At 74.0% G+C, this 441027-nt stretch carries 390 protein-coding genes and 3 pseudogenes (1 of these 393 running past the window's edge); 171 read left to right on the top strand and 222 right to left on the bottom strand.

Annotated features, from left to right (window positions below; all coding sequences use genetic code 11):
• A protein-coding gene (locus ACIBPC_RS15850) for a DUF6234 family protein (RefSeq protein ID WP_398844810.1) crosses the window boundary here: on the top strand, positions 1-145 show its final stretch. Its footprint begins 275 nt before the window's first position; only the last 145 of its 420 coding nucleotides appear in the window; its start codon lies beyond the left edge, outside the window; its stop codon occupies positions 143-145.
• Positions 146-165: 20 nt separating this feature from the next.
• Here the strand turns inward: ACIBPC_RS15850 and ACIBPC_RS15855 are convergent, their stop codons facing one another.
• The gene (locus ACIBPC_RS15855) at positions 166-3300 is read right to left on the bottom strand and encodes a tetratricopeptide repeat protein (RefSeq protein WP_398844812.1); all 3135 of its coding nucleotides are present in this window, start codon (positions 3298-3300) and stop codon (positions 166-168) included.
• Positions 3301-3322: 22 nt separating this feature from the next.
• On the bottom strand, positions 3323-4270 hold the full coding sequence (locus ACIBPC_RS15860; RefSeq protein ID WP_398844815.1) for a LysR family transcriptional regulator: 948 nt from the start codon (positions 4268-4270) through the stop codon (positions 3323-3325).
• A gap of 72 nt (positions 4271-4342) precedes the next feature.
• Here ACIBPC_RS15860 and ACIBPC_RS15865 point away from each other — a divergent pair, with 72 nt between their 5' ends.
• Positions 4343-4594: a hypothetical protein gene (locus tag ACIBPC_RS15865; protein ID WP_362966469.1), complete on the top strand. Its 252-nt coding sequence runs from the start codon at positions 4343-4345 to the stop codon at positions 4592-4594.
• 20 nt (positions 4595-4614) lie between these two features.
• On the opposite strand, the gene ACIBPC_RS15870 is transcribed toward ACIBPC_RS15865, so the two are convergent.
• Positions 4615-5310 (bottom strand): HAD family hydrolase, encoded by a 696-nt coding sequence (locus ACIBPC_RS15870; RefSeq protein WP_398844818.1) that lies wholly within the window; start codon positions 5308-5310, stop codon positions 4615-4617.
• 23 nt (positions 5311-5333) lie between these two features.
• On the opposite strand from ACIBPC_RS15870, the gene ACIBPC_RS15875 reads away from it, so the two are divergent.
• Positions 5334-6131, top strand: coding sequence for an endonuclease/exonuclease/phosphatase family protein (locus ACIBPC_RS15875; RefSeq protein ID WP_398844820.1), 798 nt, complete (start codon positions 5334-5336; stop codon positions 6129-6131).
• An 82-nt stretch (positions 6132-6213) separates the two neighbouring features.
• Here ACIBPC_RS15875 and ACIBPC_RS15880 read toward each other — a convergent pair whose 3' ends face one another.
• From ACIBPC_RS15880 to prcB, 3 genes and pseudogenes are all read right to left on the bottom strand, one after another.
• The gene (locus ACIBPC_RS15880) at positions 6214-7596 is read right to left on the bottom strand and encodes an ankyrin repeat domain-containing protein (RefSeq protein WP_398845606.1); all 1383 of its coding nucleotides are present in this window, start codon (positions 7594-7596) and stop codon (positions 6214-6216) included.
• A 12-nt stretch (positions 7597-7608) separates the two neighbouring features.
• Positions 7609-7935: pseudogene (locus ACIBPC_RS15885) on the bottom strand (hypothetical protein); the annotation flags it as partial.
• Positions 7936-8272: 337 nt separating this feature from the next.
• Positions 8273-9118, bottom strand: a complete 846-nt coding sequence (prcB, locus tag ACIBPC_RS15890) for a proteasome subunit beta (RefSeq protein ID WP_398844822.1) — start codon at positions 9116-9118, stop codon at positions 8273-8275.
• A gap of 145 nt (positions 9119-9263) precedes the next feature.
• Between prcB and ACIBPC_RS15895 the strand changes: the two genes are divergently transcribed.
• The 8 genes from ACIBPC_RS15895 to ACIBPC_RS15930 all read left to right on the top strand — a co-directional run bounded on the left by ACIBPC_RS15895 (position 9264) and on the right by ACIBPC_RS15930 (position 15873).
• Complete coding sequence (locus tag ACIBPC_RS15895; protein WP_398844825.1) at positions 9264-9791, top strand: GNAT family N-acetyltransferase; 528 nt, start codon at positions 9264-9266, stop codon at positions 9789-9791.
• A gap of 69 nt (positions 9792-9860) precedes the next feature.
• A complete protein-coding gene (locus ACIBPC_RS15900; RefSeq protein ID WP_362966482.1) occupies positions 9861-10655 on the top strand; it encodes a TetR family transcriptional regulator in 795 nt (264 codons plus the stop codon).
• Positions 10656-10755: 100 nt separating this feature from the next.
• Positions 10756-11736, top strand: a complete 981-nt coding sequence (locus tag ACIBPC_RS15905; RefSeq protein WP_398844828.1) for an HpcH/HpaI aldolase/citrate lyase family protein — start codon at positions 10756-10758, stop codon at positions 11734-11736.
• Between the two features lie 472 nt (positions 11737-12208).
• Positions 12209-12856, top strand: a complete 648-nt coding sequence (locus ACIBPC_RS15910; RefSeq protein WP_362966486.1) for a phosphatidylserine decarboxylase — start codon at positions 12209-12211, stop codon at positions 12854-12856.
• Positions 12843-13706, top strand: coding sequence for a CDP-alcohol phosphatidyltransferase family protein (locus ACIBPC_RS15915; protein WP_398844832.1), 864 nt, complete (start codon positions 12843-12845; stop codon positions 13704-13706). Before ACIBPC_RS15910 ends, ACIBPC_RS15915 begins: the two co-directional genes overlap by 14 nt.
• A 49-nt stretch (positions 13707-13755) precedes the next feature.
• On the top strand, positions 13756-14403 hold the full coding sequence (locus ACIBPC_RS15920) for an MBL fold metallo-hydrolase (RefSeq protein ID WP_398844834.1): 648 nt from the start codon (positions 13756-13758) through the stop codon (positions 14401-14403).
• 206 nt (positions 14404-14609) lie between these two features.
• Positions 14610-15389 (top strand): exodeoxyribonuclease III, encoded by a 780-nt coding sequence (locus ACIBPC_RS15925; protein WP_362966490.1) that lies wholly within the window; start codon positions 14610-14612, stop codon positions 15387-15389.
• Positions 15390-15447: 58 nt separating this feature from the next.
• A complete protein-coding gene (locus tag ACIBPC_RS15930; protein ID WP_362966492.1) occupies positions 15448-15873 on the top strand; it encodes a DUF6278 family protein in 426 nt (141 codons plus the stop codon).
• A gap of 26 nt (positions 15874-15899) precedes the next feature.
• On the opposite strand, the gene ACIBPC_RS15935 is transcribed toward ACIBPC_RS15930, so the two are convergent.
• Together ACIBPC_RS15935 and ACIBPC_RS15940 are read right to left on the bottom strand one after the other, a co-directional pair.
• Positions 15900-16664, bottom strand: a complete 765-nt coding sequence (locus ACIBPC_RS15935; protein ID WP_398844837.1) for a GntR family transcriptional regulator — start codon at positions 16662-16664, stop codon at positions 15900-15902.
• Between the two features lie 72 nt (positions 16665-16736).
• Complete coding sequence (locus tag ACIBPC_RS15940) at positions 16737-17480, bottom strand: hypothetical protein (RefSeq protein WP_362966496.1); 744 nt, start codon at positions 17478-17480, stop codon at positions 16737-16739.
• Positions 17481-17671: 191 nt separating this feature from the next.
• On the opposite strand from ACIBPC_RS15940, the gene ACIBPC_RS15945 reads away from it, so the two are divergent.
• The 3 genes from ACIBPC_RS15945 to ACIBPC_RS15955 all read left to right on the top strand — a co-directional run bounded on the left by ACIBPC_RS15945 (position 17672) and on the right by ACIBPC_RS15955 (position 20427).
• Positions 17672-18514 (top strand): nitrilase-related carbon-nitrogen hydrolase, encoded by an 843-nt coding sequence (locus ACIBPC_RS15945; RefSeq protein WP_362966498.1) that lies wholly within the window; start codon positions 17672-17674, stop codon positions 18512-18514.
• A gap of 38 nt (positions 18515-18552) precedes the next feature.
• Entirely contained in the window at positions 18553-19824 is a 1272-nt protein-coding gene (locus ACIBPC_RS15950; protein ID WP_398845608.1) for an aspartate aminotransferase family protein, read from the top strand.
• Positions 19825-19896: 72 nt separating this feature from the next.
• Entirely contained in the window at positions 19897-20427 is a 531-nt protein-coding gene (locus tag ACIBPC_RS15955) for a MarR family transcriptional regulator (RefSeq protein ID WP_398844841.1), read from the top strand.
• 18 nt (positions 20428-20445) lie between these two features.
• Here the strand turns inward: ACIBPC_RS15955 and ACIBPC_RS15960 are convergent, their stop codons facing one another.
• Positions 20446-21009: a DUF305 domain-containing protein gene (locus ACIBPC_RS15960; protein ID WP_398844844.1), complete on the bottom strand. Its 564-nt coding sequence runs from the start codon at positions 21007-21009 to the stop codon at positions 20446-20448.
• Between the two features lie 157 nt (positions 21010-21166).
• Entirely contained in the window at positions 21167-22021 is an 855-nt protein-coding gene (locus ACIBPC_RS15965; protein WP_398844847.1) for an NAD(P)H-binding protein, read from the bottom strand.
• Positions 22022-22151: 130 nt separating this feature from the next.
• Between ACIBPC_RS15965 and ACIBPC_RS15970 the strand changes: the two genes are divergently transcribed.
• On the top strand, positions 22152-22736 hold the full coding sequence (locus tag ACIBPC_RS15970) for a helix-turn-helix domain-containing protein (protein ID WP_362966504.1): 585 nt from the start codon (positions 22152-22154) through the stop codon (positions 22734-22736).
• 99 nt (positions 22737-22835) lie between these two features.
• Here the strand turns inward: ACIBPC_RS15970 and ACIBPC_RS15975 are convergent, their stop codons facing one another.
• From ACIBPC_RS15975 to ACIBPC_RS15985, 3 genes are all read right to left on the bottom strand, one after another.
• Entirely contained in the window at positions 22836-23135 is a 300-nt protein-coding gene (locus ACIBPC_RS15975; RefSeq protein ID WP_398844850.1) for a hypothetical protein, read from the bottom strand.
• Between the two features lie 294 nt (positions 23136-23429).
• A complete protein-coding gene (locus tag ACIBPC_RS15980; RefSeq protein WP_398844852.1) occupies positions 23430-25889 on the bottom strand; it encodes a SpoIIE family protein phosphatase in 2460 nt (819 codons plus the stop codon).
• Positions 25890-26026: 137 nt separating this feature from the next.
• Complete coding sequence (locus ACIBPC_RS15985) at positions 26027-27010, bottom strand: aldo/keto reductase (protein ID WP_398844855.1); 984 nt, start codon at positions 27008-27010, stop codon at positions 26027-26029.
• A gap of 266 nt (positions 27011-27276) precedes the next feature.
• On the opposite strand from ACIBPC_RS15985, the gene ACIBPC_RS15990 reads away from it, so the two are divergent.
• Positions 27277-28506, top strand: coding sequence for a nitrate/nitrite transporter (locus tag ACIBPC_RS15990; protein ID WP_398845610.1), 1230 nt, complete (start codon positions 27277-27279; stop codon positions 28504-28506).
• 6 nt (positions 28507-28512) lie between these two features.
• On the opposite strand, the gene ACIBPC_RS15995 is transcribed toward ACIBPC_RS15990, so the two are convergent.
• Positions 28513-30003 (bottom strand): MFS transporter, encoded by a 1491-nt coding sequence (locus ACIBPC_RS15995; protein WP_398844858.1) that lies wholly within the window; start codon positions 30001-30003, stop codon positions 28513-28515.
• Positions 30004-30200: 197 nt separating this feature from the next.
• Between ACIBPC_RS15995 and ACIBPC_RS16000 the strand changes: the two genes are divergently transcribed.
• A complete protein-coding gene (locus ACIBPC_RS16000; protein WP_398845612.1) occupies positions 30201-30638 on the top strand; it encodes a MarR family winged helix-turn-helix transcriptional regulator in 438 nt (145 codons plus the stop codon).
• A gap of 104 nt (positions 30639-30742) precedes the next feature.
• Positions 30743-31606: a siderophore-interacting protein gene (locus ACIBPC_RS16005; protein WP_398844859.1), complete on the top strand. Its 864-nt coding sequence runs from the start codon at positions 30743-30745 to the stop codon at positions 31604-31606.
• Positions 31607-31628: 22 nt separating this feature from the next.
• Here ACIBPC_RS16005 and ACIBPC_RS16010 read toward each other — a convergent pair whose 3' ends face one another.
• Entirely contained in the window at positions 31629-32354 is a 726-nt protein-coding gene (locus ACIBPC_RS16010; RefSeq protein ID WP_398844862.1) for a methyltransferase domain-containing protein, read from the bottom strand.
• Positions 32351-33295, bottom strand: coding sequence for a UbiA prenyltransferase family protein (locus ACIBPC_RS16015; protein ID WP_398844864.1), 945 nt, complete (start codon positions 33293-33295; stop codon positions 32351-32353). The genes ACIBPC_RS16010 and ACIBPC_RS16015 overlap by 4 nt, the downstream gene beginning before the upstream one ends.
• A gap of 285 nt (positions 33296-33580) precedes the next feature.
• Between ACIBPC_RS16015 and ACIBPC_RS16020 the strand changes: the two genes are divergently transcribed.
• Together ACIBPC_RS16020 and ACIBPC_RS16025 are read left to right on the top strand one after the other, a co-directional pair.
• On the top strand, positions 33581-34714 hold the full coding sequence (locus ACIBPC_RS16020; RefSeq protein WP_398844867.1) for a Gfo/Idh/MocA family protein: 1134 nt from the start codon (positions 33581-33583) through the stop codon (positions 34712-34714).
• Between the two features lie 18 nt (positions 34715-34732).
• A complete protein-coding gene (locus tag ACIBPC_RS16025) occupies positions 34733-35674 on the top strand; it encodes a sugar phosphate isomerase/epimerase family protein (RefSeq protein ID WP_398844870.1) in 942 nt (313 codons plus the stop codon).
• Positions 35675-35736: 62 nt separating this feature from the next.
• On the opposite strand, the gene ACIBPC_RS16030 is transcribed toward ACIBPC_RS16025, so the two are convergent.
• The 4 genes from ACIBPC_RS16030 to ACIBPC_RS16045 form a co-directional block, all read right to left on the bottom strand.
• Entirely contained in the window at positions 35737-38181 is a 2445-nt protein-coding gene (locus ACIBPC_RS16030) for a hypothetical protein (RefSeq protein ID WP_398844873.1), read from the bottom strand.
• Positions 38182-38347: 166 nt separating this feature from the next.
• On the bottom strand, positions 38348-42256 hold the full coding sequence (locus ACIBPC_RS16035; RefSeq protein WP_398844875.1) for a Pls/PosA family non-ribosomal peptide synthetase: 3909 nt from the start codon (positions 42254-42256) through the stop codon (positions 38348-38350).
• Between the two features lie 140 nt (positions 42257-42396).
• Positions 42397-43293, bottom strand: a complete 897-nt coding sequence (locus ACIBPC_RS16040) for an LLM class flavin-dependent oxidoreductase (protein WP_398844878.1) — start codon at positions 43291-43293, stop codon at positions 42397-42399.
• Positions 43294-43472: 179 nt separating this feature from the next.
• Positions 43473-44198, bottom strand: a complete 726-nt coding sequence (locus ACIBPC_RS16045; protein ID WP_398844881.1) for a FadR/GntR family transcriptional regulator — start codon at positions 44196-44198, stop codon at positions 43473-43475.
• 161 nt (positions 44199-44359) lie between these two features.
• On the opposite strand from ACIBPC_RS16045, the gene ACIBPC_RS16050 reads away from it, so the two are divergent.
• The 4 genes from ACIBPC_RS16050 to ACIBPC_RS16065 all read left to right on the top strand — a co-directional run bounded on the left by ACIBPC_RS16050 (position 44360) and on the right by ACIBPC_RS16065 (position 49248).
• Complete coding sequence (locus ACIBPC_RS16050) at positions 44360-44848, top strand: gluconokinase (RefSeq protein WP_398845614.1); 489 nt, start codon at positions 44360-44362, stop codon at positions 44846-44848.
• 159 nt (positions 44849-45007) lie between these two features.
• Complete coding sequence (locus ACIBPC_RS16055; protein ID WP_362967493.1) at positions 45008-46405, top strand: gluconate:H+ symporter; 1398 nt, start codon at positions 45008-45010, stop codon at positions 46403-46405.
• A gap of 340 nt (positions 46406-46745) precedes the next feature.
• Positions 46746-48149, top strand: a complete 1404-nt coding sequence (gene hydA, locus ACIBPC_RS16060; RefSeq protein WP_398844885.1) for a dihydropyrimidinase — start codon at positions 46746-46748, stop codon at positions 48147-48149.
• 46 nt (positions 48150-48195) lie between these two features.
• Positions 48196-49248 carry a TIGR03842 family LLM class F420-dependent oxidoreductase gene (locus ACIBPC_RS16065; RefSeq protein WP_398844888.1) on the top strand — a complete coding sequence of 351 codons (1053 nt, stop codon included), beginning with the start codon at positions 48196-48198 and terminating at the stop codon, positions 49246-49248.
• On the opposite strand, the gene ACIBPC_RS16070 is transcribed toward ACIBPC_RS16065, so the two are convergent.
• Positions 49233-49604 carry a signal peptidase I gene (locus tag ACIBPC_RS16070; RefSeq protein ID WP_398844891.1) on the bottom strand — a complete coding sequence of 124 codons (372 nt, stop codon included), beginning with the start codon at positions 49602-49604 and terminating at the stop codon, positions 49233-49235. The two genes, ACIBPC_RS16065 and ACIBPC_RS16070, sit on opposite strands and share 16 nt — an antisense overlap.
• A 45-nt stretch (positions 49605-49649) precedes the next feature.
• Positions 49650-50474, bottom strand: coding sequence for a hydrolase (locus ACIBPC_RS16075; protein WP_398844894.1), 825 nt, complete (start codon positions 50472-50474; stop codon positions 49650-49652).
• 177 nt (positions 50475-50651) lie between these two features.
• Between ACIBPC_RS16075 and ACIBPC_RS16080 the strand changes: the two genes are divergently transcribed.
• The 3 genes from ACIBPC_RS16080 to ACIBPC_RS16090 all read left to right on the top strand — a co-directional run bounded on the left by ACIBPC_RS16080 (position 50652) and on the right by ACIBPC_RS16090 (position 54789).
• A complete protein-coding gene (locus ACIBPC_RS16080; protein WP_398844896.1) occupies positions 50652-52457 on the top strand; it encodes a gamma-glutamyltransferase family protein in 1806 nt (601 codons plus the stop codon).
• Between the two features lie 129 nt (positions 52458-52586).
• Positions 52587-53903: a hypothetical protein gene (locus tag ACIBPC_RS16085; protein ID WP_398844899.1), complete on the top strand. Its 1317-nt coding sequence runs from the start codon at positions 52587-52589 to the stop codon at positions 53901-53903.
• A gap of 52 nt (positions 53904-53955) precedes the next feature.
• Positions 53956-54789: an inositol monophosphatase family protein gene (locus tag ACIBPC_RS16090; protein ID WP_398844902.1), complete on the top strand. Its 834-nt coding sequence runs from the start codon at positions 53956-53958 to the stop codon at positions 54787-54789.
• A 102-nt stretch (positions 54790-54891) separates the two neighbouring features.
• On the opposite strand, the gene ACIBPC_RS16095 is transcribed toward ACIBPC_RS16090, so the two are convergent.
• The 3 genes from ACIBPC_RS16095 to ACIBPC_RS16105 are packed head-to-tail and all read right to left on the bottom strand — an operon-like array spanning position 54892 to position 58121.
• Positions 54892-55527: a hypothetical protein gene (locus ACIBPC_RS16095; protein WP_398844903.1), complete on the bottom strand. Its 636-nt coding sequence runs from the start codon at positions 55525-55527 to the stop codon at positions 54892-54894.
• A gap of 43 nt (positions 55528-55570) precedes the next feature.
• Positions 55571-57697 (bottom strand): hypothetical protein, encoded by a 2127-nt coding sequence (locus tag ACIBPC_RS16100; protein ID WP_398844906.1) that lies wholly within the window; start codon positions 57695-57697, stop codon positions 55571-55573.
• A 37-nt stretch (positions 57698-57734) separates the two neighbouring features.
• Positions 57735-58121 (bottom strand): hypothetical protein, encoded by a 387-nt coding sequence (locus ACIBPC_RS16105; RefSeq protein ID WP_362967514.1) that lies wholly within the window; start codon positions 58119-58121, stop codon positions 57735-57737.
• 375 nt (positions 58122-58496) lie between these two features.
• On the opposite strand from ACIBPC_RS16105, the gene ACIBPC_RS16110 reads away from it, so the two are divergent.
• The 8 genes from ACIBPC_RS16110 to ACIBPC_RS16145 all read left to right on the top strand — a co-directional run bounded on the left by ACIBPC_RS16110 (position 58497) and on the right by ACIBPC_RS16145 (position 66247).
• Positions 58497-58769: a hypothetical protein gene (locus ACIBPC_RS16110; protein ID WP_398844909.1), complete on the top strand. Its 273-nt coding sequence runs from the start codon at positions 58497-58499 to the stop codon at positions 58767-58769.
• 121 nt (positions 58770-58890) lie between these two features.
• Entirely contained in the window at positions 58891-59175 is a 285-nt protein-coding gene (locus ACIBPC_RS16115; RefSeq protein ID WP_398844912.1) for a type II toxin-antitoxin system VapC family toxin, read from the top strand.
• A 181-nt stretch (positions 59176-59356) separates the two neighbouring features.
• Positions 59357-60778: a phytoene desaturase family protein gene (locus ACIBPC_RS16120; RefSeq protein ID WP_398845616.1), complete on the top strand. Its 1422-nt coding sequence runs from the start codon at positions 59357-59359 to the stop codon at positions 60776-60778.
• 105 nt (positions 60779-60883) lie between these two features.
• On the top strand, positions 60884-62050 hold the full coding sequence (locus tag ACIBPC_RS16125; RefSeq protein ID WP_398844914.1) for a glycerate kinase: 1167 nt from the start codon (positions 60884-60886) through the stop codon (positions 62048-62050).
• Between the two features lie 84 nt (positions 62051-62134).
• Entirely contained in the window at positions 62135-62539 is a 405-nt protein-coding gene (locus ACIBPC_RS16130; protein WP_398844917.1) for a hypothetical protein, read from the top strand.
• A complete protein-coding gene (fxsT, locus tag ACIBPC_RS16135; protein ID WP_398844920.1) occupies positions 62536-64545 on the top strand; it encodes an FxSxx-COOH system tetratricopeptide repeat protein in 2010 nt (669 codons plus the stop codon). Before ACIBPC_RS16130 ends, fxsT begins: the two co-directional genes overlap by 4 nt.
• A 35-nt stretch (positions 64546-64580) precedes the next feature.
• On the top strand, positions 64581-65384 hold the full coding sequence (locus tag ACIBPC_RS16140; RefSeq protein WP_398844923.1) for an alpha/beta fold hydrolase: 804 nt from the start codon (positions 64581-64583) through the stop codon (positions 65382-65384).
• A gap of 26 nt (positions 65385-65410) precedes the next feature.
• Complete coding sequence (locus ACIBPC_RS16145) at positions 65411-66247, top strand: MerR family transcriptional regulator (protein ID WP_398844926.1); 837 nt, start codon at positions 65411-65413, stop codon at positions 66245-66247.
• Here the strand turns inward: ACIBPC_RS16145 and ACIBPC_RS16150 are convergent.
• Genes ACIBPC_RS16150 through ACIBPC_RS16160 form a run of 3 tightly spaced genes read right to left on the bottom strand, consistent with a single transcriptional unit; the run spans position 66188 to position 68688 of the window.
• A complete protein-coding gene (locus ACIBPC_RS16150; protein WP_398844929.1) occupies positions 66188-66922 on the bottom strand; it encodes a tyrosine-protein phosphatase in 735 nt (244 codons plus the stop codon). The two genes, ACIBPC_RS16145 and ACIBPC_RS16150, sit on opposite strands and share 60 nt — an antisense overlap.
• A 33-nt stretch (positions 66923-66955) precedes the next feature.
• On the bottom strand, positions 66956-67543 hold the full coding sequence (locus tag ACIBPC_RS16155) for a hypothetical protein (protein WP_398844931.1): 588 nt from the start codon (positions 67541-67543) through the stop codon (positions 66956-66958).
• On the bottom strand, positions 67543-68688 hold the full coding sequence (locus ACIBPC_RS16160) for an ROK family glucokinase (RefSeq protein ID WP_362967534.1): 1146 nt from the start codon (positions 68686-68688) through the stop codon (positions 67543-67545). The genes ACIBPC_RS16155 and ACIBPC_RS16160 overlap by 1 nt, the downstream gene beginning before the upstream one ends.
• Before the next feature lie 184 nt (positions 68689-68872).
• Here ACIBPC_RS16160 and ACIBPC_RS16165 point away from each other — a divergent pair, with 184 nt between their 5' ends.
• A complete protein-coding gene (locus ACIBPC_RS16165; protein WP_398844934.1) occupies positions 68873-69913 on the top strand; it encodes a LacI family DNA-binding transcriptional regulator in 1041 nt (346 codons plus the stop codon).
• 58 nt (positions 69914-69971) lie between these two features.
• The gene (locus tag ACIBPC_RS16170; protein WP_398844937.1) at positions 69972-71123 is read left to right on the top strand and encodes an amidase; all 1152 of its coding nucleotides are present in this window, start codon (positions 69972-69974) and stop codon (positions 71121-71123) included.
• A 425-nt stretch (positions 71124-71548) separates the two neighbouring features.
• Here ACIBPC_RS16170 and ACIBPC_RS16175 read toward each other — a convergent pair whose 3' ends face one another.
• Positions 71549-72823 (bottom strand): epoxide hydrolase family protein, encoded by a 1275-nt coding sequence (locus ACIBPC_RS16175; RefSeq protein ID WP_398844940.1) that lies wholly within the window; start codon positions 72821-72823, stop codon positions 71549-71551.
• Between the two features lie 62 nt (positions 72824-72885).
• Here ACIBPC_RS16175 and ACIBPC_RS16180 point away from each other — a divergent pair, with 62 nt between their 5' ends.
• Positions 72886-73857 (top strand): helix-turn-helix transcriptional regulator, encoded by a 972-nt coding sequence (locus tag ACIBPC_RS16180; RefSeq protein ID WP_398844943.1) that lies wholly within the window; start codon positions 72886-72888, stop codon positions 73855-73857.
• A gap of 175 nt (positions 73858-74032) precedes the next feature.
• Here ACIBPC_RS16180 and ACIBPC_RS16185 read toward each other — a convergent pair whose 3' ends face one another.
• Together ACIBPC_RS16185 and ACIBPC_RS16190 are read right to left on the bottom strand one after the other, a co-directional pair.
• A complete protein-coding gene (locus tag ACIBPC_RS16185) occupies positions 74033-76327 on the bottom strand; it encodes an FtsX-like permease family protein (RefSeq protein WP_398845618.1) in 2295 nt (764 codons plus the stop codon).
• 44 nt (positions 76328-76371) lie between these two features.
• The gene (locus ACIBPC_RS16190) at positions 76372-77079 is read right to left on the bottom strand and encodes an ABC transporter ATP-binding protein (RefSeq protein WP_398844945.1); all 708 of its coding nucleotides are present in this window, start codon (positions 77077-77079) and stop codon (positions 76372-76374) included.
• 211 nt (positions 77080-77290) lie between these two features.
• Between ACIBPC_RS16190 and ACIBPC_RS16195 the strand changes: the two genes are divergently transcribed.
• Both ACIBPC_RS16195 and ACIBPC_RS16200 read left to right on the top strand, forming a co-directional pair.
• Positions 77291-78586 (top strand): sensor histidine kinase, encoded by a 1296-nt coding sequence (locus tag ACIBPC_RS16195; protein ID WP_398844947.1) that lies wholly within the window; start codon positions 77291-77293, stop codon positions 78584-78586.
• Positions 78583-79251 (top strand): response regulator transcription factor, encoded by a 669-nt coding sequence (locus ACIBPC_RS16200; protein ID WP_362967548.1) that lies wholly within the window; start codon positions 78583-78585, stop codon positions 79249-79251. Before ACIBPC_RS16195 ends, ACIBPC_RS16200 begins: the two co-directional genes overlap by 4 nt.
• Before the next feature lie 27 nt (positions 79252-79278).
• Here ACIBPC_RS16200 and ACIBPC_RS16205 read toward each other — a convergent pair whose 3' ends face one another.
• The 5 genes from ACIBPC_RS16205 to allB all read right to left on the bottom strand — a co-directional run bounded on the left by ACIBPC_RS16205 (position 79279) and on the right by allB (position 84669).
• On the bottom strand, positions 79279-80466 hold the full coding sequence (locus ACIBPC_RS16205) for a cytochrome P450 (RefSeq protein WP_398844950.1): 1188 nt from the start codon (positions 80464-80466) through the stop codon (positions 79279-79281).
• 188 nt (positions 80467-80654) lie between these two features.
• Positions 80655-81077: a ribonuclease domain-containing protein gene (locus ACIBPC_RS16210; protein ID WP_398844952.1), complete on the bottom strand. Its 423-nt coding sequence runs from the start codon at positions 81075-81077 to the stop codon at positions 80655-80657.
• Between the two features lie 175 nt (positions 81078-81252).
• Positions 81253-82026: a hypothetical protein gene (locus ACIBPC_RS16215; protein WP_398844955.1), complete on the bottom strand. Its 774-nt coding sequence runs from the start codon at positions 82024-82026 to the stop codon at positions 81253-81255.
• 109 nt (positions 82027-82135) lie between these two features.
• Complete coding sequence (gene alc / locus ACIBPC_RS16220; RefSeq protein ID WP_398844958.1) at positions 82136-83284, bottom strand: allantoicase; 1149 nt, start codon at positions 83282-83284, stop codon at positions 82136-82138.
• On the bottom strand, positions 83281-84669 hold the full coding sequence (allB, locus tag ACIBPC_RS16225; protein WP_398844960.1) for an allantoinase AllB: 1389 nt from the start codon (positions 84667-84669) through the stop codon (positions 83281-83283). Before allB ends, alc begins: the two co-directional genes overlap by 4 nt.
• A gap of 132 nt (positions 84670-84801) precedes the next feature.
• Between allB and ACIBPC_RS16230 the strand changes: the two genes are divergently transcribed.
• The 4 genes from ACIBPC_RS16230 to ACIBPC_RS16245 all read left to right on the top strand — a co-directional run bounded on the left by ACIBPC_RS16230 (position 84802) and on the right by ACIBPC_RS16245 (position 88529).
• Positions 84802-85587, top strand: coding sequence for an IclR family transcriptional regulator (locus tag ACIBPC_RS16230; RefSeq protein ID WP_362967560.1), 786 nt, complete (start codon positions 84802-84804; stop codon positions 85585-85587).
• A gap of 81 nt (positions 85588-85668) precedes the next feature.
• Entirely contained in the window at positions 85669-86247 is a 579-nt protein-coding gene (locus ACIBPC_RS16235; protein ID WP_398844964.1) for an NTP transferase domain-containing protein, read from the top strand.
• 50 nt (positions 86248-86297) lie between these two features.
• Positions 86298-87890 (top strand): malate synthase A, encoded by a 1593-nt coding sequence (gene aceB / locus ACIBPC_RS16240; protein WP_398844967.1) that lies wholly within the window; start codon positions 86298-86300, stop codon positions 87888-87890.
• A gap of 99 nt (positions 87891-87989) precedes the next feature.
• A complete protein-coding gene (locus ACIBPC_RS16245; RefSeq protein WP_398844969.1) occupies positions 87990-88529 on the top strand; it encodes a DinB family protein in 540 nt (179 codons plus the stop codon).
• Positions 88530-88952: 423 nt separating this feature from the next.
• On the opposite strand, the gene ACIBPC_RS16250 is transcribed toward ACIBPC_RS16245, so the two are convergent.
• Together ACIBPC_RS16250 and ACIBPC_RS16255 are read right to left on the bottom strand one after the other, a co-directional pair.
• A complete protein-coding gene (locus ACIBPC_RS16250) occupies positions 88953-89507 on the bottom strand; it encodes a glycoside hydrolase family 25 protein (RefSeq protein ID WP_362967568.1) in 555 nt (184 codons plus the stop codon).
• Positions 89508-89800: 293 nt separating this feature from the next.
• Positions 89801-90373 carry a TetR/AcrR family transcriptional regulator gene (locus ACIBPC_RS16255; protein WP_398844971.1) on the bottom strand — a complete coding sequence of 191 codons (573 nt, stop codon included), beginning with the start codon at positions 90371-90373 and terminating at the stop codon, positions 89801-89803.
• Between the two features lie 94 nt (positions 90374-90467).
• Here ACIBPC_RS16255 and ACIBPC_RS16260 point away from each other — a divergent pair, with 94 nt between their 5' ends.
• Positions 90468-91355 carry an NmrA family NAD(P)-binding protein gene (locus ACIBPC_RS16260; RefSeq protein WP_398844974.1) on the top strand — a complete coding sequence of 296 codons (888 nt, stop codon included), beginning with the start codon at positions 90468-90470 and terminating at the stop codon, positions 91353-91355.
• A 12-nt stretch (positions 91356-91367) separates the two neighbouring features.
• Here the strand turns inward: ACIBPC_RS16260 and ACIBPC_RS16265 are convergent, their stop codons facing one another.
• Positions 91368-92783, bottom strand: coding sequence for a condensation domain-containing protein (locus ACIBPC_RS16265; protein ID WP_398844977.1), 1416 nt, complete (start codon positions 92781-92783; stop codon positions 91368-91370).
• Between the two features lie 315 nt (positions 92784-93098).
• Here ACIBPC_RS16265 and ACIBPC_RS16270 point away from each other — a divergent pair, with 315 nt between their 5' ends.
• Both ACIBPC_RS16270 and ACIBPC_RS16275 read left to right on the top strand, forming a co-directional pair.
• Positions 93099-94301: a cytochrome P450 gene (locus ACIBPC_RS16270; RefSeq protein WP_398844980.1), complete on the top strand. Its 1203-nt coding sequence runs from the start codon at positions 93099-93101 to the stop codon at positions 94299-94301.
• Positions 94302-94456: 155 nt separating this feature from the next.
• Positions 94457-95014 (top strand): dihydrofolate reductase family protein, encoded by a 558-nt coding sequence (locus ACIBPC_RS16275; RefSeq protein WP_362967578.1) that lies wholly within the window; start codon positions 94457-94459, stop codon positions 95012-95014.
• An 18-nt stretch (positions 95015-95032) separates the two neighbouring features.
• Here ACIBPC_RS16275 and ACIBPC_RS16280 read toward each other — a convergent pair whose 3' ends face one another.
• From ACIBPC_RS16280 to ACIBPC_RS16315, 8 genes are all read right to left on the bottom strand, one after another.
• On the bottom strand, positions 95033-96289 hold the full coding sequence (locus ACIBPC_RS16280; protein ID WP_398844985.1) for a sulfite oxidase: 1257 nt from the start codon (positions 96287-96289) through the stop codon (positions 95033-95035).
• Positions 96290-96389: 100 nt separating this feature from the next.
• Complete coding sequence (locus tag ACIBPC_RS16285; protein ID WP_398844988.1) at positions 96390-97901, bottom strand: MFS transporter; 1512 nt, start codon at positions 97899-97901, stop codon at positions 96390-96392.
• Between the two features lie 87 nt (positions 97902-97988).
• Positions 97989-99359 carry an 8-oxoguanine deaminase gene (locus ACIBPC_RS16290; protein ID WP_398844990.1) on the bottom strand — a complete coding sequence of 457 codons (1371 nt, stop codon included), beginning with the start codon at positions 99357-99359 and terminating at the stop codon, positions 97989-97991.
• A gap of 11 nt (positions 99360-99370) precedes the next feature.
• Entirely contained in the window at positions 99371-100300 is a 930-nt protein-coding gene (pucL, locus tag ACIBPC_RS16295; protein WP_398844993.1) for a factor-independent urate hydroxylase, read from the bottom strand.
• A 1-nt stretch (position 100301) separates the two neighbouring features.
• On the bottom strand, positions 100302-101129 hold the full coding sequence (gene uraD / locus ACIBPC_RS16300; RefSeq protein ID WP_398844995.1) for a 2-oxo-4-hydroxy-4-carboxy-5-ureidoimidazoline decarboxylase: 828 nt from the start codon (positions 101127-101129) through the stop codon (positions 100302-100304).
• Between the two features lie 39 nt (positions 101130-101168).
• Positions 101169-101570, bottom strand: coding sequence for a helix-turn-helix domain-containing protein (locus ACIBPC_RS16305; protein ID WP_398844998.1), 402 nt, complete (start codon positions 101568-101570; stop codon positions 101169-101171).
• On the bottom strand, positions 101554-101841 hold the full coding sequence (locus ACIBPC_RS16310) for a hypothetical protein (RefSeq protein WP_362967591.1): 288 nt from the start codon (positions 101839-101841) through the stop codon (positions 101554-101556). Before ACIBPC_RS16310 ends, ACIBPC_RS16305 begins: the two co-directional genes overlap by 17 nt.
• Positions 101842-101883: 42 nt before the next feature.
• Positions 101884-102294: a DUF5955 family protein gene (locus ACIBPC_RS16315; protein WP_362967592.1), complete on the bottom strand. Its 411-nt coding sequence runs from the start codon at positions 102292-102294 to the stop codon at positions 101884-101886.
• Positions 102295-102844: 550 nt separating this feature from the next.
• On the opposite strand from ACIBPC_RS16315, the gene ACIBPC_RS16320 reads away from it, so the two are divergent.
• Positions 102845-103312, top strand: coding sequence for a hypothetical protein (locus ACIBPC_RS16320; RefSeq protein WP_362967593.1), 468 nt, complete (start codon positions 102845-102847; stop codon positions 103310-103312).
• A gap of 10 nt (positions 103313-103322) precedes the next feature.
• Here ACIBPC_RS16320 and ACIBPC_RS16325 read toward each other — a convergent pair whose 3' ends face one another.
• The gene (locus ACIBPC_RS16325; protein WP_398845000.1) at positions 103323-104432 is read right to left on the bottom strand and encodes a winged helix DNA-binding domain-containing protein; all 1110 of its coding nucleotides are present in this window, start codon (positions 104430-104432) and stop codon (positions 103323-103325) included.
• Complete coding sequence (locus ACIBPC_RS16330) at positions 104380-105561, bottom strand: XdhC family protein (RefSeq protein ID WP_398845002.1); 1182 nt, start codon at positions 105559-105561, stop codon at positions 104380-104382. Before ACIBPC_RS16330 ends, ACIBPC_RS16325 begins: the two co-directional genes overlap by 53 nt.
• Before the next feature lie 199 nt (positions 105562-105760).
• On the opposite strand from ACIBPC_RS16330, the gene ACIBPC_RS16335 reads away from it, so the two are divergent.
• Entirely contained in the window at positions 105761-107359 is a 1599-nt protein-coding gene (locus ACIBPC_RS16335; RefSeq protein WP_398845005.1) for a PucR family transcriptional regulator, read from the top strand.
• Positions 107360-107495: 136 nt separating this feature from the next.
• Complete coding sequence (locus tag ACIBPC_RS16340; protein WP_362967597.1) at positions 107496-108278, top strand: hypothetical protein; 783 nt, start codon at positions 107496-107498, stop codon at positions 108276-108278.
• A gap of 658 nt (positions 108279-108936) precedes the next feature.
• Here ACIBPC_RS16340 and ACIBPC_RS16345 read toward each other — a convergent pair.
• A complete protein-coding gene (locus ACIBPC_RS16345; protein ID WP_398845007.1) occupies positions 108937-109659 on the bottom strand; it encodes a GntR family transcriptional regulator in 723 nt (240 codons plus the stop codon).
• A 136-nt stretch (positions 109660-109795) separates the two neighbouring features.
• Here ACIBPC_RS16345 and ACIBPC_RS16350 point away from each other — a divergent pair, with 136 nt between their 5' ends.
• From ACIBPC_RS16350 to ACIBPC_RS16360, 3 genes are all read left to right on the top strand, one after another.
• Entirely contained in the window at positions 109796-110626 is an 831-nt protein-coding gene (locus ACIBPC_RS16350) for a (2Fe-2S)-binding protein (protein WP_398845010.1), read from the top strand.
• 217 nt (positions 110627-110843) lie between these two features.
• Positions 110844-111833 (top strand): DUF2637 domain-containing protein, encoded by a 990-nt coding sequence (locus ACIBPC_RS16355; RefSeq protein WP_398845012.1) that lies wholly within the window; start codon positions 110844-110846, stop codon positions 111831-111833.
• Positions 111834-112115: 282 nt separating this feature from the next.
• Positions 112116-112436, top strand: coding sequence for a hypothetical protein (locus tag ACIBPC_RS16360; protein WP_398845015.1), 321 nt, complete (start codon positions 112116-112118; stop codon positions 112434-112436).
• Here ACIBPC_RS16360 and ACIBPC_RS16365 read toward each other — a convergent pair whose 3' ends face one another.
• The gene (locus ACIBPC_RS16365; RefSeq protein ID WP_398845017.1) at positions 112437-112634 is read right to left on the bottom strand and encodes an XRE family transcriptional regulator; all 198 of its coding nucleotides are present in this window, start codon (positions 112632-112634) and stop codon (positions 112437-112439) included. It lies immediately after the preceding gene.
• 492 nt (positions 112635-113126) lie between these two features.
• On the opposite strand from ACIBPC_RS16365, the gene ACIBPC_RS16370 reads away from it, so the two are divergent.
• Complete coding sequence (locus ACIBPC_RS16370) at positions 113127-113261, top strand: hypothetical protein (protein ID WP_398845019.1); 135 nt, start codon at positions 113127-113129, stop codon at positions 113259-113261.
• 18 nt (positions 113262-113279) lie between these two features.
• Here the strand turns inward: ACIBPC_RS16370 and ACIBPC_RS16375 are convergent, their stop codons facing one another.
• From ACIBPC_RS16375 to ACIBPC_RS16385, 3 genes are read right to left on the bottom strand one after another with little or no spacing between them, the layout of a single operon-like run.
• Entirely contained in the window at positions 113280-113777 is a 498-nt protein-coding gene (locus ACIBPC_RS16375; protein WP_398845021.1) for a methylated-DNA--[protein]-cysteine S-methyltransferase, read from the bottom strand.
• Positions 113777-115345 (bottom strand): AlkA N-terminal domain-containing protein, encoded by a 1569-nt coding sequence (locus ACIBPC_RS16380; protein ID WP_398845024.1) that lies wholly within the window; start codon positions 115343-115345, stop codon positions 113777-113779. Before ACIBPC_RS16380 ends, ACIBPC_RS16375 begins: the two co-directional genes overlap by 1 nt.
• Positions 115346-115372: 27 nt before the next feature.
• Positions 115373-116245 (bottom strand): MBL fold metallo-hydrolase, encoded by an 873-nt coding sequence (locus ACIBPC_RS16385; protein WP_398845027.1) that lies wholly within the window; start codon positions 116243-116245, stop codon positions 115373-115375.
• 100 nt (positions 116246-116345) lie between these two features.
• Between ACIBPC_RS16385 and ACIBPC_RS16390 the strand changes: the two genes are divergently transcribed.
• Complete coding sequence (locus ACIBPC_RS16390; protein WP_362967605.1) at positions 116346-116774, top strand: MarR family transcriptional regulator; 429 nt, start codon at positions 116346-116348, stop codon at positions 116772-116774.
• On the opposite strand, the gene ACIBPC_RS16395 is transcribed toward ACIBPC_RS16390, so the two are convergent.
• The 3 genes from ACIBPC_RS16395 to ACIBPC_RS16405 form a co-directional block, all read right to left on the bottom strand.
• On the bottom strand, positions 116765-117232 hold the full coding sequence (locus ACIBPC_RS16395; RefSeq protein ID WP_362967606.1) for a PPOX class F420-dependent oxidoreductase: 468 nt from the start codon (positions 117230-117232) through the stop codon (positions 116765-116767). The genes ACIBPC_RS16390 and ACIBPC_RS16395 overlap by 10 nt on opposite strands.
• 146 nt (positions 117233-117378) lie before the next feature.
• A complete protein-coding gene (gene lon, locus ACIBPC_RS16400; RefSeq protein WP_398845030.1) occupies positions 117379-119778 on the bottom strand; it encodes an endopeptidase La in 2400 nt (799 codons plus the stop codon).
• A 290-nt stretch (positions 119779-120068) separates the two neighbouring features.
• Positions 120069-120989 (bottom strand): helix-turn-helix domain-containing protein, encoded by a 921-nt coding sequence (locus ACIBPC_RS16405; RefSeq protein WP_398845033.1) that lies wholly within the window; start codon positions 120987-120989, stop codon positions 120069-120071.
• A gap of 182 nt (positions 120990-121171) precedes the next feature.
• Here ACIBPC_RS16405 and ACIBPC_RS16410 point away from each other — a divergent pair, with 182 nt between their 5' ends.
• The 17 genes from ACIBPC_RS16410 (at position 121172) to ACIBPC_RS16490 (ending at position 136497) form a co-directional block, all read left to right on the top strand.
• Positions 121172-122821 carry an acyl-CoA dehydrogenase family protein gene (locus ACIBPC_RS16410; protein ID WP_398845036.1) on the top strand — a complete coding sequence of 550 codons (1650 nt, stop codon included), beginning with the start codon at positions 121172-121174 and terminating at the stop codon, positions 122819-122821.
• Positions 122822-122987: 166 nt separating this feature from the next.
• On the top strand, positions 122988-123071 hold the full coding sequence (locus tag ACIBPC_RS16415) for a putative leader peptide (protein ID WP_362965971.1): 84 nt from the start codon (positions 122988-122990) through the stop codon (positions 123069-123071).
• Between the two features lie 151 nt (positions 123072-123222).
• A complete protein-coding gene (locus tag ACIBPC_RS16420; protein ID WP_398845039.1) occupies positions 123223-124917 on the top strand; it encodes a nitrite/sulfite reductase in 1695 nt (564 codons plus the stop codon).
• A complete protein-coding gene (locus ACIBPC_RS16425) occupies positions 124914-125099 on the top strand; it encodes a hypothetical protein (RefSeq protein ID WP_362965953.1) in 186 nt (61 codons plus the stop codon). Before ACIBPC_RS16420 ends, ACIBPC_RS16425 begins: the two co-directional genes overlap by 4 nt.
• Before the next feature lie 54 nt (positions 125100-125153).
• A complete protein-coding gene (locus tag ACIBPC_RS16430; protein ID WP_362965951.1) occupies positions 125154-125870 on the top strand; it encodes a phosphoadenylyl-sulfate reductase in 717 nt (238 codons plus the stop codon).
• 43 nt (positions 125871-125913) lie between these two features.
• The gene (cysC, locus tag ACIBPC_RS16435) at positions 125914-126459 is read left to right on the top strand and encodes an adenylyl-sulfate kinase (protein WP_398845041.1); all 546 of its coding nucleotides are present in this window, start codon (positions 125914-125916) and stop codon (positions 126457-126459) included.
• A 47-nt stretch (positions 126460-126506) separates the two neighbouring features.
• A complete protein-coding gene (cysD, locus tag ACIBPC_RS16440; RefSeq protein ID WP_398845043.1) occupies positions 126507-127439 on the top strand; it encodes a sulfate adenylyltransferase subunit CysD in 933 nt (310 codons plus the stop codon).
• A 2-nt stretch (positions 127440-127441) separates the two neighbouring features.
• Positions 127442-128797 (top strand): sulfate adenylyltransferase subunit 1, encoded by a 1356-nt coding sequence (locus ACIBPC_RS16445; RefSeq protein ID WP_398845046.1) that lies wholly within the window; start codon positions 127442-127444, stop codon positions 128795-128797.
• 211 nt (positions 128798-129008) lie between these two features.
• Positions 129009-130148, top strand: a complete 1140-nt coding sequence (locus ACIBPC_RS16450) for an ABC transporter substrate-binding protein (RefSeq protein ID WP_398845048.1) — start codon at positions 129009-129011, stop codon at positions 130146-130148.
• A 48-nt stretch (positions 130149-130196) separates the two neighbouring features.
• Positions 130197-130994 (top strand): ABC transporter ATP-binding protein, encoded by a 798-nt coding sequence (locus ACIBPC_RS16455; RefSeq protein ID WP_362965941.1) that lies wholly within the window; start codon positions 130197-130199, stop codon positions 130992-130994.
• Positions 130981-131892, top strand: a complete 912-nt coding sequence (locus ACIBPC_RS16460; protein ID WP_362965939.1) for an ABC transporter permease — start codon at positions 130981-130983, stop codon at positions 131890-131892. Before ACIBPC_RS16455 ends, ACIBPC_RS16460 begins: the two co-directional genes overlap by 14 nt.
• Complete coding sequence (locus tag ACIBPC_RS16465) at positions 131889-132644, top strand: sirohydrochlorin chelatase (protein WP_362965937.1); 756 nt, start codon at positions 131889-131891, stop codon at positions 132642-132644. Before ACIBPC_RS16460 ends, ACIBPC_RS16465 begins: the two co-directional genes overlap by 4 nt.
• Before the next feature lie 71 nt (positions 132645-132715).
• A complete protein-coding gene (locus ACIBPC_RS16470) occupies positions 132716-133543 on the top strand; it encodes a hypothetical protein (protein ID WP_398845051.1) in 828 nt (275 codons plus the stop codon).
• A 401-nt stretch (positions 133544-133944) separates the two neighbouring features.
• Positions 133945-134826 (top strand): hypothetical protein, encoded by an 882-nt coding sequence (locus tag ACIBPC_RS16475; protein WP_398845054.1) that lies wholly within the window; start codon positions 133945-133947, stop codon positions 134824-134826.
• Positions 134827-134951: 125 nt separating this feature from the next.
• On the top strand, positions 134952-135104 hold the full coding sequence (locus tag ACIBPC_RS16480; protein ID WP_398845057.1) for a hypothetical protein: 153 nt from the start codon (positions 134952-134954) through the stop codon (positions 135102-135104).
• 61 nt (positions 135105-135165) lie between these two features.
• Positions 135166-136011: a hypothetical protein gene (locus ACIBPC_RS16485; protein ID WP_398845059.1), complete on the top strand. Its 846-nt coding sequence runs from the start codon at positions 135166-135168 to the stop codon at positions 136009-136011.
• Positions 136012-136146: 135 nt separating this feature from the next.
• Positions 136147-136497 (top strand): DUF6188 family protein, encoded by a 351-nt coding sequence (locus ACIBPC_RS16490; RefSeq protein ID WP_362965931.1) that lies wholly within the window; start codon positions 136147-136149, stop codon positions 136495-136497.
• 94 nt (positions 136498-136591) lie between these two features.
• Here the strand turns inward: ACIBPC_RS16490 and ACIBPC_RS16495 are convergent, their stop codons facing one another.
• Together ACIBPC_RS16495 and ACIBPC_RS16500 are read right to left on the bottom strand one after the other, a co-directional pair.
• Positions 136592-137119 (bottom strand): winged helix-turn-helix domain-containing protein, encoded by a 528-nt coding sequence (locus ACIBPC_RS16495; RefSeq protein ID WP_362965929.1) that lies wholly within the window; start codon positions 137117-137119, stop codon positions 136592-136594.
• Positions 137120-137431: 312 nt separating this feature from the next.
• A complete protein-coding gene (locus ACIBPC_RS16500) occupies positions 137432-137515 on the bottom strand; it encodes a putative leader peptide (RefSeq protein ID WP_362965969.1) in 84 nt (27 codons plus the stop codon).
• Positions 137516-137717: 202 nt separating this feature from the next.
• Here ACIBPC_RS16500 and ACIBPC_RS16505 point away from each other — a divergent pair, with 202 nt between their 5' ends.
• The 3 genes from ACIBPC_RS16505 to ACIBPC_RS16515 all read left to right on the top strand — a co-directional run bounded on the left by ACIBPC_RS16505 (position 137718) and on the right by ACIBPC_RS16515 (position 138767).
• Complete coding sequence (locus ACIBPC_RS16505; RefSeq protein WP_362965927.1) at positions 137718-137816, top strand: putative leader peptide; 99 nt, start codon at positions 137718-137720, stop codon at positions 137814-137816.
• Between the two features lie 97 nt (positions 137817-137913).
• Positions 137914-138375 (top strand): cysteine dioxygenase, encoded by a 462-nt coding sequence (locus ACIBPC_RS16510; RefSeq protein WP_398845063.1) that lies wholly within the window; start codon positions 137914-137916, stop codon positions 138373-138375.
• Positions 138375-138767 carry a rhodanese-like domain-containing protein gene (locus ACIBPC_RS16515; protein WP_362965923.1) on the top strand — a complete coding sequence of 131 codons (393 nt, stop codon included), beginning with the start codon at positions 138375-138377 and terminating at the stop codon, positions 138765-138767. The genes ACIBPC_RS16510 and ACIBPC_RS16515 overlap by 1 nt, the downstream gene beginning before the upstream one ends.
• On the opposite strand, the gene ACIBPC_RS16520 is transcribed toward ACIBPC_RS16515, so the two are convergent.
• Complete coding sequence (locus ACIBPC_RS16520) at positions 138754-139755, bottom strand: NAD-dependent epimerase/dehydratase family protein (RefSeq protein ID WP_398845065.1); 1002 nt, start codon at positions 139753-139755, stop codon at positions 138754-138756. The two genes, ACIBPC_RS16515 and ACIBPC_RS16520, sit on opposite strands and share 14 nt — an antisense overlap.
• Positions 139756-139855: 100 nt before the next feature.
• Between ACIBPC_RS16520 and ACIBPC_RS16525 the strand changes: the two genes are divergently transcribed.
• A complete protein-coding gene (locus tag ACIBPC_RS16525) occupies positions 139856-140461 on the top strand; it encodes a GNAT family protein (protein ID WP_362965919.1) in 606 nt (201 codons plus the stop codon).
• Between the two features lie 15 nt (positions 140462-140476).
• Here ACIBPC_RS16525 and ACIBPC_RS16530 read toward each other — a convergent pair whose 3' ends face one another.
• Positions 140477-141706, bottom strand: coding sequence for an SAV2148 family HEPN domain-containing protein (locus tag ACIBPC_RS16530; RefSeq protein WP_362965917.1), 1230 nt, complete (start codon positions 141704-141706; stop codon positions 140477-140479).
• Positions 141707-141829: 123 nt separating this feature from the next.
• On the opposite strand from ACIBPC_RS16530, the gene treY reads away from it, so the two are divergent.
• From treY to ACIBPC_RS16545, 3 genes are all read left to right on the top strand, one after another.
• Positions 141830-144268, top strand: coding sequence for a malto-oligosyltrehalose synthase (treY, locus tag ACIBPC_RS16535; protein ID WP_398845069.1), 2439 nt, complete (start codon positions 141830-141832; stop codon positions 144266-144268).
• A 170-nt stretch (positions 144269-144438) separates the two neighbouring features.
• Positions 144439-144681: a hypothetical protein gene (locus ACIBPC_RS16540; RefSeq protein ID WP_362965913.1), complete on the top strand. Its 243-nt coding sequence runs from the start codon at positions 144439-144441 to the stop codon at positions 144679-144681.
• Positions 144682-144969: 288 nt separating this feature from the next.
• On the top strand, positions 144970-145401 hold the full coding sequence (locus ACIBPC_RS16545; protein WP_362965911.1) for a MarR family transcriptional regulator: 432 nt from the start codon (positions 144970-144972) through the stop codon (positions 145399-145401).
• A 242-nt stretch (positions 145402-145643) separates the two neighbouring features.
• On the opposite strand, the gene ACIBPC_RS16550 is transcribed toward ACIBPC_RS16545, so the two are convergent.
• The 5 genes from ACIBPC_RS16550 to ACIBPC_RS16570 form a co-directional block, all read right to left on the bottom strand.
• Positions 145644-146627: a cyclase family protein gene (locus ACIBPC_RS16550; RefSeq protein ID WP_362965909.1), complete on the bottom strand. Its 984-nt coding sequence runs from the start codon at positions 146625-146627 to the stop codon at positions 145644-145646.
• Positions 146628-146635: 8 nt separating this feature from the next.
• The gene (locus ACIBPC_RS16555) at positions 146636-148114 is read right to left on the bottom strand and encodes an MFS transporter (protein WP_398845073.1); all 1479 of its coding nucleotides are present in this window, start codon (positions 148112-148114) and stop codon (positions 146636-146638) included.
• Positions 148115-148450: 336 nt separating this feature from the next.
• Complete coding sequence (locus ACIBPC_RS16560) at positions 148451-149554, bottom strand: 3-oxoacyl-ACP synthase III family protein (protein ID WP_398845075.1); 1104 nt, start codon at positions 149552-149554, stop codon at positions 148451-148453.
• Positions 149551-150252 (bottom strand): HAD-IB family hydrolase, encoded by a 702-nt coding sequence (locus ACIBPC_RS16565; protein WP_362965903.1) that lies wholly within the window; start codon positions 150250-150252, stop codon positions 149551-149553. The genes ACIBPC_RS16560 and ACIBPC_RS16565 overlap by 4 nt, the downstream gene beginning before the upstream one ends.
• 10 nt (positions 150253-150262) lie before the next feature.
• Positions 150263-151375, bottom strand: coding sequence for a ScbA/BarX family gamma-butyrolactone biosynthesis protein (locus tag ACIBPC_RS16570; RefSeq protein ID WP_362965901.1), 1113 nt, complete (start codon positions 151373-151375; stop codon positions 150263-150265).
• Positions 151376-152191: 816 nt separating this feature from the next.
• Between ACIBPC_RS16570 and ACIBPC_RS16575 the strand changes: the two genes are divergently transcribed.
• Entirely contained in the window at positions 152192-153856 is a 1665-nt protein-coding gene (locus tag ACIBPC_RS16575) for an FAD-dependent monooxygenase (RefSeq protein WP_362965899.1), read from the top strand.
• 55 nt (positions 153857-153911) lie between these two features.
• On the opposite strand, the gene ACIBPC_RS16580 is transcribed toward ACIBPC_RS16575, so the two are convergent.
• Entirely contained in the window at positions 153912-155111 is a 1200-nt protein-coding gene (locus ACIBPC_RS16580) for an AMP-binding protein (protein ID WP_362965897.1), read from the bottom strand.
• A 289-nt stretch (positions 155112-155400) separates the two neighbouring features.
• On the bottom strand, positions 155401-155895 hold the full coding sequence (locus tag ACIBPC_RS16585; RefSeq protein WP_362965895.1) for a MarR family transcriptional regulator: 495 nt from the start codon (positions 155893-155895) through the stop codon (positions 155401-155403).
• A gap of 1209 nt (positions 155896-157104) precedes the next feature.
• Between ACIBPC_RS16585 and ACIBPC_RS16590 the strand changes: the two genes are divergently transcribed.
• Positions 157105-158073 carry a lytic polysaccharide monooxygenase gene (locus tag ACIBPC_RS16590; protein WP_398845080.1) on the top strand — a complete coding sequence of 323 codons (969 nt, stop codon included), beginning with the start codon at positions 157105-157107 and terminating at the stop codon, positions 158071-158073.
• Between the two features lie 75 nt (positions 158074-158148).
• On the opposite strand, the gene ACIBPC_RS16595 is transcribed toward ACIBPC_RS16590, so the two are convergent.
• The 7 genes from ACIBPC_RS16595 to ACIBPC_RS16625 form a co-directional block, all read right to left on the bottom strand.
• Positions 158149-158544 carry a hypothetical protein gene (locus ACIBPC_RS16595; RefSeq protein ID WP_398845083.1) on the bottom strand — a complete coding sequence of 132 codons (396 nt, stop codon included), beginning with the start codon at positions 158542-158544 and terminating at the stop codon, positions 158149-158151.
• Complete coding sequence (locus ACIBPC_RS16600) at positions 158541-158939, bottom strand: hypothetical protein (RefSeq protein WP_398845085.1); 399 nt, start codon at positions 158937-158939, stop codon at positions 158541-158543. Before ACIBPC_RS16600 ends, ACIBPC_RS16595 begins: the two co-directional genes overlap by 4 nt.
• Positions 158930-159100, bottom strand: coding sequence for a hypothetical protein (locus ACIBPC_RS16605; protein WP_398845087.1), 171 nt, complete (start codon positions 159098-159100; stop codon positions 158930-158932). The genes ACIBPC_RS16600 and ACIBPC_RS16605 overlap by 10 nt, the downstream gene beginning before the upstream one ends.
• The gene (locus tag ACIBPC_RS16610; protein WP_398845089.1) at positions 159097-159519 is read right to left on the bottom strand and encodes a hypothetical protein; all 423 of its coding nucleotides are present in this window, start codon (positions 159517-159519) and stop codon (positions 159097-159099) included. The genes ACIBPC_RS16605 and ACIBPC_RS16610 overlap by 4 nt, the downstream gene beginning before the upstream one ends.
• 106 nt (positions 159520-159625) lie before the next feature.
• A complete protein-coding gene (locus ACIBPC_RS16615; protein WP_398845092.1) occupies positions 159626-160780 on the bottom strand; it encodes a helix-turn-helix domain-containing protein in 1155 nt (384 codons plus the stop codon).
• Positions 160781-160964: 184 nt separating this feature from the next.
• A complete protein-coding gene (locus ACIBPC_RS16620) occupies positions 160965-162179 on the bottom strand; it encodes a helix-turn-helix domain-containing protein (protein WP_398845094.1) in 1215 nt (404 codons plus the stop codon).
• Between the two features lie 73 nt (positions 162180-162252).
• Positions 162253-163467, bottom strand: a complete 1215-nt coding sequence (locus ACIBPC_RS16625; protein WP_398845097.1) for a helix-turn-helix domain-containing protein — start codon at positions 163465-163467, stop codon at positions 162253-162255.
• Between the two features lie 231 nt (positions 163468-163698).
• On the opposite strand from ACIBPC_RS16625, the gene ACIBPC_RS16630 reads away from it, so the two are divergent.
• Positions 163699-164187 (top strand): DUF6879 family protein, encoded by a 489-nt coding sequence (locus ACIBPC_RS16630; RefSeq protein WP_398845100.1) that lies wholly within the window; start codon positions 163699-163701, stop codon positions 164185-164187.
• Between the two features lie 149 nt (positions 164188-164336).
• On the opposite strand, the gene ACIBPC_RS16635 is transcribed toward ACIBPC_RS16630, so the two are convergent.
• Both ACIBPC_RS16635 and ACIBPC_RS16640 read right to left on the bottom strand, forming a co-directional pair.
• Positions 164337-164945 carry an SUKH-4 family immunity protein gene (locus ACIBPC_RS16635; protein ID WP_398845102.1) on the bottom strand — a complete coding sequence of 203 codons (609 nt, stop codon included), beginning with the start codon at positions 164943-164945 and terminating at the stop codon, positions 164337-164339.
• 210 nt (positions 164946-165155) lie between these two features.
• The gene (locus tag ACIBPC_RS16640) at positions 165156-165539 is read right to left on the bottom strand and encodes a barstar family protein (RefSeq protein ID WP_398845105.1); all 384 of its coding nucleotides are present in this window, start codon (positions 165537-165539) and stop codon (positions 165156-165158) included.
• Between the two features lie 174 nt (positions 165540-165713).
• On the opposite strand from ACIBPC_RS16640, the gene ACIBPC_RS16645 reads away from it, so the two are divergent.
• The 5 genes and pseudogenes from ACIBPC_RS16645 to ACIBPC_RS16665 all read left to right on the top strand — a co-directional run bounded on the left by ACIBPC_RS16645 (position 165714) and on the right by ACIBPC_RS16665 (position 170374).
• Entirely contained in the window at positions 165714-166604 is an 891-nt protein-coding gene (locus ACIBPC_RS16645; RefSeq protein WP_398845108.1) for a lytic polysaccharide monooxygenase, read from the top strand.
• Between the two features lie 299 nt (positions 166605-166903).
• Positions 166904-167839 carry a GNAT family N-acetyltransferase gene (locus tag ACIBPC_RS16650; RefSeq protein ID WP_398845111.1) on the top strand — a complete coding sequence of 312 codons (936 nt, stop codon included), beginning with the start codon at positions 166904-166906 and terminating at the stop codon, positions 167837-167839.
• Between the two features lie 36 nt (positions 167840-167875).
• Positions 167876-169615: a malto-oligosyltrehalose trehalohydrolase gene (gene treZ, locus ACIBPC_RS16655; RefSeq protein ID WP_398845114.1), complete on the top strand. Its 1740-nt coding sequence runs from the start codon at positions 167876-167878 to the stop codon at positions 169613-169615.
• Between the two features lie 179 nt (positions 169616-169794).
• Positions 169795-170160 (top strand): annotated as a pseudogene (locus ACIBPC_RS16660) (DUF1062 domain-containing protein); the annotation flags it as partial.
• Between the two features lie 16 nt (positions 170161-170176).
• Entirely contained in the window at positions 170177-170374 is a 198-nt protein-coding gene (locus tag ACIBPC_RS16665) for a hypothetical protein (RefSeq protein WP_398845117.1), read from the top strand.
• Positions 170375-170418: 44 nt separating this feature from the next.
• Here ACIBPC_RS16665 and ACIBPC_RS16670 read toward each other — a convergent pair whose 3' ends face one another.
• On the bottom strand, positions 170419-171042 hold the full coding sequence (locus ACIBPC_RS16670; protein ID WP_398845120.1) for a LysE family translocator: 624 nt from the start codon (positions 171040-171042) through the stop codon (positions 170419-170421).
• A gap of 127 nt (positions 171043-171169) precedes the next feature.
• Here ACIBPC_RS16670 and ACIBPC_RS16675 point away from each other — a divergent pair, with 127 nt between their 5' ends.
• Positions 171170-172132 (top strand): carbohydrate kinase family protein, encoded by a 963-nt coding sequence (locus ACIBPC_RS16675; protein ID WP_398845122.1) that lies wholly within the window; start codon positions 171170-171172, stop codon positions 172130-172132.
• Here the strand turns inward: ACIBPC_RS16675 and msrB are convergent.
• The 4 genes from msrB to ACIBPC_RS16695 all read right to left on the bottom strand — a co-directional run bounded on the left by msrB (position 172095) and on the right by ACIBPC_RS16695 (position 175607).
• Complete coding sequence (gene msrB, locus ACIBPC_RS16680) at positions 172095-172502, bottom strand: peptide-methionine (R)-S-oxide reductase MsrB (RefSeq protein ID WP_362965865.1); 408 nt, start codon at positions 172500-172502, stop codon at positions 172095-172097. The genes ACIBPC_RS16675 and msrB overlap by 38 nt on opposite strands.
• Before the next feature lie 35 nt (positions 172503-172537).
• Entirely contained in the window at positions 172538-173959 is a 1422-nt protein-coding gene (murC, locus tag ACIBPC_RS16685) for a UDP-N-acetylmuramate--L-alanine ligase (protein WP_398845125.1), read from the bottom strand.
• Between the two features lie 130 nt (positions 173960-174089).
• Complete coding sequence (locus tag ACIBPC_RS16690) at positions 174090-174554, bottom strand: indole-3-glycerol phosphate synthase (protein ID WP_362965859.1); 465 nt, start codon at positions 174552-174554, stop codon at positions 174090-174092.
• A 279-nt stretch (positions 174555-174833) separates the two neighbouring features.
• On the bottom strand, positions 174834-175607 hold the full coding sequence (locus ACIBPC_RS16695) for a pyrimidine reductase family protein (RefSeq protein ID WP_398845129.1): 774 nt from the start codon (positions 175605-175607) through the stop codon (positions 174834-174836).
• A 74-nt stretch (positions 175608-175681) separates the two neighbouring features.
• Between ACIBPC_RS16695 and zapE the strand changes: the two genes are divergently transcribed.
• The 4 genes and pseudogenes from zapE (at position 175682) to ACIBPC_RS16715 (ending at position 180070) form a co-directional block, all read left to right on the top strand.
• Positions 175682-176782, top strand: a complete 1101-nt coding sequence (zapE, locus tag ACIBPC_RS16700; protein ID WP_398845132.1) for a cell division protein ZapE — start codon at positions 175682-175684, stop codon at positions 176780-176782.
• Between the two features lie 36 nt (positions 176783-176818).
• A complete protein-coding gene (locus ACIBPC_RS16705; RefSeq protein WP_398845134.1) occupies positions 176819-177685 on the top strand; it encodes a PPK2 family polyphosphate kinase in 867 nt (288 codons plus the stop codon).
• Positions 177686-177802: 117 nt separating this feature from the next.
• A pseudogene (locus ACIBPC_RS16710) lies at positions 177803-179111 on the top strand (DUF692 domain-containing protein).
• Between the two features lie 5 nt (positions 179112-179116).
• Positions 179117-180070 (top strand): TIGR04222 domain-containing membrane protein, encoded by a 954-nt coding sequence (locus ACIBPC_RS16715; RefSeq protein ID WP_398845621.1) that lies wholly within the window; start codon positions 179117-179119, stop codon positions 180068-180070.
• 49 nt (positions 180071-180119) lie between these two features.
• On the opposite strand, the gene hemQ is transcribed toward ACIBPC_RS16715, so the two are convergent.
• Together hemQ and hemG are read right to left on the bottom strand one after the other, a co-directional pair.
• Positions 180120-180821, bottom strand: a complete 702-nt coding sequence (gene hemQ / locus ACIBPC_RS16720; protein WP_398845136.1) for a hydrogen peroxide-dependent heme synthase — start codon at positions 180819-180821, stop codon at positions 180120-180122.
• 17 nt (positions 180822-180838) lie between these two features.
• Complete coding sequence (gene hemG / locus ACIBPC_RS16725; protein WP_398845139.1) at positions 180839-182242, bottom strand: protoporphyrinogen oxidase; 1404 nt, start codon at positions 182240-182242, stop codon at positions 180839-180841.
• Between the two features lie 133 nt (positions 182243-182375).
• Between hemG and ACIBPC_RS16730 the strand changes: the two genes are divergently transcribed.
• Positions 182376-183371 (top strand): DUF4349 domain-containing protein, encoded by a 996-nt coding sequence (locus ACIBPC_RS16730; protein WP_398845142.1) that lies wholly within the window; start codon positions 182376-182378, stop codon positions 183369-183371.
• Between the two features lie 57 nt (positions 183372-183428).
• On the opposite strand, the gene hemE is transcribed toward ACIBPC_RS16730, so the two are convergent.
• Positions 183429-184466: a uroporphyrinogen decarboxylase gene (hemE, locus tag ACIBPC_RS16735; protein WP_398845624.1), complete on the bottom strand. Its 1038-nt coding sequence runs from the start codon at positions 184464-184466 to the stop codon at positions 183429-183431.
• An 86-nt stretch (positions 184467-184552) separates the two neighbouring features.
• Between hemE and ACIBPC_RS16740 the strand changes: the two genes are divergently transcribed.
• The 6 genes from ACIBPC_RS16740 (at position 184553) to ACIBPC_RS16765 (ending at position 191627) form a co-directional block, all read left to right on the top strand.
• Positions 184553-185185, top strand: coding sequence for a DUF3000 domain-containing protein (locus ACIBPC_RS16740; protein WP_398845145.1), 633 nt, complete (start codon positions 184553-184555; stop codon positions 185183-185185).
• Positions 185186-185414: 229 nt separating this feature from the next.
• Positions 185415-186080 (top strand): response regulator transcription factor, encoded by a 666-nt coding sequence (locus tag ACIBPC_RS16745; protein ID WP_362965844.1) that lies wholly within the window; start codon positions 185415-185417, stop codon positions 186078-186080.
• Positions 186081-186265: 185 nt separating this feature from the next.
• The gene (locus ACIBPC_RS16750; protein ID WP_398845147.1) at positions 186266-187528 is read left to right on the top strand and encodes an HRDC domain-containing protein; all 1263 of its coding nucleotides are present in this window, start codon (positions 186266-186268) and stop codon (positions 187526-187528) included.
• Positions 187529-187632: 104 nt separating this feature from the next.
• A complete protein-coding gene (locus tag ACIBPC_RS16755) occupies positions 187633-188847 on the top strand; it encodes an acetyl-CoA C-acyltransferase (protein WP_362965840.1) in 1215 nt (404 codons plus the stop codon).
• A 46-nt stretch (positions 188848-188893) separates the two neighbouring features.
• The gene (locus ACIBPC_RS16760) at positions 188894-191023 is read left to right on the top strand and encodes a 3-hydroxyacyl-CoA dehydrogenase NAD-binding domain-containing protein (RefSeq protein ID WP_398845150.1); all 2130 of its coding nucleotides are present in this window, start codon (positions 188894-188896) and stop codon (positions 191021-191023) included.
• A gap of 196 nt (positions 191024-191219) precedes the next feature.
• Positions 191220-191627 (top strand): VOC family protein, encoded by a 408-nt coding sequence (locus ACIBPC_RS16765; protein ID WP_398845152.1) that lies wholly within the window; start codon positions 191220-191222, stop codon positions 191625-191627.
• A gap of 28 nt (positions 191628-191655) precedes the next feature.
• On the opposite strand, the gene dxs is transcribed toward ACIBPC_RS16765, so the two are convergent.
• The 10 genes from dxs to ACIBPC_RS16815 all read right to left on the bottom strand — a co-directional run bounded on the left by dxs (position 191656) and on the right by ACIBPC_RS16815 (position 206981).
• A complete protein-coding gene (gene dxs, locus ACIBPC_RS16770; RefSeq protein ID WP_398845154.1) occupies positions 191656-193563 on the bottom strand; it encodes a 1-deoxy-D-xylulose-5-phosphate synthase in 1908 nt (635 codons plus the stop codon).
• Between the two features lie 185 nt (positions 193564-193748).
• A complete protein-coding gene (locus ACIBPC_RS16775) occupies positions 193749-194978 on the bottom strand; it encodes a sugar ABC transporter permease (protein ID WP_362965832.1) in 1230 nt (409 codons plus the stop codon).
• Positions 194971-195816, bottom strand: coding sequence for an ATP-binding cassette domain-containing protein (locus tag ACIBPC_RS16780; RefSeq protein ID WP_398845158.1), 846 nt, complete (start codon positions 195814-195816; stop codon positions 194971-194973). The genes ACIBPC_RS16775 and ACIBPC_RS16780 overlap by 8 nt, the downstream gene beginning before the upstream one ends.
• 133 nt (positions 195817-195949) lie before the next feature.
• Positions 195950-197059: a sugar ABC transporter substrate-binding protein gene (locus ACIBPC_RS16785; protein ID WP_398845160.1), complete on the bottom strand. Its 1110-nt coding sequence runs from the start codon at positions 197057-197059 to the stop codon at positions 195950-195952.
• 344 nt (positions 197060-197403) lie between these two features.
• Entirely contained in the window at positions 197404-198579 is a 1176-nt protein-coding gene (locus ACIBPC_RS16790) for an ROK family transcriptional regulator (RefSeq protein ID WP_362965826.1), read from the bottom strand.
• 151 nt (positions 198580-198730) lie between these two features.
• Positions 198731-199606, bottom strand: coding sequence for a carbohydrate ABC transporter permease (locus ACIBPC_RS16795; protein WP_362965824.1), 876 nt, complete (start codon positions 199604-199606; stop codon positions 198731-198733).
• 14 nt (positions 199607-199620) lie between these two features.
• The gene (locus ACIBPC_RS16800; protein WP_362965822.1) at positions 199621-200706 is read right to left on the bottom strand and encodes a sugar ABC transporter permease; all 1086 of its coding nucleotides are present in this window, start codon (positions 200704-200706) and stop codon (positions 199621-199623) included.
• A gap of 8 nt (positions 200707-200714) precedes the next feature.
• Complete coding sequence (gene ngcE, locus ACIBPC_RS16805; protein WP_362965820.1) at positions 200715-202136, bottom strand: N-acetylglucosamine/diacetylchitobiose ABC transporter substrate-binding protein; 1422 nt, start codon at positions 202134-202136, stop codon at positions 200715-200717.
• A 235-nt stretch (positions 202137-202371) separates the two neighbouring features.
• Entirely contained in the window at positions 202372-205089 is a 2718-nt protein-coding gene (gene acnA, locus ACIBPC_RS16810) for an aconitate hydratase AcnA (protein ID WP_398845164.1), read from the bottom strand.
• 221 nt (positions 205090-205310) lie between these two features.
• Positions 205311-206981, bottom strand: a complete 1671-nt coding sequence (locus tag ACIBPC_RS16815) for a glycosyltransferase family 39 protein (RefSeq protein WP_398845167.1) — start codon at positions 206979-206981, stop codon at positions 205311-205313.
• A gap of 149 nt (positions 206982-207130) precedes the next feature.
• Between ACIBPC_RS16815 and ACIBPC_RS16820 the strand changes: the two genes are divergently transcribed.
• Both ACIBPC_RS16820 and ACIBPC_RS16825 read left to right on the top strand, forming a co-directional pair.
• Positions 207131-207721 carry a helix-turn-helix domain-containing protein gene (locus ACIBPC_RS16820; protein WP_398845169.1) on the top strand — a complete coding sequence of 197 codons (591 nt, stop codon included), beginning with the start codon at positions 207131-207133 and terminating at the stop codon, positions 207719-207721.
• On the top strand, positions 207718-208239 hold the full coding sequence (locus tag ACIBPC_RS16825) for a GNAT family N-acetyltransferase (protein ID WP_398845172.1): 522 nt from the start codon (positions 207718-207720) through the stop codon (positions 208237-208239). The genes ACIBPC_RS16820 and ACIBPC_RS16825 overlap by 4 nt, the downstream gene beginning before the upstream one ends.
• Before the next feature lie 16 nt (positions 208240-208255).
• On the opposite strand, the gene ACIBPC_RS16830 is transcribed toward ACIBPC_RS16825, so the two are convergent.
• Positions 208256-209134 (bottom strand): LysR family transcriptional regulator, encoded by an 879-nt coding sequence (locus ACIBPC_RS16830; protein ID WP_362965810.1) that lies wholly within the window; start codon positions 209132-209134, stop codon positions 208256-208258.
• A gap of 239 nt (positions 209135-209373) precedes the next feature.
• Between ACIBPC_RS16830 and ACIBPC_RS16835 the strand changes: the two genes are divergently transcribed.
• Positions 209374-210819 (top strand): MFS transporter, encoded by a 1446-nt coding sequence (locus tag ACIBPC_RS16835; protein ID WP_398845175.1) that lies wholly within the window; start codon positions 209374-209376, stop codon positions 210817-210819.
• A gap of 55 nt (positions 210820-210874) precedes the next feature.
• Here the strand turns inward: ACIBPC_RS16835 and ACIBPC_RS16840 are convergent, their stop codons facing one another.
• Together ACIBPC_RS16840 and ACIBPC_RS16845 are read right to left on the bottom strand one after the other, a co-directional pair.
• Positions 210875-211711, bottom strand: coding sequence for a DUF1028 domain-containing protein (locus ACIBPC_RS16840; protein WP_398845178.1), 837 nt, complete (start codon positions 211709-211711; stop codon positions 210875-210877).
• A gap of 46 nt (positions 211712-211757) precedes the next feature.
• Positions 211758-213185, bottom strand: a complete 1428-nt coding sequence (locus ACIBPC_RS16845; RefSeq protein WP_398845180.1) for an amidase — start codon at positions 213183-213185, stop codon at positions 211758-211760.
• 153 nt (positions 213186-213338) lie between these two features.
• Here ACIBPC_RS16845 and ACIBPC_RS16850 point away from each other — a divergent pair, with 153 nt between their 5' ends.
• A complete protein-coding gene (locus ACIBPC_RS16850; protein WP_398845183.1) occupies positions 213339-213935 on the top strand; it encodes a TetR/AcrR family transcriptional regulator in 597 nt (198 codons plus the stop codon).
• Between the two features lie 184 nt (positions 213936-214119).
• On the opposite strand, the gene ACIBPC_RS16855 is transcribed toward ACIBPC_RS16850, so the two are convergent.
• Together ACIBPC_RS16855 and ACIBPC_RS16860 are read right to left on the bottom strand one after the other, a co-directional pair.
• On the bottom strand, positions 214120-214491 hold the full coding sequence (locus tag ACIBPC_RS16855) for a GntR family transcriptional regulator (RefSeq protein ID WP_362965800.1): 372 nt from the start codon (positions 214489-214491) through the stop codon (positions 214120-214122).
• A gap of 1 nt (position 214492) precedes the next feature.
• Entirely contained in the window at positions 214493-215515 is a 1023-nt protein-coding gene (locus ACIBPC_RS16860) for a DUF1648 domain-containing protein (RefSeq protein WP_398845186.1), read from the bottom strand.
• A gap of 165 nt (positions 215516-215680) precedes the next feature.
• Here ACIBPC_RS16860 and ACIBPC_RS16865 point away from each other — a divergent pair, with 165 nt between their 5' ends.
• Both ACIBPC_RS16865 and ACIBPC_RS16870 read left to right on the top strand, forming a co-directional pair.
• Complete coding sequence (locus ACIBPC_RS16865; RefSeq protein WP_398845189.1) at positions 215681-217210, top strand: helix-turn-helix domain-containing protein; 1530 nt, start codon at positions 215681-215683, stop codon at positions 217208-217210.
• A 329-nt stretch (positions 217211-217539) separates the two neighbouring features.
• Complete coding sequence (locus tag ACIBPC_RS16870; RefSeq protein WP_362965794.1) at positions 217540-218217, top strand: lytic polysaccharide monooxygenase; 678 nt, start codon at positions 217540-217542, stop codon at positions 218215-218217.
• A 61-nt stretch (positions 218218-218278) separates the two neighbouring features.
• Here the strand turns inward: ACIBPC_RS16870 and ACIBPC_RS16875 are convergent, their stop codons facing one another.
• From ACIBPC_RS16875 to ACIBPC_RS16905, 7 genes are all read right to left on the bottom strand, one after another.
• Positions 218279-220105 (bottom strand): glycoside hydrolase family 71/99-like protein, encoded by a 1827-nt coding sequence (locus tag ACIBPC_RS16875; RefSeq protein WP_398845192.1) that lies wholly within the window; start codon positions 220103-220105, stop codon positions 218279-218281.
• A gap of 234 nt (positions 220106-220339) precedes the next feature.
• Positions 220340-222166: a glycoside hydrolase family 2 protein gene (locus ACIBPC_RS16880; protein WP_398845195.1), complete on the bottom strand. Its 1827-nt coding sequence runs from the start codon at positions 222164-222166 to the stop codon at positions 220340-220342.
• Between the two features lie 69 nt (positions 222167-222235).
• Positions 222236-225256, bottom strand: a complete 3021-nt coding sequence (locus tag ACIBPC_RS16885; protein ID WP_398845197.1) for an alpha-mannosidase — start codon at positions 225254-225256, stop codon at positions 222236-222238.
• Positions 225257-225309: 53 nt separating this feature from the next.
• Positions 225310-226131 carry a carbohydrate ABC transporter permease gene (locus ACIBPC_RS16890; protein WP_398845200.1) on the bottom strand — a complete coding sequence of 274 codons (822 nt, stop codon included), beginning with the start codon at positions 226129-226131 and terminating at the stop codon, positions 225310-225312.
• Entirely contained in the window at positions 226131-227063 is a 933-nt protein-coding gene (locus ACIBPC_RS16895; RefSeq protein WP_398845203.1) for a carbohydrate ABC transporter permease, read from the bottom strand. Before ACIBPC_RS16895 ends, ACIBPC_RS16890 begins: the two co-directional genes overlap by 1 nt.
• A 90-nt stretch (positions 227064-227153) precedes the next feature.
• The gene (locus ACIBPC_RS16900) at positions 227154-228434 is read right to left on the bottom strand and encodes an ABC transporter substrate-binding protein (RefSeq protein ID WP_398845206.1); all 1281 of its coding nucleotides are present in this window, start codon (positions 228432-228434) and stop codon (positions 227154-227156) included.
• A 155-nt stretch (positions 228435-228589) separates the two neighbouring features.
• Positions 228590-229564 carry a glycoside hydrolase family 130 protein gene (locus ACIBPC_RS16905; protein ID WP_398845209.1) on the bottom strand — a complete coding sequence of 325 codons (975 nt, stop codon included), beginning with the start codon at positions 229562-229564 and terminating at the stop codon, positions 228590-228592.
• Between the two features lie 520 nt (positions 229565-230084).
• Here ACIBPC_RS16905 and ACIBPC_RS16910 point away from each other — a divergent pair.
• The 3 genes from ACIBPC_RS16910 to ACIBPC_RS16920 all read left to right on the top strand — a co-directional run bounded on the left by ACIBPC_RS16910 (position 230085) and on the right by ACIBPC_RS16920 (position 235309).
• Positions 230085-231314 carry a LacI family DNA-binding transcriptional regulator gene (locus tag ACIBPC_RS16910; protein WP_362960119.1) on the top strand — a complete coding sequence of 410 codons (1230 nt, stop codon included), beginning with the start codon at positions 230085-230087 and terminating at the stop codon, positions 231312-231314.
• Positions 231315-231772: 458 nt separating this feature from the next.
• Complete coding sequence (locus ACIBPC_RS16915; protein ID WP_398845212.1) at positions 231773-233383, top strand: discoidin domain-containing protein; 1611 nt, start codon at positions 231773-231775, stop codon at positions 233381-233383.
• Positions 233384-233566: 183 nt separating this feature from the next.
• A complete protein-coding gene (locus tag ACIBPC_RS16920; protein WP_398845215.1) occupies positions 233567-235309 on the top strand; it encodes a stealth family protein in 1743 nt (580 codons plus the stop codon).
• Between the two features lie 367 nt (positions 235310-235676).
• Here the strand turns inward: ACIBPC_RS16920 and ACIBPC_RS16925 are convergent, their stop codons facing one another.
• The 4 genes from ACIBPC_RS16925 to ACIBPC_RS16940 all read right to left on the bottom strand — a co-directional run bounded on the left by ACIBPC_RS16925 (position 235677) and on the right by ACIBPC_RS16940 (position 239284).
• Entirely contained in the window at positions 235677-237167 is a 1491-nt protein-coding gene (locus tag ACIBPC_RS16925) for a helix-turn-helix domain-containing protein (RefSeq protein ID WP_398845217.1), read from the bottom strand.
• A 117-nt stretch (positions 237168-237284) separates the two neighbouring features.
• Positions 237285-238160: a MauE/DoxX family redox-associated membrane protein gene (locus ACIBPC_RS16930; RefSeq protein ID WP_398845219.1), complete on the bottom strand. Its 876-nt coding sequence runs from the start codon at positions 238158-238160 to the stop codon at positions 237285-237287.
• 13 nt (positions 238161-238173) lie between these two features.
• On the bottom strand, positions 238174-238785 hold the full coding sequence (locus ACIBPC_RS16935) for a cell wall protein (protein ID WP_398845222.1): 612 nt from the start codon (positions 238783-238785) through the stop codon (positions 238174-238176).
• A 73-nt stretch (positions 238786-238858) separates the two neighbouring features.
• Positions 238859-239284, bottom strand: coding sequence for a hypothetical protein (locus ACIBPC_RS16940; protein ID WP_362960134.1), 426 nt, complete (start codon positions 239282-239284; stop codon positions 238859-238861).
• Positions 239285-239688: 404 nt separating this feature from the next.
• Here ACIBPC_RS16940 and ACIBPC_RS16945 point away from each other — a divergent pair, with 404 nt between their 5' ends.
• On the top strand, positions 239689-239964 hold the full coding sequence (locus tag ACIBPC_RS16945; RefSeq protein WP_362960136.1) for a hypothetical protein: 276 nt from the start codon (positions 239689-239691) through the stop codon (positions 239962-239964).
• 150 nt (positions 239965-240114) lie between these two features.
• Here the strand turns inward: ACIBPC_RS16945 and ACIBPC_RS16950 are convergent, their stop codons facing one another.
• Positions 240115-240990 carry a GNAT family N-acetyltransferase gene (locus tag ACIBPC_RS16950; RefSeq protein WP_398845225.1) on the bottom strand — a complete coding sequence of 292 codons (876 nt, stop codon included), beginning with the start codon at positions 240988-240990 and terminating at the stop codon, positions 240115-240117.
• A 62-nt stretch (positions 240991-241052) separates the two neighbouring features.
• Here ACIBPC_RS16950 and ACIBPC_RS16955 point away from each other — a divergent pair, with 62 nt between their 5' ends.
• The gene (locus ACIBPC_RS16955) at positions 241053-241280 is read left to right on the top strand and encodes a DUF3099 domain-containing protein (protein ID WP_398845228.1); all 228 of its coding nucleotides are present in this window, start codon (positions 241053-241055) and stop codon (positions 241278-241280) included.
• A 5-nt stretch (positions 241281-241285) separates the two neighbouring features.
• Here the strand turns inward: ACIBPC_RS16955 and ACIBPC_RS16960 are convergent, their stop codons facing one another.
• Positions 241286-242596: an Nramp family divalent metal transporter gene (locus ACIBPC_RS16960; RefSeq protein ID WP_362960145.1), complete on the bottom strand. Its 1311-nt coding sequence runs from the start codon at positions 242594-242596 to the stop codon at positions 241286-241288.
• Positions 242597-242679: 83 nt separating this feature from the next.
• Here ACIBPC_RS16960 and ACIBPC_RS16965 point away from each other — a divergent pair, with 83 nt between their 5' ends.
• From ACIBPC_RS16965 to ACIBPC_RS16975, 3 genes are all read left to right on the top strand, one after another.
• Complete coding sequence (locus tag ACIBPC_RS16965; protein WP_398845232.1) at positions 242680-243927, top strand: arginine deiminase; 1248 nt, start codon at positions 242680-242682, stop codon at positions 243925-243927.
• 78 nt (positions 243928-244005) lie between these two features.
• Complete coding sequence (gene argF / locus ACIBPC_RS16970) at positions 244006-245007, top strand: ornithine carbamoyltransferase (RefSeq protein ID WP_398845235.1); 1002 nt, start codon at positions 244006-244008, stop codon at positions 245005-245007.
• A 107-nt stretch (positions 245008-245114) separates the two neighbouring features.
• Positions 245115-245585 (top strand): DUF4396 domain-containing protein, encoded by a 471-nt coding sequence (locus tag ACIBPC_RS16975; RefSeq protein WP_398845237.1) that lies wholly within the window; start codon positions 245115-245117, stop codon positions 245583-245585.
• A gap of 15 nt (positions 245586-245600) precedes the next feature.
• On the opposite strand, the gene ACIBPC_RS16980 is transcribed toward ACIBPC_RS16975, so the two are convergent.
• The 4 genes from ACIBPC_RS16980 to ACIBPC_RS16995 form a co-directional block, all read right to left on the bottom strand.
• On the bottom strand, positions 245601-246329 hold the full coding sequence (locus ACIBPC_RS16980; RefSeq protein ID WP_398845240.1) for a response regulator: 729 nt from the start codon (positions 246327-246329) through the stop codon (positions 245601-245603).
• Positions 246317-247501 (bottom strand): sensor histidine kinase, encoded by a 1185-nt coding sequence (locus ACIBPC_RS16985; RefSeq protein WP_398845242.1) that lies wholly within the window; start codon positions 247499-247501, stop codon positions 246317-246319. Before ACIBPC_RS16985 ends, ACIBPC_RS16980 begins: the two co-directional genes overlap by 13 nt.
• Positions 247498-248193, bottom strand: a complete 696-nt coding sequence (locus ACIBPC_RS16990; RefSeq protein ID WP_362960158.1) for a hypothetical protein — start codon at positions 248191-248193, stop codon at positions 247498-247500. The genes ACIBPC_RS16985 and ACIBPC_RS16990 overlap by 4 nt, the downstream gene beginning before the upstream one ends.
• A 140-nt stretch (positions 248194-248333) precedes the next feature.
• On the bottom strand, positions 248334-249326 hold the full coding sequence (locus tag ACIBPC_RS16995) for a LysR family transcriptional regulator (protein ID WP_398845627.1): 993 nt from the start codon (positions 249324-249326) through the stop codon (positions 248334-248336).
• A 125-nt stretch (positions 249327-249451) separates the two neighbouring features.
• On the opposite strand from ACIBPC_RS16995, the gene ACIBPC_RS17000 reads away from it, so the two are divergent.
• Genes ACIBPC_RS17000 through ACIBPC_RS17010 form a run of 3 tightly spaced genes read left to right on the top strand, consistent with a single transcriptional unit; the run spans position 249452 to position 252131 of the window.
• Positions 249452-250375 (top strand): zinc-binding dehydrogenase, encoded by a 924-nt coding sequence (locus ACIBPC_RS17000; RefSeq protein ID WP_398845245.1) that lies wholly within the window; start codon positions 249452-249454, stop codon positions 250373-250375.
• The gene (locus tag ACIBPC_RS17005) at positions 250372-251388 is read left to right on the top strand and encodes an alpha/beta fold hydrolase (RefSeq protein WP_398845248.1); all 1017 of its coding nucleotides are present in this window, start codon (positions 250372-250374) and stop codon (positions 251386-251388) included. The genes ACIBPC_RS17000 and ACIBPC_RS17005 overlap by 4 nt, the downstream gene beginning before the upstream one ends.
• Complete coding sequence (locus tag ACIBPC_RS17010; RefSeq protein WP_362960165.1) at positions 251385-252131, top strand: SDR family oxidoreductase; 747 nt, start codon at positions 251385-251387, stop codon at positions 252129-252131. Before ACIBPC_RS17005 ends, ACIBPC_RS17010 begins: the two co-directional genes overlap by 4 nt.
• Before the next feature lie 49 nt (positions 252132-252180).
• Here the strand turns inward: ACIBPC_RS17010 and mmuM are convergent, their stop codons facing one another.
• The 15 genes from mmuM to ACIBPC_RS17085 all read right to left on the bottom strand — a co-directional run bounded on the left by mmuM (position 252181) and on the right by ACIBPC_RS17085 (position 273099).
• Positions 252181-253083, bottom strand: a complete 903-nt coding sequence (mmuM, locus tag ACIBPC_RS17015; RefSeq protein ID WP_398845252.1) for a homocysteine S-methyltransferase — start codon at positions 253081-253083, stop codon at positions 252181-252183.
• The gene (locus ACIBPC_RS17020; RefSeq protein ID WP_398845254.1) at positions 253080-254003 is read right to left on the bottom strand and encodes an LLM class F420-dependent oxidoreductase; all 924 of its coding nucleotides are present in this window, start codon (positions 254001-254003) and stop codon (positions 253080-253082) included. The genes mmuM and ACIBPC_RS17020 overlap by 4 nt, the downstream gene beginning before the upstream one ends.
• A gap of 33 nt (positions 254004-254036) precedes the next feature.
• Positions 254037-254732 carry a hypothetical protein gene (locus ACIBPC_RS17025; protein WP_398845256.1) on the bottom strand — a complete coding sequence of 232 codons (696 nt, stop codon included), beginning with the start codon at positions 254730-254732 and terminating at the stop codon, positions 254037-254039.
• Positions 254729-255967 (bottom strand): type VII secretion protein EccE, encoded by a 1239-nt coding sequence (locus ACIBPC_RS17030; protein ID WP_398845259.1) that lies wholly within the window; start codon positions 255965-255967, stop codon positions 254729-254731. Before ACIBPC_RS17030 ends, ACIBPC_RS17025 begins: the two co-directional genes overlap by 4 nt.
• A gap of 77 nt (positions 255968-256044) precedes the next feature.
• Positions 256045-257505, bottom strand: a complete 1461-nt coding sequence (gene eccB, locus ACIBPC_RS17035; protein WP_398845262.1) for a type VII secretion protein EccB — start codon at positions 257503-257505, stop codon at positions 256045-256047.
• A complete protein-coding gene (locus ACIBPC_RS17040; protein WP_398845265.1) occupies positions 257506-258906 on the bottom strand; it encodes a S8 family serine peptidase in 1401 nt (466 codons plus the stop codon).
• An 11-nt stretch (positions 258907-258917) separates the two neighbouring features.
• Complete coding sequence (gene eccD / locus ACIBPC_RS17045; RefSeq protein ID WP_398845268.1) at positions 258918-260336, bottom strand: type VII secretion integral membrane protein EccD; 1419 nt, start codon at positions 260334-260336, stop codon at positions 258918-258920.
• A complete protein-coding gene (eccCa, locus tag ACIBPC_RS17050; RefSeq protein WP_362960185.1) occupies positions 260333-264364 on the bottom strand; it encodes a type VII secretion protein EccCa in 4032 nt (1343 codons plus the stop codon). The genes eccD and eccCa overlap by 4 nt, the downstream gene beginning before the upstream one ends.
• A 27-nt stretch (positions 264365-264391) precedes the next feature.
• Positions 264392-266833 (bottom strand): hypothetical protein, encoded by a 2442-nt coding sequence (locus tag ACIBPC_RS17055; RefSeq protein ID WP_398845272.1) that lies wholly within the window; start codon positions 266831-266833, stop codon positions 264392-264394.
• 258 nt (positions 266834-267091) lie between these two features.
• Positions 267092-267442, bottom strand: a complete 351-nt coding sequence (locus ACIBPC_RS17060) for a hypothetical protein (RefSeq protein WP_398845275.1) — start codon at positions 267440-267442, stop codon at positions 267092-267094.
• A 15-nt stretch (positions 267443-267457) separates the two neighbouring features.
• Positions 267458-269206, bottom strand: coding sequence for a hypothetical protein (locus ACIBPC_RS17065; RefSeq protein ID WP_398845277.1), 1749 nt, complete (start codon positions 269204-269206; stop codon positions 267458-267460).
• A gap of 1 nt (position 269207) precedes the next feature.
• The gene (locus ACIBPC_RS17070) at positions 269208-269621 is read right to left on the bottom strand and encodes a hypothetical protein (protein ID WP_398845279.1); all 414 of its coding nucleotides are present in this window, start codon (positions 269619-269621) and stop codon (positions 269208-269210) included.
• A gap of 24 nt (positions 269622-269645) precedes the next feature.
• A complete protein-coding gene (locus ACIBPC_RS17075) occupies positions 269646-269945 on the bottom strand; it encodes a hypothetical protein (protein ID WP_398845282.1) in 300 nt (99 codons plus the stop codon).
• Positions 269946-270008: 63 nt separating this feature from the next.
• Positions 270009-270368, bottom strand: coding sequence for a hypothetical protein (locus ACIBPC_RS17080; protein WP_398845284.1), 360 nt, complete (start codon positions 270366-270368; stop codon positions 270009-270011).
• Positions 270369-270534: 166 nt separating this feature from the next.
• Positions 270535-273099, bottom strand: a complete 2565-nt coding sequence (locus tag ACIBPC_RS17085) for a BTAD domain-containing putative transcriptional regulator (protein ID WP_398845286.1) — start codon at positions 273097-273099, stop codon at positions 270535-270537.
• A 392-nt stretch (positions 273100-273491) separates the two neighbouring features.
• On the opposite strand from ACIBPC_RS17085, the gene ACIBPC_RS17090 reads away from it, so the two are divergent.
• Positions 273492-275804: a carbohydrate-binding module family 20 domain-containing protein gene (locus tag ACIBPC_RS17090; protein WP_398845288.1), complete on the top strand. Its 2313-nt coding sequence runs from the start codon at positions 273492-273494 to the stop codon at positions 275802-275804.
• Positions 275805-275907: 103 nt separating this feature from the next.
• Positions 275908-276327 carry a pyridoxamine 5'-phosphate oxidase family protein gene (locus tag ACIBPC_RS17095; RefSeq protein ID WP_398845290.1) on the top strand — a complete coding sequence of 140 codons (420 nt, stop codon included), beginning with the start codon at positions 275908-275910 and terminating at the stop codon, positions 276325-276327.
• Between the two features lie 18 nt (positions 276328-276345).
• Here the strand turns inward: ACIBPC_RS17095 and rpsN are convergent, their stop codons facing one another.
• Positions 276346-276651: a 30S ribosomal protein S14 gene (rpsN, locus tag ACIBPC_RS17100; protein WP_398845292.1), complete on the bottom strand. Its 306-nt coding sequence runs from the start codon at positions 276649-276651 to the stop codon at positions 276346-276348.
• Entirely contained in the window at positions 276651-276887 is a 237-nt protein-coding gene (gene rpmB, locus ACIBPC_RS17105; RefSeq protein ID WP_398845295.1) for a 50S ribosomal protein L28, read from the bottom strand. The genes rpsN and rpmB overlap by 1 nt, the downstream gene beginning before the upstream one ends.
• Before the next feature lie 71 nt (positions 276888-276958).
• Between rpmB and rpmG the strand changes: the two genes are divergently transcribed.
• From rpmG to rpmF, 4 genes are read left to right on the top strand one after another with little or no spacing between them, the layout of a single operon-like run.
• Positions 276959-277123, top strand: a complete 165-nt coding sequence (gene rpmG / locus ACIBPC_RS17110; protein ID WP_398845298.1) for a 50S ribosomal protein L33 — start codon at positions 276959-276961, stop codon at positions 277121-277123.
• Between the two features lie 13 nt (positions 277124-277136).
• Positions 277137-278309, top strand: a complete 1173-nt coding sequence (locus tag ACIBPC_RS17115) for a CobW family GTP-binding protein (protein WP_398845301.1) — start codon at positions 277137-277139, stop codon at positions 278307-278309.
• A gap of 28 nt (positions 278310-278337) precedes the next feature.
• Positions 278338-278574 carry a 30S ribosomal protein S18 gene (gene rpsR, locus ACIBPC_RS17120; RefSeq protein ID WP_398845303.1) on the top strand — a complete coding sequence of 79 codons (237 nt, stop codon included), beginning with the start codon at positions 278338-278340 and terminating at the stop codon, positions 278572-278574.
• Positions 278575-278606: 32 nt separating this feature from the next.
• Positions 278607-278777 (top strand): 50S ribosomal protein L32, encoded by a 171-nt coding sequence (gene rpmF, locus ACIBPC_RS17125; protein ID WP_398845306.1) that lies wholly within the window; start codon positions 278607-278609, stop codon positions 278775-278777.
• Between the two features lie 129 nt (positions 278778-278906).
• Here rpmF and ACIBPC_RS17130 read toward each other — a convergent pair whose 3' ends face one another.
• The gene (locus ACIBPC_RS17130; RefSeq protein WP_398845309.1) at positions 278907-279548 is read right to left on the bottom strand and encodes a TetR/AcrR family transcriptional regulator; all 642 of its coding nucleotides are present in this window, start codon (positions 279546-279548) and stop codon (positions 278907-278909) included.
• A 75-nt stretch (positions 279549-279623) separates the two neighbouring features.
• On the opposite strand from ACIBPC_RS17130, the gene ACIBPC_RS17135 reads away from it, so the two are divergent.
• Positions 279624-280403, top strand: coding sequence for an MBL fold metallo-hydrolase (locus ACIBPC_RS17135; protein ID WP_398845311.1), 780 nt, complete (start codon positions 279624-279626; stop codon positions 280401-280403).
• Between the two features lie 51 nt (positions 280404-280454).
• Here ACIBPC_RS17135 and ACIBPC_RS17140 read toward each other — a convergent pair whose 3' ends face one another.
• Together ACIBPC_RS17140 and ACIBPC_RS17145 are read right to left on the bottom strand one after the other, a co-directional pair.
• Positions 280455-281345, bottom strand: a complete 891-nt coding sequence (locus tag ACIBPC_RS17140) for an SMP-30/gluconolactonase/LRE family protein (RefSeq protein ID WP_398845313.1) — start codon at positions 281343-281345, stop codon at positions 280455-280457.
• A gap of 128 nt (positions 281346-281473) precedes the next feature.
• A complete protein-coding gene (locus tag ACIBPC_RS17145) occupies positions 281474-282910 on the bottom strand; it encodes an ATP-binding protein (RefSeq protein WP_398845315.1) in 1437 nt (478 codons plus the stop codon).
• Between the two features lie 151 nt (positions 282911-283061).
• On the opposite strand from ACIBPC_RS17145, the gene ACIBPC_RS17150 reads away from it, so the two are divergent.
• The 4 genes from ACIBPC_RS17150 to ACIBPC_RS17165 all read left to right on the top strand — a co-directional run bounded on the left by ACIBPC_RS17150 (position 283062) and on the right by ACIBPC_RS17165 (position 285606).
• Positions 283062-283946, top strand: a complete 885-nt coding sequence (locus ACIBPC_RS17150) for a sigma-70 family RNA polymerase sigma factor (RefSeq protein WP_362960240.1) — start codon at positions 283062-283064, stop codon at positions 283944-283946.
• Between the two features lie 131 nt (positions 283947-284077).
• Positions 284078-284548 carry a carboxymuconolactone decarboxylase family protein gene (locus ACIBPC_RS17155; RefSeq protein ID WP_398845316.1) on the top strand — a complete coding sequence of 157 codons (471 nt, stop codon included), beginning with the start codon at positions 284078-284080 and terminating at the stop codon, positions 284546-284548.
• Positions 284549-284628: 80 nt separating this feature from the next.
• Positions 284629-285015 carry a DoxX family protein gene (locus ACIBPC_RS17160; RefSeq protein ID WP_398845318.1) on the top strand — a complete coding sequence of 129 codons (387 nt, stop codon included), beginning with the start codon at positions 284629-284631 and terminating at the stop codon, positions 285013-285015.
• Between the two features lie 42 nt (positions 285016-285057).
• Complete coding sequence (locus ACIBPC_RS17165; protein ID WP_398845321.1) at positions 285058-285606, top strand: GNAT family N-acetyltransferase; 549 nt, start codon at positions 285058-285060, stop codon at positions 285604-285606.
• Between the two features lie 287 nt (positions 285607-285893).
• On the opposite strand, the gene ACIBPC_RS17170 is transcribed toward ACIBPC_RS17165, so the two are convergent.
• Complete coding sequence (locus tag ACIBPC_RS17170) at positions 285894-286667, bottom strand: DUF3800 domain-containing protein (RefSeq protein ID WP_398845322.1); 774 nt, start codon at positions 286665-286667, stop codon at positions 285894-285896.
• A 153-nt stretch (positions 286668-286820) separates the two neighbouring features.
• Positions 286821-287225, bottom strand: a complete 405-nt coding sequence (locus ACIBPC_RS17175) for a YybH family protein (protein WP_398845325.1) — start codon at positions 287223-287225, stop codon at positions 286821-286823.
• A 137-nt stretch (positions 287226-287362) separates the two neighbouring features.
• On the opposite strand from ACIBPC_RS17175, the gene ACIBPC_RS17180 reads away from it, so the two are divergent.
• On the top strand, positions 287363-287761 hold the full coding sequence (locus tag ACIBPC_RS17180) for a hypothetical protein (protein WP_398845328.1): 399 nt from the start codon (positions 287363-287365) through the stop codon (positions 287759-287761).
• Between the two features lie 10 nt (positions 287762-287771).
• Here ACIBPC_RS17180 and helR read toward each other — a convergent pair whose 3' ends face one another.
• Both helR and ACIBPC_RS17190 read right to left on the bottom strand, forming a co-directional pair.
• Entirely contained in the window at positions 287772-289961 is a 2190-nt protein-coding gene (gene helR, locus ACIBPC_RS17185; RefSeq protein ID WP_398845330.1) for an RNA polymerase recycling motor ATPase HelR, read from the bottom strand.
• Positions 289962-290118: 157 nt separating this feature from the next.
• The gene (locus ACIBPC_RS17190; protein WP_398845333.1) at positions 290119-290697 is read right to left on the bottom strand and encodes a TetR/AcrR family transcriptional regulator; all 579 of its coding nucleotides are present in this window, start codon (positions 290695-290697) and stop codon (positions 290119-290121) included.
• A 125-nt stretch (positions 290698-290822) separates the two neighbouring features.
• Between ACIBPC_RS17190 and ACIBPC_RS17195 the strand changes: the two genes are divergently transcribed.
• Positions 290823-291758: an NmrA/HSCARG family protein gene (locus ACIBPC_RS17195; protein WP_398845336.1), complete on the top strand. Its 936-nt coding sequence runs from the start codon at positions 290823-290825 to the stop codon at positions 291756-291758.
• Positions 291755-292627 (top strand): LLM class flavin-dependent oxidoreductase, encoded by an 873-nt coding sequence (locus ACIBPC_RS17200; RefSeq protein WP_398845339.1) that lies wholly within the window; start codon positions 291755-291757, stop codon positions 292625-292627. The genes ACIBPC_RS17195 and ACIBPC_RS17200 overlap by 4 nt, the downstream gene beginning before the upstream one ends.
• Positions 292628-292640: 13 nt before the next feature.
• On the opposite strand, the gene ACIBPC_RS17205 is transcribed toward ACIBPC_RS17200, so the two are convergent.
• The gene (locus ACIBPC_RS17205) at positions 292641-293072 is read right to left on the bottom strand and encodes a winged helix-turn-helix transcriptional regulator (protein ID WP_398845342.1); all 432 of its coding nucleotides are present in this window, start codon (positions 293070-293072) and stop codon (positions 292641-292643) included.
• Positions 293073-293155: 83 nt separating this feature from the next.
• On the opposite strand from ACIBPC_RS17205, the gene ACIBPC_RS17210 reads away from it, so the two are divergent.
• From ACIBPC_RS17210 to ACIBPC_RS17220, 3 genes are all read left to right on the top strand, one after another.
• On the top strand, positions 293156-293974 hold the full coding sequence (locus tag ACIBPC_RS17210) for an NmrA family NAD(P)-binding protein (protein WP_398845344.1): 819 nt from the start codon (positions 293156-293158) through the stop codon (positions 293972-293974).
• A gap of 598 nt (positions 293975-294572) precedes the next feature.
• Positions 294573-295115, top strand: coding sequence for a hypothetical protein (locus tag ACIBPC_RS17215; protein ID WP_398845347.1), 543 nt, complete (start codon positions 294573-294575; stop codon positions 295113-295115).
• Positions 295116-295161: 46 nt separating this feature from the next.
• Positions 295162-295605 (top strand): HIT family protein, encoded by a 444-nt coding sequence (locus ACIBPC_RS17220; protein WP_398845349.1) that lies wholly within the window; start codon positions 295162-295164, stop codon positions 295603-295605.
• Positions 295606-295634: 29 nt separating this feature from the next.
• Here ACIBPC_RS17220 and ACIBPC_RS17225 read toward each other — a convergent pair whose 3' ends face one another.
• Entirely contained in the window at positions 295635-296246 is a 612-nt protein-coding gene (locus tag ACIBPC_RS17225; protein ID WP_398845352.1) for a TetR/AcrR family transcriptional regulator, read from the bottom strand.
• Positions 296247-296331: 85 nt separating this feature from the next.
• Here ACIBPC_RS17225 and ACIBPC_RS17230 point away from each other — a divergent pair, with 85 nt between their 5' ends.
• A complete protein-coding gene (locus tag ACIBPC_RS17230) occupies positions 296332-297159 on the top strand; it encodes an SDR family oxidoreductase (RefSeq protein ID WP_398845355.1) in 828 nt (275 codons plus the stop codon).
• A gap of 5 nt (positions 297160-297164) precedes the next feature.
• Here ACIBPC_RS17230 and ACIBPC_RS17235 read toward each other — a convergent pair whose 3' ends face one another.
• Complete coding sequence (locus tag ACIBPC_RS17235; RefSeq protein WP_398845357.1) at positions 297165-297479, bottom strand: hypothetical protein; 315 nt, start codon at positions 297477-297479, stop codon at positions 297165-297167.
• 115 nt (positions 297480-297594) lie between these two features.
• Between ACIBPC_RS17235 and lanKC the strand changes: the two genes are divergently transcribed.
• The 4 genes from lanKC (at position 297595) to ACIBPC_RS17255 (ending at position 304724) form a co-directional block, all read left to right on the top strand.
• The gene (lanKC, locus tag ACIBPC_RS17240; protein ID WP_398845360.1) at positions 297595-300171 is read left to right on the top strand and encodes a class III lanthionine synthetase LanKC; all 2577 of its coding nucleotides are present in this window, start codon (positions 297595-297597) and stop codon (positions 300169-300171) included.
• A 48-nt stretch (positions 300172-300219) separates the two neighbouring features.
• A complete protein-coding gene (locus ACIBPC_RS17245; RefSeq protein WP_362960290.1) occupies positions 300220-300351 on the top strand; it encodes a SapB/AmfS family lanthipeptide in 132 nt (43 codons plus the stop codon).
• A 113-nt stretch (positions 300352-300464) separates the two neighbouring features.
• On the top strand, positions 300465-302186 hold the full coding sequence (locus tag ACIBPC_RS17250; protein WP_398845364.1) for an ATP-binding cassette domain-containing protein: 1722 nt from the start codon (positions 300465-300467) through the stop codon (positions 302184-302186).
• Between the two features lie 729 nt (positions 302187-302915).
• Positions 302916-304724 (top strand): ATP-binding cassette domain-containing protein, encoded by a 1809-nt coding sequence (locus ACIBPC_RS17255; protein ID WP_398845367.1) that lies wholly within the window; start codon positions 302916-302918, stop codon positions 304722-304724.
• 31 nt (positions 304725-304755) lie between these two features.
• Here ACIBPC_RS17255 and ACIBPC_RS17260 read toward each other — a convergent pair whose 3' ends face one another.
• From ACIBPC_RS17260 to ACIBPC_RS17275, 4 genes are all read right to left on the bottom strand, one after another.
• Positions 304756-305373, bottom strand: a complete 618-nt coding sequence (locus ACIBPC_RS17260) for a response regulator transcription factor (RefSeq protein ID WP_362960299.1) — start codon at positions 305371-305373, stop codon at positions 304756-304758.
• 265 nt (positions 305374-305638) lie between these two features.
• The gene (locus ACIBPC_RS17265; protein WP_398845369.1) at positions 305639-309025 is read right to left on the bottom strand and encodes a glycosyl hydrolase family 95 catalytic domain-containing protein; all 3387 of its coding nucleotides are present in this window, start codon (positions 309023-309025) and stop codon (positions 305639-305641) included.
• 203 nt (positions 309026-309228) lie between these two features.
• Positions 309229-310521: an MFS transporter gene (locus tag ACIBPC_RS17270; RefSeq protein WP_398845630.1), complete on the bottom strand. Its 1293-nt coding sequence runs from the start codon at positions 310519-310521 to the stop codon at positions 309229-309231.
• A gap of 146 nt (positions 310522-310667) precedes the next feature.
• Positions 310668-311666 carry a helix-turn-helix transcriptional regulator gene (locus tag ACIBPC_RS17275; protein ID WP_398845371.1) on the bottom strand — a complete coding sequence of 333 codons (999 nt, stop codon included), beginning with the start codon at positions 311664-311666 and terminating at the stop codon, positions 310668-310670.
• Between the two features lie 105 nt (positions 311667-311771).
• On the opposite strand from ACIBPC_RS17275, the gene ACIBPC_RS17280 reads away from it, so the two are divergent.
• Positions 311772-312197, top strand: a complete 426-nt coding sequence (locus tag ACIBPC_RS17280) for a VOC family protein (protein ID WP_398845374.1) — start codon at positions 311772-311774, stop codon at positions 312195-312197.
• A gap of 114 nt (positions 312198-312311) precedes the next feature.
• On the opposite strand, the gene ACIBPC_RS17285 is transcribed toward ACIBPC_RS17280, so the two are convergent.
• Positions 312312-313106, bottom strand: a complete 795-nt coding sequence (locus ACIBPC_RS17285) for an SGNH/GDSL hydrolase family protein (protein ID WP_398845376.1) — start codon at positions 313104-313106, stop codon at positions 312312-312314.
• 437 nt (positions 313107-313543) lie between these two features.
• On the opposite strand from ACIBPC_RS17285, the gene ACIBPC_RS17290 reads away from it, so the two are divergent.
• The 8 genes from ACIBPC_RS17290 to ACIBPC_RS17325 all read left to right on the top strand — a co-directional run bounded on the left by ACIBPC_RS17290 (position 313544) and on the right by ACIBPC_RS17325 (position 327032).
• Positions 313544-314239, top strand: coding sequence for a hypothetical protein (locus ACIBPC_RS17290; RefSeq protein WP_398845378.1), 696 nt, complete (start codon positions 313544-313546; stop codon positions 314237-314239).
• Positions 314240-314900: 661 nt separating this feature from the next.
• Entirely contained in the window at positions 314901-316109 is a 1209-nt protein-coding gene (locus ACIBPC_RS17295) for an ATP-binding protein (protein ID WP_398845381.1), read from the top strand.
• Entirely contained in the window at positions 316106-317254 is a 1149-nt protein-coding gene (locus ACIBPC_RS17300) for a tetratricopeptide repeat protein (RefSeq protein ID WP_398845383.1), read from the top strand. Before ACIBPC_RS17295 ends, ACIBPC_RS17300 begins: the two co-directional genes overlap by 4 nt.
• 166 nt (positions 317255-317420) lie before the next feature.
• Complete coding sequence (locus tag ACIBPC_RS17305; RefSeq protein ID WP_398845386.1) at positions 317421-321899, top strand: DUF6531 domain-containing protein; 4479 nt, start codon at positions 317421-317423, stop codon at positions 321897-321899.
• Positions 321900-321924: 25 nt separating this feature from the next.
• Positions 321925-322470, top strand: coding sequence for a hypothetical protein (locus ACIBPC_RS17310; RefSeq protein ID WP_362960319.1), 546 nt, complete (start codon positions 321925-321927; stop codon positions 322468-322470).
• 435 nt (positions 322471-322905) lie between these two features.
• A complete protein-coding gene (locus ACIBPC_RS17315) occupies positions 322906-324726 on the top strand; it encodes a glycosyl hydrolase family 18 protein (protein ID WP_398845633.1) in 1821 nt (606 codons plus the stop codon).
• 240 nt (positions 324727-324966) lie between these two features.
• Positions 324967-325707 carry an FHA domain-containing protein gene (locus tag ACIBPC_RS17320; RefSeq protein ID WP_398845388.1) on the top strand — a complete coding sequence of 247 codons (741 nt, stop codon included), beginning with the start codon at positions 324967-324969 and terminating at the stop codon, positions 325705-325707.
• Positions 325704-327032: a serine/threonine protein kinase gene (locus ACIBPC_RS17325; protein ID WP_398845391.1), complete on the top strand. Its 1329-nt coding sequence runs from the start codon at positions 325704-325706 to the stop codon at positions 327030-327032. The genes ACIBPC_RS17320 and ACIBPC_RS17325 overlap by 4 nt, the downstream gene beginning before the upstream one ends.
• A gap of 54 nt (positions 327033-327086) precedes the next feature.
• On the opposite strand, the gene ACIBPC_RS17330 is transcribed toward ACIBPC_RS17325, so the two are convergent.
• The 3 genes from ACIBPC_RS17330 to ACIBPC_RS17340 are packed head-to-tail and all read right to left on the bottom strand — an operon-like array spanning position 327087 to position 328987.
• On the bottom strand, positions 327087-327647 hold the full coding sequence (locus tag ACIBPC_RS17330) for a peptidoglycan-binding protein (protein WP_398845393.1): 561 nt from the start codon (positions 327645-327647) through the stop codon (positions 327087-327089).
• A complete protein-coding gene (locus tag ACIBPC_RS17335; protein WP_398845396.1) occupies positions 327644-328597 on the bottom strand; it encodes a hypothetical protein in 954 nt (317 codons plus the stop codon). The genes ACIBPC_RS17330 and ACIBPC_RS17335 overlap by 4 nt, the downstream gene beginning before the upstream one ends.
• Before the next feature lie 3 nt (positions 328598-328600).
• The gene (locus ACIBPC_RS17340; protein WP_362960377.1) at positions 328601-328987 is read right to left on the bottom strand and encodes a peptidase inhibitor family I36 protein; all 387 of its coding nucleotides are present in this window, start codon (positions 328985-328987) and stop codon (positions 328601-328603) included.
• 215 nt (positions 328988-329202) lie between these two features.
• Between ACIBPC_RS17340 and ACIBPC_RS17345 the strand changes: the two genes are divergently transcribed.
• The 3 genes from ACIBPC_RS17345 to ACIBPC_RS17355 are packed head-to-tail and all read left to right on the top strand — an operon-like array spanning position 329203 to position 332541.
• Positions 329203-329943, top strand: a complete 741-nt coding sequence (locus ACIBPC_RS17345) for an ABC transporter ATP-binding protein (RefSeq protein ID WP_398845399.1) — start codon at positions 329203-329205, stop codon at positions 329941-329943.
• Between the two features lie 5 nt (positions 329944-329948).
• On the top strand, positions 329949-331319 hold the full coding sequence (locus ACIBPC_RS17350; RefSeq protein WP_398845636.1) for an FtsX-like permease family protein: 1371 nt from the start codon (positions 329949-329951) through the stop codon (positions 331317-331319).
• A complete protein-coding gene (locus ACIBPC_RS17355) occupies positions 331312-332541 on the top strand; it encodes a sensor histidine kinase (RefSeq protein ID WP_398845402.1) in 1230 nt (409 codons plus the stop codon). Before ACIBPC_RS17350 ends, ACIBPC_RS17355 begins: the two co-directional genes overlap by 8 nt.
• Before the next feature lie 10 nt (positions 332542-332551).
• Here the strand turns inward: ACIBPC_RS17355 and ACIBPC_RS17360 are convergent, their stop codons facing one another.
• From ACIBPC_RS17360 to cas5c, 4 genes are all read right to left on the bottom strand, one after another.
• Complete coding sequence (locus ACIBPC_RS17360; protein ID WP_398845639.1) at positions 332552-333196, bottom strand: response regulator transcription factor; 645 nt, start codon at positions 333194-333196, stop codon at positions 332552-332554.
• 149 nt (positions 333197-333345) lie between these two features.
• Positions 333346-334212, bottom strand: coding sequence for a type I-C CRISPR-associated protein Cas7/Csd2 (gene cas7c / locus ACIBPC_RS17365; protein WP_398845404.1), 867 nt, complete (start codon positions 334210-334212; stop codon positions 333346-333348).
• A gap of 51 nt (positions 334213-334263) precedes the next feature.
• On the bottom strand, positions 334264-336087 hold the full coding sequence (cas8c, locus tag ACIBPC_RS17370; RefSeq protein ID WP_398845407.1) for a type I-C CRISPR-associated protein Cas8c/Csd1: 1824 nt from the start codon (positions 336085-336087) through the stop codon (positions 334264-334266).
• Between the two features lies 1 nt (position 336088).
• Positions 336089-336859 carry a type I-C CRISPR-associated protein Cas5c gene (gene cas5c / locus ACIBPC_RS17375; protein ID WP_398845409.1) on the bottom strand — a complete coding sequence of 257 codons (771 nt, stop codon included), beginning with the start codon at positions 336857-336859 and terminating at the stop codon, positions 336089-336091.
• 197 nt (positions 336860-337056) lie between these two features.
• Between cas5c and ACIBPC_RS17380 the strand changes: the two genes are divergently transcribed.
• Positions 337057-339321 (top strand): CRISPR-associated endonuclease Cas3'', encoded by a 2265-nt coding sequence (locus tag ACIBPC_RS17380; protein WP_398845412.1) that lies wholly within the window; start codon positions 337057-337059, stop codon positions 339319-339321.
• A gap of 74 nt (positions 339322-339395) precedes the next feature.
• Here ACIBPC_RS17380 and ACIBPC_RS17385 read toward each other — a convergent pair whose 3' ends face one another.
• From ACIBPC_RS17385 to ACIBPC_RS17400, 4 genes are read right to left on the bottom strand one after another with little or no spacing between them, the layout of a single operon-like run.
• Positions 339396-340613 (bottom strand): MFS transporter, encoded by a 1218-nt coding sequence (locus ACIBPC_RS17385; protein WP_398845415.1) that lies wholly within the window; start codon positions 340611-340613, stop codon positions 339396-339398.
• Positions 340610-341932, bottom strand: coding sequence for an AMP-binding protein (locus ACIBPC_RS17390; RefSeq protein WP_398845642.1), 1323 nt, complete (start codon positions 341930-341932; stop codon positions 340610-340612). The genes ACIBPC_RS17385 and ACIBPC_RS17390 overlap by 4 nt, the downstream gene beginning before the upstream one ends.
• Positions 341933-341983: 51 nt before the next feature.
• Positions 341984-343336, bottom strand: a complete 1353-nt coding sequence (locus tag ACIBPC_RS17395) for a class I SAM-dependent RNA methyltransferase (RefSeq protein ID WP_398845418.1) — start codon at positions 343334-343336, stop codon at positions 341984-341986.
• A 45-nt stretch (positions 343337-343381) separates the two neighbouring features.
• Positions 343382-345418, bottom strand: coding sequence for an APC family permease (locus ACIBPC_RS17400; RefSeq protein ID WP_398845420.1), 2037 nt, complete (start codon positions 345416-345418; stop codon positions 343382-343384).
• 84 nt (positions 345419-345502) lie between these two features.
• Here ACIBPC_RS17400 and ACIBPC_RS17405 point away from each other — a divergent pair, with 84 nt between their 5' ends.
• Complete coding sequence (locus ACIBPC_RS17405) at positions 345503-346168, top strand: TrkA family potassium uptake protein (protein WP_362960412.1); 666 nt, start codon at positions 345503-345505, stop codon at positions 346166-346168.
• Complete coding sequence (locus ACIBPC_RS17410; RefSeq protein ID WP_362960415.1) at positions 346168-346881, top strand: TrkA family potassium uptake protein; 714 nt, start codon at positions 346168-346170, stop codon at positions 346879-346881. The genes ACIBPC_RS17405 and ACIBPC_RS17410 overlap by 1 nt, the downstream gene beginning before the upstream one ends.
• A gap of 34 nt (positions 346882-346915) precedes the next feature.
• Here ACIBPC_RS17410 and ACIBPC_RS17415 read toward each other — a convergent pair whose 3' ends face one another.
• The 12 genes from ACIBPC_RS17415 to dut all read right to left on the bottom strand — a co-directional run bounded on the left by ACIBPC_RS17415 (position 346916) and on the right by dut (position 358116).
• Entirely contained in the window at positions 346916-347680 is a 765-nt protein-coding gene (locus tag ACIBPC_RS17415) for a DUF3159 domain-containing protein (protein WP_362960417.1), read from the bottom strand.
• A 3-nt stretch (positions 347681-347683) separates the two neighbouring features.
• Positions 347684-348085: an OB-fold nucleic acid binding domain-containing protein gene (locus ACIBPC_RS17420; protein ID WP_362960419.1), complete on the bottom strand. Its 402-nt coding sequence runs from the start codon at positions 348083-348085 to the stop codon at positions 347684-347686.
• Positions 348086-348115: 30 nt separating this feature from the next.
• A complete protein-coding gene (locus tag ACIBPC_RS17425) occupies positions 348116-348796 on the bottom strand; it encodes a response regulator (protein ID WP_362960421.1) in 681 nt (226 codons plus the stop codon).
• The gene (locus ACIBPC_RS17430; protein ID WP_398845425.1) at positions 348771-351422 is read right to left on the bottom strand and encodes an ATP-binding protein; all 2652 of its coding nucleotides are present in this window, start codon (positions 351420-351422) and stop codon (positions 348771-348773) included. Before ACIBPC_RS17430 ends, ACIBPC_RS17425 begins: the two co-directional genes overlap by 26 nt.
• Positions 351423-351576: 154 nt before the next feature.
• A complete protein-coding gene (locus tag ACIBPC_RS17435) occupies positions 351577-352209 on the bottom strand; it encodes a potassium-transporting ATPase subunit C (RefSeq protein ID WP_398845427.1) in 633 nt (210 codons plus the stop codon).
• 7 nt (positions 352210-352216) lie between these two features.
• Complete coding sequence (kdpB, locus tag ACIBPC_RS17440) at positions 352217-354319, bottom strand: potassium-transporting ATPase subunit KdpB (protein ID WP_398845430.1); 2103 nt, start codon at positions 354317-354319, stop codon at positions 352217-352219.
• Positions 354316-355980, bottom strand: coding sequence for a potassium-transporting ATPase subunit KdpA (kdpA, locus tag ACIBPC_RS17445; protein ID WP_398845433.1), 1665 nt, complete (start codon positions 355978-355980; stop codon positions 354316-354318). The genes kdpB and kdpA overlap by 4 nt, the downstream gene beginning before the upstream one ends.
• Positions 355981-355989: 9 nt before the next feature.
• Complete coding sequence (gene kdpF / locus ACIBPC_RS17450; RefSeq protein ID WP_362960435.1) at positions 355990-356088, bottom strand: K(+)-transporting ATPase subunit F; 99 nt, start codon at positions 356086-356088, stop codon at positions 355990-355992.
• The gene (locus ACIBPC_RS17455) at positions 356085-356210 is read right to left on the bottom strand and encodes a hypothetical protein (RefSeq protein ID WP_362960438.1); all 126 of its coding nucleotides are present in this window, start codon (positions 356208-356210) and stop codon (positions 356085-356087) included. Before ACIBPC_RS17455 ends, kdpF begins: the two co-directional genes overlap by 4 nt.
• A gap of 170 nt (positions 356211-356380) precedes the next feature.
• A complete protein-coding gene (locus ACIBPC_RS17460) occupies positions 356381-356671 on the bottom strand; it encodes a DUF6343 family protein (RefSeq protein WP_398845437.1) in 291 nt (96 codons plus the stop codon).
• 163 nt (positions 356672-356834) lie between these two features.
• Positions 356835-357602 carry a DUF3710 domain-containing protein gene (locus tag ACIBPC_RS17465; RefSeq protein ID WP_398845439.1) on the bottom strand — a complete coding sequence of 256 codons (768 nt, stop codon included), beginning with the start codon at positions 357600-357602 and terminating at the stop codon, positions 356835-356837.
• Position 357603: 1 nt separating this feature from the next.
• On the bottom strand, positions 357604-358116 hold the full coding sequence (gene dut, locus ACIBPC_RS17470) for a dUTP diphosphatase (protein WP_362960639.1): 513 nt from the start codon (positions 358114-358116) through the stop codon (positions 357604-357606).
• A gap of 73 nt (positions 358117-358189) precedes the next feature.
• Between dut and ACIBPC_RS17475 the strand changes: the two genes are divergently transcribed.
• Complete coding sequence (locus tag ACIBPC_RS17475; RefSeq protein WP_362960447.1) at positions 358190-358642, top strand: DUF3093 domain-containing protein; 453 nt, start codon at positions 358190-358192, stop codon at positions 358640-358642.
• A gap of 20 nt (positions 358643-358662) precedes the next feature.
• On the opposite strand, the gene ACIBPC_RS17480 is transcribed toward ACIBPC_RS17475, so the two are convergent.
• From ACIBPC_RS17480 to ACIBPC_RS17490, 3 genes are all read right to left on the bottom strand, one after another.
• A complete protein-coding gene (locus tag ACIBPC_RS17480) occupies positions 358663-358962 on the bottom strand; it encodes a DUF4193 domain-containing protein (RefSeq protein WP_052851347.1) in 300 nt (99 codons plus the stop codon).
• A gap of 376 nt (positions 358963-359338) precedes the next feature.
• On the bottom strand, positions 359339-360607 hold the full coding sequence (locus ACIBPC_RS17485; protein WP_398845442.1) for a sensor histidine kinase: 1269 nt from the start codon (positions 360605-360607) through the stop codon (positions 359339-359341).
• Positions 360608-360611: 4 nt separating this feature from the next.
• Positions 360612-361265, bottom strand: coding sequence for a response regulator transcription factor (locus tag ACIBPC_RS17490; RefSeq protein ID WP_362960643.1), 654 nt, complete (start codon positions 361263-361265; stop codon positions 360612-360614).
• Between the two features lie 353 nt (positions 361266-361618).
• Between ACIBPC_RS17490 and ACIBPC_RS17495 the strand changes: the two genes are divergently transcribed.
• A complete protein-coding gene (locus ACIBPC_RS17495) occupies positions 361619-361792 on the top strand; it encodes a hypothetical protein (protein WP_362960453.1) in 174 nt (57 codons plus the stop codon).
• 129 nt (positions 361793-361921) lie between these two features.
• On the opposite strand, the gene ACIBPC_RS17500 is transcribed toward ACIBPC_RS17495, so the two are convergent.
• From ACIBPC_RS17500 to ACIBPC_RS17510, 3 genes are read right to left on the bottom strand one after another with little or no spacing between them, the layout of a single operon-like run.
• The gene (locus ACIBPC_RS17500) at positions 361922-362740 is read right to left on the bottom strand and encodes an inositol monophosphatase family protein (RefSeq protein WP_362960456.1); all 819 of its coding nucleotides are present in this window, start codon (positions 362738-362740) and stop codon (positions 361922-361924) included.
• Positions 362741-362791: 51 nt separating this feature from the next.
• Entirely contained in the window at positions 362792-363919 is a 1128-nt protein-coding gene (locus ACIBPC_RS17505) for a ferrochelatase (RefSeq protein ID WP_398845446.1), read from the bottom strand.
• A gap of 17 nt (positions 363920-363936) precedes the next feature.
• Positions 363937-364818, bottom strand: a complete 882-nt coding sequence (locus tag ACIBPC_RS17510) for a hypothetical protein (protein ID WP_398845449.1) — start codon at positions 364816-364818, stop codon at positions 363937-363939.
• Between the two features lie 406 nt (positions 364819-365224).
• Between ACIBPC_RS17510 and sepH the strand changes: the two genes are divergently transcribed.
• Entirely contained in the window at positions 365225-366292 is a 1068-nt protein-coding gene (gene sepH / locus ACIBPC_RS17515) for a septation protein SepH (RefSeq protein WP_362960464.1), read from the top strand.
• Between the two features lie 48 nt (positions 366293-366340).
• Here the strand turns inward: sepH and ACIBPC_RS17520 are convergent, their stop codons facing one another.
• Complete coding sequence (locus ACIBPC_RS17520) at positions 366341-367180, bottom strand: sulfurtransferase (protein WP_398845452.1); 840 nt, start codon at positions 367178-367180, stop codon at positions 366341-366343.
• Positions 367181-367250: 70 nt separating this feature from the next.
• Here ACIBPC_RS17520 and ACIBPC_RS17525 point away from each other — a divergent pair, with 70 nt between their 5' ends.
• Positions 367251-368033, top strand: a complete 783-nt coding sequence (locus ACIBPC_RS17525; RefSeq protein ID WP_398845455.1) for a VOC family protein — start codon at positions 367251-367253, stop codon at positions 368031-368033.
• A gap of 10 nt (positions 368034-368043) precedes the next feature.
• Here the strand turns inward: ACIBPC_RS17525 and ACIBPC_RS17530 are convergent, their stop codons facing one another.
• The 4 genes from ACIBPC_RS17530 to ACIBPC_RS17545 form a co-directional block, all read right to left on the bottom strand.
• Positions 368044-368715, bottom strand: coding sequence for a thymidine kinase (locus tag ACIBPC_RS17530; RefSeq protein ID WP_362960469.1), 672 nt, complete (start codon positions 368713-368715; stop codon positions 368044-368046).
• A gap of 21 nt (positions 368716-368736) precedes the next feature.
• Positions 368737-369930: an alkaline phosphatase family protein gene (locus ACIBPC_RS17535; protein WP_398845458.1), complete on the bottom strand. Its 1194-nt coding sequence runs from the start codon at positions 369928-369930 to the stop codon at positions 368737-368739.
• Positions 369927-370514: a DUF5998 family protein gene (locus tag ACIBPC_RS17540; RefSeq protein ID WP_362960474.1), complete on the bottom strand. Its 588-nt coding sequence runs from the start codon at positions 370512-370514 to the stop codon at positions 369927-369929. The genes ACIBPC_RS17535 and ACIBPC_RS17540 overlap by 4 nt, the downstream gene beginning before the upstream one ends.
• Positions 370515-370577: 63 nt before the next feature.
• Entirely contained in the window at positions 370578-373292 is a 2715-nt protein-coding gene (locus ACIBPC_RS17545; RefSeq protein ID WP_398845461.1) for a GNAT family N-acetyltransferase, read from the bottom strand.
• Between the two features lie 97 nt (positions 373293-373389).
• On the opposite strand from ACIBPC_RS17545, the gene ACIBPC_RS17550 reads away from it, so the two are divergent.
• Positions 373390-373680 (top strand): HPr family phosphocarrier protein, encoded by a 291-nt coding sequence (locus ACIBPC_RS17550; protein ID WP_362960479.1) that lies wholly within the window; start codon positions 373390-373392, stop codon positions 373678-373680.
• A gap of 231 nt (positions 373681-373911) precedes the next feature.
• On the opposite strand, the gene ACIBPC_RS17555 is transcribed toward ACIBPC_RS17550, so the two are convergent.
• The 3 genes from ACIBPC_RS17555 to ACIBPC_RS17565 form a co-directional block, all read right to left on the bottom strand.
• Positions 373912-374589: a GntR family transcriptional regulator gene (locus tag ACIBPC_RS17555; RefSeq protein WP_398845466.1), complete on the bottom strand. Its 678-nt coding sequence runs from the start codon at positions 374587-374589 to the stop codon at positions 373912-373914.
• Between the two features lie 250 nt (positions 374590-374839).
• Positions 374840-376207 (bottom strand): pitrilysin family protein, encoded by a 1368-nt coding sequence (locus ACIBPC_RS17560; RefSeq protein ID WP_362960649.1) that lies wholly within the window; start codon positions 376205-376207, stop codon positions 374840-374842.
• 50 nt (positions 376208-376257) lie between these two features.
• Positions 376258-377640, bottom strand: a complete 1383-nt coding sequence (locus ACIBPC_RS17565) for a pitrilysin family protein (RefSeq protein WP_362960652.1) — start codon at positions 377638-377640, stop codon at positions 376258-376260.
• 151 nt (positions 377641-377791) lie between these two features.
• Between ACIBPC_RS17565 and ACIBPC_RS17570 the strand changes: the two genes are divergently transcribed.
• A complete protein-coding gene (locus tag ACIBPC_RS17570; RefSeq protein WP_398845469.1) occupies positions 377792-380239 on the top strand; it encodes a DNA topoisomerase (ATP-hydrolyzing) subunit A in 2448 nt (815 codons plus the stop codon).
• On the opposite strand, the gene ACIBPC_RS17575 is transcribed toward ACIBPC_RS17570, so the two are convergent.
• Positions 380240-381346 (bottom strand): CobW family GTP-binding protein, encoded by a 1107-nt coding sequence (locus tag ACIBPC_RS17575; protein WP_398845471.1) that lies wholly within the window; start codon positions 381344-381346, stop codon positions 380240-380242.
• Between the two features lie 232 nt (positions 381347-381578).
• On the opposite strand from ACIBPC_RS17575, the gene ACIBPC_RS17580 reads away from it, so the two are divergent.
• The 3 genes from ACIBPC_RS17580 to ACIBPC_RS17590 are packed head-to-tail and all read left to right on the top strand — an operon-like array spanning position 381579 to position 382885.
• Complete coding sequence (locus ACIBPC_RS17580; protein ID WP_398845474.1) at positions 381579-382025, top strand: SRPBCC domain-containing protein; 447 nt, start codon at positions 381579-381581, stop codon at positions 382023-382025.
• Positions 382022-382390: an ArsR/SmtB family transcription factor gene (locus ACIBPC_RS17585; RefSeq protein WP_398845476.1), complete on the top strand. Its 369-nt coding sequence runs from the start codon at positions 382022-382024 to the stop codon at positions 382388-382390. Before ACIBPC_RS17580 ends, ACIBPC_RS17585 begins: the two co-directional genes overlap by 4 nt.
• Before the next feature lie 12 nt (positions 382391-382402).
• On the top strand, positions 382403-382885 hold the full coding sequence (locus tag ACIBPC_RS17590) for a hypothetical protein (RefSeq protein WP_398845477.1): 483 nt from the start codon (positions 382403-382405) through the stop codon (positions 382883-382885).
• Between the two features lie 326 nt (positions 382886-383211).
• Here ACIBPC_RS17590 and ACIBPC_RS17595 read toward each other — a convergent pair whose 3' ends face one another.
• The 7 genes from ACIBPC_RS17595 to ACIBPC_RS17625 all read right to left on the bottom strand — a co-directional run bounded on the left by ACIBPC_RS17595 (position 383212) and on the right by ACIBPC_RS17625 (position 393691).
• Positions 383212-385443: a glycosyl hydrolase family 28-related protein gene (locus tag ACIBPC_RS17595; protein WP_398845480.1), complete on the bottom strand. Its 2232-nt coding sequence runs from the start codon at positions 385441-385443 to the stop codon at positions 383212-383214.
• Between the two features lie 54 nt (positions 385444-385497).
• Positions 385498-387105: a glycoside hydrolase family 13 protein gene (locus ACIBPC_RS17600; protein WP_398845483.1), complete on the bottom strand. Its 1608-nt coding sequence runs from the start codon at positions 387103-387105 to the stop codon at positions 385498-385500.
• 19 nt (positions 387106-387124) lie between these two features.
• A complete protein-coding gene (locus ACIBPC_RS17605; RefSeq protein ID WP_362960506.1) occupies positions 387125-387994 on the bottom strand; it encodes a carbohydrate ABC transporter permease in 870 nt (289 codons plus the stop codon).
• A gap of 10 nt (positions 387995-388004) precedes the next feature.
• Positions 388005-388889 carry a sugar ABC transporter permease gene (locus ACIBPC_RS17610; protein ID WP_362960509.1) on the bottom strand — a complete coding sequence of 295 codons (885 nt, stop codon included), beginning with the start codon at positions 388887-388889 and terminating at the stop codon, positions 388005-388007.
• Position 388890: 1 nt separating this feature from the next.
• Complete coding sequence (locus ACIBPC_RS17615) at positions 388891-390258, bottom strand: ABC transporter substrate-binding protein (protein ID WP_398845487.1); 1368 nt, start codon at positions 390256-390258, stop codon at positions 388891-388893.
• A gap of 130 nt (positions 390259-390388) precedes the next feature.
• On the bottom strand, positions 390389-391399 hold the full coding sequence (locus tag ACIBPC_RS17620; protein WP_362960515.1) for a LacI family DNA-binding transcriptional regulator: 1011 nt from the start codon (positions 391397-391399) through the stop codon (positions 390389-390391).
• Between the two features lie 174 nt (positions 391400-391573).
• Complete coding sequence (locus ACIBPC_RS17625) at positions 391574-393691, bottom strand: type IIA DNA topoisomerase subunit B (protein ID WP_398845489.1); 2118 nt, start codon at positions 393689-393691, stop codon at positions 391574-391576.
• A gap of 424 nt (positions 393692-394115) precedes the next feature.
• Here ACIBPC_RS17625 and ACIBPC_RS17630 point away from each other — a divergent pair, with 424 nt between their 5' ends.
• Positions 394116-394346: a hypothetical protein gene (locus ACIBPC_RS17630; protein WP_362960520.1), complete on the top strand. Its 231-nt coding sequence runs from the start codon at positions 394116-394118 to the stop codon at positions 394344-394346.
• Between the two features lie 589 nt (positions 394347-394935).
• Here the strand turns inward: ACIBPC_RS17630 and ACIBPC_RS17635 are convergent.
• From ACIBPC_RS17635 to ACIBPC_RS17655, 5 genes are all read right to left on the bottom strand, one after another.
• Positions 394936-396561: an RNA polymerase sigma factor gene (locus ACIBPC_RS17635; RefSeq protein WP_362960523.1), complete on the bottom strand. Its 1626-nt coding sequence runs from the start codon at positions 396559-396561 to the stop codon at positions 394936-394938.
• A 299-nt stretch (positions 396562-396860) separates the two neighbouring features.
• Positions 396861-397844, bottom strand: a complete 984-nt coding sequence (locus tag ACIBPC_RS17640) for an FCD domain-containing protein (RefSeq protein ID WP_362960526.1) — start codon at positions 397842-397844, stop codon at positions 396861-396863.
• A 143-nt stretch (positions 397845-397987) separates the two neighbouring features.
• Entirely contained in the window at positions 397988-399895 is a 1908-nt protein-coding gene (locus tag ACIBPC_RS17645) for an ATP-binding cassette domain-containing protein (protein WP_398845492.1), read from the bottom strand.
• Positions 399896-399991: 96 nt separating this feature from the next.
• Entirely contained in the window at positions 399992-400861 is an 870-nt protein-coding gene (locus ACIBPC_RS17650; protein ID WP_398845494.1) for an NUDIX domain-containing protein, read from the bottom strand.
• A gap of 7 nt (positions 400862-400868) precedes the next feature.
• Entirely contained in the window at positions 400869-402050 is a 1182-nt protein-coding gene (locus ACIBPC_RS17655; RefSeq protein WP_398845496.1) for a DUF4192 domain-containing protein, read from the bottom strand.
• A 133-nt stretch (positions 402051-402183) separates the two neighbouring features.
• Between ACIBPC_RS17655 and ACIBPC_RS17660 the strand changes: the two genes are divergently transcribed.
• Positions 402184-404370: a RecQ family ATP-dependent DNA helicase gene (locus ACIBPC_RS17660; protein ID WP_398845498.1), complete on the top strand. Its 2187-nt coding sequence runs from the start codon at positions 402184-402186 to the stop codon at positions 404368-404370.
• A gap of 53 nt (positions 404371-404423) precedes the next feature.
• On the opposite strand, the gene ACIBPC_RS17665 is transcribed toward ACIBPC_RS17660, so the two are convergent.
• From ACIBPC_RS17665 to nrdR, 6 genes are all read right to left on the bottom strand, one after another.
• Positions 404424-405128 (bottom strand): ribonuclease HII, encoded by a 705-nt coding sequence (locus ACIBPC_RS17665; RefSeq protein WP_398845500.1) that lies wholly within the window; start codon positions 405126-405128, stop codon positions 404424-404426.
• Between the two features lie 13 nt (positions 405129-405141).
• Positions 405142-405807: a histidine phosphatase family protein gene (locus ACIBPC_RS17670; RefSeq protein WP_362960543.1), complete on the bottom strand. Its 666-nt coding sequence runs from the start codon at positions 405805-405807 to the stop codon at positions 405142-405144.
• Positions 405808-405851: 44 nt separating this feature from the next.
• Complete coding sequence (locus tag ACIBPC_RS17675) at positions 405852-406460, bottom strand: YdbC family protein (RefSeq protein WP_362960546.1); 609 nt, start codon at positions 406458-406460, stop codon at positions 405852-405854.
• Between the two features lie 34 nt (positions 406461-406494).
• Positions 406495-407289 carry an SDR family oxidoreductase gene (locus ACIBPC_RS17680; protein ID WP_398845504.1) on the bottom strand — a complete coding sequence of 265 codons (795 nt, stop codon included), beginning with the start codon at positions 407287-407289 and terminating at the stop codon, positions 406495-406497.
• Positions 407290-407428: 139 nt separating this feature from the next.
• Positions 407429-410326 (bottom strand): vitamin B12-dependent ribonucleotide reductase, encoded by a 2898-nt coding sequence (locus tag ACIBPC_RS17685; RefSeq protein WP_398845506.1) that lies wholly within the window; start codon positions 410324-410326, stop codon positions 407429-407431.
• A 177-nt stretch (positions 410327-410503) separates the two neighbouring features.
• Positions 410504-411010: a transcriptional regulator NrdR gene (gene nrdR / locus ACIBPC_RS17690; protein ID WP_362960554.1), complete on the bottom strand. Its 507-nt coding sequence runs from the start codon at positions 411008-411010 to the stop codon at positions 410504-410506.
• 480 nt (positions 411011-411490) lie between these two features.
• Here nrdR and lexA point away from each other — a divergent pair, with 480 nt between their 5' ends.
• Entirely contained in the window at positions 411491-412252 is a 762-nt protein-coding gene (lexA, locus tag ACIBPC_RS17695; RefSeq protein ID WP_398845509.1) for a transcriptional repressor LexA, read from the top strand.
• A gap of 20 nt (positions 412253-412272) precedes the next feature.
• Here lexA and ACIBPC_RS17700 read toward each other — a convergent pair whose 3' ends face one another.
• From ACIBPC_RS17700 to ACIBPC_RS17715, 4 genes are all read right to left on the bottom strand, one after another.
• Positions 412273-414270: an ATP-dependent DNA helicase gene (locus ACIBPC_RS17700; protein ID WP_398845512.1), complete on the bottom strand. Its 1998-nt coding sequence runs from the start codon at positions 414268-414270 to the stop codon at positions 412273-412275.
• A gap of 87 nt (positions 414271-414357) precedes the next feature.
• Positions 414358-416133, bottom strand: a complete 1776-nt coding sequence (locus tag ACIBPC_RS17705; RefSeq protein WP_398845514.1) for an IucA/IucC family protein — start codon at positions 416131-416133, stop codon at positions 414358-414360.
• An 18-nt stretch (positions 416134-416151) separates the two neighbouring features.
• Entirely contained in the window at positions 416152-416772 is a 621-nt protein-coding gene (locus ACIBPC_RS17710; RefSeq protein ID WP_398845516.1) for a GNAT family N-acetyltransferase, read from the bottom strand.
• Positions 416773-416782: 10 nt separating this feature from the next.
• The gene (locus tag ACIBPC_RS17715) at positions 416783-418714 is read right to left on the bottom strand and encodes an IucA/IucC family protein (protein ID WP_398845518.1); all 1932 of its coding nucleotides are present in this window, start codon (positions 418712-418714) and stop codon (positions 416783-416785) included.
• Positions 418715-418990: 276 nt separating this feature from the next.
• Between ACIBPC_RS17715 and ACIBPC_RS17720 the strand changes: the two genes are divergently transcribed.
• Positions 418991-420244, top strand: coding sequence for a trypsin-like serine peptidase (locus ACIBPC_RS17720; RefSeq protein ID WP_398845520.1), 1254 nt, complete (start codon positions 418991-418993; stop codon positions 420242-420244).
• 78 nt (positions 420245-420322) lie between these two features.
• Here the strand turns inward: ACIBPC_RS17720 and panD are convergent, their stop codons facing one another.
• The 9 genes from panD to miaA all read right to left on the bottom strand — a co-directional run bounded on the left by panD (position 420323) and on the right by miaA (position 429909).
• Positions 420323-420745 (bottom strand): aspartate 1-decarboxylase, encoded by a 423-nt coding sequence (gene panD, locus ACIBPC_RS17725; RefSeq protein WP_362960574.1) that lies wholly within the window; start codon positions 420743-420745, stop codon positions 420323-420325.
• Positions 420742-422019 (bottom strand): MFS transporter, encoded by a 1278-nt coding sequence (locus ACIBPC_RS17730; protein ID WP_398845523.1) that lies wholly within the window; start codon positions 422017-422019, stop codon positions 420742-420744. The genes panD and ACIBPC_RS17730 overlap by 4 nt, the downstream gene beginning before the upstream one ends.
• Positions 422016-422606: an ArsR/SmtB family transcription factor gene (locus ACIBPC_RS17735; RefSeq protein WP_398845526.1), complete on the bottom strand. Its 591-nt coding sequence runs from the start codon at positions 422604-422606 to the stop codon at positions 422016-422018. The genes ACIBPC_RS17730 and ACIBPC_RS17735 overlap by 4 nt, the downstream gene beginning before the upstream one ends.
• 96 nt (positions 422607-422702) lie before the next feature.
• Positions 422703-423134 carry a cold-shock protein gene (locus tag ACIBPC_RS17740; protein WP_398845528.1) on the bottom strand — a complete coding sequence of 144 codons (432 nt, stop codon included), beginning with the start codon at positions 423132-423134 and terminating at the stop codon, positions 422703-422705.
• A 175-nt stretch (positions 423135-423309) separates the two neighbouring features.
• The gene (gene hflX / locus ACIBPC_RS17745) at positions 423310-424794 is read right to left on the bottom strand and encodes a GTPase HflX (RefSeq protein WP_362960579.1); all 1485 of its coding nucleotides are present in this window, start codon (positions 424792-424794) and stop codon (positions 423310-423312) included.
• 191 nt (positions 424795-424985) lie between these two features.
• Positions 424986-427130: a RelA/SpoT family protein gene (locus tag ACIBPC_RS17750; RefSeq protein ID WP_398845531.1), complete on the bottom strand. Its 2145-nt coding sequence runs from the start codon at positions 427128-427130 to the stop codon at positions 424986-424988.
• 256 nt (positions 427131-427386) lie between these two features.
• A complete protein-coding gene (gene dapF / locus ACIBPC_RS17755; protein ID WP_398845533.1) occupies positions 427387-428277 on the bottom strand; it encodes a diaminopimelate epimerase in 891 nt (296 codons plus the stop codon).
• Between the two features lie 28 nt (positions 428278-428305).
• Positions 428306-428851 carry a hypothetical protein gene (locus ACIBPC_RS17760; protein WP_398845647.1) on the bottom strand — a complete coding sequence of 182 codons (546 nt, stop codon included), beginning with the start codon at positions 428849-428851 and terminating at the stop codon, positions 428306-428308.
• A 110-nt stretch (positions 428852-428961) separates the two neighbouring features.
• Positions 428962-429909 (bottom strand): tRNA (adenosine(37)-N6)-dimethylallyltransferase MiaA, encoded by a 948-nt coding sequence (miaA, locus tag ACIBPC_RS17765; RefSeq protein ID WP_362960591.1) that lies wholly within the window; start codon positions 429907-429909, stop codon positions 428962-428964.
• Between the two features lie 160 nt (positions 429910-430069).
• Here miaA and ACIBPC_RS17770 point away from each other — a divergent pair, with 160 nt between their 5' ends.
• Complete coding sequence (locus ACIBPC_RS17770) at positions 430070-430240, top strand: hypothetical protein (RefSeq protein WP_362960594.1); 171 nt, start codon at positions 430070-430072, stop codon at positions 430238-430240.
• On the opposite strand, the gene ACIBPC_RS17775 is transcribed toward ACIBPC_RS17770, so the two are convergent.
• Both ACIBPC_RS17775 and miaB read right to left on the bottom strand, forming a co-directional pair.
• Complete coding sequence (locus ACIBPC_RS17775) at positions 430216-430926, bottom strand: hypothetical protein (protein WP_398845537.1); 711 nt, start codon at positions 430924-430926, stop codon at positions 430216-430218. The two genes, ACIBPC_RS17770 and ACIBPC_RS17775, sit on opposite strands and share 25 nt — an antisense overlap.
• A gap of 13 nt (positions 430927-430939) precedes the next feature.
• Positions 430940-432433 carry a tRNA (N6-isopentenyl adenosine(37)-C2)-methylthiotransferase MiaB gene (miaB, locus tag ACIBPC_RS17780; protein WP_398845540.1) on the bottom strand — a complete coding sequence of 498 codons (1494 nt, stop codon included), beginning with the start codon at positions 432431-432433 and terminating at the stop codon, positions 430940-430942.
• 80 nt (positions 432434-432513) lie between these two features.
• Here miaB and ACIBPC_RS17785 point away from each other — a divergent pair, with 80 nt between their 5' ends.
• Both ACIBPC_RS17785 and ACIBPC_RS17790 read left to right on the top strand, forming a co-directional pair.
• On the top strand, positions 432514-433557 hold the full coding sequence (locus tag ACIBPC_RS17785) for a TAXI family TRAP transporter solute-binding subunit (RefSeq protein WP_398845543.1): 1044 nt from the start codon (positions 432514-432516) through the stop codon (positions 433555-433557).
• 218 nt (positions 433558-433775) lie between these two features.
• Complete coding sequence (locus tag ACIBPC_RS17790; RefSeq protein WP_398845546.1) at positions 433776-436808, top strand: alpha-mannosidase; 3033 nt, start codon at positions 433776-433778, stop codon at positions 436806-436808.
• Here the strand turns inward: ACIBPC_RS17790 and ACIBPC_RS17795 are convergent.
• Together ACIBPC_RS17795 and ACIBPC_RS17800 are read right to left on the bottom strand one after the other, a co-directional pair.
• Positions 436774-438228 carry a sensor histidine kinase gene (locus ACIBPC_RS17795; protein WP_398845549.1) on the bottom strand — a complete coding sequence of 485 codons (1455 nt, stop codon included), beginning with the start codon at positions 438226-438228 and terminating at the stop codon, positions 436774-436776. The two genes, ACIBPC_RS17790 and ACIBPC_RS17795, sit on opposite strands and share 35 nt — an antisense overlap.
• A 17-nt stretch (positions 438229-438245) precedes the next feature.
• On the bottom strand, positions 438246-438935 hold the full coding sequence (locus ACIBPC_RS17800; RefSeq protein ID WP_362960609.1) for a response regulator transcription factor: 690 nt from the start codon (positions 438933-438935) through the stop codon (positions 438246-438248).
• A 258-nt stretch (positions 438936-439193) separates the two neighbouring features.
• On the opposite strand from ACIBPC_RS17800, the gene ACIBPC_RS17805 reads away from it, so the two are divergent.
• A complete protein-coding gene (locus ACIBPC_RS17805) occupies positions 439194-439979 on the top strand; it encodes an amino acid ABC transporter ATP-binding protein (RefSeq protein ID WP_398845551.1) in 786 nt (261 codons plus the stop codon).
• Positions 439980-440041: 62 nt separating this feature from the next.
• The gene (locus ACIBPC_RS17810; protein WP_398845554.1) at positions 440042-440899 is read left to right on the top strand and encodes a glutamate ABC transporter substrate-binding protein; all 858 of its coding nucleotides are present in this window, start codon (positions 440042-440044) and stop codon (positions 440897-440899) included.
• The last annotated feature ends 128 nt before the right edge of the window (positions 440900-441027 follow it).

Genomic DNA, 441027 nt, shown 5'->3' on the forward strand with positions numbered 1-441027 from the left:
CGCGGGCGTGGCGCTGTTCGGGATCGCGTCGGCGGACGGCACGGGCGGCTCGGGCGGGAGCGGCACGGACGGCACGGGCGGTACGGGCGGTCCCGGCAGCGCCTGCCGCAGCGGCGGCGACAGCCACGAGTGCCTCGGCGGCTGAACCGCCGCCCGGCGCGCCCGTCACGGCGCGGCGGGCGCCTCAGGGGTGTCGGGCGCCAGCCCGTCCAGCGCGGCCGTGAGCCGCTCCCGCACCGCCGCCGTCCGCTCCTCGCCGGGCGGGGTCCCGCCGGGCGACAGGGCGCGGGTGACGTCGGCCAGGTCGTCCAGCGGCCCGAGCACGTGCGCCGGTGACGTCGCCGCGCCCAGCAGCCGTTCGAGTGCCGCGTCCGCCTCGTCCCACTCGGCGCGGGCGCAGTGGACGACCAGCAGTTCGCCGAGGGCGCCGGGACCCGCCTCCCCCGCCGCCAGGGCGGCGCACCGCGCGGTGAGGTCACGGTCCGCGGCGTCCGCGCCGGGGTCACCTGCGTGGCGCAGGACGAGGACGAGCCCGAGCAGCGCCAGCGCGCTCCCGGGGTGGCGCGCGGCGTTCTCCCGGCAGGCCGCCGCGGCCTCGCCGTGCCTGCCGAGGGCGGCGAGCGCCACGCCGCGGTGGCCGAGGGTCCACGCCAGGGCGTCCCCGCCGTCCCCGGCCAGGGCGGCGGCACGCTCGAACGCCTCGACGGCCTCCGCGTCCCGCCCCAGGCAGTGCAGCGCGTACCCCCGGTCGGCGTGGTGGTCCGCGGAGCCGGGGGCGAGCGCGACGGCGCGGTCCAGGTCGGCCAGCGCGGCGCCGAAGTCGCCCGTGAGGCGGTGGATCTCCGCGCGCCGCGCCATCGCCCAGGCGTAGCCGGGCCGCAGGGCGATGGCGCGGTCGAGGTCGGCCAGCGCCGCCGGATAGCGGCCGAGTTCGGCGCCGAGCCGCCCCCGGTCGGCGTACGCCCACGCGTACTCGGGGTCGAGGTCGACGGCGCGCGCGTAGTCGGCGTACGCCTGGGCCCAGTCGCCCAGGTACGTCCTGACGCGTGCGCGCTCGCCGAACGCCCAGGCGTACTCCGGCTCGTGCTCGATGGCGCGGTCCAGGTCGGCCAGCGCGAGCGCGTGGTCGCCCCGGCGGCTGTGCACCCGGCTGCGCTCGCCGAACGCCCAGCTGTAGTCGGGCTGTATCCCGATGGCCCGGTCCAGGTCGGCCAGGGCGCGCGCGTCGTCGCCGAGGGAGCGGTACGAGCGGCTGCGCTCCGCGTACGCCCACGCGTAGCCCGGGTCCAGCTCGACCGCCCTGGTGTGGTCGGCGATGGCCGCCGTGTAGTGGCCGAGGCAGCGGTGGGCCTGGCCGCGTTCGGCGACGGCCCAGGCGTCGCGCGGGTCGAGCGCGACGGCGCGGTCCAGGTCGGCGAGCGCGTCCTCGAAGCGGCTGAGGTAGACCCGCAGGTGGCCGCGCCGGGCGAGGGTCTTGGCGTCGGTGCGGCCCAGGGCGATGGCACGCTCGATGTCGGCGTGCGCCTCGCTGTGGTCGCCGAGCGCCAGCCGGGTCGCGCTGCAGCCGAGCCAGGCGCGGACCAGTTCCGGGTCAAGCGCGAGCGCGGCCGTGAAGTCGGCGAGCGCGCGCCCGAGGTCGCGGGTGAAGCGGTATGCGTCGCCCCGCGCGGCGTGCACGAGCGCGCGGCCCGCGGCGTCCAGGCCGGGCGCGTCCAGCAGCAGGGTGAGGGCGCCTGTGGCGCCGTCGTCCCCGGCGGCGCGGGCGAGGCGGCGCGCCCAGCCGCCGATCACGGCCGCGTCCGTGTCGGCGGCGGCCCAGGAGAGCATCTCGACCCAGCGGTGCAGGACGGTCGTGCCCTGGTCGCAGGCGTGGGCGGTGTCCAGCAGCGCGCCGGGCAGGGCGCCGAGCGGGTCGGCGCACAGGCGGTGGTACGTCTCGTTGAGCCGGTGGCCGCGCCACTCGCGGTCGGCCCACCGCTCCCCGGGGTCGGGGAGGCGTTCCTCCAGCGCCTCGCGCCTGCGCCGGAACTCGTCGGCGAGCAGCGTCTGCCCGTGCCGCCACTGGGCGGGCGAACGGGTGCGCTGGAGCCGGAGCATGGGGGCGCGGACGACATCGTGGTAGCGCAGCCGGCCCGCGCGGTCGCCGACGAACGGCAGCGCCCGCAGCCACGCGTACTCCTCGGCCCCGGCCTCGGGGACGAGGACGCGGTGCACGTCCTCGTCGAGCTGGCGGGAGAGCGCGCAGGCGAGGACGGCCGCGCGGCGCTCGGGGTCGCGCTCCCACTTGAGGAAGCGTTCCACCGCCGTCTCGGACGGGTCGGGGACGGCCTCGGGCCCGGCCGGGCGGGTCTGGGCCAGCATGTCGAGGAGGACCGGCAGCCTGCCGGACAGGCGCAGGACGGTCTCGACGGTCCGCCGGTCGGTGACGCCCTTGGCGCTGAGGAGGGTGCGGGCCTCCTCGTCGGTGAAGACGTCCAGGCGCGTGGCGGCGATCTGGTCGAGCCAGTCGCCCCAGCAGGCGGTGGAGAGGCGGCCCTGCCCCGACAGGACGACGAGGACGTTGAGCGGCACGTCGCCGTACCTGCCGCCGAGCAGCAGGTCGCGCAGCCAGGTGTCGAGGACGGGCCCGGTGCGTTCGTACGTGTCGAAGAAGAGGACGATCCAGCGGTGCTGTGCGGCGGCGTCGCCGAGGTCGCCGGCGAGCACGGGGGTGAGGACGTCCACCGGCGCCAGCACGAGCTGCACGTCCTCGTGGTCGCGCAGCCGTGAACTGAGCTGGGCGCGCAGCCTGTCGAGGCCCTGGGCGACCTGCTGCGGGTCGAGCGCGCCCGCGAGGACGCCGACGCCGGGGATGAGCCCGGCGGCGCCGAGGCCGATCTGCGCGGCGATGCCCGCGCCCGGCGACCCGTCGGGCGCGGTGGGCGCGGCGGGCGAGGTCTCCGCCTCGTGGCGGCGCTGGCGGTAGGTGGCGAGGCGTTTCTCGAACGTCCTCAGCCGCCGTTCCTGCGCGGCGAGTTGGTGGGCGATGCTCTCCATGGCCTCCAGCGGGCCGTGGACGTCGTCGCCGATGTAGGCGGTGACGGCGCCCTGTTCGCGGGCGAGCTTCTCCCACTGGCGCAGCAGGGACGTCTTGCCGACGCCCGCGTGGCCGTGGACGTGGAAGAGGAACTGGTACTCGGGGTCGGTGACCTCGCGTCCCAAGTTGTCGCGAAAGACGGCGAGTTCGCCGCGCCGCCCCACGAACCCGGCTTCGCGCCGCTGCCGGATCAGGTCCTGCCGCGACAGACGCCGCGCCGTCATCCCACCACCCCCGCGCGGGCCATTATGACGCAACGGCCTCCGGCGCCGGAGCCCCGGGCGACCTGTGGGTCGCGACGACGTCACGGAGCGCGTCGAGCCCGTGCCGTACGAGGGGGTGGGTGCGGCTGCCGCGCCGGACGCAGGTGAGGGTGCGGCGGGACAGCGGCGGGTCGCCCGCGACGGGCACGCGGACGACGGCGGTCTCGGCCGGGGGCGTGACGAGGCGCGGGAAGAGGGTGACGCCGAAGCCGTGGCCGACGAGCGCGGCCATGGCCGACCACTCCTGCACGTAGTGCGCGACGCGCGGGGTGAAGCCCGCCATGGCGCAGAAGACGGAGACGCGGCGGTGGTGGTCGCAGCTGTCGGGGTAGGGCAGCACCCAGTCCTCGTCGACCGCCTCCTCCAGGCGGACGAGGGGGCGGCCCGCCAGGGGGTGTCCGGCCGGGACCAGCAGGTCGAGCGGCTCCTCCAGCAGGGATTCCTGGTCGAAGCGGGAGTCCCCCGGGTGCGGGAAGCCGTCGGGCGGGGCGAGGACGGCGATGTCCGCGTCCGTGGACATCAGCATGTCGAAGCCCTGGGGCGCCTCGCACTGGGCCACCTCGACGGTGAGGCCGGGGTGGCGGGCGCGCAGGAGCGCGGCGGCGGGGACGATCAGGCTCGTCAACGCGCTGGGGAAGCCGCACATCCGGAGCAGTCCCGCCTCGCCCTGGCGGTACGCCTCCAGCGCGGATTCGGCCTCCTCCCAGCGGGCCACCAGGGCGTCGCCGTGCTGGACGACGAGGTGGGCGGCGGCGGTGAGCCTGATGCCCCGGCCCTGCGGTTCGACGAGGGGCACCTTGAGTTCGCGGGCCATCTCGCGCAGGTGGTGGGAGACGGCGGAGGGCGTCAGGTGCAGCGCCGCCGCGGCGGCGGTGACGGTGCCGTGCTGGTGGACGGCGCGGAGGACGTGCAGGCGGCGCAGATCAATCATGCAGTAATACTGCACGATGGGGTGCGAAAACATGCGATGGACGTACAGGGTCCGCCGTCCCAGACTGGCCGTATGTCCCTCATCGACCACACTCCCAGGACCGACAGCACCCCCGAGACCGACAGCGACACCGGGACCGACACCGGCCGCGACCCCGGACGGACGGGGATCACGGAGATCTCCCGCCACGTGACGGCCGAGGGCGTCACCCTCTGGCTGCGCTGCTCCTGCGGCCGGCTGCGCATGGTCTTCACGCCCGACTCACCGCTGGACCGGCCGCTCACCGCCGGGGGCCGCACACCCGGCTGCCCCGACTGCGGCTGAGCACACCCGGCTCAGGCCGGTCAGGCGAGCAGCGCGGGCAGGTCCGCGAGGTCCGTGATCCGCCGGGCGGGCGCCCGCCCGGCCGGTACGCGGCCCAGGCCCGGCCGGTCGAGCCATATCCCCCGCAGGCCCGCCGCGTCCGCTCCCCCGGCGTCGGTGTCCGGATGGTCACCGACGTACGCCACCTCGTGCGGGGCGAGGCCGAGCGCCGCGCACACCGCGAGGAAGGCCTCGGGCGCCGGTTTCGCGTGGCCGATCTCGTCCGAGCAGAGCAGGAACTCGAAGCGTTCCCGTACGCCGAGCGCCGTCAGTTTGCGGTGCTGGTTCGCGGCGCTGGAGTTGGAGAGCAGCCCGTGCCGGTACGCGGGCGTGAGCGCGTCGAGCGCGGGCAGCACGTCGGGGAACAGCGTCCAGGCCGCCTCGTGGTGGCGCAGGTAGCCGCCGAACCAGGCGTCCGCCGCCGCGTCGTCCAGCGGACGGCCCAGGAAGTGCCGCACGCGCTCGCGCCGTTGCTCCGCGAACGACAGCTCGCCCCGGGTGAAGCGCGCGTAGTGCGTCTCGGTCACTTCCTCCCAGCGGGCGAACGCGGCCTCGGGCGACGGGAAACCGGCCAGCAGCCCGAGCGCGCCGAGATGGGCGAGCGCGCCCGTACGCGCCGCGCCGGTGTGGTCGGAGACGGTGTCGTCGATGTCCCACACGACTGCCCGGATCGCCATGCCGGTGACCGTAGCATCGGCGCGTGCGCATCCTGACCTGGAACATGTGGTGGCGCTTCGGCCCGTGGGAGCGGCGGCGCGACGCCGTCCTCGCGTGGCTGCGCCGCGAACGGCCCGACGTCTGCGGCCTCCAGGAGGTGTGGGCCGCCGGGGACGGGAACCTGGCGCGGTGGCTGGCGGACGAACTCGGCATGCACTGGGCGTTCGCGGCAGGCGAGGTGATGCCGCACTGGCGGGCCCGCGTCCGCTCCCCCGCGCTGGACACGGGGGTCGGGGTCGCCGTGCTCAGCCGCTGGCCGATCACGGGGACGGCCGTGATGCGGCTGCCGACGGACGGGGCGCCTGAACGGCTGCGGCCCGCGCTGTTCGCGCGGATCGACGCGGGCCCGTACGAGGTGCCGTTCTTCACCACGCACCTGCACTCGTCGGACGACGGGACCGCCGTGCGCCGCGCCCAACTGGACGCGCTGGGGCGGTTCGTGGCCGGGCGGCGCGGCGCGGGCCCGTTCCCGCCGGTCGTCACGGGCGACTTCAACGCGGAGCCGGACTCGCCCGAGGTGCGGGGCTTCGGCGCGCCGCACGGACTCGTGGACGCGTGGACCCGCGCCGCGCCGGACAGCCCCGGCGCGACCCGCCAGGCGCGCAACCCGTACCGGCCGGGCCCCGGCGCGCGGGACGCGCGCATCGACTACATCCACACCGGCGCCCCCGGCCCGGCGGGGCAGGGCCGCGTGACGGCGGTACGGCGCACGGGGGACGGCCCGGTGGACGGCGTGTGGCCCTCGGACCACGCGGCGGTGGTCGCCGACCTGGCCGGCTGACGACGCCCCGGCCCCGGTGTCCTGGCTCGGACACCAGCCGCGAAGCGGCGGGGGATCACGTGCTCACCGCCAGGGCGTCGGGTCAGGCCGACTGCCACAGGAAGGCGACCTGGTCGCGATGTGCGGGGCACTGCACGATGTAGCCCGCGCCGTTGTCGCCCCACATGTGCGGTATGCCGCGCCTGGAGTCGATCTGCAGGACCGGCTGCGTCATGCGTCCGTCACCGCGGGGGCAGTCCGGGTACTGGGGGTCCTGGACCCAGTTAGGCCACCCGCCGAGCTTGTCGCCCTGGCGGTTGAGCCCGAACACGACAGCGCGTTCCTCCGGGAGCAGTTCCGGCTCGTCCGCCTCGCGGTACGGATAGTCCCTGACCGCACGCGCCCACCCGGCGATCGGCCGCTCCGGGAACCGTCGGACACCGTCGGGCGGCGTCGGCCACGACGCCTCGCCGGACACCTCGACGATCCGGACCAGGTGGCCGCCCGAGAACGCCCGGAACGGGTTGCACGCGGTGCAGTGGAACAGCTGCAGCAACCCCGTGCCCAGGTTCCGCGCCTTCTCGGGCACGGCCGCGAGGTCGAGTTGTACGAAGAAGGTCAGGGGGGCGGCGCAGTCGGCGCAGAGGGGCCATGGTTCCTCCGCGCCCAGCCAGGGCAGGCCGCCGAACCGCGACGCGCCCGGTTCCCCGTGCCCGTCCCCGTCCGCGGCACCGAGGAGCGGGCTCCACGTGAGGCGGGCGACATGGGCGAGCTTGGCCTTGGCCGCCTGTGTGATCTCCCGGCGCGTCCGCGCGGTCCCCCCGGCGGTGCCCAGCAGCCGCACGATCTCGGTACGGCCCCGCTCCCGAGCCGCTGCGAGCGCGTTGCGGCCGTCCAGGTCGCGGGCCTGGATGTCGGCCCCGGCGTCGAGAAGGTCGCGCACCACCTGGGCATGCCCGCGGTCGGCGGCCAGGACGATCGGTGGGGTGCGGTAGACGTTGCCGGTGGCGTCCGGGTCGACTCCGGCGGCGATCAGGTGCGGCACGACCTGCGGAGCGTTGAGGGCGATCGCCTGGCCCAGCGCCATCGCGAGGTCGTCCGGCCCGACCTCGCCATGGCCCAGGATCTCCACCGCGATGTCGGTCTGCCGCTCCTGCACGGCGGAGATCAGCGCGCGGCCCTGCGTGGCCGGATCCTGCGTCGGCAGCAGTTCCCGCACTCGGGGGAGGAAGCCCCGCCGTATCGCCTGGACCAGGTCGGCCTCTGCAGGCGCGAAGACCGTGGCCCCCCGTGCGGACAGCAGCTCCGCCATCGCGGTGCTGCCCGTCTCCAGGGCGATGTCGAGCGGACGACACAGGGCGTCGGTCAGTACGTTCGGGTCGGCGCCTCCGTCGAGCAGGGCCGCGACCACGGCGTGCGCGTCGGCGCGGACGGCACCGACCAGCGGGAGGCAGCAACCGTCCGGGCCGTTCGCGTGGTCGTCCATGCGCGCGTTCGGGTCAGCGCCGGCTTCCAGGAGCAGCCGCACGGTATCCGCATCCCCCACTGTCGCCGCGTTCCACAGCGGGCACCTCCAGCGCTCCGACGCCGGCCGAGCCCCGGCGGCCAGGAGCGTACGCACGAACGCCGCACTCCCCCGACGCGTGGCCGCCGCCGACAACGCGACATCGAGATCCCATTGCCGCGGCTCGTGCCGCAGGACGAACTCGAGCACATCCAGACGACTGCCGTGTGCCGCGGACTGCACCGCGGACCCGACTCTGTCCGGCTCCTGCCGCAGAATCGTTGCCAGTTCACCGCTGTCGAAAAGCTCCGCCGTTTGCATGCCGACACCGTAGTGACCAGCACTGACACGGCCCCCATCGACCGGACACCACAGCGCGCGCAGTGCCTGGTCGACGAGGGCACCGGGCAGCGGTTCCGCGCCCAGCGGGCTGTGCTCGACCTCGAAGGCCGGCTGTACCTCCGCCCGCGATTCCTAGACACCTACGGCGTCGTTCGCGCCACGCTTGTGCCATGCGGCCCACCGCCTGCCGCTCCCTGTCCGGACGGTGGCCACACCCCTGTGCGGCTGTTTCGCGCGCCCCCGGACGGCGAAGCGCCTCCGCCGTACCCCCGGGCAGCCGACCCCGGCCGGTGGATCGTCGCGGCCCGCCGTCGCGTCACCTGGTCCCGGCGTGCGGGCCGTCCGGGCGTTCGGCCCGCTGTGCGGCCACCGCGTGCGACTTCTCCGCGACCTCCGCGTCCGCCAGCCGCCGGTAGCCGTCCGCCGTGACGACAGTGACGACCGGGTGCAGGCGGCGCGCCGGGTCGGGGCCGCCCGTCGCCGAGTCCTCGTCGGCCGCGTCCCACAGCGCCTGCAGCACGGCGGTGACCACCTCGTCCTCGGAGAGCCCCGGCCGGTACAGCTTCTTCAGCGCGCCCCTGGCGAAGAGCGACCCCGAGCCGGTCGCGGCGAATCCGTGCTCCTCGGTCCTGCCGCCCGCCATGTCGTACGAGTACAGCCGCCCGCGCCCGACGGCCGTGTCCCAGCCGGCGAACAGCGGGATGACGGCGAGGCCCTGCATGGCGAGGCCGAGGTTGTCGCGGATCATGGCGCTCAGCCGGTTGGCCTTGCCCGCCAGGGACAGCGGGACGCCCTCCACCTTCTCGTAGTGCTCCAGCTCCAGCTGGAACAGCCGGACCATCTCGACGGCGGGCCCGACCGTGCCCGAGATGCCGACGACGGAGAACTCGTCGGCGGGGAACACCTTCTCCGCGCCGTGGTGCGCGATCATGCCGCCCGCCGTGATGCGGCGGTCCCCGGCGAGCAGGACGCCGTCCGCGTACTCGGCGGCGATGATCGTCGTGCCGTGCGGCACGGCGGACGCGTCACGCACGGCGGGCACGGGCCGTGCGGCGGGCAGCAGTTCCGGGGCCTGGTGCGCGAGGAAGTCGAGAAAAGAGGACGAACCGGGAGCGAGGAAGGCAGGAGGCAGTTCCCCCCGGCCGGAGACATCGGCGGACATGGCGCTCTCCCCTTTCTGCGCCGGCCGCGGACGGACGGCGCGGCGTACGGGTGATCTTCGCCGATCCCGCGCCGCCGGGGAAGCCCGCGCCCCGGCAGGGCAAACCGGATGACCGCGGGGGTGCCGCCGGACTAGCGTCGGCCATGTGAGCTTCGACATACGGCGGTTGACGGCGGAGGACACCGAGGACGTCGCGCGGCTGCGCGTCGCGGGCTGGCGGTACGCGTACCAGGACGTCGTCCCGGACGCCTACCTGGCGGCGATGGACCCCGCCGTCATGGCCGCGCGGCTGCGCGCCGCGCTGCCCTTCCCCGCCGGACGGGCCGACCTGGTCGCCGACGCGGGCGCGGACGGGATCGTCGGCTGGGCCGCCCTCGGCCCCTACCGGCCCGACGAGACCCTCGACCCGCCGGACGCCGCCCCCGGGGGCGAGCTGTACGCCCTCTACGTGCGGCCCGACGTCATCGGCACGGGCGTCGGCCGCGGCCTGATGACCGCCTCCCTCGACCTGCTGCGCGCCTTCGGCCACCGGCACGTCCGGCTGTGGGTGGTCCGCGAGAACGCCCGCGCCCGCCGCTTCTACGAACGGGCCGGATTCACCGCCGAGCCGACCGCGCGCACCGGGGACGTCGGCGGACGGCCCCTGACGGAAGTCCGCTTCGCCCGCACCTGAACCAGCCCCCGGGGCGCCCCGCCCGCGTGCCCGCCGACGGCCTGGAACACCCGCGCACCCGTCCTGGCCATGGAGTACGTTCACCCCATGGCTCTTCCCGTGAAGCCCACCCGCCAGCAGAGCACGCCCCAGCGCCTCAAGGTGCGGCGGCGGCTCGCCGCTGCCGCAATGGAACTCTTCGCGACGAAGGGCTACGAGGCGACCACCGTCGACGAGATCGCCGCCACCGCCGGGGTCGCGCGCCGCACCTTCTTCCGGCACTTCCGCTCCAAGGAAGAGGCCATCTTCCCCGACCACGACGACACCCTCGTCCGCGCCGAGGCCGTCCTGGGCGCCGCGCCCGCGCACGAGAACCCGATCGACACCGTGTGCCGCGGCATCAAAGAGGTCATGAGGATGTACGCGGCCTCCCCCGCCGTCTCCGTCCAGCGCTACCGGCTGACCCGCGAGGTCCCGGCGCTGCGCGAGCGGGAGATCGCGTCCGTCGCGCGGTACGAGCGGCTGTTCACGCGTTACCTGCTCGGCCAGTTCGACGAGAACTCGCACAACGGCGACGAGCCGCTGCTCGCCGAGGTGGCCGCGGCCGCCGTCGTCACGGCGCACAACCACGTGCTGCGCCGCTGGCTGCGCCGCGACGGCGAGGGGGACGTCGAGGCCGAGCTGGACCACGCGTTCGCCATCGTGCGCCGGACGTTCGCCTCGCTGCCGGTGATCGCGGCGGCCGGGGGACAGCCGGCCGCGGCGGTGTCGGCGCACGGCGAGGTCCTCGTCACCGTCGCCAGGACCGACGCGCCGCTGAGCGAGGTCATGCGGACGATCGAACGGGCGCTCGCCGGTCCCGGGCGCGGCACCGCGCGCCCCTGAGCCGGGGCGCGCGCGGGGGCGCGGGACACGCCGGGCGGGCGGCGCGCCGTAGGGTCGGCGGGTCAGCCGCCGTCCAGAGTCCCGCACCGGAGGTCAGCACGTGACCGCGTCGAACCCGCACCGCCCGCAGCGCCCCCAGCGTCCGCGCCGCTCCTGCCTGGCGGTGCCGGGCAGCAGCGACCGGTTCATCGCGAAGGCGCGGACGCTCCCGGCCGACCTGGTGTTCCTCGACCTGGAGGACGCCTGCGCGCCGCTCGCCAAGGAGGACGCGCGGCACCGGATCGTGGCGGCGCTGAACGAGGGCGGCTGGGGCGGCAGGACGCGCGTCGTGCGGGTCAACGACTGGACGACCGAGTGGACCTACCGCGACGTGATCACCGTCGTGGAGGGCGCCGGGGCGGAACTCGACTGCCTGATGCTGCCGAAGGTCGCGGACGCCGAGCAGATCAGGGCCCTCGACCTGCTGCTGACCCAGGTCGAACGGGCGGCGGGCCTCGATGTCGGCCGCATCGGCATCGAGGCGCAGATCGAGAGCGCCGAGGGCCTGGTGAACGTGGACGCGATCGCGGGCGCCTCGCCGCGCCTGGAGACCATCGTCTTCGGCCCGGCGGACCTCATGGCGTCGATCAACATGAAGTCGCTCACGGTCGGCAAGCAGCCGCCCGGCTACCCGGCGGACGCGTACCACTACATCCTGATGCGCATCCTGCTGGCCGCCCGCGCGCACGGGCTGCAGGCCATCGACGGGCCGTACCTCCAGATCCGCGACCCGGAGGGCTTCCTGGAGGTCGCGGGGCGGTCGGCGGCGCTCGGCTTCGACGGCAAGTGGGTGCTGCACCCGGACCAGATCGAGGCGGCCAACGCGGTGTTCTCCCCGTCGCAGGAGGACTACGACCACGCCGAACTGATCCTGGACGCCTACGCGTACGCCACGTCGCGGGAGGGCGGCGCGCGGGGCGCGGCGATGCTGGGCGACGAGATGATCGACGAGGCGAGCCGCAAGATGGCGCTGGTGATCGCGGGCAAGGGCCGCGCCGCCGGGCTGCGGCGCACCTCGGCCTTCACCCCGCCCGCCGCCTGACGCCGCGCGGGGGCAGTTCCGGGACGCGCGGCCCGGCGATCGAGTTCCGGCCGGAGAAATGTCGCGTAAAACTTCCGCCTGATGTCTTTGCCGGACAATGGAGGACACGTGGACGCGTCGTGCGAATACCCTCACCCGGCAAACCCGGACGGGTGTTCCGGAACGGACACCCGCCGAACAGCGGCGCCTTTACCCGTGAATGCGGCGGCGGCGCCCCGGCGCCCCGCCGCGCCGCGGAGATGACGGGTTTGCGGCGTGAAATCCCGGACACCCGTGAGGAGATGGACGAGGGCCGCGAACGGCGGCCCCCCGGTGCCGCGCGGCTGTGATTGTCGTCATTGCCGACCGCGCCACCTGGGACATCCGGCCGCGACCGGCGCACTGGCTTGCCGAGTTGCCGCCCGAAACCTATAGCATCGAACCAGCCGCGCCGCTTCGGAAAGGCGTGGTTTCCCCGCTACGAAGGTCTCCCATGCCTTACCGCTCTTCTCCCCGACCAGGCCGCACGGTGCGACTGGCGCGCGGTGCGTCCCCCTGGCTGCTGCCGACGGTGACCGCCGCAGGCGTCAGCCTGGTGAAGGCCCGCCGGTCCGGCCGCTGGGCCGCCGCCGCGGTGCCCGTCACCGCGCTGGCCGCCGGAATGCTGTGGTTCTTCCGCGACCCCGAACGGGAGATCGGCGAGGGCCGGATCATCTGCCCGGCGGACGGCGTGGTGCAGAGCATCATGCCGTGGCCGGACGGCAGGACCCGGGTGGCGATCTTCATGAGCCCGCTGAACGTGCACGTGAACCGGGCCCCGGTCGCCGGGACCGTCGCCTCGGTCGAGCACATCCCCGGCGGGTACGTCCCGGCCTTCGACAAGGAGAGCGAGAACAACGAGCGCGTGGTCTGGCGTTTCGACAGCGAGCTGGGCGACCTGGAGATGATCCAGATCGCCGGCGCCGTCGCGCGGCGGATCGTGCCGTATGTGCCGCAGGGCTGCAAGGTCGAGCAGGGGGACCGCGTGGGTCTCATCCGTTTCGGATCTCGCGTGGACGTCTACCTGCCCGAGGGGATCGAGCCCGCCGTCGAGGTGGGCCAGCACACCACCGCGGGAGTGACACGTCTTGACCGTGACTGACCGGAACGCACCGGCAGCCTGGGTCGCCGTCGAGGACGACGGGGACGCCGACGACGCAGCGGACGCGATGCCGCTGTCCATGCGGCTGTCGATAGCGGACACGCTGACCCTCTCGAACGCCACCTGCGGCTTCCTCGCGGTCTACTTCACGACCACGGGCGTGCTGATCCCGCACCTGACGAACAGCGGGGACGCGGGCGTCGTGCGGAACAACGCGGCGACCGCCGTGCTGCTGATGCTGCTGGCCTCGGTCTTCGACCTGTGCGACGGCCTGGTGGCGCGGAAGCTGCGCGCCTCGCCGATGGGCGCCGAGCTGGACAACCTGTCGGACCTGATCAGCTTCGGCCTCGCCCCGGCCTACTTCGTGCTGGTGTGGGGGATGGTCGTCGGGGACGTCCACGAGCCGCTGTCGGCGCTCGCCGCGACGGTGGTGATGCTCGCCGTCGTGCTGCGGCTGGCCAGGTTCAGCTGTGTGACGATGCCGGACGGCGTGTTCCAGGGCATGCCGAGCCCCTTCGGCGCGCTGACGGTCGTCTCGATCGTCCTGCTCGAACTGCCCTTCATGCCGACGCTGCTGGCGATCGTCGGCGTGGCCTGGCTGATGGTGAGCCGCGTCGAGTACCCGAAGCCGCGCGGCCCGCTCGCCGCGGCCATGCTGGCGTGGATCGTGCTGAGCATGGCGCTGCTCACGGCCTGGGCGTTCGACGCGCCGGGCGGCCTGCTGATGCTGCAGACCGGCTGCTCGCTCCAGCTGGTCCTCGGCGCCGTGATCCCGCTGTTCGCGATGGCGCGCCGCGTGTACGCGTTCCGGGACAACCGCCGCGAGGCGCGCGCGGGCATCGAGCCCTGACGGCGGGCGTTACGGGCGGCTGTCAGTCGCCCGTAGCACAATGGCGGGCATGCAGCTCACCAAGAAGGGCCACGCCTGCGTCAGGCTCACCGGGGACGACGGGCGGACGCTCGTGATCGACCCCGGCGGCTTCAGCGAACCCGACGCGGCCGTGGGCGCCGACGCCGTCCTCGTCACGCACGAACATCCCGACCACTTCGACGAGGGCCGCCTGCGGGCCGCTCTGGAGGCCTCGCCAGGGGCGGAGATCTGGACGCTGCGCAGTGTCGCCGACCAGATCTCCGCCGCGTTCCCCGGCCGGGTGCACACGGTGGGCGAGGGCGACACGTTCGAGGCCGCCGGGTTCGCCGTGGAGGTCCACGGCCAGCTGCACGCGGTGATCCACCCCGACATCCCGCGCATCACGAACGTCGGCTACCTCGTGGACGGCACGCTGTTCCACCCCGGTGACGCGCTGACCGTCCCCGAGCGCGACGTCACGACGCTGCTGCTGCCCGTGCACGCGCCGTGGAACAAGTTCTCCGAAGTCACCGACTACCTGCGCGCCGTCAGTCCCCAAAGCGCCTACGCGGTGCACGACACGCTGCTCAGCGACACCGGCCTCGGCCTGTTCGGCAGGCTGCTCGGGCCCGGGGGCATCGGCATCGGGTCCGCCACCTACGAGCGGCTGGCCCCCGGCACGTCCGTCACCGTCTAGGGCGCGTCTTCCGGGTCTTTCCGGGTCAGGCCGCGTTGTCGGATGCGGTGCCTCGCAAGGCGGAGCATCGCAGCTCGTACTCGGTCGTACTCGCGCGATGCGACAACGCAGCGAGGTGCCGTAGCCGGCAGCGCGGCCCCGGCAAAACCCGGAAGACGCGCCCGCAGCCCGCCCGTCCCCCGTAGCCGCCGTCCGGAAGTAGTGCCATGCGTATCGCCACCTGGAACGTCAACTCGATCACCGTCCGCCTGGAGCGCCTGCTCGCCTGGCTGGAGCGCAGCGGCACCGACGTGCTCTGCCTCCAGGAGCTGAAGTGCGACGACGCGGCCTTCCCGGCGGCGCCGCTGCGCGAGGCGGGGTACGAGGCGGCCGTCCACGCCGACGGGCGGTGGAACGGCGTGGCCGTCCTCTCCCGCGTCGGCCTCACGGACGTCACCCGCGGCCTGCCCTGCTGCCCGGAGTACGACGGGGTGTCCGAACGCCGCGCCGTCGCCGCCACGTGCGGCGGCGTCCGCGTGTGGTCCGTCTACGTGCCGAACGGCCGCGAGGTCGGGCACCCGCACTACGCGTACAAGCTGGAGTGGCTGGGCGCGCTGCGCGAGACGGTCGCGGCGGACGCGGCGGGCGAGCGCCCGTTCGCGGTGCTGGGCGACTTCAACGTCGCGCCGGAGGACGCCGACGTGTGGGACATCGCGGTGTTCGAGGGCGCCACGCATGTGACGGCCCCCGAACGGGAGGCGCTGGCCGCCCTGCGCGCCACCGGGCTGACCGACGTGGTGCCCCGGCCACTGAAGTACGACCGCCCGTTCACCTACTGGGACTACCGGCAGCTCGGCTTCCCGAAGAACCGCGGGATGCGTATCGATCTCGTCTACGGGAACCAGCCGTTCAGCTCATCCGTCAAAGATGCGTACGTGGATCGTGAGGAACGCAAGGGGAAGGGAGCGTCGGACCACGCGCCCGTGGTGATCGACCTGGATCTGTGAACAAGTGGTGACGCGTGCCTGTGGTGCGGGTGACGGAAGGAGTGGGACCCTGGAAAGCATGAACATCCCTTTCCTGGACAACTGGCGCAAGCAGTCCACCACCACCGTGAGTGACGCCTGGCCGGACCCCGAAGGGGTGGCCGAGTTGCTGTCCGAGTGCGACCTGCTGCGTGACCGGGCACTGCGCGAGGGCGTGGTGCTGGGTGACACGCCGGTGTCCCTGGAGGCCCTCGACCAGTTGCTGCCGCGGTGGCGCGACGACCCGGAGGAGCTGCCGTGGCTCGCGAACGACGCGGGTCTCTACCTCGGCACGGTGCTGGTGCGCACCGTGCCCGGCTCCCGGTGGGTGCCGGGGCCGGGCGGCAGGCCGATCGTGGTGATGGCGTCCGGCCGTGAGGTGGACGTCGTCGCGGCGGGTGAGGACTGGGCCGACACCGGCTCGCCGGAACTGTCCCAGGTGTACGCGGAGGTGGCGGGCGACTGAGCCGGCGCCCGCCCCCCCGTTCCCGGTCAGCGGCCGAAGGAGATCTCGTACTCCAGGCGCCAGCGGTCGCCGAGCAGCACGGTGTCGGACGTTTCGACCGGCCGCCCGTCCGCGTCGTAGTGGGTGCGCTCCACGGACGTGACGCACTGCCCCGGGGTGCAGCCGAGCGCCTCGGCCTCCGGGGTGGTGGCGGGCCGTGAGCCGATCCGCTCGCGGGCCTCGACGACGCGGATGCCGATCGCGGCGAACCGGCCGCGCACGCCCCGGCGCGCGTAGGGGCCGCGCTCGGGGAAGACCACGTCGGTGCCCTCGGTGAGGGCCAGCGGCTCCCAGCTCGTGGCCAGTTGCAGCGGCCGCCGGTCGGCCAGGTACTCGTAGGCGGTGCGCATGACGCGCTCCCCCGCCGTTATGCGCAGCCGCTCGGCGATCGGGGCCGGGGCGACGGCGGTCGCGGAGACCGCCTCCCAGGCGAGCTGCGGCTCGTCCGCGGGGCCGTGCGCGGGCACGGTGACCCGGGCCGCGAGCGGCGAGTCGACGGTGTCGGTGGAGCGCAGCAGCGCCCCGATGGGCACCCGGTCGCTGACGAAGACGCCCCGCCCGAACTGCCCGCTCACATAACCGGCCGACTTCAGCACCCGTACCGCGCGGTCCACCGTCTGGTCGCTGGCGCCGTACGTCCGCTTCAGCTGGGCCCGCGACGGTAGGCGGGCCCCGACCGCCAGCCGTCCCTCGTCGATCCGCTGCCGCAGGTCGTCCGCGATGCGCTGGTACACGGGCCGGCTCTCACCCATCCCCTGGTCTCCCTTCCGCGGGCGGCGTGTGTGCGCCCTGCGTCCCCGGAAGCCAGGTTACGTCACCCCGCGTCAGTTTTCCTTACTGGTGGTGAGCTTCGGTCGGGCGCTGGTGGCACTGCGTGTGACGTCGGCGACGACCTCGACGACATCCGGGCCGTACGCCTGGGAGTTGACGACGCGCAGCAGCAGGCAGAATGTGCCGCCCGAGCCGTGCTTGCGCGCCAGCCGCACATGGTGCCTGGCGAGGTAACGCATCGCGGCCTGCCCGGTGATGGACCGCTGTCCGCAGGCGAGGAAGACGGGCCTGCCCTCCTCACCGGCCGTGAGCCGGGCGAGCAGGACGTGCTCGACCGAGCCGTTCTCCAGCCGGTACCGCTCGGTGCCTATCGTGAACGCGCCGCGGTCCGGGCCGGGTTCGCTGTCGGTGTTCACGAGGACGCCGGGCAGCAAGCTGCGCAGGTGGGCGCTCATGCGGCGGTTGTTCGTGGGGCCGCCGATGCAGAACTCCGTGCGCTCGCCGAAGCCCTGGCGGGCGCTCTCGCCGGAGACCACCTCGGCCTTGGCGCCGCAGTTCTTGACGACGGCGGCGAGTTCGAGGAGGGCGAAGACGTCGTTGCGCCCCACGGCGCCGTCCGTGCCGGTGTCCCTGCTCACGACGAGCAGGCACTCGGAGTTGTCGGGGAGCCCGAAGAACCGCTGCTGTCTGCGCCGCGAGCGTTCCGCCAGCCAGCCCCGCAGGGCCCAGCCCGCGACGAGCGCGGCCAGCGCGGCGGCGGCGACGGCGATCAGGAGGGTGCGCGCGTCCTCGTCCATGGGCGGGGACTCTACCGGCGCGCGCCCCGGCGGACGAGCCCTCGGTTCCGCCTCGCGCCGGGAGCGTGCGCCGGGCGGACACGGCGGCGACGCTCCGGCGATGCCCTTGCCACAGTGCGTGACGACTTCTAGCGTCGGGGCGGGACGCGCCGAGCGGTGCGGGCGGTGCGCGCGGCAGACAGGAGCGGTGGATGGCGGACGTGGTGAGGGCCGCGCTGGTGCAGGCGGCGTGGACGGGCGACACGGAGTCGATGCTCGTGAAGCACGAGGAGTACGCGCGGGAGGCCGCCGGGCAGGGCGCGCGCGTGATCGGCTTCCAGGAGGTGTTCAACGCGCCGTACTTCTGCCAGGTGCAGGAGGCGGAGCACTACCGCTGGGCGGAACCGGTGCCGGACGGGCCGACGGTGCGGCGGATGCGGGACCTGGCGCGCGAGACGGGCATGGTGGTCGTCGCGCCCGTCTTCGAGGTGGAGGCGCCCGGCCACTACTACAACACGGCGGCGGTCGTCGACGCGGACGGCTCGTACCTCGGCAGGTACCGCAAGCACCACATCCCGCAGCTGCCGGGGTTCTGGGAGAAGTACTACTTCCGGCCGGGGAACGCGGGCTGGCCCGTCTTCGACACGGCGGCGGGCCGCATCGGCGTCTACATCTGCTACGACCGGCACTTCCCGGAGGGCTGGCGGGCGCTCGGGCTGGCCGGGGCGCAGCTGGTGTACAACCCGTCGGCCACGTCGCGCGGCCTGTCGTCGCACCTGTGGCGCCTCGAACAGCCCGCCGCCGCCGTGGCGAACCAGTACTTCGTCGCGGCGATCAACCGCGTCGGCGTCGAGCCGTACGGGGACGACGACTTCTACGGCACCAGTTACTTCGTGGACCCGCGCGGGCAGGTGGTGGGCGGGGTGGCCGACGACCGCGAGGAGGAACTCGTCGTGCGCGACCTGGACTTCGGGCTGATCGACACGGTGCGGCGGGAGTGGGCGTTCTACCGCGACCGCAGGCCGGACGCGTACGGGGAGCTGGTGCGGCCGTGACGGGCGACGACGGACTCCTGACGCGGCACCGGGCGGTCATGCCGTCCTGGCTGGCGCTCTACTACGAGCGGCCGGTGGAGATCACGCGCGGCGAGGGCCGGTACGTGTGGGACGCCGAGGGGCGCCGCTACCTCGACTTCTTCGGCGGCATCCTCACCACCATGACCGAGCACGCGCTGCCCGCCGTCGCGGAGGCGGTGGCGGCGCAGGCCGGGCGCGTGCTGCACACCTCGACGCTCTACCTGAACCGGCCGATGGTCGAGCTGGCGGAGCAGATCGCGGAGCTGTCCGGCATCCCGGACGCGCGGGTCTTCTTCACCTCCTCGGGCACGGAGGCGAACGACACGGCGCTGCTGCTGGCGACGTCCTTCCGCCGGTCCAACCAGATCCTGGCGATGCGCAACAGCTACCACGGCCGGTCGTTCTCCAGCGTCGCGATCACGGGCAACACCAGCTGGTCCCCGACGACGCTCTCGCCGCTCCAGACGCTGTACGTCCACGGCTCGGTGCGCACGCGCGGGCCGTTCGCGGGGCTGTCGGACGCGGAGTTCACGGACCGCTGCGTCGCCGACCTGCGGGACGTGCTGGACCAGGCGGGCGGGCAGGTGGCCGCGCTGATCGCCGAGCCGGTGCAGGGCGTGGGCGGCTTCACGTCGGGTCCCGACGGGCTGTTCGCCGCGTTCCGCGAGGTGCTGGCGGAGCGCGGCATCCTGTGGATCAGCGACGAGGTGCAGACCGGCTGGGGCCGCACGGGCGACCACTTCTGGGGCTGGCAGGCGCACGCGGCGAGCGGGCCGCCCGACCTCCTGACGTTCGCCAAGGGCCTGGGCAACGGCATGTCGATCGGCGGCGTCGTGGGCCGCGCCGAGGTGGTGGACTGCCTGGCGGCCAACTCGATCTCCACCTTCGGCGGCAGCCCCGTGACGATGGTCGCCGGGCTGGCCAACCTGCGGCACCTGCTGGAACACGACCTGCCGGGGAACGCGCGGCGCGTCGGCGGCCCGCTGATCGAGCGGCTGCGGGCGTTCGGCTCGGACGTGGACTTCGTGCGCGAGGTGCGCGGGCGCGGTCTGATGATCGGGATCGAGCTGGTGGTGCCCGGCACCGACCGGCCGTGGCCCGAGGCGGCGTCGCTTGTGCTGGAGGCGGCGCGGGAGGAGGGGCTGCTGATCGGGAAGGGCGGCGGCCCCGGCGGCGGCGTGCTGCGGATCGCGCCGCCGCTGTCCCTGACGGAGGAGGAGGCGGCGAAGGGCGCGGGCATGCTGGAGAAGGCGCTGCTGCGGGCGCGTTCCGCCCTCGGCGCCGGCTGAGCCGGGGCCGCGCTCCGGTACGGTGGCGGGAACCGGAGAGGCGGCTGGCGGCGGACGGAGGCGGTGGCAGGGATGGCGGACGACGGCCGGGACGGGGAGCGCGACGGGCGGCGTGACGCGCCGGGCGCGCTCACGTCCGACGAGGCGGTCCGGGCGATGCTGCTGCAGATGCCCCGGGTGATCGGGCGGCTGAAGCGGACGCCGCTGCCCGAGCGGCTGCGGTCGTTCCACCTCGCGCCGCGGCACCTGTCGCTGCTGGCGTACCTGCTGTTCGACGGCCCGCTGCGGGTGGGCGAGCTGGCGGAGCGCCTCGACGTCGCGCCGACGACGGTCAGCCTCATGGTGGGCGACCTGAGCCGGCAGGGGGTGCTCGACCGGCGCCCCGACCCGGCCGACCGGCGGCGGACCATCGTGACGATCACCGAGGACGCGCTGACGCGCGGCGCCATCGAGCGGTGGCTGGCCAACGGGGCGGTCGCCTGGCGCAAGGCGTTCGAGCCGCTGACGCCCGCCGAACGTGCCCTGTTCGTCCGGACGATGCTGGCGTACGAGCGGGAGTCGCTCGCCGAGGACGCCGCCGACGGCGGGGCGCCGACCGGCTGACGCCCCGCCGACGGCCGGTCAGTCCCCCGCGAGCAGGGCCGTCATCTCGCCGATCTCGGCGGTCCTGGTCGTGACGACGGCCCTGGCCAGTTCGCGGGCTGGCCGGTGGACGCCCTCGGCCAGTTCGGCACCGGCGAGGTCCACGGCGTCCCGGTGGCGATCGATCATCCCGGTGAGGAACGCCCGGTCGGACAGCGCCCCGTCGCCGCCGCCGTCGTCGTCCGTGGCGGGCGCGTCCTCGCCCCAGTCGTCCAGCCAGCCGGTCATGGTCGCGACATCGGGCCCCTGCGAGGCGGCGATCCGCTCCGCGAGCGCGCGCACGGCGGCCGACTCCGCGCGCGGGGCGGCGGCCTCGGCGAGCGCCACGGCCTCCCGGTGCCGGGCCACCATCGCCTGGACGAAGGCGACATCGGCGGCGTTGTGCTCCGGGTCCGCCGGGCCTTGCGCGTCCCGCGGCGCGGCGTCGGCGGTGTCCTGGTCAGCGCCCGAGCAGGCCGTGACGGCGAGGAGGGCGGCCAGGACGGCCGTCACGAGACAGCGGAGCGGGGCGGCCCTGCGGGCCTGGGGGCGGTGTGCGGTCATGGAGGTGCGGCTCCTGATGCGGCGCGTGCGGGGCGGGCTGCGGGCTGCGTACTGGGGGGAACGGTTCCGCCGGTATGCGCCGACGTCGCGTGACGGCCATGCGGCTCATCCTAAGTTCCGCCCGGTCCGCGCCCGCGCGTCGCCGGAGCCGGGCGCGTTACGCCGCCGCGTCCCGGAGGAAGGCGGCGAACGTCCGCGCCTCGCGGCCGGTCAGGTCCCGCACAGCGGTGGTGACCTCGCGCTGCGCCCCGGCCGCCATCTCGGCCCACAGCTCGACCAGGTCGGCGACGAAGGCGGCGGGCAGGCCCTGCGCGGTCAGCTCGGCGGCCCGTTCCGCCGCCGGGACGTCGCGGTAGGCGACCGGGCGGCCGAGCGCGGCGGTGAGCAGCGCGGCGATCTCCCCGTGGGTGAGGGCCTCGGGGCCGCTGACGGTGTAGGCCTCGCCCGCGCCCTTCCCGCCGGTGAGGAGCGCGGCGGCGCAGGCGGCGACGTCGGCGGCGTCCACGTACGCGACCCGCCCGTCGCCGTAGGGGCCGACGATGTCCCCGGTGACGGTGGTGCCGCCCTGGCCGGTGAAGAAGTTCTGCATGAAGCCGGTCGGCCGCAGGAGGGACCACTCCAGGTCCGACGCGGTCAGATGGGCCTCGATCTCCGCGTGGGCGCCCAGGGACAGCTTGGCGCCTGGCCGCGCGCCGAGGGCGGAGATCTTCACGACGCGGGTGATCCCGGCGGCCGACGCCGCGTCGAGGGCGTCCTTCTGCTGCCGGACCATCGGCTGGGGGCCGGTGGTGGGTATGGCGCCCGCGCTGTTGAGCAGGAGGCGGTCGGCTCCCGCGAAGGCGGCGGCCAGCGTCTCGGGCCGGTCGAAGTCGCCCACGGCGTACGGGCAGCCGAGGGCGGCTCCGGCGCGTTCGTCCCTGACCATGGCGCGGACGTCGGCGCCCGCGTCGGTGAGCTGCCGCACGAGGTGCCTGCCGATGGAACCGGTGGCACCGGTGACCACGATCGTCATGTCTCTCCCTGTCGTTCCTGTCCCGGCCGCGGGGGCCGCCCGCCGAAAACGAGGACCCCTCGGCTTGTCCGGCAGTTATACCCCGAGGGGTCCTCGACTTACCAGCCGGGCGAACCGGTACAGTGCCGGTGTGAGCTCATCCGCCAGTCCGCCGCGCCGCATGCGCGCCGACGCGCGGCGCAACCGCGAGCGGCTGCTCGCCGAGGCGCGGACGGTGTTCGAGGAGCGGGGCGCCCAGGCGTCGCTGGAACTCGTCGCACGCCGCGCGGGCGTCGCCATCGGCACGCTCTACGGGCACTTCCCGACCCGCCGCGCGCTGCTGGAAGCGCTGCTGCGCGACCGGCAGGAGGCGGTGCACGAGCTGGGCGACACGCTGGCGGCCGACCCCGAGCCGGGCGCGGCCCTGGCCCGGTGGATGCGCGCGGTCACGGCCCACGGCGCCGTCTACAGCGGGCTCGCGGGACAGTACCTCGGCAGCCTGGACGACACGGCGTCCGAACTGCACGCCGCCTGCAAGCGGATGAGCGCGGTCGGCGAGCTGCTGGTGGCACGCGCCAGGTCGGCGGGGGCGGTGCGGCAGGACGTGACCGCGCAGGACGTCTTCGCGCTGATCAGCGCGGCGGCCTGGCTGCGGGACCAGCTGCCGGCCGAACAGGCGGACCGGCAGCTGGACTTCATGATCGACGGGCTGGGGGTCGCGGTCCAGGAGCCGTGACGGCTCCCCCGCCGTCCGTCCCCGCCGTGCCGGCGGCGGGCGGTGAGGAGCGGGGAAGGGGGAGCCGCGCCGGACCTCGTGTGGCCGTCCCCGGCCGGGTCAGACGGTGTAGGCGGTCCAGCCTATGGTCTCCTGCGCGTGACGCCCGTCGCCCTTGACCCCCTGGCCGTACAGCTCGTTGAAGCGGACGAGGAAGCCGGTCTCGCTGACGTCGTGCAGCCGCAGACCCGGGGTCTCGGGCCCGTTGAAGGTCTGCACCGTCAGGTGGACGACCACGCCGGACCCCGTGGGGAACGGCGTGGGGAAGTCCACCCAGGTGAAGGTGCTGGTCCTGCCGCCCTGTGTCTCCACAGGGTGGTCCGACGCGAGTTCGAACTTGCCCGTCTGGATCAGACTCATCCCGCTGCTTCCCTTCGCTTGCCGTTGTCGCACTGACGGGCGTCCGGATCACCCACACGATCCTTTCCAGGGCCCGGATGTTTACCGGCATCCGCGCGTAATCGGCAAGAACCGGGCTGCGCCTCCCGTTCCCCCGGGGAACGGGCATGCGAAGCGGAACGGGATCGATCCGTACACGGCGGGGAACCGCCCTCAACCGGTCGCGGACGGGCGTAACGGGACCCCCGGGCGGCCGGGGCGGTGGCGGCCCCGGCACCGGCGGGCGGCGATCGAGCCACCGCCGCCGGGCCGGGCTCAGGTGTCGGTGAGCTGCTGCTCCGCCCAGATCGTCTTGCCGGTGGCCGTCTGGCGCGTGCCCCACTGCTGGGTGAGCTGCGCGACGAGCAGCAGGCCGCGCCCGCCCTCGTCGAACGTCCGGGCGCGGCGCAGGTGGGGCGCCGTGCTGCTGCTGTCGGACACCTCGCAGATCAGCGACGACTCGCCGCGGATCAGCCGCAGCTGGATGGGCGGCGAGGCGTGCCGGATCGCGTTGGTGACCAGTTCGCTGACGACCAGTTCGGTGATGAACGCGGCTTCCGGCAGGTTCCAGGCGACGAGCTGGTCGGACGCCATCTTGCGGGCGCGGGCGACGACGGAGGGGTCGGCCTCCAGGTCGAGGGTGGCGACGTGCTCGGCGTCGAGGGCGCGCGTCCTGGCGACCAGCAGGGCGGCGTCGTCGGTCTGGCGCTCTGGCAGCAGCCGCGACAGCACGGCGTCGCAGACGCTTTCGAGGGAGTCGGCGGACTCCGCGAGCACGTCCTGGAGGATGTGCTGCCCGGTGTCGAACTCCCGGTCGCGCGGGGCGATCAGCCCGTTCGTCGTCAGCGCGATGAGGCTGCCCTCGGGCAGCCGGGTCGCGCTCGCCTCGAACGGCAGGCCGCCCACGCCGAGCGGCGGGCCGGGGGTGACGTGCAGGGGCACGGGGGTGCCGTCCGGGCCGACGATCACCGGCGGCGGGTGTCCCGCGCTGGCGACGACGCAGTTGCGCGACACCGGGTCGTAGACGACGTACAGGCAGGTGGCGCCGATCTCGCCGACCGTGGTGGGCGCGGGGTCGAGGGCGCCCGCCTGCTCGGCGAGGTGGGAGACCAGGTCGTCGAGGTGGGTGAGGAGTTCGTCGGGCGGCAGGTCCACGTCGGCGAGGGTCCGCACGGCGGTGCGCAGCCGGCCCATCGTCGCCGAAGCGTGCAGGCCGTGGCCGACGACGTCGCCGATCACGAGCGCGACGCGCGTGCCCGACAACGGGACGACGTCGAACCAGTCGCCGCCGACGCCCGCGCGGCTCCCGGCCGGGAGGTAGCGGGAGGCGACCTGCACGGCGGCGTGGCCCTGGAGCTTCTGCGGGAGCAGGCTGCGCTGGAGCGCGAGGGCGGTGCCGCGCTCGCGCGCGAACCGGCGCGCGTTGTCCACGCTGACGGCCGCCCGCGCGCACATCTCCTCGGCGAGCAGCAGGTCGTCCCGCGCGAAGTGCTCGGGGCGGCTGCGCAGGAAGAGGGCGATGCCGAGGACCGTGCCGCGCGCGCGGAGCGGCACGGCCATGGCCGAGTGGATGCCGAACTCCTCGTTGACCGACTGGCGGCTCGGGTGCTCTGCGGTCCAGTCGGTGAAGGACGGCTCCCCCTCCGACGCCATGACGGCGCGGCCGGTGGACAGGCAGCGGGCGGTCGTGGAGTCGGGCGGGTAGTGGGTCGCGCCGCCCAGCGGCACCACGGACTCGGGCGTGCCCTCGTGGACGGACTGGCGGGCGGCGCGGCGCAGCGTGAGGTCGCCGGTGGGCGAGAGGGGCGGGGGTTCGCCGCCCGAGGTGACCTGGGGCAGGAGGTCGATGGTGGCGAAGTCGGCCAGCTCGGGGACCATGATGTCGGCGAGTTCCTGGGCCGTGCGGGTGACGTCCAGGGTGCTGCCGAGCCGGTCGCCCGCCTCCTTCAGCAGCGCGAGGCGGCGGCGGGCGCGTACCTGGTCGCTGACGTCGGCGGCGGCGGCGAAGACGCCCCGCACCTCGCCCGCCGGGTCGCGCACCGGCGAAAGGTCCACCGCCCAGGTGGCGTTCTCGCGCGTCTCCAGGGTGGACGTGACCAGTTCGAACCGCTGGTACCTGCCGTCCCGGGCGACCTCGCGGGCCGCGGCGACCAGCCCGTCCATGGCCCGGGTCACGCTCTCCCCGGTGGCCGAGGGAGGCGAGCCGGCAGGGGCCATGTCCGCGAGGCCGTCGGACCTGAACAGCTCGGCGAGCGTGCGGCCGAGCACCTCCTGGCGCGTCTTGCCGAGGTGGCGCAGCGAGATGGCGTTGATCCACCGGATGCTGCCGTCGGTGCCGTAGACGCTCAGCGCGTTGTTCGACTGCTCGAAGGCCCACTCCAGGAGGCCGACGTGCTCGGCGGCCTCCTGCCAGAGGGAGGCGGTGAGGAGCCAGCGCGGTGTCCCGTCCTCGCCGTCCGACGGGGCGGCGACGATCCGGGTGCGGACGACTCGGCCGTCGCGGTGCCGCAGGCCGAGCCAGCCGTGCCAGCCGGCCAGCCGGTCGCGGCACTCGCGCGCGACGGCGGTGACGTCGTGGGCGAGCAGCGGCGCGGCGGGCCGTCCGACGACCTCGCCGGACGGGTGGCCGAGCAGCCGCTCGGCCCCCTCGCTCCAGGCCCGGACGACTCCGCGCGCGTCCACGACCGCCGTGGCCGCCTCTGCCCCGGGGACGACGACGCCATCGGGTCGGTCCATCGCGTTCATCCTTCTCACCACGCCCCTGCGGCGCGGACCGTCGTGCGCGGAAATACGCGCATATCCACGGAAACCGTATCGCCAGGCGAGCCGATCGCGCCACGTCGCCGCCGGGCGGGCGGCGGCGGTGGGCGCGGCTACCAGCGCTCGTGTACCTGTGCCCGGATCCGGCGGTCGTACAGCTCCGTGACCGCGTCCAGGGTGGCGGCGGGCAGGGGCGGGAGCGCGGCGGCCGCGGCGTTGGCCCGCGCCTGCTCGGGCGAGCGGGCGCCGGGGATCACGCTGGAGACGCCGGGCTGCTGGACGATCCAGCGCAGCGCCGTCTGCGCGGAGGTGGCGCCGGACGGGGCCAGACGGGCGAACTCGGCCGCCGCCTCGACGCCGGTCGCGTAGTCCACGCCGGAGAACGTCTCGCCCTGGTCGAACGCCTCGCCGTGCCGGTTGTACGTGCGGTGGTCGTCGGCGCCGAAGACGGTCTCCGCCGTGTAGCGGCCGGAGAGCAGCCCCGAGGCGAGCGGCACGCGCGCGATGATCCCGACACCGGCCTCGCGGGCGGCGGGGAGCACCTCTTCGAGCGGCTTCAGGCGGAAGGGGTTGAGGATGATCTGGACGCTGGTGGTGCCCGGCCTGGCGATGGCGAGGAGCGCCTGCTCGCACGTCTCGACGCTGACGCCGTAGCGCGCGGTCCTGCCCTCGGCGACGAGGGTGTCCAGCGCGTCGAACACCGCGTCGGAGGTGTAGACGGCGGTCGGCGGGCAGTGGAGCTGGACGAGGTCGAGCGTGTCCACGCCGAGGTTCTCGCGCGACCTGTCGGTCCAGGCGCGGAAGTGGTCGAGGGTGTAGTTGGCCGGGTCCTGCGGGAGGCGGCGGCCCATCTTGGTCGCCACGAGCAGGTCCGCGTCCGGCCGCTGGGCGCGGTAGCGGGCGATGAGGCGCTCGCTGCGCCCGTCCCCGTAGACGTCGGCGGTGTCGAGGAACGTCACCCCCGCGTCGACCGCCGCGTCCAGCACGGCGAGCGCGTCGTCCTCGACGACCTCTCCCCAGTCCGCGCCGAGCTGCCAGGTGCCGAGTCCGACGACGGACACCTGCTGTCCTGATCTGCTGAATGGTCGCTGCTCCACGGGGGCATTGTGGCAGGCGCGCGCAAGGGCGCGGGGCGCGGTCCGCACGCCGGGCGCACGGGGGGCGTGCGGGGGGTGCTTTGCGCCGATGTGACCCGCTCGTCCGCGCGTTCGAGGCCGCCTCTACGATGGGACGCGTCTCCCGTACGCGCCTCCCGAGGAGTGGCATGTCTGCGCCGTCGTCAGCCCGTCCGGCGGCCGGCCCCGGCGCACCCGGGCGCGCCCGGGTGTACGCGGTGTGGTCCGCGGGGGTCCTGGCGTACGCGATGTCGGTCATGCAGCGGACCTCGCTTGGCGCCTCGGGACTCGACGCGGCGGAGCACTTCGGCGTCTCCCCGACGGCGCTGTCCACGTTCGTCTTCGTGCAGGTCGTCGTCTACCTGGCGATGCAGATACCGGCCGGACTGATCACCGACCGGTGGGGGCCGCGGCTGACCGTCGCGGCCGGGGGCCTGACGGCGGCGTGCGGGCAGACTCTCCTGGCGTTCGCGGGGAACGTGCCGACCGCCGTGCTGGCGCGGCTCGTCGTCGGCGGCGGGGACGCGCTGATCTTCACGGGCGTGCTGGCGCTGCTGCCGCGCTGGTTCCCGGCGCGGCGGGTGCCGGTCGTCACGCAGGTGACGATGATGCTCGGGCAGGCCGGGCAGATCCTGTCGGCCATGCCGTTCCTGGCGCTGCTGCACGGGGTGGGCTGGTCGAAGGCGTTCGCGTCGGCCGCCTCGCTGAGCCTGCTGGCCGCCGTGCTGGCGCTCGCGGTGGTGCGGGACATGCCGCCGGGCGTGGAGCGGTCCGCGCGCGCCCCGGCGTCCGCGCGGGAGGTCTTCGGGCAGCTGGGCACGATCTGGCGGCGCCCGGGGACGCGGCTCGGGTTCTTCGGGCACATGGTGACGCAGTTCCCGATGACGGTGTTCTCGCTGCTGTGGGGCGTGCCGTACCTGGTGTCGGCGCAGGGTCTCTCGCCGAGCGCGGCGAGCGGGCTGCTGACGCTGTTCGTGGTGTGCGCGATGGCGGTCGGGCCGGTGCTCGGGGTGCTGACGATGCGCCACCCGATGCGGCGTTCGTGGCTGCTGCTCGGGGTGGCGGGCTCGGCGGCCGGGGTGTGGACGGTGGTGCTGGCGCTGCCGGGGCGGGCGCCGCTGTGGCTGCTCGTGGTGCTCGTCGTCGTGCTCTCCGCGGGCGGGCCGGGCTCGGCTGTCGGGTTCGACATCGCGCGGACGTCGAACCCGCCCCGGTCGCTCGCGGTGGCGCAGAGCATGGTGAACCTGGGCGGGTTCCTGGCGTCGCTGGCGGTGCTGTTCCTGATGGGGGTGGTGCTGGACGCGGCGGGCGGCTACACGTTCGACGCGTTCCGGCTGGCGTGGCTGGTGCAGTACCCGTTCTGGGCGGCGGCCGCGACGGGCGTGCTGGTGACGCGGCGCAAGGTGCGGCGCGCGCTGGCGGCGGAGCGGGTCGTGGCGTCAGGGACGCCCGGCGCGGCGGTCACCAGCCGGGCGTGAACGGCGTCACGCGGGCCGGGAGGCTGTTCCCGTGGGGGATTCGAGGGTGCCGGGTTCCGGGTGGGTCGCGACCGGGCGCGCCGGACGGTGCGCCGGGATGAACGAGGCGACGGCGATGGCGGCCAGCGCGGACACGCCCGCGACGGCGAACGCCGCGCGGAAGCCGTCGGGTGACGGGACCTCGGCGCCGCCGAACGAGGTGGTCATCGAGGCGAGCAGGACGCCCGCCACGGCGCTGGACGACGAGATGCCGATGGAGCGCATCAGGGCGTTGAGCCCGTTGGCCGCCGCCGTCTCGGTCACCGGCACGGCGGACATGATGAGGGCCGGCATCGCGGCGTAGGCAACGGCGATGCCCGCGCCGATGATGCAGGAGACGAGGACCAGGTGCCACACCTCGGTCATCAGCGGGATGCCCACCGCGTAGCCGAGCGCGACGCCCGCCACGCCCGTGATCAGCGACGTCTTGGGGCCCCAGCGTGCCGAGACGCGGGCGGACAGCGGCGAGACGAGCATCATCACGACGCCGCTCGGCGCCATGCACAGCCCGGCCGCCAGCATCGACTGCCCGAGTCCGTAGCCCGTCTCCGCCGGGAGCTGGAGCACCTGGGGCTGGACGAGCTGCATCGCGTACATGGAGAAGCCGACGAGGACGGACGTCAGGTTGGTGAGGAGGACGCGGGGCTTGGCGGTGGTGCGCAGGTCGACCAGCGGGGTGCGGGCGCGCAGTTCGTAGGCGCCCCACAGCAGGAGGATCACGGGGGCGGCGGTGAACAGGGCGAGGGTCGGCGTCCCGGACCAGCCCCAGTCGCCGCCCTTGGAGATGGCGAGCAGCAGGCAGACGAGTCCGGCGGACAGGCCGAGGGCGCCCACCAGGTCGAACCGGCCGCCGCCCCGTACCGGCGACTCGCGGACGAGCGCCACGACCAGTGCGAACGTGACGACGCCGAGCCCGGCGGAGCCCCAGAAGAGGGTGTGCCAGTCGGTGGCCTGGGCGACGGCGGCGGAGACGGGCATCCCGAGGGCGCCGCCGATGCCGAACGAGGCACTCATCAGGGCCATGGCGGAGCCCATGCGCTCGGGCGGCAGTTCGTCGCGCATGATGCTGATGCCGAGCGGGATGACGCCCATCGCGCCGCCCTGGAGGGCGCGTCCGACGAGGATGGGGACGAGGGAGTCGCCGAGCGCGCAGATGACGGAGCCCGCCACCAGCAGGCCGAGGCAGAGGAGCAGCACCCGCCGTTTGCCGTACATGTCGCCGAGGCGGCCGGTGACGGGGGTGGCGACCGCGCCCGCGAGGAGCGTCGCGGTGATGACCCACGAGGCGGCGGACGGCGAGGTGTCGAGCAGCGCGGGCAGGTCGGGTATGAGCGGGACGACCAGGGTCTGCATCACGGCGACGGTGATGCCCGCCGCGGCGAGGGCGCCGATCACGGCGCCCGCCCTGCCCTCCTGCCTCCCCGCCTGCTGCGCCGGGACAGGGATCGGTTGAGCCATCGTCGAGCCTCCGCTTCGGTCGTGCCGGACGGAAGTGCATGATACATACACTATGTAAAGCACATACCAAGGATTAGGATGCACGCACGACTCCGGGACAACCTTGCGAATCGCTTGCGCCACTCCCCCGGCGCGCGCGACCGCACCGAGAACGGGAGGCAGGCGTGCAGGACCTGTCCGACCTCGAACGCGAACTGATGCTCGTCACACGGGCGCAGGCGCTGTGCCCGGCGGGGGCGCGCGCCTCGTGGGCGCAACTCGACCGGTCCGCCTATCTGCTGATGAGCCGCATCGAGGCGCAGGGCCCGATGTCGATCGGCGAGCTGGCGGAGGCGTTCGGGCTCGACACCTCCACCGTGAACCGGCAGACGGCCGCGATGCTCAAGGCGGAATTGATCGAGCGTCACCCCGACCCGGAGGGCGGCATGGCGCGCAAGCTCGACCTCACGGCCGAGGGCGCGCGGCGGCTGGCGGCCGACCAGGAGCGGTACCGGGAGTCCGTCGCGCGGTCGCTGGAGGACTGGCCGGATGAGGACGTGCGGCAGTTCGTGCGGCTGCTGGCGCGGTACAACGCGGGCTGCGAGGGGCGCAAGGGGAGCCCCTGGCCGCGACCCGAGGGGCTGCTGCGGGGCTAGGGCCGCGGGGGCCGCCGGGCCGTTCGAAGTAAGGTATGCCTAACATGGGGGCGAGGGGCCCGCGTCACCGCCGGGCCCGCCATGCCGGTACGGGAGGAACGACCGTGAACGACCGCCAGACCCCCGCCGACCGGCCCGCCCGCAAGCGCACCGTGCACGAGGGCCGCGTCCTGCGGACCGAGCGGATCACGCCGCACATGATCCGCGTCGTGTTCGGCGGACCCGGGCTCGCCGCCTTCCGGGCGGGCGAGTACACCGACCACTACGTGAAGCTGCTGTTCCCGGCGCCGGGCGCCGCGTACCCCGAGCCGTTCGACATGGCCGTGATCCGCGAGACGCTGCCGCGCGAGGAGTGGCCGCGCACCCGCACGTACACCGTCCGCGCCTGGGACCAGGACGCGGGCGAGCTGACCATCGACTTCGTGCACCACGGCGACGAGGGCCTCGCCGGGCCCTGGGCGGACGGCGCCCGGCCGGGCGACACGCTGCGCATGCTCGGCCCCGGCGGCGCCTACGCACCCGACCCGGCCGCCGACTGGCACCTGCTCGCCGGTGACGAGAGCGCGCTGCCCGCCATCGGCGCCGCGCTCGAACGGCTGCCGGAGGGCGCCGTGGCGCGGGTGTTCGTCGAGGTCGCGGGGCCCGACGAGGAGCAGAAGCTCGCGACGGCGGGCGACGCCGACATCGTCTGGCTGCACCGGGGCGGGCGCCGGGTCGGCGAGGCGCTGGTGGAGGCCGTGACGGCGCTGCCGTTCCCGGCGGGCCGCGCCCAGGCGTTCGTGCACGGCGAGGCGGGCTTCGTGAAGGACCTGCGGCGGCTGCTGCGCGTGGAGCACGGCCTCGGCCGCGACCAGCTGTCGGTCTCCGGCTACTGGCGGCGCGGCGCCGACGAGGACGGCTGGCAGTCGTCCAAGGCGGAGTGGAACCGCCAGGTCGAGGAGGAGCAGGAGCAGGGCGGGGCCGCCTGACACACCGCCCGGGCGCGGCGGTTCAGGCCGCCGCGACGGCCAGGAGGTAGCCGGGGAAGGCGAAGCGCACCGCGAGCCGCACGTCCGCGCCGCGCGGTCCTGCCAGCTCCCGCAGCGCCGCCGGGGCGTACATCTTCCGGAAGCTGATCACCCCGTCGTGCACGTGCGCCGCGCCGCCGGTGAGCCACAGCAGCGGGACGGCCGAGAGGTACGCCGGGTGGCGCCAGCCGTCCACCAGCAGCAGCCGCCGTGCCACGCGCGTGCCCTCCCGCAGCACGCGCACCACGGCGGGCGGCGGCAGGTGATGGAGCGACAGGGCGAAGACGGCCAGGTCGTACGCCTTGTCGGGCGCGTCCACCGCGGTCGCGTCGAGCTGCCGCACCTCGGCGCCCGGGTGGTGTCCGAGGTCGCCCGCGCGCAGCGCCGCGACGACGGCGGGGCTGTGGTCGCTGACGGTGAGGCGCACGGACGGGTCGGCGGCGAGGAGGCGGCGGGCCAGTCCGCCGTGGCCGGCGCCCAGTTCGAGGACGCGCGGCGCTGAAGTGTCGCCGGCGTGGGCGAGGGCGAGCGTGTGCCGCGTGACGGTGCGGTGGCCGCCGGTCAGCCGGTGCACGCGGTCGAGGCCGCGCAGCACGCGGGCCTGCCGTTCGGGGTGGTCCTGGGAGTCGATGTACTCGGGGCGGTCGGTCTCGTAGAGGCGGTCGAGACGTGACGCGCGCGGGCCGCCGCGCGGCAGGACGCCGTTCACGGGACCTGGGGCGCCGGGACGCCGGTCAGGGCCCCGGCGAGCGCGCACAGCAGGACGAGGGCCGGGTAGACGCTGGCGCGGTTGAACAGGACGAGCGCGGCGTCGGGGCCCGGGTCGCGCAGCAGCCGCACGGCGGGCCACAGCAGCCCCCACGCGGCGGCGAGCGCGGCACCGGCCGGGGCGACGACCCCGATGCCGGGCGCGCGGGACGCGAGGAGGACGACGCCCGCCACGGACGTCACCGCGACGCAGCACGCGACGACGGCCCCGGCGGCGCGCGGCCCGTGCACCACGGGGACGGTCCTGATGCCGAGCGGGCAGTCGTCCTCCGCGTCCGCCCAGTCGTTCGGCACGTTGCGCCCGCCGATCTCCCAGGCCGCCATCCACAGGCAGAACAGCCCGAGCACCGGCCAGTCGGGCTCGGGCGTCGTCACGAACCACCCGGCCGCCGCGCCCGCCGCGACCATCAGGCCGCTGAGCACCGTCTTCCACGGCGTGACGGTCGCCAGCGCGCAGTAGCCCGCCTCCAGCAGCGCCGCGACGGCGAACAGGACCACGCACACCCAGCTGATCAGCGCGGCCAGGACGAGCGCGGTCGCGCTGAGCAGCAGGACCCACAGGAGGGCGGCCGCGTACGGGAGCCTGCCGGTGGCGATCGGGTGCCGGTCGCCCGCGCCGTCGATGTCGAACGCCCCGGCCGCCACGCGCTGTTCGGCGCCCCTGCGGTCCACGCGGGCGTCGATGAGGTCGTTGGCGGAGAAGACGGCGAGGTATCCGGCGGTCGCCCCGAGGACCGCGACGAGCAGCCGTCCCGGCGTGGGCGGCCCCGTCGCGGCGCTCGCGACGACCGCCGCGAGGAGCGGCTGCGCGACGCTGAGGGCCGCCTGCGTGCCGCGCGAGAGGCCGTACAGGGCCCGGACCGACAGGGCGAGGGTGGTCACGCGGTCTCCCGGGGGCGGCGGCGTTCGTGAACGCCCGTCACGCTAGCGGGCGGCCCGCCGGGCGCGGGGCCGTACGGACGCCGCCGTCCGGGTGATTCGCGGCCGCGGCCGCCGGGCAGGGCCGTCAGGGGGCTCGCCCGCGGGCCGCTGACCTGCGCGACGTACGCTCGCGCAGGGAAACGCCCGCCGGAGGGTCCCCGCCGCCCGTGACGACCCCCGTCGGCCCGTACGGCGCGGCGGGGCCGGAACGGCGGCCGTCTGCCCGTACGAGAGGAGACACCGAACGTGACGACCCGTTCCGCGCGGCCCCGCGTCGCCATCCTGGGCCTCGGCATGATCGCCGAGGTGCACCGGCGCGCGGCGCTGCTCGCCGGTGCCGACGTGGTCGGCCTGCTGGGCCGCGACCACGGGCGGACCCGCGCCGCCGCCGACGCCTGGGGCGTGCCCACCGCCTACCGGACCATCGAGGAGGTCGCCGAGAGCGACGCCGACGTGGTCCACGTCTGCACGCCCAACGCCACGCACGCCCCCTACTCCCTGGCCCTGCTCGCGGCCGGGGGCAAGCACGTGATCTGCGAGAAGCCGCTCGGCGGCGACCTGGCGGAGGCGGAGGCCATGGCGGCCGCCGCGCGTGCCGCCGACGTCGTGACGGCGGTGCCGTTCGTCTACCGCTACCACCCGGTGGTGCGGGAGATCCGCGCCCGGCGGCTGGCCGGTGAGCTGGGCGCCACGCACGCCGTGCACGGCAGCTACCTCCAGGACTGGCTGCTGTCCCCCGACGCGTCGAGCTGGCGCGTGGACCCGGCGGCGGGCGGGGCGTCCCGCGCGTTCGCCGACATCGGCTCGCACTGGTTCGACCTGGTGGAGTGGGTGAGCGGCGAGCGGATGGCGTCGCTGATCGCCGAGACGCGGATCGCGCTGCCGGAGCGGCCCGCGGGCAGCGTCGCGTCGTTCTCGGGCCCCGCGGGCGCGGACGCGCCCCGGGTGACCGTGACGACCGAGGACATCGCGATGGTGCTCGCCCGCACGGCGGACGGCGTCCCCGTGTCGACGACCATCTCGCAGGTCGCGGCGGGGCGGAAGAACCGCCTGTGGTTCGAGCTGGACGGCGCGGCGGGCAGCGCCGTCTTCGACCAGGAGAACCCCGAGTACGGGTGGTTCGGCACCGCCACCGGCGCCGAGGTCTTCGTCCGCGACCCGGGCGCGGGCTCCGCCGAGCAGCGGCGGCTCGCCACCCTGCCGGCCGGGCACGCGCAGGGGTACGCGCAGTGCTTCGAGGCGTTCGTCGCCGACGCGTACGCGGTGATGGGCGGCGAGGAACGCGACGGGCTGCCCACGTTCGAGGACGGGCTGCGCGCCGCGCGGCTGACCGACGCGGTCCTGCGCTCGGCCGCAGGCCGTGCCTGGACCGACATCTGACGAGACGGGAGATCCGACATGAAGCTGGGATTCCTCACCGCCTGCCTGCCCGCGTGGCCGCTGGAGCGGATAGCCGAGTTCGCCGCGGGGACGGGCTACCAGGCCCTGGAGGTCGCAGTGTGGCCGCGCGCCGGTGGCCGCGACTTCGAGGCGGGGCACCTGCCGGTGGCGTCGTTCACCGCCGCCGACGCGGACGCGACGCGCGCGCTCTTCGACCGGCACGGCCTGGAGCTGAGCGCGTTCGCCTACTACGAGAACAACCTGCACCCCGACCCGGCGCGGCGCGCGGAGATCGCCGCGCACCTGCGGCACGCGATCGACGCGGCGGCCGTGCTCGGCGTGCCGTGGGTCGGCACCTTCATCGGCCGCGACCCGTCGAAGTCGGTGGCGGAGAACCAGCAGGAGGCCGAACGCGTCCTGCCGCCGCTGGTCGAGTACGCGGGCGAGCGCGGCGTCGGGATCATCATCGAGAACTGCGTGATGGAGGGCTGGCACCCGGACGGCTACCCGGGCAACATCGCGTACTCCCCCGAGCTGTGGGAGTGGATGTTCTCCCTCGGCCTGTACCTCAACTGGGACCCGTCGCACCTGATGTGGCTCGGCATCGACCCGGTCGGGACGATCCTCCCGTACGCCGACCGCATCGTGCACGCGCAGGCGAAGGACGTCGAGCTGGACGCGCGCGCCCGCGACCGGTACGGCGTCTTCGGCACCGTCGACAAGGGCGGCGACCCGTGGCGCACCGGCTGGTGGCGCTACCGCATCCCCGGGCGCGGGCAGGTGGACTGGACGCGGGTGGTCGACAGGCTGCACGAGGCCGGGTTCGGCGGCGTGCTGTCGGTGGAGCACGAGGACCCGCTGTGGGGCGGGAGCGACGAGCGGATCACCGAGGGGCTGCGGATCGCCCACACCACGCTGCGCCCGCACATCGGCCCGGCGGACCTGCCGCCGCGCCGCTGACGCGGGAGCGCCGTCCGCGGTCCGTGCCGCCGCCGTCCCGGGCGGCGGCACGGACCGGCGGGTCAGCCGAGGGAGCGGCGGTAGGCGTCGATCAGGACGTCGCGGTAGCCGTCGTACTTGGCGTTCTCGATGTCCAGGTAGCCCTTCTCCTTCGGGTCGCCGCTGCCCAGGCGGCCCTGGCGGACGTCGCTCTCGTGGACCCCGTCCTCGGCGAGGTTGGGCAGCTTGTAGTCGCCGGCGCCCCGGTAGTCGGCCTCGATGGCGGCGTTCGCGACGATGGAGCGGATCGGCGTGTCACCGAACTCCAGCGCGTTCCACTTGGCCTCCTTCTCCGCCGCCGTCGGGTCGGGCAGCGAGTGCCGGAGGATCTCGGCGGCGCCCCAGGCACCGCCGGACACCGTGACGCCGAGGCGGCCCCAGTCACCGAGGGTGTTGGCGATGCCGGCGGCGGTGGACACGGAGACGACGAGCGACGCCTGACGCCGGGTGCCCGCGGTGGCGTCCGGGATGTGCGGGTCGGAGAGGTGCTTGGCGTGCTCGACGGCGCCCGCGATGGTGCCGAGGCGGGCGAAGGCGGCGGCGTTGTCGCCGTTGCCGTCCTTGTCGCCGGCGAACGCCGTGTAGGCGGTGGCGCCCTCCCACCCGGCGACGTACCGGTAGAACTGGTCGCTGACGACGGGGTCGGCCCGGTCCAGCAGCTCGAACAGGTTGTTGCGCACCTCCCGGTCGATGTTGAACCGGCCGTTCTCGTACCAGGCTTCCTCGGAGCTGACCGCGACGGAGTCCATGTAGTTGTCGGTCACATCGGCGATGGAGGACAGCAGCGCCGTGTTGTTCCTCTCCAGCCCCTCGATCTCGACCTGGCGGCCGAGCATCTCGTCCGGGTACTGGGAAGCGGTGACGAGCGTGTTGAAGGCGGCCTCGACGAAGGGGTGCGCGGCCTTGCTCTTCGGGTCGATGCCCTCCGGGACGATCGTGCCCGCGCGCACCAGGTCGGCCGCGCCGTCGCTGTCCTGCCAGGTCTGGACGAGGAGGGACGTGCGGAAGTCCTCGTCGTTGAGCAGCCCGGCGGAGGTTTCCGCGTTCAGGGACGTGGCGCTGAGCAGGCCGCTGCTGCCGGTGTTGGCGACGATGTCGCCGCCGGGGCCGAGCAGGACGAGCTGCTGCGAGGCGCGCTGCTGGATGCCGACGGCGGCGTGGGCCATGTCCTCGGCGAACTGGTCGTCGGGCGTGATCGTCATGTGGCCGAGCACGTCGCCGAAGCCGTTGAACGCCCGCATCTCATCGGCGAACGCGTCCCGGTCGATGCGGCCGTCGTCGCCGTAGAACGGGCCGTCCTCCCAGTCGTAGACGAAGCGCTCGACGATGTCGGGCAGCTTGGCCCGCTGCTCGGGGTCGCTGACGTCGAAGCCGCCGAGGTCGGGGTTGGTGAGGAGGCCGATCCCGTTGGCGAGGTCGACCTTGGCGCCGTTCCAGCCGTCGATCTTGTTGCCGAGCTGGGCGAGGGTGTCGGCGTCGAGGGAGCCGTAGAAGCGTTCGAGGTAGGCGCGTTCCTGCTCGGTGAGGGGGCGCGAGGGGTCGCCGGGGTTGTTCGAGTCGCCGAAGATGGCGTCGACGATGCCGTCCAGGCCCTGGGTGTAGCGCTGGATCAGCTCGGGGTCGGGCTCGTCCTTGGCCAGTTCCTTGGCGAGCTGGTCGGCGGCCCACTCGGCCTGGGCCTCGGTCGTCCACAGGTCGAGCGGTCCCGACAGGTCGTAGCCGAGGATCTGCAACTCGTGCCCGTAGCCGGTGAGTTTGCTGCGGTAGTCCTCGATCGCGTCGGTCATCTCGGAGTAGGTGCTCTCGGCGCTGTCCGCGACGCTCTGGAGGTACTTCTCGCGGATGTCGCGGGCGACGTCGGCGGCGAGGGAGTCGACGCCCTCCTGGGTCGGCGTGAAGCTGACCGTCCTGCCGCCCTCCAGGGTCACGGACGCCGCGACGGTGCCGGGCGCGGCGCTCGTCTGCGCGGACGCGCGGGAGGCGGCGTTGATCAGCTCGATGTCGCGGGAGAGTTCGCCCTGCGCGGCGTCGTGGTTCTCCTGGTAGATCTGGTCGAGGCCCTTGGGGGTCGTGAAGCCGTGTCCGACGGGCGGGCCGCTCGCGCCGTCGATCAGGCCGTTGACCTCGGTGACGGTGTCGATCGCGAGGTTCATCGACTTGACGATCCAGTTGACGACCTCGTCCATGTCCGCGCCGTTGCCCTGGAGGCCGCGGGCCGTCTCGTCGATGCGTCCGCCCACGTCCACGAGGGTGCCGCCGTCGACGCTGCCGGACTCCCCGGCGTGCTCGGTGGCGGACTCGGCGAGCGTCCCCGCGTCGTCCGCCTCACCGGCGGCGCGGGCGTAGACGGCCGCGGTGTCGCCCATGTCGGCGGGGTCGATCTCGTCGGAGAACTCCCGGGCGCGCTTCCACGGCGCGACCCCGGCCTTCTTCTCGACGTCCTCCCGGGTGAAGCTCACACTCACCATGCCGACCCCCGTTCCTCATGCCGCTGTCGTACAAGCGTTTCCCCGTCGAGGGCCCATAGATGAACACAGCCCGACGAAAGGGTAGGCAAACTCTTCACTCCCGTACATGTCTGCGGCATAACAAATGTGACGATGATCTTGCCGTCCGGCGTCACCCAAGGGGTGGTCAACCGCGCGACGGGTGGACGGGGTTGCCCTGCCAGCGTGCGCCGTCGGGCAGGTGCTCGGCGGCCATGACCAGGGAGGCCGGTCCCACGGTGGTGTTTCCCCCGATCCGGCTGCCCGGCAGGGCGATGGTGTGCGGGCCGAGCACGGCGCCTGGCCCGATGTCCACGGTGTCCAGGCGCATCACGCGGTCGTGGAAGAGATGGGTCTGCACGACGCAGCCGCGGCCCACCACCGCACCGTCCCTGATGCGAACGAGGTCGGGTTCCGGCAGCCAGTGCGTCTCGCACCAGACGCGGCGGCCGATGCGCGCGCCGAGGCCGCGCAGCCACCACGTCAGCAGGGGCGTGCCCAGCGCGGGGCGGACCAGCCAGGGCACGGCGAGGACTTCCACGAACGTGTCGTACAGCTCGTTGCGCCAGACGAACGGGCTCCACAGCGGGTGCCTGCCGGGGCGGAAGCGGCCCGTCAGCAGCCACTTGGCGGCGATGGCGAGCGCGCCCGCGAGCAGTCCCGCGGCGCACAGCAGCGGGCCGCCCGCCAGCAGCGCGTACCAGGGACCGGCCGTCTCCCAGACGAGCAGCAGGGTCCACGTGACGCACAGGCGGAGAGCGGCGTCGAGGAGGACGGGGAGGGCGCGGCAGAGTTCGACGGCGGTGCGGGCGGCCCGCAGGCGGGCGGCGGGGCGGAACGTGCGGGCGGGGTCGGTGCGTTCGGCCGTGCGGCGCAGGGGCATCGGGGGGTTGCCGAGCCAGGAGGAGCCGGCGGGTGTGTCGGCCGGGGTGTCGGCGAGTACGGCGATCAGGGCGCCGTCACCGATGGTGCGGCCTGGGGCGGCGTGGCCGGAGTTGCCGACGAACGCCGTGGCGCCGATGCGGGTGACGCCCAGGTGAACCCGGCCGCCGCGCAGTTCGTACGGCGCGGCGAGCACGTGGTCGGCGAGGAACGCGCCGGGGCCGACGCGCAGCAGCGCCGGCAGGGTGACGACGGTGGACAGTTCGGTGTCGCGGCCGACGCGGGCGCCCAGCAGCCGGAACCAGACGGGCGTGAACAGTGACGCGTACAGGGGGAAGAGCGTCTGGCGGCTGACGGTGAGGATGCTGTGTGTGAGCCAGGCGGCCCAGGCGGCGGCGCTGTCCGGCGGATGGTCGCCGGGGCGCAGCGCGCGGGCGAGGAGCCGGACGGTCAGGGTGACGAGCAGGGCGTGCCCGGTCGTGCCGAGCAGGACGAGGACGGCGGCGCGGGCGGGCAGCGCGGCGAGCCCGCCGAAGGGGAGGGCGAGGGCCAGCAGGACGGCCGGGGCGACGGCGGTCCAGGTGAGCAGTGCCAGGAACGCGGGGCTGAGCAGGCGGATCAGGGCCCATGCGCGGGCGGTTGCGGGCGGGGACGCGGGGGCGGGCGCCGGAGGTGTGGCGGGGCGGCCGTCGGGGTGGGGGGCGGCCGGGGAGCCCGTCCAGCGTTCGCCCGCCGGTACGCGGCCGGTGACGCAGGCGCCGGGCAGTGCCTCGGCGTGGGGGCCGAGGTGGGCGCCCGGCTGGAGGACGGCGCGGGCGCCGACGCGGGCGCCGGGGCCGATGTGGACGGTGCCGACGTGGAGCGTTCCCGCGTCGAGCCGGAAGCCGGAGAGGTCGGCCTCGGGTTCCACCGTGCAGCCGGCGCCGTAGGTGGCGAGGCCGGTGACGGGTGGGAGGGCGTGCAGGGCGGCGCGGGGGCCGACGCGGCAGCCGAGGAGGCGGGCGTACCAGGTGGCGAGCGGGGTGCCGGTGAGGGCGGTCAGGGAGAGGGCGTCGGTGAGCCGTTCGGCGGCCCAGAGCCGCAGGTGCCGGTGGCCGCCGCGCGGGTGGGTGCCAGGGGTGAGGCCGTGGCAGAGGAGGCGGGCGCCTGCGGCGGCGAGGAGGGCGCGGCCCGGGAGGGTGCCGAGCAGGGGCCAGGTGAGGGCGAGGGACCACCAGGGCGCGGTGGGCAGTGGGGTGGAGTGGCCGAGGGCGGCGAGGGCGGTCCCGGCGACGGTGAGGGTGAGCAGCCAGCGGGCGGCGGTGAGGGCGTGCAGCAGGGGCTGCGCGGCCAGTTGGGCGGCGGCCGTGGCGCGCCAGGGGCCGGGCCCGGCGGGGAGGGGGCCGGAGGCGGGGGTGCTCTCGGTGTCCCGGTCGAGCAGTGCGCGCAGGGCGGCCGGGGTCGGGTTGCGGTAGAGGTCGGCCACGGAGAGACGGGGGTGGCGGGTGCGCAGGGCGGAGACGAGCCGGGCGGCGGCGACGCTGGTGCCGCCGAGGTCGAAGAAGTTGTCGTCGGGAGCGGGGCGGACGCCCAGCGTGTCGGCCCACAGGCCGAGGAGCCAGGCGGCGGTCGCGTCCGTACCGGCCCCGCCGTCGCCGTGCCCGGGGTCGTCAGGCGGCGGCCAGGGCAGGGCGGCGCGGTCGGCCTTGCCGGAGACGCGGGTGGGCAGGGCGGGCAGGACGACGAGCCGGGGCACGAGGGCGGCGGGGAGCCGTTCCCGCAGCAGGCGCCTGGCCTCGCGCAGGTCGAACGCGGCGGGAGCGCCCCCGCCGGGATCGTGCGCGGTGGGGACGACGTACCCGGCGAGGACGTCCGCGCCGCCGGGGGTCCTGCGGACGGCGGACAGGGCCGCCGCGACCCCGGGGAGGGCACCGAGCGCGGCGTCGATCTCGCCCAGTTCGACGCGCCGCCCGCCGATCTTGACCTGGTCGTCGGCACGGCCGAGGAAGACGAGGCCCTCGGGGTCGGCGCGCACCAGGTCGCCCGTCCGGTAGGCGCGGGGCCAGCCGAGCGCGGGCAGCGGGGCGAACCGCTCGGCGTCCTTGGCCTGGTCGAGGTAGCGGGCGAGGCCGACGCCGCCGATGACGAGTTCGCCGGTGCCGCCGGGCGCGGCGGGCAGGCCGTCCGCGTCGAGGACGGCGACCCGCCAGCCGTCCAGCGGCAGGCCGATCCGCACCGGCTCCCCGGGGGCGAGCCGGGCGGCGCAGGTGACGACGGTGGCCTCGGTGGGGCCGTACGTGTTCCAGACCTCGCGGCCGTCGCGGGCGAAGCGGCGCGCCACCTCGGGCGGGCAGGGCTCGCCGCCGAGGATCAGCAGCCGCACCCCGGCCAGCGCGTCGGCGGGCCACAGCAGCGCGAGCGTCGGGACGGTGGAGACGACGGTGACGCCCCGGTCGGCGAGCCACGGGCCCAGCTCGGCGCCGCCGCGCACGAGCGCGCGGGGCGCGGGGACGAGGCACGCGCCGTGCCGCCAGGCGAGCCACATCTCCTCGCAGGAGGCGTCGAAGGCGACGGACAGGCCCGCCAGCACGCGGTCGCCGGGGCCGAGCGGCGCGTCGGGGACGAAGAGGCGGGCCTCGGCGTCGGCGAACGCGGCGGCCGACCTGTGGCTGACGGCGACGCCCTTGGGGGTGCCGGTGGTGCCCGACGTGAAGATGATCCAGGCGTCGTCGTCCGGTCCCGGCGCGCCGCCGCGTCCGGCGGCCGTCACGCCGGGGCGGCGGGTGAGGCGGTGGCCGTCGCCGACGACGGTGTGGACGGCGGCCTCGCGCCAGACCAGTTCGGCGCGCGCGCCGGGGTCGTCGGCGTCCACCGGGACGTAGGCGGCACCGGCGGCGAGGATGCCGAGGACGGCCGTGTACAGGGCGGCGGTGCCGGAGGCGGCGCGGATGCCGACGCGGTCGCCGGGACCGATGCCCGCCGCGCGGAGGCGGGCGGCGAGGCGGTGGACCTCTGCGGCAAGGTCGCGGTACGTGAGGGGGGCGGTCTCGCCGTCGTCGAGCGCGAGGGCGTCGGGCCACGCCGCGACGGACGCCCGCAGGATGTCGAGCAGGGTCCGGGGCGGCGGGGCGGTGGGGGCGGCGGCGGAACGGCGGGGCGGGGCATGGGGGATCGGCTGTGCTGGTTCGGCGGACACGTCTGCCTTTCGGGCGGTGCGGGGGAAGAGCGCGGCAGACGTTAGACAGCGATTCTGGGAATTTCCTGAGAAAGTGTCGGGCCGATATTCCTATGGTTTTTCTTTTCGATTCCCGCTTCGATTCCGGCGCGAGCGCCGCCTCAGAGCAGCGGGACGACCTCGGCGGCGAGGCGTTCCAGCTGCCCCTCCTCGTCGGCCACCGGGTGCAGGAGGATCAACTCGGCTCCCGCGTCGGCCACTTGACGCAGCCCTTCGACGCATGCGGGGACCGGTCCGCAGACGGCGGTGTCGGTGCGCCCGTAGAGCTTCTCCAGGGGACCGGCGACGGCGGCGCGGGCGCGTCCGGCGTTCTCGTCGATGTGCACATAGACCCGTTTGGCGACGGAGAAGGTGGCCGGGTCGCGACCGGCCGCGTCGAGTTCGGCGCGCACGGTGCGGACGTGGGCGGCGAATTCCGCCGTGGACGCGCCGCCCGCGCCGAAGAAGCCGTCGCCGTACCGCACCGCGCGGCGCAGGGCGGCGGGGTGGTGGCCGCCCATCCACAGCGGCGGGTGCGGGCGCTGGAGCGGGCGCGGCCCGATCGCGGCGTCGGCGAGCTGCCAGAAGCGGCCGTCGAACGTCACGCGGTCCTGCGTCCAGCACGCCTTCATCAGCCGGATGCCCTCGGTGAAGCGCGCGACCAGCCCCTCGGGTGACGCGCCGAACGCCGCCAGGTGGTTCTTCGGCCCGAGCGCGATGCCCGTCTCCATGCGCCCGCCGCTCAACACGTCGAGCGAGGCGACGGACTTGGCGAGCTGCACCGGCAGGTGGTGCGGGCCGATGAACACCGCCGCCCCCAGCCGCATCCGCCGCGTGTGGGCGGCGGCGAACGCCAGGGTCTCGGCGGGGCCGAGGGTCGGCACCGGGCCGATGCCCGTCTCCTGCACCCAGGCGCTGTGGAAGCCCAGCTCCTCGGCGCGGCGCAGGAACGCGGCGGCGCGGTCCGTGTCGAAGGCACCCTCTGTCGTGTGCTGGGGGATCGGGACGGCGAAGCGCATGCGCGGGACCTCTGGGGCGGGGCGGGGTGGGGCGGGAAGAAGGCGGAGCGGGTGGAGGAGGGCGTCGTCGCCCCTGCGTCCCCTGCCGGGGTGACGCGGCCCAGGCAGTCTGCCCCACCCGGCCGGGCGCGCGGGCGGCGGGTCGGCTGGTCGGCTGGTCGGCCCGGACACGCGGCCGCTCAGGGCGCGAGGACGTCCAGCTCGCGCAGCGCGCCCTCGGTGATCTCCCGTGTCAGCCGCTCGGCCCCGGCCGCGTCACCCGTCCTGACCGCCTCGGCCACCCGTACGTGCAGCGTGACGGCCGCCGGGTCGGGGTCGGGGAACATGACGCCGTGCCGGGTGCGCGCCGTGAGCACCTCGGCCACGACGTCGCCGAGCCGGGCGAACATCTCGTTGCCCGACGCCCGCAGCACCGCCCGGTGGAACGCGATGTCGTGCGCCAGGTAGGCGTCCAGCCGCCCGCCGCGCGAGGTGGCGACCATGTCCATGGCCAGGGCGGTGACCTCCGCGCACTGCGCCGGGGTCGCCAGCCGGGCGGCGAGCCCCGCGGCCACCGGCTCGATGGCCGAGCGCAGGGTCGTCAGCGACCGCAGCTGGCGGGGCCGGTCGGCGCCCGCCATCCGCCAGCGGATCACCTGCGGGGCGAGGACGTCCCACTCCTCGCGCGGCCTGACGCGCACGCCGAGCCGCCGCCGGGACTCGACGAGGCGCAGGGACTCCAGGACGCGGACGGCCTCGCGGACGGCGGTGCGGGAGACGCCGAAGCGTTCCGCCAGCGCGTCGGTCCGCAGGACGGCCCCGGGCGGGTGCTCGCCGCCGGTGATGGCGGGGCCGAGCGCGGCGAGGAGCGTGGCGTGCAGGTCCGCCTGCCGCCCGTCCGTCCGCGGGTCCGTCCGCTGGTCCATGGCCCTCCCTGTCGGAATGACGCCTCCATGGCCCATTATGTAGGACGTATTTCCCGCGACCGCCGTTCACGTCGTACGCGTCGGCGGGCGGCGGCCCCCGCAGTGACCTGAGAGGAGACAGCACGGTGAACGATGCGCACGGCGCCACGGTCGTCGTCGTCATGGGCGTGTCCGGTTCCGGCAAGTCCACGGTCGGCGAGCTGCTCGCGGACCGGCTCGGCGTCCCGTACGCGGACGCGGACGACTTCCACTCCCCCGCCAACATCGCCAAGATGTCCGCCGGCACGCCCCTGACCGACGAGGACAGGTGGCCGTGGCTCGACGCCATCGGGGCCTGGGCCGCCGGGCACGCGGCGGACGGCGGCGCGGTCGTCACCTGCTCCGCCCTGAAGCGCGCCTACCGCGACCGGCTGCGCGCCGCCGCCCCCGGGCTGTTCTTCGTCCACCTCGACGGCTCGCGGGAGCTGATCGCGGGCCGCATGGCCGCCCGCGAGGGCCACTTCATGCCGGGTGCCCTGCTCGACTCCCAGCTCGCCGCGCTGGAGCCGCTCCAGGAGGACGAACGGGGCGCGCGCGTGGACATCGGCGCGGACGCCGCGCGGATCGCCGACGAGGCCGCCGCGGCCGTCCGCGGGCGACCCGCCGCCTGACCGCCCGAACCACCCCCGCCCTCCGCCCTCTTGTCGGGAGGGCCGCATCGGCGGCACCATTCGCCCCGCATCACCCGCACGTCCCGCACCTCCAGGCGTCACCGTCAGGCGCCGACCGGGACTCCGGCCGGCGCGCCGTGCCACGCGAGGAGTCCCCCCATGCCCCATCCCGACGACGCGATGGCGGTCACCACGGCCGCCGAGCCGATCACCTCGGCGGGCCACGCCCAGCTGGCGCTCGCCGTACTGGCGGGCATCGCCGTGCTCGTCCTGCTCATCACGCGCTGGAAGCTCCACGCGTTCCTCTCCCTCACCCTCGGCTCCCTGGTGCTCGGCGCCGCCGCGGGCGCGCCGCTCGACCGGGTCATCGACAGCTTCGGCGCCGGTCTCGGCAGCACGGTCGCCGGGGTCGGCGTGCTGATCGCGCTCGGCTCGATCCTCGGCAAGCTGCTGGCCGACTCGGGCGGCGCCGACCAGATCGTGGACACGATCCTCGCGAGGACGAGTCCGCGCCGCATGCCCTGGGCGATGCTGCTGATCGCCTGCATCATCGGGCTGCCGCTGTTCTTCGAGGTCGGGATCGTGCTGCTGGTCCCGGTCGTGCTGCTGGTCGCGAAGCGCGGCGGCCAGTCGCTCATCCGCATCGGCGTCCCGGCGCTGGCCGGTCTCTCGGTGATGCACGGCCTGGTGCCGCCGCACCCGGGGCCGCTGGTGGCGATCGACGCGGTGGACGCCGACCTCGGCCTCACCCTGGCGCTCGGCGTGCTGGTGGCCGTGCCGACCGCGGTGATCGCCGGTCCGCTCTTCGGCCGGTACGCCGCCCGCTGGGTGGACGTGACGCCGCCCGAGGGGCTGATACCCGAGCGCCCGTCGGAGCGGCTGGACCGCCGCCCCGGCTTCGGCGCCACTGTCGCCACGGTGCTGCTGCCCGTCGTGCTGATGCTGGCCAAGGCGCTGGTCGACATCGTGGTGGACGACCCGGAGAGCACGGTGCAGCGCGTCGCCGACGTCATCGGCGATCCGATGATCGCCCTGCTCGCGGCCGTGCTGCTCGGCCTGTTCACGCTCGGCCGGGCGGCGGGGCTCGGGCGCGACCGGCTGGCCGGGTCGGTGGAGGGCGCGCTCGCGCCCATCGCGGGCATCCTGCTGATCGTCGGCGCGGGCGGCGGCTTCAAGCAGGTCCTGATCGACGCGGGGGTCGGCGGGATGATCCTGGAGATCTCGGAGGACTGGAACGTCTCGGCGCTCCTGCTCGGCTGGCTGATCGCGGTCGGCATCCGGCTGGCCACGGGCTCGGCGACGGTGGCGACCATCTCCGCCGCCGGGCTCGTCGGGCCGCTGGCCGAGGGGATGAGCACGTCGCACGTGGCGCTGCTTGTGCTGGCCATCGGGGCCGGGTCGCTGTTCCTGAGCCATGTGAACGACGCCGGGTTCTGGCTGGTCAAGGAGTACTTCGGGATGTCGGTCGGCCAGACGCTGCGCACCTGGTCGCTGATGGAGACGATCATCTCGGTGACGGCGCTGCTGTGGGTGCTGCTCCTGTCGCTGATCATCTGACCCCACCGGACAGTCATGTTTTTGCAGCATGCACGCAGTTTTTTGCGACGCATGCATGGACTTCCTGCGGCAACGCTCCTAGCCTCAGGGGATCGGGGCCCGCACGGACCCGGTCGGCGACCTCCCGGGCCGACCGGCCCGGCCAGCCCACGGGCCCCGCCGTGCCCCTGGCGGGCCGGGGACACGCCGAAGCCCCGGTCCGCCAGGTCACCACCCGCGCACGCCCCGCGCACGCCCGCACCGGCGCGTCACGCTGTTGCCACCCTGTGTGATCAGACCTACGGTCGTCTTGTCCGTTGATCTACGGGGTGCCTCCCCGGCGCCGGAACAGGACAGTGCCGTGAGCCGAACCGTCATCCGGGGCGGGCTGGTCGTCACCGCCGCCGACGAGCTGGACGCCGACGTCCTGATCGAGGACGGCCGCGTCGCCGCCCTCGCCGCCCGGGGCAGCGCCGAGGCGGCGGGCTGGACCGCCGGGACGGTCCTGGACGCCACCGGGCGGTACGTGATCCCCGGCGGCGTGGACGCGCACACGCACATGGAGATGCCGTTCGGCGGCACCCGCGCGGCGGACACGTTCGCCACCGGCACGGCCGCCGCCGCCTGGGGCGGCACGACGACCGTCGTCGACTTCGCCGTCCAGGAGCGCGGCCGCGCGCTGCGCGAGGGTCTCGACGCCTGGCACGCCAAGGCCGCCGGGCAGTGCGCCGTGGACTACGGGTTCCACATGATCCTCGCCGACGTCCGCGACGACGTGCTGCGGGAGATGCGCGCGCTGACCGCCGAGGGCGTTCCCTCGTTCAAGCTGTTCATGGCCTACCCCGGTGTGTTCTACAGCGACGACGGGCAGATCCTCCGCGCTATGCAGACGGCGGCGGAGAACGGCGCGACGGTCATGGTCCATGCCGAGAACGGCATCGCCATCGACGTCCTCGCCGCGCAGGCGCTCGCCGCCGGGCGCCGCGACCCGCGCCACCACGGCGAGGTACGCCGCGCCCTGCTGGAGGCCGAGGCCACCCACCGGGCCATCCAGCTCGCGCGCGTCGCCGGGGGCCCGCCGCTGTACGTCGTGCACGTCTCGGCGCGCGAGGCCGTCGCCGAGATCGCGCGGGCGCGCGACGACGGCCTGCCCGTCTTCGCCGAGACCTGCCCGCAGTACCTCTTCCTGACGGACGAGGCGATGGCCGCGCCCGGCTTCGAGGGCGCCAAGTACGTGTGCAGCACGCCGCTGCGCTCCCGCGAGCACCAGGACGCCCTGTGGCGCGGCCTGCGCACCGACGACCTCCAGGTCGTCTCGACGGACCACTGCCCGTTCTGCTTCGCCGGCCAGAAGGAGCTGGGGCGCGGCGACTTCACCCGCATCCCCAACGGCCTCCCCGGCGTCGAGCACCGCATGGACCTGCTCCACCAGGCGGTCGTCGAGGGACGCATCGGCCGCCGCCGCTGGATCGAGCTGGCCTGCGCGGCGCCCGCCCGCATGTTCGGCCTCTACGGGCGCAAGGGCACGCTCGCCCCCGGCGCCGACGCGGACGTCGTCGTCTACGACCCGGCCGCCACCCACACTCTGTCCGCCGCGACCCACCACATGAACGTCGACTACTCGGCCTACGAGGGCCGGCGCGTCACCGGCCGGGTCGTCACCGTCCTCTCGCGCGGGGAGCCCGTCGTCCTCGACCGGCGCTTCGTCGGCCGCGCCGGGCACGGCCGCTTCGTGCCGCGCGGGAGCTGCCAGTACACCGCCTGACCCGTACACCGCCTGACCCGTACGCCGCACGACCCAGGAGAAGCGCATGGACTTCGGACTCGTCCTCCAGACGGACCCGCCCGCCGCCGGGGTGGTGGAGCTGATGCGGCGCGCCGAGGAGGCGGGCTTCGGATACGGCTGGACGTTCGACTCGGCCGTGCTGTGGCAGGAGCCGTTCGTCATCCACAGCCAGATCCTGGCCCGCACGGAGCGGATGCGCGTCGGCCCGATGGTCACCCACCCCGGCACGCGTGCCCTGGAGGTGACCGCCTCGACGTTCGCGACGCTCAACGAGATGTTCGGCCCGCGCACCGTCTGCGGCATCGGGCGCGGCGACTCGGCGGTGCGCGTCGCGGGCCGCAGCCCGTCCACGCTGGCCGCGCTCGGCGAGGCCATCGGCGTCGTCCGCGACCTCGCCGAAGGCCGGGAGGCGCTGGTCGGCGGGGTGCCGGTGCGGCTGCCGTGGGTGGCGGAGGGGACGGCCGGGGCGGCGCTGCCCGTGTGGATGGCGGCGTACGGGCCGAAGGCGCTGGCGCTCGCCGGGGAACGGGCGGACGGCTTCATCCTGCAGCTCGCCGACCCGTTCCTCACCGAGTGGATGGTGCGGGCCGTGCGCGACGCGGCGCGGGCGGCGGGGCGCGACCCGGACGCGCTGACCGTCTGCGTCGCCGCGCCCGCGTACGTGACGGCGGACGACTCCCCCGCCGCGCTGGCGCACGCGCGGGAGCAGTGCCGGTGGTTCGGCGGCATGGTCGGCAACCACGTGGCGGACCTCGTACGCCGCTACGGCGCCGGGTCCGCGCTCGTCCCCGGCGAGCTGACCGCGTACGTCGAACAGCGCCGCGGCTACGACTACGCGCACCACGGCCGCGCCGGGCACCCGGACACCGCCTTCGTGCCCGACGGGATCGTGGACCGCTTCTGCGTGCTCGGCCCGCCGGAGGCGCACGTCGCGCGGATGCGGCGGCTGCGGGACCTCGGCGTGGACCAGTTCGCGGTGTACGCGATGCACGACGCGAAGGAGGCGACGGTCGACGCGTACGGCGCGCACGTCATCCCGGCCCTGGCCGGCCTGGCGGACGCTCAGGTCACCGCGTAACCCGGGACGGACGGCCAGCGGACGGTCACGAGCACGGAGTCCTCGGCCGCGTACCAGGAGTGGTCCACCCCGACGCCCCACACCACGTAGTCGCCCTGGCGTGCGAGGATCACCGTGCGGTCGGGCAGCAGCACGTGGAAGCGCCCGCTGACGAGCACGAGCAGCGCCGTGCGCCGCTCGCCGCGCGCCCAGCGCGCGCGCCGGTCGCCGCGCGGGTGCACGCCCCACTTGACCTCGACGTCCGTGCTGTGGCGCGGATCGTCCGGCGGCTTGAAGTGCCCGAGCAGCCAGCCGTGGTCGAGCGGGGCGTCGGCACCCGCGTGGCCCGTGTACACGGAATCCCGGTCGTGCGTCATGGCGCCGGACCGTAGCAGCGCGCCGGGGCGGGTCGCGGTGGAGGGTCAGCAGCCGGTGCGGGTGGTCCCGACGGCGATGTCGTCGTACCAGAGGGTGTCCGTGCCCTCGCCGTAGCTCTCCCAGCCGAGGCGCAGGTCGGTGGGGTCGGGGCGCCAGGTGCGGTTCAGCCACTGGCCGTCGATGTCGTGCGTGGGCACGCCGTCCACGGTCAGGCCGGTCACGGGGTCGCCGTCGAGCCAGGTGTCGAGCAGGCCGGCGCCGGGGTCGATCCGGTACTCGACGCACGCCCACGTGCCGGTGGGCAGCGGCTCGCTCAGCGCGACGCCCGCCGGGCTCTGCTCGGGCAGGGTGGCGTCGTCGGACTCGCGGTTCCACTGGAGCCTGCCGTTCTGCCCGCCCATGCGCAGGTCGCGGCCCTGGTCGGCGGCGTCCTGCATGGTGAGGAACGTGACGTGCTGGCCCGGGAGCGCGGTGGTGTGGCGCACCCAGAAGCGGACGTAGACGTCGGAACCGGCGGGCAGTTCGTCGAGGCTGGTGGCGGCGAAGACGTGGTTGCAGTAGCCCTGGCCGCCGTCGATGCGGAGGGAGCGGCCGCCGGTGTGGGCGGTGGTGGTGTCGATGGCGGCGGTGCCGGTGCCGGAGCAGTCGGGGTAGGTGACGGCCCAGCGGCCGGACGGCTGGCCGCCGGTCTGGGACTCGAAGTCCTCGCAGAAGCCGTCGGTGGCGCAGGCGGCGGCCCGTTCCGGCTCCTGGGGCTGGGCCTGCGCGGGGGCGCCGGTGGCGGCGAGGGCCAGCGCGGCGGCGGCCGTGGCGGCGGCGCGGAGGGCGCGGGGCGAACGGGGCGAGCGGGGTGTGGGGGACGGACGCATGGGGGTCTCTCCTCAGTCCGGGTGCGGGAGCGGAAACGGCTCTCCCACCCGACCGTGGGAGCGCTCCCACCCACGACGGTAGTCCTCCCCCGCACCCACCGCCAGACCCCGCGCACGAGCGGCGGGAACCCCCGGCCCCCTCGGCACGAGTCGTATGAAAAGCGTATGCTCCCGCGCATGTTCACCACCCGTCCCACCCTGCACGGCACCTTCGGCATGGCCTCCAGCACCCACTGGCTCGCCTCCCAGTCCGCCATGGCCGAACTCGAGCGCGGCGGCAACGCGTTCGACGCCGCCGTGGCCGCCGCGTTCGTCCTCCACGTCACCGAGCCGCACCTCAACGGCCCCGGCGGCGACGCGCCGATCATCATCGCCCCGGCGGGCGGCCGGGTGCGCGTGCTGTGCGGGCAGGGCCCGGCCCCGGCGGGCGCCACGATCGGGCACTACCGCGGCCTCGGCCTCGACCTGGTGCCGGGCACCGGTCCGCTCGCCGCCGTCGTGCCGGGCGCGTTCGACGCCTGGATGGTGCTGCTGCGCGACCACGGGACGCGGCGCCTCGAAGACGTCCTGGACTACGCGATCGGCTACGCGGAACGCGGCCACCCCGCCGTCGAACGCGTCGGCCTGACGGTCGCCGCGGTGCAGGAGCTGTTCGAGACGGAGTGGACCTCGTCCGCCGAGGTGTACCTGAAGGACGGCCGCCCCCCGGCGGGCGGCGAGATGCTGCGCAACCCCGCGCTCGCCGCCACCTGGCGCCGCCTGATCGCCGAGGCCACCGCCGCCGCGCCCGGCGGGAGCCGGGAGGCCGCCATCGACGCCGCCCGGCGGATCTGGCGCGAGGGCTTCATCGGCGAGGCCGTCGCCGCCCACGCCGCCAGGCCCGCCATGGACTCGTCGGGCGAACGGCACGCCGGCGTCCTGACCGGCGACGACCTCGCGGGCTGGTCGGCGGCGTACGAGGAGCCGCTGACGTACGAGTGGCGCGGCTGGACGCTGTGCAAGGCCGGGCCGTGGAGCCAGGGCCCGGTGCTGCCGCAGCAGCTCGCGCTGCTCGACGGCGGGATCGACGCGGACACGTACGGCACGCCCGAGTACGTCCACACGCTCGTCGAGGGCAGCAAGCTCGCGATGGCCGACCGCGAGGCGTGGTACGGCGACACGGACGACGTCCCGATGGACGACCTGCTGTCCCCCGCGTACAACGCCGGGCGGCGCGCCCTGATCGGCGAGCGCGCCTCGCACGAGCTGCGGCCGGGCAGCCCCGGGGGGCGCGCGCCGCGGCTGAGCGCCTGGGCGCGCGGCGCGGGCGCCGGTGCGGCGGGCGTGCCCGCGCAGGTGGCGGGCGCGGGCGAGCCGACGGTGGCGCACTCGGGCGAGACGCGCGGCGACACGTGCCATGTGGACGTGGTGGACCGCTGGGGGAACATGGTCAGCGCCACCCCCAGCGGCGGCTGGCTCCAGTCCAGCCCGGTCATCCCCGAGCTGGGCTTCCCGCTCGGCACGCGGCTCCAGATGACATGGCTGGAGGAGGGCCTGCCGACGTCCCTGGTCCCGGGGCGGCGTCCCCGGACGACGCTCAGCCCGTCGCTCGCGCTGCGCGGCGGGGAGGCGGTGCTCGCGTTCGGTACGCCGGGCGGTGACCAGCAGGACCAGTGGCAGGCGCACTTCTTCCTGGCGGTGGCGCTGCGCCCCGAGGTGCGCGGGCAGCTGGACCTCCAGGGCGCGATCGACGCGCCGAACTGGCATCAGGACGCGTTCCCCAGCTCGTTCTACCCGCGCTCGACGGCGCTCGGCAGCGTGACGGTCGAGTCGCGGATCGGCGAGGGGACGATCGCCGAGCTGCGGCGCCGGGGGCACGACGTGACGGTGGCCGGGCCGTGGACGGAGGGGCGGCTGTGCGTCGTCGGGCGCGACCCGGAGACGGGCGTGCTGCTGTCGGCGGCGAACCCGCGCGGCATGCAGGGGTACGCGGTCGGACGCTGATCCGGGCCGAAGGCAAAGGCGGACCAGACCTGTTGGAAAAGCCGCTGTGACCGTCCGGAAACAGAAGGTGTAACACGGCCCCGGTTCAGTGGTGCCATGGGTGATGTCCCCTTGGCGCAACGTGAGCACGTGGTCCGGCTGGCTGACTTCACGGCGGGGCTGCTGGCGGTGACGGAGGCCCTCGATCCGGGGGCGGGATGGTTCGCGGCGTTCGGGCGGCGCGCGCCCGCGGAGCTGGCGGACTGGCTCGCGGGGCGCGCGCTGCCGCCCTGGGACGTGGTGGCCGATCTGCTGCAGGACCTGGCCGTTCTGCGGAGCCCGTCGGCGGCGGAACGGGCGGGCCAGGCGCTGCGCGGCCTGTACGAGGCGGCGGTGCGCGCCGGGGACGCCCTGCCGGACGGGCCCGCGGCCCTGGCGGCGCGGGCGGCGGAACTCGACCGCGCGGGGCGCCGCGTCGTGCTGCGGCAGCGGCAGCTCGCGGTCGCCGAGGAGGCGGCGCGGCGGGCCGGGCGTACGGGAGAGGCGGAGCGGTGCGCGGCCCTGCGGCTGTGGTCGCAGGACGACGAGGAACGGGTCGTCGCGCGCCGCGCGGAAGTGCGGGCGCGGCTCGCGGCGGGGGCAGGGCCCTCGTTCACGCACGCGCCGCCCGTGGACGTCCCCGCGCCCGCGCGGGGGGCGCGCCGGGCGCGGGGCGGGGCGCGTTTCGCCGGGGTCGAGCCGGTGCCGGAACCGCTGGACGCGGCACCGCCGACGCTGCCGCCCGCGCGCGGCGCGCGGGCGATACCCGTCCCTGACGCCGCCGCGGTGCCCGCCCCCGGGCCGGAGGCGGCCGCCGCGCCGCCGCCCGGCGGCTCGCGGTTCGCGGGGGCGCTGCGCGAGTCGCGCGCGGAGCGCCGGGCCCGCGCCGAGCGCCTGTCGGCGGAGGAACGGCGCGCCGCCGTCGCGGCGGCCGGGCGGCTGCACCGACTGCGCGAGGACGGGCAGAGCGGCCCGGCGCACGTCCTGCTGTCCGAGGCGGCGCACGGCCCGGCCGAACGGCTCCCGGTGCTCGCCGCCGAACTGGAGCGGCTGGGGATGGCCTCGGACGTGGCCACCCTCCTGTGGGAGGCGGCCTCGCTGCCGCCGGGACCGCTGGCCGCCGCCGCCGAGGCGCTCGCCGCCGCCGGGCGTGAACGGGACTGCGGGCAGCTGCTGCGGCAGGGCGCGGCGCGGCCCGCCCCCGAGGCGGGGTCGATCGCGGCGGAGCTGTGGTCGGCGGGCCGCGCGGGCGAGGCGGTGACGCTGCTGTCGGCGCTGGTGCGCGCCCGGCCCGCCGAGGAGGCGGTACGGGCGGCCGAGGGGGCGCCCGACGTCGTCGTGCCACTGCTGCTCGACGCGGCGCGCAGCGTCTCCCCGCACCACCACTACGCGGTGAACAGCGAGCTGCGGCGCGCGGGCGTCGCGTGACCCCCGCAGGGGGCCCGTCACGGGTCGCGGCCGGTCGTGTTTCGATGGGGGCATGATCGATGAACAGCTGGTGGCGGGCGTGGAGGAGGCCGTGAGGGCGGCGGCGGACGCGGAGATCATGCCGCGCTGGCGGCGCCTCGCGGCCCACGAGGTGACGACGAAGAGCGGCCCGCACGACCTGGTCACGGTCGCGGACCGCGAGGCCGAGCTGCGGCTGACGCGTGACCTGACCGCGCTGCTGCCCGGCTCGGTGGTGGTGGGCGAGGAGTCCTTCGCGGACGACCCGTCGGTGTACGGGGCGCTGGACGGTGACGCGCCGGTGTGGATCGTGGACCCGGTGGACGGGACACGGCAGTTCGTGCGCGGCGAGACGGGCTTCGGCACGCTGGTGGCGCTCGCGCTGCGGGGCGAGGTGCTGGCGTCCTGGACGCTGGCCCCGGCGCTCGGCCTGCTGGCGTACGCGCGGCGCGGCGAGGGCGCCTGGCTGGACGGCGAACGGCTGACGGCCGGCTCACCCGGGCCGGGCAAGGCCCTGGAGGTGGCCTGCTCGCACCCGGACTACACGACACCAGCGCAGAAGCAGTCGCTGTCCGGCCTCTGGACGGACGGCGTCGCGCCCCGGCCGTGCAGGGCGGCGGGTCTCGAATACCTGGCCGTGGCGTCGGGGGCGGTGGACGGCCTGGCGTTCACCTGGGAGTTCGCCTGGGACCACGCGGCCGGTCTGCTGCTGGTGGAGGAGGCGGGCGGCGTGCACCGCACACTGGACGGCAGCACATTCCGCCTCTCCGGCGGCAACGCACTCCCCTTCGCGGTGGCCCGCGACACGACGACACTCGACCACCTGCACACCATCCTGACAACAACCCCCCACCCCTTTCCGGCCTGACGCCGGGGGCGGTGGCGTCACCCCGACCGCACGGAGAGAGCGAGCCGTCCTGCCTGGCGGTTTCGGCGGGGGTGGCTCCGCAGCGCAGCGTCCGGAGGACGGTCACGCACAGCCGACGCGGTCGCGTTCCGCCTCCATCACAGGGATCAGCAGTTCCCGCAGGATCGCCTGGGCCTCATCGTCGTCCTCGGGAAAGTGCGCACGGATGACGACCGTTAGCGGACCGGAGTCCTGGAACACACCCGTGTCCGCGCCTGTGTTGTCGCATGCGCCCCTGGCGATGGCGACACGGGGCCAGACCCGGGCCTCGTAAGGTCCCGCTATCTCCACCGGCTCACCGGCCGCTTCCTCGGCCTCCGAGGCGAACCCCTCGAGACCGCCGGTCCCGCCCGGCATCGCCTCGACGGCGAACGCCACTTCCCCGTCCACCGTCCAGGTACAGAAGTAGCTCCACGTCACCCCACCCACGGTGCCTTCCCGCTCCGCCCGTTCGCCCGGCGGGAACAGGCCCTCGTAGAGGGCCTGTTCGACCGGCAGCTCACACAGCGTCTCCGGCACCGCATACTCCCTGGTGCCCGACCCGCCGTCGTCCGAGCAAGACGCCACGCACATACCGACGATCGCCAGGGACAGAGCCGCCTTCGCCGCCGTCGCTCTTCTCCCCATTCCGACAGGCGGATCCTCCGCGCGCTCTCCCGGCCGGACCGCCTCCGAGCCACCGGCCGATCGACTGGTCACTTCCTCGTCACACCTTGTGGCTTGCATGGCTGCCTTCCGTCCGTCACCCGAGCAGTTCACTGATACGCGCTTCACCTGTGTCGAGCCCCCTGCTCGTACTGATCACTGCCGTATCGGTGAGGAAAGACGCCTGATCGGTGAATCCGTTCGCCCCGGCCGCGATTCGGACCGTTGAGGCGCTGGCCCGTTCGGCGCGAGCCCAGGCTTCCGTCTTGGTGTCATGCGCGTCGTAGCGTGCAGTGCCCGAGGTGTCCTGCCGGGCGTCTTCTCCGTATGCGGCGACCAGATCCTCCGCCGCCCAGCCCGCGACCGTACCGCCGTACGGAATCATCGCGGTCGCCTCGCCGATGAGCCGGTCAGCCCACTGCGTCCGTTCCTCCAGCGCGGCGTTGAACTCCTCGTCCGTGGCGATCTGGGCTTGGTGCACGGCGTCGGCCCGGGTGGCCGCCAGGATGCCGGCGATCTGGCCGTTGCTCTCAGCAGCGTTGGTGACCCGCTGTTCAAGGCCGTCAGCGGGCGAAGCCAGCGCGAGATCGACGGATGCCGCCCCATAGGCTTCCTGAGCAGCCACGAGATCGCCGTACGCGTCGGGATCGCGCCCCACGCTGTAGAGGAAGGCCAGCGCCTCCGTCGGGTCGGGCGTGCCCGGGAGGTAGAGCTCCGCGGGTGGGTCGGTGCCTGTGACGGCGTGCTGCAGATCCGGCATGTAGGCCGCGCCGATGTGGGCGAGGCTGCCTGTCAGGGCCGCGTGGTGGTCGACGCGGGTGGTGCCGTTGGGGTCGAACTCGCCGCCGTAGTACGCCACGACGCGTTCGAAGAGTTCCGTGCGTTCCGCGCTGCGGAGTGGGGGTGTTCCGGTGCTGTCGTAGGGGTGGCCGAGGGTTGCCGATTCCAGTGCGTGGCCGAGGCTTGCGTAGCCCGCGCCCTCGGTCGCGCCGGAGACGTGGGGGTGCGGCCAGTCGCGTTGTTCGACGAAGTAGGTCCAGTTGCCCTCGTCGCCCAGGTAGCGGATCGCCGCGTCCGGGTTGTGGCCGAGTGCCTCCATCAGGCCGGTGGCCGGGTCGAGGCCGAGGTCGGCGGAGTCGTCGCCGAAGGCGAGGCGCAGCGGGGCGGTGGTGCGCCAGTGGCCCGTGCCGTTGTCGGCCTCCCAGCTCCGGAGGCGGTCGCCGTAGCCGGTCAGGAAGTTGTCGTCCCACTCGCCGTGGTACATCAGGCTGCTCGCGACCTGGAAGCCGTACGGGCTGTCCGGTGCGGACGGGTCGAGGCGGCGGTCGGCGAGGGCGAGGAGGTCGGTCTCCCAGTCGCGCATGGCCTGGCTGTCGCCGCGTGTGGCGAGGCCGAGGAGGGTGCCGAGTCCGGCCTGGAGGCCGGCCAGTTCCCCGGCCTCGGCGTCGGTCACGCCGCCCGCGGAGGCGGCGCCCGCGAGGGCGGCCCAGGAGGCGAGCGCGCCGTCGGCGCCGAGGCCGGTGGCGACGCGTTCGGCGAAGGCGGGGTCGTCGCCGTACGCGCGCAGGAGGTCGGCGATCCGCTCGCGGTCGTCGGCGGTCAGGGCGGCCGGGGGCCGGCCGAGGGTGTCCGTCAGCCATTCCGCGTCCTCGAACGCCCGCACCGCCTCGTCGAGCGAGCCGTACGAGACGCCGGTGAACGCGTGCGGGTCCGCGCCGCCCGCGTCGCGCAGGGCTTGGGCGACGGCCTCGTCCGCCTCGGCCGCGCGGCGCAGCACGGCGTCGATCTGCGCCTGCACGTCGTCCGCGCGCCCCTGCACGGCCTGCCGGGCTTCGTGGTCGAGCGACTGCGGGTCGCCGCCCGGCGAGGCGAGGCCGGAGGCGCTGACGTGAACGCCCTGGGAGGCGGCCGTCTCGACGAGCGCGGTGAGTTCGCCCTGGAGTCCCAGCAGGCGGTCGTGCGCGTCCTGGGAGAGCTCGCGCAGGGTGACGGCCTGCCGGAAGGCGGCCATGTACTGCTCGTAGTGCCGCTCGACCATCGGCAGGGTGACCGACGCGTTCTCCCCCACCCACACGGCCGAACGCGCCCCCGCGACCATGTCGTCGGCGGCCCCGCGGAAGTCGTCGAGCCGCCGCACCTGTTCGTCCCAGCGTTCCGCCGCCTGCGCGAGCCTGCCGAGCTGCGCGTTGTACAGGCCGTGGAACGTCATCCCTCCCGCGCCCATGGCGTCCGTCCTCCCCCTGCTCGCCGTGCCGTGGCCCCTACAGTCCGGTGATCCCCGAGTTGAGCCGCAGTCCCTCCTCGATCTCCGCCTCCAGCAGCGTCGTGATGCGGGCGGACGCGCCCAGGTGCTCGGCGACGTGCCGCAGTCCGTCGCGCAGCGTCCGTTCCTGCGTCACCCAGGTGTCGGCCACCTCGGTGAGCGCGGTGCCCGTCGCGAAGCCGTCCTGCTCCAGGGCGCGGCCCGTCTCGCGGGACATGTCCTCCGCGACGCGGCCGTTCGCCAGGAGGTTGGCGGTCAGCTCGGCCGCCGAGCCGCCGATGGCGTCGAGGTCGCCGGTCCGCACGACCTGTTCTTCTTCCTGCCCGTCCCGCGGGACCCGTTCGTCCACATTCCGCGCCGGGTCGCGGTACTCCCCCTCGCCCACGGCAGTCCCCTCCCTTCACCGGCCGCGCTGCCGTCGCAGCCGTGACCCCAGCATGACAGAGTGTCAGCACGGTGGGCACGGTCGTTGTCGAACCGTCACACGGGGCAGGCGACCGAACGATCGCCGGGCTGCTCCCGCGGACGGCACGCACATCCCCGCCAGAGGAGCGGCCGCCGCGATCGGTATCAGCGCCCTCCCGCCACCGGGCCAGGCGACGGCTCAGCCGGCCTGTACAAGCCACCCCGCACCGAGGGACGCGATCCTTGAGGACCGGCACGACAGCGTGACATTACTCACCCAAGCGGTCACAGAAAGCGAGTGGATGCGCCGTCCATCCAGCTGTTCGATGCCGCGAACCCGTTCTACACTGTCGACGTGACCGCTGCGTACGACTACGCGGACATGCACCACCTGGTGGACCGGCTCACGCCGACCCAGGTGCGGCGCCTGCGTCTCCTCGTCACCCAGGACGAAGAGCTGTCGCAGGTCGCCCAGTCCCTGTCGGGCGCCGAGGCGGACGACGAGGAGTCGGTCCCGGCCGGGCTGCTGGCCTTGATCGGCAGTGTGGACGGCCCGCAGGATCTGGCCGAACGGCACGACGACTACCTCCGCGAGCGGATGCACGAGCGTTTCGGCGACTCGGCATGACCGCCACGGTCCTGGACACCGGGCCTCTGGCCGCGGCGTTGAACGCCGCCGACCGGCGCCACCGGGGTGCGGTTCCCTTCTGACGTCGCTGACCGGCCGCCGTCTGCTGCCGAGTCCCGTCATGACCGAGGTCTGCTGGCTGCTGGAGCGCTGGCCCAAGGTCGAAGCGGCGTTTCTCGCCGAGGTCGCACGGAGAACCTTCGAGCTGGTGCACCTCACTCCGGCGGACCTGTCACGCATGGGGGAGTTGGTCCTCCAGTACGCCGACTTTCCGCTCGGCGGGGTCGATGCCTCGGTCATCGCGGTGGCCGAGCGCTTCGACGTGAACCGTGTGGCGACCCTCGACCGGCGGCATTTCAGCGTCGTCAGGCCCGCTCACATCGCCGCGCTGACACTTCTGCCGTAGCCCGGCGAACCGTCCTCCCCCCTTGATGCGGCAGGTACGGTTTCCGCGTGGAGGCACCGACGCCGACACCGCATGGGACCACACGCGGCACGGTGCGCACGGTCGTTGTCGAACCGTCACACGGGGCAGGCGTATCCTCGTGGGTCCTGTTCGCGGTGAAGAGGAGCGTGGCGTGCCGACGATGCGTGATGTGGTCGTGGTGGGTGCCGGGCCGAACGGGCTCACCGCGGCGGTGGAGCTGGCCCGGCGCGGCATGTCGGTCGAGCTGTTCGAGGCGCGGGACACGGTGGGCGGCGGCGCGCGGACCGAGGAGCTGACGCTGCCCGGCTTCCTGCACGACCCGTGCTCGGCCGCGCATCCGATGGGGGCGGGCTCGCCCGCGTTCCGGGGGATGCCGCTCGGGCGGTACGGGCTGGAGTGGCTGCGCACGGACATCGCGATGGCGCAGCCCTTCCCCGACGGGACGGCGGCGGTGCTGGCGAAGTCGGTCGGCGAGACGGCCGCGTCGCTCGGGCCGCGCGACGCGGGCGCGTACCGGCGGCTGGTGGAGCCGTTCACCGGCAGGTGGGACACGCTCGCCGGGGACTTCCTGCGCGTGCCGTGGGACGCGGTGCCGCGCGATCCGGTGACGCTGGCCCGCTTCGGGCTGATCGGCTTCCTGCCCGTCGGGGCGCTGGTGCGGCGGTTCAGGGACGACCGGGCGCGGGCGTTGTTCACGGGTCTGGGCGGGCACGCGATCGCCCCGGTGGGGACACCGCTGACGGGCGGCATGGCGACGGTCTTCGCGCTCGCCGCGCACGCGCACGGCTGGCCGGTGGCGCGCGGCGGGTCGCAGGCGATCTCGGACGCGCTCGCCGCGTACCTGCTCGACCTCGGCGGCACGGTCCACACCGGCGTCGAGGTCCGGCGGCTGGACGAACTGCCGCCCGCCCGCGCGTACGTCTTCGACACCTCCCCGACGGCGCTGGCGCGCATCGCGGGCCTGGGCAGGACGTACGAGGGCTACCGGTACGGCCCGTCCGTGTTCAAGATCGACTACGCGCTGGACGGTCCCGTGCCGTGGACGGCGCCCGAGGCGCGGCGCGCGGCGACCGTGCACGTGGGGGCGTCGAGCCAGGAGATCGGCGCGGCGCTGAGGGCGGCGGCGACGACCGACCGGGCGCCGGAACAGCCGTTCATGATCACGGTGCAGCCGTCGGTCGTGGACCCGGGCCGGGCGCCCGAGGGGAAGCACGTGTTCTGGGCGTACGGCCATGTGCCGGGCGGCTGGGACGGGGACCTGACGGACGCGATGGAGCGGCAGCTGGAGCGGTTCGCGCCCGGCTTCCGGGACCTCGTGCTGGCCCGCGCGGTCGCCGGTCCCGCGGAGCTGTCGCGGCGGAACGCGAACTACGTCGGCGGCGACATCGCGACGGGGGCCTTCCGGGGGCTGCAGACGATGTTCAGGCCGCGCGTGACGTTCAACCCGTACGCGACGCCGCACCCGGCGGTGTTCCTGTGCTCGTCGGCGTCCTGGCCGGGCCCGGGGGTGCACGGCATGTCGGGGCACAACGCGGCGAAGGCCGTCTGGCGGCGGCTGGGGCTGAGCAACCGGCGCCGCTGACCCGTACGCCGGGGCGACCCGGCCGTGACCTGCGCACTCCCGCCCGGATAGGGTCGCCAGCGGCGTGACCGCCTTCCCGACCGCAACCGAACCCCAGGGGCGACCATGACGGACACGGACACGGAGACCGACACCGGGACCGCTGCCGGACGCGTGCTGATCGCGGCCGACAAGTTCAAGGGCTCGCTGACAGCCGCCGAGGTCGCGGCGCACGTGACGGCCGGTATCCGCGCCGAACGCCCCGGCGCCGTGGTGACGTCGCTGCCCGTCGCGGACGGCGGCGACGGGACGGTGGACGCGGCGGTGGCGGGCGGCTTCGAGGCGCGCGAGGCCGAGGTGTCGGACCCGCTGGGCCTGCCGGTGCGCGCGGTGTTCGCGCTGCGCGGCGACGTCGCGGTGGTCGAGATGGCGCAGGCGTCTGGCCTGGCGCTGCTGCCGCGCTGGTCGCTCGCCCCGATGACGGCGACGACGTACGGCACCGGCGAGCTGATCGCGGCGGCGCTGGACGCGGGCGCGCGCACGATCGTCCTGGGCGTCGGCGGCTCGGCGACGACGGACGGCGGCGCGGGCATGCTCACGGCGCTCGGCGCGCGGCTGCTCGACGCGGACGGCGACCCGGTGCCGTACGGCGGCGGCCCGCTGCGCGACCTGGCATCGGCCGACCTGTCGGGCCTCGACCCGCGCCTCGCCGGGACCACGTTCGTGCTGGCCAGCGATGTCGACAATCCGCTGACGGGCCCGACCGGCGCGGCGGCGGTCTACGGGCCGCAGAAGGGCGCCGACCCGGTGGAGGTCGAGGTGCTGGACGCGGCGCTCGCCACGTTCGTACGGGTCCTGGAGCGTACGGAGGGCCCGCGCGCCGCCGAGCTGGCCGCCTCCCCGGGCGCCGGCGCGGCGGGCGGTCTCGGCTTCGGCGCGCTGCTGGGCCTCGGCGCGTCCTTCAGGCCGGGCATCGAGGTGCTGCTCGACGTGCTCGGCTTCGAGGCGGCGCTCGCGGGCGCCGACCTGGTGGTGACGGGCGAGGGGTCGCTCGACGGGCAGACGCTGCACGGGAAGGCCCCGGCCGGGGTGGCCGCCGCCGCGCGGGCGGCGGGGAAGCGGGTCGTGGCGGTGTGCGGGCGGCTGGCGATCGGCGAGGCCGAGCTGGCGGGCGCGGGCATCGAGGCGGCCTATCCGCTGACGGCGCTCGAACCCGACCCGGAGCGCTGCATGGCCGACGCCGGTCCCCTGCTGGAACGGACGGCGCGCCGCCTCGCCGCCGAACAGCTCTGAGCCGCGCGGTGGTTGGGGACGAGCCCGGCGTGGCATGCTCGGGAGCCTGGAGACCCTGACGACCGATCCGTGAAGGGGGAACGCGTGGACACCCTCGCCCTCGCCAACGAGGCGGCGCCGTACGTCACCGCCGCCGTCGCCGCGTACGGCACGGCGGTGCTCACCAAGACGACCGACGGCGTCGCCGACGCGACCGTGTCCCTGGGGCGCCGCATCGTGCAGCGGCTCTGGGGCCGCGAGGAGGGGCGCGCCGGTCTTGAGGAGGCGATCGGGGACCTCGCCGAGGCGCCCGACGACGCCGACGCGCAGGCGGCGCTGCGCGTCAGGCTGCGCAGGGCGCTGCGCGCCGACCCCGGACTGGCCGCCGAGGTCGCCGGGCTGCTCCCGGCAGGCGGCACGCACGTGTCCGCGTCGGGCGACCGTTCCGTCGCCGTCGGGACCAACCACGGGATCGTCAGCACCGGCGACGACGCCACCGTCCAGCGGTGAACGACGGCCCGGCCGCCGGGGCGTCGGGCGAGCGGTCCGTCGCGGTCGGCACCAACCACGGCGTCGTCAGCACAGGCGACGGCGCCACGATCGACGCCCGCGTGTTCCGGCTGCCGGACCGCGCCGTCCGCACGCCGGACGAGGTGGCGGCCGCGCCCGGTCTGCACAACCTGCCCGCGCCGAGGAGTCAGGTCTTCGTGGACCGGCAGGACAGCATGGCCCTGCTGGTCGAGTCGGTCGGCGGTGGCGGCGGGACCGAGACGGTGCCCACGGTGGTCCACGGCCTGGGCGGCACGGGCAAGAGCGCCCTCGCCCTCCAGTTCGCGCACGAGCACCGCGACCGCTGGAACCCCGTCTGGTGGCTCGCCGCCGACACGCCCGCCGGCGTCACCGAGGGCCTCGCCGCCCTCGCCGCCCGGCTCGACCCGCACGCGGGCCTCACCGGCAGGACGGACGCCGAGAACGCCGCCTGGGCGATCGACTGGCTGCGCGCCCACACCGGCTGGCTGCTCGTGCTCGACAACGCCGACTCGCCACGCGGCCTGGCACCCGTCCTCGGGGCCCTCGCGTCCGGCCGCCACCTGATCACCAGCCGCAGGGCGACGGGGTGGCACCACCTCGCCAGGGCCCTGCCGCTGGGCACCCTCCCCCAGGACGCCGCGCTCGACCTGCTCGCGCGCATCGCGGGGCCCGACGAGGCGGAACGGGCCGTGCTCGACCGGCTCGCCACCGAACTGGGCTGCCTCCCCCTGGCACTTGAGCAGGCCGCCGCGTACATCAGGCACACGGCCATCACGCCCGCCGCGTACCTCGACCGCCTGCGCCGCCACCCCGCACGGATGTTCGCCGCGGCGGGCGGCGCGGGCGAGGCGGACAACGAGCGGACCATCGCCCGGATCTGGCGCCTGTCGCTCCAGGCCATGGACGGGGAGGAGCCGCTGGCGGGCGAGATCCTGCGGACCTTCGCCTGGTACGCGCCGGAGCCCGTCCCCCGCGACCTCGCCTACGGGCTGCACGACGACCCGCTCGCCGTGGACGACGCGCTCGCCCTGCTGCACTCGTACAGCATGGCCGCCCTGACGCCGCGCACCGTCGCGGTCCACCGGCTCGTGCAGGCGGTGGCGCGGACGCAGGACCCGGCCGATCCCCACCGCACGGCGGAGGCGGTCGGCCGCGCGCGGGAGAGCGCGGCGCGGCTGCTGGCGTCGGCGCTGCCGGGCGACCCGCTCTTCGACCACGAGGGCTGGCCCAGGTGGCGTGAACTGCTGCCGCACGTCCTGGCGTTCACCGGTCTCCTGGGCGCGGACGAGGAGACGCCGGTCACCGCGTCGCTCCACCTCGCCGCCTCCGGATTCCTGCTGGGCAACGGCCACTTCGACCAGGCCGTCACCTCCGGGCGGCGGGCCGTCGCGGCGTACGGCGCGACGCACGGGCCCGACGCCCCGATGACGCTGACCGCCCGCAGCTTCCTCGCCAGCGCGCTGCGGTCGGCGGGCGATCCGGAGGCCACCGCGCTGCACGAGGCGAACGCGGCCGACTGCGCACGCGTCCTCGGCCCCGAGCACACGGACACGCTGGCCGCGCGCGCCAACCTCGCCTACCTGTACGCCCTCTCCGGCCGCACGGCCGACGCGCTCGCGCTGCACGAGCGGAATCTCGCCGACCACGAACGCCTCCTCGGCCCCGACCACCCCCACACCCTCAACGCGCGGGCGAACGTGGCCAGTTCGTACCGCGACCTGGGCGACCTGGCCCGGGCGGTCGAACTGCACGAGCGGTCGGCCGCCGACTACGCCCGCGTCTTCGGGGAGGAGCACCCCGAGGCCCTCACCGCGCTCGCCAACCTCGCGTACGCCTGCCGCCTCGCGGGCGGCACCGCCCGCGCCGTACGCCTCTACCGGCAGGTGCTCGCCGGGCGGGAACGGCTCTTCGGCGAGGACCACCTGTGGACGGAGCAGGCACGGCAGTTGCTCTCCGAGGCCTCGCGGGAGCCCGGGGACGGTTGACCCTGACGCAGGGGCAACCCCGCAGCATGGCCGGCATGACGACGGAACCCAGCGCCCCAGGGCCCGTGCGGCACTCCACGGTCCACCACGACGGCGTCACGATCCCGGTGTCCCGCGGCGGCCGGGGAAGGCCGCTGGTCCTGTGCCCGGGGCTGAACTCCACGCAGGCCGGACTGCGCGAACTGGCCGCGCTCCTGCGGCGCGACCACGACGTGGTGACCTTCGACCTGCGGGGCCACGGCCTCGCCCCCGCCGCCGACCGGTACTCCTTCGACGCCTTCCTGAGCGACCTCGCCGCCGTGCAGGCGGCACTCCGGCTCCCCTCTCCCCCCGTGCTCGTGGGCTACTCGCTCGGCGCCGACCTGGCCGTGCACCACGCCGCCGAGCACCCCGGCGACATCGCGGGACTCGTCCTGATCGACGGGGCCAACCCGTTGCCCGAACCGTTCATCGCCGAGGCCGACCTGCGGGAGTTCCGCGCGCTGGCGGACGGGCTGGCGGCGCGGCAGCTGGCCGAGCGCGCCGAGGACGGCACGCGTGGGGCGGCGCTCACCGCGCAGGACATCTTCGCGCTGAGTCTGGAGATCGACGTGGTGCGGGCCGCGCTCCTCGACCGGTACCGGCGGGTCGACTGTCCCGTCCGCATGATCATGTCGACATCCATCGCGGGCGACCGCGCCGAGGGGCGCGCGCCACGGCACAACCGGCTCTGGCGCGCCGGTGTCGAACGGCTCATCCGCGCACGGCCGCAGACGTCCGTGTCCTGGCTCGACGCGGGCCACACGCTGGCGTTCACCCACGCCCCGGCCATCGCGGAGATCGTCAGAGGCGCGGCGTAGCCGTCGGTGTACGGGAGACTGGGCCGATGCTGACCATCGGCGAACTGGCGTCGTACGCGGGGGTGACCGTGCGTGCGGTGCGGCACTACCACGCCAGAGGACTGCTGCCGGAGCCGGAACGTGACCGCTCCGGCTACCGGCGGTACGACGCGGGCGCCGTGGTGGAGCTGATCCGGATACGGGCCCTCGCCGGGGCCGGGGTGCCGCTGGCGCGCGTACGGGAACTGCTACGGGCCGACGAGGAGGAGTTCGCCGCGGCGGTCGCGGAGATCGACGCGCGACTGGTGGCGGAGATCCTGGAGCGGCGGCGGCAGCGTGAGCGGATCGCGCTCCTCACGCCGGGGGACGGTCTGGCGCTGCCTGCCGAAGTGGTCGCGTATCTCGGCCGGTTGCGGGCGCTCGGCGTGGACGAGCGGATCGTCCGGGTCGAACGCGACGGCTGGGTGCCGCTGGCCGCGCACGCCCCCGGCCGCGTCCCGGAGTGGACGGCGCGCAAGTGCGAACAGCTCGCCGACCCGCGGTTCACCGACTTCTACCGCGCCTTGGGCCGGGCGCTGGACCGCGGCGACGACGCGCCGCTGGCCGAGCTGGCCGACGGCCTGGCCGCCTCGCTCACGCGGATGGCCGACGAGCGGGGCGACGCCTACCTGGACGACCTCGACGACGCGGACGTCGGGCCCGGCCTCGTCGCGCAGATGGACACGCTGGCGTTCGACGCCGTGCCGCCGGCCCGGCGGCTGGCCGGGCTGCTGGCGGAACGCGGCTGGTCCGGCTGGACGAGGCTGCGGCGCGTGGCGGCCGGGTCAGGGCGCGGGAACGGGGGCGGTCAGGCGGGTGCGCAGGGCGGTGGCGTCGGCGGGTGACAGGCCCGCCGCGTTCAGGACGGCCGGGATGTCCGTCTCCGCCAGCAGGGCGCGGACCTCGGCGGACGCCGTCGTGCCCGCCGCCGCCAGGGTCTCCTGGATCAGCGCCTCCTCGCCGTGCCGCCCGAGCGCGGCGTAGAAGCCGGACAGGCGCGCGGCGCTGAGGTCGTAGTCGGCGACGATGGCGTCCGCCGTCGCCCCGGCGAGCGCGAGCAGCGCCAGGCTGACGAGCCCCGTGCGGTCGCGGCCCGCGGCGCAGTGGACGAGGACCCCGCCGGGCGCGGCCCGCGCGACGGCCGTCAGCGCGGCCGCGCAGCGCGCCGCCTTCTCCGCGAGGAACGCCCGGTAGTACAGGGGCGTCGCGGGGCTCCAGCCGCGGGCGTGGCAGCGCTGCCAGAACGCGGTGTCTGCCGTGTCGTCCAGCGGCACGCGGACGCGGGCGATGCCGTGTCCCGGCGGGACGGGGTATCCGGTGCCCGCCTCGCCGTCCTCGCGGAGGTCCACGAGCGTGCGGACGCCGTACGCGGCCAGGGCCTCCCACCCGGCGGGCGTGAGGCGTTCGGGGGACTCGGCGCGGACGACCGCGCGCGGGCGGGTCGTTCCGCCGCCGGTCAGGCAAAGGCCGCCGAGGTCGCGGGCGTTGAAGCAGCCGTCCCAGTCGAGATGCCGTTCCATCCCTTCAGGGAAGCACGGCCGCGCGGACGGGGTTCAGACGTCGGCCTCGGACACCACGTAGACGCGCGGCCGCTCCTCGCGCGTGACGTCCACGACGACCGAGACCTCCGGCTCGTCGGGGGACTGCTGGACCGTCAGCCCCGTGTAGGTGCGGGCCGGGTCGTCGAAGGACCAGCCGACCGTGTCGGCCTCCGCCGCGCTGACGGGGGACGAGCCCGGCGCCAGGTCGGCGGGCTCGGCGCCCAGTTCGTGCAGGAAGCTGCTCAACTGCTCGGGCGAGCAGCGGAATTCGGTGTAGAACGTGCTGCGGTCCCAGGAGTTCGTCTCGTACCAGCCCACGTACGCCGCGCCGGTGGGGATCGGGACGTCGTAGATGCGGCGCTGGACCTTGCTCGGCCACTCGTAGATCAGCGCGCGGGCCGACGCGGTGCGCGCCTTGTCCTCGCCGCTGTCCCGGCTCTGGTAGGCGGACAGGGCGAGATAGCCGGCGGGGACCGCGATCAGCAGCGCCACGACGACCGCCGCCAGCCAGCGGTGGCGCGGGCGGTGCGGCGGGCGCTGGGCGGGCGCGGCCGGGGACGGCGGGTTCGGCGAGGGCGGCGGCGTCGTGGTGGCGGTCATCAGCGGGTGGTCCGTCCCCGGGGTGGCAGGCGCAGGTCGAACGTGGTCCGGTGGACGCGCTCGGCGCGGCGCCGGTTGGCGCGGCGGAAGCGGCGGGCGACCAGGCGCGCGAGGTCGGCGGCGCCGACCATCCCGGCGTCGGTGCCCAGTTCGGCGCGGACGATGGTGGCCTCCGGCCGGTAGCCGCGCCCGGTGAGCTGGCGGCGGAACGCCTCCCTGGCCGGGCCGATCAGCAGGTCGTCGGCCTCGCTGACGCCGCCGCCGATGACGAAGCGCGCCGGGTCGAGCGCGGCGGCGAGGTTGGCGATGCCGACGCCGAGCCAGCGGCCGACGTCCTCCAGCAGCTCGACGCACATCGCGTCGCCGCCGCGCGCCAGTTCGCTGATGAGGGGGCCCGTGATGTCGCCGATGCGGCCGCCGACGCGGTCCAGGATGTGGTGCGCCACGGGCGAGTCGGCGGCGGCCAGTTCGCGGGCCTCGCGGACGAGCGCGTTGCCCGAGCTGTACTGCTCCCAGCAGCCGCGGTTGCCGCACGGGCAGCGGTGCCCGCCGGGCACGACCTGCATGTGGCCGAACTCGCCCGCCACCCCGTACGCGCCCCGCTTGACCTTGCCGCCCTCCAGTATGGCGCCGCCGATCCCGGTGCCGAGGGTGATCATCACGAGGTGGTCCGCGCCCCGGCCCGCGCCGAAGCGCCACTCGCCCCACACGGCGGTGTTCGCGTCGTTGTCCACCATGATCGGCACGGCGAGGCGGGCGGCGAGCGCGTCGCGCAGCGGCTCGTTGCGCCAGGCCAGGTGCGGCGCGAACAGGACGGTGGAGCGGTCGGTGTCCACCCAGCCGGCCGCGCCGATGCCGACGGCGTGCACGTCGTGCCGGTCGGACAGGTCGAGAACCAGTTCGGCGATGGTGTCCTCGACGACCTTGGGGCTCTTGGACTTGTCCGGCGTCTCGGTGCGGACGCGCTCGACGACGTTGCCCTCGGGGTCGACGACACCGGCCATCACCTTCGTACCGCCGATGTCGATGCCCACGGTCGGCACCCGCGGGGCGGACAGGTGTGAGCGGCGCTCGCGGGTGGCGGCTGCGCTGCGCACCGTCGCACGGACCGTCCGGCGGTTGACTCGCTCACGGTAGGTACTCATCGGCTCGATTCTGCCCTACCCCCGGGCGGCCCGGGCCGCTGCCCACCCGCTGACACGGCGCGGCCCGTGCCGCGGCGCCGGAATCCCGGCGGGCCGGGGCCGCGCGTCCATGGCGCGGGCGGGCGTTCCTGGACCATGATGCGACGGACCGCCGGTGGGGAGCCGGGCGACGGAGGGGTGTGGTGTGAGGCGTCCGACCATGCAGGACATCGCCCGCAGGGCCGGGGTGACGAAGGCCGCCGTCTCGTTCGCGCTCAACGGGCGGCCCGGCGTCTCCGAGCCGACGCGGCGGCGCATCCTCGCCATCGCGGACGAGCTGGGCTGGCAGCCGAGCAGCGCGGCGCGCGCCCTGTCGGACGGGCGGGCCGGGGCGTTCGGCCTGGTCGTGGACCGGCCGGCGCACACGCTCGGACTCGAACCGTTCTTCATGCAGCTGCTCTCCGGCATCCAGGGCGAACTGGCGCGCGACACCACGCCGTTGCTGCTGACGATGGCGCACGACCAGCAGGCCGAGATGGAGCTGCACCGCGGCTGGTGGGCGCGGCGGACGGTGGACGGGGTGTTCCTGATGGACCTGCGCGTGGACGACGCGCGGGTGCCGCTGCTGGAACGGCTCGGCATGCCCGCCGTCGTCATCGGCGGGCCGCTCGGCACCGGCACGCTGCCCGCCGTGTGGAGCGACGACGCGGCGGCCGTGGACACGGTGGTGCGGCACCTCGCCGAGCTGGGGCACCGGCGGATCGGGCGCGTCTCCGGGCCCGCGCACCTGCGGCACACGGCGGTGCGGACCGCCGCGTTCGACCGCGCGGCGCTGCGGCTCGGCTGCGCCGGGCTGACGCTGGAGGCCGACTACAGCGGCGAGAGCGGCGCCGCCGCCACCCGCGCCCTGCTCGCGCCGCCGCCGGGCGAGCGGCCGACCGCGATCCTGTACGACAACGACGTGATGGCCGTCTCCGGGCTCACCGCCGCCCAGGCGCTCGGGCTGCGCGTCCCGGCGGACCTGTCGGTGGTGGCGTGGGACGACTCGGCGCTGTGCGAACTGGTCGGTCCGCCGCTGTCCGCGCTGAGCCGGGACATCCTCGCGTACGGCGCCCAGGCGGCGCGGCGGCTGCGGGAGGTGGCGGCGGGGGCCGTGGCGGGCGGGGAGCAGGAGGCGTCACGCCCCGAGCTGCGGCTGCGCGGCTCGACGGGACGCGCACCGGCGGCGGTGCAGCCCGTGCGGTGACCGCGCCCGTCCTTCTCTTCTCTTCTCTTCTCCACCTCCGCTGGAAGGCTGTCCCCTCTTGCTGCACCACGACGAGTACGTGTCCCTGACCGCGCGGGCCATCGCGGCGGGGGTGGGCGGGCGCGAGCTGTCCGCGGTGGAGGTGGCGGACGCGGCGCTGCGGGTGATCGCCGCGCGCGACGGGGCGGTACGGGCGTGCGCCGCCGTCTGGGCCGCGCGGGCGCGCCGCAGGGCGCGGGCGGTGGACCGCGCGGTGCGCGGCGGGGCGCGGCTGCCGCTGGCCGGGGTGCCGGTGGTGGTGAAGGCGGCGGAGGGGCTCGCGTCGTACCAGAGCGCGCGGCTTCTGGCGGCGGGCTGTGTGCCGGTGGCGGCGGGGTCGGTCCCGGCGGGGCGGACGTACCAGACGTGGGGCGCGACCGACCGCGGCCCGACGCGCAACCCGTGGCTGCCGGACCGCGCCCCGGGCGGCTCGTCGGCGGGCTCGGCGGTGGCAGTGGCGACGGGCATGGTGCCGCTGGCGACCGGCAGCGACGGCGCCGGGTCGGTACGGATACCGGCCGCCTGGTGCGGGGTCCTCGGGCTGAAGCCGACGAACGGGCGGCTGCCGCCGCGCGACCGCGCCGGGCTGAACGTCGGCGGGCCGCTCGTCCGCGACCCGGCGGACGCGGCGGCCTGGCTGCGCGTGGTGACGGGCCACGATCCGGACGCCGTGGCGCCGCCCGTACGGCCGCCGCGCGTCGTCTGGTCGGCGACGCTCGGGTACGCGCGGACGGAGCCGGAGGTCGCCCGGGTGGCGCGGGAGGCGTTGGGGCGGCTGGTGGCGGGGGCGGGGCTCGTGCCGGTGGACCGGCCGCCGGTGCGGCTGACCGACCCGGAGGCGGCGTGGCGGGCGCTGCGCGGCCCGGACGGCGCGGCGGCGACGGCGGCGCGGGCGGTGAACGACGCGCGGCTCGCGGAGGTGTTCGCCGACGCCGACCTGCTGGCCACCCCCACGACGCCGCACCCGCCGCACGGCCACGACGGTCCGGGCGAGCGGATGACGACGGCGCTGACCTGGGCGTTCAACCTCAGCGGCCACCCGGCGCTCAGCGTCCCTGCCGGGACGACGGCGGAGGGCGAGCCGGTGGGGCTGCACCTCGTCGCGCGTCACGGCGAGGAGGCCCTGCTGCTCGCCACGGCGGCGGCACTGGGCGCGCCCGGGCCCGTCTGAGCCCCCGACCCACCGGGGCATGGCGGCGCGGACGGGGGAAAGGACAGCGCAGCCCAAGGCCCCGGCGGACGTGCCGCGCCACCACTGCGGCGCATGCCCAGGACCCCTGCGGTCCCGGTCCGGGCGGCTTCGGGACGGTGGACCGCCGCCCTCTGGGGAAGCCCTGCCTCCACGGGCACCCGTCCGGCGAAGCCCCACCTTCCCCGCCGCAAGGTGTGACGGAGGTCGGGTGGCCGTCGCGCCTCCGGCCCCGGCACAGGTGACCGCCGTCGCGGCACGTCCTGAGCGAAGCAACGAGGACCGCCGCGGCTACCGTGCCCCGCCTCCGCCTCCCGGCGGACACCGCCGATCGAGCGGGTGCGGAAAGGCGACCCGGTACCGCCCGTCAAAGGGCTTGTGAGCCCGCCGGGGCGGGGTCAGGGCGGTCAGGGCAGAGCCCGGAAGAAGCCGCGGACATCGCCGACGAGTTGGTCAGGGGCTTCCATGGACAGGAAGTGGCCGCCGGTGTCGAGTTCGGTCCAGCGCACGATGTTGTGGTCGCGCTCGGCCCAGGGGCGCACGGTGACGTCGTGGGCGGAGAGCAGGACGCCGGTGGGGACGGTGCCGCGCAGGGCGGCCGCCCAGTCGCCCCCGGCCTCGCCCCACTCCTGGCCACCGTCTTGCCCGCCGGTGCTCCAGTCCGCTGCCTCGGCCGACGCACCGTCGGCGCCCGAGTCGCCGCCCTCGCCACTGCTCCAGTCGTTGGCGGAGACGGCCTCGTAGTAGACCTGGGCGGCCGAGCCGGCGGTGGCGGTCAGCCAGTACAGCGAGATGCCGGTGAGGAAGCGGTCGCGGTCGATGCTGGCCTCGGGCAGGCCGTCCTCGGGGTCGGTGAGTTCCTTGAACTTCTCCACGATCCAGGCGAGTTGTCCGGCCGGGGAGTCGGTCAGGGCGTAGGCGACGGTCTGCGGGCGCTTGGAGTTGCACTGCAGGTAGCCGTCGTTGAAGTTCTGCATCTTCTGCCAGCGGCGCTGGTCGGCCTCGGAGAGACCGTCCATTTCGCCCTCTGCGCCGACCGGGAAGGCGATCATGGCGCTGAGGTGGATGCCGATGACCTTGTCCGGGGCCTGCTTGCCGACCTCGGGGGCGACCCAGGAGCCGGTGTCGTAGCCCTGCACGCCGTAGCGGTCGTAACCGAGTCGGTCCATCAGCTCGACCAGCAGCCCGGCCATGCGGGCGGGGTCCATACCGGGGCCGGCCAGCGGGGTGGAGAAGCCGAAGCCGGGCAGGGAGGGGATGACCAGGTGGAACGCGCCGGTCCCCTCGGCCGCGCCGTCGCCGCCGTGCGCGGCCGGGTCGGTCAGGGGGCCGATGACGTCGAGGAAGTCGGCGAAGGTGCCGGGCCAGCCGTGCAGGAGCAGCAGCGGGGTGGCCTCCGCGTGCGGGGAACGCACGTGGACGAAGTGCAGGTTCTGGCCGTCGATGGTGGTGGTGAACTGCGGGTGGGCGTTCAGCCGCGCCTCCTGGGCGCGCCAGTCGTATGCGGTGGCCCAGTAGGCGGCGAGTTCCTTCATGTACGGCGCGGGTACGCCGCGGCTCCAGCCGACGCCGGGCAGTTCGGCGGGCCAGCGGGTGCGGGCCAGGCGGTCGGTCAGGTCGTCGAGGTCGGCCTGGGGAATGTCGATACGGAAGGGCTTGATGTCATGGTGTGTGGCGTCCATGCGTCGACCGTATGATCCGCTTAGGACGAGTTCGGTCCTAAGTCACGGGGAGGCTGGGCGGCATGCTGAACACCTCCGCGCGGCTGCTGAAGCTGCTTTCCCTCCTGCAAGCCGGCCACGACCATACGGGCAGCGCTCTCGCCGACCGGCTCGGCGTCAGTGCCCGCACCGTCCGCCGCGACATCGACCGGCTGCGCGAACTCGGCTACCCGGTACAGGCCCTGCAGGGATCGGCCGGATACCGCCTCGGCGCCGGGGCCGCGATGCCTCCCCTGCTCCTGGAGGACGACGAGGCCATCGCCGTCGCGGTGGGGCTGCGCACCACCGCGGGCAGTTCGGTCGCCGGGATCGAGGAGACCGCGCTGCGCGCACTGGCCAAACTCGAACAGATCCTGCCCGCCCGGCTGCGCCACCGCGTGAACACCCTCCAGTCGGCCACCGCCCACGTCGCGGCGACAGGGCCCGCCGTCGACCCCGACGTCCTGATGACCCTGGCCGAGGCCTGCCGCCGCCGCGAACGCCTGCGCTTCGACTACACCAGCCCGCACACCGGCGCCAGCGGCCGCGACGCAGAGCCACACCACCTGGTCAGCTTCCACCGGCACTGGTACCTGATCGCCTACGACACCGACCGCGACGACTGGCGCACCTTCCGCGTCGACCGCCTCACCCCGCGCACCCCCACCGGCCCCCGCTTCGCGCCCCGCCCCCTGCCCTACGACGACCCCGCCACCTACCTCTCCCACCAGCTCTCCTGGCAGACCTGGCCCTACCAGGCCACCGTCACCCTCCACGAGCCCGCCGACGCCATCGCCGAGCGCCTCTGGCCCGGCATGGGCGTCCTAGAGGCCGTCGGCCCGCACACCTGCCTCCTGCGCCTCGGCGCCGACACGATCCCTGCCCTGGTCTGGATGATCACCTCCGTGGACGCCGACTTCACCCTCACCCACGGCCCACCGGAACTCACCGAGGCCCTGCACGCCCAGGCCACCCGCTGCCTCAACGCCGTCCGAGAACCCCCGCACACCAGCTGACAACGCTGAGGCCGCCGAGGTGCTCAGCGTGCCGAGCCCCGCCGTACGCGAGCCGGGCCCGGCATGAACCGAGCCGCCCCGACCGGTGAGCGCCGGCGCCGGACCCCGCCCGACAGGGCGAGCGCCTGATCACCCCGCTGCTCCGCGGCCGGTGTCCGAGCCGGGACGCCAGGGCCTACTCGGTGCGCAGTGCCGTGGCCGTCCGCGTCCTGGCGGCCCAGGCGGCGGGCAGGAGCGCGCCCAGGACGGCGATGACCAGGCCGCCGAGCGCCAGCGGCAGCAGTTCGGCGCCGTGGTAGACGTCGACGACCGAGCCGGGCAGGCGCAGTCCCACGCTGTCCCCCATCGCGGGGATGACCCGGCCGTGCAGCGCCACACCGAGCGGCACGCCCACGGCGCCCGCGGCCAGCCCGGTCACGGCGACGGAGGTGATGACCGTCGTGACGGTCTGCCGGGGGGTCATGCCGAGCGCCTTCTGGACGCCCAGCTCCCGGACCCGTTCGCGCGTGTCGAGCAGCACGCCGTTCAGCACGCCGAGCGCGGCGACGGCGACGAGCATCAGCGTGAGGACCGCGGACAGCGCGTCGAGCGTCGCGACCATGGAGCCGCCGCCCCCGTCGCCCCCCGCCCGGGCGGTGGCCCCGAGCGGCGCGAGGTCGTCGTTCAGCGCCGCGACGTACCCGGCCACGTCGGTGCCCGGCGTGAGCGCGATGTGGTGGCTCGTCTCCGTCGGGTCGGGATGTGCGGCGGCGAGGGTCGCGGCGTCGGTGAAGACCCGCATGCCGTCGTTGCGCGGGTCGAGCACCTCGCCGACGATCCGGACCGTGACCGGCTCGGCCAGGCCCTCCAGGGTGACGGTGTCGCCGGTGCGGGTGCCGGTCGCGGTGAGGAAGCCGGATGGGACCACGGCCTCGCCCGGCCCGTCGATCCAGCGGCCCGCGACCATCGTCCAGCCGCCCCAGGAGGCGTCGCCGGTGAACGCGGTCACGTCGACGGTGCCGGTCAGGCCGGACACGGTGGCCCGCAGGCTCGCCGCGCTGTAGTACCTCCCGGTCCCGGCACGTCCCTCGACGGCGGCGGCGACGGCGGCTGGATCGGGTTGCGCCGCGGGGCGGAGGCCGTCCGGCCCGAGGGCGGGCGGCGCCGCCGGGACGGTGACGTCGGCCGCGTCGTGGGCCCTGGCCTCCATCACCTCGCCGAGCGAGGCGGCCATCCCCACCGTGAACGTGACGGCGACCGTGCCGGACAGGACCGCCGCGCCCATGGCCAGCGCGCGGGCGGGCCGGGCGAAGGGCCGCGCCAGGCCCAGGACGACCGGCAGCGGCAGCGGCAGCCGCCCCGCCCACCGGGCCGCCCACCGGCCGCGCCCCGCCCCGGCGGTACGCCCGACGGCGAGCGCGTCGACCGTGCGCAGCCGCCCGGCCCGTGCGGCGCTCGCCCAGGCCGTCGCCGCGACCAGGCCGAGCACCCCGGCGGCCACGGCGGCGTCCACCCACGGGGCGACGGCCGGGTTCGAGGTGCCGTAGACCTCGCCCGCCTCGGCCAGGACGGGGACGGCCAGCAGGTGGCCGGCGAGGACGCCGAGGACGGTTCCCGCGGTGGCCGGGACCAGGGCCTGGCCGACGTAGGCGCGCACGACCTGGGCGGGCGTGAAGCCGACGGCCTTGAGCACGCCGATGCGGCGCGTCCCCGTGCCGACGGCCGAGGCGACCACGTTCCCCGTGACGAGCACCGCCATGGCCAGGCCGAGGGCGCCGAACGCGGTGAGGAACGGGACGTACGCCGCCGTCTCCCGTTCGGCCTCCGCCCTGACGGTGAGCCACGACTGCTCGCCGACGGCCGCTCCCGGCGGCAGCGACGCGGCCACGGCGTCGCCGCCCGCCGCGACCTGCGCGGCGGTGCCCGCGTCGGTGAAGCGGTAGAGCATCTGGTAGCCGCCGCTGCCGGGCGCGGTGAGCGCGGGCATCTGCGCCGGGACGACCCACGCGTCGGCGGTCCGCGTGACGGAACGGGCCACGCCGACGATCGTCAGCGCCGGGCTGCCCAGCAGGTCGGGGAAGGTGACCCGCGCGCCCAGGTCAGGGAAGAGCGGGGCGTCGGCGGACAGCGCGATCTCGCCGGGCCGCGCGGGCCACCGCCCGTCGAGCAGCGCCAGCTCGTCCACGTCCCCGCCGGGCTCGTCCCTGCCCGCCACGGTCACCGGCCACCCGGGGCCCGCCGCGTCCGGGCCCGGGGTGAGCGTCGCCGTACGGAACGGCCCGGCCGCGCCGCTCACCCCCTCGGCGCGCGCGGACTCCGCCAGCCGTGCGGCGTCCGCCTCGTCCGCGTCGAACCGCACGGACAGGTGCGCGCCGCGCTGCGCGGCGAACGCGTCGTCGAACGGCGCGGCCGAGACCGCGAGCAGCGATCCGCCGAGGACGGCGGCGGCCACCGCCATCATCGTCGCGAGCCCGACGACCAGCGTCTGCACGCGGCGGCGCGCCACCCCGGCGCGCACCACCCTGCCGGGCGCGCTCAACGGACGGCCGCCGGGGTGAGGGCCGACGACGGTGCGTCGCCGGTGATCCGGCCGTCGGCGATGCTGACCGTGCGGCGGGTGCAGGAGCGGGCGAGCGACAGGTCGTGGGTGACCACGACGAGGGTCTGGCCCTCGGCGTTGAGGGCGGTGAGCAGCCGCCCGACGTCCTCTCCGGCGGCCGTGTCCAGGGCGCCGGTCGGTTCGTCGGCCAGGAGCAGCGCGGGGCGGTTCACCAGGGCGCGGGCCACGGCGACGCGCTGCCGTTCGCCGCCGGACAGCCGCCCGGGGTACGCGCGGGCGTGGCGGTCGATGCCCAGCAGGCCCAGGAGTTCGGCGGCGCGGCGGCCGGCCTCGGCGCGTCCGGTGCCGGCGAGGCGGGCGGGCAGGACGACGTTCTCGGTGACGGTCAGGTCGTCCAGCAGGTGGAAGAACTGGAAGACCATGCCGATCGTCGCCCGGCGGTGCAGCGCGGCCCCCGCCTCGCCGAGCCGGTCCACCCGCGTCCCGGCCACGGTGACGGTGCCCGTGTCGGGGCGGTCGAGGCCCGCGACGAGGTTGAGCAGCGTGGACTTGCCGCTGCCCGAGGGGCCGAGTACCGCGACCGCCTCGCCCGGCCGGACGGTCAGCGAGACGCCGTCCAGGGCGGGCGGGCCGTCGTCGTAGCGGCGGCTCACCTCGCGCAGTTCGATCACCGGCGTGGTCATGAAGTGCTCCTTGCCTCAGGGCGGTTGACTGCCCGAACGCTAGGAGCGGGCCCGTCGCGCGGGCGTCCCCCGGCCGGACCCTTTGCCGTACCGCGCCGGGACGAGCGGCGGTGGCGTCATCCCCGGGGTGTAGGCGGCTGATGTATCCGGTGCGGCGGGAATGGCCACGGAGGCGGATTCCGGCGTTCCGCGCGGCGGCGACAATGAGCCGGTGACGCACGTACGTACGACTCCCGGGCGGCTGCGGGAGGCCGTCCGCCGGGCGGTCCGCGACGCCGGGCGGCCGAGCGGTCCGCCGCCGCGGCCGACGCGGCGCGCCTGGCTGTCCGACGCGCTGGTGGCGCTGGTGCTCGGCGCCGCCACCGTCCACTACGGCATCGACAACGCCGACAACATCGTGCGGCGTGAGATCGCGCCCGGCGTGGAGTACCTCAGCGTCCGCCCGTCGGGCACCGGCGGCCTGGCCCTCATGGTGACCCTCGCGGTCACCGCCTCGGGTGCCCTGGCGCTGCGCCGCCGCTACCCGCTCGCCGTGCTGTGCGTCGTCACGGCCGCGACGCTGGCGACACCGCAGAGCGTCATGCGGCTGACGTTCTACGCGTTCGTGATCGCCGTCTACAGCGCCGCCGTGTACAGCCCCTACCGGGTGGCGGCGCTGGCGGCGCTGCCCGCGGCGGTCCTCCTCGTCGGCACCTCGGGGAGCCCGGCGGACCCGGTCGTGCCCAACGAGTACATCGCGCTGCTGATCCTGATCCCGATGGCCGTGGCCGCCGTCGGCCTGCGCACCTGGAAGCTGCGGACCGCCGCGGGCCGCGTCCGGCTCGACGCCCTGGAACGCGAGCAGGCCGAGGCGCTGCGCCGCGCCGTCGAGCACGAGCGGGCCAGGATCGCCCGCGAGCTGCACGACGTCGTCACGCACAACGTCAGCGTGATGATCATCCAGGCGGGCGCGGCGCGCACGATCCTGCGGACCGCGCCGGAGCGCGCGGGCGAGGCGCTGCTCGCCGTCGAGGCGGGCGGGCGCGCGGCGATGACCGAACTGCGCCATGTCATGGGGCTGCTCACCATGGCGGACGAGAACGGTGACGCGGACGCGCCGGACGGCGGCGCGGACCTGGCGCCCCAGCCGGGCCTCGACCAGCTGGCGGCGCTGGTCGGACGCGTACGGGACGCCGGGCTGCCCGTCGGGCTGACCGTGACGGGCACGCGCCGCCCCCTCCCGCCGGGGCTCGAACTGGCCGCCTACCGCGTCGTCCAGGAGGCGCTGACCAACACCGTGAAGCACGCGTCGGGCGCCTCCGCCGCCGTGACCGTCGCGTACGGCGCGGAACGGCTCCGCGTCGAGGTCACCGACACGGGCGGGCGTCCCGGCGCGGCGGGCGGCAGCGGCCGTGGCCTGATCGGCCTGCGCGAACGCCTCGCCGTCCACGGCGGGAACCTGACGACCGGCCGGCGCCTGACCGGCGGCTTCCGCGTGGAGGCCCTGATCCCCCTGGAGGCACCGTGACCGAGCCGCTGCGCGTGGTGGTGGCCGACGACCAGACCCTGGTCCGCACCGGATTCCGGCTGATCCTCGGCGCCGACGGCATCGACGTCGTCGCCGAGGCGACCGACGGGGACGAGGCGGTCGCGGCGGTGCGCCGCACGCGCCCCGACGTCGTGCTGATGGACGTGCGGATGCCGGGCACCGACGGCCTGGAGGCCACCCGCCGCATCCTCGACGGCGCGCCCGGCAGGCCCCGCGTCATCATCCTCACCACCTTCGACCTGGACCGGTACGTGTACGCGGCGCTGTCCGCCGGGGCGAGCGGCTTCCTGCTGAAGGACGTCACGCCCGAGCAGCTGACCGCCGCCGTCCGCACCGTCCGCACGGGCGACGCCCTCCTCGCGCCCGCCATCACCCGCCGCCTCGTGCAGCGGTTCGCCCGGTCAGGCGGCGACACCGCCGCGCTCCACCGCGACCTCGCCTCGCTCACCCCGCGCGAACTGGAGGTCCTCGGCCTGCTGGCCAGGGGCCTGAGCAACGCCGAACTCGCCGCCCGCCTCCACCTGGCCGAGGCGACCGTGAAGACCCATGTCGCGCGCATCCTCGCCAAGCTGGGGCTGCGCGACCGCGCGCAGGCCGTCGTCGTCGCGTACGAGACGGGGCTGGTCAGCGCCGGGGGAACGTGAGCCGGAGGAACGCGGGCCGGTCCGCCGTCACCAGCGCACGGGCAGGTTCAGCGGGCCGTGGAACAGCATCCCCGGGCGCCAGCCGCCCGGTTCGGCGTCGAGCGCGAGGTCCGGCGCCCGCCCGAGCAGCGTCCTGATCGCCGTCCTCGCCTCCAGACGGGCCAGCGGGGCACCGAGGCAGTAGTGGATGCCGTGCCCGAACGCGAGGTGCCCGCCCGTCTCGCGGCGCACGTCGAAGCGGTCGCCGCCGGGGAAGCGCGCCGGGTCGCGGTCGGCGTCGGCGATGCCCGCGAGCACGGCGTCGCCCCGTTCCACCCGCGTGCCCGCGATGTCGACCGGCTCGGTGGCGAACCGCATGGTGCCGGTCGAGACGGGCGCGTCGTACCGCAGCATCTCCTCCACCGCGTTGTCGACGAGGGACGGGTCGGCGCGCAGGGCGGCGAGCTGGTCGGGGTGGCGCAGGAGGGCGAGGACGCCGTTGCTGATCAGGTTGACGGTCGTCTCGTGCCCCGCGATCAGCAGCAGCCAGGCCATGCCGGTGAGTTCGGGCCCGGAGAGGCGGTCGCCGTCCTCGTCGGCGGTGTGCAGGAGGGCGCTCATCAGGTCGTCCCCCGGCCGTTCGCGCTTGGCGGCGAGGAGCGACTCGATGTACGCGGTCATCTCCTCGCGCGCCGCGCGCTTCTCCTCCGGGGGCCTGAGGCTGAACAGCCGCGCGGTCCAGTCGCGGAACGTGTCCTGGTCGAAGAAGGGCACGCCGAGCAGTTCGCAGATGACGGTGATGGGCAGCGGGACCGACAGGCCGTCCACCAGGTCGGCGCGGCGCCCCGGCGCGGCGAGCATCCGGTCGAGCAGCCCGTCGGTGATCTCCTGGACGCGCCCGGCCATCCCGGCGATCCGCCGGGGCGTGAACTCGCGGACGACCAGGCGCCGCAGCCGCGTGTGGTCCGGCGGGTCGAAGACCAGCATGTGGGGCGCGGGCGACACCTCGAAGGGCCGCCCCGCCGGTCCTGGCGGCGGGTACATCTTGCTCAGGCGCGCGTCGGCGAGGGCGGCGCGCGCCTCCTCGTGGCCGACGACGAGCCACACCTCGTAGCCCTCCGGCGTGCGGACCCGGTGCACGGGGCCGCGCTCGCGCAGCGCCGCGAGGAACGGGTACGGGTCGCGGTCGAACCGCTCCCCCAGCGCGCCCAGATCGGTGACGGTCTCGGTGGTCATCCCCCACCCCTTCGTCTGTCCTCGGTACGGGAGCGGAACCGGGCTCATGCTAGGGCGGGGGGTCGCATGCGGGTCAACAGCGGCATTCCGGCCATTCTCCCCTGCCCCGAGGCGGGGGGCGGCGCCGGGACCGTGTGGGGGAACGGTCCCGGCGCCTGTGGGGGGACGGGGCGGAAAGCGGCGGGGGGTCAGCAGCCGTGGTCGACGAGGTCGAACGACGCGTAGTGGTCCGCCGTGTAGTAGTCCTCCTCGTACGCCTCGCCGGTGACGATGCGCCGGGCGCCGCGGGTGCTGCTGCCGGGCGTCTCGACGGTGTACTCGGCGTAGTAGCCCGTGGGCTGGGCGGGGAGCAGTCCTTCGCGGTTGTGGAAGGTCCCGCCGTCCTGGGGATACGGGAACGGGCCGCCGCGCGCGATGAGGTCGAGGGTGTCGTGGGCCTGGGAGGGGAGGTCGGTCCAGCAGATGTCGCCGAAGCCGGCCGCCTCGACGGCGACGGCGGGGACGGGCGGGGGTGCGGCCGTCGCCGTGGCCTGGCCGGTGAGCAGGACGGTCGAGAGCAGGGCGCCCAGGGCGCCGATCCGTGCGCGTCCCGCGCGGGAGTTCATGCCCATGACACAAGGATGACGCGCGTAGCGGACGGCCCGTCAACGGTGCCCCGCGGATGTTTCCGCACCGTTCACACCACGCGGCGGCCTTTACCGCTTCCCCCCACGGCCACCGCGCGACCCGTCACGGATCGCCCCGCCCTGGAGGTTTGCGCGCGTCCGGACCGGCGGTACGGGACGGCTATGCGTCACGCGCGCGAAGATGGGCGTTCCATCTGGCCCGCAGCCCGGAGAAGTCGTCCTGGGGGAATGTCCGCTCCAGGAAGTCGAGGCCCGGTCCCAGCTTCGGGCGGTAGAAGCCGAAGCCGGGGTCGCGCGGATCGGCGTAGAGGTACTGCCAGCCGAACAGGCCCCGGGTCAGCAGCAGCGCGTCCAGGTACTCGGGATAGGTGATGTCGAGCCGGACAAGGGTCCCGTCCGTGTTGACGGAGAACCAGATCTCAGGGTGCCCGGCCGTACCGTCGACGGTGGTGAACCCGTCGTCGCCGCGGGCGAAACCGGCGAGCGCGCCGATCCCCACCTTGCCTTGCGAATCGAACGCGTGGACGACGAGCTCTCGCTCTTCCGGGCCGAACACCTCGGAGACGTTGCACAGGTACCAGCGGTCGGGGCCCTCGGGCGGCCATGCCCCGGCAGGCCACGCGGCGTCGGGCGGCCCGTCGGGGACGCTGCCCACGCAGACGTTCACCAGGTGCGTGAGCCAGAACTCGCCGCCGATGGATGCGTCCTCACCGGCTCCCCGCCAGTAGCAGCGCAGTTCGTCGTACCGGTGGAAGTTGCCGGCCATGAGCGGGGCGAGGCGGACGCCCGCGACCTTCCGGATCACCTCGAACGCCTGGTCAGGTCCCGTGAGCCACGTGGCGAGGGAGCCCTCGTCCGCGTCGTCCACAGTGATTCCGCCGGTCGAGTGCAACTCGGCGAACACGGCCACCAGCCGGTCCTCGAAGTCAGTCATGAAAACCCGTTCTCCATCGAACACTTGCGCCATGAACATAGCCCAGCGCTCGAACGGGTCGTCGCCTTGCCTCGCGCAAGGCCGCTTCACCGGTCGCGCAGTCCGGGGATCACCCCCAGGCGCTCAGAGCGGCGTGATGCTCCGTCAGCCGCGCCATCCCGGCGGCGGTCGGGGTGCCGTGGAGCCGCAGGCGGGCGATGCCGCCGTCGGGGAGCACGTCCAGGCGCGCGTGGGTCGCCGGGGGCGCGGGGGCGGGGAGCGTGAGCCGGTGCAGGCAGTCGGGGAGCAGCGCGGTCGGCGGGAGGATCTCGTGCCAGACGTCCGGTTCAGGCCCCTCCGCGTCGCGGACCGACAGGGACGCCCAGCCGGGCGCGTTCCCCTTGTAGGTGCCCGTGTCGATCTCGACGGCGCGGACGACGCCCTGCGCGGCGAGGCGGTAGGCGAGCCAGTCGTTGCCCGGCTCGCGGCGGCGGCGCGTCTCCCAGCCCTCGTCCATGGCGCGGGCGCGGCCCGGGTGGGTGGTGTGGACGGGAGGCGAGTAGAAGCGGTCGGAGGCGTCCTCGGCGAGCCCGCCGTGTTCGAGCGCGGCGAGGTCGAACGTGCCGAGCGCCGCGAGCCACGCCGGGTCGGGCACCGCCTCACCGTACGCGCGCAGCCGCGCGACCCCGCCGTCCGGGAACTGGCTGAGCCGCAGGTGCGTGACGCGGCGCGGGGCGGCCGTGACGGCGAACGCGTTGGCCGCGTGCCCGCCGACCGGCGTACGGGGCAGCAGCTCGGTCCAGCCGCCCGGGTCGTCCGGGTCCGCCGACGCCTCGACGCGGACGGCGGCCGGGTGGTTGCCCCGGAAGTGGGCGGTGTCCACGACGAGTCCGCGGACGACGCCCGGCACGCCGAGCCGGATCAGGGCCCAGTCGTGGTCGTCGGAGGCGGGCAGCGGGGTGCCGGGGCCGGTGCCGCGGCGGCGGCGCGTCTCCCAGCCGTCCATGACCTTGCCCTTGTGGCCGAACGCGAGCGGGTCGAAGCGGGCGGGGTGCGGCAGGAGGAGGTTCTCGCGTTCGGCGAAGAACTCGTCGCTCGCGGCCACCACCGAGCCGCCGAGGCGGCGGTCGGCGAGGTCGGGCAGCGCGGTGAACGGGAGCGCCGCCGGGTCGGGCGCGCGGTAGTCGGCGTACGGGTCGCCGCCCCGGTACGGGTCCGCCTGGCCGGTGAAGCCGCCGATGCCCCCGGGGGCGGCGTGGGGGTGGGCGTCGGTGCTCATCGGGTCGTCCTTCCGATCAGGTCGCCGACGGGTCCGGTGACCCGGCCGCGTTCGGCGACGAGCCGGCCGCGCAGCCAGGTGGCGGCGACCACGCCGGACAGGGTCAGGCCCGCGTAGGCGGTGACCGGGTTGCGGTGGTGGAGCGCCGCCGGGTCCACGGTGAACCGCTCGTCCGGTTCGAGCACGGCGAAGTCGGCGTCGTGGCCGGGCGCGATGGCGCCCTTGCGGCCGTCGAGCCCGGCGAGCGCCGCGGGTGCCGCCGCCATCCAGCGGGCGACGTCGGCCAGGCCGTGGCCGCGGGCGCGTGCCGCCGTCCAGACGGCGGGCAGGCCGAGCTGGAGCGACGCGATGCCGCCCCAGGCGGCGCCGAAGTCGGGGACCTTCAGGTCGGCCGTGCACGGCGAGTGGTCGGAGACGACGCAGTCGATCGTGCCGTCCGCGAGCCCGGCCCACAGCGCGTCCTGGTTGGCGGCGTCCCTGATGGGCGGGCAGCACTTGAACTCGGTCGCGCCGTCGGGGACTTCCTCGGCCGTGAGGGTCAGGAAGTGCGGGCAGGTCTCGGCCGTGACGCGTACGCCCGACGCCCGCGCGGCGGCCAGCAGCGGCAGGGCGCGGGCGGAGGAGAGGTGGAGGACGTGGACGCGGGCGCCGAGCCCGGCGGCCAGTTCGACGAGGCGGGCGATCGCGTCGTACTCGGCGGCGTCGGGGCGTGAGGCGAGGAAGTCGGCGTACCGGCGGCTGCCGTCCGGGGCGGGCGCCTCGGCGAGCCGGGCGGGGTCCTCGGCGTGGACAATCAGCAGCCCGCCGAACGCGGCGGTCTCCGCCATCACGCGGGCGAGGTCGTCCGGCGACAGCTCGGGGAACTCCTCGACGCCCGACGGCGACAGGAAGCACTTGAAGCCGAAGACCCCCGCGTCGTGCAGGGCCCGCAGCTCGGCCGTGTTGTCCGGCACGGCGCCGCCCCAGAAGCCGACGTCGGTGTGGACCCGGGCGCGCGCGGCGCGGCGCTTCACGTCGAGGTGGGCGGGGGTGGTGGTGGGCGGGACGCTGTTCAGCGGCATGTCCACGACGGTCGTGACGCCCCCGGCGGCCGCGGCGCGCGTCGCCGTCGCGAAGCCCTCCCACGCGGTGCGGCCCGGGTCGTTGATGTGCACGTGGGTGTCCACCAGGCCGGGCAGGACCGCCGCGTCGCCGTAGTCCACGAAGCGGGTGCCCGGCGGGGGCGGCGTGTCGTGCGGGAGCACGGCGTCGATCCGGCCGCCGGTGACGGCGACGCAGGCCGCCCGTACGCCGCCAGGGGTGACGACCCGTCGCGAGCGGAGCACCAGGTCGGGCGGGCGGGCGGCGGGCGCGGCGGCGCCGGCGGGTCCTCCGGGACGGGGCACCGGGCCTCCCTTCACCACGGGCGCGCGCCGGTGGTCAACGGTTTGTTGAAGCGATCCTCCGGGGGCGGGGGCGCCTCGTCAAGGGCGGGTAGGCTGCGCCACGTCCGCTCCTACCGAATGAGGTAACGCGACGTGCCGCCCACCGACGTGCGCAGGTCCTCCGCCAGTGGCGGGGTGCAATCACTGGAACGCGCCTTCGCCCTCCTGGAGCACATGGCCGACGCCGGTGGCGAGACGGGGCTGAGCGAACTCGCCACGAGCAGCGGACTGCCGCTGCCGACGATCCACCGCCTCATGCGCACCCTGGTCGCCTGCGGCTACGTCAGGCAGCAGCCCAACCGCAGGTACGCGCTCGGTCCGCGCCTCATCCGCCTCGGCGAAAGCGCCGCGCGCCCCCTGGCCACCTGGGCGCGCCCCCACCTGGCGCGGCTGGTGGACGAGACCGGCGAGACGGCGAACATGGCGCTGCTCGACGGCGACGACGTGGTCTACGTGGCGCAGGTGCCGTCGCGGCACTCGATGCGGATGTTCACCGAGGTGGGCCGCCGTGTGCGGCCGCACACCACCGGCGTCGGCAAGGCGCTGCTCGCCGGGCTGCCCGACGACGAGGTGCGCGCGCTGCTCGCCCGCACCGGCATGCCGGCCGCGACGGACCGGACGATAACGACGCCCGACGCGTTCCTCGACGCCCTGAGCGCCGTCCGCGCGGACGGCTTCGCGCTGGACGACAACGAGCAGGAGATAGGGGTCCGCTGCGTCGCCGTGACGGTGCCCGGCTCGCCCACCCCGGCCGCGATCTCCGTCTCGGGCCCGGCCGGGCGCGTGACGGACGAGGCCACCGCCAGGATGGCGCCGCTGCTGCGCGAGGTCGCCCTGGACCTGGCCACCGCGCTGGCGGGCGTGCCCCGGCGCGGCTGACCCGCGCGCACGCTCCCGCGCCTACGCTGGCGGCATGACCGGCAACGGGAACGGGCACGGGAACGGGAACGGGACGCGGCCGTGATCGCCGGCCTGCTGCTCGCCGCGGGCGGCGGGCGGCGGCTCGGCGGCCGTCCGAAGGCGCTGCTGTCCCTGGACGGCCGCCTGTTCGTGGAGCGCGCGGCCGACGCGCTGCGCGCCGCGGGATGCGCCCCCGTCCACGTGGTCACCGGCGCGGCCGCCGCGGAGGTGGCCGAACGCGCCGACCTGCCAGGCTGCGTCCTCGTCCCTAACCCCGACTGGGCCGACGGCATGGGCTCCTCGCTGCGCGCCGGGCTCGCGTCGCTGCCGCCGGGCACGGACGCCGCGCTCGTGGCGCTCGTGGACCAGCCGCGGGTCGGCGCCGCCGCGATGGCCAGGGTGCTGGCCGCCCACCGGTCGGAACACACCCTCGCCGCGGCGGCTTACGGCGGGCGGCGCGGGCATCCGGTACTGATCGGCGCCGCGCACTTCGCGGGCGTGGCCCGGTCCGCCCGGGGCGACCGGGGCGCGCGCGCCTACCTCGCGGCGCGCGAGGCGGCGGTCGTCCGTGTGGAGTGCGGCGACATCGCCGTGCCCGACGACGTCGACGAGCCAGGAGACCTCATTGATCTTCCATGATGAGGAAACTAACATCCATTCAGCGTCTGCCCCGAAGGAGTGACCGACCCATGTCAGCCGTCACCGTCGAAGCACCGAGGAAGCTGCCACGGCAGGACGACGTCCTCACCGAGGACGCCCTGGACTTCCTCGCCGAGCTGCACCGCAGGTTCACCCCGCGCCGTGACGAGCTGCTGGAGCTGCGCGGGAAGCGGCGCGCGGAGATCGCGCGCACCGGCGCCCTCGACTTCCTCCCGGCCGCCCGCGTGCGCGACGACGAGTGGCGCGTCGCCCCCGCCCCGCCCGCGCTCCAGGACCGCCGCGTCGAGATCACGGGCCCGACCGACCGCAAGATGACGGTGAACGCGCTGAACTCCGGCGCCCGCGTCTGGCTCGCCGACTTCGAGGACGCCTCCTCCCCCACCTGGGAGAACGTCATCGGCGGCCAGGCCAACCTCACCGACGCCTTCGCCCGCCGCATCGACTTCACCGACGAACGCGGCAAGCGCTACGCGCTGAAGCCCGACGACGAGCTGGCCACCGTCGTGACCCGCCCGCGCGGCTGGCACCTGGACGAGCGCCACCTGACCGTGGACGGACGCCCCCTCCCCGGCGCGCTGGTGGACTTCGGCCTCTACTTCTTCCACAACGCGCGGCTGCTGGCCGCGTCGGGCAGGGGCCCGTACTTCTACCTGCCGAAGCTGGAGTCGCACCTGGAGGCGCGGCTGTGGAACGAGGTGTTCACCTTCGCGCAGGCCGAGCTGGGCATCCCCTTCGGCACGGTGCGGGCGACCGTGCTCATCGAGACGATCACCGCCGCGTTCGAGATGGACGAGATCCTCTACGAACTGCGCGACCACGCCTCGGGGCTGAACGCCGGGCGCTGGGACTACCTGTTCTCGATCATCAAGAACTTCCGCGACGCCGGGCCCGGCTACGTCCTGCCGGACCGCAACTGCATCACGATGACCGCCCCGTTCATGCGCGCGTACACCGAACTGCTCGTCGCCACCTGCCACCGGCGCGGCGCGCACGCGATCGGCGGCATGGCGGCGTTCATCCCGTCGAAGGACCCGAAGGTGAACGCGCAGGCGTTCGAGAAGGTGCGGGCGGACAAGGACCGCGAGGCGCGCGACGGCTTCGACGGCTCCTGGGTCGCGCATCCGGGCCTGGTGGAGGTGGCGCGCGCGTCGTTCGACGCCGTGCTGGGCGACCGGCCGCACCAGAAGGACAGGCTGCGCGAGGACGTCCGGGTCACCGCCGCCGAACTGCTCGACATCGGCTCCCTCGACGCCTCGCCGACCTGCGACGGGCTGTGCAACGCGATCCAGGTCGGGACGCGTTACCTCCAGTCGTGGCTGGCGGGCCGTGGCGCCGTCGCCGTGTTCAACCTGATGGAGGACGTCGCCACGGCGGAGATCTCGCGCTCCCAGATCTGGCAGTGGATCGACGCGGGCGTGACGCTCGACAACGGCGAGAAGGTCACCCGCGAGTACGTGCGGCAGGTCGCCGCCGACCAGATGGTGCAGATGCGGGACGAGGTCGGCGAGGACGCGTTCGTCGGCGGCGGCTGGGAGCGCGCCTTCGAACTGCTGCTGCGCATCGCGCTGGACGAGGAGTACGTCGACTTCCTGACGCTGCCCGCCTACGAACTCCTCGACTGACACCGCGCCCGACCGGCACACCCCGCCCAGCCCCCGCCGTACGCGGCCGGGGCTGGGCGTCGTACCGTTCGCGGACCGCTCGACCCCCAGGAGGTCCGCATGACCGCGCCGTCCCCGCGGCTCGCGCCGCTGCTCGCCCAGCTCGACACATCCCTCGACATGCTGCTCGCCCGCATGCGGGGCCTCGGCGACGCCGAGTACCGGTGGCTGCCCGAGCCGGACGCCGCCACCGTCGCGCCGGACGCGGCGGGCCGGCTGCGCCCCGCGCCGCTGCCCGACGACGCGCCGCGGACGCGCACGATCGCCGTACTCGCCGGGCACCTGGGCGAGATGGCGGTGCTGCGCGCCGACCACACGGTGGGCAGCCACGCGATGGGGCCCGACGACGTGAGCTACCCGGCGACGGCCGGGGCGGGCCTCGCGTTCGTCCGCGACGGCTGGGCGCGGTGGCGGGCGGCGCTGGCCGGGCTCGCGGACGGCGAGCTGGACGTCGTGGGCCGCTGCGGCTACCCCGGGGGGCTCGACCCGACGCTGCCGATCCTCGACATCGTTTGGTGGATGAACCGCGAACTGATCCATCACGGCGCGGAGATGGCGTTCGTCCGCGACCTGTACGCGCGGCGGTCCGCGACCGCCTGAGCGCGCCGGTCAACCGATATACCGGGCGGAGAGGTGCGTGTCGCCCGGCCCACCGCCCCGCGCCGCCGCCGGGTTTCGTGCCGGCGGACGAAGAGCGGCGCCGGACGCGTCATCCGCGGGGGTGTTCTCTCGCGTTTCCGAAAAAGAGAAACGCCATCCCCTAAACCAGGGCGGGCCGCGATTTCTCAAAAAAGCCTCAAGATGTTGCCGTCGCATACACGGCAGAGGTTAGGGTGTGTCCACCGTTACCGCACCGGCCACGGCCGGGCGAACGGTGTCCCCCTGAATACGGAACGTGCTCTGTCCTGTGAATTCACGGGACGCGGCAACTCCCCAGCCGTACGGGCACGTTCCGCCCCGGCCTGCTCCGGCGTCGGATTCCGCCGCCGGAGCAGGCAGCAAGGCGCCGGGCGAATACGCTGCTCAGGCGGAACCCGCCCAGTCCTTCAGCGCCTTACGGCTGGAGAAGTCGGCGACATTCTTGTCCAGCGGGTCGCTCGTGTACTGGTGAATACGCCACTTCGCCTGGATACGCGGCTCGCCCGCCGTGCGGTAATCGGCAATCCACAGTCCGTCGCCGGCTTCTGACGTGCTGTCACGGTTCAGCCAGAAGTCGCGATTGCAGTAGAGAAGCACGCGGTGATGGGGCCGCAGCCGCTTCACCTCGGCGAGGAAGTCGTCCTTGTCGGCGTTGCTGGCGTAGGTGCCCTCGGGCGTGGTCTCCCAGTCGACGGCGAGGAGGTCGCCGTCCTCGGCGGCGCAGTGGTCCACGAAGTACTCGGCCTGGGACGCGATGTGCCCTGGCCACAGGAAGTGGTAGAAGCCGACGACGCAGCCCGCGTCGCGCGCCTTGTCGGCCTGTTTCCGCTGTTCGGGACTGACGTAGGACCGCCCCTCCGTCGCCTTCACGACGACGAAGTCGAGGCCGTCCGTGCTGAAGGACGCGTTGTGGGCAGATACATCGACACCATGGAGCATGGGGGATTCCTCCACTTACCGTAGCCGCTCGCATACTTATGGTACGCAAATGGGTGAATTGGACACCTCCCGGCGGGCTCCGGACGTCGAGTTCCGGCCACGGCGGCGGGGCGCCGCTCGCGGGCCCGGCGGACGCGGCAGGGCGCCCGGACACCCACCGCCGGGCCAGGGAACGCGCCGACACGACCCCACGCGCACCTCGGGTCGGACGCCAAACCATCAGGACCGGTGACGCGCGGCGCGCGGAGTCACCGATATTCAGGCCGATTCCGGGCCGTCACGACCGTTCGCCGTCAGCCCCGCAGGCCGTCGAGCGCGATGCCGAGGAGGCGGTCGGCCTGCTCGCGCGTCGCCTCGCTCCCGGCCCACGCGACGGCGCCGACCAGCGTGAACACGTCACGAGCCGTCAGGTCGGCCCTGACCTCACCGGACGCCCTCGCGCGCGCCACCAGCCGGTCAGCGGCGCCGAGGACGCCACGGCAGGCCGCGTACAGCTCGGACGTCTCGTCCTCCAGCGCCCGCAGGCAGGCGGTGGACAGCCCCCGGTAGCGCATCGTGTGCTCCACCGCCGCGTACACCCAGTCACGCAGGCCCTCCGACGGCGAGGGTGCGTCGGCGAGTTCGCCGGCCCGTCCGGCGAGCGCGCCCATCCGGTCGCGGAGCAGCGCCTCCAGCAGTGCCTGACGGGTCGGGAAGTGCCCGTACAGGGTGCCGTTGGCCACGCCGGCGGCGCGGGCGATCTCCTCGAGCGACGCGTCGGTGCCCTGCGCGGCGAACGCGGCGTCGGCGGCGGCGAGGAGACGCTCGTAGTTGCGGCGCGCGTCGGCGCGCATCCGGCGCGGGCGCGGCTGCTCGGCGACCACCATGCGGACTCCCACCTTGCTTATTCGAGACAGTCTCATTATTTTTCTCGGGACAGCCTCATCTTAGCCGCTCCCAGCCACGACAGCGAGGTCCGCCATGAGCGACGCCGCACCTTCCCGCCGTACCGTCCTCGTCACCGGCGCCACCGGCCGCCAGGGCGGCGCCACCGCCGCCCACCTCCTGCGCGGCGGCTGGACCGTCCGCGCCCTCGTCCGCGACCCGGCCGCGCCCGCGGCCCGCGCCCTGGCCGCCGCCGGAGCCGACCTGCGCACCGGGGACCTGGACGACGAGGACGCGCTCGCCGCGGCGGCCGAGGGCGTCCACGGCGTCTTCGCCGTCACACCCGACGACCACGACCCGGAGCGCGAGACGGCGCGCGGCACACGGATCGTGGACGCCGCCGTCGCGGCGGGGGCGGCCCATGTCGTGTTCGCCTCCGTAGGCGGCGCCGACCGCGACAGCGGCTTCCCGTACTGGGCGAGCAAGTGGCGTGTCGAGCAGCACCTGGCCGCGACGGGGGTGCCCGCCACCGTGCTGCGGCCGGTGCGCTTCATGGAGAACCACACCATCCCCGGCCTGCCGTTCGGCGGCATCACCGGCGACGAACTCGTCCACCTCTTCCACCCCGAGGCCCCGGTGCAGCTCATCGCGACCGACGACATCGGCGCGTTCGCCGCCCTCGCGTTCGCCGACCCGGAGACCTGGGCGGGGCAGGCACTCGAACTGGCGGGCGACGAGATGACCTCGCCCGCCGCGGCCGAGCTGATCGGCCGCGCCATCGGCCGCCCCCTCGCCTACCGGCAGGTCACGCCGGAGGGGACCGGCCTCCCGCCGGAGACGGCGGCGGACCTGCTGAGCCGCAGGACCGGCCAGTGGCAGGCCGACATCCCCGCGCTGCGCAAGCTGCACCCCGGCCTGATGGACCTGCCCACCTGGCTCGCGCGCGGCGGCGCGGCGCGCGTCCTCGCGCTGTTCACGCGCTGACGGGGCGACGCGTCACAGCGTCCCGTCGCGGACGACGTTCTCCACGGTCAGCCGCAGCGTGCGTACGAGTCCCGCCATCGTGCGCCGGGCCTGCGGGGTGTCGGCGTAGGCGGTGTTCACGTACAGCCCCGCGTCGTTGCGGTGGAACCAGAGGAAGACGCCGTTGCTGCGCTCCGCCCAGATGTGGCCGTGCGCCCGGCGCGCCGTGTGCAGCGCCGCGCCGGGGGTCCGCCGGAAGTCCATGAACGAGAAGAAGTTGACGGCGAACGGCCAGCTGCGGTCGCGCGGCCGGTCCGGCGTCAGCAGCTCGGGCAGCCGGACGAAGGGGACGTTGACGCTCTGGAGCATCGCGGACAGCGCCGAACGGACCGTGGCGGCCGTCCCCGCGAAGTCCACCGTGCCCGCCGTGCCCGCCGCCGCGCCTGCCACCGAGAACTCGACCGGCAGCGTGTTCACGTACCAGCCCATGCTGTGCGCCCAGACCCGCCGGTTGCGGCGGCTGACGGGCAGCAGGCCCCGGTACGTCTCCGGGCCGCCCTCCCGGTGCAGGCTCACCGCCATCGCCGCCAGCACACCGGCGGACAGGCTCACCTCGGCGGCGCGGCAGCGGGCGTCCAGGACGTCGGGCGCGGCGCCGGTGAGCAGGGCGTGCGTCTCGTTGACCACCGGGTAGAGCGCGTGGGGGTCGACGCCGAGGTCGAGCGGGAACCGGGGGAATATGCCGCCGTTCCGCTCGGCGAAGCCCCGCCAGTAGTCGAGGCGCGCGTCGTCGGGGCTCAGCGAGCCGCCGCGCGCCCGGTCCTGCGCGGCGAAGTCGAGATAGCTGCCCGTCTCCGGCAGTTCGACCCGGCGGCCGTGGGAGAGGGCGTCGTACGCCGTGGCGATGTCCTCGACGGCGAGTGCCGTGGAGACCCCGTCGGTCACCAGGTGGTCGCACGCGAAGAACACCGTCGTGGACGCCTCGCGCTCCACCGCGCCCATCACGAACCAGGGGCCGCGCAGGGTGTCCGTGCCCTGCATGAAGCGGTGCACGTACGCGCGGACACCGGCGGCCGAGGTGAACGTTCCGGCGTCCACCAGCTCCAGCTTGATCTCCTCCGGGTCGAGGACGTCCACCGCCAGCCCGTCGCCGGACACGGAGAAGACGCAGCGCAGCACCTCGTGGCGGCGCAGGAAGTGCAGCAGCGCCGCGCCGAGCGCCTCGCGGTCCAGCGGGCCCCGGATCTCGAACGAGCCGCCGACCGACGAGGGGCAGGGCACGTTCTCGCGGTCCAGGATCCGGGCGACGGCGAAGTGGTCCTCCTGGATGTACGAGGCGGCCGGGCGCGGGCGCGCGGGCTCGGCGGCGCCGCGCGTCGCGGTGACCACCCTCCACTCCAGGGCGTGCCCGGGTGCGATCTCCAGGTCTTCGACGGGAATCTGAAGCACTTCGGCCTTTCGTGCCGCGTCCTGCGGCTGCCGCCGGGTGCGGGCGGCGGGCGGGCGCGGGCTGCTGTCGGGTGCGGGCTGCCGGGTGGGCCGCCATCCGGATGCCGCGGTCGGGACGCGCCCACTCATCCGGCCTAACGAGCGGCCGGGTGCGCGGTGACGGGCCGCGGGGGCGGCGGCGCGTGCGCCCGTTCGTTCCATCGGGTGATCTTCACGGCGGAGTGCCGTCGCACCGGCGCGGTGCCGCCACGCTGGGACGGACGTGACCCGACCGTCCCGGCCGTCACCACCGTGTCGAAAGGCCCGAGAACGCCCATGCCTCCCACCGCCCCCTCGCCCCAGCAGACCGCCTGCCCGTTCCCGGTGAGCAGCGGCCCCGCGCTCAACCCGGAGTACGCCGCTCTGCGCCGGGGCCCGCTGCCGCGCGTGCGCCTGCCGCACGGCGGCGACGCCTGGCTCGTGACCGGCTACCAGGACGTCAGGACCGTGCTGTCCGACGCCCGGTTCAGCATCGCCGCGCCGCAGGACGGGGAGCAGCCCAGGATGCGCAGCGGCGCCAGGGCCGTCAGCGGGCTGTTCGCGCTCGACCCGCCGGAGCACTCGCGGCTGCGCTCGGTGGTGGGGCGCAACTTCACGCCGCGGCGCGTGGAGATGCTCCGCGGCAGGATCGCGGAGCTGACATCGGCCTGCCTCGACCGGATGGAGGCCGCCGGGCCGCCGGCCGATCTGGTGGCCCTGCTCGCCGCGCCCGTGCCGCCCGGGGTGCTCTGCGCGCTGATGGGCGTGCCGGAGGAGAACCACGGCCTCTTCGAGGACTGGGCGCGCCTCATCCTGTCCCACGAGCCGAGGCCCGACGAGATGGCGCGCAAGTTCGAGGAGTTCAGCGCCTGCCTGCGGGAGATGGTGGCGCGGCGGCGTGCCGAGCCGTCCGACGACATCATCGGCACGATGGTGCGGGCCTGCGACGAGGAGGGGCGCGTCTCGGAGGACGAGCTGTACGCCGTCGCCGCCGATCTGCTGAGCGCCGGTTTCCTGAGCACGTCCGACCAGCTCTCGGTGCTGGTCCACGCGCTGCTGGCCGGTCCGCGCCGGTACACGCGGCTGGTGGAGCGTCCCGACCTGATCCCGGCGGCCATCGAGGAGGTGATGCGGCACACGCCGCTGCTGTCGGCCTTCTCGTTCCCCCGGTACGCGACGGAGGACGTCGAGCTGGGCGGCGTGCTGGTGCGGGCCGGGGAGCCGGTCGTGCCGGTGGTCGCGGCGGCCAACCACGACCCGGGGGTCTTCCCCGACCCGGACCGGATCGACCTCGACCGCGACGCCGCGCCGCATCTGGCCTTCGGGCACGGGCCGCACTACTGCGTCGGGGCGCAGCTCGCCCGGCTCGAACTGCGGGTGATGACCGAGGCGCTGGTGTCGCGTTTCCCCCGGCTGACGCTCGCGGTGCCCGAGGAGCGCCTGTCCTGGCGTACCGGGCACCTGCTCAACGGCCTGGTGGAGCTGCCCGTCACCTGGTGACGGCCGCGCCGGGCCGCCCGTCGCGCAGATGTGACCTGGATCACATGAGAGATCCGCCGTCACGGCGATGAGTTCCGGCGGGGACGGCTGTCTGTACCCGTGAAGCCGGCGGGCGCGGGGAGGCCGCGGACGGGGCGGGGAGCGGAGGAGCTGTCATGGGATCGATCAAGGTGCACGAGTTCATCACCCTCGACGGAGTGATCGACGCGCCGATGTGGACCCTGGACTACGGGTTCACCGAGGGGATGAGCCGGGTCCTCGGCGGGGTCACCGCCTCGTGCTCCGCCATCCTGCTCGGCCGCACCACGTTCGAGGGCTTCGCCCCGGCCTGGTCGACCCGCACCGCCGAGGACGACGAGGGCGCGCCGTTCTTCAACGACACGCCCAAGTACGTCGTCTCCGGCACGCTGGAGGACGCGTCGGCGCAGTGGAAGAACTCGGAGGTGCTCGGCGCCTACGACCCGGAGGCCATCCGGCGGTTCAAGGACAGCGTGGACGGGGGCATCTACGTCAGCGGCAGCGGCACCCTGGTGCGCGCCCTGCTGGCGGACGGCCTGGTGGACGAGCTGCACCTGATCGTCTACCCGCTCGCGCTCGGCACCGGCCCGCGGCTGTTCCCGGAGGGCTCGCCGCGGACGCCGCTGACGCTCGCGGCGAGCGAGTCCTTCGAGAACGGCGCGGTGCACCTCGCCTACACCCCGGCGGCCTCCTGACGTGCCCCGCCCGGCGGTTCAGGCGGTGACCACGACCGGGTGGCGCACCACGCCGTTGAAGAGGTAGCCCTGTTCGTTGAACGGCGTGGTGTCCGGCTGCCGCGTGCCCGTGCTGTCCGTGGCGCGGGCCAGCAGGGTGGCCGCACCGGCGGCGCGCGGGGTCCAGGGCAGCGACCAGCGCACCCAGCTGTCGCGGCGCGGCACGTCGTGCAGCCGCGCGTGGTGCCAGCGCTGCCCGCCGTCCGTGCTGACCTCGACCGAGCGGATCGTGCCCGCGCCCGACCAGGAGCGCCCGGTCAGGTGGTGGGTGCGCCCGGCGGCGAACGGGGCGTCCCACGGCAGTTCGAAGGCGCTCTTCAGCGTCTGCCGCGTGAGCGGCGCGCTGCCGCCCTCGGGGTAGCCGGGGCCGAACAGCCGGTAGAGGTCGGTGTTCCAGGGCGAGTAGAGCGGCTCGGCCGAGACCTCGATGTCGCCGACCCACTTGACCGAGGCGATGCCCACCCAGGACGGCACGAGGACGCGGACCGGCGCGCCGTGGTCGGGCGGCAGGGGGCGGCCGTTCATCTCGTGGACGAGCAGGACGTCGTCCAGTGCCTTGGCGACCGGCAGCGGGCGGCGTACGTGGCCCATCGGCGTGCCGTCGGACGCGGTGGCCTCGGCGTCGAGGCCGCGCGGCTGGACGTCCACGGCGTGCCGGGTCAGTCCCGCGCGGCGCAGGACATGCGCGAGGCGGACGCCGCGCCAGCGGGCGACGCCGACCGCGCCGAGGGTCCAGGCGGTCCCCGAGGCGGTCTGGCCCTGCTGGGTGGCGTAGAAGCTGCGCCCGTTGCCCGCGCACTCGACGAACGCCGTGTGGGTGGTGGACGGCAGGGACTTCAGGTCGCGCAGGCTGAACTCGGCGCCCTCGCCGCGCAGTCCGCTCCCCCACACCCGCAGCCGCCACGATGCGGCGTCCAGTTCGGGCGTGGTGGTGTGGTTGCGGACGAAGAACAGTTCGTTCGGTGTGTGGAAGCCGGTGCCGCGCAGGCCGGACCAGCGGCTCTCCGCGTTGGTGCCGCGGATGACGAAGTGCTCGTCGGGCAGCGGCTTGACGATGCCGGGCACGGTCGGGCCGGCGTGGGCCGTGCCGGTGCCGCCCGCGCCCACGGCGCCGATCACCCCCGCCGCGGTGAGGAGCCGCAGCATGCCGCGCCGGGAGATGCCGTCGGCGCGCGCGGCGCCGTCGAGCCACTGGCGCATCCGGAGGCGGTCGTAGTCGCGTTCGTCGGTCGTCATGCGGTCGATCCTGGCGCGGGACCGCCGTGGGCACCATTGCCGTGCATTGCCGGATCGTGAAATCTCACCACGCCCGTCGCACCCACCCGCACCCGCCGTGTCAGTCGCGGGTCCTGCTCCCGGCGGACGCGCTGTCGGCCTGCTCGGCGGTGAGCGGTGTGGCGATGTCCTCCAGGCCTCTGCGTTCGGCCTTGACGCCGAGGAAGACCTCCACGAGCCCCGCCGCGACCATCAGCCCGGCGCCGATGCAGAACGCGAGGGTCGTCTCGGAGCGGATGCCGCTCTCGGTGAGCGACGCGAACAGCAGCGGGCCGCTGATGCCGCCCGCCGCCGTGCCCACCGCGTAGAAGAACGCGATGGCCAGCGCGCGCGTCTCCATCGGGAAGACCTCGCTGACCGTGAGGTAGGCCGAGGAGGCGCCCGCCGAGGCGAAGAAGAGGGCGACGGTCCAGCAGGCGGTGAGCGTGTTCGCCGACAGGGCGTCCTGCTGGAAGAGCCAGGCGGTGACGAAGAGGAGCAGCCCGGAGAGGATGTAGGTGCCCGAGATCATCGGCTTGCGGCCGACCGAGTCGAAGAAGTGGCTCAGCAGCAGGGGCCCGAAGAAGTTGCCCAGCGCGATGACGGCGTAGTGCCAGCCGGTGTCGGCGGTGGGGACGTCGTAGAACGTCACCAGGATCGTGGCGAAGCCGAACGTCACCGCGTTGTAGAGGAACGCCTGCCCGATGAAGAGCGCGAGGCCCAGGAACGCGCGGCGCGGGTAGCGGCTGAACACCGTTTTCGCGATGGTGACGAAGCCGATGGAGTGCCGCTGCTTGATGCTGATCTCCTGGTCGGCCGGGGGCAGTCCGCTCCCCCGTGCGCGGGCGGCGTCCTCGGCCTCGCCGACGACCGTCTCCGCCTCCTCGTCGCGGCCGTGGATGAACAGCCAGCGGGGGCTCTCCGGCACGTGGCGGCGCACCAGCAGGATGACCAGGCCCAGGAAGACGCCGAGGCCGAACGCGAGGCGCCAGCCGAGGTCCACCGGGAAGTTCTCGGTGCGCAGGAAGACCATGGACAGCAGCGCGCCCGCGAAGGCGCCGATCCAGAAGCTGCCGTTGATGACGATGTCGATACGGCCCCGGAACTTGCTGGGGATCAGCTCGTCGATCGCCGAGTTGATGGCCGCGTACTCGCCGCCGATGCCGAGGCCGGTGACGAAGCGCATCAGGAAGAAGAACCACGGTGTCCACGAGAAGGCCGTCAGCGCGGTCGCCACCAGGTAGACGGCCAGCGTGAGCAGGAACAGCTTCCGCCTGCCGAAACGGTCTGTCAGCCAGCCGAAGAAGAGCGCCCCGACGCAGGCCCCGGCGACGTATATGGCCGCCCCGAGGCCGGTGACCTGCGCGGCGGTGATGGCGATGCCGCTGCCCGGCTCGGCCAGGCGCTCCGCCATGTTGCCGACGAGGGTGACCTCCAGGCCGTCGAGGATCCAGACGGTCCCCAGGCCGATGACGATGCGCCAGTGCCAGCTCGACCAGGGCAGGCGGTCGAGGCGCGCCGGGACCGTGGTCCGGACGGTGCCGGTGCCAGTGCCGGTGGAATGCTGCTGCGGTGCTCTCTCGTGGTCGGACACGCCTCATTCTGTGCCCCGGTCACGCCGCCGCATGTGCGGCGATTTCGGCGGCGGCGTGTCGTACGGGCGGGCCGGTGGGCGGGCCGGTCAGCGTCCGGCGGCCTCGGCGAGGCGGCGCGCCTGCGCGCGGGCGGTACGGGCCACCGCCTCCTCGTCCGCCGTGAGCAGCCGCCCATCCCGCACGACGGGGACCCCGCCGACCAGCGACAGCGCCACGGGCGCGGGCGGGCCCAGGACCAGGGCGGCCACCGGGTCGGCGATGGTGGAGTGCCCCAGGCCGTCGAGCCGCCACAGCACGAGGTCGGCGAGCTTGCCCGGTTCGAGCGACCCCAGTTCGGCGTCGCGGCCGAGGACGCGGGCGCCGCCGATGGTGCCGAGGCGCAGCGCCTGGCGGGCGGTGAGGGCGCGTTCGCGGTGCGGGCCGAGGCGGTTCACGAGCAGGGCGTTGCGCAGTTCGGTGTGCAGTTCGCCCGCCTCGTTGGACGCGGTGCCGTCCACGCCGAGGCCCACGGGGATGCCCGCCGCCAGCATGTCGGGCACGCGGGCGATCCCGGCGGCGAGCCGGGCGTTGCTCGACGGGCAGTGCGCCACGCCCGTGCCGGTGCGGGCGAACGCGGCGAGGTCGTCGTCCGACATGTGCACGCAGTGCGCCATCCACACGTCGTCGCCGAGCCAGCCGGTGGACTCGAAGTAGGCGGTCGGGCCCATGCCGAACAGCTCGTGGCAGAACGCCTCCTCCTCCACCGTCTCCGAGCCGTGCGTGTGCAGCCGCACCCCGAGCCGCCGGGCGAGCGCGGCGGACTCGCGCAGCAGCTCCGTCGAGACGGAGAACGGGGAGCAGGGCGCCACGGCGATCCGCAGCATCGCGTCGGGCGAGGGGTCGTGGTGCGCGCGTACGGCGTCCTCGGTGGCGCGCAGGGCGTCGTCGGTCGTCTCGACGGCGAAGTCGGGCGGCAGGCCGCCGTCGGACTCGCCGCGGTCCATCGAGCCGCGCGCGGCGGTGAAGCGCACGCCGGTCTCGCGGGCGGCCTCGATCTCGGCGCCGAGGAGGTCGCCCGCGCCGCGGGGGAAGATGTAGTGGTGGTCCATGGCGGTGGTGACGCCGCCCCTGGCCATCATCGCGAGCGACGCCCGCGCGGCGGCGTGGACCATCTCCTCGTCGATGCGGGACCACATCGGGTAGAGGCTGACAAGCCAGTCGAACAGGTTGGCGTCCTGGGCGAGTCCGCGGGTGAGCCACTGGTAGAAGTGGTGGTGCGTGTTGACCAGGCCGGGGGTGGCGAGGTGGTCCGTGGCGTCGATCCTGCTGGTCACGTCGGTGAGACCGGCGGGCGCGGGCCCCGGGCCGAGGGACTCGATCCGGCCGCCCGCGAGGACGAGGTGGCCGTCCGCGTGCTCGGTGCCCTCGGGGTCGGCGGTGGCGATGGCGCAGTGCTCGATGACGGTCCTGCCGACCATGCGGGGTGCTCCTAACCGAAGGTGCGGGCGGTGAGGTCGGCCGGGATGCGGGCGTCGGCGCCGTCGCGCAGCACCGTCGCCTCGATGAGGCCGTACGGCCGGTCGGCGGCGAAGTAGACGGCACCGTCCGGGCCCTCGTTCTCCATGCCGAAGGGCGTCAGATCGACGGCGAAGTGGTGCTTGTTGGGCAGCGAGAGGCGGATCTCGGCCACTTCGGGGCGCCGTTCGAGGACGCGGGAGCCCATGGCATAGAGGGTCTGCTGGAGGGAGTACGAGTACGTGCCGGCGAAGGCGTCGAGCAGGTGGCGCGTGGCGTCGGCGTGCTCCGCGTCCCAGTCGCGCGCGGGGTCGGGTGCGCCGGTGTCCGCCTGCCGCCAGAGGGCGGTGACGTCGGTCGCCAGCACGCGGTCGGTGGTCTCTGGCAGCGTGGTCCACCGGTCCTCGACGTAGCCGCTGAACTCGGAGTCGGTCGTGTTCATCACCGTCACGCCGCTCACGCCGCTCAGGACCTCCCACGCCCGGTCCTCCGGCGCGTCGTCCGCGTACGTCACCTGCGCCGTCCGCACGCCGCGCCCGGAGCGGACGAACGAATGGGCCGCCTCGCCCGGCACGGGGACGCGGTCCCAGGCGTACTCCTCGACGCGCAGGCGCGCGCGGTGGACGGCGGGCTGGGAGGTGACGAAGTGCCGTGCCAGCAGCGCCGCGAACGCCTCGGGCGAGCTGATGCCGTGCTCGCGCGCGAAGGCGTAGACGGTGTTCTTGGTGGTGTCGGTGGTGAGGACACCGGCGTTGGAGCCGCGCAGGTGGACGTCCGCCATGTCGCCGGAGAGGGCGACCGACACGTTGAGGTCCCGCACATGGTGGACGGGCCCTTCGCGGGTGACGCGGACGACGCGCGTCTCGGCCTTGCCGTACTGGTTCTGCCCCAGCGTGGGCGGCATGTCAGCTCCCTCGGTAGACGGAGTGGCCGTACGGGCTCAGCAGCAGCGGCACGTGGTGGTGCTCGCCCGGCACGACCCGGAAGGTGACGGCGGCCTCGGGGAAGAACGGCGTGTCCACGGCGAACGTGAGCCGCGCCGCGTCGGCGCCGCCGGGCAGGGCGGGCAGCGCGCCGCAGCGTCCGTCCGCGTCGGTGTGCGCGGTGGCGTGCCGCGCCCAGGGGGCTTCGCGGCCGAGACGTACGGACAGGGTGACGGGCACGCCGGACGCCGGGCGGCCCTGGGCGGTGTCGAGGACGTGGGTGGAGACCGTGGCCGTGGACTCCGCGAGGCGGGTGAGGCGCAGGGCGTTGATGCGGCCGAGTTCGGTGCGGGTGACGGCCCGTTCGGTCGCGGGGTCGTTGCCGAGGCGGGTGCGGAGCGCGTCGCGGAGCTGGGTGGCCGTCAGGCCGGTGGCGCGGATCAGGAAGGTGTGGCCGAAACGTCCCTGGTAGGCGAGGTTGAGTTCCAGCATCTCCGCGCGCAGGGCCGCGTCGGCGTCGTCCATGCCGCGCTGCTCGCGGGCGGACGCGGGGTCGGCGGGGTCGGGGCGGCCGATGCGGGGGTGGGCGGCGACGGCGGCGTCGAGCCCCGCGGGGCCGAGGGCGGCGACGGCCGCCTCGTTGGCGGCGAGCAGCGCGCCGGTGTCCGCGTACGGGCGGGCCGCCAGCAGCCGGTCCGCCCAGTCGGGAGCGGCGCACAGGCGGTGGAGCGCGGCGCGGACCGCGCGGTCCTCCGCGCCGTTGAGCCAGGCGAGGCCGGGGGCGTCCTGGTGGGGCGGGCGGGACGTCATGACACCCCAGCTAAGCCGGAGGACGCGGCGCCGTCAACATTATGTTGATCGGTTGAGGTAGTTGTAGACCGTGAAGCGGGAGACGCCGAGCGCCTCGGCGACGGTCTCGACGCTGTGCCGCATCGCGAACGCGCCGCGCGCCTCCAGGGTCCGCACCAGCTGCTGCTTGGCGGACCTGTCCAGCTCGGACAGCGGCACGCCGTGACGCCGCGCCAGGTCGGTGAGGATGTGGTCGAGCGACTCGGAGAGGTGGGGCAGCCTGACGGCGGCGGCCACCGCGCCGTCCCAGGTGAGGACCACGTCGTCGTCGCCCGCGTCCGCCGGGTCGATCAGCCGTCCGCCGATGGCGTCGAGGAGGGGGGCGAGCGCGGCCGTGAACCGGGCGTCACCCCGCCCGTCACCCGGCGCGCCGTCCGGTGCGTCCTCAGCGCTCCCCGCCATGCGGTTCCCCCCGTTCCCGCCCCTGCCCGTCGGCGCCGAGGGTGCTGAGCTGGAGCGAGACGCGGGTCGCCCCGGCCGCGAGGGCGCGGCGCAGGACGGTGTCCACGGCGGCGAGCACCGCGTCGGGCGGCCCTTCGGCGCTCGTGCCGAACGGGCCGACGTCCACCGCGTCGAGCGGCGCGCCCGTCACCGCCTCGCGGGTCACCAGGGCGTGCTGCGGCAGGTTGTCCAGGTCGAACGGCTCGGTCGTGAATTCGATTCTGAGGCGCACGGGGCCAACCTAGCGCCGCCTCCGGCAGGGGCGGCGCGGCGGTCAGCGGAAACCGGGCGGCGGCCAGGCCGCCGAGGGCGACTCGCGGCGCTGCGGGAAGCCGTACGGCAGGGTGGCGGCGCGCGAGACGCCGAACATCTCCAGGGCCTCGCGCAGGGCGGCGACGCCACGGGCCAGCGCGCTGACCGAGCCGACGGCGGCGACGATCATCAGCAGCGACTCGCGCAGCTCGCCGGGCTCGCACGGGCCGGTGACGGCGAGCACGTCCAGGGCGTCCAGGGCGCGTTCGGCGATCTCCCGGTCGGCGAGCGGCGCCGGATACCGGTCGAGGTCCGTGCGCAATCGGCGGACGGCTGACTGGAGGCCCGCGATCCGCGGGTCGGTACCGGCGGCGCTGCCACGCTGCGCACCGGTGAGTGCCGTACGGGCCGTTTCAGCTTCTCCTGCCGCCACTCAGCCCCTCCCTGCCCTGTTGTCATCCGCCATCGCTCACCCCCGCCGCGCGCCCGCACCTACGCGGGCGACCGGCGGGCCGGACAAGGAAAGTAAATATCACTGTCCGCGCACCACGCCATACGGAGGGCGAGGTTCCGTGTCACATTCCGGTGAAAAAAAGCCGGAAAAAGCTCGACGCAACGTCACCACCGCCCGTTCGCGCCGATCGCCCGGAAGCGTCCGCCGGACCTCCCGCGGGGCTGACCGGCGGGCCCCGCATCGGGGAGACTGGAGACCCCGCCCGCCGGAAGTACCGTCCCTGGAGCGCCAGATGGCCAGAAGCGTGCTCGTACGCTGCCCGGACTGCCACCGGGAGCACACCTATGTGCCGCCGGAATTCCCCTGCGTCTGCGGCGCCCCGGTGACCGTCGCCGTGCTCACTTCGGGTGTTGCTCCCGCGATTTCCGTACGTCACCGATCCTGGTCAGCGTCCTGGACGGAAGTTGACTGCGAACGGTGCGGTCACCCCGGCCAGTGGCCGCAGCCGGAGTTCTGCTGCCCCTGCGGCGTGACGGTCCGGCTGACGCGCGACGAGCCGCCCGCGCCGGACGGCGGGCCCGCGGCGATCGGCGCCGCCACGGGGCGGCCGCCGTTCGGCCCGGTGGCGATCGAGACGGCGTACGACGGCGTGGCCTGCGCCGCCGAGTATCTCGTGTGGCTCGGCTTCTGGGGCGTGCGGGGCGCCGTGCCGAGGCCGCCGTCGGGGCTCGACCTGCGCGGCCCCTCGGTCGTGGGCGTGGTGGACCAGGGCACAGAACCCACCGGCGTGCGCCGCGTCGAGACGCTGTGGCTGCACGCGGCGTCGGCGAACGCGATGCCGATCGCCTTCTCGGTGGCCGGATTCGACGCGCAAGCGCGCCTGTGCGCGGAGCGGCTGCGGATGCCGCTGTTCGCGCTCGAACTGTCCGGGACGCCCCGGCCGGTCAACAGGGCCGCCGAATCACTGTTCGAGGAGGGTGCGCCGGGCGGCCCGTAGACGGCGCGGCTCACTCCCAGCGCAGGTCGTGCCGCGCCCCCGGGTGGTGGAACGCGAGCAGCGCCGCGCCCTCCTCCTCCAGACCGGCCCGTTCGGCGGCGGACGGCTCGTCCAGCGGCGTGAGGACGAGGGTGGCGGCCGAGTCGGCGCGGTCGGCGTCGAAGCGCCATGTGCCGCGTACGAAGCCGTCCGCGAGCCAGACGGGAAGCGCGTAGTTGCCGCGCCAGGACATGGCCTTGGCCTCGGCGGAGATGACGCGGGTGCGGTCCGCGTGGCCGAGGAAGACGTTGTCGTACTCGGGCAGGAAGCGGACGGGCGCCGGGACGTCCTCGCCGGGGCGCGGCGCGTCCCGCAGGTCGAACAGCTCGACGCCGTTCTCGTCGCGGAAGACGGCGAGTTCGTCCCGCAGGCGCGTGAACGCCGCCCGCAAGCCGGTGAGTCCCGACCAGTTCTGCGCGTCCTTCACCGAGGCGGGGCCGAAGGCGGCCAGGTAGCGGCGCACCACCGCCTCGGCCGCCGCGCCGGGGGCGTCCGGGGTGAGCGGGGTCCCGAGCCAGTGCTCGGCCGTGGTGTGCCGGACGGCGCCGCTCTGCCGCCACAGGCCGCGCGGCGGCACCTGCACCAGCGGCAGCCACGAACGGGCCGCCTGCCCGAGCGCCTTCGGCGGGCTCGCCGGCGCCTCGGCGGCCAGCGCGGCGCCGAGGTCGGCGAACGTCATCGGCGCCGCCTCCACCAGCTCGCGCGCCAGCGCGGTCATCCGCCCGTGGTCCACCTCGCCCAGCTCACGCAGGAAGGCGGCGCGGAAGAGCGCGTCCGTCGCGGGCTGGAAGAACGGCCGCAGGACCGGGCAGTCGGCGGCCGTCACCGTGTGGATGGTCGAGCGCTGGAGCGCGATGCGGACGAACTCCCGCGCGGCGAAGCGGCGGGAGAAGTCGTCGGGGTCGAATCCGGCCAGCCGTGTCCACAGCGCGGTGTAGTGGTTGCCGGGCACCTGGGTCTGGAGGCCCACGAGGTGTTCGACCGCCTGCCGCGCGTCCACCGTGGCGCGGGCGAGGAGGAGCTGCCGTTCAAGCAGCGCGCGGTTGAGGGCACGCCGCGTCAACACCTCGGGTGATGTCATGGCCAGAGCTTACGGGCCCGGCCGCCGGGTGGATCGGCAGGTCCGTGCCGGTCAGGAACGTGCCGGAGCCGCCGCGCCGCAGCGCGACGATCTCGGCCGCGATGGACAGCGCCGTCTCCTGCGGCGTCCTGGCGCCGAGGTCCAGGCCGATCGGCGAGCGCAGCCGCGCGAGGCCCGCCTCGGTGACCCCGGCCTCGCGCAGCCGCCGCAGGCGGTCCTCGTGGGTGCGGCGGGAGCCCATCGCGCCGACGTAGGCGAACGGGCGGGCGAGGGCACGGGTGAGCACCGGGACGTCGAACCTCGGGTCGTGGGTGAGGACGCACACGGCGGTGCGGGTGTCGGGCCGCTGCCCGTCGAGGTAGCGGTGCGGCCAGTCGGTGACGACCTCGGCGGCGTCCGGGTAGCGGTCCCGCGCGGTGAAGGCGGGCCTGGCGTCGCAGACCGTGACGCGGTGGCCGAGGAACGCCCCGGCCGTGGCGAGCGCGGCGGCGAAGTCCCCCGCGCCGAAGACGAGCAGCCGGGGCGGGGGGACGTGCGACTCGACGAGGAGCGTGCGCCGCGCGGCGCCGCGGCCGACGCGTACGGTCCCGGTGCGGCCCGCGTCCAGCAGCGCGGCGGCCTCGGCGGCGGCCGAACGGTCCAGCGCGGCGCCGCCGCCGAGCGTGCCGAGCGGGGCGGCGCCGGGCCGGACCAGCAGGGCGCCCGGCGCGGAGGCGGGCGGGCCGTCCGTGACGCGGACCAGGGCGGCGGCCTCCCCGTCGGCCGCCGCGTCGAGCGCCGCCGCGAGCACGGCGCGGCCCGCCGCGGCGGCGGTGACCGGCGTGACCAGCACCTCGATGGCGCCGCCGCAGGGCAGGGCGGGGGCGAACGGGTCGGCGCCGCCGCCGTCCCCCGTGGCGAAGCGCTCCCGCCGCGTCGCGCCGTCGGCGAGCGCCTCGCGGCACAGCTCGTGGACGGCGGCCTCCACGCAGCCGCCCGAGACGCCCCCGGCGACCGCGCCGTCCGCCGCGACGGCGAGGGCGGCGCCCGGGTCGCGCGGCGCGCTGCCGTCCACGGCGGTGACGGTGGCGACGGCGAAGTCGCGGCCCTCGGCGGCCCAGAGGCGCAGGGTCACGGCGAGGTCGAGCATGGTGCGTCCCTCCTCCTGGGGTGGGGCCGGCCGGGATGGGGCCAGTAGACCCCGGCGCGGGCCGCCGGGGGCAGTCACCGATGGGCAGAAGCGCCCGGCGGGCCGCTTCCGTCCTCTTGTAGATTCGTACGAGGACGCGGGGCCGACCTGCCGGACGGCGGCCGGCCTGCGGAATCACTCGTTCGAGTGGGGGCGGTTCATGCGGCTGCACGCACTGCTGGAGGACGGAACGCTGGGGCTGCGCCTGCTGAGCGGCGCGCACGGCCTCGACCGCCCGGTGCGGGGCGTCATGACGACGGACCTGCGCGACCCGAGCCGCTACCTGCGCGGCGGCGAACTGGTCCTGACCGGCCTCGCCTGGTGGCGCGGCCCGGCGGACGCCGAGCCGTTCGTCCAGGCCCTGGTGGACGCGGGTGTGGCGGGACTGGCGGCCGGGGACGCCGAGTTCGGCTCGGTGCCCGACGCGCTGACGGAGGCCTGCGCGCGCCGGGGGCTGCCGCTGTTCGCGGTGGCCGAGGAGGTCGGGTTCGCCGAGATCACCGAGCACGTGGTGCGCCGCGTGTCCGCCGGGCGCGCGGGCGACCTGGCCGCCGTCGTCGACAGGCACCGGCGGCTGATGGCGGCCGACCCGGCGGGCGGCGGACCGCGCGCCGTGCTGGACCTGCTCGGCTCCGAACTCGCCCTGCCCGCCTGGCTGCTGACGGCCACCGGCACGCCGGTCGCCCGGCAGACGGGCCGCGCGGCCCTGCACCGCGGCGTCGCCCGCGACCTGGCGCGCCACCGCCTCGCCGCCACCCGCGCGGGGCGGCCCGGGCCGTGGACCGTGGGGGCGGGCGGCGCGGCGTACACCGTCTTCGCGGTGCGCGCCGAGGACGGCGGCAGCGGTGACGACCCCGGGGCCCTGCTCGCCGACTGGCTGCTCGCCGTCAGGGCCGACGCGGGCGAGTGGCCCGGCCAGCGGCGCGACCTGCTGGACGGCGTGTCCCGCCTCCTCGCGGCGGAACGCGACCGGCGCGAGGCCGCCCGTACGGTGCGCCGCCGCCTCGCCCGCGAGGCGCTCGACCTCGTGACGATCGGCGCGCCGCCCGCCGAGGTGGCGGCGCGGCTGCGGGTGGCGGGGCCGCTGATCGAGCCGGGCGGCGTGGCGGGGCCGCAGTGGCAGGTGGTGGTGGCGCGCCTGGAGTGGGCCGGCCAGGAGGGCGGAGGCCGGGCCGCCCGTGCCGTGCTGGAGGAGCTGCTGCCCGCGTCCGCCGTGGCGCGGGGCGACGGGGAGGCCGTCGCGCTCGTGCCCGTGACCGAGCCGCTGCGCGCCGGGAGGCTGCTGCGGCCGGGGACGCGGGAGGTGCTGGCGGCGGGCCTCGGGGACGACGGGCGGCTGACGCTCGGGGTGAGCGGCGCGGTGGCGTCGGCCGAGGGGCTGCGCGGGGCGCTGGAGGAGGCCAGGCACGCGCGGCGGGTCGCGGCGGCCAGGGCGGACGCGGTGGCCGTGGCGGGGCACGAGGAGCTGGCGTCGCACGTGCTGCTGCTGCCGTTCGTGCCGGACGACGTGCGGCGCGCGTTCACGGCGCGGCTGCTCGAACCGCTGCGCGCGTACGACCGGGAGCACGGCGCGGAGCTGGTCCGCACGCTGGAGGCGTTCCTGGAGGCGGACGGCTCGTGGACGCGGTGCGCGGCGCGGCTGCACGTCCACGTCAACACGCTGCGGTACCGCGTCCGCCGCATCGAACGGCTGACCGGCCGGGAGCTGACGCGTCTCGAGGACACGGTGGACTTCTTCCTCGCGCTGCGCCTGCGGTAGCGCGGCGCCGGGCGGGGGCGCGCGGCGCGACTTGTGAACAAATTCACGCAGCCCTCTTGGCCATGCCGGGCGGCTCGTGCTGAGATGCAGTCACATCACGTACGTATCTCGGCCCGACGAAGCGCTGGAGGGGCATGTGACGGAGACCGCCGTACCAGTTTCCGTGAGGTCGTCGAGCGGGGACCCGCTCGACGGCGCGGTATGGCGACTACGGTCACGGGGCTGTTGGGAGGACGCGGCGAGCCTGCTGGAGCCCCGGGCGGCGGGCGAGCCGCGCGCGGCGCTCGCGCGCGCCGGACTGCTCGTGGAGCGCTGCATGTTCACCTCGGAGGGGTGGGGCAGGGCCGAGGAGGCGCTGCGGGCGGCCGAGTCCGTCGCGCACACCGACACGGAGCGCGGGGCCGCCGCCTGCGAACGCGGGTACCTCGCGTTCGCCTCGACGCTGCTGAAGGTGCGGGACAGGGCCGACGAGGCGCGTGCCGCGCTCGGCAGGGCGGCGGCGCTGCTGGCACCCGGCGCGCCGGGGCGGGCGCTGCTCGACTTCAGGCGCGGCCTGATGGCGGAGCACGTCAGCGGCAACCCGCAGGCGGCCGAGGCCGGTTACCGCCGCGCGCACAACGAGGCGGTCGGGCAGGGGGACGCGCTGCTCAGCTCGTACACCTGGCAGCGGCTGGGGGCCCTGGCGGTGCTGAACGGGGACGTGGCCGAGGCGCGGCACGGGTTCACCGAGTCGCTGCGGCTGCGGGAGGAGGCGGGGTACCTCGTCGGGGTCGCGCCCGCGCTGGCGGCGCTCGCCGAGGTCGAGCCGGAGCCGGAGGCCGCCAGGCTGCGCGGCGAGGCGACGCGGCTGTTCCGGCTGCTCGGCGGCGTCCCGCGCTGGCTCGGCCCGAAGCTGGCCGAACCGCTGCCGGAGGACTGACCGCCCGGCACTGGCGGCGGCATCGCTCCGGGCGACGCCGCCGGACGGTCGGACGGCCGGACGGCCGGGAACCGGTCCGGGGGAAGCGGGCGCGAGCGGCGAGGCGCGGATGCCCCGGGCACATCGGGGCTCACCGCAGCGGCGTGAACACGGCGGACGTTCCGCCCCACACCGCCTCGTCGGCAGGCCCCCGAGCATCGGCGCCCAGGGCCAGCCCCGCACCCGGCGGCAACGTGAAAGCGCGCAGGCACCGCACAGACACCGCCCGCACCCCGTACCGGCCCCCGCATACGGCAACCGCGTGAAAGCGCGCACATGCCTCTCACGTCGGCATCCCGCGCCCCTCGGAACGGCCGAGCCGCATGGCTCTCCGGGGCAGCCGACGCGGGTGCGCCCCACCGTCTCGGCTCACCATGACGCGACACCGAGGAGCGGCGCACGCACCCTCGGCGCGACATCGCGGAGCGGCGTCCTGATCGCCGCGCACGCCCTGTGGTGGGCGCCGCTGCGCGCCCGGTCGCCCGGGTCCGTGCGTCACGTCGGTGGAAACGGCGGGCGGGGCGGCGGGGCCGTTCGGTTCGCGGGCCCGGAAGCGGTGGCGGCGGGGAGCGGGAGGCGGGGCGGTACGGGGAGGAGGGGCCGCGACCGGGCGGGGCGGTCAGTCGGTGGCGGGGGGAGGGGCCAGGTGCTCGTGGGCCAGGCGTTCGGCCGTCGCGAGGTCGCCCGTGCACAGGGCGTCGAGCAACGCGCTGTGGGCCAGCGCGTCGGCCAGTAACTGCGCCGGACCCGGCCCCCCGTCCTGGGCGGACGGCATCTGCGACCTGCGGTGCAGGTCCTCGGCGACGGCGACCAGGTGCCGGTTGCCCGTCAGCGCGAGCAGCGAGCGGTGGAAGCGGCGGTCGGCCTCGGCGTACCCGGCGCGGTCGCCGACCCGGGCGGCGGAGACCGTCGCCTCGGCGAGGGGCCGCAGCTCGGACCAGCGCTCGGCGGGCAGCGCGCGGGCCAGCCGCAGCAGCGCGGGCACCTCCAGGGCGGCGCGTACCTCGGCCAGCTCGGCCGCGTCGCGGCGGCTGCGGCCCGCGATGCGGAAGCCGCGGTTGGGCACGGTCTCGACGACGCCCTCGCTGACCAGCCGCTGCATCGCCTCGCGCACGGGCGTGGCGGACACGCCGTACCGCTCGGCGAGGGTGGGGGCGGAGTAGGTGGCGCCCGGTTCCAGCTCGCCGGAGGCGAGCGCGTCGCGCAGCGCGGCGAGGACCTGGGCGCGCACGGAGTGGCGCTCCGGGAGGGTGCGCGGCCTGACGGGGAGCGGGGGGCGGGCGACCGGCGGCGGGGCGGGGCTGGTCACGCCGGGTGCCTGCTCCGGCCGGGTGAGGTCCATTCGTCCGCTCCGTCCCCTCCTGCCCGTGATTTCACGCGGTGCCAGCACCCTAGGCGCAGTTGGCCCGGCAGCAAACCCCGGGAAACGTCAGGTAAGGTAAGGCTTACCTGCACAAGATCACGGAATCGGTGGTTCCATGACCGTCCCCGCCCTGGCCACGGCCTCGCCGCTGCGGCCCGCCTACGACCGCGTCACCGAGGCGCTTCCCGTCCTTCGCATCAGCGAGGGACCCGGACGCCCGGCCGACGGGCCCGGCTGGGTGCGGGCCGACGCGCTGGCGGCGGGCGGCGCGGAGCTGGACGCGTACTGCGCCTGGGACGCCGAGCAGATCGTGCGGGACTACGGACAGGAGGGCCGCCCCGACGTCGTCGCGGCGTTCGCGCTGCACCGCTACGCGTGGCCGACCGCCGTCCTGTTCACCGTCCCCTGGTTCCTGCTGCGGCGTGTGCCGTGGCTCGCACCGGAGGACGTGGCGTTCCACCGGGGCGATTACCGGATGAGTGTACGGACCGGCGCGTTCAGCTGTCTCCCCGACGACCCCGCCGCGGACGACCCGCGGGCGCGGGTGGTCCCCGACGAGGACGCGCTGCGCGCCGCCCTGCGGCAGGCGGCGGCCGACCACCTGGGCCCCGTGCTCGCCGCGTTCGGTCCGCGCATGCGGCGCGGGCGGCGCGCCCTGTGGGGCTCGGCGACGGACGAACTGGTCGAGACGCTGTGGTACTTCGGCAGCCTCGTCGGCGAGGAGGAACGCGCCATGGCCGAGGCCGGGCTGCTGTTCCCCGGCGGGACGGCCCCGTACTCGGGCGGCGCCTCGTTCCGCGAGCTGACCGGGCCCGCGGGCGAGCGGCTGACGACGCGTGACCGCGCGAGCTGCTGCATGTTCTACACGGTGCGGCCCGAGGACACGTGCGTCACCTGCCCGCGCACCTGCGACAGCGACCGCGTGGCGCGGCTGGCCGCAAGCTGATAACAGATTGCTCAACCCGCCACGCCTGTTTCGGCAGGTTGGCACTCGTTAGGGGGTTTCGCCCCGGAATACGGCTGACGAGTGCTCAGGTAGCATCCACAGTTCTTCAGTAGCGCCACGTCTCCGGGCCATCATTCCGATTCCGCCGGACGACCATGGTCACCACGAATCCAGCACAGGTCGCGCGCACTCGGCGCGCCTGGCGAGGGGCAGTTGCATGACACTGACGGACATAGACATCAGCTGGGCGGTGGCGGGAGCCGTACTGCTCGGCGGCATGCTGCTTGCGGTGGTCCTGCTCACGCGCGGCCGCAAGCCCTCGGGCGAGCATGCCGACACCGGTGACTCCTGGGAGCGCCTGGAGGCGGCCAGGCGGCGCCGGGAACGCATCTACGCGGGCGCCTCGTACACCCTGCTGTTCTGCTGCGCGGGCGTCGCGGCGGCGCTGTCGTTCCAGGGCCTCGTCGGCTTCGGACGGCAGAACCTGGACCTGTCGGGCGGCTGGGAGTACCTGGTGCCGTTCGGCCTCGACGGCGCGGCCATGTTCTGCGCGGTGATCGCGGTGCGCGAGGCCAGCCACGGCGACTCGTCCATGGGGTCGCGGCTGCTGGTCTGGCTGTTCGCGGGCGCCGCCGCCTGGTTCAACTGGGTGCACGCGCCGCGCGGCGGCGGGCACGAGGGCGCGCCGCACTTCTTCGCGGCCATGTCGCTGTCGGCCGCCGTGCTGTTCGACCGCGCGCTGAAGCAGACGCGGCGGGCGGCGCTGCGGGAACAGGGCCTGGTGCCGCGTCCGCTGCCGCAGATCCGCTTCGTCCGCTGGATGCGGGCGCCGCGTGAGACGTACGGCGCCTGGTCGCTGATGCTGCTCGAAGGGGTGCGGTCGCTCGACGAGGCCGTCGAGGAGGTCCGCGAGGAGCGCCGCACCAAGGAGGGCGAGCGCGACCGGCGGCGTGAGCACCGGCAGTTGGAGCGCGCGCGGCTGAAGGCGATCAGCCGTCAGCACCGTGGCTTCGGCAAGGGGCGTGAGCGCGTCGAGGTCGCGGCAGTGGCGCCGACACCGGAGCCGGCCGCCCTGGAGGCGGGGAGCGCCGGGCAGGCGCGGCCCGCGCTGGACGCGTCGCCCGCCCTGACGTCGTCCCTCGCCGAGGACGGCAGGCTCGACTCGCTGGAGGAGAAACTGGCCCGGATCGAGCGGCAGTTCGGCTGACCGCCGCACTGTCAGCGGCAGGTGCACGGCCCGTCGGCGCACAGGCGTCCGGCGGGCCGCCCGTCTGTCCGGGGTCGCACAGGGCCGGGCGCGGGCGCCGCTGATGCTCCTGTTGATCGTCAAGCCTTCTCGGCAGAGTAAGCGCCGTATGGTTGCCGGATGCGGTATCTGGCGGAGTCGTTTCTTGTCGGGGCCCTGCGGCGGGGTCGTTCGGTCGAGCAGTTCCTTGGGCCGTGCGGCTCGGCAGGACGCCCGGGGGTCCGTTATGTAGAGGTTCGTGCGGTGAAGACGTCCTTCGAGGTCTTTCTCCACACGGTTGAGGACGTCGGTGGTCAGGGCTTCTTCGACCTGGGCGAGTTCCCGCCGTTTGATCCCGATGACGAGGCCGGCGAGTTCGGGCGGCTCCTGGGCATGGCTGAGGACCCGCTGGCTGCACTGATCGTTGCCGAGCAGTGCACTGGCGCGGGGCGGGGCCGGTGGGTCAACGAGGGGATCGTCCAGGACGAGTACGGCGACTTCGTGCGCGCGGGCCGGCCGTCGGATGCTTCTCCCGGCGGCTGGCTGTGGCCCGAGATGCCGGACGTGACATGGCCTCGCGCGTGATCAGGCAGCGGTGAGCCAGTCCCGGTAGGTGTGGGCGAGGTCGTCTCGGTGGATGCCGCGTTCGAAGGGGGAGATGGTGGCGGGCCACACCCCGAAGTGGCGGGCTGCGGCGGTGAGGGTGATGTTCTTGGACTGCCGCAGTGGTCGCAGGTCGGCGATGCCGGGGACGGTGACCGTGGTGGTCAGGCAGCGGAACATCTCCCGGGCGATGGCCCGTTTCAGCAGCCGGATGATCTCCTTCTTCGTCCGGCCGGCGGCGGTCTGCCGGACGACGTAGCCGGCTCGCCCGGCTGCATCGCCTTCGGGAGCAACGGCGGCGACACGTGGGCCGTCGACTCACGCCGGGCTCCAACGGACACGTCGGGCAGGTGATCCTGGTCGGCCACGAGCGGAGTCTCGGCGCGGAACTCGTGGCCGACTCCCTCACCGACTTCGTCCTCGGCCGGATCCGCGAGGAGGGCCGCCGCCGTCCCGGGGAAGGACTACCCGCCGTGGCCACGATCGACGGAGGGTGGGCCGATCAGCCTCGCCCCCCTCGCCGGGCTGCCCCGCCTGCGGACCCTGACCGCCCTCCCCGGCACACTGGCCGACCCCCTGGAGATCGCCGGGCTGGCCGGTCTCGAATACCTCCGCCTGGGCGCGCACGAATGGCGCGCGCTCCTGGACGCGGGGGCCGTCCCGCCCGGCCTGATGGCGGCGGCCGTCACGGTGCGCGACGAGAACCACCTCCCGGTCGTGGACCTCGCCAACGAGATCCTGGCCCTCCGGGGCAGGCCCGGGATCGCCCAGACACTCCTGGAGGGCGATCTCGGTCCCGCGGCCTGACGCCCCGGGCGGGGGCGCTCAGACGATGGTGAGCTGTGCGGGGAGGACGCCCTCGTGGGCGAGGAGCATCTGCTTGCGGTCGAGGCCGCCCGCGTAGCCGGTGAGGGAGCCGTCCGCGCCGATGACCCGGTGGCAGGGGCAGACGACCCACAGCGGATTGGCGCCGATGGCACCGCCGACCGCGCGGACGGCGTTGCGGGGCAGCCCGGCCATCTCGGTGACCTGGCCGTAGGTGGCCGTGGCACCGAACTCGATCGTGTGCAGCGTGTCCCAGACGCGGCGCCTGAACTCGGTGCCCACGGGTTCGAGGGTCAGGTCGAACGTGGTGCGCTCACCGGCGAAGTAGGCGTCGAACTGGCGGGTGGCCTCGGTGAACGCGCTGTCGTCGCGCTGCCAGTCGGGCTGGACCGAAGGACCGCGCTTCTGCCGGGGCACCGTGACGGAGGCCAGGACACCGGGGCGCGGACCGGCGATCAGCAGTTCGCCGAAGGGGCTGGGGTGAAGGGTGTAGAGCATCAGTGCTTCTCCGAGGTCGTGAGCGCGGGGGTGGTGGTCTCGGGGGCGGAGGTCGCGGTCCAGAGGTGGTGCACGGCGTAGGAGCGCCAGGGGCGCCAGGCGTCGGCGGTCGCCGGTTCGGCGCCGACGAGCCCGAGGCCGTGGCGGACCCCCGCGTCGCCGGTGAGGAAGACGTCGGGGTCGCCCAGGGCGCGCATCCGCATGTATCCGGCGGTCCAGGGGCCGATGCCGCGCAGGGCGAGCAGGGCGTGCTCGGTCGCGTCGCGGTCGGCGCCGGGGCCGAGGTGGACCGTGCCGTCCGCCAGGGCGGTGGCGAGGGTGCGGAGGGTGGCGCGGCGGGACTCCGGCATGCCCAGCTCGGTGAGCGGGGCGTCGGCCAGCGTCTCGGCGGCGGGGAAGGTGTGGGTGAGGGAGCCGTCGGGGGCGGGGAGGGGCTTGCCGTACGCGGCGACGAGGGTCCCGCCGAGCTTCCGCGCCGACGAGACGGTGATCTGCTGGCCGAGCACGGCGCGGACGGCCAGTTCGTCGGGGTCGGCCGCGCCGGGCGAGCGCAGCCCCGGCCGGGCGGCGACGAGCGGGGCGAGGAACGGGTCGGCGCCGAGCCGGTCGGCGACCGCGTAGGGGTCCGCGTCGAGGTCGAAGAGGCGCCGGACCCGCTGCACCGCCGTGGTGAGGTCCCTGGTGTCGGTCAGGTGCAGGCGGCAGGGCAGCCAGCGCGCGTCGGGGCCGCCCGACGGCTCGCCGACCTCGGCGATCCCCGTGCCGTGCGGGAGGGCGAGGGAGCGCCGGTAGGTGCGGCTGCCCCGGGTGCCGGTCATCTCCTCGATGCCCGCGAGGGCGCGCAGTCCGAGGAAGTCGAAGACCTGGCGGGCGTCGTACGGGCCCCGGTGGGCGAGGCGCAGCGGGATGCCGCCGGTGCCGAGGCCGGGGGCGGCGCGTTCGCGGGGTGCGGCGGCGCGCAGCTCGCTCGGCGTCCGGGCGTAGGTCGCGCGGATGGTGTCGTTGAACTGCCGGACGCTGGCGAAGCCGGCGGCGAAGGCGATCTCGGTGACCGGCAGTTCCGTGGTCTGGAGCAGGATGCGCGCCGTGTGGGCGCGCTGGGCGCGTGCGAGGGCGACCGGGCCGGCGCCCAGTTCGACGGTGAGCAGCCGCTGGACCTGCCGGGAGCTGTAGCCGAGGCGGCGGGCGAGCCCGGAGACGCCTTCGCGGTCCACGATGCCGTCGGTGATCAGCCGCATGGCGCGGCCGACGGCGTCGGCCCGCGCGTTCCACTCGGCCGAGCCGGGGACGGTGTCGGGGCGGCACCTGCGGCAGGCCCGGAATCCGGCGGCCTGTGCCGACGCGGCGGACGGGTGGAAGCGCACGTTGCGCCGCTTCGGCGTGGTCGCCGGGCAGCTGGGGCGGCAGTAGATGCCGGTGGTCAGGACGGCGGTGAAGAACACCCCGTCGAACCGCTCGTCCCTGCTGCGCACCGCCTCGTAGCGGCCGTCGTCGTCCAATGCTCTCTCGTTCACCACATCCCCCAGTGTGCGCCCCCGCGGCAGGCCCGACTGGCGGCAATCGGACATGGAGGTGCGGGGGTGCGCGGTGTCGTCTCAGGCGTCCACGGGCTGCCAGACGGGGCCGTCCTGCCCCGGCGCGACGCGGCCGAAGACGACGTCGGCGAAGTGCCCGCCGAAGCCCACGACGCCCGGCTCGGACAGTCTCCCGATCACCTCGCGGCGGCTGCGCGTGGCCGCCTCGCGGTCGGCGTCCGCGTCGGCGTACCACTCGGGGTGGCCGACCTGGACGGGGCTGTGCAGCACGTCCCCGAAGGCCAGGAGACGGCGGTCCCCGCCGTCGATCTCGTAGGTCGTGTGCCCGGACGTGTGGCCCGCCCCGAGCCGCACGCGGACGCCGGGGAAGATCTCCTCCCCGTCCGTCACCGTGCGGACGAAGGGCTCCAGCGCGGCCAGGACTGCGTCGCCAGGCCCTTCGTCACCGGCGTGCGCCCGCTCCCGCCACTCGGGCCCGGCGAAGAGGTACGGCGCGTCGGCGAGGAACGGCCGTCCGGCGCCCGCCGGGACGTGCGCCGCCCAGCCGAGGTGGTCGATGTGGAGGTGGGTGAAGGCGACGGCCTCGATGTCGGCCGGGGTCCGCCCCGCGGCGGCGAGACTCGCCGGGAGGCCGCCGCCGGTCAGCGCGCCGACGCGGGCGCCCGGTACGGCGGGGGCCGTGACCGGGCCGACTCCGGCGTCTATCAGCAGAGCCCGCCCGTCCCGCTCGACGAGCAGCCCGCCGATGCTGCCGGTGAGGTACCCGTCCGCGTCGAGGTGGTCGGCGTACCGCCGCCAGTCGGCTTCGGTGCTGCCGCGCAGCCAGCCGAGCGGGGACAGCTGCACGGCCCCGTCGGGCAGATAGGTCACGGTGGTCTCCCCCAGCCGGAGGGAGCGGGGGACGGCGGGCCTGCGGAGTCGTTCGCTGCTCATGGACAGGACCCTATACTTCAAGCCAGAAAGATTCAAGCTTTATTCTTCCCGGCTCCGACCTTTGCAGCTCGAACCACCCTTCCGGGCTACGATGCACCGCATGACGACCCCGCCGGAGCCAGGAGCCCTCGCAGAACGCGAGCTGTGCGGCCTCGTGAGCACACTCGCCCGGCAGCTCGACGACCACGTACGGGAACGGGCCGCCACCCTCGACCTCACCGGACCCCAGGCGACCGCCCTGCGCGAGCTGGACGGCCCGCTGACGATGAAGCAGCTCGCAGCCCGGATGAGCTGCGAGCCGTCCAACGCGACCTTCGTCGTGGACCGCCTGGAGAAGCGCGGCCTCATCGAGCGCCGCCCGCACCCGACCGACCGGCGGGCCAGGGAACTGCACCTCACCGAGTCGGGCGGCGCCCTGCGGGAGCGCCTGATGGAACTGCTCGTGGAGCACTCCCCCGTGGCCGCCCTCACCGGTCAGGAACAGGCCGCCCTGCGGCTGCTGCTGGAACGCGCCGTCGGTCAGCGCTGAGCCAGCCTGGCGGGGAAACCGCCGGTGGCCACCGGACCCCAGCGGACAGGGGTGACGCGGATCAGGGACTTGCCCTGGCGCGCCATCGCGGTCCGGTACTCGGCCCAGTCGGGGTGCTCCCCCGCGATGTTGCGGTAGTACTCGACCAGCGGCTCGATGGCGTCCGGCACGTCGAGCACCTCGGCCGTGCCGTCGATCTGCACCCACGGACCGTCCCACTCGTCCGACAGGACGACGACGCTGACCTCGGGGACACGCCGGGCGTTCACGGTCTTGGCACGGTCGGGATAGGTGGCGATGACGATCCGCCCGGCCGCGTCGACACCGCACGTCAGGGGGGACGCCTGGGGGCCGCCGTCCGCGCGGTGGGTGATGAGGAGGGCCCGGTGCCTGGGGCGCACGAAGTCGAGGAGCCGTGCCAGGTCCACGGGGGTGTTCGTCGCGATCGAAGGACTCATGGCGCAGCAGACTACGCGCCTCCGGGAGGCTCCACGCCCCGGCCCCTTCCACCCGGCGCACCGGGCGCCGGGACCACGCCCCCGGACAGCGCGGCGGCGCGGCGCGGGGGCCCCTGGAAGGCCCCCGCGCCGCGCCTCGGGATGGGTCAGGCCGCGACCCCGACCGCCTGTGCGGCGGCGGGCGCCAGGGCCAGTTCGAGCACCTGGCGGACGTCCGTGACCGGGTGGACGTCGAGCTTCGCCAGGACCTCGGCGGGCACGTCGTCGAGGTCGGGCTCGTTCCGCTTGGGGATGATCACCGTCGTGGCCCCCGCCCGGTGCGCGGCCAGCAGCTTCTGCTTCAGGCCGCCGATGGGCAGGACCCGCCCGGTCAGCGAGACCTCACCGGTCATCGCCACCTCGGGCCGCACCTGCCGTCCGCTCAGCAGCGACGCCAGGGCGGTCGTCATGGTGATGCCCGCGCTCGGCCCGTCCTTGGGCACCGCGCCCGCCGGGATGTGCAGGTGGACGCCGCGCTCCTTCAGGTCGCCGACCGGCAGCTCCAGCTCCGCGCCGCGCGAGCGCAGGTAGGACAGCGCGATCCTGGCGGACTCCTTCATCACGTCGCCCAGCTGGCCCGTCAGGGTCAGCCCGGCGCCGCCGGTCTCCGGGTCGGCCAGGGACGCCTCGATGAAGAGGACGTCACCGCCCGCGCCCGTGACCGCGAGGCCCGTCGCGACGCCGGGGACGGCCGTACGCCGCTCCGCCGGCTCCTGCGCCGACTCCGGCGTGTGGTGCGGCCTGCCGATCAGCTCCCGCAGCGCACCGGCCGTGACGGTGTACGGCAGGTCCCGCTCGCCCAGCTCGGCGCGCGCGGCGATCTTCCTGAGCAGCCGGGCGACCAGCCGCTCCAGGCTCCGCACGCCCGCCTCACGGGTGTACTCGCCCGCCAGCTTCCTGAGGACCTCGTCCTCCAGCGTGACCTCGCCCTCGGTCAGACCGGCGCGCTCCAGCTGCCGGGGCAGCAGGTGGTCGCGGGCGATGACGACCTTCTCGTCCTCGGTGTAGCCGTCGAGCCGGACCAGCTCCATCCGGTCGAGCAGCGGCTCGGGGATGGCCTCCAGGACGTTCGCCGTGGCCAGGAAGACCACGTCGGACAGGTCCAGGTCCACTTCCAGGTAGTGGTCGCGGAAGGTGTGGTTCTGCGCGGGGTCGAGCACTTCGAGCAGCGCCGCGGCCGGGTCGCCGCGGAAGTCGCTGCCGACCTTGTCGATCTCGTCCAGCAGGACCACCGGGTTCATCGAACCGGCCTCCTTGACGGCCCGCACGATGCGTCCCGGCAGCGCGCCGACGTACGTGCGCCGGTGGCCGCGGATCTCCGCCTCGTCGCGGACGCCGCCGAGCGCGACGCGGACGAACTTGCGGCCCATCGCGCGGGCGACGCTCTCGCCGAGCGACGTCTTGCCGACGCCGGGCGGGCCGACCAGCGCGAGCACCGCGCCGCCGCGCCGCCCGCCGACGACGCCGAGGCCCCGGTCGCCGCGCCGCTTGCGCACGGCGAGGTACTCGGTGATCCGCGCCTTCACGTCGTCCAGGCCCGCGTGGTCGGCGTCCAGCACGGCCTTGGCGCCCGCGATGTCGTACGCGTCCTCGGTGCGGACCTGCCAGGGCAGCTCCAGCACGGTGTCGAGCCAGGTGCGTATCCAGCCGCCCTCGGGACTCGCGTCCGAGGACCGCTCCAGCTTGTCGACCTCCTTGAGCGCCGCCTCGCGGACGTGCTCCGGCAGGTCGGCCGCCTCGACGCGGGCCCGGTAGTCGTCGCCGCCGTCGGCCGCGTCGCCGCCCAGCTCGGCCAGCTCCTTGCGCACCGCGTCCAGCTGCCTGCGCAGCAGGAACTCGCGCTGCTGCTTCTCGACGCCGTCCTGCACGTCCTTGGCGATGGACTCGGCGACGTCCTCCTCGGCGAGGTGGTCGCTCAGCAGCTTGGTCGCGAGCCGCAGCCGCTCCACCGGGTCGACGGTGCGCAGCAGCGACAGGCGCTGCTCGACGCTGAGGAACGGGGAGTACCCCGCGTTGTCCGCCAGCGCGCCCGGGTCCTCGATCTGGGCGACGCGGTCCACGACCTGCCAGGCCCCGCGCTTGCGCAGCCAGGACGTCGTGAGCGCCTTGTACTCCTTGACCAGCTCGGTGACGGCGCCAGGCAGCGGGCTCGGCGTCACCTCGGCGACGGGCGTGCCCTCCACCCACAGCGCGGCGCCGGGGCCCGTGGTGCCCGCGCCGATGCGGACGCGGCGCAGACCGCGGACCAGCGCGCCGGGGTCGCCGTCGGCAAGCCGTCCGACCTGCTCCACACGGCCCAGCACGCCGATGTCCGCGTACGAACCGGCCACGCGCGGCACCAGCAGCACCCGGGGCTTCTCCCCCCGCGGCGCGGCGGCCTGGGCGGCCTCCACGGCGGCGCGCACCTCTGCATCCGACAGCTCCAGTGGCACGACCATCCCTGGCAGCACCACCTCGTCATCCAGCGGCAGCACGGGCAGGGTGAGTGCGTCGAACGACGAAGTCATGAACTCTCCCTAGTCAGGCTAATTGAGCTATGCAGACTCAATGCTCAGGGCTTCCCGAATGTTCCCCGGCCCGGAGATGTTCGCTCTGAGCGATCAATCACCCGGGAAGCCGTGACGCGCCCCCACGCCGCCCACCCGGGGAACACCCGGGCCGCCGCGAGGCTTCCCCGCGTACGGGCGCCCCCGTACGCGGGCATGCCGGAGCACCGGCCGGTGCGGGCACGGGCCGGTGCGGTGGGCGGTGGGCGTGGAAAGAGAGGCAGGTAAGAGGGGAGGCGCCGGTCAGGCCGTCACAGCTCGCGCAGCACCCGCACGAGGAACGCCTCCGTCGCCGTCGGCGGCTCCGCCTCGACGACCAGGCGGTTCATCATGTGCCGGTACAGCTCGACCTCGGCCGGCTTGTCGGGGTAGACGCCCCCGGTCAGCTGCTCCAGGTACACGACGTCGGGCAGGTCGCCGCCCGGCGGGCGCAGCACCGTCACGGGGCCGCCGACCGCCGGGTGGCCGCCCGCCGCGAACGGCATCACCTGGATCGTGACGTGCGGCAGCCGCGACACCTCGATCAGGTGCTCCAGCTGCGCCCGCATCAGCGCGACGCCGCCCATCGGCCGCCGCAGCGCCGCCTCGTCGATGACGACCCACAGGTGGGGCGGACGGCCGCGCTCCAGGACCCGGCGCCGCTCCATCCGCAGCTGCAGGCGCCGCTCGGCGCGCTCCTCGGCCGCGTCGGGCCCGAGCCGCAGGACTGCCCGCGCGTACCCCTCGGTCTGGAGCAGCCCGGGGACGAACTGGAGTTCGTAGGCCCGGATGACGGTGGCGGCCTGTTCGAGCCCGAGGTAGACGTTCAGCCAGCTCGGCACGATGTCGTGGTAGATGTGCCACCAGCCCGGCACGTTGCTCTGCCGCGCCAGGGCGAGGAGCGTCGCGCGCTCGGACGCGTCGGTGACGCCGTAGAGCGTCAGCAGGTCCTCGACGTCGCGCGGCTTGAAGCCGGTGCGCCCCATCTCCAGCCTGCTGATCTTGGAGTGCGAGGCGCGGATGCGGCGTCCCGCCTCCAGGCCGGTGATGCCGCTCTCCTCGCGCAGCCGCCGCAGGCGGGCGCCGAGGATCATGCGCGGTACGGTCGGTCCCGTCCCGTGGTGGTCGGGGAGGTCCGGGGAGCGGACGAGGTCGCGCTCGCCGATGGCCTCTTCCTGGCGCGTCACGCCCATGTCTGCTCCCATCGCAGTAGCGGCGAGCGGCCAACTGTACTAAAGGCGCCCCTCCGGGAAAGGTAGTGGTGTCACGGAATTCGTCCAACTGCCGTCCACCGCCCGCCCGTCGGCGCTCCGCCAACCGCCGTGCCCGGCGCGGTGGTGATGACGTGGCACGCCCGGCGGCCTACGGTGGCGGCATGACCTCCCGTACCCACGCGGTGACGAACCAGCCCCCGCCACTGGCCGGATACGACGTCTTCGGACAGGACGCCGCACTGGCGGAGGGGGTTGCCCGGTACGCGGCGCCCGATGCCGCCGGGGGGATCGCCGACGCGCTCGGCGGGCTGGGGCGCCTCGCCGGTTCCGCCGAGGCGCAGGAGTGGGGGACGCGGGCGAACGCGCACCCGCCCGTGCTGCGCACCCACGACCGGTACGGGCACCGCGTGGACGAGGTGGAGTTCCACCCGGCGTGGCACACGCTGCTCGACCGCGCGGTCGGCGCCGGGCTGACCGACGCGTGGTCGGGCCCGAGCGGGCAACTGCGGCGCACCGCCGGGTTCCTGGTGTGGACCCAGGTCGAGGCGGGACACCTGTGCCCCGTCTCCATGACGCACGCCGCCGTGCCGGCCCTCCGCGCCGAACCCGACCTGGCCCGCACGTGGACGCCGCTGCTGACGTCGCACGCGTACGAGCCGGGGCTGCGGCCCGTCGCGGAGAAGCGGGGCGCGCTCGCCGGGATGGGCATGACGGAGAAGCAGGGCGGCTCCGACGTGCGGGCGAACACGACGCGCGCCGAACCGCTGTCCGAGCCGGGGGCGTACGCCCTCACCGGCCACAAGTGGTTCTGCTCCGCGCCGATGTCGGACGCCTTCCTGGTCCTGGCACAGGCCCCCGGCGGCCTCACCTGCTTCCTCCTCCCCCGCGTGCTGCCCGACGGGACGCGCAACGCCTTCCGCCTCCAGCGCCTCAAGGACAAGCTCGGCGACCGGTCGAACGCGTCGTCCGAGGTCGAGTTCGACGGCTCCACGGTGGCCTGGCGGGTGGGCGAGGAGGGCCGGGGGGTGGCGACGATCATCGAGATGGTCGCAGCGACCCGGCTGGACTGCGTGACGGGCTCGGCGGCGGTGATGCGGCAGGCGGTGGCGCAGGCGCTGCACCACGCGGCGCACCGCTCGGCGTTCGGCGGGCCGCTGATCGAGCAGCCGCTGATGCGGAACGTGCTGGCCGACCTGGCGCTGGAGTCGGAGGCGGCCACGGCGCTGGCGCTGCGCCTCGCGGCGGCGTACGACGGCGCGGCAGCGGGCAGCGCGCAGGAGCGGCACCTGCTGCGGCTGGCGCTGCCCGCCGCCAAGTACTGGGTGACGAAGCGCTGCACACCGGTGGTCGCCGAGGCGCTCGAATGTTTGGGCGGGAACGGGTACGTCGAGGAGTCGGGGATGCCCCGGCTGCTGCGGCAGTCGCCGCTCAACTCCATCTGGGAGGGCTCGGGCAACGTGCAGGCGCTCGACGTGCTGCGCGCGCTGCAACGCGAGCCGGGCGCGCTGAACGCCTACCTCACCGAGGTCGGGCTCGCGGCGGGCGCCGACCACCGGCTGGACGCGGCCATCAAGGACGTGCTGACCGAACTGTCCGACCTGGACGGCGTCGAGGGCCGCGCGCGGCGCCTGGTGGAGCGGCTGGCGCGCGTCCTCCAGGGGGCGCTGCTCGTACGGCACGCCCCGGCGGCGGTGGCGGACGCGTTCTGCGCGGCGCGTCTCGGCGGCGAGGGTGGCGCCGCGTTCGGCACGCTGCCGGGCGGCGCCGACGTGGCGGCGATCGTGGACCGGGCGCGCCCGCGCGTCGGGTAACGTGGCCCGGCACCAGCGCATGGCACGCCGCCCCCACGGACACGGAACGTCCCCCCGTCCGCGACCAAGGGTGACCGCTTCCACGCCGGTCTCACCAGTTGGGACCAGGCCGTCCACATAGCGGGCACCGGTGGACTCGGACGTAACACCGTGCCACGCTGCCGTCATGTCTGAAGCTGGTACGCCCCTGGTGAGTCGACGCCACGTCGATCTCGGTCGCACGTCCAGCGCCATCTGTCCGGCGGACTGAGCCGCAGCCCCGCCCGTCCCGGTTCCCTGCCCACGCTCCTCCCCGGACCTCCGTTCCCCGCACCGCCACGACTCTGTCCCGGTGCCCGCACAGCCGCGGGCCGCCTCGGGCCGGAGCCGCCCTGCTGCCTGCAGAAAGACAACGACGCGACATGTCCGACAGCGCGAAGAAGCCCACCGCCCCGACCCGCCGCAAGGCCGGCCGCCACCGCGGCGAGGGCCAGTGGGCGGCGGGCCACCTCACGCCGCTCAACGGGAACGAGCAGTTCAAGAAGGACGACGACGGCCTGAACGTCCGCACGCGCATCGAGACGGTCTACGCGCAGCGGGGATTCGACGCGATCGACCCCAACGACCTGCGCGGCCGCATGCGCTGGTGGGGCCTGTACACCCAGCGCCGCCCCGGGATCGACGGCGGCAAGACGGCCATCCTGGAGCCGGAGGAGCTGGACGACGAGTACTTCATGCTCCGCGTCCGGATCGACGGCGGGCGGCTCACGACCGAGCAGTTGCGCGTGATCGGGGAGATCTCGCAGGAGTTCGCGCGCGGCACCGCCGACATCACCGACCGGCAGAACATCCAGTACCACTGGATCCGCATCGAGGACATGCCGGAGATCTGGCGGCGCCTCGAAGGCGTGGGCCTGTCCACCACCGAGGCGTGCGGCGACACCCCGCGCGTGATCGTCGGCTCGCCCGTGGCCGGGATCGCCGCCGACGAGATCATCGACGGGACGCCCGCGATCGACGCGATCCTGCGCCGCGTGGTCGGCAACAAGGCGTACTCCAACCTGCCGCGGAAGTTCAAGACGGCCGTCTCGGGCTCGCCGCTGCTCGACGTGGCGCACGAGATCAACGATGTCGCGTTCGTCGGCGTGGACCACCCGGAGCACGGCCCCGGCTTCGACGTGTGGGTCGGCGGCGGCCTGTCCACCAACCCGCGCATCGGCGAACGGCTCGGCGCCTGGGTGCCGCTGGACGAGGTGGCCGACGTCCACGAGGGCATCATCGGCCTCTTCCGCGACTACGGCTACCGCAGGCTGCGGACGCGGGCGCGCATCAAGTTCCTGCTCGCCGACTGGGGCGCGGAGAAGTTCCGCGAGGTGCTGGAGAAGGAGTACCTGCTGCGCCGCATGATCGACGGCCCGGCGCCCGAGCAGCCCGTCCACGCCTGGCGCGACCACGTCGGCGTCCACCGGCAGAACGACGGGCGGTACTACGTCGGCTTCGCCCCGGTCGTCGGCCGCGTGGACGGCGGGACGCTCGCCAAGATCGCCGAACTCGCCGAGGCGCACGGCTCGGGGCGCGTGCGCACCACCGTGCAGCAGAAGATGCTGATCCTCGACGTGCCCGAGGAGCGGACCGCCTCGCTCGCCGAGGGCCTGGCGGCGCTCGGCCTGACGACGGAGCCCTCGGTCTTCCGGCGCGGCACGATGGCCTGCACCGGCATCGAGTTCTGCAAGCTGGCGATCGTCGAGACCAAGGCGCGGGCCGCCTGGCTCATCGAGGAGATGGAGCGCAGGCTCCCCGGCTTCGACGAGCCGCTGACGATCAACGTCAACGGCTGCCCCAACTCCTGCGCCCGTATCCAGATCGCGGACATCGGTCTCAAGGGGCAGCTGGTCCTGGACGACGAGGGCCGCCAGGTGGAGGGCTTCCAGGTGCACCTGGGCGGCTCGCTCGGCCTCGACCCGGGCTTCGGCCGCAAGGTGCGCGGCCTCAAGGTGACGTCCGAGGGCCTCGCCGACTACGTGGAGCGCGTCCTGCGCGCCTACCTGGCCGACCGCGAGCCCGGCGAGCGGTTCGCCACCTGGGTCACCCGCGCCGACGAGGGGGCACTGGCGTGAGCGAGCGTGCGGCCCCGTTCTACTGCCCCTACTGCGGCGACGAGGACCTGCGCCCCAGCGAGGAGGGGCACGGCGCGTGGGAGTGCGCGGCCTGCAACCGCGCGTTCCGCCTGTCGTTCCTCGGCCTCCTGGCGAAGGGCCTGCGCAGGACCGAGGGCGACGGCGACGGCACGACGGGCTGACCCGCGCCGCCACCCCCAGCCATCCAGCCGAGCCGAGCCGAGGAGACGGACACGATGAGCATCGCCACCGCCGGGCAGCCGCGCCACGCGGACGAGCTGCGGCTGCTCGCCGAACGCGCCGGGCACGACCTGGAGGACGCCCCCGCGCTCGACATCCTGCGCTGGGCGGCCGGGACGTTCGGCCCGCGCCTGTGCGTCACCGCGTCGATGGCGGACGCCGTCGTCGCCCACCTGGCGGCCCGCGCGCGCCCCGGCATCGACGTCGTCTTCCTCGACACGGGCTACCACTTCCCCGAGACCATCGGCACGCGCGACGCGGTGGCGGCCGTGATGGACGTCAACGTCATCTCGCTGACGCCGCGCCAGTCCGTCGCCGAGCAGGACGCCGAGTACGGCCCGAAGCTGCACGACCGCGACCCCGACCTGTGCTGCGCGCTCCGCAAGGTGCGGCCGCTCGCCGAAGGACTGGCCGGCTACGACGCGTGGGCGACCGGTCTGCGCCGCGACGAGTCCCCCTCCCGGGCCGACACGCCCGTGGTGAGCTGGGACGAACGCCGCGGAAAGGTGAAGATTGCCCCGATAGCCCGGTGGACGGAGGAGGACGTCGACGCCTATGTGGCCGAACACGGCGTCCTCACCAACCCCCTGCTCCAGGACGGCTACACCTCCGTGGGCTGCGCCCCCTGCACCCGGCGCACGCTCGCCGGGGAGGACGCGCGGGCCGGCCGCTGGGCGGGCCTGGCGAAGACCGAGTGCGGACTGCACGGATGAGACCCACCCGACCGACCACCAACCGACAGCGAGGAAGCGGGAGATGAGCGAGAACGCCCAGGGCGCCACCATCTGGCTCACCGGTCTGCCCAGCGCGGGCAAGACCACCGTCGCCCGCGCGCTGGCCGCGCGCCTGACGGCCGCGGGGCGGCGCGTCGAGGTGCTGGACGGCGACGAGATCCGCGAGTTCCTCTCCGCGGGCCTCGGCTTCACGCGCGAGGACCGGCACGTCAACGTGCAGCGGATCGGCTTCGTCGCCGAACTGCTGTCGTCGCACGGCGTGCTGACGCTCGTGCCGGTCATCGCGCCGTACGCCGACAGCCGCGAGGCCGTCCGCAAGCGCCACCAGGCCGAGGGCACCGGCTATGTCGAGGTGCACGTCGCGACGCCCGTCGAGGTCTGCTCGCGGCGGGACGTGAAGGGCCTGTACGCGCGCCAGGCCGCCGGCGAACTGACCGGCCTCACCGGCGTGGACGACCCGTACGAGCCGCCCGCGGACCCCGACCTGCGCCTGGAGACGGACGGCAGGACCGTGGACGAGTCCGCCGACGCGCTGTACGCCCTGCTCGCCTCCCGGGGGCTGCTGTGAGCGGCACGCTGCCCCTGGAGGACGGACGACCGAGGAAGGAGAGCAGCGTGACGCCGGCTGCTGACAACGGCAACGGCGGCGGCCCGTACGCGCTGCCGCACCTGGACGTGCTGGAGTCCGAGGCCGTCCACATCTTCCGCGAGGTGGCGGGCGAGTTCGAGCGGCCGGTGATCCTCTTCTCCGGCGGCAAGGACTCGATCGTCATGCTGCACCTGGCGCTGAAGGCGTTCGCGCCCGCGCCGCTGCCGTTCGCGCTGCTGCACGTGGACACCGGGCACAACTTCCCCGAGGTCATGGCCTACCGCGACCGCGTCGTGGCGCAGCACGGGCTGCGGCTGCACGTCGCGCTCGTGCAGGACTTCATCGACAGCGGGCGGCTGCGCGAGCGCCCCGACGGGACGCGCAACCCGCTGCAGACCGTGCCGCTGCTCGACGCGATCGAACAGAACCGTTTCGACGCCGTGTTCGGCGGCGGGCGGCGCGACGAGGAGAAGGCGCGCGCGAAGGAGCGGGTGTTCTCGCTGCGCGACGAGTTCGGCGGCTGGGACCCGCGCCGCCAGCGCCCCGAGCTGTGGCAGCTCTACAACGGCCGCCACGCGCCCGGCGAGCACGTCCGCGTCTTCCCGCTGTCCAACTGGACCGAGCTGGACGTCTGGCAGTACATCGCGCGCGAGAAGATCGAGATCCCCGAGATCTACTACGCGCACGAACGCGACGTCTTCGCCCGCTCCGGCATGTGGCTGGCCCCCGGCGGCTGGGGCGGTCCCGGCGACGGCGAGACGCTGGCGCGCCGCACCGTCCGCTACCGCACCGTGGGCGACATGTCCTGCACCGGTGCCGTGGAGTCGGACGCGGCGACGATCGAGCAGATCATCGCCGAGATCGCCGCCTCGCGCCTGACCGAGCGCGGGGCGACCCGGGCCGACGACAAGCTGTCGGAGGCCGCCATGGAGGACCGCAAGCGCGAGGGGTACTTCTGACCATGACCGGTGAGACGACCGGCGCCGCCATCGGCCTGGACGCCACGTCCCTGCTGCGCTTCGCCACCGCCGGCTCGGTGGACGACGGCAAGTCCACGCTCGTCGGGCGGCTGCTGCACGACTCCAAGTCCGTGCTCGCGGACCAGCTGGAGGCCGTCGAGCTGGCGTCCCGCAACCGGGGCGCCGACTCCGTGGACCTCGCGCTGCTGACCGACGGCCTGCGCGCCGAGCGCGAGCAGGGCATCACGATCGACGTGGCCTACCGCTACTTCGCGACGCCGCGGCGCCGCTTCATCCTGGCCGACACGCCGGGCCACGTGCAGTACACGCGCAACATGGTCACCGGCGCGTCCACCGCCGAGCTGGCCATCATCCTCGTGGACGCGCGCAACGGCGTGGTCGAGCAGACCCGCAGGCACGCGGCCGTCGCCGCGCTGCTGCGCGTGCCGCACGTCGTGCTGGCCGTCAACAAGATGGACCTCGCGGGCTACGCCGAGCGCGTCTTCGCGGACATCGCCGGGGAGTTCGGCGCGTACGCCGCGTCCCTCGGCATCCCGGAGGTGACGGCCATCCCGATCTCGGCCCTCGCCGGGGACAACGTGGTGACGCCCTCCGCGACGATGGACTGGTACGGCGGCCCGACCGTCCTCGAACACCTGGAGACCGTCCCGGTGACGCGGGACCCCTCGGGCGACCCGGCGCGCTTCCCCGTGCAGTACGTCATCCGCCCGCAGACCGCCGAGCACCCCGACTTCCGGGGCTACGCGGGGCAGATCGCCTCGGGCGTGCTGCGCGTCGGCGAGCGCGTGGTCGTCCAGCCGTCCGGGCTGACGAGCACGATCGAGCGGATCGACGCGCTCGGCCAGTCCGTGGACGTCGCCTGGGCGCCGCAGTCGGTGACGCTGACGCTCGCCGACGACCTGGACATCTCGCGCGGGGACCTGCTCGCCCCGGCGGCGGGCGCCGTCACGCCGAGCCAGGACGTCACCGCGACCGTCTGCCACCTCCACGACCGCCCGCTGGTGCCGGGCGCGCGGGTGCTGCTGAAGCACGCGACGCGCACGGTGAAGGCGATCGTGAAGGAGATCCCGTCGCGCCTGACGCTGGACGACCTGTCCCAGCACGCGGACCCGGGCGCGCTGTCCGCGAACGACATCGGCCGCGTCGTGATCCGCACCGCCGAGCCGCTGGCGCTGGACGCGTACGCCGCGTCGCGCTCGACCGGTTCGTTTCTCCTGATCGACCCGGCGGACGGCGCTACGCTGACCGCCGGGATGTCCGGCGAGGCCTTCGCCGGCGGTACGGCCGCGTCCGCCCCGGTGGCGGCGGACGGCGACCAGGACGGGTGGGCCTTCTGACATGACCGGGCTGGCGGGGGACGCCTTCTCGACGTTCGCGAAGGAAGGCGGGCGCATAGGCAGCGGAGCGCTCGGCAGCGGCCAGGGCGGCATCGGGCGATGTGCGCGCTGAGGTGACCGGGGTACTCCCCGCTCCCCTCAGCGCCCTCGCCCCCTGTCCGACGCACGCACTCCGACGCACGTTCCCCGTTCTCCGAGAGGACCCTTCACCGTGACCGCCACGCGCGCACGCCTGTCCAGACCCGCCCGCCGCCTGTTCTCGGCCGCCCTCGCCGTCCCGCTGCTGGCGCTCGCCGCCTGCGGCTACGGCTCCGACGCCGAGGACGACGGCGACGACGCCCCGTCCAGCAGCGAGAGCGCCGAGGGCCCCGCCCTGTCGGCGGACGAGGTGACGATCGGCTACTTCGCCAACATCACGCACGCCACCGCCGTCGTCGGCCTCCAGGAGGGCGACGGCCTCATCCGCCAGGAGCTGGGCGGCACCGAGGTCGGCACGCAGATCTTCAACGCGGGCCCGTCCGCCATCGAGGCGCTGAACGCCGGCGAGGTGGACGTCACCTTCATCGGCCCGAACCCGGCCATCAACGGCTGGGCCCAGTCCGGCGGCCAGAGCCTGCGCATCGTCGCCGGGGCGGCCTCCGGCGGCGCCTCCCTGGTGGTGAACCCGGACACCGTCCAGAGCCTGGACGACCTCGCGGGCGCCCGCATCGCGACGCCGCAGCTCGGCAACACCCAGGACGTCGCGCTCCTCAACTACCTGGCCCAGGAGGGCTACGAGGTCGACCCCGAGTCCGGCGAGGGCGACGTCTCGGTGCTGCGCATCGCGAACGCCGAGATCCCCGCCGCGTTCGACGGCGGCGACATCGACGGCGCCTGGGTCCCCGAGCCCACGGCGGCCAACCTCGTCAGCCGCGGCGCGGAGACGCTCCTCGACGAGGGCGACCTGTGGGACGGCGGGCAGTACGTCGTCACCCACGTCATCGCCTCCCAGGACTTCCTGGAGGAGCACCCCGACGTGGTCGAGGCGATCGTGCGCGGCGTCGTCGGCACCAACGCCTGGATCAACGAGAACCCGGACGAGGCCAAGACGGCCTTCAACACCGCCCTCGCCGCCCTGCCCGGCGGCAGCGAGCTGCCCGCCGAGGTCCTCGACCCGGCCTTCGACCACGTCGAGTTCCTGAACGACCCGCTGGCCGCCACGCTGAAGACCGGCGCGGACAACGCGGTGAACGCGGGGCTGCTTGAGGAGACGGACCTGGGCGGCATCTACGACCTGTCGATCCTGAACAGCGTGCTGGCCGACGAGGGCCTGCCCGAGGTGGACGACGCCGGTCTCGGCGTCGAGGACTGACCCGCCGAGGCTTCCCGCACCCGTAGCCCACCTGTGGAGGTGACACCGATGGCCCTCGCCCTCGACACGCCGGACGGCGGTGGCGGTACCGCCGCGCCCGCGTCCGCCGTACGGCTGGACCACGTCTCGAAGTCCTTCGGCCGTCCCGGCCGTCAGCAGCTGGTCCTGGACGACATCACGCTGGACGTCGCCCCCGGCGAGTTCGTCACCCTCATCGGTGCCTCGGGCTGCGGCAAGTCCACGCTGCTCAACCTGGTCGCGGGCCTCGACGCGGCGTCCGCCGGGACCATCACGGTCCCCGGCGGGCGCCCGGCCCTGATGTTCCAGGAGCACGCCCTGTTCCCCTGGCTGACGGCCGGGCGGAACATCGAACTGGCCCTGCGCCTGCGCGGCCTGCCCAAGGCGGAGCGCCGCCCCGAGGCCGAGCGGCTGCTCGAACTCGTACGGCTCCAGGGCGCGTACGACAAGCGGGTGCACGAACTGTCCGGCGGCATGCGCCAGCGCGTGGCCCTGGCGCGCGCGCTGGCGCAGGACAGCCAACTCCTGCTGATGGACGAGCCGTTCGCCGCGCTCGACGCCATCACGCGGGACGTGCTGCACGAGGAGCTGACCCGCATCTGGAGCGAGACGGGCGTCTCCGTGCTCTTCGTGACGCACAACGTGCGGGAGGCCGTACGGCTCGCGCAGCGCGTCATCCTGCTGTCGTCGCGGCCCGGCCGCGTCGTCCACGAGTGGCAGGTCGCCATCGACCAGCCGCGCCGCATCGAGGACGCCGACGTGTCGGCGCTCTCGGTCGCCATCACCGAACGGCTCCGGGAGGAGATCCGCCGCCATGGCCAGCAGTGACACCACCACCCCCGCGCCCGCGCCCGCGTCCCACGACCTCGCGGGACTTGAGGCGGGGCTCGACGCGCTGGAGACGCCCACCGCGCCCGAGCGCGAACCCGGCCGCGTCTGGCGGGTGCTCGGCGGCAAGGTCCTGCCGCCGCTGGTCGCGATCGCGCTCGTCCTGCTCGTCTGGCAGCTCGTCTACGTCGCCGAGGTCCAGCCGCACTACCTCCTGCCGGGCCCGGCGGACGTGTGGGGCGAGGTCAACGAGATGTGGCGCGAGGGGACGCTCCTCGAATACATCTGGACCAGCACGTCGCGCGGCATCCTCGGCTTCCTCGTCGCGGTGGCCGTCGGCACGCCGCTCGGCCTGCTGGTCGCGCGGGTGCGGCTGGTGCGGGCGGCGATCGGCCCGATCCTCACCGGCCTCCAGTCGCTGCCGTCGATCGCCTGGGTACCGGCCGCGATCATCTGGTTCGGCCTGACCAACTCCACCATCTACGCGGTGGTGCTGCTCGGCGCGGTGCCGTCGATCGCGAACGGCATCGTGGCGGGCGTGGACCAGATCCCGCCGCTGTACCTGCGCGCGGGCCGCATGCTCGGCGCGCGCGGCCTGACCAGCGTCCGGCACATCCTGCTGCCCGCCGCCCTGCCGGGCTATCTGGCCGGGCTCAAGCAGGGCTGGGCGTTCTCCTGGCGTTCGCTGATGGCGGCCGAACTCATCGTGCACTCCCCCGACCTGGGCACCGGCCTCGGCCAGCTGATGGAGAACTACCGCACGCTGCAGAACATGTCGGGCGTCCTCGCGACGATCATCCTCATCCTGATCGTCGGCGTCGCCATCGACCTGCTCATCTTCTCCCCGCTGGAGCGGCGCGTGCTGCGCGGGCGGGGCCTGCTGGTCAGGTCGGCGTGACGCTGCTCGTCGTCGCGCACGGCAGCCGCGACGCCCGGCACGGGGAGACCGTCACCGCGCTCACCGCGCGGGTGCGGCTCCTCGCGCCGGGCCTGCGCGTCGCCACCGGCTTCCTCGACTTCACGGCGCCGCGCGTCGAGGACGTGCTGGCCCGGCTGTACGCGGACGGCGAGCGCGACATCGTGGCCGTCCCGCTGCTGCTGCGCCGGGCCTTCCACGCGCGGACCGACATCCCCGCCGTCCTCGGCGCGGTGACGGACCGCCTGCCGGGCCTCACCGTCCGGCAGGCGGACGTCCTCGGGCCCGACCCGCTGCTGCTGTCCGCGCTGGACCGGCGGCTCGCCGAGGCGGGCGCGGGCCCGGAGGGGCGTGCGGACACGGGGGTCGTCCTGGCGTCGGCGGGCTCCTCCGACCCCGGTACGGCGGCGGCGTTCGCCCGGCTGGCCGGGCGGTGGCGGCGCGCGTCGGGCTGGGCGGAGGTACTGCCCGCCTACGCGGCGACGGCGGGGCCGACGACCGCCGAGGCCGTACGGCTGCTGCGCGCGTCCGGCGTACGGCGGGTGGCGGTGGCGCCGTACGTGATCGCCCCGGGCCGCCTCCCTGACCGCATCCTGGCGGGCGCGCGCGAGGCCGGGGCCGACGTGGTCGCGCCGGTGCTCGGCGCGGCACCGGAACTGGCGCGGACCGTCGTCGCCCGCTGGAGGACGGCGTGCACGAAGGGTGATGTACGCCCGGAGTTCACTGCGGCGTAAGGGAGTTGGGAGATTCTTTTCCCTCCTTACACCGGAGGTCCACCTTGTCTCCCCGACACCTGACGGCCGCCATGGCCGTCGTCGTGGCCGTCGGCACGCTCACCGCGTGCGGCAGCGGCCACGGTCACCAGTCCGTGCTGTTCCCCGCCTCGGAACGCCCCGAGAGCAGGTCACCCGCAGGCGACGTCCCCCTGACCGGAGCGGCGGACGCCGAGGAGGTCCTGGCACGCGCGAACCGGGTCGCAGAGGCGCTCACGTCCGTACACCAAGAGGTGGAGGTCAGCCTGGACGGTGCGCCGGCGAGCATGACCGTGGACCTCCGGAACGACCAGGACGGGTCATGTGACGTCCATTTCAGAAGGGGTCCGACCCAGGTCATCGAAGTGCTCCGTGAACGGGATGAGTCCTGGTTCCGGGTGGACGCCGGCACGCTGGACGAGATGGGGGCTCCTCCGTCCCTGGTCGGGAAGTGGTTCCATTCGTCGGGCGAAGGCGGTCAGGAACCGCCGCTCGTGGAGCTGTGCGACACGGACGCCGCCGGATCGGTCACCGTACTGCCCGAGAACGCGACGGCCTTGACCATGACTCCCCTTGACGGCGTCGGGCACGTCGAGATCTCCTGGAGGCATATCGAGGAGGGCGTGGAGACCCTGTCCGTCGCCCGGATCACCACGGATGGCAGCGACCGCCTCGTGGGATACGAGACGAGCGGGGAACTGCCGTCCGTGGGCACGATCAGGTACCTCGGATCGTGGAGTGAGTTCGACGAGCCGGTGGAGGTCACGCCGCCCGATCCCGGCTCGGTCGTGGAATTTGACGATCTGGCAGAGGAGTTGGGGGACCTTCCCTCCTTCGGCGAGGGCATCATCCCCGCCGCATACACAGACGAGCCCGGCTGACCGGCGGCGCGGGCCGCGCGCGAGAATGCTGGGCGCCGCGCCGGAACTGGCGCGGACTGTCGCCGCCCGCTGGAGGAGGGCATGCATGACGGGTGATGTGTGCCCGGAATTCACTGCGGCATTGGGGAGTTGGAGGTTGCTCTTCCTCCTTGCACCGGAGGTCTGACGGCCTCCGCGGCCGTCGTCGTGACCGTCGGCACACTCACCGCGTGCGGCGGCGGCCATGGTCGTCAGCCCGTGCGTTCCCCGCCTCGGGCGCCCACTGGCGATGTCTTCCTGGCCGAAACGACGGACGCCGAGGAGGCCCTGGCACGCGTGCCGTGGGTGATCGACAAGGGTCACCCTGCGGCCGGGACCGTACCGGAGATGCGGCGTCCGCGTCGGCCGTTAGGGTGGCGATCATGGACACCGAGGAGACCGACCACGCGTGGCGGACAGTACTGACCGACGGCGACCGCGTCGGCGTCGAGCAGTTGCTGCGGCGCGATACCCGGCTCGCACTGCTGGGGAACGAGTGGTCGGGGAGCCTTGAGACGGCGAAGACGGCCGAACTCCGGGGGCTTGTGCTGCTGGGCGGCGACGGCGGCGTCCCGTTCGCGGCTGACTCTCCCTGGCGCATACCGGCCGGCGCGGGCCTCGCCGAGGCCTTGGAAGACGTGTGGGCACCGGTCGCCGGGAACTGCCCGGGCTTCCTCACGGCGCTGCGCGCGGAAGTGGTGGGCCTGGCGCTCGTCGCGATGGAGGGCAGGTACCTGCTCGGGTACCTGCACCTCGCCGATCGTGAAGGGGAGTTGCCGCGCGACCTGAAGGACTTGGCTCCGTATACCGAGTGGGACTCCCTGGCCGTGCTGTGGGGAACGGCCCCGACCCGCCTCGGCCGGACTGACGTCGTCCCCCTGATGGATGGGCCGCTCCCCGGCGGTGTCCGTGACCTTGCCGCGGTCCACGCCTCCCTCACGTCGTACGACTTCGACCTGCGCCTGGACCTCTTCACCACGACGCTCGGCGCCACGACCCTCGCGGACTACGAAGGGGAGGACCCCGCCGATTACGAACCGGACGAGGACTTCGTCCGCGCGGTGAACGGCGAGTTCGACCGCTGGGTTCGGTTCTGCACGTGCCACTCCGCGGCTGAGGCCTATTTCCTCGACATGGATGACCGCGACTCCGACGGTGTCCCCCGGGTCGCGTCGTCAGGCATCGACGGCACCTCGGAGCGGCCCGGCGAGCCCTTCTGGGACTGGATCGACCAGGCGCTGCCGTCTCTGCTCTTCGGCGTCTGAGCACTGCTCAGGCCTGGACCCGCCGGAACGCACCGTCGTGTCGCGTGCGTTCCACGGTGTCTCATGGGTGTTCGCCTGTGACACAACCAGCGCGTGGACACGCGAGGTGCGAGACGAGAGGTGAAGTGCCGTCCCCCGGCGCGATGCTGCACCTCGGGATCACTCCGCCCGATCCCGGCTCGGTCGTGGAACTCGACTCCCTGGAGGACGAGTTGGGGAAGCTCCCTGCCTTCGGCGACGGCCTGGTCCCCACCGCCCACGCCGGGCAGCCCGGGTGATCGGCGTGCGGACCGCGTGTGGAGAATGTGTTCTTTCCTGCGTTCCCACACCGGAGGTTCCGTGTTACCCCGACACCTGACGGCCGCCCTGGCCGTCCTCCTGGCCGCCACCGTCGTCACCGCGTGCGGCGGCAGTGACGACGACGCGTCCGCGTCCGCCGAGGCCACGCCCGATCGGACGACACCGCCCCCGGCGCCCGCCGCCGCGCCGACGCCCGACGTGCCGCTCGGCGAACTCACGGACGGCGAGGAGATCCTGGCGCGGACGCGCGCCGCCACCGAGGCGGTCACCTCGGCGCACCTGGACCTCCGCACCGGCGTGGCGGGAATGCCGGACGCCTCGACACTGAGCCTGTACGTCTCCCAGGACGGCTCGTGCGTCGCCCACTTCACGAACACCGGGGACCGGGTCGTGGAGGTGCTGCGCACGCAGTTGGAGGTGTGGGCGCGGATGGACGCAGGCTCATGGAGCCAGACGGGCGGTCCGCCGGAACTGGCCGGCAAGTGGCTCCACGGGGCGCCGAACGGCCAGTTGGAGCCCCTGACGGAACTGTGCAGGACCGAGCCGTATCCGCCGCTCGACGCGTGGTCCCCCGAAGGCGCGCCGGTCACCGTCACGCCTCCGCCCACCGAGGGAGGACCCGTCGAGGTCTCCTGGGACCTGAGCCAGGACGGCATGGAGGCGCATGTCACCCTCCTCGTCGCCGGTGACGGCACCGACCTTCCCCTCGAAGCCGGTATCGACCTGGAGATACCCACGGGGACGATGGAGATGGCCATGGAGTGGGACGGCTTCGACCGGCCGGTGGAGGTCACACGCCCCGCCCCGGGGACGGTCGTGGATGTGGACGGCATGGGAGGGGACTTCGGGCAGCTCCCGCTGCCGGGCGGCGGGCTCGTTCCCTGACCGGGCGGGTCCGCGCGGCTGACAGGCGGGGGGTGGCGGTGGTATCGATGGTGATCAGCAACGCCGTCGCACCGCGCCGCGCCCCGAACCGGCCGCGTACCGCGTGCGCGGGTCCCGGTCGGAGGTGTCGGTGTCGTGAACGAGCCCGCGGCGCTGGTCGGCGCCCATGTCTCGCGGATCGCCGTGGGTGAGCGGGTGCGCCTCGCGCTGACCGCGCACGACGCGCGGGGCGGCGTCCGCCTCGACGGGGAACTGGCGATCGCCGCCGAGTTCGTGATCCGCGACCCGGGCGGCGGGCGGCAGGTGCTCGTCCCGGGCAGCAGGCTGCCGCTCGCGCCGGTCCTCGACCTGTTCGCCAAGACGGTGAGCGGCGCCGCCGTCGGGGAGGACGGCGGCCTTGAGGTCCGCTTCGACGACGGGACGTGCCTGCTGGTGGCGCCCCTCCCGGCGGCGGAGCCGTGGCGGCTGACGGCCACCGGCCCCTGAGCGGAGCATCCGGACGAAGCACCGGCGGCGCCCCGTTCCCCAGGGCGGTGGGGGACGGAACGCCGCCGGTGCGGCTTGGCGGGTGCGCGCCGGATCAGGCGGCGGGCACGTACTTGTAGCCCACGCGCCGCACCGTCACGATGCGGTCCCGGTAGGCGGTCCCGAGCTTGCGGCGCAGGCGCGCGATGTGGACGTCCACGGTGCGCTGGTCGCCGACCGGGCCGTAGCCCCAGATCATCGCGACGAGCTGCTCGCGGCTGTACACGCGGTGCGGGTGCTTCACCAGGTGCGCCAGCAGCTCGAACTCCAGGTAGGTGAGCGGGACATGGCGTCCGTCCACGGTGACGGTCCGCTCGTCCGCGTCGACCGCGATGCCGCCGGTGCGCTGGGGGACGGCCGCCGGGGCGGTCGTCGCCGTGGGGACGGACGCGGCGAACAGCTCGCCGAGCCGGTCGGGCGCCGTGCCGGCCGGGGCGAGCACCAGGTAGCCGACCAGCGGGACGGTGGTGTCGCCGCCGACCGTCAGCGCGGGGTTCTGCGGGAGGACGGTGACGGTCACGTCGGAGAGCGCGGTCAGGTCGGGAACGGTGGTGAGGTCGGGCAGGGCGGTGAGGTGCCGCATGATCGGCTCTCTTCCTCTGGTCGAATCAAACTGCTTGCCGGTGCGCGGCCCCGCCCGTCACCGGTCGTGCCGCTGCCTTTCACGGGCGTGCGGAAGCCGAATTCCCGGCCGGCGTCCTCTCGGCCGGAACGCCCGGCCCGCGGTGACCTGTCCCGGAGAAAGCGCCGCCCCGGGAGAACCGTCCGCGAAAAGCGCTTTCCGGGCGCGGAAAACACCACGCCGGGCAGTGCCGGAATTGCGGAAGGGGTCCGGAGAGGACGGAGAGGGAGTCAGTGCGCGGGCGTCGGGAACGCCGGAGGGGCCGGGCTCGGTTCAGCGACCGGCGGCACAGATCGCGCTGGCCTGCCGCCGGAGATCGACGTGCAGCCGCGCCACGAGAACGTCAGCTTGACTCACGTTAACCGAGAATGCCAGCAGTTCAGTTGACCGTCAAGGCGTGGGCGGATCGTCTCGGATACCGGACGTTTCCGTCCCGTGGCGGCGCGTGCACGGGGATTCATGCCGCTTTCCCACCTTTCCACCCGCCCTGGAAGTCCCGCGCATTCAGCACGTGGACACCGCTTGACCGGCCACCGGAAAGGCGGTAGATCTTTGCGCCATGCCGACCAGCAAGCGCCTGCACTCCAGGTGGCACGTGGACCTCGTCCGTGTCGCCAGCGCGCTGTGTCGTCGCGACCTCTGCCCCGGCCTTCGCTGAGGCACACGGTCGCGCCCGGATCTCCGCCGTGGGCGCGGCATGCCGTCATGGCCCTCCCCCGCCCCCCGCAGTCCCGACACACCCAGAACGAGGCATCATGTCCGCGCCCACGCCTGCCGCGCTCACCCCCGCCCAGCTGACCGCCACCGCCCGGGAGTTCGCCGCCCGGACCGACCTGTGGCAGCCCGCCGCCCGCTTCACCCCCGACCGCCGCTGGTACCGGCGTCTCGAACGCACCGACGACTTCGAGGTCTGGCTGCTGACCTGGCTGCCGGGGCAGGGCACCGAGATCCACAACCACGGCGGCTCGTCCGGCGCGTTCACCGTCGTGCAGGGCGCGCTGACCGAGCGGTCGTTCGGGGCCGACGAGCCGATCACGCGCACGCTGGAGGCGGGCGGGCTGCGCTCGTTCGGCCCGACCTACGTCCACCAGGTCACCAACACCGGGGACGTCCCGGCCATCAGCGTCCACGCCTACGGCCCGGCGCTCACCGTCCAGTCGTACTTCGCCTGGGACGGCGCCCTCCAGCTGCTGCGCACCGAGGCGGTGGACGACTGATGGCGACGCACGAGCCCGGCATCGACGCGTACCTCGACGCGCAGCGCGCGCCCCTGGACCGGCTCGGTCCCCACGAGGCGCGGGCCGCCGTCGCGGAGGGCGCCGTCCTGGTCGACACGCGCCCGGAGTTCCAGCGTGCGGCGAGCGGGACGGTCCCGGGCGCGCTGATCATCGAGCGCAACCACCTGGAGTGGCGCCTCGACCCGTCGAGCGGCGCGTCCGTGCCGGAGGCGACGGGGCCCGGCGTGCGGTGGATCGTGTTCTGCGACGAGGGGTACGCGTCGTCGCTGGCCGCCGCGTCGCTGCGGGCGATCGGGCTGTCCCGCGCGACGGACCTCGACGGCGGCTTCCAGGCGTGGCGCCGCGCGGGCCTGCCCGTCACCCCTCCGTAGCGGTCGCCGCCGCCGCCAGCAGCGCCGCGTCGGCCTCCGGCGTGAGGCCGACGGGCGGGCGCGCCGGGTCGCGGGCGGGCATTCCGTCGAGGCCGCGCATCCACGTCCAGGTGTCGGCGACGGTCTCGCCGACCGGGCGGCAGCGCAGCCCGGTCGCGACGGCCCTGCCGGTGTCCGACCGGTGCAGCGCGTCGTGCATCTCGCCGGGCGGCAGCCAGACGGGCAGCTCTGTCCACGGCTCGACCCCGGCCGCCGCGACGGCCTCCGGGGTGACCCAGCGCAGTTCGGCGTCGGCGCCGGTGACGCGGACGCAGGTGTCGAGCAGCTCGCCCATGGTGGTGTGCCCCGGCGGACTCACCACGTTGTAGGGGCCCGAGAGGCCGCGCGCGGCGGCGTCGAGTGTCCAGCGCGCGAGGTCGCGGACGTCCAGGTACTGGAGCGGCAGGTCGCGCGGGCCCGGCGCCGGGACCGGCCCGCCGCGCGCGATGCGGGTGAGCCACCACGGCAGCCGCCCGACGTTCTCGTACGGGCCGAGCAGCAGTCCGCAGCGGACCAGGAGCGCCCGGTCGCCGAAGGCCGCGACGGCCGCCAGCTCCCCGCCGCGCTTGTCCGCCGCGTAGTCGGTGGCCGCCGCGTCGGGCGAGCCGTCCACGACCGGGCCGTCCTCGTCCAGCCCGGCCGCCGGGGGCCAGGCGTACACGGACCTGCTGGAGACGTACGTGCAGTGCCCGGCGCGTCCGGCGAGCGAGCGGGCGGCGTCGCGGACGGCGGTGGGCGCGCCGGACCAGGTGTCCACCACGAGGTCCCACTCCCCCTTCTCCGGTGCGGGCGGGCCGCCGCCCGTCCGGTCGCCGTGGAGCGAGGTCACGCCGGGGGGCGGGGCGTGCGTGCCCCGGTGGAAGGCGTCCACGGTCCAGCCGCGCGCGACGGCCTCCTCGGCGAGGGCGCGTCCGGCGAAGGCGGTGCCGCCCAGTATCAGCAGTCTCATCCCCCCACCATGGGCCGGGCGCGCGGCGGACGGGAAGCGCGTACTGCCGTCGGCAGAATCCCGCTGTCGGCCGCCCGATTCCGAGCACTAGGGTTCTTTTATGATCGAACAGGGAGCGGAACGGACCGGTTCCCCCGCCAGGCCCGCCACCCCGCGCACGGACACCGCCCTCGCCCCCCTCACCACGGACACCGGCCTGCTCCTGCGCCTGTGGACCGCGGACGACCGCGACGCGGTGCGCGAGGCGTTCGCCGCGCCCCTCATGCACCGGCAGTTCGGCGAGCCCCTGCCGGAGGGCGGCACCGTGGACGACGCGGCCGCCGCGCACTGGCTGGCCAGGCGCGACGCCGAACGGGCCGCCGGGCTCGCCTACTCCTGGGCCGTCACCGACCGGGGCGCGCTGGTGGGCTGCGCGGCGGTCGGCTCCGTCAACCGCACGCACGACTCGGGCTGGATCTCCTACTGGACGGTCCCCGCCGCCCGGGGCCGGGGCGTGGCGGGCTCGGCGCTGCGGGCGCTGGCCGGCTGGTGCCTCGGGGACCTCGGCCTGTACCGCCTGGAGCTGGGGCACCGGATCGACAACCCGGCGTCGTGCCGCGTCGCGCGCGCCGCCGGTTTCGTCCCCGAGGGCGTCCAGCGCGGCAAGCTGCGGTACGGGGACGTCCGCCACGACGTCGAGCTGCACGCGCGGCTTGCGGACGACTGAGCCGCGCCCGCCGCGTCACGAGACGGGCCGGGAGTCCTCCCACGTCCACTCGAACTCCTCCCGGTACGTCTCGAACAGCGTCAGTTCGCCGTCCGCCGCCGGGTCGTCGCGCCTTATCACCTCGCGCCCCGCGCGCCGCAGGACGAGCGCCGGGGTCTCCATGCCCCGGCTGCGCCGCAGGTACGACTGCACGACCGCCACTCCCCCGGGCCCGTCGGCGTCCACGAAGTACGCGCTGAAGCGCGGCGTGTCGTCCGAGACGCGGATCTCGAACGCCTCGGGGTCGCGCACGCGGGCGCGCACCCGGCGTACGTGCAGGATGCTCGTCTCCACCGAGCGCCCCAGCTCGCCCCGCTTCAGCCCCAGCTCGCGCTCGCGGCGCCGCATCGCGCCGCCCGCCGGGTTGAGGAACAGCAGCCGCACCCGGCAGCCCGACTCGGCCAGCCTGACCAGGCGGCGCCCCGGGTAGTTCTGCACCAGCAGGCCGAGGCCTATGCCCACCGCGTCCAGCCGCCGCGCGCCGCCGAAGAGGTCCTCCGCCGGGAGCTGCCGCTGGAGCCGCACCCGGTCCGGGTGCACGCCCGCCACGTCCGTGAACCGCTCGCCGACGAGCCGCTCCACCGCGTCCGCCGGAAGCCGTCCGGCCGGGGCGGGGACGCCGGAGTCGAGCAGCCGCAGCAGCCGGGCGCAGCCGCGCTCGGCCTGGTCGAGGACGGCGCGGCTCATCCCCCGGTTGCGGCTCACGGCGCTGCGGGCGACCTCCAGCTCGTCGAGCGTCAGCTCCAGCTCGCGGCGGTTGTCCAAATACGGCGCGAAGCAGGGCCAGTGCTGCACCATGAGTTCACGCAGCTGAGGGAGCGTCAGGAAGGCGAGCACCGTGTCATCGGCAGGATCGAGCAGATGTCCCTTGCGGCGGCTGACCTCGCGCAGCGCCGCCGCGCGCTGCACCCACTCCTGGCCGGTCGGCCCGGCGGCGGCGACCTCCCACTCCTCGCCGTGCACCGGCTCGTACACCGGCCGCAGGACGGCGGCCACGACGGACCGCAGCCGCTGCTCGACGAGGTTGAGCCAGACGTACGCGCGTCCGGCGCGCTCCACGCGGGTGCGCACCTCGGACCAGTCCTCCGCCGTCCAGTCGAGGTCGGCCCCGATCTCGACCGGGCGGGGCACGGGGACCGCTCCCGGGTGTGCCTCGGCGGTCTCCTCCCCGTTCCCCGAGGGCAGTTCCAGCCCCGAAGAGCTCACCGCCTGCACCGCCTTCCGCCCCGCTGATGGATCAAGGAAGCCTACTGCGGCGCGCGGCGGCGCCGCAGCCGACCGGGCGATCACCCGCGCTTGCGCCGGCGGCGCCGTGGGCAGAGGCACTTCATGACACCGCGCCGGCCCCCCACGGCCACGTACCGGGTGCAGCTCCAGACCGACTTCCCGTTCGCCGCGGCCGAGCAGATCGTGCCGTACGCGGCCTCCCTCGGCGTCTCGCACCTGCACCTGTCGCCCGTCCTGGAGGCGGTGCCGGGCTCGGGGCACGGCTACGACGTGACCGACCACCGGCGCGTGCGGGCCGAACTGGGCGGCGAGGAGGGACTGCGCGCGCTCGCGGCGACGGCGCGGCGGCACGGCCTCGGGCTGGTCCTCGACATCGTGCCCAACCACATGGCGGTCCCGGCCGCGGCGGATCTCAACGAGCCGCTGTGGGACGTCCTGCGGCACGGGCCCGGGGCGCGGTACGCGCACTGGTTCGACATCGACTGGGCGGCGGGCGGCGGGCGCGTCCTGCTGCCGGTGCTCGGCGGGCCGCTGGGCGGCGAGCTGGACGCGCTGGCCGTCGAGGACGGGACGCTGCGCTACTACGACCACCGCTTCCCGCTGCGGCCCGGCAGCGAGGACCTGCCCCTGCCGGAGCTGCTGGATGCCCAGCACTACCGGCTCGCGTGGTGGCGGCTGGCGCGCACCGAGCTGAACTACCGCCGCTTCTTCTCGATCTCCGAGCTGATCGCGGTGCGCGTGGAGGACCCGGCCGTCTTCGAGGAGACGCACGCGACGGTCCTGCGGCTGGTGGACGAGGGCCTGGTGGACGGGCTGCGCGTGGACCATCCGGACGGGCTCGCCGACCCGGGCGGCTACCTGCGGCTGCTGCACGAGCGCACGGGCGGCGCGTGGATCGTGGCGGAGAAGATCCTCGGCGCCGGGGAGCGGCTGCCCGCGGCGTGGCCGATCGCGGGGACGACCGGGTACGACGCGCGGCGGTACGTGGACGCCGTCTTCACCGACGGGGACGGCGCGGAGCGGCTCGCGGACAGCTACCGGACGTTCACCGGCGCCCCGCCCGACCAGGGCGGCGAATGGGGGCCGACGGTGCGGCGCGCCGCGTACCGGATGATCACGCACGAACTGGCCGCCGAGACGGGCCGCCTGGCGCGGGCGGCCGAGGCGGTGTGCGGGGAGCTGCCGGAGCTGCGGCTGCGGGACCACGCGCCGTGGGCGCTGCGGACGGCGCTGGTGGAGGTGCTGGTGCGGCTGCCGGTGTACCGGCCGTATGTCGCGGCGGGCGTCCCGGCGTCGCCGGTGGACGAGGCGCTGCTCGCGACGGCGGCGGACGGGGCGCGCGCGGCGTTCGCGGTGCCGGGGGAGGCGGCGGCGGTGGACACCGTGCGCGACCTGGCGCTGGGCAGGTACGGCGCGGTGGGTGACGAGTTCCGCGTCAGGTTCGCGCAGGTGTCGTCGGCGCTGCGGGCGAAGTCGGTGGAGGACACGGCGGGTTACCGGTACGCGCCGCTGCTGTCGGCGGCCGAGGTGGGGGGCGAGCCGGACGCCCCGGCGGTGACGCCCGACGCGTTCCACGCCTTCTGCCTGCGGCTCCAGCGCGACTGGCCGCTGACGGGCACCCTGCTGTCCACGCACGACACGAAGCGCAGCGGCGACGTGCGGGCGGCGCTCGCCGCGCTCTCCGAGGTCCCGGACGGCTGGGCGGGCCTCGTCGTGCGGCTCACGGAGGAGACGGCGCGCGGGGGCGTGCGCGCCCCGGATCCGCAGCTGGCGTGGACGGCCTGGCAGACGGCGTACGCGCTCGCGGGCACGGAGGAGCCGGACGGCGGGCGCCTCACGGCGGCGCTGCTGAAGACCGTGCGCGAGGCGGCGCTGCGCACGACGTGGACGGAGCCTGACGAGGCGTACGAGGCGGCGGTGGAACGGTTCGCCGCCGCCGGTCCCGAGGGTGCGGCGCGCGCCGAACTCGACGTGTTCGCCGAGGCGATGGCGCCCCTGGTGCGGGCCAACGTGCTGGGCGGCGCGCTCGTGCACCTGACGATGCCGGGCGTCCCCGACGTCTACCGGGGCAGCGAGACGCGCTACGTCGCGCTGGTGGACCCGGACAACCGGCGGCTCCCGGCGCTGCCCGTCGCGCGGCTCGCCGCGCTCGACACCGAGGCCGCCGGGCACGCCGGGCGTGTACCGCGGGACGGGGCGCTGGGGCTCGCGGACGAGAAGCTGCGGCTGACGGCCCTGGCGCTGCGGCTGCGCCGGGAGCAGCCCGGCTGGTTCGGCGAGCGCGGCGCGTACGGGGCGCTGGCCGCCGAGGGCGAAGCGGCGGACCACTGCCTGGCGTTCACGCGCGCCGGACGGGTCGTCACCGCCGTCACCCGGCTGTCCGCGCGGCTCGCGACGGCGGGCGGCTGGGCCGGGACGACGCTGCCGCTGCCGCCGGGGACGTGGCGCGACCTGCCGACGGGCCGCCGCGTGGCGGGGGCCGTGCCGCTGGCGGAGCTGTTCGCGACCGCGCCGGTGGCGCTGCTGGTGCGCGAGGACTGACGGAGGACTGACGGGGGCGGGCGGGCCCGTTCGCACGTATCGCGGTCACTCGTGCCGGTGACACCCCGCCGGGGCTGCGCCGGGCGCCGCGGGCCGCTGCGGAACGATCGCCTCAGCCCGGCGGCGCGTACCGCGCCCCGTGCCGAAAGCCCATCCGCAGGAGGAGACACATGCGTATCCGTACCGCGCTCGCGAGCGGCGTGCTGGCCGCCACCTTCGTCGTCGGCACCGCCGGCGGCGCCCTCGCCCACGGCTCGCAGGCGGGGAAGTCCGCGGAGCTGGAGGGCGCCGCGAGGATGGCCACCTGCCAGATCCACGCCGGGATCCACCACGGCCACCTCTACTACGACGAGGGCTGTTTCAGCGCCGGCGCGAAGTTCGCCGCCAAGAAGGAAGCCTTCTGGAAGAAGTAACGCGCTTCCGTCCCCCCACGCCGAGACCGGCGGGCCCCCGGGCCCGCCGGTCTTCTGCTGCTCCGGTACCGGATGCACGTTCATCCGCACCGGACCCTGACTCATCGCTACCTGATGGGTATAAGATAACGAACAAGAAGCGGATCTCTCAGGGGGCGGGCACGAGGGGCGGGCTCGACCGTGGCGGCGGGCCGGACATACTGGGGCCATGCATCTGTCCGAGCCCCGTGACAGGGCGGTTCTCCGCGAGATCACAGGCAACGGCCCTACCGTGAAGCGGGAAGCACTGTGACGAAACTCTCCGTCGATGACCGTATCGGCCACCACATCAAGCGGGCGGAACAGCACCTGATCGCGGCCAAGCACGCGGCCGTCCAGGCGTTCGGCCTGACCGTCCCGCAGTACACCGTGCTGCTGGTCCTGTCCACCGAACCCGGCCTGACCGGCGCGGGTCTCGCGCGCCGCTGCCTGGTGACACCGCAGACCATGTCGGCGGTACTCGGCACGATGGAGCGGGAAGGGCTCGTCGAACGGCTGCCGCACCCGACGCACCACCACGTCCTGGAGACGCGTCTGACGGCGCTCGGCAGGAGCCGCCTGCGCAAGGCGGACAAGGCGGCGGTGGCCGTGGAGCAGCGGCTGAGCGACCTGTTCACGCCCGAGGAGATCGCCTCGTTCCAGGAGTACCTGGACCGCTGTTCCAGCGCGCTGGAGAACTGAGGGGCGCCCGGCGGGCCTCCCGCCGGGTAAAGCGGCGGGAAAACCGGAGAAAAATCACGGGAAAGGCGCGCGGGTGCACGGGGACGCGTGCGCCCGCTTTTCTGATGGGTCATCAGGTGCTGTGACGCGTCCGCGCGTCGGGCGGGACGGGCGGGGCGGAGGGGGAGACGGCACGGCGCCGGTCCCGCGTTTCCGCGGGGCCGGCGCCGGTGCGTCGTCGGGTCCGGTCGGGTCGGATCGGATCAGTACAGGGCGAGCGCGCGGATCTGGCCGCCGAAGCCGCCGCGGTGCTTCGGCGCGCCGACGACGAGCAGCGCGCCGCGGTCGGGCGCGGTGTCCAGCGCGGCGATGCTCTCGATGCCGTACTTGCCCGCGGGCAGCAGGATCTGGTGCGAGGTGGGCGCGTCGTTGCCGCCGTCGAGGCTGTTGGTGTCCACCGCGACGCCGACGATGTTCCGCTCCTCGACGAGGAACTCGGCCGCCTCCGGCATGATGCAGGGAAAGCGGAACCGGCCGTCCGCGCCCTGGTTGTTGTACGCGCCGGGCTGGGGGACGCGCCGCCACCAGCCCGAGTCCATCGCCACCACCGAGCGCGCGGGCAGCCGCCCGTACCGGCTCTCGTACCGCCTGATGTCGCGGACGGTGAGGCCGGTCTCGGGGTCGCGCGCCGCGCGGTCCGCGATGCGGATCACGGCGAGCGGGGCGACCAGCCACTCGACGGGCAGCTTCTCCACGGTGAGGCCGCCCTCATGGAAGTGGCCTGGCGGGTCGATGTGGGTGCCGGAGTGCTCGTCGATCTTCAGCTCCAGGACGTTGAAGCCGTCCACGTCGATGGAGCGCGTCTGGTGGAACTCGGGCTGCGGCACCAGCGGCCAGAACACCGGGAAGTCCTCGCCCAGTTCGTGCGTCAGGTCGGCGATGCGCGGGTTGTGCGACAGCGCCGCCGTGACGCTCTCGGCGCTCGCGACGCCGCTCATCGCCGCACCGGCGGCGATGCCCGCGGTGCTGGCCGCCGAGAGCCGGAAGAGGTTGCGGCGCCCCACGAGCCGTCCGGCGCCGGCGGAACGGGCGGAGGCCCCGTCGTCGTGCGCGGTGCGGGCGTGCACGTGGTGGGCGCGCTCCGGGGCGGACGCGCCGGTCTCAGCGTGCGCGTGACCGTGCGCGTGGCCGGTGCCGGGGGCGTGCGCGGGCATCGTGATCTGGCGCATCAGGGCGGGACTGCACATGGCGATCCTTACGTCAGGACGGCCGGCTCGGCGACCGGCGCGGGTTCTGGCTGGGACAGCAGGCGCCACACGACGGCGGCCCCCGCGAGGGAGAGCCCGGCGACCGTCCACAGGACGACGGCGAGGGCTCCGGTGTAGTCGGCGGACAGCTCTCCCACGGACTCGCCGCGCAGCAGCGCGGCGGCGTCGGAGTCGCCGACCCTGGCGTGCAGGAAGGTGGACAGCGCGGCGCCCACGGCGGCGATGCCGACCGCCTCGCCGGTGAGCCGTACGGTGTTGAACAGCCCGGCGGCCATGCCGCTGCGGCCGGGGTCGACGACGGACACGGCGGTGCCGTCGAGGATCGTCAGCGACAGGCCGAACCCGGCGCCGACCAGCGCGACGGCCACCGGGTGGAAGCCGCCGGTGAGCCAGGCGGCGCCCGCCGCCTGGAACAGCAGGGAGAGCGCCAGGATCACGCGGGGCGCCAGCCGCTGGGCCAGCAGCCCGGCGAACATCGGCACGACCAGCGTCGGCACCGTCATCGCGGCGAGCGACAGGCCGACCTCGCCCGAGTCGGCGCCCTCGACGGCGCCCAGGTACGGCGGCAGCACCACCAGCAGGGCGACGAACCCGAAGGCCAGCACCGTCGGGACCACGCACACGGCCAGGAACTTGGGCAGCGCCAGCAGCGACACGTCGAACAGCGGCTCGGGGCGCCGCCGTTCGATCGCCCCGAACAGCCCGAGCAGCCCGGCGCCGAGCACGGCGGCCAGCAGCACGACGGGGTCGGTCCAGCCGAGCTGCTGCGCCTGGACGAGGGCGAAGATCAGCGCGGCGAGACCGGCGGTGAACGCGACGCCGCCGCTCCAGTCCACCTCGCCCTCGGGGCCGCGCGACTCGCGGACGAGGGCGGGGGCGACCAGCAGCATCACGGCCGCGATGGCGGCGATGACGGCGAACAGCATCCGCCAGCCGCCCAGGGCGATCAGGGCGCCGCCGATCAGCGGGCCGAGGGCGAGGCCGAGACCGATGGACGTGCCGAGCAGCGCGAAGACGCGGGGCCGGCGCGGGCCGGTGTAGGCCTCGGCGAGGATGGCGCTGCCGGACGTCATCACGCTCGCGGCGCCCGCCCCGGCGAGCGCGCGGGCCAGGTCCACGACGATGACCGAGGGCCCGGCGGCGGCCAGGAACCCGGCGGCGGCGAAGGCGGCCAGGCCGCCGAGGAAGAGCTTGCGGCGGCCGACCCGGTCGGCCAGGGAGCCCGTCACCGCCATGAAGGCGGCGAAGGTCAGCATGTAGGCGTTGGCGACCCACTGGGTGGCCGCGACGCCGCTGTCGAAGTCGGAGCCGACCTCGGGCGCGGCGAGCGCGCCACCGGTCAGGGAGATGGGGAGGAGCGCGGCGGAGAGGCAGACGACGACCGCGACGGTCCAGGGTTCGCGTGCGGGCGCGGTCGTCATGACCGGGGGCCCGTCCTCGCGGGCGGGGGCCGCTCGTTCAGCCATGGGGGAACCTCGGCATTCCTTCGGGACAGTCAGGAGGGGTGGTCGGTGTTCGGACCGGGGCCGCTGGGGCTCCCGGGGCGTCGCCGTCCCGGCGGGCGGCGCGGCGCCGCCTCCGGCCGGGAGGCGGTGCGGGCGTCGGTGGACGCGGAGTGCCGGGCGGGCGGCGGCGCCGTGTAAGACCCCTTCCGCTCATAAGACATCTTATGCAGTGGCGAGTTGCCACCGTCAAGTGCCGTGCGCGCAGGGGTGGTACGGGCGTGGTGCGGAGGCGGGTGGTACGGCGCGGCCCGTGGCAGCCGGGCCGCGCCGTACCGGTGGGGGGTGGGGGTCGGTCGGTCAGCCGGCGATCGCGGCGGGTGTGAGCCGCTGGCCGGAGCGCCGCTGCTGCGGCACGACGGCCGTCTCGCGTTCCACGGCGTGCCCGGGCCGCGCGTGCCTGGTCCTGCCCCAGCTGACGAGCGCCGAGCCCACCGCCATGCCCCCGCCGAACGCGGAGAGCAGCACGGTGTCGCCCTCGGCCAGTTCGCCGCGCCGGTGGATCTCGTCCAGGGCGACGGGCACGGACGCGGCGCCCGTGTTGCCGTGGAGTTCCAGGGTCAGCTGGAGCGTGGCGTTCACCAGCTCCAGGTCGGGCCAGACCTCGCGCAGCATCACGCCGTTGGCCTGGTGCGGGACGAAGTGCCGCACGTCCTCGGGCGCCACACCGGACGAGCGCAGCAGCCCGTGGACGGCCTTCGGCAGGTTCTCGTGCACGAAGCTGCGCACGCCGCGGCCGTCCATCTGGAAGAAGTGCGAGCCCTGTTCGACGGTGTCGGTGCTGGCCGGCAGGCGGCTGCCCCCGGCCGGGACGCCGATCAGCCGGTGCTGGTCGCCGCGGCTGATCAGGCTCGTGGAGAGGATGCCGCTGCGGTCGCCCTCGGGCGTGCGGCCCAGGACGACCGCCCCGGCGCCGTCGCCGAAGAGGATCGCGGTCTTGCGGTCCGAGTAGTCGAGGATGCGGGAGTAGATGTCCGCGCCGATGACCAGCCCGTAGCGTCCCTCGGACTCCGGGTCGGCGCGCAGGACGCGTTCCACGAGGGACAGCGCGTAGACGAAGCCGCTGCACACCGCGTTGACGTCGAAGGCGGCGGCGTTCGACGCGCCGATGAGGTGCTGCACGAAGCTCGCCGTCGGCGGCTGCGGCTGGTCGGGCGTGGAGGTGGCCAGCACGATGTACGCGACCTGGTCGGGGCGCACCCCGGCCTGGCGCAGGGCGCGGTCGGCCGCCGCGGCGGCGAGGTCGGACGTCGCCTGCTGCTCCTCGGCGCGCCGCCGTTCGCGGATGCCGGTCTTGCGGGTGATCCACTCGTCCGTGACGCCGGCGCCGCGGGCGATCTCCTCGTTCGTGACGACGACGCTGGGCAGGTAGGAACCGGTGCCCAGGATGCCTATGCGGTTCATACGGTCTCCAGTTCCTCGGGGCGGGACGCGGGGGCGACGGGCAGCCGGCGCCAGCCGGCCTCGTCCGCGTGGGCGCCGAGCCGGGCGTCCTCGCCGACGACGACCGGGCGGCCGACGGCGCGCAGCAGGTCGAGGTCGCTGATGTGGTCGCCGTACGCCGTGCACACGGCCGGGTCGCTGCCCCGCAGGGCCAGGGTGACGCGCGCGGCGCGCCCCTTCGCGGCGCCGATCATCGGCACGAGCACCTCACCGGTGAGCTGCCCGCGCCTGATCACCGGGCGGGTGCCGAACGCGCGGGCCGCGCCGGTCCGTTCGGCGATCGGGTCGAGGCACGCGAAGAACGATCCCGAGACGAGGACGACCGCCTCGCCCGCCGCCCGGTGGGCGTCGAGCGCGCGCCGCACCTCGGGGACGTACAGGCCGCGCGCGGCCTCGCGGGTGTGCCAGTCGCGCCCGGCGGCGGCGAGGCGTTCGGCGCTCTCGCCCTTGTAGAACCGGTAGTAGCGGCGGTTGATCTCGTGGCGCGGGACACCGCTGTCCGCGCCGCGCCGTATCTCCGCGGTCAGCCGCTCGTACGTACCGGCGGGCTCACCGCGTCGTGCCAGGTAGAACTCCAGGAAGCCGAACATGCTCTTGAGCCTGATCAGCGTCTCGTCCACGTCCGAGAACGCCACCGCAGCCGTCGTGTTCTCGTGCACTGCCGTCCTCCTAGCGGACCGCTACGCGGGTGAGGGTGATGTCGATGACGCACAGGCGCTCGTCGCGCTGGTGGGCCTCGATCCGTACCGGGAGCTGTTCGAGCGGTGCTCCGGCGGCGGGGCCGGGCGCGCCCGGGACGTCCTCGCCGAGGTCGAGGACGCCGCCCTGCGTGTAGTAGACGCCCGCGTCGGCGGGGTCCACGCGGACGTGCTCGCTGGCGCGGGCGGTCAGGACCGTCGGGTCCTCCAGCTCGCCGAAGCGGGTGAAGCGCACGGACAGCGACGTCGGGACGACCTTGGCGGCCGACATGCCGTGCAGGTCGAGGGCGGTGAGCAGCGCCAGCTGGCGCGCGCCCTCCGTGATGACCATGCCCGGCAGGTGGTCCTGCGGGTGGTCGAACATGCTGGGGTGCCCGGCGGGGATGCGCAACCCGGCGCGGGCGGCGCCGTCCGAGGTCAGCGCGTCCACGAGGACGACGTTCTCCGGCGCGGCGCGGCCGACGAGGTGCGGGGCGACCGGGGTGCCCGGGGTGGTCTCCGGGTGGGTGGCGGACGACGGCAGCGGGAGGCCGCCGCGGTTGCCGAGGCGGAGCGTGAGGTAGTCGGTGGGGGACTTGAAGCGCAGGCCCATCTCGGCGTTGCCGACGACTGTCCCGGCGACGGACAGCTCGATGGCGTAGTCGAGCCCGGTGACCCGGCCGTCGCGCTCCTTGCGGCGGACGATGCGGACGTGCATCGCCAGGGGTAAGGGGGCGGCGCCGACGACGACGGCCCGTGGGTGCGTCAGGTTGAGGTCGATGTGGGTGAGGATGAACTTGGCGTCCTCGGCGACCGCGTAGAAGCGGTGGGCGCCGGCCAGGTTGGCCTGGCGGCACGCCTCGACGATGAGCAGCGGGTCGTAGGCGCTGGGGCGCAGCAGGTGGTCGCCGTAGTAGGCGTGGGAGCGCGGCAGCTGGGCCGCCGCGACGTAGTTCTCGTCGTCGATCCGCCTCAGGTCGGTGAGGAAGACCTCACCGAGCGCGTCGCGGTGCACGAGGAGCCGGTCCACCGTGCGGCTGTAGTCGAGCTGCGGCCCGTCTGGCAGCGTGCGCGCCGCCTGGCGGGTGGAGGAGGTGATGCTCATGTAGCCGGCCTTTCGTGGTCGAAGTATCAGTCCTTCGCTTCTGGTACGTGCCGCTACGGGAATCGGGCAGGGCGGTGCGCGCACGTGGCACCGGTGGCCCCGGGAAAGGTCGCGGTCGCGGGACCGCTCAGGCCGTGGCCGCCTCCATGAGGGCGCTGTCCCCGGCACATCGGACGGCCGGGTCGGTGCGGTGCGGGCCGCGGGTGTCCGCGCGTGACGCCGCCCGCGGTGCGGGGGCGTGCGGGGGCGACGGCTCGTCGCTGAGCCGGCTCCGCGGCGCGGAGCCCGTGGCGGCGCCGCCGGACAGCGGTGTCCGGCGCGCCGGTGCGGCCCGGTGCGGGCCGGCCGGTCCGCCCGGGGGCGGGACCGGCGGGGCGTATGCCCTGGCCGATGTCCCGGAGGCGCCGTGGCGCGCCGGCGGTGCGGCGCGGCCGGGCGACATGCCGGGGTCGCTGCCCCGGGTCGCCGGCGCGGCGGGAGGCGCGGCCATGGGAACGCGTGCCGCGGACGGCGCCCCGATCGCGTTCCCTCCCCAATGGTCCGCGCTCCCGTCCGGGAGCGGATCAGCGGCCGGACGCGACACCGCGGCCAGGGGCGCCGTCCCGCCCCGGGGGGCGCGACGGCCCGCCCGGGTCGCGGCGGGCGGCACCGGTCGTGCTCCGGCCCGTTCCGGCCGGGGCGCCGTCACCGGCGCCGCGGCACTCACGAGGTCGGTCATCGAGCCGCTCCCCTGGTCTCAGGTGTCGATCTGACCTATGATCCCGAATGACCATAAGAGATCTGATCCTTGCCGTCAATCGGATGGGAGTCACGGGTATGGGAAGCGCGGTTGAGGACCGGCGGGGCGGCACCCCGCCGACCGGCTACGACGTCCTGGTCGTGGGGGCGGGCCCCGTCGGGATGATGGCGGCCTGCGAACTGCTGCGCCGCGGCGTACGCGTGCGGATCGTGGACCGGGCGCCCGCGCCGTCCCCGTTCCCCAAGGCGCTGCTGATGTGGCCGCGCAGCCTCGACCTCTTCGAAGACCTCGGCGCACTCGGCGACCTGCGCGAACGCGGCCTGGACATCAACGCGTTCAGCTACTACTCGGAGCGCGACCTGCTGGCGACCTTCCCGTTCACGCCCTCGCTCGCGCCGGTCTGCCTGCCGCAGAACAGCACCGAGGACGTCCTGCGCGACGCGCTCACGCGCCTCGGCGGCACGGTCGAACGGGGCGTGCGGCTGCTGAACTTCGACGGGCTCGACTTCTCCGGCCGCGTGGACGCCGTGGACGGCGTGACCGCCATCCTGGAGCACGCGGACGGGCGCGTCGAGCGGACCAGGGCCGCGTTCGTCATCGGCGCCGACGGGGCGGGCAGCACCGTGCGCGGCCTCATCGGCACCGGCTTCAAGGGCAGCACGTACGAGTCGGCGTTCGCCCTCGTGGACGCGCGGATCGAGGGCTCGCTGCCGCGCGACCAGGCGCTGTACTACCAGTCCCCGGCGGGCGCGCTGGTGATCGTGGCGCTGCCCGACGGCGTCTTCCGCTTCTTCAGCAGCCTCGCGCCAGGGGAGCCGGTGAGCGTCGGGAGCATGCAGCGGATCGTGGACGAACGCGGCCCGGCGGGCGTGCGGATCGTGGACCCCGTGTGGGAGAGCGTCTTCCGCGTGCACGCGCGGCACGCCGACGAGTTCCAGCTCGGGCGCGTCTTCATCGCGGGCGACGCGGCGCACATCCACAGCCCGGCGGGCGGCCAGGGCCTCAACACCGGCATGCAGGACGCGCACAACCTCGCCTGGAAGATCGCCGCCGTCCTGCACGGCGAGGCGCCCCCCGAACTGCTGCTCAGCTACGGCCCCGAGCGCTCCTCCGTCGCCCACCAGGTGGTGCGGGACACCGACATACAGACCCGCGCCTGGATGGTGAAGCGGCGCGCCGAAGTCGTCGTGCGGGACGCCGCGTTCCGGCTGTCGGACCGCACGGGCGCGATGGCGCGGCTGTACGCGCCGGTGATGGCCGGGCGCAGGATCGCCTACCCCGTCGTGCGCGAGACGCAGCGGCCGGGCGACCGCGGCGCGTCGTGCCGCCTGCTCGGGAGGCTCCCCGGGCGCCTGCGGGTCGGCGCCGTCTTTCCCAGGGAACTGGCCGTGCCGCTCGGCGTGGCGGGCCCGGACGCGGACCCGATGGGCTGGAGCCTCGTCGTCGTGCGCCCCTCCTCGGCGGCGGGCTGGCGCGCGCGGCTCGCGGCGGTGGCGGCGGACCGGCCCCGGCTGCGCCTGGTCGACCTGCCGCTCGCGACGGCGCGGCGGGTGACCGGCTGCGGACGGCAGGGGTACTACCTGATCCGGCCCGATGGTCATGTCGCCGCGCACGGGCACGCGGGCGACACCGACCGGCTGCGGGCCGAGCTGACGGCGGTGCTCGGCGCGCCGGACACCGGCGGCGGGGCGGCGGCGGAGCGGGCCGTCCGGCGGCCCGGCGCGGCCGCCGTGACGGCCTGAGGCGCCGCCCGTACGGTCGGGGCCGCCGGCGCCCGCGCGCCGGCGGCACGCCGCCTCACCCGGCCGCCTCGCGCACCAGCACCGGCGGCTCGCCCGCGCCGCGGCACTCCAGGCGCTCGACCGGCACGACCTGGAAGTCGTCGGCGTACTCGCACAGCGCGGCGTCGAGGGCCAGGTGACCGTCGAGGACCTGGTGCCTGATCCACTCGCGGGTGTACTGGTCGTCGGGCACGCCGTCGGAGAGGCAGACCCGCAGTTCGAGCCGGTCGTCGCCGTCCGGCACGGTGAGCACCGCGACCTGCGCGGCCGTCACGTCGCCGGTGGCCAGGGCGAGATCGACCAGTTCACGGGCACGGACGGCGCTGCCCTGGAGGACCACGGACGGCGCGATCCGGTCCAGCACGCGGATCGCGCGCCCCGTCCGGCCGCAGGCGCAGTCGGCGCTCTCGCCCCGGTCGCCGATCAGGTAGCGGATCAGCGCGGGCGCGCGGCGCACCCCGGTGGTCGTGACGAGGATGCGGCCCTCGTCGATCTCTGCGTGCTGGTGGGGCAGGGTGTGGAAGACGCCCTCGGCGCAGCCGGGGCCGCGGTGGCCGACCAGCCAGGCCTCGGCCGAGCCGTACAGCTGCCACACCTGGACGCCGGGCAGCAGCCGGGCGATGTCGGCGGCGGGCGTGCGGTCGTGGAACGCCCCGCCGATCAACAGCTTGCGAAGCCAGGGCAGTTGATGCCCGGCCGCGCGGTGGCGCAGCAGGTGCCGGACGACGGCGGGCGGCGCGGCGACGGCGTTCACCCCGTACCGCGCGCACAGGGCGAGCCAGCGCCTGAACTGCCCGTCCGGCATGTCCCCCACGGACAGGGCGGTCGCGCCGCTGCGCGACGCGAGGCGGTTGTAGAACGCGTGCAGCGGCCAGTGGCGGCCGGGCGAGAAGAAGTTGGCGAGGAGGTCACCGTGCCGCAGGGCGTGCCACGCGTTCCTGACCTCCTTCACGAACATGTCCTCGGGCAGGAGGCTCAGGCTGGGCCGCTCCAGCGTGCCGCCACTCGCGTAGACCACCGAGCCGTCGTCGGGGCGGCTGGCGCTGAGCAGTTCCTCCGTCGCGACCGACAGTTCGACCGGGGTCAGCACCGGAAGGTCCTCCAGGGTCAGCGGCTCCCGCGCGTCGTCGGGGACGCCCGGGTATTTGCGGTTGAGCGAGGGGATGCGCCGTGCGCCGCGCAGTATCAACTCCAGGTGCGTCGTGGAGACTCCCACCCCGACAACGCCGGATGACCGCTTCGTGGACGACATTTGTTGTGGACCTCCACTACAGACGAACGCACGCAACGACCGCTAGGGCTCCCCCACCGCTCTCGATAACATACCCCCGAATTGGCCGGATCTGGTTTCCGATAGGTACATCGTGTGCGCGATCCGCGAAGCACGCGGCACGCGGTGGGCGTTCGGCCGGAAAAGCGCGCATTCCGGCGGGCGGAGCGGAAATTTACCGTCCAGTTACCCGTGGCCGCGGCGCACGGCCCGCACGGCGGCGGCCGGTACGGGGTCACTCCCCCGGCTCGGGCGGCGACGCGGCCGACGGGGTCGGGGCCCGGCCCGCCGGTCCGGCCGGACCGGCGGCCAGCGCCTCCGAGCAGCGGTCGAGCGCCGCCAGGAAGCAGCCCGCCTCGTCGGGCGAGAAGGCGGCGGTGAGCCGCTCCTCGACCTCGGCGACGGCGGCGTCGGCCTCGTCGATCAGCGAACGGCCGCTGCGGGTGAGGCGGCTCTCCAGGACATGCTGGTGGACGGGGTGCGGTCTGCGTTCCACCAGTCCCCGGTTCTCCAGGGTGGAGAGAACCGACGACATGGTCTGTGGGGTGACCATGCATCTGCGGGCGAGCGCCGCGCCGGAAAGTCCCGACTCCTGGGACAAGGCCAGCAGCACGTGGTACTGCGGCACATTGACCTTGAAGGGACGGAGCACCGAGTGCTTCGCCGAGACCAGTTCCTGCTCGACCCTCCGGATGCGGTGGCCGATGCGCTCGTGTAGGGGAAGGGGCATATCAACCACGCTATGTAGATGGTTTCCCGGCGGACAAGACCGCATACCGCCGCTATCGCGTGCGGCGGAATGGCGGCCGGAAGAGGACGGAAGGCGGGGTGTGAAGTGTGGGGGAAGACGACAGGAAGAGTATCAATAAGGCTTTGCCAAGCGGCAGTCGGACGACGTCGCAAACCCGGGAAGCGGGGGCCGTGCGGGCGGACCGGCCGTTTCGCCCGCCGTTTCCGGCGCGGGGGGCGAATGCGGCGGGCGTACGGCGCGGGGCCGCGCGCGGACCATACGCATAAGCATGGTGCGCGCCGTTCCGGTGGAAAGCGCGAAGGGGGACCGTGGTCCCGGGCGCCGGGCCACGCTCCGTGAGTCCGGGGCTCCGGCGCGCCGGGGGCGGGGGTCACCGGCGGTGACGAACGGCCGCGCGGGCGGGCGGCATCGCCGACTGTCACCCCCTATGTCGCCACGGGCCGTGGGCGGCCCCGGGAGGGCGGACCGGCGTCCGGCGACGGAGAGCGAGCGGCGGCGTACGTCCCGGGCGTCCGGCCGGTGCCCGTCACAACAGGCGGGTAAGGCAGGGCACTTACGCGGTGGCGGCGCCGCCTTCCGCGCCCCGCGGGACAATGCGGGACCCGGCGCGGCCGAAATCCTTCGAGTGAACTCCACCCGGGCGCCGCGCACAGGATTTGCGCATCAGTGCGACTCGGACGGGAAATCGGAAAGACGGCGGGCGGGTACGTCGCACATCCCGTCGCGGCAGCGACGGCGGAGGTACGGCGCCGCACCGCATTCGGCGGCCAATCCGCCCCGCACTCCGGACGGGCGGCGCCGGGCGGCTCGGCCGATTCGACTGCGAGGGAGGCGAGTTCACCCACCGTACACGGGGGGACACACGGCCGGAGGCGCCCATACGGCCCCGGGATCTTCACCCGCGGCGCATCGTTCCTCCGCGCGGGGACACCCCGCCGCCGACCGCGCGCGAAGCCTTTACACGACCCCTACCCGGCGCTACGTTCACGGCACGGCATGGGAGCGCTCCCACCTCTGTCACCACGAGCCACTCACTCATCACGGCGAAAGGGACGCAACGCGATGAGAGACCGGTCGACCCCCCGCCCCCGGCTCAGGAGATCCGCACTCCTGACCCTCCTGGCCGCACTGCCCGCGCTCTGCCTGGTCCTGTTCACCGGTGGCAGCGCTTCCGCGCACGGTGCCCCGATGGACCCGGGCAGCCGCACGTACCTGTGCTGGAAGTACAGCATCAACAGCAGCGGCGCGATGGACCCGCAGAACCCCGCCTGCCGGGCCGCCCTCAACAAGAGTGGCGCCAACGGCTTCTACAACTGGTTCGCCGTGCTCCGCTCGGACGGCGGCGGACGTACGCAGGGCTTCGTGCCCGACGGCAAGCTGTGCAGTGGTGGTGCCACGGTGTACGACTTCTCGGGGTTTGATCTCCCGCGTACCGACTGGCCCTACACGCACGTCACGGCGGGTGACACCTACGAGTTCACCTACAACCCCTGGGCCCACCACCCCGGCACCTTCCACCAATACGTCACCGAAGACGGCTGGGACCCCACCCAACCCCTCACCTGGGACGACATCGAAAACACCCCCTTCCACTCCGAAACCAACCCCCCCTACCGCGGCTCCGTAGGCAACCCCGAATCCGAGTACTACTGGACCGCCCAACTCCCCACCAACAAACAAGGCCGCCACATCATCTACACCGTCTGGCAACGCTCCGACAGCCAAGAAACCTTCTACAGCTGCTCCGACGTCACCTTCGACGGAGGAAACGGAGAGGTGACCGTCCCCGGCGCCGGCGGCGGCGAGGACCCGGGCCCCGGTCCCGGCCCGGACCCCGACCCCGACCCGGTCGAGGGCGACTGCACCGCGTCCCTCGGCACGGTGAGCAGCTGGAACGGCGGCTTCCAGGCCGAGATCCGCGTCACCAACACAAGCGACGGTCCGATCTCCAACTGGACGACGTCCTGGAACCAGGCGACGGGCAACGCGGTCCAGAGCGTCTGGAACGGCTCGCTCACCGCGCACAGCGACCACATCATGGTGAGCAACGCGGCGTGGAACGGCTCGCTGGCAGCGGGCAGTTCGACCACATTCGGCTTCACCTCCAACGGCTCGCCACCGAACGCCCAAACCATCCTGAGCTGCGGCGTCTCCTGACCCCCGCTCCCCCACAGCCCCGTCCTCCCCGGAGGGCGGGGCTGTTCCGGCGCCGGGGCGGCGGGGCATCGGCGGTCAGTGGTGGCCGTCCACGCCCGGCGGTACGACGGGGCCGGTGGCGATGGTCGCCCACAGGCACAGGCCGTCCGGGGTGCGTGCGGTGCCGTAGGTGTGGCGTACGCCGTCCGCCAGGCCGGGGATGGGGTCGGGAAGCCTCAGCGCGTGGTGGGTGCGCGCCCGCAGGATTTGCACGACGACGGTCGTCCCGTCGACACGCAGGCTGAGCCACCAGGGCCGCCGGGTACGGGCGGCGGTGATCAGGGCATCCGCCACGGGCCACGCGGCGGACAGCCCGCACCGTTCGAGCAGCGACCGTGTCCAGATCCCGGCGGCCGGGATGTCGTCGCGACCGCCGCCGCCCGGGAACAGCCGCGCGTCATGCAGGCGAACGGGCTCCACGTCACCCGTCACCGTTGCTCCTCCTGCGGGGCAGCCGCCCAGAGGGACAGCACCGCCGCGTGCGACGCCACGACGGCCGCGCCCCTGTCCCGACCGGCCACCACACGCGAGGTCGCCGCCGCCACGGCGGGGAACAGCCGGTCGCAGACCGCCCGCAGCTCGGGGGCGTCGCCCAACCCGGCCAGCCTGGCGACCAGTTCGTGCGGCACAAGGTCGGGCCAGTAGTGCAACCCGCCCTGGGAGCCAGTCGGATGGGCGGCCAGCGGGACGAGGCGGGCAGCGATCCGGCAGGTGCGGCACGCGTGCGAAGTCCACACCCGGTTCACGTCCCCCACCGGCGTCCGCGCCACCGCGACCAGCTCACCGGTCGTGGCCTCGCAGTACATACAGCGCCGGATCACTCGCACGGCCCCTCACCCCCGTCCAGGCCGTGAAGGCCGGCCGGGGCTTCGGGCACGCGGTGCACCGGCAACCAGACCGGGCCCTCCAGGCCGGTGATCACGGTGATCTCGGGGTCAGGGTCACGCACCGGCGCGGGCTCCGGCGGCCAGAAACGGTCGTCCGTCACGGCGCCTCCCCGAACACCCGGCACAGCGCCCCGTACAGGACATCCGGATCAGTCAGGCAATCGCCGTACGGCCGAATCCCCAGCCACCGCACCTCACTGCCACCATCACCGTCCCACGGCCCGCGCACACTGCCGACCGACGGAATCGCCAGCAACGCCCCACGCCCCAACGGCGTCACACCGACCGGCCACCACCGCGCCGTCGCATCCCCAGCCGGGATCAGCCAGTGCAACACCCCCTGCACGGGGTCCTCCACCACGGGCCCCGACAACCCCGTCAACGCCAGACGCGGCAACACGTACAACCCCTGCAACAGAGGCACCCGCACCGCATCGAACCCCTCACCCAACGGCCTTATCCACACACGCCCATCAAGCGGCAGCCAGGAAGGCAGGGAGAAGGGGGTGGTCGTCGCCATGGTGGCTCCTCATGGGGAGATGATTCACCATGACGCTAAGTGCACATCCCGTCACAACTCAATGGTAATTTCACCGAGAGTGACGACTAAATACCAGAAGTGCTCGTCAAAGCCCCACCGCCGACGCCAGTCCGCGCATCTCCGGGGTCAGTGTCCGCCGACGCGCGACGATGCCGGACACGATGTCCCGCGCGTACCGCTGCTGCCGCAACCACTCTGGATAGGTTCCGTGGATCTCGGCCAGGATCGCCGCCGCCCCTGTCGCATCCTTGGTCTGAGCATGCGCCCAAGCGACATCCAACCGGGACCGGCGAGTCGCGTTGGTTACTTCCTGCGGCATGTGCTCCGCCAGCGCCAGCACCCGGTCCGGCTGATCGGACACAGCGAAGTGCTCCACCCGGGCACGCGCCACCTTCTGCGGGCCAAACACGCGCGGGTAGTCACCCTCGACGTATTGGTCCCGGCCGAGCGCAACGGCAGCGCTGCGGGCCAGTCTCAGAGCGTCCTGTGCCTGGTCCTCACGCGCATCGCGCACGGCTGCTGCGGACAGACGCAGCAGCATCCAGCCCCACGCCGCCAGTTCACTCGCGGTCGCGCGCGACCACCGGGGTTCGATGTCGTCCGCCCAGCGCTCGGCCAGAGCCCGCGTCTCGGAAAGTCGCCCTTGGCGGAGAAGAAGCCACAACTGGCCGTTCACCGTCGCGGCGGCGTCCTGGCGATCCACTGCGCTGTCCAGCGCGCGGGAGAGCGCGACGTCAGCCGCACCGTACTGTCGCGTCTGGGTCAGCATCCACCCGGCCAGTTGAAGCACTTCGACGCGCGCACGTCGTCCTTCCTGCGGCAGCGCCTCCGCGTCGCGCACGAGGGCAGGAAGTACTTCGGCCAACGCGGCGAATCGGCCCTTGTCACGAAGTGCCCGCGCGGCGGCGAGTGCCGCCCTCACCCCGTGGACGGTGGGCTCCTCGGCGGGCTGGGCAATCGGTCCTGTGAGGGCGACGCGCACCTGCGCCCACTGATCCGCACCCGCCTCGTCCGGCCGAGCGTCGCCGGAATCCACCAGGCGGGAAGTCGATACGCGCAGGGCGACCGCGAGTTTGCGCGCAGTCGCCAAGCGCGGCTCACTCTGCGTGCCTTGTTCGAGGTTCCGGATCGTGGACACGGACACACCACTGGCGCGGGCCAGCTCTCGCTGCGTCAGACCCGCCGTCTTCCGCAGAGCTTGCAGGCGAGCACCGATGTGCCCGTCCGTGTGATCGGGCATAGTGGACTCCGGTCGTTTGTCCTATTCTGGGCCGACACTAAAGACGGTACCCCCGGCGGTAGTGCGAGGAACGACACAGCAAGGCCAGCATTGGCTCATGCCATGCGCGCCAGCCCCGCACGAGGTCCCGCTGGGCGCTGACCACCGTGCCACCGGCCGTCCGCAAACAACACGAGCGTGTACGTCAGTTCACGCTGAGGAACTGGCCGAGTTCGCGCTGTGTGGATGTCAGCGGCCGTCGCCGGACCGAGCGGGCCGACCGGAACACGTCCCGTGCGAGGGCCTGGTGCCGCAGCCATCCGGGCGTGACCTCACGCAACCCGCCCACCAGCCGCAACGCCTCGTCTCCCTGGCGCAGTTGCGCGTGCGCCTGGGCGACGTCCAGCACATGCCGGTTCCTCGTGTTCGTCGTCAGCGCCGCCGTCAGCGCTTTCGGCAGCCGCTTCGACAGGCCCAGCACCCTGGCGGGTTGCCCGTTCACCGCGTGGTTCTCGATCGCCTGCATCACGACGCTGCTCACGTCGAAGCGACCCCAGCTGCTCGGCTCCGTGGCGGTCCGCCCACCCAGCGCGAGCGCCGCCGTGTGCGCCACCCGCAGCAGCGAACGTGCTTCCTGCGGACGGTTGTTACGAGCAGCCGCAGCCGACGCACGCAACAGCAGACGGCCCCAGACGCCCAGTTCCGTGCGCGTCGCGCGCGACAGCCTCGGCTCGACCGCGTCCGCCGTCGCCACCGAAAGAGCCTCCGTCTCGTCCAGCCGTCCCTGCCGCAACAGCATCCACCCCTGGAGGTACACACCCGCCGCAGCACGCGTCCGGTCACCGGCACGCGCGGCCTCCTGCACAGCGTCCCGCAACGCCGTGTGCGCCAAGTCGTAGGCACGGACCTGCGTGAGGTACCGCCCGGCCATCAGCATCACGTCGGCACGCAGCGAGGACGCCTCCTGTCCGAGGGCAGTCACCGCGTGGTTCGCACCGGCCACGACCGGCGGCAGCATCCGTCCCAACCCGGTGTAGTCGTCGCGGTAGTAGGCCACCGCCAGTTCCCCGGCCGCCCGGCGGAGCCCGGCCATGCTCACCGGCTCGTCCGCGTCCGTGTCGGGCAGCCCCGTCAGCCCGACCGGCGGCGCGATGGTCTGGCGCAGCGCCATCAGTGCCATGGCGCGGTCGTCCGCATGCAGATCCGCGCCGAGCCCCGGGGACTCGAACAACTGCGAGGTGCGCAGGCCGAGGGCACGAGCGAGCGCGTGATAGGTGTCGATACGCGCCGCCCCGCCGGACTCGATCTTCTTCACCACGTTGACGTGGCAGCCCGCACGCTCGGCGAGTTGCTCCTGCGTCAGGTTCAGATCCGCCCGCGCCCGCCGGACGCGCCGCCCCGTCAGCTCGTTCTCGTCCATTGAGGAACCTCTACGTCGCGTCTCCGGCTTGTCACTCGCCAGCATAGGCAGCATCCCGCGCTCGATCGCGGGCTCAAGTCGCGGGGATGCCGAGCTTCACCGCGAGTGCAGCCGCGCGCTGGCGGCGTCGCGGTGCCCGTGTGTTCGTCTCCTCCAACACGATGCATCGTGCGTAGCCGTTCCAGCGGATCGTCTCCGGGGCGGCCTGATGCGCCTTCTCCAGCGTCGCCAGAGCCATGTCGGGTTCGCCCGCGAGCTGGTAGCCCCGGGCCTCCTCGATCCGGTGCCGGGCACGCCGGGGCCGGGAGGGAATCGCGGTCGCGTCCGCCGCCGCGGCCTGCCGCACGGACTCGCCGCCCGCCCGCAGTTCGACGGCCACGGTCACCGCGTGGGCGCCCATGATGGCCCGCGAGAAACTGGTCACGGGGTGGTAGTAGTCCCCGGGCAGCCGCTCGGCCACCGCCCGCGCCTTGTCCCACCAGCCCCACGCCGCACCGGTGTCGCCCCGGCGCGCCGCCGTGTAACCGGCCTCGAAGCGCAGCGCCCCGGCGATCGCCAGCACGTCGGTCGTGGCGTCCGGCAGCAGCGGCTCAAGGTAGCGCAGCGTGGCAAGAGTGACGGCGTCGGCGGCCTCGTAGTGCGAAGGACCGGTGTCCCGGTGCGCCTGGACCATCAGCCAGGCGGCCACGCCGATCACGTGCGGGTCGTCGGACTCCTGCGCGGCGACCATGCCCCGCTCGGCCACCCGCCACAGCAGAGCCGACTCCGGCTGATAGGCCAGGAAGAACTGGCTCAGGTTGTACGTCTGGGCCAGGACCGCCTGCGCCGCCCGCCGCTCCGCGCCCGTCTCGGCCTGCCGCACGGCGAGTTGGGCGTCCCGGATCAGGTCGGGCAGCAGCCGCCCGATGACGTCCCGGTGGTTCGGCGCCGAGTGCCGCGCCGTCCACGCCCGTGCCAGCCGTGCCGCGAGGTGAGCGGTCGGCGGCGCCTCCCGGTCCGAAGCGTTGAACGGATACGCGTTGATGACCGCCGCGACTTCCGGCAGGCGGTCGTGCCCCGGGCCGATGAACAGGTCCGCGGGCATGGACTGGGTGCCGGTCAATTCGGCGAGGTCGCGGACGCGCAGGGCTTCGGCGATACGGAGGATCATCGGCAGCCGGGGAAGGTGGAGCGTCCCGGCCTCGACCTGCTTCACCCACGAGGGGGACCGCCCTATGAGCCCGGCGAGCACTGGACGGCTCATCCCCCGGCGCTCACGCAGGAGTTGCATGCGCTGCCCGAACGTCATCGGCGCGTCGTACGGGTCCGGAGTACCAGCAGGTGACACGGCCTTGCCCCTCTCTGGACAGCTCGGCACTGCCAGAGTAGGGGCCCCAGCCCCTCCACAAGACGCCCCGCCGACGAACTCACCGGACGACACCGGGACCCGGAAGCCCCGCCACACCCCCCGCGGCCACGCCCACGCAACGGCCGCCCCGCAACCCGCCCAACGCGGCACCTAACCCCAGAAAGGCACACGATGGCCTCTGAAGCCCCGCCCATCGCCGACCTCATGGAGGCCGCCCGGGAGACGGCCGTGCATCTGGAGATGCGCGATGTCTACGCGGTGGCCCCGGAGAACGAACAGCTCGCGCGGTGGCGGGCGACCGGGCAGCGGGACACCGATCCGGACTCCCCGTACTGGCGCGGCTGGACCGGGATCGTCCGCCGGGCCGTCGCGCGGGGCGTGGAAGTCCGGCGGGCGCGCGTCGTCTCCCTCCCGGCAACCGAGTACATCTGCTTCGAGCACGCGGGGACGCCCGTCAACCTCGCTGTCGGCGAGGACGTCCGCTGGCTCCCCCGCCACGCGGCATCCGACCTGGCTCTGCCAGGCAACGACTTCTGGCTCTTCGACGGACACCTCGTCCGCTTCGGCCACTTCGACGGCGACGGCCACCTCACCGGACACGAACTCGTGCAGACCCCCGCCGTGGCCCAGCTGTGCGCGAACGCCTACCACGCAGTATGAGAACGCGCCACACCCCACACCGACTTCGACATCCACTAAATCGGATCGACCGTGCCCGAGTCCCAGGGTGGACAGCGCGGGTGTGAACGAGAAGAACGACTTCTGGCTGATCGGCCACGGCTGCGTCGAGGACGCTGACCAGCCCGGTGTCACTGATCCGACGCGAGGGTCTCCAGCGCGAAGAGCAGCACGTGCTGCCAGAACATGGCCGGGCTGTCGAAGGACGGCGGATCGACTTCGCGGATCTCTCCGACCAGGCGGCGCAGCTCGTCCGCGATCTCTTCCTCCGATTCGTCCTCGTCCGCGCTGTGGATCAGGTCGATGTCCTTGAACTCCACTCGGAGCCGGTATGCGATGTGGAGGAATCGCTCCAGGGACGTGTTGATCAGCCCGAATTTCCGGTCGCTGTCCCCTGGCTCGTACCAGTAGATGCGATTGTCCACCCGCGACATACAGGCCCAACCGCCCATGCCCACGGCGATCACGATGTCGTCCCGGACCTCCGGCGCGAGCTTGCCCGGAGGTCCGGTGTCGAGGGCCTGGCTGATGGTCTGCGGTGGATCGATCCGGACGTTGCCGAAATACACCTGGCCCAACAGTGAGCTGGGCAAGCCCACCTCAGTCAGCAGGCGCCGAACCTCGGGGTTGGTGAAGTGCCGCTCGGCGACCTCCGGCGGCATCGTCTCGACCCAGAGCGAGCCGAACGCCGACACCAATTCCGCGTGCGTGACCGTCACGGGCTCGATCCGGTTGACCACGGGGCTGATCGTAGCAAGCCTGACCTCGGCACTTGCCGGCCCGGGGAACCATGATCGCCTGACGCCCGCGACGGCCGCGTTCGTCACTCCGCCCGGTCTCGGGACGGCCGCCCCGCAGCACCACAGCGACTGCGGTTCCCACAGGCGCGCCGCGCCTCCTGAGCGGCGGGCGGGGATGCGGGCACCCACACCGGCGAACTCGTCACCCCGTCAGTGGAGTTCCAGGGTCCCAGGGGCCTCTTCCTCGATGATGGCCACCAGCCAGTCGAACGCTGTCGGGCCGCGGCCCGCGCGGGCTTCGGCCAGGCGGGCGGCCATGTGGGCCCTGTGCGTCGGGTGGCAGCGGGCGAGCCACTTCTCCAGTTGGCGCGCGGCCTCCTGGTGGCCGAGGTTCCGGCGGGAGGTCTCGTGGTCGCGCCACTCGATGACGAAGTCGCGGTCGTCCGGGGTGCCGAAGCCGCCGCGGAGGCAGTCGGCGAAGGCGTCGAGGTTCCGCCCGAAGTAGCCGCCGCAGCCGATGCTCTCGCCCGCGACCTGCCAGAAGTCCTCCAGCGTCCCGACGCGGCCGCCGTCGAGCACGTATCGCACCGTCACGCCGCACAGGCTATGCCCGTCGGCCCGGGTCGTGTCACGACCCTTTACAGGGGCGGGCGGACGGGGCTACGGTCCGATTGGGAGCGCTCCCACGCGTGGGGTGCTCATCGACTCCGCATCAGGTCTTCCCCCCACGGTTTCCCCCCACCTCATCCGGCGAAGGGACGCAACGCGATGAGAGACCAGACCAAACGGCGCGGACGTGCGCGCAGGCTCGGCATGATCACCGCGCTGGCGAGCGTGCCGGCGATGGCCGCCGTGATGTTCACCGGCGGCGCCGCCTCGGCGCACGGTGCCCCGATGGACCCGGGCAGCCGCACGTACCTGTGCTGGAAGTACAGCATCGACAGCACAGGAGCCATGAACCCGCAGAACCCGGCCTGCGCCGCCGCGCTGGCCGAAGGCGGTGCGAACGCGTTCTACAACTGGTTCGCCGTACTGCGGTCCGACGGCGCGGGACGCACCGAAGGCTTCGTGCCCGACGGCGAACTGTGCAGTGGTGGTGCCACGGTGTACGACTTCTCCGGCTTCGACCTGCCGCGTACCGACTGGCCCTACACGCACGTCACCGCAGGCGACACCTACGAGTTCACCTACAACCCCTGGGCCCACCACCCCGGCACCTTCCACCAATACGTCACCGAAGACGGCTGGGACCCCACCCAACCCCTCACCTGGGACGACATCGAAAACACCCCCTTCCACTCCGAAACCAACCCCCCCTACCGCGGCTCCGTAGGCAACCCCGAATCCGAGTACTACTGGACCGCCCAACTCCCCAACGACAAACAAGGCCGCCACATCATCTACACCGTCTGGCAACGCTCCGACAGCCAGGAAACCTTCTACAGCTGCTCCGACGTCACCTTCGACGGAGGAAACGGAGAAGTCACGGTGCCGGGTGTCTCGGCCGCCGACACGGCCGCCGCCGACGCCGCGGCGGCCGCCAACGAGCACGCGGACCACACGGGCCACGCCGCCCACCACGGCACGGGCACCGCCCCGGCCGTCGGCACGGCCGCCCAGTCGGTCCGCGACGCGCTGCTGCCGGGGCTGATCGGCTGACACAGCCGCACCGCGCAGCAACGCCCCGGAGCCCCGGTCCGCCGCCCCTACCTCCCAGCCCCCGCTCGGGCGGCGGACCGGCTCCGGGGCACTCCTGTCCCGCCTGTCCCGGACGGGAGAAAAAACAGGTGCTCACCGGCACTCGAACGGAGTACCGTACGCAGCACGTCCACAAGGAGCAGGAAGGAGGCGCCGCCATGTATGTCCTCACCGCCGCGCGTCTCCCCAGCCTCCCTTGTCCCGGGCGAATACCGGGCTGACCCGGAGGCGCGCACCACCGCTTCCGGAAGGTTTCCCCCATGACCGATCTGGTCATCCGTCACCTCGTCGAGGACGAGGCGACCGCGCTGTTCACGTCGCTCCCGCACGCCGGGCTCGTCGGCCGCGCCCTGCTCGATCCGCCCCGCGACACGTACGCCACGCTCGCCGAGGGCGGCGAGTACCGTCCCGAGTGGACCTGGGTCGCCGAACGCGACGGGAAGGTCGTCGCCCGCGCCGCGTTCTGGGCCGGTCCGGACGACACCGAGCCCAAGGTCCTCGACTGGTTCGACTTCACCGACCCCGCCGCCGGGACCGAGCTGCTGCGGCGCGCCCCGCTGCGCGGCGACTTCAACCTGCTGCTGCCGCCCGGCTGGCGCGACGACCCGCGCGTACGGGCCGAGGGGCAGGCCCGTATCGACGCCGCCACCGCAGCGGGTTACACCTTCATGGTCGAGCGGTACCGCTACGTGTGGCGCCCGGCGGACGGGCTGCCGGAGCGGCCCGGCCGCCTCGTCTTCCGCCCCGAGCCGGACGACGAACGGGTCCTGGAGGCCCTGCGGCGCGTGCACAGCGTCACCCTCGACGCCCACGCCCTGCGGGCCGTCGCGGAGGGCGGCGTCGAGCAGGCCGCCCAGGAGGAGCTGGACTTCTTCCGCTGGTGCCCGTCCCCCCGCGAGTGGTGGCGCCTGGCCTACACCCCGGACGGCGAGCTGGCCGGCATCCAGGTGCCCGCGCACAACCCGGCCGCCCCCATCGTCGGCTTCATCGGCGTCGTCCCGGAGCAGCGCGGGCACGGCTACGCGTACGACCTCCTCGCCGAGTGCACGCACACGCTGGCCGCCGAGGGCGCCGACCGGATCGTGGCGTCCACCGACGTGGGGAACGTGGGGATGGCCAAGGCGTTCGCCCGCGCGGGCTACCCCGTCGCGCAGATCACGTACAACCTGGCGCCGCCGGAGCCCGCCGTGGCGTGATTGCCCCGGCGGCGCGGTACGCGGAGCATGGTGCCCATGCTGTTCGAGGTATGGGCACCCCACGCGCACCGCGTCACGCTTGACCTGTCAGGACGGTCCGTCGCCATGGACCCCGACCCCTCCCGCGCCGGCTGGTGGACGGCGCGGGAGGAGGCCGCGCCGGGCGACCGGTACGGCTTCGCGCTCGACGACGGGCAGGTCCTGCCCGACCCGCGCGCCCGCCGCCTGCCGGACGGGCCGGAACGCCCCGGGGCGGTGGTGGACCTGGCCGCCTTCCCCTGGCGGCACCCCTGGTCGGGGCGCGGCCTGCCGGGCGCGGTGCTGTACGAGACGCACATCGGCACGTTCACCCCCGAGGGCACCTTCGACGCGGCGGCCGGGCGGCTCGGGCACCTGGCGCGGCTCGGCGTGACGCACGTCGAGCTGATGCCGGTCTGCCCGTTCCCCGGCCGCCACGGCTGGGGGTACGACGGGGTGGCGCCGTGGGCGGTGCACGAGCCGTACGGCGGGCCGGAGGGGCTGCAGCGGTTCGTGGACGCGGCGCACGGGCACGGCCTCGGCGTGGTCCTGGACGTGGTGCACAACCACCTCGGCCCGTCGGGCAACCGGCTGCCCGACTTCGGCCCGTACTTCACCGACCGCCACCACACGCCGTGGGGCTCGGCGGTGAACCTGGACGCGCCGGGCTCGGACGAGGTGCGCGCGTACTTCGTCGGCAGCGCCCTCGCGTTCCTGCGGGACTTCCGGCTCGACGGGCTGCGGCTCGACGCCGTGCACGAGCTGGCCGACGACCGCGCCGAGCACGTGCTCGCGCAGCTGTCGGCGGGCGTGGACGCGCTGGCCGCCGAGGTGGGCAGGCCGCTGTTCCTGATCGCCGAGTCCGACCGGAACGACCCGCGCACCACCGCGCCGCGCGACCGCAACGGCTTCGGCCTCCACGGGCAGTGGAACGACGACTTCCACCACGCCCTGCACGCCGCGCTGACCGGCGAGTCCCAGGGCTACTACGCCGACTTCGCCCGCGCCCCGCTCGACGCCCTCGCGGCCACCCTGACGCGCGGCTTCTTCCACGACGGCGGCTGGTCGGCGTTCCGCGACAGGTCGCACGGCCGCAGGCTCGACCCGTCGACGCCCGCGTACCGGCTGGTGGGGTACGACCAGACGCACGACCAGATCGGCAACCGCGCGCTGGGCGACCGGCTGGCGGCCCTGACCGGTCCGCGGCGGCAGGCAGTGGGGGCGGCGCTGGTGCTGTGCGGGCCGTTCACGCCGATGCTGTTCATGGGCGAGGAGTGGGGCGCGACGACGCCGTGGCAGTACTTCACGGACCACCAGGACCCGGACCTGGCGGAGGCCGTACGCACGGGGCGGCGGCGGGAGTTCGGGGCGCACGGGTGGGCGGAGGGCGACATCCCCGACCCGCAGGACCCCGCGACGCGTGACCGTTCCTGCCTGGAGTGGCCGGACGGGGACGACGAGCCGTGGCTGCTCAGCTGGCACCGGCGGCTGATCGCGCTGCGCGAGCGCTACCTGCCGACGGACCTGACGCTGGCCGACGTGTCGGTGGCGCACGACCAGGAGGCGGGCTGGCTGGTGGTGCACGCCGGGCCGCTGACGGTCGCGGCGAACCTCTCGGCGGACGCGCGCGCCCGGGTGCCCCTGGGCGAGGGGCTGTGGACGCCGCTGGCCGCGTCGGACGAGAAGGCGGCGCGGGAGGCGGACGGCCGCCTGGGCCTGCCGCCGGAGTCGGTGGTCGTGCTGCTGCGCGAGGACTGACGCCGCGAAAACGGGTGGCCGCCGCGGGGAGCGGCGGCCTAGCCTGTGCCCTTCCCTACGTGAGGACTCCGCGCGCATGACGCCGCCCGCTCTCTGAACCTGACATCTCCCAGCGCATCGGTCGCCGGCGTGGCCGCCGGCTCTCTTTCCCATGCCTTCGTCAGGTCCTCAGAGAGATCATGTCCTCACACCTTCATACCGTGCTGCCCCCTGCCGTCTTGTCCTGGGCCGTGCGGCGCACCCGCCTGCCCCTGCTCGCCCTCCGCTGCGTGGCCTGCTCCCACGGCCACGCCACCGTCGGCGACGGCAGGTTCCGCGTCAACGCCAACGGCAAGCGTCTCGACGTCTGGCTCCTGGTCAACTGCCTCGCATGCGACCGGACCGGCAAGCTCACCGTCCATGACCGCGTCCCGGTCCGCGCGCTGCCGCCCGGTCTCCTCGCCGGGTACGCGGCCGACTCGCCGTCGCTCGTCGCGGACACGCTCCTCGACCCCCGGCTCGCCCGGCGCAACCGGTTCGCGCTCGACTGGGACGGGTGCTGGGAACTCGACGCGCCCCCCCGTGCCCGTCGACAGTCCGTGGCCCCTGCGGATCACGGTCGCCTTCGCCGATCCCGTGCCGGTCCGTCCGGAACGGCTGCTCGCCCAGGGCCTGGGCATCGGCCGCAGGGAGATCGCCGCCAGGGTCAAGGCCGACATCCCGCTGAACCGCAGGACGAGACGGGACTTCGCGTTCGTCCTCATGGGATCGGCGGGTTAGGGGAGCGCCGGGGCGGGACGCGGCCGGTCCGTGTCCCGCCCCGGTCACGTCTCCAGCGCGAGCCGTATCCCGAGGGCGATCATCACACCGCCGGATATCTGCTCCAGCCTGCGCCGTACGCCGGGCCGGGACAGCGTGACGGACAGGCGGCTGACGCCCCACACGTAGCAGGCGTAGAAGCCGACCTCGAAGACCGCCCAGATCGCCGCCAGCGCCACCATCGCCGCGAAGTGCGGCGCCCCCTCCGGCACGAACTGCGGCAGGAACGCCAGCGCGAACACGCCCGCCTTCGGGTTGGCCAGATTCAGCAGCAGCCCCGACCGGTAGTCGCGCCAGTCGGTGGCCCCCTCGTCGCGCGCGGCCGGGGCGAGCCCGGCGAGGTCGCCCCGCCGCGCGGCGCGCAGCGCCTGGACGCCGAAGCCGAGCAGCACGACCGCGCCGACTATGTGGATCACGTCGTAAGCGACCCGCGACGCCTCCAGCACCGCCGTCAGGCCGAGGGCGGCGCACAGGCCCCAGACGAAGACGCCGCTCTCGTTCCCGAGCACCGTCCACATCCCGGCCCGGCGGCTGCGCAGGGACTGGCGGACGATCAGCACGGTGCTCGGCCCCGGCGACAGGGCTATCAGCGTGCAGGCGCCGAGAAAGGCGGCGAGTTGGCCCCCCATGTTCCCCATGTTTCCCCAGTCCCCTCGGTCCCTTCGGTCCCCCGGTCAACTCAGGGCCATTCTGTCCGCGCCCGCCACGGCTTTCCACCGGACTTTCCACAGGCGGCCACCGAAGTACGATCCACCGATGATCGACACGACACAGCAGCCCTACGACGTGCTGGTGGTGGGCGGCTCGGGGGTGGACACCATCGTCCGCGTGGACGAGCTGGTGATCCCCGCCGGGGATGTGGCGCTCGTCCCGCCCGTCAGGGACTACGTCGCCCACACCGGCACGGGCGCGGCGCTCGGCTTCCACGCGCTCGGCCGCAGGACCCAGTTCATCGACTATCTCGGCGACGACCTCCAGGGCGCGCAGGTCCGCGAGCGCTTCGCCGCCGCCGGGGTGGACCTCGACACGCTGCCCGCGCCCAACGGCACGCCCCGCAGCGTCAACCTGGTGGACGCCCGGGGGCAGCGCTTCTCGTTCTACGACGGCCGCCATCCCCACGACCTGCTGATGCCGCTCGACTTCGCACTCGCCCACGCCACGCGGGCGCGCCACGTGCACGTCTCCCGCAGCGGCTTCACCCGGGAGCTGGTCGGCGAACTGGCCGAAAGGGACATCCCCACGTCCACCGACCTGCACGCCTGGGACGGCCTCGCCCCCGACGCGCTGCCGTGGGCCCTCGGCTGCGACACCGTCTTCCTCAGCGCCGCGTCCGCCGGCGAGCGGACCGGCGACGTGATGCGGATGATCCTGGACGAGGGACGGGCGCGCCTGGTCGTCGCCACGGACGGCGAGCGGGGCGCGTACGTGCTGGACGCCGCGGCGGGCGGGACGGTCACGCACCACCCGGCCGTCGTCCCGCCGCTGCCCGTGGTGGACAGCAACGGGGCGGGCGACGCGTTCGTGACGGCGTTCCTGCACAGCAGGCTGGACGGCGCTCCCCTGGACAGCTGCGTGCTGGCCGGGCTGGTGTCCGGCGCGTTCGCCTGCACGCAGTACGGGACGCACGAACGGCAGATCACCGCCGCGGAACTGGCCGCGGCGGTGAGCGAGCTGAACGGGCTCAGCCCTGCGGCTCCAGCCGGATGGCGATGGAGTTGATGCAGTACCGCAGGTCGGTGGGCGTGTCGTAGCCCTCGCCCTCGAAGACGTGCCCGAGGTGCGAGCCGCAGGTGGCGCACAGCACCTCGGTGCGCGGCCTGCCCGGCAGGGACGTGTCGGTCCGCGTCTCGACGGCGTCGCTCTGCGCCGGGTCGTAGAACGACGGCCAGCCGCAGTGCGACTCGAACTTCTCGCCCGACCTGAACAGCTCCGTGCCACAGGCACGGCAGTTGTAGACGCCGACGGTCGTGGTGTCGGTGTACTCGCCGGTGAAGGCGCGCTCCGTGCCCGCCTCGCGCAGCACGTGGTACTCCTCGCCGGACAGCTCCCGGCGCCACTCCTCGTCGGACTTCTCGACCTTGTATGCCACGGGGCCCTCTCCTTGCTCCTGCTTCCCTGGGCGCGTCACGCGCCGAGCCGGGCGAGGATGACGGGACCGAGGTCCGTCACGTCGCCCGCGCCCATGGTGACAACCAGATCGCCCGGTTTCGCCATTCCCGCGACGGTGTCGGCCACCGCGTCGCGGTCGGGGGCGGGGCGCACGTCCGCGCCCGCCGTACGGGCGGCGTCGAGGATCAGCGCGCTCGTGACGCCCGGCAGCGGGTCCTCGCGGGCCGGGTAGATCTCCAGGACGAGCGACGCGTCCGCCAGGGCGAGCGCCTGCCCCATCTCGGTGCCCAGCTCGCGCGTACGGCTGAACAGGTGGGGCTGGAAGACGATGAGGACCCGGCCGCCCGCCTGCTCGGCGGCGCCGCGCAGGGCCTCGATGTCGGCGGACATCTCGGTCGGGTGGTGGGCGTACGAGTCGATGACCTGGACGCCACCCGCCTCGCCCTTGACCTGGAGGCGGCGGCGGACGCCGGTGTACGTGCCGAGCGCGGCGGCGAGCCCGGCGGCGGGCACTCCGGCGGCGACACCGGCGGCGAGGGCGGCGACGGCGTTGTGCGCGTAGTGGCGGCCGGGCACGGAGACGCGGAACGTCAGCTCCTCCCGGCCCGCACCGCCCTCGCCCGCGGGCAGTTCCACGGTGACGTCGCTGGTCAGCCCGGCGGGCACCAGCCGCGTGACCCGCACGTCGGCCTCCGGCGCGTCCCCGTACGTGACGATCCGCAGCCCGTCGCGCCCGGCGAGGCGCGCGGTCAGCTCGCGCGCACCGGCCTGGTCGGCGTTCACGACCAGCGTGCCGCCGGGCACGACGCGGTCGGCGAACGTCACGAAGGACTCGTAGATCTCCTCCATCGACGCGTAGTTCGCGTGGTGGTCCAGCTCGACGTTGAGGACGACGGCGACCTCGGGCGCGTAGCGGTGGAAGCTGCGGTCGCTCTCGTCCGCCTCGGCGACGAAGAGGTCGCCGTCGCCGTGCTCCGCGTTCGACCCGGGCGCGTCGAGGTCGCCGCCGATGGCGTACGAGGGGGCGAGGCCGAGCGCGGTGAGGGCGACGGCGAGCATCGAGGTCGTCGTCGTCTTGCCGTGCGTCCCGGCCACGGCGATCGCCCGGTGGTCCGCCATCAGGGCGGCGAGGGCGTCCGAACGGTGCACGACCGGCAGCCCGCGGCGCGCGGCCTCGGCCAGCTCCGGGTTGTCGGGCCTGATGGCGCTGGAGACGACGACCGCGGTCGCGTCGGGCGCCAGCTGCTCGGCCGCGTGCCCGACGTGGACGCGGGCACCGGCCGACCGCAGCGCGGTGGCGGTCGCCGAGTCGCGGCTGTCGCTGCCGGACACGGCGGCGCCGCGCCGCGCGAGGATCTTGGCGATGCCCGACATCCCGGCGCCGCCGATGCCGACGAAGTGGGGCCGTTCCAGCGCGGGCGGGATGGCCGGTGTCATGCGCGTCGCTCCAGACAACGAGGGGGCTCCTGACGGCGAGAGTGCTTCCTGACAGCGGAGGTGTCCCGGCCGGGTCTCCCGGTCCGGTGCGGCGATTCTCGCACCAGGCCGCGCGCGGAACGGCCCCGGCTCATTCGGCGTGGGCGAAGAGTCGCAGCACGGGGACGCCGACCTTGTGCCGGGCGCGGGACGCCCAGTCGCGGTGGAACAGCTCCTCGACGTAGTGCGGCGCCGTCAGGACGACCACCTCGTCCGCGCCCGTCTCGCGGACCACCGCCGCCAGCACGTCGAGCGGATGCTCGTCGATCAGCCGCCCGTCGGCCTCGGCGCCCGCCGCGCGCAGCGCCTCAAGGGAGCGCCGCAGGGCGACGGAGGCGGGCGAGTCGGGCTGTTCCTCGGGCGCGGTGGCGCCCTCGGGGACGTCCGCCTCGCGCACCGCGGTGCCGAACTCGCCGAGCGCCACGTCGTCCAGGGCCCGCAGCAGCTGGTCCCGGTCGCCGCGCGGCTGCATGAGGACCACGACGGACTGCGGCTCGTCGTCGTGCAGGGTGGTGACGAGTTCCACGTCGGTGGGCGCGATAGCTTTCTCGATCATCAGAATTGTTGTGACCATATGAGCGCCCTTCGTCGAAACCGGACCCCGCGCGCGCCGGCAGAAACCATCCTTCCCCCGGGACGCATGGGGTGTCGCGTTGTTCAGTCTGCCCGGGACGCGCGAAGCGGAACGTCGGCTTCCGGGACCGCCGTCACGGTCACGGACCCGGCGCGCGCCTCCGCGACGCCCTGAGCACCCGGGCGTGTACCCCGGACACGCGCCGACGAGTCAACGGCCGCGCGGGACAATTCGCTCTCCCGGGTGGCGGGCGTACGCCGTTCAGCTCCTGCGGTAGCGCGCGAAGAGGAAGCCGCCGTCCTCCAGCAGGTCCGTGAGCAGCATCTCCCGCGGGTCCTCGATCTCGGGACCGCTCATCAGCCGGGGCGCCGTGCCGACCGTGTAGCGCGGCGACGTGGCCAGGCACAGCTCGTCCACCACCCCGGCGGCGGCCAGCTGCCCCAGCAGCCGGGGGCCGCCCTCGGTCAGCAGCCGCGTGTGCCCGCGCGCGACCAGCTCGCGCTTCAGCCGCACAGGGTCCACGCCCGCCTCGTCACCCGCCGTCACGACCTCGACGCCCGCCGTGCGCGCGGCGGCGAGCCCCGCGTGCGGCGCCCGCGCGCCCGTGACGACGAGCGTCGGCACCTCAGGCTCGGTGAACAGCGGCAGCGAGAAGTCCAGGTGCAGGCTCGCGCTGACCACGGCGATCGCGGGCACCGACGTCTGCCCGGCCGCCCTGCGGCGCTCCGCGAACTCCGCCCGCCGCCGCGCCGGGCGGTACTGCTCCTCGCGCACCGTCTCCGCACCGACCACCACGACGTCGGCCAGCGCCCGCAGCACCCCGAAGATCCGCATGTCGGCCGGGCTGGACAGCGGCTTGGACCTGCCCCCGTGGTGCGCGGCGCCGTCGAGCGAGGACACCATGTCGGCCCGCAGCCAGCCGTCCCCGGCACGGTGCTCGTCCGGGTACGCGTAGGCGTCGGCGATCTCGGTCGCCTCCCACTCCCGGTCGGTGGTCGCGTCGGGGTCCTGGGTGGCGGGGAACAGGCGTCGCATGCGCCGCAGTGTGGCACAGGGCGGAGGACGTCCCCCGGGGAAGGGGCAGGCCGCGGCGCGTAGACTGGGAGATTGTGTCCGCACCCAGCACGTCCGCGTCCCCAGCGTCCCCAGGACCGGTGGCACTCACCGGCAGGGAGCCCCAGGTACCGCCCGAGCGGCTGGTGGCCGAACTGGTCCCGCCGCCCCGCTTCGACGCGGCCCGCTTCGACACGTACATCCCCGACCCCGCGCAGCCCAGCCAGTCCGAGGCCGTCAAGGCGCTCGGCGCCTTCGCCGGCGGGCTGGGCGACGCGGGGCCCGCCGGCACCGCCCGCCGGAGCCTGTGGCCGCTCCGCTCGCGCCGCCCCGCGCCGCGGCGGCAGGACGGCCCCAGCGGCGTCTACCTGGACGGGGGCTACGGCGTCGGCAAGACGCACCTGCTCGCGTCCCTGTGGCACGCGGTGGCGGCCCCGCCGGAGCGGAAGGCGTTCGGCACCTTCGTGGAGCTGACGAACCTGGTCGGCGCCCTCGGCTTCCAGCAGACGGTCGCGACCCTCTCCGGCCACCGGCTGCTGTGCATCGACGAGTTCGAGCTGGACGACCCGGGCGACACCGTGCTCGTCTCCTCCCTGCTGTCCCGGCTGGTCGAGGAGGGCGTGGCCCTGGCCGCCACCTCGAACACCCTGCCGGGCAAGCTGGGCGAGGGCCGGTTCGCCGCCGCCGACTTCCTGCGCGAGATCCAGGGCCTGTCCGCCCACTTCCGCGCCCTGCGCATCGACGGCGAGGACTACCGGCACCGCGGCCTGCCGCAGGCACCGCCGCCGCGCCCCGACGCGGAGGTCACCGCCGCCGCCCACGCCGTGCCGGGCGCGTCGCTCGACGACTTCGGCGCGCTCCTCGGCCACCTCGCGCGCGTCCACCCCAGCAGGTACGGGGCGCTGTGCGACGGCGTGGCCGCCGTCTGCCTCACCGGCGTCCACCCGGTCCCCGACCAGAGCACGGCGCTGCGCCTCGTGGTGCTCGCCGACCGGCTCTACGACCGCGAGGTGCCGGTCCTCGCGTCCGGCGTCCCGTTCGACCGGCTGTTCTCGCCGGAGATGCTGAACGGCGGCTACCGCAAGAAGTACCTGCGCGCCGTCTCCCGGCTCACCGCGCTGGCCCGCGAGGCGGACGGACTTCCCTCCGCCGTCTGAGTGGCGGACGCCGCGGGCGGGGTACACGATCTCCCCATGGGGACAGACATACGCGGCCTGCTCCGCGTCACGCCCGGCTCGCCGGTGGACCTCGCCGCGCATCCGGCCGGGGCGACGCCGGGCTTCGACGGCGGCAAGAAGCGGGCGAAGGAAGAGCTGGCGGACATGGCCGACGACCTGGCCGCGCTCCAGGAACGGCTCTACGCCGCCGCCACGGCGGGCGACCGGCGGCGCCTGGTGCTCGTCCTCCAGGGCATGGACACCTCCGGCAAGGGCGGCACGGTGAAGCACGTCGTCGGGCACTTCAACCCGGCGGGCTGCCGCATCAGGGCGTTCAAGGCGCCCACCGAGGAGGAGCGGCACCAGCATTTCCTGTGGCGGATCGGCAAGGGGCTGCCCGCGACCGGCGAGATCGGCATCTTCGACCGCTCGCACTACGAGGACGTGCTCGTCGTGCGCGTGCACGGCATGGTGCCGCAGCCGGTGTGGGAGCGGCGGTTCGACGAGATCAACGCGTGGGAGCGCGCGCTCGCCGACGACGGCGTGACGTGGGTGAAGGTCTTCCTGCACATCAGCCCCGAGGAGCAGCGCGAGCGCCTGCTGCGGCGCCTGGACCGGGCGGACAAGCACTGGAAGCTGAGCCCGAACGACATCTCGGAGCGCGCCCTGTGGCCCGACTACCGGCGCGCGTACACCTCGGTGCTCGAACGGTGCTCGACCGACGCGGCGCCCTGGTACGTCGTCCCGGCGGACCGCAAGTGGTACCGCAACTGGGCCGTCAGCCGCCTCCTGCTGGCGCATCTCCAGGAGATGGATCCCCGCTACCCGGCGGCGGGTTACGACGCGTCGGACCTGCGCGCGAAGCTGCACGACGAGCGCCTCGCCGCCCCCGCCCGCGACTGAGCCACCAGAAAGCTCAGATAATCCTCTGAACATGACGCTCCGTCGTTTGGCGGCACCCCCGTGCGATGAAGACTGACCCCGGAAGGGGACGGGACCATCGCACGGGGGGAGCGGGACATGCGGTCACGTTTCGGCGGTCTGGGCACCGGCATCGGCTGGCGCCCGGAGATCGCCGACGGCATCGAGGAACTTCCGGGTGTCGACTGGGTGGAGGTCGTGGCGGAGAACATCTGCCCCGACCACCTCCCCGACGCACTCGAACGGCTCCGGGCACGCGGCACCACCGTCGTACCGCACGGCGTGTCCCTGGGCCTCGGCGACGCCGGACGCCCCTCCCCCGCCCGGCTGGCGCGGCTGGCCTGGGTGGCGGAGTCGCTGGGCGCGCCCGTCGTCACGGAGCACATCGCGTTCGTCCGCGCGGGCGGCCTGGAGGCGGGGCACCTGCTGCCCGTGCCGAGGACCAGGGACGCGCTCGACGTGCTGTGCGAGAACGTGCGGATCGCCCAGGACGCGCTGCCCGTGCCGCTCGCGGTGGAGAACATCGCGGCCGTCCTGAACTGGCCGGGCGAGGAGCTGACGGAGGGCCAGTTCCTCACCGAGCTGGTCGAGCGCACCGGCGTCGGCCTGCTCATCGACGTCGCCAACCTGCACACCAACCACGTCAACCGCGGCGAGGACCCGGCCACCGCCCTGGACACCCTGCCGCTCGACGCCCTCGCCTACGTCCACGTCGCGGGCGGCGTGGAACGCGACGGCGTGTGGCACGACAGCCACGCGCACCCCGTCCCGCCGCAGGTCCTCGGCGTCCTGGAGATGCTGCGCGACCGCACCGAGCCGCCCGGCGTGCTGCTGGAGCGCGACGAGGCCTTCCCGCCCGTCGCCGAGCTGGCGGCCGAGCTGGACGGCATCCGCGCCGTCCTCACGGGGGCGCGCCGTGCCTGAGCCCACCGCACCCGGCGCCCCGGACGGCACGGAAGCGGCCCGCGCCCGGCTCGGCGCCGCCCAGTACGCCCTGCTCGCCGCCCTCACCGCGGGCGCGCCCGACCCGGACGGCTTCGACCCGGCGAGGCTCCGCGTCCAGCGCGGCGTACTCGCCGCCAAACGCGCGGACGTCATCGCGAAGATCGCCCGGCAACTGCCCGAGATCCTCGGCGACTCCTACCGCCGCCTCGCGCTGGCGCACACCCGGTCCCGGCCGCTGACCGGCGGCTACCGGCAGGACGCCGCCGCGTTCGTCCGCGCCCTGCTCACGGACGGCGATCCCGGCGCGGGCGACCCCGTCCGCCACGATCCCGTCCTCCTCGATCCCGCCGTACGCGACCGCCTGGTCCGGTGGCTGGGCGAGGACCCCGGCACCATCCCCACCCCGCCCGGCCGGTTCGCCCGGCTGCGGCGCGGCACACGAAGCCAGCGGAAAGCCCGGTGACCAGCATGATCCTCTTCACAGCCGCCGCGACGGCCGTCCTCGCGGCCGGCCTCCTGAACCTCCTGCTCGCCCGCGCGCGGGCCCACCGCGCCCTCCCGTCGCTGGCGGCCACGACGACGGGCTCCGTGTACGAGACGGCGTTCCTCACCGGCGGCCCGCGCCGCGTCGTGGAGACCGTGCTGTGCGCCATGATCGGCAAGGGCAGGCTCACGATCGAGGACGGCGCGCTCCACGTGACGCGCCCGGTCGCCGACGACGACCTCGAACGCGAACTCCTCACCCTCGTCGGCGACTCGTGGCGCCCCCCGGCGGACCGGGTCGTCGCGGCGTTCGCCGCCTCGCGCCCGGTCCAGGCGATCGGCGACGCGCTGTTCTCGCGGGGCCTGCTGTGGGAGCCGAGGACGCACGGGGCCTGGCGCCGCGCCGGGTGGGTCGCCCTGCTGGCCGCCGGTCTGGTCTCGGCCTCGACGCTCGTCGCGACGGTCGTCACCGGCGAGGTGGCGCTCCTCGTCCTGATCGCCGCCTCGACGCTGGTGCAGATCACCGCGTTCACGCTGCGCCCGCGCCGCGGCCGCCTGACCGACGCGGGCCGCGCCGCCCTCGCCGGCCTGCGCCACCGGTCGCCGTACCGGCTCGCCAAGGACCCGGTGACGCAGGTGGCGCTCGACGGCCCGTACGGGGTGACGGACTCGAAGGTGCGCCGCCAGCTGACCGCGATCGTCCTGACCTCGGTGACGATCTCCGCCTTCACGGCGGCGCCCGTCATGGCGGACAGCGGCGCCACGTGGGGGACGGCGTGCGGCTCGTCGGGCGACTGGTCCGGCGGCGGTGACAGCGGAGGCCACAGCGGGGGCGGCGGCGACAGCGGCGGCGGCGGGTCGAGCTGCGGGGGCGGCTCCAGCTGCGGCGGCGGGTCGAGCTGCGGCGGTGGCGGCGGCTGCGGGGGCGGCGGAGGCTGACCCCGCCCGGTGGTCCCCGGCGCGCCCGGCGCCGGGGACCGCGGGACGGTCAGGCGAGCCCGGCGACCAGTTCCGCGAGCGGCTTGCGGCGGCCGGTGTAGAACGGGATCTCCTCGCGCACGTACAGCCGCGCCTTCGAGCCGCGCAGGTGGCGCATCAGGTCCACGATGCGGTGCAGCTCGTCCGCCTCGAAGGCGAGGATCCACTCGTAGTCGCCCAGCGAGAAGGACGCGACGGTGTTGGCGCGCACGTCCGGGTAGCCGCGCGCCATCTTCCCGTGCTCCGCCAGCAGCTGGCGGCGCTCGTCGTCCGGCAGCAGGTACCAGTCGTACGAGCGCACGAACGGGTAGACGCTCACGTACTCGCGCGGCGTCTCGTCGGCGAGGAACGCCGGGATGTGCGACTTGTTGAACTCGGCGGGCCGGTGCAGCGCCATGTTCGACCAGACCGGTTCGAGCGCCCGGCCGAGCCGCGTGCGGCGGAACCGGTTGTACGCCTCCTGCAGCGCCTCGGACGTCTCCGAGTGCCACCAGATCATCACGTCGGCGTCGGCGCGCAGCCCCGACAGGTCGTACGTGCCGCGCACCGTCACGTCCTTGGCGGCGAGCTGCTCGAACAGCTCGGCGACCTCGTCCGCGTACCCGGCGCGGTCCTCGGGCAGCACGTCGCGCAGCCTGAAGACGGACCAGAGGGTGTAGCGGATGACGTCGTTCAGTTCCTTGGCGCGCTTTCCGGGCGATGCAGCAGTCATGGCGTCATTCTCCCGCGTCACTCGCCGGGCTCCTCACGCGGGCCCGGCGGCAGCGTCCGCACCAGCTCGCCCACCGCCCGGGTCGCGCTCGCGACGCACGCCGGGATGCCCACCCCGTCGTACGACGCGCCGCACAGCCGCAGCCCCGGCAGCCCGGCGAGGTAGCCCCGGACGCGGGCGACGCGGGCGGCGTGGCCGACCGTGTACTGCGGCAGTCCGTCGACCCACCGGGTGACAAGCGAGTCGACGGGCTTCGCCGCCAGCCCGGCCGCCTCGCCCAGGTCGTCCAGCGCGGCCCGCACCAGCTCGTCGTCGTCCCACTCCAGCGGCCCGGAGTCGCCGAAGCGCCCGGCGGAGGCCCGCAGGACGAACAGGCCGGGGTCCGCGCCCGCCGCCCAGTCCCACTTGCCGGTCGTGAAGGTCGCCGCCTTGATCACACGGCGGTCCACGGCCGGGACGAGGAAGCCGCTGCCGCGCGGCAGCGTCCCCAGGTCGGCGCGGCGGAACGCGAGCGTGACGATCGCCATCGACGCGTACGCCACCGCCGCCAGCTCACCGGCCGCCGCGGGCGCCTCCGCCGCCAGCAGCCGCCCGGCCGCCGCCGCGGGCACGGCGAGCACCACGCCGTCCGCCACCAGCGACCGCCCGTCGTCCAGCGCCGCGGCCCAGCCGCGCGCCGTGCGGCGCAGCCCGGTCACCGCGACGCCGCTCTCCAGCGCGCCGCCGCGCGCGCGGCAGGAGTCGGCCAGCGCCTCGGCGAACGTGCCGACGCCCCCGTCGAACCCGGCGAACACCGGCTCGCCCGCCGCCCTCGGCGGAGTGGCACGCTGGACGGCGCGCACGGCGGCGAGCAGCGTGTCGTGGTCGCGCAGCGCCTCGTACAGGGCGGGAACGGCCGAGCGCAGGGAGATCTGGTACGCGTCGCCCGCGTAGACCCCGCCGAGCAGCGGCTCGACCAGCCGGTCCACGACCTCGCGGCCCATCCGGTCCGCCACCAGCCGCCCGACCGCGACGTCCTCGCCGACCTCGACAGGCGGCAGCTCGCTGTCCCGCGCGATCTGCGCGAGCCCGGTGTCGGACAGCACCCCCGCGAGGGCGGCCGCCGTGCCGGGCACCCCCATCACGTGCCCCTGCGGCATCGGCCGCAGGGCGCCCCGCGTCCAGATGGCCGAGGTGGTGACGGCCGGGGACCGCAGCGCGTCGGCGAGACCGATCTCCCCGGCCAGGTCGACGGCCTCGGGTCTGCGGGCGAGTACGGACTCCGCGCCGAGGTCCACCCGGACGCCGGCGACCCGGCCGGTGCGGAGCTTGCCGCCGAACCGGCCGGAACTCTCCAGGAGGGTGACCCGGAGCCCGGCGGCCAGCAGCCGGTGGGCGGCGGTGAGGCCCGTGACCCCGCCGCCGACGACGATCACATGCATGGGTCCACTGTCCCAGATGCGCGAACGTGGCCCGCACGTGACCTGTTCGGAACCGGCCGGACCGAACCGGCCGCGCTCCCCCGCCGTCCAAGACACGACCGTCCGGACGGACTTGGGAACCAGGGGGAACTCGATGAGGCGCAGGACAGGAGCCATCCGAAGAGCGGCGCTGGCGGCCGTTCCACTGCTGGGCGCGCTGCTGCTCGCGGGGTGCACGGGCGGCGGCAGCGACGGCGGCGGCGGGTCGATGGCCCGGGAGGGCTTCGCCGCGGACGACAGCGCTGACGGCAGCGCGGGTGACAGTGCGGGTGACAGCGCCGCCGAGCCCGCGCCGGAGGGCGCGTCGGAGGCCGACGAGCAGGGCGGCGCCGTGGAGCAGGCGGACGACGGCGCCGCCGCCGAAGCGCTGCTGATCCGCACGGCGCACCTGGTCGTGGCGGCGGACGACGTGCCGGGGGCGTACGAAGGGGCGCTGTCCGCCGTGGCGGCGGCGGGCGGCTTCGTCAGCGCGGAGAGCACCGTGGGCGAGCCGACCGCCGGCGACTGGTCGGAGGTGACGCTGCGCGTCCCCGAGGAGTCCTACGAGGGCCTGCTCTCCGACCTGGCGGCGCTCGGCGAGCTGCGCTCGCGCGAGGTGACCACCGAGGACGTGACCGAGGAGGTCGTGGACGTCGAGAGCCGGCTCGCCACCCAGCGCGAGAGCGTCGCCCGCGTCCGGGCGCTGATGGAGGAGGCCGTCTCGATCCGCGACATCGTGGACCTGGAGGCGGAGCTGAGCCAGCGGCAGGCCGACCTGGAGTCGCTGGAGTCGCGCAGCGAGTCGCTGCGGGGGCGGGTGGCGATGGCCACCGTCACCCTGGAGCTGCACGAGATGGACACGCCGGTGGACGAGCCCGCGGACTCCGACGACGACCCGTCGATCCCGGGCGCGCTCGCGGGCGGCTGGGACGTGTTCGTGGCGGCGCTGGTGTGGACGGGCGCGGCGCTCGCGGCGGTGCTGCCGTTCGCCGCGGCGGCCGCGCTGGTGGTGTTCGCCGTGCGGCTGGCGCGCCGCCGCTTCCCGCGGCGTCCCGCGCCCGCGCCGGAACCGGCCCTGGCCGACCGGGTCTTCCGGGCGCCCGACGCGTGAGGACGCCTCGGGGCCGCGCCGTCCGCGGCGCGGCCCCCGGGTCACGTCAACCGGTGTCTACCGGGCCGTCTGCTCGTGCACGTACGAAACGAGGCGCGTCAGCGCGTCCGGGTCCGTCGCGGGGAGGACGCCGTGACCGAGGTTGAAGATGTGGCCCGGCAGCCCGGCGGCGGCGTCGAGGACGCGGCGCGCCTGCGCCTCCACGGCCTGGCGCGGCGCGAACAGGACGGCGGGGTCGAGGTTGCCCTGCAGGGCCTTCCCGGGGCCGACGCGGCGCGCCGCCTCGTCCAGCGGCACGCGCCAGTCGACGCCGACGACGTCCGCGCCCGCCTCGCCGAGCAGGCCGAGCAGCTCCCCGGTGCCGACACCGAAGTGGATGCGCGGCACGCCGTGGTGGGCCACGGCGTCGAAGACCTTGCGGGACGCGGGCATCACCGAGGCGCGGTAGTCGGCGGGCGCGAGCGCGCCGACCCAGGAGTCGAAGAGCTGCACGGCCGACGCGCCGGCCTCGATCTGCACGGTGAGGAAGGCGGCGGTGATGTCCGCGAGCCGGTCGAGCAGCTCGGCCCACAGCCCGGGGTCGCCATACATCAGGGCCTTGGTGTGCTCGTGGTTGCGCGACGGACCGCCCTCCACGAGGTAGCTCGCGAGGGTGAACGGCGCACCGGCGAACCCGACGAGCGGGGTGTCGCCCAGCGCGGCCGTCACCATGCCGACCGCCTCGGTGATGTACGGGACGTCGTCCGGCTCCAGCGGGCGCAGCCGGTCCAGGTCGGCACGGCTGCGGATCGGCTCGGCGACGACCGGGCCGACTCCCGGCCTGATGTCGAGGTCGATGCCGATCGCCTTCAGCGGGACGACGATGTCGCTGAAGTAGACGGCCGCGTCCACGTCGTGCCTGCGCACCGGCTGGAGGGTGATCTCGGTGACCAGGTCGGGCCGCATGCAGGAGTCCAGCATGGCGACGCCCTCGCGCGCCTTGCGGTACTCGGGGAGGGAACGTCCGGCCTGGCGCATGAACCACACGGGCGTGTGCGGCACCGGTTCGCGGCGGCAGGCCCGGAGGAAGGGGGAGTCGGCGAGTGTCACACGCAGAAGTCTCGCACGACCGGCGGATTGACCCGCGCGGGCTGGTGTGGCGTCCCCGCGTCCCGGCGGCCCGGCGCCTAGGGTTACCGGCCATGGCATCGTCTCGGCACCGGCAGGCGGAGGAGACCGGAGATATGACCGACCCCGGCCCGCGGGTGCCGTCGGCCTTCCGGCAGGCGGTCGCGGGACTGACCGCGGCCAGGCCCCGCGCGGAGGTGCGCCTGACGCCCCTCCCCCCGCCCCGGCGGCTCGCGCCGTACGCCCACGCGCTCGGCGCGGCGGTCGCCGTGGACGGGGAGGAGCTGGCGGACGGGCGCTTCGTCCTGCTGCACGACCCGGACGGCGACGAGACCTGGCGCGGCGACTTCCGCGTGGTGACGCTCGGCCGGGCCGACCTCGAACCCGAGCTGGCCACCGATCCCCTCGTCCCCGAGGTCGCCTGGTCGTGGCTGACGGAGGCGCTCGACGCGCGGGGGCTCGCGTACCGGGAGGCGGGCGGGACCGTGACCCGGGCCGACTCGCAGTACTTCGGCGCCATGGCGGAACGGCCCGCCCGCGCCGAGCTGGAGCTGCGCGCCTCGTGGACCCCGGCGGACGGCGCCGACGCGGCGGGGCACCTGCTCGCCTGGTGCGCGCTGCTCGCGCAGTGCGCGGGCCTGCCGCCTGAGGCGAGCGGCACGGCGGTCACGGCGCTCCCCCGGCGCAGGGGCCCGCGCACCGTCTGACGGGGGACGCGGGGAGGGGACGGCGAGGAGACAGAGGGAGACAGAGGGGAGACACGGCCGGGTCCGCCGGGCGTCAGTACCGGACGGCGTATCACCGGTTCGTGATCTTTCTCTAAAGGACCAGCGACTTCCTGCCGAAGGAGTAGTGACCCTTCCATCCGGAACGCCCCGACTCCTCCCCGGGAGTCGGATTCGGTCCGCCCCCACCCCACCCCCTCCGGGAGGCCCGGTGTCTGTTCTTCTTGAGCACCCCACAAGCCTGGTCGCCTACCGCCCGAACAAGCCGACCGCCATGGTCGTCGTGGCCGACCCCCGAGTCCGTTCCACCGTGACCCGCCATCTGTGGGCCCTCGGAGTCCGGGACGTGATCGAGGCGTCGTCCATCGCGGAGGCCCGCCCCCGAGTCGCGAACCCACGGGACATCTGCGTCGCCGACGTGCACCTGCCCGACGGCTCAGGTCTCACCCTGCTGTCCGAGACCCGCGCGGCGGGCTGGCCGAACGGCCTCGCGCTCTCCGCGGCCGACGACATCGGCGCCGTGCGGAACGCGCTGGCGGGCGGCGTCAAGGGCTATGTCGTCACCGGTACCCGCAACAGCCTCGGTCCCCCCACCCGGCACGGCGCCGCGCACATCGGCGCGGCGGCAGCCCGGGGCATGCACAGGCGCCAGCCCGGCGCCCCCGCCCACCAGGGCGGCTACCGCGAACTCTCCGGCCGCGAGGTCGAGGTGCTGCGGCTGGTCGCCGAAGGACAGTCCAACAAGGCGATCGGTGTCTCCATGGGCCTGTCGGCCCTGACCGTCAAGAGCCACCTCGCCCGCATCGCCCGCAAGCTGGGCACCGGCGACCGCGCGGGCATGGTCGCCGTCGCGCTGCGCACCGGCATCATCCACTGAGCGGGCGACCACCGAGAGCCGCCGAGACCCGCCGGGCCCGCCCGTTCCGTCCGCCACCGGCCCGCCGCACCGTCACCGACCACCGCATCCGGCGCCCGCCCCGACCGTTCGGGGCGGGCGCCGGTGGTCTGCGGGGACGCCGGGAGAGACGTTGTGCACTGTGCGCACAGAGTTAGTCTTGACTGGTGACCGACGCCCAGCAGACCGCCGACGTGACCGCAGGAACGAGTGACCCCGAGCCGTCGGGACCGGCCCCGGTCCCCTTGCTGGCCCCCCGGGAGGGCGTACCGCCGGTCACCGCGGACGCGGAGGCGTTCGCCGAGGTCGTCGCCGCGTTCGCCGCGGGCAGCGGGCCGGTCGCCGTGGACGCCGAGCGCGCCTCGGGCTACCGCTACGGGCAGCGCGCGTACCTCGTCCAGCTCCGCCGCGAGGGCGCGGGCACCGCGATGATCGACCCGGTGTCCTGCCCCGACCTCACCCCGCTGGGCGACGCGCTCGCGGGCACCGAATGGGTCCTGCACGCCGCGACGCAGGACCTGCCCTGCCTGCGGGACATAGGCATGGTGCCGACCCGCCTCTTCGACACCGAGCTGGCCGGGCGGCTGGCCGGATTCGCCCGGGTGGGCCTCGGGGTGATGGTGGAGACGGTCCTCGGCTACAGCCTGGAGAAGGGCCACTCGGCGGTGGACTGGTCCAGCCGCCCGCTGCCCGAGCCCTGGCTGCGGTACGCGGCCCTCGACGTCGAGCTGCTCGTGGACCTGCGCGACGCGCTGGAGGAGGAGCTGCGGCGGCAGGGGAAGCTCGGCTGGGCCCTGGAGGAGTTCGCCGCCATCGCCGCCGCTCCCCCGCCCCCGCCGCGCAAGGACCCGTGGCGGCGTACGTCCGGGGTGCACAAGGTCCGCAGACGCAGACAGCTCGGCGTCGTCCGCGAGCTGTGGACGACGCGTGACCAGGTGGCGCAGCGGCGCGACCTGTCGCCGGGCAAGGTGCTGTCGGACGCGGCCATCGTCGCCGCCGCGCAGGCGATGCCGGCGGACGCCAGGGCGCTCGCGGCGCTGCACGGCTTCGGGCACCGGATGGGCCGCAAGCAGCTCCAGCAGTGGCAGGAGGCGATCGACCGGGTGCGGGAGCTGCCCGAGGCCGAACTGCCCCAGCCTGGCCAGCAGGTGACGGGCCCCCCGCCGCCCCGCGCGTGGGCCGAGAAGGACCCGGTGGCCGCCGCGAGGCTGACGGCGGCGCGCTCCGCCGTCACGGCGCACGCCGAGGAGCTGCGGCTGCCGCAGGAGAACCTGATCTCCCCCGACGTGGTGCGGCGCCTGTGCTGGGAGCCCCCGGCGGAGGCCGACCCGGAGGCGGTCACGTCGGCGCTGCGGGCGCTCGGGGCGCGCGAGTGGCAGATCGAGCAGACCGCGCCGCTGCTGGTGAAGGCCCTCGCGACGGTGGACTGACCGCGGGGTGCGCGCGAGCCGGACTCCTCCGTGCCTGGCGCTCGCCGGTTACCGGCGAGTAGCATGGCGGCGGAAGTGACTGTCCGGCCTGGAGGAGTGCCATCGTGCCGCGTAACGTCAGGGACGTCGTCTTCGTGGACGGCGTCCGTACCCCCTTCGGCAAGGCGGGTCCCAAGGGCATCTACCACGAGACCCGCGCCGACGACCTGGTCATCAAGTGCATCCGCGAGCTGCTGCGCCGCAATCCGCAGCTGCCGCCGGAGCGCGTGGACGACGTCGCGGTGGCGGCGACCACGCAGATCGGCGACCAGGGCCTGACCCTGGGCCGTACGGCCGCGATCCTCGCCGGGCTGCCCCGCAGCGTGCCGGGGTACTCCATCGACCGCATGTGCGCCGGGGCGCTGACCGCCGTGACGACGAGCGCGGGGTCCATCGCGTTCGGCGCGGGCGACATCGCCATCGCGGGCGGGGTGGAGCACATGGGCCGGCACCCGATGGGCGAGGCCGTGGACCCGAACCCGCGCTTCGTCTCCGAGAAGCTGGTGGACGACTCCGCGCTGTTCATGGGCATGACGGCGGAGAACCTGCACGACCGCTTCCCGCACCTGGACCGCGCGCGGGCCGACGAGTACGCGGTGCGCAGCCAGGAGAAGGCCGCCAAGGCGTACGCCGACGGGAAGATCCAGCCGGACCTGGTGCCGGTGTCGGTGCGGCGGACCTCCCCCGACGCGGGCGAGACGGGCTGGGGCCTGGCGACGGCCGACGAGCCGATGCGGCCGGGCACGACCCGGGAGACGCTGGCCGGGCTGAAGACGCCGTTCCGCCCGCACGGGCGCGTCACGGCGGGCAACTCGGCGGGGCTCAACGACGGCGCGACGGCCTCCGTCATCGCCGCCGAGGACGTGGCGCGCGAGCTGGGCCTGCCGGTGAAGATGCGGCTCGTGTCGTACGCGTTCGCCGGTGTCGAGCCCGAGGTGATGGGCTACGGCCCGGTGCCCGCGACGAAGAAGGCCCTCGCGCGCGCCGGCCTGTCGATCGGGGACATCGGCCTGATCGAGATCAACGAGGCGTTCGCCGTGCAGGTGCTGGCGTTCCTCGACCAGTACGGCATCGCGGACGACGACCCGCGGGTGAACCAGTACGGCGGCGCGATCGCGTTCGGCCACCCGCTGGCCTCCTCCGGCGTGCGGCTGATGACGCAGCTGGCGCGGCAGTTCGAGGACCAGCCCGAGGTCAGGTACGGCCTGACGACCATGTGCGTCGGCTTCGGCATGGGCGCGACCGTCGTCTGGGAGAACCCGCACTGGGAGAACCGGTGACACACGGGGTAGCCGCCACACAGGTACGAGTGAACGGAGGGCGCCCGTGAGTCGGGTCGCTGAGGTGTTGCAGGGGGCGGCCGGGCGGTTCCCCGGTGAAGTGGTCACGCAGGCGCACGTACGGCATCTGGAGCTGCCGGACGGGGGCGGCCGGTTCGCGCTGATCACGCTGGACAACGGCTTCGACCACACGAAGCCGACGACGTTCGGGCCCAGGTCGCTGGCGAATCTCGACGCGGCGCTCGACCAGGTGGCGGCCGAGGCCGCGGCCGGGGAGATCGTCGGCGTCGGGCTGACGGGCAAGCCGTTCGTCTTCGCGGTGGGCGCCGACCTCAAGGGCGTCGAGGTGCTCGGCGAGCGCGCCGAGGCCGTCGCCATCGGGGCCGGGGGGCACGACGTCTTCCGGCGGTTCGCGTCGCTCGGCGTGCCGTCGTTCACCTACTACAACGGCGCGGCGCTCGGCGGCGGCGTCGAGGTCGGGCTGCACTGCACCTACCGGACGGTCTCGGCGGCGGCGGGCGCGCTCGCGCTGCCCGAGGTCTTCCTCGGGCTGCTGCCGGGCTGGGGCGGCTGCACGCTGCTGCCGAACCTGATCGGCGCCGACCGCGCGGTCACCGTGATCATCGAGAACGCGCTGGCGCAGAACCGCACGCTCAGCGGGCCCGCGTTCTACGAACTCGGCATCGCCGACGCGCTGTTCGAGGGCGCCGACTTCCTGGAGCAGTCGCTCGTGTGGACCTCGGCGGTCCTGCGCGGCGAGCTGGCGGTCGGGCGCGCCGAGGTCGACCGCGGCGAGGCGTGGGACGCGGCGCTGGCGCGCGGCCGGGCCGTCGCGGACGGCAGGGTGCACGGCGCGGCGCCCGCCGCGTACCGGGCGCTCGACATCATCGCGCAGGTGCGCGACGGGGACCTCGACGCCGGTTTCGACGCGGAGACCGAGGCGCTGGCCGACCTGATCATGGGCGACGAGCTGCGCAGCAGCCTGTACGCGTTCAACCTCGTGCAGCGCCGGGCCAAGCGGCCGGCGGGCGCGCCCGACAAGTCGCTCGCCCGGCAGGTGACGAAGGTCGGCGTCGTGGGCGCCGGGCTGATGGCGTCGCAACTGGCGCTGCTCTTCGCTCGCAGGCTGGAGGTGCCGGTGGTCCTCACCGACATCGACCAGGAGCGGATCGACAAGGGCGTCGCCTGGGTGCACGGCGAGATCGACACGCTGCGCGCCAAGGGCAGGCTCTCGGGCGACAAGGCGAACCGGCTGAAGGCCGCCGTGACGGGCGAGCTGGACCGCGCGGCGGCGTTCGCGGACGCCGACTTCGTCATCGAGGCCGTCTTCGAGGAGATGGGCGTCAAGCGGCAGGTCTTCGCCGAGCTGGAGGTGGTCGTCCCCGAGCACGCGGTGCTGGCCACCAACACGTCGTCCCTGTCGGTGACGGCGATGGCCGCCGGGCTGAAGCATCCCGGGCGTGTCGTCGGCTTCCACTTCTTCAACCCGGTGGCGGTGCTGCCGCTGCTGGAGATCGTGCGGGCCGAGCAGACGGACGAGGCGACGCTGGCGACGGCGTTCGGTGTCGCGCGGAAGCTGCGGAAGTCGGCCGTGCTCGTGAAGGACGCGCCCGCGTTCGTCGTCAACCGCGTCCTGACCCGTTTCATGGGCGAGGTGCTCGGCGCGATCGACGAGGGCACGCCCGCCGACGTCGCGGACCGCGCGCTGGCGCCGCTGGGGCTGCCGATGTCGCCGATCCAGCTGCTCGACCTGGTCGGGCCCGCCGTGGCGCACCACGTGGCGGGGACGCTGCACGAGGTGTACCCGGACCGGTTCGCGGTCTCGCCGAACCTGGCGAAGGTCGTCGCGGCGGGCAAGCGGACGCTGTACGTGCAGGACGGCGGCGCGCCCCGGCTCGACCCGGAGGTGGCGGCGCTGTTCGAGACCGGCACGGCCGTGCTGACCGAGGAGCAGGTCAGGGCGCGCGCCCTGGACGCCATCGCCGAGGAGATCGGGCTCATGCTCCAGGAGGGTGTCGTCGCCGAGGCGCAGGACATCGACCTGTGCCTGATCACGGGCGCGGGCTGGCCGTTCCACCTTGGCGGGATCACACCGTACCTGGACCGCGCGGGTGTCTCCGAGCGGGTGCTCGGGCGGCGGCTGCTGGCGCGGGGGGTGGCGAGCGTCCCGGCGTGAGCCGTGGCACCACCGGCCGGGCGGCGCCCGGTCCGTCCCTCGCGGACGGGCCGGGCGCCGTTCACGTGGAGGGCGGGGCGGAGAAAAACCTTGGGGAATCGCGCGTGGGAGAGATGAGTCCTGGCGCCGGGCCCGGTCGTATGGGGTGTGGGGCCGCGCAGGGCGGCCCCGGAGCACCCGCCGGGAGGACGCCGCCATGCCGACCAAGATCTTCGTGAACCTGCCCGTGAAGGACCTCGCCCGCTCGAAGCGGTTCTTCAGCGACCTGGGCTACGCGTTCAACCCCCAGTTCTCCGACGAGAACGCGGCCTGTCTCGTGATCAGCGAGGACATCTTCGCGATGCTGCTGACCGAGCCCTTCTTCGGCACCTTCTCCCGCAGGACCGTCGCGGACACCGCCACCACGATCGAGTCGATCGTCACGCTGAGCGCGGACAGCCGCGCGGCGGTGGACGAGCTGGCCGACCGCGCGCTGGCGTCCGGCGGCTCCCCGGCGATGGACCCGATCGACGAGGGCCCGATGTACGGCCGCAGCTTCCTCGACCCGGACGGGCACCACTGGGAGGTGATGTACATGGACCCGGCCGCCGTGCAGGGGGCCTGACGGCGGCCGGGCGGGGTGCGGTGCCCTGTCAGGCGCCGGTGGTCGCGTCCACCGAGCCGGTGAGGCGCGCGACCAGGCCCGTGACCTGGCGTGCGATGTCCGGGCCCGTCAGCCCGACCTCGGCGAGGACCTGCTCGCGGCTGCCGTGGCTCAGGAAGCGCTCGGGGACGCCGAAGTCGCGCAGCGGCACGTCCACGTCCGCGTCGCGCAGGGCCTGGGCGACGGCGGAGCCGACGCCGCCCGCGCGGCTGTTGTCCTCGACCGTGACGACGACCCGGTGCTCGGCCGCGAGGGCGGGCAGCGCCGGGTCGACGGGCTTGACCCAGCGCGGGTCGACGACCGTGGTGGTGATGCCGTGGCTGTGCAGCAGCTCCGCTGCTTCGAGGCAGGCGGGCGCGAGCGCGCCGACGGAGACCATCAGCACGTCGGGCCGCTCGGTCCCCGCCTCCGGCCTGCGCAGGACGTCCATGCCGCCGACCGTGCCCACGGCCGGGACGGGCGTGCCGACCTTGCCGCGCGAGTAGCGGACCACGGTGGGGGCGTCCTCCACCTGGACGGCCTCGCGCAGCTGGAGCCGCAGCTGCTCGGCGTCGCGGGGGGCGGCGAGCCGCAGGCCCGGGACGCACTGGAGGATCGACATGTCCCACACGCCGTGGTGCGAGGCGCCGTCGGGGCCGGTGATGCCCGCCCGGTCGAGGACGAAGGTGACACCGCAGCGGTGCAGCGCGACGTCCATCAGCAGCTGGTCGAACGCGCGGTTGAGGAACGTCGCGTAGACCGCGAAGACGGGGTGCAGCCCGCCCGAGGCGAGACCTGCGGCGGAGACGGCGCCGTGCTGCTCGGCGATGCCCACGTCGTACACCCGGTCGGGGAACTCCTCGGCGAACTGCGCGAGGCCGACCGGGCGGAGCATCGCGGCGGTGACGGCGACGACGTCCTCGCGCTCGCGGCCGATGCGGACGATCTCGTCGCCGAAGACGGACGTCCAGTCGGCGCCGGAGACGGACACCGGCAGGCCGGTGTCGGGGTGGATGACGCCGACCGCGTGGAACTGGTCCGCCTCGTCGTCGCGGGCGGGCTGGTAGCCGCGGCCCTTCTCGGTGAGGCAGTGCACGATGACGGGCCCGCCGAAGCGCTTGGCGCGCTGGAGCGCCGCCTCCAGCGCCTGGATGTCGTGGCCGTCGATCGGGCCGACGTACTTGATGCCGAGGTCCTCGAAGAGGCCCTGGGGCGCGATGACGTCCTTCAGGCCCTTCTTGGCGCCGTGCAGCGTGCCGTAGAGCGGGCGGCCGACGACGGGGGTCTTCTCCAGCATCTGGCGGCCGCGGGCGAGGAAGCGCTCGTACCCGGCGGTGGTGCGCAGCGTCGCTAGGTGGGTAGCGAGGCCGCCGATGGTGGGCGCGTAGGAGCGCTCGTTGTCGTTGACGACGATGACGAGCGGCTGGTCCTTGGCGGCGGCGATGTTGTTGAGCGCCTCCCAGGCCATGCCGCCGGTGAGGGCGCCGTCGCCGGTGACCGCGACGACCTGGCGCTGCTCGCCGCGCAGCCGGTACGCCTTGGCGAGGCCGTCGGCCCAGCCGAGGACGGTCGAGGCGTGGCTGTTCTCGATGGTGTCGTGGTCGGACTCGGCGCGTGACGGGTAGCCGGAGAGGCCGCCGCGGGCGCGGAGCCCCGAGAAGTCCTGGCGCCCGGTGAGGAGCTTGTGGACGTACGACTGGTGTCCGGTGTCCCACAGGATGCGGTCGGACGGGGAGTCGAAGACGCGGTGGAGCGCGATCGTCAGCTCGACCACGCCGAGGTTCGGGCCGAGGTGGCCGCCGGTCCTGGCGACGGCGTCGATGAGGAAGGAGCGGATCTCCCCTGCCAGCTCCACCAGTTGCTCAGGGGTGAGCCGGTCGAGATCGCGCGGTCCCGAGATACCGGTCAGCAGCGGCACCGTTCCTCCTTGCGTCGGGCTTAGGACGGCCGTCCGTCGAGTTTAGTGTGATCGGCCCACGACTGTGGCGAGAGGATCGCGGATACGTACGGATACGGAGCGACCCGGGCCACCGTGCGGTGTCCGGGTCGCTCCCTGCCCGTTTCCGGGCGGATCATGTACGGCGCGGTCGATTATCCGCCCGGCTATGTCCGTCCGGCGGTCCGCTGGGTACGCCGGGAGACCGAGTCGAGGACCACGGCGAGGAGCAGGACCGCGCCGGTGATCATGTACTGGATCTCGCTGGACATGTTCATGAGGTTGAGCCCCGTGGTGATGGACTGGATCACCAGCGTGCCGAGCAGGGCCGACCAGATCCAGCCGCGTCCGCCGAACAGGCTCGTGCCGCCGATGACGGCGGCGGCGATGACGTTCATCAGCAGGTTCCCTGAGCCGAGGCTCTTGGAGGCGCCGCCGGCCTGCGCCGCGTAGAAGAGACCGCCGACGGCGGCGAGGGCGCCGCCGATGGTGAAGACGGTGAGCCGGACGCGGGCGACGTTGATGCCCGCGCGGCGGGCCGCCTCGGCGTTGCCGCCGACCGCGAAGATCTGCCGCCCGTACGTGGTGCGCCGCACCATGAAGTCGGCGAGCAGCAGGATGGCCAGGAAGATGACCAGGGCGAGCGGCAGGCCGCGGTGCTGGTTCAGGGTCCAGGCCGTGACGAACGCGGCGACGGCGACGAGCGCGCCGCGCACGATGATCTCGCTCGCCTGGCGGGTGGGCAGCCCGGCCTGCTGGCGGCGGCGCTCCTGGCGCCACAGCGCGAGCACGTACCCGGCGGTGACGACGGCGGCGAGGCCGTAGGCGGCGGCGATGTCGCTGAAGTAGTAGCTGTTCAGGTCGCGGACGAAGCTGCCGCGCGGGATGTTGATGGTGCCCTCGTCGCCCATGACCCAGATCTGGACGCCGCTCCAGCCGAGGAAGCCGGCGAGGGTGACGACGAACGCGGGGACGCCGATGTGGGCGAAGAAGAAGCCGTGGATGCTGCCGACGACCGCTCCCGCGGCGATGGCCAGGAGGATGGCGACGATGTCGTTGACGCCGTTGGTGACCGAGAGGACCGCCCACAGGGCCGCGGAGAGGCCGGCGACGGAGCCGATGGACAGGTCGATCTCGCCCAGCAGCAGGACGAGCACGATGCCGACGGCCATGATGCCGGGGCCCGCGATGTAGACCGAGATGTTGGTCAGGTTGCGGGGGGTGAGGAAGGTGCCGGTCTGCGCCTCGAAGACGACGGCGATCACGATCATGCCGATGACGACGGGCAGGGAGCCCAGTTCGCCGCCGCGCAGGCGCCGCCTGAAGTCCTCGACGTAGCCGGCCAGGCCGCGTTCGCGGACCAGGAGGCGCGGGTCGGGTGCGAGGTCCTTACTCATGGGTGTCATCACCGTCCGTGCCTTCTGTGCCCTCGGTGGCCTCGGTGTCCTCGGTGCCGCCCGTGGTGTCCTTGCGGGTGCGGCGGCGGGAGACCGCGTTGTCCGTCGCGCCGGTGATGGCGGCGATGATGTCCTCGCCCGTGGTGGTGGCCACGTCGAAGACGCCGTTGTTCCGCCCGAGCCGCAGGACGGCCACCTCGTCGGCGACCGCGCGGACGTCGGCGATGCTGTGGCTGATGAGGACCACGGCGAGCCCCTGCTCGCGCAGCCGTTCGACCAGGTCGAGGACCTGGGCGGTCTGCTCGACGCCGAGCGCGGCGGTGGGCTCGTCGAGGATGACGACCTCGGGCGAGCCGACGAGGGCGCGGGCGATGGCGACGACCTGGCGCTGGCCGCCGGAGAGCGAGGCGATGGGGATGCGCACGCTCGGGATGCGGATGGAGAGGCTGTCGAGCAGCTCGCGGGAGCGCTGTTCCATCCGCACCTGGTCCAGCACGCCCCAGCGGCGGATCTCGCGGCCGAGGTAGAGGTTGGCGACGACGTCCAGGTTGTCGCACAGCGACAGGTCCTGGTAGACGGTCGCGATGCCGAGGTCCTGCGCGTCGGCGGGCTTGGTGACCCGGACCGGCCGGTCCTTCCAGCTGATCGTGCCCGAGTCGATGGTGTGGACCCCGGCGATGGTCTTGATGAGGGTGGACTTGCCGGCTCCGTTGTCGCCCACGAGGGCGGTCACGCGGCCGGGGCGTATCTCCAGGTCGACGTCGGTGAGCGCCTGGACGGCGCCGAACCGCTTGGAGACGCCGCGCAGAGCCAGGACGGGTGCGGCGGTGGCGGTCATGGCAGGAGTCAACTCCTATGGGGGCGGCCCTCTCCTGGAGGGCACGGGGGCGGAGCGAAGTCCCGGGCCCCGGTCCGCCGCGGCGCCCGGCGGGGGCGGCGGCGGACCGGGGCGGGGGAACGGGCGGCTGGGCTCAGCCGATGCCGGCCGCCGCGCAGGCGTCCGCGTACTCGGCGGTGCAGATGTCCTCGACGGTGTAGAACCCGTCGGCGACCACGGTGTCCATGATGTTGTCCACCGTCACGGCGACCGGGTCGAACAGGCGGGACGGGATGCCGCTGTCGGTCGGGCTGTCGGCGCTGTCGGGCGCGAGGCTCGCGATGTCCTCGCCGCGCAGCAGCGCGACGGCGATCTCGGCGGTGGTCTCCGCCTCCTGCTGGAGCGCCTTGTAGATGGTGAACGCCTGCTGGCCGGCGACGATGCGCTGGAGGCCCGCGAGTTCCGCGTCCTGGCCGCCGACCGGGACGCTGATGCCGGCCGACTCCAGGGAGGTGATGACGGCGGCGGCCATGCCGTCGTTGCCGACGTAGACCGCGTCGAAGCCGTCGTCGCCGAGGGCCTCGATGGCGTCGGTCATGTCCTCACCGGCGATCGGGGCCTGCCAGCCGTCGACGTCCTGCTCGAAGACGACGTTGGCGCTCTGGTCGATGACCGAGTGCGCGCCCTCCTTGAACATGGCGGCGTTCGGGTCGGTCGGCGAGCCGTTGATCATGACCACGTTGGCGCCCTCGGCCTCGTCGCCGAGCGCCGCGAGCAGCGTCTCGCCCTGGAGTTCGCCGACGCGGAAGTTGTCGTAGGAGACATAGGCCTCGATCGGGCCCTCGGCGAGCCGGTCGTAGGCGACGACCTGCACGCCCTCGGCGGCGGCCTCCTCGACCCAGGCCGACGTGGAGGTGGACTCCACCGCGTCCAGGATGATCACGTCCACGCCCTGGGTGAGCATGGCGTCGAACTGCTGCTTCTGCGTGTTCACGTCCTCACCGGCGTTCTGGTACTGGACGTCGCAGTCGGGACACAGCTCCGCGATCTTGTCCTCGATGAACGGCCGGTCGAACGCCTCGTACCGGGTCGTGCGGTCCTCGGGCAGGAGCAGGCCTATGGTGCCGCTCTCGCTGCCGCCGCCGCCTTCGCCGCCGCCGTCGCCCTCGTCGTCTCCGCCGCCGGCCTCGCCGCAGGCGGCGAGCGCGACGCTCAGGACGACGGACGTGGCAGCCATGGCGGCAAATCGCTTGTATCGACGCATGGTTGGCTTCGCCTCCCTGTCGGGCCGCTGCTCTGCGGCCGTCGGTCGGCGAGCAGCTAACTCCGGCGCGACCCTTGGCGTCAATACTTAAAGCAAGGGTCAACCGAACCGAGACTTTCGACGTCTGGCGCCTCAGACGTTTCAACTCCGGGTTCATGGGGTAAATACGCGGATCGCGTGTGCGTACCCGGTGATACACGTGGCTTTCTGTTGACTTGCCGTGACTTTATTTCTTGTCGGCGTGCCCGGCCGGTCGGACCGGCTCGGGCGGTCCGGGAGCGGCGCTGACCGGTCCGGCGGCCCAAGTGGCCGTGCCGGACGCGGTGTTCGGGGTGTGCGGTGGGTCAGTCGGCCGTGCCGAGGAGCAGTCCGTCGCCCATCTCGCGCAGCACGAGGGCCAGCGCGCCCAGCACCTCGGCCCGCCCGCCGAGCGCCCCCGGCACCAGGGCGAGCCCCGCCCCCGCGCTGGGGATGGCGTACCTGCCGACCGCGTCCCTGATCGGGCCGAGCGCGATCTCCCCCGCCTCGGCCAGGTCGCCGCCCAGGACGACGCGGCTCGGGTTGAGCAGATTGCACAACTGGGCGATGCCCGCGCCGATGTGGCGGCCTATGTCGGAGACCACGCGGCGGCAGCCGGGGTCGCCCTCCCGTGCCAGCTGGACGACGCGGTGCATCGTCAGATCGGTGCCGTGGCTCGCGTGGAGCAGCGGCAGCACGTGCCGGGCGGCCGTGAACGTCTCCAGGCAGCCGCGGTTGCCGCACCGGCAGACGGGGCCCGACTCGTCCAGCGTGATGTGGCCGATCTCGCCCGCCGTGCCGCCGGGGCCGCGGTAGATCTGCCCGTTGATCACGAGCCCGGCGCCGACGCCGCTGGCGACCTTGATGTACGCCAGGTCGCGCGAGCCGCGCCCGCTCCCCCAGACCAGTTCGCCGAGCGCGCCGAGGTTGGCGTCGTTGTCCACGTGCACGGGGACGCCGGTGCGCGCCTCCAGCTCCTCGCGCGGGCTGATCCCGCGCCATCCCGGCAGGATCGCGGTCGAGCCGAGCGCGCCCGTCTCCAGGTCGATCGGGCCCGGCACGCCGAGGCCGATCCCGATGATCTTGCGGCGGTCCACCCCGGCCATCGTCAGCAGGCGACCGACGAGCTTCTCGGCCCGGTCGAACCCCTCGTCCGCCGAGGCGTCCACGTCGAACGGCTCCGCCTCCTCGGCGAGCACCTGGTGCGCCAGGTTCCCGACCGCGACGCGCAGGTGCGAGTGGCCGAAGTCCACGCCCACGACGATCCCGGCGTCCGTGGACAGCGAGACGCTGCGGGCGCGGCGGCCGCTGGCCGAGGTCGTCCTGACGTCGACCGTGCCCAGCTCCTTCAACTCCCGAACGATGTTCGAGACGGTGGCGGCCGACAGCCCGGTGGTCCTCGCGATGTCCGCCTGGGTCAGCGAACCGGCGGCCCGGACGGCGCGTACGACACGTTCCAGGTTGGCCCGGTGCAGCGACGACTGCGACCCAGGAGTCTCCACGGCTCACTCCACTTCCGATTGCCTGGCGGGCACGGCTGTGGACCCACCGGCCGCCCCGAGCGTGGGTGGCGGGAGACGGCGCCGCGCCCACTATATGAACTCGGGGCTGCCCGTGGGGGAACAGGAGGGATACCGTTTCACGGCCGCCGCGTCACCGCACCGCGCCCGCCGTCAGGCCGGTCTGCACCTGCCGCTGGAAGGCGACGTACACGGCGAGCACCGGCAGCATCGCCAGCGTCACGCCCGCGTACAGCGCGCCCCAGTCCCCCTCGTACCCCTGCTGCACCATGAGGGCGGCCAGGCCCTGCGGCAGCACGGCGTCGTCGGGATCGCCCACGTTGAGGACCCGGGGCAGGACGAACTGGTTCCACTGGCCGAGGAAGTTGAAGATCCCGACGCTGATCAGCCCCGGGCGGGCCATCGGCATCATGATCTGGAAGAACGTCCGGGTGTGCGAGGCGCCGTCCAGTGTCGCCGCCTCCTGCACGGCGCCGGGCAGCGTGCGGAAGAAGGAGACGAGGAAGAAGACGGTGAACGGGAGGGAGTAGGCGATGTAGACGAGGATCAGGCCCTGCCGGGTGTTCAGGAGTCCGAAGTTGTTGAGGACGAAGAACAGCGGCACGATCGCCAGGAACACCGGGAACATCATGCCGCCCGTGAACAGCAGGTGGACCGCCCGGTTGCCGGGGAAGGCGAACCGGGCCACCACGTACGCCGCCATGGCGCCGAGCAGCATCGTGCCGGTCAGCGAACCGCACAGGATGACCGCCGAGTTGAGCGCGTAGCGGCCGATGTCGGCGGACGACCAGGCGTTCGAGAAGTTCTCCCAGGCGAGGTCGGTCGGCAGGCCGAACGGGTCGGAGACCAGGTCGCTGTGCGGCCGGAAGCTGGAGATGACGACCCAGACCACCGGCCCCGCCGCCATCACGGCCCACAGGACAAGGAACGAGTGGGCGAAGACGTTCAGCACGCCGCCGCCCGTGCCGGCGCGCACCTCGGCGCCCTCGCCGGAGCGCGTGTTGCTCATCGCTTGGGTTCTCCTCAGAACTCGATGCGGTCCCGCCGGCCCACGCGCATCATGAGGGCCGCGAAGACGAGGGTGATGAGGAAGAGGGCGACGCCGATCGCCGTGGCGTACCCGGCCTGGCCGTCGCGGAACGCCTTCTCGTAGAGGTAGCTGGGGAGGACGTCCATGCCGTGCTCCGGCACCATCACGTTGACGAGGGCGAAGGCGTCGAGGGCCTGGATGCCCATGTAGATCCAGCCGGTCCTGACCGTCTCCCAGGTCAGCGGGAAGGTGATGCGGAAGAACGTGACCGAGCGCCCGGCGCCGTCGAGCAGCGCCGCCTCGTAGATCTCCCCCGGGATCGAACTCATCGCGGCGGAGAACAGCACGACGTAGAAACCGACGAACGACCAGCACAGGACCGCCAGGACGCACCAGCGCGCGACGTCGCCGCCGAGCCAGTCCTCGCGCCGCCAGGAATCGAGGCCGACGGCGCCGAGGCCCTCGTTCAGAATTCCGCTGCGGGGGCTGTAGATACGCGTCCAGATCACCGCGATGATCGCCAGCGAGAGCACCTGCGGGAAGAAATAGACGATCTTGTAGAAGCCGGAACCGGCCACCCCGGAAATCGCCTGGTCGCGGCGTCTGCGTCCGCCCGCGCTCAGCATGAAGGCGAAGAACAGGCCGAGCGCGAGCGTGATCAGGGGCGCGGCGACGAGGAGCAGCAGGCTGTTGCGCGTCGCGTCCCAGAAAGAGTCGTCGTTCCACAGGCGTTCGTAGTTCTCGAAGCCGGTGAACGTGTAATCGCTGCTGAATCCGGTCCAGTCCGTCATCGAGTAGAAGAACGCCTGGACGAAGGGCGAGACGACGAGGACCAGGTAGACCAGCAGCGGGAGGGAGAGGAACCACGCGACGAAGCGGTACTGCTCGAGACGCCGGTAGCGGCGGTCGTACCGCACGCGGCGCGGGGTCCAGCGCGGCGGCGTGAGGAACGCCGCCGCGAACAGCAGCCGGTCGGCCGCGGACAGCCGGTCGGGTGCCCTGGTGCGCACGGGCGGCGGGCCCCCCTGCGGCGGGACCGTGCCCGCCGCCGCCCGCTCCGTGCTCGGTGCGCCTTCCATGCCGCCCCTCAGCGTGTGAACTTGGTGATGGAGTCGTCCTGGGCGGTGGCGTCCGCGGCGCGCTGGCAGCGGTTGATCGCCTCGTCCGGCTCGATCTCCCCGGCCATCATCTCGGCGATGGCGCCGCCGATCTCCTCGTTGTTGAGCTGCCGGTACCAGCCGGGCATGCGGGGGATCAGCAGGTTGTCGCCCGCCGCGGCGAGGACCTCCGCCGCGCTGGTGAGGCCCGGGGGCAGTTCGAGTCCGTCCGCCGCGCCGCGCACGCAGGACAGCGACGAGACCAGCTCGGTGAAGTTCCGCGCCGACTCGCGGCCGAGCATGATCCGCAGGAACTCCAGGCCGCCCGCGACGTTGTCGCCCTGCGCCGGAACGAAGAACGGCTCGCTGCCGGACGCCCACAGCGTGCCGAACGGCATCGCGTCCGACGTGTCCAGGCCGGTGGGCGGGCCGACGGCCATGTCGAAGTCGGGCGGGGTGTTGGCGGCCGACTCGTTCTCGACCCAGGAGCCGTTGGGGATGAACAGGGCGCGGTACTGGTTCCACTCGTCCTGGGACTCCTCGTGGGTCATCCCGGGGCTGCCCTGGAGGACGTAGCCGCGCGCGGTCAGCTCGTGGTACGCCTCGAAGGCGGCGCGTACGGCGTCGTGGCGCCAGGCGTTGGGCTCCAGGTTGTCGATCGCCTGGAGGACCTCGGGGCCGCCGATCTTGCCGATGAAGGGGTAGAGCGTGAAGTTGAAGTAGTACGGATAGACGCCGGCGTACGTCCAGCCCGCCATCCCCTCGCGTTTCGCGGCCTCGCAGACGGCGAGCATCTCGTCCCAGGTCTGCGGGTACTCGGCGCCGATGCGGGCGAGCGCCGTGCGGGAGTACCACTGTCCGTAGACGGTGAAGGCGTAGTTGAGCTGGTACATCTGCTCGCCGCCGAACTGGCCCACCTCGATGGTGCCGGGCATCAGCGAGTCGCGGACCGTGACGGACGGGTCGTCGAGGGAGGGGGCGTCGAGCAGCTCGGTCAGGTCGTGCGCCTGCTCGTTGCGGATCAGGGCGGCGATGTCCAGGGCCTCGGCGCCCGAGTTGTTGATGACGTCCGGCGGGTCGCCCTGGACCAGGCGGGGCTGGAGGCGGGTCTGGATCTCCTGCGTCTTGTCGTGCGCGACCTCGCCGTAGGAGGCGCTGTAGATGGCCTCGGCGTCGAGGGCGTACTGGTCGCCGAAACCGCCGTCGAAGATCATGACTTCGAGTTCCGCGTCGGTGACGCCGAAGGGGTTCGTCTCGGAGGTCTCGCCGCGTTCCGTGCTCTCTCCGTTCCCGTCGTCCCCGCCGCCGCTCGCGCAGGCGGAAAGGGCGCCGACCGCGGGAATGGTGAAGAGTCCGGCGGCCGCGGATCTCCTGATGAGGGTCCTGCGCGGGAGGTACGGACCTGAATTCATGTTCGAGTCCTCGCCTTCGTGGGGCCGCGCGGGTGAGGCCCGCCCGGATTCCCGACAGGTATAGTCCACTCGCCGCGGGCGGGGAAGATCGCCGACGCCCAACGGCGGGAGACTTTCCCGAGTTGAGATCTCCGGGACACACGCGAAGGGCCGCCCGCATCGTCAAATGCGGGCGGCCCGTGCGTTTGGGACGTGAACGCGCTTTTGCCGAAAGCGCGTTATCGCGTCACTTCCGTCACTTGCGGATCAGGGAACGGAGCACATACTGCATGATGCCGCCATTCCGGTAGTAATCAGCTTCCCCAGGAGTGTCGATACGCACCACGGCGTCGAATTCGACACCGGTGTCGGTGGACACGCGCACCGTCTCCGGTACGCCGCCCTCGTTGAGGGCGGTGATGCCCGAGAAGGCGAACGTCTCCTCGCCGGTCAGGCCGAGGGAGTCCGCCGTCTCCCCGGCCGGGAACTGGAGCGGCAGCACGCCCATGCCGATCAGGTTCGACCGGTGGATGCGCTCGTACGACTCGGCGACGACCGCGCGCACGCCCAGCAGCGCCGTGCCCTTGGCCGCCCAGTCGCGGGACGAGCCGGAGCCGTACTCCTTGCCCGCCAGGACGACCAGCGGGACGCCGGCCTCCTGGTAGTTGCGCGACGCGTCGTAGATGAACGCGACCTCGCCGTCCCGCGTGAAGTCGCGGGTGTAGCCGCCCTCGGTGCCGGGGGCGATCTGGTTGCGCAGCCGGATGTTGGCGAAGGTGCCGCGGATCATGACCTCGTGGTTGCCGCGGCGGGAGCCGTACGAGTTGAAGTCGCGCCGCTCGACACCGTGTTCGGTGAGGTACTTGCCGGCCGGGGTGTCGGCCTTGATGGCACCGGCGGGCGAGATGTGGTCGGTGGTGACCGAGTCGCCCAGCTTGGCCAGGACGCGGGCGCCGGAGATGTCGGTGACGGGCTCCGGGTCGGTCCCCATGCCCTCGAAGTACGGGGGCTTGCGGACGTAGGTGGACTCGGCGTCCCACTCGAAGGTGTTGCCGGTCGGGATGGGCAGCGCGTTCCACTGGGCGTCGCCCGCGAAGACGTCGGAGTAGCTCTGGCCGAACATCTCCTGGCCGATGGCGGAGGCGACGACCTCCTCGATCTCCCGCTCGGTCGGCCAGATGTCCTTCAGGTAGACCGGCTCGCCGTCGGTGTCGGTGCCCAGCGGCTCGCTGGTGATGTCCACGGTCATGGACCCGGCGATGGCGTAGGCGACGACGAGGGGCGGGGACGCCAGGTAGTTCATCTTGACGTCGGGGTTGATGCGGCCCTCGAAGTTGCGGTTGCCGGAGAGGACGGAGACGACGGCGAGGTCGTTCTCGTTCACCGCGGCCGACACCTCGTCCGGGAGGGGCCCGGAGTTGCCGATGCAGGTGGTGCAGCCGTAACCGACCAGGTTGAAGCCGAGCTTGTCGAGGTACGGGGTCAGGCCCGCGCGGTCGTAGTAGTCCATGACGACCTTGGAGCCGGGCGCCAGGGTGGTCTTGACCCACGGCTTGCGGGTGAGGCCGCGCTCGACCGCCTTCTTGGCCAGCAGGGCGGCGCCGACCATGACCGACGGGTTCGACGTGTTGGTGCAGGAGGTGATCGCGGCGACGGTGACCGCGCCGTGGTCGATCTCGTACGTGCTGCCGTCGGGGGCCGTGACGGTGACCGGGCGGCTCGTCACGCCGTTCGAGAGGGCCGGGGAGTCGGAGGCGGGGAAGGACTCCTTGCCCGCCTCGTCCACGTCGCTGCTCGGCAGGTACGCGCGGACGTCCTCGCCGAACTTGCGCTTGGCGTCGGTCAGCGCGATGCGGTCCTGCGGGCGCTTCGGGCCGGCGATCGACGGTACGACGGAGGCGAGGTCCAGCTCCAGGTACTCGGAGAACTCCGGCTCGGCGGCCGGGTCGTGCCACAGCCCCTGCTCCTTGGTGTACGCCTCGACGAGCGCGAGCTGCTGCGCGTCGCGGCCGGTCAGGCGCAGGTAGCTGATGGTCTCGGCGTCGATCGGGAAGATCGCGGCGGTGGAGCCGAACTCCGGCGACATGTTGCCGATGGTGGCGCGGTTCGCCAGCGGCACGGCGGCGACGCCCTCGCCGTAGAACTCGACGAACTTGCCGACCACGCCGTGCTTGCGCAGCATCTCGGTGATGGTGAGCACGAGGTCGGTGGCGGTGGTGCCGGTGGGCAGCTCGCCGGTCAGCTTGAAGCCGACGACGCGCGGGATCAGCATGGAGACGGGCTGGCCGAGCATGGCCGCCTCCGCCTCGATGCCGCCGACGCCCCAGCCGAGGACGCCGAGGCCGTTGACCATGGTGGTGTGCGAGTCGGTGCCGACGAGGGTGTCGGGGTACGCCTGGCCGTTCCTGACCATGACGGTGCGGGCCAGGTGCTCGATGTTCACCTGGTGGACGATGCCGGTGCCGGGCGGGACGACCTTGAACTCGTCGAACGCCGTCTGGCCCCAGCGCAGGAACTGGTAGCGCTCGCGGTTGCGGCCGTACTCCAGCTCCACGTTCTGCTGGAACGCGTCGGCGGTGCCGAAGCGGTCGGCGATGACGGAGTGGTCGATGACCAGCTCGGCGGGCGCCAGCGGGTTGACGCGCGACGGGTCGCCGCCCAGCTCGCGGACGGCCTCGCGCATGGTGGCGAGGTCCACGACGCAGGGCACGCCGGTGAAGTCCTGCATGATCACGCGGGCGGGCGTGAACTGGATCTCCTGGCTGGGCAGCGCGCTCGCGTCCCAGTCGCCGAGGGCGCGGATGTGATCCGCGGTGATGTTGGCCCCGTCCTCGGTGCGCAGGAGGTTCTCCAGCAGAACCTTCAGGCTGTACGGCAGGCGGCCCGAGCCCGGCACCTTGTCCAGCCGGTAGATCTCGTACGACTCGTCGCCCACCCGCAGGGTGTCGCGTGCGTCGAAGCTGTTGGCCGACACGACTGTCTCCTTCACCACATGGATTCGCGCGTTACACGGCAATCCTGCCGTTCGCACCATGCGGTGGCTCGCTAAGGTGACCCTAACCAAGCCCCCGTACGGGCGGGGCGGCGGCCGTTGCCGTCTCCAGATATCTCGATGTCAAGATAAGACTAGTACATCGCCTGCCCTCGGCACGCCACCCCACACCTCCGGCGGCGGCGCGTGCGCGTCCGTGCGGGTCAGCGCAGGGTGACGGAGGTGGCGGTGCCGAGCGAGCCGTCGGTCGGGAAGGTGGTGACGGTCACCGGACGGCCGCCGACGAGCCGTTCGAGGCCCGCGGCGTCCGGCTGGAGGCGGCCGTGCTCGAAGAGGACGAAGGTGACGCGCGTGTCCTCCGGCGGTGTCATGCGGCGGTACTGGGCGTAGGTGACGGCGTCGCAGCCGGAGTACCAGCCGACCTCGGGTTCGTAGCCCGTGACGAGGAGGCAGGCGCCGTCGCGCGCGAGGCCGCGGGCGACGGGGACGGTGGACGCGGCCTGACCGGTGGGGCCCGGCATCGCGGCGTGCGCCACGTACTGGGCCGTCGCGGGGACGGTGACGGCGGCCAGCGCGGCGGTGGCGGCGAGCACGGTCGCGGCGCGCCGCCCGGCGCACTCGGCGGCGGTCTGGACGCCGAGCATCGTGAGGAGCGCGACGGGCAGGTAGACGAACCGGGGCTCGCCGTCCGTCACCGTGCCGAGGATGACGAACGTGAGGACCGCCGCCGCGCCGAGGAAGACGCGGCGCGCGTCGTCCGGCCGCGCGGCCGCCGTACCGCGCCGGGCGCGGCGGCGGCGCAGGAGGGCGGCGGCCGCGCCGTACAGCCCGGCCGCCATGACGACGGCGCCGAGGTCGCCGGCGAGGCGGTAGGGGAAGACGGACAGGTAGTAGACGAAGCCGTCGCCCGTGTAGGCGCGGTTGGCCTGCGAGGTGGCGGAGAAGACGAGGCCGAGCGGGCTGCCGGTCTCGCGGACGGCGTAGAGGAAGTGCGGGAGGAGACCGGCGGCGAGGATGCCCGCGGCGCAGGCCAGCCGCCACCGCTGGGCCAGCCAGGCGCGGGGGCCGTAGGCGAGCAGGGCGCCGAGGACGATGGCGGCGAGGTTGCCGACGACGCCGTAGCGCAGGTAGAAGGCGGCCACCGCGATGACGGCGGCGGCGGGCAGGGCACGGGAGCCCGGCTTCTCCTGGGCGCGGACGAGCAGCAGCACGACGAGCAGCAACAGGCCGGTGGCGCCTATGTCGTTGAGGAACTCCGGGACCCGGCGCAGGAATCCGAGGCCGCCGAGGAGGAGGAGCGTGGTGACGACGGCGCGGCGGGGCGTCGTGAGGCGCGCGGCGGTCACGTAGGTGGCGGTCAGGGTGAAGAGGGTGAGCAGCAGGGCGACCGCGCGCAGGGCGCCGACGTCGTTGTGCACGGCGAGGGCGAGGCGGCCGAGGGCGGGGAGGCCGACCGGGCGGTACGTGCCCCAGCCGGCGGCGGGCGTGCCGTCGTGCCAGGAGCGGGCCTTGTCGGCGTAGACGGCCTCCTCGTGGCCGATCCAGGGTTCGCTGTCCTGGAGCGCGGCCCAGACGGCGGCGGCCATGGCGAGGACGGCGAGGGCGTAGCCCCATGCCGGTATGCGGCGCAGGAGGTCCACGGCGCGCTCGACGGCGGGCGGGGTGCGCCAGGCGGGGCGGGCGAACAGCCAGGCGGGGACGGCTATCAGGAGCCAGGGCAGGGGCTGCCAGCCGGGCAGCCAGCCGCCGATGCCGACGGAGAGGAGGAGTGTCTGCGCCACCGCGGCCAGGGTGGCGGTGACGGCGACGGCGGTGGCGGCCCGCCGCCCCCACGACCGTGCCGGTCGGACGTCGGCTGCGGGGGCGGCGGTCACGCGTCACCTCGGGGAGGGGGTCGGGAAAGAAGAACAGGGGGTCTGCAAGATCGGCCGAGCCTATCCGCGGCGGCCGGGGCGCGGAGGGGCGGGTCGGCGGGGTAGGGCCTCCACCTGCGCTTTCCCGAATATGGGATATCCTCCCGGCCATGAGAGAGGGAGCGGGAGACGCCGAGGAGATAGAGGCGCGGCTTGCGCGGCGCCTCGGGGAGTTGCGGACCGGTCGCGGCTGGTCGCTCGACGAGCTGGCAGGGCGGACGGGCGTCAGCCGTTCCACGCTGTCCCGGCTGGAACGGGGCGAGATGAGCCCGACGGCCGGTGTGCTCAACAAGCTGTGCGCCGCGTACGACCACACCATGTCGCGGCTGCTGGCCGAGGTGGAGGAGCGGCCCGCGCATCTCGTGCCGGCGGCGCGGCAGTCCGTATGGCGGGACGAGGTGTCCGGATTCGTGCGGCGGTCGGTGTCGCCGCCGCACCCGGGGCTGCGCGGCGAGGTCGTGGAGGGCACGCTGCTGCCCGGCGCCGACCTCGCGTACGACGGACCGTCGGTCGCCGGGCTCGAACAGCACATCTGGGTGCTGGAGGGCGCGCTCACCGTCTCGGTGGGCGACGGGGAGCGGGAGGAGACCTACGAGGTGGGGACGGGCGACTGCCTGCGGTTCCGCGTGTGGGGGCGGACGCGGTTCCGCTGCGCGGGCCGCGAGCCCGTGCGGTACGCGCTGCTGGTGGTGCTGCCGTGACGGCGCGGATCGTCCGGCTGGCGGCCCGGGACTTCGCGGCGGCGGTGCCTGGCCTCGCGGACCTCTTCGCCGACGTGGTGGCGGACGGCGCGTCGCTCGGCTTCGTGACACCCTTCGGCCGTGCCGCGGCGGAGGCGTGGTGGGCCGGGCAGGGCGCTGCGGTGGTGGACGGCGGTCTCACGATCTGGACGGCCGAGGAGGACGGACGGATCGTCGGGACGGTCAGTCTCGCGCGCAACCCGAAACCGAACGGGCGGCACCGGGCGGAGATCGTCAAACTGATGGTGCACCCGGACGCGCGCGGCCAGGGTCTCGCGCGCACGCTGCTGGCGGGTGCCGAACAGGCCGCGGCGGACGAGGGGTTCGCGCTGCTGCTGCTCGACACCGAGACGGGCAGCCCGGCCGAGCGCCTCTACCTGGGCGCGGGGTGGACCCGTTACGGCGTCGTCCCCGCGTACGCGGCGGACCCGGCCGGGGTGCTGAAGGACTGCTCCTTCTTCTACCGGACGCTCGGCTGACGCCGGGGCGCGGGCCTCACACGGCGGCGCCCGCCCCGACCGCCTCCAGGTCGCGCGCGACGGCGCCCGCCCGCCCGGCGAACAGCCGCACCGCGCCCGTGTCGTCCCCCAGCCGCCAGACCAGGCCGTACCGCACGGGCGGCGCGTCGCGCACCGGCAGCCAGGTGACGCCGGGGCGCGCGTGGTACAGGGCGGTGCGCGCGCCGGTGGGCAGCGCGCCCTGGCCCGCCGCGACCATGATCAGCGCCTCCTGGAGCGTGGTAGCGACCGGTCCGCGGGACGCGCCGTCCGCCAGGTGGCGGGCGGGCCAGACGTCGAGCAGCGGGACGCGCGCGAGGTCCGCGACCGACACCGAGTCCCGCGCGGCGAGCGGGTGACGGGACGCGACGGCGACCGTCTGCTCCTCCGTGAACAGCGTGGGCCCGTGCGCCAGGTCCGGCTGCCGGACAGGGAAGTCCGCCAGCTGGACGTCGAACTCGCCCTTCCGCAACTGCCCGTACGGGTCGGCGAGCGACACCTCGCAGACCTCGATGGACAGTCCGCGGTGGTCCGCGCGCAGCGCCTCCGCCACCCGCATCACCACCTCACCGGCCATCGGCGTCGTGAAGCCCGCGAGCAGCACGCCGTCCACGCCGTTCGCCGCCGCCCTGGCGCGGGCCACGGCGTCCTCGATGCCCCGGTGGTGCGGGGCCAGGTCGTCCCGCAGCCTGCGGCCCAGCGCGGTGAGCGCGACCCGGCGGCTGGTCCGCGTGAACAGCGGCGCGCCGACGCGGCGTTCGAGGCGCTGCACGAGCTGGCTGACGCGCGCCTTGGACAGGCGCATGCGGTCCGCGGTGCGGGTGAAGTGCAGCTCTTCGGCCAGGATGAGGAAGCACTCCAGCTCGTCGCGTTCCATACGGACCCTCCGGGTCGGGGCGGTTCGTCAAGGACAGCTGAACGAACGTCGAGCGGATCGGCGTTGTTCCCGCGCGCGTGACGGCGGAGGCTGGGAGAGCGCGGCACCCCCGGCCCTCCGGCCGGCAAGGGCTCCCGCGCACACCGTCCCGTTCCTCCGCACCGTGTTCCCCGCGCCTCTCCAGCGCCCCTTTCATCCCGATACACCCCTTTCCCTCTCCATCACTTCGAGGAGTGCACATGAGCGCGCTGAACACCCGTAAATGGGGCGTGCTTCTCGTCCTGTCGGGCGCCATCTTCCTGGAGGGCATCGACGTCGCGATGCTCAACGTGGCGCTCCCGGCGATCAGATCCGATCTCGGGCTCGCCACGGGCGAGCTGCAATGGGTGATGAGCGCCTACGTCCTCGGCTACGGCGGCTTCATGCTGCTCGGCGGGCGGGCCGCCGACCTGTTCGGCCGGCGGCGGATGTTCCTGTTCTGGCTGACCGTCTTCCTGCTGTTCTCCGGCCTCGGCGGATTCGCCTCCGAGGGCTGGATGCTCATCACGGCCCGCTTCGTCACCGGCGTCGCCGCCGCGTTCATGACCCCGGCCGGTCTGTCGATCATCACCACGACGTACGAGGAGGGCCCGGAGCGCGACAAGGCCCTGCTGATCTACTCGGGCACCGGGGCGGGCGGCTTCACGGTCGGCCTGGTCGCGGGCGGCCTGCTGGCGTCGGTGGACTGGCGCTGGGTGTTCTTCGCGCCGGTGATCCTGTCGCTTGTCCTGCTCGTCGCGGCCCTCGCGTGGGTGCCGAAGCCGCAGGCGGCCGAGCCCCGTACGGCCCGGCGGGTGGACGCCGCCGGTGCGCTGGCCGTCACCGCCGCGCTGATCCTCATCGTGCTCGGTGTGGAGCGCGCGTCCCACACCACGGCCCTGTGGACGGTCGGCACGCTCGGCGCGGGCCTGCTGGCGCTCGGCGCCTTCATCGCCGTCGAACGGCGGACGGCCGACCCGCTGGTGCGGCTCGGGATCTTCCGCAACGCCGCCCTGGTGCGGGCGAACATCGGCGCGCTCCTGTTCGCGGCCGGGTTCTTCGCGTTCCAGTTCATCGTGGTGCTCTACCTCCAGGAGCTGCGCGGCTGGTCCACCGTCGAGGCGAGCCTCGCGCTGCTGGTGGCGGGCCTGGACGCGGTGCTGTCGCCGACCCTGACGCCCCGGCTCGTCGCCCGCTTCGGGAACGCGCGTGTCATCTTCGGCGGGCTGCTGACGGCGGCGCTCGCGTACGGGCTGTTCCTGCGGGTCGAGGCGGACTGGACGTACGCGGCCATGTTCCCGAGCCTGCTGCTCGTCGGGCTGGCGTTCGCGCTGGCCTACGGGCCGCTGACCATCGTCGGGACCGAGGGCATCGCGGAGGAGGAGCAGGGCCTCGCGGGCGGACTGCTCTACACGTCCTTCCAGTTCGGCGCGGCCCTCGGGCTGTCGGCGGCGACGGCGGTCAACGTCGCGGCGACGGCGTCGGCCTCGCCCGGCGCGCTGCTCGACGGGTACCGGGCGGCGCTGCTCGTGCCGCTCGTGGCGGCGCTGGTGGCGGCGGTCGTCACGGCGTTCGGGCTGCGGGGCGGGCGGCGGCAGCCGGTCGTGACGGCCGGGGGGACGGGCGCGGAGGCGCCGGAGCGGGTGGCGGCGCCGACGGCCGGGTGACCGTACGGCTTCGGCGGACGGGGGCGGCCACGCGCGTGGCCGCCCCCGTTCCCCTTCAACCGGCCGGGAGGGCCGCGATCCAGGCGACGCGCCCGGCCAGCGCGGCGGCGCGTGCGCGGTCGGGCGCGGGGAGCGTGCCGGTGGTGCCGACGATCCGCGGGCCCCACTCGGCGAGGAGCGGGTCGTCCGGCGCCAGGGCCGCGGCGCTCAGCAACAGACCGGCCGCGCGCTCGCGGGCGTCGGCGGGGCGGGCCGCGTCGTCGGCGCGGTGGAGCTGGACGGCTTCGCGCAGGTGCCGGTGGGCGCGGTCCACGGCGAGGAGGCGGGCCAAGTCGTCGAGGGGGGCGCGCGAGTCGTCCACCCGCAGGTCCACGGGCTCGTCGTCGCCGACGACCAGCAGCGCGGCCGACTGCCTGCCGCGCCGGTCGCCGCCCGCCTCGTCGCCCGCGCGGAGGGCGGCGAGCAGCCGTTCGGGCAGGGGCAGTCCGGCGGCGGCGCGCCAGCCGCGCACGAGGGCGGGGACGACGTCGGGCCCGGCCAGGGTGTTGCCCTGGGCCGTGGCGTGTTCGGTGGCCATGTCCCCGGCGCTGTCCGCGCATTCCCCGCCTGTCCAGGCGGCGGTGCGGCCCGTCGTGTCCACGACGGCGAGCTGCCGCACGGCGGCGTCCGGGAGCGCCCGCAGCGCGGCGACCGCATCGTCGGGCGCGGCGCCGCGTTCCAGCAGGTCGAGCGCCGCGCGCGGGTGCCAGAAGTCGGACGCGGCCTGGCCCACGGCGACGCCGACGCCGCTCCTGGCGACCGGCGCGCGGGCGCCGACGGCCAGGACGCAGCTGGCCACGGCGACGCCCGTCAGCCCGGCGGCGGGGTCGTGACCGATGAGGGAGAACGTCATGCGGCCCACCCTGCCGGTCTACCGGCGGCGATGGCCAGTGGATTGCTCAGCGTCGTGCGACACCGCGCGGGTCGAGGGGCGTGAACGTTCCCAGCCGGTCCTCGACGGCCTGGGCGGCGGCCAGGCACAGGTCCTCGCGGAAGGCGCGGCCGACGAGCTGCACCCCGTGCGGCAGGCCGTCCGCCACGCCGGTCGGCACCGCCACGGCGGGGACGCCCACGAAACTGGTCGCCGTGCACAGGCGCATGGCGGTGGCGACCCTGTCGCGGCCCGCCGCGTCGCGCGACTCGACGCCCGGCTCGACCGGCGGCTCGGTGAACACCGGCCCGAGCAGGAGGGGATGGGCGTCCAGGAACTCGGCCCAGGAGCGCCGGATGCCGAGCCAGGTGCCCGTCAGCCGTACGAGTTCGGCCGCGTCGGCGGGGCGTGCGCGTTCCATGGCCAGGGCGATGTACCGGTCCCCGCCCTCGCCGAGCAGGGTGCGGACGGCGGGCCAGGTGGGGGCGAACTCGGTGAGGGTGACGCGGCCGTAGACGTCGAGCGCCTCGTCCAGCCTGGGCACGTCGTCCACCTCCCGGACGTCGTACCCCGCGTCGCGCAGGGCGTCCGCCGCGGTGGCGACGGCCGCGCGCACCGCCGGGTGGACGCCGTGCCCGCCCGGGTCGGCCACGACGGCGACCGTGGGCGGCCCCGGCAGCGGCTCGCCGTACAGCGGCACGGGCACGGCGCGCGGGTCGCGCGGGTCGGTCCCGGCCAGCGCCTCGTAGGCCAGCCGCAGGTCGGCGACGGTGCGGGCGAGCGGCCCGTCCGTGACGAGGGCCTGGGTAGCCGGGCCCGGGTCGTCCGGTCCGATGACGCGGAGGTCGGCGGGGAAGCGGCCGGTGGTCGGCTTGAGCGCGGTGACGCCGCAGAACTGGGCGGGGACGCGCACCGATCCGCCGGAGTCGTTCCCGAGTCCGAGGGCGGCCATGCCCGTCGCGACGGCCACGGCGTCGCCGCCGCTGGAGCCGCCGGGGGTCCTCGTGGGGTCCCAGGGGTTGGCGGTGTCGCCGAAGAGTTCGCTGCGCGTGTGCATCCCGGCGAGGACGAGGGTGGGCATGTTGCTGTGGCCGAGCGGCACGGCGCCCGCCGCCCGCAGCCGGGCGACGGGGAGCGCGTCGCGCTCGGCGACCATGTCCCGGAAGCGCGGGACGCCGAAGGTCGTCGGCAGCCCTTCGACGGGTGTGCTCTCCTTCACGGTGAACGGCACGCCCGCGAGCGGCCCGAGGGGCTCGCCCGCGGCTCTGCGGCGGTCCGTCTCCGCGGCCGCCGCGCGCGCCCGGTCGGCCTGCTGCTGCGTGACGGCGTTCACGCGCGGGTTGACCTCGGCGACGCGTTCCAGGTGGCTGTCCACCAGGGCGGCGGCCGAGATATCGCCGCGCCGCACCGCCGCGGCCTGTCCGGCGGCGGTCATCCTCCACAGCGCCTCCTGCATGGGGCGTTCCCTCCCTGTATCCCGCTCCCGTTCCGATGCGCTCGCATCGGATACCGTGCCGGACCATAGCGCGGAACCGATGCGGGCGCATCGAATAAAGTGGGGCCGCGCGGCCGGACCGGGGCCGCCGACGCGTCGAGGAGGCGAACGGGCGTGCCCAGACAGGTGGATCACGCGGAGCGGCGGCGCGTCGTCGCCGGGGCCGTCTGCCGCCTCGCGGACGAGCGGGGGCTCGAAGGCGTGACCCTGCGGGACGTCGCGGACCGGGCGGGGGTGTCGATGGGCGCCGTCCAGCGGTGTTTCGGCACCAAGGAGGAGATGCTCGTCTTCACGCTCGGCCTGATCGGCGAGCGGATCGGGGAACGGGCGCGGGCGCGCCTCGTGCGGAGTCCGGCCCAGTCGGCCGCGACCGCCGTGGGGCACGCGGCGGTCGAGGTCGCGCTGCTGGAGGAGGAGCACCGGGCGGAGGCGCGGGTGTGGCTCGCCTTCGTGGCCCAGGCGGCGGTGAGCGAACCGCTCGCCGCGACGCTGCGGGAGAACTACGCGGCGCTCCAGGGCTCGTTCACCCGGCTGCTCGCCGAAGCGGGCACGGGGGCCGACGCGGAGCGGGAGGCGCACGCCCTCCTCGCCCTGGCGGACGGGCTCACCGCGCACGTGCTCGTCGGCCACCTCACGGCCGCGCGGGCGCGGGACGTCCTCGACACGCATCTGCGGCAGCTCTGGACACGGGTCTCCCTCGGCGCCGCCTGAACCGAACGGGCGGGGGCGGCGGTTCCCAGCCGCCGACCCGCCGCCCGGCGCAGGCCCGCGTCAGCACGCCCGGCAGCCTCGCGCCGACCCGCTAGGCGAAAGGTCCCGCACCGCCCGGTCTTCCCCGGGACCGCGCACGGCGGACGGCCGACTCACGACCCCGGGGCGGGACCTGGCGTTCGGGTCAGGCCGGGGCGGGGCCCGCGAGCGCGGCGCGCAGCAGCGTCACCAACTCCTCGTCGCCGACGCCGAGTCTCCGCGCCTCGGCGACGAGGGCGTGGACCGAGGTCAGCAGCGCCGCCCGGGAGCGGGCGGTGGAGTCCGAGGTGACCACGGCGCCCCGGCCACGGCGCAGCTCTATCAGCCCCTCGTCCCGCAACCGCTGGTAACCGCGCAGGACCGTATGCATGTTGACCCCCAGCGAGGAGGCCAGCTCGCGGGCGGGCGGCAGCCGCTCCCCCGGCACGGCAGCGCCGTCCGCCACCGCGCCGCGCACGCAGGCGGCTATCTGCTCGCCCAGCGGCACGGGCGACTCGGGGCTTATCCGGAAGAGCACGTCAGCCGTCCGCCCGCCGCTGTTCCAGCAGCCCGTTGAGCAGCGCGGCGGCGGTGGCGGAGTCGTCCACGGTGACGACGAACTCCCGCCCGTTCCGCAGCCGCAGGCTCAGCGCCTTCCCCGAGCGCAGCACGACGCCCGACGCGCCGGGCCGTATGCGGTAGCCCCAGCCGCCGAAGTCGGCCAGCGGGCTGATGTCGCGCGTCCCGGCCGTGGTGATGCGGTCCAGGGGGAACCGCAGCCGGGGGCGGGGCAGCAGCGGCGAGGCCACCGCGACGCCGCGCCGGTCCACCGTGACCCGGACACTGCCGAGCAGCCCCGTGAACAGGGCCACGCTCAGCAGGACCAGCCCGGCGGGCCACTCTCCCACTATCAGTGCCACCAGACCCGCCGTTCCGGTGATGACGCCGGTGCCCAGCAGGACGCGTGACCCGGCCCGGCGGCTCCAGACGGCGGACTCCCTCGGGGCGAGGCGCAGCGGGGGTGTCGCAGCGGCGGCGTCGGCCTCCCCGGGCTCCGGGTCACGGCCCGCGAGCAGCCATGCCAGGGCGCCCACGGCCAGGGCGGCGGCGAACGAGACGGCGATCAGCCACAGCGGCAGGGAGGCGTCGGCGGGATCGGCTGCGTCGCGGTTGACCACCACCAGGCCGACCAGCGGCGGGCCGATCACCGTCGCCGTACCCGCGCCGAGCGCGGTCATCCAGCGCTGCGCCGGCGGTGCGCTCCTGCGCGCCAGCACGACCGTCGCGACGAGCAGGACACCAACCCCCAGCAGGACGCCGGTCCCCGTCCACAGCGCCGCGCCGCGGCTCTGGAAGTCGTCCGCCCCGCCGCTGCCGGTGAAGTGGGTGGCGAGCCGGTCGGGCAGCCGGTCGTGCCAGGCGAGGAAGCAGGCCGTGAAGGCCGCGAGCGCGGCGGCGAACGGCACGGCCACCAGCACGGCCCGCCGCGCGGTCCGCGCCCCGCCCGCGTCCGGCTTCCCTCCGCTTGCCCCGCTCCCCCGTCCGGCGTCGGTCCTCGGCATCCCGCATCCCCCTTCGTCGTCGCCCTCCGGCCGGTGCCCACCGGGCTTTCGGCCAGTTGTTCGCGTATCGCTAGAACAATCCAACCATACCCTCGAACGGCGTGTCGTCACCCGAACGGGGGAGCCCAACAGGCGTCATCTCATATGTGAGATAGGCTCGGTCATATGATCGACGACTACCTCGCCCGGATCGGACAGCTCATTCGGGACGCACGTCAGCATCGTGGCTGGACACAGGTCCAGCTCGCCGAGGCGCTCGGCACCAGCCAGAGCGCGGTCAATCGCATCGAGCGGGGGAATCAGAACATCAGCCTTGAGATGATCGCACGTATCGGTGAGGCCCTCGACAGCGAGATCGTGTCGCTGGGTTACGCCGGTCCGATGCATCTCAGGGTGGTCGGCGGCCGGCGGCTGCACGGCAGCATCGACGTCAAGACGAGCAAGAACGCCTGCGTCGCCCTGCTCTGCGCCTGCCTGCTCAACTCCGGGCGCACCGTGCTGCGCAGGGTCGCCCGCATCGAAGAGGTCTTCCGCATCCTGGAGGTCCTCGGCTCGATCGGCGTGCGCAGCCGCTGGATCAACGACGGCAGGGACCTGGAGATCGTGCCCCCCGCCGAGCTGGACCTCGACGCCATCGACAAGGAAGCGGCCCTGCGCACCCGGAGCATCATCATGTTCCTTGGCCCGCTCCTGCACCGCATGGACTACTTCCGCATCCCGTACGCGGGCGGCTGCGACCTCGGCACCCGCACCGTCGAGCCGCACATGATGGCGCTGCGGCGCTTCGGCCTCGAAGTCACCGCCACCGAGGGCATGTACCACGCCCAGGTCACCCGCGGCGTCTCCCCCGACCGGCCGATCGTCCTGACCGAGCGCGGCGACACCGTGACGGAGAACGCGCTGCTCGCCGCCGCCCGGCACGACGGCATCACCACGATCCGCAACGCCTCGTCCAACTACATGGTCCAGGACCTCTGCTTCTTCCTGGAGCAGCTCGGCGTGCGGATCGAGGGCGTGGGCACCACGACCCTGACCGTCCACGGCGTGCCCGACATCAACCGGGACGTGGACTACTCGCCGTCCGAGGACCCGGTGGAGGCGATGAGCCTCATCGCGGCGGCCGTCGTCACCGAGTCGGAGCTGACGATCCGCCGGGTGCCGCTGGAGTTCCTGGAGATCGAGCTGGCCGTCCTGGAGGGCATGGGCCTCGACCACGACCTCGGCCGCGAGTACCGCGCGGACAACGGGCGGACGCGGCTCGCGGACCTGACCGTGCGCCCCTCCAAGCTGGAGGCGCCGATCGACAAGATCCACCCGATGCCGTTCCCCGGGCTCAACATCGACAACGCCCCGTTCTTCGCGGCCATCGCGGCGACGGCGCACGGCTCGACGCTGATCCACGACTGGGTCTACGACAACCGGGCGATCTACCTCACCGACCTGAACCGCCTCGGCGGCCGCCTCCAACTCCTCGACCCGCACCGCGTCCTGGTCGAGGGCCCGACACGCTGGCGGGCGGCGGAGATGATGTGCCCACCCGCGCTCCGCCCGGCAGTGGTCGTCCTGCTGGCGATGATGGCGGCGGAGGGCACCTCGGTGCTGCGCAACGTCTACGTGATCAACCGCGGCTACGAGGACCTGGCCGAACGCCTCAACTCCGTGGGCGCCCAGATCGAGACGTTCCGCAACATCTGACCCACCGACACGACCGCACCCCGCCCGGACTGCGTGACAGCAGCACCGGGGCGGGGTGCGGTGGTGTTTCCGGAGCCATCCGGGGGCTCGCAGCGGTGGAGGGGGGTGGATTCAGACGAGTTGGTGGGGGTGGTGGAGTGGCGACCAGTCGGTTTGTGGTGTGGGGGGAGTGTTTTGCGCCGTGGGGGTGGTGCGGGGTGTGGATTCGGCTGTGTGCGGGGGGTGTTGCGGGCGTGTGTCCGGCGGTATCGTCCCGGTAATCCTTGGGAGCGCTCCCATACCCGGAACAGTCCTGTCCCCCACCCTTCCGGAAGACGGAGAACGCACGCATGTACGCAGACACCCCCACACGCCGCTGGACGCTGCGGCTGCTCACGCCCGCGCTGACCGCGATCGTCGGTCTCGTCGCCCTGTTCCTCAGCCCGTGGACCACCCCGGCCAACGCGCACGGCTCGATCGTCGAGCCCGCCGGGCGTGCCTACGGCTGCTGGGAGCGGTGGGGCAGCGACCACCTCAACCCGGCCATGCAGCAGCAGGACCCCATGTGCTGGCAGGCCTGGCAGGCGAACCCGAACACCATGTGGAACTGGATGAGCCTCTTCCAGGAGAACCTGGCGGGCAACTGGCAGAGCCGCATCTCCAACGGCAACCTGTGCAGCGCCGGTGACGCGCAGGGCGGCCTGGCCAGCTCGCTCGACAACCCGGGCGCCTGGACGACCACGGACGTCGGCAGCGACTTCAGCGTCCACCTGTACGACACGGCCCGCCACGGCGCCGACTTCTTCGAGGTCTACGTGACCAAGCAGGGCTACAACCCGGCGACCGAGGCGCTCGGCTGGGACGACCTGGAGCTGGTCGAGACGACCGGCAGCTACGCGCCCGCGGCCGACATCGAGTTCGACGTCAGCGCGCCGGGACGCAGCGGCCACCACGTCGTGTACACGATCTGGCAGGCCTCGCACCTGGACCAGACGTACTTCATCTGCAGCGACGTGAACTTCACCTGATCCGGAACGGGTGACGAGCCCGCCGGTCCCGGAGGGGACCGGCGGGCTCGTGCGTTCCCGCTCACCCGTCGGTGATCACCAGGTTGTCGATCCGCGCGTCGAAGGGGCCCGCGGCGCCGGTGCGGTCGTAGCCGATCAGCACCGTCTCGATCGTCGCGCCCGCGAGGTCGGGGCCGAACGCGCTGGTGACGGTGGTCCAGTCGCCGACCGCGCCCTTGGGCGCCGCCGGGTGCATGTCCACACCGTCCTGGGTGGTCGCCGCGCTGTCGCGCAGGGTGCGCCCGTCGCTGAGGACGAGGTCCACGGAGACGTGCCTGCCGCCCTCGTTCTCCGGCAGGAAGTCGTAGGACAGCCGGGTCGCGTCCGAGACGGGGACGCTGACGTCGAACGCCTGGAGGTACGCGTACGAGTGGCCCGTCCCGGAGGCGAGGCCGCGCACCCGGAGCGCGGAGGCGCCGTCGGCGGCGCCGTCGCCGGTGGCGACGCGGAGGGTGGGGCCGCCGCCGCCCTCGGGTCCGGTGACGTTCGCGGTGCCGCCGGGGCCTGGCGTGTCGGTCCAGGTGGGCTGGGCGTCGATCCCGCGTTCGAGCCCGGTGCGCAGGAAGACCGGGCCCTCGCTGAGCGGGACGGGGATCTCGGGCGTCGGCTGCGCGTCGCCCGTGATGACGCGGCTCGCCCGCGCGGCGAGGCGCAGGTAGAAGTCGGGCGAGGTGAACACGCCGTCGGCGCTGGTGGTCTGGAAGTACTGGTCGGTCGGGATCATCGAGGAGTCGGAGGCGGCCGGGGCGATGCTGGTGGCCTCGTCGTACTCGTCGAACATGGCGATGAACGCCTGCGGGATGCCGAGTTCGCGCACGTTGAGCGCCTGCTGCCAGAGGAACCGGCCGGTGTCGCGCGGGATCTGGTTGCGCTCGCCGCCGTTCCAGTTGGCCCAGGAGAAGCCCGGGTAGACCACGGGGAGGTACGCCTGGCCGCGTGAGGCGAGGTCGTCGCGGTCGGCGCGCATGACGGGCAGCAGGTCGGAGCGGTTGCCGACGAACCAGGGCGAGAGCATGTCGAAGGAGTGGTAGACGCCGCTGAACCCGGGCTTGGTCGACGTCTCGGTGCGCCAGCCCCAGGGCACGGCGCCGATGACGTAGGCGCCCTGGTCCTGGAACCACTCGACGACCCGCTGCGCGGTGGCCGCGTCGCCCGGCCGGTTGGTGAACCCGAAGCCGAAGATGCCGACGACGGGGCGGCCGTCCTCGTACGCGTACGACGGGGAGTCGGTCAGGCCGAGGGTGCCGGTGATGGTCTCGGTCCAGTCGGTCTTGAGCGTCTGTTCGAGGTTGGCGTCGGTGAGGCCGCTGATGTCGTACTCGACGTAGAACCCGACGTCGTGGCGCTCGGCCGCGTCCCTGGCGCGGCCGGTGATGGCGTCGCGCTGCTGCTTGCGCTGCGGGACGGTCATGTCCTGGCCGAAGCGCTGGAGCGCGGCGCCGTCGATGCCGTACTCGGCCATCCAGGCGAAGTGCTGGTCGGTGACCTCGGTGGGGTAGGAGGAGAACAGGGTGGCGGGGTCGCCGTTGCCGAGTCCGGCGTAGCCGGTCGGGAAGTGCGCGGACTCGGGGTAGGCCGACATGTCGGGCCACATCTCGAAGGTCTGGTTGCCGGGGGACGGCGTGCTCCCGTTCCAGTGGCGCCACTGGTTGACCGGGGAGCCGTCGCCCTCGGCGGAGAACCAGCCCTGGTAGCCGGCGTAGACCTGGCCGGTGATGTGGTGGTCGCCGGCTCGGGGGGCGGGTTCGGCGTGTGCCCGGGGCAGGGAGACGACCGCGCCGAGGACCAGGAGCAGCGCCAGTCCGATGCGGGCGGGGGTGAGGCGGGGGGACGTGTGGCTGGGGGGCATGGGGCACCCTCTTCTCGGGGGTGGTGGGGGGTGTGGTGCCCGTCATGTAAATCCAATGGATTTCCTGGGTCAACCCTTCGCGCAGCCACAGCGCGGGTTTTCTGCGAAGAATCGTGGTGGGTGGCAGAGAAGTTGGGCCGCCCGGAAGACAATTCGACCGGTTGGGCAGGCCAGTTGGCAGGTAAGTTTTTGAACGAAAAGCCCGCCCGTCCCGGAGGGCGGGCGGGCTCGTGGTCAGGCCGGGTGGCCGGATTCGACGGCGGCCGGGCGTGACTGGGCGTCGCGGACGCGCGCCACGTCCAGCTTCTCGCTGCGGTCGAAGCGGTAGATGCCGTTCTGCTCCTGGAAGACGTCGGTGAGCTGCGTGTAGCAGTAGCCGAACATGTCCGGGTCGTCGAGCAGGACACCGGCCAGCCCGGCGAAGCGGGTCTGGAACTCCTCCTCGTCGCGCGGCCGTTCGCCGTAGCCCCAGGACTTGTCCGGGTTCTCCTCGCGCGCCCGCGCCGCGATCTCAGGGTGCCACCAGATGCCGCCGAACTCGCTGACGAAGTACGGCTGGCCCCGGTAGGGCACGGAGTACGCGGTGCCGTCCGGGTGCTTGTCGGTGTGCGGCCTGCCCTCCGCCAGGCCCGCCATGTCGGCCCGGAAGGCGGCGGGGTCCTGCTCGTAGTGGTGCGCGTCCCAGATGTCGGTCTCGGGGACGCGGTGGGAGTAGCCGGACGAGTCGATGACGGGCCGGGTGGTGTCCATGGCCTTGGTCGCGAGGAACAGGGCGCGCGCGACCGCGTCGAGCTGCGTGATGCGGTCGTGCAGCTTCTGGTCCGTCTCGTTGAGCGGGCACCAGCCGACGATCGAGGGGTGCGAGTAGTCGCGTTCGATCGCCTCCAGCCACTGGGCGACATACGACGCGTCGGGCCGCTGCCGGTCGCCGGGCGGGCCGCCGACGTCGCAGCCCCAGTCGCCGAACTCGCCCCAGACCAGGTAGCCGAGGCGGTCGGCGTGGTACAGAAACCGCTCCTCGAAGACCTTCTGGTGCAGGCGCGCGCCGTTGAACCCGGCGGCCTTGGCCAGTTCGATGTCGCGGACGAGCGCCTCGTCGCTCGGCGCGGTCATCAGCCCGTCGGGGTACCAGCCCTGGTCCAGCACGAGGCGCTGGAAGACGGGGCGCCCGTTGAGGGTGACGGCCTTGCCGGTGATGGCGACGGACCGCAGACCGGCGTAGCTGTCCGCCGTGTCGAGCAACGCGCCGGTGGCGTCGAGAAGTTCGAGCCGCAGGCCGTAGAGGTGCGGGTCCTCCGGGCTCCACTCGCGGCGGCGCCCCTCGGGCACCGGCAGGTACAGGCGCGGCGCCAGGTCGAGGTCCGCGCGGGCCTCGGCGCGCGCCACCTCGCCCTCGGCGTCGGACAGCACGGCCACCACACGGTGCCCGGGGCGGTTGGCGGACAGCGGCAGTTCGAGGTGGAACGCCGATCCGGCCAGGTCGGGCGTGATCCGGGGGCGGCGCAGGTGCACGTCGGCGACCGGCTCCAGCCACACCGTCTGCCAGATGCCCGTGGTGCGGGTGTAGTGGCAGTCGGTGTTGGCGTAGACGACGGCCTGCTTGCCGCGCGCCTGCGGGCCGGACCTGTGGTCGCGGGCGCGCACCGTGAGCACGATCTCGCGGTCCGGCCGGGCGACGCCCAGGTCGGCGGTGAAGGGGGTGAACCCGCCCCGGTGACGGGCGACTTCCTCGCCGTCCGCCCAGACCGTGGTGTCGTGGTCGACGGCGCCGAAGTGCAGCAGCAGGCGCCGCCCGGCCCAGTCGGCGGGCGGGGTGACGGTGCGCCGGTACCAGACGGCCTCGTGGAAGTCGGTGTCGGCGATGCCGGACAGCTCCGACTCCGGGGCGAACGGGACGGTGATCTCGCCGTCCAGCTCGGCGTGCACCAGGCCGCGTTCCAGGCCGCTGTCGCCGGGGTCGAACGCGAACTGCCAGGTGCCGTTGAGGTTCAGCCAGTCGCGCCGGACGAACTGCGGGCGCGGGTACTCCGGACGCGGCACGGCGGCGGCGGAGGTGGTCACGGTGACTCCTTGGTGGGTGCGGCGGGTCGGGGGCGGCGGCGGACGGGTCCACCGCCGCCCCCTCAGGCGTCAGGCGCCCGCGCGGGGGATGCGCAGGGTCACCAGCTGGAAGGGCCGGAACGTCAGGGTGACCGCGCCCGGCTCCTGCGCGACCGCGCAGCGCGGCTCCACGGGACGTTCCAGCAGGTCGGTCTCGACGGCCGTCCCCGCGTCGAAGCCGAGGCCGAGCGTGGCGGTGACGGGCGCGCCGAGCGCCTCGTACAGGCGCACGACGACATCGCCCGAGCCGTCCTCGGCGAGCTTCACCGTCTCGACCACCACCGAGTCGGCGCCGGAGCGTACGAGCGGCTCGACCGGGACGCCGTCCGCCGGGCGCAGCGGCATGTTGAGGCGGTAGCCGGCCCTGACGGCCTCGGCCACGCCGCCGAGGACGAGGGAGGTGCGGAAGGTGTGCGTGCCCTGGTCCGCCTGGGGGTCGGGGAAGAGCGGCGCCTTGAGGAGCGTCTGCCTGACCAGCGAGTACGTGCCGCCGCCCTCCCTGGCGTGGCGGGTGATGTCGTGCCCGTACGTCGCGTCGTTCGCGACGCCGACGCCGAAGCGCGCGTCCTCGACGTGGACCCAGCGCAGCGCCGGGGTCTCGAAACGGGCGGTGTCCCAGCTGGTGTTGGTGTGCGTCGGGCGCTCGATGTGGCCGAACTGGATCTCCGAGCGCGCCGTCGTGGTGTGGACGTCCACCGGGAACGCGAGCTTGAGCATCCGCTGGCTCTCGTGCCAGTCCACGACCGTCTCGATGTCCACGGCGTCGCGCCCGGCCCGCACGGTGAAGGTCTGGGTGACGGACGACCGGCCGAACGTGCGCGTGGTGCGGACCACGGCACGTTCCCCGCCCGCCGTGACGACCTCGACGGAGTCGGCGGCGGTCAGGTCCTCGCCCGACCTGCGGTACTCCACGTCCACGTCCCACGCGTCGAAGCGGCGCGGGGTGTCGCGGAAGACCTGGAGCAGTCCCGCGCGGCGGCCCGGGGGGACGGCCTCGCGGCCGGTCGCGCGGTCGACGAGGGAGCTGATCAGCCCGTCGCCGTCGAACGCCAGGGCCAGCGCGTCACTTGTCACCCGGATACCGGCGGGTGTCTCCTCCAGTGTCACCTCGCCCTCGATCCGGCGCGGCGCGACGCCGAACGCGGGGACGCCGTCGATCGCGAACGGCGAGGCGTTCGCCCAGAGCCGCTCGCCCCCGCCGGTGCCGGTGACCGTGCGCACGGCGTCGGAGATCAGCGGTTCGAGACGAGCCGCGACCTTCCGGTACTCCTCCTCCGCCTGGTCGTGCACCCAGCCGATGCTGGAGCCGGGCAGGATGTCGTGGAACTGCTGGAGCAGCACCGTGTGCCACGAGCGCCGCAGCGCGTCCACCGGGTAGTCGGCACCGGTCCGCACGGCGGCGGTCGCGGCCCACAGCTCCGCCTCGTGCAGCAGCCGCTCGCTCTCCCGGTTGCCGCGCTTGGTGCGCGCCTGGGACGTGTACGTGCCGCGGTGGCTCTCCAGGTACAGCTCGCCCGACCACACCGGCACGGGGTCGATCTCCGCCGACGCGGCGGCGAAGAACGCGGCGGGCGCCGCGACCCGTACGGTCGGGGACCCTTCGAGGGACGCGGCGCGCCGCGCGGCGGCCATCATCTCGCGGGTGGGGCCGCCGCCGCCGTCGCCGAAGCCGAACGGGACGAGCGAGGTGTTCGCCCGGCCCTTGTCGGCGAAGTTGCGCTCGGTGTGGGCGAGTTCGGCCGGGGAGAGCGTGGAGTTGTACGTGTCGACCGGCGGGAAGTGGGCGAAGACCCGGCTGCCGTCGATGCCCTCCCAGGCGAACGTGTGGTGCGGGAACTGGTTGACCTCGTTCCACGACAGCTTCTGCGTCAGGAAGTACTCGGCCCCCGCCGCGCGGGCGATCCCCGGCAGCGCCGCGGTGTAGCCGAACGAGTCGGGCAGCCACACCTCGTGCGTCTCGACGCCGAACTCCCGCAGGAAGAACGCCTTCCCCTCCACGAACTGCCTGGCCAGCGACTCGGGCCCCGGCATGTTGGTGTCGGACTCCACCCACATGCCGCCGACGGGCACGAAGCGCCCCTCGGCGACCCGTTCGCGTATCCGCTCGAACAGCTCCGGGTAGAACTCCTTGATCCACGCGAACTGCTGCGCCGAGGAGCAGGCGAAGACGAGGTCGGGGTCCTGGTCCATGAGGTCCAGCACGTTGGAGAAGGTGCGGGCGCACTTGCGCACCGTCTCGCGGACCGGCCACAGCCAGGCGGAGTCGATGTGGGCGTGGCCGACCGCGTAGACGCGGTGCGCGCTGCGGGCGGCGGGCGCGGCCAGCGCGTCGCGCAGCGCCTCGCGCGCGAGCCCGGCCGTGCCGTGGACGTCGTGCGGGGCCACCGCGTCCACGGCGGCGTCGAGCGCGGCGAACAGCTCGGCGCGGCGCGGGGACGCGAGCGGCAGCTCCCGCGCGAGGCCGAGCGCGGTGTGGACGTCCTGGATCAGCTCCCACACCTCGCGGTCGCGGTGCACGAGGGCGATGCGGCCGAGCGCGTACAGCGGGCGGTCGGGGGCGGTCTCCTTGCGGCCGAGCGGGGAGGGCTCGAACGTGGACTCGCCGATGATGTTCGGGTTGGCGGCGGCCTCGACGTAGACCTCGAACGTCCCGCCGGGGCCCAGGCCGAGGCGCACGTAGTCGTTGCGCGGCTCGATCGCCTTGAGCGTGCGGCCCTCGCGGTCGTAGACCAGGGCCTCGACCTGGAAGCCGGCCGAGTCCCCGACGAAGCCGGGGTCCACGACCAGTTCGACGTCGTCAGGCCCGGCGTCCCACTCCTCCGGCACGGTGCCGGAGACGCGGAACCACGACGTGGCCCAGGGGCGCCCCCAGGGCTCCCCCGCCCCGACGGGTGCGAAGCTCCCGCGCACCGCCTCCGCGAACGGGACGGGCTCGTCCGGCACGTGCCAGACCTCCGTCCGCACCGGCACGGCGGCCCGCTCGCGCGCGGGTTCGAGCCGTTCGCGCACGAGGCGGTCGACGCGCAGCTGGATGGACTCGTGGTGGTGCAACGGGAACTCCTTGGTGACGCTGGTGGGCACGGGGAGCGCGGGGAGGGCGGTGCTCAGAACTGGCCGAGTGACAGGCCCCGCGCGAAGAAGCGCTGGGTGAACAGGAACAGCAGGACGGTCGGGATGGAGACGATCAGGCCGCCCGCGAGGAGGACCGGCATCGTGGCGCCGCCGTAGTTGCCCTGGAGCGCCGCGAGGGACGCCATCAGCGGCCTGACCTCCTCGGAGCGGGTCAGCGTCAGCCCGAGGAGCAGGTCGTTCCACACGCTCGTCGCCTGGAGGATGAACAGCGCGACGAGCGCGGGCGTGGACATGGGGAGATAGATCCGCCAGAAGATGCGCCACGTGGACGCGCCGTCCACGATCGCCGCCTCGAACGTCTGGCGCGCGATGCCGCTGAAGAAGTTGCGCATCACGAACGACGTGAACGCCACCGAGACGACCGTGTAGATGAGGATCATGCCGAGCCTGGTGTCGTACAGGTCGAAGTCGACGTAGCCGGTGAACAGCGGCATCAGCAGCATCTGGAGCGGAAAGACCGACGACGTGAAGATGACGACGAGCCACAGGAAGCCGGCCCGCAGGCGCAGCGCCACGATGGCGTACCCGGCGGCGGCGCCGATCAGCACCGACAGCGCGGGCGCGGTGACGGAGTAGACCGCCGTCGCGGAGAAGCTCTCGGAGAGGTGGCCGCGCGTCCAGGCGGTGTTGATGTTGTCCCACAGGCCGCTGATGTCGGCGGGCACCCAGGCCGAGGAGTCCACGTATGTGTCCTCGGGCTTGGCCGCGTTGACGAGCATCAGGTAGATGGGGGCGAGCCAGACCAGTCCGAGGACGATCACGGCGGCCTTGCGGAGGCGTTGCGAACCGCCCATCACGCTTCCCTCCCGTCGGAGAGCTGCCGTCGCAGGTAGAGCAGGGAGGCCGCGACGGTGATGAAGGTCAGGAAGAGGGCGATGGCGGCGCCGAGGCCGTAGTCGTAGCTGATGAACGACGTCTTGTACATCGTCAGGGCCAGCGTCTCGGACGACCTGCCGGGGCCGCCCTGGGTCATCGCGTAGATGACGTCGAACTGCTTCAGCGAGCCGACGATGGACAGGCCGACGACCACGGTCGTCAGCGGCGTGAGCATCGGCCAGGTGATGGTGCGGAAGAGGGTGAAGCCGGACGCGCCGTCGAGGCGGGCCGCCTCCAGGGGCTCCCGGGGGATCGACTGGAGTCCGACGGTGAACAGCAGCGCGTTCACGCCCACGCCCTGCCAGGAGGACGCGGCGATCATGCTGAACGTGTTGAGCGGCGAGTCGAGCAGCCAGCGCGGCGCGTCGTCGACGCCGAAGAGGCCGAACACCTCGTCGAGCGCGCCGTCCGTCTGGAGGAGGAACTTCCAGATGACGCCGACCGCGACGCCGGATATCGCGTACGGCACGAGGAACGGCAGCCGGTACCAGACGGCGCCCTTGAGGTCGTACACGAGGACGGCGACCAGCAGGCCGAGGCCGACGGGGATCAGCAGCGTGCCGACGACCCAGTAGAGGGTGTTGAGCAGCGAGGTGCCGAACCCCGGGTCGTCGAACATCTCGGCGAACTTGGACAGGCCGACCCACGCGGGGCTGTCGAGCCCGTTGTACTCGGTGAAGGCCAGGTAGCCCGTCCACAGGAACGGCGTGTAGAGGAGGAGCGCGCAGAGCAGGAGCGCGGGTGAGACGAAACCGCGGGCCGCCCACTGGTGCTGCCGGTGGGAACGGCGGGGGCGGCGGTCCCGGGGCGCCGCTGCGACGCCCGCGGGACGGCGCGTCGTCACGGACATGGGCTCACCTTTCCGGCCGCCGGGACCGCGTGGGGTCCCGGCGGCACCGTGCAGGGGGTGGAGGAGGACGAGGAGGGCATGGCCGGCCGGTCAGCCCTGCTGGGACCAGTACTCGTCGGCCACCGACTGAAGTGCCTCAAGGCCGTCCATCGGGTCGTCGGGCGCGTCGCTCACGAACTCGCCGAAGACCTCCTTGGACCGGTTGTAGACGTCCCACGGGACCATCTCCTGGAAGCGCTGCTGCACCTGCAGCTCACCGCTGCCGACGGCCCCGACGACGGCCGCCATCTCCGGGTCGGCCACGGGGACGTCGGGGTTGTAGGAGGGGTCGCCGCGGGACTCGCTCCAGTGCGTCTGCGCCTCGTCGTCCATCCACCAGCGGCTGTACTCCAGCGCGGCCTCCTCGTGGGCGGCGCCGCGTGCCACGCACAGCGGGCCGGTCTCCAGGACCATCTGGCCGTTCGGGAGGGAGGGGTCGACGTTGGGGAAGGGGAAGACGCCGAAGTCCTCGCCGGGGACGGAGTCGATGGAGGCCAGCTCGCCGGTGAGGAAGCTGCCGAAGGAGGCCATCGCGACGTCGCCGGACGCCAGGAGCGCCTCGGGCTCGGTGGTCACGCCGGGGTCGAGGAAGTAGCCGTCGTGCATCATGTCGAGCCACTGCTGCGCCGCGTCGACGACCACGGGGTCGGTGAACGAGGTCTCGCCCGTGCCGAGGCCCGCGTACGCCTCGGGGTCGGTGCCCGCGAGGATGTTCTGGAACCAGACGAACTCGAAGAACACGTTCATCTGGTGGAAGGGCGTGACGCCCGCGTCGCGCAGGACGGTGGCGGCGTCCATCAGCTCGTCGAAGGTGGTGGGCACCTCAAGGCCGTGCTCCTCGAAGACGTGCTTGTTGTAGTAGACGGGCCAGTAGGCGACGTTGAGCGGGACGCAGTACTGCTTGCCGTCGTAGGTGTAGTTGTCTATGAGCCCGTCGGGGACCAGGCCCTCGGCCTCCGCCTCGGCCCAGATGTCGGTGGTCTCGGCCACGACGCCCTGCTCCACGAGGTCGGCGAGCTTCTCGCCGGTGGACCAGGTGAACAGGTCGGGCCGCTCGTTGGTCTGGAAGGACTGGCGGACGAAGCTGTCGTACGCGGCGGCGTCGGAGCCGGGCGTCTGGACGACGTCGAGCACCATGCCCTCGGCGCGGGACACCTCGTTCTGCGCCTCGAACGAGTCGTTCCAGCCGCCCTTGTCCATGTAGAACGTCAGCTCGGTCGGGTCGTCCGCCGTGCCCGCCCCGTCGCCGCCGCCGGAGCCGCTGGAACAGGCTGCCGTGGTCAGGGTGAGCAAGCCCGCCACCGAGGCGGTCAGTACTCCGATTCTGCGCATCGATCTCTCCTCATTGCGAAGATCGTCTGGTGTCGTGCCGGTGTCCGGTGGACGCCGGGCGGCGGCGTGTGGCATGCGCACGCCCAGGGGGGACGGCGGCCGGGGGAACGGGGTGCCCCGCGGCTCCCGGTGGCGACGCGTCGCCCGGCGGCGGGTCAGCCCGCGGCCGTGTCGCCGTAGTGGTGGGTCGCGGGGTCGTACACGGCGACGGCGAGGGTCGTGTCGCTCTGCCCGTAGTAGGCGAGCCAGCGGCCCCGGTGCTCGACGAGCCCCTCGACGAAGGTGACGTTCGAGACGAGGCCGTTGCGTTCCTCGAAGGTCCTGGGCCGGAGCCAGGGCCTGGTCATGGACGCGATGACCCGGGTGGGGTCGGACAGGGGGATGGCGATCTGGCCGCACCGGTAGTCGACGTCGGTCGTCTCGCCCTTCCGCGCGCCGTTGGTGAGGAAGACCATCAGCCCGTTGTCCGTGATGACGGGGGGCGGGCCGATCTCGACCAGCAGTTCGTCCCAGCTGCCCGGGGTCGGGCTGTGGACGGGCCGGTCGTTCGGGCAGGGCGTCCAGTGCAGGAGGTCGTCGGACGTGGCGTGGAAGATGGCGCCCTCGCCGAAGTACATCCACCAGCGGCCGTCGATGCGTTCGGGGACGATGACGCCGGCCTTGTGCCAGGTGCCGCCCGGCTTCGGGTGCGTGGTGGCGAAGGTGTCGTACCCGTCCTCGATGACCGGCCCGTGCTTGGTCCAGGCGCGCAGGTCGCGCGACGTCGCCAGGCAGAGCCGGGCGGCGACGCCGTCCCAGCCGGTGTAGGTGAGGTAGAACGTGTCGCCGATCCGCGTGACGCGCGGGTCCTCGCAGCCGCGGCTCTCGTACGGGTGCTCGGGCGAGAGGACGGGGGCGTCCTCCCGTTCGAAGGTGAAGCCGTCCCGGCTCCTGGCGATGCCGATGTGGGACACGATGTCCGCGGCGTGGGCCCGGTAGAGCAGGACGACCTCGCCGTCGACCACGACGGCGGCCGGGTTGTACAGGTTCGACGACTCCCAGCCGTCGCCGCGCGGGCGGAGCACGGGGTTGCCCTCGTACGGGGTGAAGGGGCCGAGGGGAAAGGGCACCGTCGCCCTGCCTGCCGTCATACGCCGTGCTCCTCGTGCGGATCGGACCCTCGCGGCCCGGGAGGCCCTGACGCTACAAGTGGCACATTAATGCGTCAAGGGTCTGGTGCGAGCGAATGTTCTCTCCGTGAGCGGGACCTGGCTCCGGGTCCGCGCCCGGCGCTTTGTCGGCGGCGGGGGCCGGGGGCCCGCACGGCGGCGGGCCGGTGGGCGCGTACGCGGGCCACCCGTCCGGGCGCGCCTCAACTGCACGTCGGGCGACGGCTGTTCGACGGCCCGGAGATATGCCGCCACCTGGCCTTTTGTGCCGCCGAACGCGCGGATCGCACTCACGGGGACGCCCGCGCACAGGGACGTACGCCGGGGATCGGCCCACCCCTCGCACCGGCCCCGCCGCGGATCGCACAGTGCCGCGCACAGCAACTGCCCACCCCATACGACCGGACACGTAGGGTGATGCTGCGCCGGTCAGACCATGCGGGAAAAGACGCTTAGACGCATTAATCTCTGAAGGGCCGGGTCCATCCGCTAGGCTTCACGCGTGGAGGCGAGTGAAGCAACACCAGGACCGGCGCCCGGGGAACCGGCGGACGGCACCGGACACCCGGACGGCGGTCCCGCCGAGGACACCGCGGTCCCCGTCCCGCCCTCGCGGGAGCCGGGCACCTCGTTGTTCCAGTGGGTCAAGCAGTCCCTGCTCGACTCGATCGAGCGCGGGGAGTTCACCCCCGACGAGCCCTTCATCACGCAGCGGGAGATCGTCGAGCGCTTCGGCGTCTCCACGACGACGGCCGTGCGCGCGCTCAACGAGCTGGTGGCGGAAGGGGTGATGGTCAGGCGCCGCGGCCTCGGCACGTTCGTCGTCGAGCGGCGCCCCGAGCCGCGGATCAGCCGCCCCGCGATCGGCGGAACCGTGAGCTACATCTGCCCCGACGACCAGGGCATCCACCACAGCCTGCTGCTGTCCGGGCTCGCGGCCGAGGCGCGCGACCTGGGGTACACGCTCGCCGTCGCCCACACCGTCAGCCGGCAGGACGAGCCCGCCGTGCTGCGCCGGGTGGCGGCGAGCGGGGTCAGCGGCGTGGTCCTCTTCCCGCAGGACCGCTCCGAGTCCTCGCGGACCGTGGAGGCGCTGCGCGGCGACGGGCTGCCCGTCGTGCTGGTCGACCGGTACTTCCCCGACGTGCCGACGGACGCGGTGCTCTTCGACGACTTCGCCGTGGGCCACGCCGTGACCGGCGCCGTGCTCGGCCGGGGGCACGAAGCGCCCGTCGTGCTGTGGAGCGACGCGGACGTGACGAGCGTCCGCGACCGCCGCAGCGGCTACCTGCGCGCCCTGCGCGACCGGGACCTGACCGCCCACCCGGACCGTTCGGCGCTCGTGAGCTACGTCGACCTGCCGCAGGAGGAGCGCCGTCAGCGGCTCCTGTCGTTCCTCGACTCGCCGCTCGGCCTGACGGCCCTGATCTGCGGCAACGCCGTCACCCTCGCCCTGGCAGTGGACGACCTCCTGTCCCTGGACCGCGACCTGTCCCACACCGTGGAGCTGGCGAGCATGGACGACGCGGGTCCCGCGGGCCTCGCGCCGCTGACGGTCGTCTCCACCCGGCTGCCCGCGGGCGAGATGGGCCAGGAGGCGATCCGCAGGCTGCACAGCAGGATCGCCGGGTCGGACGCGCCGCTCGACCACATCGTCCTGCCCGCGAGCGTGACCACGCCGGGCGCGCGGCGCCACGCGCTCGGCATCGTCCCGGCCGTCACCGAACTCTGACCGGCCGCCGCCGTCCGGGGCGGTGCGCGCCGGGCCGTCGTGCCCGGCACGCGCCTCCCGGGGCAGGCGGACGTTCCGTCGAATTCCCCTGACCGCCCGCGTTTTTGCCGCCATGCCCCTTGACGCCGGGGAAAAGCGTCCCGACAGGCTGTCCGTGCGCCGCACTTGGGCGGGAGAAGTCCAGGTGGCGGCGGTCTTCGGGGCTTTCGCGCGTTTAACTCTTGACGCAGTCGCGAGGCCGCTCATAGCCTCCCGATACCGAGATCACCTCCTTTCTCGTGATGCCACCGGTCCGCACTCCGAACGCGGCCGTGGAGCCGCCGACTTCGCCTTCCCTTTTCCCCGCTTCCGCCTTTTCCCCACACTTCTCCTTTCCCCCGCCTCCCACGGACACGGCACCCAGGAATACGCCGTGACCGCGCCCCCCACTGTCCTGAATCGCTCTCCGGGAGTGACAATTGAAGCGCCATACAAGAAAACTCGTCACCGGCCTGATGACGGCCGCCCTCACCCTCACCGCGGGCATCACGGGATCGTCCGCCGCGACCGCCGCGACCGCCGCCGACCCCGTCCTCACGGCCTCACCGGCCGGTGACTGGACCGCCCTGCTGAACAGGTCGGGGACCTCGAACGGCTGGCAGGGTGCCGACGGCATCTACTCGACGCCGCTGGACGAGGCGCGGACGTTCGGCGGCGCGACCAGCGCCGACAGGACGTTCTTCATCTTCAGCGACACGATCCTCGGCTCGTCCGACGCGGCCGGGAACGTGAGCGGCCTGGCCTACCAGAACCATTCGTCCGCGGTGCTGCGGGGCAACACCCCCACGGCGGGCAACATGGCCTTCAAGTACGGCTACCGCGCCGACATGAGCACCGGCCAGTGGGACAACCTCTTCGGGTACACCGCCTGGATGCAGGGCGGCCTCACGGTCGGCGGCACCGTCTACACGTTCGGCATCCCGTTCGACAGCGACTGGAAGCCGCAGCAGGTGGACCTGATCTCCGTCCCCGTCGCCGACGGCGAGCCGGACTACACGCGCTTCACCAGGACCTCCGCCGTCTCCCAGCTGCACCGCAGGACGACGGACTTCCTGTACGACTACGGCATAGGGACGCTGAACAACTCCCGCCAGGCGGGCGCGCCGAACCCGGACGGGTACATCTACCTCTACGGCTACCGGGACGCCCTCACCGGAGACCGGGCGAACACGAAGGACCTCATCGTGTCGCGCGTCGCACGATCCGAATTCCCGAACCTCGGCAACATCCGCTACTGGAACGGGAACGGCTGGAGTGCCACGCTCACCGATTCCGCCCCGCTGATCGGCGACGTCTCCACCGAGGCGAGCGTCACCCCCGTCACCAGCGGACCGTACGCGGGCAAGTACATCGCGGTCTACACGAGGAATGTGCAGAGCCCGGACATGATGTACGCGATCGGCGACAGCCCGGTCGGGCCTTTCTCCGCGCCGGTCAGGTTCTATTCCGCCCCCGAATACGAGGGCGCGGGCAACGGGCAGCGGTACACGTACAACGCCAAAGCACATCCGGCGCTTTCCGACTCGGGCGAACTCCTGGTGTCGTACAACGTCAACCGCATGGGCGGCGCGAGCAACGCGAACGACTACCGGCCGCGTTTCCTGAGCCTCGACCTGGGCGCCGGGACCACCACGGCGAACGTCGCGCTGAACAAACCCGCGTCCGCGTCGTCCACCGACGACCCCGCGAGCCGCACCGCGCGTATGGCGTTCGACGGGAATCCCGCGACCCGCTGGTCGTCCGCGTACAGCGATCCGCAGTGGATCGAGGTCGATCTCGGCGGGACGTTCACCGTCAGCGGCGCGAGACTGAACTGGGAGACCGCGTACGGCAGGGGCTACCGCATCCAGGTCTCCGGCAATCGCACCCACTGGACCACGGTCCACACGACCACGGCCGGGGACGGCGGGACCGACACCCTTTCCTTCCCCGGCGTGAACGCCAGATACGTCCGGCTGTACGGCACCCAGCGCGGGACGGGCTGGGGCTACTCCCTCTGGGACTTCGAGGTCCAGGGAAGGCCCGCCTAGCCACCGGACCGCCCCGCCCCCACCCGTGCGGGGGGCGGGGCCAAGGTCACGACTGGGACACATGTGCTTCACCGATCGGACCGCACCCTTCACCCGTTCACCCGGAGGTGTCTACTTGACGGAGCCGGTGCGCGCACACGCGGCCGAGCGCGCAGATCCGTCACAGAGAGGGCACTCCCCGCCATGCAGCCACGTATCAGAGCACTCGGAGCGCGGCTGCTGCCCGACGGCGTCCGGCAGGCGCGCGCGGAGCGGCGGGAGGCGGCCCAGGCCGAGGAGGCCGAGCGCAAGCGCAGCGAACGCGTGGAGGCCAGGCGCTGCGCGCTGCTGGAGTCGGACCAGGCGATCCGCGCGGTGGAGGCCGGCGGGACGGTCTTCTACGGCAGGACCGTGACCCGTTTCAACGCGGCCGACGCCGCCGCGCGCAACCTGGGGCTGGTCTGCGACGCGCTGGAGAGCGCCGACATCCCGTACTTCCTGGTGCCGGGCCGCTCCCGTACGCGCCACGTCGTCGGCGTGCGCCACGCGGACCGCAAGCGGCTGCTGTCCGTCCTGCGCCGCACCTACGGCGGCAGCGCCCTGTACGCCATGCGGGCGAACGCCGAGACGCTGCCGGCGGACGCCGTGCTCTACGCCGACGGTTCCCTCCCCGCCGCGCTGAAGCGGCAGGACACGATGCGCTTCGGTGAACTCCTCCTCGGCCCCGCCGGGGAGGTGCTCGCCGACTTCGACCACGCCTGCGAGGTCGAGTTCTGGCGCGACGGGAAGCGGTTCCTGGAGGACGCGAAGCTGGTCGAGCGGCGCGGCACGCTGCGGAGCCTCGCCCCGGCCCCGGTGGTCGCCGAATCGCTGGTCGCGCCGCGCTACAACGCCGTGACCGACACCCTGCCGCCCGAGGCCCTCGTCCCGGCGACCCTCACCGTCGCGGGCCGCGCCCACCCGACCTGGGAGGGCTTCTCCCACCCGCTCGCCGACACGGTCGACTTCCCCGTGGACGTCGTCTACACGTGGGTGGACGGCGCCGACCCCGAGCTGGCCGCGAAGCGCGACGCCTACCGCGCGCAGGCCGGGGCGCCCCGCATCAACGCGCGCGAGCTGGGCGCGTCGCGGTACGAGAGCCACGACGAACTGCGGTACTCGCTGCGGTCCCTGGAGATGTACGCCCCGTTCGTGCGGACGATCCACATCGTCACCGACGGGCAGACCCCGGACTGGCTGGACACCTCGGCGCCCGGCATCCGGATCGTGGACCACAAGGAGATCTTCGCCGACCCGTCGGTCCTGCCCGTCTTCAACTCCCACGCCATCGAGAGCCAGCTGCACCGCATCCCCGGCCTGTCGGAGCGCTACCTCTACCTCAACGACGACTTCTTCGTCGGACGGCCGGTCGACGCCGGGTACTTCTTCCACGGCAACGGCATAGCCAAGCTGCCGACTGCGCCGTTCCAGATCGGCCTGGGCGAGCCCCACCCGGACGAGCCCGCGCCCAACTCGTCCGGCAAGAACGCCGCGCGCCTGCTGCTGCGGCAGCACGGGCGGCTGGTCGTCAACAAGTTCAAGCACGCGCCGCAGCCGCAGATCCGGGCGGTGATGGAGGAGCTGGAGGCACTCTTCCCCGAGGAGATCGCCAGGACCGCCGCGAGCCGCTTCCGGTCGCTGACGGACGTCTCGATGACGGCGACGCTGCACCACCACCACGCGTACCTCACCGGCCGCGCGGTGCCCGGCAGGTACACGATGCGCTACGCCGACATCGGCAGGCCCGAGTCCGCCGAGGTGCTCGCCGAGATCGCCGGGACCCGCAAGTACGACTTCTTCTGCCTCAACGACGTGCAGACGCCGGAGGAGGAGAAGGAGAACGCGGCCGCGCGCCTGCGCGGCTTCCTGGAGGCGTACTTCCCGCTGCCGAGCCGCTTCGAGCGCTGAGGGGCGGACCTGGCCCGGCGACCGGCCGGGCCGGGCGGGCCGCGGCGCCGTGCAGGACACCGTGGCACCCGGCCCGGCCGGTGCCGGACCGTGTCGCGCGGCCGCACGGGCTCCGCTTCCCCCGTGCCGCTCCCCGCGGACGGGCCCGTTCGGCCGCTGCCACCCTCCGCCACGCCCGGAGGCGGGCGGAGGGCACCGGTGCACGGGCGGACCCCCCTGGTGTTGCCGACCGCCGTCGGCCGTGGTGCGGACGACCGGCGGCGTCACCGCCCCTGCCCGGCCCACGCTACGAGCGGGCGGCCACGTCAGGCCACGGTGCACGGCGCCCAATCCGCCGCCCCGGCAGTGCACGGTGCCCAGACGGGGATCAGGCGGGGGCGATCCGGAACGCGAGGACCAGGTCGTGGACGCCGGAGCCGGTGCTGAGGAAGTCGCGGCCGAGCAGCTGCTCCGCCGTGCGCAGCCGGGTTCTGACGGTGTTCCGGCTGCTGCCGAGGCGTGACGCGGCCCGCTGGGCGTCGCCGTTCTCCTGCGTCCAGGCCCGTGCGGTGCGCAGCAGTTCAGGGCGCCGCGGCGGGCGCAGGGGCGCCAGCAGGGCGCTGGCCCAGGCGACGGCGGGCGGGGTGGCCAGGAGGTCGGTGAGCGCGGGGGCCGGGCGCTCCGGGGCGCGCAGGATGTCGGCCGTCGGGGTCAGGGCCAGCGCGAGGGCCAGCTCGGCGCGGGACCCGAGGTCGCCGAGGTCGGTCTTCAGCAGGTCCTCGGCCGTGCGGAGCCTGGCCGTGACGGTGTTGCGGCTGATGCCGAGCAGCCTGGCGACGCCCACGCGGGGGATGGTGAGGGCGAGGCGGACGACGTCGAGGTGGGTGTCGGGCACCTCGGTGAGCGGCCGGAGGAAGGCGTGGGCCCAGGCCCGTGCGGGGCCGTCGGGCAGCAGGCTCTCCAGGGCGGACGGGCCGAGGTACTCGGCCGTGCGGTCGCGGGCCGAGCGCGCCATGGCCAGGGCGTGGCGGGCCTGTTCGTACGCCACCGCCGTGGCGGACTGCGGATGCGGGGCGCTGACGCCCAGCGCGTAGCGGGGGTTCTCGGCGACGAGCCGGCGCAGCACGGGGCCGAGGGGCGGGGCCTCGGCGTGCTCGGGCGGGGCATCGGCGGCGTCCGAGGGCTCGGGGACCAGGCAGATCACATGGTCGTCGTACACCGGGCAGGGGATCATCAGGCCCTGGCCGTGGTAGCCGACGGCGTCCTCGTACTCGCTCACCAGCGGTTCGCGGTCGCCGGGCGGGCAGCGCAGCAGGTGGACGCGCAGGCGGTCGCAGTCCAGCAGGGCCGGGACGGCGCCGGTCGTGATCCGGCGGGCCAGCAGCGGCTTGCCCGACAGCAGCGTCATCAGGACCGCCACCCGGACCTGGCCTGCCTTGCGCCGGTAGGCGCGGGCGGTCTCCTCGGCCCGCGCCGCGCCGCGCAGCAGGGCGAGGACGCTGCCCGCGCGGGACGCCAGCGAACGGGCGGCGGGCGGCAGCGCGCCCGTGTGCAGCACGGCGAGCACCGGCCGGGGGCGGTGGTGGCCGAGCGCTTCGAGCGATATCCGGGCGCCGTCGAACTCGGTGACGGCGGCGGCCATCTCACCGCGCGTCAGGCGGCGGAGCAGCGGCCTGAACCCGTCCGGCGCCCCGCCGGGGAAGCCGGGCGTGGCCGCCTCCACCGTGCCGCGTTCGCAGATCAGCGCGACCTCGGCGCCGGTCCGCCGTCCCAGCCAGGCGACGACATGGCCGACGTCGGGCCCCGGGCGCAGCGCCGCACCGCCCCTGAGGCCGCGCAGCAGTTCGTCGAGCCCGTCCTCGTCCCTCACGTCCCTCACCGGTACGTCCGGTCTCCCTTCGCGCCCGCGAGGGGGCGCCGAGGCGTCCGCGTGTCCCCGACAAGGCTAATGCGGCGGGCCGGCGGCGCGGTCGCGGCACCGGCCCGCCGCCGTGGTTCAGCGGGCGAGCAGATCCGGCGTCAGCACCTCGTCCGTCCCCTCGTCGACGACGCTGACGCGGACCGCCGTGCCGTGGGGCCGGTCCAGGTCGGCGTCCGCCGGGAGCGCGAACAGGACGGAGACCGGGCGGTCGCAGGCGCACGCGGGGTCGTGCCGTGCGCCGGTGTAGTGCAGGATGCGCCAGCCGTCGTCGTCCCAGTGCTCGACCAGGCCGGAGCGGACGAGCGGGGCGGCCGTCTCCCAGGCGAGGGACCGTTCGAGCAGTTCCACCGTGGCGGCGACCGGGACGGTCCCCGCGCCGCCGGTGAGCGGGTTGCCGAACAGGCGCACCCGGAGGCGACGCAGGGGCAGTTGCCAGGTCCGCCCGGGTGCGGCCGAGAGGAACGCGAGCAGCGCCGCCGCGCCCGCGAGGACCAGGGCCGCGGCGGCGGGCCGTGCCCGTACGGCGGACCACCAGGGCGTCGCGGACGCGGCCGCCAGGACCCCGCCCGCCGCGACGGCGGCCGCGCGGGCGAAGGAGGCCCAGCCGATGGGCGCCTCGTACCGGGCGGTGCAGCCGCAGGACGCCTCGGGCGCGATCCAGCGGGAGACCGCGAGGTAGGCGAGGAATCCGGCGCCGAGCAGCGCTGTCCCGGCGCCCGGCAGGGGGTGTCCCGGCGCGGCGGCGAGCCCGGCGGCGAGCAGCAGTTCGGCGGCGCCCGTGGCGCGGAGGACGAGGACAGCGCGGTCGGGACCGCCGGCCAGGCGGGGCAGGGCCGTACGGGCCGCCTGCGCCCGGAGCGAACGCCGGGCGAGCTTTCCGGCGCCGGTCGCGGCGAGCAGGGCGGCGAGGGCGAGCGGGAGGACGCTCGCGGCGAGGGTGGTCGTCGGCATGGCGCCCGCCCCGTCAGTGGCCGACCGTGACGCGGACGACGTCGATGCCGCCGTCCGCGGGCCGCCAGGCGCCGAGGATCTGCGCGGGCTGGCCGATGCGCAGCCGCGACAGGTCGGTGGTGAGGGCGCTGCCCGCGTAGGAGGCGGCGGTCTCGGGGAGGGTGTGGCCCACGAGTTCGTCGTTTCCGTGGGCGAGGTGGAGCCGCTGCTTCTGGATGCCGCGGATGGTGGTGTAGATGTTCACGATGTTGACCCACACGGCGTCGGCGGCGAGGGTGCCGTCCGGCATGGTGACGCCACGCGCGTAGAGACCGTCGCCGACGCGGACGTCGTCGAGCGTGACGGCGCGGACCTTCCAGACGCTGGTGGCGATGGTGATCTGGATGTGGTGCGTCTCGCCGTACGAGCCGGCGACGTGCAGCATGCTGCCGCGGATGGCGCCGACGCGCCCTTCGGCGAAGGTCGTCGTGGTGACGGCCGGGTCGAGGGAGGGGGTGGGCGGGGCGAAGGCGGCCTCGGCGTCCGTGGCGCCGAGGGCGGAGGCGCCGACGATGGTGGCGCCGCCGACGGCGGCCGAGGTGAGGAAGCCGCGTCGGTCGACGCGCGATGAGCGGGTCACGGTCATGGGTGGGGGTGTCCTCTCACTCACTTCTTCGGGTCACAGGGGTGCGGTGCGCGTGCGTGGGTGCCGTGCGGGGTCACTCGGTGATGAGGACCGGGAGGACGCCTGAGCTGAGGCTGCCGATGGCGGAGAAGGCGGCGGGCGTCAGGTCCAGGACGCGGTTGACGCGGCAGCTGCCGCCGCAGCACGCCTGTTCGCCGCAGAAGCTGCGGGTGCGGGGGCCGCAGTCGGTGATGGTGATGCAGACCGTCGCGCCGGAACACTGGTGGCGGACGTTCATCACGGAGCCGCAGCCGCGGCGGGGCATGCCGCCCTCGCCGCAGAGGTCGGGGCGGGTGATGTCCCAGCAGGCCTGGCTGGCGTTGGGCCAGGCGCCGTGGTTCGCGGCGGAGCGGCAGTTGCCGCAGGCGCCGCCGCCCGCGCTGGCGCAGGGGCCCCAGGCGGCGCCGCAGCAGAACCAGGTGGTCTCACCGGCCCAGAGCGAGGTGGTCGAGCAGGCCATCGCGTACTCCCTTCGTGGCAGGACGCTCCGGATTGACCTGTGCATGACATGAAACGGGCCGCACGGGGGCACGGGACGACGGGGTGACGCGGGGATGGTGACGGTGGGGAGCTTCGTCCTGTGCCGGGCACGGTGGGGGATCAGGCAGGACAGGCGGAGCGTTCGTCGGACTGGCCCATAATCCCGGTTCTCCCGGACCCGCGCCAGAGGGCACCGGGACCGCGATTGGTCGGACAACTGGCGTGTTGCGTACGCGTTCTGAACAGATGTCATCCCAGTCGGACGGAAACCGGTCACCGTCCGTCCCGTTAACACACATTCACCGCAGGTCGCATGAGAGATCGGGTTACGGGGGAGGTGACCATTGACCGGCTGACCACCCGGCGACGGTGAGGAGCTCGATCATGGACCACGCGATCGACAACAGGATGGACCACAGGCTCGACCGGCGGACGACGCGGCGCACCCGGGTGCTGTTCGCGGCCGTCTTCGCCGCCGCCGTGCTGCTCTCCCCGCTGCTGGTGATCTACGAGTTGCTGGCGGGGGCCGTGGGCCTGGTGCTGACGGGGATGGTGGCGCGCGCGTCGGACGGCGCGGCGACCATGACGGCCACCGTCGTGTTCGCGGGGCTGCTCGCGGGCAGCCTGCCGTACCTGGCGGCCGCGCCGTTCGTCTCCTGACGGGGACCTCCCGGCGGCATCGCCGGGACGACACACACCCGCGGGGCGGGGCCGCCGACCGGTCCCGCCCCGCCGCACGTTCCGCGCCGGGGCCGGGAGAGCCGGGGCCGGGAGAGCCGAGGCCGGGAGAGCCGAGGCCGGGAGGGGACGTCAGGCCGGGCGCAGGCGCACCGCCGCGCGGTCGAGGACCGGCCGGAAGCCGAGGCGGTGGTAGAGCGCGTTGCTCGTCGGGTTCGCCAGGTCGGTGAAGAGGACGACCTCGCGCGCCCCGCCGCCGAGGGCCCGCGCGGCGGCCGCCGCCGTCAGCCCGGCCGCGTAGCCGCGTCTCCGGTGCTCGGGCGGCGTCCAGACCTGGTTGATCCGCACCACGCCGCCGACCGGACGGGTCGTGCCCGCCGTCGCCACGGGGACGCCGCTCGCGTCCTCCCACATCAGGACGCTCCCGGAGGCGAGCCGGTCGTCGGCCATCGAGGCGGCGCCGCGCAGCAGTTCGGGCTCCCCCAGGGCGTGCGCGTACCCCGCCATCCACCGGACCAGCAGGTCGCGGTCGGCGGCCGTCCCCGCCCGTGCCCGGCCCGGCGGCGGTGGCACCGGCGGCGCGAGGGCCGTGAGCCGGTGGAGGCGGGAGAGGCGTACGGTGCTGGCGGTCCCGGCGGCGTGGCCGGGCAGCCGCAGCCAGGCGTCCGCGAAGTCCCCGGCCACCTCGCGGGGCACCTCCGCCACGTCGGGCGCCGCCGCGCCGTCCGCCCCGCCGAGCACCGCCGCCAGCGGCGCGACGGCCGCGCGCGGCAGGGGCGTCGCCTGGAGGGCGCGGGGCGGGGTATGGACGAACGCCGCGCCGGCCCGCCCGCCGCCGTCGCGCCACCAGCCGAACCGGGGCGGGAGGCCGCCGAAGACATCCGGCCCGGCGGCGGCCAGCGTGTCGCACAGCGTCAGCGGGACGGTGTGCTCGACCGGCCGGGAGTGGAGGAAGGTGTGCGCGTGGCGCAGGAACGTGCCGAGGTCGCCGGTGGTCGTCCAGGTCATGCGCCCATCCTGGCCCGGGGCGGCGCGCCGCGCGGCGCGGCGGCCCGGTCTAGCCTGGGGCGATGTACGAGCGGAGGCGGCGGCGGTACTTCGCGCTGATGGCGGTCTGCCTGGTGCTGTTCGTCGGCGCGGGCACGGTGGTGCGGCTGTGGTCGGTGCCGCTGGCGATCGCGATGTGCGTGGTGGCCGCCGCCATCCCGCCGCTCGCGGCAATCACGGCGAACCGGCGCGGCCCCGACGACCCGTGGTGGGACGAACGCGACGGGCACGACGGGCACGACGACCGCTGATCGCGTCACCAGGGCAGGTCGCGGATCTGCTGCACGCACAGCACGACGAACAGCACGCCGGACCCGGCCAGCATCACGTTGCTCACCGGCCCGTTCCGCCACTCCCGCGCGACCCGGTCGGTGTTCAGCATCCACAGCAGCGTGAGGGCGAGGAAGGGCATGAAGAACGCGCCCAGCACGCCGTACGTGACGATCAGCCCGATCGGCTGGTCGAGCCACAGCAGCCCCATCGGCGGGAACGTCAGCCACAGCAGGTACGCGCGGAACGGCCACGACCGCTCCCGCGCCCGTTCACGCCCCGGGTCGGCGCCGCCCTCCGCGCCCGCCGCCTCCGCCGGGAGCGCGCGGGGCCACAGCCGGGCGACGAAGTCGGTGAACAGCAGGCTGACCCCGTGCCAGACGCCGATGACCGAGCTGAACGAGGCGGCGAAGAAGCCGATCAGGAACAGCTTCGCGGTGGCCGCGCCGAAGCGCGCCTCCAGCACGTCGCCGACGTCGAGGAGCCCGCGGTCGCCGCTGGCCAGCGCGATGTCGGCCGCGTGCAGCAGCTCGGCGCCGATGACGAGCATCGCCACGACGAACAGCCCGGTCGTGGCGTACGCGACGCGGTTGTCCAGCCGCATCATCGGTATCCAGCGGGGGCCGGTCCAGCCCTTGGCGGTGACCCAGTAGCCGTACGCGGCGAGCGTGATCGTGCCGCCGACGCCGCCGATGAGGCTGAGGGTGTACAGCGTGGAGCCGTCCGGCAGCGTCGGCCACAGCCCGGCGCCGAGCGCGGGCAGGTCGGGCGAGACGCGGACGGCGATGCCGACGACGACCACGAACATGACGCCGACGAAGCCCATCATCAGCTTCTCGACGACCGCGTAGCGGTTGAACCAGACGCAGACCAGGCCGAGCAGCCCCGTCAGGATGCCCCAGGTGCGCAGCGAGGGCCCGTCGGGGAAGAGCGCGGCCAGCGGGAGCCCGCTCGCGGACATGGCGGTCGCGCCGTACACGAACCCCCAGACCACGACGTACACCGCGAAGTAGGCGACGGTCCAGCGGCCGAGCGTCCGCCAGCCGTCGAAGATGGTCGTGCCGGTCGCCAGGTGCCAGCGGCCGGTCGCCTCGGCGAGGGAGATCTTGATCAGGCAGCCGAGGACGGCCGCCCAGACCAGGGTGTAGCCGTACCGCTCCCCCGCCACGGCCGTCGCCACCAGGTCGCCCGCGCCGACGCCGGTGGCCGCGACCACCAGCCCGGGACCGATCAACCGCCAACGCGCGCCGGGAACTTCGGCGCCGGTCTCCTCGTGCGTCTTCGTCACGCAAGGCATCCTGCCCGCAGATCATGACCGCGACAACGCGGATGCGAACGTTTTTTCCGGCCGCCGCCCGCGCGCGGTGGTGCAATGGGGGCATGACCTTCCATGTCGCCTCGGAGACCGGACGGCTGCGCCGGGTGATCCTCCACCGGCCGGGACTCGAACTGAAACGCCTCACGCCGAGCAACAAGGACGAGCTGCTCTTCGACGACCTGCTGTGGGTGCGGCGGGCGCAGGAGGAGCACGACGTCTTCGCCGCGCTGCTGCGGGAGCGGGGCGTCGAGGTGCTGCTCTTCCAGGACCTGCTGGCGGAGACCCTCGCCGTGCCCCGGGCGCGGGCGCTGGTGCTCGACCGCGTCTTCGACGAGCGCGAGTACGGGCCGCTGGCGACCGGGCGGCTGCGGGCTGCGTTCGACGCGCTGCCGACCGCCGAGCTGGCCGAGGCGCTGATCGGCGGGATGACGAAGCGTGAGTTCCTGGCGGGGCACGCCGAGCCGGTGTCGGTGCGCTTCCATGTGATGGGCATGGACGAGTTCCTGCTCAACCCGCTGCCCAACCACCTTTTCACCCGCGACGCGTCGGCGTGGGTGTACGACGGGGTGGCGATCAACGCGATGCGGTGGCCGGCGCGGCAGCGCGAGAGCGTCCACTTCGAGGCGGTGTACGGGCACCACCCCCTCTTCTCCCGCGCGGCAGACGCCGGGGATGCCTTCCGCTACTGGGCCGAGGGGCAGGGCGCGCAGCCGTCCACCATCGAGGGCGGGGACGTGCTGGTGATCGGCGAGGGCGCGGTGCTCGTGGGGATGAGCGAGCGGACGACGCCGCAGGCGGTGGAGCTGCTGGCGCGGCGGCTGTTCGCGGCCGGGTCGGCGCGCCGGATCGTGGCGCTCGACCTGCCGAAGCGGCGGGCGTTCATGCACCTGGACACGGTGCTGACGATGGTGGACGGCGAGACGTTCACCCAGTACGCGGGCCTGGGGATGCTGCGCTCGTACACCATCGAGCCGGGCGAGCCGGAGGACGGCGGCCCCGGGCTGCGCGTCACCGACCATCCGCCGGGGCACATGCACCGCGCGATCGCCGCCGCGCTCGGCCTCCCGGCGATCCGGGTGGTGACCCCGCGGCAGGACGTGCACGCGGCCGAGCGGGAGCAGTGGGACGACGGGTGCAACGTGCTGGCCGTCGAGCCGGGCGTCGTGATCGCGTACGAGCGGACGGTCACGGCGAACGAGCACCTGCGGGCGCAGGGCTTCGAGGTGCTGGAGATCCCGGGGAGCGAACTGGGGCGCGGCCGGGGCGGTCCGCGCTGCATGAGCTGCCCGGTGGATCGCGACCCCGCATAACCATGTAGCTTTACGTATATAGTTCCAGTCATTTCCCGCTGTTCCCACCATTCCCACTGTTCGACGTATGGAGCCGTCATGGCGCTGAACCTCACGGGCCGCCACCTCCTCAAGGAGCTGGACTTCTCGGCCGAGGAGTTCCTGTCCCTCGTCGCCCTCGCGGGCGAACTGAAGGCCGCCAAGCGGGCGGGCACCGAAGAGCGCCGCCTCACCGGCAGGAACATCGCGCTGATCTTCGAGAAGAACTCGACGCGCACCCGCTGCGCGTTCGAGGTCGCGGCGGCCGACCAGGGCGCGTCCACCACCTACCTGGACCCGGCGGGGACGCACCTGGGGCGCAAGGAGTCGCCCCGGGACACCGCCCGCGTGCTGGGCAGGATGTTCGACGCGATCGAGTTCCGCGGGGCGGCGCAGAGCACCGTCGAGGAACTGGCGGCGTACGCGGGCGTGCCGGTCTACAACGGGCTGACCGACGACTGGCACCCGACGCAGATGCTGGCCGACGTCCTGACGATGACCGAGCACTCCGACCGGCCCGTGGACGAGCTGTCCTTCGCCTACCTGGGCGACGCGCGCAACAACATGGGCAACTCCTACCTCGTCACCGGCGCGCTCCTCGGGATGGACGTGCGGATCGTCGCGCCCCGGGCCCTGTGGCCGGACGAGGCGGTGCAGGGCGAGGCGCGCCGCCTCGCCGGGACGACCGGTGCGCGGGTCACGCTGACCGAGGACGTCGCCGAGGGCGTGCGCGGGGCGGACTTCGTCGCCACGGACGTGTGGGTCTCGCTGGGCGAGCCGGCCTCGATGTGGGACGAGCGGATCGCGCTGCTGCGGCCCTACGCCGTCACGATGGAGGTGCTGCGGGCCACGGGGAACCCGGACGTGCGGTTCCTGCACTGCCTGCCCGCCTTCCACGACCTCGGCACCGAGGTGGGGCGGCAGGTGCACGAGCGGCACGGCCTCACGTACCTGGAGGTGACCGACGAGGTGTTCGAGTCGGCGCAGTCGGTCGTGTTCGACCAGGCGGAGAACCGGCTGCACACCATCAAGGCCGTGATGGTCGCCACCCTCGCGCCCTGAGCCGACACGCGCGGACGCCCCCTCCCCCGGCGGATACCCCCTAGGGGTAATGTCGCGGGGAGGGCCGCACGCGCGGTCCGTGCGACCAGGGAGACCGGGGGCACCGCATGCGGCACGAAGGACAGGACGGCGGACAGGCGTCCGCGGGCTGGGGTATGGCGGTCCGGGCGACCCTGCACTGCCTGACGGGCTGCGCGATCGGCGAGGTGCTCGGCCTGGTCATCGGCACCGCGCTGGGCTGGGGTGTCCTGCCGACCGTGCTGCTGTCCGTGGCGCTCGCCTTCGTCTTCGGCTACGCCCTCACCCTCCACGCGGTCGTCCGCGCGGGGGTGGCCCTGGGCGCGGCGATCGGTGTGGCCCTGACGGCGGACACGCTGTCGATCGCCGTCATGGAACTCGTGGACAACGGCACGCTGCTCGTGATGCCGGGCGCCATGGACGCGGAGCTGTCGGACGGCCTGTTCTGGGCGTCGCTGGCCCTGGCGCTGGCCATCGCCTTCCTGGTGACCACGCCGGTGAACCGGTGGATGATCGCGCGCGGCCGGGGCCACGCGGTCGTGCACCGCTACCACCACTGACCGCCGCCGGGCGCGTCATCCGTCGGCCTCGTGGACGAGGATGGCGACCTGCACGCGGTTGTCGCAGCCGAGTTTGTCGAGGATGCGCGACACATAGGTCTTCACCGTGCCGACGCTCATGAACAGCTCGGCGCCGATCTCCGCGTTGGACCGGCCGCCGCCGACCGCCAGGGCCACCTCACGCTCCCGGACGCTGAGGACGGCGAGCGCCTCGCGTGCGCGCAGGGCGCGGCGCGCCCGTTCCGCCTGCTTGCCGTCCCGGTCGCCGAGGCCCTGCTCCCGACCGCTGCCCCTACCGCCCCCGCCGCCGCCACCGACCCGCAGGACGTGGTCGATCAGCCGTGTCGTGACGGCGGGCGAGAGCATCGACTCGCCGCTCGCCGCGACGCGGACGGCCCGCAGGAACTCGGTGGGCGGCACGTCCTTCAGCAGGAACCCGCCCGCCCCGGCGCGCAGGGCCCGCAGGACGTACTCGTCGGTGTTGAAGGTGGTGAGCACCACGACCACGGGGCCCGTGCCGTCGGCGCGCAGGGCCTCGGTGGCGGCGAGGCCGTCCATCCTCGGCATGCGGATGTCCATCAGCACGACGTCGGGCTTGTGGCGCCTGGCCGCCTCGACGGCGGCGACGCCGTCCGCCGCCTCGGCCACGACCTCGATCCCCGGGTCGGCGCCCAGGATGAGCGAGAGCCCGGTGCGGACGAGGGCGTCGTCGTCGGCGACGACCACCCGGATCAGCTCGGCCACGGCAGACGTGCCTCCAGTCGGAACTCGATCCCGCCGTCCCGGCGGCGGCGCGCGCCGTAGTCGATACGGCCGCCGGTGAGCTGGACCCGCTCGGTGAGGCCGACGAGTCCCGAACGCGCGCCGGGCGCGGCGGGCGCGGCCCCCGGGTCGCCCAGCGGGTTGGTGACCCGCACCAGCAGCTCGCCGTCCTCGGGGAGGTCGAGCAGGACGCGGGCGCACCGGCCGGGCGCGTGCTTGCGGGCGTTGGTCAGGCCCTCCTGGACGACGCGGAAGGCCGTGCGGCTAGTGGAGGACGGCGCGTCTCCCGGGTCGGCCAGCCGGTCGTCCAGCTCGACGGCGGCCCCCGCCCCGGCCGCCTCGGCGGCGAGCCCGGCTATGTCCCCGATGCCGGGCTGGGGCCGCGTCGAACTCTCCCCGCCGGGGCGCAGCACCCCCAGGATCTCCCGCAGGTCCTCCAGGGCCTGGTGGGCGCTGGAGCGGATGGTGCCCGCCGTCGCGGCGATCTGGTCGGCCGCCATGTCGGGCCGGACCTCCAGCGCGCCCGCGTGCAGGCTGAGCAGGGTGATCCGGTGGGCCAGGACGTCGTGCATCTCGCGGGCGATGTGCTCCCGCTCGCGGCTGCGGATCTGCTCGGCGCGCAGCGCGGCCTCCGCCTCCGCGCGCTCGGCGCGGTCCCGCAGCGAGGCCACGACCTCCCGCCGGGCGCGGATCACCATGCCCCAGGCGACGAAGGGCGACATGAGGACGACGCCGAACACCAGGTTGAACGCGATCTGGCCGAGGACGCCCGCCCCTGCCGCCGCCACGTCGGGGTCGGGCCAGAGCATCGCGTACGGCACGCCGCCCGCCAGGTAGGCGGCGGACATCAGCAGGGTGGTGCGCCAGGGACGGTGCACGGCGACGGTGAAGAGCGCGACGACCGAGGCCGCGCCGACGTACTCCGCGAGCGCGGCGATCGGGAGGATGAACAGGGCGACGCCCACCGGGTGTTCGCGGCGCCACCACAGTGCCGCGCAGCCCGCGGCGGACGCCACCAGCGCGGCGGTGAAGGCCGCCGGGTGCCCCTCGCGTCCGCTGTTCACCGCGTCGGCGGCGAACAGCAGGCCGGCGAGCAGCGACAGGGCGAGGGCGACGACGTCGGTGATCCGGTTCTGCCGGTGGGTGCGGGTCATGACCGCACCAGCGGTCGCCAGTACTGGCGGCTGCCCTCGTCGCGCACGGCGAAGCCGGACTTCTCGACCTCGGCGCGCAGTTCGGCCGTGTCGTCGTGCGCCTTCTTGCTCAGGGCGGCCTCCCGCGCCTTCAGCAGCGCGTTGACCGCGCCGGGGAGGTCCGGTGTCTCGGGGACCCAGCGGCGGTAGAGACCGGCGTACGGGTCGGCGGCGCACCACGGGTAGCCGTGGGCCGTGAACGCGCGCTCGATCGCGTCGGCCGACATCTCGGAGGTGTCGCGCAGCAGGTGCCGGGACTCGCGGTCGAGCACCACCAGCCGCTTGCCGTCCAGGAACACGGTCTCGACGTCGTGCCGCCGTATCTCGCGGACGGCCTCGTCCTTCCGCACCGTCAGCGCCTCGTCGGTGACGGTCACCCGCAGGGTGCTCTCGATGGCGGCGAACGCGAGCAGCAGCCCGGCGGCCAGCCCCAGGACGCCGAGGACGAGCGCGACCCAGCCCGCGTCCCACGAGGCGATCAGTTCGAACGGTCCCTGCATCGGCGCCCAGCGCAGGCCGGCGACCCAGTCGGCGACCGGCGGCAGGAAGAAGCCGGCCAGCGCCCCCAGCACCGGACCGCCGCACAGCAGCACCGCCTGGTCGGCGCGGGGCATCCCCAGCTCCGTCGCCGTCCTCTGCCGCTCCCCAGCCATGATCCCGTTCCTCTCGGCGCGTCCCTCCCGCCGCGGGCGCTCCGCCGCCCGCGGTGCCGGTCCACCCGGCCACCACGACCGTACGGGCGGCCCGGCGCCCGGCGACAGTCATCCAAAGTCGTCGTCCTCGGCGGCGGCAGTCATCCAAAGTCGCCTTCCGCCACGACCGAAGTCATCCCCGCGGCCGTACCCGCCGGGAGATGCGGCTCCGGCAGCCAGTCGCGCGCCGGGTCGTACTCCAGCCACCGGCTCGACCGCGCCTCCGCCGCACAGGCGGCGGCGAGCCGCCGCAGCCCCGGATGCCCGTTCTCCCCGGCCCACAGCAGCGACCAGGCGTACAGCGGCGTCGGCTCCACCAGCGGCACGGACCTGAGCCCGGGGACCGCGGGCAGCGGCACGTCGGCGGGCATCAGCGAGAAGCGGCGCGGGTCCGCCACCAGTTCCGCGAGGAAGTGGTCGAGCCCCAGGTTGGCGCCCTCGGCGCGCTCGGCGATGCCGAAGTGCGCGGCGAAACGGTGCAGGAAGTCCAGCCGGTCGAGCGCCCCCGGCGCCCACAGCACGCCGCCCCGCAGCTGCCCGGGACGGAGCGCGGGCTCGTCCGCGAGCGGATGCCCCGCGCCCAGGACGGCGTCCACCGGCTCCAGCCGCACCAGCCGGTGCGCGAGCCCGGCGGGCAGCGGCGGGTGGACCCGGCCGAACGCGGCGTCGATCTCGCCGTGCAGCAGCGCGGCCGTCACCGACGGCAGGTCGCGCCCGTGCCCCAGCGCGAACGGCGGCTCCCCGGCCCTGTCCGCGGCACGCTCGGCGATCCGGGCCATCGTCCGCATCGGCGCGTACAGATGCCCCCACACGTCGATCCGCAGGGGCCGCCGCTCCCCCGTGACCGCCACCACCGCGGCCTCCCCCGCGGTGAGCGCGCGCCTGGCAGGCCCGAGGAACCGGTGCCCCGCCTCGCTCAGCCGCACCCCCCGGCCGTCGCGCACGAACAGCTCCGCGCCCAGCAGCGACTCAAGCCTGGCGACGCGCTTGGACAGCGCCTGCTGCGAGATCGACAGCGCCTCCGCCGCGCGCCCGAAGTGCAGCGCGTCGGCCGCGAGTACGAACGCGCGGACCTGTCCGAGATCCAGGTCCAGGTTTTGGTCCAGGTCTTGGTCCAGGTCGCCGCGCACGCCCCTCACCATAGGCGACAACCGGAAGGTGTCGGCCGCTCCCGCCCGTTGTTGGCCCCTCGGGCCGTGGCCGCTGTTCGATCGGCGGCATGCGACAACTGATCCCCACGGGCGATCCGCGGCGGCCGGTGGCGTTCGCCGAAGCCGCCCAGCCCGTCCCCGCGCCCGACGAGGCGCTGGTCCGCGTCGAGGCGTTCGCGCCCAACCGCGGTGAGACCTTCCTGCTCGAACGGCCGGTCCCCGGCGCACGCCCCGGCAAGGACATCGCGGGCCTGGTCGTCCAGCCCGCCGCCGACGGCTCGGGCCCGCGCGCCGGTACGCGCGTGGCCGGCCACCCGCCGCACGGCGGCTGGGCCGAGTACGCCGCCGTCCCCACCCACTCGCTCGCCGCCCTCCCCGACGGCGTCGACTCCGTCCGGGCCGCCGCCCTCCCCCTCGCCGGGATCACGGCCCTGCGCCTGCTCCGCGCGGCCGGGAACCTGGTGGCGGCCCGCGTGCTGCTCACCGGCGCCTCGGGCGGCGTCGGCCACTACCTGACCGAACTGGCGGCCGCCGCGGGCGCGGAGACCACCGTCGTGACGGCCACCCCCGGGCGCGCCGCGCGGCTGCTGGAGCTGGGCGCCGCGGCGGCGGTACGCGGAGCGGCGGACGCGCGGGGCCCGTTCGACGTGGTGCTGGAGTCGACGGGCGGCGCGGAGCTGCCCGCCGCGCTGTCACGGCTGGTGCCGGGCGGCACGCTGATCTGGTTCGGCCAGGCGAGCCGTACGCCCGTCACCCTGGACTTCTTCGACCTGCTCGGCGGCCCCGCGGGCGCCACCGTCCGGCACTTCCACTACGCGGGCGCCCCGTACGCACCGGACCTCGCCGCGCTGGTGCGGCTGGTGGACAACGGACGGCTGCACCCGGAGATCGGCCGCGTCGCCGACTGGGCGGAGACCGCCGCGACGCTGGCCGACCTGCGCGAGCGCCGCATCCGCGGCAAGGCCGTCCTCACGATCGGAGCCGCCGCGTGAACGCCCTGGCCGCCGCTGCCGCGTTCGCCGAAGCGCAGTGGACGCGCGCCACCGGCGCGGGACTCGACCCGCACGAGTACCGGCGCGTCACCTCAGGGCTCCGCTCCCTGGACGACTGGTGCCCGGCCTTCGTCCGCGCCGCCCGCGAGCACGCCGCACGCGCCGCACAGGCCGCGTCCCCCCTGTCCGCCGGTGAGCACCTGCGGACGGCGGCGCGGTGGTTCCACGCCGCCACGCTGGCGCCGCACCCCGAGCAGGCACGTGCCGCCGCCGACGCGGACGACGCCCTGGCCCGCGCGCTGCCCCTGCTCGACCCCGGCGCCCGCCGCATCGCGGGCGAGGAGTTCACCGGCTGGCTGCGCGGCCCCGGCGACGCCCCGGCCACCGTGGTCGTCGTGCCCGGTCTCGACTCGGCGAAGGAGGAGTTCCAGGACCTGGTGGACGCGCTGCTGGCCAGGGGCGTCGCGGTGTACTCCATGGACGGCCCGGGGCAGGGCGCGCTCGCCGCCGCCACGGCCGTCCGGGCGGACTACCACCGGGTGATCGGGCGGGTCGTGGACGCGCTCGGCGTCCCGCGCGTGGGGCTCGTCGGCATGAGCCTGGGCGGCTGGTACGCGGCCGGGAGCGCGGCGTACGAACCGCGTGTGGCGGCCGTCGCCACGGTCAGCGGCCCGTTCCGCCTCGACTGGGACGCGCTGCCGGGGCCCGTCCGGGACATCCTCGCGCGCCGGGCCCGGGGGGAGGACGCGGCGCGGGAGTTCGCGGGGCGGGTCGACCTGTCGGCGCTGGCGCCGCGGATCAGCGCGCCGGTTCTCGTCGTGGACGGTGGGCAGGATGTCATCCCCGGCGCGGAGAACGGGGAGCCGCTGGCCCGCCTGGCGCCGCGGGGCGAGTACCTGCTCGTCCCGCACGGGGACCACCTCCTCGGCAACGCGCGGTCCGACTGGCTGCCCGTGCTCGCCGACCGGCTCACCGCACTGCTCACCGGCACCACCGAAGGGGAATCCGCATGAACCGCTTCACCGGCAAGACCGTCCTGATCACCGGCGGCACCAGCGGCATGGGGCTCGCCACCGCGCGGCGGCTGATCGCCGAGGGCGGCCGGGCCGTCGTCACCGGCAGGACCGCCGAGCGGGTGGACGCCGCCGTCGCCGCGCTCGGCGAGGCCGCCTCCGGCGTCGTGGCCGACACCGCCGACCTCGCCGCCGTGGACGGGCTGATGGAGACGGTGCGGGAACGCCACGGCCTGATCGACAGCCTCTTCGTGAACGCCGGGACCCTGCTGCTCAAGCCGTTCGCCGAGATCACGGAGAAGGACTGGGACCAGGCGCTCGACGTCAACCTCAAGGGCGTGTTCTTCACGGTCCAGAAGGCGCTGCCGCTGCTCGTGGACGGCGGCTCGGTCGTCCTCAACGCCTCGTGGACCCTGCACCGGGGCAACAGCGCCCTCACCGTCTACTCGGCGACCAAGGCCGGGGTCCACAACCTGGCCCGCACCCTGGCGGCGTCGCTCGGGCCGCGCGGCATACGCGTCAACTCCGTCAGCCCCGGCTACATCGACACCCCCATGTACCCGGTCGAGGCGCTGAGCCCCGAGGACGCGGGGGCCCTGACCGGCCGTGTCCTGGCCGGGCGCTTCGGGCGGCCCGAGGAGGTGGCGGCGGCCGTCGCGTTCCTCGCCTCGTCCGACGCGTCGTACGTCAACGGGCAGGACCTGGTCGTGGACGGCGGCCTGGTGGGCGCCATCCCCGGCTGACCCGCCGCACGGAGAGGGTGGCGGGCCGTCAACGCCCGTCACCCGCCCGTCACCCGCCCGCCAGTTGCTCCGCCATCGCCGCGATCCCGCCGGGGCCGACCCGGCAGCAGCCCCCGATCAGCCGCGCCCCCGCCGCCCGCCACGCGACGGCCGCCTCCGGCGCGAACCGCGACGGCCCGCGCCAGCGGCCGGCCGCCCCGTCCCACTCCTCCCCGCTGTTGGGGTAGGCGACGGCGGGTTTGCCCGTCACCGCCACGGCGAGCCCGACCGCGGGCAGGACCTCGCGCGGGTCACAGCAGTTGACACCGACCGCGACCACCTGGTCCACGCCCGCCGCCAGCGCGAACGCCTCCCGCAGCGGCTGCCCGGCCCGCGTCCTGCCGCCCGCGACGGTGTACGACAGCCACACCGGTACGCCGCACCCCTCGGCCGCGCGCAGCAGCGCCTCCGCCTCCCGCACGTCGGGCACCGTCTCCAGCGCCAGCACGTCCGGCCCCGCCGCGGCCAGCGCCTCGATCCGGGGCCGGTGGAAACGCGTCAACTCCGCGACCGGGAGACCGTACCGCCCCCGGTACTCGCTCCCGTCCGCGAGCACCGCCCCGTAAGGACCCACCGACGCGGCCACCCACGCCCGCCGCCCCGACTCCGCGACGGCGCGCCGCGCGAGCCGCACGCCGTCCCCGAACAGCCGCTCCGCCGCCGCCCGTCCGGCCCCCCGCCGCGCGAAGCCCTCGAACGACGCCTGGTAACTGGCGGTCGTCACCACCTCGGCGCCCGCCCGCAGGTACGCCGCGTGCGCCGCGACGAGGGCGTCCGGCGCGTCCGCGAGCAGCCGCGCCGTCCACAACTCGCCGGACACGTCCTGGCCCTGGGCGGCGAGCTGGTTCGACAGCCCGCCGTCCAGCACCAGGGCGCGGCCGGACGGCGACAGCGCGGGGAACGCGGGGCTCACCCCAGCTGCGGCGCCACCCGGGAGGCGATCAGCTCCAGGTGGTCCAGGTCGTCGAGGTCGAGGATCTGGAGGTAGATCCGCGACGAGCCGATGGCCGCGAACGCGCCGATGCGCTCGGCCACCTCGTCCGGCGTGCCCGCCAGCCCGTTGGCCTTCAGCTCATCCACGTCGCGGCCGATCGCCGCGGCGCGGCGCGCCACCTCGGCGTCGTCCTTGCCGACGCAGGCGACCAGCGCGTTGGAGTACACCAGGTCGTCCGCCTTGCGCCCGGCCTTCTCGGCGGCGGCGCGCACGCGCCCGAACTGCGCGTCGCTGTCCTCGACCGAGCCGAAGGGGATGTTGAACTCGTCGGCGTACTGGGCCGCGAGGCGCGGCGTCGTCTCCTTGCCCATGCCGCCGAGCAGCACCGGAATCCGCTCCTGCACGGGCTTGGGCAGCGCGGGCGAGTCGGTCAGCCGGTAGTGCTCGCCCTCGTAGGAGAACGTCTCACCGGCCGGGGTGCCCCACAGCCCGGTGACGATGGCCAGCTGCTCCTCGAGGCGCGGGAACTTGCGCTTCGGGAACGGGATGCCGTACGCCGTGTGCTCCTCCGCGAACCATCCGGCGCCCAGGCCCAGTTCGACCCGGCCGCCGGACATGGCGTCCACCTGCGCCACCTGGATCGCGAGCACACCGGGCAGCCGGAACGTCGCCGCCGTCATCAGGGTGCCGAGCCGGATGCGGCTGGTCTCCCTGGCGAGGCCGGCGAGGGTCACCCATGCGTCGGTCGGCCCGGGCAGGCCATCCCCGTCGCCCATGCGCAGGTAGTGGTCGGAGCGGAAGAAGGCGTCGAAGCCCAGGTCCTCGGTGGCCTTGGCGACGGACAGGAGGGTGTCGTACGAGGCGCCCTGCTGGGGTTCGGTGAAGATACGCAGATCCATGCCCCCATCATGCACACCCCCGTCCGCCGCCGGTCAGGCGCGGCCCGGTCGGCCCGGGGTCAGCAGCGCGGTCTCGCCCGGGGAGATGTCGGGCCGCAGCACGTCGCAGCCGCCCGCGCGGTGGAACACCACGATCTCGCCCGGTGTCAACGCCGCTGTCACCTCGGCCGCCCGCTCGCCGAGGATCTGCTGGACCCCCTGCGCGAACTGCGCGTCCAGCGCCAGCACCGCCTCCGCCGACGTCCAGAACGCCGAGCGGCGCGGCGGCGTCCGCGTCACGTGCAGCACCGTCCGCCACGGCCCCGCGGACAGCGCCACGTGCGGCGGGCGCCGCAGGTCGCACACGAGCGCCTGCGGCCCCGCGTCCACCGTCGGCGGCGCGGGCGGCTGCGGCGGCCAGGCGCCGGTCTGGCCGGTGAGGACGAGCCGGTCGCCCGCCGCCTGCCGTACGCCCGCCCACTGGTCGGGGCTGCGCGTGGCGGCGGTGACGCGGGCGCCCACGGCCAGCAGCCGCAGCGCGAACAGCCGCCCGAACAGCGACTCCCCGAGCACGGCGACGCGTATGCCCGCCGGTCCCGGCGCGGGCAGCGCGACGGAGCGGCCCGACACGTCGGTGCCGAGGTGCACACCCGCGTGCGCCGGGTGGAGCAGCGGCCCGGGGGGCGCCGGGTCCTGCCAGGAGGTGGCGGGCAGCGTGGTCAGGTCGGGGATCGGCAGAGGGGATGTCATCGGGCGCTCACGCCTCCTGTACGGGCGGCCGACGGCGCGGCGGCGGGGGCGGGGACGGGGGCGGCGGTGCGTCCGGCGCCGAACAGCCCGGTGGCCTCGACCAGCGAACGCGACGGGTACGCCACCGGCAGCGTCGCCAGCAGCCCGGCCGCCTGGTCGGTGGCGGGCGGCCCGACGACGCCGAGCTGGAGCAGCCGGTCGCGTTCGGCCGCCGCGTGCTGCGCGAGCGTGCTCACGATCCGCACGGCGGTCCGCACGCGCAGCTCGCCGTCCTCACGGGTGAGGGTGGCGGCGGTGACGACGCGGTCGGCGGTGCAGGCGGCGAGGCCGGTGACGAGCCGCCCCCAGTCGGCCTGGCCGCGGATCTCGGCGGTGACGGTGCAGTGGGTGGCGGCGTTCCCCGCCCAGCTGCCGGGGATGGCGCGGCCCTCGCCCGACGCGTCGCCGATCTGCCGCAGCAGGGCGCGCAGCGCGTCGGCGTCCAGCGGGCTGCTGGGCGCGCCGAGCAGGGCGAGCCTGGCGCGCAGCCTGGCGGCCGCCGCGGCGAGCGCGGCCCGCGCCCCGGCCGCGCCGCCGCCGCGCCGCTCGGCGGCCTCGGGGGCGTCGAACGGCTCGTAGCGCAGCACCAGCCAGGACCGCACGGCGATGGGGCGGCCGCCGGTGGGCAGCTGCCGGTAGGCGACGGTCGGCTGGTAGCGGTAGTGGAAGTCCCAGGGCGGCAGGCCGAACTGCTCGACGACGAGCTGGGCCGCCGCCGGGCGCGCCGGGTCCTCGTCCAGCCAGCGGGCGATCTCCCCGGCGGGCAGCGCGGGCAGCGTGCCGCCGGGGAAGGCGACCACGGCCGCGTAGCCGCGTCCGTCGGCGAGGACGCCGAGGCCCTGCGGGCGGCCGGGCGCGGCGCGGGTGCCGCCCTCGGCCGCGCCGCCGCCCGCCGCCGCGTTGCGGTCGGCGACCTCGGTGACGTCCAGGGCGGGCAGCAGGGTGTGGACGACGCCGAGGTCCTCCTCGCCCGCGGGCCGCGCGGGCGGCGACGCGGGGGCGAGGGCACGGCGGCGCTGCTGGTCGACGAGCTGCTGGTCGGCCCAGTCGCCGCGGACGCGCAGCAGCGCGCCCGCCGTCAGCAGGCCGCCCGCGCCCGCCAGCACGTACCCCCAGGTGCTCTGGAACGCGACGCCTGCCGCGACGCTCCCGGCCCCCGCCTCCAGGGCGACCACCCGGCCGCGCGTGAACCGCACCGGGCGCCGGCTCCTCGGCGTGCCGGACGTCTGTCCGGGCGCAGCGGCACCGCCGCGGCGTCCGCCTCCTCGGGCCATCACTCTCCCTCTCCGCTCTCGTCGCCCGAACCCTCGCCGGCCGCTTCCCCGCCGTCCCGGGGCACCGCCACCTCGCGCTGCTCGACGCCCGCCGCCTCCGGGTCGAGCACCGGGCCGCGCGGCAGCAGGCGCACGAAGCTCTGCGGCAGCGACGGCGCGTCCGCCGGGACGTACCGCAGCCGCTGCACCGCGTCGGGCGAGGAGAACGGGTACGCCGTGCCGCTGTCGGTCACCAGTGTGTACGTGCCGCCCGAGCCCGCCGACGCGGTGGCCCGTACGACGACGCCCTTGCCGGTCGGGATCCAGATCTGGTCGAGCTGGCCGAGCCGGGTGCCGTCCAGGGTGACGACGGGGTCCATGCCCTCCGGCTCCGGCATGGCGCCCGGCAGGTGGACGGTCGCCTGCCAGGGGGTGTCGCCCGGCTGGCCGCCCGGCGGGGTGCTGATGCAGATGGGCTGGTCGCGGCCCGGGTCCTGGGCGCGGGGCAGCCGCTCCGGCCAGAACTCGTCGCCGGGCGGGCTGTCCTGGGACGACGCCGCGCGGGCGGCGTCCGCGCCGGTGATCGCGTGGTCGTCCGGGGCGTCGACGCTGAGCAGCCGGTAGACGACCTCGGAGATGCTGAGCAGGCCGTCCGGGCGGACGACGAAGTACTGCGGGTTGGGCCCGCTCATCTCGGTGTGGGCGAGGTCGCCGACGGCCGCCTCGAAGGGCAGCGCCCCGGCCGCCGGGGTGCCGCCGGTGTCGGCGCCCGCCTCGGGGAGCGTGATCTCGGGGCCCTCGGGGAGGGTCGCGAGGATGGCGGAGGGCAGCTGCTGGGTCTCCGCGCGCTGGAGGTCGAGCGCGCCGAGGAGCGACTCGGCGATGGCGTACCTGCGGCCCTCGGTGAGGAGCCACAGCCGGTCGTCCTCCGACCTGGCGAGCACGGTGGCGCTCTCCGCGCCCTCGGGCGGGGCGACGCCGGGCACGGAGATGTACAGCGCCGTCCTGGTCGGCTCGCCGCCCGTCTCCGAGGGGACGGCGCACAGCGTCCAGTCGCCGGTCACGAGGTCGCCGTCGCCCGGCAGCGCGTCCGGGGCGCCCTCGATGCCGACCGGGAGGCCGCGCGGCGCGTCGTTCAGCACGCCCTGGCGCACCTCGGTCAGCTGTCCGCCGCCGACGAGCAGCGCGGAGGCGAGGTTGAGGGCGGGGTGGACGACGCCGTCGGAGACGACGTACCGGTCGCCCTCGCCGGTGATGACGGCCCCGCTGTCGGGCAGCTTGGGGCCCTTGCCGCCGCCGAGCCAGCCGGCGATGCCGAAGCCGGCCATGATGAGGATGCCGATGGCGATGCCGCCGCCCACGCCGCGGTTGAGTCTGCGGCGCGGGTCGTTCCTGGCCTCGTCGGCGCCCCGGATGAGGCTGGTGGTCCTGCGGCGGTTCTCGTAGGCGTACGCCTCCGCCTGCTCGCTTGTACTGGCCATCTATCGTGTCCGGTTCCGGGGGGCGGTGGTCTTGGGGTCGTCGGGTGACGGCACGTCGCTGCCGTCGAGCCAGGCGAGGCGGGGGCGCGGCGCGCTCGGCGGTCCGGCCGCCGGGGACGCCATGGGGTCCGCGGTGTCCCGCTGTCCCGGCTCGGGTCCGGCGCGCCAGCCGCGTCCCGCCGCGCGGCGGACGGCGGGCGCGCTCGCCAGGCCGAGGACGACGGCGAGCAGCAGGCAGCCGCTCCAGGCGAGGGCGGTGGCGGCGGTGTCGGACAGCAGGGGCTCGTCCTCGGGGACGTCGGCGGCGGTGACGCGCCCGCCCGTTCCCGCTTCCCTGGCGTCCTCGCCCGGCATCCAGGTGAGGGCGCGGTAGGGATCGACGATGCCCGCGCCCGTCCTGTCGTTGCGCCCGCCGCCGACCGGGGTGGCCGAGCCGAGGAGGCGCTCGGCGACCTCGGCCGCGGACAGGGCGGGGTGGAGGGCGCGGACGAGGGCGGCGGCGCCGGAGACCTCGGCGGCGGCGTAGCTGTTGCCGGAGTCCGTGCGGTAGCCGGAGCCGCCGGGGGCGACGAGGGTGAGGTTCTCGCCGTAGCCCGCGAGGTCGACCCACGGGCCGCGGTTGGAGTTCTCCAGGGGCTGGCCGTCCGCGTCGACCGAGCCGACGGCGAGCACGCCGTCGTAGGCGGCCGGGTACATGCGGCCGTCCTGGACGGTGTTGTTGCCCTCGTTGCCCGCCGCGGCGACGACCACCACGTCGGCGGCCACCGCCCGTCCGACGGCCTCGCGCAGCGCGTCGTGGTCGACGGGGAAGGCGAAGGAGAGGTTGAGGACGCCGACGCCGGCGTCCACCGCGTCGTCGATGGCGGCGGCGAGGAGGGTGACGTCCACCTGGTCCACGCCGTCGGCGACGCGCACGGGGTAGACGGACGCGCCGGGGGCGACGCCGGTCATGCGGTCGCCCTCGGTGCGGCGGCCGGCTATCAGCCCGGCGAGCGCGGTGCCGTGGCCCGCGCAGTCCTGCTCGGGCTGCGGGCTGGTGCGGTCGAAGCCGCGCTCCTCGTTCACCGTCGTGTACTCGCTGCCCCGGTGCACGGCTCCTTCGAGGTCGGGGTGGCGCGCGTCCACACCGGAGTCGACGATGCCGACGGTGACGCCCGTGCCGGTGGACAGGTCCCAGGCGTTGGGCAGGGCGAGCTGCTGGATGAGGGGGTACGGGCCCAGGCCGTCGGGGAGTTCGTCGCCGGTGACGGGATTGCGGCAGGGCTCGGCGGCCGCCGAGGGCGTGGCGAGGCCGGGCACGGCGAGCTGCCCGGCACACAGGGCGGCGGTCAGGACGGTGAGCGCCCAGGCCGGCCGGCGTTGACGGCCAGGGTGACGGGAGGGGACGGGAGGACGGTGCACGCGCTGGCTCCTCACGCCCGCAGGTCGAGCAGGGCGGTGTAGACGTCCCAGACGGCGAGGACGAGGGGGACGACGGCGAGCAGGATCGTCGTCTCCAGCATGTCGAGGCCCCGCGAGACGCGCGGGTTGAGCCGGTAGCGCCCGGCGGCGAGGCCGACGGACCCGGCGATCAGGGCGATCAGCAGGGCCAGGGGGAAGATGACGCCGAGCAGCGCCATCTTCTCGCCGGTCCTGTCGGTGACGAGGAACGCCGCCGCGCCGACCGCCATGACCAGCGCGGTGAGCAGCGGCACGGCGGTCTGGCTCCGCTCCCTGAACAGCCGGGAGCGCAGCAGCGTCAGCACGATCAGCACGCCCGCGAGGATCCGCGCCCACCCGTCGCCGCCGCCGAGGAGCACGAGGGTGCCGGTGCCCGCGACGATGTGGCTGCCGACGAGCATGCCGGTGAGGAGCTGCCTGGCCCGTTCGACGCGCGAGGTGAGGCGGTCGTGTTCGAGCTGGCTGGGCAGGGCCTCCAGGTCCTCGACGGTCGCGGCGACCTGCGGCGCGGGGATGCGGGCGATGCGCAGCGCGACGGTGGGCCACAGCGTGGTCAGCGCGAGCGCGAGGGGCGCGGCGACGGACGCGGCGCGTACGGCGGAGACGTCCCAGACGGCGCACTGGAGCGCGCCGACGGCGGCGAGCGGCCCGGCGACGACGAGGGCGGCGAACGTGCCGTCGCCGCCGCCGACGAGCACGGGTCCGACCGCGCCGACGGCGGCCAGGACGGCGCAGGCGAGCAGCAGGTGGCCCGCGGTGAAGCCGCCGACGGTGCCCTCGTCCGTGCCGAGGAGCCGTACGGCGCCGAGCATCGCGGGGGGCGCCGCGAGGACGGCGGCCCAGGTGCCCGCGCGGACGTCGGCGAACGCGCGGGACATCAGCGCGCCGACGGCGAGGCAGAACAGGGCGGTGGCCAGGGCGAGCCAGCCGGGGAGGCGGCCGGGGGCGGCGGCGAGGGCGGCGCAGGTGGCGAGGAGGCCGACCGCCGCGAGTGCCCCGGCGGTGCCGCGGGTGGCGGCGGTGGCCCAGGAGCCGCGTACGCCGTGCTCGCCGATGATCTCCACGACGTCGTCGTACAGCGGCGGGGTCGCGTCGTCCGTGCCGTGGGTGAGGAAGAGGAGTTCGCCCTCGGCGACGCCCTGGGCGGCCAGGGAGGCGGCCGGGTCGAGGCGGGTGCCGTCGGTGCGGCGCATGATCCAGCCGCCGTGCCGGACGCCGCCGTCTGTGCCGGGGTCCTCCCCGGCGTGGCCGAGGAGGGCGGGCATCAGCCGGGCCAGCGGCACGGCGGCGGGGACGGCGAGGTCGGCGCGGCTGCGCGGCCCGGCGAGTCCGATGCGGACGAAGTCGGCGCCGCTGGGCGCCGCGGGCTGCGAGGTGGTGCTGGCGCTCATGGGTGGGTCCTGGAGGTGGTCTGGTCGGCGGACGCGGGCTCGGCCGCGCTGAGGGGGGAGTCGGTGCGGAGGAGCTGGACGGGCACGTTGCCGAGGCGGCGGTGCAGCAGCAGGCCGCGGCCCTTCTTGCGCTGGGCGGGCTTGATGCCCCACAGCGGCACCTCGTCCTTGGGGAAGCTCATCAGGACGGCGGGGGTGTTGAGTTCCTTCATGCGGCTGATGATCGGGTCGCCGAGGCTCCGGGAGGCGCCGCCCGCCTGGCGGGTGAGGTAGATGTGGAAGCCCATGCCGCGGGCCTGGGGGAGGTAGTCGAGGAGGTAGCGCAGCGGGTTGCCGCTCGATGTGGCGACGAGGTCGTAGTCGTCGACGAGGACGAAGATCTCGGGGCCGCTCCACCAGGAGCGGTCGCGGAGCTGCTCGGGTGTCACGTCGCTGGTGGGGACGCGCTTCTTCAGGCCCTCGGCGAGTCCGGCGAGGATCTCCATGGACCGTTTGTGCTCGGTCGCGTAGCCGAGGAGGCTGGGGCCGTCGAACTCGCGGAGCATCGACATGCGCGGGTCGAGGATGATCATCTTCGCGCGCTCGGGCGGGTAGGCGGCGGTGATCTGGTGCGCGATGGAGCGCAGCAGGGCCGTCTTGCCGCTCTCGGTGTCGCCGATGGCGATGAGGCCGGCCTCCTCGCCCGGGGTGAAGACGACGGGTTCGAGGCGGTTGCCCTCGATGCCGATGGTGAGGCCGGGCACGCCGGTGGGGGCGGGGAGTTCGGGGAGGGTGACCGACAGGGGCAGCAGGCGGACGCGGGGGGCGCGCGGTCCGGTCCACGCGCTGTCCACGCGCTTGATGAGGTCGGCGACGCCGTCGGACAGCCCGTCGGCGGAGCGTACGCCGTCCACGCGCGGCACGGCGGAGAGGAAGTGCAGCTTGTCGGCGGTGATGCCGCGTCCTGGGCGTCCGGCCGGGATGGTGCGCTGCGCCTTGCGGTCCACCTCGGAGTCGAGCGCGTCGCCGAGGCGCAGCTCGACCTTGGTGCCGACGAGGTCGCGCATGCCCATCCGCATGTCGAGCCAGCGGTTGCCGGTGATGACGAGGTGGATGCCGTAGGTGAGCATCCGGCCCGCCACGTTCATCAGGATCGTCTCCAGCTCGGGGTAGCTCTGCCGGAGCACCGCCCAGCCGTCCACCACGAGGAAGATGTCGCCGAACGGGTCGTCCGTGACGCGTCCGGCGGCGCGGGCGGCGCGGTAGTCGGCCATGGAGTCGATGCCGAGGTCGCGGAAGCGCGTCTCGCGGGTCTCCATGACGTGCAGGACCTCGGCGACGGTCCTGTTGACGACCTCGGCGTCCAGGCGGCTCGCGACGCCGCCGACGTGCGGGAGCTTGGCGAAGGGGAAGAGCGTGCCGGAGAAGTCCAGGCAGTAGAACTGCACTTCGGCCGGGGTGTGGCGCAGCGCCAGCGAGGCGATGAGGCTGCGGACGACGGTGGACTTGCCGCCGTGCGGCCCGCCGACGACGGCGACATGGCCGCCCGCGCCCGTCAGGTCCAGCTCCAGCGGGTCGCGCCGCTGGTGGTACGGCTTGTCCACGATGCCGATGACCGGCGTCAGTTCCCGCATGGCGGGCGAGGCGCCGAAGCCGCGCCCTGGGCGTTCGCGCAGGTCGGGGTGGAGGGCGTCGAGCGTCTCCGGCTCCTCCAGCGGGGGCAGCCAGACCTGGTGGGCCTGCGTGCCCTGGCCGGTCATCTGCTCGACCATGACGCTGAGGACGGTGGTGCCCAGTTCCTCGCCGTCGCTGAAGTCGTCCGGCTCCGGCTCGGGTTCGGGTTCGGACGGCAGCTGCTCGGCCGGTACGGGGACGTAGCGGGCGGAGAACGGGCGGACGTTCATCGTGCCGCCGAGCGACAGGCTCCCGTTCTCCTCGCCGGTGCGGTAGGGACCGGAGACGTAGGCGGCGCGGAAGCGCTTGAGCGTGGTGGTGTCGGTGCGCAGGTAGCCGTGGCCGGGGGCGCTCGGCAGGTGGTTGGCGTCGACGACGCCGATGGCGGTGCGGCTCTCCGACTCGGAGAACGTCCGCAGGCCGACGCGGTACGAGAGGTGGGCCTCCAGGCCGCGCAGCTTGCCCTCGTCCAGGCGCTGCGAGGCGAGCAGCAGGTGCAGGCCGAGGGAGCGGCCGAGGCGGCCTATCTGGACGAAGAGGTCGGCGAAGTCCGGTTTCTGGGCGAGCAGTTCGGAGAACTCGTCCACGACGATGAAGAGGCTGGGCAGCGGCGGGAGGTTCGCGCCGCGCTGCCTGGCGCGCTCGTAGTCGCGGACGGAGACGAGGTTGCCCGCGTCGCGCAGGACCTCCTGGCGGCGGTTCATCTCGCCGGACAGGGCCTCCCGCATGCGGTCCACGAGGGTGAGGTCGTCCTCCAGGTTGGTGATGACGGCGGCGACGTGCGGGAGTTCCGACATGCCGGCGAACGTCGCGCCGCCCTTGAAGTCGACCAGGACCAGGTTGAGCTGGTCGCTGGAGTGGGTGACGGCCATGCCGAGGACGAGGGTGCGCAGCAGCTCGGACTTGCCGGAGCCGGTGGCGCCGACGAGCAGGCCGTGCGGGCCCATGCCGTTCTGCGCGGACTCCTTGATGTCCAGGTCGAGCAGGCTGCCCTCCGCGGTGACGCCGATGGGCACCTGGAGGCGGTCGCGCATGGGCCGTGGCCGCCACAGGACTTCGAGGTCGAGGTGGCCGGGGTCCTGGATGTTCAGCAGGGCGGGCAGGGTGTTGACGGCGGTGGTGAGGTCCTCGCTGTCGCCGACGGCCGCGGCGGCGTCGGCGCGGAAGTGCGCGAGCTGCCCGGCGAGCGCGTCGGCCTCGGCGACGGACAGGGCGTCGGCGGTGCCGAGGGAGTCGGTGGTCTCGGCGGCACGTACGGTCAGGCCGCCGTCGGCGGCGACCTCCAGGTGGACGCCGTGCGCCTCGGTGAGCGCGGTGGCGCGGCCGTCCACGTCCAGGACGGTCACGCCCTGCAGGCCGTTGGGGTCGAGCAGTGCCTCGCCGCCGGTGACCAGGCCGCCGTCGAGGACGACGAGGAGCTGCGGCAGGTCGGGGTCGGGCTCGGCGTGCCGGTTGAAGCGCGTGCGGCGGGTCAGCTCGGCGCCGAGCCAGTCCTCCAGGACGGCGAGGCTGGCGTGCATCATGCGGACCGGTCCGACGTGGTCCACCTCGTCGGGGTGGTGCGTGTGCGGCAGCCACTTGAGCCAGCCCCAGCGCGGGCCCTCGATGTCGGTGGTGCAGACGACGACCCGCAGGTCGCGCGGCGAGTGGAACGTGACGGCCTGGGCGAGCACGGCCCGGAACAGGGCCCGCGCGCCGTCCGGGTCGTCGCCCGCGTTCGTCACGGACATGGCGGCGAAGCGGCGCAGCGCGACCTGCACGGGCAGGCCGGGGACGATCGAGTACGCCTCGATGAAGCGCTTGAGCGCGACGGCGCACAGCGGGTCGAGGTCCTCGACGGGCGCGGAGTCGCCGGGGATCAGCGGGGTGGCGAGGTAGCGGGGTCCCGTGCCGACGCGGACGACGCCGAAGTCCGCGTCACCCGAACGCCGCTCCCACAGGCGGCGGCTGGCGGCGACGGACCACAGGGCGCCGGGGGGCGGCGAGTTCCACTGGAGCGCCTGGCGCTGCGCGGCGGCCGTACGGCGGACGTCGGTGCGCGTGCGCTCCAGGTACCTGAGGTACTCGCGCCGTTCCTGGCGGGCCTGGGTCTTCGTGGAGCCGCGCTGGCGTATGACCGAGCCGATGACCATCGCGAGGCAGGAGATCAGGAACATGCTGCCGACGATGTAGCCGATCGGGCCGCGCCCCATCGTCAGCATGTAGAGGACCGAGCCGAGGCCGCTGAGCGCGGGCAGGGCGGTCATCCAGATGTTGCCGTCCTCGGGCTGCGGCAGTTCCGGTGGTGCCTTGAGGACGAGGTCCTGCTCCGGCACCGTCGGGCCCTGCGCGCGGGCGGGGCGCCGGAAGACGGTGGTCGGCGTCGTGACTGTCATACGGTCCTGGCTCTCCTGCTGGTGCAGCTATTGAGTACGGCGGCTGTAGACCTCGCCCCGGTAGGCGTTCTGCATCGCGTCCCGGTAGGAGTCGTACTCGTGCTCGATGCGTTCGATCGAACGGATCATGTCCGTCTCGTTGAGGTGGTCGTCGGTCGGGTCGGTCAGTGCGGTGCCGCCGAGGCCGTGGTGGTCGGCGTGGACGGCGGCCTCGGCGATGAGACGCCTCGGTATGGTGTCACCGTTCCTGAAGGCGGCGTTCTCCGCCTGCCAGTCGAGCGACGGCATGGTGGGCGGCAAGGAGTAGCGGACTCCGGTGGCCAGGCCGTACGTGCCGAGGACCACGCCCACCTTGCCGGGGAACGCCGGGACCGCGTCCTTGATGATCGTACCGGCCGCCGCCATGCCCGCGACCAGCGCGGACTGGTTGCGGGCGCTGCTCCCCGGCTTGATGTCCTGGTCGAGTTCGGCGCGGTGCATCGCGCCCTCGACGCGGCCGATCGCGGCGAACGCGTCGTCCTGCCCCCGGCCCGTGGCGCCGTCCCTGACGAACGCGTTGTACGCCGTCTTCTCCTGCCAGGCGGCCACGCCCGTGCTGAACTCGTCCTTGACCGGCTTCTCCATGTCGGCGAGCAGCGCGTACAGGGCGGAGCTGTCGTCGTGGGACAGGTCGAACGAGTAGCGGTAGTCGTTGCCCAGCAGGTCGGGGTCGGTGACGTCGCCGGGGAAGTCGCCCGCGGCGAAGGCGCTGTGCTCGGACTCCGGCTTGGAGATCTGGTCCAGGTAGCGCAGCGCCGCGTCGGACACGGCGCTCTGGAGGGCGGTGTGGTCGGACGGGTAACCGTTCGCCTTGCCCAGGATGTCGGCGGAGTGGTCGGGCGCGTCGGTGAACAGGTGGTAGGCGGCCTCGACGTAGGCGCGCGCCGCGTTGTCGTGGTGGTCGAGGTCCGGCGGGATGGTGGTGCCGCTGGTGATGAGGTCGGCCGCGCCGTCGCTGTCCTGCCAGGTGACGCCGAGGAGGCCGCGGCGGAACGTGTCGTCGTTCAGCAGGTCGGCGGACAGGCCGCTGTTGAGGGACGCGTTGTGCAGCAAGTCGCTGCTGAACGTGTTGTGCACGCCCTCGGTGGCGCCCAGCGCGTACTGCACGTTGGTGCGCTGGCCGACGTCCAGCGCGGCCTGCGCGAGCGTGCGGCCGAACTCGTCGCCCGGCGGGACGGTGGCGGCGCCCATGAGGTCGCCGAAGGCGTTGAACCGCCGCAGCTCGTCGTCGAACGCGACGGGGTACGACGGGTCGAACAGCACGCTGTCCTTGTGGTCCAGGACGAACGGGCGCAGCGCCTCGGGGATCGCGCCGGGCTCGGTCGCGGGGTTGTGGCCGCCGACGCGCCAGTCGAGCAGCATGTTCAGCCCGTTGGCGACGCGCTGGGCGGCGGAGTGCCCGGGGGTGGGGTGGTCGCCGTCGTCGCCGTCCCCCGCGAGGGCGCCGAGTGCGGCGAGGTCGTCGGCGGAGAGGCGGCTGTAGAACGCGTCGAGGTAGGCGCGTTCGGCCTCGGTCAGGGGGCGCGTCGAGTGCGGCGGGTCGTCGTAGACGCCGATGCCGATGGAGTCGAGCGTCTCGGTCCAGCGCAGCAGGGCGTCGGGGTCGGGCGGCTCGTGGCCCAGTGCGTCGGAGAGCTGGTCGGCGGCCCAGAGTGCCTGCTTCTCGCTGGTGAACAGGTCGAGGGGGCCGTCGGACAGGTCGTAGCCGAGGTCGCCCAGTTCGAGGCCGTAGTCGGCGAGCCGGTTGCGGTAGGCGCCGATGGCGTCGTGGATGTCGGCGTCCGTGTCGCGGGCGCTGTCGGCGCAGTCGGCGAGGTGCCGCTTCCTGATGTCGGCGGCGAGGCTGCCGGGCAGCTCGTAGACGTTCTGGAAGGCGGACTTGGAGACGGGGGCGAGGTGGAGCGTGGTGCCCTCGTAGGTCACGTCGAGCGTGCCGATGCGGTTGTCCATCACCAGCCCGGTCAGCGGCTTGCCGACGGCCGCGCGGAGGGCTGCCTCCCAGCCCTCCCATTCGTGGATCGCCGCGCTGATGTGGCGGGAGCGCGCTTCCTCCAGGCCGCCGTCGCCGAGGACCAGCTGCGTGACCTCCTCCTCGGCGCCGATCGCGTCGTTCATGGCGCGCACGACGTAGCCGACGACGCGGTCCATGTCCCGGCCGTTGCCCTGGAGTCCGCGCGCCGTCCCGTCGATGCGGCCGTCCGCGTCCACGAGGGAGGAGCCGTCGAGCGTGCCCGCGTCGGCGGCGACCTCGGTGGCGTGCCGGGCGAGGTCGCCCGCGCCGTCGGCCTCACCGGCGGCGCGCGCGTACACGAGGGCGGTGTCCGCCATCTCGTCCGGCTCGATCTCGGCGGAGAACTCCCGCTGCCGAGTCCACGGCTTCTTCTGCGCCACTTCCTCGACCTCGTCGCTGCTGAAGGAGAAGTCCGGCATCTCCGCCACCCCCATGGGGCACTGTCGCCCCTGTCGTCCGCGCGGTGCTGTGCGTGGATGATCTTGAGGGGGCCAGATGTGGCGGTTCCGGACTGGAAGTTAACCCGGACTGAAGGAAACCGGAAGGTCGCTGCGGCCTTCCTGGCAAAACGGAAACCCCGGGTTCACCGGCGGTTACGGAGCTGTGGCGCTGCGCGGTGCGCTCCGCGTACGGCGTACCGCCCGGCGGGAGACCGCGGTCCCCCGCCGGGCGGCGCGTCAGATGGCGTTGGCGACGGACGAGTCCACGGAGATCTCGTTCACGGAGACGCCCCTGATCGTGCCCTGGGCCTCGATCTCCATCTCGTCACCCGTGTCGGCGACGTAGTGGTCGGACTCGGCCATGTTCTCCCGGCCCTCCGCCGCCTGGCCGGTGCCGCGGATGTGCTTCTCCCGCACGGAGAGCACCGCCGCGGGGAACTCGGTCGCCCCGGCGTAGCTCGCCGGGTTGACCTCGGCCAGGCGGAGGTAGCGCTGGCTGCTCTCCGCCGCGTCGGCGCTCTCCAGGCTGCCCCGGCCGCCTTCGCGGAAGCCGTCCGAGTCATAGCCCAGGGATTGGAAGCTGTTCACTGCTGTCTCCTCTTGCTATTCACCGAGCACACCCTTGGTGGCGGTCTTGTCCGTGGCCCAGACCGCGGGGTCCTCGATCAGCTCGGTGGGCTTGCCATTCCGGGACTTCTCGTCCCTGTCGCGCTGCGTGCCGGCGTGGGCACCGGCGGGCGGTGCCGTGGCACCGGCCCGTGCGCCCGCTCCGGCGGCACCGGCCCGTCCGGCCGCCGCCGACGACGCGCCCGCCGTACCGGCCGCTCCGGTGCGCGCCGCCGCCTGGGCCGCCGCGGCACCGGGCCGCCCGGCCAGACGGCTGCCCGCCGTCGCGTCACGGACACCGCTGCGCCACGTCGCCGCGGACTCGCGCAGGGCGGTGGCCCGCCCCGCCATCCTGCCGCCGCGCCCGGCACCACGTCCGCCCGCGCCGTGCGCCGCCGCTCCCGGCGGCACCATGCCGCCGCGTGCGCCGCCCATGCCGACGGCACCGGCACGGCCGCCGCCCGCTCCGACAGCGCCGCCGCCACCGGGGAACCGGCCGGCGCCCGCCGTACCGGGACGGGTCATCCCGGGACGGGTGCCCGAGCGGCCCGCCGCCGCCGCACCGGGCGGCGGCATGTACGGGCGGCCGCCCTGGGCGGCCTGGTGCATGGCGATCGAGTTGGCGACCCGTGCCTGCCGCCCCATGTTCTGGAGGGCCTGCTGGGTCATCTGCTGGCGGGCCGGACCGGAGTTGCCGATGCTCGGGGGCACCATGCCGCCGTACCAGCCGCCGATGTTGCCGCCGTTGCCGCCGATGACGGCGGGGACGAGGGCTCCCGCGCCCACGAGCCCGGGGATGATCCCCCCGCTGCCCGCGACCGCGCCGGGACCGTTGCCCAGGCCTTCGTAGCGGCCCGAGTAGTCGGTCTCGTCGCCCCAGCCCTTGCCGGTGATCGGGTCGATCCACTGGCCCGTGGAGGGGTCGAACTCCCGGCCGGTCGCCGGGTCGACGAGGTGGCCCGTGCTGGGACTCTGCACCCAGCCCGCGAAGTCACCGCCCTCGGGACCGACGACGCTGGAGCCGGGGTAGTCGCCCGGCCCGATCGTCGAGCCGTTCGGGGCGACGTAGCCCGCCCGGCCCCCGCCGGACGCGTACCCCGCCCTGTTGCCGCCGCCGACGGCCCCGCCGACGAAACCGGCCGCCGCGGCACCGCCGATCACCCCGGCGCCGCCGACCACCCCGCCGCCGCCACCGCCGCCACCGGCGGTCGGGGCGACCCCGTCACCCGCGCCGCCCTCGGGCGCGGGCGGCGGCTCCTCGCCGATGACCCGGCCGAACTCGTCGCTGAGGTTGTCGAGAACGGTGAGCGCCTGGTTCTTCAGCTGGGTCTTCTGCATCTCGGCGGCCTCGGCGGCGCGGATGACACCCATGCCGACGTCGATCACACGGACGCGTTCCTCAAGGTTCTGCTCGACCTCGAAGAACTCGTCGTCGAGCTGGAGCGCCTTCTCCGCGGCGCGCGCGGAGTGGTCCGCCGCCTGCTGGAGCTGGTCGGCGATCCGCTGCGCGGCCTGGCCCGCGCCCTCGGCCCAGCCGCTCGCCGCGGAGATGCGGTCCGAAAGTTCGAGCAGGCCGACGCCTTCCTCGGCGGCGGTGTCTCCGGCGGTGCCGGCGAGGGCACCGCCCTCCCTGCCCGCCGCGGCCGCGAGGGCGCGCCAGGCACCGGCGGCCGCCTGCATGTGGATGTAGCGGGCGCTCAGGATCTTGTTGATCGCGTCATTGAACGCTGCGTCAGGCGATGCCATGTCAGCCCGCTCCCCAGTATTCGCCGCCCGGCGGGTAGTACGGCACCGGCGGCAGGTCCTCCAGCACGGAGGGGTGTGCCGCCTCCATGCTCCAGTCGAACTCGTTGAGATCGCGCACATCGACCTTGGACAGGGTCTGGTGTGCCGCCTCGTCCGTGTCCAGCCCGATGCGCGCCGCGTTGGCGGCGCTCGTCTTGATGTCCTCCACGGTGACGCCGGCCCGCTCCAGCTCACGGAGCATGGAGAGGGCCGCCGTCTCCAGCGCCGCCGCCGCCCGTTCGGCGTTCGGCACCTCGCCGAACATCTCGCGGGCGGAAGCGATCTGGGCAAAGCTCTGTTTCATGGACGCGAGACCATCGCGTCTGCCCGTGCCGTCCTCGGCGCCGTTGAAGCCGCCGATGTTCAACGTACCCATGGTCAGCGCTTCCCCTCGTGGGTATCAGGCGCCGCCCGCGGCAGCGCGCCGCATCCGGCTGCCGCCTTCCTGGCCGATGCTGGCGACGCGGTTCATGGCGCCGAAGTTGTTGGCGACACTCTCGTCGTGCAGCCCCGCGTTCCGCTGGAAGTCACCGTTGCGGGCCTCCATGATCTGCCCGACCTGCGCGTCCACCGTCCCTTGGTCGACGAGCGACATGATGCTGCTGTAGACGTCCCTCCAGATTTCAACGGACGCATCCCGCTGCTGCTTGGTGACGTTGGAGATGTCCGTGAACTCTGCGGACCTGAAGTTGATGGTCACGGTGGTTCCACCCTTCCTGGGCGTGGTGCGGCTGCGTCGAGGACGCAGCCCGCGTGGTCAGAGTCAGATGCCGGCGACGATGCCGCTGTCGGGGGAGATGGTGTTGATGTTGACGCCGTTCACGACTCCCTGGGCGTCCAGGTCCATCTCCTCACCGGAGGTGATGACGAGGGTGAAGTCCGTTTCCAGCTGCTCCAGGATGTCGCCCAGCACGCGGCCGGACTTGCCGAGAGCCCCGTAGTTCTCGACGGCCTGACCGGTACCGGCGCCCGTGTAGGCGGTGTGCACCACGTCGCCGAGGCCGCCGAGCGCGCTGGCCGCGGTACGCATCCTCTCCTGGGCGTCCTTCAGGATGCCCGTGACAACCCGTGCGTCCTCCGGGTTGAGCTTGATCTCGGGAACCTCGGTAAAGGTCGTCTCCATGCCTGTGCCTCACAGTCTCACTCGGCTTCCGGCGGCGATCCACCCAGACATACGCCGCCGTATGTTGCTGACATGATTCACCACTTCGGCCGTCCGCGCAGCGGCTGGTGTGTATCAGTTCGGTAAGAAAACCGGGAACAGGAGGTCGGAATGCCTCGGAACGGACCTACACCCGCGCGTACTTCTCGTCGATGCGGACGCGAAGGTGGCTGTTCTCCCTCGTGTTGAGGTTCTCCAGGATCGCCCGCGCCTGCATCTCCTGTGCTCGGGCGGCCTCCTCCCGTCCCAGACCGCGCAGCGCGGTGGCGAGCCATGTGCGTTGCGTTGCGACCACGAACGGATCGAACGGTTGCTCCGCCGCGTGGCTCAGCGCTCGTCCGGCCCAGCGGGCCGCTTCCTCGAATTCCCGCATCTCCAGGTGATATTCGGCCAGCACGCCCGCCGCGATGGTCATTTCGTAAGGCAGCGTGAGCGATCCGTAGTTGTTCATCAATAAACGGTATGCCTCCGCGTGGTGCCCGAGGTGCAGGTGGCAGCGCGCGAGGTTGTTGACCACCTGCGGGCGCAGTCCCGGCAGCCCGGCCGCCCGCGCCTCGGCCAGGGCGTGTTCGGCCGCGTCCACGGCCTCGTCGAGGCGGCCCGCCGACCCCAGGCAGGGCACCAGGTTGGTCATCACCGCGATGGCGTCGGCCCGTTCGCCGCACTCCTGGAAGAGCGCGATGCTGCGCCGCAGCAGTTCGGCGCCCTTCAGCCCCTCGCCGCGCTGCCCGGCGGCCTTGCCGAGCTGCCCGTACGCGACGGCCCGCGCATACGTGTCGCCGCGCCGCGCGGCCACCCGCAGCACCACCTCGCACAGCCGCCGCTGCGCCCGCCAGCTCAGCCGCATGCCGAAGTACGTCTCCAGCGCGGAAACCGCCTCCAGCGCGAAGTCCGACAGCGGGCGCCCGCTCAGCGCCGTCCCCTCGTCGTACTCCGGCTCCGACAGCTGCTCGGCCAGCGACAGGACGTCCTCCAGCACCGCGTCGGCCCAGGGCAGCGACTCGTCCACGTCGGTGAAGAGCTGCCCGCTCGGGAAGCGCCCCGCCCCGGCGCGGTAGCGCGCCCGGTAGCGGTCGGACAGGGCGAGCGGCGTGTTGACGCGGTAGAGCGAGCCGAGGTACCAGCGGGCCAGGCCGGTGAGTCCGGCGAGGGCGCGTTCCGGGGGGAGCCCGGCGGCCTGCCAGACGGACGCGGAGCGCACGAGGTCGTGCAGCGTGTACGCGCCGGGGCGCGGGCTGCTCGCTATCCGCGCGTCGGTGAGGCGGTCGAGCGCCTCCCTGGCCTCGCGCGCCGTGCTGCCGGTGAGCGCGGCGACCGAGCCGGGGCAGAACGTGCGGATGGCGGTGGCACCCAGCAGCGGGAAGATGGCGGCGGCGCGGCGGTCCTGCGGCTCGCGGCCCGAGGCGAGCTGCTCGATGCTGACCATCAGGCTGGCGCGGAGGTCCACGTCGTCGGCGGTCAGTTCGTCGGTGCGGCGCCGCTCGTCGCGCAGCAGGGCCGTCCAGTCGGCGACGCGCCAGTCGGGGCGGGCGGACATGCGGCCCGCGATAATGCGCAGGGCGAGCGGCAGGTGGCCGCAGAGGGCGGCGAGCGCGGCCCACTCGGCGTCGTCGCCCCGGTCGGCGGGCACTCCGGCGGCGGCCTGGAGGAACGTGACGGCGTCGGCCGTGGTCAGCGTGTCCAGGTGGACGTGGTGGCCGCCGCCGAGGCCGGTGAGCGCGGTCCTGCTGGTGACGACAGCGGCGCTGCCCGCCTCGGCGGGGAGGAGGGGCGCGACCTGGGCGGCGTCCAGGGCGTTGTCCAGCAGCAGGAGGACGCGGCGGCCGGCGAGGCGTTCGCGGTAGTACGCCTCGGCGGCGCGCGGGTCCTGCGGCATGTCCTTGCCGGGCGCGCCGAGCGAGGCGAGGAGGAGGCGGTGTGCCTCGGTGACGTCGAGCGGCGGGTTGCGCGGGTCGGCGCCGCGCAGGTCGATGTAGACGAGGCCGTCGGGGAAGTGTCCGGCGACCTCGCGCGCGGCGCGGACGGCGAAGGTCGACTTGCCGACTCCGCCGGGTCCGTCGACCAGGCAGACGGCGGGTGCGTCGAGTGCCTCGGTCAGCAGGCGGCGCGCCCGCGCCAGTTCCCCGGCGCGGGCGACGAAGGTGGCGATGCCGGGCGGGAATCCGGCGGTGGCGGTGGCTCTGCGGCGTCCGGCGGCCCGTGCCTTCTCGCGCTGCTCGACGGCGGCGAGGCGCAGTCCGTGCAGGGTGGCGCGGTCGTGGTCGTGGGCGGCCCGGTCGGGCAGGCCGCCCAGGGGTGTGCCGCGCCACAGGCCGAGGGCGCGGTCCACGGCTGCCGCCGCGCGGTCCGGGTCCTCGGCGGCGAGGACGCGGGCGTGCGCCAGGGCGTCGCGGAGGCGCCCTATGTCGGTCTCGCGCGGCTCGGCGCGCAGGGCGTAGCCGCCGGGGACGGTGACGACGCGGCCCGGGGGCAGGGCGCGCCTGAGGCGGGCGACGGCGCCGCGTACGGCCGCTGCCGCGGTGCGCGGGGGACGTTCCGCCCAGAGGCGTTCGGCGAGTTCGCCGACGCTCACGGGCGCGCCCGGCCGCAGCGCGAGCGCGGCGAGCACGGTGCGTTGCGCGGGGGCGGTCAGGGCCACGGGGGAGCCGTCGTCGCCGAACACCTCGACCGGACCGAGCAGCCGTACGTCCAAGGGGAACCCCTCACCGACGCGGGACACAGAACGGGACCGGACGCGGGCACGCCCCACCCCGGGACCCGCGTTCACCGCGCCCGCACCTCGTGCCCTCACTGTACTTCCGCGCCCGGCGCGCGGAAGTGGCGGGAACGGCTGCCATGGACGTCTTTTACCGACAACTTCCGTGTGTGGCAGGACAGTTACAAGAAGATGTGCGGATCGGGAGCCCGTTCCGTACAACCTTTCCCGCCGCCGGTGCGTCCGGCGGTCCGCGGGCGGACCAGGACACGGTCCCGTGCAATTCCGGTCACGGGCGCGCCCCCGCGCGGTCAATCCCGGTCGGGACGCATGAGGCCCCGGCGCGGTGTGGCACGTATCGGGTAACGGCTCGATCCGAAGGGACCGCCATGCGCGACGTCAGCCTTCCCGCCGCCCCCTCCCCCCACCGGCGCCGTGCGGCCGTACGGGCGCTGCTCGCCGTCGCGGCCGCCGCCGCGGCGCTGCTGCCCGGCGCGCAGCCCGCCGCGCCCGCGACCGCGACCGCGGCCGTTCCCGTTCCCGTTCCCGCCGTGGACCTGCCGACGACGCCGCTCGACACGCTCGGCGCGATCCACACGCCGGAGGCCACCACGTTCCGCATCTGGTCCCCCGACAGCGCCGACGTGGCGGTGGAGGTGGACGGCGGCACGCACGCCCTCGCGCCCGTGGAGCTGGACGGCTACAGCGACGTGTACGAGGCGGTGGTGGAGGGCGATCTGCACGACGAGCCGTACCAGTTCACGGTGGCGGGCCGCGACGTGCGCGACCCGTACGCCCAGATGGTCAGGCCGGGGACGACCGAGGGCGTCGTGGTGAACGCGGCGGCCGTCCAGCCCACCGGCGGCTGGGCCGCCACCCCGCCGCAGGAGAACCCCGAGGACGCGGTGGTGTACGAGCTGAGCGTCCGCAATTTCACCATCGACCCCAGCTCGGGCGTGCGGGAGGAGCTGCGCGGCACGTTCGGCGGGCTCACCGAGACCGGCACGCGGAACGGGGGCCTGACGACCGGCATCGACCACCTGAAGGAGCTGGGCGTCACGCACGTCCAGCTCATGCCGTCCTACGACTTCGGGACGCCGGTCCCCAACTGGGGCTACGACCCGGTGAACTACAACGTGCCGGAGGAGCAGTACTCGCGCTTCACCGGCGCCGAGGACCGCGTCCGCGAGTTCAAGGACATGGTGAACGCGTTCCACCGCAACGGCATCCGCGTGCTGATGGACGTGGTCTACAACCACACGTACAGCCAGGACGTGTTCGGCCCGATCACCGGCGCGTACTACACGCCCACCGACCTGTCGGGCACCGGCAACTCGATCGACGACGGCAACCCGATGGTCAGCCGCATGATCCGCGACTCCCTGGAATTCTGGGTCCGCACCTACAACGTGGACGGCTTCCGCTTCGACCTGCTGGGCGTGCACCACCACGAGTCGGCCGCCGCCTGGGGCACGTACCTGCGCGAGACGTACCCCGACCGCGGCCTCCAGCTGCACGGCGAGCCGTGGTGCGGCGGCTGCACCGACGCGCAGGAGCCGTCCAAGGTGCGCTACGGCACGGTCCCGACGCTCGCGGACGCGGGCATCGGCGTGTTCAACGGGGCGTTCCGCGACGCGGTGAAGGGCGGTTCGCGCGACACCACCATGGCGTACATGAACGGCGACGGCGACCCGGCGGCGGTCGTGCGCGGCGTACGCGGCTCGCCGCTGGAGACGAAGAGCACGGCGCCGCTGCCCGACCTGTGGAACCCGTCCTTCGCCCACGACCCGGCGCAGACCCTCAACTACGTGTCGGCGCACGACGACCTGAACCTCTGGGACAAGATCGTCTACTCGGGCGCCACCGGCGGCGAGGACGGCAGGGCGGGCCGGATCGACCGCTTCGCGACCGGCATCGTCATGACGTCGCAGGGCGTCCCCTTCTTCTACGAGGGCGACGAGTTCCTGCACTCGAAGGTCGTGGACGGCGACTGGGAGACGGCCAAGAACTCCTACCGCGCCGGGGACGACGTGAACGCCCTCGACTGGTCGGAGAAGGCGGCGCACGCCGGCACGTTCCGCTACTACCGCGACGCCATCGCGCTGCGCCGCGCCACGCCCGCGCTGCGGCTGACGAGCTGGGAGGCGGTGCGCGACCGGATGGCGACGCGTACGGACGGCGAGGTCGTCGTCTCGGCGATCAGCGCCGACCCGGCCGCGCCGACGGCGTACGACACCGTGGTCGTCCTGAATCCGACGGACGCCGACTACACGGTGGCGCTGCCCGCCGGGTCGTGGACGACGGTGTTCGACGCGGGCGGCGCGGCGGACCGGCCGGGCGACCGGACGGCGGGGAGCCTGTCGGTGACGGTCTTCTCGCGCACCGGCGACGGCGGGGAGGGCGCGGACGGGGCGGCGTTCTCCGTGCGGGCGACGACGGTGTGGGGCGAGCACATCGCGGTGGTGGGCGACGTGCCGCAGCTCGGCGGGTGGGACCCGGCGCGGGCGGTGCCGCTCGACCCGGGGTCGTATCCGCTGTGGCAGGCGGGGATCGACCTGCCGGCGGGGACGGCGTTCGCGTACAAGTACGTGCGCACGACGGACGGGCAGCCGGGCGTGGTGTGGGAGACGGGCGCGAACCGTACGGCGACCGTGCCGGGCGGCGGGGGCAGAGTGCTGCTGAACGACGTGTGGCGCGGCTGAGCGCGGACGGCCCCCGCCTGCCCCGGCGGGGGCCGTCCGGTAGCCTCCGGGCATGACGGCGGGCGCGGGCGCCGGGCCGTCCGCACAGCGAGGAGCACGCCCCGTGACCGATCCCACGCCGGACCCCGGCCCGCAGCCGGGCGAGGCCTTCTGGCTCGAGCGCAGGACGTGCTTCCTCACCACGCGCCGCCCGGACGGCACCCCGCACCTCGTGCCGGTCGGCGTGACATACGACCCGGACACCCGGACCGCGCGCGTCATCACGAGCGCGAGCAGCAGGAAGGTCCGCAACCTGCTCGCCGCCGGGCCCGGCGCGGCCGTCGCCGTCAGCCAGGCCGAGGGCCGCCTGTGGTGCACGCTCGAAGGCACCGCCGTCGTACGGGACGACCCCGCGTCGGTGGCCGACGCGGAGCGCCGCTACGCCGAGCGGTACCGGCACGCCCCGCGCCCCAACCCGGAGCGCGTCGTCATCGAGATCGCGGTCACGCGCGCCCTGGGCACGGCGAAGCCGCCCGGCTGGTGACGCGGCCGAGGCGGCGGCCTACCACGACGACTTGGTGACCCCCGGCAGGTAACCGGCGTGCGCCTGCTGCCGCATGCGCACCCGCGAGAGGCCGAACGCGCGCAGGTGCCCGCGCGGGCGGCCGTCCACGGCGTCGCGGTTGCGGACGCGCGTGGCGCTGGCGTCGCGCGGCTGGCGCCTCAACTCGCGCTGGGCGGCGGCCCGTTCCTCCTCGGTGGAGGCGGGCGCGTGCAGCACCTCCTTCAGTTCGGCGCGGCGTGCCGCGTACCGGGCGACGACGGCCTTGCGCCGCTCGTTCTTCGCGATCTTGCTCTTCTTCGCCATCAGACGTTCCCCCCGCGCGCCCTGATCCGCGCGACGGCGGCCTCGACGCCGATGCGGTCCACGGTCTTGATCGCGCTCGCGCTGAGCCGCAGCCGCACGTAACGGCCCTCGCTGGGAAGCCAGTAGCGCTTGCGCTGGACATTCGGGTCGAAGCGGCGGCGGGTGCGCCGGTGGGAGTGGGAGATGGCGTTGCCGAAACGCGGCTGCGCTCCGGTCAGCTGGCAGTGGGCGGACACGGGCGTCACCTGCCGCTCTCGGCGCCGGGGCGCCTATCGCTAATGGAAATCATTGTCATAGAGTACCGCCCATGGCCCGCAACGACATCCGCCCCGTCATCCGGCTGCGCTCCACCGCCGGGACCGGCTACACGTACGTCACCCGCAAGAACCGCCGCAACGACCCGGACCGCCTGGTCCTGCGCAAGTACGACCCGGTCGTCCGCCGCCATGTCGACTTCCGCGAAGAACGCTGAGGACCGGCCCCCCATGTCGCACCGCCCCACCCGCCCGCTGCCCGTCGCGATCGTCGCCGGGCTCCACGCCGACGCGCGCAGGACCGTGACGGCCCGGCTCCTGGCGGCCGTCCCCGGCAGCGTCGCCCTGCACCACGACCTCTCCGGCGCGGCGGACAGCACCACCCCGCGCACCGTCGTCCGCACCGTCCGCGACGCCTCGGGCGAGCTGTCCCGTGGTGTCACCCCGTTCGTCAACGACTGCGCCTGCTGCGCCCTGCGCGCAGATCTGGTGCCGGAACTGCTCCGGCTGGCGGGCGAAGGTGACACCCGGCTCGCCGTCCTCGAACTGTGGGACTCCGTCGAACCACGCGGCATGGCCGAGGCGGTCGCCGCGCACGCGGACGGCGCCCTCGTCCTCACGCAGGTGTTCACGGCCGTCGATCCGGCGCTTGCCCTCGCCTGCCTGGCGAACGGCGACGACCTCGCCGACGCCGGTCTCGCCACCGCCCCCACCGACAACCGCACGGTCGGCGACACCTGGGCCAGGCAGCTGGAGTACGCGCCGGTCCTCGCGCTCGTCGAGGACGGCACGGCCGACGCCGCCGACCGCGCGCTCCTCACCCAACTCCACCCCACCGCGCGGCAGGTGCCCGCCGGATTCGGCGAACTCGCCGCGCTGGCCTTCGCCGGGTTCGACGTCGCCGCAGCCGCCGACGCCCAGGACGCCGCCTGCGCGCTCCTCCCCCAGCAGGCGGACGAGGCGGGCGTCGCCACCCTGGTCTGGCGCCGCCGCCGGCCGTTCCACCCGGGAAGGCTGCACGACGCGCTGGAGGACCTGAGCTGCGCCGCCGCGCGCAGCCGGGGCCGCTTCTGGCTGGCCGACCGGCCCGACACCCTCCTCGCCTGGGACGCGGCGGGCGGCGCGCTGTGCGTCGAGAGCGCGGGGCCGTGGCTGGCCTCCCTGCCGGACGCCGCCTGGGAGCTGGTCCCGCCCGTGCGCCGCGCCGCCGCCGCGCTCGACTGGCATCCGGAGCACGGGGACCGCTGCCAGCACCTCGTGTTCACGTCGCCCGGGCTCGACCGCGACGGGCTGACGCGCGTCCTCGAATCGTGCCTGCTCACCGACGCCGAGCTGGCCGCGGGACCGGACGCGTGGAAGCGCTGGCCCGACGCCTTCGACGGCCTCCTCGACCCCGTCCCCTGACCCACTCCCGAACCCCTTGGAGCACCCCATGCCCCGCCGCACCGATCCGCGCCGCCAGCAGAAGCCTCGCCCCAACCCGCTGGACGCCGCCGGGATCACGTACATCGACTACAAGGACACCGACCTGCTGCGGAAGTTCCTCTCCGACCGGGGCAAGATCCGCAGCCGCCGCGTCACCCGCGTGACCGTCCAGCAGCAGCGGCAGCTCGCCAAGGCCGTCAAGAACGCGCGGGAGATGGCCCTCCTGCCCTACGCAGGCCGCTGACCACCCCGTCCCGACACCAGGAGCGAAACGCCATGGCCGTCCCCAAACGCAAGACGTCCCGCAGCAACACCCGCCACCGCCGCGCCCAGTGGAAGGCTGCCACGCCGGAGCTGGTCCCGATCACGGTGGACGGCGTACGCCACCTCGTCCCCCGCCGCCTGCTGAAGGCGTACGAACGCGGCTACCTCCACCCCGGCGGCTGAACGCCGCGGGGCCGTGAACCGCTCCCCCACCACCGCAGGCGACCGCGACGGCCGCGCCCCGTGGACGGCGGCCGCCCTTCCCCCGGTCCGGGAGGGGCGGCGCGGCCGGTCCGCCGAAGGACCCGCGCGCTACGCGTGGCGCGGCGCCGGCAGCGTGGCGGTGAGGACGCCGGTCAGCCACTCCTCGTAGGCGTCGGCGTGCCAGCCACGGCCGGTGGTGAGCTGGGAGAAGAGCTGCGGACCGGTCAGCGCCCAGCAGGCGTCCGCCAGCCGGGCCGTGTCGGCCCCTGGGGGCAGGACGCCTTCCTCGGCGAGGTGGGCGACGAAGGCGGTGACCCCGGTCAGGCGCTCGGCCTCGCTGGCGGCGAGGACCGGCTCGACGTCGGGTCCGGCCTGGACCAGCAGGGCGAACAGGTCGGCGAGCCGCTCGTTGACGCCCCGGACGAACGCGGCGTACAGCGCCAGCTTGGCGTGCGGGTCACGCGTGCTCCACACCTCCTGGAGTACGGGGCGTCCGGCCATCGGCACGGGTTCGTCGTCACCGGCGAGCGTGACGTCCCACACCGCCTTCAGCAGGCCGGACTTGCCGCCGAACGCCTTGTAGACCGTCTCAGGGGAGACACCGGCGCGTTCGGCCACGGCGCGGACGGTCAGGGCCCGGTAGCCGTCGTCCACGAGCAGGTCACGGCAGGCCGCGACGACGGCGGCGCGGTTGCGCAGCGCCGCGTCCCGGCGGCGGCGGGCGTCGTACGGCCTGCGAGCGGATGTCACGGACACTCTCCTCCCATTCCGTTACAGTCGACTGTAACGAAAACTTTCATCCTGGCCCGCCCCCGTGGAGGCACCGTGCCCAGCCCCTCCCCCGCCGACCCCGGACGGCAGGTCGCCCCCGGCGTCCACCGCCTCGGCGACGGCATCGTCAACTTCTACCTGATCGAGCATCCCGACGGGCCGGTCCTGATCGACGCGGGACTCCCCGGCCATCTCCCCGGGCTGCGCGCACAACTCGCCGCCTCAGGGCACGGACCGGGCGACCTACGCGCCGTGCTGCTGACCCACGGACATCCCGATCACACCGGCCTGGCCGCCACGCTCCACCGGGCCGGGGTGCCGGTCTGGGCGCACCGCGCGGACGCGCCGATCCTCGCGCGCGGGCCGCGCAGCGCGCTGCGCCTCGCCAGACCGGAGCGGTCCATGGTGCCCTACCTGCTGCGCAGGCCCCGGGCCATCAGCACCCCGCTGCACCTGGCCCGCAAGGGAGGCTTCACCAGCGGGGCGGTGCCCGGCGTCCGCACGTTCGACGGCGATCAGCGGCTCCAGGAGATCCCGGGCCGCCCCGAAGCCGTCGTCCTGCCGGGCCACACGGACGGGAGCACCGCCTACCTGTTCGCCGATCGCGGCCTGCTGTTCACAGGCGACGCGCTCGTCACCCGCGACGGGCTGACCGGGCACACCGGCCCGACCCTGGTCTGCCGGGGCTTCACGCACGACAGCGCCGCGGCCCTGGCGTCGCTCGACCGCCTGGAGGACCTGCCCGCGTCCCTGCTGCTGCCCGGCCACGGCGATCCGTTCACCGGCGGTCCCCGCGCCGCCGTCCGCCTGGCACGCGCCCACGGCACGCGCTGAGGCGGGCGGCCCCGCCGCGTCCGCCGTCCCCCGTCCGCCGGCCGCTGTGGCTCAGCCGAGTCCGGCGAGGGGCACGTCCACGCGGGTGCTGACCATGCGGGCGACGCGGGTGGCGCGGCGTTCCTCCTCGAAGAAGTTCGGCACCAGGCACAGGAACAGCGTCCGCCCGTCGTCGCCGCCGAGCGCGAGGGCGAGCACGTTGTCCTCGCCGGTGGGGATCTCGTCCAGGATGTCGCCGCCCGGCGCGATGCGCAGCGCGCGGTGGTGGATGGCGTCGGCGACCCACAGGTTGCCGTCGGCGTCGAGCGCGGAGCCGTCGGCGCCGACGGTCATGGAGGCCATGATCTGCAGGACGTCGTCGGTGTCGGGCAGCGAGCCGAAGTCGGCCCAGACGCGCCGCCCGCCGAGGGTGCCGTCCGGGTGGATGTCGAAGGCGGTGACGCGGTTGCCGCACGACTCGTTGACGATCAGGGTGCGGCCGTCCGGCGTGATCACCGGCCCGTTGGGGAACTTGAGCCCGCCCGCCGCCTCGCTGACGGTCCCGTCGGGGTCCACGCGCAGCAGCGCGCCGTCGCGCACGGGGGCGAAGGCCATCAGGTCGAAGCCGAAGGTGGTGATGTACGCGCGGCCCCGCGCGTCCACCGCCATGTCGTTGAGGTGCGTGTCGCTGAACGCCGACAGGTCGGCGTGCTCGGCGAGTTCGCCCGAGTGTTCGCGCCGCAGCAGCTTGCGGTCGCGCATGGACACGATCAGCATCCGCCCGTCCGGCAGCCAGCCGAGACCGGACGGCTGCTGCGGCACGGCCGCGACGACCTGCGTCGCCCCGGACGGCTCGACGGCCAGGACGCGTTCGGTGTAGAAGTCGGAGACCCATATCCGGCCGTCGCGCCACCGGGGCCCCTCCAGGAAGGACCAGCCGTCGATCACGGGGGTGAACTGCATGCGCACGCACTCGCTTTCGGAAACAGAACAGCCTTGCGCGCGCATCCCATCACACGTTGCACCCCCTCTGTAAGTCCCCGCCCCGGGATCCGGAACCCCCGTCCCGCCCCACCGGCGGGCCGGGCCGGTCAGGGGCGCCAGGCGGCGAGCAGGTCCTCCGGGCCCCAGTGGGCGGCCAGCGGCAGGCTCTCCGCCACCCCCGAGCGCGACACGGCGACCAGCGGTGTGTCCAGGTCGGCGCCGGGCACGGCGAGCACGTCGCGGACCAGCGCGTCGTAGTCGTGCCGGCCGAAGGGCTGCGTCTCCAGCCACTTCACCGACCCGGCGAACCGCACGCGCCGCGCCACCGGTTCGCGGTCCGCGCCCACGAGGTCGATCTCCGGGTTGTTCCGCCGGTTCCACCAGCCGCCGACCGCCTCGGTGTCGGGCCAGTCCCCGTCCGGCAGCAGCCGCAGCAGCGCCTCGCGGACGAGCGGCTCGACCGCCCGCCCGCGCCACGCCGTCCAGGAGCGCTCGACGCGTTCGAGCGCCAGATCGCCCCGGCCGCGCTCGATGAGCGGGATCGAGCGCTGGAGGAAGGCCAGCCAGAAGCGCAGGTACGGATCGGCGATGCGGTACCGCTTGTTCTTGCTGTCGGGCTTGGTGGACAGCGGGAGGTCGGCGGCCAGTATGCGCTTGTCCCGCAGCCTGCCCAGCAGCGGCGTGAGCGTGCCGGACGGCAGGGCGCCCGAGCCCCCGGCCTGGGCGGCGATGGCGCCGAATGTGCGCTCGCCGCTGCCGACCGCCTCCAGCACTGCCCGCGCGTGCGACGCCGTGGGGAACTCCGCCAGCAGCGACAGCTCCCCGGCCGCCAGCAGCGGGGACAGCGGATGCGCGAACGAGGCGCGCAGGAAGTCCGCGCGCCCCATGCCGGGCCGCCACGACTGGACGATCTCGGGGAACCCGCCGGTGATCAGGTGGGCGTCCACCGCTTCGGCCGCGCCGAGCCCCGTCATGTCCCGGACGTCCGCCGGATCGAGCGGCCGGACGGTCATGGGCGTCGCCCGGCCGAAGAACGGGCGGCCGTAGGTCTGCAGCGCCTCCATCACGGACACGTCGCTGCCGACCAGCAGCAGCAGGACGGGCCTCGCGGACAGGTACTGGTCCCAGACGGTCTGGAGCGCGCCCTCGAACTCCCGGTCCTGCCCGACCAGCCACGGCACCTCGTCCAGCACGACGACGGCGGGCCTGTCCTCGGGGAGGGCCAGTGCCAGGGAGCGGAGCGCCTGGTTCCAGTCCTGCGGCCGGAGTCCGGCGACCAGCTCCGCGCCGGGGAACGGGGCGCGCCCGACGGTCGCGGCGAAGTCGGCGCGCTCGGCCGCCGGGTCGCGGTCGCGCGTGGCCTGGAAGACGACGTACGGGGCGCCCGAGCGGTCGCAGAACTCCTGGGCGAGCCGCGACTTCCCGACCCGGCGCCGCCCCATCATGGTGACGGCGCGCCCGCGCGTGCCCCCCTCACCCTCCGCGACGATGCGGTACTGCTCCGCGAGCAGCGCCAGATCCGCGCCCCGGCCTTGGAACTCCACCCGCACCCACCGCCTGAAAAGGTAGACCGAATCTTACGTAGATCGAATCTACCATTACATGCCGCGGCGTGCCTGTCGGCGGACCGCTGTTACCTCGGGGGCGGCCCGTTCGTCATAGTGCTGACGTAGCGCGTGCGAGAGAGGTAACGCCATGGTGGCAGCGGGGCCGGACGACGTACTGGCCGGAGCGTTCGAGGAGCAGCGCGGGCGGCTCGTCGCGGTGGCGTACCGGATGCTCGGCTCGCGGGCGGACGCCGAGGACGCGGTGCAGGAGGCGTGGCTGCGCCTGGCCCGCCAGGACGCGGCGGAGATCGGCAACCTCGGCGGCTGGCTGACCACCGTGGTCGGCCGCATCTGCGTGGACGTGCTGCGGTCGCGCCAGGCCAGGCCCGAGGAGTCGTACGAGGAGCGGCTGCCCGAGATCACGGTGGCCGAGGACGGCGGCGGCGCGTCCGTGGAGGACGACTCGCTGCTGGCGGAGTCGGTCGGGCTGGCGCTGCTCGTGGTGCTGGACACCCTCGGCCCGGCCGAGCGGCTGGCGTTCGTGCTGCACGACATGTTCGGCGTGCCGTTCGCGGAGATCGGCCCGGTCGTCGGGAAGTCGGCGGACGCGACGAAGATGCTCGCCAGCCGCGCCCGCCGGAAGGTGCGGGGCACGTACCGCCCGGCCGACGAGCGGCGGCGGCAGCGCGAGGTGGTCGACGCGTTCCTCGCGGCGGCGCGCGAGGGGGACTTCGAGGGGCTCGTGCGGATGCTCGACCCGGAGGTGACCTGGCGTTCGTACACCGCGCGCGGCGTGGTCGTCCGCGTGGGCGCGGAGGAGGTGGCGGCCCGGGTCCAGCACGGCGCCCGCGCGTCGGTCACGGCACGGCCGGCACTCGTCAACGGCGACGCGGGGCTCGTCACCTGGAACAGGGCCGGGAAGCTGCTCGGCATCATGTCGTGCACGGTCGTGGACGGCCGGATCACCGAGATGCTCTCGGTGAACGACCCGTCCCGCCTCGCCACCATGACCCTCCCGTCCCACCCGGGCTGAGGTCCTCGCGGAAACCCGCGCGGCTACCGCGACGTCCGGGCCGGGAGGGCCTCCGACCTGGGCGTTGTCACGTTTCGGCGGGCTGGGCCGTCATAAGGAGTGAAAGACCCACCACCACGACGGAGGTCGTCATGGAAGCCCGGCTCAACGTCTTCGGCAGCGCGCTCGCCCCCAAGCTCGTGAAGTACCTGGTCTCGGCCAACAAGGTCGTGACCGACTCGACCCTGCCGCCCGCCGTCCTTGAGCTGGTCAAGATCCGCGCCAGCCAGATCAACGGCTGCGGGGGCTGCCTGGACATGCACACCAAGGAGGCCGCCGCGGCCGGTGAGTCGGTGCTGCGGCTGAGCCTGATAGCGGCCTGGCGGGACACCAACGTCTTCACCGAGGCGGAGCGCGCCGCGCTGGCCCTGGCGGAGGCGGGCACCCGCCTCGCCGACGGCGGCGGTGTCGGCGACGAGGTGTGGGCGGACGCGGCCAAGCACTTCGACGAGGACGAACTGCTCGCCCTCACCGCGCAGATCGCGATCATCAACGCCTTCAACCGGCTGAACGTGATCACCCGCCAGGTCGGCGGCGACTACGCCGTCGGCTCGCACGCCTGACCCCCACGGCCCCCGCCACCGGGCGGGCCCGGCCACCCCCGGACCCGCCCGGCCGCCGACCCCCGAGGAACGCACGCATCATGAACACCGCACTGTGGACCGTCGCCTGGCTGCTGTCCGTCGCCTACCTGTTCTCCGGCAGCACCAAACTGCTCATACCGCACGAGAAACTCGGCGGCATGAACGACGCCTCCCGCTGGGCGACGGAGTTCCGCCCCGGCACCGTCAAGGCCATCGGGGCGCTCGAAGTCCTGGGCGCCGTCGGGCTCGTCGTGCCCGCCCTGCTGGACATCGCACCGGTCCTCGTGCCGTCGGCCGCGCTCGGCCTGGCCGTGATCATGGCCGGCGCGACGGCGCTGCGCATACGCCGCCACGAGTTCACCTACATGCTGATAGACGTGGCCTACCTGGCCCTCGCCCTCTTCGTCGCCATCGGCCGCTTCGGCCCCGAACCCCTCACCGGCTGACCCGCGTCCCCCCGCCCACGGGCCGCCGGTAGGTTTCCCGGTATGACCGAACCGCAGCGCTTCGCCTGGCCGCCCGCGCCGATCAGGACGGAACGGCTCGTGCTCCGCGAGTCGGAGGCCGGGGACCGTACGGCGTTCGTCGAGCTGTTCGCCTCGCCGGAGGTGGGCGCCCACGTGGGCGGCGCGCGGCCGCGTGACGAGGTGGAACGCGCGATGCCGGAGATCCCCGGCAGGCGCCCCGGCCTCTTCGTGGCCGAGCGGGACGGCACGATGATCGGCACCGTGGAACTCAACCGGCGCGGCGAGCAACACCGCAGTCGGGTCCGCCCGGACGGCGGGGAGGCCGAGCTGGGCTTCCTGTTCCTGCCGCAGGCATGGGGCCACGGCTACGCCGCCGAGGCATGCGCGGCGGCACTCGCCTGGTACGCCGCCCAACTCCCCGGCGAACCGGTGGTGCTCTGCACCCAGACCGCCAACGACCGCGCGCTGCGCCTCGCGTCGAGGCTGGGCTTCACCGAGACGCTGCGCTTCGAGGAGTGGGGCACCGACCAGTGGATGGGCACCCTCACCCCACCCCCACCACTCGCTTGACCCACCTCTGAACGGGACGGCCTGCCGCCTGCGGAGGGCCGGAAACTCCTCGTGACCGGCCACCGCTGAATCGGCCGGAGCAAGGGAGTGGCTGGGACGGTCGCCCCACCGCGTGCGGAACGGAACTGCCTCCCAACCAGCGACCGCCCCGTAGGTGCAGGAGACCGCGAACTCGTTCGTTTGAGGTCAGGCTCGTTCACCGTGCACCCGCTTGGTGCCGCGTGCTAGCGTCGATGGCAGGGACATCAACGTCAGACCCGAATTCTGATGCCGATGCCCGGTTCGCCTCAGGCCCCGCTTGCGCGGGGCCTTTGTGCTGCCCGGGCAGGCGAGAGCCTTTCCCATTCCCATTCGGGGTCCCAACAGTGGTGGTGCACCAGACAGGGCTCCACATAGGACCACAGCTTTTCGTTCGCCCGGCGGGAGCGTGGATCGCCATCCTGTCCGCTCGCCAGACGGCGATGCAGGTAGGCGATCAGATCCGCGGCCTGGAGGAGGCGGCTCGCCTTCGACGGAGCGAAGTGGATGGTGTCCACGAGGCACGGCAGCATGCTGCCGAGGACACCGCCGGTTCCGACACGCTGATAGTCGCGGAAGTGCAGTCGATGGTCGTCAGCTCCCTCCACTTCGTCAGCGATGACGAGAGCCAACTCGTCCTGCGCCTCGACGTGACGACACACTTGTTCGAGCAGATGTCGGAGAACCAGTTGGTGCTCGGAAGCACCCGACGGCCAGGCACGATGCGCGTTCCGGTCAAGCCCTCTCACGACCACCCGCGCCCCGTGGTCCCGGATCGCCTTGAGCGCATCGCCGTAGACGCCGATACGGGCACGCACCATGTTGCGCCCCTTGCTGCCCATCGCCTCCCAGTCGTCCTGCGCCTGCACCAGCGCATGGCCGTGGAGTTCGGCATGCCGATCCACGGGATACCTGTCCGCAGCCTTGTCGACCACCGCGTCCAAGGCGCGCTGCAACGGTCTGAGCTGTCGGTCCGCGACCATCAACGCAACCATCCAATAGCGGTCCCGGTCGTACGACTCATCGATGTAGGTCAACAGCACAGATGGATATTTCCACAGCGCCAAGTCCCGATTCTTGCGAGCGCTCGTCTCACCGTCGCTCATTCCAAAGTGGGCATACCAAATGGCACAAACTCCACGGGCGAGTGGGACGGTAACGTCAACGCCCGCAGAAGCGACCCGACTCGGTGAGTGTCAGGTGTCGGAGAGGTCGGGGAACGAGTGGTGTTCGTGTGCCACGGTCCAGTGGCCCGCCTCCTTTCGCAGGCCCAGGGTCAGCCGCAGGCGGAAGCCCGGTCTGGCGGCGAGTTCGTCGGGGGTGCCGCAGCGGAGCAGGGCGTGGGCGAACGCGACGTTGCCGCCCACCGTCACCTCCAGGTCGTCCACGGCGAAGGACGCGCCCTGGGCCTGCCAGGCGAAGAACGGCGGCCACACCTCCCGGTAGGCGGCGAGGCCGCGCACGCCCTCGTACGGCGGCGGCACGTCGAACATCACGATGTCCTCGGCGTGATCGGCCACCACCGTGTCGAGGTCGCCCGCGTGCACCGCCCGTGCCCACCTCTCGACCAGCTCACGGATCCGCGTCCTGTCGTCGGTCATGTCTCTCCCTCTCGCGCGGCGGGGGTCGCTTCGCGGGAAGTGACTCCGGCCGCGCCGGGGACTCATCGCCGTGCCGGTACGGTGCCGGGAGCGAGTGGAGGGGTGAGCCTGTGGGCGCGGGGCGTGTGGTGGGGATCGTGGGTGCTGTCGTGGTCGCCGGGGGTGCGCTGGGGCTGTGGTGGGGGCGGGGCGGTGAGGAGGAACCGGAGGCCGAGGACCGTGAGTTCGCCGTGTCCTACATCCCGCCGGACCCCTCGGCGCCCCGCCAGGTGGAGCTGCGTGCCGGCGGCGTGGTCCTTGAGGTGTCCCTCACCTGGTCGGTGAACGGGCGGCCGGGCGAGGACCGGCGTGCCCTCCCGGCCGAACCGGTCGTCCTCGAAGCCGGGCGCGGCGACCTGATCCTGTTCAACGTCCGGACGCCGGACGGGGGTTCGGGCGAGGTCACGTGCCAGATCCTCGTGGACGGCACCACCGTGGCGAGCGGCCGCGCGGTCGGGCCCGGGGTCATGGCGTCGTGCGAGGGCACGGCGCCATGACCCCGCCGCGTCAGGGTGTGGTGAGGACGGCGAGGCGCTGCGTCGCGCGGGTCATCGCCACGTAGCGGTCCACCGCGCCCTCGATGCCGTCGCCGAAGCCGTCCGGGTCCACCACGACCACGAGGTCGAACTCCAGGCCCTTGGACAGCTCGGGGGTGAGCGACCTGACGCGCGGCGTGGCGCGGAACGACGGGTCGCCGATGACGCAGGCGATGCCCTCGGTGTGCGCGGCGAGCCATGCGTCGAGGATGGCGTCCCGGTCGGCGATCGTCCCGTGCGTGACGGGAACTCCCGTGCTGCGGACGGACGTCGGCACGTTCGCGTCCGGCAGCGCGGCCCGGATGGCGGTCTCGGCCTCCGCCATGACCTCCTCGGGCGTGCGGTAGTTGATCGTGAGGGAGGCGACCGTGACGCGCTGGAGGCCGACGCGCCGCAGCCGTTCCTCCCAGCTCTCCGTGAAGCCGTGCCGGGCCTGGGCGCGGTCGCCGACGATGGTGAAGCTGCGGGACGGGCAGCGCTGGAGAAGCATCTGCCATTCGGCGTCGGTGAGTTCCTGCGCCTCGTCCACGACGATGTGGGCGAACGGCCCGGCCAGCGGCTCGGGATCGGTGTCGCGCGGGACCGTGCCGTCCACGAGGGTGTCGCGGAGATCCTGGCCGTGGAGCATCGTCACGGCGCCCTCGCCGTCCGCGTCGGACGCGATGATGTGGTCGATGACGTCGGTCATGCGGGCGCGCTCGGCGGCGAGTTCGGCCTCGCGGCGGCGACGGCGGCGGTCGGCACCCGGGTCGCCGAGGCGCTGCCGCGCGGCGTCCAGGATCGGCAGGTCGGAGGCCGTCCACGCGTGCGGGTCGTCGCGCTGGAGCGCGCGCACCTCGTCGGCGCCGAGGTGCGGGGCGCACAGCCGCAGGTAGGCGGGCACGGTCCACAGGTCGCCGACGAGGTCGGCCGGGTCGAGCAGCGGCCAGGCGCGGTGGAGGGCCGTCACCAGCGCCTCGTCGCGGAGCAGGGCCGCGCGGAACTTCTCGGGCGTGACGTCCTCGTCGTCCTCGTCGCCGTACTTGTCCCACAGGATCTCGATCAGCGCGTCCCAGATCTGCGCGCGCGCCTCGTTGTGCGGCGTGCTCGGGCCCGGCGCGTCGAACGCCTCGGCCCAGTCGTCGGCGCTCAGCCACATGTCGGCCCAGCCGGTCGAGACCGTCAGGCCCTTGGCGGGCGGCTCCTCGTAGATCCGGACGGCCCGTTCGACGGCGCGCACCATGTCCGCCGACGACTTGAGGCGCGCCACCTCCGGGTCGGTCTCGTCGGCCGCCGCCGCGCCCTCGGCGACGAGGTCGCGCAGGGTGCACGTCCGCACGCCGTCCTCGCCGAGGCTGGGGAGGACGTCGGCGACGTAGGCCAGGTACGGCTGGTGCGGGCCGACGAACAGGACGTCGCCGCGGCGCTGCCGCAGGCGGGGGTCGGCGTACAGGAGGTAGGCGGAGCGGTGGAGGGCGACGACGGTCTTGCCCGTGCCGGGGCCGCCGTCCACGACGAGGGCGCCCTGCGAACCGGCGCGGATGATCGCGTCCTGGTCGGCCTGGATGGTGGACAGGACGTCGCGCATGCGGTCGGAGCGTTCGCCGCCGAGGCTGGCGATGAACGCGGACTGGTCGTCCAGCGCGGCGTGCCCTTCGAGTCCTTCGGGGGTGAAGACCTCGTCCCAGTAGTCGGTGATCCGGCCGCCGGTCCAGCGGTAGCGGCGGCGGCTCAGGAGGCCCTGGGGGTGGGCGTGGGTGGCGGCGAAGAACGGTTCGGCGGCGGGCGCGCGCCAGTCGAGCAGCAGGCGGCGGCCGGTGCTGTCGGTGAGGCCGATGCGGCCGATGTAGACGGGCTCGGCGGCGTCGGCGTGGACGACGCGGCCGAGGCACAGGTCGAGGCCGAAGCGGCGCAGGGTGCGCAGCCGGCCCGACAGGCGGTGGACCTCGGTGTCGCGGTCCATGGCGGCGCGGCCGATGCCGCCCGGGGCCTTGCGCGCGGCGTCGAGCTGGGCGGACAGGTCGGCGACGGATTCGGCGACGCTGCGGGCGACGGCCGCGAAGTGCCGCTCGTCGTCGGCGATCATGGCCGGGTCCGCCTTGGCGGCGAGGGTGCCGGGGAGGGCGAACGCGCTGGTGGCGGGGTCGTCGGTGGGGGTGAGCGGGGACAAAGGGGTGCGCACTTCGCGTATCTCCTGTTTCGGCAGCTTCCGGCCTGCGAGAGAGCGATTGTGCGGCACCATGGGGGCCTTGCCGCAAGGCCCCCCTTGCGCTATACCTTGAGAGTGGCGAGGGGACGTGTTCTCCCCCGCCTTTTCTTTTTGCCCTCCTCCCCCGCGCTCAGCGCGCGCGTACGCCGTCGAGGGCGATGGCCAGCAGGGCTTCCGCCTCGGCCGGGCCGTCGGTGTCGCGTTCGGTGGCCAGCGCGATGGCGCCGACGAGCTTCAGCAGCCGGACGGTCGTGACGCCGGGGCGTACGGCGCCTGCCGCGCGGGCGCGCGCGAGGAGGGCGTCCCCGGCGGCCGTGATCATGGCGTGGCAGCTCTCGCCGAACTCCGTGCTCCCGTCGTGCGTCAGCGCCGTCCCCAGGCCCCTGTTGGTCACGGCGTGCGTGGCGACGGCGCGCAGCCAGGCGGTCAGGGCCCGGCCGGCGTCCGGCTCGGCGAGGAGGCCGTCCGCCGTCGCGCACAGCGCCGCGACCCGTTCCCTGAACACCGCTTCGAGCAGCGCGCGCCGGGACGGGAAGTGGCGGTGGAGCGTGGCCGAGCCGACGTTCGCGCGGCGGGCGACCTCTTCGAGGGAGACGTCGGCGCCCTGCTCGGAGACGAGGGCCTCGGCGGCGGCCGTGATCTTCGCGGCGTTGCGGCGGGCGTCGGCGCGCATCGGCCGGTGGGGCGGGGCGGCGACTTCCTCGGGCACGGGCGGGCGCTCCTGGCGGGTTGAAAAACGGGGTGGCCCTCCATATCGTAGCGAACGGTAAGTGGAGGGCCACCCCGTTTAGGGCCGTAGTCTCCTTCCGCGCGGACACGAGTGGGGAAAGAGCGATGGACCGGACACAGAAATCCGTCGTGGTGGTGGGCGCCACCGGGACGCAGGGCACCGCCGTCACACGTCACCTGCTGCGCGGCGGCTGGCGGGTGCGCGCCCTGACGCGCGACCCCGACGGGCCGCGGGCGGTGGCGCTGGCGCGGGCGGGCGCCCAGGTGGTGCGGGCGCGGATGGAGGACGCCGGGGCACTGACCGCCGCGTTCCGGGGCGCCTGGGGCGTGTTCAGCGTCCAGCCCACCGTGGGATCGCCGGGGACCGCGCCCGGCTTCGGCGCCGAGGACGAGGTGCGGTGGGGCGTCAACGTCGCGGAGGCCGCGCACGCGGCGGGCGTCGGGCACCTCGTCTACGCCTCGGTCGCGGGCGCGGAGCGGCACGCCGAGGAGAGGCTGCCGGTGAACGTCGCCAGCAAGTGGCGGATCGAGCGGCACATCGCCGCGCTCGGCCTGCCCGCGACGATCCTGCGGCCCGTGTCGTTCATGGAGAACTTCACCGGCGCCTACGCGCTGCGGGACGGCGCGCTGTCCACCGGGGTGGCGCCGGACGTGCCGCAGCAGCTCGTGGCCGTGGACGACGTGGCGGCCGTCGCCGCCCTGGCGTTCTCCCGCCCGGACGAGTGGACCGGCCGGGCCGTCGCGCTCGCGGGCGACGAGCTGACGCCCGTCCGGATCGCCGAGGCCGTCGGGGCGGCGCTCGGCATACGGCTGCCGTACGTGCAGCTCCCCGAGGCGGCGGTCCGCGCGCTGGGCGAGGACTTCGCGTACGCCAACACGTGGCTGAACGAACGCGGTTACCGCGCCGACCTCGCCGCCACCCGCGACATCCTGCCCGGCGTCCAGGACTTCCCGACCTGGCTGGAGCGCACCGGCGCCGCGCTGATCGCCGCGTACCTGGACTCCGCGCGCGCCGCCACCGCCGCCGGGCGGGAGGCGTGAACGCCGCCGCGCCCGGACGCGTCGGCGTCTGGGCCGGGGACTTCGACGCCCTTCCCGCGCGGGAGATCCGCGAGGCGGCCGCGGCGGCCGATGACCTCGGCTACGGCACGCTGTGGTTCCCCGAGACGACCGGCCGGGAGGCCATGGCGCAGGCCGCGATCCTCCTCGCCGCCACCCGGCGCGTCACCGTCGGCTCCGGCATGACCGACCTCTACGCCCGCGACCCGGTCACCACCGCCGCCGGGCGGCGCACGCTGGACGAGGCGTACCCCGGGCGGTTCCTGCTCGCCCTGTGGGACAGCCACCCCAGCATCACGGAGGACGTGCGCGGCCACCGCTCAGGACCGCCCGTGGAGACGATGCGCCGCTACCTCGACGCGCTGGACACCGCGCCGTCCGGGCCGCCGGGCGCGGCGGGCGCGCCGTACCGCCTGCTCGCCGCCCTGGGGCCGGAGATGCTCGGCCTCGCCGCCGAACGGGCCGGTGGCGCCACGGTGCTGGGCATGCCCGCCGCGTACACGCGCGTCGCGAGGGGCGTCCTCGGCGACGGGCCTCTGCTGGCCGTCACCCAGCTGTGCGTGCTCGCCGACGGCGACGGCGACCGCGACCGGGCGCGCGCCACGGCCGCCGCCGCCCTGCCGAACCGCCGGGAACTGCTGCGCGGGCTCGGACACGAGGACCCCGACGCGCTCGGCGGGCCCGTGATCGACGCGCTGGTGGCGTACGGCGGCCCCGGGGACATCGCCCGGCGCGTGCGGGAACATCTGGCGGCCGGGGCGGACCACGTGAGCCTCCACGTCGTGGCGGCGGACGGGGAGCGGTCGCCCGCGCGGCGGTGGGAACGGCTGGCCGCGCACCTGCCGCTCTGACGCAGGGGCACGGTCAGCGGATGTCGTGCCCGGGGTGGTCGAGGTCGTACGCCTCGCGGGCGTCGGCGATGGCGGGGCGGTGCGCGAGGGACCAGTCCGTCAAGGCCTTGACCAGGTGTGTCAACTCCGCACCCATCTCCGTCAACCGGTACTCCACCTGCGCCGGGACGGTCGGGTAGACGGTGCGCAGGACGAGCCCGTCGCGCTCCAGCCGCCGGACCGTGAGGGTGAGCATGCGCTGCGAGATGCCGTCGATCGCGCGCTGCAGCTCGCGGAAGCGGCGCGGGCCGTTCGCCAGCTCCACGACGACCAGGACCGTCCACTTGTCGCCGATGCGGTCCTGCACGTCGCGGATGCCGCAGTCGGGGTGGCCGGCGCGGCCGCACGGGTCGAGCGCGGCGGGCTCGACGAGCGGCGTGGTTACCTCCGTGTGCGTGGGTGACATCGAACTGCCTCCTTGTGGCGGTTTCCGGCACGTTCGAGGATCGATCGTAGTTACCGGAGCGAAGCACGACGGAGGACAGCGCGATGATCCTGGTCACGGGAGCGGGCGGACACCTGGGCTCGGCCGCCCTGGCGGAGCTGCGGGCGCGCGGCGTGAAGGCGGCGGGTGGCAGCCGCGTCCCGGCCGACGGACAGCGGCGGCTCGACTTCGACGACCCGGCGGGCATCGACCTGGCCGGCGTCTCGACCCTGCTGCTGGTCTCCGCCGGCTACGCGGAGGACGACCGGGTCGTGGCGCGGCACGGCGCCGTCCTCGACGCGGCGGTGCGGGACGGCGTGGGGCACGTCGTCTACACGAGCCTGACCGGCGCGGGGGACCACCTCGCGTTCGCCCTGGCGCACCGGGCGACCGAGCGGCTGGTGAAGGCGAGCGGCCTGCCGTGGACGATCCTGCGCAACGGGCTGTACGCCGAGCTGTTCGGCGGCCTGCTGCTGTGGGCGGAGGACGGGGCCGTCGAGTCGGCGTTCGGCGACGGTGCCCTGGCGGCGGTCGCCCGCGCCGACTTCGCCGAGGCGGCGGCGGTCGTCGCGGCCGACCCGGCGGCGCACGCCGGGCGGACGTACGACCTGGTCGGCGCGCCCGTCACGGCGGCGGACGTCGCCGGGCGGCTCGGGGCGGCGCACCGGGCGATCGGCCTGGCCGAGTACCGGCGCAGGCTGCTGGAGGAGACGCCGGGGCTGCTGCCGTTCCAGCCGCCGATGCTCGCCTCGATCGCGACGGCCGTGCGGCACGGCTTCCTGGACGCCACCGGCCCCGACCTCGCCACGCTGCTGGGCCGCCCGGCCGCCGACCCGCTGCCGGTGGCCGCGGCGGCGGCATCCGCCGGACGGCCACGCAGCTGAGGCCCCTGCCCCCGGGGCGCGGAACGCGGTTCCCCGGCCGCCCGGCCGGGGAACCGGCGGTAGTCCCCTCGCGTCCTGCCTGGGCAAGTCAGGGAAGTCACGCGGGCGATGCGCGTGGACGAGGGGGAACGATGGCGCGGCCTTCCGATCGGTCTCCGGTGGGGATGGAGTCGGATCCGACGCCGGGTGATCGCCTGGGAGGGCGGCATCCTCTGCGAGCGGACGACCCGCTGCACGCCTCAGCCGCACGCCGTCGCGCTGAGCCGGGGGTACGACGGACCCGGCCGCTCGCCCGACCCCGTCGGCAGACCGACCGGACTGAGCGGGGATGCGAGGAAGATCGCCCAGCGCGTCCGTTCCACCCCGCGGGGCCGGACGGCCAGGCGGGGCCACCTGCACGGCAGATGACCCAGCAGATGTCGCGGGACGCCGCCGACCACCGCAACCTGGTCACCCGTCCCGGACACGGACAGCGTGATCGCCGACCACGGGCGCAACAGCGGGAACACCGTCATCCCCGGCCTGACCCCCGAGCACGCGCACGCGACGGCGGACATCCCCCGCCTTGTCCTCATCCCGAACACGGAGAAGTCCTGCCATGACAGCGGACCTGTGCGCCCTCCTCGCGCTCTGCCCGCCGCCGGACGCCCCGGTCCGGCCGCAGGGCGACGCGGAGGCGGCGGCGCGGTACACCGTCCCGGACGGCCACCGGCGGCTCGTCGACGCCTACGGGGTGGGCTGCTTCGACGAGTTCCTGTGGATCTACGGGGCGGGCGCCGGGAACCCGCACCTCGACATCGGCGCGGCCACCGACACCGTGCGGTCCCTCCTGCGCGGGAAGGACATCCCGGCGCTCCGGGACGTCCTGCGCCCGTACGGCCTCGTCCCCGAGGCGCTCGTCCAGTGGGGCGGCACGGACAACGGCGACGCGCTGCTGTGGCTCCCGGCCGGGCCGCCGGACGCCTGGCCGACCCTGATCATGGAGGCGGGCCAACTGGACCTCGCCGTGGTGGAACGGGCCTCGACCGGTGTCGTCCTCGACCTGCTGACGGGTGCCTCGCACGTCCGGATCTTCCCCGACGACTTCCCGAGCGCACGGCCGCAGTTCTCGCCGGACCCCTACCTGTTCGGCATCCCCTGACATCGACTGGCGCCGGGCTCCCGCACCTGGTTGAACGGAGGCCGCGTTGTCCGGCGACAGATGTGTCTTCTGCGCGATCGCGCATGGCCGGGAGGGAGCCGGCGTCGTCTTGGAGGACGACACGGTCATGGCGTTCATGGACGTCCAGCCCGTGACCCCGGGGCACCTGCTCGTCATCCCGAGGTCTCGTGCCGAAGGGCTGGCGGATCTGCCGGAGGACGCCGGACCGCGGGTCTGGGCGGTGGCGCACCGGCTCGGCCGTGCACTGCGGCTGTCCGGCCTGCGGTGCGAGGGGGTCAACCTCTTCCTGGCCGACGGCGAGGCGGCGTTCCAGGAGGTCTTCCACGTCCACCTGCACGTCTTCCCGCGCTTCGCAGGGGACTCGTTCCGCCTGCAAGCGGACTGGCGGGTGCGCGAGCGCCGCCGACTCGACGAGACGGCGGCGGCGGTCCGCACGGGAATGGCCGCCCTCGGTGCCGATCCGCGCTGACGTGCGCAAGCCGCTGGAGACGGCACGGGTCAGGGGGGCGGCGCGGTGCGGATGCCGGTGAGGAGGGTGTCGAGGAGGGCGGACGAGCGGCGTTCCGCCTGGGCCGCGTTGCCCGTCAGCAGCTGGTAGAGCAACGCGCCGGTGAGGGCGTCGGCGACAGCCTCCAGATCGGCGTCGGGCCGCAGTTGGCCCGCGTCGGCTCCCGCGCGCAGCCGCGCGACGAGCGCCTCGTGCTGCGGCCCGCTGAGGCGCCGGTAGAGGGACGCGGCGTCGTCCGGGTTCTCCGCCGCGGCGGCGGTCAGGGCCAGGACGAGCGCGGCGTGGTCCGGCGCGGTCGTGACGGCCGCGACCGCGCGCAGCCAGCCCCGCAGGTCGGCCTCGACGTCGCCGGTGTCGGCGGGCCCGGCGCCGGGGTCCGCGTCCTGCGGCACGGGGACCGACCGCACCGCGTCGGCCACCAGCGCGCCCTTGGACGGCCAGCGGCGGTAGACGGTGGGCTTGCCCACCCCGGCGCGGGCGGCGACGCCCTCCATCGACAGGCGGGCGTAGCCGCGTTCCACCAGCAGTTCCCTGGCGGCCCGCAGGATCGCCAGGTCGGTGCCCGCCGCGCGCGGCCGTCCCCGGCGGTTCTCCTCGGCCATGCGGCCATCCTAGCCGGGCGGTGTACGCTCGCTTTACGAAACGGTCCGTAAAGAAAAGCGGGCGTGAGACCCGGAGGTACCCGCCATGAGCAGCACCGTCACCCCGGCCGCCCCGGTCACCGTCGTCATCGGCACCGGCGGCATGGGGCTCGCCGTCGCCCGGCGGCAGGGCCCGGGGCGCAGGCTCCTGCTGGCCGACTTCGACGAGAAGGTCCTCGGAGCGGCGGCCACCGCCCTGCGCGGCGACGGGCACGACGTCACGACCCGCGCCGTGGACGTCTCGTCGCGCCCCTCGGTCGCGGCCCTGGCGGACGCGGCGGCCGGGCTCGGCACCGTCACCGAGGTCGTGCACACGGCGGGGCTGTCCCCCGTGCAGGCCCCCGCGGAGGCCGTCCTGCGCGTCGATCTGCTCGGAGTGGCGTACGTGCTGAAGGAGTTTGGCCGGGTGGTCGCGGCGGGCGGCGCGGGCGTCGTCGTCGCCAGCATGGCCGGGCACATGAACCCGCCGCTGGACGCCGAGCAGGAACGCGCGCTCGCCACCACGCCTGCCGACGAGCTGCTCGGCCTGCCCTTCCTGCGCGGGCAGACGTCGGCCGCCGCCTGCTACGGGCTCGCCAAGCGCGCCAACCACCTGCGCGTACAGGCCGCCTCCGTCGCGTGGGGACGGCGCGGCGCCCGCGTCAACTCGCTGAGCCCCGGCGTCATCGCCACCCCGATGGGCCGCCAGGAGCTGGCGGGCGAGCACGGCGAGGGCATGCGCGCCATGATCGACGCCTCGGCGGTGCGGCGCCTCGGGACGCCCGACGACATCGCCGCCGCCACCGCGTTCCTCCTCGGCCCGGGAGCCTCGTTCGTCAGCGGGACGGACCTGCTGGTGGACGGCGGCGTGGTGGCGGCCCTGCGCTCCGCCTGACCGGCTCAGCGGTCGGCCGCGTGCCCGGCGAGCAGGCCGTCCAGGGAGGTGCGCGTTCCGTCGTCGGCGGGGCGTACGCGTGCGGCGAGCCGGCGTTCCACTTCCTCCACCGCGATGTCGTGGTCCTCCATGGACACCACCGCGGCGATGGGCTGCCCGTCCCCGGTGATCACCGTGACCCCGCCTTGGGCCGAACGCGCCAGCACCCGGCCGAGCACAGCAGGGAGCCGGGACTCCGCGACGCTGTCGGGCAGTTCGGACCTGGCGTCCGGGCCGAGCGGCTGACCTCGCGCGCTGCCGTGGCGGGCACAGGACCGCATGTCCCCACCGTGCGATTCGCACGGTCCGCCGGTGACATCGGCGACTGTTCCCGGCCCCCGGCGCTCCGGCACCGTAGCTGTCGTCACCGGCTGCGGGACCGATCGAGGGGGACGAGTGAACCCGGAGTACGCGCTCTACTGCGACGCCGACCGCTGGTTCTACGACGCCCCGCGCCGCGTCACCGAGACCGACGACCCGCGCGGCGCCCTGTACCCCGCCGCCCGCCGCCCCGCCCCCGAGGGCTGGGAACGGCGGCGGCGCGGCGACTGGCTCTCGCTCGCCCCGCTCGGCCACCAGCTCCCCGACCAGGGCTGGAAGGTCCACGTCTCGGCCACGCCGGACAACGCCGAACGCGTGCTGGACCGGGTGACGGCGGTGTGTGTCGAGCGGGGCGCCGCCTTCAAGTTCCTGCCGAGCCCGTACCTGCTGCTGCACCGGAACACCAAGTACGCCGACCGCGCGGGCAGCGGGAAGTTCGTCACCGTCTACCCGGAGGACGACGAGCGCTGCCGCGTCCTCGCCGAGGAGCTGGCGGCGGCCCTCGACGGCGAGCCGGGCCCGTACGTCCTGAGCGACGTGCGCTGGGGCGCGGGGCCGGTCCACGTGCGGTACGGCGCGTTCGCCCAGCGCTTCGTGCAGGGGGCGGACGGCGGGACGGTCCCGGCGGTGGCGGACCCGTCCGGGCGGCTGGTGCCCGACCTGCGCGGCCCGGCGTTCCGCGTGCCGCACTGGGTGGAGGTGCCCGCGTTCCTCGCCCCGCACGTCGCGGCGCGCTCGGCGCAGGACGTGACGGAGCTGCCGTTCACCGTCGAACGCGCCCTGCACTTCTCCAACGGCGGCGGGGTCTACGAGGGCCGCGACCGGGCGACGGGGGCGCGCGTCGTGCTGAAGGAGGCGCGCCCGCACGCGGGCCTGGCCGCCGACGGCGCCGACGCGATCGAGCGCCTTGAGCGCGAACACCGCGCGCTGGAACGGCTGTCGGGCCTGCCCTGCGTGCCCGGGCTGTACGGGATGCACGCGGTGGGCGAGCACCGCTTCCTGGCGATGGAGCACATCGAGGGCACGACGCTGAACACCGTCTTCGCCCGCCGCTTCCCGCTGTCGCACGCCGAGCCGTCCGCCGATGACCTGGCGGAGCACACGGCCTGGGCGCTGCGGACGCACGCGATGGTGGCCGAGGCGGTCGCGGCCGTGCACGGGCGGGGCATCGCGTTCGGGGACCTCCACATGAGCAATGTGATGGTCGCCCCGGACGGCGGGTCCGTGACGCTGCTGGACTTCGAGGCGGCGGCCCCGGCGGACGAGCGGCGGCGGCAGATCGTGGCCAACCCGGCGTTCGTCGCGCCGCCCGACAGGCGGGGCACGGACATCGACCGGTACGCGCTGGCGTGCCTGCTGCTGGCGCTGTTCGTGCCCCTGACGACGCTGCTGCCGCTCGACCGGAGGAAGGCGGCACACCTCGCGGACCTGGCGGCCGCCCGTTACCCGGTGGACCGTGCCGTGCTGGACGAGGCGGTGCGCGAGATCGGCGGCGGGCGGGCGGACGGGCCTGGCGGGTACCTGCCGGTGGGGCCCGGGGAGTGGCCGGCCGCGCGTGACGCGATGGTGGCGGCCGTCCTGGCGTCGGCGTCGCCGGAGCGGGAGGACCGTTTCTTCCCCGGCGACATCGCGCAGTTCGCGTCCCCCTGCGGCGGCTGGTCGTTCGGCTACGGGACGGCGGGCGTGCTGCACGCGCTCGCGTCGGCCGGGACGCGCTGCGACGAGGCCGAGGAGTGGCTCGTCCTGCGCGCCAAGGACCCCGCGTCCGGCAGCCCGGTCGGCTTCTACGACGGGCTGACGGGCGTCGCCTGGACGCTGGAGCGGCTGGGGCGGCGCGAGGCGGCCGTCGGACTGGGCCACCTGATCGCGCGGCAGCCCCTCGAAGCCCTCGGGCCGGGGCTGCACTCCGGCACCGCCGGGGTCGCCCTGGGCCTGCTCGACCTGGCCGACGCCACCGGCGACGAGGACCTGCGCAGCGCTGGACTCCGCTGCGCGCAGGCCGCCCTCGACGCCCTGCGCCGCCCCGTACCCGGCGACCGCGCGGGCCTGCTGCACGGCCCGACCGGCACCGCGCTGCTGTGCATCCGGCTGTACGAACGCACCGGCCAGGAACCGCTGCTTGACGCCGCGGCCGACGCCCTGCGCCGCGACCTCGCGCGCTGCGTCACCGGCCCCGACGACTCCCTCGTGGTGGACGAGGGCCGCCGCACGATGCCGTACGCGGGCGCGGGCAGCGCCGGGATCGGCCTCGTGCTGGACGACTGGCTCGCGCACCGCGCCGACGACGCGTTCGAGACGGCCAGGCAGGGCATCCTGCGGGCGGCCCGCTCGTCCTTCTACGTGCAGCCGGGCCTGTTCCGGGGCGTCGCGGGCCTGCTGCTGCACCTGGCGCGCACGACGACGCCCGGCGACGCGGGCGACCCTGACGGACGGGCCGCCGACGTACGCCGCCAGAGCGCGCTGCTCGGCTGGCACGCCGTCCCGTACAAGGGGCATCTCGCCTTCCCCGGCGAGCAGTTGTCCCGCCTCTCCATGGACCTCGCCACCGGAACGGCCGGCTGCCTGCTGGCGCTCGGCGCCGCGCACGGCGCCCCCGGCGCGCACCTGCCGTTCCTCCCGCCGCCGCACCGGCGGCCCCAGGACCGGCCCTGACACCAGGGCCGCGCACCACCACATCAACCCACCGAATAGGAGACGGACATGGCTCTTCTCGACCTCCAGGCGATGGACACCCCCAAGGACGAGGCGCTGGGCGACCTCGCCACCGGCAGCCAGGTGTCCCTGCTGATCTGTGAGTACAGCTCCCTGAGCGTCACCCTCTGCACCCCGTGACACTGCGGCTCTGACGCTGCTGTCGTCGCGGTATGCGGGCGGGCGCCCTTCCGGCGCCCGCCCGCCCGTGGTCCCCAGGTCCCGGGTGGTCGCCGACCGCCCGGGACCTGCCCATGCCCGCCCCCACTCCCCCGGAGCTGCCCGTGAAGGCTCACACGCCCACCCTGCTGCGCAGGACCCTGCGGTACGGGCGGGCCCCGGCCGCCGCTGTCCTCGCCTGCTCGGCGGCGGGCGCGGCGGCGGCCGTCGTGTTCCCGCTGGTGCTGGCGCGGACCGTGGACGCGCTGCTGGCCGGGGAGGACGCCGGGCGGTGGGCCGCGCTGTGCGCGCTGCTGGTGGCGGGCGAGGTGGCGCTCGACGCGCTGGCCGCGTGGGCGGGCGGCGCGGGGAGCGCGCGTACGACGGCGTGGCTGCGGCGGCTGACGGGCGATCGGTTCCTGGGCGCGGCGGAGGGTACGCCGGGCGGCCTTGCCACGCGGCTGACGGTGAACGCGCTGGACGCCGGTACGGCCCCGGTGGCCGCGGCGGGGGCGGTGGCGTCGGTGCTCGTGCCGCTGGGCGGTCTTGCCGGGCTGTTCGTGCTGGACGTGTGGGCGGGCGTGGCGTTCCTGGCCGGGCTGCCGCTGCTGCTGCTGGTGCTGCGGACGTCGGTGCGCGACGGCGCGGGCGCGCTGGCCGCGTACCAGGAGGCCCAGGCGCAGGTCGCCGGGCGGCTCGCGGAGACGCTCGCGGGCGCCCGTACGATCGCGGCGGCCGGGACGGAGGAACGGGAGCGGGAGCGCGTGCTCGCGCCGCTCGGCGGGCTGGTGACGGCGGGGCGGCGTACGTGGCGGGTGCAGGGCAGGGCGGCGGGCTCGGCGGGGCTGCTGATGCCGCTGCTGACCGCCGGGGTACTCGCGGTCGCCGGGCTGCGGCTGACCGGCGGGCATCTGACGGCGGGTGAACTGCTCGCCGTCGCGCGGTACACCGTCCTCGCGGCGGGTGCGGGCGCGGTCGTCGGCGCGCTGAACGGCTGGGTGCGGGCGCGGGCCGCCACCGACCGGCTCGCCGCCGTCGCGGAGCTGCGGCAGACCGCGTACGGGACGGACACGCCGCCGCCCGGCGGGAACGGCACGCTGGAGCTGCGCGGCATCCGGGTCGTGCGGGACGGGCGGGCGCTGCTCGACGGCGTGGACCTGGTGGTTGACGGCGGGTCGACGGCGGCGGTGGTGGGGGCGTCCGGGGCGGGCAAGTCGCTGCTGGCGGCGGTCGCCGGGCGGCTGGAGGAGCCGGACGCGGGGACGGTGCTGCTGGACGGCGTGGACCTGCGGGCACTGGGCGAGGGGGCGTTGCGGCGGGAGGTGACGTACGCGTTCGCGCGGCCCGTGCTGCTCGGCGGGTCGGTGGGCGCGGCGATCGGCGCCGGGGCCTGGCAGGCGGGGGAAGAGGCGGTGCGGGCGGCGGCGCGGGCGGCGGGGGCCGACCCGTTCGTCCGGCGCCTGCCGGACGGCTACGGGACGGCGCTGCGGGACGCGCCGCTGTCGGGCGGCGAGCGGCAACGGCTCGGCCTCGCGCGGGCGTTCGCGCACACCGGGCGGCTGCTGATCCTGGACGACGCGACGTCGAGCCTCGACAGCGTGACGGAGCGGCTGGTGACGCGCGCGCTGACGGAGGACGTGCGGCCGTGCACGCGGCTGGTGGTGGCGCACCGGGTCGCGGTGGCGGCGCGTGCGGACGTGGTGGTGTGGCTGGAGGCGGGCCGGGTCCGGGCGGTGGGACCGCACGCGCGGCTGTGGCGGGAGGCGGCGTACCGGGCGGTGTTCGCGGCCGGGGACGACAGGGAGACAAGCAGGTGACAGGTGAGACGCACCGCCGCCCACCAGGAGCGCACTCCCCCGCGCCGGGTGCGACCGTGGCGGGAGACGACGTGAGCCGCCGCGTTGGGGAGGCGGAGTGCATCCACACGCGCCACGACGGTCAACGGCCCGCAGAGACCGACCCGTCACGGCGGCGACTCGTTCCTCACGCGCGCCCGCGCCGAGGAGCCGCGTACATCCCTGCCAGGGGACGCACGGCGGACCGCAGGTGCGGCCACGGCCGGCGGTCTGTCGGACCGGGCGCAGCCCGGTATCCGCCACCCGGCACGCGGCTGCGACAGGAAAGAGCACGGACAGGTGATCGCCCTCGCCAGCGCAGCGGCCAACCGGTCGCCGGGGCAGGGACGTTCCGGCGCACGCCACTCCGCGTCCGACTCAGGCGGAGCGGGGTGTCGGCCGTCCCACGCACCGCCGCTGTCGGCGGCGGACAGGCGAGGTGACAAGCAGTTGACGGTCGATAGCGCCACGAGCGGAAAGGTGGACCGGTGACCACACCCGGCACCGCAGACACGGCGAGCCGCGCACCGCACGACCGCCGGGCGCGGCTGATGCCGCCTGTGCGGCGGTACATTTCCGAGGAAGGGCAGGCGAGGACATGACCGCCACCCCACCCGCCAACTGCCGACCGCCGTTCCGGCGGCCGTCGCCCGGGACACGGGCCGTGCCGCGCGTGCCGTGGTTCGCCGTCGAGGGTGGGGTGGTGGGGGGATGACCGCCACTGTCACCTCCGCCGCGGAGGCCGCCGCCGCCCGTGCGCCCTGCGGTGAGCAACCGCCCGCCGGGCGGGGTGCGTTGCGACGGCTGCTGCCCGGTGCGCGGCGGTTCCTGTGGGGGCGGCGGCGTGCCCTGGGCGTCCTGGCCGGGTGGTCGGTGCTGGAGTCGGCGCAGACGTTCCTCACCGGCCTCGGCGTCGCGCGGGCGCTGGACGACGGCTTCCTCGCCGGGCGGCCGGGCACGGGCCTGCTGTGGCTGGCCGTGTCGGCGGCGGGCGCGCTGCTCGGCGGGCTCGCCGCCAGGGGCGTGTTCGGCGCGCTCGGCGGCGTGGTCGAGCCGCTGCGGGACGCGCTGGTGCGCCGCGTCGTGGCGCGGGCGCTCGCCGCGGCCCTGGCCGACCCGGCGCGCGCGGACACGGCGGCCGTGTCGCGGCTGACCGCGCAGACCGAGATCGCCCGGGACGGCGCGGCCGGACTGCTGCTGACGGCGCGGGCGTTCGTCTTCACGGCGGCGGGCGCCGTCGCCGGGCTGGCGCTGCTCGCGCCCGTGCTGCTGCCGGTGGTGCTCGTGCCGCTGCTGGCGGGTCTCGCCCTGTTCGCGGCGACGCTGCGCCCGATGGCGGCGCGGCAGCGCGTGCTGCTCGACGCCGACGAGGAACTGGCCGCGCACGCCGGGCTGCTGGACTCGGGCGCGCGGCAGATCGTCGCGTACGGGGCGGCCGGCACCGCGTCGGCACGCACCGCGGAGCTGGTGGCGGCCGAACGGCGCGCCGCGGCCGCGCTGGCGCGGTGGGGCGCCGTGCGGACGGTGGCCCTGGGCGCAGCCGGGCAGCTGCCGGTGCTGGCGCTGCTCGGCTGCGCGCCGCTGCTGCTGGAACGGGGAGTGAGCACCGGGGAGTTGATCGGCGCGCTGACGTACGCGGCATCGGCGCTGCTGCCCGCCGTGCACGCGCTGCTCACCGCGCTCGGCGCGGCGGGGACGCGGCTGGTGGTCGTGCTCGACCGCCTCACGGCACCCGGCCCCCCGGCGCCCCGGGCCGTACCGGCCGCACGCACCGCGCCCCGCCCGTGTACGCCCCGGCGCGACGCCCCGGCGGCCGAACTGCGGTCCGTCACCTTCGCCCACGGCCCGGCGGCGGAGCCCGTCGTCCGCGACCTCGACCTGACGCTGCGCCGGGGCGAACGCCTCGCCGTCGTCGGCCCGAGCGGTATCGGCAAATCGACTCTCACCGCCCTGCTGGCCGGGACCCTCGTCCCGGACACGGGACGCGTGTGCCTGGGGGATCGTCCCGTGGCCGGTCTCGACCGGCGGGAATTGGCCGGTCTACGCGCGCTGGTGCCGCAGGAGGCGTACGTCTTCTCCGGGCCGCTGCGCGACAACCTCGCCTACCTCGCCCCGGACGCGCCGCCGAAACGGGTGCGCGCGGCGGTCGCCGCGTTCGGGCTGGACGGGCTCGTGGACCGCCTCGGCGGCCTGGGCGCGCCGCTCGACCCGGCGCGGCTGTCGGCCGGGGAACGGCAGTCGGTGGCGCTGGCCCGCGCCTGGCTGTCCCCCGCGCCGCTGCTGCTGCTCGACGAGGCGACGAGCGGGCTCGACCCGGCCGCCGAACTGCGCGCGGAGACGGCGCTCGCGGCGCGGCCGGGCACGCTGCTGGTGGTCGCGCACCGCCTGTCGTCCGCCGCGCGGGCCGACCGCGTGCTGCTGCTCGACGGCGTGCGGCCCGCGCTGGGCACGCACGCCGGGCTGCTGCGGGAGTCGGACGCCTACCGGGCGATGGTGGGGGCGTGGGAGGACGGCGGCTGACGCGCGCGGGCAGGGGCCGCCGTCCCGGCCGTCACATCCAGCCCGCCAGGCGGCTGATGCGGATGGCGTCCACGCGGTTGCGGGCGCCGACCTTGCGGGTGGCGGCGGCGATGTAGTTGCGGACGGTCCCGTCGGACAGGCACAGGCTGCGGGCTATCTCGGCGATGGTGTCGCCCTCGGCGGCGCGGGCCAGGACGCCCAGTTCACGGGGGGACAGGGGTATCTCGGTGGCGCGCAGGAGCGTGAAGGCGAGGGAGTCGTCCACGTACCGCCCGCCGTGGGCGACGCGGCGTAAGGCCTCCGCCAGGCGGGGGGCGGGGCCGTTGCGGTCCACGAAGCCGGCGGCTCCGGCGGCGTAGGCGGTGCGCAGGACGCGGGGGTGGTCGGCGCTGCCCAGGACGACGAGGGTGGCGCCGGACGTGCTCTTGCGGGCGCCCTGCCCGCCGCCGCCCAGGGCGCGGTGTTCGAGGTAGACGGAACCGGCGGGGCAGCCGCTGTCGAAGAGGAGCACGTCGAAGTCCGCCCCGCTCTTCAGGTCGCCGGGGCCCGCGGCGGCCGTCGCCGTCGGCTCGAAACCCTGCTGCTCCAGCAGCGCCACCAGCGCCGACCTCAGCAGATCCGCGCTGTGCACGACATGAACTCGGACCATTCCCGCACCCTCCGCCGCCCCGGCGCCGGGCGGCGCCGCCTCGTACCGTCCGCTGGCTCGTTCACCCTCGGACCAGGGGGACCGGTACCCATGTCGCGATGTAACAGAACGCCAAGTTTTGGTCACTTCGTAGCAACAAAGATGTAGATGGGGCGGTAAAACATCACCAGATCCTCTGCATCTCCCCATGCCGGACACAGCGCCGTGCCCCGCCCCGGGGAGATCCGGGGCGGGGCACGGCTGTGGGGGGTGGCGGATCCGGGGGTCAGCCGAAGACGCGCGTCTGCCAGTTCCTGACCTCGTCGGCGCTCAGGTGGCCGGCGATGATCGCCGCCCGGTCGAGCGCGCCGGTGAGGCGCTGGCCGCCGTCCTGGTCGGCGCCGAAGCGCAGCTGGCGGTTGGCGCAGCCGTTGATGCCCGCGTCGGAGACCTGGGCGGTGGCGGCCTCATTGCCGTCCATGTAGACGGTGAGGCGGCCGCCGTCGCTCATGGTGATCACGAGGTTCACGAACCGGCCGGTCGGCAGGACGGCCGAGGTCGTGACGCCGGTGCCCGCGCCGATGAAGCGGACCTGGTTGGACGGCGTGAGGTCGATCAGCACGCCGTCGCTGCCGTCGTTGCCGCTCGGCTGCCAGTCGAACAGCCGCCGGTAGCTGCCGCTGCCGTCGACCCGCACCTCGGCAGCGAACGTCGCGACGCGCAGGAAGCCGAGGGTCGTCGACGCGGTGCGCAGGAACGTCTGGCCGTCGAGGCGCAGGGCGGTGCCGGTCGGGCCGGCGGACTCGTACGACGCGTTGCCCTGGACCGTGGCGTGCCGGTTCTGGCCGCCCCGGTCGTTGACGGTGCCGCCCGAGGTGGCGTCCCAGGCGACGAGGGTGAGGCCCGCCTGCGGCACCGGGCAGGGCGGCCCGACCTCCACGGAGACGAGGGCGACGGCGGTGGTGCGCCAGCTGCCGCCGTTCAGCACGGCGCGCAGCCGGTTCTCCGGCCGCTCGCCCGTCCTGGGTGTCACCTGGAATGTGAACGTGCGGTTCGCGCCGCTCGCCAGCTGCGGGACCTGGTGCGACGCGGGGCTGGCCGTCCAGCCTTCCGGCAGTTCGAGTGCGAGCGAGGCCGCCGGGACGGTCCTGCCGACCGCCTCCACCCGCACCTGCGCGGTGAACGGCGTTCCCGATTCGCCCTGTTCGGGCGCCGTCAGCGCCATCCGCACCTGGGAGACAGCCGAGTAGACACGCCCGCCGGTGGCGCGGAAGGTGATCGTGTCGCCGTTGCGCGTCGGCGTGATCTGCTGGCCGTTCTGCTGGTCGCGCAGCTCGAAGAGGCCGCCGAACAGCCCGCTGCGGAACGTGAGGTCGCCCGTCCTGCCCGCGCGCAGCGTCGCCTGGGTGGGCGTGCCGCCCTGCCAGTCCACGTCCACGGTCACGTTGCCGCGCGCCCGCAGGCCGCGTACCGAGCCGGTGGCCCAGAACGCGGGGAGCGCGGGCAGCAGTTCGATCGCCGGGCCGTGGCTCTGGAGCAGCATCTCGGCGACACCGGCGGTGGCGCCGAAGTTGCCGTCGATCTGGAACGGCGGGTGGGTGTCCCACAGGTTGTTGAGCGTGCTGAAGCGCAGCAGCTCGGAGAGCATGACGTGCGCGTGGTCGCCGTCGAGCAGCCGCGCCCAGAAGTTGATCTTCCACGCCTTGGACCAGCCGGTGCCGCCGTCGCCGCGCGCGGTCAGCGAGACGCGCGCCGCCTCGGCGTACTGCGGGTGCTCGCGCGGTGTCACCTGGCGGCCGGGGTGGACGGCGAAGAGGTGCGAGACGTGCCGGTGGTCGTTGTTCGGGTCGTCCCAGTCCTCCTTCCACTCCTGGAGCTGGCCCCAGGAGCCGACGCGCAGCCCGGGGTCGAGCCGCTGCAGCGTGCCGTCCAGCTCCGGCACGAACGAGCTGGTGTCGCCGACCTCGCGGGCGGCCGCCCGGGTGCTGGTGAGCAGGTCGTGGACGATCTGCTGGGAGATCGACGCGCCCGCCGAGAAGTCGCCCTGCTCGGGCGAGTAACTGGGCGAGACGACCAGCCTGTTGTCCCGCGGGTCGGTGACCAGCTCGTCTATCCAGAACTGGGACAGCGCCTTCATCAGCGGGTAGGCGCGCTCGCGCAGGAACGCGGCGTCGCGCGTGAACAGCCAGTGCTCGTAGAAGTGCTGGGCGAGCCAGGCCCCGGCCTCCGGCATCCAGAAGGACGTCGCCCAGTTGTGCAGGCCGGTGAAGCCGAAGGGGTTCGTCTCGTTGTTGACGACCCAGCCGCGGTTGTCGTAGATCTCGCGGGCCGTGACCTGGCCCGGCGGCACCATCGACTCGGTGTACTCGAACAGCGGCGCCGTCAGTTCGGAGAGGTTCGTCGTCTCCGCCGGCCAGTAGTTCATCTGGAGGTTGATGTTGACGTGGTAGTCGGCGCTCCACGGCGGGCTGGTCGAGTTGTTCCACACGCCCTGGAGGTTCGCGGGCAGCGTGCCGGGGCGTGAGGAGGCGATCAGCAGGTAGCGGCCGTACTGGAAGTGGAGCACTTCGAGGGCCTTGCGCGCGGCCGGGGTGGCGCTGCGTTCCTGATAGGCGGCGAGCTGCGCGTCGGTGGGGATACCCGGGTCCTGCTGGCCGATGTTGAGCGCCACCCGGTCGAACAGGGCGCGGTGGTCGGCGACATGGGCCGAGCGGAGCGCGGAGAAGCCCTTGCCGACCGCCGCGTCCACACGCTGGGTGACAGGCCCGTGCGGGTCCACGCCGTTGCGGTAGGTGGGGTACCGGACGGAGTAGTCGGTGGCGGCGGCGAGGACGATCGTCACCGAGTCGGCGCCGGAGACGGTCACCGAGCCGTTGCCGTTGTCGGTGCGGGTGCCGCCCTGGTTGACGACCTGGATCTGCGACTCGAAGCGCATCCCGTTGTCGTCGAGCCGCCCCGCGAGGGTGATCCGGCCGCCGCGCGCCGCGATGTTCCGCGTGCGGTTGGCGGGCGCGGTGACGGAGACGGTGAGGCTGATCCGGCCGCCCTGGCTGGCGGTGAAGCGGCCGACGAGCACGTTGTCCGGGGCCGAGGTGAAGTACTCGCGGGTGTAGGTGACACCGCCGGACGCGTAGGTGACGGAGGCGACGGCCTCGCCGATGTCCAGGCTGCGGCGGTAGTTGGTGACCCCGGTGGGCGCCTGGGTCATCGTCACGAACAGGTCGCCGAAGGTCTGGTACGCGCCGAAGCCCGTCTTGCCCTGGCCGAGGCGCTGGGCGACCCAGTCGGGGCCGACGCGCCGCTCGTCGCGGATGCGCTGCTGGACCTCCTGGATGGCGCCGGGGCGGGGCGACGTCCAGTTGCCGAAGTTGTAGCCGGGCGAGCCGGGGCCGCCGGTCCACAGCGTCTTCTCGTTGAACTGGAGCTGCTCCCTGGCGGTCGCGCCGAACACCGCCGCGCCCAGCGCGCCGTTGCCGAGCGGCAGGGACTGGGACTCCCAGTCGGCGGCCGGTTCGTCGTACCACAGCGTCGGGCCGGTGGCCTGCGGACGGGGCGGGCGGCCAGGACCGGCCGCGAGCGCGGGGCCCGCGTTCACGGCCGGGAGCCCGAGCGCGGCGGCGGCGGTGGTGGCGCCGGCCACGAAAACACGTCTGGGGAAGCCTCGTTCGGTCATCGGATCCTCGTCCTCGGGTGACGGCGGGGTGCGGGTGACGTTGATCACAGCGGAGGCTATAGATCCGATGTATGGAGCGTCAAGATACTGTAACGGCCGGATTTCCCGGCCTTCTTCACGCAGACACCCGATCAATGATCGTCCGGGCAGGGGCAGCCGACACCGCCCCGAGGACCCGGGCCCGGCGGAGGTGACAGCCCGGTTCACACATTGCGCGCGCGGACGGCGAGCACGGCCGCCAGCGCGCACGGCGCGAAGAGCAGGCAGAACGCGGCCCGGTACGCCGCCGCGTCGGCCCAGTGCGCGGCGAGGCACGCGTTGAACAACGCCGACGACGCGCCGAGCAGGGTGATCTGACCGAGGTTCTGCGACGTCTGCATCGCGGCGCTCGCGTACCCCTGCCGCCCCGGCGGGCTGTGGGTCAGCGACAGCACGACGAGGGACGGCGCGGACATCCCCATCCCCACGGCCGCGACGACCATCGCCGACGCGGCGGTGTACGCGGGCGTCCCGGGGAGCGACCCGGCGACCGCGAGGGCGACCGCCACCGCCTGCGCCAGCGCGCCCGCCGCCACCAGACGGTGGCGGGGGACGCGTTCCAGCAACCGCGCCTGCGCCCACGACGCGGCGGCCCAGGTCAGCGAGGCGCCGGTGAAGCCGAGGCCGATCACGACGGGCGGCGCGCCCCGTTCGGTGAGCAGCAGCAGCGGCACGTACGCCTCCAGCGTGAAGAACACCCCCGAACCCAGGCCGCACAGCAGCACGGTGGCGGGCAGGCGGCGGGCGGCGCGCCACGTGCCCGGCGGCAGCAGGCGCGACGCGAACGCCGCGAGCAGCGCGAACCCGCCGAGCGCGAACAGCAGATGCCGCCGGTCCCAGCCCGAGACGCCGTACTGCCCGAGCGCCGCGCCGAGGCTCACGGCCGCCGCGGGCAGCAGCGCCGGTCGCGGCGGCGCCTCACCCGCCGCGACCGGGGCGGCCGACCAGGCCGGTCCGCGCAGCACGGCCGCCACCACCAGCGCGGGCACCGCGGTGAGGGCCGCCAGGCCGAGGAACACCGCCCGCCACGACGCCCACTCCGCGACCAGCCCCGCCACCGGGGGGCCGACCAGGGAAGGAACGATCCAGCAGGCGCTCATCAGGGCCAGGACGCGCGGCCGCAGACGGTCCGGGTACGCGCGGCCGATGGCGGCGTTGACCGACACCGCGACCATCCCCCCGGCCAGCCCGTCGAGGAGGCGCCCCGCCGCCAGCTGCCAGATCGACGTGCTCGCGCCGGACAGCACCAGCGCGGCGACCGCGAGCACCGTGCCCGCCGCCAGCGGACGCGGCGCCCCGGCGCGGTCCGCCCAGTGTCCGCCCAGCACGCCGCCGAGCAGGCTCGCCGCCACGAAACAGCCCGCCACCAGCGGGTAGAGGCCGATGCCGTCGAGGTCGCGCGCGGCGGTCGGCAGGGTGGGGATCACGGCGAGCGCGGCGAGGCCGGTCAGGAACATGACGGCGGCGAACGTCGCGGTGGCCGCCGCGTACCGGCCGGAGAACAGCCCCTCACCGGGCGCGTCCTCCGCCTGCCGCGCCGGGGGTATGGGGGGCGGGTCGGCCGGGAGGTCCTTCAGTTCACCGTTCACCGCGGCACGGTAGGTCAGCGCCCGTCCGGCTGCCAACCGTCCTGCCCGGCCGCCGCGGCGCAGCGCCCGGCGAGGCGTGCGAAGGCCGCCCGCAGCTCGTCGGGACCGACCACCTCGATGTCCGCGTCGAACGCGCCGACGGCGGCGGCCAGGCCGGCCCAGGACCAGGAGCCGAGGACGAGCCGGCAGCGGTCGGGGCCGAGCGCCTCGACCACGCCGTCCCGCGCGAAGGGGAAGACGTCGGCGGCGGGCAGGCCGAGGACGACCTCGCCGCGGCAGGGCATGCCGTCCGAGCGGCCGTACCCCTGGAAGCGGCCCGCGATGTACGCCGCCACGTCGCCGCCGGGCAGCGCCCGCGGCGTGAAGCGCGGCCCGGCCGGGGTGCGGGGGGTGATCCGGTCCGCGCGGAACGTACGCCAGTTCCCGCGTTCGAGGTCCCAGGCGACGAGGTACCAGCGCCCGTCCCACGTGACGAGGTGGTGCGGCTCCGCCCGGCGTACGGCGGACTCGGCGCCGTCCCGGCCCTTCCGCGCGTAGTCGAACCGCAGCGTCTCCCGCGCCCGCACGGCGGCGCTGAGCGCCATCAGCACACCGCTGTCCACCGGGGAGGGCGCGCGGACCTCGGACCGCTCGACTGCGGTCACCTGGAACGTGTCGATGCGCCGCCGCAGCCGGGCGGGCATCACCTGGCGGACGGTCCCCAGCGCGCGTGCCGCCGCGTCCCCGATCGCGGCGCCGCTGAGGGAGGCCGTCCCCAGGGCGACGGCGAGCGCCACGGCCTGCTCGTCGTCGAACAGCAGCGGCGGCAGCTCCGTCCCGGCGCCGAGCCGGTAGCCGCCGTCCGGCCCCTTGGCCGCGGCGACCGGATACCCCAGTTCGCGCAGGCGCTCGACGTCCCGGCGGACGGTGCGGGTGCTGACGCCGAGCCGCTCGGCCAGCAGCGCCCCGGGCCACTCCCGGCGCAGCTGGAGCAGCGACAGGAGGGACAGCAGGCGCGCGGAGGTCTTCGGCATGCCTCCCATCCTGCCTCCGGTGGCGGACACAACCTGTCCGCCACTGCTGCGACGGTGGTCCCCAGGACCGGCGGGAACGTTCCGCCGGCGGACGAGGAGACGACCATGACCGTCAACGCTGTGACCCATCTGAACTTCCGGGGCGACGCCCGCGCCGCGCTCACCTTCTACCAGTCCGTGTTCGGCGGCGAGTTGACGGTGGTCACCTACGGAGACATGGGTGACACCACCGACCCGTCCCTGGCGGACCAGATGATGTGGGGCCAGGTGGTCTCGCCCGGCGGGGTCGGCGTGATGGCGTACGACGTGCCGCCGGAGCTGCCGTGGGAGCGGGGCGCGCACGCGTTCTACATCTCGCTGCGCAGCGAGAGCGCCGACGAGCTCACCGCCCTGTGGGAGCGCCTCGACGACGGCGCGACCGTGCTGCGACCGCTCGGCCCGGAGAAGTGGACACCGCTCTACGGGATGCTGGAGGACAAGTTCGGCGTCATCTGGGTCATGGACGTCGTCACCGCGTACGCCCCCTCCTGAGGACGGCGGACCGCACGCACGGCCCCGTCCCCGTCTCCCCGGGGAGCGGTCACGGCCACCGCCCCTCGGTGTCCGGGAGGACGATCAGGGGCGGGGCCGTGGCCGGAGGGGTGTTCAGTCCTTCGCGTTGAGCGCGGGCAGGTAGCCGCCCGAGTGGCCGCGCGCCGTCGGGTGGTACGCCTCCCAGACGGGCAGGGCCAGGTCGTGCAGCCAGTCGTCGCCCGAGCACAGCTCATGGCCCGCGAACGTGCCGCGCACGTCCGCGAACGCGAACCCGTGCGCGGCGGCGCGGGCGGCGATCACCGTGTTGAGCACGTCGGAGGCGTCGTTGATCGCCTCGCGCTTGGTCTCGCCGATGCCGATGCACCACCAGGAGGGCTCGATGTACATGCGCGGGTAGCCCAGCACGACGACCCGGGCGTTCGGCGCCCGCGAGCGGATGGCGCTGTACACGGCGTCGAGCCGCCCGGGGAGCGTGCTGTTGACGAAGTTCCGCGCCGTGTTGACGCGGTTGACACAGGTGCTGTCCGAGCCGGTCACGCAGGTCGTCATGACGTCGGCGAACCCGGCGTCGTTCCCTCCGATCGTCAGGGTGACGAGCCCGGTGGACGCGTTGAGCGCGCCGAGCTGCTTCGACGTCACATCGGAGGTGACGGCGCCGGAGCAGGCGGCGAACGTGAACGACGCCGGGCTGTTGGCCCTCGCCCACAGCGCCGGGTAGGCGTTGTTGCTCTGGTGGCAGTCGCCACTGGCGCTGATGTAGCTGCCCGCGCCGTTGCCGGACGAGTACGAGTCGCCGAGCGCCACGTAGGCGGGCGCGGCGGCGTTCGCCGGACCCGTGCCCAGCAGGGCGAGGACAAGCGTGAACAGCAGAACGGACGCGGCTGTCAGGGATCTTGGCAGTCTCACGGGGGCCTCCATCGGCAGGATCACTGCGCGACCGGTGTACCAAGCGACGCGCGTTGACGGAAGTGGGCATGCCAACTTCTCCGCCCCCGGACACCGGACCGCCACCCCCCGTCCACGTGCACGGGACCCCTGCCAGGAGCGCTCGGGACCGACGACGGATCCAGCCTGCCCACCGTCGTCTCCGGTCCGCCGACCGGACCACGATCCACGCCCGCGGCGCCTTCGGCCGCCCGGTCGAGGACCTGCCGTCGCGTCACGTCGATCCGCCTGGCGGGCGGCGGAGCCGGCGGTTGGGCGCGGAAGGCGATCCGCCGAGCGGCACCGACGCCGTCTGGCGGCGGCGTGCGTCGCTGCGCCTTCAGGAGGCCAGTGCTGTGACCCGGGGGGAGTTCACCGGGTCGCCGAAGCTGTTCGGACCGGGCCCATAGCCTGGCCGGATGCCCGATGACATCCTTGCCCTGTGGCCCAGCGCGCTCGCCTCCGAGACCGACTGGCTTGCCGAACTCGCCCAGGACGACGGCCTCACCGGCTACAAGGCACCCGGGCGGCCCGACGCCGCCTGGGTGCTCGGCGGCATGTACGAGCGCGGGGGGACCGCCGAGTGTTCACCCGACGACGACCGGATCCGGGACGAGCACCCCGGCCCGGGATGGCAGCGGCTGCGCTGGGCGGAGCTGGCCGCCCGAATCGGTGATCCCGTCGTGCCGCAGGGCCTCTACCCCTGCTTTCGCTGCTTCCCTTCCGCAGAAGAGGCGGGCATCCGGCCCGGCTCCATCGAGTGGCCCGCCGAGGGCACCCTTGACAGGCCGACATGGGACCAGCTGATCCGGTTCCTCACCGAGCACAGCCCTCAGGGGGCGGACACCCCCTGCCTGGTGTACTACAACCCGATCGTCGTGCGAGATTTCGAGATCGGCCATGTCCGCTCCGGCCGACTGGGCGACGCCCGGGGCCTCTTCGACAACCCGGACATCCTGTACACCCCCTCCAACCTCTGGCCCACGGACCGCTCCTGGGTCGTCTGCACCGACTACGACCTCTGGGGCACCAAGGTCTGCGGCCCCCGTCGGCTCGTCGAGGCGCTGCTCGCGGACACCGAGATCGAAGCCGTCCGCCTGCCCTGGACCGGCTAGTGCTGTGGCCGGGGAGGTTTGCCGGGTCACGGGGTCCGGTGCGGTGCATCGCAAGGCGCCGGATCGCAGCTCGTACTCGGCCGTACTCGCGCGATGCGGCAACGCAGCGAGGTTCCCCCAGGCCCAAGGGGCCTGGGAGGTGCCCCCACCCCGGGCGTCGTGAGGCGGTGAACCTTTCCGGTCACAGCACTAGCGGCGCGAGGACGCGCCGACAGGATGTCAGCAGGACCGGTGTCAGGGCTGTCTCCCGACGACGAGACGACGTTCACCCGCCATCCCCGTGTGCGCCGGATCGTCGTCCGCTGTCTGCCGCACTGGCCTCTCACCTCGCAGTACCCGCACTGGTCGAACGGTGACGACCTCGACACCCTGGACGAACTGCTCGTCGCGGGACCCGGCGGGGAGGACGACTTCGCGGGCGCGCTTCCGGCGGAGGTGGTGGATCTGCGCTGCCGCGCGTGCGGCACGGCGTCCCGCTCTTCCCCGACCGGACCGAACGCCTGCGCGCCCACCGTTGCATCGAACACTGCCCTCACTGCCGCGAACGCTGGACGGCCCATGTCCCGGAGATCATCTGAGGGAACGACGACCGCGCGGGCACCGTACGGAGGACCGGGCCCCGGAAGGCCGGTGCAGGCCGGCGGTTCGTAGAGTGAGCGGCATGTCGGGCGAGTCACCTCTCATACAGAGTCTGCGGACCGCCGTCGCCGCCGTGCCGCAGGATGTGCCGTTGCGTGTTCACCTGGGCGAACTGCTCCTCGCCGCCGGGGCGGCGGACGCGGCTGTCGCCGAGGCGGCCGTCGCGCTCCAGCACGCGCCGGGCGACCCGCAGGCGCGTGACCTGATGGCGCGGGCCATGGGTGCCCCCGCCCCGGTGCCGCCGGGCTTCGACTGGAAGGCCGCCCAGCAGCAGGTCGGCGACGCCGTCCCGCCCCGCTTCGCGCAGGAGGCGGAGCCCACGGCGGACGGCGGCGACGGCGGCCCCGTCTGGGACGTCGAGACGCCGCACGCCGTACGCCTCGCCGACGTCGGCGGCATGCAGGAGGTGAAGGACCGCCTGGAGGCCGCGTTCCTCGCCCCGCTGCGCAACCCGGAGCTGCGCAGGCTGTACGGCAAGAGCCTGCGCGGCGGCCTCCTCCTGTACGGGCCGCCCGGCTGCGGCAAGACGTTCGTCGCGCGGGCGGTGGCGGGCGAACTCGGCGCGGGCTTCCTCTCCGTGTCGGTCGAGGACGTGCTCGACATGTGGATCGGCAACTCCGAGCGCAACATGCACGAGATCTTCGAGACGGCGCGGCGCCGGGCCCCGTGCGTCGTCTTCCTGGACGAGCTGGACGCGCTCGGCGGCAAGCGCTCCCGCACCCAGTCCAGCGGCATGCGCAACACCGTGAACCAGCTCCTCACCGAACTCGACGGCATCGACGCCGCCGCCAACGAGGGCGTGTTCGTGCTCGCCGCGACCAACGTCCCCTGGGACGTGGACCTCGCCCTGCGCCGCCCCAGCCGCTTCGACCGCACGCTCCTCGTCCTGCCGCCCGACGCGTCGGCCCGGGAGGCGATCCTCCGCTACCACCTGCGCGAACGCCCCATCGTGAACGTCGAGTTGGGCAAGCTGGTGAAGGCGACGGACGGGTTCTCCGGCGCCGACCTGGCGCATGTGTGCGACACCGCCGCCGAGTCGGCGCTCCTCGACTCGGCCCGCACCGGGACCGTCCGCATGATCGGCATGCCCGACCTGCTGGGCGCGGCCCGGCAGATCTCCCCGTCCACCGAGCCCTGGTTCGCGTCGGCGCGCAACGTCGCGATGTACGCGAACGACGGCGGCCAGTACGACGACCTCGTCACCTACCTCAAGAGGAAGCGCCGGTTGTGAGCACGGACCAAGCGGTGGAACGCGCCGAGGCGCTCGTCTCCCTCAAGCGGTACGAGGAGGCCCGCGCCCTCCTCGCGCGCCGCGTCGCCGAGGCACCGGACGACATACGGGCCTGGACCGAACTCGCACGCTGCCTCCGCGACCTGGGCAGCATGGACGAGGCGGTCGCCGCGACAGGCGAGGCGCTGCGGCTCGCCCCCGAGGACGTCAACGCGCTCGTGCTGCACGCCCAGTTGCTCCAGCGCAGCGGCGCGGGCCTCGAAGCCGCGATACAGCCGCTCCGCGAAGCCGTGCGGGTACGGCCCGACTACTGGTACAGCTGGTCGGTCCTCGCCGACTACGTCATGCGGCAGTCCATGCTCCGCGTCGCCAGGGAACGCAACCTGCGCAAACTCACCGCCGAGGACGTCGCCCCGGTGAGCGCCGAGGCCGTCGCACTGGCGGACGAGGGGCTCCGCCTCGCACCCGACCAGGTGTACGCGTACGAGATCCGCCGCTTCGTCGCCGGCATGACCGGGGACAGGGCGACGGCCGACGCGATGGACCTCGCCATCCTCCGCATCGACCCGTCGAACAGCACGGCGCTGAGCAACCGGACCCGTCAGGCCGCCGACGCCCCGGGCGTACGCGCGGCCGAGGCCGCCGACCTCATCGCCGACGGCCTCGGCGCGGCCCCGGACTCCCGGTCGATGCAGTCCGCGCTCGACGCCGCCACGTACCGCCTGCTGCGCGGCACGCGCTGGCTCGCCCTGCTCTGCCTGGCGTTCGCCGGACTGGCCCTGGGCGTCGGCCCGAGCGACGGCGAGAACGCGCAGGACCTCCCCCTCTCCCTCGGCCAACGGCTTTGGGACGTCCTGGTGTTCGCCGTGATCTGGGCCGTGGGCGCGCTCCTGCGCTACCGCAGGCGCCGCAAGGGCGTCCGGCTGAACGTGCGCTCCCTCCTCCACCGCGACGGCTGGGCCCGCCTCGCGGCGGGCCAGGCGGTGGCGGTGACGGTGTGCGCGGCCGTGATGGTGCTGATCCCGTGGACCGAACGGGACGTCCCCCGCGTGGTGTTCTGGGTCGCCCTGGTGACCACGCTGCTGACGATGTACGTGGACCGCGCCCGTGTCCGCGAGGCGTTCCGCAGGTCCCGCACCCGCTGAGCTGGCCTCGGGAACACCGCGGACGCCGGACGAGGCAGCCGGGTCCCGGTGGAGGCGGAGGGAACCGTTCACATGACCAAAGCGTGTCAGGTGCAAAACTCCTGCCGACTTTGCCCACAGAGAGGCAAGAACGATGGCCCGTGCGTCTGACTGGTCTCCGGTGGGGATGGATTCCGATCCGACGCCGGGTGATCCGGAGGAGGTCCGCGAGCTGGCGGACGAGTTGCAGACGTTCTCCGACGACGTGGCGGAGGCGCTGGGGAAGATCCGGGGTCTGGCCTCCGACCGTGCGGTGCAGGACTGGGCGGGCCTGTCGGCGGAGGCGTTCCGCAACGAGTTCGACGGCGTGCCGGGCAACCTGGAGAAGCTGCGGGACTCCTACGACCTGTGCGCGCAGGCATTGCAGACGTACTGGCCCAAGTTGCAGACGGCACAGGGGCAGGCGGATCGCGCGCTGGACCGGGCCATCGCCGCGCAGGCCGATCTCACCGCCGCGCAGGGCTCGTTGGGCAGCGCGCAGGACTGGGTGGGCCGCGCCGGGGACGAGGCCGAACGCCTCCAGCGGGAAGGGGAACGGGCCGATGCGCCTGCGCCGGACGAGGCGGAGGTCCGCGCCGCCACCCGCGACCGCCAAGCGGCCGATGAGGCCCAGGAGGCGGCCCAGGCCCGTGTGGACACGGCGCAGGACTCCCTCGACGCCGCCCGGGAGTTGGCCCGCCAGGCCAAGGAGATGCGGGAAGAGGCCGCACGGCAGGCGGCCCGTGACATCGACGACGCGTCCGACGCCGGTATCCACAACCGCAAGTGGTGGCAGAAGGCCGTCCACTGGGTCACGGAAAACTGGGACACGATAGTCGACATATGCAAGATCGTCGTCGCGGTCCTCGGCGTCGTCGTGATGATCATCGGCGGACCCCTGGCGTGGGTCGTCCTCGCCGCCGCACTCGTCGTCCTCGCCGACACGCTGGTCAAATACGCCAACGGACAAGCATCCCTGTGGGACGTCGCGTTCGCCGCTTTGGACTGCATCCCGGGCATGAAGGGGCTGACCACCCTCGGCGGCCTCGCCCGCGGCCTCCGCGGCGGCCTCACCGCCGCCCGCACCGGCCTCCGCGGCCTCGCCCAAGGCGCCCGCGGCCTCGGTCAGAACATCCGCCGCATGGGACGGGACATCCGCTCCCTCTTCACGTGCGGCGACCCCATCGACATGGCCACCGGCGAGATGGTCCTGTCCGCCACCGACATCGCCCTGGCCGGGGTGCTGCCCCTCGTCCTCGAACGGCACCACAGGTCGTCCCTGCGCACGGGCCGCTGGTTCGGTGTGTCATGGGCCTCCACACTCGACCAGCGGCTCGTCCTCGGGGAGCACGGACTGCGGTTCTGCACCGCCGACGGCATGCTGCTCGAATACGCCAAGCCGTCCCCGGGGACGCCCATGCTCCCCGTGGAGGGCCCGCGCTGGGAACTGCGGTGGGACGGGACGCCGGGGGCCGCGATCACGGTGGACCAGCCGGAGAACGGGCGCACCCTCCACTTCGCCCCCGTTCCCGGCTGCCTCGGCGGGGAGCTGCCGCTGGTCGCCGTCACGGACCGCAACGGCAACCGCATCACCCTCGCGTACGACACGCACGGACGGCCCGAGAGCATCGAACACAGCGGGGGCATCCGGATCGAGGTGACGACGGAGGACAACCGTGTCACCGCACTCCGGCTGGCCAGCGCTCCCGACCGGCCCGTCCTGATGCGGTACCGCTACGACGCCCAGGGCGACCTGTCCGGCGTCGTCAACTCCACCGGAAAAGCCCTCCGCTTCACCTACGACTCCCACCACCGTCTCGTGCGCTGGGAGGACCGCAACGGCTTCTTCTACGCGTACACCTACGACGCCGCCGGGCGCTGCGTCTTCACGACCGGCAGCGACCGGGCGCTCGAATACCGGTACGTCTACGAGCCGGAGGAGTACCGGACCACGGCGCAGAGCGCTCAAGGAGCGGTGACCGTCTACCGGTTCGACGACGCCTACCGGCTCGTCAGTGAGACCGACCCCCTCGGCCACACCGTCCGCCGGGAGTACGACCGCTTCGACCGGGCGCTGTCGGTCACCGACGCGCTCGGCCGCACCACACGGTACGCGTACGACGACGCCGGACACGTCACAGCCGTCCACCGCCCGGACGGCTCCCGCATCAGCGCCGAGTACAACGAGGCCGGCCTGCCGTCCGAAACCGTCGACGCCGACGGGTCGGTGGTCCGCCGCGCCTACGACAGCGCCGGAAACCTCGTGGCGGAGGTCGACGCGACCGGCAGCCGCACCCGCTACACGTACGACGCCCGGGGCGGACTCGCGTCCGTCACCGACGCGCTCGGCCGCACCACACACGTACGCTGCGACGAGTCCGGCCTGCCCGTCGTCGTCGCCGACCCGTCCGGCAGGATCACGACGTACCACCGCGACGCCTTCGGCCGTCCCGTCGAGGTGGTGGACGCGCTGGGCGGAGTGAGCCGCGTCGAGTGGACCGTCGAGGGCCTGCCGCTGCGTCACGTCGATCCGGGCGGCGCGCAGCAGAGCTGGCGGTGGGACGCGGAAGGCAACCTGCTGAGCCACACCGACGCCGCCGGGGGCGTGCGCTCCTTCGAGTACGGCCCGTTCGACCTGCCCACGGCGCAGACCGGACCCGACGGGACGCGGTACGCCTTCCGTCGGGACACCGAGCTGCGGCTCACCGAGGTGGAGGGTCCGGGCGGCGCCGTGTGGCGGTACGCGTACGACGCGGCGGGGCACCTGACGGGCGAGTCCGACTTCGACGGACGCGGGATCGGCTACTCCTTCGACGCGGCGGGCCGGCTCGTCGCGCGCACGAACGCGGCGGGGCAGACCGTCCGTTACGAGCGCGACGACCTCGGCCGCATCACGCGCAAGCTGGTCGACGGCCGGGAGACCGCGCTGTCATACGACCCGCTGGGCAGACTGCTGCGCGCCACGAGCCCGGACACCGACCTGGTCATCGAGCGCGACGGCGCCGGGCGCATCACGGCGGAGCACTGCGACGGCCGGGCGGTGCGCCACACGTACGACGCCGTCGGCCGCCCGGTCGACCGCGTCACCCCGTCCGGGCATGTCAGCACGCGGGAGTACGACGCGGCCGGTCGCCTGGCCAGGATCGTGACGGCCGGGCGCACGGTGGAGTTCACGCACGACCTCCTGGGCCGCGAGACGCGCCGCCGCCTGGGCGACGGCCTTGAGCTGACCCGTTCCTGGAACGCCACCGGCGGACTGGCGGCGCAGGCGCTCGTACGGGGGCCGGACACGGTCCTCAGCAGGACGTTCGCCTATCGGCCCGATCGCCATCTGACAGCGATCGAGGACGGGGACGGCGGACGCACGGAGTTCGGCCTCGACGCGCTGGGCCGCGTCACCGGGGTCACCCGAGCCGGGTGGAGCGAGAGCTACGCGTACAACGGCGACGGGGAGCAGACGGACGCGCGATGGACGGGGGACGGCGACCACGACGCGGTCGGCGGCCGGGACCACTCGGGGACGCGTCCGACCAGGGCGGGCCGCACCCACTACGTCTACGACCGGGCGGGCCGGGTGGTCCGCCGCACCAGGAAACGGCTCTCCCGCCGGTCGGACGTCTGGCACTACACGTGGGACGCCGAGGACCGCCTGACCGCGGTCACGACACCGGACGGGACGCGGTGGCGCTACCGGTACGACGCGTTCGGCCGCCGCGTCGCGAAGACCCGCCTGGGGCCGGACGGCGCCGCCGTCGCCGAGGAGGTCTTCGCGTGGTCGGGCACCGCGCTGGTCGAGCGGGCCGGCAGCGGCCCCCACGCGCGGCCGACCGTCCTCACGTGGGACTACAACGGCATCGAACCGATCGTCCAGACACACCGCGACGCCGAGGGCGGGCCGGGGCGCTTCCAGGCCATCGTCACGGGAACGGCCTGCCAGGCGACGGAACTCGTCGACGAGGACGGGACCACGGCCTGGCGCGACACGTCGTCGGTCTGGGGCGCGCCCCGGTCGGCGGATCCCGGCTCCCCCGCGGCGCTCCCGCTGCGGTTCGCCGGTCAGTACGCGGACGAGGAGACGGGCTGGCACTACAACTACCAGCGCCACTACGACCCGGAGACGGCCCGCTACGTCACGCCCGACCCCCTCGGCCTCGCGCCCGCCCCGAATCCGTACGGCTACGTCCCCCACCCCCTCACCTGGGTCGATCCGCTGGGGCTCGCGGCACATCTCTTCACGAACAGGATGCCGGGCGACCTCGGCGGCGAACTGCGGCTGGCGGAGGACCTCGGCGTCACCCCGCTGCGCCCGGGCGGCGCGGCGTTCGACGAGGCCATCAACTCCGACGCGGTCAAGTGGGCGGTGCTGGAGAACGGCGACCTCGTGGTGATCCCCAAGTTCGTCCAGGGACAGGAACTGGCGCACTCGGTGCTCAGCCGGGGCAACCCGGTGCGGGCGGCCGGTGAGGCGAACATCGCCGGCGGCTCCGACATCGGTTACTGGGGCGCGGAGATCAGCAACCACAGCGGTCACTTCATGCCGGACAACGACAGCCTCCAGGTCGGTCTCGACGCCTTCGGAGCTGCGGGGATCTCCTTCCCGGCATCGGGGATCTCCTATGCCACCTGACCGGCCCGGCACCTATGATGCCGCCGTGCCCTCCTTCGACGAACTGACCCGTCTGGGGTCCCCCGAGCTGATCGGACACCTGGCGGCCGGACGGCCCGCGGCCCCGGAGCTGTCCAAGGGGGAATGGCAGAGCCTGACGGAGCTCGTCACCGGGCGGGTGACGAGGCTGGAGCCGGCCTCCGGTGATCCGTCCTGGGCCACGTGCTCCGACGCGCTGGACCACGTCCTCGCCTCGGCGGTGGCGAGCGGCGTGATGACGCGGCACCAACGCGTCGTCCGGTCCCTGAACGCCTCGGTGGCCGTCCTGCACCGGGTGCCGCCGGACGCCTCCGTCCCGCTGCTCGATCCGCGCGGCAGGACGGACCTGCTGTTCTCCGAACTGACGATGGAACCCGCCGAAGCGGCGGCACTGGCCGACGGCTGGCAGACGAAGGACATCGACGTCATCCGGCGTCTGCGGCAGGTCAAGTCGCTGCTCAACCCGGCACTCGCGATGATGCGACTCGTGCCCGGGGAGTTCGCGGACGCGCGCCTGGAACGCTGGGCCGCGATCCAGCCCCGCCTGCCGTGAGACACCGCGCGGCGTGCGTGCCGTGACCGAGACGACGCCGAACGGTGACGCCCACCGCGTCTCTCGCCCACCGTCCACGCCCTCACCGGCGGAACGGCCACGCCCAGAAGCACGGCACCCGGATCGAGCCCTGCGCTGCCGTACGCACTGGAGGCCGTCCCGCCTTCCACCGCGTCGCACCGCATCGCCCGTCGGCGCACCAGGCGTTGCCCTGCTGACGGGGAACGGCGGAAGGCCGCGTGGCGAGACGCTCCGACACGGCCCGGCCGCCGACCGGCCCTGATCTGGCGTTTGACCGTACGCCAACAAAACAGTGGTCCAGACCTATTGACCGATTGGTTCAGACCTTTCTATCGTTCGGCGCACTGCTTGTGTGAGGCCCAGCACGTTCCGACTCCCTTCGAGAACAGGGAGGCGCTCATGCGCTTCAGGCACATGCGTTCCCGGCACAGATTCATCGCCGCCCTCACGACACTCCTCCTCCCGCTCGCCGGACTCGTCGGGCTGGCGAGCCCCGCCGAGGCGGCGGCGTCCGCGACCGCCACGTACACCAAGGTGTCCGACTGGGGCTCCGGCTTCGAGGGCAAGTGGACGGTGCGCAACACCGGCACCACCACCCTCACCAGCTGGACCGTCGAGTGGGACTTCCCCTCGGGCACCACGGCCGGCGCCTTCTGGGACGCCGACCTCACCTCGTCCGGCACCCACTGGACCGCCAGGAACAAGTCCTGGAACGGCACCCTCGCCCCCGGCGCCTCGGTCTCCTTCGGCTTCAACGGCTCCGGCACCGGCTCTCCCGCCAACTGTCGGCTGAACGGCGCCAGTTGCGACGGCTCCACCCAGCCGGGCGACCAGCCGCCCTCGGCTCCCGGCACCCCGACCGCGTCCAACGTCACCAACACCTCGGTGACGCTCTCCTGGACGGCCGCCACCGACGACCGGGGCATCCGCAACTACGACGTCCTGCGCGGCGGCGCGACGGTCGCCACCGTCACCGGCACCACCTGGACCAACACCGGGCTGACCGCCGGCACCTCGTACTCCTACACCGTCCGCGCCCGCGACACCGCGAACCAGCTCGGCCCGCCCAGCGGCGCGGTCTCCGTCCGCACCACCGGTGGCGGCGGCGAGCAGCCGGGCGGCGACAAGATCAACCTCGGGTACTTCACCGAATGGGGCGTCTACGGCCGCAACTTCCACGTGAAGAACCTCGTCACCTCCGGCACCGCCGCCGAGATCACGCACATCAACTACGCGTTCGGCAACGTCAGGAACGGCCAGTGCGTCGTGGACGACACCTTCGCCGCCTACGAGAAGACGTACACCGCCGACCAGTCCGTCAGCGGCGCCGCCGACACCTGGGACCAGCCGCTGCGCGGCAACTTCAACCAGCTCCGGCAGCTGAAGCAGCGCTACCCGCACATCAAGATCCTCTACTCCTTCGGCGGCTGGACCTACTCCGGCGGCTTCGGCCAGGCCGCGCAGAACCCGGCCGCGTTCGCGGACTCCTGCCGCGCCGTGGTCGAGGACCCGCGCTGGGCGGACGTCTTCGACGGCATCGACATCGACTGGGAGTACCCGAACGCCTGCGGCCTGACCTGCGACAGCTCGGGCCCGGCCGCGTTCCGCAACCTCGTCTCGGCGCTGCGCACCGAGTTCGGCCAGGACTACCTCGTCACGGCCGCCATCACCGGTGACGGCTCCACGGGCGGCAAGATCGACGCGGCCGACTACGGCGGCGCCGCCCAGTACCTCGACTGGTACAACGTCATGACCTACGACTACTTCGGCGCCTGGGCGAGCACGGGCCCGACCGCGCCGCACTCGCCGCTCACCTCGTACAACGGCCTGCCGTCCCAGGGCTTCACGTCCGAGGCGGCGATCAACAAGCTGCGGGCGCAGGGCGTCCCGGCGGCCAAGCTGCTGCTCGGCATCGGCTTCTACGGGCGCGGCTGGACCGGCGTCACCCAGTCGGCACCCGGCGGCACGGCCACCGGCGCCGCGCCGGGCACGTACGAGGCGGGCATCGAGGACTACAAGGTCCTGCGCAACTCCTGCCCGCCGACCGGCACCGTCGCGGGCACGGCGTACGCGCACTGCGGCAACCAGTGGTGGTCCTACGACACCCCGGCGACCATCGCGGGCAAGATGAACTGGGTCAACCAGCAGGGCCTGGGCGGCGCGTTCTCCTGGGAGTTCAGCGGCGACACGACCAACGGCGAACTGGTCAGGGCCATCGGCAACGGCCTGAACTGACCCCGCCACACCAGCACACCACCGCTGCGGACGGACCCCCCGGGGCCCGTCCGCAGCACTGTTACGTCCCTCGCACCCGCCCGCGGGATCGGGGCGGCCATCCCGTCCGGACGGGATCGGGAACGGCGCCGCAACCCGTACGGAGTATCGCCTGGTGTGCGGGACGTCCCTTAATCTGCCCCTGATCGCACTGGGGGGTGCGCCGCGCCCCCGTGGTGTCGGACGAGGGGGGACGACTCCATGTACAGCCTCATCGTGGTACCACCGCCGTGCGGGGGCGCGGACGGGCAGCTCAGGATCGCCGACGGCGAACGGCTCGCGTTCGGGAGGGCGGAGGCGGGCGACGGCCTGACGATCGCGCACGACGGTGTGCCCCGCGTCGCCGGGCAGATCACGGCGCACCAGAGCTTCTGGCTGCTGAGCAACCTCAGCGAGGACCAGACGTACGTCGTGGAGAACCCGGAGGGCGCGGGGGAACACGTCAAGGTCACGCCGGGCCGCCTGGAGGCGCCCGTGCCGTTCGAGTTCTCGCGCGTGGTCCTGCCCGCCGCCGGTGACCTGCTCACCTTCGACGTGTGGGCGCCGCGCCACGCGTTCGGCAGCGTCGCGCGCGACGGCCTCGCCGGGGCGCTGACGGCGCCCGCGTTCACGCTCGACCGCACCAAGCGGTACTTCGCGGTCCTCGCCGCCCTGTGCGCGCCGCGCCTGCGCGGCGAACCACACGCGCCGCCGCCCACCGTGGACGACCTGGTGGAGTCGCTGCGCCCGGCCTGGCCGGCGGTCAGCCGCTCGGCGGTCTACTGGAACATCGACTACCTCGCCCTCAAGCTCCGCCTCAAGCCGGGACCGGACACGGCGGAGCCAGGACAGCGCGTCAACGGGAGGAAGGAGTCGCTGGTCTCGCTGGCGCTCCGGTTCGACCTGGTGCGCGAGGACGACCTGGCGGTGCTGGCCCCGGCGCGGGACGCGGTGGCCCGGTGACCGGGCAGCCGTACGCGGTCACCGTGCCGCCGGGCTACCGGGCCGGGCCCTGGGAGGTGCGGGAGCCGCTGGCCTCCGGCGCGTTCGCCACGGTCTACGCGGCCCGGCTCGCCGCCGACGACCGGCCGGACCTGCCCCGCGCGGCGGCCCTCAAGTTCCTGCCCACCGGCACCCGCACCCCGCGCCAGCTGCACCATTTGCGCGAACTGGCTGAACGCGAAGTGCAGTTGCTCGGCAAGCTGCGCGCACCCCGCCTGATCCGGATGTACGACACCCTGACGCTCGACGACCCGGGCCACCCGGAACTGGACGGCGCCACCGTCCTCGTGCTGGAACGCGCCGAAGGCTCACTGGACGCCCTGCTCGCGCGCGAGCCGCGGCCGGAGGCGGGCCCCGCCCTGCTCACGCAGATCTGCGAGGGCCTGCACCAGCTGCACCACGCGGGCTGGGTGCACGGCGACCTGAAGCCGGCCAACGTGCTGCTGCTCGCGGACGGTTCGGTGCGGCTCGCCGACTTCAACATGGCGGCTGAACTGGAGGGCACCCACGCGTACGCGCCCGCGTTCTCGACACCCGACTACACCCCGCCCGAGCTGCTGTGGCCCGAGGTGGACGAACGGGGCACGCGGGTGCGGCCGTCCGCCGACGTCTGGGCCTTCGGGGTCCTCGCCCACGTGGTGCTGACCGGCACGTTCCCGCTGCCCGGCGCCACCACGCAGGCCCGCTGCGACGCCGCCACCCGGTACGCGCGCGGCGCCGAGGAGCTGCGCCTGTCGCCCGCCCTCCCGGACGGCTGGTCCGGCGTCGTCACCGGCTGCCTGGCCCGTACCCACGCCGAACGCGTCGGCGCCGAGGCCCTGTTGCGGCAGGTGGAGCGGGTGACGGGGGCGGCGCGTTCGGCCCGCCTGCCGAGGCTGCGGCCCCGGCGGTGGGTGCGGCCGGTCGTGGTCACGGCGCTCGCCGCGTTCGCGGTGGGCACGGCGACGGCGGCGACGTACGCGCTGCGCACCCCCGCCACGGCGTCCGCCGTCTCCCCCACCTGCGAGCAGCCCGCCGTGTTCGAGGACGCGGAGTTCGGGCGCGGCTACACGGCAGGCTACAGCGGCACGTGGGACTTCACCCTGACGCAGGGGGACGGCGGCAGCCAGGTGCGCGAGCTGCAGTGCCTGCTCAAGCATCTCCACCAGGTCACCGAAGTCGGCGAGGTGGACGGCGACTTCGGCCCGCTCACGCGCGGGGCGGTCGTCACGTTCCAGGAACGCGCGGGGCTCGACGCGGACGGCATCGTCGGGCCGAGGACGTGGCAGGCGCTCCGCACGGCGTGAGGCCGGAGCCCCGCTCCCGGCCGGGAGCGGGGCGGACGGCCGGAGAGGCGGGTGTCAGCTGCACGTCCAGGTGTTGTACCCGGCCGTCTGCCAGTTCCCGTTGCGGTCGGGGAACCTGTACCTGCCCTCGGTGTCGCGGGTCAGATCGAAGGTGTGGCGCGCGCCGAAGTACGTGAGGTAGAGCGTCTTCCCCCGGCCGTCGCTGCCGCCGGTCGCGCCGAGCTTGGCGTCGGTGCGGCCGAAGGTGGAGGTGCCCACGATGCCGTCGACGTAGTCCATGTTCCACCGGCCCTGCAAGGAGGAGGTGGCCAGCTCGGTGTTGCGGCCGAAGACGCCGTCGATGTCGGCCGCGTCGAACGGGGTGCCGTCCAGCTCCGTGGCGCCCTCGGCCCAGAGGATCTTCTGCCACAGGCAGACGGCGTTGGAGGGGCTGTAGGTGCCGTTGTACTTCAGGACGCCCTCGTCGCCCCAGTCGTCCGCGTACGTGTCGTAGCCGCGCACATAGCCGTCGCTCGCCTTGGCGGCGGCGGGCGTGGCGCTGACCGCCAGGGATGTGGCGGCCAGGGCGCCCGCCAGGGCGGCCATGATCCGGGTGCGTGTCGAGCGGTTCCTCATCGGTCTGCTTCCCCTCCCGTTGACGCGGATGCGGCGGTCCGCGGCGGCAGGACCCGGTCGAGTGCCTGGCGCTTCGCCTGCTGGAAGCGCGCGAGCACCTCCTCGGCCCCCGCGCGTACCGGCTCCTCGGCCGCCGCCTGGACGTCCGCTATCCGCTGGTGTGTGTCTGTTTCGAGTTGACAGGTCAAGTCGTCGGCGGCCAGGTCCAGTTCCCGTTCCCCCACGGCGCGGAGCCGGTCGGGGTCGTCGCCCGCCTCCTCCAGCAGGCCGAGGATCTCCCGGCGGGGGTCCTCCAACGTGCCGTAGGCGTAGCCCAGTTGCGCCATGCAGTCGGCCCAGACCGCCTCCGCGTCGCCGAAGCCGGTTGACTCCAGGGTCCGGCTGATGGCGTCGTTGCTCAGGTCCTCGACGGTGTAGCGCAGTTCGGACCAGCCCTCGCCGTACACGCCGTCCCGCGCGGTCTGGACGCACGAGTCGGGCGCGTAGCCGATGGTCCGGCCGCTGGGCAGGTCGATCTCCACATGGTCCTCGCGGCGGCCGAGCAACGCCTCCTCCCACGCGGCGCGTTCGGCTTCGGTGAGGGCGGCCAGCGTCTCCTCGTTCGGATCGGCCGGCGGTCCTTCGAGCACTGCGCCCGTCAGCCCGTAGCCGTCGCTCGCCGACCACCCGGGGGACAGCAGCGTGTACGGGTTGACGGCCGCCGCGCGCCGGGCGTCGCGGGCGGGGGCGGTCCGGTAGTCGTGGCCCCGTTCCCGCATGCAGTCGCGGACCAGGGCCTCCTCGGCGTCCCGCAGGGCGGTCTGCTCGGCGGCCGAGAAGTGCAGGGCGCCCGACAGCGGCCGGGGGACGGCTGGTTCGGTCTCGGCATCGGTCGCGGCCTCACGGCCGGGTCCCCCGCACCCGGCCGTGAGGAGTACGGCGACCGCTGCTGTCAGGAGCGGCCGGCGCATCGGTCAGCAGTTCGTCCAGATGTTGGAGCCGACGCCGTTCTCGTAGGCGGTGCCGTCGGTGTCCCGGACGACGTAGCCGCGGTGGAGGGTCTGGCCCGTACCCCGGAACCAGGTGTTGGTGAAGAGCGCGACATCGCAGGAGTTGCCGTTGTTGTACAGGGACTTGGCGTTGTCGAACTTGTTGTACTGCCGCAGGTCGCCGTTGTCGCCCCACACCTGCCCGGGTGTCCCGCCCCCGGACGTCTGGGTGTAGGCGCACAGCGCCCCGGACTCACAGTCGTCCCAGCTGGCCTGCGCCGGGGTCGCCACGACCCCGAGCCCGAGACCCGCCAGCAGCGTGGCCCCCGCCGCCATGGCGGCCGTCTTCCCCTTGAACGTGATCCTGCTCATGGAACTCCCCCTCGTGGTTCGCCCGATCCGGCACATCCGACGGCCGGATCCCCGGACATGACCAGGCTAGGGAGGAGGTGGCGGGAAGCGTCCCTATAACTCTCCAGGGCGCCCCAGGTCAGAGGGCTTCCGGGCGGCACGGTTCGGTTTCCCGCACCCCGGATCCGGGAGCCTGCACGATCGATCGCCGCGCGGCCCCGGCCGAGGATGAGTCCATGGCTGAGACGACGACGGACACCGCCGCACGGGCGGCGGACCTGCACCGGGAGTACGGACGCGGCGCCGCCACCGTACGGGCACTGCGCGGGGTGTCGGTGGCCCTCGCGCCCGGCACGTTCACGGCGGTGATGGGGCCCTCGGGCTCCGGCAAGACCACCCTGCTGCACTGCCTCGCGGGAATGGACCGGCCCACCCGCGGCTCCGTCTGGTGGGGCGCCACCGAGGTGTCGCGGCTGCCCGAACGGCGGCTGGCGAAGCTGCGGCGCGCCAGGATCGGCTTCGTCTTCCAGGCGTTCAACCTGATGCCCGCGATGACGGTCGCCCAGAACGTCGCGCTCCCCGGCAGGCTGGCGGGCGCACGGCCCGACCGCCGCCAGGTCGCGGAGGCCCTCGCCCGCGTCGGCCTGACCGGCCGCGAACGGCACCGGCCGGGCCAGCTCTCCGGCGGGCAGCAGCAACGGGCCGCGATCGCCCGCACGTTGGTCTCCCGTCCCGAGGTGGTCTTCGCCGACGAGCCCACCGGTGCGCTCGACCGCGCCACCGGCCACGAGATCCTCGCCCTCCTGCGCACCGGCGTGGACAGGGACGGGCAGACCTGCGTCATGGTGACCCACGACCCGGTCGCCGCCGGGTACGCGGACCGGGTCCTGCTGCTCGCCGACGGCCTGGTCGTGGACGAGCTGGACCGGCCCACCGCCGCCCGGGTCGGCGAGCGCCTGAACAGGCTGGGCGGATGAGCGCCGTGGCCGCGCTCGCCCTCGGACAGCTGCGGCGGCGCCCGGCCGCGTTCGCCGGTCCGGCGGCGGCGCTCTTCCTCGCCGTCGCCACCGTGACGCTCTTCGGCTCGCTGCTCGCCGCCCACCTCGCCGCGCCCGCGTCCGCGCGCGGAGAGGCGGACGGGCCGGGACTGGCCGTGATCGCCGGGGCGTTCGGGGAGATCGCGGTCCTGACCGCGTTCTTCGTCGTCGTCAACGCGCTGGGGTCCGCCGTCCGCCGGCAGCACCACGAGCTGGCCCTGCTGCGCACGATCGCGGCGACGCCCCGCCAGACACGGCGGCTGGTCAGGGGCCAGGTCGTCGCGACCACGCTGCTGGTCGCCGTGCCCGGCTGGGCCGCCGGGGTGGCCGCCGCCCGCCGCCTCCTCACCGAGCTGCGGCGGCTCGGGATGGCGCCACCGGACGTACGGGTGCCGGTGACGCCGCTGCCGATGCTGGCCGCCCTGGCCGCCGCGCTCGCCGTCGGCCTGGCGGCGGCCGCCGTCGCCGCCCGGCGGATCTCCCGCGTCGCGCCCGCGGCGGCCCTCACCGCGAGCACCACCGAGCACGGGCGTACGGGCGCGCCGCGCCTGCTCGCCGGGCTCGGCGTCTTGGCCGGCGGTGCCTTGCTGCTGCGGCTGGCCGCGACGCGGCCGGAGGAGCAGGCGGACAAGGCGGGCCAGGCGGCGCTGCTGGCGTCGCTGGTCCTGCTGGCCGGGGTCGCCCTGGTGGGCCCGTTCGCCGCGCGCCTCCTCGCCGCCGCGCTCGGCGCGCCGCTACGGGCACTGGCCCCCGGCGCGGGATGGCTCGCCGACGCCCACCTCCGCGGCTACGCGCGACGGCTGTCGTCCGCCGTGGTGCCCGTGGCGCTGCTCGTGGGGCTGTCGGGCACGATGCTGGTCATGACACGTACCGCCGAGCACTCCGCGAGCGCGGCGGCGGCCGGGGCCGCCTCCGCCACGGACGTGTGGCTGCGCCAGGCCGAACTGGCGATGCTCGCCTGCTTCGCCGCCGTCTCCACCGTGAACACGCTGGTCGCCGTCACCGCCGAACGGCGCCGCGCGTTCGCGCTCCTGCGGCTCGTCGGCGCGACCCGGCCGCAGCTGATGCGCATGCTGGCCGCGGAGGCGGCGGTGACCACGGCGGTGGGCGTCCTGCTCGGCGCGGCGGTCGCGGGCGCGGCGTCGTCGGCGTTCAGCGCGTCGGTGACCGGCTCGCCGGTGCCGTCCGTCCCGGTGGCCGCCTGCGCGTTCACCGTGGTGGGCGCGGGGCTGCTGACCGGCCCGGCCATCCTGCTCACGGGCCTGCGGGCCATCCGCGGACCGGCGGCGGAGCTGGTGGGCGGCGGCCGTGACTGAACGCGGCGGCGGGCGGTACCTGTCGGTCCGGGGCGGCGAATGGGCCTTCGCCGTCGCCGGGCTGCCGCTGGCCCTGCTCGGCGGCGGCTACGCGTTCGCCGTCCTGTACGCGGGGGCCCTGCTCTCGCTGACCGTCCTCGGCCTGCCGTTCGTGGTCGCGGCGCTGCTGGGCGCGCGCGGCCTGGGCACGCTGCACCGGCGGCTCGTCGGCCGGCTGCTCGGCGAGCGCGTCGAGGCACCGGCGAGGCCGCCCCGCCGGGCGACGGCGTTCGCGCGCGGCCGGGCCGTGCTCACCGACCCGGTCGCCTGGCGGGCGCTGCTCTACCTGGCGCTGCGGCTGCCGCTCGGCGTGGCGGGCTTCGCCGCCGCCGTGGTGCTCCCCCTCGGCTGCGGATGGCTGATCGGATTCCCGCTGTGGGTGCGCCTGTTGCAGCCGGGCCAGCGGCCCGCCTGGTGGCTGGACGCCGCCTCCACCCTGCTCGGGCTGCTCCTCCTGTCCGCGGTGCCCGTCGCCGTCCGCTCACTGAGCGGGGCGAACCGGCGCCTCGCACGGCTGCTGCTCGGCCCGGTCCGCGCCCAGCAGCGCGTACGGCAGCTGGAGACCGCCCGCGCCACCCTGCTCGCGGACCAGACCGACCGCTTCCGCCGCCTGGAACGGGACCTGCACGACGGCACGCAGGCCCGGCTCGTCGCCCTGGCCATCACGCTCTCGCTGGCCGACGACGCGCTGTCCCCCGCCGCCGCTCCCGATCTCGGGCGGCTGCGCACCCTCGTGGACCGCGCCCGTGCCCAGACCGACGACACGATCACCGAACTGCGCGACCTCACGCGGGGGTTGAACCCGGTGGCGCTGGACGGCGGCCTCGGCGCGGCCCTGCCGGGCCTCGCCGCCGCGTCGCCGGTACCGGTCACCGTCCGCCTCGACCTGCGGGAACGCCCGCACCCGGTGATCGAACGGGCCGTCTACTTCTGCGCCGCCGAACTCCTCACGAACGTCGCCAAGCACAGCGGCGCCCGTTCGGCCGGACTCACGGCGCTCTCGGGCGACGGCCGCGTCCGCCTGACCGTGCGCGACGACGGCCGGGGCGGCGCGGCGCCCGGCAGCGGCAGCGGCCTGACCGGCCTCGCCGAGCGGCTCGCGGCCGTGGACGGGCTGCTGCGGGTGGACAGCCCGCCCGGCGGACCCACCGCCGTCACCGCCGAGCTGCCGACGCGCCTGTAGAACGGGCGCCTCAGCGGCCGCTCTCCGCCAGGTAGGCGAGGACGGCCTTCACCCGCCGGTTGTCGGTGTGCGTCGCCAGCAGACCGAACTTGGCGAAGACAGCGGCGACATGCTTCTCCACCGCCCGCTCCGACACCACGAGCAGCGCGGCGATGGAGCGGTTGGAGTGGCCCTGCGCCATCAGTTCGAGCACCTCGCGCTCGCGCCGCGTCAGCGTGTCCACCCGGCTGCGCCGTTCACCGCGCATCAGGAGGGTGACCACCTCCGGGTCGAGCGCCGTACCCCCCGCGGCGACCCGGCGCAGCGCGTCCACGAACTCGGCGGTCCGCGCCACGCGTTCCTTCAGCAGGTACCCGACACCCGCGGCGCCACCGGCCAGCAGCCGGGCGGCCCAGGCGGTCTCGATGTGCTGGGAGAAGACCAGGACACCGACCTCGGGCGCCGTCTCACGGATCCCGACGGCCGCACGGATGCCCTCGTCGGTATGGGTCGGCGGCATCCGGATGTCCACCACCGCGACGTCCGGCCGGTGTCCGGCGACCGCCGCGAGCAACTCCGGCACCGCCCCCACGGCGGCCACGACCTCGCACCCGCGCGCGGCGAGGAGTTCGGCCATGCCGTCCCGCAGCACGACGGAATCCTCGGCCAGCACCACACGCAGTCGCTTCTCCCCCACCCCGCCATTATCCGCCCCGGCCACGGCCGGGGCGGACGACCGCCGTGCGGACACACCTCGATGCAGAGGCCGGTCGGACAGGCGTTGCGATCCTCGGCCGCCGGGCGGCGGCCGGACAGGGCGGTGGGTCAGGCGAGGGGGGTGAACTTCACGCCGTCCGGCATGCCGTCCTCGTCCACGGTGACCCGGTCGGCGTACTCGTCCCAGGACCGCGCCTCGCTGTGGCCCAGCGGCTTGACCCTGATGCGGTCGAACAGCTTGTGCGCCGGGACCAGCCCGTAGGCGTTCTCGTGGGAGAAGACGTACAGCGCGCGCAGCGCCATCTCGCCGCGTGAGGCGGCGCGGTCGTGGTCGAACATCATCGTCATGGCGTGCCAGAAGGCGGCCAGGTCGTCCGGGGTGACGCCCGCCTTCGCGCCGAGGGCTCCCGAGTAGAAGCCGTGGCCGCGGTAGAGGCCGTAGGGCACGTAGTGCTTGTTGCCCATCTCGGTGACCTTGCCCTTGGCGAGGTCCTCCGGCTTGTTGGGGGCGACGCGGGTGATGCCGGCTTCGAGCGGGGTGATGGGGTCGACGGAACGGGAGAAGGTGAGCTGCATGGGTCCGCGGGCCTTGCCCGCGTGCTTCTTCTGGTCGCCCACGGACATGACGGCGCCGAACAGGCGCACGTCGTAGAAGTTGCGGATCATCCACTGCTGCGCGTCGGCGGTGTCGCCCTCCTTGAGGTCGTTCTCGTGGTAGGCGCGCTGGATCTTCGGGTTGAGCGCGACGCCCTCCTCCACGTACATCTCGAAGCCGGGTTCGCCCTGGTGGAAGAGGGTGACGGCGTTGCGGATCTTCCGTTTGAGGGCGACGTCGGTGATGAAGCCCTGGCTGGTGATCGGGTCGGTGCGCGGCATGCCCCCGGCGTCGGGGTCGCCGTTGGGGTTGCCGTCCTTGACGTCGATGAGGAAGACGAAGTCGTGCTTGCGGGCGGGGTCCAGGTGCGCTGCGGTCATGGGAGTGCCGTCCTTCCGTGGCGGGCGGTGGGGTCGTGTGAGGGCGCGTGCCTACGCGGGGGCGCCCGCGTCCTGGGCGGCGTCGGCGAGGGCGTCCGCCGCCTGGTCGTCGGAGAGGTCCTTCCCGGCCTCGCGGAGCCTCCTGGCCTCGGCGGCGGCCCGCGCGGAGTGGGCGCGCTGGTGTTCGTAGCCGAGGATGAAGAGGGCCTGCTGCTCGGTGTCCAGGTGCGCGGGGATGCCGTCGAGCAGGTCGAACGCCTCCCGCATGCGGCTCTCCATGGCCCTGGCGGCGGCCTCGTTCGTGCGGGCGATGGTGCGCAGGTGCGGGCGCGCGCCGATGCGGAGCCGGGTGAAGACGGCCCGGGGCGAGACGACGGCCGTGGTCAGGTACTTGTCGGTGATGGTGGCGTTGACCTTGGGCATGGCCTTGCGCTGGATGGCCTCCAGCATGGCCATGATCCGCCCGCAGACGTATCCGGGCTCGGTCGACGCGGCGTTCAGCTGGGGCACGCACAGCTCCTTGTGACGGGTGGTCGTACGGGTCAGGGCGAGGCGCAGCAGCGCGATGCGGGGCTGGTCGATGTGGTGGTCGGCGCGGATGCGCTGCATGAGGACCGGCAGGAGATGCGCCGGGGGCGGTGAGCCGTGGAGCGCGGCACGGGCCAGGTCGGCTTGCAGGTGGTGGGGAACGGTCTTGTCGACGTAGTGCTTCTTCCGCCTGTCCCAGCGGGCGGCGGCCAGGGCGAGCCGCCAGACGGACCAGCAGAGATAGGTGCCGCTCCACCCGTCCCATGTGCGCTGGTCGGCGAACCAGGCGCCGAGCCGCCGCTTCAGCTCGGGGACGGGGATGGTGATCCAGTCGGCGACGATGACCCGGTTGACGTTGACGCGCAGGGTGACGGCGTAGAAGGCGTCCTCGTCGAGGTTGACGAGGGCGTCACGGCCCTTGCGGGGGTGACGGAGTCCCTCGATGAGCAGGGCGACCTCAGCGGGCTCCGGGTTGTCCAGGGTCCACATCGAGGTCTCGGTGGCGGGATCGCGGGTCCACCAGGCGATGGCCGACTCACCGGCCAGGGTGTGGTGGTCGCGGTCGGCCAGCAGCGCGTTCAGGGCGGTGGTGGCCTTGGTGCCGCATGTCACGCAGACGGGGGTGGCGCCGAGTTGCTTGATGCCGGCCCGGTAGTGGGCGGGCTGGTTGAGGGAGATCAGCTGCGTGTTCATCCCCGAGTTGGGCAGCCCCTTGACGGGGACCGGGAGCGTGCTCAGCAACGGTCCTGTCCGCCCGCAGACGAGGCAGATGCCTTCGAGGCCCTTGCCCTGCTTGCCGCTCTTCGCCGCCGCGACCTTCCCCGCCCACCAGTCCCGGGCCTGCGGCAGGTCGTGGACCCACGCGCCGTCCACGCTGACGGCGACGAGGTGCCCCTGGTCCATCCCCTCGGGCCAGGCGTCGGAAGTGCCCCGCTCCAGCCACCTGGTGAGCGCGCGGGCCTCGGGGAGGCCGGGGTGGTCGGCGCACCAGGAGGTCACCATGGCGCGGTAGGCGGCGTGCCGCCGTCGGGCCTTGGCGACATCCTCCTGGCCGGTCGACGGACGCTTCCCCTCGTCCGGCCCGCTCACCAGGCCGGGGTGGGCGAGGACGTACAGCGCGCTGTCGGCGAGGAGGAACGGCGCCGGGTTCCGCCCGGAGCGCACGCCGTAGGGGGCGGTGATCTGGCGGGCCTTCTCGCCCTTGCCGGGGCGCAGGTCGATGACGAGCGGTGCCCCGCCGCCGTCGCCCGGCAGATCGAGCTGCCACATGACCGGGCGGCGCCGGTAGTAGTCGGGGATCGCGTCCCGGCGGCTGTCGGCGTGCTCGACGAGGCTGTGCAGCAGCATGTCAGCCCGCCTCCTCGGCGGAGACCCGGCCTTCCGCCCCGGGCATCCCGGCGGTCCGGGCCGGGGCGAGCGGCTCCTCGGGTACGCGGAGGACGCCGTTTTCGAGACGGGCCCGGAACCAGTGGTAGCGCTCCTTGCCGCCCGGCAGGTACTCGATGTGGTGGAGCATCAGCCCGATCTCCTCGACCGGGGGAATCCCCGCCCGGTCGGCGGCGGTGACGGCGCCCGCCTCCTCGGCCGCTCCACGGGGACCGAAGAAGGCGGCGAACTCGCGGCAGCCGAAGTGGGGTTGCTCGAAACACGCGCCCCGCTTCAGGCGGCGGTCGAACTGGTCGCGGTACTTCGGCAGCGGCGCGGTGCAGCGGTCGGTGGCGCGGAGGGTGGCGTGGATGCGGTAGGCGACGTCGCGCAGGGCGACGGTGACGCGCTGCCCCCGGTCCTCGGCGGCGTCGTAGCGGTAGCCCTTGTCGGTGCGCAGGTCCTCGTAGACCTTCCTGGTGACGAGGGAGTTGTTCACCTCGTTCCGCCGGAAGCGGGTCCACAGCACCGGCTTGAGCTGCTCGATCCGCTCGATCCGGTAGGTGATCTCCGGCTTCCACAGGATCGCCTCCAGCAAACCGGCCGCCGCCGAGGGCGTCATCGTCGGGTAGGAGACCCGTTCGACCTTCATCTCCGGCCTCGTGAAGCAGGCCAGCGGCCCCCACGCCTCCACCTGTACATGGAGGGGGCGGTCGTCCCTCTCCCCGCGTCGCCGGGGTGGTGCCGTGCTCATGCGTCTTCCTCCTCCGTGTACCGGCCGACACGGCCCGTTGTCAGTGCCTACCGCTAGCGTCATCGCGTGATGACGGTCCGCTGTCCGCCGCCAGGGAGACGACGGCGAATTGTCACGGTCTGATGGGATAACAGCGCATGGGGGACGGTATGTCAAATGGGGTGGCGCACAAGGCAGTTGGTGCGGTACGCGGGGCGATGCCCGTTCCGCCGGGCAGACTCGTGGCCCACTCGCCGGGCCACCGGGGCACCTGGCACTGGTACGAGGACCATGCGCGGGGCACCGCTGAACGCGCCCGCGAGTTCGCCCGGATCTGGGGAGGCGGGGAGCTGGCCTGCCGTCTCGGGCGTGACCACGACCTCGGCAAATGCACCTGCGTCTGGCAGGACGGCCTGATCGAGGAGAACGTGTCCGGGACAAAGGCCTACCGCCCCCCGCACAAGGACGCCGGAGCCGCGCTGCTCGCCCGCATCGCCGGGGACCAGCCGGTGCTGACACCGTTCGCCGGAGTCATCGAGGGCCACCACACAGGCCTGTCGGCCTGGGCGGACCTCAGAGTCCGGCTGAAGGCGCTCATGGCGGACCCCGCCGAGGTGGACGAGGCGGTCAGCCGGGCCGCCCGGGTCATGCCGGAGATGCTGGACAGGACGGCCCCGGCGCTCCCGGCCTGGCTCGACCCGCGCGACGCGGCCAGCGTGGAGATGCTCGTGCGCATGACGTTCTCGGCCGTGGTGGACGCCGACCGGCTCGACACGGCCGCGCACTTCAGGCCCACGGCCCCGCGCGGCGCCGATCCGAGCATGGCCGAACTGTCGGAACGCTACGAGACCCGGCGCCGGGACTCCCTCGCCAAACGCCGCAGGGATCGAGGGGAGTCCTGGCTGGACGCGCTCCGCGAGAAGGCCTACCAGGAGGCGATCGAGTCCGCGGCGGGCGCGCAGGGCGTGTACCGGCTGCACCTGCCGACCGGGATGGGGAAGACCTTCACCGGCGGCGGCTTCGCCCTGCGCCACGCCGCCCTGCGCGGTCTGCGCCGCGTCATCGTCGCCGTCCCGTACATCTCGATCACGGACCAGAACGCGAAGGTTTACCGGGATCTCCTCGACCCGGAGCACGGCGCCCCGGTCGTCCTGGAGCACCACTCGGCCGTGGACTTCGATGCCACCGACCGACGGCACAGCGGTCCCAAGCCGTGGGCGAAGCTGGCCGCCGAGAACTGGGACGCCCCGTTCATCGTCACCACCACGGTCCGCCTGATCGAGACGATGTTCGGCAACAGCCCGTCCGCCGTCCGCCGCCTGCACCGCGTCGCGGGCTCGGTCCTCGTCCTGGACGAGGTCCAGTCACTCCCCGACGACCTGCTCACACCGATCCTGTCGGGACTGCGCGAACTCGTGCAGCACTACGGAGTGACGCTCGTCCTGTCCTCCGCCACGCAACCGGAACTCGCCGCCCTGAACCCCTGGCGGAACGGGCTGCCGCAGCGCGACATCGTCGCCGACCCCGCGCCGCTCTTCGAGAAGTTGCGGCGGGTCACGTACGACTGGCGCACCGGCCCGGACGTGACGCTGGGGAGCATCGCCGCTGAGGCCGCCGCGCACGGCCGTGCCCTTGTCGTCGTCAACGGGACCAAGGACGCCGTCGCGGTGCACAGGGCGTGGCTCGGCGGCGAGGAGGAGGATCCGGGCGTCCTGCACCTGTCCACCCGCATGACCGGCGGCCACCGCAAGGAGGTCATCGGGACGACGAAGGAACGCCTCGCGTCCGGCCTGCCCACCCTCCTGGTGTCCACCTCGCTGATCGAGGCCGGGGTGGACCTCGACTTCCCGCGGGGCTTCCGCGCCAGATCCCTGCCGGAGTCCGAGCAGCAGGCCGCAGGACGCGTCAACCGCGAAGGGAACGCCGCTGCCGAGGACAGCCTCATGACCGTCTTCGAACCGACCGACGGCCTGCGGCCCCATGCCATCCACAACCGGTGCGGCATCGCCGCCGCTTCCCGCCGCTTCGGGGACGGCCGCCTGGCGGACCCCGACGACCTGGACGCGCTCCGCTCCTACTACCGGCACCGCTACCGCCTCCAGGCCGGTTCCTCCGCCACCGACCCCGACGGAGCCACCGGCGAGGTCATCGAGGCGCTGCGGGAGAAGCTGGACTTCCCGGAAGTGGCCCGCCGGATGCGGATGATCGACAACGAGTACTCCGTGGCGGTCGTCGTCATCCGGCCCCACCTCGCCGAGAACGACCGCCGCACCGCCCGCGAGGCCGTCGAGGTGTTCCGCACCGGAGTACCGACCCCGGACACCTTCCGAGCCCTCGGGGACCACATGGCCTCGATCCCGCGCAAAGAACTGGAGGCCGCGCTTCTCACCGGCCACGCCCGTGGCATCGCAGGCGACCTGTACGAGTGGACCGGCCCGTACCACCCTCAGCGCGGCATCGAACCGCCCTCCCAGGACGGGTAGTCATGTGCCCCGGGACGCCGGGCCTCCGGACACGCGGACGGTGCCGGCCGGCCACGGCAAGCAGCGCACCGGCGTCAGGCATCTTCCCGGACCTGCGGCTCGTCCGCGTGCTCGAAGGCCCGGAAGTGTCCGAACGTGGCCGCCATCAGCAGGGCGCACAGCACGAAGAAGCCCGCGGCTACGGCGAACGGCGCCTGGTAGCCCCACTGTGCCGCCAGCACACCGCCGAGCCCCGCCCCGGCGGACAGCCCGCCGATCCCCACCAGGCGCCCGACCGACCCGACGCGTCCCATCAGCGCCGCGGGCGTCGCCTTCTGCCGGATCGAGGCGGCCATCACGTTCCACACCACCGCATGCCCGATGTAGGCCGCCAGGAAGAACCCGACCACCCACACGTTCCCGGACACGGCGATGACGGCGAACGACCCGGCGCCGACGAGCAGCGCGCCGACAACCGTCCAGCCGTACCCGACCCGCCGCCGCACCGGCCCCGCCACCACACTGCCGAGCAGCCCTCCCACCGCCGACGCCGACAGCAGCAGGCCGTAACCGGCGGCGTCGAGACCGAGCACGTCCTCCGCGTACAGCACCAGATACGAGAACGGGATCATGTAACCGACGCTCGCCAGGCCCCCGATGGCGATCAGCGTCCTGACCACGACGTTCGACCACGCCCACGCCGCGCCCTCGCGGACCTGCCGCACGAACCCCGGCCGCTCAGCGGCCTCCGGCAGCGCGTACGTCCCGCGCAGCCGCACGAACGCCAGCGCCGCCACCAGGAACGCGCACGCGTTCAGCAACGACGGCGCGAACGCCGCCACACCGAACAGGAAACCGCCCAGCGGCGGCCCCACGAACTCGTCCACGACCACCTGCGTCCCCGCGATCTGCGAGTTCGCCCGGTCGAGACCGGACGCGGGAACCGCCTGCGGCAGGATGGCCACGGCCGTACTGTCCGCCAGCGTCTCGACCACCCCCATCACCGCGTACACCACATACAGCGCGGCCAGGGTCGTCGCCTCGCTCACCACCAGCACCGTCAGCGCCGCGAACAGCACCCCACGGGAGAACCCGGCCCAATAGAGCAGCTTGCGGCGGTCGACCCGGTCGACCAGCACGCCGATGCCCAGCACCGACAGCAGACGCGGCAGCGTGTACGCGACCGACAGCCCCGCGATCGCCACCGGATCATCGGTGAGCGTGGCGGCGAGCAGCGGCAGGGACACGAATGTCACACCGTCCGCCAGATTCGCCGAGGCGTTCCCTGTCCAGATCTTCCGGTAGTCGTTCACGCGGCGCCCCCCTGGCTCAGAAGTTCGGACAAGGACGCCCGCGGACGCGCGGCCACCGCGGTCGCGAGATCGCCGAAGTGCCGGACGAACCTGTCGATGTCGCCCGGCGACAGCAGGTCCGTGGCGTACTCGCCCACCAGGTGCCGCTCCCCCGCGGACGCGTCGACCGTGACGTTCATGTCGAACTTGGACGTCTCCCCCGCCAGGCCGATCGGCCGGACTTCGACACCGTCCAGGGCCAAGGACGTCTCCTGCCCGTAGTCGTAGGCGAAAAGCAGCTGGATCAGCGGGTTCGCTCCCGGTCGGCGCGCGGGCGAGACGGCGTCGACGAGTTCGTCCAGCGGCACCGGGTACCGCATGGTCTCGGCGACATGGGACGCGTACGCCGGGACCAGCGCGTCGATCGTGGGATCGGACCGGCCGTCGACGCGCAGCACCGCCGTCGTGACGAACATGCCGACGGTGCGATCGAACGCCAGCTCGTCACGGCCGGCGACGGGGGTGCCGAGGAGCACGTCCCGTACGCCGGCCAGCCGCATCACCGCGAGCGCGAACACCAGCGAGGCAGCCGTGAACGGCGTGACGCCGTGGCGTTCCGACACCAGGTCGAGCGCACGGCCGACCTCCGCGCCGAGTCGCGGGAACAGCTCGACCGTGGAGACGTCGAAGGAGACCGACGTCGCCGCGAGGGAGGCGCGCAGCGCCCTTGTCCCGAAGATCCGCCAGGTCCCGTGCACCATCGCCACGACCGCCCGGTGCGGGATGGAGACACCTTTCGGTACGCCGGTGGACCCCGACGTGTAGAGCAGGTAGGCCTCACGCTCCGGGGGCGTCGGCGGGAGGCCCGGCCGGTGCGGCGGCGGGCGGCGCCGCGGGTGCGACAGGTCGACGACGACGCGTTCCGCGGCGAGGCCGGGGGCGGTCCCGGTCCCGGTCCCGGTCCCGGTCCCGTCGACGACCAGTGCCCGGCAGCCCGCGTGCCACACCCCCAGCAGGGCGACCAGCAGCCTGGGGGTCCGGCCCACCAGCACACCGACCCTGCCGCCCTCGGGGACGGCCTGTTCCCGCAGTCGTGCGGCGAGGTCCCGTGCCTGCCCGAGCAACTGCCCGTACGTCAGCGCGTCGTCGCCCGCCCGGACGGCGATCGCGCCGGGCGAGGCCGCGGCGGCCCCGCTGACGAGTTCGAGGGCGTTGCGCGGAGCGGGCCAGGCGACATCGACGGGCGCCTCGTCCCACGCCGGGGTGCGCGGCAGTGCTCCGGGCAGACGGTGCAGCTCCGGGCGGAGATCGGCGGCGGGGTCCTTCGCGGCGGCGGTCAGCGGATCATCGGGGACTGACGCCCGCCCCGCCGCACCGGCCGGAACCCCGGGTCAGCGGGCCCGTTCCACCGGTTCGAGGATCGCCACGCACTCCAGGTGGTGTGTCATCGGGAACAGGTCGAATGCCCGCAGGAAGCGGGGGACGTAGCCCGCGTCGCGGAAGTCCGCCAGGTCGCGGGAGAGTGCGGCGGGGTCGCAGGCCACGTAGCCGATGCGGCGGGGGGACAGGGCCGCCAGGCGGCGGACGACCGAGCGGCCCGCGCCCGCGCGCGGCGGGTCGAGGACCACGAGGTCCGCCTGCGTGATGCCGGTGCGCGGCAGGACCCGTTCGACCGTGCCGTGCTCGATGCGGACGCGGTCGAAGTCGGCGAGGTTGTGCCGCGCGTCCTCCACGGCCCGCTTGGACGCCTCGATGCCGAGCACCGCGCCCCGCTCCCCCAGCCGGTCGGCCAGCGCGCCCGCGAACAGGCCGACGCCGCAGTACAGGTCGAGCGCCGTCTCGCCCTTGCGGGGCGTGAGGCCGCGCATCACCGCGTCCACCAGGAGCGCCGCCGACTGCGGGTGCACCTGCCAGAAGCCGCCCGCGCCGACCCGCCACGTCCGGCCGTCCGCCCGTTCCCGCACGAACGCCCGCCCGTGGACCCGGTGCAGCGTCTGCTCGCCCTGCCCCCGCCGCTCGTCGGCGCGCAGGACGGAGACCGGCCGGTCCAGCTGGACGAGCGGCAGCCGCCCGCCGGGGCGCGGGGTGAGGACGACCATGCGGTCCCCCGAGCCGCTGGCGCCGACCGCCTCGACCGACTCCATGCCGGGCCACGACCGGCTCTCGACCCCCAGCTCGCTCACGCTCTCCGCCGCGATCAGGCAGCGGTCGACCGGCTGCACCTCGTGCGAACGGTGCTTCCGCAGCCCCGCCCGCCCCTCCTCGTCGACCGCGTACTGCACGCGCGTGCGCCACGCCGGGACCTCGCCCGGCGCGACCTTGTCGCCGGGCGCGGGCTCGACCGTGCCGTCCCAGCCCGCCTCCTCCGGCGTGAGCCCGGCGAGCTTGCGGAGCTGCTCGGTCAGCACCTCGCCCTTGAGCCGCCGCTGCGCGCCCGGCTTCACGTGCTGCCAGTCGCAGCCGCCGCACGCGCCGGGAGCGGCGTACGGGCAGGGCGCGGGCACGCGGTCCTTGGCGGCGTCGAGGATCTCCACGGCGTCGGCCCGCAGGTAGCGCGACCCCTCGTGCCCCTCCGTCACGCGCGCCACGACCCGCTCGCCCGGCAGCGTGTGCCGGACGAAGAGGACGCGCCCCTCGGACGTCCTGGCGACGCAGTGGCCGCCGTGCGCCACCGGCCCGACCTCCACCTCGTACTCCTGGCCGACCAGCGAGACGGCCTTGGGTGAGGATTCCGGGGTGGCCATGAGAGGTGTGCTCCTGTACGGGTGCGGGGACGGCAGCGGCCCAGTCTACGGCCGCCGCCGCGGCGGGGCCGCCCCCCGCCGTACGGCCCCCGGCGCGCGGAGCTGGGCGCGCAGGCGGGCCCGGCGCCTGGCGCGGACGCGGGCGGCCTCGGCGGAGTCGAGCTGCCAGGGCACCGACGTGACGGTGACGCCCGCCGCGAGGTGCAGGCGGCCCTTGAGGCGCAGCGCGCTCTGGTTGTGCAGGACGGTCTCCCACCAGTGGCCGACGACGTACTCGGGGATGATCACGCTGACGACGTCGTCGGGGTGCTTCTTGCGGAGCTGCTTGACGTAGGCGATCACCGGGTGGGTGATCTCGCGGTAGGGGGCGTCGAGGACCTTGAGGGGGACGTCGATGTGCCGTTGCCGCCACTCCTTCTTGAGCTGCGCGGAGGCGTCGGGGTCGACGGCGACGGTGAGGGCGACGAGGCTGTCGGCGCGCAGCAGCTTGGCGTAGGAGAGGGCCCGCAGCGTGGGCTTGTGCACGTGGGAGACGAGGACGACGGCGTGCACCTGCGAGGCGCGGACGTCGAGCCGGTGCTCGTCGGTGTCGTCCACGGACAGTTCGTCGGCCACCTCGTCGTAGTGGCGGCGGATGCGGGTCATCAGCGCGTAGAAGGTGCCCATGCCGACGACGGAGACCCAAGCGCCCTCGGCGAACTTCGTGACGAGCACGATCAGCAGCACGACGAAGCACAGCCCCGCGCCGAAGCCGTTGAGCGCGCGGGCGCGCAGCATGCGGCGGCGGTCGGCGCCGTCGGGCCCGTCCGCCAGCAGGCGGTTCCAGTGCCTGACCATCCCGCTCTGGCTGAAGGTGAAGGAGACGAAGACGCCGATGATGTAGAGCTGGATCAGCTGGTTGACGTTGGCGCGGAACGCGACGATCAGCAGCCCGGCGAGGACGGTCAGGAAGACGATGCCGTTGCTGAACGCCAGCCGGTCGCCGCGCGTGTGGAGCTGGCGCGGGAGGTAGCGGTCCTGGGCGAGGATCGAGCCGAGGACGGGGAAGCCGTTGTACGCGGTGTTGGCGGCGAGGAAGAGGACGAGCGCGGTGGCGGCGGCCAGGACGATGAAGGCGAACGAGCCGTTCCCCAGCACAGCCGCGCCGACCTGGGCGATCACGGGGTCCTGCTGGTAGCCGGCCCCGGCGGGCTTCCCGTCGATCAGGAGGTCCTTGGCCGGGTGCTCGGCCACGTGGACGTCGCTGGTGAGCGCGAGGGTCATGATGCCGAGGAACATCGCGGACGCCAGCAGGCCCATGATCGCCAGGGTCGCCGCCGCGTTGCGCGACTTGGGCGGCCGGAACGCCGGGACGCCGTTGCTGATCGCCTCGACGCCGGTCAGCGCCGCGCAGCCGGAGGAGAACGCGCGCAGCAGCAGGAACGCGGTGGCGGCGGCGCCCAGGCCCGTCTGCTCGGCGACGATCTCGAAGTCCGCGCTCGGGGCGCGCATCGTGTCGCCGAGCGCGAGCCCGCGGAAGGCGCCCCACAGGACGGTCGCGAGCACGCAGACGACGAACGCGTACGTCGGCACCGCGAAGAGCTTCCCCGACTCCCGGACGCCCCGCATGTTCATCAGCATGAGCAGGAGGATCACGACGAGCGCGCAGGCCACCTCGTTGCCGCGCACGAAGCCGACGGCCGAGCCGAGGTTGTCGATGCCGGACGAGACGGAGACGGCGACGGTGAGGACGTAGTCCACGAGCAGGGCGCTGCCGACGGTGATGCCGGCGCGGCGGCCGAAGTTCGCGGAGACGACCGCGTACGCCCCGCCGCCGTTCGGGTAGGCGTGCACGGTCTGCCGGTACGAGGCGACGACCGTGACCATCAGGACGATGACCGCCAGCGTGATCCACACGCTGTTGTGATAGGCCGACAATCCCGCGAGGGAGAGGATGAGCAGCACTTCACCCGGCGCGTACGCCACCGAGGAGAGCGGGTCTGAGGCGAAGACGGGGAGGGCGATGCGCTTGGGGAGCAGCGTCTCCCCCAGGTCGTCGCTCCGGAGCGCGCGGCCGAGGAACAGGCGCTTGGTACCGGCCATGGGCCGACATTACCGCCGTGACCTGCGGCGGGAGTGGAGGACGGGGACGACGCGGGTAGCGTTTGGTGCGCACGAAGGAGACCAATGCACATCGTGATCATGGGCTGTGGCCGGGTGGGCGCGACCCTCGCGCTGAATCTGGAGGAACGGGGGCATTCCGTCGCCGTGATCGACCAGGACCCGACCGCCTTCCGGCGGCTCGGCTCGCGCTTCGCGGGCCGCCGCGTGACGGGCCTCGGCTTCGACCGGGACACGCTCACCGAGGCCGGGCTGCAGGAGGCGGGCGCGTTCGCCGCCGTCAGCAGCGGCGACAACTCGAACATCATCGCGGCCCGCGTGGCGCGCGAGGTGTTCGGCGTGGAGAACGTCACCGCGCGCATCTACGACTCGCGGCGCGCCGAGGTGTTCGAACGGTTCGGCATCCCCACCGTCGCGACCGTCCGGTGGACCGCCGACCAGATGCTGCGCCGCCTGCTGCCCGCGGGCGCGGAACCGCTGTGGCGCGACCCGAGCGGCGGCGTGCAGCTGTCCGAGGTGCACGTGGCGCAGGCGTGGGTGGGGCACCGCGTCAGCCGCTTCCAGGAGCGGACGGGAGTGCGCGTCGCGTTCCTGACGCGCCTGGGCGAGGCGATGCTGCCGACCGCGCAGACGGTCATCCAGGAAGGTGATCTCGTGCACGTGATGATGTACGGCGACCGGGTCGCCGAGGTCGAGGCCGCCTGCCTGCTCGGGCCGGAGGAGGTGTCCTGATGCGCGTGGCGATCGCGGGCGCGGGCGCGGTGGGCCGTTCCATCGCGGCGGAACTGCTGGAGGACGGGCACGCGGTGCTCCTCATCGACAAGTCGCCCGAGGCGGTGTCGGTGGCACGGGTGCCCGAGGCCGAGTGGCTGCTCGCCGACGCGTGCGAGATCAGCACGCTGGACGAGGCCGCGCTGGAACGCTGCCAGGTCGTCATCGCGGCCAGCGGCGACGACAAGGTCAACCTGGTCGTGTCGCTGCTCGCCAAGACGGAGTACGGGGTGCCGCGCGTCGTGGCGCGCGTGAACAACCCGAAGAACGAGTGGCTGTTCAACGACTCGTGGGGCGTGGACGTCGCCGTCTCCACGCCCCGCCTGATGTCGGCGCTGGTCGAGGAGGCCGTCTCGGTCGGCGACCTGGTGCGGCTGCTGCGCTTCAGCCAGGGCGAGGCGAACCTCGTGGAGGTCACCCTGCCGGACGCCGCGCCGCTGGTCGGCAGCCGCGTCGGGGAAGTGGCCTGGCCGCAGGACACGGCGCTGGTGACGATCATCCGCGGCACCCGCGTCCTCATCCCCGACCCGGACGACGCCCTCGCCGCCGGTGACGAGCTGCTGTTCGTGGCCGCCCCTGACCGCGAGGAGGAGCTGGAGGCGCTGTTCGGCCCCGGCGCGACGCGGACCAGGCCCACGCCGAAGGGCCCGGACACCGGGTCCGGGCCCCTCTGACGGGCACAGGCGTACGAACGGGGGGGCGCGGTCGTCAGACGGCCGCGCCGCCCGGCCCCTCGGGACCCGGCGCGGCGGCGCGTTCCACGGCCTCGCGCTCCGCCTTCGCCCGCTTCTCCGCCTCCTCCTTGGCCTCCCACTCGGCGATCACGTCGATCGGCGCCGGGGCCTTCACCAGGATGATCCAGGTGAAGTAGACGGCGAGGAGGAACGGCGGGATGCCCAGGGCCACCCGCAGCCAGCCGAGCGAGGTGGCGTCGCCCCAGAAGTAGATGGGGAAGGTGATCGCCGACTTCGCCAGCAGTATGGCGCCCCACACGTAGCTGGCCTTGGTGTACGCGACCTTCCGCCCGGGGTTGCGGGTGCGCCACGACAGGTTCTCGCGGAACACCGGCCCGAGCATCAGCCCGAGCAGCGGGACACCGGCGAGGGACGTCACGACGTACGCGACGCCGAGGCCCAGCGTGTAGAGCATGCCGGGGAGGTAGAAGTTCCTGGCGTCGCCGGAGATCATCGCGAAGACCGCGCCGAAGGCCACGCCGAAGACGCCGCTGAGGGCGTGCTTGAGGGTGTCGCGCCCGATGAGCCGGGCGACGGCGAGGACCGCCGAGATGCCGAGCGCCAGCACGGCGGACGTGTTGATCGAACGGTCGATGGTGTAGCTGAGCACGAAGACGAGCCCCGGCACCGTCGTCTCGATCATGCCCCGGACGCCGCCGAACGCCTCGAAGAACGCCGCGCGCGTGGCCTCCTCGTCCGGTGACTGCGGGGCGACGGCCCGGCTGTCGGGTGAGCTCACTGGCTACTCCTGTCCGAGGGGTTGCAGCTGGTAACGGGGGTTGAACAGCACGGGCCGCCCGTGCATCACCACGACCCTGCCGGAGGCGACCAGCTCCCGGCCGGGCTCCACGCCCGCTATCGCCCGGCGTCCGAGCCAGACCACGTCGAGACGGGCCGTGCCGTCGTCCAGCTCCGCCCGCAGCGCGGGCATGCCCGCCACGGTCCGCTCCCCCACGTCGCGCAGCACCCCGGTGACGCTCAGCACGGGACGGCCGCGCGTCCCCTCGGAGCAGTCGCGGATACGCGTGCAGCCGGCGTCGGCCGGCTCGCTCGCGGGCGCGAGGTCGTCGCCGTGCCCGTGGCCCGCCTGCCCGCCACGTCCCAGCAGCCGCCGCAGCATCCCGGGTCGGCCCTCCGTACTCATGCCTTCAGCGTAACGTGGGCGGGCGCCCCGTCAGCGCTCGAAGCGGTAACCCATACCCGGTTCGGTGATCAGGTGGCGCGGCGCCGACGGGTCGGCCTCCAGCTTGCGGCGCAGCTGCGCCATGTAGACGCGCAGGTAGTTCGTCTCCGTGCCGTAGGAGGGCCCCCAGACCTCCTGGAGCAGCTGGCGCTGGCTGACGAGGCGGCCGGTGTTCCTGATGAGGACCTCCAGCAGGTGCCACTCAGTCGGGGTCAGCCGGACGTCCTTGCCGTCCCGGTGGACCTTCTTGGCCGCCAGGTCGATGACGAAGTCCGCCGCGTCCACGACGGCCGCGTCCTCGCCCGTGCCCGGCTCGGCGCGGCGCACGGCGGCCCGCAGCCTGGCCAGCAGCTCGTCCATGCCGAACGGCTTGGTCACGTAGTCGTCCGCGCCCGCGTCCAGGGCCTCGACCTTCTCGTCCGACGTGTGGCGGGCGGACAGCACGATGATCGGCACGCGCGTCCAGCCGCGTATGCCGCCGATGACGTCCACGCCGTCCATGTCGGGCAGGCCGAGGTCGAGGATGATCACGTCCGGGTGCCGGTCGGCGGCCAGGCGCAGGGCGGAGGCGCCGTCCGCGGCGGTGTCCACCTCGTACTTGCGGGCCTTCAGATTGATGACCAGCGCGCGCAGGATCTGCGGCTCGTCATCGACTACGAGCACCCGGTGCATGGGCGGCCTTCCGTTCTGCGTGCCCGTCCGCGCCCTCGGGCGCGGGGGCGGTGTCGTCGGTGAGGGGGTCGGCGGCGTCCTCGTCGCCTTCGGGGTCCGGCAGGCCCAGGGACGGCTGGGCGATGGGCAGCGTGAGGACCATCGTCAGACCGCCGCCCGGGGTGTCCTCGGCGTCGAGGGTGCCGTGCATGGCCTCCGCGAAGCCGCGGGCGACCGCCAGGCCGAGGCCGACGCCGTTGCCGCGCGGCGTGTCGCCGTACCGCTGGAACGGCTCGAAGATCCGCTCCTTGTCGCTGTCCGGCACGCCGGGGCCGCGGTCCACGACGCGCAGCTCGACGCGCCCGCCGAGCGCGCTGGCCCGTACCCGTACGGGGGTGTCGGCGGGGCTGTACTTGACGGCGTTCTCGACGATGTTGGCGACGCTGCGCTCCAGCAGCCCCGGGTCGGCGGCGACGTACGGCAGCGTCTCGGGGATGTCGAGGTCCACGACGTTCTCCGGGACGCCGCCGAGGGCGCGGGGCACGACCTCGTCGAGGTCCATGCCCCGGATCAGCGGCTCGACGGTGCCGGTCTGCAGGCGCGACATGTCCAGCAGGTTGCCGACGAGCTGGTCGAGCCGGTCGGCGCCCTGCTCGATGCTCTCCAGCAGGTCGGCCTCGTCCTCCTCCGACCAGGCCACGTCGTCGGACCGCAGGCTGGAGACGCCCGCCTTGATCGCGGCGAGCGGCGTGCGCAGGTCGTGCGAGACGGCGGCGAGCAGCGCGGTGCGGATGCGGTTGCCCTCGGCGAGCTTGTGGGCGCGCATGGCCTCGGTCTTGAGCTGCTGGCGGTCCAGTATGACGGCGGCGTGCGCGGCGAAGGCGCTGAGGACGCGGCGGTCCTCGGCGGGCAGGACGCGCCCGGCGAGCGCCAGCATGGTGTGCTCCCCCACGGGCACGTCCACGTCGGCGTCCTCGGGCCCGTCGAGCTTCCGCGTCTGCCCGGTGACGGAGACGCTGCGCACGCACGACCAGCGGCGGCGTTCGAGGTCGCGCTCCAGGAGGGCGGCGGTCTCCATGCCGAACGTCTCACGCGCCCGTTCCAGCAGCGCCCCGAGGGTGTCCTCGCCGCGCAGGACGCTGCCCGCGAGGAGCGTGAGGGTCTCGGACTCGGCGCGCAGCCTGGCCGCCTGCTGGGTGCGGCGCGCCGAGCGGTCCACGACGGTGGCGACGGAGACGGCGATGGCGAAGAAGACGATGATCGCCACGATGTTGTGGCCCTCGGCGATGCGCCACTGCTCGGTGGGGCGGGCGAAGTAGTAGTTCAGCAGCAGCGAGCCGACCATCGCCGAGGTGAGCCCCGGCCGCAGGCCGCCGGTCAGGGCGGCGAGGACCGTGACGGAGAGGAACAGCAGGACGTCGCTCGCGAACTCCGCGCCGGGCGCCGGCTCGGCCAGCCCCAGCGTGAGCAGCACGGGCCCGAGGATGCCGATCAGCCAGCCCGCGAGGAGGCGGGAGCGGCCGAGCCTGGCGCCGCGCGCGGTGGGCAGGCCGCGGCCCTTGGCGACCTCGCTGTGGGTGACGATGTGGACGTCGATGTCCGAGTCGGACTCGCGGGCGACGGTGGCGCCGACGCCGGGGCCGAACATGTACTGCCAGCTCTTGCGGCGGCTGGAGCCGAGGACGATCTGGTTGGCGTTGACGCCGCGCGCGAAGTCGAGGAGGGCGCTGGGCACGTCGTCGCCGATGACGTGGTGGAACGTTCCGCCGAGCTGTTCCACCAGGGTGCGCTGGTCCGCCAGCTCGCGGGGCGACGCGGAGGTGAGGCCGTCGGCGCGCGATATGTAGGCGGCCATGATCTCGGCGCCCGAGCTCTTGGCGGCCATCCGCGCGGCGCGGCGGATCAGCGTGGCGCCCTCGGGGCCGCCGGTGAGGCCGACGACGATGCGCTCGCGCGCGTGCCAGGTGGAGCGGATGTTGTGCTCGTTGCGGTACTGCTGGAGGTACGCGTCCACCCGGTCCGCGGTCCACAGCAGGGCCAGCTCGCGCAGCGCGGTGAGGTTGCCCGGCCTGAAGTAGTGGGACAGGGCGGCGTCCACCTTGTCCGGCGCGTACACGTTGCCGTGCGCCAGGCGGCGGCGCAGCGCCTCGGGCGTCATGTCGACCAGCTCGATCTGGTCGGCCCGGCGCACCACCTCGTCCGGCACCGTCTCGCGCTGCCGCACGCCCGTGATCGACTCGACCACGTCGCCGAGCGATTCGAGGTGCTGGATGTTGACGGTGGAGATCACGTCGATGCCCGCGTCCAGCAGCTCGTCGATGTCCTGCCAGCGCTTCTGGTTCCGGGAGCCGGGGACGTTCGTGTGCGCCAGCTCGTCCACCAGCGCCACCCGGGGCGCGCGGCGCAGGACGGCGTCCGTGTCCATCTCGGTGAAGACGCTGTCCCGGTAGCGCAGCTCCCGGCGCGGCACCTGCTCCAGGCCGTGCAGGAGGACCTGGGTGCGGGGCCGGTCGTGGTGCTCCACGAGCGCGACGACGAGGTCGGCGCCGCGTTCCGTGCGCCGGTGCGCCTCGGAGAGCATGGCGTAGGTCTTGCCCACACCGGGTGCCGCGCCCAGGTAGATCCTGAGCCTGCCACGTCGTGCCATGTCTCCCATTCTCATCCCACGGCGCGGAAACCCGCGCCGGTCGGGGGGCGGGGGCCGTCAGGGTTCCGTATGGATCGCGCGGCCCCCGCAGGCCCGTGACCGGCGGGAACGCGCGCGCCGGGCCGGGCGCGGGCGTTCCCGCCTGGTCGGGTGCTCAGCCGTCGAGCAGGTCGCGCAGCGCGAGGTTGAGCAGCAGCACGTTGACGCGCTCGCCGCCGAGCACGCCGAGGTCGCGGCCCTCGGTGTGCGCGTCCACCAGCGCCTGGACCGTGCCGCGCGGCAGCCCGTTGCGCTCGGCCACGCGCGCGACCTGGAGGTCGGCGTAGGCCGGGGAGATGTGCGGGTCGATCGCCGACCCGGAGCCGGTGACGGCGTCCGGCGGTACGTCGGCGACGGGCACGCCGTTGAACGCGGCGACGTCCTCCCGCGCCTGCCGGACGGTCTCCACCAGGGTGGGGTCGCCCGCGGCGAGCTGGCCCGAGCCGGTGGCGCCGGTGTCGTACCCGCTGTTCGAGGGGCGCGGCTGGAACCAGTGCGGGTCGGGCGCGCCGTCGGGGCCGTTCCACGTCTGGCCGATCAGCTCCGAGCCGACGTCGCGGCCGTCCGCCGTGACGACCGAGCCGTTCGCCCGGTCGGGGAAGAACGCCTGGGCGACGCCGGTGATGGCGAGCGGGTAGAGGACGCCGGTCACCAGCGTCAGCACCAGCAGGGCGCGCAGCCCTGCCCACAGGACGCGGGGGGAGAAGCGGGAGGACAGGCGCGGGGAAGGCTGAGGGGAAGGGGACATGGCGTGATCACCCGATGCCAGGGATGAGGGAGAGGAGCAGGTCGATGAGTTTGATGCCGAGGAACGGGGCGACCAGGCCGCCGAGCCCGTAGACCGCCAGGTTGCGCCGCAGCAGCCGGTCGGCGCTGAGCGGCCGGTAGCCGACGCCCCGCAGGGCCAGCGGCACGAGGGCGACGATGATCAGGGCGTTGAAGACGACGGCCGACAGGATGGCCGACTCGGGCGACGACAGCGCCATGATGTTGAGGCTGTCGAGGCCCGGGTAGACGGTCGCGAACATCGCCGGGATGATCGCGAAGTACTTCGCGATGTCGTTGGCCAGCGAGAACGTGGTCAGGGCGCCGCGCGTGATGAGCAGCTGCTTGCCGATCTGGACGATGTCGATCAGCTTGGTCGGGTCGGAGTCGAGATCGACCATGTTCCCGGCCTCCTTGGCGGCGGAGGTGCCGGTGTTCATGGCGACGCCGACGTCCGCCTGGGCGAGGGCGGGCGCGTCGTTGGTGCCGTCGCCGGTCATGGCGACCAGGCGGCCGCCGGCCTGCTCCCTCCTGATGAGGGCCATCTTGTCCTCGGGCGTGGCCTCCGCGAGGAAGTCGTCCACGCCCGCCTCGGCGGCGATCGCCTTGGCGGTGCGCGCGTTGTCGCCCGTGATCATGACGGTCCTGATGCCCATGGCCCGCAGCTGCGCGAAGCGCTCGCCCATGCCCTCCTTGACGACGTCCTTCAGGTGGACGGCGCCGAGGACGCGCGGCCCGTCCGCGACCAGCAGCGGCGTGCCGCCGTCCGCGCTGATCGTCTCGACGGCGCCGAGGACGGCGGACGGCACGGTGCCGCCCTGCTCGGCGACCCAGCCGGTGACCGCGCTCACGGCGCCCTTGCGGATGCTGCGGCCCCCGGTGTCCACGCCCGACATGCGCGTCTGGGCGGTGAACGGCACGAAGTCCGCGTCCCCGAGCCCGTCCCGCGTCCTGGCGGGCCGGCCCCCCGTGCCGGCCGCCAGGGCGACGATGGAACGCCCCTCCGGGGTCTCGTCGGCCAGCGACGACAGCTCGGCCGCCTCCGCCAGCTCGTCCCCGCCCACGCCCGGCGCGGGCAGGAACGCGGCGGCCTGCCGGTTGCCATACGTGATAGTGCCCGTCTTGTCGAGCAGCAGCGTCGAGACGTCCCCCGCCGCCTCGACGGCCCGGCCGGAGGTGGCCAGCACGTTGCGCTGCACCAGCCGGTCCATCCCGGCGATGCCTATGGCGGACAGGAGCGCGCCGATGGTCGTCGGGATGAGGCAGACCAGCAGCGCGGTCAGGACGATCGTGGACTGCTCGGCTCCCGCGTAGACCGCGAAGGGCTGCAGGGTGACGACGGCCAGCAGGAAGACGATGGTGAGGCTCGCCAGCAGGATGCTCAGGGCGATCTCGTTGGGCGTCTTCTGCCGGGACGCGCCCTCGACCAGCGCGATCATCCGGTCCAGGAACGTCTCGCCCGGCCTGGTCGTGACGCGGACGACGATCCGGTCCGACAGCACCCGCGTGCCGCCGGTGACGGCCGAGCGGTCGCCGCCCGACTCGCGGATGACGGGCGCCGACTCGCCGGTGATCGCCGACTCGTCCACGCTGGCGACGCCCTCCACGACGTCGCCGTCCCCCGGGACGGTGTCCCCGGCCTCGCAGACGACCCGGTCGCCGACGCGCAGCTCGGTGCCGGGCACGCGCTCCTCGCGGCCGTCGCCGGTGAGGCGGCGGGCGACCGTGTCGGTGCGGGCACGGCGCAGCGAGTCGGCCTGGGCGCGGCCGCGGCCCTCGGCGACGGCCTCGGCGAGGTTGGCGAACAGGACGGTCGCCCACAGCCAGGCCGCGATGGTCCAGCCGAACCAGTCGCCCGGGTCGGCGCAGGCCAGCACGGTCGTGAGGACCGAGCCGACCTCCACGACGAACATCACGGGGGACGCGATCATCGTGCGCGGGTGCAGCTTGCGCACGGCGTCGGGGAGCGACGCGAGCAGCAGGCGGGGGTCGAACGCCCCGCGCGCGACGCGCCCGCCCCCGGCGGGCGTGTGCCCCCCGGTGCCGGTGCCGGTGGGGGCGTCGTCGTGCCGGGGTGGTGCCGAGGTGGTCATGCGGCCAGTCCTTCCGCGAGCGGGCCGAGCGAGAGCGCCGGGAAGAACGTCAGTCCCGCGACGACGACGGTGCTCGCCACGAGGAGGCCCGTGAACAGTGGTCTGTGGGTGTGCAGGGAGCCCGCCGTCTCGGGCACGCGGCCCTGCCCGGCGAGCGACCCGGCCAGGGCCAGGACGAACACCATCGGCAGGAAGCGGCCCAGCAGCATGGCGATGCCGAGGCTCGTGTTGAAGAACTCCGTGTTCGCCCCGAGCCCGGCGAAGGCGCTGCCGTTGTTGTTGGCGGCCGACGCGTAGGCGTAGAGGACCTCGGAGAAGCCGTGCGGCCCGATGTTGGTCATGGCGCGCTCGCCGTCCCCCAGCGCCATCGCGAGGGCGGTGCCGATGAGCACGAGGGCGGGGGTGACGAGGATGGCGGAGGCGGCGAGCTTGATCTCGCGCGTGCCGATCTTCTTGCCCAGGTACTCGGGCGTGCGGCCGACCATGAGACCGGCGACGAAGACGGCGATCACGGCCATCAGCAGCATCCCGTAGAGCCCGGAGCCGACGCCGCCGGGCGCGACCTCGCCGAGCACCATGCCGAAGATCAGCACGCCGCCGGACAGGCCCTGGAACGAGTCGTGGAACGCGTTGACCGCGCCGGTGGACGTCATGGTCGTGGAGACCGCGAAGAGCGAGGAGCCGCCGATGCCGAAGCGCTGCTCCTTGCCCTCCATGCCGCCGCCCGCGAGCTGCGAGGCGGCGCCCGGCGCCTGGTGCTCGACCACGGTGACGGCGACGACACCGGCGAGCCAGATGACGGCCATCGCGCCGGCGATCGCGTAGCCCTGGCGCACGCTGCCGACCATGCGGCCGAAGGTGCGGGGCAGCGCGGAGGGGATCAGCATCAGCAGGAAGATCTCCAGCAGGTTGCTGAGGCCGTCCGGGTTCTCGAACGGGTGGGCCGAGTTGGCGTTGTAGAAGCCGCCGCCGTTGGTGCCCAGCTCCTTGATGACCTCCTGGGAGGCGACGGGCCCCCCGGGGATGTGCTGGACGGCGCCGGTGACGGTCTCGACGGTCCGGCCGTCCGAGAAGTTCTGGATGGCGCCGAGGGCGACGAGGACGACGGCGAAGACGACGGACAGCGGCAGCAGGATGCGCACCGTGCCGCGCACCAGGTCGGCCCAGAAGTTGCCGAGCCCGCCGGTGCGCATCTGGGCGAAGCCGCGCACCAGCGCGACGGCGACGGCCAGCCCCACGGCGGCCGACACGAAGTTCTGCACCGCGAGGCCGCCCGCCTGGACGAAGTGGCCCATGGCCGCCTCGCCCGAGTACGACTGCCAGTTGGTGTTGGTGACGAAGGAGACGGCGGTGTTGAACGCCTGGTCGGGCGGTATCGGCGCGAAGCCGAGGGAGAAGGGCAGCAGGTCCTGCACGCGGGTCATCGCGTACAGCAGCAGCACACCGGCGAACGAGAACGCGAGGACGCCGCGCAGGTACGCGGTCCAGCGCATCTCGGCGTCGGGGTCGGCGCCGATGGCGCGGTAGATCCAGCGCTCGGCGCGCAGGTGCTTCGGGGACGTGTAGACGGCGGCCATGTAGTCGCCGAGCGGACGGTGTGCGAGGACGAGGGCCACCACGAGGGCGGTCACCTGGAGCACGTCCGCGAGTACGGGGCTCATGGGGCTCGCTCAGAATCTCTCGGGGAACAGCAGGGCGGCGACGAGGTAGCCGAGCAGGGCGACGGCGACGACGAGGCCGACGACGCTCTCGGCCGTACCGGCGCTCACAGCTTGCTCACCCCATGGGCGACGAGGGCCACCAGCGCGAAACCTGCGACGGTGACCAGGACGAAGACCGCATCGGCCATCGTGGGACTCCTGAACGAGTCGGGGAACGGAACCTGACTCACCCAGAGAACCCCTGTTCGGAGGGGGTACGGCGTGCGTTGACGGCACGTTGACGGCGCCCGCCGGGGCGTTGACGACGCCCATACATCCCTTGACGCGGCCTGTACGCCGCCCGTACGCGAAAGCGCCGCCCGGGATCACCGGGCGGCGCGTGAACAGAGGAGGCGCGGGCTCAGACGCCCGGCGGGCGGCGCCTGCGGATGCGGCGCGCGACGACCAGCAGGTCGATGACCGCGATGACGGTCAGGACGGCGCAGCCCACCGTCAGCCAGCCGAGCTGCGCCGGGCTCGGGGTGTCCCCCGCGTCGGCGGCGGCCCACCAGATCGCGAAGACGACGGTGGCGGCGAGGAAGAGCGGCACGAAGACGAGCGACAGGATCAGTCGCAGACGCAGGTCGCTGTAGGCGGTCACCGGCTCGGTGCCGGTCCGTACGTGGCGTCCTCTGCCCTTGCGGTCGCTCATGCGGTCCTCCCGTGGGGAGCCCGCCGAGTACCCGCCCGGCGCGCGCCGACACACGGCACGCACCGGGACCGGCGCACCACGACGCCCGGGTGCGGGGCACACCGCACACCGGGCGGACACAGGGGACACAGGGACACGAAGGGCCCGGGGGCCCCGGCAGGGCCTAGCGGACCTCGGAGGTCTCCGGGCCGCGGCGGAGCTTGTCGAGCCCGCCCGCGAAACGGGACACCGGCGCGCCGTCCTCGGCCGCCTGCTCCTGCTTGACGCCGTCCGGGACCATCTGGGCGTCCTGCGGCAGCTTCAGCACGATCGGGTCGCGGGGCGCCATCGGAGAGTCGCCGCGCACCACCACGGTGTCGCGGAAGATCTGCTCCAGCAGCCCGGCCGCCTGCGGCTGGACCGCGCCCTGCCCGGAGATCACACCGCGCAGGAACCAGCGGGGACCGTCCACACCGACGAAGCGCACGACCTGCAGGCCGCGCTTGCCGTCCGGCAGCTGCACCGGCACCTGGGCCCGCAGCTCCCAGCCGAGCGGGCCCTCGATCTCGTCGATCGTGCCGCCCTGCTTGGTGATGCCCCCGGCGATCTCCTCACGGACCTCGCCCCAGATGCCCTCGCGCTTCGGCGCGGCGAACGCCTGCAGCTGGACGGCGCTGTCCTTGAGGACGACCGTGGCGGCGACGATCGCGTCACCCGCGACCTCCACCCGCAGCTCCATCCCCGGCACACCGGGCACGAAGAGTCCGCCGAGATCGACGCGGCCCTCGGCCGGCGACCCGACCTCGCTCAGGTCCCAGGGCCCCTCGGGGCGGGGCGCGGGCTCAAGGCGGACGCGGCGCTCCTCGGCGGCCTCCTCGTCGTCCCTGGCCTCCTCGGTGGCCTCCGGAGCCTCCTCGGGCTCCTCCTTGCGCTTGCCTCGACGTCCGAACACGTCACAGTCCTTTCCGGTCGGCGCTCCCGCCGGGACCGACCGCAGCATAGGGGTTCCGCACGCCGGCATGGCCGCCCGTGGAGCCGAAACCCCCCGTCGCCCGTGCCGAACCCGGCAGCTCGGCGACCTCGTGGAAACGGACGGTCTCCACCTGCTGGACGACGAGCTGGGCGATCCGGTCGAACGGCTGGAACCGGACGGTCTCACGCGGGTCCAGATTGATCACGATGACCTTGATCTCCCCACGGTACCCGGCGTCAATCGTGCCGGGCGCGTTCACCATCCCGACCCCGCAGCGGGCCGCGAGCCCCGACCGGGGGTGCACGAACGCCGCGTAACCGTCGGGCAGGGCGATGGCCACCCCGGTGGGCAGCACCGCGCGCTCGCCCGGCGCCAGCTCGGCCGCCTCGGTCGTGACGAGGTCGACACCGGCGTCGCCCGGGTGCGCGCGGGTGGGGACGGGGACCGCCGGATCGATCCGCCGGATCAGGACGTCCACGGGGGGACGGCTCACAGGGTCGGCACTCACGATGCAGACCCTACCGCCGCGGACGGGCCCGGGAGGCGCGCCTGCCATGCTTGGGCCCATGAAGCCGTACGACGAGCGTCTGACCGTTCCCCGGACCTGGTGGCTGATGGGCCTGGGCTGCGTCCTCCTGGTGGGCATCGCCCTGCTGCCGCTCGGGGCCGTGCCCCTGCTGTGCGGTCTCGCCGTCTCGGGCGCCCTGGCCGGGGTGTCCCTCAGCGCCTACGGCTCGGCCCGCATCCGTGTGACGGCCGGCTCGCTGATCGCCGGAGACGCCCGCGTGCCGCTGACGGCACTGGGCGAAGCCCGGACGCTCGACGCCGGGGAGGCGCTCGCCTGGCGCACTCACCGGGCGGATGTCCGGGCTCATATGCTGCTCCGCGCCTACATCCCGACGGCCGTGCGGGTCGAGGTGAAGGACCCGGCGGACCCGACGCCCTACCTGTACCTCTCGACCCGGCAGCCCGGCCGTCTGGTCGCGGCGCTCACCGCGACCCGCCCGGACCCGGCCTGACGCCTGTCCGGGCGGTCGCATCAGGCCGCGCAGTCGCGGCAGATGGGCTGGCCGTCCTTCTCCTTCGCGAGCTGCGACCGGTGGTGCACGAGGAAGCAGCTCATGCAGGTGAACTCGTCGGCCTGCCGGGGCAGGACCCGGACGGACAGCTCCTCGTTGGAGAGGTCCGCGCCGGGCAGTTCCAGGCCCTCGGCCTGCTCGAACTCGTCCACGTCGACCGTGGACGCCGACTTGTCGTTGCGCCTGGCCTTCAGCTCCTCGATGCTGTCCTCGTTGACATCGTCATCGGTCTTGCGTGGAGTGTCGTAGTCGGTTGCCATTTCGTACTCCCCCTCCGGGTGTCTGTGGTGTCTCCAGCGCACGTAACGCGTGGGGGCCGGTCTTTGTGCCCGACCCGAGGCCGAGATTTTGCCTCACATCAAGTGCTGTTACTCAATCGACACCCAACCGAACGCCTGAAGAGGTGATCATCCGGGCTGCCGATCGGGCCCCTGGGCGCCCGAAAGGCCGGTCGGTGCCTGCCCCGGGCCCGTCCGCACGGGCCCGCGGTATGCGATTGATCACATTCCACTTCTCTCCTGTCAGGACCTTCACGCCAGGACCTCCGGCGCCGGGCCGGGCGCCGTGGCGCCCCTCCCGGGCCGTGACCACCCGGACGGATGGCCGCCCGGACAGCTTTCCCGTCAGGACAGCGTCTCAGACGGGTACGAAGACCCGCATCACGAGACCGCCGTCCTCACGCGGCTCGGCCGCCACATAGCCCCCGTGCGCACGGGCGACGGACCGGACGATGGACAGACCGAGACCGACACCTTTGTCGCTCCGTGTACGCTGCGTGCGCAACCGCCGGAAGGGTTCGAACATATTATCGATCTCGTAGGCGGGGACGACCGGCCCGGTGTTCTCCACCACCAGCACGGCCTGCCCGGGACGCGACTCGACCCCGACGCGGACCCAGCCGCCCCGCGCCACGTTGTAGCGCACGGCATTCTGCACCAGGTTCAGCGCCACACGTTCGAGCAGGACGCCGTTGCCCATCACCTGGACTGGCTGCCGGTCGCCGCGCAGCTCCACGCCCCGCGTCTGCGCCTCCGCGCGCGTCTGCTCGACCGCCTGGCCCGCCACCTCCGCGAGGTCCACGGGCTTGCGGTCCACCAGCTCGTTCTCGCTGCGGGCGAGCAGCAGCAGGCCCTCCACGAGCTGCTCGCTGCGCTCGTTGGTGGCCAGCAGCGTGTTGCCCAGCTGGGTCACCTCGGGCGACGCGTCGGGGTCGGAGAGCTGGACCTCCAGCAGCGTCCTGTTGATCGCGAGCGGCGTGCGCAGCTCGTGCGACGCGTTGGCGACGAAGCGCTGCTGCGCGGTGAACGCGCGGTCCAGCCGGTCGAGCATCTCGTCGAACGTGTCGGCCAGTTCCTTCAGCTCGTCGTCCGGGCCGTCCAGCTCGATGCGCCGGTGCAGGTCGGACCCGGCGACCTGGCGGGCGATGCGGGTGATCCGGCCGAGCGGCGAGAGCACGCGCCCCGCCATCACGTAGCCGAACGCGAACGCCGCCACCGCCAGGCCGAGCAGGGCGAGCAGCGAGCTGCGCAGGAGCTGGTCGAGCGCGATGTCGCGCTGGGTGCCCTGGCACTTCTCGACCCAGGTGGTGAACACGTCGCCGCTGACCAGCCCCGAGATCTCGGGGCACACGTCGGACGTGATCCTGACCTGGGCGCCGTCGGTGATGTCGTAGGGCAGGTCGCTGCCCCGGTTGAGCGCCTGGGCGGCGAGCAGGTAGATGATCGTCAGCAGGACGAACCCGGCGATCAGGAACATGCCGCCGTACAGCAGCGTCAGGCGGATGCGGATGGTCGGCCTGAACCAGCCCGCGCGGCGCTCACCCTCGTGCGGGCTCCAGCTCGGCTTGGGCGGCGCCGCGGGCATCCTGGGCGGCGGTGGTGGTCCGGGGGGCGGGGCAGCGGCCATGGCGTCAGATCCGGTAGCCGGCGCCCGGCACCGTGGTGATGACCGGCGGGTCGCCCAGCTTGCGGCGCAGGGTCATGACGGTGACGCGCACCACGTTCGTGAACGGGTCGGTGTTCTCGTCCCACGCCTTCTCCAGCAGCTGCTCCGCCGAGACGACGCCCCCCGCGCCCCGCATCAGGACCTCCAGGACGGCGAACTCCTTGGGCGCGAGGTGGATCTGCCGCCCGTCCCGGAAGACCTCACGGCGGTTCGGGTCGAGGCGCAGGCCCGAGCGCTCCAGCACCGGCGGCAGCGGCGCGGTGGCGCGGCGGCCGAGGGCGCGTACGCGGGCGGTCAGCTCGGTGAACGCGAAGGGCTTCGGCAGGTAGTCGTCCGCGCCCAGTTCGAGGCCCTCCACGCGGTCCGAGATGTCACCGGCGGCGGTGAGCATGAGGACGCGGGTGGGCTTGCCGGTGGCGACGATGTGGCGGCACACGTCGTCGCCGTGCAGCAGCGGCAGGTCGCGGTCGAGGACGACCACGTCGTAGTCGTTCAGGTCCACGCGCTCGGTGGCGGCGGCGCCGTCGTAGACCACGTCCACCGCCATGGCCTGCCTGCGCAGGCCGGTGGCCACCGCGTCCGCGAGCAACTGCTCGTCCTCCACGACGAGTACGCGCACGTCCTGTCCCTCTTCTCGATCGTCCCGCTCGTCCTCGCCCGTCACGCCGTCACGCACCGGTGACCTGGCTCCCCCATCCTGCCCCGGCGGCGCGGCCCCTCCATCCTGCCCCGAAGACCGGTAAGCGCCCGGTAAGCACCCGGACGTGCGCCGGAGCACACGTCTGTGCGCTTTTCTGCTTCGGGCATGTTTCCCCATGCGCCACATCGGGGAGGACGAACCACACACCCCGCGACCACCCTCCCCCCTCGGAGGCGGCAAGCCCCGCGCTGCCGACCGACCCGTGGACCCCCCCGTGGCCGCACCCACCCCCGGCACCCCGGTGCCGCCGATCGAAGACGAGGGGGCGCACCTTGGACGCGTTCACCGCTGGAATCCTGCAGCGCATCGAGAACACCGAGTCCGGCCTCAGCCGCGCTCGCGAAGACGGAGATCTGTTCACCATGGACGTGGAGCAGGCCGAGCTGGACGACCTGCGACGGCTGGCGGCGGAGCACGGTGTGGAGATCGGCTCCACCGCCGCGTGACGCCCGCGCCCGGCACGTCCGGGCGCCGGTGATCCGAGCGGGCCTGGGCGCCCCTGGGGACCTCCCCGGGGGCGCCCAGGCGCGTGTGGGGACAGGCGCGGGCCGCCCCGGGGGTCTCCCCGGGTCTCCTCAGTCGTGCCAGGCGCCCAGCTCGTCCAGGAGCGGCTGGAGGACGGCGAAGACGCCGGGGGACGCCGCGACGGTGAGGTCGCCGTCCGGGCGGTGGCCCGGCCTGCCGCCGGTGAGGGCGCCCGCCTCACGGGCGATCAGGTCGCCCGCGGCCAGGTCCCAGGGGTGCAGGCCGCGTTCGTAGTACCCGTCGAGCCGGCCCGCGGCCACGTCGCACAGGTCGATGGCCGCCGAGCCGCCGCGGCGGATGTCGCGGACCCGCGGGATGAGGCGGTGCGCGACGGCGGCCTGCGCCGTCCTGACGGCCGCGACGTAGTTGAAGCCGGTGGCGATCAGCGCCTGGTCGAGGGGCGGGGACGGGCGCGTGGCAAGCGGCTCAGGGGCGCCGTCCCCGGTCACGCGGTGGGCGCCGCCGCCGGCCCGCGCGAAGAAGGTCTCGCCGCGCGCGGGCACGGCCACGACGCCCGCGACCGTCTCGCCGTCCACCTCGGCGGCGACGGACACGGCCCAGTTCGGCAGCCCGTACAGGTAGTTGACGGTGCCGTCGAGCGGATCGACCACCCAGCGCACGCCGCTGGCGCCGCCGCGCTCGCCGCCCTCCTCGCCGAGCACGCCGTCGTCCGGGCGGTGTTCGGCGAGGAACCCGGTGATCAGCCGCTCGGCGGCCACGTCCATCTCGGTGACGACGTCGATCGGGCTCGACTTGGTGGCGGCGACGCCCAGGTCGGCGGGGCGGCCGTCGCGCAGCAGCCGCCCGGCGCGGGCCGCGGCCTCCCGGGCGAGGGCGAGGAGTTCGGCGGGCAGGTCGGCAGGGGGCATGGCGGGTCGCTCCTCGTGCGTGCGGTGGCGGCGGCGGGTGGTGAGCGGGGGTCAGGCGAACGGGCTGTCGGCCCCGGCGGCGGCCGGACGCGCGACGCGCCCCGGGCAGCAGCCCGCCGGGCACAGGTCGTGGCTCGGGCCGAGGTCGCCCAGGGCGCAGCGCCGGGGGGACTCGCCGCGCTCGGTGGCGGCGCGTTCGAGCACGAGGTCGCGGACGGCGGCGACGAAGCGCGGGTCGGCGCCCACGGTCGCGGACCTGACGGCGGGCAGCCCCATCCCGCGGGCGGCGTCCATCGCCTCGGTGTCGAGGTCGTAGAGCACCTCCATGTGGTCCGAGACGAAGCCGATCGGCACCATGACGACGGCGGGCGTCCCCTCGGCGTGCAGCTCGCGCAGGCGGTCCACGATGTCGGGCTCAAGCCACGGGATCTCGGGCGAGCCGCTGCGGGACTGGTAGACCAGCTCGTGCGGGCGCTCCACGCCGGTCGCCTTGGCCACGGCGGCGGCGACGGTCCGCGCGGCGTCGAGGTGCTGCGCGACGTACGCGCCGCCGGGGGCGCGGCCGGAGGGCGGGCCCGACGTGTCGGCGGCGCTGTCGGGGATGGAGTGCGTCGTGAAGACGAGGCGCGCCCCGTCGCGTACCTCCTCGGGCAGTTCGACCAGGGCGGTGAGGACGCCGTCCGTCATCGTGTCGAGGAAGCCGGGGTGGTTGTAGTAGTGCCGGAGCTTGTCCACGCGGGGCAGCGGCACGCCCTCGGCGGCGAGCTCGGTGAGGGCCGCGCCGAGGTCCTCGCGGTACTGGCGGCAGCCGGAGTACGAGGCGTAGGCGCTCGTCGCCAGCGTGAGGACGCGGCGGTGCCCGGCGGCGGCGATCTCCCGGACGGTGTCGGTGACGTACGGCGCCCAGTTGCGGTTGCCCCAGTAGACCGGCAGGTCGAGGCCGTGTCCGGCGAAGTCGGCGCGGAGGGCGGCGAGCAGGGTGCGGTTCTGCTCGTTGATGGGGCTGACGCCGCCGAAGAGCCGGTAGTGCGCGCCCACCTCGGCCAGCCGTTCGCGCGGGATGCCCCGGCCGCGCGTCACGTTCTCCAGGAACGGGATCACGTCGTCGGGGCCCTCGGGCCCGCCGAAGGAGAGAAGCAGCAGCGCGTCGTAGGGCTGGGTGTCGGTCGCACGGTCCATGTCTCCCGATCCTGCCATCAGCCGGTGGCGCCCTCCGCCCCGCCGTCCTGCGTGCCGGGGGTTGTGCCGGGTCCCGTGCCGCCGGAGCCGGGCGCGGGGGCCGTGAGGGTGGGCGTGGGCGTGGGTGTGCCGCCGGTGCCGTCACCGGGGTCCTGGCCGCCGTCCTGGCCGGTCTCCCCGCCGCCGGTGCCGTCCGTGCCGGTGCCGGGGGACGGGGTGCCCTGCCCCGGGGTGTCCTCGTCCGGCGCGTCGTCGGACGGCGAGGGGGCGCCGCCGGTGTCGTCGGGGGACGGGGTGCCGCTCCCGCCGTCGCCGTCATCGGCCGGGCCCTCGTCCCGCCGGTCGTCGCCGCCGTCGTCGTCACCGTCGTCGCCAGGGCTGTCACCCGGCCTGTCACCTGGGCTGTCGCCGCCGTCACCGCCGCCGTGGATCAGGCGGCCGACGGAGGTCCCGGCGTCGTCGCGGCCCCACCAGCCGGACAGCGAGGAGCCGCCCGCCAGCTCGATGCCGGTCACGGCCGTCATCGCCAGCAGGAAGGCGCCCGCCGCCGCGAGCAGGGCGCGGCGCGGGCGCCACCGCCGCCGTGCGCGCGGCCGCGGTGTCGGCGGTGACGGCGTCCCGGCGGGCCGGCCGGCACGCCGCGGACCGGCGGGACGGCGCGCCGAGTCGAACAGGTGCTGGAGGAAGGCGCCGCCCGTCGTGGCCACGACGCTGAGCACCGCGGCCCCGATGACGGTGCCGTACACGCCGAGCCCGGACGCGAGCATCGCGCCGAGGACGGCGGCCACGGCGCTCGCCGCGACCTGCGTGACGGTCAGCTCGACGCCCCGCCGCCGGGTCCCGCCGTCCGCGGCGGGGTTCGGGACGGGGTCCGGATTCTTTACCTGAGGTTCCACCATTTGCCGCTTCCCGCACACTCCTCGCACCGTGTCCACGCATGGGACGACTCCGTCCACGGAAGAGACATACGGGGGCGGCCGAAAGTTCCACTTTTGCGGATTCTGTGAGTCTTACCACCCGAAAGTGTCGGGAAACGCCCGCCCAACTCCCTTGCCGGATGTGAACTTCCGGCGCACTTCACCCCACGGGGCGCGTCCTGATGGAGTAATGTGACGACACCTGGTCCAAGCCGCCGTCCGGCCCGCGCGGAGATCCGGCCCCCGCCGGTCACCGCTCGTGGCAAAGTGGTGACTGTGCCATAACGGCGGCGAAAGACCATGGCCCGACACGCCGGGCAAGTCGGCAAGGTTGTGGCAGGCTGCACCCGGGCAGGTCACACTCGTCAGCGGGAGAGCAGCGACGTACGTGACGTCGGCAGGCACCACCCGGGAGGTCCTCGTGCCCGAACTGCGTGTCGTGGCCGTGAGCAATGACGGCACACGTCTGGTGCTCAAGGCTGCCGACAACACGGAATACACCCTTCCCATCGACGAGCGCCTGCGCGCCGCCGTGCGGAACGACCGCGCCCGTCTCGGCCAGATCGAGATCGAGGTCGAGAACCATCTGCGGCCGCGCGACATCCAGGCGCGCATAAGAGCCGGCGCCACCGCCGAGGAGGTCGCGCAGTTCGCGGGCATCCCTGTGGACCGCGTACGCCGCTTCGAGGGCCCCGTGCTGGCCGAGCGCGCCTTCATGGCAGAACGCGCCCGCAAGACCGCTGTACGGCGCCCCGGGGAGACCGCGGGGCCGCAGCTCGGCGACGCGGTCACCGAGCGGCTGCTGCTGCGCGGCGCCGACAAGGACGCCGTCCGCTGGGACTCCTGGCGGCGCGACGACGGGACGTGGGAGGTCCTGCTCGTCTACCGCGTCGCGGGCGAGACGCACTCGGCGAGCTGGATGTACGACCCGCCGCGCCGCCTGGTCCAGGCCGTGGACGACGAGGCGCGCGCGCTGCTCGGCGAGACGGACGACACGCCGGAGCCGAGCACGCCGTTCGTGCCCCGGATCGCGCGGCTGCCCCGGGAGAGCGAGCGGTCCGCGGGCCGCTCGCCCGAGCCCATGGGCCGCGACCGCGACTCCGAGCCCGATTCGCTCACCAGCCTGCTGGAGGCCGTGCCGAGCTTCCGGGGCGACCTGGTCGTGCCGGAACCGGCGTCCGCGCTCGCCGCGGCGGCCACCGCGGAGCCCGAGGCGGACGACGACGACCTGCACGACGAGCCCCCCGTGCCGCGCGGCCCCTCGGCGCCCGCCGCGAGCGCCGGGTCCACGTACGCGGACGTCCTGATGCCCCGCTCGGTCGGCGGGCACCGCGACCGGCTGACGGGCAGCACCGACCGGCAGGCGGAGGCGGACGGCGTGCGGCCCGGCCGCCGCGCGGCGGTGCCGAGCTGGGACGAGATCGTCTTCGGCACGCGCCGCAAGAAGAAGGAGTGACGCGGGACGGCGGGACACCGTACGGGTGACCCGCCGTCGCGCGCCCGGTCAGCCCGCCTCGGGGCCGGTCGCCACCGGGCGGCCCGGCAGGGCGGTCCACTCGCTCCACGAGCCCGGGTAGAGCGCGGCCCCGATCCCCGCGGAGGCGAGGGCGAGGACCTCGTGCGCCGCCGAGACGCCCGAGCCGCAGTAGACGCCCACCGGGGTGTCGGGGCCGACGCCCAGGGCAGCGAAACGGGCGGCCAGCTCGGCGGGCGGGCGCATCAGGCCGCCGGGACCGGTGTTCTCGGTGGTCGGCGCGGAGACGGCGCCCGGGATGTGCCCGGCGACCGGGTCGATCGGCTCGACCTCGCCCCGGTACCGCTCCCCCGCCCGCGCGTCCAGCAGCACGCCCTCGCGCGCCAGCGCCGCCGCGCCGTCCGCGTCCAGCACGGGCAGGCCGCCGGGGGCGGGCACGAAGTCGCCCTCGGCCGGTTCCGGCGTACGGGTGGACAGCTCGCCCTCCCAGGCCGGCAGCCCGCCGTCCAGCACGCCCACCCGCCCGTGCCCCGCCCAGCGCAGCAGCCACCACGCGCGGGCAGCCCCCCAGCCCTGGCCGCCGTCGTAGACCACGACGGGACGGCCGAGGCACACACCGGCCCGGCGCATCGCCGCGCCGAAGATCCCGGTGTCGGGCAGCGGATGCCGTCCGCCGGGTCCCGGCGGGCCCGCCAAGTCCTCCTCCAGGTCCACGTAGACGGCGCCGGGCAGGTGTCCGGCCTCGTACGCGGGGCGTCCCGGCGGCCCGCCGAGCCGCCAGCGCACGTCCAGCAGGACGGGCCGGTCCGCCTCCGGGGAGCCGGGGGCGAGTGCGGCGGCGAGGGCGGATGCGGGGATCATTGGTGTCATGGCCCCATTCTCCCCAGCCCTGGGGAGACTTGCGACGGCGAGCCGGGGAGCCCCCAGAAGAGAGGCAAGGATGGCCGAGACTGCGAGCCCGCCCGTTCCTGGAACGCACCGCTGGGTGAGTCTGATGGTGCACGACCTGGCGGCCGGACGGCGGTTCTACGGAGAGCTGTTCGGCTGGGAGTTCGACGAGGACGAGCCCCAGCTCGGGCCTTACGTGAAGGCGCTGCGCGACGGCCACCCGGTGGCCGGGCTCGGGGAGATCGCGGCCGGCGCGCGGCGGGTGGTCGCGTGGCTGCCGTACATCGCGGCGCGCGACGCGGACGAGACGGCCGCGCTGGTGCGCGACTGCGGCGGCACGGTCGCGGTCGGGCCGCTGGACGTCGACCGGGTGGGGCGCCTCGGGATCGCCTCGGACGTGAGCGGCGCGGCGTTCGGCCTGTGGCAGGGCGGCCCGCGGCGCAGCGGACCGTACCGCGGGCCGTGGGGCGCGCCGGTGTGGAACGAGCTGATCACCCGCGAGGCGTCGGGCGCCGCCAAGTTCTACTGCACGGTCTTCGGGTACGAGCCGGCGCCGGAGCCCACCGCCCCCGAGGGCTCGGACCAGCTGACGCTGCGGCTCGACGGGCGTCCGGTGGCGGGCGTGCGGGGCGTGGCCGGCGAACTGCCGCACGACCGCGGGCCGCACTGGCTGACGTACTTCTCGGTGCCGGACGTCGAGGAGGCCGTGGCGCGCGTCGAGGAGCTGGGCGGGCGGCGGACGAGCGCCCCGGCGGACTCGCGGTTCGGGCGCTGGGCGGAGGTCGCCGACCCGGAGGGCGCGCCGTTCGCGCTGATCCGCCCGGCCGACCGCTGAGCGCGGCGCGTCAGTCGGCGCGCCGCGCCGCGTCGACCGGGAGCACCTCGGGCGACAGGGCGCCCGCGCCCGCCGAGGCGGCGGTGAGCCGGCGGCGGTGGTGCCGGCGGCACAGCACCTCGTAGCCGACGTCGGCGAGCCCGCCACCGGGCTCGCCGACGTCCCCGACGACGACCTGGGCGCCCTCGACGACCATCCGGCCGCCGACCGTCCTGGCGTTGTGCGTGGCCCGCGCGCCGCACCAGCACAGGGACTCGACCTGGAGGACCTCGACGCGGTCGGCCAGCTCGATCAGCCGCTGCGAGCCGGGGAAGAGGCGGGTGCGGAAGTCGGTGGTGATGCCGAAGGCGAAGACGTCTATGCCCAGGTCGTCCACGACGCGGGCCAGCTGGTCCACCTGCCCGGGCGAGAGGAACTGCGCCTCGTCCGCGATGACGTAGTCCACGCGGCCCCCGGCCGTGAGGAGGCCGACGAGGTGGGCGTGGAAGTCGAAGCCATCGCCTGCCTCGGTGGCCTCGGTCACCAGGCCGAGGCGGGAGGAGAGGCGCCCGGCGCCCGCCCGGTCGTCCCGGGTGAAGATCAGGCCCAGCAGGCCGCGCGCCGAGCGGTTGTGCTGGATCTGGAGGGCGAGGGTGCTCTTCCCGCAGTCCATCGTGCCGGAGAAGAAGGCGAGTTCAGCCACGGATCGTGCTCCAGTGCGGTCTCAGGTGCGGACTTCGAGGAGCGGCACGAGCTGCTCGGCGGGGGTCAGCGACCCGTGCATGCCGACCAGCGCCGACTCCTTGGGCTCACGGCGGCTCGCGACGACGGCGGCGCTGCCCGTCATGGCGACGACGACGTCGCCGATCCGGTCGCGCACCCGGGCCTCGACGCCGGTGCCAGGCGGCCCGAACCAGCCCAGTTCCACGGCCTCCTCGCGCGTCACGACCCACGCCTGCTCCGCGAGCACCTCGCGCCACACGGCGTGGACGTCGGCCGCGGCGCCGGGGACGGCGTACAGGTGGCGGGCGCGGCCCTCGCCGCCGAGGGCGGCGACGCCCGCGGACAGCTCCCAGTCCTCGTCGAAGTCGAGGCGGTCGGGCCCGGCCGGGGGCGTGTCCACCATGCCGTGGTCGGCCGTCACGTAGAGGACGGAACGGGGCGGCAGCTGCTCGGCGAGGCGCCGCGCGAGGCGGTCCACCTCGCGCAGCTCGCGGCGCCAGTCGGCGGACGCCATGCCGTAGCGGTGCCCGGTGGCGTCGAGTTCGGCGTAGTACGTGTAGACGAGGGCCCGTCCGGTCGCGGCGAGCCTGGCGGCGGCGAGGTCGATCCGCTCGCCCGCGTCGAGGCGGCCGAGGAACGTGCCGCCCGAGAGGGCGACCTGCGTCAGCGGCGTGCGCTCGAAGCGGGGGGCGGAGACCTGCGCGGCGGGGACCCCGGCGGCGTGGGCGAGCTGGAAGACGGTGGGGTGCGGCTGCCAGAGCGCGGGCTCGGTCCAGGGGTCCCAGCGCAGTTGGTGCATCAGCGCGCCGGTGGCGGGGTCGCGCACGCGGTAGCCCGCCAGGCCGTGGGCGGCGGGGGGCAGCCCGGTGCCGACGGACGCGAGGGAGGTGGCGGTGGTGGAGGGGAAGCCGCAGGTGATGGGCTCGCCCGTCCCGGCCTTGGAGGTCGGCAGCAGCGAGGTGAGGAACGGGGCGTCCGCCGCGTTGTCCAGCAGGGCGTGCCAGCCGAGGCCGTCGACGAGGAAGAGGCAGACCCGGTCGGCGGACGGCAGTTCGAGACCCGACGTCAGGCCCGGTACGCCGATCCCGGCCGCCGCGGCGGGCAGCACGTCGGCGAGTGACGCGGAACCGTAGCGGGGCGCGGGGGCGTCGCGCGGGTCGAGTGGCTCGGGATCGGCGGCCTGGGCGTACGTCACCTGCCCGCCGCCGCCGTGGCCTCGGACAGCGCCTGCGCGAAGTCCAGGGTCTGGCGGACCGTCTCCGGGCCGTCGCCCGCCTCGCTGATGCGCAGCGAGAGGTCGTCGGCCGTGCTGGAGCCGGTGTAGCCGTGGTCCGCCTCGCAGTTGGGGTCGCCGCAGGCGGCGGGCTCCATGTCGATGCGGGAGACGGCGCCCCAGCCGATGGTGAGGACGACCTCGCGGGGCAGCGTGCCCGGCACGTACGACTGCGGGTCGGCCACGACGCGGCTGATCACGACGGAGGAGATGCGGGACAGCTTGACGGACTCGGTGGACGTCGTCGCGTACGGGGCGGGCGAGGAGGTCTCGGCGGTCTGCTCGTCGGTGTGGCTGACGATGAACCGCGTGCCGGTCAGCACGAGCACGGTGGCGTGACGGCGCACCTCGTTGCTGTCGAAGGTGGTCTCCTGGTGGACGAGGAAGGAGACGACGGGCTCGCGGCCCACGGCCGCCTCCACCGCCTCCGCGACGAGCGCCGGGTAGTAGCCGCTGCGCTCGATCGCCTCCCGCAGTCCCTGGGACGTTGTACCGGTCTTCGCCATGTGCCCATCCTACGGGGCGCCTCCGACAGCGGCGCCGCCGTCGCCGACTCCGCCGGGGACGCGTCAGTACGCGCGCAGCCTGCGCGGGCCGAGGTCCGGCCTGGGGGGCGGCGGCGCCACGCGGACGGTCGCGCCGAGCGGGGTGGCGCCCTCCCGGGCGACCGCGACGGGCTCCAGATCGACCGACGCTATCGCCGGGTGGTCCTCGACCAGCCGCCCCAGGCGCAGCAGGAGTTCCTCCAGCGCGGCCGTGTCCACCGGGCCCGCGCCGCGCCAGCCGAAGAGCATCGGGGCGGCGCGCAGGGAGCGTACGAGCCCGGCCGCGTCCCGGTCGCTGACGGGCAGCAGCCGGTGGCCGACGTCGCCGAGCAGTTCGGAGGCGGGCCCGGCGAGGCCGAAGGACAGGACGGCGCCGATGGCGGGATCGACGGTGGCCCGGACCACCGTGTCCACGCCGCGCGGGGCCATCCGCTGGACGACGGGGCGCAGGCGGGCGGCGTCGCCGAGACGGCCGGTCAGCTCGGCGTGGGCGCGGCGCAGTTCGTCCTCGGTGGCGAGGTCGAGCCGGGTGCCGCCGAGGTCGGCGCGGTGGCGCAGGTGGGGGGCGGTGGTCTTGAGGGCGACCGGGTAGCCCAGGCGCGCGGCGGCCTCCGCGGCGGCGTCGGGGGTGGGCGCGGGGGCGGTGGGCGGGACGTGGATGCCGTACGCGGCGAGCAGGCGTCCCGTCGCCTCCTGGCCGAGCGCGGCGGTGCCGGAGGCGGGCGCGGCGGCGGCGAGGAGCCGGGCGGCGGCGGCCTCGTCCACGTCGTCGAACACCGGGACGCGGCCCGGATCGGCGGCGCGGGCGCGCCACTCGGCGTGCCGGACGGCGCGGGCGAGTGCCTGGACGGCGCGTTCCGCCGACGGGTAGGCGGGGATGCCGTGGCCGCCGAGGTCGGCGGCGAGGGCGTCGAGGCCGAGGTGGGCGACGAGGACGGGCTTGCGGGGCCCGGTGTCGGCGGCGGCGTCGAGGGCCGCGCGCAGCGCCGGGGCGAGGCGTCCGGGGCCGGGAGCGGGGCCGTCGGGGCTGTCGGGGTCCTCGGCCACCACGGCCGCCGCCCCGGCGGGCACGGCCGTGACGACCACGGCGTCGGTGCCCGGGTCGGCGAGCGCGGCGGCCAGCGCGGCGCCGTACGCGTCGGGGCCGGCCGCCGCGCCGAGGCCCCGGGGCGGCAGCGGGGTGAGCCCCTGGGCGCGGCAGGCGTCGTACGCGACGAGGCCGAGCGCCTCCGCGTTGCCGATGACGGCGGTCCGCGCCCCGGCGGGGAGGGGCTGCTGCGCCAGGAGCAGCCCTGTGTCGACGAGTTCGGTGGCGGTGTCCGCCTCGATGACCCCGGCCTGCCGCAGGAGGTCGGAGACGGTCGCCTCCGGGGTGACGCCCTGGGGGACGTCGTGGCCGTGCGGGGGGACGCCGCCGCTGTGCCGCCCGCCGCGCACGACGACGACGGGCGTGCCGGACGCGGCGGTGCGGCGGGCCAGCCGGGTGAACTTGCGCGGGTTGCCGATGGATTCGAGGTACATGAGGGCGACGCCGGTGGCGGGGTCCTCGTCCCAGTACTGGAGGAGGTCGTTGCCCGAGACGTCGGCGCGGTTCCCGGCGGAGACGAAGGTGGACAGGCCCGCGCCGCGCCGCTCCAGTTCGGCGAGGACGGCCATGCCGATGGCGGCGGACTGCGTGAACAGCCCCGTGCGCCCGGCGGACGGCAACGCGGGGGCCGGGCTGGCGTTGAGCAGGACGGCGGGGTCCGTGTTGAGGAGGCCGAACGCGTCGGGGCCCACGACGCGCATGCCGTACTCGCGCGCCGTGCGGACGAGCGCGCGCTGCTCCTGGGTGCTGTGACCGGCCGCCAGCACCACCAGGCCCTGGACGCCCGCCTCGCCGCAGTCGGTGACGACGCCGGGGACCCGTCCGGCGGGGACGGCGACCACCGCGAGGTCCACGGGCTCGCCGATGGCGCGCACGGACGGGTGCGCGGGCACGCCGCCGAGCCGTTCCGTGCCGGGCGGCAGGGTCGCGTTGACGGCGTGGAGGCGGCCGGTGAACCCGGCGGCGAGCAGCGCCGCGAGCACCCGCCGGCCCGCGCCGCCCGGCCTGCGGCCCGCGCCGACCACGGCGACCGAGCGCGGCGCGAGGAGCCGCTGGACGGAACGGGCCTCGGCGCGCTGCTCGCGGGCCCGCATGACGGCCAGCGACTCGGCGGTGGGCGCCAGGTCGAGGGTGAGGCGGACGGCGCCGTCCTCCCAGCTGCGGCGCTGGGAGTACCCGGCGTCCGTGAAGACCTTGATCATCTTGCCGTTGGCGGGCAGGACCTCGGCCTCGAAGCGGCGGACGCCGCGTTCGCGGGCGACGGCGGTGACGTGCTCCAGCAGGACCGAGCCGAGGCCGCGGCCCTGGTGGGCGTCCTCCACGAGGAACGCGACCTCGGCGACGTCGGAGCCGGGCGCCACGCGGTCGTAGCGGACGGTGGCGAGGAACCGGCCCCGCACGGTGGCGGCCAGGCCGACGCGGTCCACGTAGTCGTGGTGGGTGAAGCGGTGGACGTCGCGGTCGGACAGCCGGGGGTAGGGGGCGAAGAAGCGGTAGTACTTCGACTCGTCGGAGACGCGCTCGTAGAAGCTGACGAGCCGGTCGGCGTCCGCCGGGGTGATGGGCCTGATGTGGGCCGTGCCGCCGTCGCGCAGCACCACGTCGGCCTCCCAGTGGGCGGGGTACGGGTGCTCGGCGGGTGTCGGCGCCATGGGCCCAGCGTACGGTTGGGCGGGACCGGGCGGGCGGCCGAGGTGGCCGCGCAGCCGGCGTCCGGCCTGACGATCCACCTCAGCGGAGGGCAACAGCATGATTGAGCGCCGTGTCACGATCGGGTGGGCCGACGGGCTGCACGCCAGGCCCGCCTCGGTCTTCGTCCGGGCCGCGATGGCGACCGGTGTGCCGGTGACGATCGCCCGGCCGGGCGGCGCGGCGGTGAACGCGGCGTCGCTCCTCGCCGTCCTCACCCTCGGCGCGCAGGGGGGCGACGAGGTCGTGCTCGCGTCGTCCGCCGAGGACACCCCGGCGGCGCGGGAGGCGGTGGACCGGCTGGCGCGGCTGGTGTCCGAGGGCCTTGAGGAACTCCCCGAAAAGGCGTGAGCGCGGAAACGTCCGCGCGAGCCGGAAGCGGTGTGAGGGAGAACACGCGGCCGCGCGGGCGGATTACTTCCCGCCGCGATCGAATGCGTAAGCATCCGCTCACTCGCGGACAATAAACAGCGGCCTTTTCCCCGAATTCCGGGCAGCACCATGCGCGGCCGCCAATACGGCGACGGAATTCACGGTCCCGCCGCCCCCGCGACCTCGCCGTTCTTTTGTATGCGGTCGTTGTTAAATCTGGCCACGGCCTGTGTTGACAGCAGGTTTCGGGGTCCTCGCGACGGCGGTGCGGAACTGCCGCCTGACGGGGGCGGCCCGCTCCAGCTGGGCCGCGGACAGGGCCCGCGCCCGCTCCGCGTCGCCGCGGGCGATGGCGTCCACCAGGGCGCCGCGCTCCTGCCACAGCACCACCGCGCGGGAGACGGGCTCGCCCGTGTAGAGCCAGGTGACCTTGCGCCGCAGCTGCACGAGGAGCGCGGTCAGGCCGGGGCTGCACGTGGCCTGCGCGAGCGTCTCGTGGAACCAGTCGGCGAGGGAGCGCAGGTCGGCCTCCTGGCCCTGGCCCGCGCGCTGGCGCCCGAGGCGCACGAGCCCGCGCAGCACCTTGAGGTGCGCCTCCGTGCGCCGCTGGGCGGCACGGGCGGCGCCCAGCGGCTCCAGGAGGGCGCGCATGTCGAGCAGGTCGGCGGCCTCGCGGTCGCCCGGCTGGGCCACGCAGGCGCCCGCGTGGCGCCGCGAGACGACGAAGCCCTCGGACTCCAGCGTGCGCAGCGCCTCGCGCACCGGGACGCGGGAGACGCCGTACCGCTGGGCGAGCTGCTCCTCGGCGAGGCGGGCGCCCGGCGGCAGGACGCCGCCGACGATGTCGTCACGGATCGCCGTGCATACCGTGTGCGCGGAGATACGCATGACAAACCCCCACAGCCATCGCCGGCTTCAGCCCTGTTGCATTACGACCGGATCACTCCCCCGAACTGTATGGCAAGAAACCGGGAATGCCGATAGGGGTCCCGGTGGACTGCGATGCCTTTCGGCCCTTTTTTACGAAAAATTCACAGCCCGGAAAGTTCACGGCGCGAAAACCCGCGCGCGATAAGTCCCCGGGCAGGAAAACGGCCCCCGGCGGCGGCGTTCCCGCCGCCGGGGGCCGGGGCGGGCGTCAGCCGCCGATCACCGTGACCTCGCCGATGCCGAGGGCGCGCACGGGCTCGGCGATCTGCGCCGCGTCGCCGACGAGGACCGTGACGAGCCGTTCCAGCGGGAACGCGCTCACCACGGCCGCGGACGCCTCGACCGTGCCGGTCTCGGCCATCCGCGCGTACAGCCGCGCCTGGTAGTCCTCCGGCAGGCCCTCCTCGACCAGGTCGGCGAGGGTGCCCGCGACGGCGGCGGCCGTCTCGAAGCTGAGCGGGGCGACACCCACCAGGAACTGCACGGCCGCGTCCCGCTCCTCGTCCGTCAGCCCCTCGGCGGCCAGCGTCCGCAGCACCTGCCACAGGTCGGCGAGCGCCGGGCCCGTGACGTCGGTCGCGACCGAGCCGCGGATGCCCAGCAGGGCCAGCCCGGAGCCGTCGGCCCGCGAGTTGAGCACCTGGGCGAAGGCCCGGATGCCGTATGTGTAGCCCTTCTCCTCCCGCAGGACGCGGTCCAGGCGGGAGGTGATCGTGCCGCCGAGGCAGTAGACGCCGACGCGCTGGGCGGCCCACACCGGGTCGTGCCGGTCCGCGCCGGTGCGGCCGATCAGCAGCTGCGTCTGGACGGCGCCGGGCCGGTCCACGATGACGACGCGCGCGCGGTCGTCCGCCGTGACGGACTCCCAGGCGGGCTCGGTCGCGGGCGTGCCCGTCCAGGCGCCCAGCGTCTCGGCGAGCGCGGCGTCCAGGTCGATGCCGGTCAGGTCGCCGACGACGACGGCCGTGGCGCCCGCCGGGCGGACGTGCGCCTCGTAGAACGCGCGGACCGCCTTGGCGTCCACGCGCTGGACGCTCTCCGCCGTGCCCTGCCGGGGCCGCGACAGGCGCGACGTGGCGGGGAACAGCGTGTCGTACAGGGCCATCGCCGCGCGGCGGCCCGGGTTCGCCAGCTCGTGCGGGATCTCGTCGAGCCGGTTGCGCACGAGGCGCTCGATCTCGTGCTCGGGGAACGCCGGGGCGCGCAGCGCGTCGGCGGTCAGCCGCAGCGCCTGCGTCAGGCGGGAGGCCGGCACCTCCAGGGAGACGCGGACGCCGGGGTGGTCCGCGTGGCTGTCGAGCGTCGCGCCGCAGCGCTCCAGCTCGGCGGCGAACTCCTCGGCCGAGTGCCGGTCGGTGCCCTCGGAGAACGCGCGGGCCATGATCGTCGCGACACCCTCCTGCCCGGCGGGCTCGGCGGCCAGCGGGGCGGGCAGGTTGATCTCGACGGCGATGACCTTCTGGCCGGGACGGTGGCAGCGCAGGACCGTCATCCCGTTGGGCAGCCCGCCCCGGTCGGGCGCGGGGAACGCCCAGGGGGTGGGCTCGCCGCCGGTGGGGCGGGGGTGCAGGGTCATCGTGGCGGCGGGGGCGCCGCCGCCGGTCGCGTGGTCGTCGGTCCGGTCGGTCACTGGTCCGCCCCTTCGGTCGGCTCGGTCGCGGCGTCGCTCTCGGTGCTGCTGTCCGGCGTGGCGTCCGCGTCGGCGGCCGGCGCCCCGGTGGGCTCGTACACGAGGACCGCGCGGTTGTCGGGCCGCAGGCGTGCGGCGGCGACGGCGCGCACCTCCTCGGGGGTGATCGCGAGGATGCGGTCCACGGCCGTCAGCGCGAGCTGCGGGTCGCCGAACAGCACCGCGTAGCGGCACAGTTCGTCGGCGCGGCTGCCGACCGTGGCGAGCCGGTCGAGCCACTCGCGCTCCAGCTGCGCCTGGGCGCGCTCCATCTCCTCGGCGGTCGGGCCCTCCTCGGCGAAGCGGGCCAGCTCCTCGTCCACGGCGCGCTCGATGTCGGCGATCTCCGCGTCGCTCGACGCCTTGACGTCCAGCCAGCCCATCGACGGCGCGCCCGCCAGGCGGAGCAGGCCGAAACCCGCGCCGACGGCGGTGCGGTCGCGGCGCACCAGGCGGTTGTGCAGGCGGGACGACTCGCCGCCGCCGAGCGCGGTGAGGGCGAGGTCGGCGGCGTCGGCCTCGCGGGTGCCGTCCTGCGGGAGGCGGTAGGCGGCCATCAGGGCGCGGGAGGGGACGTCCTCGCGCAGCAGCTCGCGCAGCTCGGCGCCGATGACGTCGGGCAGCGTGCCGTCGCGCGGCGGGCGCTTGCCGTCGTGGGCCGGGATGCTGCCGAAGTACTTCTCGATCCAGGCGAGGGTGCGCGCGGAGTCGATGTCGCCGACGACGGACAGCACCGCGTTGTTGGGCGCGTAGTAGGTGCGGAAGAACGCGCGGGCGTCCTCGAGCGAGGCCGCGTCGAGGTCCGCCATCGAGCCGATGGGGGTGTGGTGGTAGGGGTGGCCGTCCGGGAAGACCATGGAGGTCAGGCGCTCGAACGCGGTGCCGTAGGGGACGTTGTCGTAGCGCTGGCGGCGCTCGTTCTTCACGACGTCGCGCTGGTTCTCCATCGACTCGTCGTCGAGCGCCGTCAGCAGGGTGCCCATGCGGTCGGCCTCCAGCCACAGGGCCAGTTCGAGCTCGTGGGCCGGCATGGTCTCGAAGTAGTTGGTGCGCTCGAAGCTGGTCGTGCCGTTCAGGGAGCCGCCGGCGCTCTGGACCAGCTCGAAGTGCCCGTTGCCCGACACCTGCGCGGAGCCCTGGAACATCAGGTGCTCGAAGAGGTGCGCCAGGCCGGTGCGGCCGGCGACCTCGTGGCGGGAGCCGACGTCGTACCAGAGGCAGACGGCCGCGACGGGCGTGAGACGGTCCTCGGAGAGCACCACCCGCAACCCGTTGGCCAGCCTGTGCTCGGTCGCGGTGAGCCCGCCGGCGGTATTCTGCGGGGTGGCCGTGTGGCCCATGGGCATGAGGTCCCTTCTCTCGGACGGTCGGGATGCCCTGTCACCTTATGCAAGGCGGGCCGGGCTGTGCGAAGTTCCGGGTTGTCAGCGGCGCGGTCCACAATGGTCCGCACACGCACCCGTCCACCCGTACGAAGGAGCCAGCGCCGCGATGGCCCGCCGAAGTTCCAAGACCCCGCCGCCGGAGGAGTTCGAGGAGCGCATCCTCGACATCGACGTCGTCGACGAGATGCGGGGCTCCTTCCTGGAGTACGCCTACTCGGTGATCTACTCGCGGGCGCTGCCCGACGCGCGGGACGGGCTGAAGCCGGTGCACCGCCGCATCCTCTACCAGATGCACGACATGGGTCTCCGCCCCGAGCGGGGGTACGTCAAGTGCGCCCGCGTCGTGGGCGAGGTGATGGGCAAGCTGCACCCGCACGGCGACTCGGCCATCTACGACGCGCTGGTGCGGATGGCGCAGCCGTTCTCCATGCGGCTGCCGCTGGTGGACGGGCACGGCAACTTCGGGTCGCTCGGCAACGACGACCCGCCCGCCGCCATGCGCTACACCGAGTGCCGCTCGGCTCCGGCGTCGGGGCTGATGGTCGACTCGATCGACGAGGACACCGTCGACTTCACGGCGAACTACGACGGCAGCGAGCAGGAGCCGCTCGCGCTGCCCGCCGCGTACCCGAACCTGCTGGTGAACGGGTCGAGCGGCATCGCCGTCGGCATGGCCACCAACATGCCGCCGCACAACCTGGTGGAGGTCATCGCCGCGGCGCGGCACCTGATCCGGTACCCGAACGCCGACCTCGACGCGCTGATGCGCCACGTCCCGGGCCCCGACCTGCCCACCGGCGGGCGGATCGCCGGGCTCGACGGCATCCGTGACGCGTACGCGACCGGCCGCGGCGTCTTCCGCATGCGGGCGACGGCGACGGTGGAGAAGGTCACGGCGCGGCGGCAGGGCCTGGTGATCACCGAGCTGCCGTTCACCGTCGGCCCGGAGAAGGTCGTCGCCAAGATCAAAGACCTGGTGAACGCGAAGCGCCTGCAGGGCATCGCGGACGTCAAGGACCTCACCGACCGCGAGCACGGGCTGCGGCTGGTCATCGAGGTGAAGAACGGCTTCAACCCGGAGGCGGTCCTCGCGCAGCTGTACAAGCTGACGCCGATGGAGGAGACCTTCGGCATCAACAACGTCGCGCTCGTCGACGGGCAGCCGCTGACGCTCGGTCTGAAGGAGCTGCTTGAGGTCTACGTCGACCACCGGCTCCAGGTGGTGCGCAGGCGCAGCGAGTTCCGCAGGAGGAAGCGGCGCGACCGGCTGCACCTCGTCGAGGGCCTGCTGGTGGCGCTGCTCGACATCGACGAGGTCATCCGGCTGATCCGCTCCAGCGACAACGCGGCGGCCGCCAAGGACGCGCTGATCGGGCGCTTCGGCCTGTCGGAGATCCAGACGCAGTACATCCTGGACACCCCGCTGCGGCGGCTGACGCGCTTCGACCGCATCGAGCTGGAGTCGGAGCGCGACCGGCTGAACGGCGAGATCGAGGAGCTGACGCGCATCCTGGACTCCGACGCCGAGCTGCGGAAGCTGGTCTCGGGCGAGCTGGCCCAGGTCGCCAAGAAGTACGGCACGCCCCGGCGCACCGTGCTGGCCGAGGCGGACGGCGCGACGGTGGACGCGGTGCCCCTGGAGGTCTCGGACGACCCGTGCCGCGTGCTGCTGTCCTCGACGGGGCTGCTGGCCCGTACGACGGACGCGGGCGAGGGCGGGGAGCCGCGCGCCAAGCGGACGAAGCACGACGTGATCGTCTCCGCCGTGGCGACGACGATCCGGGCCGAGATCGGCGCCGTGACGTCGGAGGGCAGGCTGCTGCGCCTGTCGGTGGTGGACCTGCCGCAGCTCCCGCAGACCCCGGCGATGCCGAACCTGGCGGGCGGCGCGCAGCTGTCGGAGTTCCTGTCGCTGCGGCAGGGCGAGACGGTGGTCTGCCTGACGACGCTGGACGAGTCGTCCCCCGGCCTCGCGCTGGGCACCGAGCAGGGTGTGGTGAAGCGCGTGGTGCCCGACTACCCGGCGAACAAGGAGGAGTTGGAGGTCGTCGCGCTGCGCGAGGGCGACCGGGTCGTGGGCGGCGTCGAGCTGCGGACGGGCGAGGAGGACCTGGTGTTCATCACCAGCGACGCCCAGCTGCTGCGCTTCCAGGCGTCGCAGGTCAGGCCGCAGGGGCGGCAGGCGGGCGGCATGGCGGGCGTGAAGCTGGCGGAGGGCGCGCGGGTGCTGTCGTTCACGGCGGTCGATCCGGCGCGTGACGCGGTGGTGTTCACGGTCGCGGGCGGCAGCGGGACGCTGGACGACTCGCTGGGGTCGGCGAAGCTGACGCCGTTCGACCAGTACCCGCGCAAGGGGCGCGCGACGGGTGGTGTGCGCTGCCAGCGGTTCCTGAAGGGCGAGGACGGACTGACGTTCGCCTGGGCGGGGGCGTCTCCGGCGCGGGCGGCGACGGCGACCGGCGCGCCGGTCGAGCTGCCGGAGCCGGATCCGCGGCGGGACGGTTCGGGCGCGCCGCTCGGCAAGGTCGTCGCGGTGGTCGCGGGCCCGGCCTGATCAGCGGGCCGCCGCCGGCCCGTACGCCGCCGGTCCACCGGGCTCGGCGGCGTACGGGCCGGCGGGGTCGGCCACTTCGAGCGTGCCGGGTTCCGGTTCGTGCTCGGGGTGCTCGACGAAGCGCAGCACCTCACCCATGCCCTCGCGGGCCGCGGCGGGCGTGTCCAGGTCGGCCGCGACGCAGGCGGCGAGCCCGGCCCGCAGGGCGTCGGTGTCGAGCCCCGCGCCGATGAGGACGAGCCGCGTCGCGCCCGTGCCCGCCTGGGGGTGGAAGCGGAGGAACCGGCCGACGGCGTGGACCGCGTACCGCTCGTCCGCCGGGCCGCCGCCGAAGGAGACGAAGCCCTTCATGCGGTAGAGACCGGCGGGCCGGGTGTCGAGGAAGCGCATGAACGCGCCGGGCTCCAGCGGCCCCGGGGTCTCGAACGCCACGCTCTCGTACGCCGTGTGCGCGTGCGCCGCGTGGTCGTCGGCGTCGTCCTCGGCGAGGAGGTCGGCGAACGACAGCTGCCGCGCGCGCGGTTCCCCGGCCCCGGCCGCCGGGTCGAAGAGGAGGCGCGGGTCGATCCGGCCGTGCTCGGCGGCGACGACGGGCGCTCCCCCGCCCGCCTCCCGCAGCGCGGCCAGCAGCCCGTCGCGCCGCGCGGTGTCCACGCGGTCGGTCTTGTTGAGGACGAGCAGGTCGGCGAAGCCGGGGTACGGGGCGCGTTCCGCCTCGGCGGCGTCCACGACGTGCACCAGCCCGCCGTAGACGACACGGGGATGCCCGCTCGCGAGGACCATCCGGACGAGCGCGGCGGGTTCGGCGAGCCCGCTGGCCTCCACGACGACCAGGCCGATCCCGGTGGCCGGGTCGGCGAGCCGCCCGAGCGCCGCGTCGAGGTCCTCGGTGTCCACGGCGCAGCACAGGCAGCCGTTGCCGAACGACGCCATCGCGTCGACCTGCCCGTCGACCAGCAGGGCGTCCACCGGGATGCTGCCGAAGTCGTTGACGACCGCGCCGATGCGCAGGCCCGCGCGATTCCTGAGCAGGTGGTTGAGCAGTGTCGTCTTCCCGCTGCCCAGGTGGCCGGTGAGGACGACGACGGGAACGCGGCTGGTCGGCATGGGTCCTGAGCTTAGTGGTCGGCTCCGGAAGTCCTCCGGGGCTTGACACGGCGGCTGGTTCCGTGACCGAGGTGCGCAGGCGCGCCGGCCTTCCAGCACCACCCGCTGGGCACCGGTGTCCGACAAGGGCGCGAGCTTCGGCTCAGGCCCAGGTGCACCCCTCGGGTTGCACCTCGGCCGTCGAAGTGCAACTCTGGGGTTGCATCCGATGACGACGGTGAAGGAGTCTCTCGTGAGCGAGGACCGGATCGAACGCGAAACCCTGATCGCAGCACCCCTGGAACGGGTCTGGTCGCTGGTGGCCCAACCCGGGTTCTGGGTGGCCGACAAGGCGAGCCTGCCCGGCACCGTGGCTAGGGAAGGCGAGTCGATGACGGCGAGGAACGCCGAACACGGCGACTTCCCGGTGCGCGTGGAGAAGGTCGAGCCGCCCACGTATCTGGCGTACCGCTGGACCAGCGCGTTCCCCGGAGAAGAGCTGCGGGAGGACAACAGCACCCTCGTGGAGTTCACGTTGACTCCGGAAGGCGACCAGACGCGGCTGCGCGTCGTCGAAAGCGGGTTCGCGGCGCTGGCCGGGTCCGAGGAACTGCGCAGTCAGAATCTCAAGGACCACGCCGGAGGCTGGCCCCTGGAGCTCGACGCGCTCAAGACGCGCGCCGAACAGCCCTCCACGTGACGGAAGAGCGTCCCGGCGCCGCCGAGGCCGTCGACAGTGTCCTCGGTGCGCTGGCCGACCCGACGCGACGCCAACTGCTCGATCTGCTCGCCGCACAGGGCGAGGCCACCGCCACGACGCTCGCCGAACGGCTTCCCGTCTCGCGGCAGGCGGTGGTCAAGCACCTCGCCGTCCTGGACGCCGCCGGGCTGGTCTCCGGCGGCCGGGTCGGACGCGAGGTGCGGTACGCGGTGCGGCCCGCGGCGCTGGACGCGACGGCACGGTGGATGGTCTCGCTCGCGGCCTCCTGGGACCGGCGGTTGGCGAACATCAAACGCGTCGCCGAGGCGGCGGAGCGGGATTCGAGTCCGACACGCCCCGAATGAAGGAAGCACCCCATGGATACGACACCACTTCGCCGCGCCTACGACAGGTTGCTCGACGCGGCGGCCATCCCCGACCTCGGCGACGCGGACGACGGAGGATGGAACGCCGACCAGATACTGGCCCATCTCCTCAGCGTCGACGCCTCGATCGCGGCGGTCGCCCTCAGCGTCGTCGCCGGCTCGCGGCCCACCTTCGACAACCGGGTCTCCCTCGACCCCTGGAATCTCGACCGGATCATCACCGAGCACGCAGGCCGGGCGGCCCTGCGTGATCATGTGCGGAGCCAGGCCACCATCCTGTGCGACATCGCCGATCGGCTCGACGAGAAAGCCGCCTCGGTTCCGGTGCCGTCACTCCTCCTGTCCAACGGCGTACTCGTGCTGGACCAGCCGATCCCGCTGGCGGGCCTCATCGATGGCCTCGCCGAGGACCACGTGCCCGTGCACACGCAACAGCTCCTCGATCTTCGCGTCGCCGTCCCCGGGCACGCCTGAGGGCGGCGTCCGAGTCGGACATCGGGCGCCCGGTCCCCCGGTCTTCCCCGGGGACCGACTGCGTGGACCGGGCCGCCCCGCCGCCGTACGGCGCCCTGCGGGCACATGTCGACGCACATCGTCGCGGCAACAGTGCTCCTGCCGGCCACGACCAGCGGTCGAGAGGTGTCCGCCGGGACCGGCGGACGGCCTGGCGCGCGGCTCGCCCTGGGTAAGCGGTGGGGGAACGCCGACCAGGCGCACGGGGCTTCCCCCGTCCTCGGCGCACAGGCGGCACCCCCGGCGGCGTGGGAGGAACGTGTCGCCGGGGGCGCCTCAGGAGTGGGTCAGGAGCGGTAGACCTCGATCTCGCTGAGCTGGCCCGCGGGCCATCCCGTGTTGCCGGTGAACGTGAGCTGGACGTAGCGCACGGACGTGCCGCCCGGCAGGGCCTGCGAGATCTGGTTCCCGCTCGCCGGGTTGAACGTGTAGCCGCGCTGCGTGACCAGGTCGCGCAGGCTGCCGGTGGAGTCGCCGCCGCGTATGGTCACGGTCTGCGTGCGGGTCCCCCAGTCGGCGGACGGGGGCAGCCGCAGCGTGACCCGTCCCACCTGCGTGGACGCGCCGAGGTCGACGGTCAGCGTCTGCGGGAACGCGTTGTTGCGGCTCTCCCAGTACGTCGACGCGTTGCCGTCCACCGCGCGCGAGCCGTCGTACACCTCGGTGTAGCTGCTGACGGTGACCGGGCGGCGCAGCGCGAGGTTGCGGTCCGGGTCCGGCGGCTCGGGCTGCTGGCCCGGCTGCGGCCAGCTGCCGCAGTCGTTCCACGTGCTGCTCCAACCGGAGTTGCCGCCGCCGTCGTTGATCTGGAACGGCGGGATGTTCGTCGGGTACGGGCAGTTGTAGCGGCCCGCGGCTCCGACGCCGGTCGCGGTGACGTTGCGGAACGTCGCCGAGCCGGTCGTCTCCGCCTGCACGACGACGGTGCCGACGTTGCGGACCGTGGCGCCGTCGACCGTCACGTTGCTCGCCCCGAGGCCCTGGCCGCTGCCGGAGACGAACTGGAAGGCGCTGTACGGGCTGTCCTGGATCGTGGTGTTCGTGATCTGGACGCTGGAGGTGACGGCGTGGTTGTAGGCGTCCACGCGGATGGCGGACATCGGGTGGTTCCAGTTGGGGTTCATCGCGCCCGTGCGGACGAGGGTGTTGCCGTCCACGCGGGTCGTCCCCGCCAGGGGGAAGAACGGCTGCAGGAACGCCTGGTTGGAGATGGCGATGCCGCTGCCGAGCGCGTTGGTGTCCTGGATGTGGTTGCCGCGGACGGTGATGTTCTCGCCGCCGTAGATGGCGATGCCGTTGGCGAGGTTGGGCTGGACGACGGTGTTGTTCTCGAACGTCGAGTTGCGGTTGATCGCGGGCAGCGACCACATGGCGAGGGCGTCGTCACCGGTGTTGCGCAGGTAGTTGTTGCGCACGACGATGCCGTTGGCGTTGCCGTTGAGGTTGAGGCCGTCGGCGGCCATGTCGAGGATGCGGTTGTTCTCCACGACGAGGCCGTTGTTGGCGCCGGTCAGCCACAGGCCGACCTTCAGGTGCTGGAGCCACATGCCGGAGACCGACGAGTTGGCGCCGAGCGTGCCGTTGACGAAGTTGTCCGGGTTGCTGTCCACGCGCTCGGTGACATCGCCGATGACGGCGAAGTCGCGGATGTGGACGTTCCCGGGCGAACTGCCCTGGTTGATGAAGCGCGACGAGCGCACCACCGAGTGCCACGCACCGGCGCCGCGCAGGGTGACGTTCTCGACGTAGATCGGCTGCGTCAGCCGGTACGTGCCCGGCGGGATCCACACGGTGCCGCCGCGCCCCTCGGCGACGGCCTGCGTGAACGCCTGCGTCGAGTCGGCCTGGCCGGTCGGGTCGGCGCCCCGGCTCGTGACGCTCAGGGAACCGGCCGGCTGCTGCGCCGCGCCCGCCACCTGCTCGAACGACGCGGTGTCGATGACGTAAGGACCGGCGTTGTCACCCGAGTCGACCTGGACGGTGACGGTCGCGCCCGCGGGCAGGTTCTGGCCCAGGAGCAGCCGGGCGTGCGCGAAGAAGTGGTGCGTGCGCGCGCCCGCGATCCACGGGGCGTCGAAGTAGGAGTAGCGGGAGGTGGTCTGGAGGCGCTGGCTGACGCGCTGGCCGTTGGCGTACACGGACAGGGTGCCGCTGGCGCCGTCGGGGACGTTGTAGGCGACGGTCACGGCGTTGGCCGGGGCCGTGAGGGTGAACTGGACGCGCTGTCCTGACGTGATCCGCACGGCCCGGCGGCCCGACGCCTCGGAGGCGACGGTGCCCTGCGTGTAGTCCGGGCCGACGACCGTGCCCGTGTGGCTGGCGGATTCGGCTTCCTGGGTGGTGAAGGGCAGGCTCGCACCGGCCAGGGGCGAGACGTCCGCCGCCTCGGCGGCCGGCTCCTGTAAGGCGTCGCCGTACGCCGGCGCGGCGATCCCGAGCGTGCTCAGGACGGCCGCGCAGGCGGAGACGGCGAGCGCCGCGCGCAGCCGCTTGCGCGGCCACGCTCGTGTTGCGCCCATGTCGTTCCCTTCTATGGGGGTGGGGGAAGGGCAGGCGCTCCGGCGTCGGAAGGATCAGTTCCGCAGCCAGACCGCCGTGTCCGGCGGCAGCAGACCTCCCTCGTCCAGAGGGTCGCTGCTGAGCAGGACGGCTGTGTGGGCGGGGAGCGGAACGGGCTCCGCCGCCAGGTTGACGGCGCACACCAGGCCGTCGGACCGGGTGAACGCCAGGACGCCCGCCGGTGCTTCGAGCCAGGTCAAGCCCGTGGGGTCGGCGTCGAGCAGCTCGCGGCGCAGGCGCAGCGCGGTCCGGTAGAGGTTGAGCATGGACGCGGGGTCCGCGTCCTGCTGCTCGACGGTGTACGGCGCCCAGTCCGCGGGCTGGGGCAGCCAGGTGTCCGTGCCGCCGAAGCCGTAGGGGGGCTCGGTGCCCTCCCACGGCAGGGGGACGCGGCAGCCGTCGCGGCCCGGGTCGACGCCGCCGGACCGCTCGTGCATCGGGTCGGTGATGCGGTCGCGCGGGATGTCGGCCTCGGGCAGGCCGCGTTCCTCGCCCTGGTAGAGGTAGACGGCGCCGGGCAGGGCGAGCGTCAGCAGGGCGGCGGCGCGGGCGCGGCGGGTGCCGAGCGCGATGTCGCTGGGGGTGCCGAACCGCTTGCTGGCGAAGGAGAAGCCGGTGTCCCCGGCGCGGCCGTAGCGGGTGACGGTGCGGGTGATGTCGTGGTTGCACAGCACCCAGGTCGCGGGCGCGCCGACGTCCGCGTGGGAGGCGAGGGTGGTGTCGATCGACTCGCGCAGCAGCGCCGGGTCCCAGGGGCAGGACATCAGGCTGAAGTTGAACGCGGTGTGCAGCTCGTCGTTGCGCAGGTAGCGGGCGAAGCGCTCGGCGTCCGGCAGCCACAGCTCGCCTATCAGCACGCCGTCGTACTCGTCGGCGATGGCGCGCCAGGACCGGTAGATGTCGTGCAGCTCGTCCCGGTCCACGAAGGGGTGCGGGTCCTTGCCGACCTCGAAGTCCGGCAGGTCCGGGTCCTTGGCCAGCAGGGCAGCCGAGTCGATGCGGACACCCGCCGCGCCGCGGTCGAACCAGAAGCGGAGGATGTCCTCGTGCTCCTGGCGGACCTGCGGGTGGGCCCAGTTGACGTCCGGCTGGCCCGGTGTGAAGAGGTGGAGGTACCAGTCCCCCGGCGTCCCGTCCGCGTCGGTGGTGCGGGTCCACGGGACGCCGCCGAACTCGCCGCGCCAGTTGTTCGGCGGCTCCTCGCCGCCGGGACCGCGCCCCGGGCGGAAGTGGAACAGCTCGCGCTCGGGGCTGCCGGGCGGCGCGGCGAGTGCCGCCTTGAACCACGGATGCTCGTCGGAGATGTGGTTGGGCACGACGTCCACGATCGTGCGCAGGCCGAGCTGGCGCGCCTCGGCGATCAGCTTCTCGGCCTCGGCCAGCGTCCCGAAGGCGGGGTCGATGGCGCGGTAGTCCGCCACGTCGTAGCCGCCGTCCACGAGCGGTGAGACGTACCAGGGCGTGAACCACAGCGCCTCGACGCCGAGCCCGGCCAGGTACGGCAGCCGGGCCCTGACGCCGGCGAGGTCGCCGGTGCCGTCGCCGTCCCCGTCGGCGAAGCTTCGTGGATACACCTGGTAGATGGCGGCGTTCCGCCACCATGCGGTGGGGTTGTGCGGCACGAGAGGTCCTTTCCGGAACTCAGCCCTTGAGGCTGCCCGCGGTGAGGCCGGCGAGAATATGGCGCTGGAAGATCAGGAAGATCACCACGAGGGGAATGCTGGCGAGGACGAGTCCCGCGGTCAGCAGGTTCAGGGACGTGGTGTCGGCGATCCGCTGCAGGTAGACGGTGATGGGCTGTTTGGCCGGGTCGGGCAGCACGACGAGCGGCCAGATGAAGTCACGCCAGAGCGCGGTGATGGACAGGATGGACACCACGGCGACGATCGGGCGGGACAGCGGCAGGATGATGCGGCGGAACGTGGTGAACGCGCTCGCGCCGTCGATGCGCGCGGCGTCGAGCAGTTCGTCCGGTATCTGGTCGAAGAAGTTCTTCAGGACGTAGATGTTGAACGCGTTCGCCGCGGCCGGCAGCCAGACGGCCGCCGGGTTGTTGATCAGGCTGGTCCCGAAGATCGGCAGGTCGGAGACCGTGAGGTAGCTCGGCACGAGCAGGGCCGTCGCGGGCATCATCAGCGTGACGAGCATCAGGCCGAGGATGACGTTGCCGAAGCGCGGGCGCAGCTTGGACAGGGCGTAGGCGGCGGGCAGCTGCACGGCGAGGCTGAGCAGCCAGGCGCCGCCGATGAGGACGAGGGTGTTGCCGAAGTACTTGGCGAGGTCCAGTTCGGTCCAGGCGTCCTCGTAGTTCTGCGGGTGCCACTCCTCGGGTATGTAGGTGGGAGGCGTCCTGGCCAGCTCGGGCGAGCTCTTCATGCCGCCGGTGATCATCCAGTACAGCGGGATGATGAAGGCGACCGTGAACGCGAGCAGGGCGACGGCGAGGACGGACCAGTAGACGATCCTGCCGCGGGTGGTCCGGAGAACCGCGGGCCGCACGAGAGTACGCATGTCGGCTCCCTCAGATCTGCCGGCTGCGGGTGACCCGCAGGTAGGCGGCGGAGAAGACGGCGAGGACCAGCAGGAGCAGGAGGCTCATGGCGCTGGCGGCGCCGAAGTTGTTGTACTGGAAGGCGTAGCGGTAGACGAGGAGCATCACCGTGACGGTGGAGTCCTGCGGACCGCCCCCGGTCATCACGAACGGTTCCGTGAACACCTGCATCGTCGCGATCACCTGCATCAGCAGCAGCATGAGGATGACGAAGCGCGTCTGCGGGATCGTCACGTGCCACAACCGTTTGAAGATGCCCGCGCCGTCCAGTTCCGCCGATTCGTACAGCTCCCCCGGGATGGTCTGGAGCGCGGCGAGGTAGATCAGGGTCGCGCTGCCCATGTTGGCCCAGGTGGAGACGATGACGAGCGAGATCAGGGAGGTGCTCGGGGAGTTGATCCAGTCGGAGGTGGGCAGACCGACGGTGCCGAGCACCTCGTTGATCAGCCCACCTTCCGGCTGGTAGAACCATCGCCACATCAGCGCGACCACGACGGGCGGGAGCATCACCGGCAGGTACACCAGGACGCGGAAGTACGCCCGCGCGTGACGGAACTCGTTGATGAGGACCGCGGTGACGAAGGGGACACCGAATCCGAGGACCAGCGCGTACAGCGAGAAGATGGCGCTGTTGCGCCACGCGGTGGCGAACAGCGGGTCGTCGAAGATGAACTCGAAGTTCTCCAGACCCACCCAGCTGGACCCGCGGACGAAATTCACCTCCTGGAAGCTCAGGACCACGTTGCGGATGGCCGGCCACCAGGCGAAGAAGGCGAAGACGACGAGGGCCGCGCAGAGGAACCCGTAGGCGGTGACGTTCTCCGTCAACCGGCGGCGCGATGCGGGGGCGGCCATGTCAGAGGGCGTCGTAGATCCGGTTGACCGCCGTCTCGGCCTCGTCGAGGAGGGCCCCGATGTCGGCGGACTCGTCGGTCAGCACACCCTGGACGACGTTGTCGAGGAGCGCGTAGACCTCCTGGGCCGACGGCGGCTCGATGCGGCCCGGGATGGTGGGCGCGGCGTCCATGAAGGGGGCGACGTTCTCGATCGGGACGTTGGCGTGCTCTTCCTTCAGCGCCTCGACCGCGTCACGGGTGGCACCCTCGATCCAGATGTCGGGGGTGGGGGGCATCGGCAGGCCGACCGGCTGGTCGTCGTCGAGGCGGTCCTGGATGCGGCGCTCGGTCTCGTCCGGGTTGATGAAGCGCCACTGGAGCCAGGTCAGCGCGGCCTCGATCTGCTCGGGGGACGCCTCGGCGTTGATCATGTAGCCCTCGCCGCCGATCAGGGTGCCCTGACCGCCGGGGATCGGGCCGAGACCCAGGTTCTCGTAGGTGCCCTCGTACTGGCGCACGATGCTGGGGATGTTGTCGGGAGCCGCGACGTACATGCCGAGCTGGCCCGCGCCCATCGAGATCATCAGGTCCTCGCAGGACCGCATCTGGTCGCCGCCCATCGAGTCGTCCTCCCAGCGCATGGCCTGGAGGTTCTCGAGGAGCGCGGTCGTCTCCGGGGTGTTGAACGCGGCCTGCCAGCTGTCGCCCTCCTGCGTGGCGACCTCGCCGCCCGTGGAGTAGATCTCGCTGGTGAGGTGCCAGCCACCGGTGTTCTCGATGGCGCACTCGCCGTATCCGGTGACGCCGCCGCCCAGTTCGGAGATGGCGGCGGAGGCCTCGCGGACCTCCTCCCAGGTGGTGGGGGGCGCGTTCGGGTCGAGACCCGCCTGCTCGAAGAGGTCGCGGTTGTAGAGGAGGCCCATGGAGTAGTTGGCGGTGGGTATGCCGTACTGGCGGCCTTCCGCGTCCTGGAAGACCTCGTTCAGCTCGGGCTTGACCTGGTCGAGGTATTCGACGTCGCCGAGGTAGTCGGTGATGTCGGCGGCGTAACCCTGCTCGATCAGACGGGCCGGGTCGGTGAAGTAGACATAGAAGACGTCCTCCAGCTCGCCGCTGGCGATTTTGGTGTTGAACGTCTCGGGCTCCATGAAGCCCTCATGGGGGACGATGTCGATATCGGGGTGGGCGTCCTCGAAGGCGGCGACCTCCGCCTCGAAGATGGCGAGCTCCCGTGCGTCGGTGCCGGGAGGCTGGCCGTTGATGTCGAGCTGGATTCTGCCGTCCTCGCTCTCACCGCTGTCGTCGTCCGAGGAACAGGCGGCGAGCGTGAGAGCGAGAACGGCCGTGGTGGCGAGAGCGACGCGGCGACGGTTCGCGCTGCGTGTCATGGATGACCCCTTCGTCAGCATGGCCTGGAGTGGCGCACACTCAACCACCGGGATCACCGATGCGCAAGATCCTGCGTGTAGATTGAAAAATATCGACGCCGAGTTGTCACCTGGGGCAGGAGGAGACGTGTCACTTGACGAGGGCGGGACCCGTTGATTCCCGTACGACCAGTTCGGGCTCGAACAGCAGCTCGTCCCGCGGCACATCGCGCCCGCCGAACTGCGCCACCAGCACCTCCACCGCCGCCCTGCCCATGGCCTCGATGGGCTGGCGCACCGTGCTGAGCGGCGGAGAAGTGCTGGTCATCAGGGCGGAGTCGTCGAAACCGACCACCGAGAGGTCGTCGGGCACGGACAGCCCGCGCCGCCGCGCCGCACGCACCGCGCCCAGGGCGATGACGTCGCTGGCGCAGATGACGCCGGTGACCCCGCGTTCCAGCAGCGTGGTCGTCGCCGCCTGCCCCCCTTCCAGCGTGTACATGGCCCGCGCCACGCGCTCCTCCGGCAGTTCGGTGCCGGCCGCGGCCGCCGCCGCGCGCGCCGCCGCGAGCTTGCGCTGGGAGGGGATGTGGTCCTCGGGGCCGAGGACGATCCCGATGCGTTCGTGCCCCAGGGAGACGAGGTGCCGCCACGCCTGCTCGACGGCCACCGCGTCGTCGCACGAGACCCGGGGGAAGGGCAGCCCCGGCACCGACGCGTTGATCAGCACGACCGGCAGCCGCCGTTCGGCGAGCAGCCGGTAGTGGTCGTGCGACGCGTTGGCCTGGGCATAGAGGCCGCCGGCGAAGACGACGCCGGACACCTGCTGCTGGAGCAGGAGGTCCACGTAGTCCGTCTCCTTGATGCCGCCGGGCGTCTGGGTGCACAGCACGGGGACGAGCCCCCGCTGCGCCAGCACGCCGCCCAGGACCTCCGCGAAGGCGGGGAAGATGGGATTCTGCAGTTCCGGGAGCACGAGACCGACCAGCCGGCCGCGTTCGCCCCGCAGTTGGGTCGGCCGCTCGTACCCCAGCACGTCGAGCGCGGTGAGCACCGCCTGCCGGGTGGCCTCCGAGACGCCGGGCTTGCCGTTCAGGACCCGGCTGACGGTGGCTTCGCTGACCCCCACCTTTTGCGCTACTTGGGCAAGTCGTCGTGTCATGGCTGCAACTCTAACGCAATTAACGCAAGTGAATTGCGTGAGTCGTCCAGGAACGCCCCTGCCCCGGCGGGCCGTTCCACACTCCGGGACCGGCGTCCCCGGGCATCACCGATCGCACGGTGAAGGCGGGCCGCGGAAGCCCGCCGACCCGCCCTGCGCCCGGGGCGCCCCCCGTCAGGTGTCGATCCGCGAGCGGTCCAGCGTGGCCGCCGAGCTGGCGATGAACTCCCGGCGCGGCGCCACCTCGTTCCCCATCAGCAGGCTGAACGCCTCCTCGGCCGCCTCCAGGTCGCTGATGTTGATCCGGCGCAGGGTCCGCCGGCGCGGGTCCATCGTGGTCTCCGCCAGCTGGTCCGCGTCCATCTCGCCGAGCCCCTTATAGCGCTGGATGGAGTCCTTGTACCGCACACCGCGCCGTTCGAGGTCGAGCAGCGTGTCCCGCAGCTCGGCGTCCGAATAGGTGTAGACGTACTTGTCCTGCCCCTTCCGCGGATTGCTCAGCTCGATCCGGTGCAGCGGCGGCACGGCCGAGAAGACCCGGCCCTGCTCGACCATCGGCCGCATGTAGCGCTGGAAGAGGGTCAGCAGCAGGCAGCGGATGTGCGCGCCGTCCACGTCGGCGTCCGCCAGGAAGATGACCCGGCCGTACCGCGCCTGGTCGATGTCGAACGTCCGCCCCGACCCGGCCCCTATCACCTGGATGATGGCGCCGCACTCCGCGTTCTTCAGCATGTCGGACACGGAGGACTTCTGGACGTTGAGGATCTTGCCGCGGATGGGCAGCAGGGCCTGGAACTCGGAGTTCCGCGCCAGCTTGGCCGTGCCGAGCGCGCTGTCGCCCTCGACGATGAACAGCTCGCTGCGGTCCACGTCGTCGCTGCGGCAGTCCGCCAGCTTCGCGGGCAGCGCGGACGACTCCAGGGCCGTCTTGCGGCGCTGCGCCTCCTTGTGCTGCCGGGCGGCGATGCGGGTGCGCGCCGAGGCCACCGCCTTCTCCAGCACGGCGCGCGCCTGCTGCTTCGCGTCCCGCTTGGTGGAGGTGAGGAACGCCTTCAGCTCCTTGGAGACGACCTGCGCGACGATCCGCGACGCGGCCGACGTCCCCAGGACCTCCTTCGTCTGCCCCTCGAACTGCGGCTCGGCCAGCCGGACGGTCACCACCGCCGTGAGGCCCTCCAGGGCGTCGTCCTTGACGATGTCGTCCTCGGCCACGCGCAGCAGCTTGGCGGCGCGCAGCACCTCGTTCATGGTCCTGGTGACGGCACGCTCGAAGCCCGTGACGTGGGTGCCGCCCTTGGGGGTGGCGATGATGTTGACGAAGGACTTGAGCGTCGTGTCGTAGCCGGTGCCCCAGCGCAGGGCGATGTCCACGTCGAGGTCGCGCTTCACCTCCGTCGGGATCATGTGGCCGCGGTCGTCGAGGACGGGGACGGTCTCCTTGAAGGTGCCCTGCCCGCTCAGCCGCAGCACGTCGCAGACCGGGCGGTCGGGCGCGAGGAACTCGCAGAACTCGCTGATGCCCCCGTCGTAGCGGAAGACCTCCTCGGTCGGCTCGGCGCCGTCCAGTCCCCGTTCGTCACGCACGGTGAGGGTGAGGCCGGGGACGAGGAACGCCGTCTGCCGCGCGCGGGCGTACAGCGTGTCGAGCGAGAGCCGGGCGTCCCGCAGGAAGATCTGCCGGTCGGCCCAGTAGCGGACCCGGGTGCCGGTGCGCGTCTTCGGGAGCTTCCGGCCCGCGACGAGGCCGCCCTTCGGTTCGAACGGGGCGTCCGCGCCGATCCGCGCGAAGACGCCGGGGGTGCCGCGGCGGAAGCTGATCGCGTGCGTGCGCCCGGCGCGGTCCACCTCCACGTCCAGGCGGGCCGAGAGCGCGTTCACGACGGACGCGCCGACGCCGTGCAGGCCGCCGGAGGCCGCGTACGAGCCGCCGCCGAACTTGCCGCCCGCGTGGAGCTTGGTCATGACGACCTCGACGCCGGACAGGCCGGTCTTCGGCTCGATGTCCACCGGGATGCCGCGCCCGTTGTCCCTGACCTCCACGGAGCCGTCGCCGTGGAGGAGGACGTCGATCGTGTCGCAGTGGCCGCCGAGGGCCTCGTCCACGGCGTTGTCGATGATCTCCCAGAGGCAGTGCATGAGCCCGCGGCTGTCGGTGGACCCGATGTACATACCGGGCCGCTTGCGCACCGCCTCCAGGCCCTCCAGGACGAGCAGGTGCCGCGCGGTGTAGTTACCGTCTGTGTCGGGCCCGTTCAGCAGTGCAGTGGATGGCACGGACGTGTCGGCGGTCACGCAGTTCGCTCCTCGCTGAATCCAAATCGGGTGGCAGTCGCCGCTCAGAGGGTACCGAGGCCTTGTAGAGCGGTTGTGCGGCTCCCCGGGAAGATCCAGGGTAGCCGAGCGTCGCTCACGCGTTCGATAACTCGTCCGGGTGACGTGTACATCACGTTCCCAACGAGGCATGAACCCTTTAGGCTCCGGGCACGTCCTTCTGAACGAAGGAGCGGCCCCGGGACCCCGAGGCAGCCGGAACAACCACCACTCGACATGCGTTAACGAAGCACCATCCGCTACTACGGCTCATTCGCCGCCACCGGGCAGCGTCCGGCCCTCGGGGGAGAGCTTTTTTCCTGGGAAAGCCGCGAGCGGGAACGTTCTCGGCCTGGTTGGATGTTGTCCCTGGTACGACAGCTCGTCGAGCTAGAGAAGAGGCGACGTGACTACTGTTCTGACCCCCGCGACCCCGCTGACGGCTGGGGACCGCTGCGATCGCTGTGGTGCCCAGGCGTACCTCCGCGTGGTCCTCACCACCGGCGGAGAGCTGCTCTTCTGCGCCCACCACGGGCGCAAGTTCGAGCCGGAGCTCAAGAAGATCGCCGCGGAAATACAGGACGAGACGGAGAAGCTCACCGCGACTCCCGCTACCGCGAACGACGACGAACGTTGATCCGCTGACGTCTCGCGTCACCCATCCGACGGGCTGTATCCGGTTGATCCGGACGGGGTCGGTCACTCGTGGCGCTGACCATGGGTGACCGATCACCGCGATCCCGTCACCGACTTCCGGGCCTCCCAGCCCCCGACCGCATCACCGTCACGCACGGCAGCGTCGCGTGCGCCCCCGATCACGGGTGGCTCGGCTGATCCAGCCCGCCGTCCTCCGCCGGGAGCATGCCCTCCCGTCCCGAGGCTCCGGCGCCCACGAGCGCTCCCCCGGTCCTCTCCGGGCTCCTTTGGCCCCCAGGCCGCCCCAGACGCGCAGACACGCACTGAGGGCCCTCCACGAGCCACGCCCGGCCGCGCAGCCGTCCCTCGCGCCCCCGCGTACGCGCTCCCGCCGGTCAGGCCGCCCACCACCGGCCACCGTCACTCCCGGGCCGCCTTCGATGACCCACCGCCATCGCGGCGCCCCACCGGACACCGCAGAGACCGGACACCGCGCAGACATCACACGAACGGCCGGTACCCCGTACGGGGTACCGGCCGTTTCACCGTGCTGATCCGGGTCAGTGCCGATCGGTACCGACCCCTCCTGATCAGTCGAGGTAGTCGCGCAGGACCTGCGAGCGGGACGGGTGACGCAGCTTGGACATGGTCTTCGACTCGATCTGCCGGATGCGCTCACGCGTCACGCCGTAGACCTTGCCGATCTCGTCCAGCGTCTTCGGCTGGCCGTCCGTGAGGCCGAAGCGCATGGAGACCACGCCGGCCTCCCGCTCGCTGAGGGTGTCCAGGACGGAGTGCAGCTGCTCCTGGAGGAGCGTGAAGCTGACCGCGTCGGCCGGGACCACGGCCTCGGAGTCCTCGATGAGGTCACCGAACTCGCTGTCGCCGTCCTCGCCCAGCGGGGTGTGCAGGGAGATCGGCTCGCGGCCGTACTTCTGGACCTCGACGACCTTCTCGGGCGTCATGTCCAGTTCCTTGGCCAGCTCCTCCGGGGTGGGCTCGCGACCCAGATCCTGGAGCATCTGGCGCTGGACGCGGGCGAGCTTGTTGATCACCTCGACCATGTGCACCGGGATGCGGATGGTGCGCGCCTGGTCGGCCATGGCGCGGGTGATCGCCTGCCGGATCCACCACGTGGCGTAGGTGGAGAACTTGTAGCCCTTGGTGTAGTCGAACTTCTCGACCGCGCGGATCAGGCCGAGGTTGCCTTCCTGGATGAGGTCGAGGAAGAGCATGCCGCGGCCGGTGTAGCGCTTGGCCAGCGAGACGACGAGGCGGAGGTTCGCCTCCAGCAGGTGGTTCTTCGCCCGGCGGCCGTCCTCGGAGATGATCTCCAGCTCGCGGCGGAGCTTGGGGGCGATCTTGTCGGAGCCCGCCAGCTTGTCCTCGGCGAACAGGCCCGCCTCGATGCGCTTGGCCAGCTCGACCTCCTGCTCGGCGTTGAGCAGCGGGACCTTGCCGATCTGCTTGAGGTAGTCCTTGACCGGGTCGGCGGTGGCACCGGCGGCCGCGACCTGCTGCGCGGGGGCGTCGTCCTCGTCCTCGTCGGACAGGACGAAGCCCTCGTTCTCGGTCTTCGCCCCCGGGCCCTCGCCCGGCGCACCGGCGCGGACCGCGGTCTCGGTCGGCTCCTCCAGGGTCTCCTCATCACCCTCGAGGAACTCGTCGACGATCTCCTTCTTGCCCGCGTCGTCCTTGCCCGCGGCCGTCTTCTTGGCCGGGGCGGCCTTCTTCGCGGTGGTCTTGCGCGCCGCGGCCTTCTTGGCGGGGGCCGCCTTCTTCGCGGCGGTCTTCTTCGCGGTGGCGGTCTTCTGGGAGACGGAGCCGCCCTCGATCACGGCGCCCCCGTCCGCGGTGGCGGGTGCCTCGGGCCTGGCCACGGCGGTGGCCTTCTTCGCCGGGGCGGTCTTGGCCGCGACGGTCTTGGTCGCGGTGCGCTTGGCCGTCGTCTTCGCGGCGACACTCTTCCGGGTGCGCTTGGGCGCCTCGGCGGCACTCACCATCAGCGTCACGCCCTCCTCGTCGAGGATCTGGTTGAGGCTGCGCAGTACGTTCTTCCACTGGGTTGACGGGATCTGGTCAGCTTCGAAGGCCCGGCGCACATCGTCGCCGGCGATCTGCCCCTCAGCCTTTCCCCGTTCGATGAGCGCCATCACAGAATTGGACTCGGCGATCTCCGCGGGGAGAGTACGGGAAGTGCTGGCCGACACGAACAACCTCTCGGAAACTCTGGGAACGGCTTAAGGCCCGCTCGATGGAAGCGGAACCGTGACCGCCGGCGAGGGTGCGCCGACGGCTTCGGCAGGCGTGGGGCCGGATCGCTCCGGCCGCCGCGGCCACCTCTTGGGACATCGCACTGCTCCCCGAAGCGTTACGCAGCTTTCGCGTGGCGCGAGTCACACCGCCACCCTCGACTGTAACGGGCCGGTGCAAACGCGCCGCCGGAGTCCGGTGAGGGCCGGCCCCGACGACGCACCGTGACGCCGGGTGCCGCGCTCCCCGGCCGGTGTCCCCGTCAGTGCTCGCGCGGGGCGGGCACGACGTGGTCGGCACCGGCGGCGGGCTGCCCCGGCGCCGTGGGCGCGGGCACCTCGTGGGACGCGGTGAGCAGCTGGCGCATGGCGTTCTCGGCGGCGTTCGCCTCCCCGGCCGCGACGGCCTCCAGGATGCGCTGGTGCATGGTGACGGACGCCTCGGACGGCTGTTCGCAGCCGGACGCGACGCCGCCGGAGACCTGGAGGGCGGCGGCGACGATGCCCGAGAGGTGTTCCAGCATCCGGTTGCCCGCGGCCTGGAGGAGCAGCGCGTGGAACTCGGCGTCGGCGCGGGAGAAGGTGAGGGCGTCGCCCTGGCCGAGGGCGTGCGTCATGATCTCGACCATGTCGCCGAGGCGCTGGCGCACCTCCTCCCGCGCGTCACCGGTGGCGAGGCGGGCGGCGAGCGGCTCGATGGTGAGGCGCAGCTCGCCCAGCTCGCGGCGCTGGTCGTCCCGCTGGGGGCCGAAGGCGCGCCATTCGATGATGTCGGGGTCGAGCAGGTTCCAGTCGCCGACGGGGCGGACGCGGGTGCCGACGTTGGGCCGGGCGCTGACGAGGCCCTTGGCCTCCAGGACGCGGAGGGACTCCCGGACGACGGTGCGGGAGACCTCGAACCGCTGGCCGATCTCCTCGGGGACGAGGGGCCGGTCGGCGCCGAGGTCGCCGGAGACGATCATCTGGCCGAGCTGCTGGACGAGTTGGCCGTGCAGGCCGCGGCCCCGGCTGCCGGCGGCGCGGCGGCCGATGCGGCCCATGTCGGGGTCGGCGCCGTCCCAGGCGAGGGCGTTGGTGGTGCGGGCGGCGCCGCTTGACTCCGCGTAGGAGTAGCGGTCGAGGTCTCCCGAGCCGGTGGCGCCGGAGTCGGCCGAGCGGGAGGTGGTCATCATCGAGTGCGCAAGGGTAGTCACGCCTCCTTTGTCGGCGGCGTCCGTTGGCACCTTGAGGTCTTTGGTGAAAAGCACACGAAAGGGTGATCGGCGACTCCCGCATAATTGACGTCTAACCGGAAGGAAATGGACTTCCCGCGCGCATCGCGGACAATCAGCGGGAAGTTGGGGGCCGCGGCCCGGTCACGGGCCGTCCGTGTGCGGCGCCGACTGGGCGGTCAGCGAAGGCTGTTGCGCAGGCTGATCAGGGCGTATCCGCCGAGCATGACGGTGAGGGAGAGGGCGAGTGCCCAGCCGATCGGCTGGGATGCGAGATGCGCGGAAGCGGACAGCCAGCGATCGACTCCGGAAGGGAACGGAAGTGTGGTGAGGGCCTGGAAGCGGCCGGGCAGCCCGCTCAGCGAGGCACCCGCCGGGCTGTCGAGCAGCGCGCGGAGTCCTGGGGCGGCCGCGAGCGGCACGGCGGCGACCGCCGCCAGGCCGGCGAGCGTGGAGCGGAAGATCCCGGCGGCCAGCACACCGGCCCAGGCGCAGCCGACGGTGAGCAGGGCGATGCTCTCGACGGCGGCGGTCCACGCCTCGGCGCCGGGGGCGCGGTGGGCGAGCGCGAGGTGGAGGGTCGCGGAGTTGGCGGCGACCGCCGCGCAGCACAGCAGGAGGGCGGCGCAGCCCGCGACGGCGAGCTTGCCCGTGAGGAGTGAGAGCCGCCGGGCGACGGGCACGGTGGCGGGCGCGAGCGCGGGGTAGCGGAATTCCTGGCCGAACGCCAGGGCGCCCAGCAGGCCCGCCGCCATGGCGACGGGAGGCAGCGGGAGGGGTTCGGCCCAGCCGGTGAGCGCGCGTTCCACGGGCTGGGTGCCGGACACCGCGAGGCAGAGCGCGGTGACGAGCCCGGCGACAAGGGCGGTGGCCATGATCCACCAGCCGGAGTGGAGCCCTGCCCAGCGGCGCAGTTCGTAGCGGAGCGGCCAAGTGGGGCCTGGGGGCGAGAGGGTGAGGAGCCTGGGCAGTGGGGCGACGGTGGCGGTGTCCTGCTGACCGGCGTTGTCGGGGTCGGCCTCGGGTGCGGCGCCGGGAGCCGGGTCGAGCGGCGGGGCGACCGGGAGGGTCAGGGTCTGTGCCGGGGACGGCTCGCCCGCGGGCGGGGCGGCGGGGAGCGCGCGGCGGAGCACGGCCTGTCTCCGGGCGGCCTCGGGGGTCCGCCCGTCGGCACGGTCGAGGGGGGCGGCCGCGCGGCGGTCGCCGGAGTCGCCGATCTCGTCGGCGAGTTGGTGCATCACGATGTGATGGCGGTAGGCGACCTCGCCGATGACCGCGCGGCTGCTGCCGTAGACGGAGATGCGGGTGCCGGACTCGCGTACGACCTCGGGCGGTCCGTCGGGTCCCGGTTCGGCGGTCCTGAACTCCTGGGCGAGGGCGGCGGCGAGGCGCTCGGCGTGCGGGGTGTGGACGGCGACGCGGGGGCGGAGCCGGGTGCGCGCGAAGTCCTGGACGGCCTGGTCGGCGACGAGGCGGCCGGAGTCGAGGGTGACGACGCGGTCCGCGAACCGCGCGGTCTCCTCCGCGTCGCGCGCCGTGACCAGGACGGCGCCGCCCTGGTCGGCGTATCCGCGCAGGAGTCCGCGCATCCAGGCGGTCTCGCGGGGCGAGAGGCCGTGGGACGGTTCGTCGAGGACCAGGGTGTGCGGGTCGCCGAGCAGGGCGGTCGCGAGTCCGAGGCGGCGGTCCATGCCCCGCGAGAAGCGGCCGAGGCGCTGCCCCGCGAGCCCGCTGAGCCCGACGACGTCGAGGACTTCCCCGGCGCGGGCGGCCGGGACCCCGGCGGCGGCGGCCAGCATGCGGAGGTGGCCGAGCGCGGTGCGGCGGGGGTGGCCGGGGACGTCGCCGAGGAGCGTGCCGATCTCCCGTGCGGGGTGCGGGATCTGGACGAGGCCGCGGCCCCGGAAGAGGGCGACCCCGCGCCCCGGCGTCAGGTGGAGCATGAGCCGCAGGGCGGTGGACTTGCCGGAACCCGACGGCCCGAGCAGCGCCGTGACGTCGCCGGGACGTGCCTCGAACGTGAGGTCGTCGACGGCCGGTGGCCTACCGCGCCGGGACAGACTGGTGAGTCCGATGGCCTGGATCATCGATTCTCCCGTTGAGCGCGCACGTGAGGCACCTTAACGGGATGAAAGGGATTTTCCGGGCGACGCGCGGGGGTTAGCGCCCCGCGCGTCCGGGCCTCACACCTCGGGTCTGAGCATGGGCGGGTTGAGCACCGTGGCGCCGCCCGCCCTGAACAGCTGGGCGGGGCGGCCGCCCTGCCGGGTCGTCGTCCCGCCGACCGGCACGAGGAAGCCGGGCGTGCCGGTCACCTTGCGGTGGAAGTTGCGCGGATCGAGCACGACGCCCCACACCGCCTCGTACACACGGCGCAGCTCCCCGACGGTGAACTCCGGCGGGCAGAACGCGGCGGCGAGGGACGAGTATTCGATCTTCGAACGCGCGCGCTCCACCCCGTCGGCGAGGATGCGCCCGTGGTCGAAGGCCAGCCTCACTCCGGCGGGCGGCCCACTGGTGCCGTCCTCGCCCCGCCCGCCGCTTCCGTCACCGGTCCCGGACTCGACGGAGACGGCGGAGTCGGCGGGAGCGCCAGCGGTGTCCGCGGACGGGGCCGCCGCGTCCCCTGCGCCGCGTGCGCCGCCCTCGTCCAGCAGGGCGCCGACAGGCGTCCACTGGGCCCCGCCCGCGTCGCCTCCGGGGGTGGGTGCGGGCAGGTCGGGTGCCAGCACCAGGTGGGCGACGCTGACCACGCGCATCCTCGGGTCCCGGTCGGGATCGCCGTAGGTGGCGAGCTGTTCGAGGTGGGCCGCCGAGTGGCCGCTGCCCGGCTCGTTCGTCCGCAGGCCCGTCTCCTCGGCCAGTTCACGTGCCGCGGCCGTGGCCAGGTCCTCGTCCGTGCGGACGAATCCGCCCGGCAGTGCCCACTGCCCCCGGTAGGGCTCCTCCCCACGGCGCACGGTGAGCGCGCACAAGGCGTGCCTGCGGACGGTGAGCACGACCAGATCGACGGTGACGGCGAACGGCGGGAAGTCCGACGGGTCGTAGGGCATGCCGTGATCATAGGGCGCCCGAACCCCCTCCCCGCCGCCTGCGATCGGCCCGCTGCTGCCTCATCGAGCGGCGCAACGGCTCCGGGTCGACACCCTCGTTGCACGCCTGGTGGAGCAGCCGGGCGAAGACGTAGTCGGGGTCGGCCCGGAGGGCGCGGCCGAGCGCCACACGCGCGCCGATCCCGTCGCCGGTGGACCAGGCGACCCACCCGGCCAGGGTCAGCGGCGCCGCGGCGTGGCCCGCGTACGCGGCGACGCACCGCCTGGCGAGCGCGGACCACAGGCGCAGCGCGGGCGGGCCGTCGCCGCCCTCCATCCACTCCGCCGCCCGGTCCCGGGCGATCCGGTCCTGGAGGCCGATCACCAGGCGGGCCGCCTCGGCGGAGGTGATCAGTGCGTCGTCCCCCTTGTCGGCCGCCGGTGGACCGCCCTCTCCCCGGTCGGCCGTCCGCCGGAGCCGGAGGAGCAGCCGCTCCGCGAGGCCGAGCGTCTCCTCGCGCACCGCCTCGACGTCCGCCGGGGCGCCGAGCATCCTGGGGAGGAGCGCGCGGGCCGCGTCGTCGAACGCGCGCAGCTGGGGCGGGACGGCGCGGCCCTCGGCCGGCAGGAGGCGCTGCTCGATCTCGCGGAGCGAGCCGCGCCGGGGGATCCCGGCATACGCCGAGGCCGCCGCCATCGGTGAGGTGCCCTCGGCGGGCAGCTCACCGCCGTCCTCCGGGCAGCAGCGGTCGGTCCCGGTGCAGCAGTAGGACCAGAAGCGGCCGTCCGCCATGTAGAGCGCCTCGTGCACGGGGATGTCCAGGGAACCGCAGGCCGTCCTGAGGCGCTGGGCGAGCGGCCGGAGCCGTTCCATGCAGGAACGGGCGTCGGTGCCGGACGGCGGTTCCTGGCACAGGTAGGCGACGGCGGCGTCGGGGCGGACCCCGCGTCGCGCGCTGTTCTCGGCCAGGGAGGCCGCCATCTGGTCGGCGGCCTCCGTCCAGCAGGCGGGGTCGGCGGGAATGCCCGTCCTGACCCGCCCGCCCACGCGGCCGCGCGGCCCGTGGAGCCCGATGAGCACGATGGAGTCGTCGGGGCGGAAGCCGAGGAGGTGGGGCAGGGCGTCGGCCAGGTCGGCCGGTCCGCGGAGTGTGACGCCGCCTTCCCCGGTGGCGGTCGGACCGGATGTCGCATCGCTGTGTCGAGTCATGCCGAGGAGCTTGCGGCAGACACGGGCGCGGGCGTCGGCCGTTGTCCACAGGCACCGTAGGCGATCGGATCATCGGATCGGTTTTCCCCAGGGTGATTGGCGGCCGGGGGCCCGCGTCGGCTTGCATGGGTCCATGCGCCACTCACCCGCGGGCTCCCCCGCACAGCAGGATTCCACCGGTCCCGGCCTCCGCGAGGCGGCGGACGCCGTGCTCGCGCGCCTCGTCGGCGTGGAGGGCGCGCGGCTGCGGACCGACCAGTGGCGCGCCATCGAGGCGCTGGTGGCGGAGCGGCGCCGGGCCCTGGTCGTCCAGCGGACCGGCTGGGGGAAGTCGGCCGTGTACTTCGTCGCGACGGCCCTGCTGCGGGCCGCGGGCAGCGGGCCGACGGTCATCATCTCCCCGCTGCTGGCGCTCATGCGCAACCAGATCGACGCCGCCGGGAAGGCCGGCATCCGCGCCAGGAGCATCAACTCGGCGAACGCGGAGGAGTGGGAGACGGTGCGCGCCGAGGTGGCCGCCGGAAACGTGGACGTCCTGCTCGTCTCCCCCGAGCGCCTCAACAACCCGGAGTTCCGCGACACGGTGCTGCCGAGCCTCGCCGCGACGACGGGCCTGCTCGTCGTGGACGAGGCGCACTGCATCTCCGACTGGGGGCACGACTTCAGGCCCGACTACCGGCGGCTGCGGACCATGCTCGCCGAACTGCCCGCGGGCGTCCCCGTGCTGGCCACGACGGCGACGGCCAACGCCCGTGTCACCGCCGACGTCGCCGAACAGCTCGGCACCGGCACCGACTCGGCGGAAGCCCTCGTGCTGCGCGGGACGCTCGACCGGCAGAGCCTGCGCCTGGCCGCGCTGCGCCTGCCGGACGCGGCCCACCGGCTCGCCTGGCTCGACGACCACCTGGACGAGCTGCCGGGGTCGGGGATCATCTACACCCTGACCGTCGCCATGGCCGAGGAGGTGGCCGCCCACCTGTCGGCACGCGGCCACCGCGTCACCGCCTACACCGGGCGCACCGAGGGCGCGGACCGGCAGGCGGCGGAGGACGACCTCCTCGCGAACCGGGTCAAGGCGCTGGTCGCCACCTCCGCGCTCGGCATGGGATTCGACAAACCGGACCTCGGGTTCGTCGTCCACCTGGGCTCGCCCTCCTCGCCCATCGCCTACTACCAGCAGGTGGGCCGCGCGGGACGCGGCGTGGAGCACGCGGAGGTGCTCCTGCTGCCCGGCGCCGAGGACGAGGCGATCTGGCGGTACTTCGCCTCCCTGGCGTTCCCCCCGGAGGCGCAGGTGCGGCAGACGCTCGACGTCCTGGCGGCGGCGGGCCGCCCCCTGTCCCTGCCCGCCCTCGAACCCCAGGTGGAACTGCGCAGGTCGCGCCTGGAGACCATGCTGAAGGTGCTCGACGTGGACGGCGCCGTGCGCCGCGAACGCGGGGGCTGGACCGCCACCGGCCGCCCCTGGTCCTACGACACCGAGCGGTACGCGTGGGTGGCACGGCAGCGGGAGGCCGAACAGCAGGCCATGCGCGCCTATGTCACGCTCACCGGCTGCCGCATGGAATACCTGCGCAGGCAACTGGACGACGAGCAGGCCGCGCCCTGCGGCCGCTGCGACAACTGCACGGCCCACCGCTTCCCGGCCGACGTGTCGCAGGCCGCGCTCGACGCCGCACGGGGCGAACTCATCAGGACCGGCACAGCCGTGGAGCCGCGCAAGATGTGGCCGACCGGTCTGCCCGCCACCGGCATCGACCTGAAGGGCCGCATCCCGGCGGGTGAGCAGGCCGAGCCCGGCCGGGCGCTCGGACGCCTGTCCGACATCGGCTGGGGCAACCGGCTCCGCCCCCTCTTCGCCCCGGGCACGCCGGACGCCCCGCTGCCGGCGGACGTGCTCGACGCCGTGGTCACCCTGCTCGCCGACTGGTCACGGGGACCGGGCGGCTGGGCGACGGGCGCTCCCGACGCGGCCCGGCGCCCGGTGGGCGTGGTGACCGTGGCCTCCCGGGCGCGGCCCCAGCTCGTCCGCTCCCTCGGCGAACACATCGCCCGCGTCGGACGCATGCCGCTGCTCGGAGCGGTCACCTCGGCGGAACCGGCGCCGTCCCGGAGCAACGGCGCCCGCCGCGTGCGCGCGCTGTACGAGTCCCTCGGCCTGCCGGAGGAGACCGCCGCGCTCGTCCGGGCGAACCCGGGCGGGATCCTCCTCGTCGACGACTTCACCGAGACGGGCTGGACACTGGCCCTCGCGGCCCGCGCCCTGCGGCGCGCCGGGGCTGACGCCGTGCTGCCGCTCGTCCTGGCGGTGCAGGGATGAGGCGGCGGCCGGGCGCGGCACCGCCGCGGCCCGGGCCTCGGGCGGGGAACGGCTCAGAAGATGCCGAGCTGTCCCGCGTCCTCCAGGGACTCGGCCGCGAGCGCGTCGCGGTGCGACGGCACTCTCAGGTGCCGCCAGCGCGGCAGGGCGTCGAGGTACGACCACGACAGACGGTGGTGCGGCGTCGGCCCGTGCGTCTCCAGTGCGGCACGGTGCACGGGAGAGGGGTAGCCCGCATTGCTGTCGAAGGCGAAGTGCGGGTGCTCCGGCGCCAGTTCGGCGAGCATCGCGTCACGGTGCACCTTGGCGATGACGGACGCGGCGGCGACCGCCACGCACGACTGGTCGCCCTTGATGACGGTCCGCACGCGCCAGGGGGCGCCGAGATAGTCGTGCTTGCCGTCGAGGATCACCGCGTCCGGCCGTTCCGGGAGCACGTCCAGGGCGCGGCACGCGGCCAGCCGGAGCGCCGCCGTCATGCCGAGGGCGTCGATCTCCCGCGGCGACGCGTGCCCCAGCGCGTACGAGGTCACCCAGCCGGTCAGGATCCCGGCGAGCGCGGTGCGGCGCAGGGGGGGCAGCAGCTTCGAGTCGGTCAGCCCCTCCGGGGGCCTGCGCAGCCCCGTGACCGCGGCGCACACCGTGACCGGGCCGGCCCAGGCACCGCGGCCCACCTCGTCCACACCGGCGACGACCCGGGCCCCGGTGGTGGCACGGAGGGACCGTTCGACGCGGTGGGTGGGAGGTTCGTACGCCATGGCGGCGACCACTCTATGCGCACCAGCCCTGGAAGGGCCGCTCGGGTGTGTACCAGTGCTCGAAGGGCCGGTCGAGGTGGTAGCGCCCGTCCCGGCCGAGCAGCAGCTCACGCGTCTCGCCGTTCCCCGGGTTGGAGAGCGACTCGAACTCGGCGACCGTCCAGTGCAGCCAGCGCATGCAGAACAGGCGCATCGTCAGGCCGTGCGTCACCAGCAGGACGTTGGGCGGGTGGTCCCGCTCCTCGAAGCTGCGCCACAGGCTCTCCAGGAACGCCCCGACCCGGTCGTACACGTCGGCGCCCGACTCCCCCTGGGCGAAGCGGTAGAAGAAGTGGCCGTACGCGTCCCGCGACCGCTTCTGCCGCAGCACGTCCTCGCGGTCCTGCCAGTTGCCCCAGTCCTGCTCCCGGAGCCGCGGCTCCTCCCGCGCCCGCACCCGGGTGGGGTCCAGACCGAGCAGCTGGAACGTCTGATGCGTGCGCCGGTAGGGCGACACGTACGCGGAGACCCGCTCGTCGCCGAAGACCTCGCGCAGCCGCTCCCCCGCCGTCCCGGCCTGCTGCCGCCCCTTCGCCGTCAGTTCCAGCGCGTGGTCGGGGACATGGGCGTACACGGAATCGTCGTGGTTCCCCTGCGACTCTCCGTGCCGCAGGAGGACGATACGCCGGGGCTGTGCCATGGGATGCAGCCTATGCGAACCGGCCGCGGGCGACACATCGCCGCTCAGACGGTCCAGGACGGCTCCATGTCGATGACGTCCCCGGCTATGGCCGCGACATCGGCGCCGGTCTGGGCGCGCAGCGCGAGCCGCTCGACGCGCTCGGTCCGGTACTTGGCGCGCTCGGCCGCCGAGTTCCACATCGACAGGACCAGGAACTCGCTCTCCGTCTCCGCCTCGGCGAAGAGCCCCCGCAGCATGCCGGGCGATCCGGCCATCGCCGGATTCCACACCTTCTCCTGCATCAGCGCGAAGTGCTCGGCGCGCTCACGGTGCACCTGGCAGTGCGCCACCCGCAGCAGGTCCGCCTCGCCGAAGCGCGGCTCGAAGCCCGTCTTCACGTCGAAGCGGTACTGGAACAGCCGCACCCGCATGTCCTGGTACGTGCCGGACTGCGCCTGCGCCAGCCGGTCGTGGGAGCGCGCCATGAACGAGTCGTAGAACGCGCGGCTCTCCCAGAAGCCGAAGAGGTGCACGACCCCTTCCCGTCTCCTGCTCCAGCCACCGCCCTGCGCCCGGAACCCCGGCTCGCCGAGCAACCCCGCCCACTTCCGCTGCCCCCGCTCGAACCCGACCCGGTCGGTCACGGTGCACCGCATCCACTTGACCAGCACCGCGCCATCGTACGGCCATCGTCTCCGGGCGGTCCTACGGGCGTCCGGAGACCCCTCCGGCACGCGCACCCGCGAGGTAGTCCTCGAACGTCACCCGCCCCACCGCCCGGCCCGGCGCGAGCAGCGCACCGCCCCGCAGCGCCCGGAACGCCTTCCCCGGCAGCCGCAGCGGCAGCACCGGCCGCCGTTCGCCGTCGGCCGCCAGCACCTCGCGCGTCAGCTCCACCATCGTGCGGATCTCGGGACCCCCGACATCCGGGGCCTGCCCGGCGGGCGCGCCCAAGGCCAGCTCCACGAGCCGCTCCGCCACCTCACCCGCGTCGACCGGCTGGAGCCGCACGCCCCCGCCCGCCGTGACCACCACGGGCGAACGGCGCTGCGCCCGCACGGCACGGGCCACCAGGCTGTGGAACTGCGTGGCCCGCAGCACCGTCCACGGCAGCCCGCTGCCGCGCACGGCCCGCTCGCACGCCAGCTTGGCCCGGTAGTAGGGGATGGAGGGCGTCCGCTGGACACCGACGATCGAGACGTACAGGAAGTGCGGCGTACGGGCGCGCCTGGCAGCCGCCACCAGCCGTTCCGTCGCGGCGACGTCACGCCGCCCGCCGGAGGTGGCGCAGTGCACCACCGCGCCTGCCTCGCGCAGCGCCTCGTCCAGGCCCTCGCCCGTCGCCAGGTCGCCGACGGCCCACCGCACCGCCGCGTCCGCGTCCGGCGGCCGGGAGCGGCGGCTGAGCAGGCGGACGGCGCTCCCCTCCCTCACCAGCCTGCCCACCACCTCGCGGCCGAGCACCCCGGTGCCGCCGGTGACCAGGATCGTGTCGCTCATACGGACCAGGCTGCGCCCGTTCCGGCAGCCCGGCAGCCCGGGACCGCCCGCCGGGGTGACGCACGCACGCCGGGGGCGGTGGAGCCTGTTCCGGCCCCACCGCCCCCGTCACGCGTTCACGCCCTGACGGCGCCCGCCGTCAGCTGCACCCGCTGGTGGAGCCGCAGCCCTCGCAGAGGTAGCAGCTGCCCGCGCGGCGCATCTTGGTGCCGCAGGAGAGGCACAGCGGCGCGTCGGCGTTCAGGCCGAGCTGCATCTCCAGCAGCTCCGTCGAGCTGTGCGCCTCGCGCGGGGCGGGGCGCTCGGCGGCGGGCTGCGGCGCGGTGGGCTCGGCGGAGACGGCCGGGCGCACCGGCTCGCTCTGCACGGGCGCCGACTGGGACAGCCCCTCGACGTCCACGTCCTCGGCGGCCGGCTCGTACGACCCCGTGTCCAGGTGCCGCTGCCGCTCGGCCGCCGTGTGGATGCCGAGCGCCGACCGCGTCTCGAACGGCAGGAAGTCGAGCGCCAGCCGCCGGAAGATGTAGTCGACGATCGACTGCGCCATCCGCACGTCCGGGTCGTCCGTCATACCGGCCGGCTCGAACCGCATGTTGGTGAACTTCGAGACGTACGTCTCCAGCGGCACGCCGTACTGGAGGCCGACCGAGACGGCGATCGAGAACGCGTCCATCATGCCCGCGAGGGTCGAGCCCTGCTTGGACATCTTCAGGAAGACCTCGCCGAGGCCGTCGTCCGGGTACGAGTTGGCCGTCATGTAGCCCTCGGCGCCGCCCACCTCGAACGAGGTGGTGATGCCGGGCCGCCCCTTCGGGAGCCGCTTGCGCACCGGGCGGTACTCCACGACCCGCTCCGGCTCGGCGGCCGCCGCGGCGGCGGGCTCCTCCGCCTTCGCCTCGTCCTTCTTCTTCGCGGACAGCGGCTGGCCGACCTTGCTGTTCTCGACGTAGACGGCCAGCGCCTTGACGCCGAGCTTCCAGCCCTCCATGTAGATCTGGGCGACGTCGTCCGCCGTGCTGGTGCTCGGCATGTTGACCGTCTTGGAGATCGCGCCGCTGAGGAACGGCTGGGCCGCCGCCATCATGCGGACGTGGCCCATCGGGGCGATGGACCGCTCGCCCATCGCGCAGTCGAAGACCTCGTAGTGCTCCTGCTTGAGGCCGGGGGCGTCGACCACGTTGCCGTGCTCGGCGATGTGCGCCACGATCGCCTCGACCTGCTCCGGCTGGTAGCCGAGCCGCTTGAGCGCCTTGGGCACGGTGTTGTTCACGATCTGCATGGAGCCGCCGCCCACGAGCTTCTTGAACTTCACCAGGGCGAGGTCCGGCTCGACGCCGGTCGTGTCGCAGTCCATCATCAGGCCGATCGTGCCGGTCGGGGCCAGCACGGACGCCTGCGCGTTGCGGAAACCGTTCTTCTTGCCCAGCCGCAGGACGTCCTGCCACGCCTCCGTGGCGGCGGCCCACACCGGCGTGTCCAGGTCGTCCGTGCGGACGGCCGCGGTGTTGGCGTCCGCGTGCTGGCGCATGACGCGGTTGTGGGCGTCGGCGTTGCGGGCGTAGCCGTCGTACGGGCCCACGACCGCCGCCAGTTCGGCGGACCTGCGGTAGGACGTACCGGTCATCAGGGAGGTGATCGCGCCCGCGAGCGCGCGCCCGCCGTCCGAGTCGTACGCGTGGCCGGTCGCCATCAGCAGGGCGCCGAGGTTGGCGTAGCCGATGCCGAGCTGGCGGAACGCGCGGGTCGTCTCGCCGATCTTCTGCGTCGGGAAGTCGGCGAAGCAGATGGAGATGTCCATCGCCGTGATGACCAGCTCGACGACCTTGGCGAAGCGCACGGCGTCGAACGACTGGTTGCCCTCGCCGTCGTCCTGCAGGAACTTCATCAGGTTGAGGGAGGCGAGGTTGCACGAGGAGTTGTCCAGGTGCATGTACTCGCTGCACGGGTTGGACGCCGAGATCCGGCCGCTCTCCGGCGACGTGTGCCAGTGGTTGATCACGTCGTCGTACTGGATGCCCGGGTCGGCGCACGCGTGGGCGGCCTCCGCCATCCTGCGGAACAGCGCCCGCGCGTCGACCTCCTCGATGATCTCGCCGGTGGTCCGCGCCCGCAGCCCGAACCGGCTGCCGGACTCCACGGCCCGCATGAACTCGTCGTTCACACGGACGGAGTTGTTGGCGTTCTGGTACTGGACGGACGTGATGTCGTCGCCGCCCAGGTCCATGTCGAAGCCCGCGTCGCGCAGGGCGCGGATCTTCTCCTCCTCCTTGACCTTCGTCTCGATGAACGCCTCGATGTCGGGGTGGTCGACGTCGAGGACGACCATCTTGGCCGCGCGGCGGGTGGCGCCGCCCGACTTGATGGTCCCGGCCGAGGCGTCGGCGCCGCGCATGAACGACACGGGTCCCGAGGCGTTGCCGCCCGAGGTGAGCAGCTCCTTCGAGGAGCGGATGCGGGAGAGGTTCAGGCCGGCCCCGGAGCCGCCCTTGAAGATCATCCCCTCTTCCTTGTACCAGTCGAGGATCGACTCCATCGAGTCGTCGACGGACAGGATGAAACAGGCGCTGACCTGCTGGGGCTGCGCCGTGCCGACGTTGAACCACACCGGCGAGTTGAAGCTGAAGACCTGGTGCAGCAGGGCGTACGCCAGCTCGTGCTCGAAGACCTCCGCGTCGCCCGGCTCGGCGAAGTAGCCGTGCTCCTCGCCGGCCGCCCGGTACGTCCGCACGACGCGGTCGATCAGCTGCTTGAGGCCGGTCTCCCGCTGCGGGGTGCCCAGGGCGCCGCGGAAGTACTTGCTCGTGACGATGTTGACCGCGTTCACCGACCAGAAGTCGGGGAACTCCACGCCGCGCTGCTCGAAGTTGATCGAGCCGTCGCGCCAGTTGGTCATGACGACGTCCCGACGCTCCCAGACCACCTCGTCGTACGGGTGCACCCCCGGGGTGGTGTGGACGCGTTCGATCCGCAGACCCTTGACTCCCTTGCCGCCCCTGGCACGGGAACCTCGTGCCGGGCCGCTCGTCGTCTCAGTCATTCCGCCTCCCTGTGAGGGCATGACGCCCTGTTGCGCACCGGCTCGGACCGGTCCGCGCGTCTGTGATGGTGGCGACCGGCGCGCGCGGGAGCGCCCCGGCCGAGCTTGTGGGTGGTGAAGGGCATGCCCCGCTCCTTGCCACCGGTGCGGGCGGCGGGACGGACGGGGAACCGGAACTCAGCCGGGCGGCGCCGGGCGTCCGGCGGGCACAGGCGCCTCGCCCGCGCCGGCGGGTGGTCGCTCGCGTCCGCGCAGTTCGGCGATGGCCGCCTCGAAGTCCTCGAGCGTGTCGAACGCGCGGTAGACCGACGCGAAGCGCAGGTAGGCGACGACGTCGAGTTCCCGGAGCGGGCCGAGTATGGCGAGGCCGACGTCGTGCGTGGACAGCTCCGCGCTGCCCGTGGCGCGCACGGCCTCCTCGACGCGCTGGCCGAGCTGGGCGAGGGCGTCCTCGGTGACGGGCCTGCCCTGGCACGCCTTGCGGACGCCGGCGATGACCTTGTTCCTGCTGAAGGGCTCGGTGACACCGCTGCGCTTGATCACCATGAGCGACGCCGTCTCGACCGTGGTGAAGCGCCGCGAGCAGGTCGGGCACTGGCGGCGGCGGCGGATCGTGGTGCCGTCGTCGGCCGTCCTGCTGTCCACGACACGGCTGTCGGGATGGCGGCAGAAGGGGCAGTGCACGGTCTCCGTCCCTTCTCGCGACTGACGCGACATCGGTTACCCAGCGTGTCCGGCGCGGTGTGCGGGTACGCGTCCGCGCCGTCCCCGGCAGGCGTTCCGCACGCCCGTCGAGTGGTTCCCAGCATAGGCGATCCGCGGCGCGGGTGGCGCAGCGGGACCACAATTTGTGGGGAGCCGCGGGACATCAAACCACTAGATCTAGGGTTAGGCTGCCATCAGCCGGTCGCGCGTGTCGCGGTCGCGGCGGGACGGCGCGGCGCGCCCTGGGCCCGCCCCTGGAGGGCGTCGCACGGGAGGCTATCGCACGGGGCGGTTACCGTTCGCACCCGGTCCCCCGTTACTGTGTGATCGCAATACACCCAGATCCTTGATCACGTGTACTGATCAGCGATTTTTCACTCGAACGTGTGTTTGGCGCAACCTTTCGATACCAACTACCGTTGTGTGACTAGGGAGTACCAGCCTGAGAAGGGGCCGACAGTGACCACCGCAGCAGACGACGCCATCACCGCCGCCGAGCGCCGCCAGGACAGGCCCGCAGGTCCCGTGGCCGCACCGCTCAACGCGCCCCCCCGCGCGATGCCCGGCCGCCCCCCCGGGATCAGGGCCGACAGCTCCGGCCTCACCGACCGGCAGCGCCGGGTCATCGAGGTCATCCGCGACTCCGTGCAGCGCCGCGGCTACCCCCCGTCCATGCGGGAGATCGGCCAGGCCGTCGGCCTGTCGAGCACCTCGTCCGTCGCCCACCAGCTGATGGCCCTGGAGCGCAAGGGCTTCCTGCGCCGCGACCCGCACCGCCCCCGCGCGTACGAGGTGCGCGGCGCCGAGACGCCCGCGCCGCAGGCCGCCGACACCGCGGGCAAGCCCGCCGCCTCCTACGTGCCGCTCGTCGGCCGGATCGCCGCCGGTGGCCCGATCCTGGCCGAGGAGTCCGTCGAGGACGTCTTCCCGCTCCCCCGCCAGCTCGTGGGCGACGGCGAGCTGTTCGTCCTCAAGGTCGTCGGCGACTCGATGATCGAGGCCGCGATCTGCGACGGCGACTGGGTGACCGTACGCCGTCAGCCCGTCGCCGAGAACGGCGACATCGTCGCGGCCATGCTGGACGGCGAGGCGACCGTGAAGCGCTTCAAGCGCGAGGACGGGCAGATCTGGCTGCTCCCGCACAACGCCGCCTACCAGCCGATCCCCGGCGACGAGGCGACGATCCTCGGCAAGGTCGTCGCCGTCATGCGCCGCGTCTGACCACCCCCGCACGCCGTCCCTCACGACGCGGCGGTGCCCCGGGCTGCCGCGTCGATCGCCGCCAGGGAGCGCCGGACCTGATTGCGGTCCGTCGTGTACCAGAAGTCCGGCATCGAGGCCCGCAGGAAGCTGCCGTACCTCGCCTTGGCGAGCCGCGGGTCCAGGACCGCGACCACCCCGCGGTCACCCGTCGCCCGCACCAGCCGCCCGGCGCCCTGGGCCATCAGCAGCGCCGCGTGCGTCGCCGCGACAGCCATGAAGCCATTGCCCCCCGCCTCCTCCACGGCCTTCTGCCGCGCGGTGACCAGCGGATCGTCCGGCCGGGGGAACGGGATGCGGTCCATCACCACCAGCTGGCAGCTCGGGCCCGGCACGTCCACGCCCTGCCACAGCGACAGCGTGCCGAACAGGCAGGTCCGCTCGTCCTCGGCGAAGTTCCTGATCAGCTCGCCGAGCGTCTCCTCGCCCTGGAGCAGCACGGGCACGTCCAGCCGCCCCCGGATCTCCTCGGCGGCGGTCTGCGCGCCCCGCATCGAGGAGAACAGGCCGAGCGTCCGCCCGCCGGCCGCCTCGACCAGCTCCGCCAGCTCGTCCATCATGTCCGGGCGGCCGGCGTCCCGGCCGGGCGGCGACAGGTGCTGCGCGACATAGAGGATGCCCTGCCTGCGGTAGTCGAACGGCGACCCGACGTCCAGGCCCTTCCACTCCGGCGCGTCGTCCCCGTGCTGCCCCTCGGGGGCCAGGCCGAGGGACGCCCCGACCCCGTTGAAGTCGCCGCCCAGCTTGAGGGTCGCCGAGGTGAGGACGACCGAGCGCTCGGTGAAGAGCTTGTCCCGCAGCAGCCCCGAGACGGACAGCGGCGCGACGCGCAGGGACGCGCCGTACCGGTCGTGCCGTTCGCACCACACGACGTCGTACTCCGACTGCTGGACGATCCGCTCCGCCACGTCCTGCACGGTCTCGATCGAGGCGAGCGCCTGCTTGCGCACCGCGTCCTCGTCCGCCACGGAGGTGTCCCGCGTGTTCCCGAGAGCCGAGATGACCGCGCGGGACGCGTCGCGCAGCGCCGCCAGCGCGTACCCCAGGTCCTCGGGGAGCTTCTCCAGACGGCCGGGAAGCGCCAGTTCCATCAGCCGCTCGAACGTCTCGGACGCGGTCTGGAGCTGGTCCGCGACCTTCTCGTCCACGAGCTTCGCGGCCCGGCGCACCGCGCGGCTGACCGAGCCGGGCGTCAGCTCACCCGTCGCCACCCCCGTGACGCGGGACACCAGCTCGTGCGCCTCGTCCACGACCAGCACGTCGTGCCCCGGCAGGACGGGGGCGCCCTCGATCGCGTCGATGGCGAGCAGCGCGTGGTTCGTGACGATCACCTCGGCCAGCTTCGCCTGCTCGCGCGCGGCCTCGGCGAAGCACTCCGCGCCGTACGCGCAGCGGCTCGCCCCGAGGCATTCGCGGGACGAGACGGACACCTGCGCCCACGCGCGGTCGGAGACGCCTGGGCTCAGCTCGTCGCGGTCGCCGCTCTCCGTCTCGTCCGCCCAGTCGCGCAGCCGCAGCAGGTCCTTGCCGAGCCTGCTGCTGGGCGGTCCCGCGGCCTGGACGGCCTCGAACTGGTCGAAGAGGCCGTCCTGTTCGTCCTGCGGGACGCCCTCGTGGAGGCGGTGGAGGCAGAGGTAGTTCGAGCGGCCCTTGAGCGTGGCGAACTCGGGGCGGCGGCGCAGGACCGGGTGCAGCGCCTCGACGGTGCGGGGCAGGTCCCGTTCGACCAGCTGCCGCTGGAGGGCGAGCGTCGCCGTGGCGATCACGACGCGGTCGCCCTGGGCGATGGCGGGCACCAGGTAACCCAGGGACTTGCCGGTGCCCGTCCCGGCCTGGACCAGCAGGTGCGTGCCGCCCTCGATCGCCTCGGCGACGGCCTCGGCCATGGCGACCTGACCTGGGCGTTCCGTGCCGCCGACGGCGGTCACGGAGGCGTGCAGCAGGTCGCGGAGGGCGGGCTTCCCCGATGTCGCAGTCATAGGGCAGTCACCTTACGCGGCGGCACTGACAGCCGCCGACGCCCGAGCACTTCCGGCCATCCGGGCGGCACGGGCGCGGCGGCCCCGTCAGAGGGCGTGCAGCGGGTTGGCGACGGTACCGTGCACAGCGGCGTGCGGCCGTTCGGCGCGGTCGCGGTAGCCGTCGAGGTGGAGCCGGTTGCGGTTCAGGCAGAGCCGGTCGATGCGCGGCGCCAGCAGGTCGAACGTCTCGAAGCGGTTCTTCAACTCGGGGAACCGCGCCTGGTAGGCCAGGATTTCCGCCCGGACGAGTGACCAGAACTCCCCCTCGGGGACGCCCAGCTGCTCCTCGCACAGCGGCGCCAGATACCGGAAGACCCCCACGAAGAGCCCGGAGTGGATGAACTGCGTGAGGAACGCGGGCGGCTCCGTCAGCAGCACCTCACGCACCGGCCCCGGCACGCTCTCCAGCTCCGGCAGCGGGACGGCGCTCAGGTTCACGTCGTCCACGAAGTCCTTGACCGCCAGCCGCACGGGCACCTCCCGCTCGTCGAAGACCACCAGGGCGTTCTCCCCGTGCGGCGAGAAGACCGTGCCGTAGCGGTACAGGAAGTGCAGCAGCGGCGGCAGCAGGGCGTGGCAGAGGTGGCGCAGCCAGTCGCGCGCGGGCAGTCCCGAGCGGGCGACGAGTTCGGTGGTGAGCGCCCGCCCCGCGGGGTCGGTCCACAGCAGCGCGGCGAGCGTGCGCGGCCGTTCCCCCGGGGTGAGGAACGGGCCGATCGGCTCGCGCCAGATGCAGCCGAGCAGTTCCCGGTACTGGTACGGCACGGTCGGCAGCCGGTCGTACAGCGGGTGTTCGACGGACACGGAGGCCGTCTCCCCCAGCAGGACGGGCCGCGTCTCCTCGGCGAGGTACGGGTCGGTGTCGCGCAGCCCGTGCACCCAGGCCGTGACGGCGGGCGCGGCGACGGTGCGCCGGGTCGGCAGGCCGCGGTAGACGAGGGTGTTGAGGATGGACAGCGGGAGCTTGACGGTACGGGCGTGCGGGCGGCTGACGTTGAGGAACGTGCGGATCGACTGCTGCGGCAGCCGCAGGTCGCCGTCGGTGGGCAGGGGTATCAGCCCGTCGTCGGCGATCTGCGGGGCGTAGAGCGGCGCGATGGTCTCGTCCCACTGCCAGGGGTGCACGGGCAGCCACAGGTAGCGGGCCGGGTCGCGTCCGCGGTCGGCGACGGTGGCGGCGAAGGCGGCGCGGGTGGCGTCGGACAGTTCGTCGGCGTAGAGCAGTTCGGGGGTGTCGAGGCCCGGCACGCCCCGGTAACGGGCCAGGTCGCGGTGGACGGCGAGCCACGGCAGGGGGCCGGGCACGCGGGCCTCGGGCGCCCAGCGCGCGGCGTCGGACGCGGAGAAGCCGACGCGGCCCTTGCTGGCGACGAGCCAGGGGTGGCCGGTCTGGTGGCCTTCGAGCGCGGTGTGGTCGAGGTCGGCGAGGGCGGCGGCGGTCGGCGCGTCGGCGGCCAGGCGGACGTCGGCGCTGAGCGTGGCGGTCAGTTCGCGCAGGAGGTGGCCGGTGGTGTCGCCCTGCATGCCGAGGAGGATGTCGTGCGCCTGGGCGACGAACTCAAGGGGGTCGGCGGACGGTTCGATGGAGTCCGGGTCGACGCGCCAGTGCCCGTACGCGCCGCGGCGGGCGCGGAAGCGGTACGTGGGCCCCGCCGGGACGGGCAGCCGGTACGTTTCTGCGCCCGGGGCGTCGGGCCGCGGCGCGATGATCCCCTCGTACGCGAACTCGCCGAGCGTCTTCGCGAACAGCGCGCGGGCGGCGCGGCGCCAGCGCGCGCCTGCATCGGGCTCTGGCCCGTGGGGTGTCGGTGACGGTGGCATTCCGCTTGTCCTCCTCGGTCAGGGACGGGTGAACGGTCGCCGGGGCCGCCGTTCCCGGAGCATGAGCGCGGCGCGTTTGTCCGGCAGCTCGATCTCGCGCGCCAGGCGGAACCCGGCGGCGCGGAAGGCGGCGACGGAGGCGGCGTTGCGCACGTCGGGTTCGGCGACGACCCGGGGGCAGTGCGGCCGGTGCGCGAGGACCAGCCCGGCGGTGGCGCGCAGCAGAGCAGTGCCGAGGCCGCGCCCGCGGTACCGCGCGGGGCCGATCAGCAGGTGCAGCCCGGTGTCGTGGGGGCGGGCCGCGTAGTGCGCGGCCAGCGGGTCGAGGTCGGCGCGGTAGACCTCCCAGTAGCTCATGGGCGTGCCGTCCAGCAGCCCGAGGCAGGGGACGCTGTCGCCGTCACCGCCGAGTTGGGCGGCGAGGTGCGCGGCGGTGCGTTCCCGGGGGCCCGCGAGCTGCCAGAACGCGTCCACCACCGGGTCGTTCATCCATGCCGCGATCAGGGGCAGGTCGGCCGCCGGCCGGACGGGCACCAGGCGGAACTCCCCGGCGGGCGTGCCGGCCGGGGCCCAGCGGGCGATGTCCTCCGCAGAAGCGCGGCCGGGGACACCGCCGGGTCGTATGGCGGGGTGGGACACGGCGGCTCCTTCAGCGGACGACCAGGGGGTTGTCCAGCGTCACGTAGTGCGACTGTCCGTCCACCGGCCCGACCAGCTCGTCCAGGCCGTGCAGCCGCGTCAGGAGGTTGGCCTTGCAGCGGAGCGTGCGGGACGTGAGGAGGTGCGTGACCAGCGGCGACACCGTCCCGCCCCGCGCCTCCTCGGTGAGGAAGCCGCGCAGGGCGGCCAGCAGCAGCGCCTCGTCCGCCAGGCGTTCGGCGCCCAGCGCGCCGACGAGGCCGAGGACGTTGTTGACGCCGAGGTAGTACGCGAACCGCTCGTCGGTGACCTGGTCGGTGACGAACGTGTCGGAGCGCTCGCCGATGCCGGGCAGCCGCCGCTGCAGCGCCTCGCGGTGGGACTCGCGGAAGTAGTAGCCCTGGTTGTCGCGGAACCGGCCGCCCACGGGCCAGCCGTCCGGGTCGAGCACCACCAGGGTGTTCTGCTGGTGCGCCTCCAGGGCGATCCCGGCGTGCGCGTCCAGCCACAGCAGCGGGCGGACGACGGCCCGCAGGTAGCGCAGCAGCCACTCCGCCGCGACGGCACGGCGCCCCCGCCCGGTCCGCCCGGCCAGGGCGTCGACGATCCGCGCGAGCCGGGAGCGCAGCTGCGTCTCGGGGCGGCCGGGCCAGGGCCGCGCCGCCGTCAAGGCCGCCAGGCACGTCACGTCGTCCCGCGCCCCGAACGGGTTGTGGCGCAGCAGCGTGTCCAGCCCGGGAACGGGCCTGCCGTCCGTGTCGTCCACGGCGAGCCACGCCGGATCGCGCACGATGTCGAAGCCCGCGCCGTCGGGGAAGGCGGCGCGCCACTCCTGCGCGAGACCGGAGCGGAGCAGCCGGTGCACCTCGACGCCTCGGTGCATCTCCTTGCGCAGGTTCTCGCGGCGGGAGTTGGTGATGCGCAGGGCGAGCGACAGCTTGAGCATCGCGGGCCCGCCGGGCCGGTGGACCGTGCGCACCGACGACGTGGGGTACCAGTGCGGACCGCCCTCGCCGAGGTCGTGGAGCAGCCCGGCGGACAGCAGGGCGGCGACGGCCGGGCGGTGCACGATCTCGCGCGCCTGCCAGGGGTGCAGCGGCAGCGGGACGGTGTCGGCGGGCGGCGCCGTGGTGAAGGCGTCGGCGGCGAGCCGCGCGGCCAGGACCTCGGCGCGGACGGCCGCGCCCCGTTCGGTCCACGCCGAGTCGGCGGCGAGCACCGACCGGTGCACGGCGAACCAGTGCAGACGGAACGAGCCCCGCAGCTCCGGCGAGCAGCGGCGCGCGTCGTCCCCGGCCAGACCCTCGCGGCTCTTGGGCGTCGGGTGGAGCGCGTGCCCGAGCAGCATGGACTGCTCGGCCTCAAGGAACGGGTCGCCGTGCGCGCCCGGTCCGGGTGCGGCGCGCCGGTCGGCGAGGAAGACGGCGGTGCGGGCGGCGGAGTCGGCGACGCGGCCGACCAGGTCCGTCGTCTCGGCCGCCCGCCCGCCGCCGAGCGCGTACGCGGCCTCGCGACCGAGGAGGGCGGCGACGGTGACGGCGTCGGCGGAGGCGGCCCCTGGCGGCGCGGCGTCGAGGACGGCCGGGCCGAAGCGGTGCATCCCGGTCGCCGACCAGTAGCGGACCGGTACGCGCAGGACGGCCCCGGATGCGGTGAGCGGCAGCCGCAGGACGTCGTCGGCCGGACGTTCCACGGCGGTCTCGCGCACCCAGCAGCGCAGCAGGCTCTCGACGGCGGCGGCGTCGGCGGCGAGCGCCGGGTCGGGGTGCTCCAGCGGATCGGCGCCGGTCGGCCACGGCCGGGAGGCGCCCGCAGCGGCGGGCTGGGCGCCGCCCGGCCCGGACTGGCGCGGCACGGCGGCCTCCCTCGGCCGGGGCGACCGGGGATGGAGCGCCCGGCGCTCACGGCCCGGGACGCTGTCGGGACGGGAGCGTGGGTTCATCCTTGTCACCTTGTCTGTCATACCGGTGGTATCAGCGGGGGTCCTCCATCCGTACCAACGACCGTCCGCCCGCCTGATCACGGCCGGAACGTAGATCGTTTAGGCTTCCCCACCGGCCCGTCCGCCCCGGCCCGCCGCCGCGCGGGGGAACCGGGGACCCGGCTTCGGCCGTCCACATGGTCACCGGCATAGTGGGGACGTCCCGGCCCGCGGACGTCACCGTGCCGGACGACGGACGAGCACCAGCTGCCCGAGCAACGCAGGGGGATACCACCCATGTCATCCATACGCAGACGGTCGCGCCGCCGCGCCGCTCTCGCGGCCACGTCCCTGGCCGCATGTCTCGCGCTGACCGCCACGGCCTGCGGCGGTGACGACGAGGGCAACGGGCTGGCGCAGCCGTCCGGGGAGACGTCGGCGGCCGACGACCCGGAGCAGGGCGCGGACGGCGGGTCGGGCGACGAACTGCAGGACCTGATCGACAACCTGCCGTTCGACTTCGACCTGCAGGCGTGGCTCGACGGCGGCTGGGAGAACTGGGACAGCGACAACTGGCTGCGCGACATCGGCGAGTTCGTCAACCCGATCATCGAGGGCCTCTGGGACACCGAGCGCATGGGCGAGGCCGAGGACCCGGGCCAGTCCATCGACGAGGGCGAGATCGAGGAGGACCCGAACCCCGAGACGCCCGCCGAGAACGACCCGATGGGCGACCGCGGCGTCACCGACCCCGAGCCCTCCGCGATCGAGGCCGAGGCCGTGCCGATGCCCTACACGGAGAACGGCGCGCCGGTCGGCAAGGTGTTCTTCGACAGCCCCGACGGGCCGATGGTCTGCTCCGGCACGGTGATCCAGGACCCGGCGCACCCGGGGCAGTCCAACCTCGTCGCCACCGCGGGCCACTGCGTGCACGCGGGCGCGGGCGGCGGCTGGTACCGGAACATCCAGTTCATCCCCGCGTTCAACAACGGCGGCCTCCCGGCCGACCAGGTCTACTCGGAGTCGGTGGCCTACGAGCAGGTCGCCCCGTACGGCGCCTTCTGGGCCGACTACGTCTCGACCACCCAGTACTGGATCGACAACGGCACCGAGTCCGGCGGCGACGGCGCGCACGGCGACTTCGCCGTCATGTCCGTCCAGCCCATGGAGGACACGGGCCTGTCGCTGGAGGAGACGGTCGGCGCCGCGGTGCCCGTCAACTTCGACGCCCCCGCCGTCTCCGGCCTGGGCACGGTCACCCTCTACGGCTTCCCCGAGGCCGCCCCGTACGACGGCGTGGCGATGTACCGCTGCACCGCCGAGCCCGGCCGCCTGTCGCTGGACGCCTCGATGCCCGTCATGTACTGGGCCGGCTGCACGATGACCAGCGGCGCCTCCGGCGGTCCCTGGCTGCGGACCAACGGGGACGGCCAGGCGGAACTGGTCTCGGTCAACTCGATCGGCCCGATGGAGAGCACCTGGCTCGCCGGGCCGCGGCTCGACGACGAGGCGCAGGGCGTCCTGGAGCACGTCAGCGCGCAGGTCGGCTGAGCCCGCCCGCGCACACGCCGGAGGCCCGGTGCCCGTCCTTCCCTTCCGGGGAACGGGTACCGGGCCTCCGGCGTACGGTCAGGCGCGCGGGACGGCGTACGGGCTGCGCTCCGTCCGGCCGCCGGGCACCGGCTCGGAGGGGTCGTCGCCGAGGCGCACGACGCGGTTGGCCGCGTCGACGTGGACGACCGCCGGCCGCAGGGCGCGCGCCTCGGCGTCGTCGACCTGCGCGTAGCTGATCAGGATGACCAGGTCGCCGGGCGACACGAGGTGGGCGGCGGCGCCGTTGATCCCGATGACGCCCGACCCGCGCGCGCCCTCGATGACGTACGTCTCCAGCCGGTTGCCGTTGTCGATGTCGACGATGTGGACCTGCTCGCCGGGCAGCAGGTCGGCGGCGTCCATCAGGTCGGCGTCGACGGTGACCGACCCGACATAGTGCAGGTCCGACTCGGTCACCGTGGCACGGTGGATCTTGGACTTGAACATGGTGCGCATCATTGGAATGCTCCCGGATCTCGGCTCCCTGCCTGGTCAACGCAGGTCAAGGGCGGTTTCTCCAGCGTACATCGGCGGCCGGCCCAGGCGAGGGCCAGGGCGCCCGCCAGCAGGTACAGCCCCGCCTGGACGTCGAGGAGGCCGGTCAGGGGCACCGTCCCGGCCAGCGCGCCCGCCGCCTGCATGCCCGCGGCCTGGCATGCCGCGCCGACGGCGAGGGCCATGCCGAGCACCCTGCCCATCGACTCGTCGCCGCTCCCGGTCTGGAGCAGGGAGAGGAGGCCCGCGCCGGTGAGTACGGCCGGTGCGCCGAGGAGGGCGAAGAAAACGGCGTGCGCGGGGATCGCGTGGACCAGCCCCGCGCCGTTCCAGATCAGGGCGGAGAGGCCGCCGAGGGCGAGGAGGGACCAGCCGAGCAGCCGGGCGGGGTCCGCCTTCCCGGCGAGCACGCCGAGCAGCAGCCCGGCCGCCAGGCCACCGACCGCCTGGACGCCGCGCAGCAGGCCGACATCGCCCTCGCCGCCGCCGAGCCGTTCCCGCACGAAGAGCACGAAGAGCACGAGGAACATGCCCTGGGCCAGCGACATCACGCCGAACACCCCGACGGTCCTGCGCAATGCACGCCTGCCCGCGATCTCGGTCATTCCCCGGAGCGCCGCCTTCCCCAGCGACTCCCGCTCGGCGGTCGCGGCCCGTTCCCCGGTGCCCGGAAGCCGGCGCGCCAGCAGGGCCGCCGTCACGGCCAGGAGGGCGACGTAGGCGCCCACCACCGGGCGCAGTCCGCCGAGTTGCAGCGTGAGGCCGCCGAGCCAGGCCCCGAGGAGGCGTGCCAGGTTGGTCCCGACGCCCATCAGCCCGTTGGCCGCCGGAATGGCCGGGGCGCCGACCAGCCGGGGGATCAGCGCGTTCCGCGCGGGCTCGAACAGCGCCGCGAGCCCGGCCTGGAGGGCCATGACCGCGAGGACCGGCGCCAGCGGCGTGCGCGCCGACACGGCGAGCAGCGGCAGGACCGTCACGGCCTGCACGAGGCTGACCAGGCACATGAGCCGCCGCCGGTCCACCCGGTCCACCACGAGACCGGCGACCGGGCTCACCACGAGGCCCGACAGCAGCCCCAGCGTCATCCCCGCCGCCAGCAGCGCCGCCGACCCCGTCTCCCGGTAGACGTACAGCGGGAGGGCCACCTGGACGATCCACTCGGCGGTCTCCGAGGCGAACGACGCGGCCCAGACGCGGCCGAACGCCGCGTCGCGTAAGAGGGCCCGGGGCCCCGTCACACGTCCGCTCGCCCGTCGGCCTCCAAGCGCAGGAACGTGCGCAGCCCGAGGTGCACCGGCGCGGCCTCCGGCGGGGCGTCGGTCCGGTTGGCCTGTATGAAGGGGCGGACCAGCGCGTCGAGGGCCCCGATCAGCTCACGCAGTTCGCGGGCGGTGGCGAGGAGCGCGTAGTCGTTCAACGCCATGGCCTCCTGCCAGGGGCGATCGAGGTCGCCGAGGGAGTCGAGGAAGCGCTGTGTGAGCCGGTCCTGCCGGCGCAGCATCTCGGCCGTGACGCTCAGCTGGGCACTGCGCCGCGCGGTGTCGTCGTCGAACGGGCCCAGTTCGAGCCCCACCTGGCAGGCGCGCCAGGGGCGCTCGCGGCCGTCGTCCGCCTCCGCGCGCTCGACCAGGCCGAAGCGGGCGAGCTGCCGCAGGTGCCAGCTGCAGTTCGACGGCGTCGAGCCGACCGACGCCGCGCACTGGCTCGCGGTGCGGGGCCCGATCGCCATCAGGTAGCCGAGCAGTTCGCTCCGCAACGGGTGTGCCAGCGCGCGCATCAGCGAGACGTCCCGGATCCGCTTGCGGTCCGGCTCCCTGTCACCCATATCTGAAACCATCCTTTCAGAACTGGGTGGGATTCTCCTCCGCGGTGCCGCCCGGTCAAGATGGCGCCGACGGGCCGGGCGGCACGGGAGGCCGCGTCAGACGGAGTCCACCCAGCCGTGGGCCTCGGCCAGGCGGAGCAGGCGCTGCCGTACGTGCTGCAGCTGTCCGGCGGTGAGCGTCGGGTCCGACTCGATCAGTGCCTCGGTCACCTCGGCCCTGAACTCGGCGGCGGTCAGGACGTCGTAGTCCGCGTCGATGTCCGGCAGGGGGCGCTGTGCCGGGGCGCTCCGGTGGCCGGTGGCCGGCTCGGAGGACGGCGACTGGCGGAGCAGCCGGACCTTCCCCGCCTTCGGCCCCTTGTCGCCCTCTTCGAGGAAGTACTCGACGCGCCGCCCGGCCTGGTACAGGTGTTCCTCCTCCACCAGGTCGTTGGCGTGCATGAACACGTCCTCGTCACCGTCGTCCGGGACGATGAACCCGTAACCGCGGGTCTCGTCGAACCGCGCGATCTTCCCTGTCGCCAACACGGCGGACCTCCACCTCTACCGCAGACACCTGGGCGCGCCTGGCCGCCGGGAAAGGACTTCCCGACGCGGTCGCCACACCATGCCGGATGGTACGCGGGGGCTCGCGACGGGGCGAACGCGAAGGCCCCGGCCCCCACCGGGAGGCGGGGGGCCGGGGCCTTCGGGTGCGGAGTGGTCAGCCGCGTGACGCGGGGGCGTACGGTTCGAGCAGTGCCGCCAGTTCCTCGTGCACCTGGGCGCTGAGCAGCGTGCCCTCGTCCGTGTGCTCCTGGGAGAGGATCTCGCCCTCGGCGTGCACCCGGGCGACGAGCGCGCCCTCCGTGTACGGGACGAGCGCCGTCAGCTCCACCGCGGGACGCGGCAGCCGCTCGTCGATCAGGGCGAGCAGTTCGTCGATCCCCGCGCCGGAGTGCGCGGAGACGGCGATAGCGTCCTTCTCGGCGCGCATGAGCCGCTGGAGCACCAACTCGTCGGCGACGTCCGTCTTGTTGACGACGACGATCTCGGGGATGTCGTGCGCCCCGACCTCGCTGATGACCGAGCGGACCGCCGCGAGCTGCTCCTCTGGCACCGGGTGCGAGCCGTCCACGACATGGAGGATCAGGTCGGCGTCGCCGACCTCCTCCATCGTGGAGCGGAAGGCCTCGACCAGGTCGTGCGGCAGGTGCCGCACGAAACCGACGGTGTCGGTGAGGGTGTACGCGCGGCCGCCGGGCGTCTCGGCCCTGCGGACCGTCGGGTCCAGGGTGGCGAACAGCGCGTTCTCCACCAGGACACCGGCGCCCGTGAGCTGGTTGAGCAGCGAGGACTTGCCCGCGTTGGTGTAGCCCGCGATGGCGACGGAGGGCACCTTGTTGCGCTTGCGCTCCTGCCGCTTCACCTCGCGGCCGGTCCGCATCTCGGCGATCTCCCGGCGCATCTTCGCCATCTTCTCGCGGATGCGGCGCCGGTCGGTCTCGATCTTGGTCTCACCGGGACCGCGGGTGGCCATGCCGCCGCCACCGCTGCTCGACCCGCCGCCGCCCATCTGGCGCGACAGCGACTGGCCCCAGCCGCGCAGCCTGGGCAGCATGTACTGCATCTGCGCCAGCGACACCTGCGCCTTGCCCTCGCGGGACTTGGCGTGCTGGGCGAAGATGTCGAGGATCAGGGCGGTCCTGTCGACCACCTTGACCTTGACGACGTCCTCCAGGTGGATCAGCTGGCCGGGGCTCAGCTCACCGTCGCACACGACGGTGTCGGCCCCGGTCTCCAGGACGAGGTCCCGCAGCTCGATGGCCTTGCCCGAGCCGATGTAGGTGGCCGGATCGGGCTTGTCCCGGCGCTGGATGACGCCGTCGAGCACGAGCGCGCCCGCCGTCTCGGCGAGTGCGGCCAGCTCGGCCAGCGAGTTCTCCGCGTCGCGCATGGTGCCGGAGGTCCAGACGCCGACGAGCACGACGCGCTCCAGGCGCAGCTGCCGGTACTCGACCTCGGTGACGTCCTGCAGTTCGGTGGACAGACCGGCGACGCGGCGGAGCGCGGCACGCTCCTCGCGGTCGAACTGCTCACCGTCCCGCGCCTCGTTGTCGTTCCAGGCGACGTCCTCATCCATCAGGGCGTCGGCCCGGCGCTCGCCCGTGCGGCGCTGGTTGTCCTGTGGAAGGGAAGAGAAGGTCAATGCGATCCTTAGGTCGGGTGATGCCGGTGGAGCTGGCTGCCGCCGCCGGCGGGTGTTCGGTCGGGAGAACGTCCGGGAGGCCCGGAAGATTCCCCGCGGGACGGCGCCCGCGGACCGGCTTCCATCGTCGCACGGGCGTCCCTGAGGCGTCATCCGGATAAGGCGCGCCACGCCACGCCGGGCGGTGGACGTCAGCGCGCGTGCGCGGCGCGCGACACGTCGTACACGCCGGGTACGCGGCGCATCGCCCGCATCAGCCCCGGCAGCCCCGAGGCGTCGGGCAGGCGCAGGGTGTAGGTGTGCCGTACGCGCTGCTGGCGCGGCGGTTCGACCTCGGCCTGGAGGACGGCGGCGCCGTGGGACGCGAGGGCCTCGGTGAGGTCGGCGAGCAGTTCGGGCCGTCCCAGGGCCTCGGCGCGGAGGGTGACGCGGCAGCCGATCGACGCGGACCGCCAGGTCACCGGCAGGGGAGGCCGCCCGTCGCCGGTCATCCGGGCGGCCTCGGGACAGTCGTCCCGGTGCACGGTCACCGCGCCGCCGCGCACCTGGAAGCCGATCGCGCGGTCCGGCGGCACGGGCGTGCAGCAGCGGGCGAGGCGTACGGCGGCACCCGGCGCCCCCTGGACCTCGGCGACGGGCTCCTCCGCGGTCTCCGCGGGCTCGGGCGCGGCCGGGGCGGGCAGGGGCGGGTGGCCCGGGGCGGCGGCGGGCGGCGGCGGGGCCTGCTCGGCGCCGCCTGGCCGCCCCGCCAGCCAGCGCTGGATGGCGATGCGCGCGGCGGGCGTGACGGCGTGGTCGAGCCAGTCGGCGGACGGGCCGGAGGTGCCCTCCGGGGCCAGCAGGAGCCGTACGGTGTCGCCGTCCGCGAGGACGGTCCGCAGCCGGACGAGCCGCCCGTTGACGCGGGCGCCGACGCACGCGTGCGCGTCCTGGCCGTGCCGGGCGTAGGCGGCGTCGAGGCAGGTGGCGCCGGCGGGCAGCTGGAGCGGTCCCTCCGGCCCCGGCGAGGGCCCCGGCGACTCCGCGAAGACGGTGATCTCGCGGTCGCGGGCGAGTTCGTCGCGCAGCGCGGTCCAGAACGTGTCGGAGTCGGGCGCCTGGCGCTGCCACTCCAGCAGCCGCGAGAGCCAGCCGGGCCTGGTCGGGTCGGCGCGCTCGCCGTCCTCGGCGGTGCCCGGCTCCCCCTCGGCGGCGCGGTGCGGGTCGCCGAGGGCGACGACGCCCGCCTCGGCGACGCGGTGCATGCGGTGGGTGCGGACCAGGACCTCGGCGGCGTGCCCGGACGCGTCGGCGACCGCCGTGTGGAGCGACTGGTACAGGTTGAACTTCGGCGCGGCGATGAAGTCCTTGAACTCGGAGACGAACGGCGTGAAGCACGTGTGCAGTTCGCCGAGCACCGCGTAGCAGTCGGCGTCCTCGGCGACCAGGATCAGCAGCCGCGCGAAGTCGCTCGGCCCCGGCTCGCCGCCCCGTTTCAGCCGCGCGCGGTGCAGGGAGAAGAGGTGCCGCGGCCGGATGTGGACCTCGGCGGCGATCCCCGCCTCGCGCAGCACGCCGCGCACGGCCTCGGCGACGTCGGCCAGCGGGTCGGGGCGCCCGGCGTGGGCGCGCAGCAGGTCGCGGGCGCGGGCGTGGTCCTCGGGGTGGAGGACGGCGAAGACCAGGTCCTCCAGCTCGGTCTTCACGGTCTGCACGCCGAGGCGCTCGGCGAGCGGGATGAGGACGTCGCGGGTGACGCGGGCGATCCGTGCCTGCTTATCCGGCCGCATCACGCCGAGGGTGCGCATGTTGTGCAGCCGGTCGGCGAGCTTGATGGACATCACGCGGACGTCGCTGCCGGTGGCGACGAGCATCTTGCGGAACGTCTCGGACTCGGCCGCCGCCCCGTAGTCGACCTTCTCCAGCTTGGTGACGCCGTCGACCAGGTGGCCCACCTCGTCGCCGAAGGCGGCGCGGACCTGGTCGAGCGTCACGTCCGTGTCCTCGACGGTGTCGTGGAGCAGCGAGGCCGTCAGCGTCGTGGTCTCGGCGCCCAGTTCGGCGAGGATCAGCGTGACGGCCAGGGGGTGCGTGATGTACGGGTCGCCGCTCTTGCGGTACTGCCCGCGGTGCGCGGACTCGGCGAGCAGGTAGGCGCGGCAGAGCGTGGCCAGGTCGGCGCCCGGATGGTGGCGGCGGTGGGCCTGGGCGACGTGCTCGATGGCGTCGGGGAGGCGGTGCGGGCGGTCCGCCGGGCCGAACACGGCGGCGCGGCCGAGGCGGCGGAGCCCGAGGACGTTCCGGCGCTGGCCCCGTTCGCGGGCCATGCCGCCGGGAGTGGTGGCCTCTGCGCTCATCGGGTGGGCACCTCCGCGGTCTGTTGACCGGACCGCGGCTCGTTCCCCGTGATCCCCGTGACCCGTGATCCCGCAGCGGCGCCGGTGCTTGATGCTACCGAGCCCACCACGTGACACGGTTCCCCACCGCCCCGGATCACCCGTCCGAGTGACTTATGTCCGGCGAAAGCTGGCTGAAAGCAACGGGTTTGCGGCCGAGACGGGTGAGGTCGCGTCAGCGTGGGCGTACGGAACGTCAGCACCGCCGCCCGACGGGTCAGCCGAGGAGCGCCGCGTCGAGCACGCCCTCGGCGACGATGACGGCCGGTCCGGCGAGGGTCACCCCGCCGTCCGGCGCCTCGGTGACGCGCAGGGTGCCGCCGGGGACGTCCACCACGTACGTGACGGCCCGTCCGGTCGCGGCGGGGTCGACGCCGTCGCGGCGGGCGGCCGCGACGGCCACGGCGCATGCCCCGGTGCCGCAGGAACGGGTCTCCCCCGAGCCGCGCTCGTGCACGCGCAGGGCGACGTGGCCCGGCGCCCGGTCCACGACGAACTCGACGTTCGTCCCGCGCGGGTACGCGGCGGCGGGCGCGACGCCCGGCGCCTCGTACAGCTTCCCTGCCTCGTCGAGCCGGTCCACGAACGCGACGGCGTGCGGATTGCCCATGTCCACGTGGCGCGCGGGCCACTCGCGCCCGCCGACGGAGACGGTGACGGACGGGTCGGGCCCCGACGGCAGGACCGCCCGGCCCATGTCCACCTCGATCTCCCCGTCCGGGGTGTCGTCGGCGAACCTGACCCGCTTGATCCCGCCACGCGTCGCCACGGCCAGTCCGTCCGCCTTGACGAGCCCGGCGCGCCGCAGGTGGCGGGCGAAGACGCGCACCCCGTTGCCGCACATCTCGGCGACGCTGCCGTCCGCGTTCCGGTAGTCCATGAACCACTCGGCGCGGTCGGCCATGCCGCGCGCCTCCGGATCGGCGGCGGACCGCACGACCCGCAGCAGCCCGTCGCCGCCCACGCCGGCGCGGCGGTCGCAGATCCGGGCGACCGCCTCGGGGGTCAGGATGAGCCGCCCGTCCGGGTCGGGGACGATCACGAAGTCGTTCTCGGTGCCGTGGCCCTTGAGGAAGGGGACGGCCGGGGCGGGCGGTGCGGTGCTCACGCCTCGATCGTAACGGGGCCGCGCGCGGTCAGCGCAGCCCGGCCACCCGCCAGACGGCCAGCACGGCGAAGACGCCGAGGCCCGCGCCGTACAGCGCGAGGAGCCGCCAGTCCGGGCGGCGGCCCGAGCCGCGCGGCGGCAGCCCCGGCCAGGTGTACCCGGCGCGCCGGGCGGCCATCATGCCCCAGCCCGCCGCGCTGCAGCCGATGAGCAGGCCGAGCATCGCGACCACGGCGCCCGCGTCGTCGAAGGCGAAGGCGAGCGGGAACGCGAACATCAGCGAGCCGAGCAGGCTCAGCAGCACGATGGGCGCGAAGAGCGCGAGGCGCAGCCGCCGGGGCGGGCGCAGGTCGGCGTAGGAGACGTCCGTGCCGTCCGGGCCGTCCGCCGGGTCGGTGCCGTCCGGCGCGTCGGCGTCGGCGTCGGGCGGGACCTCGTCGTAGCCGTCGGCGAGGTCGGGCTCGGGGTCGTCCGGGAGCGGGGGCGGCATCGCCGGGAGGTCCGGCAGGGGCGGGGGTCCGCCGACGGCTGCCGGTGCCGTCTCTCCGGTGTGCTCGCGAGGGCCGGCCTCCATCGCCACGTGCCCTCCCTGCTCCACGGTCCACGCTGTATCAGCCTTGGTCGATGATGGCACGCAGGTCGCCCGCGACCGGGCCCTCGGAGCGTCCCGATGCCATCACGTGATCAGGATGTGACCGCCCGTTCGACCAGCTCCCACGCCCTGTCCACCAGCGCCCCGCGCGCCTCGCGCGCCCCGCTCAGCCAGCGCACGCGCGTGTCGCGGCGGAACCAGCTCTCCTGCCGGCGCGCGAAGCGCCGGGTGGCGCGTACGGTCTCCTCCCGCGCCTCCTCCTCGGTACACTCCCCGGCCAGGGCGGCGAGCACCTGCTGGTACCCGAGCGCGCGCGACGCCGTACGGCCCTCCCGCAGGCCCACGCCCGCCAGGGAGCGGACCTCGGCGACGAGGCCCGCCTCCCACATGCGGTCCACGCGGGTGGCGATCCGCGCGTCCAGCTCGGGGCGGTCGACGGCGAGGCCGATCTGGAGCGTCCGGTAGACGCCGGGGTCGTCGCCCGGCCCGGGGAGCTGGGCGGTGAAGGGCCGTCCGGTGATCTCGATGACCTCCAGGGCGCGGACGACGCGGCGGCCGTTGCTCGCCAGGATGGCGTGGGCGGCGGCGGGGTCGGCGGCGGCGAGGCGCTCGTGGAGGGCGCCGGGGCCGAGGCGGGACAGCTCGTCCTCCAGGCGCGCGCGGACGCCGGGGTCCGTGCCGGGGAAGTGGAACGCGTCGAGCGCGCCCCGGACGTACAGCCCGGAGCCGCCGACCAGCACCGGCGTACGGCCCGCCGCGAGCAGGCGGTCGATCTCGGCGCGGGCGAGCCGCTGGTACTCGGCGACGCTCGCGGTGACGGTCACGTCCCACACGTCGAGCAGGTGGTGGGGGACGCCGCGGCGTTCGGCGGGGGTGAGCTTGGCGGTGCCGATGTCCATGCCCCGGTAGAGCTGCATCGAGTCCGCGTTGACCACCTCGCCGCCGAGCCGCAGCGCGAGGTCGGTGCCGAGGTCCGACTTCCCGGCTGCGGTGGGGCCGACGACGGCGATGACCTGCGGGGCGCGGGCTGCGGTGTTCACGGCGGAAGTCTCGCAGACCGGGCGCGCGGTGCTCGAACGAGCGACGTTACGCGGCAGGGCGCGGGTCGTTTGCGGTGCAGGGCCGAGCCCTCCGCGCGCGAGGCGCGCGGGACGAGAAGCACCGACGAACACCGAGAAAACCGAGAAAGAGGAGTGGGTCATGAGGATCTTCGGCTGGTTCCGGCGGCGGGACGCGGACGCCGGGCAGGCGGCCGGGCCGGGCGCGGCGGCTGACGGCGCGGCGGACGAGCCGGGCGAGGGCGTCGGCATCCCCCGGCAGACGGTGGCGGCGGAGGCCGCCGACAGTCAGGACCAGGAGGCCACGAAGTAGCCCACGCCGTACGGCGCCTCGTCGTACAGCAGCCGCCCGCCGAGGCCCGCGCCCGCCGCGGCACCGGCCAGCAGCTGCCAGCAGGCGCGGCCCGAGGCGCGCAGGGCGGCCGCCGCGGCGGGGTCGACGGCGGCGAGGGCGTCGGTGTCGGCCGCGCCGAGGGCGCGCGCGACCCCGGCGTCGAATCCGGCGGCGCGCTCGTCGTACGCGCCGGGCGCCTTGGCGGAACGGCAGGCGCTCCCGTCGCCCATCACGAGGAGCGCGATCCGCTCGTCCCCGGCCACCAGGTCGCGCCCGGCGCCGGCGCAGTGGCCGGGGTCGAGGGCCTCGTCGAGGCCGAGGGCGGTGACGTCCCCGGCGTAGCCGGTGCGGGCGAGGAGCCAGGCGCCGAGGGTGAGGGACGGCGGGAGGGCCCGTTCGCCGTCCGCGGCGGGGGCGTTCCCGAGCGTCACCTCGACGTCGACGCCGAAGCCGCGCAGCGAGCCGCGTGAACCGGCCGGGAACGCGCCCTGCTGCCGCTCCCCCGCCGGTCCGACGACGACGAGCCGGTCGGGCCGTGCGGCGGCGAGGACGCCGATGGCGTCGGCGCAGGCGGCGCGGGCGGGGTCCATCTCGTGGGCCGCGCCGCCCGCCACCTCGGGGACGAGCAGCGGCGGGCAGGGGCAGACGGCTGCGGCGGCAAGCATGGGCGCAGCCTACTCAGCAGACGGTGCAGCCGCCCGCGGGCTCGGCGGCGGGCGCGGGGGCGCCGACGCGCGGCAGGCCGAGCATGACGCCCTTGCCCTCCGCCTCGGTGGGGGCGGCGGTGCGCAGTTCCCAGGCGTCGCCCGCGCGGGTGCGGCGTACGGCCTTGACCGGGCCCTCGGCGAGCAGGTGGTGGGGGGCGGCGTAGGTGATCTCGACGGTCGCCGTGTCACCCGGCCTGACGGGCTCGTCGGGGCGGGTGAAGTGGACGAGCCGGTTGTCGGGGGCCCGGCCCGACAGGCGGCGCGTGGCGTCGTCCTTGCGCCCCTCGCCCTCGGCGACGAGGACCTCGACGGTGCGGCCGAGCTGCTTCTTGTTCTCGGCCCAGGAGATCTCCTCCTGGAGCGCGACGAGCCGCTCGTACCGCTCCTGCACGACCTCCTTCGGCACCTGCCCGTCCATCTCGGCGGCCGGGGTGCCGGGGCGCTTGGAGTACTGGAAGGTGAACGCCTGGGCGAACCTGGCCTCCTGCACCACGTGCAGCGTCTCCTGGAAGTCCTCCTCGGTCTCGCCGGGGAAGCCCACGATGATGTCGGTGGTGATCGCGGCGTCGGGGATGGCGGCGCGGACGCTGCCGATGATGCCGAGGTACCGCTCCTGCCGGTACGAGCGGCGCATCGCCCGCAGGACGCGCGAGGAGCCGGACTGGAGCGGCATGTGGAGCTGCGGCATGACGTTCGGCGTCTCCGCCATGGCCTCGATGACGTCGTCGGTGAAGTCGCGCGGGTGGGGCGAGGTGAAGCGGACGCGCTCCAGGCCCTCGACGCCGCCGCAGGCCCGCAGGAGTTTGGCGAACGCGCCGCGGTCGCCGATGTCGGAGCCGTACGCGTTGACGTTCTGGCCGAGCAGGGTGATCTCGCTGACGCCCTCGGCGACCAGGGCCTCGATCTCGGCGAGGATGTCGCCCGGCCTGCGGTCCTTCTCCTTGCCGCGCAGGGCGGGGACGATGCAGAAGGTGCACGTGTTGTTGCAGCCGACGGAGATGGCGACCCAGGCCGCGTACGCGCTCTCGCGGCGCGTGGGCAGGGTGGAGGGGAACGCCTCCAGGGCCTCGGCGATCTCCACCTGCGCCTCGCGCTGGACGCGGGCGCGTTCCAGCAGGACGGGGAGGCGGCCGACGTTGTGCGTGCCGAAGACGACGTCCACCCAGGGCGCGCGGCGGACGATGGTGTCGCGGTCCTTCTGCGCCAGGCAGCCGCCGACGGCGATCTGCATGCCGGGGGTGGCGGCCTTGCGGGGGGCGAGCTGGCCGAGGTTGCCGTAGAGGCGGTTGTCGGCGTTCTCGCGGACGGCGCACGTGTTGAAGACGACGACGTCGGCGGCGTCGGCGCCGGGGGCGGCCGGTACGTAGCCGGCCTCCTCCAGCAGGCCGGACATCCGCTCGGAGTCGTGGACGTTCATCTGGCAGCCGAAGGTCCTGACTTCGTACGTGCGCGTGACTTCCGGCATGCGAGAACCCGATCCCTGTCCCTGCGGTGACCACAAAACTGGCAGTCCCCAAGTCTACGTTCCGCTGGTAGCTTGCTCGGGTGGCTCCCAGCACCCCTGAACGCGGCCCGCGTCCCTCCCGTTTCCCGGCGCTCCCGACGTTCCTCCGCCGCCGCCCGTTCCCCGTCCTGACCGGGGTCGTGGTCGCGCTGGCGCTGGCGGCGGGACTGCTGTGGACCCCGCTGTTCGGCGGCGAGGACAGGCCGCACGGCCAGGTACGCATCAGCACGGGCGTCGCGAGCGGCGTCTACGCCCGGTACGGACAGCTGCTGAGCGGCCAGCTCGAACGGGACTCGCCCGGCCTCGAACTCGTGCCGCGCCCCAGCCAGGGGTCGGTGGACAACATCGAGCGGCTCGTCGCGGGCGAGGCGGACTTCGCCATCGCCACGGCGGACGCGATCGCCGCGTACATCGCCGCCCACGGCGAGGGCGCCGGGCGGCTGCGGGCGTGCGCCCGCCTCTACGACGACTACATCCAGCTCGTCGTGCCCGCCGACTCCCCCGTGGAGTCCGTGGCCGACCTGCGCGGGCTGCGCGTCGGCGTGGGCCAGGACGCGTCGGGTGTGCAGCCTGCGGCCCGTGAGCTGCTCGCGGCCGGCGGGCTCGACATGGAGGAGGACGTCGAGGCCGTCAGGGAGGGCATCGACACGATGCCGCGCATGCTGGAGGCCGGGCGGCTCGACGCGTTCTTCTGGTCGGGCGGGCTGCCGACCTCGGCGATCGAGCGGCTGGCGGACTACTCCGACATCCGGCTCGTCCCGCTCGGCGACCTGATGGACCCGCTGGTCGCGGGCGGCAGGCAGAACGCGTACTTCCGCTCCGCCGTGCTGCCGCCCGACGCCTACCCACAGATGGGGAGCGACAGCGTCGTGGACACCGTCGCGGTGGCCAACCTGCTGGTGACGACCGACGCCGTGGACGACGCCGTGGTCGAGCAGATGACCCGCTCGGTGATCAACGGCCGCGACCGCATCGGCCTGGAGGTGCACGCCGCGCAGCGCGTGGACCTGCGGACGGCGATCTACACGCAGCCGCTCGACCTCGCCGACGGAGCGCGCGACTACTACCGGTCGGCCAAGTCCTGAGCCGCCGCCCCCGGAACGCCCGGCCCGCCACGGCGGGCGCGGCGCGCCGACGCATGCCCGGCCGCGTACGCCGGTCCCCCACGCCCGCGCTCCTCTCCCTCTTGTCCCCCCTGTCCCCCCTGTCCCCCCTGTCCCCTCTCTCCTGTCCGTCCGCGCGCCCGCCGCGCCCGTCCCCGCCGTCATCCCTGTTCCAAAGGATCTTCCGATGGAGTCCAGCCATGCACGATGACCGCCGCCTCGTCGAACAGCGCCTGCGCCGCGTCCTCGACGAGCGCGTCAGACCAGCCGTCCACGGCACCCCCGTACCCCTCGCCGTCGAGCGCTGGGACGCGCCCGGCGAGCCGGTGCCGGTCGCCGAGGGCCTGGCCGCCGGCTACCGCCCCGCCTCGGTCGGGGAGCCGTGGGGCCCGGCGTGGGGAACGACCTGGTTCCGGCTGACGGGACAAGTGCCCGCCGAGTGGGCGGGGCGGACGGTGGAGGCCGTGCTCGACCTGGGCTTCGACCGGGTGCAGGCGGGCTTCCAGTGCGAGGGGCTCGTCTACCGGGAGGACGGCGAGGCGGTCAAGGGCATCCACCCGCGCAACGACTGGGTGCGCGTGGCCGACAGCGCCGCGGGCGGCGAGGACGTCCTGCTGTACGTGGAGGCCGCCGCGAACCCCGTGCTGAACGCGGGCCCGCCCACCCCCCTCGGCGACCGCCTCACCGCCGGGGACGCCCCGCTCTACCGGACGGCGCGCCTCGACCTGGCCGTCTTCCACGCCGAGGTGTGGGAGCTGGTGCGCGACTTCGAGGTGCTCGGCGGGCTGATGGCCGAGCTGCCCGAGGACGACGCGCGCCGCTGGACGCTGCTGCGGGCGATCGGCCGCGCGCTGGACGCCGTGGACCTGGAGGACGTGCCGGGCAGCGCCGCGGCGGCCCGCGCCGAGCTGGCGGGGGTGCTCGCCGCCCCGGCGCACGCCTCCGCGCACCGCCTGAGCGCCGTGGGCCACGCGCACATCGACTCGGCGTGGCTGTGGCCGCTGCGGGAGACCGTGCGGAAGGTCGCCAGGACGACGGCGAACGTCGTGGCGCTGATGGACGAGGACCCCGGCTTCGTCTTCGCGATGTCGCAGGCGCAGCAGCTCGCCTGGCTGAAGGAGCACCGGCCGGAGATCTTCCGGCGGGTGAAGGAGAAGGTGGCGGAGGGGACGTTCGTCCCGGTCGGCGGCATGTGGGTCGAGTCGGACACCAACATGGTGGGCGGCGAGGCGATGGCGCGGCAGTTCGTGCACGGCAAGCGGTTCTTCCTGGACGAGTTCGGCGTCGAGACGCGCGAGGTGTGGCTGCCCGACTCGTTCGGCTACACCGGGGCGCTGCCGCAGCTGGTCAAGCTGTCGGGGTCACGGTGGTTCCTCACGCAGAAGATCTCCTGGAGCCAGATCAACGCGTTCCCGCACCACACGTTCTGGTGGGAGGGCATCGACGGCACGCGGATCTTCACGCACTTCCCGCCGATCGACACGTACAACGCGGAGGTGACCGGCGACGAGCTGGCGCACGCCGCGCGCAACTACCGCGAGAAGGGCCGGGGCACGCGTTCGCTGGTGCCCTTCGGCTTCGGCGACGGCGGTGGCGGCCCCACCCGCGAGATGCTCGGGCGCGCGCGGCGGGTGCGGGACCTGGAGGGCTCGCCGCGGCTGGAGATCGAGCCGCCCGAGGCGTTCTTCCGGGCGGCGCACGAGGAGTACGGCGAGGACGCGCCCGTGTGGGTCGGCGAGCTGTACCTGGAGCTGCACCGGGGCACGTACACGTCGCAGGCCAAGACCAAGCAGGGCAACCGGCGGAGCGAGTCGCTGCTGCGCGAGGCCGAGCTGTGGGCGGCCACGGCGGCGGTGCGGGTGCCGGGCCACGCGTACCCGTACGAGGACCTGGACCGGCTGTGGAAGACGGTGCTGCTGCACCAGTTCCACGACATCCTGCCCGGCTCGTCGATCGCCTGGGTGCACCGCGAGGCGCGGGAGACGTACGCGCGGGTGCGGGACGAGCTGCTGGCGATCGTCGGCGCGGCGCAGCGCGCGCTGGCGGGCGAGGGCGCGGACACCGTGGTGTTCAACGCGGCGCCGCACGCGCGGGACGGCGTCGAGGGCGGCGGCGCGGCGGTCCGTACGGCGGCGCCCGGCGCGCCCGTGACGTCCGCGCCGCGCGAGGACGGCGGCTTCACGCTGGACAACGGGCTGCTGCGGGTCGCGGTCGACGGGCGCGGGCTCGTCGTCTCGGCGGTGGACCTGGCGGCCGGGCGCGACGCGATCGCCCCCGGCGGGGCGGGCAACCTGCTGCAGCTCCACCCCGACCTGCCGAACCTGTGGGACGCCTGGGACGTGGACGAGTTCTACCGGAACCGGGTGACGGACCTCACCGGCGTCGAGTCGCTGACGCTTGCGGCGCCGGACACGGTCGAGGTGACGCGCGCGTTCGGCTCGTCCCGCGTGACGCAGCGGCTGACGCTGCGGCCGGGGGCGCGGGCGCTGGAGATCGACACCGAGATCGACTGGCACGAGCGGGAGAAGATCCTCAAGGCGGCGTTCCCGCTGGATGTGAAGGCGGACGTGTCGGCGGCGGAGACGCAGTTCGGGCACGTGGAGCGGGCCACGCACACCAACACGACGTGGGAGTCCGCCAAGTTCGAGATCTGCGCGCACCGCTGGCTGCGCGTGGGCGAGCCCGGCTGGGGCGCGGCGGTGGTCAACGACTCGACGTACGGGCACGACGTCACGCGCGACGTGCGGGCGGACGGCGGGCAGACGACCACCGTGCGGCTGTCGCTGCTGCGCGCGCCGCGCTACCCGGACCCGGAGACCGACCAGGGCACCCACCGCCTGCGGTACGCGCTGGTGCCGGGCGCGACCGTCGCGGACGCCGTGCGCGAGGGCCACTGGATCAACCTGCCGGAGCGTTCCGTCACGGGCTCGCGCGCCGTCGCGCCGCTGGCCGCGGTGGAGACGGCGGCGGGGGACGTCGTGATCGAGGCGGTGAAGCTGGCGGACGACCGCAGCGGCGACGTCGTGCTGCGGCTCTACGAGGCGTCGGGCGGCCGGGCCGCCGGGACGCTGCGCGCGGGCCTGCCCCTGGCGTCGGTCACGGCGACGGACCTGCTGGAGCGCCCGCTGGAGGACGCCCCGGCGTACGAGGTGGGCGCGGACGGCGGCGTGGCGCTGGCGCTGCGGCCGTTCGAGATCCTCACCTTGCGTCTGTCGCCTGCCGCTGGCCGCTGACGGTGACGGCGGGACCGGCCCGCTCGGGCCGGTCCCGTGGCACGTCCACGGTGACCTTGAGGCCGCGCGGCTCGGCGTGCCCGTAGTGGATGCGCGCGCCGCCCGCGGCCAGCAGGGCGGCGACGATGGACAGGCCGAGCCCGGAGCCGCCGACGTTCTGGTGCCGCCCGCTGCGCCAGAAGCGGCGGCCTATGCGGTCCAGCTCCGAGTCGTCGAGGCCGGGTCCTGTGTCGGTGGTCTCTATCCGCACGTACTCGGCGAACTCGGCCGGCGAGGAGACCGTCACGGTGACCTCGCCGCCCGCCGGCGTGAACTTCAGCGCGTTGTCCACCACCGCGTCGAGCGCGCTCGACAGCCCGACGGGGTCGGCCCAGCCGGTGACGGCGACGGGGCCCGCGAGCATCAGGTCCACGTCCTTCTGGTCGGCGACCGGCCGCCAGGACGCGACCCGTTCCGCGACCAGCGCGGCCACGTCGGTCAGGCGCACGTCGGCCGGGGTGTGCTCGGCGAGGGCGAGGTCGAGCAGCCCGTCGAGGACCTTCGCCAGGCGCTTGCCCTCGGTCTTGACGGACGCGATCTCCTCGTTGCCCTCCGGCAGCTCAAGGCCCAGCAGGTCGATCCGCAGGAGGAGGGCGGCGAGCGGGTTGCGCAGCTGGTGGGAGGCGTCGGCGACGAAGGCGCGCTGCTGTTCGAGGACCTCCTCGACGTTGTCGGCCATCTCGTTGAACGAGTCGGCGAGCCGCCGCAGCTCGGGCGGCCCGCCCGCCGCGGCGACGCGGGCGGTGAGGCGGCCGGTGGCGATCTCGTGGGTGGCCTTGTCCAGGACGCGGACGGGCCGCAGGACCCAGCTGGTCAGGCGGACGGCGGCCAGCACGGCGAGCAGCATCGCCGCCGCCTCGCCGAGCGCGATGGGCAGCCAGCCCGCGAGGATGCGGGAGCGCAGCGGCCCGGTGGGCGACTCGGTGACGACGACCGCGATCACGTCGCCGTCCCTGATCACCGGGGAGGCGACGACGAGGGTGCGGTCGAGGTCCCAGGGCCAGACCTGGCTCGGGCCCTCGCTGCGGCGGCCGGCCAGCGCCTCGGAGAACTCCGCGCCGGTGCCGCCGCCGGGCGGCTCCCAGTCGCCGGGCGCGGTGGCCAGCGGCTTCCCGTCGCGCTGGAAGACCCCGGCCCTGATCCCGTAGACGTCGTGGTAGATCGCCAGCTCCTCCGCCAGCGTGGACCGCGGCGACGGGTCCTCGGGGTCGGGGTCCGTCACGGACTGGGCCAGCGAGGCGAAGCGCGCGGTGTCGTCGATCCGGTCGACGACGACGCGCTGCTGCTCGTCGCGTGCCTGGCTGGCGGCCAGCGGGATGCCGAGGGCGAGCATGACACCGGCCAGCAGGACGATGAGCAGCGGGAGGAGGCGTGAGCGCATGGAGTGAGGGCCCGGGGTCAGGCGGCGGGAACGGCCAGGCGGTAGCCGACGCCGCGTACGGTCTCGACGAGCTCGGGCCGCCGCAGCTTCGACCGCAGTGAGGCGACGTGCACCTCGAGGGTACGGCCGGTGCCCTTCCAGTTCGTCTGCCACACGTCGCTGATGATCTGCTCACGGCGGAAGACGACCCCGGGGCGCTGGGCGAGCAGGGCGAGCAGGTCGAACTCCTTGCGTGTGAGCGCGACCTGCCGGCCGTCCACGGACACCTGGCGGGTGGCCAGCTCGACGGTGATCGGTCCGAGTGAGAGTACGCCCTCCCGCGCCTCGGGTGCCGCCGGCTCCTCCTCGGGGCCGGTGCGGCGGGCGACGGCGTGGATGCGCGCGAGCAGTTCCCCGGTGTCGTAGGGCTTCACGACGTAGTCGTCCGCGCCGAGGTTGAGGCCGTGGATGCGGGAGCGGATGTCGGCACGCGCGGTGACCATGATGATGGGGACGGCCGCGATGCGCCTGATGCGTCCGCACACCTCGAATCCGTCCACATCGGGCAGGCCGAGGTCGAGCAGGACGACGCCGAACGTACGGGTGCGCAGGTGGGTGATGGCCTCCTCGCCGCCCCTGGCCCGTGTCACGTCGAAACCGTGCCGCGTCAGCACCGCGACCAGGGCGGCTGCGACATGCTCGTCGTCCTCGACCAGTAGCAGTCTCATCTCCCCCGTGCCCTCCTCTTCCTGGTACACGGCTCCCGTAAGACGCATCCACGCGGATGTTCATGGTCCGCGTCAAGGGGGGTAGGAGGAGGGGAACGCTTCCGTTATGCGGTGCTCACCCGAGGGCCCTTCTTGATCACGCAGAGCTACGAGACCGCGATCACATCGTGATGCTCAAGTTCCGCTCAGATCTGCTGACGCTGTGTCGGCGCGCTGGCTAGTGTCCCGTCCCAACCGACGAGGACGGAGCAACGCACGATGAGCGACGCGGCGCTGATCAAGAAACCGCAGGATGTCGCACCCCTGGCGGAAGACCTGGTCGTCCTGAGCGATGTGAACAAGCACTACGGTGCGCTGCACGTCCTCCAGGACATCAACCTGACCATCAAGCGCGGCGAGGTCGTCGTCGTGATCGGTCCTTCCGGTTCTGGCAAGTCGACGCTGTGCAGGACCATCAACCGCCTGGAGACGATCGACTCCGGCACCATCACGATCGACAAGCAGCCCCTCCCGGAGGAGGGCCGCGGTCTGGCGCGGCTGCGCGCCGAGGTCGGCATGGTGTTCCAGTCGTTCAACCTCTTCGCGCACAAGACGGTTCTCGAGAACGTCATGCTGGGCCCGATCAAGGTCCGCAAGGAGAACAAGGCCGAGGTCGAGAAGCGGGCGCGTGACCTGCTCGCGCGGGTCGGCGTCGGCAACCAGTGCGAGAAGTACCCCGCACAGCTCTCCGGCGGGCAGCAGCAGCGTGTGGCCATCGCCCGCGCGCTGGCGATGAAGCCGAAGGTGATGCTCTTCGACGAGCCCACCTCCGCGCTGGACCCGGAGATGATCAACGAGGTCCTCGAGGTCATGAAGCAGCTGGCCGAAGAGGGCATGACCATGGTTGTCGTCACCCATGAGATGGGCTTCGCCCGGTCCGCGGCCAACCGCGTGGTCTTCATGGCTGACGGGCGGATCGTCGAAGAGGCCGACCCCCACCAGTTCTTCGACAACCCGCAGAGCGACCGGGCCCGGGACTTCCTCTCGAAGATCCTCGCTCACTGAGCCGGCACCCGCTCGCACTTTCTTACGCACGACCTTTCAGACAGAAAAAGGACACATCACTCATGAACTTCCGCAAGGCAAGCGCGCTGGCCGCTTCCATCCTCGCCATCTCCCTGACCGCCACGGCGTGCGGCTCCGATGACGACGAGGGCGGCAGCAGCGGTGGGGGCAGTGGCAGCGGCGGCGGCGGTGGCGACACCATCACCGTCGGCATCAAGTACGACCAGCCGGGCCTGGGCCTGAAGACCCCGGACGGCGACTTCGCCGGCTTCGACGTGGACGTGGCCACGTATGTCGCCGGTGTGCTGGGCTACGAGCCCGAGAACATCGAGTTCGTGGAGTCCCCCAGCGCCGAGCGCGAGAACATGCTCTCCCGCGGTGACGTGGACTTCATCGTCGCCAGCTACTCGATCACCCCCGAGCGCGAGGAGAGCGTCTCCTTCGCCGGCCCGTACTTCCTGGCCCACCAGGACCTGCTGATGCGCGACGGCGAGGCCGTCTCCAGCACGGACGAGATCAACGACCTCACCCTGTGTTCGGTGACCGGCTCCACCTCGGCCCAGCGGGTCAAGGACGAGCTGGCCCCCGACGCGCAGCTCCTTGAGCAGGGCACCTACTCCGAGTGCCTGAGCGGCCTGGAGAACGGCACGGTGGACGCCCTGACCACGGACGACTCCATCCTCGCCGGTTACGCCGCGCAGGAGCAGAACGTGGGCAAGTTCGAGCTGGCCGGCCTTGAGCTGAGCGACGAGAACTACGGCATCGGTGTCGCGAAGGACGACACGGAGCTGCAGGGGCAGATCAACGACGCCCTCCAGCAGATGGTGGAGGACGGCTCCTGGGACCAGGCCGTCGAGGACAACTTCGGCCCGGCCAACTACGACGCCGAGCCGGCCCCGGAGATCACCGCGGCCAGCTGACCCGTCCAGGTCCCCCGGTGGCGGGGGGGGGCGGCGGGGGGGGGGGGGGGGCCCCCCCCCCCCCCCCCAATGGACACAAAAGGGGAAGGTGTTTTGTGTGGAACGGAAGTAAACGCTAGGCGCCGGGT

This window comes from Streptomyces sp. NPDC049879 (genome assembly GCF_044461265.1).
GTDB lineage: Bacteria > Actinomycetota > Actinomycetes > Streptomycetales > Streptomycetaceae > Streptomyces.

Coding starts and splice junctions, on each gene's coding strand:
- ACIBPC_RS15855 (WP_398844812.1), bottom strand. CDS start 3,300: ATGACGGCGCGGCGTCTGTCGCGGCAGGACCTGATCCGGCAGCGGCGC.
- ACIBPC_RS15860 (WP_398844815.1), bottom strand. CDS start 4,270: ATGATTGATCTGCGCCGCCTGCACGTCCTCCGCGCCGTCCACCAGCAC.
- ACIBPC_RS15865 (WP_362966469.1), top strand. CDS start 4,343: ATGTCCCTCATCGACCACACTCCCAGGACCGACAGCACCCCCGAGACC.
- ACIBPC_RS15870 (WP_398844818.1), bottom strand. CDS start 5,310: ATGGCGATCCGGGCAGTCGTGTGGGACATCGACGACACCGTCTCCGAC.
- ACIBPC_RS15880 (WP_398845606.1), bottom strand. CDS start 7,596: ATGGACGACCACGCGAACGGCCCGGACGGTTGCTGCCTCCCGCTGGTC.
- prcB (WP_398844822.1), bottom strand. CDS start 9,118: ATGTCCGCCGATGTCTCCGGCCGGGGGGAACTGCCTCCTGCCTTCCTC.
- ACIBPC_RS15900 (WP_362966482.1), top strand. CDS start 9,861: ATGGAGTACGTTCACCCCATGGCTCTTCCCGTGAAGCCCACCCGCCAG.
- ACIBPC_RS15910 (WP_362966486.1), top strand. CDS start 12,209: ATGCCTTACCGCTCTTCTCCCCGACCAGGCCGCACGGTGCGACTGGCG.
- ACIBPC_RS15920 (WP_398844834.1), top strand. CDS start 13,756: ATGCAGCTCACCAAGAAGGGCCACGCCTGCGTCAGGCTCACCGGGGAC.
- ACIBPC_RS15925 (WP_362966490.1), top strand. CDS start 14,610: ATGCGTATCGCCACCTGGAACGTCAACTCGATCACCGTCCGCCTGGAG.
- ACIBPC_RS15930 (WP_362966492.1), top strand. CDS start 15,448: ATGAACATCCCTTTCCTGGACAACTGGCGCAAGCAGTCCACCACCACC.
- ACIBPC_RS15935 (WP_398844837.1), bottom strand. CDS start 16,664: ATGGGTGAGAGCCGGCCCGTGTACCAGCGCATCGCGGACGACCTGCGG.
- ACIBPC_RS15940 (WP_362966496.1), bottom strand. CDS start 17,480: ATGGACGAGGACGCGCGCACCCTCCTGATCGCCGTCGCCGCCGCCGCG.
- ACIBPC_RS15945 (WP_362966498.1), top strand. CDS start 17,672: ATGGCGGACGTGGTGAGGGCCGCGCTGGTGCAGGCGGCGTGGACGGGC.
- ACIBPC_RS15950 (WP_398845608.1), top strand. CDS start 18,553: ATGCCGTCCTGGCTGGCGCTCTACTACGAGCGGCCGGTGGAGATCACG.
- ACIBPC_RS15955 (WP_398844841.1), top strand. CDS start 19,897: ATGGCGGACGACGGCCGGGACGGGGAGCGCGACGGGCGGCGTGACGCG.
- ACIBPC_RS15960 (WP_398844844.1), bottom strand. CDS start 21,009: ATGACCGCACACCGCCCCCAGGCCCGCAGGGCCGCCCCGCTCCGCTGT.
- ACIBPC_RS15965 (WP_398844847.1), bottom strand. CDS start 22,021: ATGACGATCGTGGTCACCGGTGCCACCGGTTCCATCGGCAGGCACCTC.
- ACIBPC_RS15975 (WP_398844850.1), bottom strand. CDS start 23,135: ATGAGTCTGATCCAGACGGGCAAGTTCGAACTCGCGTCGGACCACCCT.
- ACIBPC_RS15980 (WP_398844852.1), bottom strand. CDS start 25,889: ATGGACCGACCCGATGGCGTCGTCGTCCCCGGGGCAGAGGCGGCCACG.
- ACIBPC_RS15990 (WP_398845610.1), top strand. CDS start 27,277: ATGTCGGTCATGCAGCGGACCTCGCTTGGCGCCTCGGGACTCGACGCG.
- ACIBPC_RS15995 (WP_398844858.1), bottom strand. CDS start 30,003: ATGGCTCAACCGATCCCTGTCCCGGCGCAGCAGGCGGGGAGGCAGGAG.
- ACIBPC_RS16000 (WP_398845612.1), top strand. CDS start 30,201: ATGCTCGTCACACGGGCGCAGGCGCTGTGCCCGGCGGGGGCGCGCGCC.
- ACIBPC_RS16025 (WP_398844870.1), top strand. CDS start 34,733: ATGAAGCTGGGATTCCTCACCGCCTGCCTGCCCGCGTGGCCGCTGGAG.
- ACIBPC_RS16030 (WP_398844873.1), bottom strand. CDS start 38,181: ATGGTGAGTGTGAGCTTCACCCGGGAGGACGTCGAGAAGAAGGCCGGG.
- ACIBPC_RS16040 (WP_398844878.1), bottom strand. CDS start 43,293: ATGCGCTTCGCCGTCCCGATCCCCCAGCACACGACAGAGGGTGCCTTC.
- ACIBPC_RS16045 (WP_398844881.1), bottom strand. CDS start 44,198: ATGGACCAGCGGACGGACCCGCGGACGGACGGGCGGCAGGCGGACCTG.
- ACIBPC_RS16050 (WP_398845614.1), top strand. CDS start 44,360: ATGGGCGTGTCCGGTTCCGGCAAGTCCACGGTCGGCGAGCTGCTCGCG.
- ACIBPC_RS16055 (WP_362967493.1), top strand. CDS start 45,008: ATGCCCCATCCCGACGACGCGATGGCGGTCACCACGGCCGCCGAGCCG.
- ACIBPC_RS16065 (WP_398844888.1), top strand. CDS start 48,196: ATGGACTTCGGACTCGTCCTCCAGACGGACCCGCCCGCCGCCGGGGTG.
- ACIBPC_RS16070 (WP_398844891.1), bottom strand. CDS start 49,604: ATGACGCACGACCGGGATTCCGTGTACACGGGCCACGCGGGTGCCGAC.
- ACIBPC_RS16075 (WP_398844894.1), bottom strand. CDS start 50,474: ATGCGTCCGTCCCCCACACCCCGCTCGCCCCGTTCGCCCCGCGCCCTC.
- ACIBPC_RS16080 (WP_398844896.1), top strand. CDS start 50,652: ATGTTCACCACCCGTCCCACCCTGCACGGCACCTTCGGCATGGCCTCC.
- ACIBPC_RS16090 (WP_398844902.1), top strand. CDS start 53,956: ATGATCGATGAACAGCTGGTGGCGGGCGTGGAGGAGGCCGTGAGGGCG.
- ACIBPC_RS16100 (WP_398844906.1), bottom strand. CDS start 57,697: ATGGGCGCGGGAGGGATGACGTTCCACGGCCTGTACAACGCGCAGCTC.
- ACIBPC_RS16115 (WP_398844912.1), top strand. CDS start 58,891: ATGACCGAGGTCTGCTGGCTGCTGGAGCGCTGGCCCAAGGTCGAAGCG.
- ACIBPC_RS16120 (WP_398845616.1), top strand. CDS start 59,357: ATGCGTGATGTGGTCGTGGTGGGTGCCGGGCCGAACGGGCTCACCGCG.
- ACIBPC_RS16125 (WP_398844914.1), top strand. CDS start 60,884: ATGACGGACACGGACACGGAGACCGACACCGGGACCGCTGCCGGACGC.
- ACIBPC_RS16140 (WP_398844923.1), top strand. CDS start 64,581: ATGACGACGGAACCCAGCGCCCCAGGGCCCGTGCGGCACTCCACGGTC.
- ACIBPC_RS16145 (WP_398844926.1), top strand. CDS start 65,411: ATGCTGACCATCGGCGAACTGGCGTCGTACGCGGGGGTGACCGTGCGT.
- ACIBPC_RS16150 (WP_398844929.1), bottom strand. CDS start 66,922: ATGGAACGGCATCTCGACTGGGACGGCTGCTTCAACGCCCGCGACCTC.
- ACIBPC_RS16155 (WP_398844931.1), bottom strand. CDS start 67,543: ATGACCGCCACCACGACGCCGCCGCCCTCGCCGAACCCGCCGTCCCCG.
- ACIBPC_RS16160 (WP_362967534.1), bottom strand. CDS start 68,688: ATGAGTACCTACCGTGAGCGAGTCAACCGCCGGACGGTCCGTGCGACG.
- ACIBPC_RS16175 (WP_398844940.1), bottom strand. CDS start 72,823: ATGGACGCCACACACCATGACATCAAGCCCTTCCGTATCGACATTCCC.
- ACIBPC_RS16180 (WP_398844943.1), top strand. CDS start 72,886: ATGCTGAACACCTCCGCGCGGCTGCTGAAGCTGCTTTCCCTCCTGCAA.
- ACIBPC_RS16190 (WP_398844945.1), bottom strand. CDS start 77,079: ATGACCACGCCGGTGATCGAACTGCGCGAGGTGAGCCGCCGCTACGAC.
- ACIBPC_RS16205 (WP_398844950.1), bottom strand. CDS start 80,466: ATGACCACCGAGACCGTCACCGATCTGGGCGCGCTGGGGGAGCGGTTC.
- ACIBPC_RS16210 (WP_398844952.1), bottom strand. CDS start 81,077: ATGGGCATGAACTCCCGCGCGGGACGCGCACGGATCGGCGCCCTGGGC.
- ACIBPC_RS16215 (WP_398844955.1), bottom strand. CDS start 82,026: ATGACTGACTTCGAGGACCGGCTGGTGGCCGTGTTCGCCGAGTTGCAC.
- alc (WP_398844958.1), bottom strand. CDS start 83,284: ATGAGCACCGACGCCCACCCCCACGCCGCCCCCGGGGGCATCGGCGGC.
- aceB (WP_398844967.1), top strand. CDS start 86,298: ATGTCAGCCGTCACCGTCGAAGCACCGAGGAAGCTGCCACGGCAGGAC.
- ACIBPC_RS16245 (WP_398844969.1), top strand. CDS start 87,990: ATGACCGCGCCGTCCCCGCGGCTCGCGCCGCTGCTCGCCCAGCTCGAC.
- ACIBPC_RS16250 (WP_362967568.1), bottom strand. CDS start 89,507: ATGCTCCATGGTGTCGATGTATCTGCCCACAACGCGTCCTTCAGCACG.
- ACIBPC_RS16255 (WP_398844971.1), bottom strand. CDS start 90,373: ATGGTGGTCGCCGAGCAGCCGCGCCCGCGCCGGATGCGCGCCGACGCG.
- ACIBPC_RS16260 (WP_398844974.1), top strand. CDS start 90,468: ATGAGCGACGCCGCACCTTCCCGCCGTACCGTCCTCGTCACCGGCGCC.
- ACIBPC_RS16270 (WP_398844980.1), top strand. CDS start 93,099: ATGCCTCCCACCGCCCCCTCGCCCCAGCAGACCGCCTGCCCGTTCCCG.
- ACIBPC_RS16275 (WP_362967578.1), top strand. CDS start 94,457: ATGGGATCGATCAAGGTGCACGAGTTCATCACCCTCGACGGAGTGATC.
- ACIBPC_RS16280 (WP_398844985.1), bottom strand. CDS start 96,289: ATGACGACCGACGAACGCGACTACGACCGCCTCCGGATGCGCCAGTGG.
- ACIBPC_RS16290 (WP_398844990.1), bottom strand. CDS start 99,359: ATGGTCGGCAGGACCGTCATCGAGCACTGCGCCATCGCCACCGCCGAC.
- pucL (WP_398844993.1), bottom strand. CDS start 100,300: ATGCCGCCCACGCTGGGGCAGAACCAGTACGGCAAGGCCGAGACGCGC.
- uraD (WP_398844995.1), bottom strand. CDS start 101,129: ATGACGTCCCGCCCGCCCCACCAGGACGCCCCCGGCCTCGCCTGGCTC.
- ACIBPC_RS16305 (WP_398844998.1), bottom strand. CDS start 101,570: ATGGCGGGGAGCGCTGAGGACGCACCGGACGGCGCGCCGGGTGACGGG.
- ACIBPC_RS16325 (WP_398845000.1), bottom strand. CDS start 104,432: ATGACATCACCCGAGGTGTTGACGCGGCGTGCCCTCAACCGCGCGCTG.
- ACIBPC_RS16330 (WP_398845002.1), bottom strand. CDS start 105,561: ATGCTCGACCTCGCCGTGACCCTGCGCCTCTGGGCCGCCGAGGGCCGC.
- ACIBPC_RS16335 (WP_398845005.1), top strand. CDS start 105,761: ATGCGGCTGCACGCACTGCTGGAGGACGGAACGCTGGGGCTGCGCCTG.
- ACIBPC_RS16345 (WP_398845007.1), bottom strand. CDS start 109,659: ATGGACCTCACCCGGCCGGAGCAGGCACCCGGCGTGACCAGCCCCGCC.
- ACIBPC_RS16350 (WP_398845010.1), top strand. CDS start 109,796: ATGACCGTCCCCGCCCTGGCCACGGCCTCGCCGCTGCGGCCCGCCTAC.
- ACIBPC_RS16355 (WP_398845012.1), top strand. CDS start 110,844: ATGACACTGACGGACATAGACATCAGCTGGGCGGTGGCGGGAGCCGTA.
- ACIBPC_RS16365 (WP_398845017.1), bottom strand. CDS start 112,634: ATGTTCCGCTGCCTGACCACCACGGTCACCGTCCCCGGCATCGCCGAC.
- ACIBPC_RS16370 (WP_398845019.1), top strand. CDS start 113,127: ATGGCGGCGGCCGTCACGGTGCGCGACGAGAACCACCTCCCGGTCGTG.
- ACIBPC_RS16375 (WP_398845021.1), bottom strand. CDS start 113,777: ATGCTCTACACCCTTCACCCCAGCCCCTTCGGCGAACTGCTGATCGCC.
- ACIBPC_RS16380 (WP_398845024.1), bottom strand. CDS start 115,345: ATGTCCGATTGCCGCCAGTCGGGCCTGCCGCGGGGGCGCACACTGGGG.
- ACIBPC_RS16385 (WP_398845027.1), bottom strand. CDS start 116,245: ATGAGCAGCGAACGACTCCGCAGGCCCGCCGTCCCCCGCTCCCTCCGG.
- ACIBPC_RS16390 (WP_362967605.1), top strand. CDS start 116,346: ATGACGACCCCGCCGGAGCCAGGAGCCCTCGCAGAACGCGAGCTGTGC.
- ACIBPC_RS16395 (WP_362967606.1), bottom strand. CDS start 117,232: ATGAGTCCTTCGATCGCGACGAACACCCCCGTGGACCTGGCACGGCTC.
- lon (WP_398845030.1), bottom strand. CDS start 119,778: ATGACTTCGTCGTTCGACGCACTCACCCTGCCCGTGCTGCCGCTGGAT.
- ACIBPC_RS16405 (WP_398845033.1), bottom strand. CDS start 120,989: ATGGGCGTGACGCGCCAGGAAGAGGCCATCGGCGAGCGCGACCTCGTC.
- ACIBPC_RS16410 (WP_398845036.1), top strand. CDS start 121,172: ATGACCTCCCGTACCCACGCGGTGACGAACCAGCCCCCGCCACTGGCC.
- ACIBPC_RS16415 (WP_362965971.1), top strand. CDS start 122,988: ATGTCTGAAGCTGGTACGCCCCTGGTGAGTCGACGCCACGTCGATCTC.
- ACIBPC_RS16420 (WP_398845039.1), top strand. CDS start 123,223: ATGTCCGACAGCGCGAAGAAGCCCACCGCCCCGACCCGCCGCAAGGCC.
- ACIBPC_RS16430 (WP_362965951.1), top strand. CDS start 125,154: ATGAGCATCGCCACCGCCGGGCAGCCGCGCCACGCGGACGAGCTGCGG.
- cysC (WP_398845041.1), top strand. CDS start 125,914: ATGAGCGAGAACGCCCAGGGCGCCACCATCTGGCTCACCGGTCTGCCC.
- ACIBPC_RS16445 (WP_398845046.1), top strand. CDS start 127,442: ATGACCGGTGAGACGACCGGCGCCGCCATCGGCCTGGACGCCACGTCC.
- ACIBPC_RS16455 (WP_362965941.1), top strand. CDS start 130,197: ATGGCCCTCGCCCTCGACACGCCGGACGGCGGTGGCGGTACCGCCGCG.
- ACIBPC_RS16460 (WP_362965939.1), top strand. CDS start 130,981: ATGGCCAGCAGTGACACCACCACCCCCGCGCCCGCGCCCGCGTCCCAC.
- ACIBPC_RS16470 (WP_398845051.1), top strand. CDS start 132,716: ATGGCCGTCGTCGTGGCCGTCGGCACGCTCACCGCGTGCGGCAGCGGC.
- ACIBPC_RS16475 (WP_398845054.1), top strand. CDS start 133,945: ATGGACACCGAGGAGACCGACCACGCGTGGCGGACAGTACTGACCGAC.
- ACIBPC_RS16495 (WP_362965929.1), bottom strand. CDS start 137,119: ATGCGGCACCTCACCGCCCTGCCCGACCTCACCACCGTTCCCGACCTG.
- ACIBPC_RS16505 (WP_362965927.1), top strand. CDS start 137,718: ATGCCGACCAGCAAGCGCCTGCACTCCAGGTGGCACGTGGACCTCGTC.
- ACIBPC_RS16510 (WP_398845063.1), top strand. CDS start 137,914: ATGTCCGCGCCCACGCCTGCCGCGCTCACCCCCGCCCAGCTGACCGCC.
- ACIBPC_RS16515 (WP_362965923.1), top strand. CDS start 138,375: ATGGCGACGCACGAGCCCGGCATCGACGCGTACCTCGACGCGCAGCGC.
- ACIBPC_RS16520 (WP_398845065.1), bottom strand. CDS start 139,755: ATGAGACTGCTGATACTGGGCGGCACCGCCTTCGCCGGACGCGCCCTC.
- ACIBPC_RS16525 (WP_362965919.1), top strand. CDS start 139,856: ATGATCGAACAGGGAGCGGAACGGACCGGTTCCCCCGCCAGGCCCGCC.
- treY (WP_398845069.1), top strand. CDS start 141,830: ATGACACCGCGCCGGCCCCCCACGGCCACGTACCGGGTGCAGCTCCAG.
- ACIBPC_RS16540 (WP_362965913.1), top strand. CDS start 144,439: ATGCGTATCCGTACCGCGCTCGCGAGCGGCGTGCTGGCCGCCACCTTC.
- ACIBPC_RS16550 (WP_362965909.1), bottom strand. CDS start 146,627: ATGTGCAGTCCCGCCCTGATGCGCCAGATCACGATGCCCGCGCACGCC.
- ACIBPC_RS16555 (WP_398845073.1), bottom strand. CDS start 148,114: ATGGCTGAACGAGCGGCCCCCGCCCGCGAGGACGGGCCCCCGGTCATG.
- ACIBPC_RS16560 (WP_398845075.1), bottom strand. CDS start 149,554: ATGAACCGCATAGGCATCCTGGGCACCGGTTCCTACCTGCCCAGCGTC.
- ACIBPC_RS16570 (WP_362965901.1), bottom strand. CDS start 151,375: ATGAGCATCACCTCCTCCACCCGCCAGGCGGCGCGCACGCTGCCAGAC.
- ACIBPC_RS16575 (WP_362965899.1), top strand. CDS start 152,192: ATGGGAAGCGCGGTTGAGGACCGGCGGGGCGGCACCCCGCCGACCGGC.
- ACIBPC_RS16585 (WP_362965895.1), bottom strand. CDS start 155,895: ATGCCCCTTCCCCTACACGAGCGCATCGGCCACCGCATCCGGAGGGTC.
- ACIBPC_RS16590 (WP_398845080.1), top strand. CDS start 157,105: ATGGACCCGGGCAGCCGCACGTACCTGTGCTGGAAGTACAGCATCAAC.
- ACIBPC_RS16610 (WP_398845089.1), bottom strand. CDS start 159,519: ATGGCGACGACCACCCCCTTCTCCCTGCCTTCCTGGCTGCCGCTTGAT.
- ACIBPC_RS16615 (WP_398845092.1), bottom strand. CDS start 160,780: ATGCCCGATCACACGGACGGGCACATCGGTGCTCGCCTGCAAGCTCTG.
- ACIBPC_RS16620 (WP_398845094.1), bottom strand. CDS start 162,179: ATGGACGAGAACGAGCTGACGGGGCGGCGCGTCCGGCGGGCGCGGGCG.
- ACIBPC_RS16625 (WP_398845097.1), bottom strand. CDS start 163,467: ATGACGTTCGGGCAGCGCATGCAACTCCTGCGTGAGCGCCGGGGGATG.
- ACIBPC_RS16630 (WP_398845100.1), top strand. CDS start 163,699: ATGGCCTCTGAAGCCCCGCCCATCGCCGACCTCATGGAGGCCGCCCGG.
- ACIBPC_RS16645 (WP_398845108.1), top strand. CDS start 165,714: ATGAGAGACCAGACCAAACGGCGCGGACGTGCGCGCAGGCTCGGCATG.
- ACIBPC_RS16650 (WP_398845111.1), top strand. CDS start 166,904: ATGACCGATCTGGTCATCCGTCACCTCGTCGAGGACGAGGCGACCGCG.
- treZ (WP_398845114.1), top strand. CDS start 167,876: ATGCTGTTCGAGGTATGGGCACCCCACGCGCACCGCGTCACGCTTGAC.
- ACIBPC_RS16670 (WP_398845120.1), bottom strand. CDS start 171,042: ATGGGGGGCCAACTCGCCGCCTTTCTCGGCGCCTGCACGCTGATAGCC.
- ACIBPC_RS16675 (WP_398845122.1), top strand. CDS start 171,170: ATGATCGACACGACACAGCAGCCCTACGACGTGCTGGTGGTGGGCGGC.
- murC (WP_398845125.1), bottom strand. CDS start 173,959: ATGACACCGGCCATCCCGCCCGCGCTGGAACGGCCCCACTTCGTCGGC.
- ACIBPC_RS16690 (WP_362965859.1), bottom strand. CDS start 174,554: ATGATCGAGAAAGCTATCGCGCCCACCGACGTGGAACTCGTCACCACC.
- ACIBPC_RS16695 (WP_398845129.1), bottom strand. CDS start 175,607: ATGCGACGCCTGTTCCCCGCCACCCAGGACCCCGACGCGACCACCGAC.
- ACIBPC_RS16705 (WP_398845134.1), top strand. CDS start 176,819: ATGGGGACAGACATACGCGGCCTGCTCCGCGTCACGCCCGGCTCGCCG.
- ACIBPC_RS16715 (WP_398845621.1), top strand. CDS start 179,117: ATGATCCTCTTCACAGCCGCCGCGACGGCCGTCCTCGCGGCCGGCCTC.
- hemQ (WP_398845136.1), bottom strand. CDS start 180,821: ATGACTGCTGCATCGCCCGGAAAGCGCGCCAAGGAACTGAACGACGTC.
- hemG (WP_398845139.1), bottom strand. CDS start 182,242: ATGCATGTGATCGTCGTCGGCGGCGGGGTCACGGGCCTCACCGCCGCC.
- ACIBPC_RS16730 (WP_398845142.1), top strand. CDS start 182,376: ATGAGGCGCAGGACAGGAGCCATCCGAAGAGCGGCGCTGGCGGCCGTT.
- ACIBPC_RS16740 (WP_398845145.1), top strand. CDS start 184,553: ATGGCATCGTCTCGGCACCGGCAGGCGGAGGAGACCGGAGATATGACC.
- ACIBPC_RS16765 (WP_398845152.1), top strand. CDS start 191,220: ATGCCGACCAAGATCTTCGTGAACCTGCCCGTGAAGGACCTCGCCCGC.
- ACIBPC_RS16775 (WP_362965832.1), bottom strand. CDS start 194,978: ATGAGTAAGGACCTCGCACCCGACCCGCGCCTCCTGGTCCGCGAACGC.
- ACIBPC_RS16780 (WP_398845158.1), bottom strand. CDS start 195,816: ATGACCGCCACCGCCGCACCCGTCCTGGCTCTGCGCGGCGTCTCCAAG.
- ACIBPC_RS16785 (WP_398845160.1), bottom strand. CDS start 197,059: ATGCGTCGATACAAGCGATTTGCCGCCATGGCTGCCACGTCCGTCGTC.
- ACIBPC_RS16795 (WP_362965824.1), bottom strand. CDS start 199,606: ATGAGCAACACGCGCTCCGGCGAGGGCGCCGAGGTGCGCGCCGGCACG.
- ACIBPC_RS16800 (WP_362965822.1), bottom strand. CDS start 200,706: ATGGAAGGCGCACCGAGCACGGAGCGGGCGGCGGCGGGCACGGTCCCG.
- ngcE (WP_362965820.1), bottom strand. CDS start 202,136: ATGAATTCAGGTCCGTACCTCCCGCGCAGGACCCTCATCAGGAGATCC.
- ACIBPC_RS16820 (WP_398845169.1), top strand. CDS start 207,131: ATGAGAGAGGGAGCGGGAGACGCCGAGGAGATAGAGGCGCGGCTTGCG.
- ACIBPC_RS16830 (WP_362965810.1), bottom strand. CDS start 209,134: ATGGAACGCGACGAGCTGGAGTGCTTCCTCATCCTGGCCGAAGAGCTG.
- ACIBPC_RS16835 (WP_398845175.1), top strand. CDS start 209,374: ATGAGCGCGCTGAACACCCGTAAATGGGGCGTGCTTCTCGTCCTGTCG.
- ACIBPC_RS16840 (WP_398845178.1), bottom strand. CDS start 211,711: ATGACGTTCTCCCTCATCGGTCACGACCCCGCCGCCGGGCTGACGGGC.
- ACIBPC_RS16845 (WP_398845180.1), bottom strand. CDS start 213,185: ATGCAGGAGGCGCTGTGGAGGATGACCGCCGCCGGACAGGCCGCGGCG.
- ACIBPC_RS16860 (WP_398845186.1), bottom strand. CDS start 215,515: ATGCCGAGGACCGACGCCGGACGGGGGAGCGGGGCAAGCGGAGGGAAG.
- ACIBPC_RS16865 (WP_398845189.1), top strand. CDS start 215,681: ATGATCGACGACTACCTCGCCCGGATCGGACAGCTCATTCGGGACGCA.
- ACIBPC_RS16870 (WP_362965794.1), top strand. CDS start 217,540: ATGTACGCAGACACCCCCACACGCCGCTGGACGCTGCGGCTGCTCACG.
- ACIBPC_RS16875 (WP_398845192.1), bottom strand. CDS start 220,105: ATGCCCCCCAGCCACACGTCCCCCCGCCTCACCCCCGCCCGCATCGGA.
- ACIBPC_RS16890 (WP_398845200.1), bottom strand. CDS start 226,131: ATGGGCGGTTCGCAACGCCTCCGCAAGGCCGCCGTGATCGTCCTCGGA.
- ACIBPC_RS16895 (WP_398845203.1), bottom strand. CDS start 227,063: ATGTCCGTGACGACGCGCCGTCCCGCGGGCGTCGCAGCGGCGCCCCGG.
- ACIBPC_RS16900 (WP_398845206.1), bottom strand. CDS start 228,434: ATGCGCAGAATCGGAGTACTGACCGCCTCGGTGGCGGGCTTGCTCACC.
- ACIBPC_RS16905 (WP_398845209.1), bottom strand. CDS start 229,564: ATGACGGCAGGCAGGGCGACGGTGCCCTTTCCCCTCGGCCCCTTCACC.
- ACIBPC_RS16920 (WP_398845215.1), top strand. CDS start 233,567: ATGCAGCCACGTATCAGAGCACTCGGAGCGCGGCTGCTGCCCGACGGC.
- ACIBPC_RS16930 (WP_398845219.1), bottom strand. CDS start 238,160: ATGCCGACGACCACCCTCGCCGCGAGCGTCCTCCCGCTCGCCCTCGCC.
- ACIBPC_RS16935 (WP_398845222.1), bottom strand. CDS start 238,785: ATGACCGTGACCCGCTCATCGCGCGTCGACCGACGCGGCTTCCTCACC.
- ACIBPC_RS16940 (WP_362960134.1), bottom strand. CDS start 239,284: ATGGCCTGCTCGACCACCTCGCTCTGGGCCGGTGAGACCACCTGGTTC.
- ACIBPC_RS16945 (WP_362960136.1), top strand. CDS start 239,689: ATGGACCACGCGATCGACAACAGGATGGACCACAGGCTCGACCGGCGG.
- ACIBPC_RS16950 (WP_398845225.1), bottom strand. CDS start 240,990: ATGACCTGGACGACCACCGGCGACCTCGGCACGTTCCTGCGCCACGCG.
- ACIBPC_RS16955 (WP_398845228.1), top strand. CDS start 241,053: ATGTACGAGCGGAGGCGGCGGCGGTACTTCGCGCTGATGGCGGTCTGC.
- ACIBPC_RS16960 (WP_362960145.1), bottom strand. CDS start 242,596: ATGCCTTGCGTGACGAAGACGCACGAGGAGACCGGCGCCGAAGTTCCC.
- ACIBPC_RS16965 (WP_398845232.1), top strand. CDS start 242,680: ATGACCTTCCATGTCGCCTCGGAGACCGGACGGCTGCGCCGGGTGATC.
- argF (WP_398845235.1), top strand. CDS start 244,006: ATGGCGCTGAACCTCACGGGCCGCCACCTCCTCAAGGAGCTGGACTTC.
- ACIBPC_RS16975 (WP_398845237.1), top strand. CDS start 245,115: ATGCGGCACGAAGGACAGGACGGCGGACAGGCGTCCGCGGGCTGGGGT.
- ACIBPC_RS16985 (WP_398845242.1), bottom strand. CDS start 247,501: ATGACCCGCACCCACCGGCAGAACCGGATCACCGACGTCGTCGCCCTC.
- ACIBPC_RS16990 (WP_362960158.1), bottom strand. CDS start 248,193: ATGGCTGGGGAGCGGCAGAGGACGGCGACGGAGCTGGGGATGCCCCGC.
- ACIBPC_RS17000 (WP_398845245.1), top strand. CDS start 249,452: ATGCGACAACTGATCCCCACGGGCGATCCGCGGCGGCCGGTGGCGTTC.
- ACIBPC_RS17010 (WP_362960165.1), top strand. CDS start 251,385: ATGAACCGCTTCACCGGCAAGACCGTCCTGATCACCGGCGGCACCAGC.
- ACIBPC_RS17020 (WP_398845254.1), bottom strand. CDS start 254,003: ATGGATCTGCGTATCTTCACCGAACCCCAGCAGGGCGCCTCGTACGAC.
- ACIBPC_RS17025 (WP_398845256.1), bottom strand. CDS start 254,732: ATGACATCCCCTCTGCCGATCCCCGACCTGACCACGCTGCCCGCCACC.
- eccB (WP_398845262.1), bottom strand. CDS start 257,505: ATGGCCAGTACAAGCGAGCAGGCGGAGGCGTACGCCTACGAGAACCGC.
- eccD (WP_398845268.1), bottom strand. CDS start 260,336: ATGAGCGCCAGCACCACCTCGCAGCCCGCGGCGCCCAGCGGCGCCGAC.
- eccCa (WP_362960185.1), bottom strand. CDS start 264,364: ATGACAGTCACGACGCCGACCACCGTCTTCCGGCGCCCCGCCCGCGCG.
- ACIBPC_RS17055 (WP_398845272.1), bottom strand. CDS start 266,833: ATGCCGGACTTCTCCTTCAGCAGCGACGAGGTCGAGGAAGTGGCGCAG.
- ACIBPC_RS17065 (WP_398845277.1), bottom strand. CDS start 269,206: ATGGCATCGCCTGACGCAGCGTTCAATGACGCGATCAACAAGATCCTG.
- ACIBPC_RS17070 (WP_398845279.1), bottom strand. CDS start 269,621: ATGGGTACGTTGAACATCGGCGGCTTCAACGGCGCCGAGGACGGCACG.
- ACIBPC_RS17080 (WP_398845284.1), bottom strand. CDS start 270,368: ATGGAGACGACCTTTACCGAGGTTCCCGAGATCAAGCTCAACCCGGAG.
- ACIBPC_RS17090 (WP_398845288.1), top strand. CDS start 273,492: ATGCGCGACGTCAGCCTTCCCGCCGCCCCCTCCCCCCACCGGCGCCGT.
- rpsN (WP_398845292.1), bottom strand. CDS start 276,651: ATGGCGAAGAAGAGCAAGATCGCGAAGAACGAGCGGCGCAAGGCCGTC.
- rpmG (WP_398845298.1), top strand. CDS start 276,959: ATGGCCCGCAACGACATCCGCCCCGTCATCCGGCTGCGCTCCACCGCC.
- ACIBPC_RS17115 (WP_398845301.1), top strand. CDS start 277,137: ATGTCGCACCGCCCCACCCGCCCGCTGCCCGTCGCGATCGTCGCCGGG.
- rpsR (WP_398845303.1), top strand. CDS start 278,338: ATGCCCCGCCGCACCGATCCGCGCCGCCAGCAGAAGCCTCGCCCCAAC.
- rpmF (WP_398845306.1), top strand. CDS start 278,607: ATGGCCGTCCCCAAACGCAAGACGTCCCGCAGCAACACCCGCCACCGC.
- ACIBPC_RS17140 (WP_398845313.1), bottom strand. CDS start 281,345: ATGCAGTTCACCCCCGTGATCGACGGCTGGTCCTTCCTGGAGGGGCCC.
- ACIBPC_RS17150 (WP_362960240.1), top strand. CDS start 283,062: ATGGTGGCAGCGGGGCCGGACGACGTACTGGCCGGAGCGTTCGAGGAG.
- ACIBPC_RS17155 (WP_398845316.1), top strand. CDS start 284,078: ATGGAAGCCCGGCTCAACGTCTTCGGCAGCGCGCTCGCCCCCAAGCTC.
- ACIBPC_RS17160 (WP_398845318.1), top strand. CDS start 284,629: ATGAACACCGCACTGTGGACCGTCGCCTGGCTGCTGTCCGTCGCCTAC.
- ACIBPC_RS17165 (WP_398845321.1), top strand. CDS start 285,058: ATGACCGAACCGCAGCGCTTCGCCTGGCCGCCCGCGCCGATCAGGACG.
- ACIBPC_RS17175 (WP_398845325.1), bottom strand. CDS start 287,225: ATGACCGACGACAGGACGCGGATCCGTGAGCTGGTCGAGAGGTGGGCA.
- ACIBPC_RS17195 (WP_398845336.1), top strand. CDS start 290,823: ATGGACCGGACACAGAAATCCGTCGTGGTGGTGGGCGCCACCGGGACG.
- ACIBPC_RS17205 (WP_398845342.1), bottom strand. CDS start 293,072: ATGTCACCCACGCACACGGAGGTAACCACGCCGCTCGTCGAGCCCGCC.
- ACIBPC_RS17210 (WP_398845344.1), top strand. CDS start 293,156: ATGATCCTGGTCACGGGAGCGGGCGGACACCTGGGCTCGGCCGCCCTG.
- ACIBPC_RS17215 (WP_398845347.1), top strand. CDS start 294,573: ATGACAGCGGACCTGTGCGCCCTCCTCGCGCTCTGCCCGCCGCCGGAC.
- ACIBPC_RS17225 (WP_398845352.1), bottom strand. CDS start 296,246: ATGGCCGAGGAGAACCGCCGGGGACGGCCGCGCGCGGCGGGCACCGAC.
- ACIBPC_RS17230 (WP_398845355.1), top strand. CDS start 296,332: ATGAGCAGCACCGTCACCCCGGCCGCCCCGGTCACCGTCGTCATCGGC.
- ACIBPC_RS17235 (WP_398845357.1), bottom strand. CDS start 297,479: ATGCGGTCCTGTGCCCGCCACGGCAGCGCGCGAGGTCAGCCGCTCGGC.
- ACIBPC_RS17245 (WP_362960290.1), top strand. CDS start 300,220: ATGGCTCTTCTCGACCTCCAGGCGATGGACACCCCCAAGGACGAGGCG.
- ACIBPC_RS17250 (WP_398845364.1), top strand. CDS start 300,465: ATGCCCGCCCCCACTCCCCCGGAGCTGCCCGTGAAGGCTCACACGCCC.
- ACIBPC_RS17255 (WP_398845367.1), top strand. CDS start 302,916: ATGACCGCCACTGTCACCTCCGCCGCGGAGGCCGCCGCCGCCCGTGCG.
- ACIBPC_RS17260 (WP_362960299.1), bottom strand. CDS start 305,373: ATGGTCCGAGTTCATGTCGTGCACAGCGCGGATCTGCTGAGGTCGGCG.
- ACIBPC_RS17265 (WP_398845369.1), bottom strand. CDS start 309,025: ATGACCGAACGAGGCTTCCCCAGACGTGTTTTCGTGGCCGGCGCCACC.
- ACIBPC_RS17270 (WP_398845630.1), bottom strand. CDS start 310,521: ATGTTCCTGACCGGCCTCGCCGCGCTCGCCGTGATCCCCACCCTGCCG.
- ACIBPC_RS17275 (WP_398845371.1), bottom strand. CDS start 311,666: ATGCCGAAGACCTCCGCGCGCCTGCTGTCCCTCCTGTCGCTGCTCCAG.
- ACIBPC_RS17280 (WP_398845374.1), top strand. CDS start 311,772: ATGACCGTCAACGCTGTGACCCATCTGAACTTCCGGGGCGACGCCCGC.
- ACIBPC_RS17290 (WP_398845378.1), top strand. CDS start 313,544: ATGCCCGATGACATCCTTGCCCTGTGGCCCAGCGCGCTCGCCTCCGAG.
- ACIBPC_RS17295 (WP_398845381.1), top strand. CDS start 314,901: ATGTCGGGCGAGTCACCTCTCATACAGAGTCTGCGGACCGCCGTCGCC.
- ACIBPC_RS17305 (WP_398845386.1), top strand. CDS start 317,421: ATGGATTCCGATCCGACGCCGGGTGATCCGGAGGAGGTCCGCGAGCTG.
- ACIBPC_RS17315 (WP_398845633.1), top strand. CDS start 322,906: ATGCGTTCCCGGCACAGATTCATCGCCGCCCTCACGACACTCCTCCTC.
- ACIBPC_RS17320 (WP_398845388.1), top strand. CDS start 324,967: ATGTACAGCCTCATCGTGGTACCACCGCCGTGCGGGGGCGCGGACGGG.
- ACIBPC_RS17330 (WP_398845393.1), bottom strand. CDS start 327,647: ATGAGGAACCGCTCGACACGCACCCGGATCATGGCCGCCCTGGCGGGC.
- ACIBPC_RS17335 (WP_398845396.1), bottom strand. CDS start 328,597: ATGCGCCGGCCGCTCCTGACAGCAGCGGTCGCCGTACTCCTCACGGCC.
- ACIBPC_RS17340 (WP_362960377.1), bottom strand. CDS start 328,987: ATGAGCAGGATCACGTTCAAGGGGAAGACGGCCGCCATGGCGGCGGGG.
- ACIBPC_RS17345 (WP_398845399.1), top strand. CDS start 329,203: ATGGCTGAGACGACGACGGACACCGCCGCACGGGCGGCGGACCTGCAC.
- cas7c (WP_398845404.1), bottom strand. CDS start 334,212: ATGACCGCAGCGCACCTGGACCCCGCCCGCAAGCACGACTTCGTCTTC.
- cas8c (WP_398845407.1), bottom strand. CDS start 336,087: ATGCTGCTGCACAGCCTCGTCGAGCACGCCGACAGCCGCCGGGACGCG.
- cas5c (WP_398845409.1), bottom strand. CDS start 336,859: ATGAGCACGGCACCACCCCGGCGACGCGGGGAGAGGGACGACCGCCCC.
- ACIBPC_RS17380 (WP_398845412.1), top strand. CDS start 337,057: ATGCCCGTTCCGCCGGGCAGACTCGTGGCCCACTCGCCGGGCCACCGG.
- ACIBPC_RS17395 (WP_398845418.1), bottom strand. CDS start 343,336: ATGGCCACCCCGGAATCCTCACCCAAGGCCGTCTCGCTGGTCGGCCAG.
- ACIBPC_RS17400 (WP_398845420.1), bottom strand. CDS start 345,418: ATGGCCGGTACCAAGCGCCTGTTCCTCGGCCGCGCGCTCCGGAGCGAC.
- ACIBPC_RS17405 (WP_362960412.1), top strand. CDS start 345,503: ATGCACATCGTGATCATGGGCTGTGGCCGGGTGGGCGCGACCCTCGCG.
- ACIBPC_RS17410 (WP_362960415.1), top strand. CDS start 346,168: ATGCGCGTGGCGATCGCGGGCGCGGGCGCGGTGGGCCGTTCCATCGCG.
- ACIBPC_RS17420 (WP_362960419.1), bottom strand. CDS start 348,085: ATGAGTACGGAGGGCCGACCCGGGATGCTGCGGCGGCTGCTGGGACGT.
- ACIBPC_RS17425 (WP_362960421.1), bottom strand. CDS start 348,796: ATGCACCGGGTGCTCGTAGTCGATGACGAGCCGCAGATCCTGCGCGCG.
- ACIBPC_RS17430 (WP_398845425.1), bottom strand. CDS start 351,422: ATGGCACGACGTGGCAGGCTCAGGATCTACCTGGGCGCGGCACCCGGT.
- ACIBPC_RS17435 (WP_398845427.1), bottom strand. CDS start 352,209: ATGTCCCCTTCCCCTCAGCCTTCCCCGCGCCTGTCCTCCCGCTTCTCC.
- kdpB (WP_398845430.1), bottom strand. CDS start 354,319: ATGACCACCTCGGCACCACCCCGGCACGACGACGCCCCCACCGGCACC.
- kdpA (WP_398845433.1), bottom strand. CDS start 355,980: ATGAGCCCCGTACTCGCGGACGTGCTCCAGGTGACCGCCCTCGTGGTG.
- ACIBPC_RS17460 (WP_398845437.1), bottom strand. CDS start 356,671: ATGAGCGACCGCAAGGGCAGAGGACGCCACGTACGGACCGGCACCGAG.
- ACIBPC_RS17475 (WP_362960447.1), top strand. CDS start 358,190: ATGAAGCCGTACGACGAGCGTCTGACCGTTCCCCGGACCTGGTGGCTG.
- ACIBPC_RS17480 (WP_052851347.1), bottom strand. CDS start 358,962: ATGGCAACCGACTACGACACTCCACGCAAGACCGATGACGATGTCAAC.
- ACIBPC_RS17485 (WP_398845442.1), bottom strand. CDS start 360,607: ATGGCCGCTGCCCCGCCCCCCGGACCACCACCGCCGCCCAGGATGCCC.
- ACIBPC_RS17500 (WP_362960456.1), bottom strand. CDS start 362,740: ATGCCCCCTGCCGACCTGCCCGCCGAACTCCTCGCCCTCGCCCGGGAG.
- ACIBPC_RS17505 (WP_398845446.1), bottom strand. CDS start 363,919: ATGGACCGTGCGACCGACACCCAGCCCTACGACGCGCTGCTGCTTCTC.
- ACIBPC_RS17510 (WP_398845449.1), bottom strand. CDS start 364,818: ATGGTGGAACCTCAGGTAAAGAATCCGGACCCCGTCCCGAACCCCGCC.
- ACIBPC_RS17520 (WP_398845452.1), bottom strand. CDS start 367,180: ATGACACCAATGATCCCCGCATCCGCCCTCGCCGCCGCACTCGCCCCC.
- ACIBPC_RS17525 (WP_398845455.1), top strand. CDS start 367,251: ATGGCCGAGACTGCGAGCCCGCCCGTTCCTGGAACGCACCGCTGGGTG.
- ACIBPC_RS17540 (WP_362960474.1), bottom strand. CDS start 370,514: ATGGCGAAGACCGGTACAACGTCCCAGGGACTGCGGGAGGCGATCGAG.
- ACIBPC_RS17545 (WP_398845461.1), bottom strand. CDS start 373,292: ATGGCGCCGACACCCGCCGAGCACCCGTACCCCGCCCACTGGGAGGCC.
- ACIBPC_RS17550 (WP_362960479.1), top strand. CDS start 373,390: ATGATTGAGCGCCGTGTCACGATCGGGTGGGCCGACGGGCTGCACGCC.
- ACIBPC_RS17555 (WP_398845466.1), bottom strand. CDS start 374,589: ATGCGTATCTCCGCGCACACGGTATGCACGGCGATCCGTGACGACATC.
- ACIBPC_RS17560 (WP_362960649.1), bottom strand. CDS start 376,207: ATGACCCTGCACCCCCGCCCCACCGGCGGCGAGCCCACCCCCTGGGCG.
- ACIBPC_RS17565 (WP_362960652.1), bottom strand. CDS start 377,640: ATGGGCCACACGGCCACCCCGCAGAATACCGCCGGCGGGCTCACCGCG.
- ACIBPC_RS17570 (WP_398845469.1), top strand. CDS start 377,792: ATGGCCCGCCGAAGTTCCAAGACCCCGCCGCCGGAGGAGTTCGAGGAG.
- ACIBPC_RS17575 (WP_398845471.1), bottom strand. CDS start 381,346: ATGCCGACCAGCCGCGTTCCCGTCGTCGTCCTCACCGGCCACCTGGGC.
- ACIBPC_RS17590 (WP_398845477.1), top strand. CDS start 382,403: ATGGATACGACACCACTTCGCCGCGCCTACGACAGGTTGCTCGACGCG.
- ACIBPC_RS17595 (WP_398845480.1), bottom strand. CDS start 385,443: ATGGGCGCAACACGAGCGTGGCCGCGCAAGCGGCTGCGCGCGGCGCTC.
- ACIBPC_RS17605 (WP_362960506.1), bottom strand. CDS start 387,994: ATGCGTACTCTCGTGCGGCCCGCGGTTCTCCGGACCACCCGCGGCAGG.
- ACIBPC_RS17610 (WP_362960509.1), bottom strand. CDS start 388,889: ATGGCCGCCCCCGCATCGCGCCGCCGGTTGACGGAGAACGTCACCGCC.
- ACIBPC_RS17615 (WP_398845487.1), bottom strand. CDS start 390,258: ATGACACGCAGCGCGAACCGTCGCCGCGTCGCTCTCGCCACCACGGCC.
- ACIBPC_RS17620 (WP_362960515.1), bottom strand. CDS start 391,399: ATGACACGACGACTTGCCCAAGTAGCGCAAAAGGTGGGGGTCAGCGAA.
- ACIBPC_RS17645 (WP_398845492.1), bottom strand. CDS start 399,895: ATGATCCAGGCCATCGGACTCACCAGTCTGTCCCGGCGCGGTAGGCCA.
- ACIBPC_RS17650 (WP_398845494.1), bottom strand. CDS start 400,861: ATGCCCTACGACCCGTCGGACTTCCCGCCGTTCGCCGTCACCGTCGAT.
- ACIBPC_RS17655 (WP_398845496.1), bottom strand. CDS start 402,050: ATGACTCGACACAGCGATGCGACATCCGGTCCGACCGCCACCGGGGAA.
- ACIBPC_RS17660 (WP_398845498.1), top strand. CDS start 402,184: ATGCGCCACTCACCCGCGGGCTCCCCCGCACAGCAGGATTCCACCGGT.
- ACIBPC_RS17665 (WP_398845500.1), bottom strand. CDS start 405,128: ATGGCGTACGAACCTCCCACCCACCGCGTCGAACGGTCCCTCCGTGCC.
- ACIBPC_RS17670 (WP_362960543.1), bottom strand. CDS start 405,807: ATGGCACAGCCCCGGCGTATCGTCCTCCTGCGGCACGGAGAGTCGCAG.
- ACIBPC_RS17680 (WP_398845504.1), bottom strand. CDS start 407,289: ATGAGCGACACGATCCTGGTCACCGGCGGCACCGGGGTGCTCGGCCGC.
- ACIBPC_RS17685 (WP_398845506.1), bottom strand. CDS start 410,326: ATGACTGAGACGACGAGCGGCCCGGCACGAGGTTCCCGTGCCAGGGGC.
- ACIBPC_RS17700 (WP_398845512.1), bottom strand. CDS start 414,270: ATGACTGCGACATCGGGGAAGCCCGCCCTCCGCGACCTGCTGCACGCC.
- ACIBPC_RS17705 (WP_398845514.1), bottom strand. CDS start 416,133: ATGCCACCGTCACCGACACCCCACGGGCCAGAGCCCGATGCAGGCGCG.
- ACIBPC_RS17715 (WP_398845518.1), bottom strand. CDS start 418,714: ATGAACCCACGCTCCCGTCCCGACAGCGTCCCGGGCCGTGAGCGCCGG.
- ACIBPC_RS17720 (WP_398845520.1), top strand. CDS start 418,991: ATGTCATCCATACGCAGACGGTCGCGCCGCCGCGCCGCTCTCGCGGCC.
- panD (WP_362960574.1), bottom strand. CDS start 420,745: ATGATGCGCACCATGTTCAAGTCCAAGATCCACCGTGCCACGGTGACC.
- ACIBPC_RS17735 (WP_398845526.1), bottom strand. CDS start 422,606: ATGGGTGACAGGGAGCCGGACCGCAAGCGGATCCGGGACGTCTCGCTG.
- ACIBPC_RS17750 (WP_398845531.1), bottom strand. CDS start 427,130: ATGAGCGCAGAGGCCACCACTCCCGGCGGCATGGCCCGCGAACGGGGC.
- ACIBPC_RS17760 (WP_398845647.1), bottom strand. CDS start 428,851: ATGGAGGCCGGCCCTCGCGAGCACACCGGAGAGACGGCACCGGCAGCC.
- ACIBPC_RS17770 (WP_362960594.1), top strand. CDS start 430,070: ATGAGGATCTTCGGCTGGTTCCGGCGGCGGGACGCGGACGCCGGGCAG.
- ACIBPC_RS17775 (WP_398845537.1), bottom strand. CDS start 430,926: ATGCTTGCCGCCGCAGCCGTCTGCCCCTGCCCGCCGCTGCTCGTCCCC.
- miaB (WP_398845540.1), bottom strand. CDS start 432,433: ATGCCGGAAGTCACGCGCACGTACGAAGTCAGGACCTTCGGCTGCCAG.
- ACIBPC_RS17790 (WP_398845546.1), top strand. CDS start 433,776: ATGCACGATGACCGCCGCCTCGTCGAACAGCGCCTGCGCCGCGTCCTC.
- ACIBPC_RS17795 (WP_398845549.1), bottom strand. CDS start 438,228: ATGCGCTCACGCCTCCTCCCGCTGCTCATCGTCCTGCTGGCCGGTGTC.
- ACIBPC_RS17800 (WP_362960609.1), bottom strand. CDS start 438,935: ATGAGACTGCTACTGGTCGAGGACGACGAGCATGTCGCAGCCGCCCTG.
- ACIBPC_RS17805 (WP_398845551.1), top strand. CDS start 439,194: ATGAGCGACGCGGCGCTGATCAAGAAACCGCAGGATGTCGCACCCCTG.
- ACIBPC_RS17810 (WP_398845554.1), top strand. CDS start 440,042: ATGAACTTCCGCAAGGCAAGCGCGCTGGCCGCTTCCATCCTCGCCATC.